Below are 453,977 nucleotides of genomic sequence, written 5' to 3'. Positions count from 1 at the left end.
TACTCCATCACGGTGACAGTCAACGTCGATGGGGAACCGAACGAGATCACCGGTTCCGGCAACGGGCCGATCGCGTCGTTCTTCGACGCGCTGTCCACCATCGGCTACGACATCAAGCTGCTCGACTACAGCGAGCACGCCATGACGGCGGGCGACGACGCCCAGGCAGCGAGCTACGTCGAATGCGCCATCGACGACAAGGTGTACTGGGGCGTCGGCGTCGATCCGTCGATCGTCACGGCTTCGCTGCGCGCGGTGATCTCGGCGATCAACCGCGCGCACCGGTAAGGCAGCGCACTCACCGCGGCGTCACCGCGCGGGCCTCGGCACGCAGCAGGTCCAGCACGGTGGCGACCGCGGGACGGGCCGCGGCGCCGGGGCGCAGCACGGCCTCGACGTGGCGCGCCGCCCTGATCCCGGCGATCGGCTTGCGCAGCAAGCGCTTGCCGCGCCGGGTGTCGATCGTGTACCTCGGCAGTAGCGCGACGCCGTGGCCTGCCGCGACTAATTCTTCCGTGACGCCGAAGTCATTGATGCGCTGCACGACGTCCGGGCGTACCCCGGTGCGGACGACGAGCGAGCGCAGCACGTCGTCGACGGGGAATCCGACCTCGACGCCAAGCCAGCGCTCAGTGGCCAGCTCGGCGAGTTCGACCTTGCGCCGGTGTGCGAGCCGGTGACCGACCGGCAGGGCCACGTCGAGCGGTTCCCGAAGTAAATGAGCAACGGTCAGTCGGTCGGACTCGTACGGCTCCGCACGTTCGTCGCGATGAGTGACGACGATGTCGAAATCGGCGAGCATCGCGGGCACTTCGGCAGGCATCATGTCGATGTCCCGGACCTCGACGCCCAGCTCGGAGTGTTCAGCCACTCGGTGCAGGAAACCGGGAAGCAAGAGCTGCCCGCCGGACGGGAAGATCGCGATCCGCACGGTTCCGCGCGGCACGCTGCGGTAGGTGTCCAGTTCGGACTGCGCGCGCTCAACGGCGGCGAGCACCTCGTCGGCGCGGACGACGAGCGCGCGCCCGGCGTCGGTCAGCCGCAGACCGCGGCCCGCCGGTTCGGTGAGCACCACCCCCACCTCCGCCTGCAAGGCCTTGAGCTGTTGCGACACCGCGGACGGCGTGCAGTGCAGCGCGGCGGCGGCCGCGGTGAGGCTGCCCCGATCGGCGAACTCCCGAAGCGCCCGAAGCCGGACGACGTCCATGAAGCAACTCTACAAGGACGCTGAAGAATAATTCGCTAGTGCTTTAGAGTCGTTGATCGCAGGCTCGGAGGCATGTCGCAACGGGATCGCCTGCTCGCCTTGACCGTGGCCGTGATGTGGGGCGCGAATTTCCTCGCCGTCCACGCCACCATCCAGCACTTTCCGCCCCTGTTCGCCGCGACACTACGGTTCGCCGTGCTCGCGGTACCGACGATGCTGCTCGTGCCATGGCCAGGGGTGAAAGTGCGCTGGCTGATCGGCTACGGCCTCGGCTTCGGCACGGGACACTTCGCGTTCCTGTTCGTCGCGATGCACATCGGCATGCCAACCGGGCTCGCGTCGCTAGTCTTGCAGGCATCGGCGCCGTTCACGGTGCTACTCGGTGCGGTGTTACTCCGCGAGCGCATCACGCCGATGGTGGCGTCCGGGATCGGGCTCGCGGTGGTCGGCATGAGCATCATCGGGTGGCAACGCGCCGAGCACGCCGCGCTGCTGCCGATGATCCTGACCTTGCTCGCCGCGCTGAGCTGGGCGGCGGGAAACCTCTGCAACCGCAACGGATTCGCGGAGACGACCAGCCAGGTGAACCCGTTGCACTTCACGCTGTGGATGTCCGTCGTGCCGCCGCTGCCGATGTTCGCGCTGTCGCTGGCGTTCGAGGGTCCGTCGGCCGGGTGGCAGGCGTTGGCCGGGGTCGGGACGTCGGAGGGGATGGTCGCGCTCGGCGGATTGGTCTACATCGTCCTCATTGGCACGGTGGCCGGATCGGGGCTGTGGAGCACGCTCATGAGCCGCAACCCCGCGGGTGTGGTCGCGCCGTTCTCGCTGCTGGTACCAGTCGTCGGCATGACACTGGCGTTCCTGGTGCTCGACGAGCGCCCGACCGCGATCGAGATCGCGGCGGCGGGCATCGTGATCATCGGCGTGCTGATCGGATCGATGTCCCGGCCCCGGCCAGTGCCCGTGCCGCCAACGCCGCCACAGGCGGAGTGCGCGACGGTCGGACGCTGACGGCTTGCCGCTGTACCGCGCCACCCGCCCGAGAGCATCTGCGCGCTTGACGTGACCCACGCCACTGGATACCGTTCGGTATTCAATACCGGCGAGTATCGAAGGTGGTCAGCGACATGACAGCGGAGAACACCAGGGCTGGGACACGCGACGGAGCATGGACGCCGAGACTGGGCGGTAGCCACGGCGGCTGGCGTGTGGGACGACAACGGACGTCCAAGGCGCTTCTCACCGTTGGTGCGACGGTGGCGCTGCTCACCGGTGCGATCACCACAGCCGCCAGCGCGGCGACTCCGACGGCCAGCGCCGTCACCCCCGCGCACGCGGCACACGTCCTGCAAGCCGCCGCGCAGCAGTTCCCGCCGCCGCAGGACGATCCGTTCTACACTCCGCCGGACCCAATACCGGACGTCGAGCCGGGCACGGTCTTCCGCTCGCGGCAGATCGACGTCTCGGACAACGGCTTCAGCGTCCCGGTCAACGCCTGGCAGGTGCTGTACCGCTCGACGTCGGCGACCTTCGAGCCGAACGCTGTCTCCGGCACCGTGATCGTGCCCCAAGAGGCGTGGACAGGCGACGGCGAGCGCCCGCTGGTGTCGTACGCCGTTGGCACCCACGGCCTCGGGCCGGAGTGCGCCCCGTCGTACAAGCTCGCCACGGGCAGCGAGCAGGAGTTCTCCCTGTTCAGCCAGGCCCTGAACCGAGGTTGGGCCGTGGTCGTCACCGACTACGAAGGCCTCGGCACGCCGGGTCCGCACACCTACGTCGCCGGTCGCTCACTCGGCCATGCTCAACTGGACGCCGCCCGCGCCGCCGCCGAACTACCCGAAGCCGGGCTCAGCGACGCCACGCAGGTCGGGTTCTGGGGTTACTCCGAGGGCGGCTTCTCGACCGCCTGGGCATCGCAGCGCGCGGCCGACTACGCGCCGGAGCTGAACGTCGCGGGCGCGGCCGTCGGTGCGGCCCCCGCCGACATGGAAGCCATGGCCAACCTGCACGACGGCGGCCCAGCGAGCGGTCTCGTGCTGGCCGCGGCGGTCGGCCTCGCGCGGGCATACCCTGATGCGCCGTTCGAGGAGATTCTGACCGACGAGGGCAAGGAGATGGCAGCCGAGATCAGCACACAGTGCGTCGAGGAGTTCTCCGTTCGCTACGCGTTCCGCAGCCTGTCCAGCTACACCACGGTGGACGATCCGATGTCCCTTCCTGAGTGGCAAAAGGTGCTGGATGACATCGAACTCGGCAACACGACACCGAAGGCGCCCGCGATGATCTACCACTCGCCGACCGACGAACTCGTCACCTTCGACCAAGCGATCACGCTCAACGAGGCCTGGTGTGCGGGCGGCGGCACGGTCCAGTTCCAGCCAGCCGTCGTCGGGGACCATGTACTCGGCGCGATCACCGGTGCGCCGCTCGCCGTCGACTACCTCGGCGGCCGGTTCTCCGGTCAGCAGCCGCCAAACACCTGCGCAACGGCACCGTGACGACACGACGTCGCCCCACCAGGGAGGAAACCCGACGGCGAGTCCTGGCCGCGGCCCACGACGTCTTCACGACGCACGGGATCGAGGCGGCGTCGGTAGCCGACGTCGCCGCCGCGGCTGGGCTCACCAAGGGCGCGGTGTACTCCAACTTCCGCAGCAAAAACGACCTCGTGCTCGCGTTGATGGACGAGTACGTGGCGGAACGGCAGCGGGAGGCGACCGAACTGTTCGACGGCGCGGCCGACGCCGGCCATGCCCTACGTGACGTGGGCAAACACCTCGTCGACGCGATCCACACCGGAGCGAAGTGGCAACGACTGCTGATCGCCTATGCCGTCAGCGGGCAGCGTGACCCCGAGTTGGCGGAAGCGCTGCGGACGCGACGGCAACGGTTGCGTGCCTCGTTGGCGGGCATGATCGAGCGGATGGCCGAGCGGCACGGGCTCACACTGCCGTTCCCGCCGGACGAGGCGGCCGTGGTCGTGCTGGCACTGTCCAACGGTTTCGCGGTCGAGGACAGCCTCGATCCCGGCGCGGTGCCGGACGACCTGTTCGGCAGGGTGCTCGCCGTACTGGGCACCGCGGGCCAGGCATCGTGACCGCAGGTCCTGGCGGTGCCACCGAGCATCGCCAGGACCAGCGGAGCAATGGGGCGGCACCACGCACGGTGCCGCCCCGACCGCTCACGACGTCGGTGCCTGCTCCGGATCCCCGACGTGCACGCCGTCCTGCCGCACCGTGATGCCGTGCAGGTGGCAGGCGACGTCCCTGTTCTTGATGTGCTGCACGGCTGGCTCCGGCCCTGGTCCAAACCGGACGACGACGCCGCGTTCCTCGACTTCGACGTCGGTCACCGCGGAGAACACGTTCGCGGGCAGCGCGGGACCGTTCTCCCGCAACCACTCCGCCAACGTGTCCGGTGTGGACGACGGGAACCGCACGTAGTCCGTGCCGACGTCGGCGTCGCTGAGCTTGCCGAACAACTCCAGCTCGGCCGTGAACGTCTCCTTGTCCACCTCGGTCCACCGGTCCTCGAGGATGTCGATGAGATCATGGCCCTGCCAGCCGCACGACCCGAATGCCTCGGGACACCGCGGATGGAACCGGCACCCGGCGGGCGGCTTCGCGGCATCCGGAATCTCGCCGCGCGGCAGCTTCTTCGGCCGATTCCGCCGACCCGCCTCGGGCAGCGGAATCGCCGACAGCAGCGACCGCGTATACGGGTGCTGCGGGTCGTCGAACAGCGCGTCGGACGGCCCCTGTTCGACGAGCCCGCCGAGGTACAGAATTCCGATCCGGTCGCACAGGAACCGTGCCGTCGCCAGGTCGTGCGTGATGAACACGTACGTCAGGTCGAGGTCGCGCTTCAGCTCGAGCATCAGCTCAAGCACCCGCGCCCGCACACTCATGTCGAGCGCGGCGACCGGCTCGTCCGCCACGACGAACTTCGGCTCGGTGATCAACGCGCGGGCGATGACCAGCCGCTGCTTCTGCCCGCCGGACAGGTCTTCCGGGTAGCGGTCGAGAAAGGTCTCCGCCGGGTGCAGCCCGACGCGTTCCAGCATCTCCACCACCCGCTTGCGCGCCTCGGCGCGGGTGCTGACCATGCCATGGATATGCAGCGGGTGCCCGACGCCTTGCCCGATCGTCATCGCGGGGTTCAGCGATGCGTTCGGATCCTGGAAGATCATGCTCAGTTCCCGCCGCAGCGGTCGCATCTCGCCGTCGTTCAGCGGAACCAGGTCGCGACCCCGGTAGCGGATCTGGCCGGACGTCGGCTGCACCAGCTTGAGCAACGAACGGCCCAGCGTCGTCTTACCAGACCCGCTCTCGCCAACGAGGCCAAGTACCTCACCCTTGCCGACCGAGAAGCTGACGCCGTCGACGGCCTTGACGACGCTTTTGCCACCCCCGCCGAACAGCCCGCCACGCGCGGGGAAGTGCGTCTTCAGGTCGTCGACGACGAGCAACGGTTCCGAATCGGTCACCGGTGTCTGTCCTTCCTCGCTCATATGCCACTCACCTGGGGATCACCCGATGGGGCAACGACTCCTTCCGGCACCGGCTGCCCAGCGCCCGGGTAGAGGAAGCACGCGGCCCGCTGCTCCGGCCCGACCTCGGTCAGCTCGGGCGGGCTCTCCGTGCAGTGGTCCATCACGTGCGGGCATCGAGCCGCGAACCGGCAGCCCTTCGGCGGGTCGATCAGGTTCGGCGGGTAGCCACCGATCGACCGCAGCTCGGTCGTGTTCAGCGAGATCGTCGACGCCACCAGCCCCCGCGTGTACGGGTGCTTCGGGTTGGTGAAGATCTCGTCGACCGGACCCATCTCCACGATCTTGCCCGCGTACATCACCGCGACCCGGTCACAGGCCTCGGCGACGACACCCAGGTTGTGGGTGATGAACAGGATGCCGACGTTCTCCTCTGCCCGCAGCCGCTCCAGCAGCGACAGGATCTGCGACTCAACGATGACGTCCAGCGCGGTCGTCGGCTCGTCCGCGACGATCAGCCGAGGCGTGAGCACGATCGACAGCGCCAACATCACCCGCTGCCGCATGCCGCCGGAGAACTCGTGCGGGTAGTTGTCGATCCGCGTCGGCGGGATGCCGACCTGCACCAGCGCGTCCCGCGCCATCGCGCGGGCCTCCTCGCGAGACGTCTTCGGCTTGTGTGTCCTGATCATCTCGACGAAGTGGTCGCTGACGCGTTCCAACGGATTGAGCCGGGTCATCGGCTCCTGGAACATCAGCGACGCGCCCTCACCTCGCAGCTTGCGGACCTCGGACTCCGGCGCGGTGGCGACGTCAGTGCCACCGATCTCCACCTGTCCTCCCACGACACCGCCAGGCGGCATCAGGCGCAGCATGGCCCGGCCCATGGACGACTTGCCACAGCCGGACTCACCGACGAGCGCGACGGTTTCGCCTTTCTTGATGTCGAAGCTGACGCCGTCGACCGCCCACAATGGACCGGAGGCGGTGCGGTAGCCAACCCGCAGATCGCGCACCTTCGCGGCCAGCCCCTCGTCATCCTGCTCGGCGGCATCGGCCGCTCGACGCGACCGGTCACGGCGACGTGCCCTCGGCATCCCCTTGATCTTGCGGCCCGCCTTGCCCTTCGCCCGCAGCAGGGGGTTGATGACGTCGTTCAGGCCCTCACCGACCAGCGTCAACGCCATCACGAGCAGCACGATCGCCAGGCCAGGCCACAGCGCCGTCCACCAGATACCCGCCGCGACGTCGTTGACCGCCTGCGAGATGTCGTAACCCCACTCCGGCGTCGGCGGCTGCACGCCATAACCAAGGAAGCCGAGCGAGGCGAGCACCAGGATCGCGTCGGCGGCGTTCAGCGTCAGAATGACGGGAACGGTCTGCACCACGTTGAAGAACACGTAGCGCCCGAGCACCGTCCGGTTCCGCGCGCCGAACGACTTCGCCGCCTCGACGAAGGGTTCCTCCTTCACCGACAGCGTGTGGTTGCGCACCACTCTGAAGTACTGCGGGATGTAGACCAGGCCCACGGCGGCGGCCGCGGATGGTACACCCGGTGAGAGATACGCCGCGAGCACGAATGACACGATGATCGCCAACACCAGTGGTGGGAACGCGTACACGGCGTCCATCGCGGTCACCAGAATCCGGTCCAGCCTGCCGCCCCTGTAGCCGGAGAACAGGCCGAGCGTCACGCCGATGAGCATGGCGATCGAGACCGCCAACGCCATCACGGCGAACGCCAGCGTCGCGCCGTCGATGATCCTGGCGAGGACGTCGAACTGGTCCTTCGTCGTGCCGAACCAGTGCTCGGCCGACGGCGGCGCCAGCTCGGGGAACGATGTGAACTCGCCTGGCGACGTCTCGGCGCGGTACTGCGTGCCGTCGTACGGATAGACCAGCGGGCCAACGAACGCGAGCAACAGGAACGCCGCGATGATGCCGAGTCCGCTGAAGATCAGCCCCCGCGAGACCCTGCTCGACTCCCGGAACGGTCGCCACGCGTGCTGTAGTCGAGTCTTCAGTGGCGTCCGCGCCTCAAGCACGGCGTCGTCGCCACTGGTTGATGTGCTTGTCATGTCACCCTCGCCATCAGTAACGCACCCGGGGGTCGACCAGCCCGGTGAGTATGTCGATCAACAGCGACACGCCAACGATCACCAGCGCGATGAACGTGACGATGCCCTGCACCGCCGCGTAGTCCCGTGCGCCGATGAAACCGACGAGCGCCTGCGCAAGCCCCGGCCAGGTGAACGTGTGCTCGGTCAGCACGGCGTTCCCGATCAACATCGCGAACTGCAAGCCCATGATCGTGATGATCGGGATGAGCGCGGTCTTGAACGCGTGCCGGAACAACACGACGTGTTCCCGCAGCCCACGCGCCCGCGCCGCCTCGACGTAGTCCGAACGCAACGTCTGGAGCATGTTCACGCGGACAAGGCGGATGAACACGCCACCGAGTAGTAGCCCGAGCGTCACGGCAGGCAGCACGAGGTGTGCGAGCACCGTGCCCAGCGCCGCCATGTCCCAGGTGATGATCGAGTCGAGCACGTAAAACCCGGTGATGGGTTCCGGCGCGTCGAATCCCCCCGCACGTTGTTGACTCGGTAACCACCCGAGTTCAACGGAAAAGTACAACTGCGCGAGCAGCCCGGTCCAGAATACCGGCGCGGCGTAGATGAGGATGCCGAACAGCCTGCCACCGACGTCGAACGGCGTGTCACGCAACCTGCCGGACAGCGCGCCGACGGTGATACCGAGCAGGATCGCGACCAGCATGGCGGCGAGGGCGAGTTCGATCGTGGCGGGTGCGGTGTCGAGCACGATCTGCACGACACTACGAGGATCGGTCACCGGGTTACCGAAATCGCCGGTGAGCGCGTTACCCATGTAATTGAGGTATTGCACGTAGAGCGGGTCGTTGAGACCGAGCGCCTCCTTGCGCTGCGCGATCTCCTCCGGTGGCAGCCTGCCACCGAGCGTCGCTGTCACCGGATCGCCCGGCGCCGCGTTGAGCAGCAGGAACAGCAACGTAAGCAGGATGAACACCATCGGAATGGCGAGCAGGAGACGCTGCAGGACGTAGCGACCCAAGGAACCAGCTTTCACAGCCTTGAGGCCTTTCTATCCACACAGCGCGCAGGCGTGACCGTGGAGAGAGCGTCATCTCTCCACGGCCACGCCGCGGTGTGAAGCATGACGGTCGTCAAACCGTCCGCGTATTACTTGTGGATCAGGTAGTAGCGGAACACCTGGGAGGCGTCCATAGTGTCCTGCACGCCCTCGACGTCACTACGGACGAACGCCTCGGGGATGCTGACGTACAGCGGCACGATCGGCGCGTCCTCCGCGGCGATCCGCTGGATCTCCTCGAACGTCCGCATACGCTCCTCGGAGTCCGCCGCTTCCGCCGTCTGCTCATCACGGATGAGCTGGTCCATCTCGGGGTTGTCGTACATCCGCAGGAAGCTGCTCTCCGAGTGGTAGAACGGCTGGATGTAGTTGTCCGGGTCGAGGAAGTCCGGGTACCAGCCGAGCAGGAACGCCGGGTACTGCCCCGTCGGGCCAGGCGCCATGTTCGAGGTGTACTGCGCCCACTCCGAGGACTTCTGGTTGACCTCGAACGAGCCGCTCTCCTCGAGCATCCGGGTCAGCGTCTCCGCGAGTGGGGGCTCGGTCGGGCCATAGTGGTCGGTGCTGTACCAGAGGTCCAACTCGACCTTGCCGTCGATGAAGTCGCTCGGCTCCTTGTCGCTGTACTGCTCATCGAACGCGGGCACGTTCGCGTCGAAGGACGGCGGGACCATCGAGTACAGCGGCTCACCGGCGCCCCCGAGCACCTCGTCGATGATGCGGTCCCTGTCGATGGCGGCGGCGAACGCCTTGCGGACGTCAGGGTCGTCGAACGGCTCCAGCCTCGTGTTGAACACCATGTACCGGATCGAGGCACCCTCACCCTGGATGGTGTTGATGCTGTCGTCGTTCTCCAGCGACGTGCGCTGCTCCGGTGTCAGGTCACGGAAAGCGACGTCGATCTCGCCCGACTTGAGCGCGGTCACCATCTGCGCGCTCTTGTCGAAGAAACTGACCAGAACGCGGCTGTTCTTCGGCGCGTCGCCGAAGTAGTCGCCGAACGCGGCGAGCTCGATCGACTCACCTTGCCGGTTGTCCTCAAGCGTGTACGGGCCGGTCGAGACCAGGTTCTCGTTGACGTACTTCTCGTAGGTGTCATCGGTCGAGTCGTCCGGCAGCTTCTCGTCCGGCGCGGTGTACTCGCCGTCCGATGGCAGGATGGTCGCGACGTTGTAGGCCAGCTTGGACCCGAATGTGATGTCCGGTTCCTTCAGCGTGATCTCTACCGTCAGCGGGTCGGGCGCCTCGACTGAGTCGATCCCCTCCAGCAGGAAGGCCGCGCCCTCCGGGTGGTTGATGTTCAACGCGCGCTCCAGCGAGAACTTGACGTCCTCACTGGTCAGCTCGGAGCCGTCATGGAAAGTGACGCCCTCGCGCAAGGTGAAGGTGTAGGTCAGGCCGTCCTCGCTGATCTCCGGCTCCTCGGCCGCGAGATCGGGGCTCGGCGTCGTCTCACCTGGCTTGTAGCTCACCAGCGTGGAGCCGATGTTGTCGATGATGGTGCCGCAGTAGTAGCTGTAGCACTTCGCGGGATCAAGCGTGGGGACGGAATCGGTGGTACCGATGATGATGTCGCCACCTTCACCGCCGTCGCCACCGCCGCCTTGGCCGCCATCACTCTGGCACGCGCTGAGCACCATCGTGAGGGCCGCAGCACCCGCCACGGCCGCCTGCCACGGGCGCTGTTGCCCCCGTGACCGAAGCAACCGAGCCATCCGTGTTTGGGTCATCACACACCTCGGGTTGTGTCCTTGTCTGTGCGTCGGGACACACCCTAGACCTGAGCAACGCTCAGGTGTTGCTCAGGGGATCACGATCTGGCCACAGGGTTGCGGCTTAAAGCATTCATCGGACGTCATTCAGCGCAAACCGGACTGTCTCGCCCGCGCCCTTCGGCTACAACGCGCGGCGCCCGGAGAACGCGCGACCCAGCGTCAGCTCGTCCGCGAACTCCAAGTCACCGCCCATCGGCAGCCCGGACGCGAGCCGGGTGACGTTCAGCCCAGGGAAGTCGCGCAACATTCGCACCAAATACGTCGCGGTCGCCTCGCCCTCGGTGTTCGGGTCGGTCGCGATGATCACCTCGGTAACCTCGTCCGACGAGATACGCGCCAGCAGTTCCCGCATCCGCAGCTGGTCGGGGCCGACACCGGACAGCGGATCGAGCGCCCCGCCGAGCACGTGGTAGCGGCCCTTGAACTCGCGGGTGCGTTCGATCGCGAGGACGTCCTTAGGTTCCTCGACCACGCAGAGCATGGCCCCGTCGCGTCGGGTGTCGCGGCAGATGCGGCACTGCTGCTGCTCCGAGACATTGCCGCACAGCTCACAGAACCGTACGCCCTCTGTGACCTTGCCCAAGACGTCGACCAGCCGCTTGATGTCGGCCGGCTCCGAGCTGATCAGATGAAACGCGATGCGCTGCGCGCTTTTTGGCCCGACGCCGGGCAGCCTGCCCAGCTCGTCGATGAGGTCTTGAACGACGCCTTCGAACAACTCACATCCCGCCGGGAAGGCCGAGGCCGCCCAGTCCGCCCTCGCCGCCAAGGCCACCGGCGAGCGGGCCGAACTTCTCCTCGGACAACTGTTGCGCGGACGCCATCGCGTCCCGCACCGCCGCGACGACCAGGTCGGACAGCGTCTCGGTGTCGTCAGGATCGACGACGGACGGATCGATGGTGACGTCCTTCAACTCCATGCCACCAGTCACCGTCGCGGTAACAAGGCCGCCGCCAGAGGAGCCGCTGACCTCGGTGTTCGCCAGCTCCTGCTGCGCGGTCGCCAGCTGTTCCTGCATCTGCTGCGCCTGCTGCAGGATCTGCTGCATGTCGGGCATGCCGCCCCCTGGTTGCACCATCTCGGCCCTCGATCCGTTCGTTGTCACCTGATTTCGCGGCTGGTGTCCAGCCTAACCCGGTGGCAGGCAGGGACGTCGCGGTGCGCCCCCGGCGCGCCCTGGGCGCGGCGCGGCGTCCGACTCGACACGGCTGATCAACTTCTTGCCCTCGCGAGCAGTTGATCTTCTTTGTTCCTTGAGCGACCAGCAAAACCGGGCAAAATGGACAAAAATTGGTCAGCCAAGGAGTAAGGTTGATCAACTCCGCGCGGAGCGCACGACCAACGACGCCCTCACCGCGCTCAACACGGACAAACGTCCTTCGCCGCGGATGGTTCTGGTGCTACGCGATGTCAGTCGAGGCGGCGAGCGCCGAGGTGGTCGGACAGGAGCTGGTGCGCGGCGCGGCTCGGGTCTTCCGAATGGCGTGTCTCCGGCGGCGGACCGAGCGAGCTGGGCTCCTCGGTGTACATGTCCTCGTCCTCCGCTGGCTCCGGCGGCAGCGGGATGTCCGGTTCGGACTGTTCTTTCCGCTGCTGTGGACGCTCTTGCGGGCGCTCCTGCTGCGGCTGCCCACTTGGTCGCTGTGCTTGTTGCTGTGCCGGTGCTTGTTGCTGTGCCTGCTGACGAGGTTGTTGCTGCCGCGCCGCCGGAGTGCTCTGCTGGCCAGCCGCACCCTCATGTTCGCAGCGCACCTGCCAGTCCCCGCCGAGGACCTCCCGCAGCCCCGCGGCGATCTTCTCCGCGTTGGTCGGGTCGGACAGCCGCCGCGCCAGCGGTGCCGCCTTGTGGGTAAGGACAACCAGGTTGCCCTCGACACTGCGCACTCCAGCCTGGGTCAACATCGCCTCGATGCTCCGGCCGCCAGGGGTGTTGCGGATCGTGGCGAGCAGTTGCGGCCACACCCCACGCAGTCCGGTGGCGTCGATGCCGCCAGCCTGGGCGGGTGCCTCGGTCCGCGGCTCTGGCGTGGGCTGAGCAGGCTGTGCGGGCTCAGCTCGCGGGCTCGACTGGGCAGGTTGGGCAGGCTGCTGGGGCTGCGCTGGCTGCTGCGCCTGTGCCGGCCGCGGTGGCTGGGCGGACTGGTGCTGCGCGGCCTGCGACGGCTGTTGCGACGCCGAGGCCGTGCCCGGTTGCGGCGCGGCCCGCGACGCCGATGCCGACGTCGCGTCCGCCGCCGATGACTGCGCGGCCTGACCGTCCGTCGGAACCTGTGACTCCTGGCCACCTTGCTCCGGTTGCTGCGACGGCCTGCGGAACACGCGCTGCGGCTGCTCGGGCTCCGACGCGTCGGAAACCCCACCGGCACTTCCGCTCGCGGCGGCCCTGCGCTCCAACCGCTCGATGCGTTGCAGGACCGCGCTCTCACTCTGCGCGTCCGGCGCGGCGGCGGGGAGCATCATCCGTGCGCACAGCAACTCGAGCAATAGCCGGGGCGACGTCGCGCCACGCATCTCCAGTAGTCCATTGTGGACGATCTCGGCGTAGCGGGTCAGCGTCGCCGCGCCGACACGGTCTGCCTGCGCGGTCATCTTCGACAGTTCATCATCCGGCACGTTCACCAGTCCGCGGGAACCCGCGTCCGGCACCGACCGCAACAGCACCAGATCGCGCAACCGATCGAGCAGGTCGGACGCGAACCGGCGTGGATCGTGCCCGGCATCGGCAAGACGTTCCACGGTGCCGAACACCGCCGCCGCATCATCGTCGGCGAGCGCGTCCACCATGTCGTTGATCAGCGCCCGGTCGGTGACGCCGAGCAACGCGACCGCCCGGTCGTAGGTGACGCCGTCCTCACCGGCCCCGGCGAGCAGCTGGTCGAGCAGCGACTGCGTGTCGCGCGCGGAGCCACCACCCGCCCGGATGACGAGCGGATATACCGACGGCTCCACCGGAACGCCCTCGGCCTCGACGTTGCGCTCAAGCAGCTCCCGCATCGCGTTCGGCGGGATCAGCCGGAAGGGGTAGTGATGGGTGCGCGAACGGATCGTCTGCAGCACCTTGTCCGGCTCGGTCGTCGCGAACAGGAAGATCAGGTGCTCCGGCGGCTCCTCCACGATCTTGAGCAGGGCGTTGAAGCCCTGCGTCGTGACCATGTGCGCCTCATCGATGATGAACACCCGATAGCGCGACTCAGCGGGCGCGTAGAACGCCCGATCCCGCAGCTCACGGGCGTCGTCGACACCACCGTGACTGGCGGCGTCCAACTCGACGACGTCCACGCTGCCGGGGCCTTCCGGCGCGAGCGCGATGCACGAGTCGCACTTGCCACATGGGTCCGGTGTTGGCCCGTTGGCGCAGTTGAGCGAGCGAGCCATGATGCGGGCGCTGGACGTCTTGCCACAGCCACGCGGCCCAGAGAACAGGTAAGCGTGGTTGATGCGACCCGCGGCGAGCGCCGCCCGGAGCGGTTCCGTGACATGGTCCTGACCGACGACCTCGGCGAAGGTCGCCGGACGGTACTTGCGGTACAGCGCGAGAGCCACGACGCGAGCCTACCGGGAACCGGTGATCTTGGCGCTGCCGGTGCCAGCGACCGGACGAAGACATAAGGGGACCCCGCGCACCCGTCAGAGCCTGCTTATCCTTGCTGCCTTCCGGCCCTGGGGAGGTTCACAGGATGGACGCCGCACGGGGTCCGCTGCCCACTGTACAAGCAGACACGATGCCGGGTGGGATCAGGTCTCCACCCGCCACACCAAGTGGTGAGAGAACGACTCGCCGACCTCCTCGCCGTCCTCGCCGAGGAGGTTCATACCAGCGCGGAAGGCCGCGCCGACCTTGCCGGGCACCGGGATCTGGACCTGCCTGCGCGTCCGGTCGACGACCGAGGCGTATGCGTCGACGGCGTAGGCCAGGGAGACCGCCTGGGGGCCGCCGATGTCGCGCACGCGTCCGGCGGGCTCACCAGCCGCCAGCTCCGCGAGGCGCGCCGCGACGGCGTCGATGTCGACCGGCTGCACGCGGAAGTCCTTCGGGATCGGCACGATCGGCCCCTTCGTCAGCGCGTGCGCCACGGCGACTACCAGCTCCTGGAACTGCGTCGCCCGCAGGATGGTGTACGGGATGCCGGACTCCTCGATGAGCCGTTCGGTACGTCGTTTCGCCTGGTAGTAGGGGAACGGGTGGTCGTCGATACCGACGATCGAGACGTACACGATGTGCTTGACGCCGAAGCCGTGCGCGGCCTTGAGCAGCCACTTCGTGCCCTCGACGTCCACCTTGTTGAACCGGGGATGCGTCGCGCAATGGACGATCGTGTCCACGCCACGGACGGCCTCCATGACGCCGCGTCCGGTCGACAGATCGCCGCTCACCCTGCCTCGAAGCGGGAAGCGGTCGCGGGTCATCGCGCGCGTCGCCGCGCCGTTAGCCTTGAGCGCCGACACGACGTGCTTGCCCAGCTTGCCGGTCCCACCCGTCACGAGCACCGTGTCCATGTCGCGCCCCCTCAGCACTCGATCACGTTCAGCGCGAGCCCACCCCGCGACGTCTCCTTGTACTTCGTCTTCATGTCGGCGCCGGTGTCGCGCATGGTCTTGATCGCCTTGTCCAGCGACACCACGTGCGCCCCGTCGCCGCGCAGGGCCATCCGCGCCGCGTTGATCGCCTTCGTCGCCGCGATCGCGTTGCGTTCGATGCAGGGAATCTGCACCAGCCCGCCCACAGGATCGCAGGTCAGGCCGAGGTGGTGCTCCAGACCAATTTCGGCGGCGTTTTCCACGTGCGCCGGGCTACCGCCGCGCACCTCGGCTAACGCGCCCGCCGCCATCGCGCACGCCGAACCGACCTCACCCTGGCAGCCGACCTCGGCGCCGGAGATCGAGCCGGTCTCCTTGAGGATGACGCCGATGGCAGCCGCGGTCAGCAGGAACCGCCGCACACCGTCCTGGTCCGCGCCTGGCACGAACCGCACGTAGTAGTGCAGCACCGCGGGGATGATGCCCGCCGCGCCGTTGGTGGGTGCGGTGACGATCCGCCCGCCGGACGCGTTCTCCTCGTTGACAGCGAGCGCGAACAGGTTCACCCAGTCCATCGCTGTCAACGGATCATCGGAGACGCCCTCGGCGACCAGCTTGTCGTGCCACGCCTTCGCGCGCCTGGGTACCTTGAGACCGCCGGGCAGCACGCCGCCACGCAGGCATCCGCGCGCGACACAGTCCCGCATCACGCGCCAGATCTCGTCCAGGCCGTTATCGATCTCGGCGTCGGTGCGCCATGTGCGCTCGTTGCGGCGCATGATCTCGTTGATGGGCAGGCCGGTGACGTCGCAGTGCGCGAGCAGATCAGCGGCCGTGCGGAAGGGGAACTCCAACGGCGTCTCATCGCGCACCGCGATGGGCCCATCGGGTACCGACGCGTCGAGTACGAAGCCGCCGCCGATGGAGCAATACGTCCGTGCCGCCAACTCCGCCCCGGTGACATCGAACGCCGCGAAGCGCATGGTGTTCGGGTGCGCGGGACGTCCACCCGGCAGCGGGTCCCCCTTCGCACGCCGATGCAGCACGAGATCGTTGTCGGCGAACCGGATCGGATACTCGCCGAGCAACCGTAACGAGCGCTGCTCGCGGATGGCCGCGACGCGCTGATCGACGTTGTCGGTGTCGACGTCTTCCGGGGTCTCGCCCTCCAACCCAAGCAGCACGGCCTTGTCGCTGCCGTGCCCGTGGCCGGTCGCCCCGAGCGAGCCGTACAGGTGCGCCGTGACCCGCGCCGTGGCGGTCAGCGTCCCTGCCGCCGCGAGGTCATCGACAAACATCCGTGCGGCCCGCATCGGTCCGACCGTGTGGGAGCTCGACGGGCCGATGCCGATCGAGAACAGGTCGAAGACGCTGATCGCCATGGCGCCTCCTTGCGCTCATGCCGAGCGGTGGTGCTTCGCCGCCTTGTGACCAGCACATCGGCGGCGAAGCACCGTGGGTTACATCTCTGGGTAGAGCGGGTGCTTCGCTGCCAACCGTTCCACCCTCGTACGCAGCTCGGCGCGCGTCGAGTCGTCGAATTCTGGCCGCAGCGCGGTTGCGATGATGTCCGAGACCTCGGTGAAGTCGGCGTTGTCGAAGCCGCGCGTCGCCAGCGCCGGAGTGCCGATCCGCAGGCCGGACGTGACCATCGGCGGGCGCGGGTCGTTCGGCACCGCGTTGCGGTTCACGGTGATGCCGACCTCGTGCAGCCGGTCTTCGGCCTGCCGCCCGTCCAGCTCGGAGTTGACCAGGTCGACCAGCACCAGGTGGACGTCGGTGCCACCGGTCAGCACCTTGACGCCGTTGTCCGCGCAGTCCCGCCGCGAGAGCCGGTCGGCCAGGATGCGAGCGCCGTCGATGACCCGCTGCTGCCGCTCGGCGAACTCCTCGCCCGCCGCGATCTTGAACGCCACCGCCTTGGCCGCGATGACGTGCTCAAGCGGCCCGCCCTGTTGGCCGGGGAAGACCGTCGAGTTGATCTTCTTCGCCAGCTCGGAGCGGCTCAGGATGACACCGCCGCGCGGGCCACCCAGCGTCTTGTGCGTCGTGGTGGTGACGACGTCGGCGTAAGGCACCGGGTTCGGGTGCAGGCCAGCGGCGACCAGCCCGGCGAAGTGCGCCATGTCCACCATCAGCTTCGCGCCGACTTCGTCGGCGATGCGGCGGAACTCGGCGAAGTCGAGCTGGCGCGGGTACGCCGACCAGCCCGCGATAATCAGCTTGGGCTCGTTCTCCTTGGCGAGGCGCTCCACCTCGCCCATGTCGATCTTGCCTGACTCCTTGTCGACCTCGTAGGCGACAACGTTGTAGAGCCTGCCGGAGAAGTTGATCTTCATGCCATGGGTCAGGTGTCCACCGTGCGCCAGGCTCAGGCCCATGATGGTGTCGCCCGGCTCAAGCAGCGCGGCCATAGCGGCGGCGTTGGCCTGCGCGCCAGAGTGCGGCTGCACGTTGGCGTGCTCGGCCCCGAACAGCGCCTTGACCCGCTCGATAGCCAGGTTCTCGACGACGTCGACGTGCTCACAGCCGCCGTAGTAGCGCTTGGCCGGGTAGCCCTCGGCGTACTTGTTCGTCAGCACCGAGCCCTGCGCCTCGAGCACGCCGACCGGCGCGAAGTTCTCCGAAGCGATCATCTCAAGGGTGGATTGCTGACGACGCAGCTCGGCATCGACCGCTGCCGCGACCTCCGGATCGACTGTGGACAAGTCGGCATCAAATGTGGACAACCCAGCTCACTCCTTAATGATCTCTGCGTAATCGGCTGCGTCGAGTAGCTCCGGCAGCTCGCCGACACGCACGCGGAACAGCCAGCCATCGCCGTACGGGTCGCTGTTGACCAGCTCAGGCGTGTCCCTGATGTCCTCGTTGACCGCGACGACCTCACCGGTGGCCGGGGCGTACAGCTCACTGACCGACTTGGTCGACTCCAGCTCGCCACACGGCTCACCCGCGCTGATCTCATCGCCTTGGTCCGGCAGCTCCACGAACACGATGTCACCGAGCGAGCTCTGCGCGAAGTCGGTCACGCCGACGGTGGCGACGTCGCCGTCCAGCGCCAGCCACTCGTGCTCTTCGGTGTATTTGAGGTGCTCTGGGATGTCCATTGCTCGCAATCGTTCCTTTCGGCAGGGGTCAGGATCGCTGGTAGAAGGGCAGGGCAACCACCTCGACCGGCAGTGCCTTGCCCCGCACGTCGACGTGCAGGCTCGTGCCAGGCTCGCGGCACTCGGCGGAAACATAGGCCATCGCGATCGGATAACCCAGCGTTGGCGACAGCGCGCCGCTGGTGATCTCACCGATCTCGGTGGTGCCGTCCGGGCCGAGCACAGCGTAACCGGCGCGTGGCGCGCGACGTCCGGTGCCGGTCAGACCAACGAGCACCCTGCTCGGCTGCTGCTTGGCGCGCTCGGCGAGCGCGGCGCGACCGACGAAGTCGCCTTCCTTCTCGAACTTCACCAGCCGATCGAACCCGGCGTCGAACGGTGTGAGCCGTGCGGACAGCTCGTGCCCGTAGAGCGGCATCCCTGCCTCCAGCCGGAGCGTGTCGCGGCAGGCAAGCCCCGCGGGCAGCAGACCGTGCGGCTCACCGGCCGCCTCCAGCGTCCGCCACACCTGTTGCGCCTGCTCGGGGGCGCAGTACAGCTCGAAACCGTCCTCGCCGGTGTAGCCGGTGCGGGCCAGCAGCAGGTCGATGCCATCGACCGTCGCGGGCATGCTGGCGTAGTAGCGCAACGACTCCAGGTCGGCGTCGCTCACGGCACGCACGATCGCCGCCGACTTCGGGCCCTGCACCGCGATCAGCGCGTACTCGGTGGAGCGGTCGGTGACGGTCGCTTCGAACTTCTCCGCTCGTTCGACCAGCGCGGATGCGACGACACCCACGTTCGCGGCGTTCGCGACGACGAGGTAACGCTCCTCACCAAGCCGGTAGGTGACCAGGTCGTCCAGCACGCCGCCGTCGGCGTCGCACAGCATGCTGTAGCGGGCGCGGCCCACCTTGACGGCGGAGAGCTTACCGATTAGCGCGTAGTCCAGGACCTGCGCGGCCTCCGGCCCGGTGATCTCGATCTCGCCCATGTGCGAGAGGTCGAACAGGCCGGCGGCCTCGCGGACCGCGCGGTGTTCGGCCAGCTCACTGCTGTAACGGACGGGCATGTTCCAGCCAGCGAAGTCGGTGAACGACGCGCCGAGCGCGGCGTGCACCTCGTGCAACGGAGACGGCGTGCTCATGCCGGGTACTCCTCGGGAGCGCGCGGTACCGGATGATGCGGTGGTGACGAAACGGACATCTGGGAGCTCCTCGGTCAGTGGATAGGAACTCCCCCTCTGTCATGAACCTGAGAGCTTCACCGGCCACGCTTCATGCGCGGACGGCTTGCACCGTGGGTGAGGCGCTTGAGCGCCTGCTTTTCAGAGTGGCCTGGCCTGAAGCGGTATGGGTACCTGAGAGTTTGGCGGGGAGCTTGCTCCTTCGGCGCCTCGCTGCGAACACGAGGACTCTCCCGCTCCGGCTCATGCGGCCCGTTATGGAGTTGTCGTCGGGATCAACGTACGCGCCGAGGCCTCAGACGTCTACTCCCCGACGTCGGAGGTGTGGTGAAGGCCGCTTTCAGCGCACGGCGGCACGGAACCGGCGCAACCGGAGCGAGTTCGACACGACGAACACCGACGAGAACGCCATCACCGCACCGGCGAGCATCGGGTTGAGCAGCCCGGCCGCCGCCACCGGCAACGTCGCGACGTTGTAGGCGAACGCCCAGAACAGATTGCCCTTGATCGTGCCGAGCGTGCGCCGTGACAGCCGGATCGCGTCCGCCGCCGCGCGCAGGTCGCCACGCACCAGCGTGAGGTCGCCCGCCTCGATCGCGACGTCCGTGCCGGTACCCATCGCGAGACCGAGGTCCGCCGTAGCCAGCGCGACCGCGTCGTTGACGCCGTCGCCGACCATCGCCACGACCTTGCCCTCGGACCGCAATCGGCTCACGACGTCGGCCTTGTCCTTCGGCAACACCTCGGCGATCACCTCGTCGATGCCAACCTGCGCCGCCACCGACCGTGCGACGGCTTCGTTGTCCCCGGTCAGCAGCACCGGCGTGAGTCCGAGACCCCGTAGCATTCCGATCGCCTCGGCCGAGGTGTCCTTCACGGTGTCCGCCACGACCAGCAACCCGCGCGCCTGACCGTCCCAGGCGACGGCGATCGCCGTGCTCCCCTCGGCCTCGGCCGCGCGCTTGGCGGCGAGCAGTTCCTCCGGCAGCGGCTGGCTCCAGTCGTCCAGCAGCGACTGCCGCCCGACAAGCACCGCATGCCCGTCAACAACGCCCTGCACACCGAGGCCTTCCAGGTTGGTGAAGTCCTCAACAGTGCCGAGGTCCCCGACTTTGTCCCGCGCGCCGCGCGCGATGGCCTGCGCGATCGGATGCTCGGACGCGTTCTCCACCGCGCCCGCGAGTCGCAACACGTCGGTGACGTCGACATCCTCGGCAGCGTGGACGTCGACCAGCGCCATCCGTCCGGTGGTCACGGTGCCGGTCTTGTCCAGCACAACGGTGTCCACCTTGCGGGTGGACTCCAGTACCTCAGGCCCCTTGATCAGGATGCCGAACTGCGCGCCACGCCCGGTGCCGACCAGCAGCGCCGTCGGTGTCGCCAAGCCGAGCGCGCACGGGCACGCGATGATCAGCACCGCGACGGCGGCGGTGAACGCCGCCTGCACACCGCCACCGGAAAGCAGCCAGTACGCCAGCGTGCCCGCCGCGAGCAGCATCACGATCGGCACGAACACCGCGGAGATCCGGTCCGCCAACCGTTGGACGGCTGCCTTGCCGCTCTGCGCGTCCGCGACCAGCTTCGCCATCTGCGCGAGCCGCGTGTCCGAACCGACCCGCTCCGCGCGGACGACGAGCCTGCCCGCCGCGTTGACCGTGCCGCCGGTGACCGTGTTACCCGCGACGACCTCGACCGGCACGGACTCGCCCGTCAGCATGCTCTCGTCGATGGCGGAGCTGCCATCGACCACCACGCCGTCGGTGGCGATCTTCTCGCCAGGCCGGATGACGAAGTGGTCGCCGACCGCGAGCTGGTCCACCGGAATCCGCTGCTCGACGCCGTCCCTGAGCACCGAGACGTCCTTGGCGCCCAGTTCAAGCAGCGCTCGCAACGCCGCACCGGCCCGCCGCTTGGCGCGAGCCTCGAAGTAGCGCCCCGCCAGGATGAACGTCGTCACGCCCGCCGCGACCTCGAGGTAGATCGCCGCGGCGCCGTCGCCCCGCTGGATGGTGAACTCGAACGGGTGGGTCATGCCAGGCATGCCGGCACCACCCCACAACAGCGCGTACAGCGACCACAGGTAGGCCGCGATGGTGCCCATCGAGATGAGGGTGTCCATCGTGGCGGTGCCGTGGCGCAGGTTCTTCACCGCCGCGCGGTGGAACGGGAACCCGCCCCACGCGACGACCGGACTCGCCAGCGTCAGCGAGATCCACTGCCAGTAGGTGAACTGGAGCGCGGGCACCATCGCGAGCAGGATGACCGGCACTGACAACGCCGCCGAGATCAGCAACCGGTCGCGGGCGGCGCGCGTCTCGCCATCGGCCTTGGCGTCGTGCCAGCCCTCCGCACCGTCGACATCGTCGGCGGTACGCTTCGGCTCCGGAAGCGTCGCGGAGTACCCCGCCGCGGAGACCGTGTCGAGCAGTGCCGTGGGGTCGAGTTCCGCCGGGTAGCTGACGGCAGCCGTCTCCGTGGCGTAGTTGACCGTGGCGTGCACGCCGTCGAGCTTGTTCAGCTTGCGCTCGATCCGGTTCGCGCACGACGCGCAGGTCATGCCCTGGATGGCGAGTTCGACATCGGCCGTCGCCGGTTCCTGTCGCATGGTGCTCACCGGGTCACTCCTGACTGACCAGCTCGTAGCCCGCCTCGGTCACGGCGGCACGGATCTGGTCCTCCGACACGGGCGCCTCGCTGGTGACGGTAACCGCGCCGGTCGGCAGGTCCACGGCGACGTCCGTGACGCCGAGAACCTCGCTGACCTCCTCGGTCACCGACTGCGCGCAGTGGCCGCAAGTCATGCCGGAAACGGTGTAGGTCGCGGTAGCCATGACAGTCCTCCTGTGTCGCCTGGTTCGAATATACCCCTCACGGGTATCTACTAAACCAGGACCATATACCCCTTGGGGGTATGAGTTCAACCCGGGGGAGACGTCACGCGCATCGCGGCCGCACGTCGCGACTGTAGGGGTGCAACCTCGCGCGCCTCATCGCCGTCAGGTAAACAACAAGGCAGCGAATCGGGGGCGGGACCATGGGGAGGATTCGGTGATACGAACGAGGACGATAGGCGCGGTTCTGGCGACGACCGCGCTCGCGGGATTACTGCAGCTGGTCACGACGCTGGGCGCGGCACCAGCACTGGCGTGCACGTGCGCACCGATGACGGACGCGGAGTTCGCCGACAGCGCCGACGTGATCTTCGCGGGCACCCTGCTCGACCGGCGAGAACCAGACCAAGGCGGGACCGTCTCCAGCACCGACCCGGTCACGTTGACGTTCGCCGTCTCGGAGGTCTACAAGGGTCAGGTAGGCACGATGACACAGGTGCGCACCGCCCGCTCAGGCGCAAGCTGCGGCCTAGAGATCGACGGCGAAGGCCCGTTCCTGGTGTTTACCCAGTTCGGCAAGAAGGGGCTGACCGCGTCGCTGTGCGGGGGCACTCGCGACCTACCAGAGACGGTGCCCGCCGTCATCGGCGAGGGTCGACCACCCGCGGGCAGCGGCGGCACCGAAAAGGTAACCCACGAAGAGGCGACCGGCACCCAGGCTGACGCCGACACCGAGACCGCCTGGCTGTGGGCCATCGGCGGCGTCGCGGCACTCGGGCTCGCCGGATGGCTGGGCATCTACCTGCGACGACGCGGCACGACCGACTCCGACAACTGAGTCATGGCGAGTAGCTTCGCATGTAGTGCGGTACTCGCCGCTAGCCGGAAGGGCTGGTCGAGCAGCAGGCGGCGCATGATCTTCCCGCGGCGCGTCGGCATGGCGATGCGAACTGGTACGGGTGTGCCTAAATCACACCTCTCTCGCTTTAATTAGCAACGCTAATGAGCTAAACTAACTACCGGCAGGCCTGCTTACCCGCGCCGCCAGCCGTTCCGATTCACCGCCGGACCGAGCCGTGAAGGAGAGTTTCCGCTGCTGCGCAAAGCCCCGTCATCGAAGTCCATGTTCCGGTCACTGCGCCACCGCGACTACCGACTGTTCTGGTTCGGCATGGTGATCTCCAACATCGGCACCTGGATGCAGCGGGTCGCGCAGGACTGGCTGGTGCTCGTCGTCCTCGGCGGCGGCGCCGAAGCCGTCGGCATCACCACGGGGCTCCAGTTCCTCCCTTTCCTGCTGGTCACCCCGTTTGGCGGCCTGCTGGCCGATCGGCTCCCGAAGCGGACGCTGCTGCTGGCGACCAACAGCTTCATGGGCGCCACCGGCCTCACCCTCGGCCTTCTCGTCGTCACTGGAACGGCACAGATCTGGCACGTCTACGTCCTGGCGTTCCTGCTCGGCGTCGGCACCGCCCTGGACAACCCGGCGCGCCAGGCGTTCGTCGGCGAGTTGGTCGACAACGGCGAACTCGCCAACGCCGTCGCGCTCAACAGCGCGTCGTTCAACGCCGCCCGCCTCATCGGCCCCGGCGTCGCCGGCGTGCTGATCGGCACCATCGGCACCGGCCCGGTGTTCCTACTCAACGCCGTCTCGTTCGGCGCGCCGGTGGTGGCCTTGATGCTGCTGAGCAAGCCGGCCCCTGCGGCGACGTCGACAGTGAACGGCGCGGGTGCGTTCGCACGACTCGCCGAGGGCGTGCGCTACGTGCGCGGCCGACCGGATCTCATGCTCGTGCTGCTTGTGATGTTCGGGATCGGCACGTTCGGACTGAACTTCCAGATGACGATGGCCCTGATGGCCACCGCGATCTACGACAAGGGCCCACACGCCTACGGCATGCTCGGCTCGATCCTGGCTATCGGCAGCTTGTCCGGCGCGCTGCTCGCGGCACGTCGGACGACACCGAGGCAGCGGCTGGTCGTCGGCGGCGCGATCGCGTTCGGTGTACTGGAGGTGGCCGCCGGGTTGATGCCGAACTACGCGCTGTTCGCCGTCTCGCTCGTGCCGATCGGCGTGCTGTCCATGACCACACTGACCGCGGCCAACGGTTACATCCAGACCACCGTGCCAGCCCACATGCGCGGGCGGGTGTTGTCGCTGTACGTGATGATCCTGATGGGCGGTACCCCGGCTGGGGCGCCGGTGATCGGCTGGGTGGCTGAACTGTTCGGCGCGCGCTGGTCGTTGCTCGGCGGCGGCATCCTGACGATCGCCTGCACGGTTCTCGCCGTGCTGTTGCTCGCCCGGCCGATCGGCGTCGACCTGCGCGCGGTCTTGCGGCAACGCCCGGTAGCGACACACACCGCGCCGTAACCTCCCATAGAACACTGAACGGCGTCGCCTGTTTGCCGTTTCGCTGCTGCACGACGTCTCCTGGCGCGCGAAAATCGGGGAGGTGAGCTGGGATTGGTTCGCGGACCCGACGTACTGGACATCACGCCTGGTGTTCCAGCGCTTGCTGGCTGCCCTGTACCTGGTGGCGTTCCTGGTCGCGGTCAACCAGTTTCGCGCGCTGCTCGGCGAACGCGGCCTGACCCCGATCCCGCGTTTCCTCGCCGCACGTGGCTTCCGTCAGGCACCGAGCATCTTCCACTGGCACTACTCGGACCGGTTCTTCGCGGCGGTGGCGTGGCTCGGAGTCGTCGTGTCCTCGGCGCTGTTGCTCGGCATCGCGGACCTGCTGCCGGTGTGGGGCTACATGCTGCTGTGGGCGGTGCCGTGGGTGCTCTACCTGTCGATCGTCAACGTCGGGCAGATCTGGTACTCGTTCGGCTGGGAGTCGCTGCTGCTTGAGACCGGCTTCCTGGCGATCTTCCTCGGCCCGGCGTCCGTCGAACCCCCGGTACTGACGCTGTGGCTGTTGCTGTGGCTGCTCTTCCGCGTCGAGTTCGGCGCCGGGATGATCAAGATGCGCGGGGACCCGTGCTGGCGTGACCTGACCTGCCTGTACTACCACCACGAGACCCAGCCGATGCCTGGACCGCTGAGCTGGTACTTCCACCAACTGCCGAAACCATTGCACCGGATCGAGGTCGCGGCCAACCACGCTACGCAGCTCGTGGTGCCATTCGTGCTGTTCGCACCGCAGCCCGCCGCCACGGTCGCCGCCGCGATCATCATCGTGACGCAATGCTGGCTGGTGGCGTCCGGCAACTTCGCCTGGCTGAACGTCGTCACGATCACCATCGCGGTGTCCGCTGTGGACGGTTCGCTGATCTGGTCCGCGCCGGACGACCTCGCCGCGCCGCCGATGTGGTTCAACGGCGTCGTGATCGGCGTGACCCTGCTGACCGTGGTGCTCAGCTACTGGCCGGTGCGCAATCTACTCGGCGGCACGCAGCTGATGAACTTCAGCTTCAACAAGTACCACCTGGTCAACACCTACGGCGCGTTCGGCTCGGTCACGCGGCGCCGCACCGAGGTGATCATCGAGGGTGCGGCGGACACCGACGACCCGGAGTGGCGCGAGTACGAGTTCAAGGGCAAGCCGGGCGATCCCTATCGACGTCCCCCGCAGGTAGCGCCCTATCACCTGCGACTGGACTGGCTGCTGTGGTTCGCCTCGCTGTCGCCGCGCTACGGCTCCGGCTGGCTGCCCGCGCTGGTCGGCAAACTACTCACCGGTGATCGAACGACGCTGAAGCTGGTGCGCCATAACCCGTTTCCGGACGAACCGCCCGAGGTGGTGCGGGCACGGCTGTTCCACTACCGCTACACCACCCGCGCGGAACGGAAGGAAACCGGCGCCTGGTGGGTGCGCGAGCCGATCGGCACCGTGGTGACGCCGTGCCGCCTCAGCGCGGACGGCAGCGCTAAGCCGGTGCGGTGAACAGGGGTAGCCAGCGCCGGTCATCCTCGGCACCCTTGAGGATCACGCCAGCCGCAGGGAGAACCATGACGCTCGACGAACCCGACCACAGGGCGCTGGCGGGCTGGGCCGCCGACTGCGCGGCACGCGTGCTCCCGACGTTCGAGCGGCACCGTCCGCAGGACTACCGGACACGGGACGCCGTCGAAGCCGCCCGCGCATGGGCACAGGGCAAGATCACGGTCAGCGAGGCGCGTGCCGCCGCGTTCGCCGCCCATGCCGCGGCCCGCGACGCCGGACATCCTGCCGCACGGTCCGCGGCTCACGCCGCTGGTCATGCGGCCGCGACCGCACACGTCGCCGACCACGCCAGACACGCGGCCACCTATGCCGCCGCGTGCGTCCAGGGCGATGCGGCTGTGCGGGAACGCGAGCAGCAGTACCAGGAACTGCCGGAGCACCTACGATCGGTGGTGTATCCGGCGCCGGTACGGCGATGAGCGGACGTTCCGGGCGTGGTGGCCGGGTACCTGCGGCGCTTGGGTCGCTGCGGTGCCGCGCACCGTTGTGCGGCGTCAGCCCCGCTTGGCCGCCAGCGACTCGGCGTGTTCCTTGAGCTTCGTCAGCGTGCGCTCGATATTGGCCTGGTTGTGGCGGTCCCGGTCCTTGATGCCAAGGAACAGCCGGTTCACCGTCATCGTCACCGGACGCGGGATAAGGCGCCGCGTGCTCTCGGTTACCCGGCAGCCGGTGTCGGTCGGCTCGATCTGATACCGCCACAACGCGGACGGCACGCCACCGATTCGCACCTGGAAGGCGAACTCCCGGCCGGGGTCCGCGGCCGTCACGACGCAGAGGCTGCCCCACTTACGCTTCTTGTGCTCGTTGCGCCCCTTGAATTTCGCGCCAACAGCCGGGCCGGTCGTACCGCCAGTCCAGGCGCACCGCTCGATCTCGGCCGCCCATTCCGGAAGGTTTTCGACATCGGAGACCAGTTCGTACACAAGCTCGGGCGACGCGGCGATGTCGATCGAACCCTGCGCGGTCGGTTCAGCCACGGAAGCCTCCTCGTCGAGTAGTGGCATCACGATGCGAATCAGTGTAAAGCTACGCGGCAGTAACGTGACTGCTGCCCGCGAGTGGCACCATTGGCAGGCTGGATCCTCACCCATCCGCGTTGACCTGCGCCGATGCCTCCTTACCTCGACGCGCCGTTACCACATCGTGACTATAATCGAACACGTGAGCGATGCTCTTCGGCTGGATCCGTCGCTGGGATGCCGTCCCAGCGACGCCGACTGGCATGACCACGATGCGCTCACCCTGGACAACGGCGATATCGACCTCTTGTCGGACACCGACACGCTGTCCGCGCTCGACTCGCTGCGTAAGCTCCGCGCCCGCGCCGGAGCGATCGAAGCGCGCCTTCTCGCCCGCTTCGAGAGTCTGCGCGACGACGCACCCGGCACCGATGACGAGGTCGCCTACGCCCTGCGGATCACTCGCCACCAGGCTGCCGACCGCCGCAGCCAGGCGAACCAGCTCGTTCACCGCCACCCCGTGCTACTGGCCGCGATGCACGATGGAGACGTCGAGCCGTTTCCCGCCAGTCGCGTCCTCGACCTCACCGTCCACCTCGATGACGAGACCGCCCGCCAGGTCGATGAGCGGCTCGTCGGGCGTCTCGCTGGCAAGAACCCCACCGAGGTACGTCGCGTCGCCCGCCGCGCCGTCCACGCCGTCGACCCCGATGGCCTCGCCGATCGAGCACGCCGCGCCCGCACGGGACGTAAGGTCGAACTCCTGCCTGGCGAAGACACCATGTCCCGGCTCAACGCCCAGCTTCCCGCGGAGGCCGCGAGCGCCGCCTACAACAGCATCGACGCCGAAGCCCGGCGCCGGCGCCGCCAAGGCGACGACCGTACTCTCGACCAGCTCCGCGCCGACATCCTTATCCACCGGCTTCTTCGCCCAGGGAACGCACTCAGCGGTGAGACCAACGACTGCGCGAACGGCACGACCAGCGGGTTGTCACCAGCGGCGATGGTCTACCTCCACATGCCAATCGACGCCGCGCTGGGCATCACCGATGACGGCTGCGAACTCGCCGGGTACGGCCAGATTCCTGGCCCGATCGCGCGCCACATCATGTGCGAACCCGGCAGCATCTGGCGCAAAGTGATCTGCGATCCCGCCACTGGCGCCCCGCGCGACCTCGGCCGCAGCCGTTACCGTCCCAACGCCACCATTCGTGAGGTCATCCACGCCCGTGACCGCGAATGCGCCATTCCCGGATGTCACCGCACCGCGCAACACTGTCACTTCGACCACGTCCGCAGCCATAGCACCGGTGGCGACACCAGCGTCGACAACGGCGAAGCCGCCTGCGCTTACCACAACAACCTGAAGGAAGAACCCGGCTGGCGCATCGAGTTCAGCCCCGATGGGACGACCGCCACCATCATCACTCCCACCGGTCAGCGCATCACGCGACGACGCCGGCCAGTCCTGAAACCAAGAGCAACACCCAAGCCAGCGACACCGAAGCGCGGTGCCGCTACGGAAACGAACTCGCCGCCGGAACCATCGACCACCGAGTCAACAAAACCGCCGTACACACAGGACACATCCGACGCGTCGAACACTGCGACAAGACCAGCCGGCATTCCCGAACCCCGACAACCTGACGACCCGCCCTTTTGACGACGAGCCGCCAGTTACGTCTTCTGGACCACGCGCTCCGGCTCGCCTGGCTTCCAGATGGTGATCTCCAGGCGGTCGTCCACAATCTCGACCGACGACGCCCCGGTCAGGTCGGCGGCGTAGAAGGGGTGGAACTCCTGCCCACGCAGGTCGAGACCGATGTCCTCGAACAGGTGGGCGGCGAACCGCTGCTGCAACTCTGTGTCCTGGACGTCGCGAACGACGCCCCACACCTTCGCGTCGCCGTCCGTCACCTGTGTATCAACGGTCGCGGTATGCAGGCAGAAGCGCGGATCACGAGCCAGATCGCGGAACTTCGTCGTGTCCGGCATGCCTACGAGCCACATCTCGCCCTCGAACACTCTCGGCTCCATCGGACTGATCCGGGGCGATCCGTCCGCGCGGATCGTCGCCAGCATGCACAGATTGCTGGTCGCTGCGTGGCGCCGCGTGAAGATCTCGGCGATCCTCGGCGCGGCGGCGGTGAACTCCGTCCAAGTCGTCATGCGAGTGACGGTACGGCCGCCCACCGACAGACCCACGTCAGTGGATCATGAGAATTTCCGGCGATCCGTGCAACCACAGAGCATCAAGATCGGGTGGCTCACTGCTCCAACGTCACATGTTGCTCATCTAACGGCTAGTCGTGACTGACCTTGGCGAATTCCTCGGAAACACGCTCTGACCTCAGTGAACACCCCTCGCCAGTTCTCGCGGGTTCTCCCCTGTGCCTGACGCAAGACGGCCTGTATGCGGCCTGGAGGACGATCACCACGCTGCCAGCAACGAGCAGCGGGGTAGCGACCTCGTGATCCTGGGTCTCTGGTGGTCCTGGTCGTTGCGCTCGCGGTCCCCACATCTACACGCCCGGGTCACTAGGCTCAGCAATTTGGCGGTAGTGGTGGTGTTCCGCCCTGCTTACCGTTGGTGACGGTGGCCGCACTCAGCGCCGCGCGTAGGTAGGAGGTGGACCTATGATGGGTGGTCCGGCATCGGTCCTCGACACGCTGGGGGCGGTTGCCCTGCTCGCGTGGACCGTGGCTATGTGGGTGGCCGTAGCCGTGCTCGCGTACGCGAACCGCAGACCGGTGCGGCCGTGGATTTACCGTGCGGCGGCTGGTCAGATCTTCCTCGGCATCCTCGGACAGTTGGGCCATTTCCAGGAGCACATTGCCCAGGTCGGTTACTGGGTGGCCAACCCGAACGCACCCGCCTGGATGACTCCGTGGGGCACCGGGCTCGCCGACGGCTTTGGCCAGGTGGACCAGTCGAAGCCATCGCTGGGCATGGAGATCCTGCACTTCGCGGGCAATTTGCTGTTCCTGGCAGGCATCGTCGGGGTCATGTTGATCACTCATCGGGCGGTGAAATCCAAGGCACGCAAGTGGGCGAGGATGGGCGTGTTGATGCAGGGCATCCACGGCGTCGAACACCTCGTGCTCATGCTGACGGTATGGCTGGGCGCCTCGCAGGCTATCGGGCTGTCCACGTGGTTCGGCCTGCTCGATCCCGGACCTGGCCTGTGGACGTACCGCATCTGGTGGCACTTCATCGCCAACGTCATCGGCTCAGTGATCTTCGCGATCGCGGTGTACCACCTCTGGCGTGAACGCCGCCAGATCGCCGCCACCTATCAGCCAGGCTCCGCCACGCAGAGCGAGCCCGCATCCGAACCAGCATTGAGCCGGTAGCCACCCAGGTCCCGCAACCAACGGAAACCGGACGGCCCACGGCCCAGCACACCGCCCACTCCTCCCCGTCCCCTTCGTCCTTGCCTTCTCGTAGCGCCGTGGCGATGGTGTCAAGGGTGCGCGACAGCGCATCGCGTAGCGACGCCGGAGGCGCCCTTGATGCCGCCGTCGCGGCGTTCGATCATCCGGGGACGAAGGCGGCGGGGAGCCAGGGTGACGCGCGGTTGCCAAGGTGGGTCGAACGATCGTGGCGTGCTGGTCCGTCGTGCGGTGGCGGGCCGCCGGAGCCGGGCATCAGCAGGAGGCGACCGGCGGCCCGCTGGCGGCGCGCGGAGCGCGCCACCCTTGAAGCGTGAAGCGGCCACGAATGAATCGGCAACAGGTCGTGCCGTGGTCTCGCGAGCGAGCGAAGGCTGTGCGCAACGAGTTGCCCGACCGTTTCAAGCCTGCGGTCGATGTTCCGGCCGGTATCGGCGTACGCAAGGGAGAACTGTTCGCGTTCTCGCTTGATGACGTCGATCGCGACCGAGCGGTCGTCCACGTGTGTCGGCAAGTGCGCCTCGTTGCAGGCAAGCCGGTGTTCGCATTGCCCAAAGGCGGCAAGACACGCGAAGTACCGATCGGCGGCGCGTTGCTCGCCCAGCTCGACGCTTGTGCGGACCAGTTTCCAAGCACCCCGGTCACGCTGCCGTGGTCACACCCGGACGGCAAGGCAACGACGGTGAACCTGCTGATGGTTGACAAGGTTGGGCGAGTCCTGACGCCGAAGGAGATGGACAAGATCTGGATTCCCGCGCTCAAGGCTGCCGGGGTCGATCCGCACACGCGCGCAGACGGTATCCACGCGCTGCGGCACCTCTATGCGTCGGTGCTGCTCGATGCTGGCGAGTCAATCAAAGCTCTGTCGAAATACCTCGGCCACTCCGACCCAGGCTTCACCCTGCGCGTGTACACCCACCTCATGCCGAACAGCCACGAACGCACTCGCCGTGCCATTGACGTGTTCTTCGCCAAGGGCCTCGGCTTCGCGGCCGTGGGCGAGGTCGCTGATGCGGCATGACGGCCTCACGACGGCCTGAGGCCCGCTGTGACCATAGAAACGCCAGGTCACAGCGGGTTTTGTCTTACATGTTGATCATGTGTCCCGCGAGGCCGTGGACGGCCTCCTTTACCGCCTCGGTCAGCGTCGGGTGGGCGTGGACGTTGCGGGCGACTTCATGCACGGTCAGGTCCCACTGCTGCGCCAGCGTCAGCTCCGGCAGCAACTCGGTGACCTCCGGCCCGATCAGGTGGCCGCCGAGCAACTCGCCGTAACGGCCGTCGCTGATCAGCTTCACGAACCCAGTGGAGTCGCCGAGACCGTGTGCCTTGCCGTTGGCCATGAACGGAAACTTCGCCACCTGAACGTCGTAGCCTAGCTCGCGGGCCTGCTCCTCGGTGTAGCCGAAGCTGGCGATCTGGGGCTGGCAGTAGGTCGCGCGCGGAACCATCACGTACTCCACCGGCATGGTTTCCGCGCCCGCGATGCTCTCGGCGGCGACCACGCCCATGGCCTCGGCCGTGTGGGCGAGCATCAGCTTCGCCGTGACGTCGCCGATAGCGAAGATGTTCGGCACCGATGTCCTGCCGTAGTCGTCGATGTCGATCGCACCGCGCTCGGTCAGGGCGACACCGGTGTTCTCAAGGCCGTAGCCCTCGACGCGCGGCTGGAACCCGATCGCCTGCAGCACCTTATCGGTCTCCAGTGTGCGCTGTTCACCGTTCCCCGATGACACCGTGACCGTGACTTTGTCACCCGAGTCATCGATCGCGTCGACCCTCGTGCTCGTGAGCACCTCGATGCCCATGCGCTTGTAGCGTTTGGCGAGCTCCTTGGAGACGTCGGCGTCCTCCAGCGGCACCATCCGGTCGAGGAACTCGACGATGGTGACCTTCACGCCATAGTTGTGCAGCACGTACGCGAACTCGACACCGATCGCGCCAGCACCGGCGATGACGACGCTCTCCGGCAGCTGGTCGGTCATGATCTGCTCTTCGTAGGTCACGACCCGGTCGGACAGCGATGTGCCCGGCAGCAGCTTCGTCGTCGCGCCAGTGGCGATGATGCAGTGACCGAACGTGACCGTTTCGCTACCGCCATCGGTCAGCCGTACCCGCATGGAGTTGGCGTCGGCGAACTCACCCCATCCAGCGAACTGGGTGATCTTGTTCTTCTTCATCAGGTAGTGGACACCCTTGACGCGGCCGTCGGCGACGTCGCGGCTGCGCTTGAACGCGGCGCCGTAGTCGAACCGGACCGTGCCGTCCACCTCGATGCCGAACGTCTTCGCGTCGTTGTGGAACAGGTGCGCCAGCTCAGCGTTGCGGAGCAGCGCCTTCGAGGGGATACACCCCACGTTGAGGCATACCCCGCCCCAGTATTTCTCCTCGACGATCGCCGTGGAGAAACCGAGTTGTGCTGCCCTGATCGCGGCGACATATCCACCGGGTCCGGCCCCGAGGACCACCACGTCGAAGTGAGTGCCCATACCCGCGAGCATATGGGATCGACCCCTATCGGGTGATGTGAGGACTACCTGACAGGCTCGAGCACCACGACCGGGATCTCACGCTCCGTGTTGGCCTGGTACTTATCGTAATCAGGCCAGACGGCTGCCATCTTCGACCACAACGCTGCCCGTTCCTCACCGCTGGTCGTGCGCGCCTTCGCGGGAAACTTGTCGGCTCCGACCTGCACGGTGACGTCGGGGTTGTCGACAAGGTTCAGATACCACTCGGGGTGGTTCGCGGCGCCGCCCTTGGACGCGACGATCACGTAGTCACCCTCGTGCTCCTGGTAAATCAGGGCGAACTTGCGCTCCTTGCCGGTTTTGCGGCCAGTCGTCGTCAGCACGAGGCACGGGACGCCGTTGAGCCAAATGTGGCCCTCTTCACCGTTGGTCTCCTCGTAGCGCCGGACATGCTCATCCCCGAACAGCATCTGCACCCTCCAGACAGCCGGAAGTGGATCTCCGCTACCACCCTACTCGCGATCCAGCTCGGCCACCGTGTCCAGCACGCGCCGGGTCTCGGCGACCTCGTGCACCCGGAACATCGCCACGCCCCGCGCCGCCGAGAACGCCGTCGCGGCGAGCGTGCCCTCGACGCGCTGGTGCAACCCGACACCGAGGGTTTCTCCGATGAAGTCCTTATTGGACAGCGCCATCAGCACCGGCCAGCCACTGCCCACCAGCTCGTCCACCCGCCGCAGCAGCTCAAGGCCGTGCCAGGTGTTCTTGCCGAAGTCGTGAGTCGGGTCGATCAGGATTCCTTCCCGCGGCACGCCTGCCGCGAGCAGTTCTTCCGCACGGGTGGTCGTCTCGGAGAGGACATCCGCGACGACGTCGTCGTAGCGCACGCGGTGCGGCCGGGTGCGGGGCGGGATGCCACCGGTATGCGAGCAGACGTAGCCCACGCCGAACTCAGCCGCGACGTCGGCGAGTGCTGGATCGACCGCCGCCCAGGTGTCGTTCAGCAGGTCCGCGCCCGCCTCGCACGCCTGCCTGCCGACCGACGCGCGCCAGGTGTCAACGCTGATCACCAGCTCTGGGAACTCCTGCCGGATGGACTCGATCAGCGGCAGGACCCGGTCCGCCTCTTCCGCCGGCCCGACCATGGCACCGGGACCAGCCTTGACGCCGCCGATGTCGATCACGTCCGCACCCTCATCGACGGCACTGTGAACAGCGGCGAGCGCGGCGTCCTCCGCGTAGGTGGCACCCCGGTCGTAGAAGGAGTCCGGTGTGCGGTTGACGATCGCCATGATCAGGGCACGGTCCCGCTTGGGCCGTTTGCCCCGGAACTCCAGCTCAGTCACGAGCGGCCACGGGCGTCGACGTCAGGCACACATCCGCATTGTGCACCACGAGTCGGGTGACGGGGCCGTGACGTGAAGGGCGTCTACACATCGCCATGTGGCGCGAAGCTATGTGGCGCGAAGAAGCCCCTCCCAACACCTCAGTGCCGCGTCACCCGGTACTCATCCAGGTCGTAGACGGCGGGCACCAGGCCGAGGTGGTGGGAGTCGACGGCGTCGCGGATCAGTTCGGAGCGTTCCCGCAGTTGGGTGACGACGCGGCGCGTCTGCCGCACGACGCACGCGGCGAGGAACGCGTCGGGGTTGTCATTCCTCGGTGTGCTGAGCACGCTGGCCTCGATGCCGCGCACCAGTGTGCTGATCGATCCGGTACCACCATGGCCGCTGCGCACGAGGTCTACCGCGGCGGTGACGGCGCCACAGCTTTCGTGACCGAGGACGACGACGATCGGCACACCCAGGTGTGCGACGGCGTACTCGATGCTGCCGATGATTGACTCGTCGAGCACCTCGCCCGCGGTGCGCACCGTGAAAAGGTCGCCGAGTCCCTGGTCGAAGATCAGCTCGGGCGGCACGCGGGAGTCGGCGCAGCCGAGCACGCACGCGAACGGCTGCTGACCGTCGACCAGCGTCTCCCGCCACGGCAGGTCCTGATGGGGGTGCTGCTGCCGCGCCTCGATGAACCGTTCGTTGCCTTCGACCAGACGTCGCCAGGCGTGCGCGGGGTGCATCGTCCCTGGTGGGGCCGCCGCCGCGGCGGGAATTCCCGCGAATCCCGCCGTCGCGACCAGTGCACCAGCGCCGAGCGCGTGCCTGCGCGTGAATCTGTTCGGCTGCACAGAGTCGTCACCCATGCGTCGAACGTAACGGAGTCGGCCCAACACGGCGGCGGCGAAACACCGAAGCCAGCGTCACCCGAGGGGGTGCGCTCGGGGCGCCGAGTCGCTCGACGCCCCGTGCGCGGGCACGTCCCAGTGGACGTTGTCTCTCCTCAACCCCGCGGACAGCGTTCCCGTCGTGTTCCCGACCGTGTCGACTGCCTGGGCCGCACGGTGGAACGAGCGAGGTTCGCGACAGTCACGGTCCAGATGCTCGTGAAATTTGATCTTCACCCGTATGGCGCAGCGGCAGCGACGTCGCATCCGACGCCGAATCTTGCGATCATGGACCCATGGCGCGAGGAGGCGTATCTAGCCTGGTGGCTGGCGCGGTCTTCAAAACCGTTGAATGGCAGGTCCTGTCATTGGCGGGTTCGATTCCCGTCCGCCTCCGCCATGCGCGAGGGGGCTTGCCATGACTGATGCCGCCGACCCGCGCAGCCGCATCCCGGGTACCGACGCGCTGCTCGCGCTGCCGCGACTCGCGAAGGCGCAGGACATCCTGGGTAGGGACGTCGTCAAAGCGGCGATCGCCACGGCGCAGCAGCGCGCTCGCGCGGGCGAGATCAGTCCGGACGACGTCGCCGACGCCGCTCTCGACGCGCTGCCCGCGACGGCGAGCCAGTGCCGACCGGTGCTAAACGCGACCGGTGTGCTCGTCCACACGAACCTCGGACGCGCACCGCTGTCGGCGGCCGCGCTGGACGCCATACAGGCTGCGAGCGGCACCACCGACGTCGAGTTCGACCTCGCTACCGGCAGCCGCGCGCGCAGGGGACGCGGCACGCTGGCCGCGCTCGCCGACGCCGTGCCGAATGCCGAAGCCGTGCACGTGGTCAACAACAACGCCGCCGCGCTCCTGCTGTGCGCACTCGCGCTCGCGCCGGGCAAGGAGATCGTGATCAGCCGGGGTGAGCTGATCGAGATCGGCGACGGCTTCCGCATTCCCGATCTGCTGGAATCAACCGGTGCGGTGCTGCGCGAAGTCGGCACCACGAACCGCACCACCGCGCGCGACTACGCCGACGCCATCGGGCAGGACACCGGATTCGTGCTCAAGATCCACCTGTCGAACTACCTGGTCACCGGGTTCACCGCGACACCCAGCGTGCGTGAGCTCGGCGAGCTCGATGCGCCGCTGATCGTCGACATCGGATCGGGCCTACTCGCACCGCACCCGGCGCTACCGGATGAACCGGATGCGGCGACCGTACTTCGTGACGGCGCGGATCTGGTCACCGCGAGCGGCGACAAGCTGCTCGGCGGCCCGCAAGCAGGGCTGCTGTTTGGTGACGAAGCGCTGGTCACCCAACTGCGCAGGCACCCGTCCGCCCGCGCACTTCGCGTCGACAAGCTCACCCTCACCGCGCTGGAGGCCACGCTGCGCGGACCGGAACCACCGGTCACCCGCGCGCTGAACGCCGACCCCACAGCGCTCACCGCACGTGCCGACCGGCTGGCCGCCCGACTCCGCGAGCACGGTATAGACGCGCAGGCCGTGAGGTCGGAGGCGATGGTCGGCGGTGGCGGCGCGCCTGGCGTGATACTGCCCAGCGCGGCGGTGAGCCTCCCCGAGTCGTACGCCGCCGCGTTGCGGATGGGCGATCCGTCGGTGGTCGGCAGGGTGGAGCGCGGCCGGTGCCTGCTTGACCTGCGCACTATCGACGTCGAGGCGGACGACCGGTTGCTGGAGGCCCTGCGCGCATGCGGGTGATCGCGACGGCGGGGCACGTCGACCACGGCAAGTCGACGCTACTGCGGCGCCTGACCGGGATGGAACCGGATCGCTGGGAGGAAGAGCGCAGGCGCGGGCTCACGATCGACCTCGGCTTCGCATGGACCGAGCTGGACCGCGACACGCTGGCGTTCGTCGACGTTCCAGGTCACGAGCGGTTCGTACCGAACATGCTCGCCGGGGTCGGGCCGGTGCCCGCCGCACTGTTCGTCGTCGCGGCGGACGAGGGGTGGATGCCGCAGTCCGAGGAACATCTGGCGGCGTTGCACGCGCTGGGCGTGCGGCACGGGCTACTGGCCATCAGCAAATCCGACCGCGCGGACCCGGATCATGCGGCGCAACAGGCGCGGGCGCGGATCGCACGATCCAGCCTCGGCGACGTCCCGTGGGTGGCGGTGTCCGGCACGACCGGCGACGGACTGCCCGAGCTGCGGACGGCACTGGCGACGCTGGCCCGCTCGCTGCCGTCGCCGGACACCGACGCCGACGTCCGGCTGTGGGTGGACCGTGCGTTCACCGTGCGCGGCGCTGGCACCGTCGTCACCGGCACACTAGCGGCGGGCACGCTCCGCACCGGAGACGCGCTGGCCCTCCCGAGCGGCGAACGCGTACGGGTGCGGTCGCTGCAGTCGCTCGGGCACGACGTCACGTGCGCGGCAGCGGTCGCACGAGTGGCGCTGAACCTGCGGGGTGTCGAGCCGGGCACGATCAGGCGCGGTGACGCGCTGTTGCGGCCGGATGCCTGGCTAACGACGTCAGTGCTGGATGTCCGGTTGCGGCGGGACAGCGAGGATGCCAGCGCTCGCGGCGACGGCCAGGCCGGTACCACGAGCGACCGCGACGGCCGGGGCATACCCGACAACCTCCGGGCTCGACACCTGATGCTGCACGCCGGGTCGGCCGCCGTGCCAGCACGAGTGCGCCCGCTCGGCCCCGACACGGCACGGCTGACGCTGGATCGCCTGTTGCCACTGCGCACCGGCGATGTCTGCCTGTTGCGCGATCCGGGGGAGCACCGGATTCACGCCGGTGTGGACGTCTTGGACGTCGACCCGCCAGCGCTGGGCCGCAGGGGATCGGCGCGGCGCAGGGCGGCCGAGCTGAACAGCAACGATCCGGGGGAGCTTGCCGGGCACTACCTGCGGCGGCACGGGTTCGTGCGCGCCGGGCACCTGCGGATGCGGGGGTTGCCGGACGCTGGTGTCGAGATCGGGGACTGGCGAGCCGATCCCGATCGCTGGGCGGAACTGCCGAAACAAGCACGCGAGCGGGTGCGGGCATGGCGTGCGGCCAACCCGCTCGCGGCGGGAATGCCCTCGGGCGAGCTGCGCCGCGAGCTGGGCCTCCCGGACGGGAGCTTGCTCGACCACGTGCTCGTCGCAGCCGAGCTGACGCAGGCGGACGGACTCGTGCGAGAGCGCGCGGCGGACACCGGGCTACCGGAGCACGTCGACCTGGCGGTGCGGACACTGGAGACGCAACTGGCCGAGGCACCGTTCCGCGCACCGGATGCCGATAAGCTCCGTGCGCTCGGTCTCGGACACCGCGAGCTGGCAGCCGCGGTACGAGCGGGCAGGCTGAGCCGCATCGCTGAGGGCGTCGTCCTCGGGCCCGATGCCGTGGCAGAGGCAGCACGAGCGCTGGCCGACATGCCGCAGCCATTCACGGTGAGCCAGGTACGCAAGGCCCTGACGACGACGCGGCGGGTCGCCGTCCCGTTGCTGGAACTGCTGGACGCGGAAGGCGTCACGCGGTTACGTCCCGACGGCACCCGTGTTCACCGCGCTGATGGCCGATGACTCCGGCGTGCCGCGGGACTCAAGACGCGGCTCATGCCCCGCGCCGTGATTCCGTCGCCGCGAACCGGGTGCGCGTCGCCCGCGAGCCTCCTACGGTGGAAGGGAACCGCAGCCAAGTCCGGGAGGGCGGCGTGGGTATCAGGCAATGGATCGAAGGCTGGCCGGTCTATCGGCAGCTGACCGGGGCAGATCGCCTCGGTCTCGGTGCCGCCGCCCAGTCGGACGCCTCGAAGCGCCTGCACGCCCGCACCGAGGACGCCGACGACGTGGTTCCCTCGATCTGCCCGTATTGCGCGGTGGGCTGCGGCCAGCGCGTCTACGTCAAGGACGGCGCGGTCAGCCAGATCGAGGGCGACCCTGACTCGCCGATCTCGCGCGGCAGGCTGTGTCCGAAGGGCGCCGCGAGTAAGCAGCTCGTCACCAGCCCCGGCCGCGTCGACCGTGTGCTGTACCGGCGGCCGTACGGCACGGACTGGGAGACGCTGTCGCTCGACACGGCGATGGAGATGATCGCCGACCGGGTGATCGAGACCCGACGCGAGACGTGGGAAGACACCGACGAGAACGGTGTCCGGTTGAACCGCACCGAAGGCTTCGCCAGCCTTGGTGGCGCGACGCTGGACAACGAAGAGAACTACCTGATGAAGAAGCTGTACACGGCGCTCGGCGCGGTACAGATCGAAAACCAGGCGCGCATTTGACACTCGTCGACGGTTCCCGGTCTGGGAACCTCCTTCGGTCGTGGCGGTGCCACGACGTTCCAGCAGGACCTCGCGAACGCGGACTGCATCGTGATCCAGGGGTCGAACATGGCCGAGTGCCATCCGGTCGGCTTCCAATGGGTGATGGAAGCGAAGAACCGCGGCGCGAAGGTCATCCACGTCGATCCTCGGTTCACCCGCACCAGCGCGCTGTCGCACGAGCATGTCGCGCTGCGTGCGGGAAGTGACATCGCGTTCCTCGGCGGGCTGATCAACTACGTCCTGAGCAACGGCAAGGAGTTCCGCGACTACATCGTCGCCTACACCAACGCGGGTGCGATCCTGCGCGAGGATTTCGCCGACACCGAGGACCTCGACGGACTGTTCTCCGGCTTCGACCCGGAGACAGGGCGGTACGACGTCACGACGTGGGCTTACGAGGGCGCCGATCCAGCACCCGCCGCCGGTAACCGCGAGCTGTGGGTACATCCGGACGAAGAGCACGGCGGCGAACACCATGGATGCAGTGCGCGTGCGGAGTCCTACGGCAGTGGTGGTGCGAACGTACACGCCAAGCCGAGCATCGATGCGACGCTGGAGCATCCACGCTGCGTGTTCCAGGTGCTCAAGCGGCACTACGCGCGCTACACGCCCGAGGTCGTCGCGGACATCTGTGGCGTGTCGACGCGGCAGTTCCTCGACGTCGCCGAAGCGATCACGGCGAACTCGGGGCGGCGCAGGACGACGGCATGGGTGTACTCGGTCGGCTGGACCCACCACACCGTCGGCGTGCAGTACATCAGGGCGGCGTCGATCCTGCAGCTGCTGCTCGGCAACATCGGCAGGCCGGGCGGCGGGATCCTCGCCTTGCGCGGCCACGCCAGCATTCAGGGCTCAACCGACATCCCGACGTTGTTCAACATCCTGCCGGGCTACATCCCGATGCCGCAGGCCCATCAGCACCTCGACCTGGATACGTTCGTCGGGCTCGACGCGGGCAGTACCGGATTCTGGGGCAACATGCGGTCATATACGGTCAGCCTGCTCAAGGCGTGGTGGGGGGAGCACGCCACCGAGGAGAACGACTTCCGGTTCAGCCACTTACCCCGGCTGACCGGCGACCACGGGACCTATCAGACCGTCTACAACCAACTGGCGGGGAAGTGCAAAGGCTACTTTCTCGTCGGAGAGAACCCCGCCGTCGGCTCCGCGAACGGCAAGCTACAACGGCTCGGCATGGCCAATTTGGACTGGTTGGTCGTCCGCGACATGCGGTTGATCGAGAGTGCGACGTTTTGGCAAGACGGACCCGAGATCGCCACCGGCGAGCTGGCGAGCGAGGAGATCGGCACCGAGGTGTTCTTCCTTCCGGCCGCGTCGCATGTGGAGAAGGACGGCAGCTTCACGAACACGCAGCGGCTGTTGCAGTGGCACCACAAGGCTGTCGAGCCGCCCGGCGACGCCCGCAGCGACCTGTGGTTCTACTACCACCTCGGGCGCATCATCCTGCGGAAGGTGCGGGAGTCCACCGACCCGCGCGACCTGCCACTGCGGGAACTGACCTGGTCGTATCCGACGCATGGACCAACAGACGAGCCGGACGCCGAATCCGTGCTCGCCGAGATCAACGGCTCCGGTCCGGAAGGTCCACTGCCGTCGTACACCAAGTTGGCCGACGATGGGTCGACGTCGTCTGGTTGCTGGATCTACTGTGGCGTCTATGCCGACGGCGTGAACCACGCGGCCAACCGCGTTCCTGGCTCCAAACAGGATTGGGTCGCGCCACGCTGGGCGTGGGCGTGGCCGTCGAACCGGCGCATCCTCTACAACCGAGCGTCGGCCGACCCAGAAGGGAGGCCGTGGAGCGAACGCAAGCGTTACGTTTGGTGGGACGCCGAGAAGGGCAGGTGGGTCAGCCCCGACGTGCCGGACTTCGAGGCGACCAAGCCGCCGGACTACGAGCCACCCGAGGGCGCGAAGGCGCAGGACGCACTGTCCGGTACCGACCCATTCATCATGCAGACGGATGGCAAGGGGTGGCTGTTCGCCCCGGCAGGGCTGACCGACGGTCCACTTCCGACTCACTACGAACCGCACGAGTCTCCTGTGGACAATCCGCTCTACGGCCAGCAGGCCAGCCCAGGGAGGCAGACCTTCGGCGGCGAGCACAACCGGTACAACCCGGTGGGCAGCGACGTCTACCCGTACGCCTTCACGACCTATCGGCTCACCGAACACCACACCGCTGGCGGCATGAGCCGAGAGCTGCCGTACCTGTCGGAGCTACAACCGGAATTCTTCTGCGAGGTATCGCCCGAGCTCGCCGAGGAGACCGGACTCGAGCACGGCGGGTGGGCGACGATCATCTCCGCTCGCACCGCGATCGAGGCTCGCGTGCTCGTGACAGAGCGGATGAAGCCACTGCGGGTGCGCGGTAAGACGATCCATCAGGTCGGGCTGCCCTATCACTGGGGACCGAATGGTCTGTCCACAGGAGACTCGGCGAACGACTTGCTGTCCGTCGTGCTCGACCCGAACGTGCACATCCAAGAGGCCAAGGCCGCGACGTGTGACATCCGGCCGGGCAGGCGGCCACGCGGCAGTGCACTACCTGAGCTGGTGCGCGAGTACCAACGACGCGCGGGAATCGAAGGGAGTGAGGCGTGAGCGACTCCGGGTACGCCGATACCCAGCCACGGATGGGGTTCTTCACCGACACGTCGGTGTGTATCGGCTGCAAGGCGTGTGAGGTCGCGTGCAAGGAGTGGAACCTCGTCCCCGCGTCCGGGTCCAGTGGCGACGGCGGGATGGACCTCCTTGGACTGTCCTATGACAACACCGGCGACCTCGGCGCCAACAGCTGGCGGCACGTCGCGTTCATCGAACAGCAGGTGCCGGCGTCGCGTGTGGACAACCTGGGGATGCCCACGATCGGCGCACCGGAGCAGGAGGACGAGGCCGGTGTCCGGTGGCTGATGTCCTCGGACGTCTGCAAGCACTGCACCCACGCCGCGTGCCTCGACGTCTGCCCAACGGGCGCGCTGTTCCGCACCGAGTTCGACACCGTCGTCGTGCAGCCGGACATCTGCAACGGCTGCGGCTACTGCGTGCCAGCCTGTCCGTATGGCGTGATCGAGAAGCGGGAGGACGACGGCAGGGCGTTCAAGTGCACGCTGTGCTACGACCGCATCGGCGACGGCCTCGAACCCGCGTGCGCGAAGGCGTGCCCGACGGACTCCATCCAGTACGGCGAGCTCGACGTCCTGCGGCAACGCGCGGAGCAGCGCAAGCAGGAGCTGCACGCGGACGGCGTTACCGAGGCGCGGTTGTACGGCGAGAACCCGGACGACGGCGTCGGCGGCACCGGGGCGTTCTTCCTCCTGCTGGATGAACCCGAGGTGTACGGCCTGCCACCCGATCCGGTGGTCACCACGCGGGACCTACCAGGAATGTGGCGGCGCGCGGGCGCGGCGGCGCTAGGTGTCGCGGCCGCCGTGGTCGCGTCGTTCGTCGGAGCACGGCGATGAGCCGCGCGCAGGGATCGAACCGCGAACAGCCGAGCGGCGCGCAGGGCACGAGCCGTGCTCAGCCGTCGCGTCGCGAACACGCCATGGTCGAGCCCGCCGAGTTCCGCTCCTACTACGGCAGGCCGATCGTCAAGGAACCCGCGTGGGAGCAGCCGGACGTCCCGCTGTACCTGTTCCTCGGCGGCACGGCGGGCGCGTCGGCATCGATGGCCGCGATGGCGCGATTGTCCGGGCTTCCCCGGTTGGCGCGTGCGGGCACGCTGGTCGCGGCCGGTGGGTCGCTGGCCAGCGTCGCCGCGCTGATCCACGATCTCGGCAGGCCGGAACGATTCCTCTACATGCTGCGGGTGTTCAAGCCGACATCGCCGCTGTCGGTCGGGTCCTGGATTCTCGCACCATTCTCCGGGCTCGCGGCGGCGTCGGCTGGATCGATGCTGACCGGCTGGCTGCGGCCGATCGGGACGCTCGCCGGGAACGCCGCCGGGCTGCTTGGGCCCGCGATGTGCACCTATACGGCAGTGCTGCTCGCGGACACCGCGACGCCCGCATGGCACGAGGGACGTCGTGAGCTGTCGGTGCTGTTCGCTGGCAGCGCGGCCACCAGCGGCGCCGGGGCGGCGCTGCTGCTGGTGCCGACGCGGGAAACCGCCCCGGCACGACGTCTCGGACTCGCGGGCGCCGCCGCGGAGCTGTCGGCGGAGCACCGGCTGGAGCACAACCTCGGCGTCGTCTCGGAGACCTACCGCGATGGACGTGCGGGGACACTACTCAAGGCGGGCAAGGCGCTGACGGCCGTCGGCGCCGGGCTGTCGCTGCTTGGCACGCGCAGCCGGGTCGCCTCAGCGGCGGCGGGTGCCGCCTACCTCGCGGCCGGCGTGTGCACCCGGTTCGGCGTCTACGCGGCTGGGGTGGCCTCGGCCCGCGACCCGAAGTACACCGTCGTCCCGCAGCGGGAACGGATGGCGCAGACCGGCTCATCCGGGCAGTAGCGAGTGTCGCGAAGGGCTTCTTCGCAACGCTATGTGTTGCGAAGAAGCCCGTCACCACACGGCAAACCGCTCAGATCACGCCCATGTCGCGCAGCTTGGCCACTACGGCCGATGCGGCCTGCTCCGGGTCCTGCTGCGTGGTGTCGACGTGCACCTCGGCGTTCTCCGGGCGCTCGTACTCCGAGTCGACGCCGGTGAAGTTGGCGAGCTCGCCCTTGCGGGCCTTGGCGTAAAGACCCTTCGGGTCGCGCCGCTCGGCGACGTCGAGCGGGGTGTCGACGAAGACCTCGCAGAACTCGCCCTCGGCGACCAGCGCACGCGCCTGGTCACGCTCGGCCTGGAACGGCGAGATGAACGAGACGAGCACGATCAAGCCCGCGTCGACCATCAGCGCCGCCACCTCGGCGATCCGGCGGATGTTCTCCACCCGGTCGGTGTCGGTGAAGCCGAGGTCTTTGCTCAGCCCGTGCCGCACGTTGTCGCCGTCGAGCACGAAGGTGTGCTTGCCCTGCGCGTGCAGCTGCTTCTCGACCAGGTCGGCGATGGTGGACTTACCCGCGCCGGACAACCCGGTGAACCAGACGACGGCCGGTTGGTGTCCCTTCTGGGAGGCACGAGCCTGCTTGTCGACGGTGAGCTGCTGCCAGGTCACGTTGGCCGAGCGACGCAGCGCGAAGTCGATCATCCCCGCGCCGAGAGTCGCGTTGGTGAGCCGGTCAAGGACGATGAACGATCCGAGGTCCCTGCTGCGCTTGAACTCCTCGTAGGCCACCGGCACGTCGAAGTGCACGTTCGCGACCGCGATCTCGTTCAGCCCGATCGACTTCGCTGGCAGGTGGGCGAGCGTGTCGACGTCGATCCGGTACTTCGGGTGGTCGGCGGTGAAGCCGACGGTCCGTGCGCCGATCTTGGCGAGATAATGCCGCCCTGGCACCAGGTCGTTGGAGTCCATGCCGACGATGTGCGCCTGGAAAGCGTTGGCGACGTCGGTGGGCTCGTCGGCGACCGCGAGCACGGTGCCCCTGCTGACGTCGATCTCGTCGGCGAGCACCACGGTGACCGATGCGCCGACGACCGCTTCGTCGAGGTCGCCGTCCATGGTGACGATGCGCTCAACGGTGGACTCCGCCTCGCCGGGCACGGCCCGGATCCGGTCGCCCTTGCGCAGCACGCCGCTGAGGACGCGACCGGAGAAGCCACGGAACTCGGAGTTGGGCCGGTTCACCCACTGCACAAGCAGGCGGGCGGGACCGGAGAGGTCCTCCTCGTCTCTGGTCAGCTCGACGTTCTCCAGCCAGCCGAGCAGTGTCGGGCCCTGGTACCACGGGGTCTTGTCGCTACTGCTGACGACGTTGTCGCCGTTCACGGCCGACAGCGGCACACAGGCGACTTCGCGGATGCCGATCTCGTTCGCGAACGCCCTGAAGTCCTCGCTGATCTTGTCGAAGACCTCCTGCGAGTAGTCGACGAGGTCGAGCTTGTTGATCGCGAGGGCGACGTGTTTGATGCCGAGCAGCGAAACCAGGTGCGCGTGCCTGCGCGTCTGCGTCAGCACACCCTGCCGCGCGTCGCACAGGATCACCGCGGCCTCCGACATCGACGCGCCGGTAACCATGTTGCGGGTGTACTGCACATGACCAGGTGTGTCCGCGACGATGAACCGGCGCCGGTCGGTCGCGAAGAACCGGTACGCGACGTCGATGGTGATGCCCTGCTCGCGCTCGGCGGCGAGGCCGTCGACGAGCAGCGCGAAGTCGAGCTCGCCACCACGCGTGCCGACCTTCTTCGAGTCGGCCTCGAGGACTTCGAGCTGGTCGGTGTAGAGCAGCTTGGACTCGTAGAGCAGCCGTCCGATCAGGGTGGACTTGCCGTCATCGACGCTGCCGCAGGTGATGAAGCGCAGCAGGCCGACGCGCTCCTGCTCGGCGAGTTCGGCTTCCAGATCGACCTGTACTTGGGGCTGACCCATCAGAAGTACCCCTCCTGCTTCTTCCGCTCCATCGACCCGGACTGGTCGCGGTCGATGACCCTGCCCTGCCGCTCGGACGTGGTCGCGGCGCGCATCTCGGCGACGATCTCCGGCAGCGTCGTCGCCGTGCTCTCGACGGCCCCAGTGAGCGGGTAACACCCCAGCGTACGGAAGCGCACCATCTTCATCTCCGGCACCTCACCTTCCGCGAGCGGCATCCGGTCGTCGTCGACCATGATCAACGTGCCGTCGCGGTCGACGACGGGGCGCTCCTTGGCGAAGTACAGCGGGACGATCGGAATGTTCTCGCGGTGGATGTAGTGCCAGATGTCCAGCTCTGTCCAGTTCGACAGCGGGAACACGCGGACGCTCTCGCCCGGCGCGGTGCGGGTGTTGTAGAGCCGCCACAGCTCGGGGCGCTGGTTCTTGGGGTCCCAGCGGTGCTGGGCGGACCGGAACGAGAACACCCGTTCCTTCGCGCGCGAGGCTTCCTCGTCGCGGCGCGCACCACCGAAGACGGCGTCGAACCGGTGCTTGTCAAGAACCTGCCGCAGCCCCTGGGTCTTCCACATGTCGGTGTGCACCGCCGAGCCGTGGTCGAAGGGGTTGATCCCCTGCGCGATGCAGTCAGGGTTCTTGTGCACGATCAGTTCCATGCCGAGCTCGGAGGCGGTCTCGTCGCGGAACTTGATCATCTCACGGAACTTCCACGTGGTGTCGACGTGCACCAACGGGAATGGGGGCGTGCTCGGGTAAAAGGCCTTCCGCGCGAGGTGCACCAACACCGAGCTGTCCTTGCCGATGGAGTAAAGCAGCGCGGGGCGCTCACTCTCGGCAACGGCCTCTCGGAAGATGTCGATGCTCTCGGCCTCCAGCCGGTCAAGGTGGTTGAGTTTCATGGAGTGCACCTCTACTGGTCGGCGGTGATGGCCATTATGCGTTCCACCGGTTCGGGTCAGCAGGCGGGTCGGTTTCGCTGCGTTGGCGGATGGTGAAACGACCACGTTTGCGGCGTACTGTCGTCTTTGACCGGAGGCGTGAATACCGCGGCCGAGGGGTAACCATCCGACATGGGCGTGAGGACATCTCAGCACGGGACGAGCGAAGCCCGCGCGTCGGGGCGCACTCCGCGCAAGGGGCTCGCGCTGTTCCTCGTGTTCCTGGCCGGGGAGCTGACGCTGGTGCTTTCCCCGATCATCGTGCTAGTGCCGTTCGCGGTGGCGGATCCGTCCCTGACCGAGGGTGCGCCGCTGCCACCCGCGCCGCTGGTCACGATGCTGGTGATACCGCCGGTATTCGCCGCTCTGGTCGCGGTCGCCGGCACGTCGTTGTTCGGCGCTGGACCACCTAAAGGCCGCGTACGCAGGGAACTGGCGTGGCATTGGAACCGGCGGGACACCCTCCGCGGGCTCGCCATCGGCATCGCGGGACTGCTGATCACGATTCCCGCCGCCGCGATCTGGGCATCCTGGGTCGGCGCTGACGAGGCGGAATCCGCCGTCGGCGAGCTGTTCAAGGGTGAGCAGCTCAGCCTCGCGGCCGGACTGGTGGCCTTCTTCGGCGTCTGGCTGGTCGCACCGCTGAGCGAGGAGGTGCTGTTCCGGGGTGTGCTGTGGCGCACCTTCGAGCACTGGCGCTGGAACCGCTGGGTGATCTTCGCGGTGACGACCGTGGTGTTCTCCGTGGCGCACATGGAGCTGCTTCGGACGCCGTTGCTGCTGGTGCTGTCGATCCCGATCGGATTGGCCCGGCTACTCACCCGCAACGTGACGGCCAGCGTGGTCGCGCACCAGGTGAACAACTTCCTGCCCGCGCTCGCCCTGCTGTTCTCGACGACCGGCATCCTCGCGGGCTGATGGAAGCCGCACGGGCACTGCGTACGGTCGCGTTCCACCTGGAACGCGCCGGTGAGCCGACGTACCGGGTCGCCGCCTTCCGGCGCGCCGCCGACGTCGTCGCGGGGTTGTCCGACGACGAGCTGGCCGAACGGGTGCGGCGTGGCACGCTCACGGACCTGAAGGGCATCGGCAAGCGCATCGCCGAGGTCGTAGCCGACGCCGTGGCCGGACGTGAGCCGGAGTACTTGAGACGGCTGCTCGCGCGGGCCGAGCCAGAGGTGTCCGGTGGCGCCGAGTTGCTTGCCACGCTCAAGGGCGACTGCCACAGCCACTCCGACTGGTCAGATGGCGGCAGTCCGATCCGCGAGATGGCCGAGGCCGCAGGTGAGCTTGGCCACGAATGGCTGGCGCTGACCGACCACTCGCCCCGGCTCACCGTGGCGCGCGGGCTCTCAGCGGAACGGTTGCGCGAGCAGCTGGACGTCGTCGCGGAGCTGAACGCGGAGCTGGCGCCGTTTCGGATCCTGACCGGCATCGAGGTGGACATCCTCGACGACGGCACGCTCGACCAGGAGCCAGCGCTACTGAACCGGCTCGACGTCGTGGTGGCATCGGCGCACTCGAAGCTACGTATGCCGAAACCGGCGATGACTCGGCGACTGCTCGCGGCGGTGTCCAATCCCCGGGTGAACGTGCTCGGCCACTGCACAGGGCGCCTCGTCGTCGGCAAGGGCAGGCCGGAGTCGGAGTTCGACGCCGACGCGGTGTTCGACGCGTGCCGCGAGTACGACGTCGCCGTAGAGATCAACTCACGCCCGGATCGTCTCGACCCGCCCCGAAGGTTGCTTCGCCGTGCGCTGGACGCCGGGTGCCGGTTCGCCATCGACAGCGACGCACACGCGCCGGGACAGCTCGCCTGGCAGCGCTACGGCTGCGCCAGGGCGGAGGAGTGCGGTGTCCCGGCGGACCGTGTGGTGAACACCTGGCGAGCGGACGACGTGGTCGCCTGGGCCAAGGCATAGCGCGGGCGTCGCCTCACGGGGCGCCCGCCGCGATCTGACGACGTTAGCGATCGCTGACAGCCTTACTGACCTGATCGAATGCCGCGATGGCGTCCGTGGGAACGTCGCGGAAGGCGGCGGCGATGAAGCCCGCCGCGAGGTCGATGACCGTCTCGGCGTGCTCGGGCAGCAGGTGCTTGCTGGCTAGCACCGCGCCGAGCGCGCTGCTGGTCGCCATGTACGCCAGTGTCGTCAGCGACCGCCCGCCGCTGCGGCCATGCTTGGCAAGCAGCTTTTCCATGCTCTCCACCAGCGCGGTGGCCACCTCGGCCTGTAGCTCCGCACGTTGCGTGAGCCCGGTCTTGGGCGACGGCATCAGGTACAGCAGCGCGAAGGCGTCCGGGTTCTCGCACACCCAGTGCACGAACGCGGCGGTGTCGACGCGCACCTTCTCCCATAACCCCAGTTCAGCGGTGTCCCGGTAGGTCTGTCGCAGCAGCGCGACCAGCGCGCTCCGCTCCCGTTCGACCAACGCGCCGAACAAGTCGATCTTGGACGAGAAGCACTCATAGATGGTCGGCTTGGTCATCCGGCAGGCCCGCGCGATGTCGTTCATACCCGTCGCCGCGTAGCCGCGTTGCGCGAACTCGACAAGCGCCGCGTCGAGAATGATCCGGGCGCGATCTTCCGGATCGGGCAACGGGTAACGGGGCGGCCTGCCCCGACGTCGTTTCGTCGGCAACGTCCCCTCGATGTCGGTGCTCATAGCGTGATATCGACCTTCCGGCGCAACTGCTGCCCAGGAGAGGTTACCCGCGTGCTGGCCGCGTCCCACGCCACGATCATGTTGACTGACCACGGGCGACGACTGTGATCCTCGCCAACCCTTGACCTCCCACGAGAACCTCCGGTATTTCTACCAGTCAGTAAGAAATAGCTGGTGATGGAGGAGATCCATGAGCACGGCCGCGACCTCGGTACACCTCGGAGCTCTCTCCGAAGAGTCGCTCGACCGCAACGGCGACCACGAGTCGCTCATCTTCGAAGGTCGTAGCTGGCGCTCGGCCGATCTCCTCGACCGTGCCCGTCGCGTCGCGGGCGGGTTGCGCGAGATCGGCGTCGAGCCGGGCGACCAGGTCGTCGTCATGATGGCGAACTGCCCCGAGGTTCCGGTCGTCTACAACGCGATCTGGCGGATGGGCGCGGTGGTGACGCCGGTCGTGTTCCTGGTGACCGCACCCGAGCTGCGGCACGTGCTCGTCGACTCCGGCGCGAAAGCCGTCGTGACGACGGGAGACTTCGTCCCGAAGGTGGTCGAGGCCGCCGGCGAACTCGACGTCAAGCCCCACATCGTCGTCGCGGAGTCGGACAGCGCGGAGAAGCGGGATGGCTTCGACGTCACCGCGTTCGACGCGCTGGAGTCGTCCGAGCCGATCGCCGTCGTCGACCGGGACGAGGGTGACCTCGCCGCGCTGATGTACACCGGTGGCACCACCGGCAGGTCGAAAGGTGTGGAGCTCTGCCACCGCAACCTCTGGTACTGCGGCCGCAGCGCACATGACGCGTCGTACGTGCCAGGGCTCGTGCGGGTGCTCAACCCGCTGCCCATTTCGCATGCGTTCGGCATGATCGTCACCGTCAGCGGGATGCATTCACCCGAGCCGGGCGTCACGGTGCTGATGCGATGGTTCGATCCCGGGCAGTGGGTCAGCCTCGCCGAACAGCACCGGATCGAGCGCGGCACGCTCGTGCCCGCGATGGCGCAGCTCCTGCTGACCCAGCAGCTCGACGACGCCGACCTGTCCACCCTGCGCTACCTCAACATCGGCGCCGCCCCACTCGCGCGGGAGACCATCGACGCGCTGGAGCAGCGGATTCCTAGCATGCAGGTGCTTGAGGGTTACGGCTGCACCGAGAGCGGCGGCGTCGTGTCGGCCAACCCGCCGGGACGTCGCAAGATCGGCAGCGTCGGCCCACCGATCCCCGGCTATGAGGTCCGCATCGTCGACGAGGATGGCCAGCCGGTGCCGACCGGCACCGACGGCGAGGTGACCGTGCGCGCGGAAGGCATCATGCGCGGCTACCGCAACGCGCCAGAAGCGACCGAGGCCGCGTTGCGGGACGGGTGGCTGTTCACCGGCGACATCGGACGGCTGGACGACGACGGCTTTCTGACCATTGTGGACCGAAAAAAGGACCTCATCATCCGCAACGGCTTCAACGTCTACCCGCGCGACGTCGAGGACGTCTTGGTCGAGCACCCAGCGGTGGCGATGGCGGGCGTCGTCGGACAGCGGCACGACGTCGTCGGCGAGGAGGTCGTCGCGTTCGTGTCCCTCTCGCCGGGCGCTGAGGCGACCGAGGATGAGCTGATCGCGTTCGCCAAGACGAAGCTGGCTGGCAGCAAGTATCCCCGAGTTGTCCACATCCTCGACCAGCTGCCGCTGACCAGTGTGGGCAAGCTCGACCGGAAGGCGCTGCGCGGGCGGGTGTGACACGTATGGCACCGGGAGCGGGGGACACGACGTCGAGAACGGGGGACACGAACCTTACGTGCCGGAGCGGCGCATCCGGGACGTGACGACCGAGCGGGTATCGAGCGTCATCTCGTCCACAGCGGACACGGTCTGCTTCAGGCGCACCTTGCCGGTGACGGCGTCATCGATATCGACCACTTTGGACAGCAGTCGGGAGGCTTCGGCGTGGCCGGACTCATTCGCGAGCGCGACGGCGCGGCCGAGTTTGCCAGTGGCGGTGTCGAGATCGCCCTCACGGCGGGCCGCCAGCCCGTCCTGAATGGCCTCCGCCAGCTCCTCCTGGCCGGTGTAGTGCGCGACGGTCGGGTCGATGACCCCGTAGCGCGCGTAGTCGTCGGTCCAGCTGACGACGATCTTGCCCGGTTTGGACTGCGCGTCACCGGCGACAACGCTCGCCCGGCACACCAGCATCCGCTCGCCGATTCCACCGGGCCGCATCGCGATCCGCGCGTGGTAGGCGCGGGTCTCCTGCTCCCAGGCGCCGGTTGGAAAGTCGATCGCCTGCTGCTGCGATCGCCTGCCGTGCGCCGTCAGGTCCGCGACAGACGGGTCGACCTGCCGCAGCTCGGTGACTTCGGAATGTTGCGGCGTCCACAGCCGCAGCGCGACGTCGGGGACGCTCTTCCGCATCGCCTTGGCGGCGATGGCGCTGAAGTCCGCGGCCAGTTCGGCGGGCTCGGCTACGATATCGACGTCGCCGAGCAGCGCGTCGGCGATCTGCCGCAGTTCACCGACCTCCCAGTCGGTGCCGACGCCCCGGCACGTGCAGGTGAACCTTCCCCGCAGCCGATCCAATGTGGACGCGAGATCTTCCGAAGGCTCTGATGTGTTGCGGCCATCCGTGAGCAGGATGCCATGCTTGACCTCGTAGCCACTCCTGGCGAACAGCTCGTCCGCGAGCCACAACCAGCGGCTCATCGCGGTGCCACCATGCGCGGCGATACCCTCGATCGCCTGCCGCGCGTCCGCCCGCGTGCCCTCGCCCGCCACGGCGAGCTGACGCTCGGACGGATACACCATGTCGGCCTGGTCGGTCCCCGCGACCACCGCGAAAGCCGTGCCATCATGCAACGCGTCGATCGCGGCACAAGCCGCGCGCCTGGCGGCGGCGAGCTTACTCGGCCGGAACATCGACGCGGAAGTGTCCAGCATGATCACGACGGCGGCGTGCGGGGTCGCCGCATCCGCATCCGTCGCTGTCACGGTGATGATGGCATCCGCCTCCGCGGTTCCACGAGCCAGATGCTTGTTGTGCGCGACGTCGACGGTGAAGGTCGGTGCCGTCATGGTGAGACCACCGCCGGTGGGAACGGCACGACCACACCGGTGATGTTGTCCCGGCCACCACGTTTGATGGCGTTGTCGACGAGGCGGTTGACGACCTGGTACGGCGACGTCCCTGATCGCACCTGCGCCGCCAGCGCACCGGTGTCGGTGGCATAACCCCACAGCCCGTCACTGCACAGCAGGATGCTGCCGGTACCAGCGGGCCGGACACTGACGACCTGCGGTTCCAGATCGATGGCGTCCGCGCCCACCCACCGGGTCAGCGTGTGCCGCGCCGCGAGCCCTTCGTTGAGCAGCGTGTTGCGCTCGGTGTGGTCGACGGTCAGGCAGGCGGAGCCGTACACGGTATCGCCGTCGACCGGGGTCTCCGCCTGGGCGCCATCCGCCGAGATCCAGTAGGCCCTGCTGTCGCCGAGCCAGGCGACCGTAACCTCGGTCGTCGTGACGATGGCCGAGACGAACGTCGTCGACGGCGCGCCATCGCCGGGCAGGCCGGCTACGGCCTTCGACGCGGCAGCCGTGGCCAGCATCGACGCCTCCCGCGCCGCGACACCCTCTACGACGCAACGCAGCAACTCGTCGGTCGCCGTATCGGCGGCGACCTGGGCGGCGAGGTCGGACTTGGGTGTCGAACCGACGCCGTCGCACACCACGGCGACGACCGTGGCGGGATCACCGGTCGCGCCCGCCCATCCGAACGCCATCGCATCCGCATTGCGGTCGCGCAGCATGCCCCTGTCGCTGATGCCGCACACCGACCCGATGTCGCACTCCATGCGATCCCGTGCGTCCGGCTGCTGCCGCCCACACCGCAGGCAGAACTGGTCGTCGATCGCCCTGTGGTGGCAATACACGCACTCGTCCGACTGCACGAGCACCGGTCCGCCCGTTGGTGTCCTGCGCGTCAGCGCCACCACCTGCGAGCCAGCGAGCCGCTGCCCGCATGCCTCGCAGTAGGCGTCCTCGGGCCAGACCGGCTCCGTGCACGAGGAACAGCGCTGCGCCATGTCACACCCACGTCCACGGGCGTACCTGGTTGGCACGGTCTACGTACGCGTACCGCTCCAGCACGCTCGCGGAGTGCCGCGCCAGAGTGCGATAGCGCTGTTCGAGGCCGAGCCGCAGATCGTCCTCCTCGAGCCGGCAACCGAGCACCCGCGAGCCATCCGGAGTGGCGGGACCGTCGGCGAACGCCCGATTCAACGCGGTCTCAAGCAGGTCGGCTTCCAACCGTGCTCGCCGTGCCTCGCCGATCTCGATCTGGCCTAGACGCTCGCCAGCGGCGACCAGCTCCATCGACGCCAGCGAAGCGGGGTTCGAGGTGTTCGCGACCGCGCGGATCGCCGCTTCCTGCGCGGCGACGTAGTGCGCGGACGTCGTCGGCACCGAACCGAGCACCGCGACGGCCTCGGTCCGCGCGCCGTCCGCGAGCAGCACACGCGCCAGCCCGAACGCCGCGCTGACCAGCGATCGGTCAGTGCGCCACGCGACGCCGTAATAACGCGCGGCGTCCGCTAGGTCACCGCTGAGCTCGGCGGCGGCGGCCAGCGCGAGCTTGGCGACGAGCTCACCGGGCAGCAGGTCGACAACGGAGTCGAACGCGCGCCGCGCGTCGACCGGTTTGTCCGCGGCCAGTGCGGCGAGCCCCTTGGCCCACCGCGCCCGCCACGCATCACCGGACGCCTCTTCGGCCTCGGACCACGCTGCGTCGACGTCACGCAGCTCGATGTGGGCACGCACGCGACGCAGCCGCACCTCGACGGTTGGCGCGGTGTCCTTGATCTCGTCAAGCAGGTCGGCGGGGCTGGCGGAACCGAGCGCGGTGAGCAGTCCCGCGGCGTGGTCAGAGCCGTCCACCCGAGGCACCGGCAGCGCACGGGCGACCGTGAGACCGTCCACCGTGGCCACGACCTCATTCTCGTCCGCATGGGTTCCGAAGCTCTCCAGCTCGGGCCCGAAGCTCGTCGACGACGCCGGCCGCGGCTGCCCATCCGAGGCGGCCAACACCTCGCGCAGCACGCAGGTGAGCTGTTCGGCCATCTCGACGGCGGAGTCGAACCGGCGCTTCGGATCGCGATGGCAGGCCCGCGCCAGTAGTCGCCGCAACGACTCGTGCTCGGCAAGCAGCGGAGCCTCCGCCTGCGACGGCAGCCGATCGACGTACGTGGAGCGGAAGTCGAATGGGATCGACAGCACTGCGAGCATCCGGCCAACGGCGTATAGGTCGGACGCGGGCGACGGCCCTTCCTCGGACACCTCGGGCGCCTGGTAGCCCTCGGTGCCGAACACCGCGCCGGTGTCGTCGTCGATGTGCCGGACGGCGCCAAGGTCGATCAGCTTGAGCTGCTCCTGGGTCTGGATCACGTTGTCTGGCTTGACATCGCAGTACAGCAGGCCGTTGGCGTGCAGGTAGCCGAGCGGGCGCAACACCTCGATCGCGTAAGCGATGGCCTGCTCGACCGGAAGGCACTCGGTTGGCCCGCGTTCGATACGGCGCTGTTTGAGCAGGTCCTTCAACGACTGCCCGCCGACGTACTCCATGACGATGTAGCCGACGCTGGCTTCGTCATCGCCGTGCTGCACGAAGTTGTGGATCTTGACGATGTTCGGGTGCTCGACCTTCGCGAGAAAGTGCCGCTCGGCGATGGCCGCGGCGGTCGCGTCGGCGTCCGCACCGTCGATGACGCCCTTGAGCACCACCCAGCGACCGGAGACAGCCTGGTCACGCGCGAGGTAGATCCAGCCGAGCCCGCCATGGGCGAGGCATCCGAGCACCTCGTACTGATCATTGACGACCTGGCCCGGCGAGAGCGCTGGCGTGAACGAGTATCGCTGCCCGCACTTGGGGCAGAAACCCGACGCACGCGCCGGTCGCTCCCCGCGTGATCGACCGACTTCTGAGCCGCACCGACCGCAGAACCGTTGCCGCTCCGGCACAACGGGGTTGTCGAGCACGACGTCGCTCGGGTCGCGGTACGGCACCGGAGGGACCTCGATCAGCCCGACGCCAAGCATGCCGCGACCGGACGATCCGGACCGCGACGACACTGGGTTCGATGACGACGAAGCGGCCGTCCAGGACTTCACACCGCTGCCGCTTGAGGCGCCGGTGCGCGCCGACGCGTTGCTCCGCGACTCGGACCCGGTCGCGGTCTCAACCGCCTCAAGGCCGCAGACGTCGCAGAAGCCGTCCTCGTCAACCGTTCCGGCGCAACCGGCACGCGGACAGCGCGTCATGAGTACCACTCCCGCCTTGCGTTACTGGTAGGTCGGGGACGGCGGGCTCGCCGGACCAAGGACAGGCTGGAGCCAGCGACCGTAGATCTCCCGCCACGAGTCCGCCCGCACGTCCTCGAGCACAGCGTTGACATAACGCACCATGTCCTTGTTGTCCTTGGGTATTCCGATGCCATATGGCTCGCTGCTGAATGTCTCGCCGACAACCTCGATCGTCGGGTCCTGACTCGCCATCCCCGCCAGGACGGTGTCATCCGTCGAGATAGCCGACACGTGCCGCTGCTGCAGCAAGAGCAGGCAGTCGGCCAGATCGCTGACCGCAACCGGCTCCGGCTTGGGATCGGCGGCCACCAGGTTCGCCAATGACGTCGACCCCTTCGGCGCACATACCTTCTTACCGCCAAGGTCGGACAAACTGGTATAGCCGGAACCCTTCCGTACCAATACCCGTTGGCCGGCCTCGAAATACACACTGGAGAACTCGACCTGCTCACGGCGCTCGCAGGTGATGGTCATGGCGTAGACCATGATGTCGACCAAGCCGTCCTCCAGTGCGGTGAGACGCTCCTGCACGTTCACCGTCTTGAACTGCACCTGGTTGGGATGGCCGAACAGCGCGCGGGCTACTTCGCGCGCGATGTCGATGTCGAAACCCTCCAGCTCGCCGGTGGACGGGTCGCGGAAGCCGAACAGATACGTGTTCTGGGAGACACCCGCGATGAGGCGTCCCCGCTCCTTGATCTCGGCCATGGTCGAGCCAGCGGGTGTCGCGAGTCCACTCGGCGGAAGGCTGGCGGTAGGGTCGCCGCAGTCTTCACCGGCTCCGCCCTCTGGTGCTTCCGGCGACAGGTCGACACCGGCTGGCATCGGGCGTTCGGCTGACACGACGGGAACCAGCGAACGTGGCTCACCCGGGTCACCGCACGACGCGGTGAACGCGACCAGCAGAGTCGCGAGCACGATCCGGACGCAACGCTTCATCGATACTCCCGCAGTCGTTGTCGAATACCACCGACGACTCCCGCCATCGCGACAAGTGCCAACACCGCCCAACCTGCCGTGAGCAGCGTCAACGCCCGCGCACCACCGACCGTCTCGTCAACGAAAAGCTGCCGTCCGCTCCTGATAGCGTTGCCAAGGCTGGTGTCGAGCGCGGCGAACTCCTGCGCGGCGGAGCCGACCCGCCTGCGGTCGATGGCGAGTTCGACAGCCGCGTCGTAGTCGCCGCCGTCATCGGTCTCGCGGATCTCACCGTGGGTGGTCAGCCACCGTTCCGCCGCGGCGATCGATTTGTCGAGATGAGCCGCCATCTCGTCGTCCTCGATCATGGCGCGCGCTTCCCGCAGCGTGCCGCCATCGCCGCCGTCGCCAGCTATGCCGCGTGCGAGCTTGGCGAACTCCTCCTCGTATGCGGCTCCGCCGCCGCGCGCGACCAGCGTGAGCAGTTCGTCCGCGCGCGCCTTCAACGCCTTGATCCTGGTGTCGGCGAGCAGGTTCACCTGCTCGGAGCCGTGCTCGTGTCCCTCGTTGACGAGCTGGGAGTGCGCGGTCATCGCGACGGCGCTCCACGCGATGCCGAGCACGATCGCCGCCGTCGCGACGATGAGGCCGACGTTGAGTCGTCGTTTCGACAGTCGTCTGATCTGGACCTGTGCCATCACCAGCGCCACGAGCAGGACGACCGCAAGGACAGCCGCGGCATACGGGAACCTGACGGCGGACTCCCGCTCATCGGCCACGCGCTCTACCTGGATCCGGTACAGACGTTCCGATGCGGGCAGGATCTCGGTGCGCATCAGGTGCGACGCTTCCCGCAGGTAGGCGCCACCGATGGGGAGCTGCTGGCGGCTGTTCACGCGCGCCGCCTCGACGAGACCGGCATAGGTCGGCACCTGGCGCCCAACGATCTCGATCTGCTCCGTGACCCGCTCGTCGCCGGAGCGATCGAGCGCCGCGAGGCCAAGCGTCGGACCGGCGAGTGCGATGTCCTGCTCATAGCGTTCTCGCAGCTCGACGGGCTCGTCGCCCGCCGCGAGCAATGAGCTCGCCGCGGCGGCGTCAGCATCGGAAAGCGCCCGGTACAGCCGTTGCACGTCGGCGGCGGTCGGCTCGTGGATCTCGACCAAGTCCCTCGTGGTGTCCGATTTGGACTTGGTCGTCACCGCGGCGACGGCGCCCGTCAGCAGGATCAGCGCGATGAGACCGCCCGCGATGATCGAGAGTCGCCCTGGCGTCGTCGCCCAGGAGTTCGCCACCATCTCGGCAGGTCGCGACCAACGCCCGCCCCGCTTGTCAGCTCGCCGTTCCGACGCCCCTTCGACATCGGGCCGCAGCGCAGTGCTCACTGTTGAATCTACCTCTTACCCCCGTAGGACCGGCCGAAGCCGGTCCTCGCAGTCCGTCGTTGCGGTCCGTACCCATCCCGCGTTCTGTCCAGTGCTGGACACCGAACGGAACACGACATTCGTGCGGATTCCCACCACCGAGCGTCACCCTAATGCGTGAACCATGTCGCTGGCTAGCGGGGAAACTACACGTAAACCGCGCGGTACTCACTGTGAGTGATCGGACTCGCGGTCCCGCCCGGATGGGTCAGTGATCCCGCCCAGACGGGCCATGTCCGGGTCGTCGCGGATCTCAGTTCTCCGCTGTCGGCAGCGGACGCATCGTCGTCGGCTGCAACACCGCCTCGACGAGTGCCTCGTCCCTGAGATGCGTGCCCTCCTGGTAGCGCGGGTTCCGCACCATCTCGGAGAACGCCCGCCTCGTTGGATACCGGACAAGGAGCACGGCATCCCACGCCTGGCCATCCTCGGCGACAAGGGCCGCGTCGCCGTCCCCGTAGTAGATGACCTCGCCGCCGACCTCGCGGGCGCAGTCACCGAAGTGCGCGAGATAGCGCTCGTAGGAGTCCTCACCGCCCTCTCGGAACCGCAACAGGTTCAGCATCACGACCGGCTCGTCAGGAGCGGCTTCGAGAAAACGTTTAAGTCCTTGCCCAGTCGGGTTCACAGCCATGACGGTCACGATACGAGGTGCGGCAAGGCCATGTGGCCGATACGACGGGGCCAGCCCGCTCACGACGTAAGACGGTGCCGTCAGCGACCCGGATCACGCTGATCGGTGCCGGTTCGTGCTGGCACGCCTCAGTGGCGCCGCCACGTCGTCGGGTCGGCCTCGACCTGCTCACCGGAGCCGAGGTCCTTGACCTCGTGCGGCTTGCCGTCGTCGAACGGCGGGAACCAGACATACGGGATGCCCTTGCGCGACGCGTATCGGATCTGCTTCCCGACCTTGTCCGCCTGGTGGTACAGCTCGACGTTGAGGCCCCTGTCGCGCAGCGTGGCGGCCGTCGCGGTTGCGTCCGCGCGGCGTTCCTCGCTGGGCAGCACGACGAGGACGTCAGTAGGGCAGCTCGGACCGGTCTCGAGCAGCCCTTCGGTGAGCAGCTTCGCGAAGATCCTGGTCAAGCCGATGGAGATGCCGACGCCGGGCAGGCTGCGCTTGGTGAAGCTCCCCGCCAGGTTCTCATAGCGACCACCGGCGCAGATGCTGCCGTAGGCCGGCCAGTCGAGGAACTTCGCCTCGTAGACGGTGCCGGTGTAGTAGTCGAGCCCGCGCGCGATCGACATGTCGGCACGGACGGCACCTTCCGGCAGATCGGACAGTGAGTCAAGCACGAACGCCAGCTCATCGAGGCCCTCGGACAGCAGGTCCGACTTGACGCCGAGCTTGCCGATGGTGTCCACGATCGAGGAGTCACCGCCGTTGACCCGCGCGAGGTCGAGACATGCGCTGACCTGGTCGTCGGAGAGCCCGAGACGGGTGGACAGCAACTGGCCGACACCGTCGGCGCCGATCTTGTCCATCTTGTCGGCGATCCGAATGGCCTCGATCGGGTCGTCGATGCCAAGGCCCTCGTAGAAGCCCTGCAGGATCTTGCGGTTGTTGAGGTACAGCGACCAGGCGGGCAGTTTCAGCTCGGTCAGGATCTCGTGCACGATGCGCGGCAGCTCGGCATCGAACTGGAGCGGCACCTTCTCCGGGTTGATGACGTCGATGTCGCACTGCGTGAACTCGCGGAAGCGGCCCTCCTGCGGGCGTTCTCCGCGCCAGACGCGCTGGATCTGGTACCGCTTGAACGGAAAGACCAGGTCGTTCAGGTGCGCGGCAACATACCGGGCGAACGGCACGGTGAGGTCGAAGTGCAGTCCGAGGCGCGCGTCGCTGTCATCGTCCGAGTCGGCTTGGAGCCGACGCAGTGTGTATACCTCCTTGGACGTCTCGCCCTTCGCCGTCAGGACCTCGAGCGCCTCCACCGACGGCGTCTCGATCGAGCAGAACCCGTACCGCTCGAACTTGCGCCGGATCGCGTCGATCCAATGCTGCTCGACCAGCCGCACCTCGGGGACCCATTCGGGAAAACCGCTGATGGGGAGAGGTTTGACCAGCTGCTGGTCGGTCATACGGTGCCCTTCGACGACGAGTTCGCGCTGCCACGAGTCGCGGCCAGCGCACGGCCTGATGTCGGCTCCAATGCTACGGGGCCGCGACGGGCGGGCCGCGAAGGGTGAATGCGTGGTCATCTGGGAGGTGCGCTGCGAGTTCGATGGCTCACGGAGGCCGCCGCGCGGCGAGACCCGCTGGTCAGGTAGCCTAACCGGCGGAGGATTGGCCGAGCGGCCTAAGGCGCACGATTGGAAATCGTGTTGGGTTAATAGCCCTCACGGGTTCGAATCCCGTATCCTCCGCCAGCTGACCAGGCGAAACGCCGGGCGCACCCGATACAGGTGGCCCGGCGTTTCGTCGTCGGGTTGCAGTTCGGGTTGCGGTTGACCATCTCCGATGCCACGACACAAGCACCCGAAGCGGCCATCGCAGGCGCAACCCCGCACCATTGGACTCCGCTGGCCGAACGGCGCGACGGCGGCGCCACAAGACGGGAGGAGAAATAGTGTCGGCAGGAGGAAGCTCACAGCGAGCAAGATCGATCAGAAGAAAGATCTTTCGCCTATTACCTCAACTGCTCGTTATTGCCTTCCTGACAGGAATCTTAAATGCTGCATATCTGGTTTTAACCGGGAATGTCGACGCCAGCGACATAGAAACAATTCGCCCTCTCACTCCTATCGCGGCGATCCTGAGTGCTTTCCTATCTTTGGCCATAACCTTCGTAGCTCTCCGCCAATCTCGAATTCCCACACGAGAACCTTCTGACGAGGAGAGGAGCACTCTTACCGGACGAGTCGATGATCTGCGCGAGTACCTGCGCCAGTCGTCTCTGATCATCGAAGAACTCAATGCAGAGTTGCACGTACAGACGTCCGCACTTGAGCGGATGCGCGCAGAAGCGGAACAAAACCAGCGGCTAGCCGCGTTGCATCAAGATGAGGCCGACGCAGTTCGAAAGCTTGTTGACACCACCATCAAGGATGCGCACGAAGAGGCTGCCGCCATTGGTAGGCGCATTCAGTGGAAGTTCTTCCTCGGCGGCCTACTAGCTTCGATCCCGATCGGTTTCATTGCAAATGTTATCTACGGCCTACTGTCGCAATGACTGGTCGAATGAACGACACGACTCGGCGCTGAGCCTCGCAGCGAACTCAGCGCCGAGTTCTGAGTCGGACTCAGATGGCGAGGCGGACAGTCGCCGGGCCGTCATCGTCATCAGTATCGTCTTCCTCAGCCCAGAGGTGGCCGCCAATCTCGGCTGCGATCGCGGTAACGAACTCCTCGTTCGTGTGCATGTAGCGCTTGGCAATCGCCGCGTTGGACCACCCCATCAGCTCCATGACAGCGGGCAACGGCACCTTCAACTCAAGCAGGAACGTCGCCGCCGTATGCCTCGCATCGTGTAGTCGCGCGTCCCGGACGTCGGCCAGCCGAAGCAGGGCCTTCCACGCTCGGTGGTCTTCTGTCGGATGCACCGGGCGGCCGAGACGGTTTGTGAATATCCAGCCTTCGTCAGCCCAGAGGTTCGCCGCTCTCTCGCGGTCAATCTCTTGGTGCGATCGGTGCGTTTCAAGCGATTCGATTACCGGATGAGGCAAGCCGATCACGCGGCGGCCTGCACGCGATTTCACCTCCGATTCCACAACGCCGCCGTCTCGACGGTGGGGGCAGTACGCTCCGAGCCTGTGTCCGCACGAGCCGTCCGGATCGCAGCCGTGCTGCCACGTCCGCTGCTGGATCGCACGCCGGATCGTCAGCGTGCCGCGTCCTTCCCGAAGGTCACACTTCGACGCATCACGCGATCGGCAGGTACTGCCCTTCGGGCACCCGTGACGCCACTTGACGGCGTAATCGGACCACTTCAAACCCAGCGCTTCGCCACGGCGCAGGCCAACGGACAACGCGACGACGTATCGGGCACCGTTACGTATCTCGGCAGCCTTGTCGATAAGTCCCCGGGCCTCTTCTCTCGTGAACGGGATGATGTCTTCCTGCTCAACGCGCGGTGCCTTCGCTACGCGCGCGGGGTTCTCGACCATGCGTCGCCGTCGTACAGCCTCGTTGAAAGCGACATTTGCCGTTCTGTGCGCGAGGTGAACGGTGGCCGCCTTGAGCGCCTTACCTCCCTGCTCTCGCGGCTTCTGAAGCCGTGCGTACAGGGTCTCCAGGTGCTCAGGCTGTAACTTGTCGAGTCGGTGCGCACCGATGCCGGGTATGAGGTGCTTGTACACGGACGACCGGTAGCCGACCATCGTGGTTTCTCTGACGGACGGCGCGGCGATGTTCTCGACCCAGTGACGTAGCCACTTCTCGACGGTCCAGGCTCGTCCGGGCTTTCGAACTTTGCCGCTGTCGCGCTGCTGTTCCAGCCCGCGCACCGCATCGATAACCTCGGCTTCGCGCTTGCGCTTGACGTGCCGCCGGTCGGGCTTGCCGTCGTCGCGGACGCCGACAGTGACCCAGCCGTGCCACTTGCCGTCCTTCTCGCTGTAGTAGATCGAGCTGGCCCCGTTGGGGCGTCGAGTCCCTTCGGGACGCTTCTTTCGTGCCATCGTGTGCTCTCCTATTCCCGCTTACGCGGCGGCCTGGTAGTAGGTGAGGTGCTGGACGTAGGCGGTGAGGGCGTCGGCGGGTACGCGGCGCAGTTGGCCGATGCGGACGGTGTCGACGTGTCCGGCCTTGATGAGCGCGTACATGTTCGTGCGGCCGATGCTGAGCCGGTGGGCTGCTTCCTCGACGGTCAGCAGCACGCGCGGTGGTGCGTCCGTGGTCTTGTCGGTGTCCATCCGTGGTGACTCCTGTCGGTCTGGTGGCTGCGGGAGCGTGGAGCTGGCACGGGTGGTCTCCTTTCCTCGGCGGTCACGTCCTGCTGTGGCCGCGTGTGGGCATGACGGGGTAGAGCGAGCACCTATCGCGGGGTGTCGCTGGCCTGGAATCACGGGTTGTGGCGCTGTTCGCGCCGGACGGGTGCTAGGCGCTAGCGTCCTGCTCAGCCACGCTGTGGGCTGCTAGCGGAGACGCTAGGTCTAGCGGCGGCGGGTGCTAGGCGGCTGGAACAGTGGAGCGGCGAGTTAGGTCCGGCGAGTCCTGCCGACGTGCGTCTCAAAGGCGGGTACGGCGGGCGTATCCGCCCTGGCTAATTGGCTCACTTTCGTAACTCCGCGCAGCTCAGCGCAGGGACGCGGCGGGCTAACTCGCCAAGTTAGGTTTCTAACTCGCGGTAGCCGAGCTAACTCGCCATCGGGCCGGGGAGGGAGGCGCACGGCACGGCTTGACCATGCCGTTTCCGGGGTTTCGACGGCCCGTGCGGCGAGCCTCCCCCGCCTCCCCGACACCGTGTTTCGGCAGCTCATCCCTGGGGAGGCACGGCGGGGAGGCGGGCAGGGAAAACTCCCCGCATCCCCGTGACCTCCCCGGCCGCTTCCCCGCACATAAACGTGACAGAGCGTGAGCCACAACGGCGCGGGCGACGCGGTCGTGCGAGTGGTGCCACGGGCTGCCCAGTCACGCCACAGTCGTGCCAGGGCTGACATGACTGGAAATAGCGGCTCTGAACTGCGCAAACACGCGCCCTCGTCGCCAGTCGTGTCACCCTCGCGAGAGGTGGCACGACTGTGGCGTGACTGGCGTCGGTCGTGCCAGTCGTGCCATCCCCCGACAGGTTGGCGTGACTGGCAAACGCACGGGTTGTTTTCCCAGTTCACAGGGCTTCTGTCCAGTCGTGTCACGGTTGGCACGACTAGTGACACGACTGGGGCGGTGGCATGGCTGATCATGGCAGGCTCCAGAAGCTCTTACGGGGAAACCCATCGGCCTTCGTGGTGACTTTGAGTGCCTGACGAGCGCGAGCGAGGGTGCTTTCGGAGAAGCCAGCGGCGCGACCGGCTTTCTTCACGTCGGCCGACGCGGCACTACCACCGTTCTGCACGAGGTAGTCCTCAAGCCAGCCAGCGGCGGCGTCCCGCTCGGAACGGTCCTCATCATTGCCGGGTGCGTCGTCCAGAAGGTCGTTGACGTGGGTGGTGGTCTCGCCGAGCATCCGTAGGCGTCCCCATTCGGCGGGGCCTTCGTCGGTGTCGAGTTCGACGGATTCGACCTGGTAGCGCAGGGACGGCAGGTCGAGGCGTCCGAGGTTGTTCTTGACCTGCGAGATCACACATGAGCCGTCGTCGGCCCCGGTGTCTCGGGCGAACGCGATTGCTGCGCGGGAAACGGCAGAGAACGCGCGACCGCCCATGATCCGGGAGAGCACGTCGGTTCCGGTGGCCTTGTTGAAGTGCGCCAGCCCGAAGATCGCGCAGCCGGTGTCATCGGCCAGCCTGCCGAGCGGTTCCAGCGCGCGCCGTAGGTCGGCGTCCTGGTTCGGGTTCAGCTTGGAATCGACCACCGAGATCAGCGGGTCCACGATCATCAGCCCGACATCATGCTTGGTGATCTCGGCGGCCAGCTCGTCGCAGTCACGCGGCAGCGACAGCGGCAGCGTGTGACCCGCGACGTTCTCGACCTCGACGCGGTAGACACGGTGCATGTCGGCCCCGGCCACGATGAGCCGCCCCGCGAGGGTGCGTTCCCACGAGTCTTCGGTGGCCGCGTAGATCACGCTCTTGGGCGCGCTGTGGTGCACGCCGGACAGTTCGCCCAGCGTCACCCGTGCGGCCAGCCACGCGCAGAACAGCGACTTGCCGATGCCCTCGCGGCCGGGACCGATCGTGAGCGCGCCGTGTGGCATCCGCTCATCCCACAGCCAGTGTGTTGGGCGCAGCCGCACCCCGGCGGCAGCCGACAGGCGCACCCGGCGCGCGTGCCCGTGGCCGCTCACTGTTTCAGCCGGTGGCGGTTCGTGAACGGCATCCGGCGGCATGTCCACGGGCCGGAGATGCCGCGCGGGTGTATCGGGGTAGCTCACTGACAAACTCCCTGCTCAGGACTGTTGTTGAGCGTGTTCGTGAACGCTCAGGCAAGCGCTCACCGCGTGACGGGGTGAGCGCTCACCGAGCGCGGATACGGGAAGGGTGGTGAACGCGCGCTGAGCGCTCAGCCGAACGAGGGTCGAGCGCTCAGCGCGCAACGTTCACGGGCGCTCACGACACCGCGCCCTCAAGCTCCCGCTCAGGACGGCTGGAACACGGCGAGGTGCGCGCGTCGGGTGCGTAGAGCTGGCGGACACGCCACCGGAGCCACTGCGCGAACTCGTACTCATCGCTACCGGGCGTCAGGCTCTCCAGGTGCAGCCGAGCGCCCTCGATGATCGTGTACGAGTCCGCCAGCACGGTTCCGGCGATCAGGCCGTGAAGGTAGTCGTCGTCGGCCCAGTCGGCCTCGTCCAGTCCGGGCGAGACGGACCACAGCACGGCCTCGATGTCTTCCAGCGACATCGGAACCGTCATCGACACCTGAGTCACCACCGGGGTCGGGTTGCCATCGCGCAGGGCGACCGCGAACCGGCAAGAGTGACCGGCGACCGTTCCACTCGTCATCGTCACAGCCATCTCAGGCCACCTCCCCCGCCACGTCGTCACCGGCAGGGCTACCAGCGTCGGCGCACCGCGCCAGGTACACCGCGACAGCCTCTCCCGGAATCCGAATCGTGCCCTTACCCGTGCCGAGCTTGTAGGCGTCAAGCTGACCAGCCTCCACCGCGCGGTAGATCGTCGCTACCGACACGTCCAGGGCATCAGCGACCGCTCTCGCGCGGTACATGCGAGTAGGCTCAAACTGCATCGTTCCTCCAACGGTTCCGATGTGTGCCCCGGCCGGTGCTCCCAACACCGCGCCGGGGCTTCTTCGTATTCGCTGCGACTGCTGCAACACCAGAGACGCTACGCAACACTGCTAACACTGTCAATAGTGTTGCAGCACTGACAACACAGTCGGTGGTCTGTATGCTCGCTGACATGGGAAAACTCGATCCCGACGATGAGCGACCCCCGTACCAGCAGATCGCGGACGCGCTACGCGCGCAGATCGAATCCGGCGAACTCGCGCCCGGTGACCAGCTTCCGGCGATACCAGTGCTCACCAGCGAGTACGACGTATCGATCGGCACCGCGCGAAGCGCACTGACCGCGTTACGGGACGACGGCCTGATAGTGACTCGACAGGGCAAAGGCTCGTACGTACGGACACGGCCTCGTAACGCGACCGACGATGCAGATTCCGACATGGACGAACTACGCCACTCGGTTGAAGCGCTAACCGAGCGCGTAGAGGCGCTGGAACGCAAGCTTGCCGACTGATCTGGTGCAGCCGGTGTCGCTCGCTGAGCTGTCGTTTCGGTGTTCATGTGCCCAGCATCGGCCAGCGTCAGGGGTTGACCACACGGTGATCATCAATCACGTTTCATTCATTCCATTCACACCGACTCTGGGGACGATACGGTGACCACTCACGACACAGAAAGTGCAGGTCAAAGCCCTGCCGATGAGTTCATTGCCGAACTACGGCACTGGCGAGAAGTCGCGGGCTATTCCCAGAAAGCCCTCGCGAAGCTCGTGGGCTACACCCCGTCCTACGTGAGCAAGGTTGAACGTGGAACGGTCGCGCCGAGTAAGAGCTTCGCGGAGCAGGCCGACACGCAGCTACGGGCGGGCAGGGCACTTGTACGACGGTGGAAAGCCATGCAGGACGTCACGGCCCCGCCCAGCCCAAAGAACCGACAGCAGCCAGCCGAGGCCGCCGTGCCAGACGATCCCCAGTCCGCTCCCGGCCCCTCGCTCGTCGTCGAGCACGAACACGCCGAGCTGCGATACGTCGATGGCATGTTCCGTTCCCTCGTCCGTAGGCAGCTCTCGAACGTCGGGACAGAACCCGTCACGCAGTACCTGATCAGGATCGCCGTAGATCGCCATCCCGGCGACCCTGAGCAGTCAAACCGGCTCTACCGCGAAGACCCTTTGACGTGGGAAGAGATCGGACTCACTGCGACATGCGGCGACGAACCGATGACCTGGCGAGCGAAACACGACCGAGACGCTTTCAAGGAGGTTTGGCTCCTATTCGAGAACGGCGACGGACGTTTCCCGCTGTATCCCGGCGAAACTCGCTGGATCGAGTACGTCTACACGGTGAGCGCGCACAAATGGGGACCGTGGTGGCAGCGAGCCGTTAGGCTGCCAACGCGCCGACTGAGCATGGTCCTGGAATTCCCGTCCGAACTGGACCCCGTTGCATGGGGCACAGAAACGTCAATGTCTGCCGAGTCATCCACGTTCCGCACTCCAATCAGTCGCACGGAATCGAACGAGGTCACAACATTCACATGGTCAACGGATGACCCACCACTCCACGCCCGCTATCGCGTCGAGTGGAAATTCAAGGCAGCGAACGCAGAGGAACGTAGCAACGTGAAAACCCTGAGCCCAGCCGAACAAATGCGCTCCCTCGGCATCGCGCAGGAAGGGGAGACCATCCTCAGCGAGACGGCGCGATACTTCGACCTGTCCGCAGAAGCCGAGGACGCGCGGCGCGTCGTGGCTCAGCTCGTATCAACGCTAGAGCGCGTCGGCCAGGTGCACACCTTCGCGAAGGGCATGGGCCTCGCGGCTCCTCAGATCAACATAGGTCGCGCGGCAGCGGTCATCCACCCGCCCGAAGGCGACACGATCACGCTCCTGAACCCCCGGATCATCGACCAGGCATCCGAAACCGATGAGCAGTACGAGGGCTGCCTGAGCTTCTTCGACGTGCGAGGCATGGTCCCTCGACCCCTGCGCATCGAAGTCGAACACCAGGACGCGAACGGAACCCTTCGGATCACCGAATTCGAGCGAGGCATGGCGCGACTCGTAGCGCACGAAATCGACCACCTGAACGGCGTGCTGTACCGCGAACGCATGCGACCCGGTGTCGAGCCGATCCCCGTCGCGCAGTACAAGGGCACAGGCCAGTCCTGGCGCTACCAGCCTGGTAGCTGACCTCGCGAACAAACCCATGCCGTGATGTACCGCAGGGAGGGAGGCGCACTACGGGTGGTGCACATGGCTCTGGCGGGCATCGACAGCCACTGCGCAGAGGGTCCCTGGGGTCCCTGAACCGTTGTTCGCGCACGTCAACGGCAGGGACCAGGGTCAGGGACCCTGCCAGGGAGAACTCCCTGCCTCCCTGGCAGGGTCCCTACGTAGTTCTTCCCGGTTTCGTCGGCCGGTTTGATGCTGTGGGTAGGGAATGGGCAGGGAACAGCCGAGGGAGCGCACCCGACGAGAAGGGAAAATTCCCTCACGCCACTGTTGACGGTTTCCCTAGGGTTGCGCTGGGGTTTCACCGTTGAAGGGAACGAGGGAGGCTAGGGAACGCCAGCCTGAGAGCGGCGCTGTGGCTAGGTTTCTCGCCACGGTTACGGGTTCCCTCCCTCGGCTGGGGCAGGCAGAGCGAGGTTGCACTTTGGGTTGCAGTTCAGGCCCGTTCGTGCTGCCACTGACGTTGCAGATGTCCTGCTTCACAGCAGGTCACAGCCCCAACGGACACGTCCGAACGACGCGAAGCGAAGTTGGAAATCGTGTTGGGTTAACAGCCCTCACGGGTTCGAATCCCGTATCCTCCGCTCACTGAACCGTGCGAACGCCGGGCAGGCCCACGACGGGCCGCCCGGCGTTCGTCGTTTCCGCCTCGGGTGTCGCGGGCCAACAGTGGGAAAGCGGCGCGCCCCGTCAACGACGGTGGCGGGAGTTGAGCCTGGCGGCCTGCCGCGTCAGGTGGTCACGCTCGGCGAGGTTGGGTGCCTTGTGGGCCGCCTCCGCGTACAGCCGCGCCGCCGTCACCAGGTCGCCGTCACGCTCGTGGAGATACGCCGCCACCGCGGCGTAGCGGGGCAACGAGTCGTCCAGCGCCGCGAGCGCCGCCAGTCCGGCGCGCGGTCCGTCGGCCTCGCCGACCGCCACCGCGCGGTTGAGCCGAACGTACGGGCTGTCTGTCAGGCGCACGAGCTCGTCGTACCACTCGACGATCTGCACCCAGTCAGTCTCCTCGGCGGTGGGTGCGTCAGCGTGGAGTGCCGCTATGGCGGCCTGTGCCTGGAACTCACCCAGCCGGTCGCGGGCGAGAGCCGCCTGCAGGATCTCAACTCCCTCGCTGATCGCCGCCGTGTCCCACCGGTCGCGGTCCTGCTCGGCGAGCGGCACCAGGCTGCCGTCTGGCGCGGTTCGAGCGGCGCGCCGTGCGTGATGGAGCAGCATGAGGGCGAGCAGCCCCGCCACCTCGGGGTGATCGATAACGGCGGCGAGCTGCCGGGTGAGCCGGATGGCTTCGGCGGCGAGGTCGACGTCGCCGGAGTAGCCCTCGTTGAAGACCAGGTAGAGGACGCGCAGCACGGTGGCGACATCACCAGGCTGGTCGAACCGCACGCCGGAGACAGCGCGCTTGGCCCGGCTGATCCGCTGCGCCATGGTCGCCTCGGGCACCATGTAGGCCTGGGCGATCTGGCGGGTGGTCAGACCGCCGACCGCGCGCAGCGTGAGCGCGACCGCGGACGACGGCGTCAACGACGGGTGCGCACACAGGAAGTAGAGCTGGAGCGTGTCGTCCACCGCGGGCGCCGAACCGGCGGAAGGCGAGACCTCCACGGCAAGCTCTCGCCCGCGCCGCGACGTCTCGGCACGGACGGCGTCGAGAAACCTGCGCCACGCGACCGCGACGAGCCACGCCGTCGGATCGCGCGGTGGATCGTCCCGCCACGTTTCCAGCGCCCGGATCAGCGCCTCCTGCACGGCATCCTCGGCCGACGCGAAGTCCGCTCCGCGCCGGACGAGGACACCGATCACCGCGGGAACGAGCTCCCGCAGCAGCGACTCGTTCACTCGGTCACCGTGGGCGGCTCGGCGAGGAAGGGGCGCACCTCCAGCCACTCGTGGATCGGCTTCCCGCCCGCCCCTGGGGCGGCCGACAGCTCCCCGGCCAGCTCGATAGCGCGCTCATAGCTGTCGACGTCGACCACCATCCAGCCGGCGATGAGGTCCTTGGTCTCGGCGAACGGGCCGTCGGTGACCGGCGGGCGACCCTCGCCGTCGTACCGGACGAACGTGCCCTCTGGGGCGAGCGCCTGACCGTCGACGAACTCGCCGGTCCCTTCGAGCCGGGCCGCGAAGTCCTTCATGTACCGCACGTGGTCCGAGACCTCCTCCGGCGTCCACTGGTCCATCGGAACGTCGTTGACCGCCGCCGGCGCGCCGCGGTAGTGCTTGAGCAGCAAGTACTTCGCCATCGTCTTTCTCCTCGGTGCTTGTGCGACCCATTGTGGTCGCGTTCACCACGGGGACGGAGCCAGCCGCGGGATCTCGACATCGTCGTCCGAAATCGTCCGAACTTTTTTGACTCTCGTGAGCGAGCGCCCGCGTACAACGCGTGCCACCGCACCGCTACTGGACATCGTGTTGGAGCGCGGGCTCGCTCCACTCGTGGACGTCCACCACGTCGCCGACGGTGATCTCCCCCGGCGTCATCACGGCCGCTTTCATCGCGAACGCGACACCGCCCTCGGCATCGCGGCGGTAGGTGGCCAGAGTGCGGAGCGGTTCCGGGCCCGCCTTCTGGCCGCTGTCCTGGTCGATCGTGGTCACCTGGCACCGGATGTCCCGCTTGGCGTAGCCGAACCGCCCGGTACCGATCGACATGCCGCGGACGTCGTCCTCGGTGTGTGGCCGGGTCCAGCCGTCGAGCACGATGTTGACGCGGAACCGTTCCATCGGCACGGGTTCACCGCCGCGCTCCAGGATGCGTGCGGTGAGCTCGTCCAACGAGGCTAGCGAGGCCACGGTGACCGCGTGGCCGTCGGCGAACCCGGCGGTGCCTTCGTGAAGTCCGCTGGTTCGCCGTCGATGGTCCTGGGGGACACGGGCCAACCGGCACGGTTCGCCGAGCACGGTGCCGAACCACTCGGCGGCTTCGTCGCCCTGGTCGATGCCGTGGCCGATGTGCTTGAACACGGTGACCGGAATCCGCGTGCCCTCTCGTCGCACGGCGAGTGTGAGCGACCCGGCGACAGGGTGGGAGACGGTGAGCTGATCGTTCGTGACCGCCACCCTTATGGCCGCCATCGTGCGGTGCTCCCGCTGCGTGAGACATACGCCATCGGCGTCGACCACCGTGAAGGCGCGGTCGTGCTCCAGCCCGGCCTCGGTGACGTGCGCGTGATCCGCCGTCACGCCACCGCACGCCTTGATCGGGTAGTAATGCAGGGAACGCACGGTGGCTCGTGATGCTGTCACCCTACGACGCTATCCGATCGACGCACCGCGGCGGCAACGTTCGCCCTGCCACGCCGAAACGTGGCGCCGCCCACCCTTCGAGAAATTCGTAGCGCGGCGAGTGACCACCGGGGCAGACTGCGAAGCATGACGCAACGCAGCATGGCGGAGCTGGAGGCCAAGCTCGACTACTTCCTCGACTCACCTGCCGACGTGGGAACCGTCGAGCTCGTGGTGCGCAGGCCAGACGTTGACCAGCGCGAAGTGCTTGACGAGGGCGAACTGGACCCGGCCGTCGGCCTTGTCGGCGACACCTGGATCGAACGAGGCAGCAAGCGCACCGAGGACGGGGCGTCGCATCCGGACATGCAGCTCAACGTCATGAACGCCCGGATCATCTCCTACATCGCGGGCGATCCCGACCGCAGGGCGCTCGCGGGCGACCAGCTCTACCTCGACCTCGATATCACCGAGGCGAACCTGCCAGCGGGCACTCGGTTGGCCCTGGGTACCGCGGTCATCGAGGTGACCGAGCAGCCACACCGGGGGTGCGCCAAGTTCGCCGATCGCTTCGGGCTCGACGCGCTACGGTTCGTCAACTCCCCGCATCGCCGTGAGCTGCGGTTACGCGGACTCAACGCCAAGGTCGTCACGCCGGGTGTCGTGCGTCCCGGAGACAAGGTCACCAAGGTCGCCTGACGTCCTGGTCAGCGCGGCTGCCCCGCAGACTTCCCGCCCGCGGGGCGCAGCCGTGTGACCAGCGGGTCGTGGTCACTCGCCTGGTCCTGGAACTCGGCGTTGATGTGCACGACATCGATATCGGCGTCGTCCAGCGCGGGCGAGACCAGGATGTGGTCGAGCACTTGCGAGCGGCCCTCGTAGATGTAGGTGTACTGGTCCTCGCTGGGCAACTCGGTGATCAGTGCACGCAGCGCGCCGCCTTCGGTCAGCGTCCCGACTGCCGGGGAGAACTGGAAGTCGTTGATGTCGCCCGCGACGACAACATTCGCGTGTTCGTCCACCGCGAGGACGTCGTCGACGAACTCCCGCACCCGCTCGGCCTGCGGGATGCGCTCGCGCTCCGAGACTCGCGTGGGCGGCTGGAACCGGCCGTGCAGCGGCTGGTCGCCGAACTTCGAGCTGAAGTGGGTCGCGACGACGAACACCGTCCTGCCTCGGAAGGTGAACTCGCCCGCCAGCGGCTTGCGGCTGCCGTCGAAGGCAGCATCGTTCGGCGCGATACGACCGGGAGAGATTGACAGTTGTGGTTCGTCGCCGTCCGAGATGACCTCGACGGCGGTGGTCGCGTCGCCGCCCTCCCGGTCCACGAACGACACGCGCTTCGGATCGAACAGGAAGCCGACGCGGATGTTGCCTCCTGGCTGGCCACCGTCCTCGCCTTCTAGGGGGTTGATCTGCCGCCACTCGTAGCGCGCTCCGCCCGCGTCGGCGATGGCGTCGGTGAACCGTCGCAACGTCTCGTCCGCCGCGACGACGCCGTCGTCCGTGTCCGCCGGGCCGTTGTTGTCCTGGATCTCGGCGAGCGCCACGATGTCCGGCGAACGGAGGTTATCCACGAGCCCTTTCGCCAACGCGTCGAATCTGGCCTGGTTATCCACACCCGAGAGGTTCTCCACGTTGTAGCTGGCCACCGACAGCTCGTTCGGACGCTGCTCCCGCGTTGTCTCGTGCTCCAGCCCGCCGTCGACGACCCGGCCGAGCTCGGTCGCCTGGAGGGTGTAGCCGCCGAAGCGGTCGTATTCGATGACGCCGGACGTCGTGCCGCACAGCGTGTCACCGGTATCGCCATCGGGGAACGGTCGCTCGCTGAACGGGATCAGCGACTCGATCTTGAGCACACCGGTGTTGTCGTTGTCGTATCCGGTGTAGACGGTGCCGCCGCGTGGTGACGGATACTGCTCGGGCTTGGTCGTCACATACAGCTCGTTGTACGGCGTGCTCGGCCCGACAAGGCGAGGGCTGTCCACCGCCATCCGCATGCCCTCGCGCGACTCCCAGAGGTCGAGCGCGTAGACGTCCGGCTCCAGATCGGATGGTTCGATGTTGCCGCCCGGTTTGGCGGTGAGCACATCGGACAGTGTGTCCGGCTTGATCACTTCCGCGTCCGGTAACGGGTTCCCGGACGACTTCACCGTCCACTGTGCATCGATAAGCTCCGTCGTGGACAGATACGGTGAGTCGTCGGGATTCGTGGGGTAGAACTCTTTCACGGTGCCGGTGACACGGACGGCATCGCCCGGCTCGACGTCCGGCGTGGCCGCGCCGGTGAAGACGAACAGTCCCTCGCTGGTGCGCGGGTCGTCGTCCCCTTCGGGATCCTGGAACCAGAACCCCCGCGCGGAACCGAACCGTTTGATCGCGGTGACCACACCACGTACCCCGGCGACCGTCTCGCCAGTGTGCGGCGAGAGCCACGACGTGCCCTGGATGTCGGCGATCGTTGACGCACCTTCCGCGGATGCCGCCGTCACACTGGCGCCAACCACCGTCGCCGCGGCCAGTGTGATCGTCGCTGTTCGAGCCATGCGCTGCCGAATCATCACCGCGCCCCCTCTCGTCATGGACGGTAACGACATGGTCGCTCGGCGGAGTGAACGGCGGAAGAAGTCAAATTGACGGTTCTGCCGAACTACACCCGGTTGGCTCACGACTTTCGTCGGTCATATGGCGGAATCGGTGCAGCAACCCGGAGCCGCGACGTTTCCCGCAGGTCAGGGGACGTGATTACTTTCCGACGTTTAGCTTCGCCCATTCAGCCTATTGTGAATTGCATTCGTACCCGATTGGGTGACTTGGGTCACGAGCGCCGCCGCACAACGGCGGACAACCCCGGGAGGGAACGAATGAGAGCAACTCTCGCTACCGCGACGATCGCGCTGTTCACGGCGTCGATCATCGGTGCTATCCCGGCATCGGCGCATGAACAAGCCTTCGACGACGTCTCCCCGCCAACAGCGGAGGAACGTGCGGCGGAGCTCCAGCACACATCGAATGGCACAACGCCCTGCGTCAAGGGCGTCGCAGCCGACACCTACAGCTGTGATGGCATCGACATGCTCGACCACCTATGGCTGGAAGACCTCGGCCTCAGCTTCGCCAACGACATGTGGGGCTGGACCGATCCCGCGACCGGCATCGACTACGCCATCATCGGCGGCACCGAAGGCACCGTCTTCGTCAACCTCAAGAAGCCGCGCAAGGCGGAGGTCGTCGGCATGCTGCCCGCGCACGTGCTCGACGAGCACCGGCCGTACTGGCGCGACATCAAAGTGCACGACAACCACGCCTTCATCGTCTCCGAGCAGATCCCGCACGGCATGCAGGTCTTCGACCTGACCCGGCTGCGCGACGAGAGCGGGACGTTCACCGAGGACGCGCACTACGACGGCTTCGGCAGCGCCCACAACGTGGCGATCAACGAGGACACCGGCTACGCCTACGCCGTTGGCACCAGCACCTGCGACGGCGGGCTGCATATGGTCGACATCAGTGACCCGACCAACCCGACCGGTGCCGGTTGTTTCGCCGACGACGGATACATCCACGACACCCAGTGCGTGGCGTATTCGGGTCCGGACGCCGACTACCAGGGCCGAGAGCTGTGCTTCAACTCGAACGCCGACCGGGGCGGGGACGGTCACTTCGTGTCCATCACGGACGTGACGGACAAAGACAACCCGACCAGGGTCGCCCGTGTCCCGTACTCGGACGCTGGCTACAGCCATCAGGGCTGGCTCACGCCGGACCAGAAGTACTTCCTGCACGGTGACGAACTGGATGAGGTCTCCCACGGGAACAACACCCGCACCCGCATCTGGGACATGCGTGATCTCGACGACCCGAAGCACATCGGGACGTTCGACAACGACACGACGTCGATCGACCACAACATCTACATCAAGAACAAGCGCGCCTATGCCTCGAACTACACCTCGGGCCTGCGCGTGTACAGCACGAAGGACATCGCCTCCGGCGAACTGGAGGAGAAAGCGTACTTCGACGTCTACCCGGAGAACGACAACGCGACGTTCGAGGGCGGCACCTGGAGCAACTACCCCTACTTCAAGCGGGACATCGTCGGCGTCAGCACGATGGACCGAGGGTTGTTCATCCTCAAGGTGAGGTAAGTCCAGTGAGGTAACTCCGGTATCAGTGCGATGAAGGGCTTCTTACTCACGGCAGATGTGAGTAAGAAGCCCTTCATCGCGTCGGGCGGGGTGTCACCCACACACGGCGCCATCCGCCGCGGACCCGACCAGCTTCGCGAACTTCGCGAGGACGCCGGTGGTGTAGCGGGGCTCGCGAGGCCGCAAGACCTTTCGCCGCCGCTCCAACTCCGCGTCGTCCACGAGCAAGTCCAGCCGCCGGGCGTCGAGATCGAGTCGCACCCGGTCACCGTCCGCGACTAGCGCGATCGGCCCGCCGTGCGCGGCCTCCGGCGCGACGTGCCCGATACACGGTCCGTGGGTGGCCCCAGAGAACCGGCCGTCGGTGAGCAACAAGACATCGGAGCCGAGCCCGGCGCCCTTGATCGCCGCCGTCACGGCCAGCATCTCCCGCATGCCGGGTCCGCCAGCGGGACCCTCGTAGCGAATCACGACCGCGTCGCCCGGTTTGATCTCGCCCTCGGTCACCGCGTGCATCGCGTCGGTCTCGTCGTCGAACACCCTGGCGCGGCCCTCGGTGACACCGCCCGCGAGCGACGCGCTCTTGACCACCGCGCCCTCCGGCGCGAGCGAGCCGCGCAGGATCGTCAGCCCGCCGGTCGGCGCGAGCGGGCTCGACGCCGCCGCGATGATCTTGCCATCCGGGTCGGGCGGGCTGATCTCCGCGAGGTTCTCGGCCATGGTCGCACCGGTGACGGTAAGCGTGTCGCCGTGCAGCAGGCCAGCGTCGAGCAGCGCTTTCATCACCACGGGCAGGCCGCCGACGCTGTCGATGTCGCTCATTACGTAGCGGCCGAACGGCTTGACGTCAGCCAGCAGCGGCGTGCGGTCACCGATGCGGTTGAAGTCGTCGATGTTCAGCTCGACCTCGGCCTCTCGCGCGATGGCGAGCAGGTGCAGCACGGCGTTCGTCGAGCCACCCAGCGCGGTGACCACGGTGATGGCGTTCTCGAACGCCTTGCGCGTCATGATCTGCCGCGCCGTGACGCCGTTCTTGATGAGGTCGACGACGGCTTCGCCGGACCGGCGCGCGTAGTCGTCCCTACGGCGGTCCGGCGCGGGTGGCGACGCCGAACCGGGGAGCGACATGCCCAACGCCTCGGCCGCGCTCGCCATGGTGTTCGCGGTGAACATGCCGCCGCACGCGCCTTCACCTGGGCAGGCGTGCCGTTCGATGTCGTCCAGCTCCTCCGGCGTGATGCGGCCAAGGGCGCACGCGCCAACGCCTTCGAAGGCGTCCTGGATGGTGATGTCGTGGTCGTCGATGTGGCCGGGCAACGTCGACCCGGCGTAGAGGAACACCGACGCCAGGTCCAGGCGGGCGGCGGCCATCAGCATGCCGGGTAGCGACTTGTCACACCCGGCGAGCAGCACGGTGCCGTCGAGGCGTTCGGCGTGTACGACGCACTCGACGGAGTCGGCGATGATCTCGCGGCTGACCAGCGACGCACGCATGCCTTCGTGACCCATGGAAATGCCGTCGGACACCGAGATGGTGCCGAATTCCATCGGGAAGCCGCCCGCCTCGCGGACGCCGTCCTTGGAGCCCGCCGCGAGCCGCTGCAACGACAGATTGCACGGCGTGATCTCGTTCCACGACGACGCGATACCGATCTGCGACTTCTCGAAGTCCTCGTCCTTCATGCCAACGGCACGCAGCATGGCCCGCGCGGGCGCGCGCTCGTAGCCGCTGGTCACCTCGGAGCTGCGGGGATTACTGGGGTGCTGCTGCTCGTTCATGCAACGCATCGTCCCCCATCGCGCAAGGATCCGCGCGACCGCGTCTCCCGCCGCCGCGCGCCCAGCCTCACCCGATGTCACGACGACGGAACGCCGCGAGGCCCGCCGCGAGCAGGGCCGCGGCGAGGACCGTGAGCCACGCCAGCGGCGCGACCTCGACGTCGACGGCTGGCAACCGCGGAACATGACTGAACGGCGAGACGTCGATGAGCAGTGGGGCAAGGTTGAGCACCGGGCCGAACAGCGCGAGCACCACGACTACCGCGGCGACGGCCCACGCCGACGACGTCCACCGGGGTGTGAACCCGTACAGCACCGCCGCGACCCCGACGACCAGCCAGATCGCCGGAAAATGCACCAACGTCGCGCCGATCATCGCGCTCGCGTTGCCCGCGACGTCGCCAGCCCGGAGCCCGTGCGCGATCCCGGCGCCCAACCCGGCCGCCGCGAGCACTATCGCGGCCCCGACCAGCGCGAATACCAGGTGACTCGTCATGAACCGCAATCGGGTCACCGCCGTCGCGAGCAGCGGCTCCACCCGTGTGACGACTTCTTCCCCGCGCGCCCGCAGTGCGGCCTGCACGCCGTAGAACGCACCGATCATGCCGAACATCTCGGCGATCTGCGCCAGGAAGGCATCGATGACCATCGCGGATCCGCCCATACGCACGAACATCTCGCGCATCGTCGGGTTGTCGCCGATAAGGTCCCCGATGCCGAGTGCGATCGCCCCGAACGCCGCACCCGAGATGGCGACACCGATACTCCAGCCGATCAGCGACCCTCGATGCAGCCGCCAGGCCAGCGCGAACGGTCCGCGCAGGCTCGGTGTCGCGTGCGCCCGGCCGAGCCGTTCCGGCAGAAATCCGGCACCGGCGTCGCGTCGGCCGAGCAGCAGGTAGCCCACCGCGAGGGTGACCAGCGACGCGACGACCGACAGGGCGAGTACCCACCAGCGTTCGTCCGCGAACGGTCGCAGTCGCTGCGCCCAGCCGATCGGCGACAGCCACGACAGCCAGCTCGCTTCGTCCGACGCGTCCCCCAGACCCCGCAGTAGGAACGACGCGCCGAGCACGCTCGTGGCGATGCCGTTCGACGTCCGCGCGAACGCGACCAGTTGCGCGGCAATAGCGGCGACGCCGGTGAACACCAAGCCCGACCCGGTCAGCGCGGCACCATAGGCGAGAGCGCCCGCCGCCGCTAAACCAGTGGCAAGCAGCAGTGTCGTGGCGAGCAGCCCCGCGAGCGCCGACGCGCCGGTCGCCACCAGAACCGCCGCCGTCAACGGGGCGTAACGGCCGATCACACCGGACGCCAGCAGCTCGTGTCGCGCTGTCTCCTCCTCGGCTCGCGTGTGGCGGGTGACGGTGAAGATCACCATCAGGCCCGCGATCACCGCGTGGAAACCGAGCAGCCGCCACGCGGTGAACCCACCCGGCGTCGACAGATCGAACGCGGGACCGAGCAGCACCGCGAGCGCGGGATTGGCGCCCACGGTCGCCGCCAGCGGTTCCCGCATCGCCGCGGTCGGGTAGAGCTGTTCGTAGGCGTTGGCAACACCAGCGGGCAGCACGCTCAGCACCAGCAGCCACGCCGGGAGGAGGAACCGATCCCGGCGCAGCGCGAGCCGGGTCAGCTGCCCGGTACCCGCCAGCGCCGTCATGTCCTACGCCGATCCAAGGTCTCGTTGCCGGAACCCCACGAACCCCAGCGCGATCAGTCCAGCGGCGACCACCGTGAGCAGCACCAGCGGCGTGACCTCGACGTCGACCGCTGGCAGTTGCGGCACGTGCGAGTACGGCGAGAGGTTGTTCAGCCAGCCGGGTAGTCGCAGCAGCGGGCCGAGCATGCCGATGAACAGCCCGTAGCCAAGCACGACCCACGTCGCGTGCACCGCACTGGGCAGCAGCCCGAACAGCGCGAGCGCGAGCCCGGTCGTCAGCCACACCGCGGGGATGTAGACCAGCGCCGCACTGAGCAGGTCGGGCAACAACGCCGACTCGCCCGTGCTCGCCATAGCGCTCACGCCGAGGCCGAGTCCGCCAGCCAGCATGATGACCGCGCCCCCGCCAAGCGCGACCGCCAGGTGTCCCGCCACCCATCTCACGCGGGTGAGCGCGGTCGACAGCACGGGTTCCACACGACCAGACGTCTCCTCGGTGCGCATCCGCACGATGGCGAGCACGCCGAACACCGAACACACCATCGCCAGCATCGCCATGATCGAAGCCAGCCAGGACTGAATGAACGATGCGCTACCCATGGTGCGGATGAACTCCCGCATCGCGGGGTTGTCCTCGACGAACGCCTCCACTTCGGACGCCAGCGAGCCGTACATCGCTCCAAACAGGAACAGCGCCGACGTCCAGCCGACGACCGCGCCCCGGTGCAGCCGCAGCGCGAATCCGAGCGGGGTACTCAACGCGTCCGACGCGCGAGCCGCCCCGAGCCTGGGTCGCAGCAGTCCAGCGCCGACGTCCCTGCGAGTGCTGAGCGAGAACGCGACGGCGACCAGCACCCCCGCGACGACGACTCCAAGCAGGAGCGGCCACGCTGTGCCGTCCACATAGACCTTGGTCCGTTGTGCCCAGCCAATCGGGGACAACCAGGACAGCGCCGCGTTGCCCATGTCGCCGGCCGCGCGCAGCGCGAACGCGACGCCGATCAGCGCGCCCGCCATGCCGGACGCCGCCCTGCCGTGCTCGAATACCTGTGCCGAGACGGCGGACGCGGCGGTGAACACGATGCCGACCATCGCCAGCGACGCGGCGAACAACGCCGAACCACCCCACGTGATCGTCTCGATGCCCATACCGCTCAGCACGAGAGTAAGGACCACCGCGAGCAGCAGGTTCGCGATCACCGTGACAGCGAGTGCCGCGCTGAGGTTGGCGTGCCTACCGACGACGCCCGCCCTGATCAGTTCGGCGCGGCCCTGCTCCTCCTCGTGCCTGGTGTGTCTGCTGACCATCAGCACACTCATGAGCGCGACGAAGATCGCGAGAAAGCTGAGCATCTCGTTGGCCAGCATCGCGCCGAACGTGTAGTTGTCCAGCCCGAAGCCGGGGCCGCTCATGGCCGTCGCGGCGGGACTGTCCATGAGGGCGGCTCGGGACTGTCGCGATTCGGCCGTCGGATACAGGTCGGGAAAACCAGCCACAGTGGACACAGTCAGCAAGGTCAGCGCGGCGATCCACGCCGGCATCCTGACCCGCTCGCGACGCGAGGCGAACCGCAGCATCGTGCCGAATCCGGTCAGCGCGCTGTCCGTACTGGATGGAGACCGTTCTTTCAGGACGGTCGTGCTCATGATCGGTCCGCCTTACCGTTCGAGCGAACGGTTTCCTCGGTGTAGTGCCGCAGGAACAACTGCTCCAATGTGGGCGGTTGGCTCACGAGGCTGCGCACGCCGGCCGACGTGAGGTGCCGGAGCGCCTCGTCGAGCGCGTCGGTCTCGACGTCGAACCGCACCGTGCTGCCATCGACCTGGAGGTCGTGCACGTTGGCCAAGGTGGCCAGGCCGTCGGCGGGGCCGGCCAGCTCCGCGGTGATCGACGTCCTGGTGAGGTGCCGCAACTCATCGAGCGTGCCGGTCTCGACCGTCTTGCCGTCGCGGATGATGCTAACCCGGTCGCACAGCGCCTCGACCTCCGCGAGGATGTGGCTGGACAGCAGCACGGTGCGGCCCTGCGCGCGGTCCTCCTGGATCGCCGCCTGGAACGTCGCTTCCATGAGCGGGTCGAGACCGGCGGTGGGTTCGTCGAGCAGCAGCAGGTCGACGTTCGACGACAGGGCCGCGATGATCGCGACCTTCTGCCGATTGCCCTTGGAGTAGGCCCTGCCCTTCTTCCTCGGGTCGAGGTCGAACCGCTCGATCAGGTCGTCACGCCTACGGGTGTCGAGCCCGCCGCGCAGCCTGCCGAGCAGGTCGATGACCTCGCCACCGGAAAGGTTGGGCCAGAGATTGACGTCGCCTGGCACGTACGCGAGACGCCGGTGCAAGCTGACGACGTCCGTCCACGGGTCGCCGCCGAGCAAACGGGCCGTGCCCGCGTCGGCCTTGAGCAGGCCAAGCAGCACGCGGATCGTGGTCGTCTTGCCCGATCCGTTGGGGCCGAGGAAGCCGTGGATTTCCCCCCTCGTGACGGTCAGGTCGAGACCGTCGAGCGCGCGGGTGCGTCCGAACGACTTGACAAGCCCAGTAACCGCGATCGCGGGAGTGGTGTCGTTCATGCCCCGGAAGCTACACTGATTTCACAACTTTGTGAAGACAATAAATATTCACAATTCGGTCGACTGGCCAGTAGCGGTTCAGGGTGAGAGAGGATGCCCCGGTGACTCGCGAAGCGAAACGGGACGACGACGCACTGCTGCGGTTCGTGGAGAAGCTCGCACTGGGGCTCACCAACATGGGGTGGCAGCGGATGGCGGCGCGCGTGTTCGCGGCGCTGATGGTGACCAACAGCGGCAGGCTGACCGCGGGAGAACTGGCCGAGATGCTGTCGGTGAGCCCTGCCGCGATCTCCGGCGCGGTGCGTTACCTGGACCAGGTCGGGTTGATCATCAAGGAGCGCGTGCCCGGCGAGCGCCGCGATTCCTACCGAGTCCGCGACGACATGTGGTACGCGAGCTTCCTCAAACAGGACCGGCTGATGAAGGTGTGGGTGGACACCGCCAACGAGGGCATCGACATCCTCGGTACGAACACCCCAGCCGGTCAACGCCTGGCCGAGATGCGCGACTTCTTCGAGTTCTTCGCGGAGGAGATGCCGCTACTGTTCGAACGCTGGCACGCCCGCCGCCTCAAAGCCCGGTACGCCGACGGCGTGGACTAAGCGCACCGACGCACGGGCGAGTCGCGCTACCTCCGCTCGGCGGCCTTGATCGCCTTGTCGGCGACGGCACCGATGAACTTCGCGAGGCCGCGCCGCGCGAACTTGCCGGTGCCGGGGATCTTTTCGTCGAAGGTCCCGTGCCAGGTCAGATTGGTACCGCCGCCCGCGCGGGGCTCAAGGCGCACCTCGGCGCGGTAGTTGCTCACCGGACCAGGCGTCAGCAGCTTGTAGGCATGCAACCGGTCCTGCTCATACGCCGTCGTCTCCTCCTTCACACCGACCGGTCCCGCACCCAACTTGCGAATCGAACCAACACCGTTCGGCGCATCGGCACCCGGCTTGACCAGTGACGAACTCGCGATCAACGGCTTAGCCCACTCCGACCAGCGCGCGCCGTCGCTCACCAGTGCGAACAACGTCGCGGCGTCGGCATCGCTCGTCCGGCTGACTTCAAAGGTAAACGACTCCGCTGGCATGGCTACCTCCTCGGTGATCACTTCGCTTCGCGACAGCCTATGTCGTTACCCCGGGTCACGCCCGGAGGCACTGCCTGAAAACCACGCACCCGCGAGGCCACGATGGAACATGTTTTAGTGAATGACGCGAACGCTTTGTCTTTTATTCGCGAGCGCTTATACTAGGGGCCGCCGACAATCGCTATCCACGGCACGGCAACACACGTTGTCGATTCCGACTTGACTAGGCCCCCGCATCCAGCAAGAGGGAACCGCGATGGTCATGACCATGCTGATCCCACGCCCACGAGCCACCATCGCTCCGACAGCTACCTATCGGAGCGGCTGATGGCGAAACGCGACGTTCCGAATTCGTCCGATATGGACTACGATGACGAAATCATAAACAACGTCCGAATTTGTAGCATCATCTCGCTTTCCCCGGAACGCTTCCAGGCGGACATGCGTCATGTGGACATTGGCGACGGCGTGCAACTCAGCGCGATCGCGTGGGGCGGGCCCGTCGCACTGGAGACGGAACCACTCCTCGCCCGGTATCTCGTCACCGCCCCTCTCGCTGGGGAAATCACCATCGGCTCCGGCGAGGACAACGTCGTCGCTGACACCGAACACGCGGCGATCATCGATCCCAGGGCGAAGACGGAGCAACGCTGGTCAACCGATGCCGCCGCCATCTGGCTCCATCTCTCGCGCGAGTGCGTCGAGAACGAGGCGCGACACCTTCTCCGCGCGCAGGAACGCTCCGTGACACTACCCCCGCGACGTCCCGTGCGTTTCTCGCCGACCATCGAGCTCACTCACGGAGCCGCTCAGCGATGGCACGCGACCCTGCGACGCCTTGTCGACCTGCTAGACGACTACGAGCCCGGACGCATCCCGCCCCATCGACTGGCCGTGCTGCGCCGCGATGTCACCGCTGGTTTGCTGCGAGCGGCGTGGCGGTCGCGGCCCGACCACTGACGTTGCCGTCATCGGTGCACGTATAGCGGAGACCACACCACCGGCGGACGTCACCAGACCGGGTATATCCCCCGGCCAGTCTCGCCCATCGTGTTGCGAACAGCGCGCGCTCGGGTTGGAGTAGTCGTGCGGTTACGCAACGCAGGCAGGAACGAGGGCCTGCCGCAGCACCCCGCTATCCGGCAGGGGGACAGTCAAGGAGGATGCGATATGGACCTGAACGACCTGAGCAACAAGGCCAAGGACGCCATGAACGAGCACGGCGAGAAGCTGGAGGGCGGCGTCGACAAGGCCGCCGAGTTCGCCAAGGACAAGTTCGGTGACCACGCTGACACCATCGACAACGCCGCGGACAAGGCGAAGGACTTCCTCGGTGGTGGCGGCGACGTCCAGGAAGGCGGCAACCAGTAAGCAGTGACCTCACCATAGGGCGGGCGTCGAACGGCGCCCGCCCTACTGCTGCCCGTGATCGTCGTCGAGCATAGGCAGCGCACCGACAGCGACGTCGTCACTCAGCTCCGTGATACGCCCGCCCTGCGCACCGAGAGCGAGCAGCGCTTCCGGCGCGTCGGCAGCGGTGAGGTCGACGCGCACCGGCGAGCGCGGCGATCCGGCCTGGGTGGCACGGGCACGGGTGGCCTCGTAGCCAGCGTTGATCGTCGCGCCCAACGAGCCGGTGGAGGCCAGCGCACCGCGTGCGGCGCCGAGCATCCCGAGCGCCGAGTCCAGCACCGGCAGCAGCGCCGCCCGGTTGCCCTCCGCCATCGCTCGGGTCAGTTCCGGGCGGGTCGCGGCGACCCGTGTCCCGTCGGAGAAGGACCCCGCCGCCAGCGACAGCGGCAGCGGCCCGTCCTCGGCCCCCACATGCGCGAGCACGGCGGCGAGCAGGTGCGGGAGGTGCGAGATGCGCGCGACCGCCTCGTCGTGCAGCTCGGAGGACGTCGGCACGACCTCGGCGCCGACGTCGATGGCGAGCGTGGCGACTTCCGCCCAGCTCGTGAGATCGGTGTCCTCGTCGACGCACACGACCCAGGCCGCCTTGGCGAACAGCTGGGCATCACCCGCCTGCCAGCCTGATCGAGTGGTACCCGCCATGGGATGGCCGCCGACGAAGGTCGACTGTGGCGCGATCCGCGCGGCGAGCTCGGCGATCGGCTGCTTGACGCTCGTGACATCGGTGAGCAGGCAGTGTGGCGCCAGCTCAGCAACGGTGCGCAGCACCGACTCGGCCGCGGTCAGCGGTACGGCGAGCACCACCATGGCGTCGCGCTCCGCCGCGCGACGCAGCGCCGCCTCGACGGCGGGCTCGATGTCGAAGCCGTCGGTGCGGGCGGCGTCGGCGTCGGCGCTCGACTCCGTCGCACCCCAGGCCGTCCTGCCAGTTTGGGTGGCCGCGCGGAGCAGCGAACCACCGATCAGCCCAAGGCCGATCACGCACAGATCTCGCACGCGGACAGTCTCTCATCGATTCGAGTGGTCAGGACCGCATCCCTCGGAATACCGTGTGTGAATGACGGTGCAGAAGTCGGGACCGGGATTCGCGGTGGCCGCTGTGCTCGAGAACGGCGGCTGGCGATGCAGTGAGCTTGACCCCAACGCGCTGACTGATCTCGATGCGGCGATCACGGAGCTCGGCAAGATCGTCACGACGGGTGCCGTCGTGGCACTGCTGTGCGTCGACGACGAGTTCTTCGTGCTCATCAGACTCGCGCCGAGCGGCACCGAGCTGGTCTTGTCGGACGCCGCCGCCGCGCTGGACTACGACATCGCGGCGGATGTACTCGACATGCTCCGGGCGGAGATGCCGGACGAGGATGATGACGAGACCTGGGCGGAGGGCGACCTCGGCATGATGTCCGACCTCGGGTTGCCGTCCGAGGAACTAGAGATGATCGCCAGCGATATCGAGCTCTACCCGGACGAACAGCTGCGCATGATCGCGCGGCGCTGCGGGTTCGGGGACCAGTTCGACGATCTGCTCGACCGGCTCTAATCATCGTGGGGTCCGTGGAACCCGTGACGGCGATGCGCGCCGCGCTGTCCGAGGCGCGGGCCGCGTTCGACGGCGCCGACGTGCCCATCGGGGCGGTGATCTTCGCCCCGGACGGCAGCGAGTTATCCCGCGCGCACAATGCCAGGGAGGCAACCGGCGACCCGACCGCGCACGCCGAGATCCTCGCGCTCCGGGAAGCGGCGGTGCGCCACGGCGACGGCTGGCGGTTGGAGGGCTGCACACTGGCTGTGACAGTGGAGCCGTGCACGATGTGTGCTGGAGCCATCGTGCTCGCGCGGGTCGCGCGGGTGGTCTTCGGCACGTGGGAGCCGAAGACCGGCGCGGTCGGCTCACTGTGGGACGTCGTCCGCGATCGGCGGCTCAACCACCGCCCCGAGGTGCTCGCCGGGGTGCTGGCCGACGAGTGCACCGCCCTGCTTGACGAGTTCTTCCAGGCACACCGTGAACACCGATAAGGCCCCACCCCCATGCTCGGTCCGGCTGCGCCCGTCCGGTAGCCTAGTCGGCGGTAGCGTGTCCGAGCGGCCGAAGGAGCTCGCCTCGAAAGCGAGTGAGGGGCAACCCTCCGTGGGTTCAAATCCCACCGCTACCGCCACTGCCCTCGGCTTGCTGTTCAGCAGGTCGAGGGCTTTTTCGTTTGGTTGACCGCGTATGCGCAACTCGCACGAACGTTACTTGCCTGGTAATATTTACGCGCGATATCCGCCTACCAACGCCTAAAGGTTACCGAACAGGTAATGTTGATGTCTGAGACGATGCCAACCCTCTACGAACTCGCGGAGGGACAAGCCGGGTACTTCTCCGCCGCGCAAGCCGTTGCCGCAGGAGTGTCCCGGCGCACGCTGTCCGGACGCGTACGGAGCGGCGACCTCGAACGCGTCCGTTACGGCATCTATCGCCTGCGACGGTTTCCCGGACATCGGAATGAGGACGTCGTAGCGGCCTGCCTGTGGGCAGGAAGCGACAGCGCCGCCAGCCACGAGACAGCGCTCGTCGTACATGGCATCTCGGATGCGATGCCCGCGAACATCCATGTGACCGTGCCTCGGCCGTTCCGCGGTCGGCAGCGAGGCGTGGTCGTACATCATGCGCCGTTGGAAGCGATGGACCGAGAAGTCCACGATAGTGTTCCCGTGACCACGCTGAGCCGGACGCTGGCCGACGTCGCCGTTACGAGCGAACCCACTGTGGTACGGCAAGCTGTTGCGGAAGCGATGGAGCGCGGTGCGCTCACACGGCGTCAGATTCGTAAGCTGGCACGCGAACGGCCCGCTCTCGCACCGGCTATCGTAGACGTCCTTGCAGGGGAGTAAATGCACGCTCGCGACCGGTACCGGGATGCGGCCGCGTTTCGCCGCGCGTTGGAACAGCGTTTGCGTACTGAGGCGCAGAAGTCCAGGATACCGCTGAACCGCCTCCGCAAGGAAGCCGCGTTCAACCGACTGCTGGTTCGGCTGAGCGACGTCGCGCCCACCGCTTGGGCACTCAAGGGTGGGCTTGCGCTGATCGCACGGGTCGGCGCGCATGTACGCGGCACCAAAGACGCCGATGCGAACTGGCGCGCGAGTCTCGATGATCTGGAAGATGCACTTACCGACATAGAAGATGCCGACGTTTGCGACTGGTTCACATTCAACGTTGGCGACGCGCGTCCCTTGCAGGGCGAGGGTGACGAAGGCGCGCTGCGATACCCGGTGACCGCGACCCTCGATGGGCGGGTGTTCGAGCAACTCAGTCTGGATGTCAACGTGCTCAGTCCCGACGATCGGCGTCCCATCGAACTAGTCACCGTGCGGCGCAATCCGTTCGACTTCACCGGTGCAGCGCCGTTGACAATTCCCATGGTCACGCCAGCGCAGCAATTGGCGGAGAAGCTGCATGCGTATACCCGGACCTACGACGACGAACGCAGTAGCCGGGCGAAAGACCTGTTCGACATGCTGGTAATCGCAGATGAAGTCGCTTTGCCTCATGGCGACGTTCTTACGAGAACCACCAACGATACCTTCGAGGTTCGAACCACATCGTGGCCGCCAGTACTCGTCGCGCCGCCGACCGACTGGGCTGGACCATGGCACGGCTTCACGACTGAATATCCGCTGCGGTGGGACGATCTGGACGGCGCCTTCCGTGCGTTGGAGCGGTTCTGGCGCCCCGTATTCGACGGGACAGCGGCCACAACGCGAACCACCTGGAAGCCCGATGATTGGGCGTGGGTCTGAAGCCTTTCGTGCACGCCACTGTCCGCGAGACGACAATTCTAAGGTTTGACCGGCCGTGTTTGTGCTCCTCTTGTCGCTGAACGACGTTGGCGAGCGGAGGACATGTGACAGGCAACGGTCAATCCGGTAGGCAGAAGCAGGACCGCGACGAGGTGTTCGTGGAGTTCACCAAGTCCATCTGCCCGGTGTGCAAGGTGCCGGTAGACGCGCAGGTCAACATCCGCGACGACAAGGTCTACCTGCGGAAACGATGTCGCGAGCATGGCTGGTTCGAGGCGCTGACCTATGGCGACGCCGAGCAGTACCTGGCGTCGTCCCGGTTCAACAAGCCAGGCACGCTGCCGCTGACGTTCCAGACCGAGGTCAACGAGGGCTGCCCGTCGGACTGCGGATTGTGTCCAGAACACAAACAGCACACCTGCCTCGGGATTATCGAGGTCAACACCGGCTGCAACTTGGACTGCCCAATCTGTTTCGCCGATTCCGGGCATCAACCGGACGGCTACTCGATCACCCGTGAGCAGTGTGAGCGGATGCTGGACGTCTTCGTGGAGTCGGAGGGCGAGGCCGAGGTCGTGATGTTCTCCGGCGGTGAGCCGACGATCCACAAGCAGATCCTGGAGTTCATCGACCTGGCACAGCGGCGGCCGATCCGCACCGTCAACCTCAACACCAACGGAATTCGGCTGGCCTCGGACACCCGGTTCGTGGCCGCGCTGGGCGAACGCAACGACGTCGAGGGCCGGTCGGTCAACATCTACCTCCAGTTCGATGGTTTCGACGAGCGCACCCACCGCGAGATTCGCGGCAAGGACCTCCGCGAGATCAAACGCCGCGCGCTGGACAACTGCGCCAACGCTGGGCTGACGGTGACACTGGTCGCCGCGATCGAGCGCGGGCTTAACGAGCATGAGATCGGCGACATCGTCGAGTTCGGCTTGTCGCATCCGGCCGTGCGGTCGGTGGCGTTCCAGCCGGTGACGCACTCGGGCAGGCACGTCGAGTTCGACCCGATGACGCGGCTGACCAATCCCGATGTGATCAAGCTGCTGGTGGAGCAGCGGCCAGAGTGGTTCCGCACGGACGACTTCTTCCCGGTGCCGTGCTGCTTCCCGACGTGTCGCTCGATCACGTACCTGGTTACCGAGGGCACGCCGGACGAGCCGGATTTCGGGGTACTTCCGATCCCCAGGATGTTGCGGGTGGAGGACTACCTGGACTACGTGTCGAACCGGGTGGTACCGGACTACGCGATCCGCGAGGCGCTAGAGAAGCTGTGGAGCGCGTCGGCGTTCATGGGCACCGACGTCACCGAGGACCGGCTGCGTGTGACGGCCGAGGCACTCGACTGCGCGGACGCCTGCGGGGTGAACCTGCCCGAAGCCATGGCGGAGCTGACTGATCGGGCGTTCATGATCGTGGTGCAGGACTTCCTCGATCCGTACACGCTGAACGTGAAGCAGCTGATGAAGTGCTGCGTCGAGGAGATCACGCCGGACGGGCGGCTCATCCCGTTCTGCGCGTACAACTCGGTCGGGTACCGCGAGCAGGTGCGGGAGCAAATGTCCGGGGTGAAGGTCGCGGATGTCGTACCGAACGCGATCCCGCTGCGCGAGGTCGTGGAGGACTCGCCGTACGGGTCGAAGGTCGCGCTAGACCGGGACGGCGCGCGTAGCGAGAGGAACGACGGACGATGACGGAAACAGGGCACGCGACCAGCGGGACCGAGACCGCTGTAGCCAGCACCGACGAAACCAAGGCGTGCTGCGCGGCCAGTTACGGCAGCGACGCCGTAGCGCTGGTGCTCGGCGAGTCGTACCACCCGGGTGGGCTCACGCTGACCCGGCGGCTCGCGGATCGGCTTGGGTTACGGTCTGGCGAGTCCGTTATGGACGTCGCGGCCGGACCAGGCGCGACCGCGAAGCTACTCGCGTCCGAATTCGGCGTCGACGTGGACGGTGTGGACCTAGGTGAGGCCACTGTGGCCACCGCTCGTTTAGCCGCGGCGGAAGCGGGACTGTCGGAGCGCGTCCGGTTCCACCTCGGCGACGCGGAACGCATCCCGCTACCCGATGCCACGTTTGACGCGCTGGTGTGCGAGTGCGCGTTCTGCACCTTCCCGGACAAGGCCACCGCGGCGGCCGAGTTCGCGCGCGTACTGCGACCGGGTGGCAGGGTCGGCATCACCGACGTCACGATCACCGACACTGGGCTACCCGACGAACTCAGCACGTTAGCCGCATGGGTCGCGTGTATCGCCGACGCGCGACCGGTGGCCGAATACAGCCGGATCGTCGGTGAGGCCGGGCTGGCGGTGACGCACACCGAGCGGCACGACAACGCCATCGCGCGGATGGTCGAGCAGATCGACGCGCGGGTGCGGATGCTCCGGATGACGGCAGGGAAGCGGCTGGCCGATGCTGGCGTCGACGTCGATGCCGTGCTGCGCTACTGCTCGCTGGCCAAGCAAGCCATCGACGACGGGGTGATCGGGTACGCGTTGTTGATCGCCGAGCGGCGGTGAGTGCGGCTGTACGCTGCTGCCCATGCCCGATCGGCACCTGATCGACGTCCACCTCCTGCTCATCGACCGGGATCGTGTGCTGCTGTCCAAACGCCGCGACCCCGATCCCACGTTTGACGGCCGCTGGCACCTGCCAGCGGGAAAACTGGACGCGGGCGAGTCCGTGCTCCACGCGGTGGTGCGGGAGGCCGACGAGGAGATCGGTGTGCGGGTCGACCCCGGCGACCTGCGGCTGGTGCACACGCTGCACGTAACCGGCCCCGGCCGGGAACCGCGTCTCGGGCTGTTCTTCGAGACCCGGCGTTGGCATGGTGAGCCCGTAAACCGCGAGCCCGAGAAGTGCTCGGAGCTCGACTGGTTCCCGCTGGAAGACCTGCCGGACGGGCTGATCGAGTACCCAGCGGCAGGCATCCGCGGTTACCGAGCAGGCAGCACGTTCGGCACGCTCGGCTGGGCGTGAGCTGCGCGTGTCGACATCTCACGGAACCGTTCCTCCCTCATGCGTCAAACCGCCCGCTCCCGGGTAGCCAATTGGCAACAGACCTCCCCGACACCGATGGAGCTGAGCATGAAGGCAGTGGTGTACGAAGGCCCGCACGACGTCGCGGTGAAGGACGTCCGCGATCCGCGCATCGAGCAGCCCACCGACGTCATCGTGCGGATCACGACGTCCGCGATCTGCGGCTCTGACCTACACATGTATGAGGGCCGCACAGTCGCGGAGCCTGGCATCGTGTTCGGGCACGAGAACATGGGCGTTATCGAGGAGGTCGGCCAGGGTGTCACCAGCCTGGCCGAGGGCGACCGCGTCAGCATGCCGTTCAACGTCGCCTGCGGGTTCTGTCGCAACTGCCTCGCGGGCGACACGGCGTTCTGCTTGACCGTCAACCCCGGCGGCGCGGGCGGTGCCTACGGCTACGTCGGTATGGGCCCGTACGACGGCGGCCAGGCTGAATACCTCCGCGTGCCGTTCGCGGACTTCAACTGCCTGCCGCTGCCGCAGGGCACCGAGCACGAGGACGACTTCGCGATGCTCGCCGACATCTTCCCCACCGGCTACCACGCCACCGAACTGGCAGATGTCTCGCCAGGCGAAACGGTTGCCGTCTACGGCGCCGGCCCGGTCGGGCTGATGGCCGCGTACTCAGCGATGTTGCGCGGCGCATCGCGGGTGTTCGTCGTTGACAAGGTGCAGGACCGGCTCGACCTGGCCGAGCAGATCGGGGCGGAGCCGATCGACTTCACTCAAGGTAGCGCGCCGGAGCAGATCGTCGACCGCACAAGCGGCGGCACGGACAAGGGCATCGACGCCGTCGGCTACCAGGCGACCGTCGCCGAGGGCGAGGAACAGCCCGCGATCGTGCTCAACAATCTCATAGCGACCGTTCGCCCGACTGGACGTCTCGGCGTGGTCGGCCTCTACCTACCGGAGGACCCCGGCGCGCCAAGCGAAGAAGCCGCCAAGGGACGTCTACTGATCGACATCGGCACCTACTTCGAGAAGGGCCTGAGCATGGGCAGCGGCCAGGCGAACGTCAAGGCGTACAACCGCCAGTTGCGTGATCTGATCATCGCCGAGCGCGCCAAACCGAGCTTCGTCGTGTCCAAGCGTGCACCATTGGATGAGGCCCCGGAAGCATACGAGCGCTTCGACCGCCGCGAAGAGGGCTACTCGAAGGTGGTCCTAACACCATGAGAGGGATGCACGTGTCCGATTCCGACATCGAGTTCTTCTTCGACCCTGTTTGCCCGTTCTGCTGGGTTACCTCGGAGTGGGTCCGCAACGTGATGCGGGTTCGCCCGCTGACGGTGACCTGGCGACCACTCTCACTGCGGCTGCTCAACGAGCCAATCGGCTACGAAGGTAAACCAGAAGGCTATCCGGACGCGCACCAGCGCGGACTGGAGATGCTGCGTGTCGTCGCCGCGGTGCGCGACGCGCGTGGACCGGAGGCGCTTGGTGATCTGTACCGGGCGCTGGGCGGCTCCGTGTGGAACACGCCGTCGTCCAACGGCCAGACGTTCGAGGGCATTCTCGCCGAGACCGGCCAGCGGCGCGATCTTGGCGCCATCCTGGTCGATGCTGGCTTCCCGTCCCAGTTCGCGGCCGCTGCCGACGACGACAGCCTCGATGAACAGCTGCGCGCCGAGACGCAGGAAGCAGTTGACCGGGCCGGCGGCGACGTCGGCACGCCCATCCTTTCGTTCGACCCGCCAGACGGCCCGGCGTTCTTCGGCCCAGTGATCGATAAGGCGCCCGAGGGTGAGGATGCGGGCAAACTATGGGATGCCATCACGACGCTGGCTCGCTGGCCTGGCTTCGCGGAGCTCAAGCGCGGTCTCCGGTCGTTCCCGGTGACGCCCCTGTCGGCGAAGCTCGCCGGGCAGGAAACCCGCGTCGGCTGATTACCCTCGAATCTCTGACGTCTCGACGTCAACCTCGGAGTGCAGCGTCCGGTGCACCGGGCACTTGTCCGCGATCTCCAGCAGCTTCGCGCGCTGCTCGTCGTCCAGCGTCCCGGTGAGCGTGATCCGCCGTTCGATGTGGTCGATCATGCCGGTCTTGGTTTCGCAGTGCTCGCAGTCCTCGGCGTGGATCTTGGCGTGACGCAGCGCGACGTGGACGTCGTCGAGCGGCCATCGCTTACGGTCGGCGTACATCCGAACGGTCATCGACGTGCACGCGCCGAGCGCGGCGAGCAGCAGGTCGTACGGTGATGGCCCGCTGTCAGCGCCGGTGGGGGCGGGCTCGTCCGCGGTGAGTGCGTGCCCGCCAGCCTTGATGCGCTGGCCATAGCTGCCGACGTGGCTCTCGCTGACCTCGACACCGCCCTCGTCCGCGGGCTCCTCGGGCTCTTCAGGGTCGAACGCGTACCGCGCGGCCCACGCGGCTAGCACCGACGCGACGAACCGGGCGTCACCGGGTCGGGTGAGCAGATGCTTCGCGCCATCGACTGCGACGAACGACTTCGGATGCCGCGCGGCCTCGAAGATCTGGCGCGCGTTGTCCACCGACACCAGCTCGTCGATCGGCGAGTGCATGACCAACAGCGCGGCCCGCAGATTCGCGATGCGCTCCGCCTGCGGCTGCGCGGCAATGTCGTCGAGGAACTGCCGTTTGATGCGGAACGTCCTTCCCGCCAGGCAGACGTCGGCCTCGCCCTCGGCCTCGATGTGCTCCTTGCGCGCGGCGAATAGTTTGGTCACGTGCGCCGGATCGGCAGGTGCGCCTAGGGTCGCGACCGCCTTCGTCTCCGGGATGCGCTCCGCCGCCGCAAGGACCGCCGCCCCGCCCAGTGAGTGCCCGATCAGAATCGTCGGAGCCGCGTACTGCGAACGCAGATGATCGGCGGCAGAAACAAGATCATCGATGTTCGACGAGAACGTCGCGTTCGCGAACTCGCCGCCGGAATGCCCCAAGCCGGTGAAGTCGAACCGCAGCACCGCCACACCCGCCTCGGCCAGCGCCCGCGAGATCCGCGTGGCCGCGGCGATGTCCGCGCCGCAGGTGAAGCAGTGCGCGAACAACGCCCATGCGCGCGGCGTGTCCGCGGGCAACTCGATGCGTCCGGCCAGCTCGCCCTGCGAACCGGGGAACGTCAGCTTTTGCGTCTCGGCCATGGTGATTACCGTCGCACCCGCCGACACACCTGTCGATGATCGTTCCTCCGTTGGTTCAGGCCACCTGCACTCACCCGGTGCGGCACGTCATGTCGCGGCCTCGACGCCAGCTTCAACGCCGAAGAACTGCTCGCCGCATGGCGCATGTGACGCCCAACCGAACCATCGACGTCGAGTTCGCTACAACCGCTGCAAGTGCGGGAACGTCTCCCCGAGCAATGCCGTCAACTGCTCGGTCAGCACCAGCTGCACCTGTTCGCGCGTCAACGTGCCGTGGGTGATCCACTCTCGACCCGCCGCCTTCACCATGCCGCCGAACGCCCGCACGATCGCCCGTAGTTCGGCACCGGCTGGCTCGACGTCGCGCATTCCGACGGTGCGCACCAGGTTCTCCGCGGCCATCTCATCCGCCTCGGCGAGAATCCGCTCAACCTCGGGGTCGTTGCCGACGCCTTCCGTACCAAGCACCGCAACCCACGTCTTGCCGCGCGCGCTGATGACGTCGAGCAGCCAGTCCACGCTGAACTCGACCCGCTCGGCGAGCGAGCCGTCCGGCACGGCGGAGCGGTCCGCGACCGGCACCGTCACCATGCGTCGAACCACCTCAAGATAGAGCCCGCGCTTCGACCCGAAGTAGTGGTTGATCAATCCTCTCGCGACCCCGGCCTCGCGCGCGATGTCAGTGGTCGACACCTCGGCGTAAGGCCGCTCCCCGAACAACCTGATCGCGCAGTCGAGGATCTGCTCGCGGCGCTGATCCGGTTCGAGCCGCCGCCAGCGGGGCTCCGTCTCCGTACTCATGGCACGACATCTTGCCGCAGAGCCACCACGCCACGCACGTACTCAGCTCCCAGGGGATGACTCATCGCGCCACGGCAGCCAGTCAGGGATGTCCTGCGGCACCTTTCCGGTGAACTCCGGCGGCCTACGTTGCAGGAACGACATCACCCCTTCGAGGGCGTCTGGTTTACCCGCGCAGCCAGCGATGAGCCGCGAGTCGACTTCGTGCACCCGTGCCGGCGACTCCAACGGCGAGAGCCGGTAGAGCATCTGCCTGATCACGGCGACCGACACCGGAGCCGTGTTCGTCACCAGCTCGCGCGCCAGCTCGTACGCCTTGTCCAGGACCTCGCCCGCCTCATACACCTGATGGAGCATCCCCGCGCTCAGTGCTTCGTCCGCGCCGAACACCCTGCCGCTGATCATCCAGTCCAGCGCGGCACCCATACCGACCAGCCTCGGCAGGAACCACACCGACGCCCCCTCCGGGTAGATACCACGCCGCGAGAACACGAAGCCGAAACGCGAGTTCGTCGCCGCGATCCGGTAGTCAGCCGGAAGGATGATCGTCGAGCCAGCCCCGACGGCGGCTCCCTTGATCGCGGCGATCACCGGCTTGCTGCTCTCGAAAATCGCCCGCGAGCAGCGGCCAGCCGGTTCCTGCCAGCCCTCACCCGCGTCGTCCTCCGAGGCGTTCAGCGACCCGCCGGAGAGGTCCGCGCCGACGCAGAAGTCGTCGCCCGACCCGGTGAGCACGATGACCCGCACGTCGGGATCGGCGTCCGCCTGCGCGAAGGCGTCCGCCAACTCGTCCGACATTCGAAGGGTGTAGCCATTGCGCGCATCTGGCCGGTGCAGTGTGATGGTGCAGATCCGGTCGTCGACGTCGTAGCGGACCTCCTGGTAGTTCATCTCACTACCATCACAAGTTGTTGTCACTCTGTCAATAGCAAGTACGGGGCGATCTGGCGATAGTGTCGGCCCTCGGTGAGAATATGGCGCCGGATGTTTCGAAGCGGGCGGAAAGGCAAGCGTGACAGCAACAACTGAGCCGACCATCGACCAGCGCATCGCCGACGAACTGGGGGTGACGCCGCGCCAGGTCAGCGCGGCGGTCGAGTTACTCGACAACGGGTCGACCGTGCCGTTCATCGCCCGCTACCGCAAGGAGGCGACCGGCGCGCTCGACGACACCCAACTGCGCACGCTTGAGGAGCGACTGCGCTACCTCCGCGAGATGGAGGAACGTCGCCAGACGATCCTCGACTCGATCCGCGAGCAGGGCAAGCTCGACGACGAGCTGGAAGCGACTATCCGGGCAGCCGACTCCAAGGCACGCCTTGAGGACATCTACCTGCCCTACAAGCCGAAACGACGCACCAAGGCACAGATCGCCCGCGAGGCTGGCCTCGAACCGCTCGCGGACACCCTGCTCACCGACCCGTCGCAGGACCCAGAGACCACCGCGCAGTCCTATGTAGATGCCGAGAGGGGCGTCGCGGACACCAAGGCGGCGCTCGACGGTGCGCGGGCCATCCTGGTCGAGCGCTTCGCCGAAGACGCCGACCTCATCGGTGAGCTGCGGGAACGGATGTGGCAGCGCGGCCACCTCGCGTCCAAGGTGCGCGAGGGGAAGGAACAAGAAGGCGCGAAGTTCTCCGACTACTTCGACTTCTCCGAGCCCTACACCAAGCTGCCGTCGCACCGCATCCTGGCGCTGTTCCGGGGCGAGAAGGAGGAGATCCTCGACCTCACCATGACGCCGGACGAGCCGACCGACGAGCCACAGAGCGGCCCGAGCGACTACGAACAGCGCATCGCCGCCCGGTTCGGCGTCGACAACCAGGGCAGGCCCGCCGACGCCTGGCTGTCCGGTGTCGTCCGCTGGGCGTGGCGTACCAAAATCCAGCTCCACCTCGGCATCGACCTGCGGATGCGGCTGCGGCAGGCCGCAGAGGACGAGGCCGTCCGGGTGTTCGCGGCCAACCTGCGCGACCTGCTACTCGCCGCGCCAGCGGGCACCCGAGCCACCATGGGCCTCGACCCCGGCTACCGCACCGGCGTGAAGGTAGCTGTCGTCGACGCCACCGGCAAGCTGGTCGACACCGCCACCATCTACCCGCACCAGCCACAGCAGCAGTGGGACCAGTCGCTCGCGACGTTGGCCGCACTCGCGGCGAAGCACAATGTCGAGCTGATCGCGATCGGCAACGGCACCGCCTCCCGCGAGACCGACAAGCTCGCCGGGGACCTGTTGAAGAAGCACCCCGAGCTGAAGCTCGCCAAGACCACGGTGTCCGAGGCTGGCGCGTCGGTGTACTCGGCGTCGGCGTTCGCCGCCAAGGAACTGCCGTCGCTGGACGTCTCACTGCGCGGCGCGGTCTCCATCGCACGCAGGCTCCAAGACCCGCTCGCCGAGCTGGTCAAGATCGAACCGAAGTCCATCGGTGTCGGCCAGTACCAGCACGACCTGCCGGAACAGTCGCTGTCCCGCTCGCTGGACGCCGTGGTCGAGGACTGCGTGAACGCCGTCGGCGTCGACGTCAACACGGCGTCCGCACCGCTGCTCGCGCGCGTGTCCGGCATCGGGTCGTCGTTGGCGGAGAGCATCGTCGCCCATCGGGACGACGTCGGCCGGTTCGCCACCCGCGAGGCGCTGCAGAAGGTGCCGAGGCTCGGGCCGAAGGCGTTCGAGCAGTGCGCGGGCTTCCTCCGGATCTCCGGCGGCGACAACCCGCTCGACGCCTCCAGCGTCCACCCCGAGGCGTACCCGGTGGTGCACCGGATCATCGACGCCGCTGGCACCGACATCGGCTCGCTCATCGGCGACACCGCCACGCTGCGGAAGCTCGACGCGAACCGCTTCACCGACGACCAGTTCGGGCTGCCGACCGTCACCGACATCCTGCACGAGCTGGAGAAGCCCGGCCGCGACCCGAGGCCGAAGTTCGAGACCGCCCGCTTCGCCGAGGGCGTCGAAAAGATCGGCGACCTCAAGCCGGGCATGGTCCTCGAAGGTGTGGTCACCAACGTCGCCGCGTTCGGCGCGTTCGTCGACGTCGGTGTGCACCAGGACGGCCTCGTGCACATCTCGGCGCTGTCGGACAAGTTCGTCAATGACCCGCGCGACGTGGTGAAGTCCGGCGACGTCGTCAAGGTGAAGGTGCTCGAGGTCGACGTCGAGCGGAAGCGGATCTCGCTGACGAAGCGCCTGGACGACGAGCCAGGCAAGCGGCGTGCCGAGCGCGGTAAGAGCGGTGGCCAGCCGCAGGGACGTGGCAAGCAGGGCGGCAAGGGCGGTCAGCGTGGCGGCCAGGACCGAGGCCGTGGCAAGCCAGCGCCGCAGGGCGCGATGGCCGACGCGCTACGCAAGGCGGGCCTGACGGAGTAACAACGACACCGGCCGTCCGCCCGAGATCGGCGGACGGCCGGTGTCGTTGTCAGGGTCGCGCGCGGCTTAGGTGTGTCGCCACCTCGTCGTTACAGCGCTGCTCCCTGTCTTACGGCTTGCGGCCGACCGCGCCCGCGATGCACTCCTGACCAACGGTGAGCGGCCCGATCAGCGGGCCGTCCGGCCACCACAACGCGCAGCGCTCCCAGCCGGGATCCATCAGCTCAAGGCCCTCGGTCAGATTGCTCAGCTCAGCCTGGGTGCGGAACGACCCGGAGCCCATCGGGCTGTGCGTGAAGATCTCCTCCATCTTCCTGGCAACCTCGGAACGCTCGTTCTCCGGGTCGAAGAAGTGGCTGATGACGACGTAGGAGCCGGAAGCGAACGCGTCGATGTAGTTACGCATGATCTGCGCCGGGCCATCCGCATCACCTACGAAGTGGTGCAGAGTGCCGACCTGCAGGAACGCGATCGGTTGCGTGAAGTCGATGTGTTTCCGCACGACGTCGTGGTTGAGCACTTCGTCCGGCTTGTAAATGTCCGCCGCGATGAAATGCGTGTTGTTGTTGTCCTCCAGCAACGCCTTACCGTGCTTTTCGACCACCGGATCGTTATCGACATAGATGACCGTGGCATCCGGGTTGATGCGCTGCACCACCTGGTGCACGTTCTCCGCCGTCGGCAGGCCGGAGCCGCAGTCGAGGAACTGCGTGATCCCCACGGCGTGCGCGAGGAACCGGCAGGCCCGGATGAGAAAGTGGCGGTTCTCGACCGCCAAGTCGACCGCTTCCGGGGCGACCTCAAGCACCCGGTCGCGAACTTGCCTGTCAATCTCGTAGTTGTCTTTGCCCCCGAGAAACGCGTCGTAAACCCGGGCGATGCTCGCCCGGTTGGGATCGACACCGACGGGGACACGCTGGGACTCGGGTACAACGCTGGACACCGGTTACCTCGCTCGCCTCGCGCGCCTGACAGTGATCGATCCTTAGGGTAGGGAAACGTGTGCACCTCGTAAACGTTGGGGCCTCATCCGGGCTTGACATCGCCGCGTTTCTCACCCAAACGACTCAGCATGAGTACGGCGGTTGACGTAGTCGTGTCCCTGTCAATCACGCATCGCGGTCGCCACCGCATCCACGTGCTCGGCGACAAGATCGAACACCCCGGGCAACAGCAAGACGGCAAGCACTGAGAACACCGGGAACAGCAGCATGTTCTCCGCACGCTTGCCGGTGCGGAACCGCAGCACGGCGGGTGGTCGAATCTCGTACCACGTCTCGCCAGCGATCGGCAGTGGCCACAGGAATGGACACCCCGATTCGGTGAGCGCGTCACCCAGACAGTGCACTACGCAACCAACAGCGACAGCGATCCCGAGCCACCCGGATAGCTGCGCCAGGTCGTCGAACGCCGAGGGGCTGGACAACGCCCACAACACGACGGCGGAACCGGCGACAGGGAGCAGCCAGTCGCCGAGGGCGTTCTCCGCGAGCAACAGGGCGAAGATCACTACCGCCGCGACAGCGTATGGACCAGCGGTCTCCGTGCCAAGCGCGGTGAGCCCACCGAGCGCGGCCGCGAACGCGACGGTGTGCGTCATGTGCCGGTGCGTGCCGGTGTGGTTCTCGTCCCTGGGTCCCTTGGTAAGCGCGTACAGCGCGGATGACCCGCGTCGCAGCAGCCAGGACAATCCACGGGTGACCGGTCCGAGCAACTTCGACGCCGTCGCACCAGGATGGTCCAAATCGGGCAGAAGGGCGAAACCCGCTGTTACCGCAGCGAAAACGACGGCCTCATGCAACGTACCGGCACCGACGAAAGGAGCCAGACCAAGTCCGGCACACCAGCCGGTGAGCGCGTGCGTGCGACCCATCATCGTGGGGTTCCCCTCCTCGCGGTGACAGTGCGGCACGCAAGGATCGGGCGAAAACGGTCAACCACACCAGCGAACACGCCGCCAGAGTTGATCTTTGATATGAATCACATCGCTGAGAGCGCGAGTAAGACTCAGGACTGTGGCAGCGCGAGCAATCCCCTCGCGACGTCGACGAGATCGGTGCCAGTGACGTCCGGTTGGGCGAACGCGCGCGGGTGGACACGCTCGAGTCTGCTCGCCCAACCCGTCGTCAGGCCGACCTTGCTGGCGCCGTGGCAGTCCCAAGCATGGACGGCGACCAGCGCGACCCTGTCGGCGGGCGCGCCAATCCGGTGCAACGCGTGCTCGTACACCTCGCGCGCGGGTTTCCACCGTTCCACCTCGGCCACGCTGATGACCTGAGAGATATAGGGATCAAGTCCCGTGCGGGCGACGAAGTCATCGGTCGTTCGCGCGGCGCCGTTGCTCAAGCACACCATCTCGACTCCCGCGTCCGCCAGCTCGCGCATTGCGGGTTCGGCGTCGGGATGCGCGGGCAACTCGGCGAATCCCTCGAGCACATGGCGCACCGAAGCCTCGTCGAGATCACGCTCGCTGATGCCATGGAGCGCCTCGCTGGCCAACTCTGGGAACGGCAGATAGTCGCCGGCGAGCGTCAGCGCCATGCCGTCCCGGATGAGTCGATCGAACCAACGGCGCAGGGTCGTTTCGGACAAACCGATGTCAGCGAAGCGAGACGCCAACGGCTCCAGCGCCATCAAGGTCTCTACGACATCGAAGGCCACCACGCTAGGACGCGTACGCATCTGATCACCTCACTCGCCTCGCCACGACCTCGCCAGCCAGCGGGCGAACGCGCATCCACCATGCGCTTTCCGGTGCCGCCCACCGGGATGCCGCCACGCTCGCGACATCCTCACCATCGCACATCGGTATCGTGATCACTGTTTCCATGCCGAGCGGCGTGGCGCCGTTCGGGTGGGAGACCTCGGCATGGAAACACCGCGACTGGCATCCTAAGTGGGATGAATACCGCAGCACAGCCGCTTGGCAGGGCCGTATGACCGCTGATGTCACGGGCGCGTCGGAGCGCGTGACTTTTAGGTCGGTGCTGCGGATTGGCGAGTTCAGGACGATGTGGCTCGCCGAGCTGTTCTCGGTCATCGGCGACCAGATCGCGCGGGTCGCTCTCACGGTTCTCGTCTACGACCAGACGTCGTCAGCCGCACTGACAGGACTGACCTACGCGTTGACGTTCGTGCCAGCCATGCTCGGCGGTGTCTTGTTCGCCGGGCTCGGTGACCGTTACCCGCGCAGGGACGTCATGATCGCGACAGACGTCGGGCGTGCGGTGCTCGTCGGGCTGATGATCGTCCCAGGAACTCCACTGTGGTTGCTGTGCGTGCTTGTGGCGGCCATGACGCTGCTCAACGGTCCGTTCAAGGCGGCGCAGCAGGCGCTGCTGCCAGACGTGCTCGAGGGCAAGCAGTACATGGTCGGCATGGCCATCAGGAACATGACCAGCCAGGCGGGCCAGCTTGTTGGGTTCGCGGGCGGCGGGTTGCTCGTCGGCGCCGCAAGTCCGGCGACAGGGCTCGCCGTCAACGCGGGAACCTTCGTCGTCTCCGCGTTGTTGCTGCTACTGGTTCGCCAACGCAAGGTCGCGGTGACCGGCGAGGACAAGCCGTCTTTTCTGGCGTCGACCGCGGCTGGCGCGCGGATCGTGTGGCGCGATCCGGCGCTGCGCACGTTGGTCGCCCTGAACTGGCTTGCCGGTTTCTACGTCGTGGCCGAGGCGCTCGCGGCACCACTCGCGGGCGACATCGGGGCAGGTGCGCTGGCCGTCGGACTGCTCATGGCGGCCGATCCGTTCGGCAGCGTCATCGGCGCCGTCGTGTTCGGGCGCTGGGTTCCGGAGTCGATGCAGGTGCGGGTCATCGGTGTGCTCGGCATCCTGGCTGGGGTACCGCTGGCGCTGGTCGTGCTACAACCCGGGCTGATCGCGGCGCTTGTGCTGTTCGCGCTGTCCGGGATGCTGGCGACCGGGTACAACATCCAGGGCACTGTCTCCTTCGTCCGCAGGTTGCCGGACAGATCGAGGGCGCAGTGCTCCGGACTGAACTCGACCGGTTTGATCACGGTGCAGGGACTCGGCGCGCTCGCCGCTGGTGCACTCGCCGACATCACCGGCACCGCCAACGCGATCGCCGTCGCGGGGATCGTCGGCGTGATCGTCGCGGTGCCCATCGCGCTGTCCTGGAGCAAGGTCAGGGGCAACGATCCGGTGGCGCACGCGTCTTGATGCCGGACCCAGCGCGACATTCCCGCCAGCAAATGGCGGGCGCCCGCTGCTCGCCCATCCGGATCGCTACGCCTTGGTCACCGCGCCAGAGATCATCGGGCGGATCAGCGGACCGATCTCCTTCGGCATCTCGCCGTGATCGAGGCTTTCGACGTCGAGGCGAGACGCGCGCAGTATTCGGGCGGTGTCGCGATTGGGATGACAGCCACCCGCGAACCAACCCCAGGGCAGGTCAAGCCGATCCTGCCAGCGCGCGAGCCGTTCACTCGACGAACTGCGGACGTGCTCCAAGCAAAGCAATCGCCCGCCAGGGCGCAAAACCCGCGCCACCTCCGCGACCGTCTGCTCAGGGTCGTCCACGGTGCACAGCACCAACGTCGAGACGACACAGTCGAAGCTTTCGTCGTCGAACGGCAGGTGTTCGGCGGGCTCGTTAATCACCGTGACGGACGCTGGCAACGACGGATCCGCAGCTATCCGGTCACGTAGCCGTGCTGCCATGAATCGGTCGGGTTCGAGCAGCACGAGATCATCGACGTCCGCGGTGTAGTGGCTGAGATTCAGGCCGGTGCCAGCACCAATCTCCAGCACTCGCCCATGCGCCTGGCCGAGCAAGTCGGCGCGAGCATCGCGGAAGCCAGCGCGCTCGCACAGGCCAATCATCTTGTCGTAGAGCGCCGCGAATATCCGATGATGCCGCATTCGCGGATCGTCGCAGCGGTCCCCACCGGCGTCAACTTGTCGACGAACATGATCCTTCCTTGCCGCCTATCGTGTCCGTGTCGGAGTTTGAATGAGTGGCAGAGTGTTTACATGGCTAGCAGGGGACACGGGGAGTACGAACAGATTCCGCTGGCAGCGGGGCGTCGACACCTGCTGCCTGTACGACTGATTCGTATCATTCTCGGTGCGCGTCGCATACATCCCTCGCCATGGATCTACATCGCGGCCGCCGTTCTCGGATCCAGCCTTGGTGTAGCCGCGCAGATCGCATTCGGCTGGCCATGGTGGCTCGTCGCGTTGCTCGCGGTCGTAGCCGTGGCCTTGTTCTTCTTGTCCACGGCGTTTTGGGGCAACCCGCAGCGCCGCGACCTTGGCACCCGGTTGTTGCGGGAGTTGAGTCCACGTAGGGCTCGAGCGCGTACTTTGCGGCAACAGGCAGATTTGTTCCGGAATGCCCCGTTTCCGCTATACGGGCTGCCGCCGTCGTGGCAAGGTCTGCGTCACCTGGCTTCCTCCGCGTCCGGATGGGGCGTCGACATGCCCTTCCAGGTCGAGGCTTTGGGGCTTGGACACGGTGACCCGACTGACGCAGACGGTGAGTATCTGCACGTTGAAACTATGGCCGACGACAGTGACCCGGCGACGCGTCGTCGAGACCTCGCCGAGTGGCTCTGGATGGAGACAGAAGAAGGTCGCGGTCAGTCGACAGCGGGCGATTGGATGCAGATGCTGTGGGCACGACCTGACCCGGCGTGGTCTTCCGTCACCATCACAGTCGACGGCCTGCCTGTTGAGTTCGCCTGGTTTCGGGAAGCCGATTGCTGGGCGGCACAGGCCGACCTTGACGGGTGCGCGGTCCTCCTCCGTGCACACCGCATTAGCCTCGACGCCGTCGAATTGGTTCGAATCGCCGATGTCGAGCCGTATGTACGCGGTGAGGCGGATCTGCTCGCCCAAGCGGAAGCGACGTGAACGGCCAACGTTTCCACGGCTGAACGACAACGATGATCACCGGTGTCGCTGATCGTTGTCGCCAGAATTGTCGTTAAAGACCCTTCGAGGTCGTTTGCGGTTGATTATTGGCGGCTTCTTGGCGACTCAGGAAGCAGCGTCAGAGCACGCACGTGCTTCGGCCGGACAACGGAGAAGTGCCGAAGGTCGAGCGTCGCAACCTCTGGTTCGTCCAGTCGCTCGGCAAGCGCGACGACGGATGCATCGCTCGTCCCTAACGGGAAGTCGGCGTACTGATCAACGAGGTCGGCCATCCGTGCGTAGTCAGCCTTGGTCAACTCCATCGACACGAAGTCGCCCTCGGCCATCGAGCGAAGGTACTGGGACTCGGCTCGTGGCCCGCCGTAGCGCTCCAGCAGGTACCCGACCTGGGCCACGATCGGGGCAGGTACGACGATCGGACGGTTGGCCAGATGGAGACCAGTGAACAGCTCGACGCAACTGTGGCTCTGATGCCGCAGCGTGATCAAATTCGGCCGGATTGCCGGTGTTGGACGAATGTTGGACGTGGCGCCAGTAGGCAACATCCAAAGAAAACTCCCAGGCTTGTGACCTGGGAGTTTAAGCGCGCCCCGAGGGATTCGAACCCCCAACCTTCTGATCCGTAGAGAGCGGCTTTCCAGTTCAGAAAATGCCTTCTGACCTGCGAGAACAGTGCCGCTGTGGGCCCTTTGCGTCGGCGGCTGCCCACAAATGGCCCACAGCGACCCTTGATCACCTGCCCTTGAGCCGTCGCGCCAAACGCTCCCGCGCTCGCTGTTCCTCCCCGTCGAGGCACTTGGCGTAGTCGCGAAGAAGTACGTTCACGCTGTGCCCGGCCCACTCAGCGACTCGTACCGGGTCACCGGTCGCGTTCAGCCACGTGGACACAGCGGCGTGACGCAAGTCGTACGGCCGCTTGGCAAGCGGGGAATCTACGACCTCCGGTGTGAACGTCAACTTTCGCGTGCGCCGCCAGGCCCGCGCGTACACGGTGCCGCCGAGCTGCTCCCCGCCGCGTTCGCCCCAGAACAGGCGCCCATCCCGAGTGGTGCCGAACTTCTCCAGGTGCCAATGAAGAATCGCGGTCAGTTCGTCTGAACACGGCACCGTGCGACCCTCATCCTCTGCCCGATGTTTCAACTCTCGTTCCTCATAGCGTTCGCCGTTGGTTGTCCACGCGGCACCTACTTCTGGAGACGCCTTTTCCAGATGGATTTCTCCCCACCCCTCATCAGGCAGGGAAAAGTTTGTTTTGCGAATATTCGCGGCTTCTTCGGGACGTAATCCTGCGTAATAAAGCAACGCGAAAAATGCGTACAGGAACGGTCTCGTCTCTCGTACGGTAAGCAGGAGTGTGCGACCTTGCACGGGGTTAACGACACTTCTCCGGTCAACCTGCCTGTGTGTCGTTTTTTGCTTCCTAGTCTTTATCTCTCTCATCGGGTTGCTATCAAGAAGCTCTTTTTCCACGGCGTAGTCCAGCGCGTTACCAAACGCAATACGTCGCAACCGTATCGTGTCGCGCGCAGCGCGTTCACCGTTCCTTTTCTTGTCCAACTCAGCCAGAACAGCGCGGAGCACGTCCAACTTGGCGAGTTCCTCGACATCCCGCGTGCTTCGCGCAATCCACCGCAGTGCCCGCGCTTGTTCGTCCTGCATCGGCTGCTCGCGGAGATTTTTGTTGAACGCCCGGCGCAATGCCCGCGATACAACGCTTGTCGAGGGTCGTTCGTCGCCGCCAGCTTTCAGCATGGCAAGAGTGATCGCGATAAGCGAGTCGGCAATACCGGACCTGTATTTCGGGGAACTTTCATCCCACTTCATATCCGCGTAGGAACACGCGAATTCGTACCAGGGCGTCGCGTGCGCTTTCTTCGCGTGAGAAATCGGCAACCCAGTTTCCAGGTTGAATTGCTCCCCACGTCGCGCCGCTGTCTGTAATTCTGAACGGAAGCTGTCGGCTTGGGCAAAGCTGCGAAAGCTGGGTTCAAATCGTTCTCCGTCAACAGACCACCGCACGATATGCCGCGCGGGCACCTTTTGGCCTTTGTCATTAGTCTTATACCTGGTCTGGATTTTCCAAATCTTCACATCATAGCCGTGCACTATCAGGCCACCCCCTCATAACAAGACTCCAACCAGTCATCCAGGTCCGTTTTTCGTATGCGCAACTCCCCGTTCGGAAGCTTGATACAGCGCGGGGCGCGCTTCTTGCTGCGCCATTCGTAAAAGGTGCGACGGGAGATTCCTAGGTCTTCACAGAACTGCGTGATGGTGACGTGGCGGCGGTGGGTAGCCATCGGCCTGTGTGCTCCTTGGTGCTGGGGGCGTGGTGGCTGGGGTGGTGTGGCATGGGGTCGCTCCTTCCGGGGTGGGGTGGCTGTGGGCTCGCAGAATTCGCACAATGCGCAGAATTCGGCGGTGTCCGGTCTTTGTGCTGGTCACAGGAGGTGTCTGTGATCTTGAGGTGGGTTACGCAGAATTCCGCAGAATTCCCGCACAATTGGCTCGGGCTGCTGTCGCGGGCCGTGCCGCGCCGATCGGGCGGTGGTCGCGGGCGGTGTCGGTAACCGGGTGGCTGGTCGACGCGACAAGCGGGGTGGGGAGTCGGGCCATCCTTGTGTCGTGGCCCGCTCGGGGAGGGCCTGGCTTCCCTCGGTGTCGGGTGGTGCGCGCCGTCGTCCGGGGCGGTGTGGGTGGGTGTCGGGTATTTGTGCGGGAATTCTGCGGAATTCTGTGTGCACGGACCCGCCGCGTCGCGCGTGCGGTTTGACCTGCGGAAACACGGATTGGCGTGGGTTTCTGCGTATTGTGCGAATTCTGCGGGCGTTCACGGGGCCTCCTGCCGGTAGGTGGGATGGGTCCAGTAGGTCGGGCTGGGCTTACGGCCTCGCGCGCCGGGCGGTCGTTCGGGCGGGGGCTGGTGGGCGATGTGGCCGTGGTCTTCCAGCAGCGTCAGGGCGGGGTCGAGGTCGCTGGCGCGGCGGATGACGGGGCCTCGGGTGCCGTTGAACGCATCGCGCTTGGTGAAGCGGGCGGGGCGCTGCTGGTCGATCCAGGCGAGCACGCGGCGGGCGGCGTCGAGGCTGGCGTCGGCTCCCATGTGGTCGAACGTCGCCAGCGCGTGTGCGGCGTAGTAGTCCCCGATGCGCCACGCGCTGGCCACGGTCTCGGCGGTGACGGGGTGTTCCCACGGGTTGTGCGGATGGGCGGCTATGTGCAGCAGCCCGGCGAGGCGCGCGACTTGGCCGTGGAATTTGCCGCCCCAGTCCCCGATGTGCGCCCACGCCCCGGTCTCCGGGTGCAGGCGGGTTTCCAGCTCGCTCTGGAGTTCGGCCATGAGGTCGTCGGCCTCGCCAGCGAAGGCGAGTTCGGCGGGCTGGTCGGTCCAGCCGATGAGGGTGTGGGCGATGGTGTGCAACCGGGCGTCGTACAGCTCGGCCACCTCACGCGGCACCGGCTCGGGGCGGGCTTTGCGGTATCCGGCCAGGCTTTGCGGTTGGGCGTAGAGGATGCGGGCGAGGAACCCGGAGCCGCGCAGCATCGCCGTGTCGCCCAACTCGTCGATGACGGCGGGCTGCACCGTCAACCCGAGCGTGAGCGCCGGGGCTTCCACGAGTTCACCGCGCCGTCCCTGCCGATCGACCCGCAGTTGGGTGCCGGAGTAGCCCTTGAGGAACACGTTGGTGTTGGCGTGGCCGGAGTAGCGCCCGGCGATGATGGCGAAGATGCCGCCCTCGTCGGAGAGGATGGCCAACCGGCCGCCCTGGTCGGCCAGCACGGTGCCGACCTGCTCGGGGGTGATGTCGTCCACCACCAGCTTCGGCTCGGCCGGGATGTCGATGCGGGCGGCCTCGATCGCCGCATCGACGGCCTCGGCCAGCGCGGCATCGCGCTCGTCGCCCTCGGTGGCGTGCGCGGCCTTCTCCGCGCGCTCGGCGAGCGAGTCGGCGGCGCGACGTTGCACCTTGGCTTGTTCGATCGCCTCCTTCGCGTCGTCGCGCAGGGCGCGTTCGAGGGCGTAGATGGGGCGGATCATCGCGGAGAACACCGGCGACTTGCGCGCCGAGGGTTCCATCACCACGACGGTGTAGAGGTTGACCGGCTCCACCCAGCCCTGCCGGACTCGCACGACGGCGCGACCGGCGGCGGCCGTCGAGAGCGCGGCCAGCCCGACGCACCCGGCCAGATCGGGCGGGGTCTGCGTGGCCTCGGCCACCGCCTCGACCTGCTGGCCCAGCCAGCGCGGCAACGCATCAGTGGGAAAGCCTGGGAGGTGCCGCACCGCTGACAGCGGGATCGGTTCCTCCCAGCCCGCCGAGCTGGCGGGCGGTGTGGGTACGGCGCGCAGCGGGCGCGCGGGCTCACTCATCACGCAACCTCCTTCAACACACGGGCATTGGCGTCGGTCGGGTCGAGGGCAGTCCGGTAGCGCGCCCACAGCGCGTCGATACGGCTGGTGTCGTCCGCCAGCGCGGCCAGCACGTCGGTGGCGCTGTCCCTGGCGGCCTGGGCGAGTCGGGCGGCGTGCTCGGCGATGGCGCGTCGCCACGCCGCCTCCAGCACCACCGCCTTGAGGTGCTGCGCGTGGGCCGGTGTGGTGGCTTGGCAAGCGGTGTAGGTGTCGGCCAGCCACTTGCCTAGCCAGCCGCGCCGAGTCTCGCCGGGTGCGCGGCCGGTGATGACGGCGTGGGAGAACACCGCCACCGGAGCCGGGTCGTGCCCAGCCGCCACCAGCTCGATCACGATCTGGAGTACGTCGGCGGGCATCGGGGTGGCGAGGTCGTCGGCGCGCATCCCTGCCAGCACCGTGCGGGCTTGGTGGGTCGGCAGCCACAGCAGCGTGCCGACGAACTGGCGTTCAATATCGGTTGCGATAGGGCGCATGGGGTTTCCTCCCGTGGCGGGTGTCAGAGGTGTTTGTTGGCCATGCGGGTGATCGATGCCCAGTGGCGGTCCACGAGGCGGGCGGCGTCGCGCTCGGCGCGCTTCAGGTTGAGCCGGGTTTGGTAGTCCTTGCGCATTGAGCGCACGAGGGAACGCGCTGCCCGCAGGTCGTGCCCTGCTGGTGGTTTGGCCATGCGCAGCGCTTTGGCACGCGGGTAGCCGTGCTCGGTCAGCAGGCGGACGTCGGCGTACATCCCGGCGAACAGGAACTGGAGTTCTTCGGTGGCCAGCTCGGGGTCGAACGGGCCGAGACCGACCGAATAGCGGCGGACTTTGGTGACGGTGAGCCCAACTGCCCGTCCGATGACGGCGTGGGCGGCCTCGTGGTGCGCGATCCTCGCGCGCTTCAACTGGCGATCCATCGGGTACCTTCCTGGTCACTGTGGGTAGCTGTTTTTGGGTAGGGGGTGTCGTCGCGGCGGCGGGTGTGGCTGCCGCGTGGGTGGTGGTTGGTGGAGTTCGCGGGCGGGTTAGGTCGCCGGGATCGAGTTAGGTTTCTAACTTCCGATCGTCGGTGGGGTCACTGTGCTGCTGCGCTGCGACGAGTTAGCCAGTGAGGCGAGTTAGCTTGTGCCTGTCGGGTGTGCTGTTCGGCCCGGTTTTCGGGGTGTTCGATGGGTTGCGGTCGGTTAACTCGTGGCTGCGCGGTGTCATGTGTCGGTGTCGAGGTCGGCGGTCGCCTGCCGCGCGAGAACGTCACGCACGGTGAGCGGATCGACGGGCCAGCGGTTGCCGGTGGACGGGACTTTGATGCCGTAGTCGGCGTGGAGTTGCTGGCGGAGTGCTTTGCCGGTCAACCGGCGATACGGTGCCCAGCCGGGCGCGTGGCGTGCGAGCAGGGCGGGTACGTCGGCGGCCGGGACGGGTTCGTCACCGAGCACGGCGTCGAGGTCTTCGAGCAGGTCGCGGTCCTGTTCGATCTGCCGCTGGGGTCGGTCGCCCTCGACGGGGGTGCCGGGGGCGAGTGCGTGCATGGCGCGGGTGATGACGTCGGCGGCTTGGTCCCATCCGGCGTCGTCGTCGACGTCGATGAAGTAGGTGCGGCAGATTTCGAACAGCTCGTCGGTGGCCCCGGTGACGACCATGGTGCCCCGGTCGATGTTGAACCGAAGCTCGGTCGCCCGGATACCGGCCGCGAAGCTGCCGTCGCCGAGGAACCCGTCGTTGCTGCGCCAGGTCTTGACGCTGAAACACCCGTTGAGACCGACGTTTTCGACCAGTTGGCTGGGGATGGCGTCGGTGCGTGAGGACTGGGTGTCGTAGCCGGTCACGACCCCGGTTTTGCGGCCACGCTTGACGACGTTGATGGCCAGCTCGGCGGCTTCCTTACCGTGCTCGGCGTGCCCGAACAGCTCGTGGCACTCGGAGAACACCACGATGAGCGGGCGCATGTCCGGGTGCTTGTCCGCGATGGGGCGGGTGAGCTTCTTCGCCCCAATCTCAGCCAATCGGCCTTCGCGGCGGGTGACTTCCTCGTACAGCTCATGCAGGTGCGCCACCGCTGCCTCGACGTGCTCGCTGCTTGCGCCCTTCTCATACCGGGACAACCGTGGTGCGTAGACGTCGAAGTCGCCGTTGAGGGCGAACACGTGCACCCGCAGCTCCGCGAGCGGGTCCAGGGCCGCGCCGAGCATCATCACCCGCCCCGCGTTCGACTTGCCCTGCCCCGGCTGCCCACCGAACACCACGTTAGAGCCGACCAGCGGGAACGCCACTTGGTCGCCGCGCTGGGTGATGCCCATCGGCACACCCGCGAACACGTCTGCGGTGCCGGTGTGCAGCAGCGGATATTCCGGTGTCGGTTTGTCCATCACCCCGGCGTCGGCGACGTAGAGGTTCACACACCCCGGACGTCCGCCCTGTTCCTTGCCGTAGTCCGAGGGCCACACCTCCACCGGATTCCTGCTCAGGTTGGCGGCGAGCACGTCGCCCTTGTCGCTGATCATGTTCGGCGTGACCCCCATCGGCAGGTCAAAAATCGCCCGGAAGCCCTTGAACGCGCCCTGACCCTCCCGGGTCGGCGACAGGTGAAACCTCGGTGTCCAGCCGTCTTTGAACGCCCGGTTGAGCGGCGCGATGCCGAGGTGTTGCAGCGCCGCGACGATCCCACCCGGCGTCACCAGTACGGACTCGCCGGTGTTGTCGTCGCTGCTGCCGGTCAACCACGCGGGTGTCCAGCTCGCGTGGTGTTTGCCCTCGTGCCACAGGTAGATCACGAGAGCGGCGAGGGCGGCGTTGAACAGCAGGAACCCGTAGGCGGCGCCGAACCACCACAGCCACCGCACCGTGTCGATCACCAGCCCGATCGGGGCCAGGATCATGCCCGCATCACCGTCAGCGACGGCCAGCACGATGCCGACCGCGAGCAGGAACCCGCACACCCCAGCGACACCGATGGCGAACGCTTTCGCCAGCTCGATCGGGGAGCGGATCCAGTCCATCACCCGCGAATGGCGGGCCTGCTTCTCCGCGACGGCGGCCTCTTGCCAGTAGCGCAACGCTTCCTGATCGCCAGCGGCCTCGGCGGCGCGCATCTGCCGCTCATACCGCGTACTGCCGTGCGCGTCACGCCACCGCTTCGCGACCACGATCACACCTTGGGCGACGTGCACCGTGTTGCGCACCAACGCCTTGCTGCCGGTCTTCACGACCGGGGTGGCGCGCTCGGTGAGCACCACCGCGCCGTCGGCCATCCGATCACGCCGCTCCACCGAAATGAGCCTGCGATGCCCGAACACGGTGCGCGCCCGAACGTCCTCCAGTTCAGTGCCCGGTGAACGCTCGGCCGCGCGCTCACCAGCCCGCTCACCGGTAGTGGTGTCGGTGGGGGTGTCGTCCACAATCTCAGCGTCGATCACCTCCGCGTCAGCGTCGGTGGTGGCGTTCGGCAGATACACCACCCTGCCGTGCTCGGTGTCGTGGCTCTCGTAGTTGTGGGTGTCCATGCTGGTGCTGTCTCCCTCTGCGAAGTGCTGCGCGGCGGGTATGGGTGCCGGGTAGCCGTCGAGGCCACGGGTGCCGGTCGGCGGCCACCCGGCCGCTGGGGTTACGTGGCGCTCTCACCGACCACGGCGAGCTGCGGACGGTCGGCGTCGTGGTCGCTGCGCCAGGCCGCGAGCCACCGGCGGCCGGTTGCCGCTGAGACGTTGCCCGCGGTGGCGATGTCGGAGCCGGTGAGCTGATCGACGGTGCCCGCTTCGGCGTGCCGGTCGAACAGTGCGCGAGCGCGCGCCTGGCCCTTCGGTGAGCGCTTCGCACGCGACTTGGTGCGCGCCGTGGTGCGCGACGGTTGCGTGGCCTGCTGAGCGCTCACCGCGTCGGTGTGGTGCGCGGTGGTGCGAGCGCTCACGGGGTCGCTTGGGCGAGCGTCGTCCGGCCGCTCGGTGACGCGCTCACTGTGCGGTTCGGTTGCGCGCTCACCGACGTCGGTCGTGCTCGGTTCCGGTGCGCGTGCCGTGTGCTCATCCGCCGGGCGGTGGGTGGCCAGGAGGGCGGCGAGGTGCGCGGTCGCGGCGAGTGCCACGGGTGGCACCGAGGCGATGGCGACCACGACCCACCACGGCGTGACCGCGTGCGCGGCGGCCATCGCGTGCTGTCCGGCGTTGCCCGCCACCGACCCGGCCACGGCGGCCAACGCGAGGGTGCGGGCGTAGCCGCGTGCCCGTACTGGTGTGTTCGTGGCCAGCCACGCCCGGGTGGCCACGACGGCTTGGGCGTCGATGGCCAGCGGCAGCAGCGCGGCCAACTTCGGCGTGTACCCGGCGCGCTCCGCCAAGTCCTGCAACGACGAGAACGACAACACGGCGGCGGCCAGCGCGACCACGCCAACGCCGAGCAGGGTCCAGGCATCGTGACCGTTACGGGTGCGCGTACTCATCCGGCCACCTCCCAGCCGGGCCGCTCGGCCCGCTCATCGGCGGCGGGCCCGGAAACGCTCACCCCGTCGTCAGCGCGAGCGTCGTCCTGCGCGCCGTCGTCCTCGCCGTCGTGGTCCTCGGCGGGGTCGAGCTGGGCACGCTGGGCGCGGTATTCGACCTCGCGGCGTGCGTGGCGGCGTGCGCGGGCGGCGTTGACCTGATCGGTCGCGATCCACGCGCCCAGCGCGGCACTGATCGCGCCGAGGGGTGCCCACACGGTCGCGGCGGCTCCCGCCGATACGGCCGCCCCGGTGAGTTCCGGGGTGTACCAGGCCAGCGCCGAGGCGACACGGTTCAACGGCCCCGATCGCGCGGTGTCGGTCCTGTCCTCGGATTCGGTGTTCATCTACGGCCTCCAGGCGTTCAGGCGGTCGCGGTGGTGTGGAACGGACGGGCAGCGGGCGGTGTCAGGGCGGTGGTGATACGCGCATCTAGGCCGCGTTGCACGGCAAGCAGCGCGCGTTCGATGAGGCGGAACGGCCACCGGGCGAGGTGCAGCAGCAGGAACACAGCCACGCATCCGAGGAATGCGGCCAGCCGCCACGCGCCGTGGTGTTCGAGGACGTCGAAGGTGCTCACGCGGCTTCCCTCCCCAGCTCGGTGGCGGGGGTGCCGGTGCGGCGGCCCTGACTGCGGATGCGGCGGCGGTCGTTGTCGGTCAACCCGCCCCACACGCCGTAGTGCTCGGCGTTGGTCAGCGCGTAGTCGCGGCACTGGGCCAGCACGGGACACCGCGCGCAGGTGCGCCGCGCGGGCTCGGCCGTGCCGCCCTTCTCCGGGAAGAACGCTTCCGGGTCGGTTTGCGCGCACAACGCCTCGGACACCCACGCCGGGGGCAGGGTGAGTTCCGGGCCGCTGCGCGGTCGGCCACCGGGTCGGATCGCTCGAATGCTCATCGCTGAACCTCCTCGTGGTTGGCGAGCGCGTCGAGGGCGGCGGCTTCGTCGCGGTGCCACCCGGCGACGTCCGGGTGGTGCGCGCGGACGGTGTGGGCGGCTTCGCGATGCCAGTCGGCCCGCTGGCGCAGTCGCCCGGCGATTTCGCGGGCCGTGACGCTGGTGATGAGCCGGTTGAGTTCGCGGGGTGTGTAGCTCACCCGGTCGCGGCGAGTGAGGCGACAACGGACACCCAGACGGCCCCCTACGAAAGTGTTGTTTGCGCGTACCGTCGGGCGTCTTCCCGTCGAGTGCTCAGATGAACCGGGGAGACCTGGCTCGGTGGGGTCGTTCTTGGCTGTTCGGCCCGCCGAGCCGGGGTCATTGCTGGTGGCTGCGTGGGCGGCGGCGAGGACCGCTCCGGCGACGTCGTGGGCGTCGGCGGGGTCGAGGTAGGCGGTGACCCCGTGGCGGGGGTCGATGTCCTCGCACACGTACAGCGCCACACAGGCCGGTGCGTCCTGTCCGGCCGGGACACCAGTCAGCCGGGTGGTGTCGTCGCCGAACACCCCACGCCACACCCATTCCGGGCCATGCGCGGCGAGGTAGTGCGCGGCGGGCAGGGTCACGTGTGCAATACGGCTCATCACGCGGCCACCCCCTCGGCGGCCAGCAGCCGGGCGGCATGGGCGTGCGCCTCGACGGCCAGCCGCGCCGCGTTGCCGGCGCCCTCGGTGGCGAGGTGTTCCAGCACGGTGGCTTTGCGCTCGTACCACTCAGCCACCACCACGGCGGGCGCGTCAGCGGCCGGTCGGGTCCAGTGCAGTCGGCCCAGCTCGCACAGCGTCGATGCGCTCATGGCAGACCACCACCCGGACGCGCGTGGAAGAGGCTGGCCATCTGGCGCTGCGCGCCGTCGAGGCACTGGGCCAGCTCTGCGGTGAACTCGGCGGCGAAGCCCAGCTCTCCCTCGGCTTCCTCAGCCGCAGACACGGCCAACAGCCGGGAACGCTCGGCGTCGTCGCGGTCGCGGTCGTGGCGCACCGTCGGATCACCGGCCACTCGGTGCGCCATAGCTTCCAGCTGACGGCAGAGCTGCACCTGTCGACGCGCGGCCGTGGCCAGCGAGCCCAGCAGCCCCGCCCCGCGCGGAGCGTCGGTCAACAGGCTCTTGCGCGGCATCGTGGCGTGATTGAGATAACGCGCCAGCTCCTCCAGCGCCACCCCGGCCGCCTCGATCCGTTCCGGGGTGTGCGGGCCGTCCATCGGCCAATGCGCTCCGACAACCTCGCTTCCATACAGCGACATCAGGCCGCCACCTCCCCGGCAGCCGAAACGTCCACGCGGCCCGGCAGCGTCCGCAGCGCCACACGATCCGCGCGACGGCGAGCACGCCGCACCTGCCGCACGTCGGTGAACGCCCGCGACACCCGCACCGCCTCGGTGCGCTCCTGCGCGGCCAACTCGCGGTCCACGTCGTCAATCAACCGATCAATCTCAGCCACCTCAGCAGCCATCGCTTCCTCCCTCTCAACAGCGGAAACCGTCTCGTCCGACACCGCCGCCACCACCTCGACGGCCAGCGGGTCCGTGATCCGTACGAACTTCATCGCTCTCCCGTTCGTCCTTATGTCCTCAAGTCCTCTTAATGACTTGCTGAGGTCACACCTTGCCCGGGAGGTCCTGAGGTTGTCAAGTCCTCTTAAGGAGATAGGATGGATTCACAGCAGCAAACACGGACGGTGGTGCACAAGTTGGCCAAGCAATACGAGCGGATCGCGGACGATCTACGTGCGAAAATCCGCGCCGGGGAACACTTGCCAGGGGATCGCATCCCCACCGAAGACGCACTCAAAACGCACTACAAGGTGAGCGCACCGACGATCCGGCATGCGGTCGGTGTGCTGGAAGCGGAAGGGCTAGTTCAGCGGCAGCACGGGCGAGGAACGTTCGTTCGCAAGCCTCGGGCGAAGGTGCAGCGGACAGCTGAGCGCTACCAGTGGGAAAAAGACCGTGTGAAGCTCAGCGACGAAGAACGCCGCACGACTGGCGCGACTGAGCGCGACACCGGCCGCGACATGTCGGCGCTGGAGTTCTACGCCGCGTACGACTCGGTGTTCGCTAATGCGGACTTGGCCGCCGTATTCGACGTTTCGGAAGGCACCAAGCTGCTGCACCGCGTCTATCGGACCAGGCTCAAGACCGAAGACGCCCCATTGAGCCTCATCGACTCCTACATCGTGCACGACGTCGCAGCGCGCAACCCTGACCTGCTCTTGGCAGACAACGAACCGTGGCCAGGCGGAACGCAGCACCAGCTCTACACCATCGGAATCGAACTCGACCACATCCGTGAAGAGCTCACCGCACGACCGCCGACCGTGGACGAAGCACAGCAACTTGAGTTGAGCGCGGGCACGGCAGTGATCGCACTACGGAAAATCTCCGTAGCGACTACCGGTGACGTCGTTGAGGTGTCCGACGTCGTGTTGCCCGGTGACCGAACCGTGGCGGTCTACACGACCCAGCTCACCCGCTGGGACGACTGAACCATGCCGCTGCTCTCCGTCATCACACCCGTGTACCAGCCAGTCGCGGAACATCTTCGCGAAGCATACGAATCCTTGAAGTCGCAAACGCTGCCGAACGGGTGGGAATGGGAGTGGGTCGTCCAGGAGGACGGAGAAACGCGCGTTGCCCACCAGATTCTGCCGAACGATCCGCAAATCAAGTTCGGCTCCGGCCGTCGTGGCGGCGTTGCGCTCACACGAAACCTCGCGTTAGGACGGTCGCGCGGCACGCTCGTAAAGAACCTGGACGCCGACGACGTACTCACGCCAGGAGCGCTCGCCCGAGACATTGAAGCATTCCAGCGCGACCCGGAGATTCGCTGGACTACCTCCCGCGTGCTTGACCTGCTACCGGACGGCTCCACCGTCGGTTTCGATGCCGACCCAGCCGAAGGGCGGCTAGAACCCGGCAAGGTCCTGCGCCATTGGCGCGAGAACAACTATCGCCTGCCAGTCCATCCCACGACCATCTGCATCGACCGAGACCTACTCGTCACTCTCGGCGGATGGATGGGCATACCCGCCTCAGAAGACACCGGACTACTCCTCGCGGCCAGCTCCGTCAGCGTCGGACACTTCATTAGCGAAGTCGGCCTCTATTACCGCAAATGGCATGGCCAAGCCACGGCGAACGATGCCCACCACGACGAGACCGAGCGCGACGTCCGGATGCGACTCATCGGAGAGCGAGCCGATGTGCTTCATCAGCGATGGGGACGGTGAACGCTACGTGGATTGCTCGGCGTCGACCTGGGTCCGCCAAATCTGCCGCACCTCGTCCGAGTCCAGTCCGGCCGCTTCGGCGGCGTCGCTGAACGTCGCCTCAGCGTCGATGGCGGCGGTGATAGCCGCGTCTCTCCCAGCCGAGTCGTCAGCGGCTGAGCAGTCACGGACCCGTTGCAGGGCATCGCGGCGGGCGCGGTCACGGCGTGCGGCTAACTGCTGCGACACTTCTGCCTCGTCGATCGCGGCCTGGAGGTGAGCGCGGAGGGTCTGTGCGTCGTCAGGACTGATCACGGCGGGTATCCCGGTGGTGCCTACCCTGATCGCGACGTACGGCGTCGTGTCGCGGATGAGGGTGCCTACGAACACTGGCTTGCGCTCGTCGGCGTCCAGCTCCCAGCAGGCATCCCAGGCGTTTCGGCCGCTGTAGCTCATGGCCTCTGCTTTCCTCTCTCGTCTGCTAGCGTCCTGCGGCTCGTCTGAGCTGGCGGATTCGTTCCGTGGTGACTACGGATGCTTTGGCGCACTGTAGCTGTGTGGCTCCTAGGTCAAGTGCGCGAATAACGGCGTCGTCGCGTGCCCGGGTGTCGCGGGCTTCGGCGGCTGCACGGATTTCGTCCAACACTAGTGCGATCTTCACGTCAGGTTCCACGGCCACGGATCGTAGGCCCGTGTGCATGAAATCATTGAACCGGCAGGCCGAAACACTGGCTCCGCACGCCGCCGCAGCGAGGCGGGCCCTCCATGAAAGCACCGCCCTACCGGTCGGCGGATTCGCTTTAGACTTCTGTTCGCTAGAAGTTTCTGCACCCTATTCTTTCGGTGGCTTCTTTGCCTGTCTTGTCGATTTCATTCCCCTAGAAACTGTTAACGTTACCACCATCGGATCATTTACTCGATGCCCACCCCACTCGTCGGCAGCATTTTTGAACCACCGAAACCATCGCTCAAACGATCGGAGGGATCGTTCCGTTAACAACCAATTCAACGGAACTTGGTCCCAGTTGTTTGGATGCGAATTGAATACATTGTTCAGCTTCGGGTGCTCGACAGCATCGCGTCTATATATTATTTCCTGCAAGGCATCATAACCTTCTCCTGCCGCTGACACCGACGTTATCTCTGCGCTATCGAAAGCTTCGCGTATTCGTTCTGAAAGCGTGTTACCGGAAATTTTGAACTGCAGTCTTGACTCAATCTCCTGGCAGAAGTGTTGCATAGTCAGCACGGTGTTCAGCAGCATCTGGGTACCCGCACCGTAAACCAAAAAGACTAAGTCCGGTTCGTCTGCACCCTCCAGGCTGCGCGCGTTACTCGATTCGACCGGGCGATCCAAAACCTTCTTGTGAAGCTTCGCCAACTCGCTGTAGCCGCTACGCGCCATCAAAAAATGGAGATACCACAGCCGTCGGATTTCATAAGAGATCGTGCCGAATTGCGCATGCTCAGCGTGCTGAATGATTCTTACTGGCGTACCAGCAGGGATCTCTTTCCCCAGTGAAGGATCTGACTGACTCTCGTGCTTTATACCCAAGTCAACTACCTACTTTCCAAGCGAAGGTTCTTACTTCCGTGAGAACGTTCTCTTTAAGTCGCCGGGCCTCTTAAGCTGTATCAAGCTCAAAGAGGAATTCCTTCACATCTGACCATCTATCGCCGATTCTCCACCAGCTCCCGCAGTCGCCAATTTCCCTCTCGTCTTCTACTCTGAGAAGAATTTTTCTGCATGACGGATTACGGCGCATAACATCGAATTCCTGGAGTGCGGAAGTCGCGGAATCAATCACGTCGGCGTACTTTTCTCGGTCGGGACGGGTCTCAATGAAAGCGACGATCCGCTCAAAGAGCTTTTGGAACTCTATGTTTGGTGCTGCGCAGTCCCACCCGCTCACCAGCGGATCGGGCTTGCGCGCACAACGGGTGATAAGTTCTTCCATTGCCAATATTCGGCGACCGAACTTGTGCAAGACAGAGTCCGGGACAACTGTTGGTACTGGCATCGAGACCGTGCGCGACGGCTCGTTTTGCTGCGCTGCAGAAGTCGTTGTGGCCGTGACCGTCATAGGTGAAGGAGACGATGGTGCGCTACACGCGACTGTTAACGCGATGCAGCCAATCGCCACGGTATGCCTACCAAGCTGGACAAGGCTCATGTTGTGTAGTCGCCCAACCCCAGCCGGTTGTTGCGTTAGACATGTGCGAGGTTCGACATATCGTGATCACTGGGCGAAAGAGCGACCAGCACGCGGGATAGTCCGGGGCTCGCGACGTCCTCAACGAACTGGACCTGCGGCCCACAAATGGCCCACAGCCAGCCGCACAGCGCCACACACGGCCGCATACGGCCGCACAACGACGAATGCCCCGCTGACCGGATTTGTGCTGGTCAGCGGGGCATTCATCATGGTCACAAGCGCGCGCCCCGAGGGATTCGAACCCCCAACCTTCTGATCCGTAGTCAGATGCTCTATCCGTTGAGCTAGGGGCGCTTGTTTTCAGTTTGTTCAGCTAGCAGGCTAGCTGATCGCTCGAACCAGCCAGCAACCGGGTGCTGATCGGCCCAAGCTCAGCGGAGGCTGCGGGATTCGAACCCGCGAGGGGGTGTTGCCCCCAACCGCATTAGCAGTGCGGCGCCATAGACCAGACTAGGCGAAGCCTCCCAGGCGGATGGCCAGTGAGCAACTACATTACATGTCCGCTCATAGCCAACGCTACGGGCCCCCGTCCGTGGGGAGTGATGCGCGCCGCCGCCGCGTTGAGCGCAGGCAGAGCACCTTCTACCTCGCCCAACGCAACGAAAACAGCGTTCACCGCACGATGTCAGCGCGTGGCTGCCCCGGTTGCCCTGGCGATGAACGGCTCAAGCGCCATCGGGTTGGCCAGCGCGTCAGCCGACACAGCCTTTTCGGGCCGCACACCGCTGAGGATCTTCTTCACGGGGACCTCGCATTTCTTGCCGTTGAGCGTGCGCGGCACCTCGCTGACCTCGATGAACTCGTCCGGCACGTGCCGGGGTGAAAGCGCCGAGCGCAGCTCCTTGCGTAGCTCTGGCTCCACATCCGAAAGCGACGCGCCAGGCGCCATCACGACGAAGCACAGCAGCTTTCCCTCGTCCTCGCCAACGCGCGTGGTGTCGATCACCAGGGAGTCCGCGATCTCGTCGCGCCCCTCGACCACCCGGTAGAACTCGGCTGTGCCCATCCGCACGCCGCCCCGATTCAGCGTTGAGTCACTGCGACCGTAGATGACCGACGATCCACGCGATGTGATGCGGATCCAGTCGCCGTGCCGCCATACGCCCGGGTACTCGTCGAAGTATGCCGAGTGCAGCCGGGAGCCGTCCGGGTCGTTCCAGAAGAACACCGGCATCGACGGCATCGGCTTGGTAATCACCAACTCGCCGACCTGCTCCACGACCTCGTTGCCGTCCTCGTCGAACGCCGCGACCGCCGCCCCAAGCGCGCGGCAGGACAGCTCACCAAGCCATACCGGCACGTCCGGTGAGGCCCCCACGAACGCGGTACACACGTCAGTGCCACCGGATACCGAGCAGATCTGCACTGGCCGTCCGTGCTCGTCCCTGCCGAGCTCGTCGATGATCCATCGGAAGCCCTCAACGCTGAGCGGCGCACCGGTCGAGCCGACCGCCCGCAGCGCGGACAGGTCGTGCTCCTGAGCGGGCTTGAGCCGTTGCTTGAAACACTGCTGGATATAGGGCGCCGAGACCCCCAGGTAGGTGATCCGGTGCTGCTCCGCGAGTCGCCACAACGCACCGAGGTCCGGATAACCAGGACTGCCGTCGAAGAGTACGACTGTCGACCCGACAAGCAGGCCGGAGATCAGGAAGTTCCACATCATCCAGCCGGTCGTGGTGAACCAGAAGAACCGCTCGCCTGGCCCGAGGTCCATCTGCAACGACAGCGACTTCAGATGCTCCAGCGTGATACCGCCGTGCCCCTGGACGATGCCCTTCGGCAGACCTGTGGTGCCCGATGAGTACAGCACCCACAACGGGTGCTCGAACGGCACCGGATCGAACGCGAGCGGCGCGCCCTCCTGCTGGGCGAGCAGCGCGTCCCAGTCGAGCGCGTCCTCGACGCGACCAGTACCGGCGTAGTCGATCAGTACGGTCGCGTTCAACGAAGGCATCTCCGCGCGCAGCTCGCGCACCGTGCCAGTGATGTCGAACGTCCGCCCGCCATACATGTAACCGTCGACCGCGACGAGCACCTTCGGCTCGATCTGGGTGAAGCGGTCAGCGATGGCCCGCACGCCGAAGTCCGGCGAGCAGGATGACCACACCGCGCCGAGGCTCGCTGCCGCGAGGAAAGCGACCAAAGTCTGTGGGCAGTTCGGCGCGAGCGCGACCACCCGATCGCCCATTCCCACGCCGAGCGACGACAATGCCGCCCGCGCGGCGGCGACCTGCGAGCGCAACCGCCCGTAGGTGAGCTGCGAGGTAAGACCGTCCTCCCGGTGGAAGATCACCGCCAGCTCATCGTCACGCTTCTCCGCACCGGCGATCCCGCCAGACAGCGCGTGCTCGGCATAGTTCAACGAGCCCCCGGGGAACCAATGCACACCTGGCATCCGCTCGCCCTCGGTGACCGCCGTCGGGCGATCGTGCCAGCGCACACCGCAGAACTCGGCCGTCGCGTCCCAGAAGGCATCGAGTTCGGTTACCGACCAGTTCCAAAGTTCGTCGTAGTTGGTGACCTGCACGTTCTTGGTGTCACGCAACCACTGACGGAACCGCTCGATAGCGGTGTCCGCGACGTGGTCCTCGTCAGGTCGCCACAGGACTTCCGGGGCATCAACGTGGGGATGGGACTGCGGTGTCATGCACCCTTCCTAGCCCATGCCCGCCGACACGCGCCAGACCCGCTGCCGCGAGTGGGTACCCGAGGCGGGAGTTGGCCCGCGAGTGGAACCATTCGCGGGCAAGTTCAACCACGTGAGCCGATTAAGCCTGATTTGTCCAGTACGCACACCAGGAGAACCGCTAACCTCAAGGTCGTACCTCACGTGGGACCCACGCAACCGTACCGAGGTGCCATGAGCACCGGAGAAGACCAGGAGCTGAACCTATGCCCGTCTCGCCGCGCGCAGATCTCGACTCGCTGCCGGCCTACGTGCCGGGGCGTTCCATTCCCGGCGCCATCAAACTGGCAAGTAACGAAGTACCACTGGGCCCGCTACCCAGCGTGCTCGACGTCATCGCCGACGCGGCGAAGTCGGCCAACCGCTATCCCGACATGGGGGCGTTCGCGCTGGTCGAGCGGCTCGCGTCGAAGCTGGACGTCAGCCAAGATCAGGTCGCGATCGGCTGCGGCTCGGTGTCACTATGCCAACAGCTCATCCAGGCGTTCTGCGCGCCAGGCGATGAGGTGCTGTTCGCCTGGCGCTCGTTCGAGGCGTACCCGATCATCACCCAGGTCGTCGGCGCGCACCAGGTCACCATCCCACTGGATGACACGTACGCGCACGATCTCGACGCCATGGCCGCCGCGATCACTCCTAAGACTCGTGTGGTGTTCGTGTGCAACCCGAATAACCCCACTGGCACGGCGGTGCGCCGCGAGGCACTGGAACGGTTCCTGGACACCGTGCCGGACAACGTGCTGGTCGTGCTGGACGAGGCATACCGGGAGTACGTAACCGATCCCGACGTGCCGGACGGCCTCAGCCTGCTGCCAGGCAGGGACAACGTCGCGGTGCTACGCACGTTCTCCAAGGCCTACGGTCTCGCCGGACTGCGGGTCGGCTACCTGATCTCGAACGAGACCGTGGTGTCAGCGACCCGGAAGGTTTACGTGCCGTTCAGCGTCAACTCAGTCGCGCAGGCGGCGGCATTGGCCTCGCTGGACGCCGAGAAGGAACTACTCGCCAGGTGCGTTGAGTTGGTGGCAGAACGTGAACGCGTGCGCGACGGGCTGCTAGCGGCAGGCTACGACGTGCCTGAGTCCCAAGCGAACTTCGTGTGGCTGCCGCTTGGTGAGCGTACTGCGGACTTCGCCGAGCACGCGCTGGAGAGCAAGGTGATCGTGCGGCCCTTCGTCGGCGACGGCGCGCGGGTCACCATCGGGACGCCAGAAGAGAACGACACCCTGCTCGCCACCGCGACTTCGTTTCCGCGCTGACCGCGCCATGGGGCGGCACGCCGCCGCTGCCGCCCCATGCGAGCAGGTCTCGCCGAGGCTCAATCGAGTACAAGCTTGACGATCGCGGCCACGGCGACTAGCACGATCACGGCCCGCAGCACGCGCGGCGGGAGTTTGCGGCCGATCTTCGCCCCGAGCAGGCCGCCGACCGTGGAGCTTACCGCGAGCAAGCCAATCACCGGCCAACTCACCGGGGCATAGAAGGCGTACACGACTCCAGCGACGGTATTAACAACCGCGGCGAGCACGTTCTTCACGCCGTTGAGGCGCTGTATCGGCTCGTTCAGGAACATGCCGAGCACCGCCATCAGCATCACGCCCTGTGCGGCGGTGAAGTAACCACCGTAGACGCCGATCAGCAGCACGAACGTGAACAGGACCGGCCCGCCGTGGCCGTCAGCGCTGCCGCTGCGCCGCAACACCCAAGCGCTGACCTTGGGCTGGGCTACTACCAACACAAGCGCGAGGCCGATGAGCCACGGCACGACAGTCTCGAACGCATCGGGCGGCAACGCGAGCAGCAGGATCGAGCCACCGATGGCACCGACGACGGATCCGACGGCGAGCCGGGTGACCCTGCCCGCTTGTCCCGTGAGTTCCTTCCGGTAGCCGATCGACCCGCTAATGGCCCCCGGGATGAGCCCGATGGCGTTAGACGTCGTGGCCGTGACGGGCGGATAGCCGAGCGTGATCAACACGGGGAAAGTCACAAGAGTGCCCGAACCAACAACGGTATTGATCATTCCGGCCCAGATACCCGCCGCGGAGATCACGATCGCATGCCACCAGGTCACCGTTGCAGGCTAGGCGGATCTTGCCGAGGCCGCGACGCGGACGTGGTAAACCCCTCATGGAGCACGGGGCCGAACAGGATTGAGCCGGCACCCTGGTGGGTATACGTACTACGCCGAGCGAATGGCGAGACCTGCGGAGCAGGTCATCGCACGGCACAGTGGTCGCGAGAGCGGCGATACTCGCGGCGGGCCCGCAGTAGTTAAAGAACGTGGTGAAAAGTGGCAGATGCGCAACAGCGCGCCGGGAGTGACATCGGCGCGAAGGATGACATCGAAATGCGCCTCGGTGCGAACTTGGTCCACCTCCCGATCGTTCGCGCCGTGGCGGTCAATATCGCGATGCGCGCCGACTTCGATGTCGACGCGATATCCGACCTGGAACTCGCCGTCGATGAGGCATGTTCTTCACTAATCGCCCACGCCGTTGCCGGTTCGGTGTTGGCATGCCGGTTCACCATCGGCGCGGACGACATCATGTTCACGGTGACCGTCACATCGGCGGAGGACGTGACGCCGAGCGAATCCACGTTCGGCTGGCGCGTGCTGACGACGCTCACTGACGGCGTCACGAGTTGGGCCGATCAGCTTGAGGACTCGCTGCACGAGGTGCACATCGAGTTCGTCAAGCGCAGGCCGGTGGTAAGCCGGTGAGACAGGCGGCGACATCGCAGCAGCGGCACTCATCACACGAGTACGACCATTTGGTTCCGCTGTTTGAGGAGCTCGCCGTCCTTGCTGACGACGACCCGCGTCGCGGGACCATTCGGGACGAGCTGGTGAGGGGCTACCTCCCGCTGGCAGAGCACATCGCACACCGGTTCGCGGGCAGGGGCACACCGAAAGAGGATCTCGTGCAGGTCGCCACCGTTGGACTCATCAATGCGGTGGACCGGTTCGAGCCGGACAAGGGCAGCGATTTCCTCTCGTACGCGGTGCCGACGGTCATGGGAGAGGTCCGCAGGCACTTTCGCGATGCCAGCTGGGCAATGCGTGTGCCACGCAGGCTCAAGGAGTTACACCTGTCGGTGTCCGGAGCCAGCACACGCCTCGCGCAAGAGCTGGGCAGGGCGCCGACACCCGCCGAAATCGCCAACCACCTCGGGATCAGCAGGGACGAAGTGTATGAGGGGCTCGAAGCGGGCCAGGCCTACCACGCGTCATCGCTGGACGAGTCACTCGGCAATGACGGCGAAGGAATGCCGCTCGGCGAGGCCATTGGGGAGCAGGACGCGGGGATCGAAGGCGTCGAGAACCACGAGGCGCTCGAACCGCTCATCCGCGAGCTGCCGCAGCGGGAACGGCACATCATCGCGCTGCGCTTCTACTACAACCTCACGCAGACACAGATCGCCGAGCGCGTAGGCATCTCGCAAATGCACGTGTCACGCCTGCTCAGCCGCACCCTCGCCAAACTGCGCCAGGGCCTGCTGGAAAGCGACACCGACGCCGAGGGCTCGGAGAGCAGCGAATAGACGTCCTAGCAAGCGCTACGCCGCCCGACGTCGCGGCGAACGGCGATCCGACAACGATGACGGCGGAACTCGACCCACTTCGTCGCGGAGATCTGCGCGGCGAACTGAACTCCGGCCTACCCTGGTGTCCTGATCACGGGAGAGGTGGAGCGCATGCCCGAGCAGTTCGCGGAAGGCGTCAACGGCATCGATGTCTGCTACGAATCGTTCGGGCCGCCCGATGGCGAGCCGCTGTTGCTGATCATGGGGCTGTCGGCACCAATGATCTGGTGGGACGAGGAGTTCTGCCAACTGCTCGCCGGGCGCGGCTTTCACGTCATCCGGTTCGACAACCGGGACTGCGGCCGCTCGACGTCGATTGGCGGCGCGGTGAGCCTGCCCGCCGCATACTTGGGCAGAAAGACCGCCTACTCGCTGGATGACATGTCCGACGACGCGGCCGCACTACTGACCCGGCTCGGCATCGCGTCGGCGCACGTCGTCGGTGCGTCGCTGGGCGGCATGATCGGTCAACTGCTGGCCATTCGGCACGCCGATCGGGTGCGCTCGCTGACGTCGATCATGTCGCATACCGGCAACCGGTTGGTCTGGCGGCCACACCGCAAGGCCGTGTCAACGCTGCTCACCGCTCCGCCGCGCGACCGCGACGGCTACATCACCCATCACCTGCGGATGGCGAGCGTGATCGGTTCACCCGCCTACCCGGCCGACGAGAAACGACTGCGCACGCGCGCGGAGCGTACGTTCGACAGGGGCGTCAACCGGGCGGGCACGGCGCGGCAACTGGCCGCGGCTATCGCGGCACAGGATCGCACGCCGATGCTGAAGCGGCTGCGGTTGCCGACATCGGTCATCCACGGCGCGGACGACCTGCTGATCAACGTCGGCTGCGGGCTGGCGACGGTACGCGCCGTGCCTGGCGCTGAGCTGCACGTCATCAACGGTATGGGCCATGACTTACCTGAGCCGCTGTGGCCTCGGTTCGCTGACATGATCGAGCGCACCGCGCAGCGCGCCACCGCAGTCGGCTAGCGGCAGGTGACGCGCCTGGTTAGGAAACACCAGGTGGGGTAACCCACCCCGGCGACACCGGGTCTCCGGTTGCCGCCGAACGATCAGCGGGGGAAGCATGGACGTCAAGGAGGTGCCGCCATCGTGATCGAGCCAGCCGACGACCACGACCGTGACATGCCGGACGACCCGCAGACACGCCCCGACGACGCGGTTGACGCGCTGGAGGAGCGCGTCTTCGGCGAGCGCGCCGAGCAACGTCGCGACGAGGACGACACCGAGGAACCAGCGTTCCGGCACGATATCGATACCCAGGACCCGGAAAGCCCGAACGCGGGCCCGGACGAGCCGACCGAGTAGCAGCCTTGACCTCCAGCGGACTCGGAAGTTCCAGCGTTGCCCGTGACAGCTCATCGCACTGATCATCACCGCAGCGCTTCCCGCCGTAGCATCTCAGGCGTGCGAGATTGTCGCACTACGTAGTCGCGATGTAACGCGAGGACGTTTCCCGTCGAATCTTCTTTCTAAGCACAAGCCACGCCCGCAGCGTCGCACGAGTAGCCGTGCGACCAGCGAGTAACAGGACAACGACGTCCACGAGGGAAACGCTATGAGCACTCGCCCCACGTATCTCAGTTCAGGAGAACCCGCACGACTCATTCCCGTCGGTGCAGACACGTCGAAAGAAGCACGCGCGGTATCCATCATGCTCGCGGCGCTGACCAGCGTCCCACCGTTCGCGAAGGCCATGCTGCAGCACATTGGCCAGCGCCTCGGTGTTCGTGCCAGCTTGGAGTGCTTCACCGAGGTCGTCTTCGACGGAAACAGCGACAAGATTCGTCCAGACGGGCTGATCGTCGTTGATGGTGGTCGCGGCAGGCAGTGGCACTGCCTTGTAGAAGCGAAGATCGGCCGAACGGAGATTGATGCTGACCAACTCACGAAGTACCTCAACCTCGCGCGGAGCAACAACGTTCCCGCACTGCTGACGATCTCCAATCAGTTCGTCGCAACACCGCGGCACAGCCCGGTACGTCTACCCAAAAGCGCAACCAAAGGTGTCGAGACGTTCCACTGGTCGTGGATGTCCGTCGTCACGGAAGCGATGCTGCTCCTCAACGAATACGACTTCGAACGACCTGAACAGCGCTTCATTCTCAACGAGATGGTGCGCTACTTCTCGCACCGCAGTGTGGCGGTCACGACGTTCGACCGGATGAACCCTGAATGGAAGGAGTTGAACTCAAAGGTCCAGTCGGGAGCGCGACTGGCGAAAACAGCGCCAGAAGTTGAGGACAGTGTCGCAGCCTGGCACCAGGAAACCCGCGATCTGTGTCTTCTGTTAAGCCGCAAACTAAGTCACACGGTCAGGTTGCGACTCAGCCGTGCGCACCGCGAGGATCCAACGGCACGGATGCGAGACGATTGCGAAAGCCTTGTCGCCACACATCGGCTGAGCTGCACTTTTGACATTCCCGACGCCGCAGCGCCACTCGTCGTTGTCGCCGACCTACAACGTCGCTGCATCTCAGTCTCCATGACGCTGGCCGCACCACGCGACAAACAGCGCGCATCAAGCCGCATCAACTGGCTGTTGCGACAACTCACCAAGACCGATCCCCATGGCATCCATGTCAGGGCGTACTGGCCAGGCAGGGCGCCCACGACCCAAGCATCGCTTGCCGATCTGCGTGATAATGCCAGCGTCCTCGAATCCGAGAACCGCTCACTAGTACCGACGAGCTTCGAAGTTCTATTGGTGCAGGACCTCGCAGGCAAGTTCAGCGGCTCACGCACCTTCATCGAACTGCTCGAGGGAGCCGTGCCCACCTTCTACGAACGGGTTGGCGAGCGACTCCGGCCGTACATCACGCCGCCACCCAAGCTGCAACGCCAGCAGGCTGAAAGCGCCGATGACGCAGGAGCACCGGATGGCCACCATGACGAAGCGGTAGGGAACCGGGTCGCTCCGCTACCCGAGACCACACCCATGACCACCGAACAACCAGACAGTTCCTGACCGATCCTACCGCGTCGCGAAGTCGTCTAACGCGGCCACGATCCGCTTCCGCAGCGTGTCACTGCCTGTGTGGCCGGAATCGTCGATGATGACCAGTTCCGCGTCCGGCCACGCCCGAGTCAACAGCCACGGCGTCTCCAGCGGACCGCTCAGGTCGAGACGACCGTGTACCAACACGCCAGGGATACCAGCGAGCTGGTCGGCGTTGCGCAGTAATTCGTCGTCCTCGAGCCACATGTCATGGGAAAAGTAGTGCGCACAGATCCGCACCAGCGCGAGCAGCGCATCGGACGGCCGATCGCTGTAGGCGTTCGGGACACCGTTCGGCTCCAGCGAGAGGACGGCGTCCTCCCACGCGCTCCAGTCCGCGGCGGCGCGCTCGCGCACGTCGGCGTCAGGGTGTTCCATCAGCCGCGCGTAGGCAGCGAGCAGGTCACCGTCGCGTTCGGACTCAGGAACACCCGCGCGGAACCGCTCCCACTGTTCGGGGAAGAACCGCCCAACCCCCCGGTACAGCCAGTCGATCTCGCGACGCCGCGACATCGTGACGCCGTTTATGACGATTTCGGACGTCCTATGTGGATAGCGCTCGGCATACGCGAGGATTAGCGTGGAGCCCCACGATCCGCCATACATCAACCACCGGTCGATGCCGAGGTATTCGCGTAGCTGCTCCATATCAGACAGCAGGTGATGCGTCGTGTTGTGCCGCATATCCGTGGCCGGATCGCTGGCGTGTGGCGTGCTATGCCCGCAGCCACGCTGGTCGAACAACACGACCCGGTACCGCTCGGGGTCGAACATCCGCCGTACGCTAGTTCCGCAACCCGTTCCCGGCCCGCCGTGCACCACAAGCGCCGGCTTCCCATCGGGATTGCCGCATTCCTCCCAATAGACGTGGTTCCCATCGCCGACGTCGAGCATCCCGTGGCGATAGGGCTCGATCGGTGGATACATCACATGGTCAGCCGCCATGCTCCAGGACGGTAGCGGGCCGCTCGTCGATCACGCGACGCATTTTCCCCAACGACCGCTCCAACGTGTCAGGATCCGTGACGTCGACGGTAACGCTGACGCCGACACTGTCTTTGACTCGCGCGACCAACTCCGCCGCCGCCGACCTGCGCACATCAGCGGACGCACCGGGTTCCGCCTCCACCCGCACGGTCATGTGATCCATACGGTCCGCGGTAGACAGCACCAACTGGAAGTGGGGCGACAGCCCGTCAACCGGCAGCAGCAACTCCTCGATCTGGGTAGGGAACACGTTCACACCGCGCAGGATGATCATGTCGTCACTGCGGCCGGTGACCTTCTCCATCCGCCGGAACGCCGGTCGCGCGGTGCCCGGCAGCAGCCGTGTTAGGTCGCGGGTCCGATAGCGAATGATCGGGAAGGCCTCTTTGGTGAGCGATGTGAACACCAACTCGCCGCGCTCACCCTCGGGCAACACGTGACCCTCGATCGGGTCGATCACCTCGGGATAGAAGTGGTCCTCCCAGATGTGCAGACCGTCCTTGGTCTCGACGCACTCCTGTGCGACACCCGGCCCGATCACTTCAGACAGCCCGTAGATGTCGACCGCGTCGATGCCCATCCGCTCCTCGATCTCTCGGCGCATCTCCTCCGTCCACGGTTCCGCCCCGAAGATGCCCACTCGCAACGACGTCCCGCGCGGATCGAGGCCTTGCCGCTCGAACTCATCAAGCAGTGTGAGCAGGTAGGACGGCGTCACCATGATCACCGCGGGCTGGAAGTCGTTGATGAGCCGCACCTGTCTCGCCGTCATGCCACCGGACGCCGGGACGACGGTGCAGCCCAGCCGCTCGGCACCGTAGTGCGCGCCGAGCCCACCGGTGAACAGCCCGTAGCCGTAGGCGACATGCACCAGGTCGCCGGGACGCCCACCCGCCGCACGGATGGAACGCGCCACGACGTCGGCCCACATGCTCACGTCGGCCTCGGTGTAGCCGACGACGGTCGGTTTCCCCGTGGTACCGCTGGATGCGTGAATGCGGCTGACCTGCTCCCTTGGCACGGCGAACATGCCGAACGGGTAGTTGTCGCGCAGGTCTTGCTTGGTGGTGAACGGGAACTTCGCCAGGTCATCGAGCGTGCGGCAGTCCTCGGGCCGCACCCCTGCCTCGTCGAACTTCCGCCGGTAGGCGGGCACGTTCTCGTATGCGTGGCGCAGCGTCCATTGGAGCCGATCGAGCTGGCGTTCCCGCAGCTCCGCCACACTGAGCCGTTCCGCCTCGTCCCAGCCTGCCGACGTCGTTGTCACCCTGCCTCCCCGTTCTTTTCGATGGTCCGGCTCCTGCCGCGAAACTCCGCGATGACGGCGCCGTCAGCACCAGCGCGCCGTACCGTGACGTCGTAGATCCCGTTGCGCCCGTAGCGCGTTCGCTCCTCGGCGGTCGCGACCAGAACGTCACCTAGCCGAGCCGAGGCGACGAACGAAACCTCGGCGCCCGCGGCGACCGTGACCGGACCATGGCTGTTACACGCGCACGCGAACGCTGTGTCAGCCAGCAGGAAGACGTAGCCACCATGGGCGATGTCGTGGCCGTTGACCATCAGGTCGCTCACCGCCATCGTCATCACCGCGCGCCCCTCGGACAGCTCGGTCAACTCGATGCCGAGCGCGCGCGACGCCTTGTCGGCGTCAAGCATCCGCTCGGCGGCGTTCCGCGTGTCCGCCGATTCCGCCACCGCTCCACCGCCTCGATACCTGACCAAATGGTTGGTAATTGACCTACGCAGGCCAGTCAACGGCAGGCTGACCACCACTGTCAAGGCCGCGAGACTTGGACTTCGCCGGGCTCCTTGCCCGGAAGACCGGGCATAACGCCCGATAACCGGCGTCAATCGCGCGACCTCCCCGGCGAAGCGCCACCGAGCGCCAGTAGGCCCCTTTCCCCCGTCCCGCGATCGCGCTAGCATGAATTACTGAACACCTGGTAGGTAAATTACCCCCCAGCGAGCGTGAAAGGTCGCCCATGAGTCCCCTGCGCAGCTACGTATCCGGCACCTGGCACACCCCAAGCGACGCGGGCACCCCGGTACATGACGCCGCGACCGGCGAGGAGATCGCGCGGGTGTCCACCACTGGCATTGACATGGCCGCGGCACTGGACTACGGACGTCGTGTCGGCGGACCCGCGCTCCGCGAGCTGACGTTCCATCAGCGTGGCGCGCTCCTCAAGGCGCTCGCCTCCCACCTGCGGGAACACCGGGACGAGCTGTACGCGCTGTCCGCCAAGACCGGCGCGACGCTGGGCGACTCGAAGTTCGACATCGACGGCGGCATCGGCGTGCTGTTCACCTATTCGAGTAAGGGCAGGCGGGAGCTGCCAAACGACACCGTCTGGCCCGAGGGCGCCGTCGAGCCGCTGAGCAAGGGCGGCACGTTCGTCGGTCAGCACATTCTGAGCCCGATGCACGGCGTCGCGGTGCAGATCAACGCCTTCAACTTCCCGGTGTGGGGACCGCTGGAGAAGTTCGCGCCCGCGTTCCTCGCCGGGATGCCGTCGCTGATCAAGCCCGCCAGCCAGACGGCGTACCTCACGCATCGCCTTGTCGAGATCATCGTCGAGTCGGGCATACTCCCCGAGGGTTCGCTGCAACTGGTTTGCGGCAGCGCCGGTGACCTGCTCGACCACGTCACCGCGCAGGACGTCGTGTCGTTCACCGGCTCGGCGTCCACCGCGAGCCAGCTCCGCGCGCACCCGAGCATCGTGCGTAACGCCGTGCGGTTCAACGCCGAGGCCGACTCGCTCAACCTCTCGATTCTCGGCCGCGAGTCCACCAAGGGCACAGCCGAGTTCGATCTCTTCGTCAAACAGTTGGTCACCGAGATGATCGTCAAGGCGGGCCAGAAGTGCACCGCGATTCGACGTGCCTTCGTGCCAGCCGAGCTGATGGACGACGTCGCGAGCGCGGCATCCGAACGGCTCGCGAAGGTCACCGTTGGCAACCCCGCCAGCGAGGGCGTGCGGATGGGCGCACTCGCGAGCCTCGAACAGCGCGAGGAGGTGCGGCGCTCGCTCAAGGCCCTTATGGACGTCGGCACCGTCGTCTACGGCGACCCGGAGCAGGTAGACGTCGTCGACGCCGACGCCCAGCGGGGCGCGTTCATCTCCCCGGTTCTGCTGCGCGTGGACGACGCCGAGCGCGCGGAGCCGCACCAGGTAGAGGCGTTCGGGCCGGTCGCCACACTCATCCCCTACACCTCGACGGAGCAGGTCATCGAGCTAGCGGCGCGCGGCGAGGGCAGCCTCGTCGGGTCGGTGGTGACCGGGGACAAGGCGTTCGCCCGCGAGGTCGTGCTGGGCGTCGCGCCATGGCACGGCAGGCTGCTCGTGCTGGACGCCGACGACGCGAAGGAGTCCACCGGGCACGGGTCGCCGCTGCCCGCGCTGGTGCACGGCGGGCCTGGTCGCGCTGGTGGCGGCGAGGAGATGGGCGGCCTCAACGGCGTCAAGCACCACATGCAGCGCACCGCCGTCCAGGCCAGTCCGACCGTGCTCACCGAGGTCACCGGTCAGTGGGTGCCCGGCGCGCCGCGCAGTGAGGGCACGCACCCGTTCCGCAAGTCGCTCGCGGAGCTGCTGGTCGGCGACACGGTGGTGGCCGGGCCGCGCCGAGTCACCGAGGAGGACATCGCGCACTTCGCGGACTTCACCGGCGACACGTTCTACGCCCACACCGACGAGGAAGCCGCCGCGGCGAACCCGCTGTTCGGCGGCATCGTCGCGCACGGCTACCTGGTCGTGTCGTTCGCGGCGGGCTTGTTCGTCGCGCCGGAGCCGGGGCCGGTGCTCGCGAACTACGGCCTGGAGAACCTTCGGTTCCTGACGCCGGTCAAGCCGGGCGACGAGCTGACCGTGACGCTGACCGCCAAGCAGATCACCCCGCGCGAGAACGCCGACTACGGCGAGGTGCGCTGGGACACCGACGTCACCAACGCCGACGGCGAGTCGGTGGCGAAGTACGACGTGCTGACCCTGGTCTCCAAGGAGCAGAAGTGACCACCACCGAATCGCTTGAGACGCACTTCGAGCGCACCATCGAGGCCGATCAGCGCATCGAGCCGCGCGACTGGGTGCCTGAGAAGTACCGGGCGACGCTGATCAGGCAGATCGCCCAACACGCGCACTCCGAGATCATCGGGATGCAGCCGGAGGGCAACTGGATCACGCGGGCGCCGTCGTTGCGGCGTAAGGCGATCCTGCTGGCGAAGGTCCAAGACGAGGCCGGGCACGGGCTGTACCTGTACTCGGCCACGGAGACACTGGGCGCCGACCGGGGTGATCTGACTGAGCGGTTGATCAGCGGCAAGCAGAAGTATTCGTCGATCTTCAACTACCCCACGTTGACGTTCGCCGACGTCGGCGTCATCGGATGGCTGGTCGACGGCGCGGCGATCTGTAACCAGGTGCCGCTGTGCCGTTGTTCGTATGGGCCGTACGCGCGGGCGATGATCCGGATCTGTAAGGAGGAGTCGTTTCATCAGCGGCAGGGCTACGAACTGCTGATGACGATGATGCGCGGCACCGCCGCGCAGCGGGAGATGGTGCAGGAGGCGACGAACCGCTGGTGGTGGCCGTCGCTGATGATGTTCGGCCCGCCGGACGGCGACTCGCCCAATACCGCGCAGTCGATGGCGTGGAAGATCAAGCGCCACACCAACGATGAGTTGCGGCAGCGATTTGTCGACATGACGGTGCCGCAGGCCGAAGCGTTGGGTGTGACGCTGCCCGATCCGGATTTGCGGTGGAACGCCGAGCGCGGCAGCTACGACTTCGGCGAGATCGACTGGTCCGAGTTCAAGGAGGTGCTGCGTGGCAACGGACCGTGCAACGCGCAGCGCGTCGCCCACCGCAAGCGGGCACACGACGAGGGCGCGTGGGTGCGAGAGGCCGCGGCCGCGCACGCCCGCAAGCATCGGGAGGCGGCATGAGCGGTTTCACCGCAGCGCACACGCACACGTCGACGCCGTTATCGGCAATGGTCACAGAGCTGGAGATGTTATGAGCGAGATGCGGCCGGAGATGGAGCCGGTGAAGCACGAGTGGCCGCTGTACGAGGTGTTCGTGCGCAGCAAGCGCGGACTGAACCACGTGCACGTCGGGTCGCTGCACGCCGCCGATGACGAGATGGCCCTGCACCACGCGCGCGACCTCTACACCCGGCGCAACGAGGGCGTGAGCATCTGGGTGGTCAAGGCCGCCGACATCACCGCGTCCAGCCCGGATGAGAAGGACCCGTTCTTCGCGCCCAGCGCCGACAAGGTGTACCGGCACCCAACGTTCTACGACATCCCCGACACCGTGCCCCACATGTGAGCGTGACCAGTGATGTCATTCGACAACGCATACGAAGCCGTCAGCGAGGCCAACGACCAGGCCCGCTGGGCGTTCGGCACCGGCTTCACCGACCCACTGTCCGGTGTGGACACGTCGTTACCGTCCGGTGTGGACGGTAACGACCTGGCGTCGTACTGCTTGATGCTCGGCGACGACGCACTGATCATGTCGCATCGGCTACAGCAGTGGTGCACCCGCGCACCGGAGCTTGAGGATGAGGTAGCCCTGGCGAACATCGGACTCGACCTGCTCGGCCAGGCCCGGCTGCTGCTGACGCGGGCGGGCAAGGCGGGTACGGCCATGCCGGCGTCCGCCGGTGCCGCTGTCGCCGATCGACCGGAGGACGCGCTGGCATTCTTCCGCGACGAGCACGAGTTCCGCAACATCCGGCTCGCCGAACTGTCCAGCCACGAGCCCGTTGACTTCGCCCTCGTGATCGCACAACTGCTGGTCTTCGCCACCTGGCGGCTGGCGCTTTTGCGGCGGCTCACCGACTCGCGTGACCCGGTGCTGGCCGCGATCGCCGCCAAGGGCGTCAAGGAAGTCACCTACCACCGCGACTACGCGGCACAATGGACAGTGCGACTCGGCGACGGTACGGACTACTCGCACCGGCGGATGCAGTCCGGATTGGACGCCGTGTGGCCCTACGTCGGTGAGTTGTTCGACACCCACCCGGTCGAGCGTGCGCTGGCGGACGTCGCGGTCGACCCGGCCATGTCGCGGACGGAGTTCGACGACGTTCTTACCCAGGTGTGTTCGGCGGCCACGTTGACGGTGCCGGACATCCCGCCACTCGCTGGTGTTTCCGGCCGCAAGGGCCGCGATGGCGTGCACACCGAGGAGATGGGCTTCCTGCTCGCCGAAATGCAGGCCGTGGCACGGGCGCACCCGGAGGCGACATGGTGAGCGCGGTAACGAGTCAAGGGCGCCACACACCGAACCAGGCAAGGCGGATCTCCGATCCCCGCGCGGTCGCCGAGACGGTCACCGACCCCGAGCTGCCGATGCTCACCCTCGCCGACCTCGGCGTGCTCCGCGATGTGTCCGAGGTAGATGGAACGGTGGTCGTCACCATCACTCCCACCTACACCGGCTGTCCCGCGATGGACACCATGCGCGACGACCTGGTGCACGCGCTGCGCGACGCCGGGTACCGCGACGTCGACGTGCGCACCGTGCTGCATCCGCCGTGGAGCAGTGACTGGATCACCGACGAGGGCAAGCGCAAACTGGCCGAGGCAGGCATCTCCCCGCCCGGTGCCACACCCCGCAACGACGGTCCGATTCCGCTCACCCTCGGCTCCCCGGTGCACGCCGTTCGCTGTCCGCACTGCGGGGCGGCCAACACGGAAGAGCTGTCCCGGTTCTCGGCGACCGCGTGCAAGTCGCTGCGGCGCTGCCGCGTGTGCGCCGAACCGTTCGAACACGTCAAGGAGATCTAGTGACCGCCCCCGCACCTTCCCGGATTCGCGGCGAGTTCCACCCGCTGACCGTCGCCGACGTGACACGGTTGTGCGACGACGCCGTCGCGGTCACCTTCGACGTCCCAGCCGAGCTCGCCGACCGCTACGACTTCCGGCCCGGCCAGTCACTCGTGCTGCGCCGGATGGTCGACGGCCGCGAGGAGCGACGTAACTACTCGATCTGCGCGCCCGCGGGCGCCAAGCCACGCATCGGCGTGCGCGAGGTACCGGATGGGCTCTTCTCGTCCTGGCTGGTACACGACGTCCAACCAGGCGACGAGATCGAGGTATCTCCGCCCACCGGCTCGTTCACACCCGACCTCGACGTGCCAGGACACCACGTGCTCGTCGTAGCGGGCTCCGGCATCACCCCCGCGCTGTCGATCGCGGCGTCCGTGCTGCGGCACCCGGAGGCGACGGTGACGCTGCTGTACGGCAACCGGCGCACCAGCACGGTGATGTTCGCCGACGAACTGGCCGACCTCAAAGACCGCTACCCGACCCGGCTCGACCTGATTCACGTGCTCTCTCGCGAGCCCCGCGAAGTCGAGCTGTTCACCGGACGACTCGACGCCGACCGGCTCCGCGCGTTGCTGCCGCTGCTCGGCGACCCGGCGTTGGTCGGCCACTGGTGGCTCTGCGGGCCATTCGGGATGGTCACCGACATCCGCGACGTGCTGCTCGAGCACGACGTCGCGAGCGAGCGGGTGCACCAAGAGTTGTTCTACGTCGGCGACCTGCCGCCCGCGCCCGCGACACACCCCGAACCAGAGATCGAAGGCGAGACCAGCGAAGTCACCGTGCGCCTCGACGGACGCGCGACCACGGTGGCCGTCCCCGCCGGGACCTCGGTGCTCGAAGGCGCGCAACGAGGACGACCTGACCTGCCATTCGCCTGCAAGGGCGGAGTATGCGGAACCTGCCGGGCCAAGGTGATATCCGGCAAGGTCGACCTCAGGCGCAACTTCGCCCTTGAGCAGTCCGAACTCGACGAAGGCTTCGTACTCACCTGCCAAAGCCACCCCATCACCGACACCGTCGAGGTCGACTACGACGCCTGACGCGGGTTTCGTACAGAAGCCGGAACAGGCGGCACCGGATCCCGAACACACCGCACCGCAAGTCGGGACTCGCGGCACCACAACGCGGGACTCGCGGCGGAGCGGCTACCCGGCGGAGGGTGGACGCTCGACGAGCTGACTCAGGTAGAGCTGTTCGCCGAGCTTGTCCATCAGTTCGAGCTGGGTTTCGAGGTAGTCGATGTGGTGCTCCTCGTCCGCGAGGATCTTCTCGAAGAGGTTCGCCGACGTGATGTCGCCTTTGTCCCGGCACATCTTGATCCCGGGCTTTAACCTGTCGAGCACCTCGCGCTCGATCGCGAGGTCGGCCTCGAACTGTTCCTTGACCGTCTGGCCGATTCGCAGCGTCGACAGGCGCTGGTAGTTCGGCAGCCCTTCGAGGAAGAGGATGCGATCGGTGATCACCTCGGCGTGCTGCATCTCCTCGATCGACTCCGCGCGAGTATGCTCAGCCAGCTTGGTGAAACCCCAGTTGGCCTGCATCTTCGCGTGCAGGAAGTACTGATTGATCGCGGTGAGCTCACTGGTGAGCTGTTCATTCAGGAGTTCGATGACCTCGTCGTCGCCGCGCATGACCTACCTCCGATCCAGCCGATGACCGGACCGTACTCGGGCATGACCAGCGTCACAACTGGAAACGTACTCAGGCGCTCTGCGGCAGCTTCTCCACACTCTCCGACGAGGGTTCGGACTGTTCGATGAGCTCTTCGAGGCGGTCGACGCAGTTCCCACAACCGGTCCCGGCGAAGCACCGCTCGCCGATGTCCGACACGGTGCGCGCTCCAGCCAGGATCGTGGCCTCTACCTGCGACGTCGTCACGGCGGCACAGATGCACGCGTACACGGGCACTGCCACCCCCTCACTTGCTCGTTATTAGGTTAGCCTAAGCACAACAGATCAACTGGAATCCCGCAAGGCCCCGTTGCGCATAGTGGGCGAACCGACATGGTCGGGGGAGACGTCAGCGTGTCACTCGGTCCAGTCGTAGAAGCCCTTCCCGGACTTCTTGCCGGTCTCGCCAGCTGTCACCTTGTCGACAAGGAGCCGAGGCGGCTCGAAACGAGGGCCGTGGCTTTCCGCGAGGTGACGGGCGATGTCGAGCCGGACGTCGAGGCCGACGAGGTCGGTGAGCCGCAGCGGCCCCATCGGGTGCCGATAGCCCAACTCCATCGCGCGGTCGATGTCCTCCGCCGAGGCGACGCCCTCCTCGAGCATCCGGATCGCCTCCAGCCCGATCGCGACGCCGAGCCTGCTGGTGGCGAAACCAGGTACGTCGCGCACCACGATGCACTGCTTGCCGATCAGCTCACCCGCCGCCCTGGCGGCGGCGACCGAACTCTCGGACGTCGCGCTGCCACGCACGATCTCCAGCAGCGGCATCGACCACACCGGGTTGAAGAAGTGCATGCCAAGGAAGTTCGCGGGCCGGTCGAGCCCGGCGGCGAGCGCGTCGATGCTCAGCCCGCTGGTGTTGGACGCCAGCATCGCGGGCTCAGCCCGCTGTGCGTCGGCGAGCACGCGTCGCTTCAGGTCGAGCCGCTCCGGGACGGCTTCGACGATCAGGTCCAGACCGGTCGGCAGATCCCCAGTCGCCCCGAGCATGCGCACACGCTCCGGAACCGCCGCGGCCGCCGTCGGGTCGAGCTTCCCCTTCTCCTCGGCGCGCCTGGCCTGCCGCGCGATCGTCTCCGTCGCTCGGGTCGCCTGCGCCTGGTCCGGCTCGACAAGCACGACCTCGCAGCCCGCCGCCGCGAAGACGTACGCGACACCAAGCCCCATCGTGCCGCCACCGATCACGCCTACCTGCTCCATACCCTCTCCCATCGATGTCATGCGCACTCAATCCCCCGGCCCCGGGAAGATCCTGGCGACATCGCCGGACGGTACATCGCGCGGGACGTCGTCCGGCATGCCTAATCCGCGTAGTGCCGCGAGTGGCGAGTTAGCGCAGCACCGAGCGGATCTCCGCCAGTCGCTCGGCGCGCAGCGAGTACCACACCCATGTGCCGCGCCGCTCCCGCGCGACCAGACCGGCGTCGGTCAACACCCGCAGATGATGGCTCACCGTCGGTTGCGAGAGGTCAAGTGGACGCACCAGGTCGGCCACGCACGCCTCGCCGCCCGGCGCGGCCCTCAGCAGGGATAACACACGCAGCCGCGCGGGATCCGCGAGCGCCTTGAGCGCGTCCGCTAGTTGCTCGGCGTCGGCCTGCGCCAGCACGGCGTCGCCCAGTGGGGCGCAGCACAGCGGATCGACGGTGCATTCAGGATCGTCTGGCGCCTTGAACCGCAGGGGGTCGGTCGTGGTCATCGTCCCAATTCTACGCCTACATATTGACGTTCATCGATACAGCGTGCTCAACTGCTTCGCAGTACGGCCTGCCGGCCGGCGAGCACGCCTGATGGGAGTTCCATGGCCACCGCGACGGACGCGCGCGAGACAACGCGCGTAATCGGCCGCCCCTTACTGGCGGAAGCGCTCGGCACCGGTTTGCTGGTGGCGACCGTTGTCGGTTCCGGCATCATGGCGCAGCAGCTCGCGCCGGACCAGATCCTGCTGCAGTTGCTGTGTAACGCGCTCGCCACCGTGGCGGTGCTCGGCCTGCTGATCGCGCTTCTCGGCCCGGTGTCCGGCGCGCACATCAACCCGGCCGTCACACTGGTGGACGCCCTCGCGGGACGGCTGCGCGCCTCGGTCGCGGCGGGCTACATCCTGGCGCAGCTTGTCGGCGGGTGCGCTGGCACGATGTTGGTGCACGCGATGTTCGGCCAGGAACTGGTGCAATGGACCGGTCAGGTTCGCACCGGTGGCGGGCTGTGGCTCGGTGAGGTTGTCGCGACGGCTGGCCTGCTGTTGGTGATTCGGCTGTTCAGAGAGGGCCGTGCCCAACTGATCGCCATCGGCGTCCCGGCGTGGATCTTCGCGGCGTACTTCTTCACGTCGTCGACGTCGTTCGCGAACCCCGCCGTCACCGTCGGCAGGGCGCTGACCGGCTCGTTCGCGGGGATAGCACCCGCGTCGGTGCCCGCGTTCCTACTCGCCCAGCTTGTCGGCGCCGCCATCGGCGTCGGTATCGCCCGTCTGCTGCGCACCGGAGGAGAATGATGACCGAGGTCCTGTTCGTCTGCGTCCACAACGCGGGTCGCTCGCAGATGGCGGCGGCGTTGTTGCAGCACTACGCCCTTGGCAGGGTCGACGTCCGCTCCGCTGGCTCGGCACCCGCGAACGAGGTCAACCCTGCCGCCGTTGCCGCGCTCGCCGAGTGGGGGCTCGACATCACCGCCGAGGTGCCGACCAAGCTGTCCACCGACGACGTCGAGGCCGCCGACGTCGTGATCACCATGGGATGCGGAGACACGTGCCCCGTGTTCCCCGGCAAGCGCTACCTCGACTGGCAGCTCGACGACCCCGCCGGCCAAGGCGTCGACGCCGTCAGGAAGATCCGCGACGACATCGACCGCAGGGTGCGCGAGCTGCTCGCCGACCTGCTGGACAGCTGACGGTTACCCGTGCCCGTGGTCGCCGTGGCCTGAGCCGCCATCCGCGGGCGGTCGCGCCGTCGGTGACGCCTCAGGGGCTTGCTGCTTCGGTGCCGCGGGCTGGTTCGGCCCGGTGTTCGTGGTCGTTGTCGAGGGTTTCGGGGAGTCTCCGCCGTGGTCACCCGACTCGCTCGTCCCGTGATGCCCCTCGGTCGCGCTGTGGCCGTGTTCCAACCCCTTGATGACGCCTGGTGTCATGAGCAGCAGCATCGCCAGGGCGGCGCCAGTCACCGCGAAGCGGTATCCGCCGGTCGTGAGCGACGTGGCGCGACGTCTCGGCAACACACTCCACGTCAGGCCGAGCAGGACGCTCACCTCGAGCATCATCGTCAACACTCCAGGCGCGCCGACAGTTTCCGGGATTCCGGCATGTGGACCGAACGGAAGGCCCCATGCGCGGCTGACGCCCCACAGAATCATGGCGCCAAGGTTCGCGATCAGACCAAAGCCGAGAATGGCCGGTCGGGGCCAGCGGATGACAACAGCTGCCCAGATCAGTTGGAACGCAGCCAGACCGGCGAAGAATACGCCGGAAAGCTGCCATTCCTGCCAGTGATTCGGCACGACAGCGATGTGGACGCCTCCTGCCCCGATCGACGCGAAGGCAGCGAGGAGGACGGCAAGCCTGGTATCGGTCTTGGTTTCGCGGTGCATGTGAGTTCCTTGAGCGTGACGCGACGACGCACGGTCGTCGCTGCGGTCATTCAGACAGCCGGTGATCGGAAAGGATCAGACGCGAATGACCTGGAGCTCACGAACCGGATCCGGTGGCGCCCTGCTGCGCTGCGAACCAGCATCTTGAGTGGACGTTGCACGGCCTAGGGAACCGCACACGTACCACGCCACATCCGCCGTCGGCACAACGTCATGCCCGCCATCCTGCTGAAGCAGGTAGCCACATGTGCCAGCGTGCCCGTCGTTGGGACACGGCTCGGCGTCCTCACAATGCTTGGCTTCGTCGTGATGTTCGGATTCGTCGTGATGACTATCGGATGCGACGATCGGCGGGCCGTGGCCACCCGACGCATGCGTGACATGCGGTCCCAGCAGATGCCAGGTCAACGCCGCCGTCGCGAGGACGACGAGCGCCGCCACCGCTCCCCGTGCGGGGGCTGTGACCGGCATCGGAAGTAGTTGGGGCCGCATGCACGTCCTCGAAGTCGGCGATACGTCGTGGGCGATGGTAGTTCGGGTCCGGCGTCATCCTCAGCGCCTCCGGGCATGTCATGACCGGAATCACCGGTTACAGGTCTGCTGCGCAGTTTCTGTCCTGCCGTTGTCACCGCTCGCGGGCGAAATGTGTGACTAAGCGACGGGCAAACGCCTCCTTGCTTCATCCAGCAAGCAAAGGAGACCCCATGTCCCACATCACGCCATCCCGCGTCCGATACGCGACCGCCACGCTCGTATTAGCTTTCATGGCGAGCACGGCCTGCACCACCAGTTCGGTTGGCGACGACGTCCGAGACGTCGTCGCCGAGACCCCGACATCCGCAACGCCGAACGTCAGCCCACCGGGCGGACCCCAGGCGGAGCGAAGAGTGCCTTCGCGACACCCTGAACTGCCGGCTCGCTATGCACGGCTACTCGCCGACGGCGACCTCGCGCCGCTGGACGAACGCGGCGCGACGGCCGAAACGGAGCCACTGACCGTCGGCCACGGCCAGACCGTCAAATCGGGCGGCCCTGGCTCGTTGAAGGACCCGTCAACCACCGAGGTGTTCGACGTCGGGATATTCGAACAGAACATCAAGGACACTCTGGAGAGTGAGACTGTCGGCTTCGCATACGCCATCGGTGAGGCGGGGCAACTTTCGCGGCAGGGTGGCGTCGGCCTGGCACGGACGTCGGCGGATGGCGGGCCGCTGGCGCAGTCCGCGGCGAAAGACATCACGGTCGCCAGCGTGAGCAAGCCGATCACTACGGTCGCGGCGCTGCGCGTACTCGCGGACAAGGGCATAGACGTCGACGATCCGATCGGGCCGTGGCTACCGGGCACATGGGAGCCGGGCGAGGGCGTCGCTGAGGTGACGTTCGAGCAGCTCATGACGCACACCAGCGGGCTGCGGCAGAACTATGAGACCGCGACCGGCGAGGGCGGCAAGGTTACGGCGGCCTACGACAACATCAGGAAAGCGGTCGAACAGGACCTCGGCAGTACGTCGTACTCCTACGCGAACATGAACTTCGGCATCTTCCGGATCATGCTGCCCGCGATGCTGCTGGACACCGCCGTGCCCGGTTATGACTTCTCAGTACCGCTCGCGGACCAGTGGGACGAGCTGACCGCTGAGATGTTCAACGACCATATGACCGGCCTGTTCGCCAGCGTCGGCATCACGGGTGGATGCGCACCGTCAGATCCGGACCCGACGGTGCTGTACCGGTTCCCCGACGACGGCGCGTCCGGCTGGCAGACCGAGTCTTACGTCGCGGGCTGCGGCGGGTACGGCTACTACCTGTCCGCGAACGACCTGGCGGCGTTCTTCTCGCACCTGCGCTACACCGATGACCTGCTGTCACCCGCACTCCGCGACCTGATGCGCGACGCCAAGCTCGGGCTGCGGACAGTGGGCGGCGAGCACGGCACCTACTACGGGCACGGCGGCGCGTGGGGCATCAGCACCGGCGCGATGACCAGCTGTGTGCTGTCGTTCCCGATCCACGTCGACGCCTCGCTGGTGATCAACTCGTCCGGCGGCGACTACGGCTCGACGTGCGGTGTGCTCGCGAACGCGTTCGACGACGCCTGGGTCCCGGAGAGCTGACGTCACGGCGGGACACGGCGTTCGGGTCTCCCGGACGCCGTGTCCCGCCTTCTCGACGTCGTGTCCCCCGTTCTCGACGTCGTGTCCCGCCTTCGCGGCGTTAGGCTGGGGACGTGAAGATCGCCCCGGTTGCGTGCGTGCGCGGCGTCCGGTTGCTGGCACTATGCGGCGTTGCGGCGTTCGCGCTGTTCGGCTGCGCACAAGTAGCGGAGCCAAGTGAACCGAGCCGTCGTGCCAACGCGCCGACACGCGGACTTCCCATCGCGGACGACGCCGGTTGGCAGTGCCCCGAAGGTCTTGCCGACGTCGGCAGCGTGTCGCCTGGCGGAACGGTCGATCTCGCGGTGGGTGACCGGGCCACGCTTACGGATGGCGCGACGATCGCGATCGAGTGCGAGCACGTCGAGGACACGTGCCCGCCAGGAGAACAGTGCTTCGTCGGGCCGATCACGCACCTCAAGATCGTGCTAACGACCCCGGACGGTCAGCGCGCCGCGGGCGATTTCACCTACCACGCGGGAAGCAAGCAGCACGAGCTCGCCGGGCGCACGGTCAGCCTGCTCCGCGCGGCGGACGCCCCAGGGGAGCCGAAGCGGCACCGCCTTCGCGTCGACGTCTGATCGCGGAACTCGCGGACCCCCGCGTCACCCACCCAGTGCCAGGTGCACCGCGAAGGCGGCGATGAGCGCACTCGACACCAGCGACGTCGCCAGCCGTCCCCTCGACCCGGACAACAGCGAGCCGAGCAGAGCGCCGCCGCCAGCCAACAGGCATTGCCAGCTCGCCGACGCCGCGAACGCCGCGGCTACGAATACCGTCGCGTGCAGTGGCGTCGCCGTCACGGATCCGCTGTGCCCGACGACCAGCGCGGCGAAGTACACCACCGTCGTCGGGTTCACCGAGGTCAGGCCCACGAGCGTCCAGTAAGCCTTCGGCGGCGACGTCATCCGCTCGCCTGGCTCGTCACCCGACTCGGGCACACGGTATTCCCGCAGCGACCGCCACAACACCACGGCGGCCAGCACAGCGAGCACGCCAACCGAGACGGCCCGCAACGGTTCGTCGTAGCGCGCGACAACAGGCGCGAGCGCGGCGCCACCGAGGACCGCGACCAAGGCATACGCGCCGTCCACTGTGGCGACACCGAACGCGGCGGACAGGCCGATCCGCAGGTTCGTGCGTGCGGTGAGCCCGATGAGATACGCGCCGATCGCGCCGACTGGAATGGCGATGGCGTACCCAGCGAGCAGCCCAGCCAGCAGTGCCGTCGTCACAGCGGCACGAGGAACGCGCCTTTCTGGGACGTCGACCGCTGCTGCACGAAGGGACTTCGCACGGGTCGGTCACTCATCGCAGACATGCGCGACAGCGTCCGCGACATCGCGGCGTGAAGCAAACGAATTTTCTCGCGCGGAGCCGCGTCACTCCGCCCGCAGGATCGCTGCCGCGTGCTCCGCCGCGGCGTCCAGGCTCCGCCGTGCGCCGGACGCCCATGCGCGTGCGTAGACGTCGTCACCGAGGCGCTGCCGTACCGCCGCGAGCGCCGTCTCGATTCGCTGCGCCTCAGTGCCGTACGTCCTGGCGTGCGCGGTGCGTTCCAGCGCGGCCGCGAGTTCGACGGCGTGGACGTCGCGACCGGTACGCGCCAGCAGAATCACCAGGTTGCGCAACGTCGTCACGATCAACGTGCGATTGCCAGTGCGTTGCCAGTGCTCGACCGCCTGCCGGAACAACGCCAACGCCTCAGCAGGCTCGCCGCGTCGCCCACTGAGCGCCAACGATGCCGTCAACGCGACGCCGGATACGAACGGGTTCCCGACGTCGGCAGCCACCGACCGTGCCTCGGCGAGCGCGGCCGACGCGCGGTCTGGATCATCGTCCGCGAGCGCCTCGCCCTGCGCGAACAGCGCGAACGCGACGCTGGTCGGGTTCGCGGCACGGTACGCGGCGGCAACGGCATCGGCCGCGACGTCGGCGGCACGGGGATCCCCGCCGTACGCCAGGCTCAACGCGGTATTCGCCCTGCCGAGCGCATATCCAACGGCATCTCCAGCACGTTCTGACACCACGGCGTAGGCCTCATACGCGGGTAGCGCCTCGTCTAACGCGCCGCTGAGCAGTTCGATATCGCCAAGCGCGTTGAGCGCAGCCGCCGCGGCGGGAGCCTCGCCGCCACCGGCCACGTCGATGCCACGCCGGGCCAGCTCCCGCCCCCGCTCGAGCCGACCACCGAACCACGCCGCGTGCGCCGCCGCCGTGTAGGCCTCCGGCAGACGTGGGTGCGACGGCATCTCGCGTACCGCCCACTCGCCCCAGGCGAGAACGTCGGCGCGCAGCCGCCAGTAGCCGAACCACATCAATGCGGCGGTCAGCCGTACCGCGAGATCGGGACGTGCCTCGCTGGCCCATCGCCACGCCGCGCGCAGGTCGCTCAGCCAGCCCTCTACGGCGCGCGCCCACGCGCCCTCGTCGTCGCTGCTCAGGCCGATTTCGGCGCGTTCGGCGAAGTCGGTAAGGAACTCGGCGTGGCGCCGCCGCAGCTCATCTCGCGCACGTTCGGGAAGCCGAGAGGCAGCGTAGTGCCGCAGTGTCTCCAGCATTCGGTACTTGCCGACACCGGATGTCCCCGGTCTCGTCAGCATCGAACGATCAGCGAGCCGGGCGACGAGGTCGGCGACGCGACTCACGGGCAGGTCGGCGTCCGCCACGACGGCCTCGGCCGCGGCGAGATCGAATTCCGAGCGGAACACCGACAGCCGCAGGAAAACCAACTGTTCCGCCTCGGTGAGCAGCTCGTATGACCAGTCGACGACACCCTCGAGGGTGTTGTGCCGCGCCTGGCCTCGTGCACCTCTGAGCAGCTCGAACCGGGCGTCGAGCCGATCGGCGAGGTCGTCAACGGTCAACGTCCCGACGCGCGCGGCGGCCAGTTCGATCGCGAGCGGCAGGCCGTCGAGAGCACGACAGATATCCACGATTCGACGCAGGAGGCGCGGCCGCGCGGAACCATCGACCGTACGGGCGCGGTCGAGAAACAACTGAACGGCGGGTGCGGCGTCTTTCGGCTCGCCGGTCTCCGGCAACCGCAGCGGACCCACGACAAGCACGTGTTCGGCGCCAACGCCGATGGGCTGTCTGCTTGTCGCGAGCAGCCGCACCCCCGACGGCACCGCGAGCGCGTCCTCCACCAGGGACGACGTGCCCACGAGCAGATGCTCACAGTTGTCAAGGACCAGCAGCCCGTCGGCGGTGCGCAGCCAGCCCCGCAGCGCGTCGACGCCGGTGTCACCCGGCCGCACGTCGAGTCCGATCGCGTCGACGACTGTCCGGTGTAGCGCGGTGTCATCGTGCAGCGCGGCGAGGTCCACCCACCAGACGTGGCCCTCGGTCTTGGCCAGTTCCGCCGCGATGCGAGTCTTGCCGACACCGCCCGGTCCGGTCAGCGTGACCACTGTGCCAGGTGCTAGTGCGGCGGCCACGGCGTCGAGTTCATCGTCCCGGCCAAGAAACGACGTCGTGCGTGTTGGCAACCGTGAGCGCTGTTCCTGTTTCGGCGCGAAACTCAACTCGCGGGTGAGCACCTGCCGCTCCAGCATCTGTAGCTCCGACGGCGGATCGAGGCCGAGGTCGTCGCGGATCCGGTCGCGGTACGTGCGGTAGACGGCCAGCGCATCGGCGGTGCGACCCTGCCGGGCAAGCGCCGTGACCAGCAGCGTGACAGCGCGTTCCCGCCACGGTTCCTCGTCGAGGAGCGCCTCAAGCGAGGACACTGCCTCGGAGGTCCGATCACGATCCAGCAGGAGCTCCGCCCGGTGTTCGATGGCGACAAGTCGCAGTTCTTCCAGCCGTTGCGCGTGCCCTCGCGCCAAGTCGTCGGCGAACTCGCCGTACGCGGGACCACGCCAAAGCGCGAGCGCCGCATCGACGTCCGCCAGAGCAGCGCTGTCGTTCACGCACAACGCTTCGAATCGGAGCGCGTCAACGGCGTCGTCGGGCACATCGAGCAGGTAGCCGGGAGGGCGGGTGACCACGTACCGCGCCGCGGGACCGAGGGCCTTGCGCAGCCGGGCGACGTACGTTTGCACCGCGTTGCGGGCGTCGTCCGGCGGCTGCTCACCGAAGACGTCATCGACGAGCCGGTCGAGCGACACGACGGTACCGCGGCGCAGCAGCAACGACGTGAGCACTGCTCGCTGACGTGCCCCGTGCACCGCCACGGGACACCCGCCGACGCGGACCTCGATCGGCCCAAGGACGCCGAACTCCACGTCAGGCACGCGCGACATTGTCCTCCCGGTGCGCCTCGCCCGCGTCCGGTAACGGCGGCAACCTACTCCGCCGAAACGGCTACAAAAACACACTAACCGACATCACGTACAGAACGCGTACACGACGAGAACGTCGGGTGTACGTCGGGAGTGACCGCTGTGCGCGACCGTGCCTTACATCGACAAGCGCCGCACACCAGGAGGTCCGACATGACCGCGCTTACCGATTCGCCCACCGCTACCGACCCGCGCGAGGCGTTCGCGGAACGACTACTCGAAGACGCCACCCGATCGATGGAAACGCTCAGCGTCTACCTCGGCATCAAACTCGGTCTCTACCGCACGCTTGGGGACGCGGACGGCGCTACCGAGCGAGATATCGCCGACCGGGCGGGTATCGCCACGCGTTACGCGAGCGAGTGGTTGTCACAGCAAGCGGCCGCTGGGTACATCGACTGCGACAACCCGGGTGCGGAACCGGAGCTGCGGCGCTATCGGCTGGCCGAACACAGTGCGGAAGTTCTGACCGACCCGGACAGCCCCTTCCATGTCGCACCGTTGACCAGGATGTTCGCTGGCTGCGCCGGGGTGCTGCCGCGGTTGCTAGAGGCGTACCGCACCGGCGGCGGCGTGCCGTACGAGGCGTACGGCGTCGACATTCGCGAGGGCATCGCCGGCGTCAACCGGCCGATGTTCCTGCACGAGCTCGCGGACTGGATCGCGGCTGCACCGACGGTCGAGGCGCGGCTGCGACGTGCGCCATCGGCGAAGGTGCTCGACCTGGGTTGCGGCATCGGCCACTCCAGCATCGCGCTGGCGAAGGCGTTCCCCAGGACCACCGTCGTCGGCGTCGACCTCGATGAGGCATCGGTCGCGCAGGCGCGTGACATCGCGGCCAAGGAGGGGGTGGCCGACCGCGTCACGTTCGTGGTCGGCGATGCCGCCGAGGTTCAGTCGGGGGAATACGACCTGGTGATGATGTTCGAGACGCTGCACGACATGGGGGACCCGGTCGGTGCGCTACGGGCCGCGCGAGCAGCGCTCGCGGACGAGGGCGCCGTGCTGATCGGTGACGAGCGGGTCGGCGACCAACTCACCGCTCCAGCCGACCTCATGGAGCGTTTCCAGTTCGGGTGGAGCGTGCTGCACTGCGTGGCGGCGACACTCGCCGAGGACCCGGTCGAGGTCAGCGGCACCGTCCTGCGCGTGCCGACGGTACTGCGCTGGGCACGGGAAGCGGGCTACACCGACGCCGACGTCCTGGACATCGAGAACGATTTCTGGCGCTTCTACCTGCTGCGGAGCTAGCACATCAATAGGCCCGGCGGTCGAGTGCCGCCGGGCCTATCGTGTCGCGCCGCTACTACTGCCGCCGCTCGTTCTGCTCAGCGGCAGCAGCGTTCTGACGTGCCTGCTCGGCCTGGCTCTCGTGCTCGGCAACCCGCTGCTGGGACTCGCCCTTGTGCTGCTGCGTCCGTCCCTCACGCCGCATCTCGTCGTTGCCGAGCAGCGTGCCTGCCGATTCCTTCAGCCGGCCCTTGACGTCCTCCATGACGCCCTTGATGCCCTGCTGGTTAGCCATCGTGGAAATCCTCCTTCCTGTGATGACACCCATCGGGTTGCCAGCGACGGCGACAACGCAAACCCGGTCACGGCGCACATCACACCGCGCCCATCACTGACGGGTACGCCGAATACGCCGTCGCGAACGCCGAATACAACGTCGTGAGTGCAGAACACAGCGTCGTGAGTGCAGAACACAACGTCCGGAACGGGGGACACGGCGTCAGGAACGGGGGACACGACCCCGGCCGGGGCTGGGGAGGTCGCAGTCGTTCACCGGGTCGTCCTCGACATTGGGGATGACGCCGTTGTGGGCGGGGCGGTCGCGATCCTCCACCCACCGAACCATCGCGTCGAACGCCTCGCGGTAGCAGGGCAACATCGGTCGGAGCCGGTCCGGGTAATTGTCGTACAGCCCGTCGACGTGGTTGCCGTCCTCGACGACGTAATACCGGTGGAGCCGCGACTTACCCGAGCGCCGCACCATGTTCCGGTAGACGTCGGAGTCGGTGCGTATTGGGAGCAGCGCGTCCAGCGTGCCGTGCAGGGTGATCATCGGCTTGCCGATGTCGCCGGTGTTGGACACCCTGCCGACCGCGTCGTGCACGCTCTCCGGTCGGGCGGCGTAGTCGTAGTCAGCGTCGCAGTTCGGAGTTCCCGGCTGGCAGAACGGGATGCCCGCCTCCAGCGCGCCGTCGTAGTCCGGGTCGAACTCCTCCCGATAGATGCGCTGGGTGAGGTCCCAGTAGTAGGAGTAGTGGAAGTCCCACAGGAACTCCGAGCCGGGCTCGAACCCGGCGTCGATCATCGCCTGGTGTGCGTCGGAATCCCCAGCCTTGTAAGCCGGGTAGTTCCGTAACGCGGCGGGCAGGTAGGTGAACAGATTCGGTCCGTCCTCAGTGAACAATGTGCCTTCCCAGTCCACGCCGCCGTCGTACAGCTTCGGGTGGTTCTCCAGCGCCCAGCGGGTAAGGTAACCGCCGTTGGATATGCCGGTCACATACGTCCGATGTGGACGTTGGCCGTAGTACTGCGCCGCGACCCGCTTCGTGGCGAGGGTGAGTTGCGTGACGCGGTAGTGCCACTCAGCCACGGCGTCGCCGGGCCGCGCGCCGTCCTTGTAGAACTCAAGGCCGGTGTTGCCTTTGTCGGTGCTCGCGAAGGCGTAGCCCTTGTCGAGCACCCAGTCGCTGATGATGTAGTCGTTGGCGTACTGCCTGCGCACACCCGGTGCGCCGGTGATGACGACCTTACCGTTCCAGTCCTCCGGCAGTCGGATGACGAACTGCGAGTCGTGCGCCCAGCCGTTGTTGGTGTTGCTGGTGGACTCGTCCGGGAAGTAACCGTCCACCTGCACGCCGGGCACGCCGGTCGGGTTCTCCGTGCCAGACGCATGGAGGCCGGACCAGTCGTCTGGGTTGGTGTGACCGGACGTCGTGGTGCCCGCCGTCGTCAGGTCATCGAGGCACGCCTGTTTCTGTTGCACCGCACCGGGGACATCGATCCGCCCGATGCCCTCACACCCGTCGGCGCCAGCGACTCCGGTGCCGCTCACTGTGATGAGCGGTGCCGCGAGCACGGACACGAACGCTGCCGCCAGCACGATTCTGCCGCCCATGGTTGCTCCCTCCGGTCACCCTTGCCGGGCCGGGGCCGGTTTGGGCTCCGGCTCTTCTTGCCGCGCTTCGTCGTTTCCGTCGTCCTTGGGCGCGTGGGAGCGCACCAGGTGTCGCACTGTTCCCCAAATGCCGCGCCGGAACAGCAGCACGGTGACGACGAAGATCAAACCGGTGACCAGGCCGACCGCGTCGATTCCCGCGGTGGCGAGGTAATCCTCCAGCAGCACGATGATTCCCGCGCCGAGCACCGGCCCCCAGAGCGTGCCCATGCCACCGAGAATGTTCATCACGACGACCTTGCCGGACGTCGTCCAGTACACCTCTTGCAGCGACGCGAACCCGTGACCAACGGCGTAGACGCCGCCCGCGATCCCAGCGAGGAACGCCGACAGCACGAACACTTGCACCTTGTAGCGGTCGACCGGGTAACCAAGCGCCCGCGCCCGCGCTTGGTTCTCCCGGATCGCCACCATCACCCTGCCGAATGGCGAGTGCACCACTCGCCACGCGCCCAAGAGGCCGAGCAGGATCAGCGGCAGCGCAGCGTAGTAGAAATAGAACGAGTCGGACAGGTCGAGCCCGAAGAACTCGCGCGGGATGCCTTGGAGACCGTTCTCACCGCCGGTCACCGAACGCCACTGGTTCGCGATGAAGAAAACAAGCTGTGCGAACGCCAGCGTCACCATGGCGAAGTAGATGCCGGACCGGCGCACGGACAGCATCGCGATAGGCAGCGCGAGCAGTGCGGCGACCAGCGCGCCGCCGAGCACCGCGACCGGGAACGGCATCCCGGTCTCGATCGCGATGATGCCCGTCGCGTACGCCGACGAGCCCCAGAACGCCGCGTGCCCGAACGAGAGCATCCCGGTGTAGCCGAGCAACAGGTCGAGCGCCACCGCGAACAACGCCCAAGCGGTGATGTCCAGCGCGACAGGCGGGTACATCGTCCACGGTAGCCCGAACGCGAGTACCAGCCCGATGACGAGCAGCGCTATCCGCAGCGCCGGGTTCCAGCCGTTGGTGAGCTTGGCAAGCCTGGTCAGGATCATGCGTGGACGCCTTCCTCGCGGCCGAAGAGTCCGGCTGGCCGTAACAGCAGCACCAGTGCCATGAGGATGAACACCAGGCTCTGCGACAGCGCGGGAACGTAGAAATTGCCGAGTGCGGTCAACATGCCGACGATGTAGCCGGCGGCGACCGAGCCAAGCACCGACCCGAGGCCGCCGATGACGACGACAGCGAAGATCACGATGATCAGGTCGGCGCCCATCGAGGAGTTCACCGCGCGCATCGGCGCGGCAAGCACCCCCGCCAGCCCGGCCAGCGCGATGCCGAATCCGAACACCGGCGTGACCCAGCGCCGGACGTCGATGCCGAGCGACCGCGTCAGCTCGGCGCGCTCGGTGGACGCCCGCACGATCATCCCGACACGGGTGCGGGCGAGCACCAGCCACACCAACCCGGACAGCGCGATCGAGAACACGAACACGAACACCTGGTACTTGGGGTAGGTGAACAGCCCGAGGTCGACTGATCCGTCCAGGATGGACGGACGGGCGTATGGCTGGGACGTGACGCCGTACTTCATCCGGATCAGGTCCTGCAGGATCAACGCGATACCGAAGGTCAGCAGGAAGTTGTAAAGCGGATACAGATGCATCAGCCGATGCACGAACAGCCGCTCCAACACCATGCCCAAAACGCCGAGCAGGATCGGCACAACGAGCAGCGCCAACCACCAGCTCAACCCCACGCTGTCGAGCAGTACGAACGCACCGAACGCACCAAGCATGTAGAACGCGCCGTGGGCGAAGTTCACCACGCCGAGCATGCCGAAGATCACCGAGAGGCCAAGCGCGAGCAGCGCGTAGAAGCTGCCGCTCACCAGCCCATTGAACAACTGCTGGAGCAGTCCGCTCACCTGCGTGTCACCTCATCCACGAGTCACTGTGCACCGTCACTGGCCGCCACCGAGGCACATAACTGAGCTACGAGTGCCGTCGGCTAGAGCCGCCGGTGGCCGAGGGGAGCGGCCACCGGCGGCACCCCCGGTTCAGCCCATGTCACAGCCGGAGTCGGCCGGGTCCATGTAGGCCTCGTCGGCCGGAATGGTGTCGACCTTCTCCGTGAAGTCGAAGTCCTCCTCGACGTCCTTTTCTTCCTTCACCCGGGCCAGGTACGCGTCGTGGGTGACGGCGTGATCCTCGGCGCGGAACTCCGCGCTGCGGGCGAAGAAGTCGTCGAAGGTGTGCCCATCCAGCTCCTCGCGGACCGTGTCGGCGTCGTCCGATCCGGCGCGCTGCACCGCTTCGAGGTACTGCGTCGCGGCGGAGTAGTTCGCGGCGTGATCGAATGTCGGACGGGTGCCGGTGCGGTCGGCGAACCGGTCGGCCCACTCGCGGCTGCGCTCATCGAGGTTCCAGAACCACGGCGTCGTGTAGAGCGTCCCTTCGAGCTTGTCGACACCGATCGAGGCGATGTCGGTGTCGAACATCAACCCAACCGCGAGCTCGACGCCTTTGTCCCTAAGGCCGAACTCGTTGTACTGCTTGACGACGTTGACCAAGTCACCGCCCGCCTGCATCGTGCCCATGACGTCCGGCTTCGGCGACAGTGTTGGCGCCTTCGTCATGAACGTCGAGAAGTTGTCGTTCGGGAACGGCGTGGGGTCCGCCTTGACCACCGAGCCACCCGCACCCTCGATCGCGGCGGTGAAACTCTTGTTCATGTCCTGACCGAACGCGTAGTCCGGATAGATGATGTACCAGTTCTCCGCACCCTGCTCGGTCACGGTCTTTCCCGTTCCGTGCGCGAGCATGTAGGTGTTGTAGGCGTAGTGGTACGTGTAGGCGTTGCACTGTTCACCGGTCAGCTCGGTGGTCGCGGCGCCGATGTTGAAGTACATCTTCTTGTTCTGCTGCGCCACGTTCGCCACCGCCAACGCCGCCGACGAGGTCGGGACGTCGAAGATCGCGTCCACGCCGTCACGGTCGTACATCTCCCGCGCGGTTGTGTTGGCGATCTCCGGCTTGTTCTGGTGGTCGGCGTCGGTCACCTCGATGTTCTGGGTGACGGCGTCATCGCCGTGCTCGGCCTTGAAGTCCTCGACAGCCATCTTCACCGCCTCGACGGCGTTCGGGCCAGCCAGCTCGGAGTACACACCGGACAGATCGGTGATCACCCCGAGTTTGATGGCGTCGTCGGTGAGCGCGCCGCCCTCGCTCTGCGGCCCGCCCGCACCGGCGCACCCGGCGATCACGGCGCCCAGCGTGAGGGTGGCGGTGAGCGCACCCACTGTCGTGAGCTTGGTTGCCACGTGAGTTCCTCCCTAGTCGTGAATGGATAGCCTGGTCATTGGTTCTCGGGGAGATGCCTCGTCAAATGCCCAAGTACTCCAGCAGTTCGTGCTCGCGCCGCTCGACTTCCGCGTTGTCTAGCGACTCGACGACACGGCCCTGCGCGATGAGGTAGTGGCGGTCGGCCACCGTCGATGCGAAGTGGACGTTTTGCTCGATCAACAGCACCGTGACGCCGTGCTCCTTGACGGTGCGAATGATCTCGCCGATCTGCCGCACCAGTAGCGGCGCCAGCCCCTCGGTCGGCTCGTCGGCCAGCAGAATGCGGGCACCCATACGCAGCACGCGCGCGATAGCGAGCATCTGCTGTTCCCCGCCGGACAGGTGGGTGCCCGCCTGCCGCCGCCGCTCGGCGAGCACCGGGAATGTCTCGTACACCTTCTCCAGCGGCCAGGCATTCGGGCCGGTCACCGGCGGCAACGTGAGATTCTCCTCCACCGAAAGGCTCGCGTAGATCCCGCGGTCGTCCGGCACGTACCCGAGACCAAGGCGGCAGCGTTTGTGTGGCGGCAGCGTCGCGATGCTCGTTCCGTCGAACTCGATGTCGCCGGTCATGGACCGGTGCAGGCCCATCAGACAACGCAGCAGGGTCGTCTTGCCAGCGCCATTGCGCCCGACCAGCGTCGCGACTTCCCCGGTGTCGACACCGAGCGACACCCCTTGCAGCACCTGCGCCTCGCCGTAGCGCGCGGTCAGCGTGTTGACGTTAAGCAACGGCTTCTCCCAGGTAGGCGGTGATGACGTCCGGGTTCTCGCGGACCTCCTGGTAGCCGCCCTCCGCGAGCACCTTGCCGAACTGCAGCACGGTGACCCGGTCGGCGAGGTCGGCGACGACCTGCATGTTGTGCTCGACGAGCACGATGGTGCGATCGGCGCGCACGCGCTTGATCAGCTCGATGGTGCGCGTGACGTCCTCGACTCCCATGCCCGCGGTCGGCTCATCGAGCAGTAGCAGCCTCGGCGACAGCGCGAGGGCGAGGGCCAGTTCCAGCGCGCGCTTCTGCCCGTAGGCCAGGCTGCCCGCCGGGGCTCCGGACATGCCACCAAGCCCGACCTGATCGAGGAGCCTGCCCGTTTCGGCGGCATACCGGCGCAAGCGCTTGTCGGACCGCCAGAACCGGTACCCCGTGCCGTCGCGACCCTGCAGCGCGAGTTCGACGTGTTCGGCCAGCGTCAGTTCCTCGAAGAGGCTGGCGATCTGGAACGACCGCGCGACGCCGCGCTGCGCGATCTGCTCGGGGCGCATGCCGGTGACGTCGTGCCCCTCGATGGTGATCGTGCCGCTGCTCGGTTTGAGGAAGCCGGTCAGCAGGTTGAACAGCGTCGTCTTGCCCGCCCCGTTCGGCCCGACAAGGGCGTGCACGGTGCCAGGCGCGACGCTGAGGTCGACGTCGCTCACGGCACGGAAACCGCTGAACTCCTTGGACAACCCGCTCGTGCGCAGCACCGGGTCGGTGTCTGTACTGCCCGTCGAGGACGATGTGGCGCTCATCACGGCGATCACATTAGGAATCGCCACCCCAGCGCGACATGGGGCCAAGACACATAAATCGCGAATGGGGTGTGGCTTGAATTCACATGGGGCCGCTCGGCCGTAGGTTCAGCGCTTGCCGTGCCGCAGCTGGTGTAGCCGCAAGGCCAGCTGCAACTCCAGCATCCGCTCGGGCGCCTGCCAATCGTCTCCGATGAGTCGCGAGATGCGGTCCAACCGTTGCGCGACGGTGTTGACGTGGACGTGCAGGGCATCCTTGGTCTTGGCGAGATTCCCGTTGCAGGCGAAGTAGGTTCGCAGCGTGCTGATCAGCTCGGTGCCACGCCGGTCGTCGTAGTCCACAATGGCCCCGAGCTGCGCGTCGACGAACCCGGATACGTCTGGTTGGTCGCTAAGCACGAGACCGACGAAACCGATCTCGGCCGCGCTGGCGCCCTCACCCGTCCGGCCAAGCGTTCGGAGTGCACCAAGACATCGCTGCGCCTCGGCGTAGGTGGATGCCACATTCGCCGCGCCGCGCGCCGGTCCCGCCCCGCCCACGGTGACCTCGGCCGACAGCGTCGGCCCCAGTTCCGACGCGAGCGCGGCCGCCTCCTTGCCGGGTTCCTCGGTGGGAAGCAGCAGGACGATCTTGCCGTCGAAGCTGCCGCCGAGGCCGTACCGTGTGCGGGCGATGTGGTTCGCGGCCAGGATCGCTCGCTGCCGATCCGCGCTGCCGACATCGGCGACGTATACCGAGTAAGGCGCGTCCAGGTCGGCACCGAGACGGTCCGCTCTCGCGGTCAAGGCATCCAGCGCGGCGCGGTCGAGGTCGCTACGTCGCAGCAGGTCGTCCAGCAGCTCGCCACGCACACGGCTCTCCGCCTCAGCGCCGGATCGTCGCGCGAGCAGCAAGAGGGCGGTGACGACGGCGGCGCGCTCGAGGATGCGCTGATCGGCGTCCTCCAGCTCGTGTTTGCCGCTGAGGACCAGCGCGCCGAGGTGTTCGGTGCCCGCGGAGACGGCGGCGACCCAATGCCCGGATTCGCGCACCGACCGTCCACTCGCCCGCGATGCCGCGACCGCGCCCCGCAACGACTGCGGCTCGATCGACTCGGGGTTCGCGACGCTGGCGAGTTCGCGGTCGTGTTCGTCCAGCACGAGCAGTGATCCGCCAATGACCTCGACGGTACTCACGGCCAGCTCGGCGACGCCGCCGCCGGTGAGCACGAGCTGCGCCATTTTGTCGTGGGCGGCCGCCGCGCGTTCCACGGCCTCGCTGTGCTCCTGGAGTAGTCGGTTAGCGCTGTTCAGCTCGTCAAGCGCGACCCTGGTCTCTTCCAGCAGCCGGGCTTGGTCGATGGCGACGGCCGCGTGCGCGGCGAGCGAACCGAGCAACGCGACTTCCTCCCGCGTGAACGGCCGCTCGGCGCGGTTGGCGGCGAACAGCACGCCGATCACCCGCGAGCCGATTTGGAGCGGCACGCCGAGGATCGAGACCAGGCCCTCCTGCTCGACTGCGGAGTCGATGGTGTGGACGTGGCGGAACTGCGGGTCGGACATGTAGTTCGACGTGAAGTACGGCATGCCGGTCTGCGCGACGAGTCCACCGAGCCCCTCGCCAAACGAGAGCCTGAGCTGCTGGAATGCCGCCGACGTCGAGCCGTCCGTGACCCTCATGTAGGTGTCGCCGCGTACGGGGTCGTGCATGGTCAGGTAGGCGATGTCGGTGCCGAGCAGTTGTCGCGCCCTGCGCACGATCGCGTTCAGCACGGAGTCGAGGTCGGACAGGCGCGCAAGGTCGCCAGCGGTCTCGAACAGGGCGGTGAGCTGGCCCTCCCGGCGACGTCTGCTGGCCAGCATCTCGCGAACCTGCAACGCGAGGTGCTTACCTTCCTCGAGTTCTTCGATCACTTCCGGGGGCTCGCCGCGCGCCCGTGCGGCGAGCAGCGGCCCCTCGAACTCGACCGCCGCCGCGTCGCGCGCCAGCAGTCGGAGGAAGTCGTTCCAGAACACGCCCCCGATTGTCGCAGCCGCCATGGCGTTGTGGCCCCTGTTCGCCGTGGTTAGTGGGCGGTCCAGCCGCCGTCCATCCGCATCGACGACCCTGTGATGGACGACGCCGCGTCGGAGCAGAGGTAGGCGACGAACGAGGCCACCTCGTCGGGTTCGATGAGGCGTTTCAGCGCGGCGCGCTCCAGCATGATCCGCTCGATGACCTCGTCTTCGGTGATGCCGTGGGCCTTGGCCTGCGACGCGATCTGGTTCTCCACCAGCGGTGTGCGCACGTAGGCGGGGTTGACGCAGTTCGACGTCACGCCGTGGTCGGCACCCTCAAGCGCGATGACCTTGGACAGCCCTTCGAGGCCGTGCTTGGCGGCGACGTAGGCGGCCTTGTAGGGCGACGCCACCATGCCGTGCACACTGGAGATGTTGACGACGCGGCCCCAGCCGCCGGCATACATGTGGCCGAGCGCGCCACGCACGATGCGAAACGGCGCCTCCAGCATCACCCGCAGGATGTAGGAGAAGCGATCCGGCGGAAACTCCTGGATCGGTGCCACGTGCTGAAGGCCGGCGTTGTTGACCACGATGTCAACGGCGAGGTCCAGGCGGTCGACATCGTTCAGCTGGGAGAGATCGACGACGGACTGCTCGACGTCGACGGTCTTGGCCAGCTCAGCGAGGCCGTCCGCGTCCTGATCGACGGCGACGACCGCCGCCCCCTCTTCGACCAACCGCACCGCACAGGCCCGCCCGATTCCGCTCGCCGCCCCGGTGACCAGGGCCCTCCGGCCCGACAGATCGCCCGCACTCATGGCGGTGAAACTACGACGACAGAGCGTGTCCGCTCCACGTCGGAGGAACCCATACTCACGACGTCGATCATGTATGGCACCCACACCCATGTGGGTTCACCACTGCTCAGGCCTACTCGGCTCCAGGGCCAGGAATGACGTCGACGTCCGTGGCGCGCATCGGCTCGCCACACGACCCGCAGTGCAACTCGACGTGGCTGATCTCGCCACAGGCGTGGTGCCGGTACAGCACAGGCGGACCCGTCTCGCCCGCCAGCCATCGATCGCCCCAACGCACCATCACCAGCAGCAGATCGCATAGCTCCTGCCCCTTGGGCGTGAGCACGTATTCGAAACGCGGCGGGTGCCGCGAGTACTCCTCGCGCACGAGGACGTCGTTCTCCACCAGCCATTTCAGGCGCTCAGCGAGCACTTTGCGGGAGATGCCCAAGGTCTGCCGCAGCTCGTCGAACCGGGTGATGCCGACATAGACGTTGCGCAAGATCAGCGGCGACCACGGCTCACCGATGACGTCCAAAGTGCGGGCGATCGAACACGCCATGTCGCCGAATTTGGTGCGCTGCATGGTAACCATCGTACGGCAGTGGGTTCTCTAAAGGAACTCACTGCACTAGAGTGGGTTCCTTCACGGAACTCACAGGAGGAGTCGCATGAACATGCCCCCCGTCGTCTCCGCGCAAGAGTGGCACGCCGCGCGGGAGAGGCTGCTGAAGAAAGAGAAGGAGATGACCCGCGCCATGGACGCGCTCGCGGCAGAGCGGCGACGCATGCCGATGGTCCGGGTCGACAAGGACTACACATTCGAGGGGCCGGACGGCTCCGCGAGCCTGCTCGACCTGTTCGAGGGGCGACGCCAGCTCATCGTGTACTGCTTCATGTGGCACGACGTCGACAACGTCTGCTCCGGCTGCGCTATGTTCACCGACAACGTCGGCCACCTCGCACCACTACACGCTCGCGACACGTCGTTCGCGCTGGTGTCCCGGGGCCCAATCGGCGACATCCTGCGGGTCAAGGAGCGCATGGGGTGGACGATCCCGTGGTACTCCTCGTTGGGCAACAGCTTCCACGACGACATGGATGCCGGTGACGGCTTTGGCTTGAACGTCTTCCTGCGCGACGGCGACGAGGTGTACCGGACGTACTTCACCACAGGACGCGGCGTCGAACGACTCGGCAGCAGCTGGACGTTCCTCGACCTGACGCCGTTCGGTCGGCAGGAGACGTGGGAAGATTCCCCGGAAGGCTGGCCGCAAACGCCGCCGTACGGATGGTGGCGGCTGCATGACGAGTACGAGCAGGCTTGACCTTGGAGCGTGCTCCCAGGTCTACGGTCGCCGCGACGCCATCCCACATCGCGTCAGCATCCGCCGCCGCTCCCAGCGGTCACCGCCGTCAGCCCGGCCCCGCCACACACGCCGGTCTCCGGCAGCACCAGCTCCACCCGCTCTGCGGACTCCCGGTCACCCGCGAGAGCGGCGGCGATGCTGCGCACCTGCTCGTACCCGGTCAGCGCGAGGAACGTCGGCGCGCGGCCGTAGCTCTTCATGCCAGCCAGGTACACACCCGGCTCCGGGTGGGACAGCTCCCGCTCACCATGTGGATACACCGTGCCACACGAGTGGACGTTCGGGTCGATCAACGGCGCCAGCGCCACCGGTGCCTGCAAGGTCGTATCGAGAGCCAACCGGACCTCCGACAGCCATGACAGGTCTGGCCGGAACCCAGTCAGCGCGAGGACCTCATCGACATCCGCAACGCGTTGTCCCTCAGTGGACACCAAGGCGAGCCGGTCGCCGGGTTCGACGCGCTCGGTGCGGAATCCGGTGACGACATCTATCCGTCCGGAGAGGACGGCGGCCTCGGCTCGCTGGCCGAGTGCACCGCGCGCCGGAAGTTGATCCGCGTCGCCACCGCCGAAGGTTTCCCCGATGCGTCCGCGCCGCAGCAGCCACGTGATCCGGGTGTCCGGATGCTCCTGAACGAGTTCGTCCAGCACGACCAACGCGCTCAACGCTGAGTGCCCACTGCCGGCGACGACGACATGCTTGCCCGCGTACCGCACGCGGGCGTCCAATTCGGACAGATCAGGGAACCGATACGTGATCCGATCCGCCGCTTCACGCTCACCAGGCGCGGGCAAGCCGTCGCCACCGAGCGGGTTCGGCGTGCCCCACGTGCCGGACGCGTCGATCACCGTGCGAGCGTGCACCACCGCCACACCCGAGCCGCCACGGACGTGCACGGTCAGCGGCTCGACGTCCCGTCCGGCGTCCACCACCCGGTCGCGACCCCGCCGAGCCACGCCAACGACCTCCGCGCCGAAGCGCACCCGATCGCCCAATGCGTCGGCCAGCGGCCGGAGGTACCGCTGGACCCACTCCGCGCCGGTGGGGTAAGCGTCGTCGTCGGGCTGCTGCCGCCCCCGCGACTCAAGCAACCGCCGCGCTGCCGGGTCAATGAGCTCCGGCCACCGCGAGAACAACCGCACGTGGCCCCACTGCGCCACCGCCGCGCCCGCCTGTCCGTCGCGCTCAAGCACCAGCGGGTCGACGCCCCTTTCCACCAGTTCGGCAGCAGCCGCGAGCCCCACCGGTCCCGCACCGACAACCACCACAGGCAATCCGTCCACCACGACTCCCTCTATCGATTGAAATCGATCAAATCGACAACGACTATATCGACGCTGATCGATAGATGCAACCATCGATACCAATCGATACACTGACGCCATGCCGATCGCCGCACCGCAAGCACAAGTCCTGCCGAAGACCGACGCGGACACCTACGCCGAGTGGTTCGCCTGCCTCGCCGAACCGGTGCGCGTGCGCCTGCTTCACGCGGTCGCTACAAGCCCCAAGGGCATCACGGTCGGTGCGCTCACCGAGATCCTCGGCACGAGCCAGTCGACGTGCTCGTTTCACCTGCGCAAGCTGGCCGAGGTCGGGTTCGTACGTACTCACAAGAGCGGCACGGCAACGATCGTCACGATCAACGAGGCGTGCTGCACCGGCCTGCCACACGCGGCCGACGCTGTCATGGGACTGCTCGGGCCGCGACCGTGCTGCCCAGACGACCTGCCAGCGGACGTCACGGTGCGAGCACTCGAAGCGAACGACTGGCCCGCCGTCCGACGTATCTACGCCGAAGGCATCGAGACTGGCATCGCCACGTTCGAGATATCCGTGCCCAGCAAGGCCAGCCTGGACGCGAAGTGGCTGCCGGGCCATCGCTGGGTGGCGGAACTGGACGGCGAGGTCGTCGGCTGGGTGTCGGCCAGCCCGGTGTCACCGCGCGAGTGCTACGAAGGCGTGGCCGAGACCACCGTCTACGTTGCCGGGGGCCACCAGGGTCGCGGGATCGGCAAGGCGTTGCTGCACAAGCACGTGACCGAGGCGGACGCCGCCGGGCTCTGGACGTTGCAGAGTTCGATCTTCACCGAGAACCGAGGCAGCATCGCGCTGCACCACAGCGCTGGTTATCGGACCGTCGGTGTCCGGGAACGGATCGCCCAACGCGACGGCGTCTGGCATGACACGGTCCTGCTGGAACGTCGTTCGCCGGTGAACTAGGCATGCGCGAGCGCTGACGGCGTCTGGCACCCAACGATCGCCGGCGCTTCCTGCACGAGGTCGTCGTTGGTGATGGCCTCGACCATGAATAGCGCGTAGTCGACGCGGCGGGTGCGGTTACTGGCGAGGATCGGATCGCCGACGTGGCGGCTCCACACCGGCAACCCCTCGCTCGGCCCTTCCTCCAAGTCGCTGCCGCGCACAACGGTCCAGCGGGTGTCGCTGGCGAAGATGCGGTTACACGCTTCGACCTGGTCGTTCAGGTCGACGACACGGATCAGCGGCGCGAGCGCGGCCAGGATCTTGACGAGCGCCTTGAGCTTCCAGGAGTAGACGTCCTTGCCATCGCGCGTGATGTGCCAGCCGCAGGAGAAGATCAGCCGCGCGCCGCGTGGCGCGAAGTCGAGCACCGCCTGCGCCGTTCCGGACGAGTATTGCCGCATGCCCCACGGGACCAGCACCGTCAGCACGGCGTCGCAGTCAGCTACCGCGCGGCGGATGACGTCCCGGTTGTTGGTGTCACCCGGGACGATGGTGATGCGGTCCTTAACGTCGTCCAGCTTGTAGACGCTCTTTTCCCGGCAGACGCCGACGACCTCGTAGCCCTTGCCCAGCGCGTGCCGCACCATGTAGCGCCCGAGCTTGCCGGACGCTCCGACGATGCACACCTTCAGCTGATCCGATCCCATGACGGTCCTCCCATTCTGACCTTACGATGTAAGGTAACCTTATACTGTAAGGCAGTCAAGATCGAAGGGAACCGATGACCGAGGAACCTCGTGTCCCGTTGAGCAGGGAGCGAGTACTGCGCGCCGCCGTCGAACTCGCCGACGAGGCGGGCGTCGCGGCGCTCACGATGCGCAAGCTCGCCAGTCGGCTCGACGTCGAAGCGATGTCGCTGTACCACCACGTCGCGAACAAAAGCGACGTCCTTGACGGCATGGTCGACGTCGTGTTTGACGAGATCGAACTGCCGAGCTCCGACGTCGATTGGCAGACCGCGATGCGGCAGCGGGCGGTCGCCATGCGCGACGCGCTCAACCGGCACCCATGGGCGATCGGACTGATGGAGTCGCGAAAGAACCCCGGCCACGCGACCCTGCGCCATCACAACGCGGTGCTCGGGTGCCTTCGGCGTGCCGGGTTCTCCGTCGAGATGACGGCGCACGCCTACTCCGTGCTGGACAGCTACATCTACGGCTTCGCGATGCAGGAGCAGCAGCTACCGTTCAACAGCCCCGAGGAGCTGGAGGCACTGGCCGACACGATCATGCGGCAGGTGTCGGCGGAGACGCATCCGCACTTCGTCGAGATGGCGACGGAGTACGCCCTGCAGCCCGGGTACTCCTACGCCAACGAGTTCGAGTTCGGGCTGGACCTCATCCTGGACGGTCTGGAACGAGCGACGACGCGGGAGTGAGCGGCCCTGGACGCCGCCACGCGGGCGACTCGTGCGGTAACTTGTCGATCATGCAGTCCATGCCCCCGGGACCGTGCATGACACATCAACCGGGAAGGTAGGCTGCACCCTGCAGGGCCGTTAGCTCAATTGGCAGAGCTGCGGACTTTTAATCCGTAGGTTCTGGGTTCGAGTCCCAGGCGGCCCACCAAACACCCAGGTCGGCAGCGTACAGAGACCGAGCGTCAAGATCAGCTCCACAGAAAACCCTCACTAAACGCCGTCCGACCGATTATCGGGCAGCCCTTCCAAGGCCACCGCCGTCGCGGGATCGACCACCTTCCGAGCGAGGTAGACGTCCTGGGTCATTGACGGCTTGGAGTGCCCAAGCTGATCAGCGATCACCCGCGCACTCAGCCCCGCCTCATCGAGCACGGTAGCTGCCGTCTTGCGGACTGACCATCACCGGCAGCGAGCTTGCCGCCGGTCCCTACGTTTGGTGATCACATGCGAGTCGCGACCGCGCAACTTCCCGACCTCGACAACAGCGACGACCGAATCTTCACCACCGCCAACGCGGTGATCGTGCTCGACGGCGCGTCCGCGTTCGTCCCGGTGCCGATACCCGCAGCCGCCTACGCCGACACTCTCGGCCGGGAGGTCCAGCAGCGACTCACCGACGAGCCCGCCGCCGAGCTGGCCAACACCCTCGCCGACGCGATCGCCGCCACGGCCACCGCGCTCGACCTCACCCCCGGTGAGTCGCCCTCCGCCACCGTCGCCATCGCCCGCGTGCGCGCAGGCCACGTCGACGTACTGATGCTGGGCGACACCCAGGTGGTCCTGCCCGACCAAATCATCCGCGACGACCGGTTGGGCGCACTGGGCTTCGCGGCGTCACGGAAGTACCGCGACCGGCTTGCCAGCGGCACCGGCTACGACGACGAACACCGCGACCTGCTGCGCGAACTTCAGACCGAACAAGCCAAGCATCGCAACCGCGACGGCGGCTACTGGATCGCCGAAGCCACACCAGACGCCGCATACCACGCCATCACGACCCGGCGGCCTACCGACGAGGTGCCCTGGCTAGTGCTCGCCACCGACGGGGCCTACACACCCATGCAACACCTTGGACTTGACGACTGGCCCCATGTGGCCGCAGCCACATCGCGAGACCTCGGAGCCGTGCTGGCCCGCTGTCACCAGTGGGAAGCCGACGACGATCCGAACGGCCGCGCGCTACCTCGCGCCAAACGCCACGACGACAAGAGCCTCGCCGCAATCAGCGGCGTCTAGGGCGTGTCTCCCGAATATCGGCCGGTGGTTCGCTGATGATCGGTGAATGATCAGAACTGGTGTGATCACGGACGAGTTGTGGGAGTCGATCGAGCCGGTGTTGCCGTCTGATGTTGGGCGGCGTGGTGCGCGCTGGCGTGATCACCGTCAGGTGCTGGAAGCGATCGCGTGGCGCTTTCGCACCGGATCGCCGTGGCGTGATGTGCCCGCTGAGTTCGGCCCCTGGCAGACCTTGTGGAAGCGGCATCGCCGCTGGTCAAGCGACGGCACGTACGAGCGGATCTTCGAGCATGTGCTGTCCGACCACGCCGATACGGGCAAGCTGGACTGGTTGCTGTCGGTGGACTCCACCGTCGTGCGGGCGCACCAGCATGCCGCCGGCGCGCCCTCCGCGGACCACACAGGGGGCCAGGTCGAATGACAAGATTTCCGAGCCGGACGACCACGCGATCGGTCGTTCGCGCGGCGGATTGACCACCAAGGTCCACGCCCTGGTCACCTCCGGTGTCCGCCCGGTGGCCATGCTGCTGTCCGCCGGGCAAGCCGGGGACAATCCGCGCCTGGCGCCGTTGCTCGAGGCCCTGGCCGCGACCGGGCACCGGCCGGATCGCCTGCTGGCGGACAAGGCCTACTCACACCCGTCGACTCGCCGCGAACTGCGGCGGCGACGCCTCCGGCACACCATCCCCGAGCGCTCCGACCAGGCCAAACGCCGTAAGGACAAGGGGTCCGCCGGTGGTCGGCCACCGGGTTTCGACCCCGAGCTCTACAAGCAGCGCAACACCGTCGAGCGCGGTTTCGGCCGGTTCAAGCAGTGGCGCGGAATCGCGACCCGCTACGACAAGTACGCGCGGACCTACTTCGGCGGCGTACTCCTCGCCGCCACCGTCATGCTCGCCCGATGAATCGGGAGACACGCTCTAGCCACTCGAACCGAGCCCGTCCACTCCGTCAAGAGTTGGATGAACCGTCGCCGGGTGTCCGCGTCCGCCTGCCGCAGCGAGGCATCTAGCGCCGCTTGGTTCACCTGACGAGGACGGGCTGGCGCCGTCGCGCGCTCCCAGAAAGACACCGCACGCGCGGTCACACCCAAGTGCGCGGCGAACTCCCGCACCGTAATCCGCCGAACCATCCGCAACGCCCGAATCTCGGTCCGACCCCAGTCGGGCACCATCACCTTTGGCCCGTCCATCCGGCTACCTCCCGTGACGCCGCTGTCGCCACACCACCAGGAGCCTCACCAACCACCAGCGCAACCAACTAGCGCGGCCACTAGCCAGGAGCTTCCCGTGATCGCAGCGGTCGACATAGACGTAACGAGGTCGGCCAGTTGAAGGTGAGGTAAATGGTGTGACCAGCTCGTCATAATTGGAAGGTGTATCCGCTCGTTTGCTACATATTTCGTACCGTAATTCGTCAGCTCAAGCGTTTCACGCAACCATTTTTTTCTCATCTTTTCGGTCGCCGCTAGGCGTGTCAGCAACAACTACACCTACCGAGCGTGTTCCCGCATCCTCGTCGTCAGATGCTTCCAAACTGAGTGATACACGTTCATACACGAATTCCAGAAGACGCCTTTTGGCTTCATCTTCGTCCCACCACGTGACAGCATCCAAATCTAGTGCCGCATAAACGGACCTTATCTGACAAATTCTTGCACCCTGGAGAATCTTCTCGTAGAGCGATACGCGGGCGGGCGTATTCTCTCTAGCTCGCATCCAAGAGTCATTTGGAGACGGACTCCACTTGATTTCAGATGAAGTTGGAACCCCGTAGCGTACGCGCAACATCTTTACGTAATCGCCAAACACCTTAAGAGATTCAGGAGGAACTATTACCGCGCCAAGCGCTGCAACACGTCCAAGCTCTTTCCTTGTTCGCCGTGACTGCATGCTGTCATCGAGGAATATCATGTGCAGTCGAGGTGTCATTGGCCGACTCTTGTTGGCAGGTACCATCGCTTCTTGTCTCCACTCGAAGCTTCGTCTGAACTGTTAATTCGGCCAGATCGCTAGTAATATAAAAAGCGTAATTTCATTACCATCTCCGAGGGATAATTTCCTAATCTTGTTCAGTAATCGGCGGCGCAAGTTTGTCGACCTCACTGCCAACAATGACGTTACCGTCCAGGATTTGAACATCCTGCTCGATGCGCTGCTCGATGTAATTTATTATCACTGAGTTGGCAACAGGTTGCGGTGATTCTGCAGCGCCAGAAGCAATCGCTAAGCCCACGGTGACCGCGTTGGCTGCCAGGTTGAGCTGCAGATCTAGCTCCTTTAGAAATGAAATGAAAGATCGAGCTATGCGGAATTCGATTAGAGTTGATAGATAGCTTGGTTTTCTGACCAGTGTTCCAACTATTTCATCGGCAAGGGGCTCGAATTCTGATGCGCTGCGCATTTCAGCATCATTAAGAGCATCGCGAACCGTATCTAACGTCGAAAGTGTCCAGGTTCGGACTTCCGGTGGCAAATCTTGAGCCGCTCTCACATCTGCTGTCAATGTAGAAAGTTGATCGATCAGTGAACGCCGAGTCTCCTCTTTTAGAGCAGGTTGAGGGCAGCGGGCGTGCAGCCTGTTTGCACACATTTCAAGACAGTACTCACCGGCAGGAGACAGTGAGTCAAGAAACCTGCCCATGTTAAATGATTGAAGTTGAAGGAACTTTGCAAGCGTTCCTTCAACTTCGCCGAAATGCTTCAGGAGTGAAGTAGGATTCTCGTCTTCAAAAGATTCTATTTTCTGCCGTGTGTCCCATGCCAACTGGCCAAGTCGGGCGGCACCTCGCAGAAGCTGCCAAGCATTACCATTTTCTATTTCAACATTCAATATCTCCGCCCAACCATCGCGTGCAGGAGTCTCGGGGTCGAGGGTCCGAGCCAGAGAAAGCACATGACTCAATCGCCCAGCCGGGTTGTCCATCGGCACGGTCACTTGGATCACTCCAATCGTTGGTCTTTGATGGAGGTCGCAAGCAGGACTCATGCAGTTACTGTGCGTGCGCTAGCAAAGTGCCGACGACTCGGAAGCGCGTCGTAGTACCTGCACCGCTCACAGCATCGGTGTACGCACCGTCGGTCTGGTACCCAAGCTGAGAACGGCTGACGACACTCCTGACGACACCGACGACGACACCGTGTCTGGCTGTAAACTGATCGCATGAGCGCTGAGCGTGACGAGCTGCTACGCCTGGTGGAGGAACTGCCGGAAGAGGAAGTGCCCCAGGCGTTAGCGGACGTGCGCCGTCACCTCCGTCCTGTTCGGGAGCGGCCGTGGCCACCTGCGTGGTTCGGAAGCATCGAGGGGGACGGCACTGCGGTCGGTGCCCGGAGCGAGGAACTGCTACGCGAGGGATTCGGCCAGTAGCGTGATCATTTGCGACACCGGTCCGTTGGTTGCTGCTGCGATTGCCACCGACCCCGATCATCACCGTTGCGTCGAGCTGTTCACCGGTCTCCACCTGGCCAACCGTCCGATCGTCGTACCTGCCCCGATCGTGGCCGAAGTCGGGTACCTGCTGGAGCGCTACGGCGGGCCACGAGCCGAGTCCGGGTTCCTTCGGTCCTTGTCGGAGGACGACTTCGTGTCGATGGAGTTGACCAAGGCTGATTACGCACGGATGGCCGACCTTGTTGACCAGTACGCCGACTTCCCGCTAGGGACGAGCGATGCATCCGTCGTCGCGCTTGCCGAACGACTGGACGAACCCGAGGTCGCGACACTCGACCTTCGGCACTTCTCCGTCGTCCGGCCGAAGCACGTACGTGCCCTGACGCTGCTTCCTGATTAGCCAAAAAATCGCTCATAACTTCGCGTTTCACGTTCATTTGCGCATGAACCCGGCAGACGCCTGCGATCATCGACAAACGACGAGAACCCTGACGACGACGAACGGCGAGGTCAGCGGCGTAGTGCCTCGTCCTTGCAACCCAGAGTGGTAAGCAGGAGGTTGCGCAGTCGAGCGCGTCGCGCGGTAGCAACCGAAACGCAGCTTCGGCCAAGATCATCTCCATACTTTTCCCGCAGGAAACATCGACAAACGACCATCAACAGCGACCGGCGACATTGAGCCCAACCGATCGTCGTAGCTGGTGAGAACCGCTGTCGGCAGCCAACGTCAAACGTCCAGACCCACGGCCTGGAAATCCGTAGGTTCTGGGTTCGAGTCCCAGGCGGCCCACTTCACGCTTGCTTCCCGGTCAGGCGAGCACCCGAGCGTAGAACATGAACCTACCGAGCCACGGCCAATGTCACTCCGCAGTAGCGGATATCGTGCAATGGTGAACCCTTTCCACACGGCCGGTCCCCACGCCGTCCTGAGGAGCCTCCTTGCCTGAGTCGACCACCGGGACCCGTCCCACCCTGGAAGCCGTCGCGGCGCGCGCCGGTGTTTCCCGGGCGACGGTCTCGCGTGTCGTAAACGGGAACGCCGGGGTGCGTCCAGAGTTCGCGGATCGGGTTCGCCAGGCTGTCCAGGAGCTCGGCTACGTACCGAACCACGCCGCACGGAGTCTGGTGACCCGCCGGTACGGCGCGGTCGCCGTGATCATCGCCGAGCCCGAGTTCCGCATCTTCTCCGACCCGTTCTTCGAGCAGCAGGTGCGCGGCATCAGCCGGGAGCTGACCAAGCACGATGCCCAACTGGTGCTGCTCTGGGTGGAGGGGCCAGGCGACCACGAGCGGATCGCCCGCTACCTTGGCGGCGGCCACGTCGATGGCGCGCTCGCCTTCTCGGTGCACAACGACGACGGGCTGCCCTCAGTCATCCGCGGCACGCAGGTGCCGACGGTCTTCGGCGGACGTCCCGGCTGGCCGACGTCGGACGAGGGCGATTCGCCCGTCCCGTACGTCGACAGCGACAACCGGGGTGGCGCCCGCGAGGCCGTCCGGCACCTGGTCGCGTTGGGCCGCGAACGTATCGCCCACATCTCAGGCCCACCGGACCAGACCTCAGCGCTCGACCGCTACGACGGCTACCGCGACGTCTTGCTCGACACCGACCCGGCGTTGCTGGCCGGCGGCGACTTCACCGAGGACGGCGGCGCACACGCGATGGCCCAACTGCTCCAGCAGCGCCCGGACCTCGACGCCGTTTTCGCCGCCAACGACATGATGGCAATTGGCGCGCTACGTGTCCTGCACGAACGTGGCCTGCGCGTGCCCGACGACGTCGCGGTGGTGGGTTTCGACGACATGCTGCCCGTCGCCGCGAATGCCGAACCGCCGCTGACGACGATCCGCCAGGACGTCGAGGGCATGGGCCGTGTGATGGTCCGCCTACTGATGCAGGTGCTGAACCAGGACGGCCCCGACGCACGCACCGAGCCCGGGGTGCGCACCCCGGGCTCGGTGATCATGCCGACGGAGCTGGTCCGACGGGCCTCCGCCTGATCATTCGTATGGAATGACCAGCACGGAGTCGGCGGTTCCGGTGGCGATTTCCGTCGTGCCATCACCGATGGCGTGCCACACCTCGAGGCGTACCGTGCCGCCGTCGAGGTCGCCTAGCGCTCCCGTCGCCGACTTCAACCCCCTCGCCTGGGTGTACGTCTCCCACCCGTCCACCGGATCGGTGGCGAAGTAGTTGTACGTCTCCACCCGATCGAACGTCCCGTCGCCGGTCAGGTCGTAGCTCACCCGCGCCTGCTGACCGAGACCGACCGTCGTGCCAGCGTCCACCGGCAACCGGAACGACGTCGACTCGCCCGCCTCGTGCGTACCGGTCACGTTCTCGGCGACATACACCAATGGCAGATGCGGAGTGCCGTCGTAGTTCTTCCCCTCCGCTGAGGCGATCGTGTCACTGCCGGGCGTGCCGTCCGTAGCCGTGGTCAGCGTGCCACCGCTGCGCAGCTGGAACGTATTCCCAGTGCTGGTGTCCGGATCGGAGCCAGACTTCGTCGTGGTGGCCGTGGACCCAGCCGGGACGCTGAGCCGCGTGCCGTCGGAGAAGGTGACCGTGCGCGAAGTCGACCCGTAGTTGTGCGCCGCATACGTGCGTGCGGTGTCCGTAGCGAACACGGCCGACGTGGGAATGTCACCGGTCACGGCCGTGTCCGGCGCACCAAGGGCGTCCATCGTGGCGAGCCAGTGGTAGGTGTGTGCCTTGGACTCCCCGGCCTCTGGTGTGTACGCCGCGTGTTCGGCATCCCACCTCGCCTTTGCCGACGCCGGATCGGATAGCGACTCGAACTCCCACAGGATGTCCCGCCATTCGACGGCTGGCCCACCGTTCTCCCGCTCCATCTCGGCGAGGTTGCGGTCGATCGCATCCTTCCTGCTGGCGAGGTGCAGGGAACCCCCGGTCACGGGTAGCACGTTGATGCCGTGGATCTCCTCGGGGTTCGAGGTCCACCACGTCGCGTAGGCAGCCCCGCTGCCCCACACGATCCCCGCCGTGTCGTGCCCGAACTCGGCGGGATAGACCTGCTCATCGGCGTCGAACCAGTACTGCGTGATCGCCGCCGACTCGGTCGTCAGCAGGTACATTCCCAGGTCACGCAGTTCGGTCTTACCGGTGGCCGCGCCCCACAACGCCAGCCCCGCGCTCATGTTGATCGACTCGGACGACGACTCCTGGTTGTTGCCCGCCGCGAAGCTCTGATGCCCGGACGCCCAGCCATGCCCGGCGTAGACGTCGAATCCGCGCAGGAACGGGAACTCGCTGTCGGTGCGGACGGGGTTGGCGGCGTCCCGGATCAACATGTCGACCATGCCGCCCCACTGCGAGTCGTCGGCCCACGCCGGGTCGTACTGCGCGACGATCGCCGCCGCGTGCACGAAATAGCCGTAGTGGAAGTGGTGGTCGTTGAGCTCGGTGTCGCTGCCGTACGAGGCGGGGTAGCCGATCAACGTCCGCCAGTCGGTGTCGTACGAGAACTCGGACGCGCCACCGGCGGTGAACCACTCCTCCATCCGGCCCTTGATCAGCCCGAGCAGCTGGTCACGCCGCTGAGTGGCACCGATCTGATCGGCCACGGGAACGAGCTGCGCCAGCCGCCCGAGCGCCTTGCCGGTCCAGTACGTGTCGGTCGCGCCGGAGAACGGATCGGCGTCGTTGACGACGTCGTCCAGATACTGCCGCAACCGGTTCTCGTCGATCCCCGACGTCTCCGGCAGCGCGGGCATCAGGGGAGCGGCGGATCGACTGGTGGTGAACGACGTCGACTCGCGCACCTTCATCGTGCCGCGCGGCGAGACGTAGGTGTACGGCGTGAGCGCATCGGTCGTGCTCAGCCATTGATGCCGGTAGAGCGCCTGCAATGTGCCGGTCTCGGTGCCCTCCTGCGGTTCCGTGGTGAGCGTGTAGGTGGACTGGACGGTCCCGCCGCTGTAGTCCCAGGAGACGCGCGATCCCGTGACGAAGCTGAAGGCGTACTTCTTGTACGTCTCCAGCGCCGCGGCCTCGGGCAGAACGGCAAGCGAGAAGTAGTCCTTGGCACCCAAGTTCGCGGTAAGCGTGCGCCCCGAGATCGACCAGTCGCTCCCGGTGGGAGCGAACAGCGCGTAGTGATGCCCGTTGATCGTGACGCCCACGACGTTGCCCTGGTCCGCGAACACCGTGGGCAGCGTGGCGGTGGCGACGCTGGCATCGCCGCCGGTGCCCTTGGCATAGACGTAGGGCATCCCGTGGCCGATCGTGGCGCGCAGGGTTCGCGTGCCGTCGGACCAGTACGGCGTCACGGTCCAGTCGGACCAGCCGTCGACCTTGGTCTCCGACGCGTTGAGGCCGCTGAGCCCCAGGGTCAGATCGCGCTGGTGGGCGTACTCGTAGTCCCGGCCACCGTTGGTGATGTTGGGCGTTGTCGGATACCCGACGTCGAGGCCGGCGGCGGTGGCCTCGTAGGTAAGCGGATGCCCGTACATGGGCGTGGAGTAGGGGTTGGAGTCGTAGCGCTGGAAGGCCAGCGACGACCACCAGTCATTGGTCGGTACCGGCTCTCCCCGCACCGCTGCGGTGACCTTCGGGCTGACCGGCGTACCGGTGTTGCTGCTGGGCCCGGAAGTTCCAGCGGGACGCGTGTCGGAATAGCTACCCGCGCCGACGGTGATGGTGTCGGCAGCGGCGGTACCCGCGGCGGGCCCCACCAGAGTGGCGGTGGCCAGTGCCCCGCTGAGCAGCAACGTCGCGAGGGGTCGCGAGCGGCGGCGTAAGTGGAACGGCGGTCCAGCGCGAAAACGTGTCATGGGCGGCACCTCGGTCGTCGTTGGCGGAGTAACGGCATGTGTGAGAGCGCTCTCAGCATGACTGAAAGTAGAGCTGGATCACATTCCTGTCAACGTCGATGGCAATCGCATATCCAGACCTCAGCCCAGGTAGCGACGATCGCACCCTTGACGGCTCCACCTTGGTCGGGCAAGCTCCCAGCCCATTGGTGAGAGCGCTCTCAGCGCCACCAGAGCCTGTAGTCCGTCGAAGCCAAGGGAGACTTCACATGCCCAACACGCGAACTGACGCACAAGCGACCCGCCGGATAACGGGACTACGGCTCGGTGCCCTCCTGCTCGCTGGCGCGCTGGTTTCCGCCTGCGGAGCAGCCTCGTCCGGTTCCGAGGACGGCCCAGTCACGTTGACGATCGACCTCTTCGGCTCCTTCGGCTACCAGGAAGCGGGGCTCTACGAGAAGTACGAGCAGCTCAACCCCGGCATCACCATCAAGCAGACCGACACCGAGGACGAACAGGACTACTGGAAGTCGCTGCAAACGCGCCTGGTTGGCGGCGGTGGGCTCGCCGACATCCAGGCGATCGAGGTCGGCCGGATCACCTCGGTCACCCAGCGGCAGGCCGACAAGTTCGAGGACCTGACCCAGTACGGCGCGGGCGAGCTCGAAGGAGAGTTCACCGAGGCCAAGTGGGCTGCGGCGACCACATCGGACGGTGAGGTGCTTGGGCTCGGCACCGACATCGGACCGCAGGCGATGTGCTACCGCAGCGACCTGCTGGAGAAAGCCGGGCTGCCGACCGACAGGAAGCAGCTCGCCGAAGCATGGTCCACATGGGACGACTACCTGACGCTCGGCGAGGAGTACACCGCGAACGCACCGGATGACAGCGCCTGGATCGACAGCGTCGGCAGCCTCTACGCGGTCATGATCGGCCAGGAGGAACAGCGCTACTACAACGAGTCGGGCAACCTGATCTACGAGGACAACCCGGCCGTCGAGACGGCGTGGGATACCGCGGCGGAGGCCGCCCAGTCGGGGTTGAGCGCCAAGCTCGACCAGTGGTCACCGCAGTGGAACCAGGCGTTCGCCGCTGGCTCGTTCGCCACGCTGCCGTGTCCAGCCTGGATGCTCGGCTACATCAAGGGCCAGGCCGGTGACGCGGGCGAGGGCAAGTGGGACATCGCGGCGCTGCCCGGCGGCGCGGGCAACTGGGGCGGCTCCTACCTGGCCGTTCCCGCCGCGGCCGAGCACAAGGACGAAGCCTACGACCTGATCCAGTGGCTCACCGCTCCCGAACAGCAGGCCGAACTGTTCCGCAAGCAGGGCAACTTCCCCTCCGCGACCGGCGCGATCGAGACGATCACCGACGCCACCGACCCGTACTTCAACGACGCCCCGATCGGCCAGATCTTCGGCGACGCGGCCAAGGAGACGCCCGTCCAGGTGCTTGGCATCCACGACAAGAGCATCAGCGATCAGATCATCAACGGCTTGAGCGAGGTCGAACGCAAGGGCACCCCGCCGGACGAGGCGTGGTCGAACGCGATGAAGGGCGTCGACAACGTCCTGGGATGACCAGGTCAGGAGGAACGACGACTATGACCTCGCTCGCTCCGGCCTCCGGTGCGCGGCGGGCCACCCGACCGTCGGTGGCTCGTCGCGCCTGGCGGAAAGCGTCACCCTACGGCTACATCGCCCCGTTCTTCACGCTGTTCGGGGCGTTCGGGCTGTTCCCGCTCATCTACACCGCGTTCGTCTCGCTGTACCGGGTTGAGCTGCAAAACCCGGACGAGATGGAGTGGCGCGGGCTGGACAACTACATCGCGCTGTTCGGTGACGAGTTCTTCTGGACGGCGTTGCGCAACACCTTCACCATCGGCGTGCTCTCGACCGTGCCGCAGCTGGTCATGGCGCTCGGGCTGGCGCACCTGCTCAACTACCGGATGCGCGGCCGGACATTCTTCCGGACGGTGATGCTGCTGCCCTACGCCACGTCGGTGGCGGCGGCGACGTTGGTGTTCGCCCAGCTCTTCGGCCACGACTTCGGGCTCATCAACCAACTGCTCGGCGTGGTCGGTCTTGGCCCGGTGGATTGGCAGACGAACACGGTGGCCTCGCAGATCGCCGTGTCCACCATCGTGATCTGGCGGTGGACCGGCTACAACGCGTTGATCTACCTGGCGGGGATGCAGTCCATTCCGCACGAGCTGTACGAGGCGGCTGAAATGGATGGTGCCTCGCGCTGGCGGCAGTTCTTCCACGTCACGCTGCCGGGGCTGCAACCAACGATCCTGTTCACCGTCGTCGTGTCCACGATCGGCGCGACGCAGCTCTTCGGGGAGCCGCTGTTGTTCGAGGGGTCCGTGTCTGGCGGCATCTCGCACCAGTACCAGACGCTCGGTCTCTACCTGTACGAGCAGGGCTGGGGCTTCATGCACCTGGGCCGCGCCGCCGCGATCGCGTGGGTGATGTTCCTGCTCATCGCGGTCCTCGTCGGCGTCAACGCCCTCATCGCGCGCCGCCGCATCCGCAAGGAGGCTGTCCGATGACCGTGCTCGACGCCCCCGAACTGGCGGCGACCACCACCGACACCCCGCCGCCACAGCGCCCTCGACGTCAAAAGCGCAAGCGCGGCAACCAGCCTGGCATGCGCGCGGGCAAGCTGATCTACGCGCTGCTCATCGTCGCGTTCCTGCTGTCGGCGTTCCCGTTCTACTGGACACTCGTCGCGGCCAGTCGTTCCAACGCCGACCTCGCGAAGACGCCACCAGCGCTGTTGCCGGGGCCGAACCTGTTCGACAACTTCGAGGCCGCGATGGCCGAGGCGGACATCGGTCTCGCCCTGCTCAACTCCCTGATCGTCTCGGGCTCCATCACCATCGGCACGGTGTTGTGCTGCACGCTCGCGGGTTTCGCCTTCGCGAAGTTGCGGTTCCGGGGGCGGGGCGTGCTGTTCGCGGTGACCGTGGGCACCATGATGATCCCGCCGCAGCTCGGCGTGATCCCGCTGTTCATGCTGATCGCGGAGCTGCAGTGGGTGAACCAACTCCAAGCGGTGATCCTGCCGGGGCTGGTGTCGGCGTTCGGCGTGTTCTTCATGCGGCAGTTCCTGATCCAGACGCTGCCGGACGAGCTGATCGAGGCGGCGCGCGTCGACGGCGCGTCCACGGCGCGGACGTTCTGGACCATCGTCGTGCCCATCGCCCGGCCAGGCATGGCGGTCCTCGGCCTGCTCACGTTCATGACCGCATGGAACGACTTCTTCTGGCCGATCGTCGCGCTGTCCTCACAGAACCCGACCGTGCAGGTCGCGCTGCGCCAACTCGGTGGCGGCTACGTCCACGACCAATCGGTGATCATGGCGGGCACGCTGCTCGGCACCCTCCCCGTCCTGCTGGTGTTCGGCCTGCTTGGCAGGCAGATCGTCGGCGGCATCATGCGCGGCGCCGTCAAGGGCTGAACCGGCTCGCCCGTCCACTCGTCATCGCGAACAACAAAGGAGCAACCGCTGTCATGACCTCTGTCGACACCAACCGCCAGCCGGCAACGGAACTCACCTTTCCGACCGGCTTCCGTTGGGGCACGGCCACGGCGGCGTACCAGGTGGAGGGCGCCGCGGCCGAGGACGGTCGTTCGCCATCGATCTGGGATACCTTCAGCCGCACGCCCGGCAAGGTTCGCAACGGCGACACCGGGGACACCGCGGCTGACCACTACCACCGGATGTCCGAAGACGTCGCGCTGATGAAGGATCTGGGCGTCACCGACTACCGGTTCTCGATCTCCTGGCCACGCGTGCAGCCCACCGGACGCGGACCCGCAGCGCAGCGGGGCCTCGACTTCTACCGGCGCCTGGTGGACGAACTGCGCCACGCCGGAATCCGGCCGGTGGCAACGCTCTATCACTGGGATCTGCCGCACGAGCTGCAACACGGCGACCCGGGCGGCGGTTGGATGCGCCGGGAGACGGCCGACCGCTTCGCCGAGTACGCCGGAATCGTCGCGGAGGCGATCGGCGACCGCGTTGACACGTGGACGACGTTGAACGAGCCCTGGTGCGCGGCATTCCTCGGCTACGCGGAGGGGGTGCACGCGCCCGGCCTCACCGAACCGGCGTCCGCGCTCCGTGCCGCGCACCACCTCAACCTGGCTCACGGACATGCCGTCCGGGTGCTTCGTTCCGCGCTGCCCGACACGGCGGAGATCTCCCTGACCCTCAACCTGTACGCGGTCCGTCCACACACGACGTCCGAAGTGGATCGTGATGCGGCACGCCGCATCGACGCGCTGGGCAACCGGATCTTCCTTGATCCCGTGTTCCACCGAAGTCTCCCGCAGGACCTGGTCGCGGACACGGCGGCGCTCACCGACTGGTCGTTCGTCCAGGACGGCGACCTTGACGTGACGTCAACGCCGATCGACAGCCTCGGGATCAACTACTACGCGCCCACCGTCGTCGCGGCCGGGAGCCACGAGACGCCCTCGCCGTGGCCGGGCGCGGAGCGGCACGTGCGCTTCGTCCCGCCACAGGGTCCGCGCACCGCGATGGACTGGCCGGTGGACTCGGGAGGCCTGCACGAACTACTGGTCCGGCTGCGTGACGAGCTTCCGACGACACCGCTGTTGATCACGGAGAACGGCGCCGCCTATGACGACTACGCCGACCCCGAAGGAGACGTCCACGACCCAGAGCGCATCGCCTACCTGCGCAGCCATCTCACCGCCGTCCACCGGGCGCTGGCCGAGGGCGTGAACGTGCGCGGCTACTTCGTGTGGTCACTGCTGGACAACTTCGAGTGGGCATTCGGCTACGGCAAGCGATTCGGCATCGTCCACGTGGATTTCGCCTCACAGCGGCGCACGCCGAAGGACAGCGCGTGGTGGTATGCCAACGTCATCGCCCGCAACGCACTCTCCGACTGAAGGCGTCCGAGCCGTGCGGGCGCGACGACCTCGTGATGCTGTGGCCCGAGCGGGTCGCCATGGCGCCCGCGACCTGACCGACACGTGACAGTCCCCCGATCCGCGTACTCGACAAGCTCTGCGGTCGCGCGTACTTTGTGTTGCAAAGCTCTTGTTAGGGGGAAGCATGACCGAGCATCCGGCACAAACGCTTGCCGACATCCAGGAACTCAGAGAGCGGAGCCGCCGCCTAGCGCATGGGGGAGTGTGGTTACCCGCGCTGCTGTTGGCCTCACTCGTGGTGGCCAGCACGCTGTTGTACCAGTTCCCGTTCCATCAGCCGATGAGTGAGATGTGGCGGTTTCCCTTCTGGCCAGGGCTTCCCGCACAGCCGCGCAGCCACGTCGGCGCTTATCTGTTCTGGTTCATCGGCCTCCCCTTGACCGTTCTCGCCACCGGAGCGTGGTACCGGTGGCGGGGTCGCCGGATGGGTGTGAAGGTCGCCTGGCCGTGGTTCGCATTGACCACGCTCGCGACGCTCGCCCTCCTTGCGATCATCGCTGCCGTACCCACGAGGACGGTCACCGCGCAGTATCCCGACGGATGGCGGGGGCTGCTCACGCCACTCCTCGCTGTCGCCGTTGCCGCGATCGCGCTTGGCGTCATCGAACGCAGCCGGGGTTTGATCTTCGGTGGCGTGTGGCTCGGCTTGATCGCGAGTTGGCACTGCGCGCTCGGGATGGGTGGGCTGCCTGGCTGGGTTACGTGGCTGCTCAGCGGTGGCGAAGGCCCTGCGCTCGGCGGGCAACTCACGTTGCTTGGTCTGCACCGCCCGGGGCCGGTCCTCATGCTGGCAGCGCTGCCCCTGCTCATCGTCGGGCTCATGGGGTTACGCCGCACCCGTGGAGGCACCGAGTGACCTCCGAGCCACATCCCGCGCTGAAGCTCGATGAGACCACGCACCAGCGTGTGCGGCTCGGCATTCTCGCGGTTCTAAGCGAGACCACCGAGTGTGCGTTCGCCGTACTGCGCGATCAGCTCGACCTGACCGACGGCAATCTCAGTCGGCACCTTCGCGTCCTCGAAGACGCCGGGCTGGTGGAGTCACGGAAGACTTTCGAAGATCGACGTCCCCGTACCTGGCTCAAGTTGACTCGCCAAGGGCGCAAGGCACTGCGAGAGCAGGTGGAGACCATGGAGAAGCTGGTCGCCCGCCTGCGCGTCGGCGACGAGTGACGACATCGGACTGCACTGGGCAAGCCACACCTCGCTATATCCGCACCACCACAGGATCCAGCACCTTGATCAACTCGTTCGCCTCAGCGGTGATGAGGCTATGGCGAGAAGCCGCGATGTTTTCATCCCTGGTCAACACCGACCAATCGAAGCGCCACCCTGCCGAAACGGCCAATTGCCGCAAGAACGCACGCAACGCACGTCCTACTCGGTCGCTCCTTCCCGTCATTTTCGGCACCCCCGGCCGCTTATTGGGTAGGTAGCTGGGTCCGTTCACGAGACACTCGTGTCATGAGTCAATGAGCCTTTGGCCATGCGGATGGTGTCGCTCAACTTCGGTCCGAGCGCGGCGAGCACGTCGATGGCTTCGGTCCCATACCGGTACACCGTGGCCGCGCCCAGGCCGAATCCGGGCGCCAGCCGCGTGTACATCTCGCCGTTGCGCAGGTGTGCCAGCAGGAGCAGCGCTTGGCGCTGCGGCGGCAGCTTGCGCCATCGTGACCCGATCGCAGCGCGATGGCGGCGGGATCACCGATATCGTGCTTACCGTTCACAGTTCCATGAAAGGCTTGGCGTAAGCGAACTCGCCGCGGATCGACGGTTGGTAGGTCGCAAGGGTGCGGACCTGGAAGTGTGATGCCCATTCCGGGATCGGGGGTGTAATGCCGTACCGGTCAGCGAGCCCGAAACCGAACCGCGGGTAGTAATCGAGATGGCCAAGCAACCCCACCAGTGGCTCGCCGAACGCGTCCGCACCACCGAGAACCGCGTGCATCAACGCCGCACCGATGCCCTCGCCCTGCGCCTCGGGCAGCACACCGATCGGGCCGAGCGCCAGAACGGGCGTCGCACCGACATGGGCACGTGTGCAGACAACGTGCCCAGCGACTGCCCCCTTCCGCTCCGCGACCAGCGACAGCTCGGGCAGCCATGCGTCGCCGTCGCGCAGCGCGCCGACCAGCCCCACCTCCACCGGAACCTGGTCAGGGTGTTCGGAACTCGCGAACGCGGCCGCATGCACGGCGCTGATGGCGTCGACATCGGCGGAGGTTTCACGTCTGATCAGCATTCGCTCACCTTCTGGTACGCGCATGCGGTGCGCAACCGAGTTTCCCGTGTTCAGTGCTGGCGGGAACTTCGCCACGCTCGTGCTGATGCCGAACGGCTCCTGATCCAGTACTTGGTAACGGCATCACTTCGTACGCCACAGGTAGTCTCACCGAATGATCCGCGAACTCCTTCAGGCCAGCTCAGATCGGATCAGCCCGACGGCGCACTACACCGGCTACGTCTGGGTCCGCAACGGGCTGTCGCACCCCGGGTTGGCCACGAACGCGGGCAGGCTGTTCTACAACGCGCTCGCCCCGGCCAACGCGGCGTCTGCCCGGCTCGGCCAGGCGCATCTGGAGCACTACCTGCTCGCCCGCCACGAGGTGATCGACCACCTGCTCACGGAAGCCATCGAACAGGGCCACGTCGCACAGGTCATCGAGGTCGCGGCGGGCCTGTCCGGCCGTGGTTGGCGGTTCACCCGGCGCTTCGGCGACGCGATCACGTACGTCGAGGCGGACCTGCCTGGCATGGCCGAGCGCAAACGCCGCATGCTCAACACCACCGGCGCCCGCGGCCCGAACCACCGGGTCGAGGACGTCGACGCGATGCGCGACAGCGGACCGGACAGCCTCGCCGAGCTGGCCACCAGCCTCGATCCAAGCAAGGGCCTCGCGATCATCACAGAGGGCCTGGTGAACTACTTCGACATCGCCAGCGTGCAGGCGATGTGGTCCCGGTTCACCGACGTCCTCAGCGGCTTCCCCACCGGGCTCTACCTCTCCGACATCCACCTCGGCAGCAACACCGAGGGCCGGCTGAACCGGACCGCCGTCGCGCTGCTGTCCGCATTCGTGCGTGGCCAGGTGCACCTGCATTTCACCGGCCCACAGGACGCCGAAGCCGCGTTGCGCAAGGCCGGGTTCGCTGAGGCGACGCTACGTCGTCCAGACGACTTCGCCGGGACGCTGCCACACTGCACCGGCCGTAGCGCGCGGGCGAACCACATCATCGCGGCGTCCGTCGGCTGAGCGGACCCGCCCGCGAGGTAGTCCACCAGCGACGGCGAGTGAATTTGCCGGGACCGCCCGACGCGAGACGTTCCACCCCGCGAGAAATCGATGGCATCGTGGCACCTCTCGACGGTATGAATGGAGACGTGCGCTGGATCGACTTCGAAGGTGCCGTCAACGTCCGTGACGTCGGCGGCATGCCCACGGCTGATGGCGGCAAAACCGTCCCCGGCAGGCTGCTGCGCTCGGACAACCTGCAGGGCCTTACGCGAAACGACGTCGCCAAGTTCGTCGACGAACACGGCCTGCGCACCGTCATCGACCTGCGGACGACCAACGAGCTGACCCTGGAGGGCCCTGGTCCGCTCACCGAGGTCAGCACGGTCCGGCACACCCACCACTCGATGTTGCCCGAACGGGGCAACGCGACCGACGCCGCTGCCGACACGTTCGAGTCACGCCGGGAGCGCATCCTGGCGATGGCGCCTGACGACATCGTCTGTGGCATCTATCTCAGCTATCTCGCGGACCGGCCGGACAGCGTAGTGTCCGCGCTGCGCACGATCGCCGCGTCCGATGGCGCCGCCGTGGTGCACTGCGCGGCGGGCAAGGACCGCACCGGCGTCGTCGTGGCGATGGCGCTCTCAGCGGTCGGTGTGCAGGAAGACGCGGTCGTGGCGGACTACGCGGCGACCGGCCAGCGGATCGAGGCAATCCTCGACCGCCTCCGGTCGACGCCCACCTATGCGGGCGACATCGACCGCCTGCCCGTTGACGCGCACACTCCGCGCGCGGAGACCATGGCGGCCTTCCTGCGGCACCTGGACACCGAGCATGGCGGCGTCACGGAGTGGCTCGCCGAGCATGGCTTCGGCGGGACCGACGTCGACCGGCTGCGGTACCGGCTGCTCGCGGACTGACCCGGGACGTACTAACGGAACAGCGAGACGGCGGGAACAAACCCCCGCTGCCCCACGTTGATACCTAAGCTGCGGAAGGACCACGGCCGCGACGACGCGGCCGGCGGTCATAGCGCGGGCCCAACCTGGGTACCCGCATAACTGGCTAATCAGACTCTCACCAGGCGCGAGGATCCCGTGATCCCGCATGCCCAGCGAAGCCAGACGTCGAAACGAAGGAGGTGGCGCGAGGTGAGGCGAGACGGAATGGACTGGCGGCATCGCGCCGCCTGCCGTGACGAAGACCCTGAACTGTTCTTCCCGGTCACCGACATGGGGCCGGGTGCGAGGCAGGCCGAGAAGGCCAAGAGCATCTGCGCTACGTGCCCCGTACGTGAGCGGTGTCTCCAGTTCGCGCTGGACAACGGCCTGAACTACGGCATCTTCGGCGGTATGACCGAACAGGAGCGGGCCGACCTGGTACGCCGCAGCGCGCACGCGGCCTGATCACGGCTGTCCGAGCGCCTAGCTCGGGCAGCCCGAGCCGGGCGGCCCTGGCGCGGGAGACGGCCCAGCGCCGAGCCGCCTGGCCCCTACCCTCGGCCCGCATCAGCGTGCGGATGGACCACCCGTCGCATGAGCTCGGGCACCACATGCCGCTCATCCGGCAGGTTGTCCAGGAAATGTCGGGACTGCTCCCGGCTGCGACGGATCAGCTCCTCACCGCGCGACAGATCCACCGGGACGACGTCCAGCGGGCACAGTGGCGGCAGCACCACCAGCTCGACCGACTCTGGCACGCGCTGAATGTCGAGCACCAGCCGCTGCTGGATCAGCACGTTCAACGACTGCAACGCGACACCGAGTGCACCACGCGGCGGCTTCTCCAACGTGCAGGTGTAACCGGTGGGCAGTACGTAGACCTTGTGCGCGCCAAGTGCGATGGCGTGCGAAAGCGGTGTGTTGTTCGTGATGCCACCGTCGACAAGCACCCAACGTCCCCTACGCACCGGCGGAAACACACCGGGCAGCGCCGCGCTGGCGAGCACGGCACTGGTCACCGGCCCTTCAGACAACCGCAGTTCTGCGCCGCTGAGTAGGTCGGTCGCGATCACGTGCAGTGGGATCCGCGCGTCGCCGAGGTCGTCCAACTCGATCCATTCCTCGATCAGCTCGCGGAGTTTGCTCGACGAGACGACGTGGTCCTTGCAGCCGAGCGCGCCGAGCAACGCCGTCAAGGGGTTAAACGGGAAGACGTCGTTGGTCTCCAATCCGGACCACACCTCGGCGAGCCGGTCAGCGGTGGCCGATGTCTCGGGCCGGGAAGCGAGGAACGCCCCGTTTAGCGCTCCCGCCGATGCCGCCGCGACGAGATCGGGCACGATGTCGCGCTCGTAGAGCGCCTGCAGCATGCCCACCTGGATCGCGCCGAGGCTGCCGCCACCGGACAGCACGAACGCGACACCCGCGTCCCCGGAACTCGCGTCGGTCATCGCAAGACTCCTCTCCGTTACCGCCTTGCACAGTATCCCCACTCACCTGCGTGGATCGCATCGCGCGACCGGACCACCACAGCCGCGGGAGAAACATCGCAAGACCGGCCAATCCGGAACATCCGATGGTCCGAATCACTCGTGCTGGCTACACAACCGACCACGAAGGGTTTAGCCATGTCTCTGCTATCACGAACCAGGATCGCCGCGGTGTCCGTCGCGGCGGGCCTGCTCGTCACCGCGTGCGGGGGCGCGGTGGCGACACAGAACACGACCGAAACCGGTGGCGTGAACAACGTCGTCAACGCGCAACAGGCCGAGGTGACCGCCGAGGAACTGCGCATCACCCTTGAGCGTCAGCTCGGCCAGCACGCCCTCCTCGCGATCGAGGCTATGCGTGCCGGCGTCGCGGGCCAGGATCACTTTGACGCCGCCGCTGGCGCGCTCGGTAAGAACACCGACGACCTGACCGAGTCGATCCGGCTCGTCTACGGCGACGAGGGCGCCGAGAAGTTCAACGAGCTGTGGACCAACCACATCGGCTTCTTCGTTGACTACACCGTCGGCCTCGCCGAGGGCGACCAGCAGAAGCAGAACCAGGCCAAGAAACGCCTCGACCAGTACCGCAAAGACTTCGGCGCGTTCCTTGAGGGCGCGACCGAGGGCGAACTGCCGCAGAACGCCGTCGCCGACCTGCTGCAGTCCCACGTCGACCAGCTGATCGGCCAGGTCGAGGCCTACCACGACGAGGACTACAAGAAGGCGGCGAGCACCACCCGTGAGGCCTACGCCCACATGTTCGCCACCGCCAAGGGCCTCGCCAACGCCATCGTGTCCACTCAGGATGGTTTCGATGGCTCGGTCGAGGGCCAGGCCATCGACCTGCGCTCCAGCCTGGGTCAACTGCTCGGTGAGCACGCCGCGATCGCCATGCAGGCCATGCGCGCGGGCGTGTCCGGCCAGGATGACTTCGAAGCCATCGCGGGCGCGCTGAACGAGAACACCAAAGACCTGACCGCCGCGATCTCCAGCGTGTTCGGTGAGGAAGGCGGCCAGGCCTTCATGAAGATGTGGGCCGACCACATCGACTTCTTCGTCCAGTACACCGTTGGCCTCGCCGAGGGCGACCAGCAGAAGCAGGACGACGCCCTGAAGCGGCTCGAGCAGTACCGGCAGGACTTCTCGAACTTCCTGGACACCGCGTCCGACGGCAGCATCCCAGCCGACGTCGTCGCCGACGGCCTGCAGATGCACGTCAACCAGCTGACCTCGCAGGTCAAGCAGTTCAACGACGGTGACTTCGAGGGTGCGTTCGCCACGGCGGACGAGGCCTACAACCACATGTACGACACCGCCAAGGCACTCTCGGCGGGCATCGTGGCGTTCATGGGTGACGAGATGCCGGCCGGTGGCGTCGAGACCGGCGCTGGCGGCACCGCCAAGTGAGCCTCCCGTGAGCATCACTGCCGCGCACCACGCGGTGTGAACCGACTGGGTGGGACCTGGCCCCTACGGCTGGGTCCCACCCTCCACCCAAGGAGCGACTCATGAAGCGTGGGCATCGCATCCTCGCCCCGATCATCGGACTCCTACTCCTGCTCGCGGGCTGCGCCGGTGAGGCGAACCCCGCCGACCAGCGAGCAGGCGGCGACAGCGCCGCGGGCACCGCCGCGGCGGCGGCCCCCAACCTCGACGCGGTCAAGTCGTACCGCGCCGTCCGGACCCCGGACTCCGTGCCGGAGCCGGTCGCCATCAACATCCCCGCCATCGGCGTCAGCGGGAAGCTCACCCAGACCGGGCTGAATAAGGACCGTACGCTGGAAGTGCCCGAGTTCGGTGACATGAGCTGGTTCGCCAACGGCGCCGCACCCGGCGAGCCGGGACCGGCCGCGATCCTCGGCCACGTCGACAGCAAGACCGGCCCCGACGTCTTCTACCGGCTGCGTGAGATGTCCCCGGGCGACAAGATCACCGTGACCGCCAAGGGCGGCGAGAAACTGGTGTTCGTCGTGGACCGCGTCGAACAGCACGCCAAGAAGAAGTTCCCCACCGAGAAGGTGTGGCTGCCGACGGCGAAACCGGAGCTGCGCCTGATCACCTGCGGCGGCGAGTTCAACCGGAACCGTGACAGCTACCGCGACAACATCATCGTCTTCGCGTCACTGCGCCAGCGGTGACGTCACCCGAGGAGTGAGCCATGCGCATCGCGATTTCCCTCGTCGCAGCGGCCATCGCGTTGTCCGCCTGCGGCATGTCGGAGCAGGCCGATGACGGTACCGATCAGGCGGCACCCGCCACCGAAACGACCACAACCACAACCGCGCCGCCGACCACCACGACGCAGGAGACCACCACGACGCAACAGACCACCGAGAAACCGGCGTCGAAGCCGTCGGCGGGCACCAAGAAGGTGCGGATCGTCGACTTCACCTACCAGCCGGGCAACATCACCGTGCCCGTCGGCACCACCGTGGTGTGGACGCAGCTCGACCAGTCCACCCACACGGTCGACTTCGACGACGGCACGAAGTCCGGCGACATGGCGAAAGGCGACACCTACAAGCGCACCTTCGACAAACCGGGCAAGTACCCGTACGTCTGCTTCTACCACCCGAGGATGACGGGGACAGTCACCGTCACCAGCTGACTTCCGATATGCCGTGCCCCGCGGCACAGGGCGGCGGCGGGTGAGTGGTTCTGCCCCACCACTCACCCGCCGCCGTCCGCGTCAGGCCTGGTTAGTCGCGACCTCGCGAGTCACTTACCACTTCCCTTGCCCTGCTCCTTGAACACGTACAGGCCGCCATTACGGTCGGAGCCGTAGATCCAGGGCTTGTCGTCCTCCTTGTGCACGCCCCAGAAGTCGTGGGGCTCACCGCCGTTGCTCGCTAGGAACTCCGCCGAGTTGTCGAAGTAGCGCGCCACCTCGACGGGGTTGGCGGGGTCGGTGACGTCGAGCACCAGCATGCCGTCCCAGTACCAGGAGATGTAAGCCTTCACTCGGCCGTCATCGGTGTTCTCGACGACGACGTTGTGCACCGAGTACGTGCCGAACTTGTCGCAGCCGGGGATCGGCTCGCCCGCCGCGCTGCACGCGGTGTCGAAAGTCGACGCCAGCTCGGGGTTGGCCGGGTCCGAGTAGTCCCAGATCCGCACGCCGCCCCACGGCGAGCCGGGCACGTTGTTGGTGATCACGACGGCTGCCGCACCCGCGTCGGCCGCGTTGAAGTTCTTCTCACGGAACGTGCACGCGCCACGCCTGATGAACGCGATGTCACCCTCGTCAATGGCACCCGCGTTGAGGATGGCGTCACCGTCGCAGGCCCTGCCGATCCACACCGCCTCGCCGGTCACCGGGCCGACGTCGGCGAACTTCGGCTGATCACCTGCCAACTCAGACGCAGGGAAGGTCGTGCCTGCCAGCGGGCCGGAGTTCACCGTGATGCTGTCCGCGTCGACGGTGACGTCGTTGCCGGTCTGGCTGCCCTCGAACTCGTCACCGGCGGCGGTGGAGGCCGCGGTGCCCGGCAGTGGCGTGGGCGGATCGCCCTCACTGAAGGTGAGGTTCGTCGGCGGGCGCACGCCCCACGCGTCGAAGTCCTCCTCGGTCTCGACGACGATGGAACCGTCGTCGCTCGGCCATGCCGCGTGGCTGTTGACCTCGCCGTCGAGCGAGCCGTTCTCCACGTCGAGCGCGACCGAGACGAGCTGCGGGTTCGCCGGGTCGGTCATGTCAAGCCGGATCAGCCCAGCGTCCCAGTTCGACAAATACGCGACAGTGCCCGCTTCGTCGAACGTGATGTCGTGCAGGAAACGGTTCCTGGAGTCGCCGTAGCCGTCGAGCAGCCACAACGCCGCGTCCAACACCCGGCCGACGTCCTCGGTCTCGTCGCCGACACCCGGGTCGAAGACCTCCTCCGCGCCCCACGCGCTGACGAGCTGTGGGTCGGTGGGGTCGGTGATGTCGTAGGTGCGGAAGTTGTCGAACGCCGACTCGCCATGATGGACACGTAGTCCTTGCTGCCCTGCGTAAAAAGCCAGATGTTGTGCACGCCGACGTCGCTGATGCCGCCGAAGAGGTCATTCGAGATCGGGTTGAGCTCGTCGGCCCTGATCGACGACAGATGCACCGGGTTGGCGGGGTCGCTGACCTCGTAGAGCTCGATGCCGCCCGGCCCACCAGCGCAGGACTCGTTGGAGTGCGCCAGGATCGCGCCGGAGTTGAGGGTGTCCACCTTGACGTCGTTGGAGCGGCTGCCGACGGGGGAGTCGATCACGCCGACGAACGACGGGTCGTTCGGGTTCTGGACGTTCCAGACCCAGACGCCGGCGCCCTCCTCACCGCCACACGGGCTGTTGAACGTGCCGGTGTAGGAGTAGCCCTCGTGGGTCCAGACGTCGGTCGTCGCGCCCGCGTCGAGCCGCTTGCCCCTGCCGCGCAGCGCGAGGTTCTTGATCTTCTTGCCCGACGGTCCATCGCTAACGACGCCGCCACCGTCGTACTCCGCGAGCGGTGCACTCGGATCGCGCGCTCCGTCCTCGTAGTGCGTGTGGCCCTCGTGGCCGTCGTCGACGGTGCCACCGAGCCCCAGATCGGGGTGATCATCCGACGCGTAGCTGACGGCACTGGTGGAACTGACGACCAGCGCGGCGGCGGCTATCGCGACGAGAGTCCTGCGTTTCATCTGCTTCCTCCTCCCGCGGCAGGAGGGTCGCGCTCCCGCCGTCGACGTCGACTCCCCCACGAAACAGTCGTTGATCGTGTGTCCTATGTCACGCAACTCACACAAATGGAGCACAAGTACGCATTCATAAGAATCAGCAGCAGCCCCCCGTGCTGCGGATTTCACTCGTCGTGCGTGCCTGGTGATTGTTCGTGACACTGGGGTCGGGGCCTGCTCGAGGGAAGGAGGCACCGTGCGGCCGGTTCGGCTCGCGCTCGCGGGCGACACCATGCTTGGCAGAGGGGTAGCCGAGCGGCTGCACGAGGTCGGGCCGCCCGGACTGTTCGCGCCCGAGGTCAGGACGATCATGGCCGAAGCGGACCTCGTCGTGCTCAACCTGGAGTGCTGCGTATCCCAGCGCGGCGCGCGGTGGGATCCCGGTCGCAAGCCGTTCCACTTCCGCGCGCCACCCCGGGCCGTTGAGACGTTGACCTGGCTCGGCGTTGACTGCGTGACGCTGGCCAACAACCACGCGCTCGATTACGGCGTCAAGGCGCTCACCGACACCATCACGCACCTCGAACAGGCGGGTATCCAGTGGGTAGGCGCTGGTCCTGACGCCGAGGCGGCGCGCGCCGGGACGGTGCTGCACGCCCATGGCCAGCGGGTCGGAGTGCTCGGCGTGGCCGATCACCCAAGCGACTTCGCCGCGGGGGTGGACCGGCCAGGCACCGCCTACGCCGACCTCTGGACGGGCGTCACCGACTGGCTCACGGACCGGGTCCGCTCGCTCGCCGCCGCGAACGACATCGTGCTGGTCACGCCGCACTGGGGTCCGAACATGACGTCATCACCCATCCGCCACGTGCGCCGCGCCGCCCGCACGCTCGTGGACGCGGGTGCCACGCTCATCGCGGGGCACTCCGCGCACGTGGTGCACGGCGTCGCCAACCGCGTGCTCTATGACCTCGGCGACTTCATCGACGACTACGTGGTCGACCCGGTACTGCGCAATGACCTCAGCCTGTTGTTCCTTGTCGACGTCGACGCTGACGGCCCGGTGCGCCTTGAGGCGTGCCCGCTGACACTGGAACCGGCTTACACCCGGCTAGCGCGTGGCCTCGACGTCCGGTGGCTGCGCAGCCGCTTCACGTCCGCGTGCCGGGAACTCGGCACGCCCGTGAACTGGCACGACGGACGGTTGGTCGTGGAGTGGCGCTAGACCCGCACCTCGCCACCAGCGACCTGTGCCGGGTACTCCTCGTAAAACGGTACGTAGCCCTCGCCCGGCCCGGCGAGCACATAGAGCGGGTCGCTCACCTCGCTGGTGTCGTAGCCCTGGTCGCGCAGGTCGACCTTGCGGCTCTTGAACGTCGACGTCTGCTCCACCTCGTCGATGAGCCGCACGAACAGCGGCACCGCGTAGCTGGGCAGGTGATCGAGCAGGTGCTTGGCCAACGACGCGCCATCGAACCGCGCGCCGTCCGCGAGCTTGATCGCGGCCATGCCCGCCTTGCCGTCGGTACCGGCCACCTCTACGCCATAGACGACGGCCTGCTCCACGTCAGGGTGCTCCGCGACAGCCGCCTCAACCTCGGTGGTCGCGACGTTCTCGCCCTTCCAGCGGAACGTGTCGCCGAGCCGGTCGGCGAACGCGACGTGGTTGAAGCCCTGCTTGCGCACCAGGTCGCCGGTGTTGAACCAGCAGTCGCCGGACCTGAAGGCGTCTCTGAGCAGCTTGCGCTCGGTGGCGTCCGGGTCGGTGTAGCCGTCGAACGGTGCACGGTTCGTCACCTTCGTGACCAGCAGCCCGACGTCGCCGGTACGGACCTTGCGCAGCTTGCCCTTAGCGTCGCGCACCGGCTGCTCGGTGGCGGGGTCGTACTCGACGATCGCGAACGGCAGCGGGCACACGCCCGCGGTGCGGTCGATGTTGAGCGCGTTGACGAACGCGACGTTGCACTCGCTCGCACCATAGAACTCCGCGATCCGCTCGATGCCGAACCGCTCGGTGAACTCGCCCCACAGCTCCGGTCGCAGCCCGTTGCCGACGACGACGCGCACCTGGTGTTGCTTTTCGGCCTCGCGCACCGGCTGGTTCAGCAGGTAGCGGCACAGCTCACCGATGTAGCAGAACGCGGTGGAGCGGGTGAGCACGACGTCGTCCCAGAACCGCGACGCCGAGAACGACTTGCCGAGCGCCAGCGTCGCGCCCGCCGCGAGCACCGACGAGAGCGAGACCGTCAGCGCGTTGTTGTGGTAGAGCGGCAGACAGCAGTACAGGGTGTCGTCAGTGCGCAGTCGCACGCCGAGGCCACCGAGGCCGGTCATGCTCTTCAGCCAGCGCAGGTGAGACATGGCGCTGGCCTTCGGCATGCCGGTGGTGCCCGAGGTGAAGATGTAGAACGCCGTCTGGTTGGCGGTGATCTCCGCGCACCGCGGCGGGTTCGCCTCGCTGGCGTCGGCGGCGAGCTCGTCGAGGTCCTGGTGCCCTGACAACCGGTCAGCCTGCTTGGCGAGCCCGATGACCTTGCCGTTGATCTCACCGCTCGGCAGCGAGTCGAGAGCTTCCCGGCACTCCGCCCCGACCACGAAGACCGTGCTGTCCAGCAGTTTCTGGCTGTGGTTGAGGACGTCGCCGCGCTGGTTGTAGTTGAGCATGCCAGCGACCGCGCCCAGCTTGACGGCGGCGAGCGCGACCAGCATCGTCTCCGGCCGGTTCGACGCCAACACACCGACGACCGACCCCTGGCCGACGCCATGCTGAGCGAAGACGTCCGCGTACCGGTTCACCCGAGCGTTCGCCTCGCCGTAGGTGATCTCGGACTCGCCGAACCGCAAGAAGGGCCGTTCCGGGTGCTTGGCGGCGGCGTCCTGGAAGACGCGACCGAGCGACGCCTTGCTGCCCGAGCGCATCGTCGCGAGGCCGAGCGCGCCCCGGGCCATCTTCGGCATGTCCGGCGCGAGCTTCGGCAACGACCGAATGACGTCGGTGAACCGGACCCTGCGCGCCACTTCTCGCTCTGACGTCTCCATGGACGGCCACCTTACTGGCGAGTAGCCATGGGAGCGCAAGTGTGAGTTCGTTCATGCAGGTCAATCCGCGTCGGGATTGTGGGTTTCGCGTGGTTGACGGGGCATCGTTCGTGACCAACGGCATAAGGCAGCCCACCCACGCCACCCGGCGACGACCCACCCTTCTAACCACCGCCCGTCTAGCCGCCGCACGGCACAGCGCTCGCCTGCTCACGCTGCGCGCTGCGCCACTCACGACGGACAATGGCGCCACGCCGTACAGCGAACACGGCCTCCGCGAGGCCGTCGCGGCACCACGACGCCCACCGCGCCATCGCGACCGGACCCGCGATCACCCGACAACCAGAAGATCACCGAGGAGGACATCCGCCATGGCAGATCACACCTACCGCGTCAGCGAGATCGTCGGCTCGTCCAGTGAGAGCTTGGACGACGCTATTCGAGGCGGCATCCGCCGCGCGTCGCAAACGTTGCGTGAACTCGACTGGTTCGAGGTCACCGAGATCAGAGGCCACATCGTCGACGGCGACGTCGGGCATTTTCAGGTGGGGATGAAGGTCGGGTTCCGACTCGAAGCGCCCGAGTGATGTCGCGCGGCTGGCGCGCCGGACAACAGCATCGCACCCACGCAACCGCCACCGCTACCGCCGCAACCGCCATGGCGCGACGAACCACAGATACGTGAACGCGAGCGCGGCGCCAACCGCCAGCAAGATCATCGCCACGGTCCCGAACACGACCTTGCCGATCAGCGCGACGGTCACCATCACCGCGCATGCGAGACAACCGAGGCCCATCAACACCAGACGATTCCCCCTGCGCAAGATCTCGCGCCGACGTCCGGCGCGGAACAGCACACGGTGCCATGCGGCGGGTGCGCTCAGCAGCGCCGTTGACAACACGGCGAGCACGACCGCGACCAGGTGCAACGACTTCTCGAACGTCCCGATCTCCTTGAACGTCTGAGTGAACACGACGGCGAGGAGGAAGCCAAACAGGATCTGCACCCCGGCTTGCGCGACGCGCAACTCACCGAGCAGCTCGGCGACGTTGCGGGTCAGCCGTTGGTGCTCCGGCTCGTGATAGTGGTGGTGATGGTCAGCGTCCGGCATGGTGGCGAATACCTCCCAAGCAACGCGGCAAAACGCCGTTCACGGCAGCACCGCCAGCGGCCATACCCGCCCAGTCGCACTGTCGATCAACGCCGCACGGTTCACCCTCACGGTCAGCGGCAGGACGTCGTAGATCGCGGCGGCGACCGCGGGCAACGCGTCCAACCGCGCCCGGTTCGCCAGCGACAAGTGCGGCAGCCAGCGGTCGATCTCGTAGTGCTTGTGTACGACGGCGCCGGTGCGCCGCACCGCCTCAACCACACGATGCTGCCGCGCGACCAGCCCGTCGGGCACGGCGGGTACCAGGCACACCCGCCCTCGACGGAAAGAGCCGAGCGCGTCAAACGTGAGATCGAAGGGCTCATAGCCGGGTACTTCGTCGACGGCGGTGCGCACGGCGTCAGCATCCCAGTGCAGTAACACCACGTAGCTCAGGTGCGGATGGTGCTGGCCGTGCGTGTGGGAGCGCAACGTCGGCACGCCTTCGGACTCGATGCGGTCCCAGAGGTTCCTGATCGACCGCTGTGATTTCCCGTCGAACAGCAAACACACCCCGAGCGCCATGGTTCGACGGTAAGCCAGGCAGAGGTGACCCGCGAAGTGCGACTACCCCCAGTAACAGTCGCACTTCGCGGGTGGCGTGGACCGGTTCAGCCGCCGTGCCGCACAGCGACGCGCTCGCGCAGCCGCTCCTCCTGCTCCCGGAGCTCCGGCGTGAACTCCTCGCCGAAGTCGTCGGCCTCGAAGATCTTGCGCACCTCCACCTCGCCGTCGACGAACGGAATGCCACGCGCCCACGAAACAGCCTCTTCTCGCGAGGCCACCTCAAGCACCCAGAAGCCCGCGACCAGAGTTCGAGGGTCGCCGAATGGCCCCTCGGTGACGGCTGCCGTGCCGCCCGAGAAGGTCACCCGGGCGGCGCTAGAGCTCGGGTGCAGGCCCTCGCCGCTGACAAGCACCCCAGCGTTGACCATCTTCTCGTTGTACGCGCCCATGTCTGCCAGTTCCCGCTCGCTGGGCATGACGCCCTGCTCGGAGTCGGCGGTTGCCTTGACGATCAGCATGTAGCGGCCCATTGTTCTGCTCCTTCGTATCCGTCGCGGCGAGCCACCGTGGCTCGCTCCGTGCTTTCAACCGGAACGTCGGAGCAGGCGGCTCCGCTTCGACATCGCCGCCGAACTTTCCTCGAACTTTTTCGCGGCGAATGGTTCACCGCAGGTAGGAGCACCACCGTGTACGCCATCGGGGTCACGACCGTTAGCCTGGAGGGCGTGCCTGTTACGACGTCATCGCTACGGATCGGCCCCTTCGAAGTCGACCCGCCAGTCGTGCTCGCACCGATGGCCGGGATCACCAACCGCGCGTTCCGGCAACTCTGCCAGTCCTACGGCGCCGGCCTGTACGTGTGCGAGATGATCACCGCACGCGCCGTTGTGGAGCGACACCCGGGCACGATGCACATGATGAGCTTCGCGCCGGGAGAGTACCCGCGGTCGATGCAGCTCTACGGCGTCGATCCGAACACCATGCGCGAGGCCATCAAGATCATCCTCGGTGAGGGACTCGCCGACCACATCGACGCCAACTTCGGCTGCCCGGTCGCGAAGGTCACGCGGAAGGGCGGCGGCGCGGCGCTGCCGTACAAGCGCAAGCTGTTCGGCGACATCGTCAAGGCGTCGGTCGAGGCGGCCGAGCCGTACGGCGCGCCGTTCACCGTCAAGTTCCGCGTCGGCATCGACGACGAGCACCACACCTACCTCGACGCTGGCCGTATCGCCGAGGCCGAGGGCGCGGCGTCCGTCGCACTGCACGCGCGCACCGCAGCACAGCGCTACTCCGGCCAGGCCGACTGGTCGCACGTCGCACGGCTGAAGGAGGCCGTGACGTCGATTCCCGTGCTGGGCAACGGCGACATCTTCACCGCGGACGACGCGCTGCGCATGGTCGCCGAGACCGGATGCGACGGCGTCGTCGTCGGGCGCGGCTGCCTTGGCCGGCCGTGGCTGTTCGGGGAGTTGGAGGCCGCCTTCGCTGGGAGGCCGGTGCCGGAGGGTCCGAACCTCGGCGAGGTGGCGCGGGTGCTGCGGCGGCACGCCGAACTGCTCGTCGAGCACGACGGCCACGACAAAGCCATGCGTGACCTGCGCAAACATATGGCGTGGTACTTCATGGGCTTCCCTGTCGGCTCCGAGTTGCGCCGCGAGTTCGCCATGATCACCAGCCTCGACGTCCTCGACGAGCTGATCGAGCGACTCGACCACGACGCGCCGTTCCCCGCGGCGGCGACCGGGCCGAGGGGTAGGCAGGGTTCGCCCGGCAAGGTCACCCTGCCGCACGGTTGGCTGGACGACCCGGACGATCCGTGCGTTCCGGCCGGTGCGGACATGATGCACAGCGGCGGCTAGACCAGCCGACACGCCGGTACAAGCCAGAATTCAAGGCCTAGGTATGAAATTCAGGCTGGCGTGTTCACAACTCCCACAAAGGTTGCCCTCCAATCGAGTGATATTCCCTCACCGGTCGTCCCGTTAGCTCAAGACGTCGGTCCTACCCGACGACAACAAAGTCGTGGCACACGGTGGCAATGGATCGGCCAGCCACCGAGGGCGGCGATCGCGGAGGCCGACCCGTGCACGGCAGCGCGGCAAACCAATCCCTCCCGGGGTAACGGGCGCGCGAGATATGGCACGCACTGACTGGAGCAGAACGTGACGAATCGATTGGACACGCATCCGAGCTGGCGCCCCAGCGAGACCGGCGCGTCCACACGTTCCCAACCAATCGACGTCGACCTCGTCAACGGCCCGCGCGACACCACAGAACTTGTCGATATTCACGAGTCCATCGCGCAGGCATTCGCCACACAAGGCAGGTGGCAGCTCGCGTACTCGCACCTGACCGAGGCACTGCGGCTCGCACGCGACAGCCAGCACGTCACGCCGCTCATTCCCGAGCAGTACCAGCGGCAGGTCGACGAGTTGAAGCGGGCGCACGCGGAAGCCGTCGACGCGAGCCTGCGGGACGCGCTCACCGCGTCATACAACCGCCGCTACCTGGATCAGAAGCTGGACAAGCTCCTCGCGGAACAACGTCGCGACGGCGAAGGCATCGCCGTCGCGCTCATCGATCTCGACCACTTCAAGCAGGTCAATGACACCCACGGACATGTCGTCGGGGACAGGGTGCTGCAGCAGGTCGTCGCGTTGCTGCAAGCTGATCTGCCCGCCGGGGCGTTCTGCGCGCGCTACGGCGGTGAGGAGTTCGTGCTCGTGCTGCCGGAGGCGAACCCGTGGTTCGCCGTCACGACGCTGGAGCGCGCGCGAGTGCGCGTCGCCGAGCACAACTGGTCGAGCATCGTGCCGGGCCTCGTCGTCACCATCAGCGCGGGCCTCACACACCGGCCAGGTTGGGAATTGCCGCAGCGCGACGCGGAATGGCAGCTGCGCCGCGCCGACGACTTGCTCTACGCCGCCAAACGCGCCGGAAGGAATGTCGTCGCCTACCGTAGAAGTGGCGCGATCCGAATCGCGGGGCTTGATGACAACTGCCGCTGAGGACGTTAGCGACTCCGCCATTTCCGGCAACAGAACGCAATGACATCGCCCGATTAGCTTACTCCATCCGGAGCAGTTCTTCTCGGACGTGCGCACATTTCGCCCGAGATTATCTACGCAGCGCCGCACTAATCGCCCAACAGTGTTCCCTCCATCACGCTGTATCCGTACGATAACGGCACGCAACGAGGGCGGGATACAACACGTCCCTCATCGCCCTGGCACGCCAGCGGGGATCACGGCCGCTTGACACCATGATGGGAGGCTCGGTGCACGAGAACGCGCCGCACCGGGGGTCTCCCCCCTACCGACCCCAGCAGCCAGCCCAACGACCAGCGCCACCGGGACCGCGGGTACCGCGACCAGCGCCGCCAGGGCGAGCGCGGCAACGCCCGGCACGACAGCCGCCAGACACACGGCAACCTCCGGCTCAGCAGCCGCCAGGCACACGGCAACCACCCCCACGCCCCCCGCATCCACAGCAACCGCCACGTCGCCCGGAACGGAGCGAGGGGCAGGGGCAGCAAGCCCCGCCACGCCGACAACCACAACAGCAGCACCGGCAAGCCCCGCAGGGTGGCGAGACGCTCGACCGGAACAGACCCCAGCCGCCACCAGCGCGACCCGTGCCGCCGAACGCGGACCCGCCGCCACCAGCGCGCCAGCGCGAGCGCCCCATCGCCGCGGCGCTCGCGCGCTCCAACAACGCGCGAGCGAGCACTACCACTCGCGAATGGCGCAATACGGAGACCCAACAGATCCCGGCCATCGAGCCGGACACGGCGGCGTCGAAACAGATCAAGGTCCGCTACGACGAGGAGAAGCCCGCGACCCGCCTGCGCGAGAAGCGTCTTCGGCTCGACCAGCGCGCGGCCCAGCTCACCAAGGCGACCGTCGGTGTCCTCGCGCTGATCGTTTTCCTCGCCACGGGCGGCGCCTGGAGTATGAAGACCTGGTACGACTCGACGTTGGAGGAGATCGCGGCCCTCGACGTCAACTCGGCTGACATCAAGGACGCGCCTGCCCAGCTCGGTGATGAGAACTTCCTCATCGTCGGGTCCGACACGCGGGCGGGCGCCGCGCGAGAAGTGCCCGGCGTACAAGGCGCCAGGTCGGACGCCGTGATGCTGGCGCACATTCCCGAGGATCGGGATCGCGCCGTCGTGGTGTCGTTCCCGCGTGACCTCGAAGTCACTCGCCCCGCGTGCCAGCGCTGGGATGCGAGCACCCGCCAGTACAGCGAGGAGGTCGTCCCGGGAGCGCAGCGGGTGAAGCTGAACACCGCGTACGCCGTCGGCGGGCCGCGCTGCGTCACCACACTGGTTCAGCAGCTCAGCGGCATGCGGATGAACCACTTCGTCGGCATCGACTTCCAAGGCTTCAAAAGCATGGTCGACGCGGTCGGCGGCGTCACGGTCAAGGCCAACGGCCCCATCGTCGACCAGGAAATGGGCACGATCGCCACGAAAGCCGGTCCGCTGCCGCTCGACGGCACCAAAGCACTGCGGTTCGTGCGCGCGAGGAAGGTCGAGGGCGACCTAACCTCCGACTACGGCCGGATGGGTCGGCAACAGCAGTTCATCGGCGCACTGCTCCGCAAGGCGATGTCCAATGACGTGCTCACCAACCCGAGCAAGTTGACCAGCTTCGTCAACGCGTTCACCGCCGCGACGTACGGCGAGAACATCGGCGTCGACGACATGCTCACGCTGGCGCAGTCGATGCGGGGCCTCGATACTGGCTCTATACAGTTCCTCACGTTGCCGACCACCGGCTACTCCAACGAGCGTGGCAACGAGGTGATGATGCGCGAACGCACGGACATGCTGTTCCAGGCGCTGATCAACGACACGCCACTGCCTGGTGAGGAACCAGCGAATAAACAAGACAACGGCGGCCAGGAGACGACGGCGCGAGCGGACGACAGCACGCTGCGACAAGGCACGGGCAATCCCTGAGCCCGTCCTCGCGGCCCCGGTTCATCATCGGTTCATCTCACCGCTACGGCGCGGTCGACGCGATCGACGTACAGTGGGCCCATGCGCGAGGCATATCACGTAGAGCTGGAACGGCTGGCCGACAACCTGGCTGAGATGTGCGGCATGGCCGCGACGGCGATGGAGCGCGCCACGACGTCGCTTCTCGAGACGAACCTGCCGCTCGCGGAACAGGTCATCAGCGACGACCAGAAGATCGACGATGCCCGTGCCCGCTGCGAGGAACAGGCGTACGCCCTGCTCGCCCTGCAGGCCCCCGTCGCGACCGACCTGCGCACCGTGCTCGCCGCGATCCACGCCGCGGAAAGCCTGGAGCGGATGGGTGACCTCGCGCTGCACGTCGCGCGCGCGGCGCGCAGGCGACACCCTGAGCCGGTGCTACCGGCGGAGGTCGCGCCGTACTTCGCCGAGATGGGCAAGCTCGCGGTCCGGCTCGCCAGGCAGGCAGAGGACGTTATTCACACGCGAGATGTCGAGGCCGCCCGTTCCCTCGACATCGCCGACGACGAGATGGACGACATTCACCGGCACCTCTTCACGGTGATCATGGACAAGAACTGGCAACACGGCGTCGCGGCCGCCGTCGACACCACGTTGCTCGGCCGGTTCTACGAACGCTACGGCGATCACGCTGTGTCGGTAGCCAACCGCATGGTTTTCGTCGCCACCGGCAAGATGCCGGGGTACAACTCCGACGAACTCTGACAATTATCTTCCCACCCGGTCATCTACCGCCAGATGACCGGGTGTTTTTCGTCGCTCCCCGTTATCACAGCGCGTGGATACCTCACTCCATAGTGCGGCCGGATAGTGTTATCGGGCTCACAAAACAAGCGAACACCTGGTAACTTCCACGTGACGTCGACGTGATGACTTCCGCCCGACGCCCGTCGTTCGCTTTCCGTTCACTTACATCGCCCTACCGTGTCATGTCACCTCCTTAGCGTCCTGCTGCGTGAACGCACACGAGTCGGTTACGCCGACCGCAATACCCCGAAAGAGGTTTATTGTGAATCGCTCCACCCTGAGCCGCATCGTCGCGATGCCGGCAGCGACCGCGATCGCCCTCGGGCTGGCGGCCTGCGGCCCAGCGAACGAGCAAGGCGGCGGCAGCAGCGAGAGCGGGCTGTCCGGGACGATCAACGGCGCGGGCGCCAGCTCGCAGGAAGCCGCCCAGCAGGCCTGGATCGCAGGCTTCACGAGCGAGAACCCCGACGTCACGATCAACTATGACCCGATCGGCTCCGGCGGCGGCCGGGAGCAGTTCGTCGCGGGCGGCACTGACTTCGGCGGCACCGATGCCTACCTGGACGACAAGGAACTCGCCGGGGCCAAGAAGCGCTGCGGCGAGCTTGTCGAGATCCCCGCGTACGTCTCACCGGTCGCCGTGATCTTCAACCTCGAAGGCGTCGACGAGCTCAACCTCAAGCCGGACACCATCGCCAAGATCTTCAACCAGAAGATCACGAAGTGGAACGACCCGGCGATCAAGGCGGACAACCCGGAGGCTGAGCTGCCCGACACCAAGATCACTCCGGTGAACCGCTCCGACGAGTCGGGCACCACCGAGAACTTCGTCGAGTACCTCTCCGCCGCCGCTGGTGACGCCTGGCCGCACGAGGTCAGCGGTAACTGGCCGGTCTCCGGTGGCGAGGCCGCGCAGGGCACATCGGGCGTCGTGCAGGCCGTCAAGGCTGGCAACGGCACCATCGGCTACGCGGACGCCAGCCAGGCCGGTGACCTCAGCACGGCGAAGGTCGGCGTCGGCGGCGACTTCGTCGAGTACTCGCCCGAAGCCGCCGCGGCCGTGCTGGACGTCTCCGAGCGGGTCGAGGGTCGCGGCGAGTACAGCTTCGCCTTCGACCTCGCCCGTGACACGAAGGAAGCGGGCACCTACCCGATCGTGTTGGTCTCCTACGCCCTCGCCTGCGCGCAGTACGAGGACGCCGAGACCGCCGAGCTGGTGAAGTCCTATCTGTCCTACATGATCAGCGAGGAGGGTCAGCAGACCGCGGCGGAGAACGCGGGGTCCGCCCCGATCTCGGACTCGCTGCGCGAGAAGGTGACCCCGGCCATCGACGCCATCTCCGCCGGTGGCCAGTCCTGACACGCCATCGCTCATGCCACCGGGCGGCCGTCACACTGACGGCCGCCCGGCTCATGACCACCGTCAGCGCGCCCTACGGTGGAACCAGACACCACGAAGGGATGGACAGTGCCTTCCCCTGAGCCCGCAACTGAGCCCGCCGCTGAAAAGCCAGCGCCACCCCGCACCAAGGTGAAGGAACGGCCAGGCGATCGCATCTTCTCCCGCCTCTCCACCGGGGCTGGCGTGCTCATCCTGGCCGTGCTGGCAGGCGTCGCGGCGTTCCTGCTCGTTGAGGCATGGCCAGCGATCATCGCGCCGGCGAACGAAATCCCCGGCGGCGAAGGCCTTGTCCTCTACATCTGGCCACTGCTGTTCGGCACGCTGCTCTCCGCGTTCTTCGCGCTGCTGATCGCGGCACCGCTCGCAACGAGCATCGCGCTGTTCATCACGCACTACGCGCCACGCAGGCTCTCGCAAGCACTCGGCTACGTCATCGATCTGCTCGCGGCCATCCCCAGCATCATCTACGGCCTATGGGGCTTCTTCGTGCTCGCGGACGCGACGAAGGGGCCCACCCGCTGGCTTGCCGAGCACCTCGGTTTCATCCCGCTGTTCGCCGGCCCGCCATCGGCGACCGGACGCACTATGCTGGTCGCGATCATCGTGCTCGCGGTGATGATTCTACCGATCATCTCCGCCGTCGTCCGGGAGGCGTTCCGGCAGACGCCGAGACTGCATGAGGAAGCATCGCTCGCCCTAGGCGCGACGCACTGGGAGATGATCCGCATGGCGGTGCTGCCGTTCGGTCGCTCCGCCATCGTCGGGGCGTCGATGCTCGGGCTTGGCCGCGCCCTCGGTGAGACCATGGCGGTCGCGATCGTGCTGTCAGTGTCCGGGGGGGTCACGTTCAACCTGATCAGCTCGGGCAACCCGTCGACCATCGCCGCCAACATCGCGCTGCAGTTCCCCGAGTCGACCGGGATCGACATCAACGCCCTCATCGCGTCTGGTCTTGTGCTGTTCGCCGTCACGCTCGCGGTCAACATGCTCGCGCGGGCCATCATCAACCGTCGCCGAGAGTTCTCGGGAGCCAACTGATGCCGACGTCCACCCCGGAACGCGAGCTCGACCTCGAGTCCCCGATCGGCGGTCCGCCGCTGGTCCACAGCACGCTGCCCCGCTGGGCGCCGCACATCACGCTCGCTACGGCGATCCTGGCCGGCTTCGCGCTGTTCGGCATCGGCATCAGCGTCGGGCTCTCCGCCATTGTCGTCGTGCTGCTCTACGGCGTCGCGATCTACTCGTGGTCGCGGCCGGTTGAGGGCGCGCGTAAGGCCAAGGACCGTGTCGTCACCGCCGTCGTGACGTCGACGTTCCTGCTGGCGCTGCTGCCACTGGTCTCGGTGATCATCACGGTGCTCACCCGAGGGGCGGCGCGATTCGACATCACGTTCTTCACCCACTCGATGCAGGGCGTCGTCGGTGCGGGCGGCGGCGCGTACCACGCGATCGTGGGCACCCTGATCGTCACCGGCCTCGCCGCGCTGATCTCGGTGCCGATCGGCATGCTCACCGCGATCTACCTGGTCGAGTACGGCAAGGGCAAACTCGCCCGCGCGATCACGTTCTTCGTCGACGTCATGACCGGCATCCCGTCGATCGTCGCTGGTCTGTTCGCGTTCGCGCTGTTCGCGCTGTTCTTCGGACCGGGCATCCGCCTCGGCATCATGGGTGCCATCGCGCTGAGCGTGCTGATGATCCCGGTGGTCGTGCGCTCAACCGAGGAGATGCTCAAGCTGGTACCCAACGAACTGCGCGAAGCCGCGTACGCGCTGGCGGTGCCGAAGTGGCGGATGATCGTCAAGGTGGTGCTGCCGACGGCGCTGGCAGGGATCGCAACGGGCGTAACGCTGGCCATCGCCCGCATCATCGGCGAGACGGCACCACTGCTGATCACACTGGGCGCCACGACGGGCACCAACTTCAACCCGTTCGACGGAAGAATGGCGACACTGCCGGTGTTCTCCTACTACGAGTACGTCAACCCAGGCATCCCGCCGGAGCCGTCACTGCAACGAGCATGGACAGCGGCCCTCGTCCTCATCATCATTGTGATGGTGCTCAATCTCGTTGCCCGCCTCATCTCACGCCTTTTCGCCCCCAAGACCCGCAGCTGAGCGGCACGACCGGAGAAGGAAGCACAGTGGCCAAGCGCATCGAGGTCAAGGATCTCGACATCTACTACGACAAGTTCCTCGCCGTGCAGGGCGTGTCGATGACGATCGAGCCGAGGTCGGTCACCGCGCTTATCGGGCCGTCCGGCTGCGGCAAGTCGACGTTTCTGCGCTCGCTGAACCGGATGCACGAGCTGGTACCCAACGCGCGGGTTGAGGGCACCGTCGTCATGGACGACCAGGACCTCTACGGCCCGAACGTCGACCCGGTGAGCGTGCGACGGCAGGTCGGCATGGTGTTCCAGCGGCCGAACCCGTTCCCCACGATGTCGATCTACGAGAACGTCGCGGCTGGCCTGCGGCTGAACAACTCCCGTATCGGCAAGCGCGACCTTGACGACCTCGTCGAGCGCTCGCTGCGGTCGGCGAACCTGTGGAACGAGGTCAAGGACCGACTGAACAAACCGGGCTCGGGGCTCTCAGGCGGGCAGCAGCAACGACTGTGCATCGCGCGCGCCATCGCGGTGCAGCCGGACGTGCTGCTGATGGACGAGCCGTGCTCCGCGCTCGACCCGATCTCGACGCAGGCGATCGAAGACCTGATCAACGAGCTGAAGGCCGACTACACGATCGTCATCGTCACCCACAACATGCAGCAGGCCGCGCGTGTCAGCGACACCACGGGATTCTTCAACCTGCAAGGCGTCGGCCAGCCGGGGCAGCTCGTGGAGATCGACGACACGACGAAGGTCTTCTCCACTCCGAGCAACCAAGCGACAGAGGACTACATCTCGGGTCGCTTCGGGTAGTTGATCAACTCTCGTACTGCACCGCCGTCGACTCGGTGTCGAAACCGAGCTTGCGGTAGACAGCGATAGCGGCGGGGTTGTCGCCTTCGACATAGAGGATCACCTTCGGCAGTCCCTGCTCACGCAAGTAGGCCAGGCCCGCGATGGTCAGCGCCGTGCCGAGGCCTGTGCCCTGCGCCGCGGGGTCGACGCCGACGACGTACACCTCGCCGGTGGGCCGCGAGTCACGTTCCGGTCCAGGTGGGTGCACCTTGGTCCAGTGAAAGCCGAGGAGTTTCCCGGAACGTTCCGCGAGAAAGAAACCGTCCGCGTCGAACCAGTCCTCCCGCTCGGCGGCCACGAGGTCATCGACGGTCATCGCTCCCTGCTCCGGATGCCAGGAGAACGCGCGGGCGTTGACGTCGACGACCGCCTGTTCGTCCTTACCGGGCTGGAACGTCCGGATTCGCACGCCGTCTGGCGGTGTTGGCTCGGTGAGCCGCAGGTCCGACGCGGCGGCACCCATGATGAGCAACTCCCGGACGCGGGTAAACCCAGCGCGGACGGCAAGCTTCGCGGCATCCGGGTGGTCGGCATGCGACCAGGCACGCACGGTTCCGCCGGGCGTGCGCGCCGCCTTCATGACGACGTCGAGCAGTGCGGAGCCGTGGCCCTGGTCGCGGTGCTCCGGGTGCACTATCAGCTCGATGACCTGCCGACCAAAGGCGTCGCCCTCGGTGTCGAGGTGGGCGTATCCGATGAGCTCGTCGCCACGGTAACCGAGCAGGTGCCGCCCACCGGCGAACTCGGCAGGCAGCGGCCCGGTCGTGGTGATCGAGGGCCAGCCGTCGGTCGCGCGCGCGGCGAGCAGCAGCGCACGGACGTCCTCGGTGCGGGCTTCGTCAAGCGTGTCGAACCAGCGGGGAGTAAGCACACGCCCACGCTACCGGTGGGCCGCGGGTGCCGCGTGGCGCCGGGAACGGGGGACACGACGTCGGAGGGGCCAGGCGTCGCGGACCTACCGTGAGGTCAGCGAGCGAAGGGCCGCGTCGAACCGGTCCTCGGTGCGGGCGGGTTCGCGGCGCTCGGCGCGCACCGAATCGTCCTGACGCTGCGACTGCGTCGATTTGGCGGGCCGCTCGAACTTGTACCCAACGTTGCGGACGGTTCCGATCATTTGCTCGTGCTCGGGACCGAGCTTGGCTCGCAGCCGCCGCACGTGGACGTCGACGGTGCGGGTGCCACCGAAGAAGTCGTAGCCCCAGACCTCCTGCAGCAGTTGGGCACGGGTGAAGACCCGGCCAGCGTGCTGCGCGAGGTACTTGAGCAGCTCGAACTCCTTGTAGGTCAGCTCAAGGGTGCGCTTGCGGAGCTTGGCGGTGTAGGTGGCCTCGTCGATGACGAGATCGCCGACCCGAAGCTCGGCGTCAGCCTGCGAGGGAGCACCTTCGCGAGTGGTAGCCAGCCGCAGCCGAGCGTCGACCTCGGCGGGCCCCGCGGTGGGCAGCATGATGTCGTCAACTCGCCATTCGGCGGTAACCGCGACGAGCCCACCCTCGGACACCACGACGATCACCGGTACGGAGTCATCGTCGCCGGCACTGGAAAGCAAACGGCACAGGCTCTTGGCGGACGCCAGATCCTGCCGAGCGTCGACCACGATCACGTCGCGGTGACCCGCGTCGAGCAACGCGGTAACCTCGGGCGTGCGAACCCGAACCGAGTGCGGAAGCAGCCCGAGAGCAGGGAGCACCGATGACGCGTCGGACTCCGTCGTGAGAACGAGCAGTTCCATACTCATCGCCGCACCGCCTTGTCTCGCTGGCTTCCACCGAACCTACTCTCGGGACCTGACCCGGTACGCCGAGCGCCGGTTTCGTAAGAGAATAGCGGGTGACCAGCCAGTACACACCCGACAAGAAAGCTGCATCACAGAAACGGCTGAGCGCGCACCGCGATGTGCGCACGGGGAGGCGCAGCGAAACACGCGAGTGAGCAGAGGGAGAGCGAGTGAGTAACGCCGTGCGAGACGGTGCCCGAACCGGCGCCGCACCCCGGAGGAAACGGCCCCGACGCACGGGCACGAAATTGCTCGTTTTCCTGGTCACTTTCGGTGCGCTGCTGGTCGCTGCCGACTTCGGGTTCGCGGCCGTCGCCGAGCATCAGGTGTCGCAGCAGACCCGCGAGCAGCTCAATCTCAACGACGACCCCGCGGTCACCATCCACGGCTTCCCGTTCACCACCCAGGCACTGGGGGGTGAGTATGAACACATCACCCTCTCGGCGGATGGCGTCGCCGTGCGGGACACCTTGCGCAACCTGCACCTGATCGCGGAGCTACGCGACGTCACCGCACCGCTGAACGACGTCCTCGAGGGCAACACCGACGCGATCGAGATCGGTGAGCTGGAAGGCAAGATCAAGATCAGGCAGCGCGACATCGGACGGCTGATCAAGCTGCCGAACCTGGACATCGAGCCCGCGGCGGAGGCCTACGTCAAGTCCGGGGACGAGAAGGACAAGGTCAGCGTCGCGGATCTGGACAAGCGCCGCGACGCGATGGACGACTTCCCCGAGACCGCTGGCGTGCGGCTCGCGGCCACGACCAGGATCGCGGGTACCCAGACCGAGATCGTGGCGTACGGCATACTCGAACTCACCGAGACATCGGTGGCGATCGAGCCGCACCGACTTGAAATCGGTCACGAGAACGGGAGGACGGTGGTCCCGCCGCAGGTGCGACAGAACCTGTTACCGCAGTTCAGGACGACGATCAGCCCAGGAAGCCTGCCATTCAACGTCCGGCCGAGCGGGGTAGCCGTCCAGCAAGGTGCGGTTATCGTGCAGGGGAAGGCCAACAACGTCACCTTCGCCGAAGGCGCCGCGTTGACGTCATTCAAGTAGGGAGCGCGCGTGATGGGTCTGACAGGGCTGTGGATCCTGCTCGGTGCGCTGACGGCCGGGCTCGCGGTCGGCGTGGCCCTGCGGCTCCACGAGGGCAGGATCCGCCCGGCGCGCCCCGGGGAGGACGTCGACCCGTCGCACTTGCCGGAAAGGGTGGCTGACGCGCTAGGACCCGCTGTGACGCTGGTGCAGATCTCCACGACCTTCTGCAGCCCGTGCCGCCACACCCATGCCAGGCTGGCGATGCTCGCCGAGAACCACGACGGCCTGCGCCACGCGGACATCGACGTCACCCACGAGCCGGAGATCGCCCACCAGCTCGGCGTGCTGCGGACGCCGACGACCATCGCGTACGACGCGGCGGGCACCGAACTGCTCCGGGTGGGTGGTGTGCCCGACGCGGACGCCCTCCTCGACTCGTTGCGGCCCCACCTGGCCCCCGCCTGAGCCAGCTACGCACTGTAGTGATGGCGGCCGTGCCCCGTACTACACCGGATAGGCTCCGACTATCGTGTTCCATTCCTTGGACGCCCCTCCCACAGAGGGGAATGCGCCGGTAATGTCGCTCGCGTGAACCAGCGACACACGGACCGGCTGACCCTGCGTCTGCTCACCGAGCGGCGTGCGGTCGACCTGTGTCGCGTGCGCAGCGCGCTGTGTCTCTCGCTCACGAGCTGAGCCGCTCGCGTGAGCTGGCGGCCGCGAAACACCAGGTAAGCGCAACACAGTTCACCGGAGACGATCATGTCAGCAGGCCCACCAATCGACCCGCGAGGTCCGCGCTTCGCCGCGGTGATCACCACGGTCGTGCTCGCCGTCGTGCTGCTCACGTCGTGGTGGCCACTGCTCGCCGCGCAGACGATCGTCTTCGGCATCGGAGCGTTCATCGGGCTGCGCCACGCGCCGTACGCCGTGCTGTACCGCACGCTCGTCGCGCCCCGGCTGGGGCCGACGACGGAGCGCGAGGCGGCGGCACCGGTGCGGTTCGCCCAGGGCGTCGGCTTCGTGTTCGCGCTGGTCGGCACCATCGGCTATGCCGCCGACGTCGTGCTGCTCGGCGCGATCGCGACGGGGTTCGCGCTGTTCGCCGCGTTCCTCAATGCCGCGTTCGACTTTTGCCTCGGTTGCGAGACGTACCTGCTGCTGCGCCGGTTCGCCCCTGGAACCAAGACCCAAGCGTGAGAAACAAGAAAACCCAACGACAAGAAAGCGAGTGCCACTGACATGAGTCGCGAAGACGTCCTGGTCACCACGCAATGGGCCGAGGACAACCTCGACACCCCCGGCGTGGTCTTCGTCGAGGTCGACGAGGACACCACCGCCTACGATGGCGGCCATATCCGCAACGCGGTGAAGATCGACTGGAAGACCGAGCTGCAGGACCAGGTCCGCCGTGACTTCGTGGACAAAGCCGGGTTCGAGAAGCTGCTCTCCGAGAAGGGCATCAGCAACGACGACACGGTCGTGCTCTACGGCGGCAACAACAACTGGTTCGCCGCATACGCCTACTGGTACTTCAAGCTCTACGGCCACGAGGACGTCAAGCTGCTCGACGGCGGCCGCAAGAAGTGGGAGCTGGACGGTCGCGAGCTGACCACCGAGGTGCCGGAGCGCAAGCAGACCAGCTATGTCGCCAAGGAGCAGGACCTGAACCTGCGGGCGTTCCGCGACGAGGTCGTCGACGCGATCAACACCAAGAACCTCATCGACGTCCGCTCGCCCGACGAGTTCTCCGGCAAGCTGAACGCGCCAGCGCACCTGCCGCAGGAGTCCTCGCAGCGTTCCGGTCACATTCCGAGCGCGCTGAACGTGCCGTGGGCGTCCACCGCCAACGAGGACGGCACCTTCAAGTCCAACGACGAGCTCGCCGAGCTCTACAAGGACGCGGGCCTCGACACGTCGAAGCCCACCATCGCCTACTGCCGCATCGGGGAGCGTTCCAGCCACACCTGGTTCGCGCTCCGCGAGCTGCTTGGGCACGACGACGTCAAGAACTACGACGGTTCATGGACCGAGTACGGCTCGCTTGTCGGCGTGCCGATCGAGTTGGGAGCGAAGTGATGAGTGACGGTTGCGGCGCACCTGCGCAGACGGCCACCCCGGCGAGCCTGGACACCAACGGCCAGGTCGTCGTCGCAGGCAAGGTTTCCGGCGGTGACGGTCCGATCGGCGGCGCCTACGTGCGCCTGCTGAACGGCGACGGCGAGTTCGTCGGCGAGGTGCAAGCGTCTCCGGAAGGTGACTTCCGGTTCTACGCGGCGGAGGGCACCTGGACCGTGCGCGCCCTGAGCGCCAAGGGCAACGGCGAGGCGTCGGTGACCACCGGCGAGCCGGGCCTGTACGAGGTGCCGATCAGCGTCTGACGACGTCTGTTCAGGACGTCCGTTCAGGACGCCTTCGGGCAACACTGGAAACGCGGCGGGGGCACTCCGGATTCCGGAGTGCCCCCGCCGTCGTGTGCGGTGAAAGACGCCTTCGCTGCGTCGTTCAGCGCGGCCTCAGGCGAACTCGTGGCGCACGATGGTCTGCTCGCGGCCGGGGCCGACGCCGATCGCGGAGATCCGCGCGCCCGCAAGCTCCTCCAACCGCTCGACGTACGCGCGCGCGTTCGGCGGCAGATCCTCGAACGTCTTGCAGTCGCTGATGTCCTCCCACCAGCCTGGAAGCTCCTCGTAGATCGGGATGGCGTGGTGGACGTCGGTCTGCGTCATCGGCATGTCCTCGTTGCGGAAGCCGTCGACCTCGTAGGCCACGCAGACCGGCACTCTCTCCAGCCCGGAGAGGACGTCGAGCTTGGTGAGGAAGAAGTCGGTGATGCCGTTGACGCGGGCGGCGTAGCGCGCGATGACGGCGTCGAACCAGCCGATACGCCGGTCGCGGCCGGTCGTGACGCCGACCTCGCCCCCGGCCTTGCGCAGGTAGTCACCCATCGCATCGTGCAGCTCGGTCGGGAACGGCCCCGACCCGACGCGCGTCGTGTACGCCTTGAGGATGCCCAGCACCGTGGTGATCCGGCCAGGACCGATACCGGAGCCAGCGCTCGCGCCACCCGACGTCGGGTTCGAGGACGTCACGAACGGGTAGGTGCCGTGATCGACGTCGAGCAGCGTGCCCTGCGAGCCCTCAAGCAGGACCGTCTCGCCCCTTTCGAGCGCCTTGTTCAGCTCGAGCCGGGTGTCGGCGATGCGGTGCGCGAACTTCTCACCCGTCGCCAGGACCTCGTCGGCGACCTGGTCGGCATCGAGCGCCTTGCGGTTGTAGACCTTGACCAGCACCTGGTTCTTGTACTCCAGCGCGGCCTCGACCTTCTGCCGGAAGATCTTCTCGTCCAGCAGGTCCTGCACCCGGACACCGACGCGAGCGACCTTGTCCATGTAGCAAGGCCCGATACCGCGCCCAGTGGTACCGATCTTGCGCGAGCCGAGGTAACGCTCGGTCACCTTGTCGATGGCCACGTGGTACGGCATGATCAAGTGCGCGTCGGCCGAGATCAGCAAGCCGGCGGTGTCGACGTCGCGCTCCTCGAGCCCGGCTAGTTCGTCCAGCAGCACGCCGGGGTCGACGACAACGCCGTTGCCGATGACGTTGGTCACCTCGGGCGTGAGGATCCCGGACGGGATGAGGTGTAGCGCGAAGTTCTGGCCATCGGGGAGCACGACGGTGTGACCGGCGTTGTTGCCCCCCTGATAGCGCACAACCCACTGCACACGGTCGCTGAGCAGGTCGGTGGCCTTGCCTTTGCCTTCGTCGCCCCACTGGGCGCCGATCAGCACGATGGCGGGCATGTGACACTCCTGTTTGTCTGCTTTGGCCGCACCCGAACGGATGGCCGGTCAACGAGGGTAACGGAGGTCAACGTCATGGGTGGCATCGTGCTCGCTTGTGGGACGAGCATCATCTCACCGGCCGTCCTAGCACGCGCGGGACTTGAACAGCACCGCATAGTGCCCGTTCCCGCCAGACCTGGCAAGTCCGACGTCGACGCCGAGTTGGCGAAAGCCGCTGACCGGAGCGACGGACCTGGCGCGGACGTCGTCGTGGCCGGCACCGACGCCGACCTCGCCGCCGTCGCGTTGCGGCTGTTACGGCGGGACCGGCTCGGCGTCAGCGTCGGGTACGTCCCCACGGCGCGGTCGGCCTGCGCGGCGCTGTGGGGACTGCCGACCGACACCGAGCGCGCGCTTCGGCTGGCGGCGACCGAGCAGCCGCACGGGGTGCCGCTGATCAGGGACGACGTCGGCGGTGTGCTGGTCGGCGTCGGCACGCTGCGACGCGTCGACGGCATCGCTTACTGCGACGACGACATGGTGCTGCGCGGCACGGCGCACCGGATCGACGTCAGCCCGGACACCGCTGGCGGGCCGGGCCTGACGGTGACGCTGCGGTACCGGCGGTTCGGCAGGCAACGGCGCACGGTGCGCGGCAGGGCGTTCGCCATCGGGTGCGAGCCGACCACGCCAGTGCTGGACGGCGTCGCGCGGGAACGCACCACGGAACGCTGGACCTGGTACCGGCACACCGAGGACCTGCTACTAGTACGACCCGGCTGAGCCTTTCGGCCCACTAGCTGTCCCCTGCGACAACGATCGCACGACGACCTCTGGGGACACGCACAGTTCCGCACTTTCCGCTCCGACATTCAGCATTCACCTCACTGTCACCCTGCGAGCGGAAAGTGAGGGCCTTCCCTATGGTGAAGTCTGCACTCGGTGTCCGTCGGCGACTATCCGTCTTCCTTGTCACGTTAGCTGCGATCGCCGCGTCTACGGTCGGAGCAGCGGGCGCCGCGACCGGCGAGGAGAGCGAACCAGCACCCCCGACGGCGGACGTCTACGCCAGCGACCTCGACTGGGTCTCGGCGCGGAACGGCTGGGGGCCGGTCGAACGGGACATGTCCAACGGCGAGAAAGAGGCCGGTGACGGATCCACCATCACGGTCGATGGGAACAGCTACGCGAAGGGACTCGGCGTGCACGCCGGGTCGGTGATCCGCTACCACCTTGGCGGGAACTGCGAGACCTTCGTCTCCGACATCGGCGTCGACGACGAGGTGTGGTACTCCGGATCGGTCGTCTTCAGCGTCATCGCCGACGGCGCCACTGCTGCGCAGAGCCCGGTACTCACGGGATCATCGGACGTCGCCAGGATCGAGGCGGACATCGACGGCGCGTCCTACGTCGACCTGGTGGTAAACGAAGGCGGCGACACCATCGACTACGACCACGCGGACTGGGCGGGCGCGCGGTTCCTGTGCTCAGGGGATGGCACCGCCCAGCCTGTCGGGGACCTGACCGCCCCCACCAGCGACACCTGGGCCAGCGACATGAGCTTCGTTCGCCACCAGAACGGGTGGGGACCCGCCGAACGGGACATGTCCAACGGCGAGAAAGAAGTCGGTGACGGCGCCACCTTGCACGTCAACTCGTACACGTTCGACAAGGGAATCGGGGTGCACGCCAACTCCCGGCTGCGGTTCTACACCGGCGGCCAGTGCGACACCTTCACCGCCAAGGTCGGCATCGACGAGGAAGTGGGCGGCAGCGGTTCGGTGCGGTTCCGGGTCATCGCCGACGGCTACCAGGTGTATGCCTCCGACCGCCTGACCGGCTACTCCTTTACTCGTACGGTCGACGCGCGGATCGCGGGCGCGGAGTTCGTCGATCTCGTGGTCGACGACGCGGGAGACGGCATCGACGAGGACCATGCCGACTGGGGCGACGCCCGGTTCACGTGCGAGGAATACCCCGGCACCACCTTCTACGACCCGCCGAAGACCTTGCCCGCCGAGAACGGCGCGCTCGTACGCAGCGAACCGTCCGAGTTCTGGATCTCGCCGTTGAAGCTGGTGAAGGTGGACGCCGAGGTGACGCGGATGATGTATCGCACAACCGACCGCGGTGGCGATCCGATCGCCGTGACCGGCCAGCTGATCGTGCCGAACGCGGAGTGGGACGGCCCCGGTGAACGGCCGGTCGTGGCCTACGCCGCTGGCACGCAGGGCCTCGGTGACCAGTGCGCACCGTCGCGGCAGACCACAGTCGGCACGGAGTACGAGGCCCCGTTCATCAGCGGCCTGCTACTGCGGGGCTATGCGGTCGCGATGACCGACTACCAGGGCCTCGGGACGTCGGGCACGCACACCTACATGGTCCGCGAGGCGACCGGCAGGGCAGTGCTCGACTCCGCGAGGGCAGCCCTGAACCTGCAGGGCACCGGACTGTCTCCGACCGCGCCGATCGCGATCGCCGGGTACTCACAGGGCGGAGAGGCCGCGGGAGCGGCCGCGGAGCTGGCGGCGTCCTACGCGCCAGAGCTCGGCATCATCGGTGTGGCGGCCGGTGGCGTTCCCGGTGATCTCGAGATCGTCGCGCGGAAGCTGGACGGCAGCCTCTACGTGGCCTTCCTCGGGTACGCAGCCAAAGGCCTAGACGCCGCCTACCCGACGAACCTCGACGACATCCTCAACGAGAAGGGCCACGCCTGGTTCGACGAACTCGCCGAGCAATGCACGATCGAGTCGGTGCTGACCACGGCGTGGACGGACACGTCGTCGCTCACCGTCGACGGCAGACCGATGCGGGAGTACATCACCGAGTCGCCGTGGGCGGGCCCAGTGTCCGAGCAGCTGCTTGGCGACGGTCGGGCGCCGAGTGTGCCGACGCTGGTGACCCACAGCGAGTACGACGACGTGGTGCCCTACGAGGCCGGGCGTGGCACCGCCCACCGCTGGTGCGATCAAGGGGCTGACGTGCGGTTCAGCGGCAACGTGGCTCCTGGCCACGTCGCTGGTGCCCTAGTCAGCTACGCCGAGATGTTCGGGTTTCTCGAAGCTCGGATCGCGGGCGAACCGTTCAGCTCGAACTGCTCCGCCTTCTAACCCAGGCGCGACTGGGGTAGCGGCCACGCTCGGTCGCTACCCCAACCGCGTCGCCGCTCAAGCCAAGCCGGTCGCCTTGGCAGCCTCCGGGTCGGAGTCCGAAAGGAACTGCGAGCAGCGCAGGTACTCCTCGGTCTCCCCGATGCGCTCCGCCGCGCGCGCCAACGCGGCGACCGAGCGCAGGAAGCCCTGGTTGGGGCGGTGGCTCCACGGCACGGGACCGTGTCCCTTCCAGCCCGCCTTGCGGAGTTGGTCGAGGCCGCGGTGGTAGCCGGTGCGCGCGTAGGCGTAGGAGGCGACGTACTCCCCCGCGTCGAGCGCGTGCTCGGCGAGAGCGGCCCATGCCTCGCTGCAGTCCGGATGCTCCGCGGCGACCTCGGATGGCGGGGTTCCGGCGTCCAGCGCCGCCTGCGCGTCGGCGCGCGCGGGTAACAGCGTTGGCTCCGGTTCTAGCAGGTTCGTCATGGTGCCATCCTGCCAGCGCCATCAGCGGCGGCGACAGCGGTCATCCCCCGAGCTGACGGTCTCAGCCAAGCAGGCTGAAGAACCAACTACCGCCCGCGAGCACCAGCAGTAAGACCAGCACAATGGCGATCGCACGTTTCGACATCATCACGACGATGATGCAGTGCGGACGCGGTTCTCGCCACACCGGCCCCGCGACGGCGTGTTCCCGAGGTATTTTCATAAACCTGCGTCAGGGGATACCCCGATGTTCCCCCGAGATCGCCTCCCGACCCGCTTCCGCGCGGCCCCGCGCGCGAGAGGATGCCTCCGTGACCGACCAGCTTGCGGCAGTACCCGCCCCCGAGCCCGCTACCGAGCCCGCTCCCCATGGCGGCCCCGTCACCAAGACCCGCGTGTTCTTCCAGCGGTACTGGCAGCGCAGGAGACCGGGTCGGCCGACACCGGACTGGGTGGTGAGCTTCACCTACCGCACCTGGCTCGTCGCGCTGCTGTTCAAGCTGCTCGGCTCGTCCTGGGACATGTCGTGGCACTTCATGTGGATCCGGGACGACTTCGCGCCGCCGCACCTGCTGAACAGCGTGGGCACCGCGATGGTCTGCGCGCTGGTCATCATTCACACCTACACCGGGATGGCCTGCACCCGCCGGTCGCTACGGCTGATGCAGGCGGGCACCGTGACGTTCCTGCTCGCGGCGCCACTCGACGTGCTCAACCACCGCATCAGCGGCCTCGACCTGACGGCGTGGAGCCCGACGCACGCGATGCTCTACATCGGGACGGCCGTGATGATCCTCGGTGCGATCGACGGCTGGCTGAGCTACGGCAAGCCGGGCAAGACCCGCACGCTGACGCTGGTCGCATTGTGGGCGTTCCTGCTGGAAACCGCGTATTTCGCCAATGGCCAGCAGGAGTACGGCATCCTCGCGCTGCGGGCGTGGGAGCGTGGCGAGCCAGGTGCTGAGCCGTCGCTGCTCCAGTTCGCGGCGGACGACCTCGGGCGCACCGTCGACCGCGATGCCGTGATCCACTTCGCGCTGCCGATTCCGGACTGGGTGTACCCGCTGTGGGGCATCGGCGTGATGGCGCTGCTGCTGATCGCCGCGCGTGCGGTGGTGCGGGTGCGCTGGACAGCGACCGCGGTCGCTGGCGCGTACGTCGCCTACCGGGCCGCGATCTGGCCACTGCTGGTCGCTGGGGGCTTCCCGCCGTCCACGGTGCCGTTCTACCTGGTGTTCGTCGGGCTCGCGGTGGATCTGGCGTTCCTGCTGCCATTGGCTCGGTCGCGGGCGCAACGGGTGCGGTCGGCGCGACTGCGGGCGCCGCTGGGTGGGGTGCTGGTCGCCGCGCTCGGCTTCGGCGCGTTGTGGGTGCAGGCGCAGTTGCGGCCCTGGCTGCTCGGCGACGTCCACACCGAGTCCGCGCCGCCGGTGGACTACTGGACGCTGCCAGTGGTGCTGGTGGCAGTCGGCGTGCTGTGGGCGGCGGTGGAGCCGCTGGCTGGGCGGCTACGCACGGGAGCGGGCAGCGGCGCGGCTTGAGGGCGACCCGCTCGCGGCGTAGTCTGATCACGGCGCAGTCGGAGCGCCTGACCTTCTCCCCGGTGCTCACGCCACCGGCTCAGCGGAGGTAAAGGGGACCGCGAGTTCTCTCCGGTGGTGTCTCCGCCCCTTTCCGGTGGGGCGATGCCGAGCGTGAGTCGGATCGCCGCCGCCACGGGAAGGAGCGTCCCGATGACCACGCAGAAGTCATTCAAGCGTCGCGTGCGCGCCCGCATGGCCAAGACCGGCGAGAGCTACACGGCCGCACGCAGGCACCTGCTGCCTGAGCAGGAACCCGCCGCGCCCGATTCGGCCACCAGCACGACGTCGAGTACCGATACCGCGCGCCGTGCCGTCCACATCAACAACGACGAGTCGATCCGGCGCAACACCGGCCGTGGCTGGGCCGAGTGGTTCGCGCTGCTCGATGAGTGGGGCGCTCGCGACCGCAGCCACACCGAGATCGCCCGGTGGATCGGCGAGCAGCACAACGTGTCCGGCTGGTGGGCGCAGAGCATCACCGTCGGCTACGAACAGGAACGAGGTCTCCGGCAACCAGGCCAACAGTGTGACGGCTACTTCGCGGCGAACGCGAGCAAAACAATCGCCGCACCACTCGCCGTCGCCTACGCCGCCATCGCCGATGCCGGACAGCGCGGTCAATGGTTGGGCGACACACTCACACCGCACGGCAAGTCGCGGGAGAACAAGGTGTTCCGCGCGGTGCTCGACGGCGAACCCGGCAAGGTCGAGTTCCTCTTCACCGCCAAGGGAGAGGCCAAGACGCAGGTCGCGGTGAGCCACACCAAGCTGACGGACGCCGACACGGCGGCCAAGCTCAAGCAGCGGTGGCGGGAGCGACTGGCTGAGCTGAAGGCGGCCCTGGAGGGCTGACCACCGAGTCCGCGCCGCCGGTGGGCTACTGGACACTGCCGGTGGTGCCGGCGGCGTGCAGCCGGACTCCCGGTACCCAGTGGCGCCAACGAGCGCGATCGCGGATGGTGCCATCGGCGACTGACCGACGGCACCATCGCAGCGCGCTCAGAGCTTCTTGCCCGCCGACTTCAGGTTCTCGGCGGCCTGGACGACGCGGGTGGCCATGGCGCCCTCCGCGACCTTCATGTAGCTGCGCGGGTCGTAGACCTTCTTGTTGCCGACCTCGCCGTCGATCTTGAGCACGCCGTCGTAGTTCTTGAACATGTGGTCGGCGATCGGGCGGGTGAAGGCGTACTGCGTGTCGGTGTCGACGTTCATCTTGACGACGCCGTAGGACACCGCCTCGTGGATCTCTTCGAGCAGCGAGCCGGAGCCGCCGTGGAAGACCAACTCGAACGGCTTGGAGCCCTCGGGCAGTCCCAGCTTCTCGGCGGCGACGGCCTGACCACGCTTGAGGACGTCCGGCTTGAGCTGCACCGCGCCGGGCTTGTAGGAGCCGTGGACGTTGCCGAACGTGGCGGCGAGCAGGTAGCGACCCTTGTCGCCCGCGCCGAGCGCGTCGACGGTCTTCACGAAGTCACCCTCAGCGGTGTAGAGCTTCTCGTTGATCTCGTTGGAAACGCCGTCTTCCTCGCCACCGACGACGCCGATCTCGACCTCAAGGATGATCTTGGCCGCGGCTGCCTTGCCGAGCAGCTCGGCGGCGATCTCCAGGTTCTCGTCCAGGTCGATCGCGGAGCCGTCCCACATGTGGGACTGGAACAGCGGGTTCTTGCCCGCGTTCACGCGCTCCTGGGAGATCTCGAGCAGCGGCCGGACGAAGCCGTCCAGCTTGTCCTTCGGGCAGTGGTCGGTGTGCAGGGCGACGTTGATCGGGTACTTGTCGGCGACGATGTGCGCGAACTCGGCGAGCGCGGTCGCACCGGTGACCATGTCCTTGACCTTCTGGCCAGAGGCGAACTCCGCGCCGCCGGTGGAGAACTGGATGATGCCGTCGCTCTCGGCCTCCGCGAACCCTCGGATGGCGGCGTTCAGCGTTTCCGACGAGGTCACGTTGATCGCCGGATACGCGAACTCTGCCTCCTTGGCTCGGTCCAGCATCTCTGCGTAAACCTCGGGGGTTGCGATAGGCATCGGTGCTCCTCCTCGGGCGGGGGTTCTGCGCGGATATGCCGCCTCGTGGGCAGGCGGTGCTGTCAGCTGTCTCCTACCCGCATCCTACGAGCACATCAACCCGTTGGGTCACGCCCCATAACGCACCCCGTGACCGTGGCGACAGCGCTGTCCCGCCGCCCACGAACGGGCGGGCGATGTGACCAATTCGTACGAAAGAACGACAGACGTACTCGCAAGTAACTGTTACTCTACGACAACACTTACTTGGGAGTAAGCTCATCGACCTGTCATCGCAAAGGAGCGGAGAGCCAGTGGTGCGCAACCCCTTCAAGCGCAAGGGCAACCTCGACGGCACCGTCGTGTTCATCACCGGCGCGGCCCGCGGGATCGGTGCCGGGCTCGCGGAGCGGTTCGCGCGCAGGGGCGCCAAGGTCGCGCTCGTCGGTCTCGAGATCGAGGAGCAGGACACTGTCGCCGAGCGGATCGGCCCCAACGCCGTGTCCCTCGAAGCCGACGTCACCAGCTGGGAAGAGCTGGAGGCCGCCACGACCGTCGTCGTCGAGAAGTGGGGCGGCATTGACATCGTGATCGCCAACGCGGGCATCGCGACCACCGGCTTCGCCCGGTCGGTTGACCCCGTGGCGTACGAGAAGGTGTTCGAGGTGGACCTGCTTGGGGTGTGGCGCACCTTCCGGGTGACGATGCCGCACGTCATCGAGCGCAAGGGCTACCTGCTGGCGATCTCCTCGCTGGCCGCGATCACCCACGCGCCAGGTCTGGCGAACTACTGCGCCGCGAAGGCGGCCGTCGAGGCGTTCTGCAACAGCCTGCGGGCGGAACTGCGACATCTGAACGTGAAAGTCGGCGTCGCGCACCCGAGCTGGATCCGCACCGACCTGGTGGAGAGCGCGGACAAGCACCCGGTATTCGGCAAGCTCCGCGCGGGGATGCCGGGGCTGTTCGGCAAGACGTATCCGCTGGGGTTCGCGCTGGACAAGCTGGAAGAGGGCGTGCTGCGGCGGTCGCGGACGATCCACGTGCCACGCTGGGTCGGCGGCGCGAAGCTGATCAGGGCGTTCCTGCCGCCGTTCATCGAGGTCGGCTCGCGGATGATGCACGTCGCCGAGGCCGACGCCGAGGCGATCGAGGACATCCGGCGCAGGGGCGCGCGGGAGGCCGCGATGACCGGCCACGGCGGCAAAGCCGCGACCGAACGGGCAAAACAGCAGCGCGCGAAGCAGTTGGATGCGCCAGGCACATAACGATTGTTTCGTGCCGCTGGCCGCCCCTGCGTGTCGCGGGTCTAGAGTGCTCGCATGTCTCGACGTGATCAGATCAAGATGTCCGCGACGGAGGTCGCCGAGTTCCTCTCGTCGCAGCGGGTGATCAACGTGGCCACCATGGGCCCGAAAGGGCGACCACACCTGGCTCCACTGTGGTACCTCCCCCGAGTGGACGACGTCGAAGCGCCTCGGCTGGAGACGTGGACCTACGGCAGCTCACAGAAGGTCGCCAACCTCCGACGGCTCCCGGAAGCCACGGTGCTCGTCGAGGACGGCGAGCAGTACGAGCAGCTGCGCGGCGTATCGATGGAATGCGACGTCGAACTGATCGACGACGCCGACGAGACGCTGCGCATCGGCATCGACCTCATGCACCGCTACACGTTCGAGGACGAGAGCGTCGAGGTTCCGCCTTCGCTGGTGGACGTCCTGCGCAAGCAAGCAGCCAAGCGAGTGGGGATCGTGTTCACCCCGACGAAGGTGGTCAGCTGGGATCACTCGAAGCTCGGCGGGGTGTACTGAGCATCCCGCTCGTCGAGACGCGGCGGGTCGGCCACCCATTCCAGTTCGCGCGCCAGCTCGGCCCCGGAGGCGGCGTCTCTTGCGGGTTCACGTTCCGCGACCCACTGCGCTGAGCCCGCGTGGTCGCGCCGCACGCCGACGTGCACGGCGTGGTTGCGGCCCTCCAGGTCGGTCGACGCCAGCTCTTCCTCGATATTGATCAACACAAGCGAGATGGCCTCGTCCAGCGGCTGTTCGGTGTCCCACGCCGCGTCAGCGGCAAGGTCGGCCGCCAGCGCGTCCAGGTAATCGGCGAGGACGTCCTCAGGCAGGCTCAGCCGAGGCCGCAGTGGTAGGTCGTCGTCGCCATAAGCCGTAACGACGTACTCGCCCGGTTCGGCGGCGTCTTCGACGACGAACGCCATCTCCTCCAGCTCCTGTCGGATGCGCTGGGCGTAGCCGAGGTGCTCTGTCACTCGCGGTGTACTTCCCGGGTAGGACTGATGATGTCGTTTTTCTACTGACGTGCGGATGTTGACCAAGTAAATCAGCCGGGAGCAGCAGGCTGTCGTACCGGCGGTTCGGCGGGCTGCGAAGTCGGCCGCCGTTAGCGGGAGTACTCGCGGTTGAACAGCCTTTTCGACCAGACGTATCCGCCCAGCATGATGACGACGCACCAGGCGAGCGCGATCCAGACGTCGTTCCCGAGAGGCTGGGCCATCAGCAGACCGCGCAGGGTTTCGATGATCGGCGTGAACGGCTGGTGCTCGGCGAACCAGCGCAGCCCGGCAGGCATGGAGTCCGTGGGGACGAACCCGCTACCGAGGAACGGCAACAGGATCAGCGGCATGGGCAGGTTGCTCGCGGTCTCGACGCTCTTGCTCACCTGCCCGAGTGCGACGGACAACCAGACGAGTGCGAACGTCACGACCACGAGGAAACCGGCAGTGGCCAGCCACGCGCCCAGCCCGGCGACAGGCCGGAAGCCGACCAGCAGCGCCACGCCGATCACGATCGCCAGGCCGATCATCGCCTGGATCACGCTACCCACGACGTGTCCGGTCAACACCGAGACGCGCGCGATGTGCATGGTGCGAAATCGGGCGATGATGCCTTCGGTCATGTCCATGGCGATCGAGATCGCGGTGCCCTGGACCGTCGCCGTCACGGTCATCAGGATGATCGCGGGCGCCACGTAGTTGACGTACTCGGCGCGACCGGCTGACGCCCCGCCGAGCCCGGCGCCGAGCGTGCCACCGAACACGTAGACGAACAACAGCAGGAACACCACCGGCATCCCGATGAGCGTCAGGGTCATCGACGGGTACCGCAGCATGCGCTTGAGGTTGCGGCGCAACATCGTCGCGGAGTCGCGCAGCGGATGGAACCGGAGGTCCGCGGTGAAGACGTGGGTGCTCATCGGGTAGTCACCTTCTCGTTCGTAGCGCCGGTGAGGGCGAGGAAAACGTCGTCAAGATCTGGGGTGTGCACGGACAGTTCGTCGACCTCGATGGCCCGGCGGTCGAGCTGGTCGATGAGGGTCTTCAGCGAGCGCACGCTGCCGTCGCTGGGCACGCGCAGCGCGAGCGCGTCGTTGTCCGGTGCGGCATGAGCCAGCACGCGCCGAGCAGCGTCGAGCGCCTTCTGCTCGGCGAACCGCAGGCGAACGTGCCCACCGGGGATGCGGCGTTTCAGCTCGTCCTCGGTTCCCTCCGCGATCACCCGGCCGTGGTCGAGGACCGCGATGCGGTCGGCCAGTTCGTCGGCTTCCTCCAGGTACTGTGTGGTGAGGAAGATGGTTACGCCATCGGCCACCAGTTCCCGGACGATCTGCCACATGCCCCGGCGGCTACGCGGGTCAAGTCCGGCGGTCGGTTCGTCGAGGAAGATCACTCGCGGGCTGCCGACCAGCGTCATCGCCAGGTCGAGCCGCCGCCGCATACCCCCGGAGTAGGTAATCGCCGGTTTGCGGGCTGCCTCGACTAGGTCAAACCGTTCGAGCAGTTCGGCGGCTCGACGTCGCCCTTCACCGCGCGCGAGATGATGCAGATCCGCCATCAGCAGCAGGTTTTCCTCGCCGGTGAGCAGGTTGTCCACCGCGGAGAACTGACCGGTGACACCGATCGCGGCACGCACCGCGTCCGGTTCGCGCACGACGTCGTGTCCGCCGACCCGCGCGGTGCCGCCGTCCGCACTGATCAAAGTGGACAGGATCTTGACCGTGGTGGTCTTCCCTGCGCCGTTCGCGCCGAGCAGGGAGAAGACCGATCCCGGTGTCACGGTGAGGTCGACGCCGTCGAGCACAACGTGGTCGCCGAATGTCTTACGCAGACCGGTTGCCGCGACCGCGGGCTGGGACTGGGTAGTAGCCATGGTTTCCCCTTCAGGAACGGCGGATTGTGATGTCGCCGTAGGAGGTGCGGGCGCGCACCTCGACGGTCTCGTCGGGCTCCTCGGGCCGGGCGGCGTTCTCCAGGGTGTTGCGCACGTGCCCGAACGAGGTTTTCACTTCCAGCCAGGCGGCGGTGCCCTCCGCGATACCGATCTCCAGGTCGCCCATCGCGCTTCCGAGCACGACCGAACCGCGGACCGCCTCACCGATGCGGATGCTGCCGTTGGACGATTTCGCCTCCACCCCGGCGCCTGCCCGTCCGACGGAGATGTCGCCGTTCGCCGCGCGGACCCTGGCGTCACCGTTGACGGCGTCGACTTCGGTGTTGCCGTTGGAATTCTTGACGACCAGCGAACCCTCAACCTCGCCGATACGAACCGCACCCGAACCGGTGTGGACCTCGGCGTTGCCCGCGATGACTCCCGCCGTCACGTGACCGGCCGAGGTGTGCAGGCGCAGCGGCCCGGTTCGCTCAAGGCGGACGTTGCCAGTGGACGTCTTCAAGCGGCACTCCCCGAGCCGACCCGCGCAGTCGAAGTTGCCGACCTGGACCTCGGCGGTGACTCGCGAACCGCTGGGAAGCTCGACGGAGACGTCGACCGACTTGGTCTTGCGGGAGAAGTCGAAGGCGCGTGCCTTCTGTCCAATGACCTGAAGCACGCCGTTCGCGTAGTCGACGCGGACCCGTTGCGCGGCCTGCACGTCCGATTCGTCGGCGGGGTCGCTCGGGCGCACGTCGACAACCGTGTCGGTGCGGTCGCTCGCGGTCATCCGCACGTTGCCGACGCCGAGTTCCAGCGTCACGGATATCGGTTCTGGAGTGTCAAATTTTGGCATGGGAGTCCCCTCATCATGAGTCGGTACGGCATCCCCGCAGGTCGGGGACGTGTGGTGAGGCGCGGTGCGGTGGCTAGCGCACCCAGCCGGTGAAGCGCTGCTGGACCCGATTGCCCACGCGCTGCTCGTGGTTCTGATCACGATCAGCGCGCTCCAGGGCTGCGGAGGCCGCGCGGACGAGCCACGCGTTGACCGAACGTCCTTCCCTGGCGGCGGCGTCCTCAACCGCGGCCTTGAGCTGCTCCGGCAGGCGTACGTTGATCCGCGTCGTAGGGCCGTCTTCGGCGATCGGTGAAGGGTTGTCTCCGGCGCCGTACTCCGCCGGGCCGTCGGCGGTCGCACCATGGATCGGCTCGGCGGGCGGCGTCGTCACAACGAAGTCCGGATCCCGTCCCCGCAGCCGCAGCTCCACCGAACCCGGAGCCAGGTCGCGAGTGATCTCGTCCGCGGCGTCGGAGAGCGCTTCGAGCAGCGTCATCCGGATTGCCGATTCGAGTGAGCCCGTGAGGCGCTCAACCAGGGCGCGCGCCTCGTCACCACCGGCCTCGGCGAGCGTGGCGAACTCCCGCCCCAGCTTGCCCACATACGACGTTAAGTCCATGGCGCCATGGTGGCACATTTATGGCACCATTACAAGCATTACTGGCTCAATACTGAGCCAGTAATGACACCACTTTGGCATCACACTTCGCGACATGAACGCACGGGGAAGAAGGGGGTGCTGACTACCGGCATGCGTGTGCTGAGGCGGGCACACCGGCTCCCGCCTCAGCGGCCGATCAGTCGAGGCAGAACTCGTTGCCCTCGGGATCGGCCATTACGATCCACCCTGCGCCGAGTGGGGGAGCAGGCTCGTATCGCTTGAGCCGAGTCGCACCGTGGGAGACGAGCCGCTCGGCCTCCGCCTCCAGGGCGGACATGCGCGCGTCGCCCTCAAGTCCTGGGGCCGCCCGCACATCGATGTGGACGCGGTTCTTGACCTGTTTGGGCTCGGGTACGCGCTGGAAGAGTAACCGCGGCCCGGAGCCATCGGGATCGACCAATGCCGAGAGGTCGTTGCGGTTTTCAGGTGGCACGTTCAGCGCCACGAGGGCCTCTTCCCACGACTCGAAGCCCTCGGGAGGGTCCAGCAGGCGGTAGCCGAGGACTTCGGCCCAGAATGCCGACAATCCGGCCGGGTCGTCGCAGTCGAGGGTGATTTGGACTTCGCTGGCCATCTCAGTTCGTCTCCGATCGCGTCCGCGTGTGCAGGTACAGGTCGCGAAGCAGACACACCTCGGCCAGGTGGTGGATCAGCTCACGGTTGATGTGCAGCACGAGTGCCGCCAGCGGTTCCGAGGCAAACGGTCCCTCGGCCTCACCACACGGGCGTGCGAGGCCAGCCTCGCCGAGGGACTCGACACCAGCCACCCACGTGGCGTACTCCGCGTCGAGCTGGGCCAGCGCTCGCGCCGCGGTCGTGGCGTACTCGAACGACTGATAGTCGGTGGGCACGCGACCGAAGTGGGAGGCATTGCGCATCGCGAGCACGCCGACAATCACGTGACCGAGACGCCAGGCGATCGTCGTGAACGGTGGCGGGTCGGGCACCGGCATCGCGAAGTCGATGGTCATCGCGCCGGATCCAGCCTGTATCGGCGCGGTACCGGTGCCGCGCCGGCGTACGTTCCAGCATCCGGGTGTGGGCTCCCAGAAGTACTCGTCGTCGGTGAGCCCGTTGAGGCGATCGCGTAGCTGGTTGGTCCAATGCCAGGTGAGCTGCTCTCGAAGCAGCGGGTTCCAGGTCGGTTCGGTCATGGTTCCAAAGACTCTCGTGAATAGCGGACAGTTTCGGTCCGCGATCTGTGGAACGATGCGTACGTGACCGTCGAAGCGACGACCGAGCGAGTGCTGCGATTGCTGGCGCTGCTACAGCGGCGGCCGTCGTGGACCGCCACCGAACTCGCCGCCGAGCTGGGAGTCACTGACCGATCGGTGCGACGCGATGTCGAGCGGCTGCGCGCGCTTGGCTACCCCGTGCACGCGACGGCGGGTGTCGGCGGTGGCTACCAGCTCGGCGCGGGCACCCGGCTGCCACCACTGCTCCTCGACAACGAAGAGGCGATCGCGACGGCGGTGTCCTTGCGGCTGGCGACAGGGGACACGGTCGCCGGGGCCGGAGAGGCGGCGCTGCGAGCGCTCGCCAAGCTCGACCAAGTGATGCCGCCCCGGCTGCGCGCCGAGGTGCGCGCCGTACACGGCGCCACCGAGACCCTTGTCGGTCCCGGCGTCCAGATCGACGCGGAACTGCTTATGACGCTCGCGCGCGCCTGTCGCGACGCCGTGCGCATACGGTTTCGCTACGCGGGTCGTCCACGTGACGGCAGCGGTGAGGAACGCGAGCGCACGGTCGAACCAGTGCGGATGGTCGCCACGAGCCGCCGCTGGTACCTGATGGCCTGGGACATCGACCGCGACGACTGGCGGACCTTCAGGCTAGACCGGATGCGCGAGGTGGAGGCGACAACGTGGCGCTTCCGGGCTAGGGAGCATCCGGACCCGGTCGCCTACGTACAACGGTCCGTGACCACTGCGCCTTACCGGTATCTCGCACGGGTACGGGTACACGCGCGACCCGACGAAGTACGGGAGCTGGTGCCACCCCAGGTAGGGCGCGTCGAGGAAGATGGCGACGGCTGCGTGCTCGTCGCCGGCGGCGATGATCTGGACTGGCTCGCCATGCACGTGGCCAGACTGGGCTTCGAGGCGGAGGTGCTGGAGCCCCGGGAGTTACGAGACGCTGCCGCCCGGCTCGCCCACCGCCTCTCGGTGATGGCCTGGACGGGCTGACGGGTGCCCGCGAGACGGGCTACGCCTGCGCGAGATCGGCGAACCGGCTGTAGTGCAACTGGTGCGCCACCGTAACCGTGCTTGTCGGACCGGCACGGTGCTTGGCAAGGATCAGGTCGGCCTCACCCGCACGCGGGTCGTCACGCTCTGAGGCGTCCGGACGGTTGATCAGCAGCACGATATCGGCGTCCTGCTCCAGCGAACCGGACTCACGCAGGTCGGAGAGCATTGGTCGCTTGTCGGTGCGTTGCTCGGGACCACGGTTCAGCTGGCTGATAGCGACTAGCGGCACCTCAAGCTCCTTGGCGAGCAGCTTGAGCTGACGGGAGAACTCCGACACTTCTTGCTGCCGCGACTCGACCTTCTTGCCGGACGTCATCAGCTGCATGTAGTCGACGACGATGAGCTGCAAGTCATGACGCTGTTTGAGCCGCCGGGCCTTCGCGCGGATCTCCATCATCGTCATGTTCGGCGAGTCGTCGATGAACAGCGGCGCCTCGCTGATCTCGCTCATCCGCCGCGCCAGCCGAGTCCAGTCGTCGTCGGTCATGCGGCCACCACGCATGTCCTGCAGGCGGATCTTCGCCTCCGCCGAGAGCAGGCGCATCACGATCTCGGTGCGGCTCATCTCCAGCGAGAAGATGACACTGGTCAAACCGTGCTTAATGGAACAAGAACGGACAAAATCCATTCCCAGCGTCGATTTGCCGATACCAGGTCTCGCCGCCACGATGACCATCTGACCCGCGTGAAGACCATTGGTGACCTCGTCGAGATCGGCGAAGCCGGTCGGCACGCCCTCAGCGGTCCCACCATTCGACGCGATCGCGTCGATCTCGTCCATCGTCGGCTGGAGCAGTTCCTCCAGCGCGATGTAGTCCTCGCTCGCGCGGCGCTCGGTGACCTCGTAGATCGCGGCCTGCGCCCGGTCGACGACTTCGTCAACGGCGGCACCGGACGAATCGGCGGCACCGTAGCCGTACTGCACGATCCGGGTGCCAGCCTCGACCAGTCTGCGCAGGATGGCCTTCTCCGAGACGATCTCGGCGTAGTACCCGGCGTTCGCCGCCGTCGGCACCGTCGCGATCAGGGTGTGGAGGTATGGCGCGCCACCAACCCGGCCCAGCTCACCGCGCCGCTCCAGTTCGGCCGACACCGTGATCGGGTCGGCCGGTTCGCCACGGCCGTAGAGGTCGAGGATGCAGTCATAGACGGCCTGGTGTGCGGGCCGGTAGAAGTCGCCGGGCCGCACCACCTCGATGACGTCGGCGATCGCGTCCTTGGACAACAGCATGCCGCCCAGCACGGACTGCTCCGCCGTAACATCCTGCGGTGGCTGTCGGTCGAATCCGCCGCTCCCGCCAGATCCCGGCGAGTCCGTCGTGAATGCGGGACCGCGGTCATCGGTGAGCGCCACCGGGCCGAACACCCCCTCCTGGGCTACGTCAATACAGTGAGCCGTGCTCGAATAAACGTTCGACTATGATACATCCGGATGCTACGCCGAGCCGGACCGACACGCACGAGTCTCGTGGATCTGGACCGCCGAAGGCACCACTGGCTCACGGCACGCTAGACCGGTGCCCGAGCGAGAAGCAAAACCGCTTGGGGATGGATTGGGGATGGATTGGGGATGGATCGCGGTAGCGTTGTGCAGTTCCTGGGGAAGATGCCGGGTGTTCAACCACAGGCCACCTTTTCGCTGGGGATAACCTGGGGACAACCATCACACCGTTGTGAAAAACCGCAGGTCAAACCTTGTGTACAAACTGTGGATAAGCTGGGGGCAAACTCCTCGGCGTGTCGCGGGAAACTCGTCGTTCGGCGTGTCGCGCACGGGGTGTGCACAAGTCCACGGAGCACCGATAAAACGAACTCGGCCCCCGCTCCGGTCATGGAGCGGGGGCCGAGTTCGCTGCGGCTGACGCGGGTCAGCTCACGGGGTGTCAGCCGCGGTCAGGAGCGCGGTACGACGTCCACGCGGAAGTTCGCGGTGACGTCGGGGTGCAGCCGCACCGTGACCGAGTGCTTGCCGAGCCGCTTGATGTGGGTGCCGAGCTCGATGTTGCGCTTGTCGAGCACCGGGCCACCGGCGGCCTTCACGGCGTCGGCGACGTCGGCGGCCGTGACGGAACCGAACAGCTTCTTCGAGTTCTCGGACGCCTTCGCGGGCAGCTCGACGTCAGCCATGCCCTCCAGCGTGGCCTTGACCTCCTTGGCGTGGTCGAGGTCGCGGATCCGGCGGGCCTCCTGCGAACGACGGATCGTCGCGATGTTCTTCTCGGCGCCCTTGGTCGCCTGCATCGCGAGCCCGCGCGGGTACAGGTAGTTGCGCGCGTAGCCGTCCTTGACCTCGACGATGTCCCCGGGACCGCCGAGGTTCGCCACGTCGGCAGTCAGGATGATCTTTGCCATGACGTTCCTCCTTCTACTCAGCGCGCGGTCGAGGTGTAGGGGAGCAACGCCATCTCACGCGAGTTCTTGACCGCGGTCGCGACGTCACGCTGGTGCTGGCTGCAGTTGCCCGTCACCCGGCGAGCGCGGATCTTGCCGCGGTCGGAGATGTACTTGCGCAGCAGCGCGGTGTCCTTGTAGTCGATCGGTTCCGGACGGCCCTTCTTCTCCGCCTTGCAGAACACGCAGACCTTCTTCTTCGGCTTGCGAATGGGTGGCTTGGCCACGGTAATTCTCCTGGGTTATGTCTGAAACGTTCCGGTCAGATGTCGACAGCTAGGCACTTAGAACGGCGGCTCGTCGGAGAACCCGCTACTCTGGCCGCCCGCGACGGGCGCGGAGCCCCACGGGTCGTCAGCGGGAGGCGCGGATCCGCCACCGCCGGAGTTACCACCGAAACCGCCGCCACCCCGGCTCACCTTGTTCACCTTGGCGGTGGCGTAGCGCAGCGACGGGCCGATCTCGTCAACCTCGAGCTCGACGACAGTGCGCTTCTCGCCTTCCTTCGTCTCGAAGGAACGCTGCTTGAGCCTGCCCTGCACGACGACGCGGGTGCCGCGCGACAGCGACTCGGCCACGTTCTCCGCCGACTGCCGCCAGATGTTGCAGCGCAAGAACAGCGCCTCGCCGTCCTTCCACTCACCGGCCTGCCGGTCGAAGATGCGCGGCGTCGACGCGACCGTGAAGTTCGCGACGGCGGCGCCGGACGGTGTGAAGCGAAGCTCGGGGTCGGCGGTCAGGTTGCCGACAACCGTGATGATGGTGTCACCAGCCATGGTGAATCACCTCAAACCTTCGCTACGGAACGCTTGGTGTCACGGCGAAGCACCTTGGTGCGCAGCACGATCTCCTGCAGCGAAAGCTGCCGGTCCATCTCCTTCACCGCTTCGGGCGTCGCGTTGAGGTCGAGCACGGCGTAGATGCCCTCGCTGTGCTTCGCGATCTCGTAAGAGAGCCTGCGACGGCCCCAGATGTCCACCTGCTCAACGCTGCCGCCGGAATCCCGGATCACGTTGAGGTAGTTCTCCAACGTGGTGGGGACGGTTCGCTCGTCGAGAGTGGGATCGAGGATCACCATGACCTCGTAATGACGTGACAAACCACTCACCTCCTCTGGGCTGGAACGGCCACGGACCATCCGTGGCAGGAGGGTTAGTCAGCGCGTCATCCTACCTTGCGCAGGACCCAGGTCCGCACGAGGGCCGCCGCGACGCACGCCAGGGCGATGACCGCGAGGAGCAGCGGTAACCGCACCGCCGCCGCCTCCCGCTCCGCCTCGATCGCCTCGGCATTGCCCGCGTTGTCCACATTCGGGTCGGACTGGCCGAAGTCCTCGGGCAGCGCGGGCGGCTCGATGGAGCTCGTCGGTAGGCCGGGCTGCCCGGCGCGGCCGGTAGGAGGCGGGGCGGACGGCACCCGGGTGCCGTAGTAGCGCTGCGTGGCACGCCCCTCGTCGGTGCCGTAGCGCGCCGATGGCGGGGGCGCCGCGCCGCCGGTCTGGCGCGGCGTCGTGGATGGTGCCTTGTCCTTGTCCCGCGTACGATCTTGTCCGCCGCCCTGCGTGCCGTCGCCGGTACGCGGCTGGGTCGACGATGTCGGGGGCGTGTAGTTCGTCGCCGTGACCGTCAGGCCGCAGTTCTTCTTGATCGCCGCCGTGATGTTCTCGCGGTTTTCCTCGTCCTCCGCGATGTCAGCGACCTCGTCGACGCTGTCGATCTTGGCGAGCACGGCCTTCGCGATCCGCTTGCCGTTGAATTGCGTCGACTCCGCGTCCGGCACCTTCGGCAGCGCGATGGGCTCGAACGCGCCGTCCTCGAACGCCTCCCGCATCCGTGTCCGCTCGTTCTTCCAGCCGAACAGCGGCGCCTCCGGCCCGTCGTGGACGGACTCGACGACGTACTCTTTGACGGTCTCCGACTTGAGCTTGACCGCTTCGCCAACTTTGCCCGCGATCGAGCCACCGCAGCTCGCCGCCGTCACCGTGGCCACCGCGGTCGGGGCCAGCCCGACCAGCGAGACGTACGCGATACCGGCAGCGAGAACCACGGACAGGGCACGGCGGGTACACCGGTAGCTGGGCACTATCGGGGCTCCTTGAAGTCCGTTCGCGGCCCGAACGAGTGACCGCAGGCGTCAAAACACTCTCGCGTTAGCCTACGTGGTCACGGTGAGTTGTGAATCATTCCCGCTATCGGACGCGAGCGATACTCCGAAGAACCCAGCTGCGCACCAAACCGGCGCTCGCCGCGGCCAGCGCGAGCACCGCGAGCAGCATCGGCAGACCGACCCTGCCCTGCCCCGGCGGCAGCGCGTCGGCGCTCCCCGCGTTGGCGACCGCCTGGCCATCGCCGGACCCGTCCTCACCGAGTACACCGAAGGACGGCGCGTAGTCGCTGAAGCCAGAGCCGTAGCGCAAGCCAGGGGCGTGCGTGGAGAACGACGCGTTGCGGTACGGGAACGTCGAGAACGCGCTCATCGGCGAGAACGCGCTGTAGTACGGCGCACCGATGCCGGTGTTACTCGGCTCGATCGGCGGGCTCGATGGGCCAGGTACCGATTGATCCCTGGGCTCGGGCGGGGGAGTTCCACCACCGCCGCCTGAGCCGCCGTTACCACCGTTGCCGCCATTCCCACCGGACGTCGGCGGGTCGTCCGAGCCGCCGACAAGGCCCTTCACGGCATCGGTGACCGGCTCCGTGGCCTTCTGAAGGGTCTCCGCGCCGTCTTGCACCGCGTCGGTGACCGGCTCCGTGGCCTTCTGGACCGACTTGGTCACGTCTTCCACCGGCTCCGTCACGGTCTTCACACCGGTGACGGTCACCTCGCACAGGCTCGGCAGCGTGATACCGAGCAGTGAAAGGCCACCGAGGGCGTCCAGCAGCTCGGACTTGGTCAGCGAGTAGGACCGCGTGCCTTCCGACACGGCACCGAGCCCGACCGTCGGCGCACCAGAGATACCGAGTGCGGAGGCCAGGTCAATCGACAACGGAGCACCCGCGTCGCCCCGCATTGTCTGACCGCAGCTGCTCGCGACAATCGGGGCGGCAGCCACTGCCGACCCGGGGAGCGCGAGCATCGCGGATGATGCGACAAGCACCGTCGCCGCGCCTGCCGCCACGTTGCGCCTCAGCTTGCTCATGTGACCAACCTTGCTCTCGTCGATGTCACCCAGTGTGCAATGGCCCACTGTTTAAAACAACGTGACTGGGTGCACTTCGTGACGCGAGCTCGGCAAACTTCTACCTCGCCGTGATTACACGGCGTACTGTCACTGCGCCAACCGCGGTAAGCAGCGCGATGGCGACCACGAACGGCGTGCGGGTGACGTGCTTGAGCGAGATCGTCTCCGCCCTGACGTCCTCCTCGGGCGGTTCAGCGGCGGCTTCGCCCTGCTCAGCCGTGTTGCCACCGGCGGAATCGGCGGGCACGGGGAACCCTGGGACGTCGCGCTGTTGACGTCCCGGCTCCGAGCGGTCCGGCGCGGCGATGTCCGGCTGGGTGATCGACTGCTGGTCGGCCCCTGGCGCTGAATGCTCCACTTCGGTGACGCCGCTCTGGCCGAAGTCGGGCAGGGTGGAGGCGGCGTTGACTGGGGGCCCAGCCGGGGTGTCGGCGGGAGGCCCTGCCGGGGTGTCGGGGTCGCCTGGAAGGTCGGCCGACGGGCCGTCCGGCCGCTCGGGCTCCGGTTGCGGGGGCGGGGTGTGCGTCGGAGGCTGGGGGACGTCTGGGCTGGGGACGTCTGGCTGAGCGGGAACGTCAGGTGTCGGCATTCCTGGTGTCGGCGCGTCATCGCCCGCGCTTCCGGTGAGGAGGGACCTTGGCGCATCGGCGAGGCGGCTGACCGTGGTAGTCACCGCGCCGATGACGCCGGACCCGTCGGCATCCGGCGCGGGATCGGTGCTTGGGCCTTCCGGCTCAGCGGACTCCGGTCCCGGTGGCGCTGGCGCGGGACCTGGCGGCTGGTCGCCTGGCGTGGGCTCGCCCGGGGCCGGCGACGGCACGTCCACGTCCGGTACGGCGTCGGCATCCGGCGCGGCGTCGGCGTCTCCGCCGGTCAGCGCACCGAGCGTGGCAGTGACCGACCCAAGCAGCGATGACCCGTCTTCGGGTTCCTCATCGGCCTGCGCGGACCCCACCGTCAACGGGCCGATACAGCCAACAACGAACGCGGCCAGCACCGCACCGAGATATCGCTTCACCATGGTGTCCCTTCACCGAACGACTGACACCCCGCGACCTGGTTGGCGCTCCTCCGGGTTGGAAACCTAACCGGAACGGGTGCATTTAGCGAAGCCCAGCGGCTCGGATTCACTCTCCAGAGCGTTGAGGGTCGTCTCGGATAGGCTCACGCCATGCTTATTGGCGCGCACGTCCGTGACGACGATCCGATCGCGGCGGCCCGCGAGCGCGAAGCCGAGGTCGTCCAGTTCTTCCTTGCCGATCCCCAGGGGTGGAAGGCTCCGAAACCGCACCCGCACACAGACGAGATCACGGCATCCGACGTCGAGGTGTTCATCCACTCGCCGTACCTGGTGAACGTGGCGTCGCTGAACAACCGCATCCGGATTCCCTCGCGCAAGATGGTCTCGCAGCACGCGAAGGCCGCCGCCGAGGTGGGTGCGCGGGGCCTGATCGTGCACGGTGGTCACGTCCGCAAAGGCGAGGAGCCCGATGCGGGCATCGAGAACTGGCGCAAGCTGTTCGAGCGCGGCAGCTTCGACGTGCCGATCCTGATCGAGAACACGGCGGGCGGCGACAACGCGATGGCGCGCGATCTGGACATGCTCGCGCGGCTGTGGGAGGCGGTCGGCGAGTTCGAGCCAGGGTTCTGCCTCGACACCTGCCACGCCTTCGCGGCAGGCTGGGAGCTCGACGACGCCGTCGACAAGGTCAAGGCCATCACCGGCCGGATCGACCTCGTGCACCTGAACAACTCACGCGACGAGTTCGGTTCGAACCGCGACCGGCACGCCAACATCGTCGGCGGCGACGGCACCATCGACTCACAAGTGCTCGCGGACGTCGCGGCCGCGGCCGGCGCGCCCGTGATCGTGGAGACCCCCGCCGAAGGCCAGGCGGACGACATCGCGTACCTCCGCAAGACGATCTCCCAATGACGGGCGCCGTTGCCAACGGCGTATGCGACGCCAGGAGTGCGAGCCTTGCGGCTCTCGACGCGATGTCGTTCCGCTAGTCGGGCGTCAAGACCTCGCGGGCAGTTGTCTTTCGCACGAACCGATACATTTGTATTGCGTGCGATGCGGCTGTATCGGATTTCGTGCGAGACACCCACATCACCACGGTGCGGGGCCGCTGCCAGCGCCCACCGGCGTCCGATCCCCGCCGGAACGGCCGAAGCGCAGCGTGACGACGTCTCGAGCGCGATCCAGCACCCCGCCCGCGGCGTCGTCCTCACCGCCTGCCCGCATCGGGTCCGTGCTCGGCCGGTAGATCTCGTACACGATCAGCGCGCACAGCCCGATCACCGCGAGGTCGCGCAGAACGACGGCACCGAGGAACCACTCCTCAGGCAGGCCCTTGTTGTCCACGCCGAGGTAGAAGTACATCCGGGGCACCCAGACCAGTGCGTCGATCGTCATCCAGCCGAGCAGCAGCCGCCAGTGCCCGATCGCCAGCACCGCCAACGGCACCAGCCACAGCGAGAACTGCGGGCTCCACACCTTGTTCGTCAGCAGGAACGCCGCCACCACCAGGAACGCCACCTGCGCCAGCCGCGGCCGCACCGGCGCTGACAGCGCGACCACCGCGATCGCGGCACAGCACAGCAGGAACAGCACGGCGGCGACGGTGTTCAGCGTCGCCGGTGCCTGGCCTGGCGCGAGCGGGCCGTCGAAGCCCTCCCAGCCGGTGAATACCCGCACCACGTTGTAGAGCGAGTCGGGATCCATGCCGCGCTCACTGTTGAGTCGGATGAACTCGTACCAGCCATCCGGGTAGCGCAGCGCGATCGGCAGGTTGACCGCGACGACGGTGCCGATAGCGGCGAACGTCGTCCCTGCCCATGCCCGCAGCTTGCCCGCGCGCAGGCACAGCACGAACAGCGGTCCGAGCAGGAACAGTGGGTATAGCTTGAACGCGGCGCCGACGCCGATCAGCACACCGGCGAGGCCCCATCGCCGCCGAGACCAGGCCAAGATCGCCCCGGCCGCGAACGCCGTGGCGAGGGTGTCGAAGTTCGTGAAGGCATGCACGACCGCCAGCGGTGACAGGGCGACCAGCGCGGCATCCCATGGTCTCCGCCGGGACGTCCGCGCGACGGACCACACCGTCACCAACCACGCGAACGCCAGGAACAACGCGATGAGATTGAAGTAGATCGCGACCGAGATCCCGCCGGGCAAAACGCCAGCGCGCACCCCGTCTTCCCATGCGCGCGTCGCCGTGGCCATCGCCCACTGAAACAGCCCAGTTAACGCCGGGTACTCCATGAACCGGACTTGGTCGCGATTGGCCAACTCGACGACGTGACCATTAGCGAACCGTAGTTGGCCGTCGACGACGTCGAACCGGTTTCGCGGCGTGAGCTGGTACCGCGCGCCGGTGGCATCCACGGCCGCCACGTCGTTGACGACCCGATACCAGTCGCCGTCGCCATGGATCGTGACGCTGGTCTTGCCGCCATCGCCGTTGCTCAGCTCAAGCCAGCCGTCCCGATACGGGAAGAAGCTCTCGTTGTTCAACCGCTCCGCCCCGTACAGGGGCACGATGTCGGAGTAGCACATCGCGACGTACTGCCGATGCGAACTCCAGTCGAGGCTCGCGGTGCCGTCGTCGTTGACACGCTGCTGAATGCAGGCCGCCTTACCGAACCACGCGAACGTCAGCGTGACGATGGCGAGCAGCAGCACGACGCGAAGCGGTGTCCAGAACCAGTGCCGCCCCACGAGGGCGTGCGCGCCGAGCGGACCGCCAATGGGCTTGCTCGCGGCGGCGGCGAGCGGCTCGGTCCAGGTCGGGATTACCCGGTCGGCCTCGCTCCGGGTGTGTTCGCCGAGCCAGGGGCGCGCTGACGGGGAGGGCACGTCAGGACGTTACCGCACGCCACGAGCCGCGGTTGCGGGCCGGACGCGCACCCGCCGTCGCACCGGCGTCAGCTGCTCTCCTCCTGCGTCGCCTCGGAGGTCTGCTCCTCCTCTGTCGGCCTGCCGTTGCCGTTCCCGTTCCCCGGGAAGATGCTGCCGCCGCCATCGTCGCCGTCCTCGGTCGTCGTCGGCGCGGTCGTGGTGGTGGTCTCCTCCGGCCTGCCTGGCGGCTCCGGTTGCGGCCGCTCGGACTCCTCCGGCTCCTCGCTCGGCTCCTCGGTCGGTTCCTCCGTCGGCTCGGGTTCCGGCGGCGGCGGTGGCGGCTCACCCATCACCTCGACCTCGGGGAACGGCTCAAGCGGCAACCCCTCGTGATAGCGATTCATGAACTGCTGCCAGATCGACCCGGGAAGGCCGGAGCCATAAATCGGGGTGCCGTTGGCGTCCCTAATCGGCGCGAGCGCCTTGTCACCGACCCACGCGGCGGCCGCGATCTGCCGTGAGTACCCGACCATCCACGCCTGCGAGTTCTCCCCTGGATGGCCGGGTGCCTCGTGCGTACCGGTCTTGCCCGCGCACTCACGGCCGTTGGCGCACCGCAGATCGGAGTAGCCCAGCACCGGCTCCAAGGTCATCGTGACGTTGCCCGCGATCTGTTTGCTCTTCTCCCTGTCCGGGGAGAACGCGGGCGTGCCCTTACGGTCGGCCTGATAGATGACGTCGCCGTCCGGCGTAGTGATCTTGGTGACCAGGTGTGAGTCCCGCCGCACGCCGTCCGCGGCGAAGGTCGCGTACGCGGACGCCAGGTCCTGCGGTGTGATCTTGTTGTCCCCACCGCCGATGGCGATGTTGCCGTCGACGTCGCTGACGGTCGACTTCTCGCTCACGCCGGCTTCCCGCACAGCCTTGACCACGGAGCGCGGACCGACGTCATTGAAAACCATGTCGAAGAACACGGTGTTGATGGAGCGCTTCATCGCCTCCATCACCGTGCAGTCCGGACACTGGTCGTTACCCGCGTTCCTGACCTCGGTGTCGCCGAACGTGCGCGGCGAGGTGCCGTCATAGGTCGCGTATGGTCCCTTCTCGCCCTTCTTGAGCAGCGCGAGGAAGTCGAAGGCCTTCATGGTCGAGCCAGGGTTGCGGCCCTTGCTCGCCCAGTTGACGTAGTCGGTTTCGTCGTACGGCCCGCCGTAGTAGGCCATGACCCCACCCGACGCCGGATCGACGGCGACGAACGCCTCGTGCAGCTTTTTCGGCTGGCCCTTCATGACACCGCGCACCACCTGCTCCGCGATGCGCTGCGCTCGCTTGTCGATGGTGGTGTGGATGGTGTAGCCCGCCGTGCGTACCTGCTCCTCGGAGTAGCCGAGCGATTCCAGCTCGGACCCGATCGCGGCCTTGAGGTGGCGCCGCGACCCGTCGAAGCCCGGCGAGTCGGTCTTGTTCTCGTTGACCGGCTTCGGGAACGTGGCGGAAGCCCGTTCGGAGGACGACAGCCATTTGTTCTCGACCATCTGGTCCATCACGTAGTTCCAGCGGCGCTCGGCGTACTCCAGGTTGTCCCCCCTGCTCGGCGCCTGGATGATGCCAGCGAGGTACGCGGCCTGGGCCGGGCTCAGCTTGCCGACGTCCTTGGCGAAGTACGCCTGCGATGCGGCCTGAACGCCGTAAGCGCCCCTGCCGAAGTAGATGGTGTTCAAGTAGGCGGTGATGATCTCCGTCTTGCTGAGCTGGTTGCTCATCTTGAACGCCTTGACGATCTCGGTCGCCTTGCGCGTGATCGTGTGGTCGTCGTTCTCAGTGGCCTTCTTCACGTACTGCTGCGTGATCGTCGAGCCACCACCGACACCACCGGTAAGCTGGTTCTTGGCCGCGCGCAGGATACCCATGACGTCGAAACCGGCATTGGTCTCGAACGTCTCGTCCTCCGCGGCGTAGACGGCGTGCTTGACCTTGTCGGGAACCTGGTCCGGTTCGAGCAGGACGCGGTTGCCATCCGTGATGTCCTTGGCCATCACGCCGCCGTTGGAGTACATGTAGGTGACGGTTTTGTCCTGCGACGCCGCGACCTCGTACGGCGACGGCACGTCGAGCACGAAATACAGCACGGTGAAGATCGCGATCGGGACCAGCACGAACACGGTCACCGCCGCGTAGCCGATCCTGCGGACGAGTCGCCACCTCTTCTGCTTCGCGGTGAGGCCATCGTCGACGTCTTCCTCGTCCGGATCACCGGGCAGGTCTGGACCCTGCTCGTGGTTGGCGACGAACGCGGTCATCTCGTCGTCGGCGGCGGGATCACGCCACATCGGGTCGCCCGCGGGCCGGTGGGTCAGCAATTCCGGCTCGGGCGGCTCCGTTCCCGTACCGCCGCTGAGCGGCGAGAACATCTCCGTCGCGTAGGCGTCATCCTGCTTGCCGCCAGGTGGCTGTCCCCTCGGTGGCGCGCCGGGTGGGGGCGCGCCGGGATGCCCATGGGGCGGTGCGGGCGGCGGCCCAGGACGCTGCCCCGGTGGCATTCCCGGTGGCGGCGGGCCTGGCTGGCCGCCAGCGGGCGGTCGCCCTGGGGCGCCGGGACGACCAGCGGGTGCGCCTCCCGGAGCGGGGCCGCCTGCGGGCGGGGGTGTCCGATGCGGGCGCGCGCGGCCGTCCGGTGACGCACCTGCCGGCCGCCCCTGTGACTGGCGAGGATCACGGGCCGGACGGTTCTGCCGGGGCGGACGCTCGCCACCTGGCCCCTGCTGCGGGGCTCGCCGCCTGCCCTGCTCCGCACTCGTCGGCCAGCGTGGATCGTCACCTGGCCCGCGCGGACTGGGCCCACGGTCCTGGTCACTGCCAGGCCAGTTCGCGTCACCGTCCATGAATCGCCGTCCTGAGCTGCCGTCGTCTGTCACGAATCAGTCTCCAGAGTGAACATTGTCAGCACAGCCCGCCCCCGCGACGGCACGGGGGAGTCGAAAGCGTGGCTCGGGACGGTCACGGCGTGGCGGACTTCCGGGGTCGGGTGCGAGGAGCGCGTGTTCCTGGCTCGCCAGTGCCGACAACGTAGGACAGCGCGAGATGGTTCCAGCGGCAGGCGAAACACACCTCAACGACATACACGGTGAACTCGGCGAACAGCTCGGCCATCCGTTCCAGCTCGTCCGGCTTCCGCGCGGAACCTGACGCGTGCTGGAGTTCATCCCCGAAGACCCATGCGACCAGGGCCATCCGTTGCTTTGCGCACACCGGACACGGGTGCTCGATGGACTCACCGTGGTGCCGGGCCGCCTGGGTGAGGTACGGGTTCGCGTCGCAGATGTCGTCGGTCGAGACGTGTCCCGCGCGCCACCGCGCGAGCAACGCCCTGCGCCGGAGGGCGTAGTCGACGATCTGCCGCTGGTTTCGCACGAGAACAGCCTACGTGCCTACGGCCGGTTCACCACAGGTTCGGAATGCGGACCGGGGTGCGGGGAAAGCGTCGTTCACCACATCGCGTCCGCCATCATGCTGCGTTCGATGTATCGACGCGATATAGTGGCTCGGTAGATTGCGGCGATGGAACGGATGACTGTGGTTCGGCCATTGCCGCACGTCGAGCAGGCAAAGGAGGTGCCTAATGCTGGAGTTCGCGATCCTCGGGCTGCTGCACGAGGCACCCATGCACGGCTATGAGCTGCGCAAACGCCTGCACGACACGTTGGGAATGTTCCGGACGTTCTCCTACGGCTCCGTATATCCGACCCTCCGCAGGCTGCAACGTGCCGGACTGATCGCCGAGGAGCCCGGAACGGCGACCGACACCGAGAACCGAGCATGGGGCCGGAAGGCGCGGCGGGTGTACAAGCTCACCGCGGAAGGCAAGGAGCGGTTCGGCGAGCTACTCGGCGACGCCGGTCCACAGACATGGGACGACGAAGGCTTCGGCGTCCACCTCGCGTTCTTCTCCCGCACCCCGGCCGACGTCAGGATGCGGATCCTCGAAGGACGTCGCAGGCGAGTCGAGGAGCGGCGCGAAGGCTTGCGGGCCGCGCTGGCGCGCGCCGAGGAGCGGATCGACCGCTACACCAGGGAATTGCATCGGCTGGGGCTGGAAAGCAGTGAACGAGAAGTGCGGTGGCTCAACGAGCTCATCGCACACGAGCAGGCGGAGCAGCGCGGTCAGCACGGCTGACTCGCTCCGCTGACAAGCACGACACATCACACACCTAGTGAAGGAGAAACCGGCATGGGCGAAAACGGCCAGACTGTGAAGGTGGCCATCGTTGGCGTCGGAAACTGTGCGGCTTCCCTGGTGCAGGGCGTGCACTACTACCGTGACGCCGACCCTGACGCACGCGTGCCGGGTCTGATGCACGTGCGGTTCGGTGGCTACCACGTGCGCGATGTGGAGTTCGTCGCGGCGTTCGACGTTGACGCGAAGAAGGTTGGCCGTGACTTGTCGGAGGCGATCGTCGCGAGCGAGAACAACACCATCAAGATCGCCGACGTGCCGCCGCTAGGCGTCAGCGTCCAACGCGGCCATACCTATGACGGACTCGGCCAGTATTACCAGGAGACCATCACGGAGTCCGACGAGTCACCGGTCGACGTCGTCAACGTGCTGCGCGAGTCCGGCGCCGACGTGCTCGTCTCCTACCTGCCGGTTGGCTCTGAGGACGCGGACCGGTTCTACGCGCAGTGCGCGATCGACGCCGGTGTGGCGTTCGTCAACGCACTGCCGGTGTTCATCGCGTCCGACCCGGAGTGGGCGCAGAAGTTCACCGACGCCGGTGTGCCGATCGTGGGGGACGACATCAAGTCGCAGGTCGGCGCGACCATAACGCACCGGGTCCTCGCGAAGCTGTTCGAGGACCGTGGCGTCGAGCTGCAGCGCACCTACCAGCTGAACTTCGGCGGCAACATGGACTTCCAGAACATGCTGGAGCGCAACCGATTGCAGTCGAAGAAGACGTCCAAGACGCAGTCGGTGACCTCGCAGATCCCACACGAGATGGCCAAAGCCGACGTCCACATCGGGCCGTCGGACTACGTGCCGTGGCTCGACGACCGCAAATGGGCCTACGTGCGGCTCGAGGGCCGTTCCTTCGGCGACACCCCACTGAACCTGGAGTACAAGCTCGAGGTGTGGGACTCGCCGAACTCGGCGGGCATCATCATCGACGCGGTCCGCGCCGCCAAGATCGCCAAGGACCGCGGTATCGGCGGCCCGATCCTGTCCGCGTCGTCGTACTTCATGAAGTCCCCGCCGGTGCAGTACAACGACTCCGAGGCGCACGACGCCGTCGAGCGGTTCATCGCGGGCGAGAGCGACGGCGACTGAGCGACTGGTGACGAAAGACGCTTCCGCTGCGTTGGGCGCACTGAAAGCGTCTGTGCATCGTTGTCTCGATCGCGACTAGTTGATCAACCTTGCTCCCCGAGTGACGAAGTTATGTTCGGTTTGTCCGGTATTTTTCGTCACTGCAGGAGTGAGGTTGATCAACTCGCGTAAAGCGAGGTTGCTCGAGAGCGAAACGCAACAGCCTGGAAAGCGGACACAACGTGGTTACAGCCCGCGGGAAGTAGATCGACTCCGGTGGGGGACACCTGCCGCGTGTTCACCGCGTCCACGAGCGGCAACTGAAGTCCTCGTCATCACCAGATCAGGAGTATCCGGTGTCGCGTCTGCCTGGTGTGGTCACGTTACCGGCCGACATCGTTGGCCAGCCGGGCAACTTGCCGCGCCACTGCTCGCGGCACGGCCTGCCCGCCATCCGGCGACAGGACTTCGTCCTCCAGTCGAAGGTGAAGATCGAGGGAAACCGGGCGCTACTTCAGTCGAACGTGATCGGCATGAGCGAACGGCTCAGTGATTTCGGAAAGAAAGTGCGCACCGCGGACGTCAAAGGATGGCCACTGTGCCGGAAATGCACCAATACCAGGGCACTGTGGCTGGCTGTCGCGTCCGTCATGTTCTTTGGCGGGCTAGCGACGTTCGTTGGTTCACTGGTGGTGGCCGCGGTCGCCGACGACATGCAGTGGCTGGGCGGCGTTGCCTTTGCCGCTTTCGCCTTGCTGCCCTTGGCCGCGTTCCCGTTCTCGCTGGGTAGCCTGCCCCGGCTGACCGGAGCGAGAACCTCTCCCGACGGCGCCTCAGTGATCATCGAGAAGCCGAGCCAAGCCTTCGCAGCGGAACTGCCGCCTGCACAGTAACGGCCCACGCGGCGGGGATCAGCCGATGTAGGAGATCTTCCAGCCGCCCCGCTCGCGCTCCAGGTTGTAGGAGTTCGTCTTCTCGGGGTCGGTACCGTTTCGCTTGGCGATCCGCTTGTGACTAACGACCGCTTCCTTCCCCCTCTTCATGATCTCGACGTCCGCTGGTGCGAACTTCAGCGCGGACAGCTTGGTCTTGCCGAGTTCGTCGTGCAGGTGGCTGATGCCGCCGGGGCAGTCGCTCGCGCCGGGGTTCTGCGCGTAGACACCCTGGAGTTCGGACGTCAGCAGCGCGCAGGCGCGCTTGCCTTTGTTGGCGTCGACGGCCCGGTGGAAGCCATTGATCACGTCGACAATGAGCCGCTCTGGTTCCGGCGCTGCCGTCGTCTCGGGCGCGGGCTCAGAGGTCGGCGCGACCGACGTTCCCTCCGATGCCGGTTCCGTGCTGGCCGCCTGGTCGTCACCGCAGCTCGCGAGCGCTGCCGCTGAACCAAGCAGCAACGCGGTCAGTACCACACGTGGAGAAGTAGACACCCGATCTGTGTAGCACGCGCACCACGTGGACGTGACTGGCCGCATGTGGTGGACGTGAGCGGGCACATAGATCAACGGCGCGGGTCACAACCGCGGGCACGGCGGCGAGCGGCTCCTGTTCGGGTGGCGTTACCCTGCACCCGTGCGCGTCCTGGTTATCGGCTCCGGAGCCCGTGAACATGCCATCGTCCTCGCCCTGTCCGCGGACCCCCAGATCTCGGCGCTCGCCTGTGCGCCAGGCAACGCGGGCACGGCCACGCTGGCGGAGTCGCTCGCGGTCGACGTGAAGGACCCCGACGCGGTCGCCACGCTCGCGACGCGCTGGCGCGCGGACCTGGTCGTCATCGGCCCGGAGGCTCCGCTGGTCGTGGGCGCCGCCGACGCGGTGCGCAAGGCGGGCATCGCCTGCTTCGGGCCATCCGCTGATGCCGCGCGCATCGAGGGCTCCAAGGCGTTCGCCAAGGACGTCATGGCGGCGGCGGGAGTGCCGACCGCGACATCAGAGGTGGTGGACAACCCGGCGCACCTGGACGCCGCGCTGGCCCGATTCGGTCCGACCTGGGTCGTCAAGGACGACGGGCTCGCGGCTGGCAAGGGTGTCGTCGTCACGCCCGACTACGACGAGGCGCGCAAGCACGCGATGACGCTGCTCGACGGCGGCCACCCCGTGCTACTGGAGAGCTTCCTCGACGGGCCGGAGGCGTCGCTGTTCTGCCTGGTCGACGGCACGACGGTGCGTCCGCTGCTGCCCGCGCAGGACTTCAAACGGGTTGGTGACGGTGATTCCGGCCCGAATACCGGTGGCATGGGGGCCTACGCACCGTTGCCGTGGGCGCCGGACAGCCTCGTGGACGACATCGTGGCGCGGGTCGTACAGCCGGTCGTCGACGAACTCGCCAAGCGCGGCACGCCGTACTCAGGCCTGCTCTACGCCGGGCTGGCGCTGACCTCGGATGGCCCGCAGGTGGTGGAGTTCAACTGCCGCTTCGGCGACCCGGAGACCCAAGCTGTGCTCGCGTTGCTGCGCAGCCCGCTCGTTACGTTGCTGCACGCCACCGCGACCGGAACGCTCGCCGAGCAGCCGCCGCTGGAGTGGGCCGACGGCGCGGCGGTGACGGTGGTGATCGCGGCGGAGGGCTACCCAGGGCGTCCGCGCGTGGACGACGTCATCACCGGTGCAGACCTCGCCGGTGTGCTGCACGCGGGCACTCGGCGTCGCGACGACGGTGCCGTTGTCTCCAGTGGCGGGCGCGTGCTGTCCGTCGTTGGTACCGGTCGCGACCTGGTTTCGGCTCGCGAACAGGCGTACGAGCGGGTCGCATCGGTACATCTACCTGGGGGACACCACCGCACGGACATCGCGAGCGCCGCTGTCAAGGGCGAGGTCGCGCTGCCCGCGAGTTCGTCGTAACCGCACCCAGCGACCCCGCGAGCTTGGTAACCTCGCTGGGCGAAGGTGTCCGGCTACCGTCCGTAGGCGCAGGGGGTCGCGGTATGTCAACGTCGAGCGAGCAGGACAGCGGTGCGGGCGCTACGCCACTGGCGGGCATCGGCGGCACCACACTCGCCGCGTCCGGCACCACCCGTCTGACGGTTGATCCGGATCAGGTGCTGGCCGCCGCGAAAATCGTGTCGGACCAGGCGGATGAACTGAGCGCCGCGCTGATCGAACACGAGTTGGCGATGCGCATCGACCCACCGTCGGAGAATCAGGTCAGCGGCTACGTGGCTGAAGCATGGAACGCGGCCGTCGTCGACAACGACGACTCCCAGCTCGCACGGGCGAAGGCGTACCTGCGCACGCTGCATCAGCTCGCGCTGCGACTCAGGGAGGCGGCCGAGCGGTACCAGCTCGATGACGCGGAGTCCGCCGCGGCGTTCGAGGATCGCCGTGCGCACTGGTGACGGACCGGTCGCGATGGCCATGCTCACCGCGGTGACCCTCGCCGGATGCTCCGGCGGGCCATCGGCCGCGCCCGCCCCCGATACGACGCGGCACGACACCGCGCACACCATCGCATCGTTGCCGCAGCGGCCAGCCGAGTTGCGCGTCGACGGGCTCAATCCGTGCACGCTGTTCGATCGCGACACACTCAACGCGCTCGGCATCACGCAACGTCCCGAGCGCCGCACCGACGCGGACGGCGAGAAGTGCGTGCTCGCGCAACGACAGTTGGAGCCGGTCTACGAGCTGCACATCGCGGCGATGCCACGCGACGGCGTCTCGAACTGGATAACCGGCGACCGGTCCCGACCAGGAACGATCACCGCCACGCCGATCACCATCGCCGGGTTCCCCGCCGTGCGAGTGTTCCCCGAGGCGCAGCCGGAGGGGCACTGTGACGTCGTGGTCGGCGTCGCGCGGGGGCAGGCGTTGCGGGTGCGGTTCGGCACCAGCTATGCGAGCGAGGTGCCGCACGACCGCGCGTGCGCGTTGTCCGAGAAGGCCGCGAGGGTAGCGGTCGGCGCATTACGGGGGAAGGGGTAGACGCCATGCACACGAGCGCGCTGGACAAGGTCCGCCAGCTTCGGTTCGAGGGCTACACGGTGGGGATGCTCGCCCTGGAGATCGACCTGCTCCGCGAGGGGCGGGGCACAGGCAGCCTGGCGAACGCGGTCGAGGCGCTCGCCAAGGTCGCCACCGCACTGCGGAACACCGACGACACGTTGCGCACGGAGCTAGGCAAGCTTGGGGTCGAGTGGCACGGCGAGGCGTCGTCCGCTGCCCGAGACGTCATGATGACGAGCGCCGACTTCGCCGAGGACGCCACCGGAAAGCTCAACGAGGCGTCCCAGGTCGCGTTCGGGCTCAGCGAGGCATTCCAGCGCGCGCTGAACACGCTGCCGGACTCGCGGACGTTACGGGAGGGCGCCGAGGGCCTCAGCACGATGGATGTCCTCGCGGACTTGATCGGACACGAGACCGATCACGCCGCGAAGGTCCGCGCCGCGAGCGCCGCCCGTGACCAAGCCGTCGACGCGCTGAACCAGCTCGCCAGCACGTGCGCGGAGGAGTTGGCGTGCGTCCGGGAGCTCGGCGAGCCGGGCGCGATCGTGCTGGACCACGGTCCGTTGCCACCCGAGACGCCGGACGACGGCGCCGCGGCCGGGTACCAGACGATGGCGGCAGCGGCGGAGTCGGTGTCCGGGCCGGAGTCGCGCCCTGGCGGACTGCCGACGTCCCCGGTGAATGCCGGTCCGCCGCCGTCCGATGGGACGTCGTCCGGAGCGAACACGACGACGGGCGGAAGGCCATCCGGCGGCCGACCCGGTGATGGGGCGGCCGGCTCAGGCGGGAGCGAGCGGCCGTCGTCCGGAGGTTCCGACGGTGGGTCCGGCGCAGTCGGCGGCGTGACAGACCCGCTCACTGGCTCGACGGAGGGTCGGTCCGGGCCGCGGGCGTCAAACGCGAGCGGCATCGCCGTTGGAATCGCCGCCACCGGCACGGCAGCGAGCGCCGACGTCACCCCAGCCACCCCACCCGCGTCCGGCGCACCGATCGGCGGCGCCACGACGCTCGGCGGCGGTGGGGTAACCGCCGAACTGCTCGCCACCGGCAAGCTCAGCGGCGTGATGCCGCAAAGCCAGACGGAGGCCACGCTCGCCCAGGGCCAGGGCGCAACGACGGTGGCACCGCTCGCGGACGAGGACGGCATCGCTGGCGCGGTGACGGCCATCGGCGCGGCAGGCGTCGCTGGCGCGATGAGCGCCGAGCCGGACCGGGAGCGCCGCGGTGCTCGGTACGACGTCGCCGAGGACACCGACGAGATGTCGCGGCACGAGTTCGATGTCGGGGTGATCGAGGATGCGGCCGAGGCGGACGCCGTCGCGGAGATCGAGCCCGACGCGGGCCAGGACGCCCCCGCATACTTGGAGCACGCCGCGCCCCAGGGTCCAGCCGGTGCACGCGTGCGCACCCACGGCATCGACGACGCCGACCTGTTCGCCGACGACCGGATGGTCGCGCGCGACACCATCGGCGATGACCCGAACGAATCCCATCACGACAAGCAGGACCGCCCGTGACCGACAACCCCGTCGCACTGTCGACGCTCGAACTGGACGTCGTGTGGGAGGCCGAGGGCCTGGGACCCCGGCATGTCGCGTTGGGTGTGCCGAGCCCTGGGACGACCCACGCCGAGCGCGCGGAGTTCGTCGACAAGGCGTGGGCCGCACTTGAGGCACGTGGCCTCGCCCGCGATCAGCGGATCGCCGGCGCGCTGCTCGATCAGCTCGGGGTGCTCGCCAACCCGCAGCGGTGCGTCGACGTCTGGCTATGGGCGGATCACCCTGTCCATGGTCTCGCCGCGAGCAGCGGAAACGACGCGGTGCTCGGCCTCGTCGACGGAGACGAGTTTTGGCTGATACCGGCACGAGCGGACACTCTCGTAGAGTCCGCGGTGTCGGTAGCTGGCGAGCTACCGGCCGGTGTAGGGCAGTCGGTGACGCTGCCGCACGCGTTGCTCACCGACGCCGCGGTGCGGGCACGCGGGGACGCGCACGCCCTGGTTGGCGCACTGCAGGATCGCGGCCTCGATCTGTTCTCGGCGCAGGAACTGGCTGGCATGCTGCTCGGGACAGTCGCGAAAGGACAGTTCGGTGCTGAGCGGGTGACCCGCTCCGGCGTTCGGGAACGCGCAAGCCACGTCGTCGCCTGCCACGACACCGACGCCGGCCGCTACCTGATGGTGGTCGAGCGCGCTGGCGACGGCGAGGACTGGTGCACCGTCGCGCCAGCGGACAACGCCCTCCTCGCCGAGCGAGTCTGGGAACTCCTCCTCGACACGGACCCCGCCCGCTAAGGCCCGCGAGTCCCGCGTCACGGGGCCGCGAGTTCTGGATCGCAGGCGGTATTCCACGTGTTTGACGGACTACGCGGATGCGCGCTGGAACCGCGGCGGATTCACCGGAGCAGCCGGAGCCACGCGGCGGCGTCGGTCGGCAGCCGGTCCCCGTCGAGCGGCACGGAGGACAGCAGCACCTCGGCACCGGCTGGCAGCTCGTACGACGGCGCGCCGTAGTTGACCACGCAGGCGATACCGTCGCCGCGCTCGAAGAACAACACGTCCTCCGGCGCATCGCGCCAGCGGAAGTCGTCGCCGAGCAGACCGTGCTCGGCCCGGCGCACCCGCAGCGCGGTCCGGTGCAGCGAGAGCATCGACGCCTCATCACCCTCCTGAGTGGATATCGCGTACTTCGCGAACCACTCTGGTTGCCGCAGCCACGGCGCGCCGTCCGCGCCAGGCGGCGAGAACCCGAACGACGGCGCTTCGGGCGTCCACGGCAACGGCACCCGACACCCGTCCCTGCCGACGTCGGCGCCGTCCGTGCGCACCCAACTCGGATCCTGGCGCTGGTCGTCCGGCAGATCGAGCACCTCGGGCAGGGCGAGTTCCTCGCCCTGGTACAGGTACTGCGAGCCGGGCAGCGCCAACAGTGCCATGATCGCCGCCCGTGCCCGCCGCTCGCCAAGGGCGACGTCGACGTCCCCGCGCGGGCGCACCTGCGCTAGCTTCGGGTCCAGCTCGGCTGGGAGTTCGTCGGCACGCACGATGCCGTAGCGGGCGACGGCGCGGTGGACGTCGTGGTTGGCCAGCGTCCAGGTGATCGTCGCGCCGGTGGAGCCGATCTCGGCGAAGGCGCGGTCGATCGAGCGCCGCCAGTCTCCTGCGTCCCAAGGCTGCATCAGCAGGTCGAAGAAGAACGCCTGTGGCAGCTCGTCGGGACGCAGGTACTTGGCGAGGTCCTCGACCGTGGGCACCCAGATCTCCCCGACCATCGTGAGGTCCTTACCGTAGGAGTCGGCGACGCGCCGCCACCCACGGTAGATCTCGTGCACCTCCTCACGGTTCCAGCCGTACTCGTTGTTGTGCCCGCCATGCCAGTCCGGCAGATCGGGATGCTTGTACAGCCCGTGCGCGACGTCGATGCGGAAGCCGTCGACGCCCCGGTCGAACCAGAACCGCAGCACGTCATCGAACAGTGCGACGACGTCGGGGTTGCGCCAGTTGAAGTCCGCCTGGGTGGAGTCGAAGAAGTTCAGGTACCACTGCCCCGGCGTGCCGTCCGGCTCGGTGATCCTGGTCCACGCGGGGCCGCCGAAGCAGGACTCCCAGTTGTTCGGTGGCAGCTCGCCGCGGGAGCCCTTGCCGTCGCGGAACAGGAACCGCTCCCGCTCGGGCGAGCCAGCACCGGCGGCCACTGCCTCCTGGAACCAGGCGTGGTCGGTGGAGCAGTGGTTAGGCACCAAGTCGAGCAACACCTTCAGGCCCCGCTCGTGGGCCTCGGTCACGAACTCATCGAACACCGCGAGGTCGCCGTAGTCCGGCTCGATGTCGGTGTAGTCGGCCACGTCGTAGCCGTGGTCGTTCTGCGGCGACGGGAAACACGGGTTAAGCCAGACTCCGTCGACGCCGAGGTCAGCCAGATAGTCCAATCGGGACCGCAGCCCTGCGAAGTCGCCGATGCCGTCGCCGTCGCCGTCCGCGAAGCTTCGCAGGTACACCTGGTAGATGACGGCGTTCCGCCACCACGGCGTTGTTGCCTGAGTCATCGCTCTCCTCATAATCGAGTGCGTCACTTGACCGCGCCAGCGGTGAGGCCGTCAACGATGCGGCGCTGGAAGACGACGACGAGGATCACCAGCGGGATGGTGACCAGCACGCCCGCCGCCATCTGGCTGCCGAACGGCACCTGGAACTCACTCGCGCCGACGAACTTCGAGATCGCCACCGGGGCGGTGGCCATGTTCGGCTTGTTGGTCATGGTCAGCGCGATCAGGAACTCGTTCCACGCCGCGATGAACGTGATGATGGCGGTGGTGAACACGCCGGGCGCCGCCAGCGGCAGCACGATCCGGCGGAACGCCTGGGTACGGGTGCAGCCATCCACCATCGCCGCGTGCTCCAGCTCGATCGGGATCTGCCGGAAGAACGCCGTCAGGATCCACACCGCGAGCGGCAGCGTGAACGACATCGTCGGCGCGATGATCGCCTGGTAGGTGTTGATCCAGCCGAAGTCGGTGAACATCTTCAGCAACGGGACCACAATGGACACCACAGGGAACATCGACGTCGCGATGATCGCGGTGAGCACGAGTCGTTTGGCCGGGAAGTCCAACCGTGCCATGGCGTACGCCGTCAGCGTCGCGATCAGCAGCGCGAGCACGGTCGTCGTGCCGGACACGACCAGGCTGTTCAGCAATGCCCGCAGGAAGCCCTGCGACGGTGCGAACACCGCGTCGTAGTTCTCGAACGACAACGGCTGGGGCAGCGGCGACTTGTCGAAGATGTCAGCCGAGCGCCGCAGGCTGGACACCACCATCCAGTAGAACGGCGCGAGGCAGAACGCCACGACACCTAGCACACCAAGCGTGGTCGGCCAGCCCCGCTGCCGTGGCTTGGGCGCCCTTGCCTTCCTGGTGCCCGCACGCCGTGGCGCTGGCCGCGCCCGCAGTGGCTGGACCACCGTCGTCTCAGCGGGGGACGTCGTCATGACGAGCTCACCTCCTCGCGTGCCCGTGCCTTGCGCCGCGTCCGGCGCGAAGGCGCCGGAGCCGCATCCCCGACGACGTCGGCGCCGAGCACCTTGACGAAGGTGAACGCGACGAGGAACACGAACAGGAACAGCAGCACGGCATACGCCGCACCGGGGCCGAAACGCACGTTCATCGCCTCGTCGTGCGCCAGCATGGACAACGTCTCCACCGACTCCTTACGCGCGCCGATCAGCACGTACGGCATGTCGAACATGCGCAGCGAGTCGAGGATCCGGAACAGCACCGCGACCAGCAACGCCGGTTTCACCAGCGGCAGTGTGATGCTGATGAACCGCCGCCACGGGCCCGCACCGTCCACTTTGGCCGCCTCGTAGGTCTCCTTCGGGATCAGCTGCAGCCCGGCGAGCACGAGCAAGCCGATGAACGGCGCGGTCTTCCACGTCTCGGCGAAGATGACGGCCAGCTTGGCGTGGAAGCCCTCCGTCGTCCACAGCGTCGTGCCAGGCAGGATCGCGTTGGCGACACCGTCCGCATTGAAGATCCACCGCCACAGCAGCGCGACGATGGCGGTCGGGATCGCCCACGGCACCAAGATGCTCGCGCGGATCAACGCCCTGCCGCGCAGTGCGCGGTGCATGATCAGCGCCATGCCGATGCCGAGCGCGGTCTCCAGCGCGACCGAGGTCGCGGTCAGGAACGCGGTGTTGCCGAATGCGTTCCAGAACCGGCCTCCTGCCTCGGTGAAAACAGCGCTGTAGTTCTGAAGCCCGACGAACGGCTCGGTATCGCTAACGAACCCCGTCCGCGAGTCGATGCCTTCGGGGCCGTACAGCGACTGCCGTACCGCTGACAACATCGGGTAGGCGACGACGACTGCCAGCACCAGCATCGTCGGCGCGACGAGCAGCGATCCGAACTTGATCGACTCCGCCTTGGCCGCCGACTTGCTGGCAGGCTGCTTGCCCGTGGGACGCATGCCGATGGCGACCATGTCAGGGCCCGTCAACGAGTCCGGCCAGCCGCTGCTGGAGACTGGCGAGAGCGTCCTCCGCTGACTTCTCACCGGTCAGCGCGGCGTATGCCTCGTCCTGGATCGCGGCGGTCGTGTCGCCGTAGCGCACCACGCGCGGCCTCGGCTCGGCGCTCAGCACCGACTCCTTCAGCTCGGGCAGATACGGGTACTGCTCGATCAGCTCATCGTCCTCGTACAGCGAGGCGTAGACAGGTGCTTGCGTTGATTCCACCAGGCGCTTGCGCTGCATCTCCTCGGTGGTCATGAACTTGATGAAGTCCAGCGCGGTCGCCTTGTTCTTCGCGAACGACGACACCGCGAGGTTCCATCCGCCGAGGCTGGACGAACCGGGACCGTCCACACCGGGCAGTGGCGCGACGTCGAACTTGCCTGCCACCTCGCTCGAACCGTCGTCGGCGTTCGCGAGCGCGTACTGGTACGGCCACTGCCGGTGGAAGACCAGGTCGCCCTTCTGGAACGCCTGCCTGCCCGTTTCCTCTTGGTAAGTAATGGCTTCCTTCGGGATCATCCCGGATTCGAAGCCGTCGACGAGGTTACTGAAGCCCTCTTTCGCCTCCGGAGTGTCGAGCGCGGGCTTACCGTCCTCGCCCACAATGGACCCACCAGCGGACTGAATGGACTCGGCGAAGTTGACCGTGAGGCCCTCGTACTTCTCGAACTGCCCCGCATAGCACGACATACCCTTCGACTCCGGCAGCTCGAGGATCTCGTCGCACTGCTGGGCCATCTCGTCCCACGTCGTCGGCGGCTCGTCGAAACCTGCCTTTCTCAGCAGGTCGGTGCGGTAATAGAGCAGTCCGGCGTCGGTGTAGTTCGGCGCGCCGTAGAGCTGACCACGGTACTTCGCGGCCTCGACCACCGGATCGAGCATCTTGCCGGTCTCGAACTCGTCTTCCGGCAGCGGGTCGATCCAGCGGTGCGCGGCGAACTCCGACGTCCACACGACGTCGACGGAGATGACGTCGTAGGCGTCGGACTGTGTCTCCGCGTTCTGGATGTACTGCTGTCGCTGCTGGTCAGCCTGCTCGGGTAGCTCGATGAACGTGACCTTCTCATCAGGGTGCTTGTCGTTCCACTCCTTGAGCAGTGCGGACATGCCGCCCGCGAAGTCCTTGCCCGCCACGAAGCTGATCGGGCCGCGGCCGGTGAAGTCGCCGACCTCGGGCACAGCGCTTTCTTCATCGCCACTTCCGGTGCCGCACGCGGCGAGCAGGCTGGCCACCAGCGATGCGCCAACGGCGGCGCGGATGCGTGCTCGGGTTCTCACGAGATACTCCTTGATTAATCGATTCAGCGCACCGCACGCAATGCCACGTGCGCTGCGCGCGAAAGGTGGATCGGGGATCAGGCGGAAATGCGCTCGCCGGTCTGCGTGGAGAACACGTGCGTCTCTCCGGGGCGCACCCGTAGGTGCAGCCGCTCGCCCTTGGAGGGAAGGCGGCGCGAGTCGACCCGCGCGATCACGTCGACGTCGCCGAGTCGCCGGTCACAGCCGTCGAGCGTGCCATAGACGTAGGCGTCGGAGCCGAGCTCCTCGACCAGGTTCACGGTGAGGCCGAATCCCTCACCCTCGCCGACGATCTCCAGCGACTCCGGCCGGAACCCGAGTGTCGCCGTTGTCGCGCCCTCGTCCGCGAGCGCGGCGATCGTGCCGCGCCGCAGCGCGACCTTGCTGCCACCAACGTCGGCGTGGCCGTTCTCGACCCGGAAGTCACACAGGTTCATGGCAGGGGAGCCTATGAACCCGGCGACGAAGACGTTGGCAGGCCGGTCGTACAGCTCGCGCGGGGTGGCGCACTGCTGCAACACCCCGTCGCGCATCACCGCCACCCTGTCACCCATCGTCATCGCCTCGACCTGGTCGTGCGTCACGTAGACTGTGGTGATGCCGAGCCTGCGCTGCAGCGCGGCGATCTGAGTGCGGGTCTGCACTCGCAGCTTGGCGTCCAAATTGGATAGTGGCTCGTCCATCAGGAACACCTGCGGCTCCCGCACGATCGCCCTGCCCATCGCGACCCGCTGCCGCTGCCCGCCGGACAACGCCTTGGGCTTGCGATCAAGATAAGCCTCGAGGTCGAGCAACGCCGCCGCGTCCGCTACACGCCTACGGCGCTCCTCTTTGGATACGCCCGCGATCTTGAGCGCGAAGCCCATGTTGTCGGCGACGGACATGTGCGGGTACAGCGCGTAGTTTTGGAACACCATCGCGATGTCCCTATCCCTTGGCGCGAGATGCGTGACATCGCTGTCACCGATGAAGATCGCGCCGTCGTCGACGTCTTCGAGACCGGCGAGCATACGCAGGCTGGTCGACTTGCCGCAGCCCGACGGGCCGACGAGGACGAGGAACTCTCCATCGTCGATCTCTAGCTGGAGCGAATTCACCGCGGGGCGCTCCGTCCCCGGATATGCACGAGTTGCCTTCTCGTACGTCACGATCGCCATGATCGGTCCCTAAGGTTGTTGGTGTCTGGGGTTGATGCCCTGGACGCCCAGGGCGGTGGGGTGTAGCTGATGATCGTTCGCCTTTGTCGAGGCTGGAGAGGACTGGCTGCCCCGCCGTGCTGGACGCTCCGGCCGCTGATTGAGAGCTGATGCGGACCGTCGCTGTTTAGGGATCTGCCGGCGGGGTTGTCCACGGGCTTGACCAGTAACGACAGGAGTTGACCGGTGGCCGATCACCCGGAGATCTGGGTCGGGATCGACGTAGGAAAGCAGACGCATCACGCGTGCGGGATCGACCCAGACGGGAAGGTCATATTCCGTCAGAAACTCGGCAACGACCAGCATTCGATCGAGCAGCTGCTGGCCCGCGCCGGCCACACTGCCCCACGGGTGCGATGGGCGGTTGATCTGACCAGCCCACTGGCGTTGCTGCTGATCAGCGTGTTGTTGGCCGCCGAGCAGACGGTTACCTATGTCCCGGGCCGGGTGGTCAACACCATGACCGCAGGCTTCCGCGGCGAGGGCAAGACCGACGCCAAAGACGCACGCGTGATCGCCGAAACCGCGCGCCTGCGGCGAGATCTGGACCAGGTCGCCATGCCCGACGAGCTGGTGGTCGGGCTGACCCAGCTCACCAGCTACCGCACCGACCTGATGGGCGACTGGGTGGCCGGGATCAACCGGCTTCGCGCACTGCTGGGGTCGATCTTCCCCGGCCTGGAAGCCGCCTTCGACTACTCCAACCGGACCCCGCTGATCCTGGTCGCCGGGATGTGCACGCCGGCTGAGATCCGCACCGCCGGAATCGACGGCGTAGCAGCGCATCTGCGGGAGAACAAGGCGTGGCCAGCCGGGATCGCCAAGACCGCGGCCGCCGCCCTGGCCGCCGCCCAAGCCCAGACCATCGCGCTGCCCGGTGAGACCGACACCGCGATGCTGGTCAAGCGCGTCGCGGCGAAGCTGCTTGATCTCGACCGCGAGATCAAGGACACCGACAAACTGATCACCGCCCGGTTCCGCGCCCATCCATGGGCGGCGATCATCGAATCTCTGCCAGGCATGGGACCCGGCCTGGGCGCGGAGTTCCTGGTGGTCACCGGTGGCGACCTGGCCGCATTCGGCACGGCCGGTCGACTGGCCTCCTACGCAGGACTGGTGCCCGTACCGCGTGATTCCGGGCGAGTAAGCGGCAACCTGCGCCGCCCCAAACGCTACAACCGGCGCCTGCGCAGGGTGTTCTACATGGCCGCATTGTCCAGCCTCAAGGTCACCAACGGCCCGTCGCGGCGGTTCTACGACCGCAAACGCAGTGAGCGGCTCATTCATACCCAAGCACTCCTAGCCCTGGCCCGACGCCTGGTCGACGTGCTGTGGGCACTGCTGCGTGACGGACGCACCTTCACCCTCGCCGAACCAAGTTCGGCCGCCGCTACTGCTTGACAACTTCATTGAGAGTCCCTTCACCAGCGACTCTGCCTGGCGACTCGATCCGGTGCGCACGGGTTCGCCGTCCGCGGGATAACGGCCGGGTTGCCGTCGTGCTAAATCGAGTTAGCACACAGCTTGTGCCCCCGGTCACAGGTCTGTCAATACCCAGCCCAAAATTGACAGGGGGACGAACTAAGCTTCAGACACAACGGCAGGGAGTACGGCATGTCGTCTCGGGTCACCCTCGCCGACGTCGCCCGCAGGGCGGGCGTCTCCCGGACCGCGGCGTCGTTCGTGCTGTCCGGCAGGACCGACATGCGCATCGCATCCGCGACGCGGGAGCGCGTGCTCGCCGCCGCCGATGAGCTCGGCTACCGCCCGAACCTCACCGCGCGCGGCCTGCGCACCAACGTCACCGGAACCATCGGGCTGATCTCGGACACCATCGCGACGACCCCCTACGCGGGTGAGGTAATCAAGGGCGCGGCCGATACCGCTTTCAAACACGACCGGCTGATATTCGTCGCCGAGACGTCCGGTGACCCTAACGTCGAGCGCGACCTGCTCCAGGAGATGCTGGATCGGCAGGTCGACGCTTTCCTCTACGCGGCGATGTTCACGCAGTCACGACAGCCGCCGGAGCTGTTGCGCGGGTACCCCGTAGTGCTGCTGAACTGCGTCGCCGAGTCTTTCGACGCTCCCACCGTGCTGCCCGACGAGACCGAGGCGGGAGCGACGGCGGCGCGAGCACTGCTCGACGCGGGTCACATCGAGCGGATTCACGTCATCGGTGGCAGGCACGACACGACGGAGACTCCGGGCGGCGTCGTCGCGGGCCGCGAGCGGATGGCGGGCATCAATGCCGCGCTGGCCAAGGTAGGGACCGCGCCCGCGAGCGTGACCGAGTGCGTGTGGCACGCGCCGAAGTACGGCTACCGGGCGGTGTCCGAGCTGCTCGGCCACGCCCGGCCAAGTGCGCTGATCTGCTTCAACGACCGGCTCGCCTTCGGCGCGTACCAGGCATTGCACGACCACGGGCTACGCGTGCCAGACGACGTCTCTGTGGTGTCGTTCGATGACTCCGACCTGGCATCCTGGCTGCGGCCAGCGCTCAGCTCCGTCGCACTGCCGCACTACGAACTCGGCACGACGGCGGTGACGCTACTGGTCGAGAACCGGCGGGAGCCGGGCCAGGTGCGGGTGCCGATGCCGCTGCGCGCCCGCGCGTCCATCGGCCCACCCGCCACGACATGACGAGAGTGCCGGAATTAGGTTGCCCAGTGGGACTAAATCGAGTTATCTCACCCTATGACGCCGTTCCGAGTCACGCTGGCGGATGTGGCACGCCGAGCTGGTGTGTCCCGAACGACCGCGTCGTTCGTGCTGTCCGGCAGGACCGACATGCGCATATCGCCCGACGCCCAGCGCCGGGTGAATGCCGCAGCCGCCGAACTCGGGTACCGACCCAACCAGACCGCGCGCAGCCTGCGCACTCAGGTCACCCGCACCATCGGCATGATCTCGGACACCATCGCCACCACCCAGTTCGCCGGTGAGGTCATCCACGGCGCGCTCGACACCGCGCTCGAGCGCGGCTACCTGCTGCTCGTCGCTGAGACGTCCGGCGATCCGATCGCGGAGAAGAAGCTGGTAGACGAGATGCTGGACCGGCAGGTCGACGCCGTTGTTTACGCGATGATGTTCACCAAGCCTGGGTGTCCGCCCGATGCGCTGTCCGAACTGCCCGTCGTGGTGCTCAACGGCATCGACGACTTCGATGGGCCGCGCATCCTTCCGGACGAGTTGGGCGGCGGCAGGACGGCGGCACGGGCGCTGGTAGACGCGGGGCACCACGATGACATCTACGCTATCGGCGGACGGCACCGCACGACGGACACGCCGGACGGCGTGTACGCGGGCAGGCTCAGGATGCGGGGCGTCGACGAGGTGCTCGCCGACGCGGGAACGGCGATCGCCGGATCGTACGAGTGCGCATGGGAGCCGGAGCACGGCTACGAGGGGGTTGCCTCGCTGCTGGACGAGGGTCACCGGCCGAAGGCACTGGTGTGCCTCAACGACCGGCTCGCGCTCGGCGCATACCAGGCGCTGGAGGAGCGCGGACTGCGCGTGCCAGAGGACGTCTCAGTCGTGTCCTTCGACGACTCCGACTTGGCGTCCTGGCTGCGGCCAACGTTGACGTCGGTGGCGCTGCCGCACTACGAGCTCGGCAAGACGGCGGTGGCCACGCTGCTCGATGGGACGTCGGGGCGGCGGCTCATCACGGTGCCGATGCCACTGCGGCCCCGGGATTCAATCCGGACGGTGTCGGCGTAGGCGGCCGAGAGTGCGACTCGCGCCGACCAGGGTGCGACTCGCCAGACGCGGCGACCTCCTAAGCTGCCGGGCATGGCTCACCCCGCATTCCCCGGTCCGTCCGCCCGCGCAGACGTCGCGCCATTTCACGTCATGGAGGTGCTGTCCGCGGCATCGGCGCGGCAGCGCACGCATGGCGACGTCGTCTCACTGTGCGCGGGACAGCCAGCCGCTGGCGCGCCGAAACCGGTGCTCGACGCGGCAGCGACCGCGTTGACTAGCGGCGACCTCGGCTACACCGAACAGCTCGGCATCCCGGAGCTGCGGGAGGCCATCGCGGGGCACTACGCGCGCCGGTACGGCTTCACCGTCGACCCGAGCGACGTGATCGTGACGACCGGTTCGTCCTCCGGCTTTCTGTTGTCGTTCCTCGCCGCGTTCGACGCGGGCGCGCGAGTCGCCATGGCACGTCCCGGTTATCCCGCCTACCGCAACCTGCTCGCCGCGCTTGGCTGCGAGGTCGTCGAGTTCCCCACCGGCGCGGCGACCCGGTTCCAGCCGACCGTGGAACAGCTGGACCAGCTCGGCGACATCGACGGCCTCATCATCGCCAGCCCGAGCAACCCCACCGGCACCACGCTCGCCGCCGACGAACTGGCCGCGATCTCGGACTGGTGCGCGGCGCGCGGCGTGCAGCTGATCAGCGACGAGATCTACCACGGCATCACCTTCGGCGACGAGGCAGATGTCAGTGCCTGGCAGCACGGACGCGAGGCGATCGTGCTGGGCTCGTTCTCCAAGTACTTCGGCATGACGGGCTGGCGGCTCGGCTGGATGCTGGTGCCGAAACGCCTGCACCGCGCCGTTGACGTGCTGGTTGGGAACTTCACGATCTGCGCACCCGCGTTGTCCCAGCGCGCAGGGGTGTGCGCCTTCACGGACACCGCCTACGCCGAGCTAGACGGCCATGTCGAGCGGTACCGGGAGAACCGCGACATCCTGCTGGACGGACTGCGGCGCATGGGCATCGACAAGATCGCCCCTGTCGACGGCGCCTTCTACGCCTACGCCGATGTCTCCGAATTCACGACCGACAGCTTGCGCTGGTGCCAGTGGCTGCTCGACGAGACCGGGGTGGCGATCACGCCGGGCGTGGACTTCGACCCGGTGGATGGCGGCAAGTTCGTGCGGTTCTCGTTCGCCGGATCCGCAGTGGACGTCACCGAATGCCTGCGGCGACTGGAGCCGGTGCTGCGGGGGTGAGGCTCTCGGACAACTAGGGCCAACCCCGGAAAAGACCCGGAGATTCTCGCGGAATCCGGGCTTCCCGGCGGATGGGGTGGCAGGGTTGAGGTAGTGGCGAGGCGAGAGTCATCGCACAGACCGGAGGAAGCGCATGTTCTGGAAGATCGTCGGCGTCCTGATCGCGCTGTGGCTGGCCGTCACCGTGATCGGCTTCGTACTCAAGGGGCTGTTCTGGCTCGGCGTGATCGGTGGGGTCGCGTTCCTGGCCACGGCGGCGTACAGCGCCATCAAGGGCAGCGACAGCCGCAAGCAGATTCGCTCCTGACCGACACGACGCTGGGCAGCGCGGAACCCAAGCGCGACGGCGAGCAACGACGCAGCACGCGCCGCAGCCCGCTTACGACGTCACGCCCTGGCGGACGTGGCCTCGTGACGCCTATCTCGGCGTGCGCGTTCTTCCCCGATACGGCGCAGCACCTCGTCGATCTCCGCCGTGGTGACGTCCCGATGCGTCACGAACCGGACCTTGCCCGCCATCGGCAGCGCCAGCACGCCGATCTCCCGCAACGAGGTGAGCGTGGCAGGCACGTCGGCGACCCCGGCGAGCACGATGTTCGTCTCAGGACGCGCGACGTCCCAGCCGAACTCTCGCAACCCGGACGCCAGCCGCTCGGCGTTGGCGTGATCGGCCGCGAGATCATCAAGGTTTTCCAGCGCGTGCAGGCAAGCCGCCGCCACGACGCCGCCCTGCCGCACACCACCGCCCAACATCTGCCGCATTCGCCGCGCCTGCTCGACGAACCCGATGCTGCCCGCCACCGCGGAGCCCATTGGCGCGCCGAGCCCCTTCGAGAAGCAGACCGAAACCGTGTCGGTGCCCACCGTGAGTGCGGCGGGTGGGACGTCGAGTGCGACGGCGGCGTTCCACAGCCGCGCACCGTCAAGGTGCACCGCCAACCCGGAGTCACGCGCGGTAGCCACCAACTGAACGTGTTCATCCGGTGGAGTGACTGCGCCGCCAGCGGCGTTATGGCTGTTCTCCAGGCACAGGAGCGCCGTGCGGAGCATGTAGTACGGCGCCTGTTTCGCACCGGCGGCCAGCCGACGGATCGCGGCGGACGACGGCCTGCCAGGCCCGGCATCGGTGTCGATCGGTTCCGGCATGCCGCCAGCGAGCCAGGCCGCCGAGCCGAGTTCGTTGGTCAACACATGCGCGCCGCGCGGTGCGAGGAACTTGTCGCCCCTGCGCAAGTGTGTGCTCAGCGCGATGAGGTTGGCCATCGTGCCGGTCGGCGTCCACAGCGCGGCGGGTTTGCCGAGCAGTTCGGCGGTGCGCTCCTCAAGCGCGCGGACGCTCGGGTCAACGTCGATGACGTTGTCCGCGACGTCCGCCGCGGCCATGACCGCTCGCATGCGTTCGTCGGGTTGGGTAACGGTATCGGAACGAAGGTCGATCATGTTATCCGCTGCGAAGGTCACAGTTCGATCACATCACACAGCGTTGTCGAAGGCAATACCGATGATGACCTGGAACGGTACACCGGTGTTGTTCACCCGTCTTAGGGTGGCGTGCAACGCTGGGCCGCCCACGCTACGTCCTTACTGGCATGCCAGAGAGAGTGGAGCTCACCGCGCGTGGATCAGCAGGAGGAACAGGAGTTCGCGAAGTACTTCACGGACCGGCGCCAAGCCGTGCGCAGGACCGCGTACCTGCTGTGCGGCGACTGGCACCGGGCCGACGACCTGGCGCAGCTCGCGTTTGTCGCGCTGCACCGCAAGTGGCGCAAGATTCGCGACAAGGGCGCATTAGACGCGTACGTGCGCCGGACGCTCGTCCGGTCGGTGATCGACGAGTCGCGCCGGCCGTGGCGCAGGGAGCGGTTCGTCGACAACGTGCCGGAGCCGCCCCCTGCCGCAACGGACTTCGACACCAAGGTCGTCACCCGTGAGGCACTACTCGCCGGGCTGCGTGAGGTGCCGCCACGGCAACGGGCCGTGCTGGTGCTGCGGTACTTCGAGGGTCTCGACGTCGCGGCGACGGCGACGGCGCTCGGCTGCACGGAGGGCACGGTGAAGAGCCAGACCGCGCGCGGGCTCGCCACGCTGCGGAACGCGCTAGACGAGGAGGTGAACGTCCATGGATGATCGCGAACTCACCCGGCTGTTCCGGAACGCGACCGAGGACGCACCTCCCGCGTCGTTCGACGTCGACGACGTCTCGGCGGCATCGCGACGGGCGACCGCGCGGCATCGGATGCGTGTCGCGGCGGTGACGTCGATCACGGCTATCGTGCTCGGCGGCGCGGGGGTGGTCGCGGTGACCAGCCCGTTTTCCGATCGCGGCACCGGCGAGGTGGCATCGGCACCCGCTCCCCTTGAAGCGAGGCCGAACGCGGGGCAACCCGCCCAGGAGGACATGCGTCTAGAGGGTGGCGATTCCGGAGAGTCGCGGTCGGAGCGGTCCAAGCAGGGGGGCCGTGACGTCACGACCCAGGCCGACAAGCTAGGGATCGCCGGCACCGCATGGTGCGACGAGGTCGACCGGGAGCTCGCCACCGCCCTCGCTGGCGAGCTTTCGGTCGTCCCTGACAATGCCGTTCCCGGTCGGCTGTGTTCCGACGGCGGTAACGCCGCGTTCCGGGTCACCGACGGCGATGCGACCGGGCTGATCATGGTGGCGCACCTACCGGGCCGCTCCGAGGTGACAATGTCGCTCGGCGAGGACACCATGGTGGCCACGGCACGGGCGTCGTCAAGCGGGATCGTCGTCGTGGCGAGCGTGCCTACGGGTGGGTCGGCCACGGCGCCGTTCGCGGCGGACGTAGGGCGGATCGCGGACGCCATCGCGACCACGCGGTGACGCCCGGCGAGTACAGCACCTAGCGGCACTTAGCGACGGAGCGACGAGCTGGCAAGATACCCGGCCATGACGACAGCAAGCACGCCCAAGGGAGAGCGACGTCGAGCCGCCCTCATCGAAGCGGGCTCCCAGCTGCTCGTCGAAGGCGGATTCGACGCGGTGCGACATCGGGCCGTCGCGGAGCGGGCGGGCCTGCCACTGGCGTCGACCACGTACTACTTCAGCTCGCTCGACGACCTGGTGACCGCCGTCGTCGAGCACCAGGGGCGGCAGGAGCTGGAGCGCGGTAGGCGACAGCTCGACGAGCTCGCCACCCGGCATCGAGGCATCGATACCGTCGTTGAGCTGGTACTGGACATGCTGCTCGGCTCGAAGCGACCAGACACCGCCGCCGACGCGGAGTTCGTGCTGTCCCGCTACGAGCGTCTGGTGGCGACCGGCCGCAGGCCGTACCTGCGGCCCCTGATGAATACGTTGGGCACGGAGTTGCGCGCGCTGCTCGCCGAGATCCTCTCCCGCTCCGGCATGCCGGTATCCGACGTCGAGCTGGAGCGGCTGATCGCACTGGTCGACGGCGCGGTCGTCAACGCCCTGATCGAGATCTCCCCCGACCCCCGCGGCGCCGCCGCGAAGATGCTCCGAGCGGAACTGACGGCATAGCGCCGTTTACGCTGAAACCGTGACAGACAAGCCGCGCATTCCGAATGTCCTCGCAGGCCGCTACGCCTCCGCCGACCTGGCGACCCTCTGGTCTCCAGAGCACAAGGTGGTGCTGGAGCGCGAGCTGTGGCTCGCCGTGCTCCGCGCGCAGGCCGTCCTTGGCGTCGACGTCCCCGACGGCGTGATCGCGGACTACGAGCGGGTGCTGCACACCGTCGACCTCGACTCCATCGCCGCGCGCGAGCGGGTGACGCGACACGACGTCAAGGCGCGGATCGAGGAGTTCAACGCGCTGGCGGGGCACGAGCACGTGCACAAGGGCATGACCTCGCGCGACCTCACGGAGAACGTCGAGCAACTGCAGGTGCGGCGTTCGCTCGAGCTCATCAGGGACCGGGTGGTCGCGGTGCTCGCGCGGCTGTCGGCGCTAGCGAGCGAACACGCCGAGCAGGTGATGGCAGGCCGTTCGCACAACGTCGCCGCGCAGGCAACGACGCTCGGCAAGAGGTTCGCGACCGCCGCCGACGAGCTACTGGTGGCGTTCGAACGGTTGGAGGAGTTGATCGCGCGCTACCCGCTGCGCGGCATCAAGGGCCCGGTCGGCACCGCCCAGGACATGCTCGATCTGCTGGGTGACGAGGCAACGCTCGAACGGCTGGAACAACGCGTAGCGTCGCACCTCGGCTTCGAGCGGGTGTTCACCAGCGTCGGCCAGGTCTACCCGCGTTCGCTGGACTACGACGCGGTGTCCACCGTGGTGCAGCTCGCGGCGGCACCGTCCAGCTTGGCGAAGACGATCCGGCTTATGGCGGGCCACGAGTTGGTGACCGAGGGCTTCAAGCCCGGCCAGGTGGGGTCTAGCGCCATGCCGCACAAGATGAACACCCGGTCGTGCGAGCGCGTCAACGGCCTCGCTGTTGTGCTGCGCGGCTACGGCTCGATGATCGGTGAGCTAGCGGGCGACCAGTGGAACGAGGGAGACGTCTCCGACTCGGTGGTGCGCAGGGTCGCGCTTCCGGATACGTTCTTCGCGGCGGACGGGCTGTTCGAGACGTTGCTGACGGTACTGGACGAGTTCGGCGCGTTCCCCGCCGTGATCGACACCGAGTTGGCGCGCTACCTGCCGTTCCTGACGACGACGAAGGTCCTGATGGCCGCGGTCCGCGCCGGGGTCGGCAGGGAGACCGCGCACGAGGCGATCAAGGAGAACGCCGTCGCCGCCGCGCTGGCGATGCGGGAGCGGGGCACCGAGAACGACCTGATCGACCGGCTCGCCGCTGACGAGCGGCTGCCACTGGACAAGGCGGCGCTCGACGCGCTGCTCGCCGACCCGCTCTCCTTCACTGGGGTGGCTCCGGCGCAGGTCAAGGCGGTCGTCAAGCGGGTGGACGCGATAATCGAGCGCCACCCTGACGCGGCGAAGTACACACCGGCCCCGATCCTGTAGGGAAGGCACCCACTACAGGGCTAGCCGGTCGGCCCTGAGAGCACGCACTCCGGGAAGTGCCCACGCACCAAGCCGAGCTTGGTCGCCGCCGAAGCTCTGTTGATCGCCAACGCCAGCATTCCCGCTGAGTCGACCAACAGGATCAGCTCGCCGTTCTCCACATCCTCGAAGGTACGGCCGATCACCGCGATGTGCCTTGCCTCGCCCATGTGCACCGTGACCTGCTGGCCCTCGACGAAACCCGCATCGGCGAGCGTGTCGGCGCGCGCGGCCAGCTGGATGTTGCCGAAGTGGTCGGTCATCAGTACCTCGGTGGTGATCGCGCCTGGTCGCACCGATGGTGCGGGGGAGCTGACCCGTTCGAGGTCACGGACGTCGATCGGCGCTCCGAACCGTTCCGGCGGGACACCGACGGCCAGGTGCGCGGCGGCGGGAGCGAAGATGTCTCTGCCGTGGAAGGTGGCGGACACCTCGGGCAGTCGGTAATCCGGCTCGGTCAGCTCGAAAGCGGCCCGAGCGCCACCCAGTTCGTCCGCCGCGGGCAACAACAAGCCGTTGTCAGGACCCACGAGTAGCCCGTCACGCGCGACGACGACCACCGCTCTGCGCGTGGTGCCGACACCGGGATCGACGACGGCGAGGTGCACCGCGGGCGGCAGGTAGCCCACCGCCTGCGAGAGTGTGAACGCACCGTGCCGTATCTCACCCGCGGGCACGGTGTGCATCAGATCGATGACCCGGGTGTTCGGCGCTATCCGCGCGATGACGCCGTGGCAGATACCGACAAACGGGTCATCGAGCCCGTAATCGGTCGTGAACGAGATCCACTCGTACCGCATGCGTCCTCCCCGACAAGTTTGCCACGGTCGTCACGTCGTCAGCGTCTCGCCGGATTCCAGCACCCGCACCTCAGTGCCGTCCGGGGCGAGGTTGGTGAACAGACCGTAGTGCATCTGCGGGAACGCCAGCACGGCCTCGTGGATCGGCACCGCGATCCTCGGAGCCACCGCGCGCAGGAAGTCTACCGCCTCGGATGCCTTGAGCCACGGCGCCGCTGTCGGCAGCCCCAAGATGTCGACGCGCTGCTCAGGAACGTGGAACGAGTCGCCGGGGTGGTAGAACGCGCCGTCATCGACCAGGTAGCCGACGTTCGCCACACACGGGATGTCCTTGTGGATAACGGCGTGCTCGCCACCGACGGCCCGGATCGTGGTGTCGCCAATCCGCAGCGACTCGCCGGGATAGGTGGTGTGGGAGTCGAGATCGAGTTTGGCGACGGTTTCGTGCGTACCAGGGTCCGTGATCAGCCGCGCGCCGGGGTTCGCGGCGAGCAAAGCGGGCAGTTTTTCCGCGTCGATGTGGTCGTAGTGCTGGTGTGTGATCAACACCGCGTCCAGGCCGCGTTCGGACTCGAACCCGGACGAGAACGCGCCGGGATCGATCAACATCCGGGCCGACCCGGTCTCCACCAGCACGCAGGCGTGTCCGAAATGAGAGATGCGCATCTCCCGACGTCCTCCTCGCTTGGCGCCGCCAGACCGCCAAGCCTACGAGCAGCCACCTGCGTCGCCAAGGTCCGAACGGGGACTACCTACACCCCTGTGCGCCACCGCGTCGGGTGGCATGCTGAACTCAGCGCGTCTTGCTGCTCCGCTGTTGGCAATTCGTCAACAATAGGGCATGCTCGACCCGTTCGACGCACTCGCGCAGGAGGCACCGATGGCGACCGTGCTGCCAGAAGGCACCGCGAATAACACCGCTGAGCGGACGTTCGACTCGCTCAACCCGGCGACCGACGAGGTGGTCGGCACCTACCCGATCACGACACCCGCCGAGGTGGACGCCGCCGTCGCGCGGGCTCACGACGCCGCGAGATTCTGGGACGAGCTCGGCTTCGCCGGACGCGCACAGCGGCTGCGGAAGTGGAAGAGCATCATCACCCGGCGACTGCCCGAGCTGTGCGCGCTGGTGCGCGCCGAGACCGGCAAGCCGGAAGGCGACGCGCAGCTGGAGATTGTGCTCGCCATTGAGCACATCGAGTGGGCGGCGAAGCACGCGAAGAAGATCCTCGGGCCACAGCGACGTTCACCCGGACTGCTGTTGGCGAACAACGCGGCGAGCGTGGAGTACCACCCGCTGGGTGTCGTTGGCGCCATTGGTCCGTGGAACTACCCGGTCTACACGCCACTCGGCTCGATCACGTACGCGCTCGCGGCGGGCAACGCGGTGGTGTTCAAGCCGAGCGAGCACACGCCGGGTGTTGGGAAGTGGCTGGTCGACACGTTCGCGGAGGCGGTGCCGGAGCAGCCGGTGTTGCAGCTCATCACTGGATTCGGTGAGACCGGCGCGGCCCTCGCCGCCAGCGACGTCGACAAGATCGCATTCACCGGATCGGCTGCCACCGGCAAGAAGGTGATGGCGACCGCGGCGCAGCGACTGACACCGGTCGTGATCGAGGGCGGCGGCAAGGACGCGGTGCTCGTGGACGCCGACGCCGACCTGGACGCGGCGGCCGACGCGACCGTGTGGGGCGCGTGCGCGAACGCGGGCCAGACGTGCGCCGGTGTCGAACGCGCCTACGTGCACGAGAAGGTGTACGACGACTTCGTGGCCAAGGTCGTCGAGAAGGTGGGCACGGTGCGCGGCGGGTCCGATATGGACGCGCAGTACGGGCCGATGACGATGCGCTCGCAGATCGACGTCATCCGGCGGCACGTCGAGGACGCGCTGGAGCGCGGCGGCAAGGCGGTCTACGGCGGGCTTGACTCCATCGGGGAACGGACCGTTCAGCCGATCGTGCTCGTCGACGTCCCGGAGGACGCGGCGGCGGTGCGCGAGGAGACGTTCGGGCCGACGGTGACCATCGCGAAGGTTCGCGACATGGACGAGGCCGTGGCGCGGGCGAACGCCTCGACGTACGGGCTCGGATCGGCAGTGTTCACACGCGGCAAGGGTGTCGACATCGCGCGGCGGCTGCGCACCGGAGCGACGTCGATCAACGCGCCACTGTCGTTCGCCGGGATCGCGTCGCTGCCGTTCGGCGGGCACGGCGACTCCGGCTTCGGGCGCATCCACGGGCCAGAGGGGCTGCGGGAGTTCGCGCGGCCGAAGGCGATCGCGCGGCAGCGGTTCTCGCCGCCGCTGTCCCTGACGTCGTTCTCGCGGACGAAGGCAACGGAGAAGCTGGTCGCGCGGATGATGCGGGTGTTGCACGGACGCTCGCGCTAGCGGCCGACTCCCGCCGCCGCGGCCGCGTTGACGACGCCCTCGCCGTAGAACGAGTTGCGGGCGGCGTCGCCTGCGCAGCGGTCGTCGTCAGGACAGTCGATGTCGCGCGCCTGGCCGAGCAGCCGTCGCCGCAGGTCCGTGGGCGTCCACTCCGGATGCGCACTCACCAGCAGCGCGGCGACGCCGGAGACGTGCGGCGCTGCCATCGACGTCCCTGCCTTGAAGCCGTACCGACCGCCGGGCACCGTCGACAGCACGCCCTCGTCCTGCTTTCCCGGGTCGCCACCTGGCGCGGTGATGTCGATCTTGTCGGTGCCGTAGTTCGAGTAGGACGCCTTGCGTGTCTCCATGCCCGTCGCGGACACCGTGACGACACCGGGCAGTTCGGTCGGCAGGTCGATGCAGTCGGCGGACAGCGGACGGTTGGCGATGGGCTTCGAGTCGTTCGGGCTTGAGCTGTCGGTGGTCTTGTTGGCGAGGTCGTAGTCCGAGTTGCCCGCCGCCGCGACATGCAGCATGCCCTTCCGCTCGGCGTGACGCACGGCGCGGCGCACGCCTTCGAGGATCGCGGCCTGGTCGGGATCGTCCGGGCACAGGTATTGCCACGGGTCGATGTAGTAGCTGTTGTTGGTGACATCGAAGCCCTGCTGCGCGGCGAACATGAACGCACACACGGCGTTCTCCGGGAAGAACAGCCCGCTAGGCTCCTCGGCGACGCGCACCGACGCGACGGTGACGCCGGGTGCGACGCCAAGCACGCCAACGCCGTCCTTCGCGGCCGCGATCGTGCCCGCTACGTGCGTACCGTGCGAGTTCGTGTCGCGCCACACGCCGTCGCGCCGGTCGAGCGAGCCGTAGGCGCAGGACGCGGACTTGCTCTCGTCGAAAGCGTCGTCGAGTTCGGCGTGCTCGCCGTCGATGCCGGTGTCGAGCACACCGACGACGACGTCCCGCGAGCCGCTGGCTACCGGCAACGACTTGTCCGCGCCGATCTGGGTGAGGTTCCAGCGCGGACGTTCCGGTCCCATCGGCGTGTGTTGCGGCGGCCTCGGCGGGACGACCGGTTGGTACGCCTGCTTGGGGATGTCCGACGTGCGTGTCGCACCGGCCTGCTCGACACCTGGTGCCTTCCGTACGATGCCGGCGAAGTCCGCTCCGGTCGCATGCGCGACGACGACGCCGATCGCCGGGTACGCCGCGAACACCGATCCGCCGTTCGCGCGCACCGCGCCGATGGCAGGGCTGACATCACCCGGTTCGGTGAGGACGAAGTACGCCCGCAGACCCGGTTCCCACTGCGGCACGGGCACGGCGACGGCCCCCGGCACGGCGACAGTCCCCGGCACGGCGGCGGCGCTCGGGCTGGCGACCACGCCAGACAGTAACGACACCAACGCCACCGCGAGGAACCCGGCGGCGAGACGTCGATGCGCGGCGTGCCATGCGATCACGGCGTCCTCCAAGCCCGGTCGGTCACACCCCTGCCAGCCGGACCTTAAGCGCCGTGATCGCCAACGGCAGCGGACTTCGCCGGTTCGGACGCGGAGATCACCTGACCGGGGAGTCGTGGGAGGCCAGCACCCGCGCGTACGACCCGCCCTCGGCCACCAGTTCGTCGTAGGTGCCGAGCGCGGCGATGCGGCCGTCGTCAAGCACGAGGATTCGGTCGGCGTCGCGGGCGGCGTCAAGCCGGTGCGCGATCGAGATGACCGTGCGACCAGCCAGGGCCGCGGCCACCGAGCGTTCGGCCTGCCTCGCCGCGCCGTTGTCCATCGCCGCGGTCGCCTCGTCCAGCACGACGACCGGCGGGTCCGCCAGCAGCACTCGGGCCAGCGCGAGCTGCTGCGCCACGGCGGGCGACACCGACACCGCGCCAGGCCCGAGCCGGGTGTCCAGCCCTTCCGGCAGCGACCGCACCCAGTCGTCCGCCCCGACGACCGCGAGGACGTCGTGGAGACGGAAGTCGTCGCCATTCGCCATCAGGTTCTCCCGCACGGTCGCCGCGAATACGTGATGCTCCTGGGTGAGCAGCAGCACCTCGCCGCGCAGTTGGTCGTGCGGCCAGCACCGCAGGTCGACACCGCCGAGCGAGATCGTGCCGCTACGCGGCTCGGCGAGGCCCGCGAGCAGCCGCGCCAACGTCGACTTGCCCGACCCGGACGGCCCGATGACCATCAGCCGTTCGCCAGCCCCAATGTCCAGGTCGATGCCGTGGAGGACATCGTGACCGTCGCGGTAGGCGAACCGGACGTCGCGGAGCTGGACGTCCCTGCCACTGGGCGTGACCCTCGCGCCATCGCGGGCGGGTCGCACCCGCCGGACGCCGAGGATGCGCCGCAGGCCAACGGAGCCGACCTGTAGTTCCTCCACCCACGCCAGCAGTTCGACCAGCGGAGCGGACATCGCGAGCAGGTACAGCGTGACCGCGGTGATGTCGCCCAGTCCGGCGAGGCCTGAGCGGTAGGCGAGACCGCCGATGGCCAGCACCGCGGCGACCGGGAGCAGGTAGGCGAGGTCGAGTGTCGGTAACCACCGCGCGAGCAACGACCGGTGGGCGTGCTCGGTCGCGACAGCGGCGCGCAGCGCGCGGTCGTTGTGCGCCACTCGCCGATCCGCGAGGCCGAGCGCTTCCACCGTTCGCGCGCCGGTCACGGTCTCCGTCGCGGACGCCTGGACGTCGCCCCACGCGGCGAGCATCCGCTCGAGCACCGGGTTCGCGCGCCGCCAGTACCACCGCGTGGTGAGCATCAGCAGCGGCACCGACACCAGCATCCCGAGCGTGAGCAGCGGCGACGTCACCAGCATCGCGGCAACGGTCAGGACGACCGCGATCGACGACGTCAGGATCTCCGGTGCGGCGTAGCGGGCGGCGTACTCGATGCGGTCGACGTCCGACGTCGCCCTGCTGAGCAGGTCGCCAGTGCCCGCCTCCTCCACGGTGCCGATCGGCAGTCGCAGCACGTGCTCGGTGAAGTCCGCACGCGCGGTGGCGAGTAGGTGTTCACCGAACCGGGTGGCGCGGACGTGCGCCCATCGACGTAATGCCGCTTGTGCGAGCAATACAGCGAGGAAGACCGCGGCCAAGACATCGACGGGTGGACGCCTGCCCGCCGCGACGGCGTCCACCAGAACGCCGAGCAGGCGCGGCCCGACCAACCCGAGCAGCGAAGCGAGCACGAACAACGTGAGCATCACCGCGAAGTCGCCGCGCTTCCTGCTGGCGACGTCGCGCAGCCATCGCCGCACCATCCGCGCGTCGGCAAGCGGAAGCATCATCGTGCGGCTCCTTCCTGTGCGGTTGCCGGTGCGTCCCGCGAGCTCGCCGCGGGGCCATGTGGAGCGACACCATGCGCGTCGGCGGCGACGCGCCAGAGCGGGCTCGACGTGAGTACCACCGTCGTTTGGCCCTGTCGGAGCGCGGCGATCCGCTCGACGATGCGCGCCTCGGTGTGCGCGTCCACGGCGGACGTCGGTTCTTCCAGTACGAGGACGTCCGGGTCGAGTGTGAGCGCCCGCGCCAGCAGCAGCCGTTGCCGCTGGCCACCGGACACTGATCTGCCACGCTCGCTCAGCACGGCGTCGTACCCCTCGGGCAGGGCGTCGATGACGTCAGAGGCGTCGGCCGCCGCGATGGCGTCCGCGACCGACACCGCGTCGCCCGCCGCCAGTTCCTCACCGACCCGTCCGGCGAAGAGGTGATCGTCGCCGAGGACAAGCATCACGCGGCGGCGCAGTTCCGCGCGGTCGACGTCGCGGATGGGCACGCCGCCGATCAGGGCGTCGCTGTCGGCGTAACCGGTGAGGCGCTGGGCCAGCGCGCGGTCCGGCGGCAGCACGGTGAGCCGCCCGGCGGGCGCGACGACGTCACCCTCGGCCAGCGACAACGGGCCCTCCGGTAGTGGCATCGGTTGTGCGGGCTGGTCGAACTCCGGGGCGAGCCGGAGCAGCCGGTCGACGCGGCCCGCCGCGACGCGCGCCGCGCTGGCCGCGTCCGCCGCCTCGGTCGCGGTGCGGACCGGCACGACCAGGAACGCCGACGCGCCGTAGAACGCGATCAGGTCACCCGGCGAGATCGCACCGTCCAGCGCCAGCCGCGCGCCGAGCCAGGTGACGATGACGGTGATCAGGCCGGGCAGCGCGATCTCCGCCGCCGCGAGCCACGACTCGGTGCGACCAACGGCCACACCAGCGTCGCGCACTCGGTCGTTGACGACGGTGAACCGGCGGAGGTGCTGCCGCTCGCCGCCGACACCGCGCAGGATGCGCAGCCCGGCGACGATGTCCGCGCCCATCGCCGTGACCTCCGAGAACCGTTCCCGCTGGGCTTCTTTGCGCCGATGGAGCGGTCGCAGCAGCGGCCCGATACCCAGCACGGCGAGCGGCACCCCGACCAGCGCGACCGTGCCGAGGACCGGGGTGATCGTCACGAGCACGACGGCGACGACGGCGAACGACGTCAGTGCGCCGATGGTCCTGCCGAACGTCTCGACGGCGTTGCCGATGTCGTAGACGTCCTCTGACCCCATGGCGACGACCTCGCCGGTCGCCATTCGCTTCGGCAGGGTCGCGCCAAGGTGTGCGGCGTGCCCGACGACCGCGCGCTCCGCACTGACCGCGCCGTGGATCCACATCGTGTGCGACGCCCAATTCAGGACGCCGCTGGCCACTGCCTGCACGATGGCGAGCCCCAGCACGAGCCCGATCCAGCCCGCGAGGTCCGCCGGTTCGCCCGCAGCGATGCTGGTGTCGATCGCCGCGCCAACCACCAGCGGCATCACCGCCGTCGGCAGCATCGCCCCCGCACCCGCTATGGCGGCGGTCAGCGTCAGTCCCGGCCGCGCGGTGAGCACCATCCGCAGCCGGAAGCTGGGTCTGTCAGTGGGTCAAGTGAACTCAGTGCCTCCCATGCGCCGGACGATACCGACGCCCACCGACACGGTGCTACGGATTTTCGGCCACCGCCGCCAGGATCTCCGCCTCCTCCGCTGGCGTCAGCCCCGCCCTGCGAGGACGGTCGAGGCCAAGGGCGCGCTCGTGCGCCAACGCCCCGGCGACCGCGTCGTCCAGCGGGCGGGTGCGCAGGCCCGCCTGCCGCGCGGGCTCCGGGTCGTGCGCCGCGATCCCCGCTGCCTCCGGCGGCAGCCACAGCGGCAACGTGCGCGGCCCCACCCACGGCCCGACGCCGGCGCCCACCAGCTGGTCCGGAGGTACCGGCGCCAGCTCAGCATCAAAACCCGACGCGATCGCCGCTAGCAGGTCCCGTAACTGCCAGCGCGGCCCCACCGCATCGAACGTCCCGGTGACCCGCTGCTCCGCCCCAGTCACAATCCACGAGGCTAGGTCGCGGACGTCGATGTACTGGATCTCCTGCTCAACGTCCGGCACCACGGCCCGACCGCCGCGCGCGAACCGCGCGGGCCAGTACCCGAACCGGTCGGACCCATCGCCCGGTCCCGTGATGAGTCCGGGCCGCACGATGAGCGCCAGGTCGTCGAGTGCGTCACGAACGGCGTTCTCGCTCGCGACCTTGACCGCGCCGTACAGGCCAGGGTCGGCGTCCCGATCCGTCAGCGTCCCGTGCGCCGCGCGGGGCTCGACGACCGGCGCGCCAGGCCGTTGACCTGGTGTTATCTCGTCGGCGTAGACGCTGATGGACGACACGAACGTCCAGTGCTCCGCTGTGGCGCGAAGCGCGGCCAGCGCATCGGTCACCCAGGTGTAGGACATGATCGACGTGTCGACCACCGCCTCGAACCGCTCGCCCACGAGGTCCGCGAGAGCGTCCGGCGCGTCCCGGTCGATCCGCAGCAACGTCGCCCCGTCCGGCACCGCGCCGGACGTCCCGCGCGCCGCGCACACGACGTCGTGCCCCCGGCGCACCGCCTCGGCCGCCACCGCCTTGCTGACGAAGATCGTCCCGCCGAACACCAGCATCCGCATGCCGCTCAAGCCTGCCCATCACGGGTGCGCGCCGCCACGGGTTTCTCCAGCAGCGAAACCCACCGCTCACGAGCAGCCACCGCCTGCTAGCGCACGTGACCTGCGTCGCGTGCGGCAAACCTCACCGCCAGCGCGAATCCGCAGGCCAGGTAGGCTGACGTCGTCCATAGGACCCACCGAAACCCGGAGCTGTCACGTGGCCAAAGTCGTCGTCGACGTCATGCCGAAGCCCGAGATCCTCGACCCGCAGGGACAGGCGGTCGCCCGCGCGCTGCCCCGCCTCGGATTCGACGGCGTGGCCGACGTCCGTCAGGGCAAACACTTCGAGCTGGAGGTCGACGACTCGGTCGACGACGCCACGCTCGCCAAGATCGCAGAAGGCTTCCTGTCCAACCCGGTGATCGAGGACTTCGTCGTCCGGCGGGTGTCGGAATGACGGCGAAGGTCGGCGTCATCACCTTCCCCGGCACGCTGGACGACGTCGATGCCGCGCGCGCGGTGACGTACGCGGACATCGAGGCGGTATCCCTCTGGCATGGCGACGCCGACCTCAAGGGCGTCGACGCCGTGGTTGTGCCGGGCGGCTTCTCGTACGGCGACTACCTGCGCGCGGGGGCGATCGCGCGGTTCGCACCGGTCATGGGCTCCGTGATCGACGCCGCGCGCAACGGCATGCCGGTGCTGGGCATCTGCAACGGCTTTCAGATCCTGTGCGAAGCGGGCCTGCTGCCGGGCGCGCTGGTGCGCAACCACAAGCTGCACTTCGTCTGCCGCGACCAGTGGCTGCGGGTGGAGAACACGTCGACGGCGTGGACCACCCGATACGAACCGAGCGCTGAGATCCTGATCCCAGTCAAGAACGGTGAGGGCGCCTACATGGCCGACGAGCCGACACTGGATGCGCTGGAGGGCGACGACCGCGTGGTGTTCCGGTACGTCGGCTCGAACCCCAACGGCTCCCGCCGCGACATCGCGGGCATCACCGACCCGACCGGCCGGATCGTCGGCCTGATGCCGCACCCCGAGCACGCCATCGACGCGCTGACCGGCCCGAGTGACGACGGCCTCGGCATGTTCCTGTCCGCACTCGACGCGCTCCAAGGAGCCCCTGCGTGACCACTCTCGACACCGTCAAGCACGCCGAGTCCACCCCTGACCTTGAGCAGCCGTGGGCCGAGCTGGGCCTCAAGGACGACGAGTACGCCCGCATCCGCGAGATCCTCGGCCGCAGGCCGACGGACGCCGAGCTGGCGATGTACTCGGTGATGTGGAGCGAGCACTGCTCCTACAAGTCGTCCAAGGTGCACTGGCACTACTGGAAAGAAAACACCACCGAGGAGATGCGCGCCAAGATGCTGGCGGGCATCGGTGAGAACGCGGGTGTCGTCGACATCGGGGACGGCTGGGCGGTCACCTTCAAGGTGGAGTCGCACAACCACCCGTCCTATGTGGAGCCGTACCAGGGCGCGGCGACCGGTGTCGGCGGCATCGTCCGCGACATCATCGCGATGGGGGCACGCCCGCTCGCGGTGCTCGATCCGCTGCGGTTCGGCGCGGCCGACCACCCGGACACCAAGCGTGTGCTGCCCGGTGTCGTCGCGGGCATCGGCGGCTACGGCAACTGTCTCGGCCTGCCGAACATCGGCGGCGAGGTCGTCTTCGACGACACCTACCAGGGCAACCCGCTGGTCAACGCCATGTGCATCGGCGCGATGCGCAGCGAGGACCTGCACCTGGCGCACGCGACTGGCGTCGGCAACAAGGTCATGCTGTTCGGCGCGCGCACCGGCCTCGACGGCATCGGCGGCGTCTCGGTGCTCGCTTCGGAGACGTTCTCCGGCGACGAGTCGGGCACCGGGCGCAAGAAGCTGCCGAGCGTCCAGGTCGGCGACCCGTTCACCGAGAAGGTGCTGATCGAGTGCTCCCTTGAGCTGTTCCGTGAGGGCATCGTCGTCGGCATTCAGGACCTCGGCGGCGCCGGGCTCTCCTGCGCGACAAGCGAGCTGGCCTCCGCGGGCGACGGTGGCATGCGCGTCGAGCTGGACCAGGTGCCGCTGCGCGCCGAGGGCATGACCCCGGCGGAGATCCTGTCCAGCGAGTCGCAGGAACGCATGTGCGCCGTGGTCAAGCCGGAGGACGTCGAGGCGTTCCTGCGGGTCTGCCGCAAGTGGGACGTCATCGCCACCGAGATCGGCGAGGTCACCGACGGCGACAACCTGGTGATCACCTGGCACGGCGAAACCGTGGTCGACGTTCCGCCTCGCACTGTGGCGCACGAGGGCCCGGAGTACCACCGGCCATTCGCGCGGCCCACGGAGCAAGATGTCCTCCAGTCCGCGACACCGGACCTGCTGCCACGCCCGAGCACGCCGGACGAGCTGCGCGAGACGATCCTGACGATGATCGCCTCACCGAACCTGGCCTCGCGGGAGTGGGTCACGCAGCAGTACGACCGGTACGTGCGGGGCGGCACGGTGCTCTCGCAGCCGTGCGACTCCGGCATGATTCGCATCGACGAGGAGACCGGGCGCGGCGTCGCGGCCGCGACCGACTGCAACGGCCGGTTCGTCAAGCTCGACCCGTACACCGGCACGCAGCTCGCGCTGGCCGAGGCGTACCGCAACGTCGCTACCGGCGGGGCGACGCCGCTCGCGGTGACCAACTGCCTCAACTTCGGCTCGCCGGAGGACCCCGGCGTGATGTGGCAGTTCGAGCAGGCCGTGAAGGGCCTGGCCGAGGGCTGCCGCGAGCTGGGCATCCCGGTGACCGGCGGAAACGTCAGTTTTTACAACCAAACCGGTGACACCGCGATTTTGCCGACCCCGGTCGTCGGCGTGCTCGGCGTGATCGACGATGTCCGCAGGCGCATCCCGACCGGTATCGGCAACGAGGCCGGCGAGTCGCTGCTCCTGCTCGGCGAGACGCGCGACGAGTTCGGCGGTTCGGAGTGGGCGCACGTGGTGCACGGCCACCTCGGCGGCACCCCGCCGCAGGTTGACCTCGCCCGCGAGAAGCTGCTGGCCGACATCCTGGTCGCCGGGTCGCGCGACGGCATGATCTCCGCCGCGCACGACCTCTCCGAGGGCGGCCTCGCCCAGACCATCGTGGAGATGGCACTGATCGGCCAGACCGGCGCGCGGCTGGTGCTCGACCCGGACATGGACCCGTTCGTACAGCTCTTCTCGGAATCGGCGGGCAGGGTGCTGGTCGCGGTGCCGCGTAGCGAGGAACTGCGGTTCACGGAGCTGTGCGGCGCGCGGGGCTTGCCGTGGCGCAAGACCGGCGTCGTCGTCCCCGAGTCGGACGCCCTCGAGATCCAGGACGTCGCGACGCTGCCGTTGGAGGAACTGCGCACCGCGTGGGAAGGCACGCTGCCCGCGCTGTTCGACTGAGCGGCTGGTCACCCCCGCTCGTCGAGCGCCCGCGGCGGGTCGATCACGGCGCCGTCGCGATGACACCCGCTGAAGTCGACCCTGCCGAAGCTGGCGTCGCTGAACTTGGCGTCGCCCACGAATCGCGCACCGGTGAACAGCACACGCCCTGCCGCGGTGAACCCGCTGAACCATGCCTTGCGACGGAACTCGACGTTCTTGAACAAGAGCTGAGCAGGCAACCTGCCTTCCAGCGAGTGCGCGTCGGTGAACCACGCGTCGCCGAGGAACACCGTCCCGCTGAAGTCGTTGCTGCTGTACAGGCGGGCATACCGCAACGTGATCGTGCCAACGGCGCGATCGATGAGACGGAAGTACTCGAGGACAGCGCCGGTCAGGTCGAGGTCGTAACGTGTGGCGTCGGCGTCCGAGGCCGCGGGTAGCAGGTCCCCGATGGCTCGTTGTGCGGACAACCGAACTTGGAGCTCGCGCTCGGCTTCCTCTGCCTCCTGCCGAGACCACTCCCGTTGCTGAAGCTGGTAACGCGAATGGTCGAAAGGACGACGCAGATACGCACAGAGCACGTCGATGACCGGCTGCACGTAGTACTTCGGCCGGTCACGGGCAACCGCGAGCAGCGCGGCCACCGCACCAACACGAACCTGGTCGGCGGAACTGCCGAGCAGCTCGATCGCCCGCGCGAAGCGCTCGTCAGCGGCCTTCTCCCTGTCGTGTTCCGCCCGGTCGCTCTCCAAGGCATGCCGATCCTCATCGACTCGCCTACGACGGTCGTTGAGCCACAACGCGTACAGCGCGACGACCGAACCAGCGGCGAGCCCACCGGACTTGAGCGCTTCGGCGCGCGCGGTGCCTGGCTCAGCGAGCAACCATCCGGTGACGAGAGCGAGCGCACCGGCAGCCATCAGCATCGTTCCCGCCAGCGGCAGGCTCTGTCGCCGCGCGTCACCACCGCCGCGCAGCTGCCACACGACGAACGCGGTCACCCCCGCGAGCAGCGCGACCGCTCCGGCGATGAGGAAGGGGACACCCACGACCGTCCACTGTAGCCGCCAGGCGGCAGTCAGATCCCCAGCACGGCCTTGGCGATCAGGAAGTAGATGATCAGGCCCGTCGCGTCGACCAGCGTCGTGACCAGTGGCGCTGACACCACGGCGGGGTCGATGCCGACGCGCTTGGCAAGCAGCGGCATGGTGCCGCCGATCATCGCGGCCCACACGCAGATCACCACAAGCGACAGCGATACCGCGACAGCGATACCGCTGCCCGCGATCAGCAGGCCGAACACGAACGCGACGACCGCGAGCGTGAGCCCTACCAGCAGCCCGACCCGTGATTCGCGGAACGCCACACGCAAGACGTCGCTGGTACGCAGCTCGCCAACCGCGAGCGCGCGCACCGCGGCCGTCGCCGCCTGCGCGCCGCTGTTGCCGCCGGTACCGACCAGCAGTGGGATGAACGCGGCGAGTTGGACGACCTGCGCCAACGTGCCTTCAAACGCTTCCAGCACCCCAACGGTCAGCGTCGCGGCCACGATCAGGAGCAACAGCCACAACACCCGCGAGCGCGCGAGCTGCACCACACTGACCGCCATGTAGTGCCCGGTCCACGGTGTCGCGGCCGACTGCCGCGCGACGTCCTCGGTGTCGGCCGCCTCGATCACCTCGAAGGCGTCGTCGATGGTGAGCAGGCCGATCACCCTGTCCTCGCTGTCTACGACGATCAGCGCAAGCAGGTTGGTCTCCTGCATCAGCCTCGCCGCGGTCTCGGCGTCCTCTGATCCGCGCACGGTCGGCACCTCCGTGTCGGCGAGGTCCGCGACGAGTGTGTCCGGCCCACCGAGCACCAACTCCCGCAGCGTGACGACGCCCTGGAACCGACGACTGTCATCGACGACAGGCAGCGTGTAGACGGTCTCCGCGTTCTCGCCGCGTTCACGTACGACGTTGAGCGCCTGCTTCGCGGTCAGCCCGCCGCGCAGCACCAGCACGGCGGGGCTCATGATCCGGCCGACGGCGCCTTCCTCGTAGCCGAGCAACCGGGCGGTCATCGACCGCTGCTCGTGCGACAACCCCGCGAGGACGCGCTGGGTGAACTTGGCTGGCGCCTCACCGAGCAGCCGCGCGCGATCGTCCGGATCCATCGCCTCGACCAGCTCGTGAAACGCCTTGTCGCGGAGTCCCGACAGAATCTTCTGCTGGTCGACTGGGTCCAGTTCCTCGAAGACGGCGAGCGCGTGGTCCTTGTCAAGCAGGCGGAACAACAGCACCGACGTGATCGTCTCGCTCCTGCCGAGCTCGTCGGCGATGACGTGCGGCGGGTTCTCGTCGAGCCACTGCTTCATGCCGGAGACGTCGTTGGCGTCGACCAGGTCTTCCAGTGAGTCGAGACCCATCGCTCCTCCGGTGTCCAAGCTCGGGTGACGGAGTCGGCGGTTTCGCGGCGCGCTAGCAGATCTCCCCACCAAACTCTACGGGGTCACACGCCAGTCGCACGGTGGTGCCTCGACCGGGCACGCGAGGCAGGGCCCGGTGTGGGACCCGCGGGAGTCACTCTCCCAACGCGACGGCTTCGAGCTGCTTCCTTGTGCCGTTGAAGGTGTTCTGGTCGATCGGATCGTTCGAATACTGCCAGAACGTGTGGAAATCCCAGCCCGCGGGCAGGTCACCAACCTTGTCGGCGTAGCGCGCCACCCAGAGCGGCACGGTTTCCTCGAACCCGTGACCGTCGCCAACGCACTGGTTCCACCAGTTCGCGGACGTGTAGATGACCGGCGCGCGACCGGTGTGTTCGCGGTAGGTGTCGTGGAAGTCGGTAATCCACGCCCGCATGGCCCGCTTGCTCTTGCCGTAGCACGTCTCGCCGTACGGGTTGTATTCAAGATCGAGTGCGCCGGGCAGTGTCTGACCGTCCGCCGACCACGCGCCGCCACGCTCGGCGAAGTACCTCGCTTGCGCCGCGCCGGAGGACCGGTCCGGCAGCGCGAAGTGGTACGCGCCTCGAATCATGCCGACGTCGTAGGAGCCAACGTACTGCTGCGTGAAGTACGGATTACGGTAACCGGTGCCCTCGGTGGCCTTCACGTACGCGAACCGCTTGCCCTTGTCCCACCAGTACTGCCAATCGACCTCGCGCTGCCAACCGCTCACGTCGATGCCCTCGATCCCATCGGACTCGGCGCCAGAGCCATCCGAGGTCTCCGAGTCGCCAGGGCTCTCCTGCCGCGGCCCACCCCGCTCATGCGCGGCGATCTGCGAGCCCATCGGGTGGCTGAACCGGTGTACGTAGACGTCGACAGCGCTCAGCGGCTCCGCGCTCACGCTCGGCGTCGAGAGCAACGAGGCGACGACCGCGCCGACAACCGCGAGCGCCCCGAGCATCACCCGGCGCCCCGGCCGCCCTCGCGTGGCCGTCATGCGATCATCCTCCAACGAACGGTCGAACGGCACCCCCACGGCCATCCGACCGTCTATTGTGAACGGAGAACTTGTTCGCTGTCACCTTCTCGCGTGACCTGTCGCCCGATCGTGGACGCAACCGCAGCAACCGGATCCCGTCGTGACCGCCGAGCGCGACTGGCTTTTCACCCCCACTCGCATCGGGACGGTCGGTTCTCGCCAGATCAGGCGGTTGAGGCACGCCACGCCGTGCCAGGCAGGCTGCGTGTCACCCGCGCCAGCGACGCCGCGACGCGGCCTCAAGGTGCTCCACCGGCACCACCGCGGTGACCAGGCCCTCCGGGTTGATCGCCAGCGGGTGACCCGCGAGCTGCGGCAGGATCTCCCGCCCGGTGAGTGTGCGGGAACTGGGCCACTCCGGTGGGATCATGGTTCGCCGGGTGTAGGCGGGCACCACGATCCGGCCCCGCTTGTCGTAAAAGCCAGTGAGGTTGTCCTGCTCTGGCGAGACGGCGTAGACGTGCAACGTCGAGCGCAGCACCACCGGTGGCAGGTCGGAGACCGGTCGGTGTCCCGTCCGCACCAGTTGCAGCAGCTCCTCCAGCTCGCCGTCCGGTTCGGGGAAACCAAGCGCCTTCGGCGACGGCCGGTAGTCCTCGTTCGGATGGAAGTCGGCCACGATCTCGCCGTTCGCGTTGACCGGATACGCCCCGACGACCGCCCAGTCCGGCACCGAGCCGGACGGGTCGAAGGCCTCGTCGATGACGTACAGCCAGGAGTTCGGGTTGCGCTGCGCACGGGCGCGCATCGAGTCGGTGATCGGGGGCTGGCGCCGAGGCTTCCCAGGCGTGACCTTGCCGGTGTCGTCAGATGCCATCGTGACCGCCCCCAACCGCTGGCGTGTTTCGCGCGTCGCTCATCCTATTTCCCATGTCTGGTTCCCGGCGCGCACCGAACCCCGCCGAGCTACGGCGCGTCGTCGAGTCGATGTCGGACTGGTTGTCCGGCGAGGGCGACAAGCCGGAGCGACGAGAACTCGCCGCCGCGGTCCGGCTGAGTCTGCACACCCTCGCCACGGACGCACCGGGCAACAGCGTCGAGGTCAGGGTGCCGCCGTTCGCCGCCGTCCAGTGCGTCGGTGGGCCGAGGCACAGCAGAGGCACTCCGTCCAATGTGGTCGAAACCGATCCAAAGACCTGGCTACGGCTCGCCGCCGGACTGACCGACTGGCACACAGCGGTCACCGACGGCAGCGTCTCGGCGTCCGGCACGCGATCCGACCTCTCACACCTACTGCCTCAACTGCGTCTTCGGTAAGCGCCGTCACCCGGCGCTTACTAGCTAGGGCTTTCTGCCGACGGCGCAGATGAAGCAGTGCTGCACCGAGTTGAGCGGCTTCAACCGAGGCCCGTCCGGCCACCAGTCCGCGCACAGGACGAGGCCGGGCTCGATCAGCTCAAGCCCCTCGAGGAACTCCTCGCACTCGGCCCGCGTGCGGAACGTGCCCCGCCCCATCGGGCTGGCGAGGAACTGCTCCTCCATCTTGCGCGCGGTCTCGGTGTGCTCGTTCTCCGGATCGAAGAAGTGGCTGAATGCCACGTACGAACCGGACGGCAGCGCCTTGATGTACTCCTGCATGATCTTCGCGGGCTCGTCGCGCGGGCCGTCGTAGAGCTGGAACGTGCCGACCTGCAGGAAGATCAGCGGCTCGTTGAGGTTGATGTGCTTGCGGACGACGTCGTTCTCGAGGATCTCCCTCGGCTTGAAGATGTCCGCGGAAGCGAAGTGCGTCCTGTCGTTCTCCTCGAGTAACGCACGACCGTGCGCCAGGACGACCGGATCGTTGTCAATGTAGACGACACGTGCCTCCGGATTGATCCGCTGCGCTACCTGATGCACGTTTTCCGACGTGGGCAAGCCGGAACCGCAGTCGAGGAACTGGCTGATTCCGGTCTGGCTGGCGAGGAAACGCACCGCCCTGATCAAGAACGTACGGTTCTCGGTGGCCATGTCCTGGGCTTCGGGTACCTTGCCCCGGACCATCTTGAGCACCTGGCGGTCAACCTCGAAATTGTCCTTACCGTTAAGGAAAGCGTCGTAAACCCGAGCGATACTCACCTGTGTCGGGTCCACTCCGGCGGGGACCGGGTAATCCGGGGCGTGTGTCATCGACAACCTCGTAGACGTATTCAAGTAGCGCGGATCACACGTAGCCTAGAGGTCCGACGATCACCACGTAAACGCGGGAGTCGCGCTTGACGCGGCACACCGACCTTGTACGCTGAGTGATCGGTCGGGGACGGCTTGAGATGCCAGGAGCGAGAGGCAGACATGACAGTCCAGTCCGGTAGGGGTGGCGCGGACCAGAGCAGTGGCACGCCGACCGCTCGCCGCATGGTGCTCGGCGCACAGCTGCGGCGGTTGCGGGAGGAAGCGGGGATCTCCCGCGCCGACGCCGGATTCCACATCAGGGGCTCCGAGTCCAAGATCAGCCGGATGGAACTGGGCCGGGTCGGCTTCAAGGATCGCGACGTCGCCGACCTGTTGACGCTCTACGGACTCTCCGACGAGCAGGAGCGCGCCGAGTACATGCGGATGGTGCATGACTCCAACGAGCCCGGCTGGTGGTACCGCTACCACGACCTGCTCCCGTCGTGGTTCACCAACTACGTGGGCCTCGAAGAGTCGGCCTCGCGTATCCAGACCTTCGAGATGCAGTTCGTGCCCGGCCTGTTGCAGACGGAGGACTACGCGAGGGCCGTCGCGACGAAAGGCAGGCCAGAGTTCGCCACCGACGCGACCGAACGCCGTGTCGCACTGCGGATGCGTAGACAGAAGATCCTCTCGCGTCCCGACGCGCCCAGGATGTGGGCCTTCATCGACGAGGCCGTGCTGTATCGCCCCGTCGGCGGGCACGCCGTGTTCAAGGCGCAGCTCGAAGCGCTGATCGAGTGGACGAGGATGCCGCACATCGCGCTCCAGGTGTTGCCGTACAGCCGGAGCAACCACGGCGCGGAAGGCGCATTCAGCGTGCTGCGCTTCGCCGAGCCCGAGTTGCCGGACATCGTCTACGTCGACTACCTCACCGGTGCCGTATATCTCGACAAGCAGGACGACCTTGAGCCGTACGCGCGGGTCATCGACCAGCTCGCGGTTGACGCCGAGACACCGGAGCAGTCCCGCGCGTTGCTCGAGAAGCGCCGCAACGAGATTTAAGCCGCCGTTCACCAGGGCGTCACCACTTACCGCCCGTTCGGATGAGAACGTCTGCGACAACGCAGGTCAGCGGCGCTCCGCACCGATCGCCGTACACCCGTGGTTCCCGTGGCGTGGCGATCTTTGTCACCCAAACGTGAACATTTGACACGGTTTTGCGCAGGTTATGCACCCCTGGTGAAGGACTTCATGCACATGCATTTGCGTTTGCCGTTACACGTGCTAGATTCCCTCGCACAACCGGATGCACGTGCAGATGCATCCCACTAAGTCGGGAGGTGAGGGAAAGATGGCGAACCCAATCGCCAACGGTATGCCCGCGACGGACTTGACCGAGGTCACGTGGCGTAAGAGTTCCCGTAGTGGTGCCGTCGGCAACTGCGTCGAGGTGGCACGACTGAACAATGGTGAGATCGCCGTACGTAACTCTCGCTTCCCCGACGGTCCGGCGCTGGTCTACACCAAGGCGGAGATCGCGGCGTTCGTCGCGGGCGCCAAGGACGGCGAATTCGATGACATCGCGGGCTGACACGGGAGCCACCGTGATCAGCACAGAGGACCAGCTGCGTCAACTCGTCACACGCGGCTTCCGGTTCGTGCACCCCACCGACGACGACGGCGAGATCGCCGCCGTCGTCGGTGTTCGGGTCCACAACGGCGTCATCGACGTCGTCACGCTGCATGACGAGAACGATGTTCACGCGATGCGGATGCCCAGGAACGAGACCGACGTCCTCGCCCCGCGCAAAGTGCTGTGGCAGACGAGCGGATACGTCAGCACCGTGCTTGGCGCGATGCTCGCGCTGCCGGACGACCATGCCGTGCCGTCTCGCGAGGCCGAGAGCAGCGGCTGCTGGGTGCCGGTACGGCCCGGCGCGGCGAAATGGCTTACCGCGGTCGGCTGACCGATCCGCTGACCGAGGGTCTCGTCCGATCACAGTGGGCAGCGCCACTCCAGGGCGTCCGTTACGGACGGGTTAAGCGGCTACACTAGGAATGGCCGTACCCCGTCCTCGCAGGAGCTTTTGGTGGCATCGCACGGCGCCAACGACAACAGCGGCGACCTAGCCTTCGATCACAGCACCGACCCCGAGCCCCGCGAAGAGTGCGGGGTTTTCGGGGCTTGGGCACCTGGGGAAGAAGTCGCCAAGCTCGCTTACTACGGGCTCTACGCGCTACAACACCGTGGCCAGGAGGCGGCGGGCATCTCCGTCTCCGATGGCTCCCAGGTCGTCGTTTTCAAGGACCTCGGGCTGGTCAGCCAGGTATTCGACGAGCAGATCCTCTCCGCGCTCGAGGGCCACATCGCCGTCGGCCACTGCCGCTACTCCACCACAGGGGGCGGCACCTGGGAGAACGCGCAGCCGACGTTCCGGAACACCGCGACCGGTAGCGGCATCGCGCTTGGCCACAACGGCAATCTGGTCAACACGGCGGAACTGGCAGACCGGGCCGCTGAGCTCGGCGCGATGGGCAACGGCGATGAACCGCCCGGCCGCGGTGCCGCGAAACGCGCTACCACCGACTCCGACGTCATGACGGAGCTGCTGGCAGCTGCCGCCGCCGACAAGGGCATCGAAGCGGCGGCGATGGACCTGTTGCCCACTTTCAAAGGCGCGTTCTGCCTGGTCTTCGCCGACGAGAACACCCTTTACGCAGCCCGTGACCCCCAGGGCGTACGGCCGCTTGTGCTCGGCAGGCTGGAGCGAGGCTGGGTTGTCGCGAGCGAGACGGCTGGCCTGGACATCGTCGGCGCGTCGTTCGTGCGCGAGGTCGAACCGGGCGAGCTGCTTGCCATCGACGCCGACGGCCTGCGGTCGTCCCGCTTCGCCGCGCCGGAGCCGAAGGGCTGCGTGTTCGAGTACGTCTACCTCGCGCGGCCGGACACCACCATCGCTGGTCGCAGCGTGCATGCCACCCGCGTCGAGATCGGCCGCAAACTGGCGCAGGAGCATCCAGCGGACGGCGACCTTGTCATCCCGGTGCCGGAATCTGGCACGCCAGCGGCGATCGGCTACGCGCAGTCGTCCGGCATCCCCTATGGCTCGGGGCTGGTGAAGAACGCCTACGTCGGCAGGACGTTCATCCAGCCGTCGCAGACAATCCGGCAGCTCGGCATCCGACTCAAGCTCAACCCGCTGCGCGACGTGATCCGCGGCAAGCGCCTCGTCGTCGTGGACGACTCCATCGTGCGCGGCAACACCCAGCGCGCGCTGGTGCGGATGCTGCGCGAGGCCGGTGCGCTTGAGGTGCACGTCAGGATCGCCTCGCCGCCGGTGCGCTGGCCATGCTTCTACGGCATCGACTTCGCCTCCCGCGCCGAGCTGATCGCCAACGGCCTCGACATGGAAGGCATCCGCCGCTCGATTGGCGCGGACTCGCTCGGGTACGTGTCGCTCGACGGGCTGATCGCGGCGTCCGAGCAGCCCGCGTCCCGGCTGTGCGCGGCATGCTTCGACGGTAAGTACCCTATTCCGTTGCCCGACGACGAACTGATCGGCAAACACGTGCTGGAAAGTCTGCAGCCGGCGCGGCAACCTGATGAGCCGTCAGCGACGTCTTCACTCTCGGTACCACAAGCAGGCTATGGTGCCGAGGACGCTGTCAAGCGTCCGTAGAACTTTCACAACATCAGGATGGAGTGCACCGTGCCCTCTGTGCCGCCCCCTGCGGAGCGCCCGACAGGAGCGACCTACGCCGACGCCGGTGTCGACATAGAGGCCGGTGACGCGGCGGTCGAGTTGCTCAAGCCGCACGCCAAACGGGCGAGTAGGCCGGAAGTGCTCGGCGGCGTCGGCGGCTTCGCGGGGCTGTTCTCGCTCAAGCTTGACCGCTGGAAAGAGCCGGTCCTCGCGTCGTCGACCGACGGCGTCGGCACCAAGCTGGCCGTGGCGCAGGCGATGGACACCCACGACACCATCGGCATCGACCTGGTGGCGATGGTCGTCGATGACCTGGTCGTGACCGGGGCGGAGCCACTGTTCCTGCAGGACTACATCGCCATCGGCAAGGTCGAGCCCCAGCGCGTCGCCGACATCGTCGCGGGGATCGCGGAAGGCTGCGTGCAAGCTGGCTGCGCGTTGCTCGGTGGCGAGACAGCGGAGCATCGCGGGCTGATGGCCGACGACGACTACGACGTCTCCGCGACCGGCGTAGGCGCGGTCGAGGCGTCCGAGGTGCTCGGGCCGGACCGGGTGCGGCCGGGCGACGTCGTGATCGCGATGGGCTCGACCGGGCTGCACTCCAACGGCTACTCGCTGGCGCGGAAGGTACTGCTGTCCGACGCCCGGATGCCGCTCGACGGGCATGTCGAGGAGTTCGGTCGCACGCTCGGCGAGGAACTGCTCGAACCCACGCGGATCTACGCCCGCGACTGCCTCGCCGTGGCCGCGGAGACCCACGCGCGCACCTTCGCGCACATCACCGGCGGTGGGCTGGCCGCGAACCTGGAACGAGTGATGCCGCGCGGGCTCATCGCGAACCTGGAACGGTCGAGCTGGACGCCGCAGCCGATCTTCCGGATGATCGCGCAGCGCGGCAAGGTCACCCGCGCCGAGATGGAGAAGACGTTCAACATGGGTGTCGGAATGGTGGCCGTCGTCGCGCCGGAGGACGTCGACCGCGCGCTGGCCGTGCTGACCGCACGCCACGTACCCGCCTGGGTGCTCGGCGATGTCCGGCCCGCCGACGACCCGGAGGGCGCGCGCACCCTGCTGCACGGCGACCACCCGCGGTTCTGACGCCGGTTGTCGTGATGGACACCCGCGGCGACGTCGTCGTGAACGCGCGGATCACTATTCCCGCAAGTGAGCTGCGAGAGCGGTTCTCGCGCTCCGCTGGACCCGGTGGGCAGGGCGTGAACACGACGGACTCGCGGGTGGAGCTGTCGTTCGACCTCGCACGTTCGGACAGCGTCCCGGAGTCATTGCGGCAACGGATGCTTGACCGGTTGCGGCCCCGCCTTGTCGACGGCGTGCTGACGGTGGCCGCGAGCGAGCACAGGGCGCAGCTGGCGAACCGCGAGGCGGCGCGGGAACGGCTGGCCTCACTGCTGGCGGAGGCCGCGGCCCCGCCGCCCCGCACGCGCAAGCCCACCAAGCCGAGCAAGGGCGCGAAGGAACGACGCATCACGGCGAAGAAGCAGCGCGGCAAGCTCAAGCGCTACCGCAAGGGCCACTTCGACGGGGAGTAAGCACCCGGAGCGAGTTGATCTGAAGACATTTCGGTCGTCATCACGACCACAACGTCTTCAGATCAAGTACTCGTCGCCGCGTCAGCGGTAGTCGTAGAAGCCGCGCCCGGTCTTCTTGCCGAGCAGGCCCGCGTCCACCATCCGCAGCAGCAGCGGCGGGGCCGAGTACAGCGGCTCCTTGAACTCCTCGTACATGGATTCGGTGATCGACTTAATGGTGTCGAGGCCGATCAGGTCGCTCAGCCGCAGCGGCCCCATCGGATGCGCGGTGCCGAGCTCCATGCCTCGGTCGATGTCCTCCGCCGACGCGAAGCCGGACTCGAACATCCGGATCGCCGACAGCAGGTACGGAACGAGCAGGGCGTTGACGATGAAGCCCGCCCTGTCCTGCGAGCGGATGACGGTCTTGCTCAGCACATCGGTCACGAAAGCGCGTGACCGCTCGACCGTGTCCTCACCGGTCAGCAGCGAGGGCACCAGCTCGACGAGCGGCAGCACCGGCACCGGGTTGAAGAAGTGGATCCCGACGACCTGCGTTGGTCGTCCTGTCGCCATGCCCAGCTTCATGATCGGGATGGACGACGTATTGGAAGCGAGGATCGCGTCCTCGCGGTCAACGACCTTGTCGAGAGTGCGGAAGACGTCCAACTTGGTCTGCTCGTCCTCGACGACGGCCTCGATGACGATATCGCGGTCAGCGAAGTCATCCAGCGATGTCGTGAAGGTGAGCTTGCCGACCGCGACCTCGGCATCCGCCTCGGTCAGCTTGCCGCTACGGACCGCACGGTGCAGCGACTTCTCGATGCGCGACTTACCGGCGTCGAGCGCTGGCTGGGATACCTCGCTGACCGTGACGTCGAGGCCAGCTTTCGCGTTGACCTCCGCGATGCCGGAACCCATGAGCCCGGCCCCGACAACGCCGACACGATGGATCTGGTCGGACACCGTCATCTCTCACTTCGTCAAGCGGACACGACGCAAACGCGAGGGAGGCCTGCACTCAGGCCAGCCCTCGCGCTTGCGGGTGCACTCAGCGGCGGTACTCGTCGTCGTACTCTTCGTACGGGTCGGAGTACCAGTCCTCGTCTTGGCCTTTGTCAGGCGATTTGCCTGCCAGTTCGCGCTGCAAGGCTTCAAGGTCTGTGGGGGGAGTGCTGTACTTGAGCTCCCGGGCCACCTTCGCCTGCTTGGCCTTCGCTCGGCCGCGCCCCATGGCTCGACCCCCTCACACAGGGGCGGGGCAGCCGGGGGAACGGCAGCCCCGCATCGACTCGACAACTATTTCCTGCCCTCTACCGTACCGTGTCTTACCTCGCGGACGCGACGCGGCATGGCGTGGAAGCCACCACACATCGCGAAATTGCCACCTTTGGCCGCCCGGGGAAGCGGTGCGGCCACACTCCGTGTCACGATTCGTCTGTGCCCCGCCCGTTCAGTGCCTACCTCCGTGTCTACGAGCCGCTCTCGGCCTTCGGTGATCCGCCGGATGAACGGCTGGTCGCGGCGGTCGAGCAGGCGACGATGACCCGAACGGACTCGATCGCGCACGAAGAGCACATGTGGCTCAAATCACAGCTCACCAAACCGCCGCGGCTGCTCCCAGCGGAACTCGCGGACGGCAGGCCCGCGCCGAGCGGCTTGACCGACGTCCTCGTCCTCCGACCAGAGGACGTGCCGACCACGGAGGGCGTCACCGTCGGGCCCGGCCCGCTGGTGTGCCCGCTCGAACTCCGCCCGCGTTCGGCGGCGGCGCTGACGTCGTTCCTCGACGACGCCCACCCCGCGCTGCGGGCCGCCGTGCTCGACGCGAACGAGATCAATCTCGAAGGAGCCCGCGCGAGAGCTTCGGCGGCGCTCGGCCAGGTGCACTCGTCCGCGTTGCACGTCCTGTCGGTGACCTGGACGATCCCCCTGCCGTGGTTCACGCTGGTCGACCCCGAACAGCGCACACTCAACCTCGGCACCGGGATGGACGACCCCGAGCGGGAGCTGTCCTGGCGGGTGGCGATGGCCGACGCGCGCAGGAGAGTCGCCAAAGCGCGCGAACTCGCCGAGAACGTGCTCGGCGACCAGGGGCCGACGAAGGTGCTCATCGACACCGACCGATGGCTCGCCGCGTTCGACGCCAGGTCCGCGGTCGAGCTGGACTACGGCGGACTGGTGCAGCTCATCGCCGACCCGCTGCTTGAGTCGGACACCTCGGCCGAGGAAGTGCACAGCATCCTCGACGCGTTGGAGTCCGGCGACGTCGAGGAACTCACCGATCTCTTCACCGGGCTGCGCGACTACTGGGGCGAGCTGGCCGCCCGCGAGCGGTTCAACTGACCAGCGCGGCTAGGAGACGTCCACGAGGCGGCGCTGTTAGCCGTCACGCTCGGCGGCGAGCAGGTCGTCCACCGACGCGGCACCGTGCGCATAGCGTCCCGCGATCTCGGAGTTGATCGTGTCGACGACCGCCTGCACCTCACGTCGCCTGCCCGACACCGAGCGCTCCTCCTCGGCGAAGGCGGCGAGGCTGCGCTCCAGCGCGTCATCGGAGAGCGACGCGACGTCCGACAACCCCGCGTCGGCGATCAGCGCTTCAGTGAGCCTCCTGCGCTCCCCGACCCTGGACGGTTCGAGTGACTGGTGCCTGCCGACCGTGCCGACCGCGTCGTCCGCGAGGATCTCGGCGAGTTGCTCGACCACGTCGGCCGACCCGCCGTCGCTGCGCCTGCGTTGCTCGGCACGCACGATGTCGATACGCGCGTGCAGCAGCCGCCGCAGGTATGACAGATCCGTCTCCTCCTGCGCCGCCTCGTCACGCCGCGCCCGCAGCTCAGCGAGGGTCAGGCGCTCCAAGCCATGAACGTAGTCAGCGGCGAGCACCCGATCGATGCGGCGCCTGCCGCCGGGGCGGACTTCAATCACGCCGACATCGTGCTCCAGGTAAGGGCCGATGCCAAGCATCCGGCCGCATTATCACGCGGATGGCGGTGTCGATCTTGTGATACCGAGCACTCATCCACGCAGCCGCTGCACCGCGTCCCTCCCCGGCGCGGGCCCTTCTTCCTGCACGGAGTCCGGGTCGATCGCGGCCTGCGCCATCCGGTCGTCCTGTCCAACGACCAGTTCGGCGTCCACTGGCACGGAACGCTTGATCAGCGCCAGTGCGATCGGGCCGAGTTCGTGATGCTGCACAACGGTGCCCACCCGCCCGACGGTGCGGTCCTTGTAGAGCACCGGGTCGCCGGTCTCCGGATAGATCTCCTGCGAGCCGTCAATGTGCAGCAGGAGCATGTTGCGCGGCGGCCTACCGACGTTGAACACCTTCGACACCGTCTCCTGGCCCCGGTAGCAGCCCTTGGCGACGTGGGCAGCGCCGCCGATCCAACCGACCTCGTGCGGAATGGTGCGCTCATCGGTGTCGACGCCCCTTCGAGGGCGCATGGACTCCACCCGCAGCGCGTCATACGCCCACGTGCCCGCTTCCCTGGCACCGGCGGAAACCAGCCGCTCCCACCAGGCCATCAGCTCAGCGCGCGGCACGAACAGGTCGATACCGCCGGGAGCTGGACCGGGCATTCTTCGCGCGACGATGCCAGACCCAGCCGCGACGGCGTACCGTTCGGAATCGAGGTCGATGTCCAGCTCAAGTTCCTCGAGAACGGCATCCGCATGCGGGCCGAGCACCGTCAACAGCGCCCACTCATCGGTGACGTCGGCGACGGTGACGTCGGACCAGAACCGCATCGCGTCCAGATACGCCACCACTGACTGCGTGCCGCCCTTCGGCAACGCACTGGTGATCTCGGCTCCGGTATCGGTGTCGGCCAGCACGGTCGGCTCACCGCCGAGCGTCGTGTGGCCGAGTACGAGGTGGGACTCCACCCTGCCGTGGCTGTCGAGGATCAGCGCCTCCGTGCCCTGACCTTCGGCGAGCTCGGTGACGTGCTGCGAGATCACGAGGTGCAACCAGGACAGCCGGTCGCTTCCGGTGACGGCCAGCACCTGGCGGTGTGACCTGTCGACGACCGCCGCCGCCCTGACCGCCGACCGCTGTTCGGCGAACGGATCACCGAAGTGCCACGGCACACCTGCTTCTGGATGTCCTTCCGGCGGGGCGACGGCGCCCTGCCGCCCGAGCACGGGAGACCGCACAATAGCTCCTCGATGTTGTTCCCCGGTTTCTAGCTACCCTGACCATTATGCGCGTTCTGGTTTTCCTCGACGGCTCGGTCGAGGATCCGGCCGTACCTCAGGTACGAATAGACGACCTCGGTCTGCAACGCGGTGACGGGGTCTTCGAGACAATCCTCGTACGGGACGGCCATCCTCGCGAGCTGCGGCCACACCTCGACCGACTGCGCCGCTCGGCTGCGATGCTCGACCTTCCCGAGCAAGACGTCAACCGGTGGCGACGCACCGTCGACGAGGTGCTCACCCGCTGGCCGCACGACCGCGAGATGGTCCTCAAGCTGGTCTGCACCCGCGGCTCGGACCCTGACGGGGAGCCGTTGGCGTTCGCGCTGGGCATGGACGTGGATGAAAAGATCCTACGCGCCCGCGAGACCGGCATCGCCGTGGTGACGCTCGACAGGGGCATCGACGAGGGCCTCGCCGAACGCGCTCCATGGCTGTTGCTCGGGGCGAAGTCACTGTCGTACGCGGTGAACATGGCCGCCATCAGGGAGGCCAACCGGCGCGGCGCCGACGACGCGATCTTCCTCGCCACCAACGGCACGGTGCTCGAAGGACCGACGTCAACAGTGGTCGTCGCGCGTGACCGCACCCTCTACACGCCACCACCGACCACCGGCATCCTGCCAGGAACGTCGCAGGCAGCGCTGTTCCGCGCCGCGCAACGCGCCGGATGGCACACCAAGGTCGAGCCGCTCCGCACCCAGGACCTACGCACGGCGGACGGGCTCTTCCTTACCTCGTCGATCCGCGAGATCACCCGAGTGCACACGCTGGACGGCGAGCCGCTGCCCGACGCGCGGGAATCGCACGCGGAACTCGTCGCGGCGTACGAGGCCGAGTACCGTCGCTGATCATGGGACTCCGTGAGTCATTCGAGCGTGGCCTCGCCAAGCAACTCGGCCACCCGACGGGGCGGCGTGGCGCGCTCACCGGCATGCTGCTGAACCACCGCAACGCGCAGCTCATTAGCGACGCGATCGCGGCGCTTGACCTGAAGCCGGGCGCGGTGGCGGCCGACATCGGCTTCGGCGGCGGGACAGGTCTCCGCACGCTGCTCGAGCTGGTCGGACCATCCGGCACCGTGCACGGCATCGACGTCAGCGAGGCGATGCTGGCGCGAGCGCGTCGCAAGTACGCCAAGGCGATCGACACGGGGACGCTAGAGCTTCACGAGGCGTCGATGTCGCGGCTCCCACTGGACGACGCCTCGGTGGACGGCGTGATCACGGTCAACACCATCTACTTCATCGACGACCTGAAGCGGGCGTTCACCGAGGTCGCCGGGGTGCTGGCGCCAGGCGGCAGGTTCGTGATCGGGATGGCCGACCCGGACGCCATGACCGAGATGCCGGTGACAAGGCACGGCTTCACGGTGCGGCCGACCGACGACGTCGTCGCGGCGCTGCGGGCAGCGCACCTCGACTTGGTGGAGCACCGCAGGTCCGGGACGGGCCAGCGGGCGCCGCACCTGCTGGTGACGACGCCCGCGGCGTGAGGGTCACGGCCGACGGCAGTGGTAGAGGATGTCGATCGGGTCGTCGGGCACGTCGTTGACGGAGACGACCTCGAACCCGGCGTCGGCGAACATCTGCCGCGCCAACTCCTCGCCCCACACCGTGCCAAGGCCCGCGCCGCCGCAGGCGAGCGAGACCGTCATGCAGTGCAGCGTGCTGACGGCGTAGAGCATCGGCGCCAGCGGGTTGTCGACGTTGTTCTCCAGGTGGCTGGACGCCTTGATGTCCACCGCGACGAAGCTGCCGCCCGGCACCAGCGCGTCGTGCACGCCGCGCAGCACGCCGTCCGGGTCGGCCTGGTCGTGGATCGCGTCGAACGCGAACACCGCGTCGAACCGCGCGTCGGCAGGCAGGTGGGCGACGTCCCGCACCTCGAACGTCACGTTGTCCAGCCCGGCATCGGCGGCCTCCGCGCGGGCTTGGTCGATGGCGTCGGCGGCGATGTCGTAACCCACGAACGTCGACGCGGGGAACGCTGTGGCGAGCACGGTCAGCGCGTGGCCGGTGCCGCACCCGATGTCCGCGGCGCGGATGCCTGACCGCAGCCGATCCGGCAGGTCGCCGGTCAGCGGCAGGATGCCGTCGATGAGCTGGCCGTCGTAGAGGCCGCGGTTGATGCCGTCCATGACGTCGGTGAAGCCGGGCCGGTACTTCTCGTACGGCACGCCGCCGCCCTCGCGGAACGCCTTGGCGACGTCCTCGATGTGAGTGCCGAGGTGGCCGACGAGCAGGCTGAGCGGGGCGACGTTGGTGGCGCCGCCGCCGGTAAGGCAGGCCGCGTGCGCCGCGGGCAGGGTGTAGGTGCGGGTGAGCGGGTCGTAGGTGGTGATGCCCGCCGTGGTGATCGCACCGAGCCACTCGCGGACGTAACGCTCGGTCAGCCCCGCGCGCTGTGCGAGGTCGTCGCTGGTGCCCGGACCGGCCGCGGCGGCGTCGAACAGGCCGGTGCGGTGTCCGATGTCGATCATGAGCGTGACCATGGCGCTGGTGTAGTCGCCGAGCAGCCGTTCGGCGAACTCTTCGGCGGCGGCCTGGTCAATGGTGTTGGTAGCGGCTTCGGTGATTCTGCTCGACTCCGCAAGCAGGTCTTCGGTGGTTCTGCTCGACCCTGCAAGCAGGTCTTCGGTGGCTCTCATGGCTGCCTCCTTTGTCCTGCGCTTGACGCTAGGAGGAGAGCGTCCGGCGCGACATCGGCCGAAGCATGCAACCTCTCGGCGGGCGATGGGTCGTGTTACCCACTCCGGCGCGCGAGGCCGCGCTCGAAGGCGTAGGCGGCCGCGGCCGTGCGGGTCGGCAGCCCGAGCTTGGTGAAGATGTTGGACAGGTGCCGCGCCACGGTCTTCTCGCTGAGCACCAATTCCGTGGCGACCTCGCGGTTGGTCTTGCCGTGCGCGACCAGGGCCAGTACCTCGACCTCGCGCGCGGACAGGCCGTCCAGGATGTCCGGCGCGGACACGGGCGGCGCACCGAGCCGGGTCATGGTCGCCTCGGCCGCGTCCCGTTCGCGCGCGCTCGCGTCGTGGTCGTCCAACGCGCTGTAGGCGTTCGCGAGCAGCAGCCGGACCCGCGCGCACTCGTACGGCGCGTCGAGCCGCAGCCAACTGGTGCAGGCCTGGCGCAACATCGGCAGCGCGTCGGCGGGCCGTCCCTCGCCAAGCAGCGCGGCACCGGTCGCGTGCCGAGCCATGGCGTGCAAGCCGGGGCTCGGGTAGCGGCGCGCGACGTCGTCCAGTTCGTCTGCGGCCTTACGAGCGACGCCGAGTTCGCCAGCGGCGACGTTGATCTCCACGGCCGCGAAACACAGGGGCGCGCGAGCGAGCGGATCGGCCGTGGCGGCGAGCGCGGCGTGGATGGAGCGCGCGGCGACGTCGGCGCGCCTCTGCGCGAGCCGCAGCAGCGACATCCCCGGCTGCGGATCACGGCCAAGCTCGTGCGCGCGCAGGTACGCGCGCTCGGCGGCGTCCAGATCGCCACGCAGCCGGAGCGAGTCGCCGACGACGTAGTGCGCATCGGCCGTGGTGGGCACCACCAACTCGGCCAGGTCGTCGCACACGCGGCGTGCCTCGGATTCCGACCGCGTCCAGTCGCCGCGTGTCTGCATAAGCTGCGCGCGGTGTACACGGCAGATGCCGGTGAAGACCACGGCGTCGGGCATGGTGGCGCACCATTCGTCGAACGTTTCCGTCCAGGACCGCATCCGCCGCAGGTCAACCAGCTCGTGGCAGGTAGCGATGACGTTGCAGTAAATGCTGCCAGCCCGGTCCGGTCGCAACTCGTCGGTGACTACAACGGCCATCGCCTCGTCAAAGAGCACGAGCCCGGCAGTGACGTCGCCAAGCGCGATGAGAGCGCGGCCCTCGGCCACGGTCGCCATGGTGGCGAGACAGACGTCGTCGTAGCGGCGCGCCGAGGCGCGGATGTCGCGGGCGGCCCGCACAACGCTCTCGGGGTCCTCGAAATCGGCCGCGTCGATGTCCAGGGCGTAGCGGAGGTAGGCATGCTCAACGCAGTCCACATCGTCGGCGAGCAACTGCCGTGCCCTTGCCAGCCATGCTCCACCGAGCGCGTCCTCCGCGCGCAGGAACCGCAGGAACGCCAGGTCCAATGCGCACATCGCGGCCAGCCGCGGGGCGGCCTCGGCGACGTAGGCACGGTACGCGCGCTCGGAGACGTCGAGCGTGTCATCGATCCTGCCGAGCCACCACGCCGCGTCGCCGAACCGGTTGAGGTCGTCCGCGCTCAGTGACGCCGGGTCAGCGGCGGCGAACCGTTCGTAGGCCAGAGGCCAGTCGCGGCTGGCGTGTGCCGCACGAGCTTCGGCAAGCGTTTCGGACATCGCAGATCATCCCGACAGTAGGGCTGTCGTGGATGAGTATGCACCCGCCCACCGCTCAGGCGGGACCGTCAGCCAGCCACTCGGTGCAGTTGCGCCGAGGTGTGCGGCTGCAACGACTGGCCAACCATCGCGCGTTCCTCGACGTAACCAAGGTCGCCATCGGCGATGATGCCGTAGAGGCGCTTCGCGCCGGTGACCTCCTTGGCGCTGGTGGAGCGCACCACGGCGTCCGTGGCCAGCTCCCACGACGTCTGCGTGCGGGGCTTGCCGTAGAAGACTTCGAGGACGCCGGTGTTGTGGGCGAGGAGCAACTCGATGGTGTCGTCCGGCTGCGGGCGCCACCAGCCGACCTCGCGCGCTGCCTGCCTGATGACGTTGCCGTCGTCGTCCAACAGCCACGACTTGGCCTCGTGGAACAGGAACGGCCTGCCGTCATGCGCGATGGTGAGCTGCTGCGCGTAGCGGACGGGACCATCGATCGTGGGATAGTCGACCTGGCCCTCGCCGTGCCAGACGCCGACCAACGGCAGCAGCGCGAGGCAGGCGTCGTTCAGGTTGGCGCCTTCCCGCAGGTTGGCGGTGTCGCCCGGGATGGGCAGCTCAGGCAGATCGGGCGACGGCCTGATGTTGCGGCCCCTCGTCTGTTCGGCGCGCCGCGCGGCGGCCTCGACCGCTTCGTTGCCGCTGTCCGCCATCAGCCCTGGTCTGCGTACAGCCGGTAGACGACGTAGGCCGCGAACCAGGTCGTGGCCACGATGGCCAGGACAAGCAAGGTCGAAAACAGGATCTCCACAGCTCGCTACTCTAACCCACCGTTGATCGCGGCACCCGAACGAGGCGGCACACTGGGAGCCATGCCACTCGCACTGGTCACTGGAGCATCCAAAGGCATCGGCGCCGCCATCGCGCGCGCCCTGGCCCCCACCCACCAGCTGCTGCTCGGCGGCAGGGACGCGGACGCGCTGGCCACGTTCGCCAAGGAACTGCCGGACGCCAAACCACTCGCCGTCGACCTAACGGACCCGGACGCCGTCGCAACAGCAGTCGCGGGAATCGACGCGCTGGACGTCCTGGTCCACTCGGCCGGCGTCGCACCGCTGGGGCGTATCGAGGACGCCGACAGGGAGGCGTGGCAGCGGAACTTCGACGTCAACGTGCTCGCCGTCGTGGAGCTGACCCGGCTGCTACTGCCCGCGCTACGGGCGGCGTCCGGGAACGTCGTGCTGATCAATTCCGGCGCGGGCTACAACGCGCGGCCCGGCTGGGCGCCGTACGCGGCGAGCAAGTTCGCGCTGCGGGCGTTCGGCGACGCGTTGCGCGCCGAGGAGTCGTCGCTGCGCGTGACGTCGGTGCATCCCGGCCGCACCGACACGGCCATGCAGGAGCGCATCATCGCTGGCGAAGGCCGCGAGTACCGAGCGTCGGACTTCCTGCGACCGGAGTCCGTGGCGCAGGCCGTGCTCAGCGCCGTGACGGCGGGGGACGACGCGCACGTCACCGAGGTGAGCATCCGACCCCGGTGACGCTCAGTAGCCGAAGTCTTGCGTCCAGAGCCAGCCGTTGGTGTCGAGACCGATACCGATGGTGTTCAGGTCGCAGTTGAGGATGTTGGCGCGGTGGCCGTCGGAGTTCATCCAGCCCTCCATGACGTCCTCGGCGGTGCGGTAGCCCTTGGCGATGTTCTCCGCGCCGGGGCTTGGGTAACCCTCGTTCTCGATCCGCTCGGCGAACCCGACGCCCTCTGGGGTGTCGTGGGAGAAGTAACCTCGCTCGGCCATGTCGGTGCTGTGCTTGTTCGCCGCTCGCTCGATGCGTTCGTCCACTGACACCGCACCGCAGCCATGGTCCGCGCGAACGTCGTTGACCAGTCGCACCGCGCGTTCGGTCATGGTGGGCCGCTCGCTGGTCTTGGACGTCGATTGGGACGTCGTCACCTCGGGGGTGACGGTGAGCTGCCGAGTGCGCTCGGTGGTCCGCGTCGGGGACGGCGCGGACGACGTCGTCGTTGGCGATGTCGTAGTGGGCTTCGGCGTACGTTTCGGCTTCGCCTTGGCCGACGTCGTCTCGACGGGAGCTCGAGCGGGCTGCCGGTCCGATGTCGTCACTGGCGTGGGGACGGGGGATGGGCCAGTGCCGACCGCGCCCGCACCGCCGTTGTTCGGCGCGTCGGCGAGCGCGATCTCCGCCGACAGCGAGCGAAACGCCGCGCCGATGTCCGTCTGGCCGGTGGCGATCGTGTAGCCGCCGGCGGTCACACCGCCGAGGACCACGCCGAGGAGGGCAGCCAGCGCCCGAGATCGATGCGCACGGTGGTAGGTCACGGGCAGGTAACGTACCACTAACAGGTGATTACGCCACCCCTTCGCGCGAAATTTTTACTCCGCGTGATCCTCGCAGCTCAGACCCGCACTTTCGCACCCGCCGAACGGACTACGCGCTGTGCCTCCGCCCGGTCCACCTTGGTCGGCTCCGCGGCGGACACCACCTGCTCGCCCGCCACCCAGACGTCGCGCACCCGCCGGGAGCCAGCACCCCAGACGAGGTTCGCCAGCAGCTGCTCATCGGGGACGTCGATGCCCCCGGCGAACGTCGGATCGTCCAGGTCGACGTGCACCAGGTCGGCCCAGCGGCCCGGTTCGAGCACGCCGATGTCATCCCTGCCGAGCGCGGCCGCGCCACCACGGGTCGACATCAGCAGCGCCTCCTCGGCGGACAACGCCGTCGAGTCGCGCGTAGACAGTCGCGCCAGCATCGCGGCGAGCTGCACCTCGTGCCAGAGGTCGAGGTCGTCGTTGCTGGCGGGGCCGTCGGTGCCGAGGCCGACGTCGATGCCAGCCGCCTGCAGATCGGTCAGCCGCGCGATGCCGGAGGCCAGCTTGGCGTTGGAGCCAGGACAGTGCGCCACCCCGACACCGCGCCGCGCGAACAGCGCGATGTCCTCGTCAGACATGTGCACGCAGTGCGCGGCGAGCACCCTGCCGTCGAGCATTCCGACGGCGTCCAGCAGCTTCGGCACGGAACCGTGCCCCTCACGCTGGCTGACGTCCTCATCCCGGGCCTCGGCGACGTGTACCTGCATCAAGGCGCCACGCGGCACCGCGGACTCCGCGATCGCCCGCAGCGCGTCCTCCGGCAGCATGTACGCCGAGTGCGGGCCGTAGCCGATCTCGATCCGATCGGCGGGCCCGAACCGCAGACCATCGGCATCGATCCAGCGGTCAACCTCGGTGATCATGGCGCGCCAGTCCATGCCTGGCAGGTCGATGATCGGGCAGCCGATGACCGCTCGCGCGCCGGTGGTCAGCACCGCGTCGGCGACCTTGTCGCCCTGGAAGTACATCTCCGCGCTGGTGGTGACACCGTGGCGCAGCATCTCGATCGAGCCGAGCACCATCCCGGCACGAATCTCCTTCGGCCCCATGCGCGCCTCGGCGGGCCAGATCACCTCGCGCAGCCAGCGCAGCAACGGCAGGTCGCCACCCATACCTCGCAGCACCGTCATCGGGCTGTGCGCGTGCGCGTTGATCAACCCTGGCAGCAGGATGCCGTCCAGCTCGGTGACCGTCGCGTCGTTAAGCGCGGGCGCCCCTGCCCTCGGCCCCGCGTAACTGATCCGCCCGGTCGCATCGATGTCCAACGCGGCGTCGCGCACCACGGGGCAGTCGTCATCGCGGTCGCAGGGCAGTAACGCGGGGGCGTGCAAACGAAACGGAAACGGCATGGCCTGAATCCTGCCAGAAATCGCCAGGTTTACCGCCGCTCGTACATCAGGTCGCGCGAGACCCTGCCCTCCCGCTCGGCGCGGGACTCGAACTTGGTCACCGGCCGCCAGTCCGGGCGCGGCGCCCAGCCACCTGGCTCGTCGGCGTATACGTTGCGCAGCAACGGCTCGCCGTCGCAGACCTCGCGCATCTGCTCGGCGTAGTCCTCCCAGTCGGTCGCGAGGTGCAACGTTCCGCCGACCCGCAGCCGCGACGCGACAAGCCGCACGAACTCCGGCTGGATCAGCCTGCGCTTGTGGTGGCGCTTCTTCGGCCACGGGTCCGGGTAGAAGATCCGCACGACATCCAGCGACTCCGGCGCGATGTGCTCGGTGAGCAGCACGACGGCATCGCCGTGGAGCAGCCGCAGGTTGTCGACGCCCAGCTTCTCGGCGCGCAGCATGAGCTGGCCGAGGCCAGCGTCGTAGACCTCGATGGCGATGTAGTTGACGTCGGGTTCGCGCTTGGCGAGCTCCGACGTCGTCTCGCCCATGCCGGAACCGATCTCCAGCACGACAGGGGCCTTGCGGCCGAACCACGCGTCGACGTCGAGCGTGCCCTCGAGTTCGGACACCGTCTTACCGAGCGCGGGCCAGTGCTCACGCCATGCGCGCTCCTGCCCGACGGTCATCCGCCCGCCGCGCTTGACGTAGCTGACCACGCTGCGTGGGTGGGCCACGTTGGTTGGTCGTTCCTGGGCGCTCACCAGCACGACCTTACCGAGCGCCCACCCGGCGGCCGGACACCGCTACCTCAGCGAATGGCCTCGATCTCACCGAGCCGGGACCGCAGCCCCGCGAGGCCTGAGATGGCGATCGGTTCCGGTGTCGCTCCTGAGTGCGCTGGCAGGACGTCGATCCAGCCGGTGTGCCTGTCAGTGTTGAGGACCGTGGTCGGCACGGTGTACCCGGACGGCCCGCGCTCCGACGGCATGAACTCCCAGTACCCTGACTCGCCGTCGGCCGCCCACGGCACGAACTCCCAGCCGGGCCGGGGCAGCAGCAACTGCGCGATCCGGTCCTCGACGCGGAACGCGGTCGTGCGCGATTCGATGTCCTCCCGCGCGAGCGCGCGCAGCCACCACGGGGCTGGCACATCCGGCCGAGGCTCGTCGGTGCCGCAAGCCTCGCGGTACAGCGCGAGCACGTGCGCCTCCGGCGCGCGGTGGATGTAGGCCCTACGGATCTCGGCGGGGCGGGTAGCCTCCGTCGCGGAGTGGGGCAGTTCCAGCGCCTGCGACCATTGCAGGCCAGCGGTGGGTTCGACGCGCAACCGGCTACGTTGCTCAGGCGGCGCGATATCGGCGGCAGCGGAATCCTCGGCGGTATCGGTACCGCTGTCCTTACCGCTGCGTTGTGTTGTTTCAGTCGCCGTCATGGTCACCTCCAAGGCGTCTCAATGACGGACATACCCATTTTCTCTGCTCAGCGAACTAATGTCGGCCGTTCGTGAGAGTTCTCACAAGCTCGCACCCTAACCTGTCACAGCCGTGATCGCTCGCCGAGCGCCGCACTGGGGTCTCAGTCCCTGTATCGCGGGATGAACACGAATCGTTACTACTCCGATACGGCGAGAGTCCGGGTCGCCCCCGAATGCGACCCGGACTCTCTATCCCCGAAACCCACCGTGCGCACCCCGAAGGCGCACGACGGGTGTCCTTACGCGTCTCGCCTGCGTGCCACCATGATCGCCGCCGTCAGCAGCACGGCCGCGACACCGGCGAAGTACGCCAGCGCCACCCAGGGGCTCAGCGTCGACGTCGACAGCGGCGGCCCCTCCGATGCGCCCCGCACGGCGCCGTCACCGCTGAGGAACTTCTCGGCGACGTTGAACGGCAACCACTTGTAGATGTCGTCGCCAACGCGCGGAATGATCGGCACCAGTGTCTCGACGACCATCACGTAGATCAGCAGCAGCGAGATCGCGCCCGCGCTGTGCCGGACGAGCGTGCCGACGGCGACGCCCATAACGGCGGTGATCGCGTAAACGAGGCCGACGCCAGCGACCTGCCGCCAGTCGGCGGCACTATTGAGCGCGAGGTCGCTCCCCGGCGCCAGCAGCGCGGATACGCCGAGCGCGCCGAACGCCGCGATCTCCCCGATCACCAGCGCGAGCAGCGCGACGACCCCCGTCTTGGCGAGCAGCACCGCGGTGCGGTTCGGCACGGCGAGGAACGTCGACTTGATGGTGCCGAAGCGGTACTCCGTGGTGATCGACAGCGCGGCGAGCACCATGATCACGGCCAATCCGAAGCTGTAGCCGAACTGCGACGTGGCGACGGTGATCGGGAAGTCGCTCGGCGCGGTGCCGGTGATCAGCGCCGCGAAGCCGATGACGATGGTCAGCGCGACGGCGGCGCACCACCACGGCGAGCGGGTCGTGAACAGCTTGATCCGTTCTACTGCGAGCAGAGTCATGTCGTGTCAGCTTTCCTGTGTGGTGCTGGTCAGTGTTAGCTACTGAGTGGCGTATTCGACGGTGTCGCCGGTCAGGTGCATGAAGGCCTGTTCGAGTGAGCCCTGCTGCGGGCTCAGCTCGTGCAGCACGATGCTGTGTTTGGCGGCCAACTCGCCGATGCTTTCGCTGTCCATTCCGGACACAACGACGCCGCCGTCCTCCTCGCGGACACCAACGTCCTCGCCGGAGAGGACATCGACGAGCACCGAAAGCTGCGGCGAGCGCACGCGCACCGTCTGTTCGGTGGCGCGCGCGACGAAGTCCGCCGTGCTGCTCTGCGCGACCAACTCACCCTTGCCGATGACGACCAGCTCGTTCGCGGTCAGTGACATCTCCGACAGCAGGTGGCTTGACACGAGCACCGTGCGGCCTTCGTCCGCGAGCCGGTGCATGAACTTGCGCATCCAGAGGATGCCCTCCGGATCGAGACCGTTCACCGGCTCGTCGAACAGCAGCACCTCCGGGTCGCCGAGGAGCGCGCCCGCGATGCCGAGCCGCTGCGACATGCCGAGCGAGAACCCGCCCGCACGCTTGCTGGCCACGCTGGTCAGGCCGACGATGTCCAGCACATCTTCCACCCTGCGCTTGGGGATGCCGTTTGCCTTCGCGAGCCAGGTCAGGTGCGCGCGGGCGGACCGGTTCGGGTGCACCCACCGGGCTTCGAGCAGCGCCCCCACGGTGCGCAGCGGGTGTTTCAGCTCGTGGTAGTGCTTGCCGTTGACGGTCGCGGTGCCCTTCGTCGGCCGGTCAAGGCCGAGGATCATGCGCATCGTCGTCGACTTGCCCGCGCCGTTCGGCCCGAGAAAGCCGGTCACCGTGCCCGGTCGCACCTGGAACGACAGGTCGTTGACGGCGAGCGTGTCGCCGTAGCGCTTGGTGAGGCCCTTCGCCTCGATCATGGTGTCTCCCTTGGTCCGGCCTGTGGCGCGCCAATCGGTCGCGACTGCCATGCTCGGGCAGTCACGGGTCATCGCGCGTCATCCCTGGGGTCGATTTCCTCCCCCGACCCACGTAGCACCCTGCCAGCACACAGTCCCAGTCCGGTATCGGTGAAGACCCTGATCCGTCCCCCATTTCGCGAGTCACACCCGGTGTTGGTCGCGGTCGCGAACGGTCAGACGCCCGGCCGCGCCAGCCCGGTCTCGTACGCGAGCACCACCGCCTGTACCCGGTCGCGCAGGTCAAGCTTCGTCAGAACCCGCCCGACGTGCGTCTTCACCGTGGCCTCTGACAGGTACAGCTTCCCGGCGATCTCGGTATTGGACAGCCCGCGTGCCACCAGGGCCAACACCTCGCGCTCCCGCTCGGTCAGCACGTCGAGCACGGCGGAATCGCGGGTCGGACCGGCCGAGTCGACGAACCGGTCGAGCAACCGCCGGGTGATGCTCGGCGAGACGACGGCATCGCCGGACGCCACCGACCGGATCGCGAACACCAGCTCGTCAGGCGGCGTGTCCTTGAGCAGAAACCCGCTCGCCCCGCCGCGCAACGCGGAGTAGACGTACTCATCCAGGTCAAACGTCGTCATCACCAGCACGCGCGCGGTGTCCGCCGCCACGATCCGTCGGGTGGCCTCGACGCCGTCCAGGTTCGGCATGCGGATGTCCATCAGCACCACGTCCGGCTGGTGCTGCTTGGCGAGCCGAACCGCGGCGTCGCCGTCACCCGCTTCAGCGACGACGTCGATGTCGGGCTGCGCGCCGAGCACCATCCGGAAGCCGACGCGCATCAGCTCCTGGTCGTCCACAAGCACAACCCGGATCACTGCGTTCCCCGTTCATCGCGTCCTCAGCGCGCCCGCTCACGGCACGGCGTGGCGGCCCTGGTGCGGGATGACGGCGTGCACGCGCCAGCCGCCGCCCGGTTCGGGCCCGACGCTCAGCTTGCCACCGAACACCGACGCGCGCTCGCGCATTCCGATCAAGCCGTTGCCGCCTGACACGTCGGTCAGCGCGGGCGCCAGCACGGGACGCGCCTTGCCAGCTCCGTCGTCGACGACGTCAACCTCGACCGAATCGGCTCGATGTCGCACGGTCACGGTGGCCGACGCGGTGCGACCCGCGTGTTTGAGGGTATTCGTCAACGCCTCCTGCACGATGCGGAACACGCCGAGCTCCACCCCGGTCGAGACGTCGGCGAAGTCACCGTCCAGGTGGAGCCGGACAGGCATGCCCGCCGCGCGCATCCGCTCCGCGAGGTCGGGTAGTGCCGCGATGCCCGGCTGCGGCGCGAGTGGCTGCTCGGCGACATCACCGGACCCACGCAGGACGTCGAGTAGCCCGCGCAGCTCGTCGAGCGCGCCCCTGCCGGTTTCGGCGATGGTGCGCAGCGCGTCCCGCGCGGTGGCTGGGTCGCGCTCGATGGCGTACATCGCGCCGTCCGCCTGCACCACGATCACGCTCACCGCGTGCGCGACGACGTCGTGCAGTTCCCGCGCGATCCTGCTGCGTTCCTCGGCGACCGCGATCTGACTGGCGTGGTCGCGTTCGGTCTCAAGCAGGTGCAGCCGCGCCTCCAGCTCGGCCTGGTACGCCCGCCGCGCGCCGACGAACTCGCCGAGAACCCAGCAGAATCCCAGCGCACCACAGGTAAAGCCGAGCGCGATCAGCCACTCCGCACGCTCGACCTGGATCAGGATCTGCACCGTGGACACGACGACCTGCACCCCGAAGTAGGTCGCGGTCTGTCGCCGGTTGACGTAGACGATCAGCGTGTAAACGGCGATACACGCGGTGGCGATAGCGGCCATGCCCAGCTCGAACGCCGCGTGCACTGTGCCGATGATCAGCACAAGATATGCGAACCAGATCGGGTGTTTGCGCCGTATGACCAGCGGCGCGACCGCCGCGAGGGTGATCACGGCGAGCACGGCGGCCGGCGCGGAAGGACCGGCGCGCTGCTCGCCTTCGACGCCGAGCAGCAGCAGGTCGAACGCGGCGATCAGCACGGCCATGGCGCTGTCCCCGACCATCGGATGCGCGTGCAACCACAGGCTCAACCGACGCATGCGCCTCAGACTATGTTGACGACATCGCCCGCGCGTCCGTCTCAAGTAGCACCCTGGGGTGAACCTCAGACGGACCCGTGTCGTGGCACGATGCGGCATAGCGACCCGCGCCGGGCCGAGCAGGAAGGGGATGGGGGAGTTGACCGCTGTGACGGACCAGGGCGTGCTTGTCGGTCCACTGTCGACGTCGGTCGCGAACCTCTGCCGCAGGCTCCAACCCCAGGTCGGCCGCGGGACGGCGGCGGGATTCGCCGAGGTGTTGCGTCGACTGAGCGCCCCGCTGCAGGTCGCGGTTGCCGGGCGGATCAAGTCGGGCAAGTCCACGCTGGTCAACGCGCTGATCGGGCGCAAGGTGGCGCCAACGGACGTCGGCGAGTGCACCCGCCTTGTCACCCGGTTCCAGTACGGCACGGTAGACCGCGTCGAGGTCGTGCTCACCGACGGCAGCACCACGGTGTTGCCGTTCGACGCCGACGGCATGATCCCCGCGTCGCTCGGCATGGACCTGGACGCCGTCTCGCACATCGAGGCGTACCTGACCAGCGCCGTCCTCAAGGAAATGACGGTGATCGACACCCCCGGTCTCGGCTCGCTCGACGCGGCGTCGGTGGCACGCACCGAGGGCGTGCTCGGTAGACGGCGGGGGTCAAGCGAGGACGGCGATGCTGTCCCCGCGCTCGATCGCACGTCGCGGGACGCCGTCGCGGGGGCGGAAGCGGTGCTGTACGTGGTGACACAGAGCGTGCGGGCCGATGACCAGCAGGCGCTCGCGGCATTCACCGCCGCCACCGCCAGCAAGGAGGCCGGTCCCGTCAACGCGATAGCGGTACTCAACAAAGCCGACACGGTCGCTCCTGAGTCGGTCACAGGCGCGGACGGCGACGTCTGGCGCGCGGCGTCGCTGCTCGCCGAGGCGCAGGCCGCCACCCTTAAGCCCAAAGTGGCCGACGTCATCCCGGTGATCGGGCTGCTGGCCGAGACAGCCGAGTCCGGGGGGTTCACCGCGGCGGACGCCGACGCGCTGCGCGATCTGTCCGAACTGGACGACGCGACGCTCGAGACGATCCTGCTGTCGGCGGACATCTTCACGAGCTGGGACTGCGACGTGCCCGCCGGGACGAGGTCGCGACTGCTCGATCGCCTCGACCTCTACGGCATACGGTGCGGCATCGAGGCCATCAGGGCGGAACCGGGCATCACGACGGGTGAGTTGCGCCGTACGATCAGGGACGCCTCCGGGCTCGAAGCCGTGCGTGCGCGACTGGGCACGGTGTTCGCGGCACGGGCGGACGGCATCAAGGCCGCGGCGGCGCTGGCCTCGATCACCGCACTCGCCCAAGCCGCGCCGGACCCGGCCGAGCGCGGGAAGGTGCACGACGCGATCGAGGTACTGCTAGCGACGCCTGAGGCGCACCAGCTACGTGTGCTCGAGGCGTTGACTCTGGTCACGTCGGGTGCCGTCGACCTGGCGGATGACCTCACCGAAGAGGTGCTGCGGGTCGGCAGCAACGCCGAGGTGACCGCGCAACTCGGCATGCCGGACGCCAACCGGGAGCAGCTCACCGCCCACGCGCTGGAGCGGGCGGGTTGGTGGCGCTCGTTCGCCTCGTTCGGCGCGACTCCGGCGCAAAGCAGGGTGGCACACGTCGTGCACCGGGCGTACTTCCTGATCTGGCAGCAGCTGCGCGATAAGTAGGCGAGAGTGGTGGCAGTGGCAACATGGTTCAACCGCCAAGATGGCGATCCACCCGGGACCAACCCCGATGACGTACCGACCGGCGAGATCGCCGCGCACCTCATCGCCGCGGCCGATACCGGCCAGCGGGACATGCGGCGGTTGCGGGACGACCGCGCCGCGCTAATCCAGCTGTGTCTCTACGCGCTGGACCGCGCCCGCAGTGAGGGAGTTATCGCTCGGATCGAGGAGGGCCTCGCTGGGGTCGGCGTCACCGCGCTGCGCCCTGACGGCCAGCCGTTCGACCCGGCCCGACACGAGGCGGGCGGCACGGTGTCCACATCGGATGATTCACTGGCGGGCCGAGTGGCCGAGACCGAGGTCGTCGGGTTCCGCGACGGCGACACGCTGCTCCGAGCGCCGGTTGTCACGGTCTACACCGCGGGCGGAACGACGTGACCTCCGCGTTCTTCCAGCCACGGGCCACACCGATCGAGAACGCCAGAAAGGGCTGCGACTCGCTGATCGCATCGCTGCGTGAAATCGACGCCAACGCGGCGGACTGGGTGCGCGAGACACGCGAGCGGCAAGGGGACGCACCGGCCATCGTCGTCGTGGGGGAAACCAAACGTGGCAAGAGTTCACTGGTCAACGCCATGCTGGCCAGTCAAGGACTGTCCCCGGTTGACGCCGATGTCGCCACGGCGACGTACCTGCGGTTCATCTACGGCGATTCGCCACGCGCGCGAGCTTGCTACCCCGGCCACCGGCCACCGGTTCCATTCGAACTGGACGAGCTAGCCAGCTGGACGTCGGCGACCTGCGAACTGCCGGAGGGCCAACTGCCGCCGCGCTACGTCGAGGTGGCCTACCCGTGCCCATTACTGCGGCGTGTGTCGCTTGTGGATACTCCGGGTGTCGGCGGGCTCGACTCGATGCACGGCGAGCTGGCGATCGAGGCGGCGGCATCGGCTACCGCGCTGTTGTTCGTCGTTGACGCGTCCGGGCCGTTCACCGCGAGCGAGCTGGCGTTCCTGCGCAAAGTGAGCGACAAGGTCGAGACCGTCCTGTTCGCACTGTCTAAAACGGATGCCTTCAAAGGTTGGCGACAGGTGCTCGACGCTAACACCACACTGCTGGCCGAGCACGCGCCCCGGTTCGCCGATGCCGAGGTCTTTCCGGTATCGGCACGGATGTTCGACATGGCAAGCACCGCGTCCTCGGACGACGCCGCGGCGATGCTGCGGCAGCAGTCCGGCGTGATCGCGCTACAGACCGCCGTGCAGGAGGCCGTCATCGGCAGGGCGGACGCGTTGCGGGAGGCGAACACACTTCGCACGCTGGTCACCGCGTTCGAAGAGCAGACAGCGCGACTCACCGCCGAACGACGCGCGCTCCAAGCAGGCGAGTCGGAAGGGGACGCGCTCAGAAAGCGCAGGGACGCGCTGCGGGCGGAACGGAAGTCGTCAACGCGCGGGTGGCAGCTCACCCTGCGCAGCGAGATCCAGCGTGCGCGAGTCGACTGCACGCATGAGGTCGCGCGGCAGGTGCGCGATGTCCAGTCATGGTTCCGGCAACGCATCGACGGTGCCGACGCCGACGTGCTCGACGCCCTGCCGCGGGAGGTCGACTCCGCGCTGCGGCTGGTGTCCGCGAGGCTGAACACCCTGCTCGACCAGCGTCTCAATGAGGCGACCAGCAACGCGCTCGCCGACCTGTTCAGCGAGGACGAACTGCGAGTGATCCGGGCCCAGTTCGCACGAGGCGGCACCCAGCCGGTCGTGCTGCGCCCGCCCGAGAAACGCCCCGCGACCGCCGAGGACAAGCTCATGGTCGGGATGGGCACCTACATGGGCATCGGCGCGAGCGGGACCGGGTTGAGCCTGGCCACCGGCGGCGCGATGACGCTAGCGACCGCTGGCCTTGTCGCCGTACCCGTGCTGGCCGTCGGGCTCGGCGCTGGCTGGTGGATCGGCAGGACCAGGCGGCACGCCGCGAACAAGCAGCACGTGAAGACCTGGCTGACCGACGCCATCGCGGATGCGCGTTCGGCCATCGACCAACTGGTGTCGGAGCAGATCATCGACGCGGAGCACCAGTTGTCGCTCGCCCTTGAGGAGGCGCTGACCAGGCGGATCGAAGCGATCGAGGCGGAGATCAAGGAGGTCGACACGACGTTGAAGCTCAGCGCGGCGGAGAAGTCGAAACAGCTCGCCACTGTCGGCGCCCACCTCAAGAACGCGGAAAGCGGCCTGGAGACCGCCCGCACGCTGCTCGCATCCCTACGCTGACCCGCCCGGCCTATCGAGCGTCCGGTACGTCCGGTTCGTCGTGCTCATCGAGCGGCATCACGGCCGCGGATCGCTCGGGGGCGTGTCGGTTCGTTGTGCCGGGAACCCGCCGGGCCTACGGTAAGTCTCAGCCACGACGTTTCGACGAGCACACGACAAGTCTGGCGCGGTCAGCCCGGTCGGGCGATGGACACGAGGGGACAGTCAAAGCGATGTACGTGGATGAGTCCGGCGGTAGCGACGAGACGGTTACGAGCGAGGACGTGACCGTCACGGTCGACGGGCAGGACTACGAGGTCGAGAAGAACGCCGATCTCGACTCCGATGGACATGTCGACACCGCGATCGTCGATAACGCTGATAACACCCGGAGCGCCTACATCGACGAGGATGGCGATGGCGACGCGGACATCTACGTCGAGGCGGACGAACGGGGCAACACCATCGCCGAGGCACGGTTCGACGAGCAGGCCGGTGAGTGGGTCGCCATCGACCCATCGGCACCCGACCAGGCCACGGCGACCGCGGGACCGACGGACACCCACACGAGCGAGGACACCTCCGGTACCGGAAAGTCGATGACGGCCGACATGCCGCGGGGCGAGGTCGAAGTGGGGCCCGCGACGATCGACACCAACGAGGACGGAGTGAACGACACCGCCGTCACCAAGGACGACGAGGGCAACACGTTCTACTTCACCGACGTCGACAGCGATGGCGAGGCCGACTACGCACTCGTGGTGGAAAGCGACGGCACGACCGTCGCGCTGAAGCACACTGGCGACGGCCGATGGGAGCCTGTCGATACCGGCGCCACCCAGACCAGCGGCGGCAACGGCGGCGAGCCTGGCGAGGACACCGGAAGCGGAATCGGCGAGGCCATTGGCGACGCGGCACAAGAAAGCGTGAGCGGAATCACAACGAATATCGAGGGTGTCGCCAAAATCGATCCGTACACGGGGCAGTGGTTGAGCCCAAACTGAGGTATCCGGCTGCCCATGCCGAAGATTTTTCTGGCCTGACCTAACGGACATATCGCACGCTGGACCACCGCCGCCGGTAGGCCGCGATGTCGCCATCGGCTCGGGAACCCGTCCGTCGACTACTCCAAACGTGATCGCCAAGGGAAAACTGAATCGATTCCCTTATCGTTCTTGTGAGAGAACCGACAGGACATGGCTCGGTTACCTGGCTTTCACCCGGCTACTCTCAAGGGACCCCCAAAACGAGCACGCCGACGAAGCGACGCCAAGCACTTGTCCGCTTCCCGGTGCGCGAAGCCATTCGGTCGCCGGCAACGAAGCCCGCACGCCGATCACTCAGCCCCGCGTGGTCTCCGCGTGGGCTAACCGTGTCGGAGTCAGGAGATTTACGAGATGACTGCTGTAGCCATCCCCGGACTGGACAACGCACCTACGACGCATAGCCGCGTGCTCGAGTGGGTGCGTGAGGTCGCCGAGCTGACGACCCCGGACCGTGTGGAATGGATCGACGGCTCGGACGCCGAATCGGAGCGGATCAACCAGAAGCTCGTTGACCAGGGCACCTTCGTGCCGCTGAAGTCGAAGCCGAACTCGTACTGGGCGGCATCCGACCCGAGCGACGTCGCGCGGGTCGAGGAGCGCACGTTCATCTGCTCGGCACGGGAAGAAGACGCCGGGCCGACCAACAACTGGATGCACCCCGACGAGATGAAGGCGATCATGACCGAGCTCTACCGGGGCTCGATGCGGGGTCGCACCATGTACGTCATCCCGTTCTGCATGGGGCCGCTCGGCGACGAGAACCCGAAGCTCGGTGTCGAGATCACCGACTCCGAGTACGTCGTCGCCTCGATGCGCGTGATGACCCGCATGGGCAAGAAGGCGCTGGACAAGTTCGTCAAGGAAGACGGCACCGAGCGCGAGTTCGTGCCCGCGCTGCACTCGCTCGGCGCGCCGCTCGAGCCCGGCCAGGAGGACGTCCCGTGGCCGTGCAATGACACGAAGTACATCACCCACTTCCCCGAGGAGCGCACGATCTGGAGCTACGGCTCCGGCTACGGCGGCAACGCGTTGCTCGGCAAGAAGTGCTACTCGCTGCGCATCGCGTCGGTAATCGGCCGCGACGAGGGCTGGCTGGCCGAGCACATGCTGATCCTCAAGCTGATCTCGCCGGAGAACAAGGTCTACTACATCGCCGCCGCGTTCCCGAGCGCCTGCGGTAAGACCAACCTGGCGATGCTGCGACCCACCATTCCTGGCTGGCGGGTCGAGACCCTTGGCGACGACATCGCGTGGATGCGCTTCGGCGAGGACGGCAGGCTGTACGCCGTCAACCCCGAGGCCGGTTTCTTCGGCGTCGCGCCTGGTACCAACTACAAGACCAACCCGCACGCGATGGAGACCATCAACAAGGGCAACTCGGTCTTCACCAACGTCGCGCTCACCGACGACGGCGACGTCTGGTGGGAGGAGATGGAGAACACGCCCGAGCACGCGACGTCGTGGAAGAAGCAGGACTGGACGCCGGACTCCGACGAGAAGGCCGCGCACCCGAACTCCAGGTACTGCACGCCGATGTCGCAGTGCCCCATCCTCGCGCCTGAGTGGGACGACCCGAACGGCGTGCCGATCTCGGCGATCCTGTTCGGTGGCCGCCGCGCGAACACGATCCCGCTGGTCACCGAGTCGCGCGACTGGCAGCACGGCACCTTCATGGGCGCCACGCTGTCCTCGGAGAAGACCGCCGCAGCCGCGGGAAAGGTCGGCGAGGTGCGCCGCGACCCGATGGCGATGCTGCCGTTCATCGGCTACAACGCCGGTGATTACTTCCAGCACTGGATCGACACCGGCAAGCGCGCCGACGCGAACAAGCTGCCGAAGATCTTCTACGTGAACTGGTTCCGCCGTGGCGACGACCGCCGCATCCTGTGGCCAGGCTTCGGCGAGAACTCGCGCGTCCTGAAGTGGATCATCGAGCGGATCGAGGGCAAGGCCGCCGCGTCCGAGACCCCGATCGGCTGGGTGCCCACCGCCGACCAGCTCGACCTGAACGGCATCGAGGACACCCCGCTCGAGGACATCGAGCTGGCGCTGAAGGTCGACCCGGAGGAGTGGCGGCAGGAGATCCCGCTGATCGAGGAGTGGTTCGACAAGATCGGCGAAAAGCTCCCGACGTCGCTGCGGGACGAGCTGGAAGCACTGAAGCAGCGCCTCGGCTGACGTCGGCTGAGTCGTACGGGCCCGGCACCTCCCCGTGTGGTTGACATACCGGGGTGCGTGTCGGGCCCATTCGCGTTGTGGACGTGTTCACCGACCGTCGGCGTGGCCCGCTCGGGCGTGGGGCATAGTTGCCCCCAGGTTGTGGATAACTCTGTGAACAACCTGTGGACCTACTGCTCCGTTAGGTGGACGAGTCGCGATCATCGGGGCATGGCCGAGCTATGACCGCGCCCGTCCCGCCAACCACGCTGTCACCGGGCCGTCACCGGAAGGAGACGCCTCGCTCCGGCTGCCGCGCGGGCGTTGTCTCTGGCTCGGGTAGCGGCGTTCCAGGGCACAGGGTGTCCGGTGGCACCTGGTTATCCACAAGGTAGGCGTTCACCAGGTTGTCCACACAGCCGTTACCCCCGGCGTAGATGCCGTGGTCGCCTTCGTTGGTCACGGTGATCATCCGCGACCCGGCGAAGTTCGCGTGCGCCCGCCGCGCCCCTTCCAGCGGCGTCGCTGGGTCGTGCGTCGACTGCACCATCAGCACCGGCGGCACGCCTTCGCCTGTTGGTGTCGGCAAGTCGATCGGGTCGTTGTCCCAGAAGACGCACGGCTGAACCAGCCATCCCCACCCAAGCAGGGGGTAACGTTTGCCGAGGTAGTCCGACTGCGCGACGACGCTGCGCCGGTCACCACGCCACTCGGTCTCGTTGCAGGGAATGGTCCAGAAGCTGGCATCAAAGGCGTCGTCGTATTCGCCGCCTGGCGGGTTCGCCGACTCACCGCCGAACCCGCTCACCTGCGCACGGGGCGCACCCGTGCTGCCGTCAATGCCGACCGCGAGCGGTAGCGGACCGCCGTTGTCGTCCCGCAGCCGCAAACGCCGCAACGTGTCGAGAGCCGCCACGCGGCGCTGCCCGTGCGCTCGGTCCATCGCCAAGTCACGCACCGCACGCAGGTACTCACCCAAGCCGGGAAAGGCGAGCTTGTTGTACATCGCGCCCGAGATCTGGATGTCGAACTCGTTCGGTCCGATGGTCTTGCCGTCCAGCTTGACTGGGTCGGCTTCCAGCGCGTTCCGGACCTTCTCGTAGCGGACGCGAGCGGCCTGCGCCGTGCGGCCGTAACCGTAGATGTCGTGGTGCCGCGCCAGCCAGGGCAGGAAGTCAGCCCGCCACCGGCGCTCGAAGCCGAGCGGTTGCCAGTCGAAGGCCTTCTGCCAGTTCGCGGTGAAGTCGATGTTGGAATCGAACACCATCTTCTCCACCCGACCGGGGAATGCCGTCGCGTACTGCGCACCGAGCCACGTACCCGCCGAGTAGCCGATCCAGCTGATCTTCTTCCGGTCGAGCAGCGTGCGCAGCAGATCGATGTCACGCACGGTCTGGTAAGTGTTGATGAACCGCCCGAGCTCGCCGGACTTCCGCTGACACGCGTCCGCCGCGGCCTCCGTCGTGTCCAGGATCAGGTCGAGGTTCTCTTGGCTGCGGTCCCTCGGATCGAGCGGGTCGACGTTGCTCGTCGCGCCGCCACAAGTGATGTTGCTGCTTTCGCCGGTGCCGCGTGGGTCGAAGCCGATGATGTCGTAGTTCGCGCGCATCCGTTGCTGCTCGCGAAACCGCACTGGAAACAACCTTCCTGGGCCGCCGGGACCGCCCGGATTGGTGAGAATCGCGCCGCGAGCGGTACCCGTGGCGGGCAGCTTGCTGACCGCGATCGTCACGTCGTCGCCGTCGGCGGGGTCGTCCCAGTCCATCGGCGCACTGAACTCACCGCAGCGCAGCTTCTTCGCGACAGCGGGTGCGGATTCGGGGAGCCCCTCGCACGGACCCCAGTCGATGCGCTGCTGGGTGTAGGCGGCGCGCGGCTCGGTCGGCGCTGATGGAGCGGAAACGGCGGGGACGGCGCCAGCCAGCAATCCGACTACGGCCGCGGGAAGCACCACGGCGTGCCTCAGTCGTGTCATGAGGTTCCTGGATTCATCGAAGGGACGCGGGCGGTGACACTCGGTACTGAATTGTGTACCGCCCGCCAAGATCGCGAATCCTCGGGGTGCGCGATGACACCTGGGGCACGCATTGGAAAACCCCGTGATGCTGCCAGGTCGGGGGTCCGCCAGCACCACGGGGTCATCTGGAGTATCGACAGCGGCCTTGGCAGCGTTACACCTTCACCCAATTGTGTTCTGGGTCACCATGTCGAGCTGGTACCATAGCCCGCTTTGTCCGATTTAGCTTGGTTCGTTTTAGTCCTCCCGCTTGCCGAGCAGGTAGTGACCGAAATGCGGCACGGTAAAGGCGATCTGGCCCCGCTCGGCGGAATAGACGAGCCCCTTCTTCATCAGACTGTCGCGCGCGGGTGACAGCGAGGACGGTTTGCGACCGAGATACACCGCGACGTCCGAGCTGCCCGCCGGTTCGTCGCGACCGTGGGTCAGCTCGGCCATCGCGATCAGGTATTCCCGCTCCGCGGGCGTCGCACGCTCGTAGCGAGAGCCAAAGAAGCCGACCGCCAGCTCGGCCTCCGCCTCGGGTGCGGCGACCTTGACGTCCTCGTGGGTGATCGGGTCGGCGGGCGCGGCGTCCCACGCCGCCTTGCCGTACGCCTGGATGAAGTAGGGGTAGCCACCCGATACGTCGAACAGCGCGTCCAGCGCCTCCGGCTCGATGCCGGTCTCCTCCCGCTCGATTGGTGCGAGCACCGCGACGTCCGCGTGCTCGCGGTCCAGCCGATCGATGCGGGCATACCGGAACAGCCGCTCAGAGTACGACTTGGACGCCGATAGCACGGCGGGTACGTGCGGCAGCCCCGCCCCGACGACCACCAGCGGCGCACCGGATTGCGACAGCTCGTGGCACGCCGCGCACAGCGCGGAGACGTCGTCCGGCCGAAGATCCTGCATCTCGTCGATCAGGAGCGCGACCCCGGTACCGACGTCCGCGGCCAACTCGGCGACATCGGTGAACAGTTCGACCAGATCAATCTCGATGTCGCCGGAGTCAGCGCGGCCCTGCGCCGCGGGGACATCGATACCCGGCTGCCAACGATCACGTAGCTTGGTGTCCGAGTGATTGGCACGCAACGCGAACGCCTTCAACACACTGAGGACGTCTTCGACACGGTCCGGCGCGCGATGCCGCACGGCGAGATCGCGGATCGCCCGATGCAACGCGGCGGACAGCGGCTTGCGCAGCTCGGCGTCCGGGCGCGCCTCGATCTTGCCCGTTCCCCAGCCGCGCCGCAGCGCCATGGACCGGAGTTCGCCGAGCAGCACTGTCTTGCCGACGCCGCGCAGCCCGGTGAGGACGAGGCTGCGTTCCGGCCTGCCACGCGCGACCCGTTCCAGCACGACGTCGAAGGCGTTGAGTTCCTTCTCCCTGCCCGCGAGCTCGGGCGGACGCTGGCCCGCACCTGGCGCGAACGGGTTCCGTACCGGGTCCATGACTAGCACCGTATCGACATTTCTAGTGCCAGCCCGATATTCCGGCATATTCCACTACGCGTGTCGCACCGCCACCGTGCGCCGTGTCCCGTGTTCTCGACGCCGTGTCCCGCGTTCGGTGCGGTCCGGCTGGGTCCGCGGCCCCAGCCGGCGCGCGTGACGACACGATTAGCGCAGGGCGCGATCGGCGTAAGTCACCATGGCGTCGCGGACGAACGCCGCCGTGCCCTCGCCGTGGCGGTCGTAGTTCGCCTTGAACCTCGGGTCATCGACATACATCTGACCGAGGCCGACGAACTCGTCCGCCGTCGGGCGCCTGCCCTGCCAGCCGATCGTGATCCAGTCGTACTGACGCTGGGCGATCGCCTGGACTTCGTCGCTGTCGGCCGACTTGCCCTGGGTAAGCGCCTCGGCGAAGTCCGCGGCGATGTCGTGCTGCCGCCGCTGGAACTCGTGTTTGTCCTCATCGGACAACGAGCGCCACCAGTTGTCACCGCGCTCCCAGGCGTCCTTGCCCCAGCGCTCGATCACCTCGTCCTTGTACTGGGTGTGATCGAACCCGTCGAGTGCTTCGGTTGCCATGATCTGTTCACCTCCTTCCAGCTTGCGCAGAGTCGTGGTCACCGACGCGATCTGCCGCTCGATGCGGTCACGCTCCTGACGGAGCCACTCCAAGTGGACCGTCAGCGCGGCGGCACTGTCCCGTTCGCCGTCAAGCACGTCCGCGATCGCGGGCAGGCCGAGGCCAAGCTCCCGCAACAGCAGGATGCGTTGCAGCCGCACAAGGCAGTGTTGGTCGTAGTAGCGATACCCATTGCTGCCGACCCGGCTCGGCGCGAGCAGCCCCACGTCGTCGTAGTGCCGCAACGTGCGACTGGTCGTGCCCGCCACGCGCGCGATTTCCTGGATCGACCACTCCTGGGTAGCCACGACGTCCTCCTTCCCTCGTGGCGTCGGTGAGAACCACGGTAGAAGTTGACGCTACGTCAAGGTCAAGCGTGAACGGCTAGCGGTTTCTGACGACATCTACCGCTTTCTAGCGCTGAAGCAAGAAAATGAAATATGGCGCTACGGAAGCGCGCGGTGGAACGCGGAACTCGCGACACCGGATCACGGAACTCACCACACAGCAACGTGGCACTCGCGCGGACTATCGTTGTCTAGGCAGTTATAGCGCTGTCGCTAGATGGTCGCAGACAGCGCGAGAGCGGGGTGCGACTCGCGAGCGACCGCCACGGCAACACCCCGCTGCTGACACCCCGTGTCGTACCTACTTACTCGCGACCTTGCGGTACTTCGCGACCGCGAGTGGCGCGAAGACCGCGAAAATCGCGATGCAGCACAGAATCGCGTAGAGCGTTGCGTTCTCCGCTGGCCAACCGTCCGGGCGTTCAAAACCAGGCAGCGGGGGATTGCCGAACAAACCGCGCACCGAGTCCGCGACCGCCGTCACCGGGTTCCATTCGGCGAATGTCCGAAGCGGGCCGGGCAACGTCGTCTGCACCACGAACACCGACGAGATGAACGTGACCGGGAACATCCAGATGAATCCCGCGCTCTGCGCCACCTCGACCTTGCCCGCCAGCATCCCAACGAACGCACCGATCCAGGACATCACGAACCCGAACAGCAGCAACACCGCGAAACCGAGCACCGCGTCGGCGAAGCTGCCGCGAATCCGCCAGCCCACGATCAGCCCGCACAGCGACATCACGACGAGACCGAGCATGTTGACGACCAGGTCCGCCGTCGTGCGGCCGAGCAGCACCGCCATCCGCGACATCGGCAGCGACCGGAAGCGGTCGATGACACCCTTCTGCAGGTCGTTGGCCATCCCGATGGTGGTGAATGATGAGTTGAACGCCACCGTCTGCGCGAAGATGCCACCCATCAGGAACTCGCGGTACGCACCGCCGCCGAAGCTTCCGCCGAAAACGTACGCGAACAGCAGCACGAACATGATCGGCTGGAGCGTCGCACCGAGCAGCAGTTCGGGATTGCGCCGGACGTTCATCAGGTTGCGCCAGGTGACGACGCCGCCGTCGCGCAAGCCGCGCGTGATGGCATCGCCGAAACCGCCCCGTGGCGGCGCGAGGGTGAGCGCCGTCATGCCGCCGCCCCCTTCCGCGCCGACTCCTCCTCGGCCGCGTGGCCGGTGAGCGCGAGGAAGACGTCATCGAGCGTCGGCCGATGCAGCGCGACGTCGGAAACCAGGATGTTCTCCGCGTCGAGTCTGCGCAGCGCCTCGATCAACGCCTTCGGTCCCGCGTCGACGAGGATGTCCGCCTTGCGGGTGTGCGCGTCCGTCGACGGCTGTCCCGAGCCAATCTCGGCAAGTACCCGCGCGGTGTCGGGCAAGTCGGCGACGTCCGCGACGATCAGCTCCAACCGCTCGCCGCCGACCTGGTGCTTTAGCTCGTCCGCCGTGCCACGCGCGATGACCTTGCCCTTGTCGATGACGACGATGGAGTCGGCGAGCTGATCGGCTTCCTCGAGGTACTGCGTGGTCAGCAGGACGGTTGTGCCGTCGTCCACCAGTTCGGAGATGACGTCCCAGGTGTCCATCCTCCCGCGCGGGTCGAGTCCCGTTGTCGGCTCATCCAACACGACGACGACGGGCCGCGCGACCAGCGCACCCGCGAGGTCAAGCCGACGCCGCATACCACCCGAGTAGCCCTTCGACGGCCGGTCGCCGTCGTCGGTCAGCCGGAAACGTTCCAGCAGCTCACGGGCGCGGGTGCGGGACCGCGAACGGCTCATGCCGTACAGCCGCGCGACCATGTAGAGGTTCTCGAACCCCGTGAGGTTCTCGTCCACCGCCGCGTACTGCCCTGACAGCCCTATCGAACGGCGCACCGCGTCGCGGTCGGTCACCGCGTCGTGTCCGGCGACCATCGCGCTGCCCGCGTCCGGCTCGAGCAGCGTCGTGAGGATGCGCACCGTCGTCGTCTTGCCCGCGCCGTTCGGGCCGAGCAGCCCCAGCACCTGCCCCGTCGGTATTTCCAGGTCGACGCCGTTGAGCGCGCGGGTCGAGCCGAACGACTTGACCAACCCCTCCGCGCGCACGGCGACACCATCGAAGCGAGATCCCATGTTCCCTCCACAACAAGGCGCGAATCCGCGCTCATGACAGTCGTTCACCGAGCACACACCACCGCGACGATGTATTGCCTGACGAGACGAACACCGCGCCCACGGCACGGGCGACGAACGACCTGGTGTCGAACTCGGCGCCACTCCCACTGACGCCGACGTCATAGTAGGGACGACCACCGACAAAATCGTCAGGGTTTTTCCCTGATCTGAACCCGACCCGTGGCGGGTACAGCGGAAACGCCCGCATGGCGATGGCGTTCATGATGAAATACCCGCGTGAGGAGATCGTCATCGCGCGCAGTGGCCCTGGTGTTCGTCGGCCTGACGGCCCTCGTCGGTTGCTCCAGTCCGCCTGGTCCCGAACCGGCGACGCCGGCACCGGCCATCCCCGAGGAGGCCGTCGCTTACGACGACGTCAAGTCGCTCGAGGAACGGCCCTATCCCTACACCGGGGACTGCTCCCAGTTCGACCCAGCGAAGCTGCGCGAGCTCGGCCTCGCCGGGACCGGCAGTCCGTCGAGGGGACTCGGTGACAAAGCGTGTCTACTCGATGGGGAAGAGGACGGCACCCTTTCTCAGGTCTGGGTAACGGCGGAACCCCCGCCGAACCCATCCGTGGACAGGGCCTTCCCAGATTTCTGGCTAGGCCACAAACACAGCGGTCACTTCCACCGCACGATCCTGCTCGACCGCTACTACGCCGTGCGACAGCTCGACCTCCGGGGTGTACCGATCACTCCGCGATGTGAATACGTCGTCGACACCGGCTCGCCGCACGCGATCCGGTTCACTGGGTTGCTGCACGAGCACATCGGTGCCCCGCTCGGCGAACGCATCAAGCCAGCTATGACGTGGGAAGTCAACGAAGCGGAAGCGGACAAGTTCATGACGGAGCACTGCCCTCGGATGCGGGAAATCACCGAAGAGCTCCTCCCGATGATCGATCCGGACGGCGGCTCACTCGCCACCCAGTAACGATCCGCTCAGGCCAGGTCCCGCCGCGACACCAGCCACCCGGACAACGCGAGCAGTCCTAGCCACAACCCGAGCGATGTGAACGCGGGCGCGGGATTGTCGACCGGAGACAACCCCGCGAGCGTCATGGCAGGGGCGAGTGGGTCGATCCAGATGAACACCTCAGGCAACACGCCGGAAACGATCGTAAGGACGGGAACGACGCCGACGTACACCGCGAGCGCACCCGCGGCATTCGGGATCAACATCGACACGATCAACGCGGTCATGACAGCGGACAGCGACCCGAGCAGGAGCACGCCGATGACCCATCCTGGCCGGTAATCGAGCAGATAGCCCAACGTCGGTTCGGTCGCCATCGGCGTGACGATGAACGTGACCGCGATCTGCGCGGCGGCACAAAACAACCACACTGTCAGTACGACCACGGCCTGCGCGAGAAAGTAACGAGCCCGCGAGGGCTGCACCAGCAGTGTTGGTTGCGCGCTGCGGTGCTGCCACTCACCCGCGATCAGTTTGATCAGGACAGCGTGCAGCACGATCGCGGCGACGCGAAGTAACCACACGGCGGGGGCGAGCTGATCCGACGCCGACTCCAACCGCTCACCGATGGATGTCACCCACACCGAGAGCCCGATCAACACCACTGGCCCGATGATCAGCAGGATGCGGTCGCTGATCGTTCCGGCCAGCTTGCGGAACTCGACCCGCACTTGGGTCAGGAATGACGCGCGCCGCTCGGCAAGATGCTGCCACGCCAGCTGCCGCACCGGAGGCTGGCCACCTGGCGGCATCGGCTGCTGGTACATCTGTGGCGCACCCATCGCGGGGGCCTGCGCCATCGCACCATGGGGTGGCTGGTTTCCGTTCATCGCCGCTGCTGCCCTCCCGCCAGCCGGAAGAAGATCTCCTCGAGGCTCTGCTGGTACTCGGTGATGTTGTGGATCTGCACGCCTGCCTTGAACGCGACGTCGGAAACCCGCTCGGGAGTGGCGTTGGCGAACACCGCGCCGTCCGGTGTCGGCTGCACCCCGATCCCCGCATCTCGCAAGACCTGCGCCAACCGCGCTGAGTCCGGCCCCCGTGCGACCGACTGCTGTGAGGAAACCAGCTCTCGCAGCGGACCGTCCGCCACGATCTGCCCATTGCCGATCATCAGCACCCGGTCGGCCGTCTGATCGACCTCGGACAGGACGTGGCTAGAAAGCAACACCGTTCCGCCCGCCGCGGCGTGATTACGAAGCAGGGTGCGGATCGAGCGGATGCCCTCCGGGTCGAGGCCGTTGATCGGCTCATCGAGGATCAGCACGGGTGGTCGCGTCAACAGGGCCTGCGCAAGGCCCAGCCGCTGCCGCATGCCGAGGCTGTACTTGCCGATCTTTTTCCCGCCCGCGTCCGCGAGGCCAACCTCATTGAGGACCTCGTCGACCCGGCTGGTCGGTACGCCAGCGAGGATCGCGGTGTTGCGCAGGTGGGACCTGCCGGTACGGCCGGGATGCGTGGCCGACGCGTCCAGCAGTACGCCAGCGACGTGCGCCGGGTTCGGCCATGCCGTGTAATGCCTACCGGCGAACCACGACTGACCATGGGTCGGTCGGGTCAAACCGGTGAGCATGCGCAGCGTCGTGCTCTTCCCCGCACCGTTCGGCCCGAGAAAAGCGGTGACCGTGCCTGGTTGGAGATCGAACGAGACGTTGTAGACGACTGGTGTGCCGTTGTACACCTTTGTCAACTCGCGGGCGCTCAACACCGCGCGATTCTAACCAGACACCGGGCGGCGATGTGGCGCTTTCGCGAAGCCGGGAAGAAGGTCAACACGTCGGAACGACCCGGCGCCCCGCCACTACTGGTTCGGGTAGAACCCTGGCGGTGGCGTCTGCGGCGGAGGCTGCTGGCCGTACGGTGGTTGCTGCGGCTGCGGACCGGTGTGTGGGCCAGGCTGCTGCCCACCGTACGGCGACTGACCAGGTGGCGGACCGCCGTACGGCTGCTGTGGCGGGCCAGCCATCGCCGCGCCGCCTCCGCCTTGGATACGCAGCAACTCGGTCGTGTTCTCCGCGGTGCGGACGACGGCGACCAGCGCTTCGAGCGAGACCCTGATGAGCAGCAGGTAGAGGAAGACGACAACGGGCCCGAGAATGAGCGCGATCAGCCCAGTCACGACGTCAGCGGAGAAGCCGCCGATCACCGCGAAGAGATACCCCAGGCCCAGCAGCACCATGAGGATGATGTAGACGAACTTGACCACGGCGGGCGTGATGAACTTGCTGAACGAGACGTCGAAGATCCCCATGGCTTCTCCTCCCAGCGCACCAGCGCGGACGACACGGACCGTCGTCGGCTTCGGATCGCCGCGACCATAACCCGCCGCTGGCCGTTGTGCCCGGCGAAGCGCCAGGTGGCAGTAATGCCGTCGCACGAACGGCGTACGCGAGCTGCCGCGCGCGCAGCAACGCCTCGGTGCCGGCCGAGCGCGGCATCCCGCTGCCAGCGCCCTACCGACACCGTAGCGATCTCTACATCTCTCTAGTCGCGGCACTAGAAATGCCCATAGAACGGCAGACGGCCATCACCTCAAACGCGCGAGCTGAGGTGATGGCCGCACCGGCTACTTCTCCAAAATCGCCGTGATGCCTTGGCCGCCGGCGGCGCAGATGGAGATCAAGCCCTTGCCGGAGCCCTTTTCGTTCAGCAGCTTCGCCAGCGTGGCCACGATGCGCCCGCCGGTCGCGGCGAACGGGTGGCCAGCGGCCAGCGACGAGCCGTTGACGTTGAGCTTCGAGCGGTCGATCGAGCCGAGCGGCGCGTCGAGGCCGAGCTTCTCCTTGGCGAACGCCGGGTCCTCCCACGCCTTCAACGTCGCGAGCACCTGCGAGGCGAACGCCTCGTGGATCTCGTAGTAGTCGAAGTCGCCGAGGCCGAGGCCCGCCTGATCCAGCAGGCGGGGCACCGCGTAGGTCGGCGCCATGAGCAGGCCCTCGTCACCGTGCACGTAGTCGACGGCGGCGGTCTGACTGTAGGTCAGGTACGCCAGCACCGGCAGGTTGTGCTTGCGCGCCCACTCCGCCGTGCCGAGCAGCACGACGGACGCGCCATCGGACAGCGGCGTCGAGTTGGCCGCCGTCATGGTGCCTTCTGGCCCGCCGAACACCGGCTTGAGCTTAGCCAGCTTCTCGACGGTGGAGTCGCCGCGCAGGTTCTGGTCCTTGGTGAGCTTGAGGAACGGCGTCATCAGGTCGTCGAAGAACCCGCGCTCGTAGGCGGCGGCGAGGTTGCGGTGGCTGGCGACCGCTAGTTCGTCTTGCGCCTCGCGGCTGATGTCCCAGGCCTTAGCGGTCAACGCGGCGTGCTCGCCCATGGACAGCCCGGTGCGTGGCTCGGCGTTCTGCGGGATCTCCGGCACGATGTGGCCCGGCCGGATCTTGCCGAGCAGCTTCACCCGGTCGCCGGCACTCTTAGCCGCGTTGAGCTGGACGAGGATCTTGCGCAGGTCGTCGTTGACGGCGAGCGGCGCGTCGCTGGTGGTGTCGACGCCACCAGCGATGGCGGAGTCGATCTGGCCGAGCGCGATCTTGTTGGCGACGTTGACGACGGCTTGCAGCCCGGTGCCGCACGCCATCTGCACGTCGGACGAGGGCGTCTCCGCCGCGAGTTTGCTGCCGAGCACGGCCTCGCGGGCGAGGTTGAAGTCCCGTGAGTGCTTCAGCACAGCGCCCGCGGCGACCTCGCCGATGCGCTCGCCCTGCAGGCCGAACCGGCTGACGAGGCCGTCGAGCGCCGCGGTGAGCATGTCCTGGTTGGACGCCTTGGCGTAGGGGCCATTGGAGCGCGCGAACGGGATGCGGTTGGCGCCGATGATCGCCACCTTGCGGACCGACTTGCGGCCGCCCGCGCTTCCGGCTGCCTTCTTCGGTGTGGCCATGTGAATCCTCCTGCTTTCGTGCGGGGATGGAAGCTGCTACCTGCCCGCCTGCGCATCGCCAGTGTCTCGCATTCGGCGACGGGCGGCACCAGCTCTTTGGTGCTCCCTGACGGCGTCCGGTCGTCACGGCCCTCAGATGGGCCTACCGTGACGAACGACCCAGTATCTGCACGTGTCTGGCACTGTCCTTGCTGTAGATACTAACCTACTCGCAAGTAGGTTAGGCTGTGCGCTGACACACGTCCGCACACGTGCGGTCTGGGTCGTCGCGGGGTAGCCCACCACGGAACACGGCTTGGCATGACCAACATGGCATGACCTCACTAAGGAGGCAGGTATGGCCGACAGGTACACGCAGTTCACCAATTCATCCGTAGGCAAGTTCCTCGCGCCCAAGCTCGGTCTGCCGCAGCCGACTCCGCTGCGCCGCTACGAACCAGGCCAGGCCCCGCTCGACGGCCCCGCTCTGCTCGGCGCGGCCAAGGGCGGACGGCTGGAGAAGACCGTCGGCGAGCAGCTGAACAGCGCTGGGATCGACGTCCGCAAGGAGGCAGGGTTGTCATCGGACGGCGTTAAGTACGGCGCGCTCGTCTTCGACGCCACCGGCATCACCGACCCCGCGCGGCTGCGCGAGCTGTACGACTTCTTCCACCCGGTGATGCGCCAAGTCGGCTACTGCGGCCGCGTGGTCGTGCTCGGCACCCCGCCCGAGCTGACCAGCGGCAAGGAGCAGGTCGCGCAGCGCGCGCTGGAGGGTTTCACCCGTTCGGTCGGCAAGGAGTTGACCAAGGGAGCGACGTCGCAGCTCGTCTACGTCGCCCCGGGCAGCGAGGGCGCTACCGAGTCCACCTTGCGGTTCCTACTGTCGGCGAAGTCGGCGTTCGTGGACGGCCAGGTCATTCGGGTCGGCACGGCGGGCGCAGGCAGCGCGAGCATCACCGCACCGACGAACTGGGAGAAGCCGCTCGACGGCAAGGTCGCGCTTGTCACCGGCGCGTCACGCGGCATCGGCGCGTCGATCGCAGAGGTACTTGCTCGCGACGGTGCGCACGTCGTCGTCCTCGACATTCCGGCGCAGGGCGCAGATCTCTCGCAGGTGGCGAACAAGATCGGCGGCTCGGCGCTTCAGCTCGACATCACCGCCTCCGACGCGGGCACGAAGCTGGTCGACTACTTCACCGAGCGGCACGGCAATCTCGACATCGTCGTCCACAACGCGGGCATCACCCGCGACAAGAAGCTGGCCAACATGGACGAGGGTCGCTGGGACTCTGTCCTGTCGGTGAACCTGCTCTCGCAGCTCGCCGTGAACGACACGCTGCTGGCGTCGTCCGTGCTCGGTGAGAACGCGCGGTTCATCGGGGTGTCGTCGGTGGCTGGCATCGCGGGCAACCTCGGCCAGACCAACTACGGCACCAGCAAGGCGGGTGTCATCGGCATGGTCGACAGCACCGCGCCCGCCGTCGCGGAGAAGGGCCACACTTTCAACGCGGTCGCGCCAGGCTTCATCGAGACGCAGATGACGGCGAAGATCCCGGCAACCATCCGCGAACCAGCGCGGCGGCTGTCCAGCCTCGCTCAAGGTGGGCTACCGGTCGACGTCGCCGAGACCATCGCGTGGTACGCCAACCCGGCGTCGGCAGGCGTCAACGGCAACGTCGTCCGCGTCTGCGGCCAGGCACTGATCGGGGCGTGAGGCATGAGCGTCGTTGAACTCGACTCGTCACCGAAGCTCGGACCGCTGTTCGGCAGGGCCGTGATGGGCATGCTGCCCGGCGTCGCGTCGCGGCGGAAGGACCTGCCTGACACGGTGCTGGTGCGCAAGGACGTCGTCGTGGACCCGGATCACCTCGCGAAGTACAACGAGGTGTGCGGGTTCCGGCTGACCGACGCGCTGCCCGCGACGTATCCGCACATCTTGGCGTTTCCGTTGCAGGTCAAGCTGATGTCGGACCCGTCGTTCCCGTTCCCGCTGATGGGCCTGGTGCACCTGTCGAACAGGATCACGCAGCGGCGGCCGATCACGCTCGCGGACTCGTTCACGCTGCGGGTGCACGTGGAGAACCTGCGGGACCACGAGAAGGGCAAGCAGTTCGACGTCATCAGCGAGGTCATCCCCGCGGGTGAGGACGAGCCGGTCTGGGTCGACGTGTCGACATATCTCAAACGCGGCGGCGGATCCGGCGGCGGCAAGTCCACAAAGGAGAAACTCGCGCAGCCGACAGCGCGCGCGATGTGGCGGATCCCGAACGACATCGGCAGGCGCTACGCCGAGGTGTCCGGGGACCACAACCCGATCCACCTCTACAACACCACCGCGAAGCTGCTCGGCTTCCCGCGCGCCATCGCACACGGCATGTGGACCAAGGCACACGCGCTCGCGGCGTTCGAGGGCAAGCTGCCGGACGCCTACGAGATCGACGTGACGTTCAAGCTGCCGGTGTTGCTGCCCGCGAAGGCAGGGTTCACCAGCTGGACGACGGCGGAGGGCTACGCCTTCGAGCTGTGGGACGCCCGCAAGCCGAAGCCGTACCTGGAAGGCGTCATCCGGCGGGTCTGAGCGGGCCGTGCAGATCGGCGCCGCGCGCCCGGTGTGTCAACGGAAGCGGACATTTCAGACGCGTTTGTTGTCACACCGGGCGCGTAGCGCTCACGTGGGGCCGCACGGCCGCGGACGCTACGTCGTCGCGGGGAAGTTCGGCGTCCAGACCTCGCCCTTGACGAGGTCGCCGAAGCCGAGCCAGACCAGGTTCATCAGCCACGAGGCGAGCAGACCATCGCTGACGTCGGGGTGGTCCAACCACCAGACGGCCAGCGACTCCGCCGCGCCGACCAGCGCGGCGGCCAACCCCTCGGCCGACTTCTCCGCCTGCTCGCCGATGCCTTGCTTGGTGCCCGTCGCGACAACGACGGCGGCGACCAGCTCAATCGAGCGCGCCCGCATCTGCGAGATCTCCTCGGCGAACGAGCCGCCGACCGACAGCGCCTGCCGATGCAGCACCAGCCATGAACTGCGGTTGTCACCAACGAACGAGAAGAACGACCGCAGCCCGCTCCAGAGCTGCATGTCGGGCGTCATATCGGCATCCACCCCGGCGGCGACGGCGTCGAGCAGCCGTTTCGCCTCCCGCCGGATGCACTTGGCGAACAGGTCCTCCTTGGAGCCGAGGTAGGTGTAGACCATCGGCTTCGACACCCCGGCGACCTCGGCGACATCGTCCATCGACGCGGCGTGGTAGCCGTTGGCGGAGAACACCTCGACCGCGGCGTCGAGGATCTGGCGCTCGCGCACCTCGCGGGGCAGCCGCCGCGCTCGTTTCGTCTTCTCCGGCACTGTGGACACCTCCCTATCGCCGCGTGAGGGTACTGAATCGGTCCACGCCGACGCCAACCGCCAACATTAGATCCTTCACACCACGTTGTCCCGTAATCTACTCGCCGGTAGGTTTACTGCCAAGTAGGTCCGATCGCAGCAGGTAGGGCCACCACCGACCAGGAGGAGCGATGCCGGACAACACGAGCATCGACGCGCTCCCGGCGTTACGTGGCCACCGCCTCATCGAGACGCTGGAGACCATCGAGCCCACCGAGTTCAAGCACGCCGACATCGGCGTGGACGCCATCGTCCGCGCCATCGACCCCACCCAACTGGACAAGTCCGGCGTGCGCAGGCTACTCGACGCGCTCCGAGAGATCAGCGCGGCCGTGCCGTCCCTCAGCCTCGGCGACGTCGAGTCAGCCACCTTCGCCACACTCATCGCGACGTCGTCCCGCGCGCAACTCGACGCCGTGTTCGCCGCTCCAGACCTACGCGGCGTCCTACTCGACGAGGCGTTCCGCAGGATGGGGCGACACGCGCGCGGGGACCGTGTCGGACAACTCCGGGCGGTCGTTCGATGGCGGCTCACCGGCGGCAGCGGAGACGGCGGCTATGACCGGTACGAGTGCCACTTCGCGGATGGCGACTGCAGTGTGTACCCCGGTGTTACCGACGACACCCCGCGATCGACGATCACAGTGTCACCGGTTGACTTTCTCCGGCTCATCACTCGGCAAACGACTCCGGCTGTGTTATTCGTCACCGGAAAACTGAACGTGAAAGGTGATCTCGGATTCGCCGCGGGTTTGATCAGGTATTTCGATCTCCCTTCACCGAGGGCGTGAAGTACCATCACTAACGTGCCTAAGAAACGGACGCCAAAGGCGTGGTTCCACCGCATCCGCCAGCGCTACCTCGCGCGGCGCCTCGCGGACGATCCGACGTCGAACGGCGACGAGCTCAACACGCTCGCCCAGGCGCTCGACCTCAGCAAGCTGCGCCCCGAGCAGTTCACGCAACTGCTGAAAACCCTGCACATGCTTGGTGAAGCGGGCGCGGGCGTTCACCTGAACACGCTCAGTACCGACTCGCTCGTCCGGCTGGTGTCCCGGGCGAGCAAGGAACAACTCAAGGCGCTCGCCGACGATGAAATACTGCGCCCGTTCTTTCTCGACGAAATATTCCGCCGGATGTCGCAACAGCTCATTCATGAGAAAGTTCGAGATGTGAGTATCGTCGTTTCGTGGCGATTCACGAATGGCGATGGCGAGGACGGTTACGATCGTTACCAGACGATCATCGAGGATGGTGATTTCGCGGCGGCGAAAGATCTCGACAGAGTTCCGGACACGACCGTGACGCTGTCCGTATACGACTTCATTCTCATGGCGACCGGCAACGCCGCGTTCGCGTCGATGTTCGTCACCGGCAAGGTCAAGATCAAGGGCGACTACTCCGTCGCCGCGATGCTGACCAGCTACTTCGACATCCCGAAGCCGGTGGCGTGACGCGGGAGATCAGCCCTCGATGACGCGCGGCGGGCCGTCGTCGCCGTCGTCCTCGCGCCGTTCTCGTGCCCCGCCGTAGCTCGTGTCGTATGCCTTATCCTCGACGACCTGACCGTCGACGACGACCACCCTGCGCCCGTATCGCACATTGCCAGCGGTGCGTTCCAGCCGCCGCAACCAGGCCCGACGCAGCGCCGTGCGGGTCGGCGGCACCATGGCGAGCACACCGAGGACGTCGGTGACGAAACCGGGCAGGAAGATCAGCACGCCGCCCAGCGCGACCAGCATGCCGTCGGTGATCTCCTGGTGGCCGGAGCGTCCGGCCTGTGCGGCGGCCATGACCGCGCGCATCGCCTTGCCGCCCTCGCGACGCGCCAGCCACGAGCCGACGATCGCGCCCGCGAGCAACAGAAGAATCGTCCATAGCGCGCCGACGACCGAGGCCACCGCCCATATGGCGACGACCTCAACGATCAGGTAGAGCAGCAGTACTACGCCCATATCCCCTTCAACGTACGCGAGGGGAGGTTTCGTTCCCAGGCGTCGAGCGGCGTCCGCTCCGATGCGGTGAATGACGCTTTCGCCGCGTTGGGTGCTGGGAAAGCGTCATTCACCGCGCAACCGGGTCAGTACGTGATCGCCATGGCCGGGTTGGCCAGCAGCGCGCCGACGTCGGCGATGTACTGCGAGCCCTGCTGGCCGTCGACAAGGCGGTGGTCGAAGCTCAGCGAGAGTTGGCACACCTTGCGTGGCACGATCTCGCCGTCCACCACCCATGGCATGTCCCTGATCGCACCGAACGCGAGGATCGCCGACTCACCGGGGTTGATGATCGGTGTGCCGGTGTCGGCGCCGAACACGCCAACGTTGGAGATCGTGATCGTCCCGCGCAGCATGTCCTCCGGTGGCGTCTTGCCTTCCCGCGCGGTCGCGGTCAGCTCGTCGATCGCCTTGGCCAGCTCAACCAGCGACATCTCGTCGGCATCCCGGACCTTCGGCACGACAAGTCCACGCGGAGTCGCGGCGGCGACGCCGAGATGGACGTAGTCGTGGTAGACGATCTCGCCAGCGTCACCGTCCCAGCGAGCATTGACCTCCGGCGTGCGCTTGGCCGCCATACACATCGCCTTGGCGGCGAAGACCAGCGGCGTCAGCTTCACCCCCGCGAAGTCCGGGTGCTTCTTCAGCTCCTCCCGCAACTCCATCATCGGCGTGACGTCGATGGTGAGGAACTCCGTGACGTGCGGGGCGGTGAACGCCGAGGAGACCATCGCCTCGGCGGTCATCCGCCGGACGCCCTTGATCGGTACCCTGCGCTCACCACGTTCCCGCGCACCCGACGGCGCGGCAGGCTGCTCGGCAGCCGGCGCCGAGCCGTTCGCGGCGCGTTCGACGTCTTCCCTTGTGATGACGCCACCACTGCCGTGGCCGATCACCGTGCGCAGGTCGATGCCGAGGTCCTTGGCGAGCTTGCGTACCGGCGGCTTGGCCAGCGGCACGTAGTCCGACGTCGCGGGTGCCGACTCGCCGGGCGGGGCCGACACAGCGGTGGGAGCGGACGCCCGCGCGGCAGGGGCAGGTGCCTCGGTGCGCTGCGGCGTGTCCTTGCGCGGACGACGCTTGGTGACCGTCGGTTTGGAGCCGTAGCCGACCAACGGCTTCATCTCCTCCTCCGCGGTCTCCTGCTGCGCGGGGGCTTCAGCGGCAGCGGGAGCCGAGCCATTCACCTCGGCGGCAGCCTGCCGCGGCACCTCGCCGCCGCCCTCGCCGTGCGGATCGACGTCCATAGTCAGGATCGGCGTGCCGACCTCGACCACCTGGCCCGGCTCGACGTGCAGTTCGGTGATCACACCGGACCACGGGATCGGCAGCTCGACGGCGGCCTTCGCCGTCTCGACCTCGACCACGATCTGGTTCACCGTGACCTCGTCACCCGGCTGGACCTGCCAGTTCAGGATCTCGGCTTCGGTGAGGCCTTCCGCCGTGTCGGCAAGGGGAAACTGCTTGTACTCAGGCATGAATCAGTGCCCCCCTCACCAGTCAAGTGTGCGGTCGACGGCATGGAGCACCCGGTCCAGGTCCGGCAGGTAGTGCTCCTCCAGCTTGGCAGGCGGGTACGGCGTGTCGAAACCGGTCACCCGCAGCACCGGCGCTTCAAGCGAGTAGAAGCACTCTTGCTGCACCCGCGCGACGATCTCCGAGGTGATCGATGACTCCGATGGCGCTTCGCTCACGGCGATGAGACGTCCGGTGCGGCGCACCGACTCGAAAACCGGCGCGAGGTCGAGCGGCGACAGCGAACGCAGGTCGATGACCTCAAGTTCGGTGCCTTCGCCGGACGCGGCGGTCGCCGCGTCGAGGCACACCTTGATCGACGGGCCGTAGCCGACCAACGTCGCCGCGGTGCCCTGCTTGACCACGCGGGATTTGTGCAGCGGGTCCGGAGTCGCGGCCGTGTCGACTGGCGCCTTGAGCGCGCCGGAGTGGTAGAGCTTCTTCGGCTCGAAGAACAGGATCGGGTCGTCTGAGGAGATCGCCTGCTGGATCATCCAGTAGGCGTCGACCGGGTTCGCGCACGACACGACCTTCAGGCCCGCGAGGTGCGCGAACAGCGATTCCGGTGACTCCGAGTGGTGCTCGACAGCGCCGATCCCGCCGCCGTAAGGCACACGGATGACGACCGGCACCTTGACTTCGCCCTGCGTGCGGTAATGCAGCTTGGCGAGCTGGCTGTTGATCTGGTCGAAGCCGGGGAAGATGAAGCCCTCGAACTGGATCTCGCACACCGGCCGGAACCCGCGCACCGCGAGCCCGATCGCCGTGCCGACGATGCCGGACTCCGCGAGCGGGGTGTCCAGCACACGCTGCTCGCCGAAGTCCTTCTGCAGCCCGTCTGTGATGCGGAAGACGCCGCCGAGCTTGCCGACGTCCTCACCGAGGATGAGGACCTTGTCGTCGTCCTCCATGGCCTTGCGCAGGCCAAGGTTGAGCGCCTTGCCGATGGTCAGGTTCTGCACCGAGGACGGCGCTTCCGGGTGGTTGACCGTCGCCGAGTTGGCCGACTTCGCTGGTGCCGCCATCACCGCTCACCTCCCGCGGTCGCGAAACCGTCCAGATAGGACAGGAACTCCTCGCGCTGCGCCTCGACCACCGGAGATGGCTCGGCGTAGACGTTGCTGAAGATCCGTTCCGGTGGCGGGTCGGGCATGTTGAAGCAGAAGTCGCGCAACTCAGCGGCGAACTCGTCGGCGGCGTTGTCGACCTCGGCGAAGAAGTCGGCGTCCGCGCCGCCGTTGCGGGTCAGGTGCACCCGTACCCGCTCGATCGGGTCCTTGAGCTTCCAGGCCTCCAGCTCGTCGGAGAGCCGGTAGCGCGTGGGGTCGTCCGTGGTGGTGTGAGCGTCCATGCGGTAGGTGAACGCTTCGATCAGCACCGGCCCGTTGCCCTTGCGGCAGGTGTCCAGTGCCCACCGGGTGACGGCGAGACAGCCGAGGACGTCGTTGCCGTCGACCCGCATGCCGGGGAAGCCGTAACCCCTGGCGCGCTGGTACAGCGGCAGCCGCGACTGGCGCTCGGTCGGCTCGGAGATCGCCCACTGGTTGTTCTGGCAGAAGAACACCAGCGGCGCGTCGTAGACGGCGGCCCAGACGAACCCCTCGTGGACGTCGCCCTGGCTGGTGGCGCCGTCACCGAAGTAACAGATGGTGGCCTCGTTGTCGCCGCCATCTGACTCCTGGTTGCCGACCTTGCCCTCGAACTTCTGGCCCATCGCGTAGCCGCACGCGTTGAGCACCTGGTTGCCGATGACGATGGTGTACGGGTGGAAGCGGTGTTTGGCGAAGTCCCACTGGCCCTGGTCGGAGCACCGGAAGATGCCGAGTAGTTCCTTGAAGTCGACCCCGCGGGCGTAGCCGACACCGTGCTCGCGATAGCTCGGGAACGCCATGTCCTTGGGGCGCATCGCCCTGCCGGAGCCGATTTGCGCGGCTTCTTGGCCGAGCAACGGCACCCAGATGCCGAGCTGACCCTGCCGCTGCATCGCGTTGGCTTCCCGGTCCGCCCTGCGGACGATGACCATGTCGCGATACAGCTCGCGCAAGGAAGCATCGTCGACGTCGGCGACGTAGGGATCGAAGATCGGGGACTCTACTCGCTCACCTTCCGGGGTGAGCAGCTGAATCAGGTCAGCCCCGCCTTCCGTTGTCGCGCGCAATCCGGCGATCACTTGTTCCGCGGATGGTTGACCCGCTGTCGCGGCCGCGTCCGCACCTTGATCGGGTTGCGCCCACTGTTCTGGGGACGACATGTGCTGTCTCCTCGGTCTCTTGTCTCGCTCCCACTTGTGGCGAGTGCGACGACTACTGCCGACGGTGCCGGGTGCTTCCGGTGGGGAAGGTTCCGGCCGCCGTCGGCGTTGACGGTGTTCTGCTTCATATCCTGGCACGAGCACCGCGCCGGATGTCAGCCCCAGATTCCGATTCGTTGTCTGAATATGGCGGCTGAGCTGGGCAAACTGCTTGGTCTTCCGAACATGGGGCCGCCGAGAGTCGGGGTTAGGAACGATTAGTGTCCGAGCGGTCGCTCGGGGTGAGTAGTCGCTGTTCAGGCCGCGCCCGCCCACGACTTCTCGTGCCACTCTCGCGTGGCCCGTAGCCACCGCGCCCGAGGCCAGTTCCGCCGTCCGGCTTCGCCAATCGGCTTTGAGTGTGATCTCCGCCACACGTTAGATGGGTGTCGTCCAGCCGGACGAGCGGTGGCATCATCTCCGCCGTGGACGCAGCAGCAGTGACCTCGACGGTAAACCGGACATGGCAGGACGACATCCTGCCGAGCCTCAGCGGGCTGATCGAAATTCCAGCGCTGTCACCGGGATTCGACCCGGACTGGGAGCGGACCGGCGCGCTCGCCAGAGCCATCGAGCACGTCAAGTCCTGGCTCGCGGAAAGAGAGATCCCCGGCGCCGAGATCGACGTCGTCCAGTTGCCTGGTCGCTCCCCCGTGCTGCTGCTCGACGTGCCGTCAACGCGGGGCGGCGTGGACAACGGAACCGTGCTGCTCTACGGCCACCTCGACAAGCAGCCGCCGCTCGGTGGGTGGGCCGACGGCCTTGGCCCGTGGCAGCCGGTTCAGCGCGGCGACCGGCTCTACGGCAGGGGCGCGGTCGACGACGGCTACGCGGGATACGCGGCGACCGCGGCGATCGAGGCGGTGCGGGAGAACGGTGGTGAGCACGCCCGCGCGATCGTGCTGCTGGAGACCGGCGAGGAGTCCGGCAGCCCCGACCTGCCCGCCTACCTGGAACACCTTGAGCGGCGACTTGGCGACGTCACGTTCGTCGTCTGCCTCGACTCCGGCGGCAACGACTACGAACGACTGTGGCTGACCACAAGCCTGCGCGGACTGGCGCAAGTGTGCGTGACGGTCACCGTGCTGGAGACGGCGCAGCACTCCGGCATGGCCAGCGGCGCGGTGCCCAGCTCGTTCCGGGTGCTGCGCACGCTGCTCGACCGCATCGAGGACGCCGACACCGGCTCGATCCTGCTGCCTGAGCTGTCGGTGTCGATCCCCGAGAACCGGTGTCGCGAGGCGGAGGAGACCGTGGCGTCCGCTCCTGGCTCGGTACGTGACAGCTTCCCGCTCGCCCCTGGCGTGCGGCCGATGTCCGACGACGAGGTGGAGCTGCTGCTGAACACGAGCTGGCGGCCGACGATGTCGGTGATCGGTGCGGACGGCATGCCCACGCCGGAGAACGCGGGCAACGTGCTCAGGACGTCGACGACGCTGGCGCTGAGCTTCCGGCTGCCGCCGACGGCGGACGCGGCGGAGGCCGTCGCGGCCATCGAGCGGGCGCTGACCACCGACGTCCCGTACAACGCGAAGGTCGAACTGACCGACATGGAACACGCGAACGGCTGGAACGCCCCCGACCTCGCGCCCTGGCTGAAGCGGGGGCTGAACGCGGTGAGCAAGGACATCTTCGACGCGCCGTGGCGCGGGGCAGGCCTCGGCGGGTCGATCCCGTTCATGGGGCTGCTCGGCGAGAAGTACCCGGACGCGCAGTTCCTGGTCACCGGCGCGCTCGGCCCGGACTCCAACGCCCACGTCCCTGACGAGTGGCTGCACATCCCGCACGCCCAGCGCGTGACGGCCGCGGTGGCGCATCTGCTTGACGCACACGCCCGCGCGTAGGTGCCGGGCTCCAGAAATCTCGGCGCTCATGGAACGTGAGTCGTTGTGGCTGTTTGAACGACCACAATGCCTCACAGTCCTGCGCGCCCGAACGGCTGCTAACGGGTCACGTCAAGGTTACGAAGTGGGTCGTCGCGTGCTTCAAGCACGACCCTGGGCTTCTCGCCAGCTGAGACAGGTGGCAGGATGCGATCACTCGATCGGATACCACCAGAGACGGAGAGACATCGTGGCACGTCGATCCAAGCTCACAAGGCTTGCCCTACTTCCCGCGGCTGCGCTCGCACTCACGACGGCAGCGTGTGGCGGCGGTGATGACAGTGGCGACACGGCGGAAGGCAACGGCAGCGGCGTCGAGCTGGTCAACGACGGCACGCTGACCACATGCACCAGCCTGCCCTACCCGCCGTTCCAGGAACAGGATGACAGCGGCGAGATCGTCGGATTCGACGTCGACATGATCGACATCGTCGCTCAGGACCTCGGCGTCGAGCAGGAGATCATCGACGTCGACTTCGCGCAGATCAAGAACGGCGCCGCGCTCAACGCGGGCAAGTGCGACATCGCGGCGGCCGGCATGACGATCACCGAGGAGCGCAAGGAGAACCTCGGCTTCAGCGTGCCGTACTTCGACGAGACCCTCGCCGTCGTGGCGAAGCAGGGCTCGGATGTCACGGGCCTCGACGACGTCGAGTCGCAGAACCTCACGCTCGGGGTGCAGGCTGACACGACCAGCCTCGACTACGCGACGTCCGAGGGCTTCAAGCCACAGGTCTTCCGCCACGCGGGGTTGCAGGTGCAGGCGATGCAGGCGGGCAAGGTCGACGTCGTGCTGCAGGACCTGCCGACCGTGCTCGACTGGCTGAAGAACAAGGAAGACATCGCGGCGGACTGGGAGGTCGTCGACAAGGTCGACACCGGTGACCAGTACGGCTACGCGGTGAAGAAGGGCAACACCGAGCTACTCGACCAGCTCAACGAGTCGCTCAAGCAGGCGTTCGAGGATGGCAGCTGGGCCGAGTCCTACGAGAAGTGGATCGGTGAGGCACCCGAGAAGACGCCGACGGGTACCGAGAGTGGCTCCTAATCACCAATGACGACCGACACGACCGTCACTGAGGCGGGACCCGCACCGCGGGCCCGCCTCAGCCCACGTAAACGCAAAAAAATCAGCCTGGCGATCCAGTACGCGGTGTTCCTCGTCGTCATCGTCACGCTCGCGTTCGTCGCTGACTGGGCCGCCATTCAGCACGCGTTCTTCAATCTCGACGAGGCGCGGAAGGCCTTCCCCGACATCCTCGCCGTCGGGCTGAAGAACACCATCATCTACACGCTGTCCGGCTACATACTCGGATTCTTCCTCGGCCTCGTCGTCGCGCTGATGCGGCTGTCGGACGTCCTGCCGTACCGGGCGATCGCACTCGCCTACATCGAGATCTTCCGCGGTCTGCCCGCGATCGTGGTTTTCATGATCCTCGGCTTCGGCGTGCCGATCGCGTTCCAGGACTACGAGATGCCGTACGACCCCTATGGCACCGTCGCGCTCGCGCTCGGCCTTGTCAGCGCGGCCTACCTCGCCGAGACGTTCCGGGCTGGCATCGAGGCGGTCCCGAAGGGGCAGACGGAGGCGGCCCGGTCGCTGGGCATGTCGCAGGGCAGGGCGATGTTCACTGTCATCGTTCCGCAGGCGATCCGGATCGTGATCCCGCCGCTGACGAACGAGCTGATCCTGCTGTTCAAGGATTCCTCGCTGGTGTTCGTCATCGGCTTCACGCTGTCCGGCTACGAATTGTTCAAGTTCGGCGAGTCGCTGTCTACGCGAACCGGGAACTCGACGCCGCTGATCGTGGCGGGCCTGCTCTACCTGTGCCTGACGGTGCCGCTCGGCTACCTCGTCCGCAAGCTGGAAGCGAAGCAGAAGAGGGGGCGGGTGTGATGACCCATGCCGTCCAGGTCACCGGGCTGCACAAGTCGTTCGGTGACCTCGAGGTGCTCAAGGGCATCGACGTCACCGTCGAGCAGGGCCAGGTGATCTGCATCATCGGACCGTCGGGGTCAGGCAAGTCGACGCTGCTGCGCTGCGTGAACCTGCTCGAACAACCGACGGCGGGACAGGTGTTCGTCAGCGGCACCGAGCTGACGGACATCGACGTCGACATCGACGCCGCCCGCCGCAAGCTCGGCATGGTGTTCCAGCAGTTCAACCTGTTCGGACACATGTCCGTGCTTGACAACGTGACGATCGCCCAGCGGCGGGTGCTGAAGCGCTCCAAGGCGGAGGCCGCCAAGGTCGGCATGCGCAACCTGGAGAAGGTGGGCGTCGCGGAGAAGGCCGAGCAGTACCCCGCGCAGCTCTCCGGTGGCCAGCAGCAGCGTGTCGCGATCGCGCGCGCGTTGTCGATGGACCCTGACGTGATGCTGTTCGACGAGCCGACGTCGGCACTCGACCCCGAGCTTGTCGGCGACGTGCTCACCGTGATGCGCCAGCTGGCCGACGAGGGCATGACGATGCTCGTCGTCACGCACGAGATGCAGTTCGCGCGGGAAGTAGCGGACACCGTGTTGTTCATGGACGAGGGCGTCGTCGTTGAGCAGGGACCACCTGCCCAGGTGATCGGCAGCCCACGGCACGAGCGGACCAAGTCGTTCCTGCACCGGGTGCTCAACCCGACCCACGTCGAGGAAGCGGCCTCGCCGTAGGGGACGGCGTTTGCCATAGCGGCACACCAGTAGCGGATTGCGCCGCATACTCGCAAGACGATTGGCTGGGGAAGCGGGAATGGGGATCGCCACACGCATAACGAGGGGGCGCGTTGATGCCTGGGGAGAACATCGCCCAGCCCGACGACGGCCAGCAGGCCGCCGAGACCTTCGACGCCAAGGTCGGTCCCGACCTTCGGTACGAGGTCAAAGCGGCCGAACTGGTCAAACAGCTCGTCGAGCCGGAGTCGGGTGGCCTGTGGCGCAGGCGCGCCGCGGCGACGAACTCGCCGACGTTTCACGTCAAGGACAGCTACATCACGGGTGTGCTCGACCTACGAGGGGCCGATCTCGACTTCCTGCTGCGGTTCGAGAACTGCCGTTTCGAGCAGCAACCGGATGTCCGCGAGTCCAGGCTGCTCGGACTGGCGTTTCTCAGCTGCTGGCTGCCTGGGCTGAAGGCACGCAACCTGGAGTGCAAGAACGACGTCCGGTTGCTGCGCAGCCAGGTCGAGCTGACACCGGCCACGACCGGCGAGCCGCAGACGAGCCTCGCGCTCGGTTCCCGCAAGGAGCCGGGCATGCCGAACGCCGCCGTTGTGCTCACCGACGCCGTCGTCGAGGGCTCGGTCGTACTGAGCAAGAGCAGTATCGACTACCGCGAGGGCAAGGCGATTCAGGCCGATCGGCTCTCGGTGTCCGGCGCGCTACTCGCCTACCGGCTGCACACCAACGGCGAGGTTCGACTGCCCGGCCTGCGTACCGGCGGCAACGTGAACCTCTCCGGCGCTAGGCTGCACAACCCGCGCGGGCTCGCGCTCAACGCGATGGGTGCGCACATCGGTGGCAGCATGCTGTGCGAGACGGAGAACGGCAAACGCGGCATCGGCAACACCCAGCAGCGGTTCTCCGCGCGGGGCATGGTGTCGGTGCAGAGCGCCCACATCGACGGCGATCTGGTCATGCGGGGCGCGCGGCTGATCGTCAATCCCGGCGGCGACGTCGCGATCGAGGAATGGCGCGATGCCATGCACACCGGGGACCCATCGATCGACCCGTGGCCGTCGCTTGTCGCGGACAGGATGCGGCTCGACGGCAACCTGATCTGCGGCGACGGCTTCCGCTCCGATGGCACCGTGCGCATGATCAACGCGGTGATCGGCGGCTCGCTGCGGCTCGCCAACGCCGAGATCGCGGTGCGACGCCGTGAGCAGCAGGTGCCGCAGTACGACAGGGCGATCCACATCGACGGCACCGAGATCAGCGGCGACATCCAAGCGACGCGGCTGGTAACGGAAGGACAGCTGCGGCTGGCCGACATCACCGTGGGCGGCAACCTGCTCGCCCGCTACGCCACGTTCTCGCACGCGGGCAGGGATGTCTTCTCCGCACGCCGCTCCCACGTGTCCGGCAACGTCCAGCTCTCCGACACCGCCATCGACGGCACGGTACAGCTCCAGGGCCTTCAGGTCGGCGGGTCCATCGAGCTGTTCGGGGCTGAGCTGACCTCACCGACGATGCGCACCACCAGGAGCTACTCGGTCGACCTGCGGGCGGCCTCGGTCGGCAGGGACCTGGTCTGCACCGCCCACGGCGCGAAACCGTTCACGGCAGCGGGAGGTGTCACGCTTGACGGCGCGAAGGTGGGCCGCAGGATCAGCTTCGCTGGCGCCGAGCTGCACTCCGTGCCCGAGACTCGGCGCTCAGGCGCGACCGGAATCGACGGCCGCGGCCTTGTGCGCGGTGTCGCGCTTGATGCCAGCGACGTCGTGGCGGATGAGTTCGTACTCACCCCGCATCAGCCGCCGGTTGGCTCGGTGATCCTGCGCAGAGCGCACTGCGCGACGCTGGACGACAACGAGGCGCTGTGGCGGGCGAGCGGGGGACTCGAGTTGGAGGAGTTTCGCTACGACGCGTTGCACACACCGATCGACCTCGAGCGCGACGACCATGTTCAGAAGCGGATCGCGCTGCTGCGCCACGCGATGCGCCGCTACCGGCCTGGCCCATACGATCAGCTCGCCGCCATGCTGCGCGCCAGCGGCAACGAGGAGCACGCCTCGCTTGTGCTGATGCGCAAGCAGCAGTACCGCTACGACGCGTTGCGCAAAGGCGCGGGCCCGATGGGGCCTGGCGTGTGGCTATGGAGCTGGCTCCAGCGCGCCGTCGTCGGCTACGGCTACCGGCCGATCCGGGCGCTCGGTTGGCTGATGCTGCTCCTGGTGGCTGGCAGCCTGTGGTTCGGGCTGCTGCCCGATCCCTGCGTGCACGACCCGCGCTACACGGTGAGCGGCCCGAGATGTCTCGTCAACGCCGACGACACCGGGCTGGAGTGGAATCCCGTGCTCTACACCGTCGACCTGCTGGTGCCGATCGTGGACTTCGGTAACAAGGGCAGGTGGCACACCGGTGGCGTCGACAAGTGGGTCGCCACCGGGTTCACCGCGACGGGTTGGATCTTGGCCACCACCGTCGCCGCTGGCCTGACCAGGACCCTCAGGCGGCAATAGTGGCCACTACGACGTCGCCTCGGCGATGACCAGTACCATTGCCGCCGTGTCTGAACCTGGACTGGCGTCTGACGACCACAAGCTGGAGATCCAGCTGCTACACGATCGTGTGTTGGTGCGGGTGACGGCCGACGACGGCGAGCGACGCAGCAGCGGCGGCATCGTGATACCGGCGACGGCGGAGGTCGCTCGCCGGCTGATTTGGGGGGACGTGCTTGGCGTGGGCAATAATGTCCGCAATGTGAAGGTCAACGACCGGGTGCTTTTCAACCCGGAGGACCAGCTCGAAGTGGAGATCAAAGGTAAGTCTTACCTGGTCATGCGGGAACGCGACATCCATGCGATCGCGAGTGAACGTACTGAGCACGGTACGGGGTTGTACTTGTAAGGCCGGGAGGTTTCGGCGGCCGATGAGGAGCACTACTGGCCGGCATGGGATTCGGATAAGGGGAGCATGAGCGGCCAGCCATCGGGGCAGGCTGAGACGTCGTCGGGGGACGCACAGCAGCACCACAACACCACGAGCGGCGACGACAGCGGGGCACAACCCGGCGTCGGCGCCGAGCAGCACGGCCCATGGCCGGGGCAACACCCGCAGGGCCAGGATCAAGCGACCGATGCCTTCCAACCGGTGGGATCGGAGCCGACGGAGCAGGCCACGCCACCGACCGAGCAGGTGACACCGCCAACCCAGCATGTCACGCCGGTTGACGACGCGCCGACCATCGTCGGAGCGATGCCGGTCCCGCCGCCCGAGCCGTCCGGATTCGGTGGTCCCGCTGGTCCTGGCGGACCGCACGGGCCGGGGCATTACGCGGGCCAGCTGCCAGGGCAGTATCCGCCCGCTGGCCCGTACGGCGGGCCAGCGGGCGCCAGCGGCCCCGGCGACCCGAACCAGTTCGCGACCACCGCATTCACCGAACCGGTCGCGCCACCGCACCAGGCCGGGCCCGGCGACGAGGAAGGCCGCTCCGGCAGGCGCAAGGCCCTGCTCATCGCGGGCGCGGTTATGGCGGCCCTCGCCCTCACCTATCTCGCCGACTTGCTGGTCAACTGGGGCGACGTGCCGCGCGGCGTGACCGTCGCCGGTGTCGATGTCGGTGGCATGAGCCGCACGTCGGCCGAGCAGAAGCTGCGCGAGGAGTTGCAGCCTCGGTTCGACGACCCGATCAAGATCACCGCGGGCGATGTCAAGACAGAGCTGAACCCGACGTCGGCAGGGCTCGCCGTCGACTGGCAAGGCACGCTGGATCAGGCTGGCGAATCGTCGCTGAACCCCATCGCGAGGCTCACCTCGTTCTGGGGCACGACCGAGGTCGGCATCGTCAGCGAGACCGTCCCGGAGCGGCTTCGGAACACGGTGACGCGGCTCGTGGAGAACGAGCTGAACCACCCCAAGATCGAGGGCGACATCAAGTTCGAGCCAACCGGCTCCGGCGACGAAGTCGATGCGGTCGCTGTCATGCCTCGGCAGGGGCAACAGGTGACCGACGTCGACGCCGCGATCGCGACGATCGAGACCGGCTGGCTGAACGACGGCGGCGTCCAGCTCGACGTCACGTCCAAGCCGGTCAAGACGACCGAGGAAGGCGTGCGCGCCACGCTGAAGCAGGTGGCCGAGCCCGCCGTATCCGCACCGATCACGATGGAAGGCGATGGCGCCACAGGCGTGCTCACACCGAAGGTGATCGGGAAGGCATTCGAGTTCAAGCCCGCCAAGGACGGTTCGCTCAAGCCGAAGGTGAAGCGCAAGACGCTCCGTGAGGCGCTGGAGCCGCAGCTCGCCAGCACCGAGAAGGAAGGCCGCGACGCCGAGATCGTGTTCGAGGGTGGCGAGCCGACGGTCAAGCCGAGCAAGGTGGGCCGCCAGATCAACTGGAAGAAGTCGCTCAAGCCGTACCTCGACGTCATCGAGCAGTCCGACGACCGCTCACTGACCGCCTTCTACAAGGAGACCAAACCGAAGACCACGACGGAGGAAGCGGAGAACCTCGGCATCAAGGAGGTCATCGGCGAGTTCACCACCGGTGGTTTCGCCGATGACTCCGGCATCAACATCCGCACCGTCGCGGCTGAGGTGAACGGCGCGATCGTGAAGCCGGGCGACACATTCAGCCTGAACGGCTACACCGGCAAGCGCGGCAAGGCGGAGGGCTACGTCGAGGCAGGGATCATCGAGAACGGTGTGCCCGGTTCGGCCGTCGGTGGCGGGATCTCGCAGTTCGCCACCACGCTCTACAACGCGGCGTACTTCGCGGGCCTCAAGGACGCGGGACATCAGGAGCACAGCTACTACATCAGCCGCTATCCGATGGCGCGGGAAGCCACGGTGTTCATGTACCCCGACGGGCAGAGCGTCATCGACATCGCGTTCACCAATGACGCCCCCACCGGGGTCGCGATTCAGACATTCTGGACACCGGAGAGCGTCACGGTGAAGATCTGGGGCACCAAGCACTATCGCGTCGAGTCGAAGACCGGCCCGAAGACCAACATCAAGGAAGCGGGCACGAAGAAGGTCAAATCGGATGACTGCACACCATCCGGGGGCATCGACGGGTTCACGGTGACCGACACCCGCATCCTCTACGACATCGACACCGGCGCTGAGGTGCGCAGGGAGGAGCGCACGGCGACCTACAACCCGAAGCCGGAGATCGTCTGCACGAAGAAGAAGGACAGCTAGCGACCGGCTAGTCGTGCCACCAGCGGACCTTGAGCTTGCGGACCGGGCTCACGCCCCAACCGTGGTCATGGTGTCGCCACCGCCACACCCGGTAGTAGTAGTCACCCGGACGGTTCCAGCGGATAGCGAACCGGTACCTGCTCGTGGCCGACAGCTTCCGGTTGCCAGCGGTTACCCACTCGCCGTTCTCCCTGAGCTGGATTCGCACCCACTTGCCCTCGTGGTTCGGCAAGACACGGCCGTACAGGCGCACCCGCTCGCCGGGATACGGCGTCGGGTCGGAGAAAAAGGCCCGCACACGTTGGCGCACGGTGACGCGGTGCCACGCCGACGTGACCCCCATGTACTTCCGGTTGCCATAGAAGATCAGCCGGTACTCCCAGTTCAGCTTGGTCTTACGGGGGAAGGCCACGATGCCCTTCTTGTTGGTCTTCTGCCACGAGAGACCGCGCCAACCCTTTTCACCGGGCGGGCGTCCGACAAGCCGGATCGACGCGCCACGCACCGGACCGCCGGTGTCCGTGCGGGTGTAGGCACCCCGCACCCGCACGGTGTCGCCGTAGGTGATGAACCGTGAGCTCTGCCGCGAGCGCACCGTCGTGCCGATCAGCTTCGTCGTCTCGCCGGGTCCTGGCCCGGCCGCACTGTATGGGGTGACGCGGAAGCTGTACGACTGTCGAGTCGCGAGGTTCCGGACAACCGTGCGCCGCTTGCCAGGTCCGACGTCCTTGACGAACTCGCCGTCGACGTGGATGCGGTACTTGGTCACGCCGTCATGACCCGGCCAGTACGGCTCTCGCCAGCTCAGTTTCGCCTTGGCGCGCCTACCGATCGGCTCCAGATCGCGCACCGCGCTCGGCGTCGCTTCACCGCAGTCCGGCTGCTTCACGCCGTCGACCGTGCACGAGATGTAGGTCGCGGTGTACGTCGTTCGGCTCGCGGGGGCGAAGACGTCGTGGCCTCGCTTGCCGCCATCAGACCACTCGGTGAACCAGTAGTCCGGCTCTTGCGGGTTCGGTGCGGCGATCGTGTTGCGCGAGCCGACGATGACTCTGCGGCTGAACGGCGTCCGTTCGGTGTCACCGACGTTCAGGTCGAGGCCGCTCGGTTCGGTGTCGAAGTCCAGCCATACGGTCTCCGGGTCGAGCCGGACCGTCTCGCTGCTTGAGTTGCCGTCCGAGTCGGTCGCGATGAGGGTCAGTTCCAAATAGGACGGATAATCGTGGTCAGGCGCGCTGAACGAGCCGGATGCCGTGCTGCGGAAGAGCTGCACGGCGTGCGAGTGGCACGAGTCTATCGTCGTGCAGTGCCGCAACGTGAGCTGCCAGTCCAGCGAGTCGGCGGGCAACGGGCCGTCCTGCGGATCTTCCGCATGCCCGGAGAACGAGATGGTCTCACCCACCCGCCAGGTCAGATCCGACGTCGGGCTGTCGATCGTCACGGTGGGATCCGGCGGGTTACCAACGGTGATGGTGACGGTGTCCACATCGGATAGACCACGCGGATCCGTCACCCGAAGGCTCGCCCGCACTCTCGATTCATGCAGATAAGTGCGCTGTGCGGTCGCCGTCGACGCGTCGTCGAAGGCACCGTCGCCGTCAAGGTCCCAGGCGTAGCTGAGCGCCTCCGTGTCCGGGTCGGTAGATGCCGTGCCGTCGAAGTCGACCGTCAGTGGGGCCGGTCCGGATGTCGGAGACGCGCTGGCCACCGCGTTCGGACGGTTGTTGCCGTCGTTGTAGCTGATCCGGTGCAGCTCGCCGACGTCGAGCGCGATGTAGTACAGGTCGCTGCCCGGTCCGATGAGCAACTGCACCGGCCGGACGACGTCGCCAGCGAACAACTCGATGCTGCCAGGGTCGGGTTGGCCATCGATGCCTCGCCGCATCGCCCACACACAGCCACGCGAGGAGTCCGCGAAGAACAGCGCGCCCCGGTAGGCGAGCGGGTAGTCGCTTGTGCCGTCCTCGAACGCGATTCCACTGATCGAGGACCCGCCGGTACCACAGTTGTCGCCCGCGACCACTTCGTTCTGGTGGTGGTAGGCGAAGTACGGCTCGTCCTGACCCGCGCCGGTGTAGAGCGATTCGCACGCCGTCAGGTCAGCGTTGTTGTACCCGGGCTGCTTCACGCCGCCCTCGTAGCACGGCCAGCCGAAGTTTTCGGCCGTAGTGTCACCGGCGCCCGGAATGCGGTTGATCTCCTCCCACTTGCGCCAACCGACGTCACCGGCCCAGATCTCGCCGGTACCCGGCCGGAAGCTGAACCGGAACGGGTTGCGCATGCCGTAGGCGATGATGCGTTGCTTCTTGGCGTTTCCGCTGCTCGCGAACGGGTTGTCGGGCAGCGGGTCGCCGGTGTCCGGGTCGACGCGCAGGATCGAGCCGTCCATGGAGATCGGGTCACCCGCGGGTCGCCTCGCTGACTGTGACCGCAGCGCGCCGCCCCTGGCGTCCGGAGCGGTAAGGGATGTGCCCGCGGGCTCCGGTGGGTCCCCGCACGGGTTGCCTTCCTGACCGAAATCGGTGAAGGTAAAGCTCGCGCCGTCACCGGAGCCGACGTACAGCGCGCCGTCCGGGCCGAACGCCACGGTCCCGATGGAGTGGCTGGGGTACTGCTGACACCACCCGGTGAGCAGTGGCTGTTCGTCCGTCGCGACGCCGTTGCCGTCCAGGGTGAGGCGGGACAGCCTTGCCTTGATCACACAGCCCTGGTCGTTCGCGCCGGGCGGATTGGGGCACGCATCACCCCACTGGCCACCGCCCGGCTTGCGGTCGAGGCTGTAGAGCGCGTACAGGTACGGTTTCGTGGGGTAGTCCGGGTGGACGGTCATGCCGAGCAGGCCCCGGTCCCAATAGTCGTAGACGTCGTCGCGCAGATCGGCGGCGACCGTAGCCGTGGTGTCGGTGAGGCCGTCGAACGTCTTGATGATGCCGCTCTTCTCGGCGATGAACACCCTGCCGTCGTCGGCGAACGCCGCCGCCGTCGGGACGTTGAGACCGTCAAGGACTACGTCATCGGAGAAGCCGCTCGGGACGGTACCCATGGCGCTGGCGGCTGCCGTCTTGACGCCGGTTGCCGGGATGGCCGCGGTTGCCTCGGCTCCGATCGCCGCCTGCGCGGGGACGGGACTGATCAGCCCGGCCGCCACACACATCGCGATGGCACCTCGCGCCAGCGCTGTCCGAGCTCGCCCAGTTCGACGACGCAGCACGACTCGCACCCCCGGTAGGTAAATGTGTTAACCAGGGGTCGCTAACCACGGTCGGGACGTTTCACACCACGGCTGATATCCGCGCGGATTGCTCCGAACAGCGCAGCGCACGGCGTCGCTGTCGCGACGCGAAACCAGCCAGGCAGTCGAGTCCGACTGCCTCACGGTGGTATTTCCTCTCCTACAAACCGATACGATCGTATCGCAGGCGATGCGACTGTACCGGATTTCGCGCAAGAAACCGCAGCGCGGGCCTGGGTGCCGGACACGACACCCAGGCCCGCGTACTGTACGCGATCAGATGATCAGAACGCCGCTTCGTCCAGCTCCATCAGGCCGTTGTCGGCGGACTCGACAACCTTGCGACGGGCGGTGAGCTCGGGCAGCACCGTCTTGGCGAAGAACGACGCGGCCGCGACCTTGCCCTCGTAGAACGGCCGGTCCTTCTCGCTCGCGCCGTTGTCCAGCGCGGTGATGGCGATCTCGGCCTGCTTCTGCAGCTGCCAGCCGACGAGCAGGTCGGTGGCCGACAGCAGCAGCCGCACCGAGTGCTGGCCGATCTTATACAGGTTGTCCGGCTTGTCTTGCGACTCGGTGAGGTAGCCGATCAGCGCACCAAGCATGCCCTGGACGTCATCGAGTGCCTGCTTCAGCAGCGCACGCTCCTCCTTGAGCCGGCCATTACCGCTCTCCGACTCGATGAACTGCGTGATCTCGCCAGCCACGTGCGCGAGCGCCTGGCCCTTGTCACGGACGACCTTCCGGAAGAAGAAGTCCAGCGATTGGATCGCCGTGGTGCCCTCGTAGAGGGTGTCGATCTTGGCGTCACGGACATACTGCTCGATCGGGTAGTCCTGCAGGAAGCCGGAGCCACCCAGGGTCTGCAGCGCCTCGGTGCCGAGCAGCGTCCAGCTGCGCTCCGAGCCACCACCCTTGACGATCGGCAGCAGCAGGTCGTTGACCCGCTCCAGCAGGTCGACATCCTCACCGGATGCCTTGCCAAGCGCGATCTTGTCCTGGTAGGTCGCGGTGTAGAGGTAGACCGCCCGCAGACCCTCGGCGTAGGCCTTCAGCGTCATCAGCGCGCGGCGCACGTCCGGGTGGTGCGTGATGGTCACGCGCGGCGCGGTCTTGTCGAGCATCTGGGTGAGGTCGGCGCCCTGCACGCGCTCTTTGGCGTACTCCAGCGTGTTCAGGTACGCGGTCGACAGCGTGGAGATGGCCTTGGTGCCGACCATCATGCGAGCGTGCTCGATGACGTCGAACATCTGCGCGATGCCGTCGATCTTGTCGCCAACAAGCCAGCCCTTGGCGGGGGTGCCGTGCTGGCCGAAGGTCAGCTCGCAGGTGGTGGACGCCTTGATGCCCATCTTGTGCTCAACGCCGGTGACGAAGACGCCGTTGCGCTCGCCGGTCAGCTCACCGGTCTCCGGGTCGAAGTGGTGGGCGGGCACGAAGAAGAGGCCGAGGCCCTTGGTGCCGGGCTTGGTCTCGATGCCAGGGCCCTCAGGGCGGGCGAGAACGAGGTGGAAGATGTTCTCGGTCATGTCGTCCTGAGCGGCGCCAGTGATGAAGCGCTTGACGCCCTCGATGTGCCAGGAGCCGTCGTCCTGCTTGAACGCCTTCGCGCGACCGGCGCCAACGTCGGAACCGGCGTCCGGCTCGGTGAGCACCATGGTGGAACCCCAGTTGCGATCGATGGCGATCTGGGCCCACTTCTTCTGCTGCTCGTTGCCGTTGTTGTAAAGGATGTTGGCGAACGTCTTACCAGCCATGTAGAAGAACACGGCGGCGTTCGCGCCGGTGTACAGCTCGGCGGCCGACCAGGCGACGGTCGGCGGGATGCCGAAACCGCCCAGCTCGGTTGGCAGGCTGATGCGGTCCCAACCAGCCTCGACAGTGGCCTTGAGGGCCTTCTTCACCGACTCCGGCATGGTGACGTCGAACTTGTCCGGGTGAAACACCGGCGGGTTGCGGTCGGCGTCCTCGAACGAGTCGGCCACGACGCCCGAAACCAGGTTGTTGACCTCGGACAGCACGGTGCGCGTCGTGTCCTCGTCAGCTTCGGCGAAGGGACCGGTACCCAGGTGCTCTTGGATCTTGAGCACCTCGAAGAGGTTGAACTCCAGGTCTCGGATGTTGCTCTTGTAGTGACCCATGTGTGGTTGCTCCGTGTCGGTGTCGGCTCGCTTCCCGCCGCGAGGCCGTGACCTCGACGTCGAGAGGGGCTACCTGCCTGTGTTGTCAGGTCGAAGGCCGCGCGTGCGAGGCCCGCTCCCCGTCACCGGGTGTCCCGGTTGCGCCGCGGATCGGCCGCCCGTAGCGCGCCGTCGTTGGCCGCTGGCTTACTCACCAGTAACTTCAGGATATTACCAGCGAGTAATGCTAGCAAGCGCTGCGCCAGGATGTCTCGACCATCACACCACGGGCTCCGCCGGATGGCCGTCCGATCGACCCGTACGGGCGACAATGGCGATACAGCACTGGCAGACTGACGGCACGGCCGCGCCGCCAAAGTCGTCATCGTCGGGGTTGGATACGCCGGAAGTCACGGTCGTAGTCCTCGTCAGTCACGACGCCGGCGAACTGCCCGCGGCGACCGGGTTCTCCTCCGACCTTGTCTCCGTGGGCGGTAACGGCGTCAGCTGCAGCAGACCGGACCGGAACGCGATCGTCACCGCGTGGGTGCGATCGCGCGCGGACAGCTTGCGCAGGATGCTCTTGACGTGCGTACGTACCGTCTCGACCGACAGGAAAAGGACCTTCGCGATCGCGGCGTTCTCCATCCCCTCCGCGATCAGCTGCATGACCTGGAACTCTCGCCGCGACAACGGCATCCGCAACGGTTGCACGCCTTGATTGCCCGCGGCAGCACCGGATTGTTCGACCGAGCCGACCATCGCCCGCAGCACCGGATCGAGATAACGGTGTGAGTGCCACACGCTGCGGATCGCATCGGCGAATCGGTGCGGATCGGCGTTCCGTACGAGCGCGCCGTAGGCGCCAGCGGCCATCGCTCCCGCGACGTAGCGCGCGTTCCTGTCGGGATCGCTGACGACGACCACCACGCGCGGTGCGTCTCCGCCGGTCGTCAACGTATGGATGAATTGGCATTGCGGCGCTAGCTCGGACGCCAACAGCACGACGTCTGGATGCAGTTGATCGATCATGACGAGGCAACCCTGCTGGCTCGCGGAGTGTGCCACCATGCGTGCCCACGGTGTTCGTTCGATGAGGGTGGCAAGCCCGTCACGGAACAGCGGCACGGTATCGACAACGCCGACCGTGACCATCCGCTGACCGCGCACGTCGATGCTCAATTCGCCACACTCCCTCCAGCCGCGCACACGGCGCGGCAAAGCCTCCACCACCGTCGTGCGATGTGACGGTGGCGCAGCGCCCGCGTGACGTGGCACATCGGCAGCAGACCAGTACTTTCGTACTAGATTCCGCCCCTGTCCGGAGGGAGCCCGCGGGATCCGCCGCGGCGTCCAACCAGTTCATGCGCGGTGCGGCCCACCGCATCCCGGCAAGCCGCTGGCGTTCCGATCTCAGGCCCGGTACGGTCTGTGACTCGCAACACAATGTATGTCACAAACCCAGGAGACGACATGGATCCGCTCGCGGTAATCGTTATCCTGGTCTTGATGTTCACCGTCGCCGCCGTGATCGTCGCGGCCGAGGACGGCGCGGCTCGGCGGGCCGAGACCACCCGAACGGCATCACGCACCGGCGATCCACACGATCGGCGCTAGAACGACACCCCTAGCACCGGACCCGCGAGCGTGAACATCGCGACCGTGATCACCACCATTCCCACGACATTGAGCACGACGCCCGCGCGCACCATGTGGCCCATACGCACGTAGCCAGACCCGAACGCGATCGCGTTCGGTGGCGTCGCGACCGGAAGCATGAACGCCGACGTCGCCGCGAGCGCGGCTGGCACGGCAAGCAACATCGGATCGACGGCGAGTCCACCGGCGACGCCGATCAGGATCGGCAAGAACGTCGCTGTCGTGGCCGTGTTGCTCGTCAGCTCGGTCAGCAGAAGTACCAGCCCCGCCACGATCAGGACCAGCACGAGAACACCAACCGCGCCGACGCCTTCGACCTGCTCGCCGATCCATCCGCCGAGCCCCGTCACCTTGATCTGGTTGGCAAGGGTGAGCCCGCCGCCGAACAGCAGCAGGATGCCCCACGGCAGTTGCTTGGCCGTGTCCCAATCCAGCACTCGCTCACCAGGCCTGCCTCTAACCGGAAGAATGAACAGCGCGATCGCCATCGCGATCGCGATCACCTCGTCCTCGACCCGAGTGAGGAGCGGCAGCGCCGCCTTGAGGCTGTCCACACCGTCGCTGCCGAACAGCGTCGGGATGAAGATCCACCCCAGCGCGGCACTGACGAATACGACGAGCACGGTCCATTCGCCAGCCGACATCGGCCCGAGTTCGTTGAGATGCCGCTGGATCAGCTCGCGTCCGCCGGGCAACTCTTTCAGCCTCGGTCGGAACACCAGTTGAGTTAGCGCGAGCCATGCGAGGAATAGGAACACGATCGCGATCGGGACACCAAAGAGCATCCATTGCCCGAACCCGATATGGATGCCCTGCTCTTCCAGGTTTGAGACCAGCAGGCCGTTGGGCGGTGTACCGATGATGGTCCCGAGCGACCCTATGGACGCCGCGTAGGCGATGCCGAGCATGAGCGCGACAGCGAAGTTCGGATCGTCACCGCCACTATCCTTACCGTCCCCGAGCTGTGAGACCAGGACTAGTACCGACAGTCCGATCGGCAACATCATCACCGTGGTCGCGGTATTGCTGACCCACATCGACAGGAACGCGGTGGCCAGCATGAAGCCAGCGACCAGCATCACCGGTTTCGTACCGACGAGCAGTACCGTGCGCAGCGCGATCCGTTTGTGCAACCCCCAACGCTGCATGGCGAGCGCGAGCATGAACCCGCCGAGGAACAGGAAGATCACCGGGTGCGCATAGGGCGCCGCGGCACCGAGTAAGTCTGACGTCGTCGCGTCGGCACCCGCGTCCTCGACGTCGACGGTGCCGATAGGCGTCACCTCGAACAACGGGAACGCCACCAGCGGCACCAACGCTGTGACGGGGAGCGGGATCGCCTCCGTCATCCACCAGACCGCCATCAGAATGCCGATGCCCGCCGTCGCCCGTGCTTCCATCGCGAGCGAGTCCGGCAAGACCAGATAGACGACGGCGCCAAGCAGCACGCCGAGCAGCAGCCCGACCCACCGCCGCGCTACCGCCTGCCGCGCGCGTTGCTCCTGCGCGGTCGTTGGTGACTCCGACGACCGCGCTTTCCGCACCTGTGACATGGATCACCTCCACCCAGTGATCACAACCTACCGCAGTCACACGACTACGGAGAAGGGCCGGAAGGCGATCACCCCGCCACTGGTTCCACTCGCGGCCGCGTACCCGGATTTCGATCAGGCAAGCACGAAAATTCGGTTGGCTTCCCGGCGCTACGCCGAGATCCTGACCGCATGGATTTCAGCAGCTTCGACAGCCGTGGTTACCGGACCGTCGACGCCCGCACGGGGTACGGCGAGTGGGTCGAAACCTATGAGGACACCGTCGAGGACGCGATGGATATCGCGCTTTTCGACCGGCTGACCACGCCGCGCTGGAAGACCGCCAACCGTGCGCTCGATCTCGGCTGTGGCACCGGCAGGACTGGTGCGTGGCTGCGGGACAAGGGCGTCACCGCCATCGACGGTATCGACGTCACGCCGCAGATGCTGACCGTCGCCGAGCGGCGTGGCGCCCATGACCGGCTCATCGAGGCGGATGTGACCGCGACCGGTTTACCCGACGACACGTACGACCTACTTACCGCGTCACTTATCGATGAACACCTCAGCGATCTTGGTCCGCTGTACCGGGAGGCGGCCCGCGTAGCGACAGCGGACGCGACGTTCGCGATGGTGTCGTTCCATCCGCACTTCATCATGCGGTCCGGCATGCCGACCCACTTCACATCCGAGAGCGGTGAGCACATCGCGATCACGACGACGGTGCACCTGATCAGCGACCACATCACGGCGGGCATCGAAGCCGGGTGGCGGCTCGCGGAAATGCGCGAAGCGGTGATCGACGACGAGTGGATCGCGGTGAAGCCGAAGTGGGAGCGCTATCGGAACCACCCGATCTCGGCGGCCTACGTCTGGCGACAGACGTCCCACCTACCGTGAGGACATGCGTCGAATTGACTACGTCATCTGGTATGTCGAATCGCTCCAGCGGTCCGTCGCGTTCTATCGCGATGTACTTGGCCTCGAGGTGCGCGTCGAGGGCGACGGCTACGTCGAGTTCACCATGGACAACACCAAGTTCGCGTTGTTCGAGCGCGGTAAGCTGACTGAGCTCATCGGACGTCCTGGCGGCAACCCGCCCTGCGGCGAGATCGGGTTCATCGTCGACGACGTCGACGCCGAGGCGGACCGGCTGCGACAGACGGGTGTCGAGATCCTGACCGGCCCGGTCGACCGGCCGTGGCGGGAGCGGACCGTGCACATCGCCGATCCGGACGGCAACATCGTGGAGTTCGCGCAGAAGTTGTGAACCACCGGGTCAGCCCAACCAGCCGGCCAACCGCTCCTGCTCCCACCGCTGCTTCGCCGCGAACGCCGCCTCGTCGGGCGGAGTGAGCGCGACATCCGGTTTGGGCTCGGCGTAAAAGTCGCCTTCCACCTTCGCGACCCGCTGACCTGGTAGTTCCAGGAAGCAGTAGCCGTGACCGTCAAACGACACCCGCTCGCCGCCGTGGAGATCGGCGGCCACGTTGGCGGCCGCGGTCAGCCCCTCGGCCTCAGCGAAGACGCCCGCCTTCGGAAGCTGCGCGGTCAAGGTCGGCACCATCGTGCAGTCACCGACGGCGTAGACGCGCTCGGCGTTGGTGGCGAACGTCGACCGGTCGGGCTTGATCCAGCCGGACTCCGATGCGACGTCGCTCGAAGCCACCACCGGTAGCGGCGCCGCGGCGGGCACACCGAGCATGACCTGGAACTCCTGGCCGCGGTCCTCGCTGAACCGGGCGACACCACCGTCGATCGCCTCTACCGGGTGCTCGGTCAAAACCGTGACCCCGCGCTCGGTGAGACGCTCGGCAAGAAAATGGCTGGCGTCCGGGCCCGCGACCGGCAGTGTGAGCGGCTGCGGGGTCGACACCACGACATCGACGTCGTCACGACGGCCCTTGGCGCGCAGCCACTCGTCCAGCAACAGCGCGGCCTCGAAGGGCGCGGGCGGGCAGAGGTACGGCGCGCCGAGGATGCTGACGAGCAACGTGCCACTCGTTAGGGCATCCAGGTCGGCGTGGATACCGGGCAGCGCCGTCGCGTCGTAGAGGTTGTGCACGTGGTCGCCGAGCAGAGCCGTGTGCTTCGGCTGATAGCCCGAACCGAGCGCGATGACCATGGCGTCGCCGGTGAAGGTCCCCGCCGACGTGTCCACACTGCGTGCCGACCCGTCGATCGCGGTGATGTCCGCGTGCACGAAGCGGATGCCGTGCCGTTCCAACGCCGAAAGCGATCGCGTGCCATCAGCCAGTGGGCGCATTCCCGCGAGATCCCACAGCTTCGCGAATCCCACGAAGAACGTGTCGCGCGCGGCGATCACGGTCACCGTGTCGTCGGCGGGCAAGCGTCGCCGCAGTTCGTGAGCCGCGGCGAGACCACCGAAACCACCGCCAAGCACTAGGACATTCGCCATACGGGCTTCACCTCCGCGCAACTGATGCCGCCGCACGTTAGCAGTCGCCAGCGCGGACCGCGAAAGTTCGCGGGCGGGCTACCGTGAACCGCATGCGACTCGATTCGGAGCACCCCGACCGGCTGCGGTGGAACGCCCGCTACGAAACGATGTCGCCGGATTTCGTCGCACATCCCTTCGCGGCAGAGGCACTGCGCGCGGGCATCCCGGATGGCAGAGTGCTGGAAATCGCCTGCGGTCGGTCGGGCACCGCGCTGACGTTCGCGGAAACGGGACACGACGTCGTCGCCGTCGATGTCTCAGACCTGGCACTCGACCAACTCGCCCAGGAAGCGAGTCGCAGGGGCGTGCGGGTGGAGTGCGTGCACGCGGACGCGCGGACATACCTCCCGGCGGGCGAGTTCGCGCTTGTCGTGGCGATCCGATACTGGGAACCGGACGTCTTCGCGCGGGCATGCCAGATGATCACGCCGGACGGGCTGCTGCAGTGGGAAGCACTCGCCGACCCCGACGGTGGACGGTTTCACGTCAAACCAGGTGAGCTGAGCGCGCGACTACCCGAGGGGTTTCAGGTGCTCAGTGAGGAGACGACGACCACAGGCAGGCACCAGACGTCACGACTCACCGCGCGCCGGGTCACTCCCACCGCTCGGTAGCGAGCGCCCACGTCAGCGTCGGCGTGCGTTGATGAAACATCCCCACCCGGACGCGGCGGCGGGTTATGAACTGCGCGTGCGGGAGTCCGAACATCGTGCCTTCCGCGCGGGCGACCCGGATCAACCGGTCAACCTGCACTGCTACCCACCGGGGCACACCGCAGTGCGCCGCTACCTCGCGTTTCGCGACCGGCTGCGCGCCAGCGACGCCGACCGCGACCTGTACGCCGAGACCAAGCGTGAGCTGGCGAAACGCGAGTGGCGCGACATCAACTATTACGCCGAGGCGAAGGGGCCCGTGATTGAAGAAATCCTCGCGCGGGCTGGCTGGCACGAATAGCCGTGCATCAGCCAGCGCCACCCTGCGAACACGCCGTTGCGATCAGTCGCGAACACGTCGACTACGCCAATCGGAGTACATTTCGTCGACACCCAATCCGTTGACATCGCTCGCTCGTAGTACCACAACGTCAGCCAATGTCCATGGCCTCAATGGGCCTCGAGAGATACGGAGGACGCGATGCGCAGAGTGACTGCGGCCGCAGCGCTAGGCTTCGCACTGGCGATCGGTGGCGGGGCTGCTCCCGCGTTGGCACACGACGCCGGACCATGCAACGACTCCGGCGAACCGGGCAACTCCGACTACGCGCAGCACCACATCAAGCCATCCGCACAAGATGGCGCGCTCGGCGAAGGTGGCCACAAGCCGGGCAGCCATCAAGGCTTCTCAACCTGCAAGTAATTGCCGTCCTCGTGGGTGTGGGGCGTGGTGTCTCACACCCACGCCGCTGTGTTCGACATTCGTCGTCGATCGGGATTTCGGAACCGTGATCGTGATTCTCGGCCCGAGTCCGGTGCTAATCTGCGAGCGTGGCGCTCGCGACGATCGAACTGCTAACTGGACGCGGCATCTACGACAAGCGTGGAATTCTCGAAGCCGTGCGCCGCGCACTCGTCGGTGCACTCCAGGTTTCCGAGGACGTTCCAACGGTAAGGCTTGTCGAGCATTCGCCCGAGAATGTGATCATTCCACCTCAGCATTCCGAGCGGTACGTGATTGTCGAAGTCACGATGTTCAAGGGGCGCACTGATCGAACCAAGCGTCGTCTTTACAAGTATCTCGTCGCGGAACTCGGCGCGTTCGACATCCCCGCTTCCGACGTGCGGATCGTGATACACGAGCCGCCCATGGAGAACTGGAGCCTCGACGGCATTCCCGCCACCGAGGCGGATCGGGATTCCGCCATCGAAGCGTGAGCCGGAATCGTTGGTGCCGTGTAAACACACGAACTACAACGCTAACGTGAACCCCTCGTGCGAGGCCTCGAACCCGAGCCGCGAATAGAACCGATGTGCGTCCGTGCGCTGCTTGTGCGATGTCAACCTCACCAACGCGCAGCCCTGCCGACGGGCCTCGTCGATTGCCCACCGCATCATGGCCCGGCCCAGCCCGAGTGACCGGCAATTCTCCCGGACATGCACCGCATCGATCTGCGCCCGTAACGCGCCCTGTCGGGCCAGGCCTCGAACGAACGTCAGCTGCATCGTGCCGACCAACGCTTCGTCCTCGTTGGCCGCGACAAGTAGCACGTGCGCGGGATCGCTGTCGATCGCGTGGAACGCTTGTCGATACGGAGTCAGATTATCGACCCGTTCACGCTGTCGGCCCAGCGAGTCGTTCGCGATGAGGTCGACAAGCGAAGGGACGTCGGACTCAGTCGCCCGCCGTAGCAAGAACGTCGCTGAATCGGTGACGAGAGCCTGTGGCAAAGGCATGACGTCGAGCCTGCCACAGTGCCACGTCGTCCTACACGTCACAGTAAGCGTCGAAATCGAGGTCGAGGGCGGCGGCCGCGGACTACGATGACTTCATGCGGTTCGCGTTCAAGACGTCACCCCAGAACACGACCTGGTCGGACATGCTCAGCGTGTGGCAAGCGGCTGATGACATCGAGATCTTCGAGTCTGGCTGGACGTTCGACCACTTCTATCCGATCTTTTCCGACTCGACCGGGCCGTGCCTCGAAGGCTGGCTCACGATGACGGCACTAGCGCAGGCCACGCGACGTCTGCGGGTTGGCAATCTCGTTACCGGCATCCACCACCGGCACCCTGCCGTGCTGGCCAACATGGCGTCCACATTGGACGTCATTTCCGGCGGACGTCTGGAGCTAGGCATCGGTGCCGGGTGGAACGAGGAGGAGTCCGACGCCTACGGCATGGAGTTGGGCACACCCCGCGAACGTAGCGACCGGTTCGAGGAAGCGTGCGAGGTCCTCGTCGGGCTGCTGACGCAGGAGACGACGACATTCTCCGGTACCTACTACCAACTAAAGGACGCTCGAAACGAGCCAAAGGGTGTGCAACGACCGCACCCACCCATCTGTATTGGTGGCGCGGGCGAGAAGCGCACATTGCGGACGGCGGCACGATTCGCGCAGCACTGGAACTTCGGCGGCGGCACGCCCGAAGAGTTCGCCCACAAGCGCGACGTCTTGCACCAGCACTGCGCCGACATCGGCCGCGACCCCGCGGAGATCACGCTGTCCAGCCACGTCTGGCTTGGCGAAGACGGCGACCCCCAGCGCGTGGCTGAGACGGCGGCCGCACTGGGTGAGCAGGGACTTGACCTGGCGATCGTCTACCTACCGCCACCCCACACCCCGACGGTGTTGGAGCCACTGGCCGAGGCGCTGGCGCCGCTCGCTTAACGCCATCTCAGGACGTCCGATCGATGCTACGTTCGCGACGTGGACGAGTTCCGGCGCCGCTTTCACGCCTTGGGCGGCCTTTACCAGGGGTTTCTGGCGCTTTCGATGCTGCTCTTGTCTTCGATGCTGTGGTGGTTCGTCGAGCGAGACTGGACCAACGCGGCCGCCCAAGGAACGCTGGCCTTGTTCATCGGGTGGCGCCCCATCCAGTTGCTCATGAAGCCGAAAATCGGGTCGGACTGAACACCCAAACCGATCGATAGAGCTGTGCTCAGTGGGCTCGCGGAGCTGGTCAAGGTTCTACGGATGTGCAGCGGAGGTGCTACGGAGGTTCTACACCTATATCTAGAACAGGTGTTCGATGGTGGGTAGTGTTGGGGGTATGAGCAGCGCGAACACCACGCTTCCCACGCCCGGCCCGCAGGGTTGGTAGCAGGCCACCGACGCCGAGTTGACCGCCGCGTTGCGGGACGCCGAGGTGCTGCGGAACCGTGCGGAGGCGGTGCAGGCGGCGGTGTTGGCGGAGATTTCCTCGCGTGGGGTGTTCGCTACCTTTGGGTATCCGTCGTTGGCGGCGCTGCAGCGGGATGCGCTGCGTATCGGTATCACCGAGGGCAGGAAACGCGCCCGGCGCGCCGAACGACTCCACCCCACCCGGCAGGGCACGGCGGAGCGGGCGGCGGCCGCACCGTTGACCGCGCAGGCCGCCGCCGACGGGGTGCTGAATCCGGGTCATGTCGACGCGATCAGCGAGGTGATGGCCGCCCTGCCCGCCACTGTGGAGGACACCGAGCGGGACGGTTACGAGAAGACGCTGATCGAGTTGGCCCAGCAGGCTCAACCGGCGGTGGTGCGCCGCGCCGGGCGCCACATCCTCGCGCTGCTCGACCCCGACGGGCCCGAACCCACCGACGACGGTGACGACGGGTTGGCCGAACCGGAACGCGAACTGCTGTGGTCCTGGACCCGCCACAACCGGTTCACACTGCGCGCCACCCTGGATGCCGAATCCGGACAACTCCTTGAGACCCTGCTGTCGGCGCTGGCGAAACCCAAACCGCATGCCGACGGCATACCCGATCAGCGCAGCACCGGCCAACGCCACGGCGACGCCTTCGCCGAGCTACTCGACTACACCCAGCGTGCCACCGAACGGCCCACCGAAGCCGGCGAAACCCCGGTGGTGACGGTGTCGATGAACCTGAACCAGTTGCTACGGCGTGAGCGCCACCCCGACACGGCCCCGGCCCCGCAGGACCTATTCGCGCACACGCCCACGTTGAATGGGGAATGCCCCATCACCGCCGAAGCCGCCCGCCGGTTGGCCTGCGACGCGCGCCTCGTGCCCGCCGTACTCGGCTCGAACGGCGAAATCCTCGACCTCGGCCGCGAAGTCCGCACCGCCACCCGCGCACAACGCCGCGCCCTCACCGCCCGCGACGGCGGCTGCGTCATGTGCAGCCGCACCACGCGCTGGTGCCACGTCCACCACATCACCGAATGGCACCACGGCGGCGGGTCGGACATCTCCAACATGTGCCTGCTCTGCTCAGCCTGCCACCGCCTCGTCCACCACGCCAACTGGCAGGTCCGCATGGCCACCGACGGCAAACCCGAATGCCTACCACCCGCCTGGCTGGACCCGACACACCAACCCCGACGCTTCACCGCACCCCACACCGACCCCCTGGCGAGTTAGTCAGCCCAGCCGCCGACCCAGACCGCCTCGCAGGGCAACCCGACACAACCACACACCCGCCCACCGCGACCAACACCGCTGGCCGCGGCACAACCGCATGCGCTGGCATGCTTACCGGGTGAGTTCGGCCGGTTCGCTCAGCCGCACCAGCTTCCGCGGGTTTCGCATCGCGTAGATCCGGCTGATCCTGCCGTCTTCCACGACGAAGCTCACCGCGGTCAGCTCGCCGTCGATCTCGATCCGACCCGCGGGCGCGCCGTTGAGCCACACGGTGGTCGCCTCGAACGGTCCCCGGATCCGATTCGCGGCCTCAAACAACTTCGCCACTCGCTCTGCGCCGTGGATCGGAACCCGAACCGCACGCGCCAGCCCACCACCGTCGGCGACGACGACCACGTCAGGAGCCATGATCTCTATCAGTTCCTGCAACTGCCCAGTCCGCAGCGCGGTCAGGAACCGCTCCACCACGGCTTGTTGCTCCGACCGACTCACTCGCACCCGCGGCCGCCTAGCCGACACATGCTCACGCGCCCGTCGCCCGATCTGCCGAACCGTCGCGGCGGGCTTTCCGATGGCCTCGCCTATCTCGCCGTACGGAATCTCGAAGACCTCGCGGAGCACGAACACCGCCCGCTCGGTCGGCCCGAGCGTTTCCAGTACGGTAAGCATCGCGATCGACACGCTTTCGGCCAGTTCGACGTCGTCCGCGACGTCGGGGCTGGTCAGCAGCGGTTCCGGGAGCCATTCTCCGACGTACTCCTCACGGCGGCGCGCCAACGTTCGCAGGCGGTTGAGCGCTTGCCGCGTGACGATCCGGATGAGGTACGCCCGCGCGTCGCGCACCCGCGCGCCGTCGACGTCGGCCCACCGCAGCCAAGCCTCCTGCAGCACGTCCTCCGCGTCGGCCGCCGAGCCGAGCATCTCGTAGGCGACGGTGAACAGCAGGCTGCGATGCGCAACGAACGGATCGTCGATCATGACGCCGACGCTACGCCGGAATGTCCCGGGCGTGCGGCCAGCGGAATCTCGCACGCATCGGAGTAGCCCTCCGACTCGATCCCGAGCGCCGTGTTGCACCGTGTCGTGTAGTTGGCGAAGCCGATCACGGCGTTGAGCTCGACCAGGGCCGCCGCGCCGAGCTGATCAAGCAGGCGCGCGGACAGCTCATCCGTGACGGTCGGAGGTGTGTTCGTCATGGCCTCGGCGTAGGCCATCACGTCCCGCTCCAGTGCGGTGAAAACGTCCGACTCCCACCACCGCGGCACCTGACTCGCCTTGCGTAGATCCAACTGCTTGTTCCACGCCTGGAAATAGTTGAAGTCGAGACACCAGCCGCAGCCGACCTGCGCGGCGACCGCCATGTGCGCGAACGACTTCAGACTCTCGTCGGCCCGGTCCCACTTCTGGAGCCTTCTCCCGAACGACATACCCGCCTTGAAGACCTCCGGGTTATTCCAGAGCACCCCGATCGACTCGGGCACCTTGCCGAACATCTTGCTGCTGAACCGCTTGATCAAGCTTCCGGTCAAGCCAGTGAGCGCGACTTTCGGAACACGTGCCGTCATGCTGTCCTCCCATACGTCTACCTGTTCGGCATGAAGACACCGGCGGGCGCGGGAACGTGACATCACGGCGGATTCCCCGGTCTCACGCCGCCAGCGGTGAAACCGTGCCTGGTGCCAGTCGGATCGTCGGATCTCTTGTGACGAGTAAGCCTTGACGACTCGAACACGGTCGGAGGAAGTACGGCTTCTGATTTTTTTCTCGCGGTGGTGTCGAATGGCGTCGAGCCCGTTCGTCGCCAAGGTGAGAGACACCAGATCCTCCGAGGAGTTGACCATGAAGCAGTACCTGCTCGCCGTCCAGTTCGATGAAAGTGCGCCGCCGCTGTCCGAGACGGAGACGCGGGAGCAGTTCGCCCGGACCGACAAGGTCACCGCCGAGATGCGGGCCGCTGGTTCGTGGGTGTTCGTCGGTGGCCTGCGGGGCTCGCACGCCACAACGGTCGTCCGCCCCGCGGGCGACACGACGACGATGACCGACGGCCCGTTCGCCGAGACCAAGGAACAGCTCGGCGGGTTCTGGGTGATCCGGTGCGAGGACCTGGACCAGGCGCTGGCCTGGGCTGAGAAGTGCGCGCTGGCGTGCGGGTGTCCGATCGAGGTGCGCCCGTTCGACCACGTGCCGGAGGACTGAGCGCGAATGGACCTGGACAGCGTCTACCGGGCGGAGTACGGCCGGTGCGTGGCCACGCTGACCCGCGTCCTCGGTGACCTCGGGCTCGCAGAGGAGGCCGTCCAGGACGCATTCGCGGTGGCCGTCCAGAAGTGGAATGAGGCGCCACCGACCAACCCCGGCGCGTGGATCGTGACCACCGCCCGCAACCGAGCGATTGACCGCTTGCGCCGAGAATCCACCCGCGAGGCCCGCCACGCCCAAGCCCTGCTGTTGCACCAACCCGACGAGCCGGCGGAGATGGGACCGGTGCGCGACGACCAGCTCCGTCTGATCTTCACCTGCTGCCACCCGGCGCTGTCCTCGCTCGCGCGGACCGCACTCACTCTGCGTCTGGTCGGCGGGCTGGGGGTCGCCGAGATCGCGCGGGCCTACCTGGTGCCGGAAGCGACCGTGTCCCAGCGGATCGTCCGCGCTAAGAAGAAAATCCGCGACGCTGGCATCCCTTATCGGGTGCCCGACGCCGCCGAGCTCCCGGAGCGGTTGGCATCGGTACTCACCGTGCTCTACCTGATCTTCAACGAGGGATACACGGCCACGTCGGGGGAACTGCTGCGGACGGACCTGTGTCTGGAGGCCGTCCGCCTGGCGAGGGCGCTCGCCGATCTGATGCCCGACCAGCCGGAGGTGATCGGGCTGCTGGCGCTGCTGCTGCTTACCGAAGCTCGGCGGCCAGCGCGGGTGGGACCGTCGGGCGAACTGGTGGTTCTCGCGGAACAGGACCGGTCGTTGTGGAACCGGCAGCTGATCGCCGAGGGGCATGAGCTGGTGCGGTGGTGCCTGCGCCGTGATCAGCCTGGGCCGTACCAGTTGCATGCCGCGATCAACGCCGTGCACACGGACGGGTCCGCGACCGACTGGAAGCAGGTGCTGGCGCTCTACGACCAGCTGATGCACCACACCCCGACGCCCATCGTGGCGCTCAACCGGGCGGTCGCCGTCGCCGAGGTGCACGGACCCGCACTGGCGCTGGCCACCATCGATGAGCTAGACCTGCCGGACTATCACCTCCTGCCCGCCACTCGCGCGGATCTGCTCACCCGCCTCGGCCGCGCCTCGGAGGCCATCGCCGCCTATGACGAGGCCATCGCCCTGGCCACGAACGACACCGAACGCTACTTCCTGGAGACGCGACGAGCGCGCCTCACACCGGACACATGAGAAAGGAATCCAACATCATGAAGCTCACCACCACCACGTGGGTCACCGTCGACGGCGTGATGCAGGGACTCGGCGGGACCGATGAGGACCGCAGGGGCGGATTCGAGCGCGGCGGATGGGTCATGCCGTACTACGACAACGAGGCCGCGACATTCCTGAACGACGTCTACCAGCGCGCCGATGCGTTCCTGTTCGGACGGCGGACCTACGAGATCTTCGCCAGCTACTGGGGAACAATGGCAGACCCGGACACCAACCCCATCGCGGCGGCCTTGAACACCAAGCCCAAGTACGTGGCATCGACCACCCTCACCGATCCGAAGTGGTCGGACACCACCGTGCTCACCGACGATCTCGCGACCACCATCGCAGACCTGAAATCCAAGCCAGAGGGCGAGTTGCAGGTGCACGGCAGCGGCGCGCTGATCCGCTGGCTCCTCACCAACCAGCTCGTCGACGAGCTCACCCTGCTGGTCTGCCCGGTGGTCGTCGGTCAGGGCACGCGGCTGTTCCCCGACACCGGCTCAGACGCGGCGCTCGACCTGGTTGAATCGCGGTCCACCCCGAAGGGGGTAACAATCCAGGTCTATCGGCCCACCGGCCGTCCGCGGTACGAAACGGCCGCGCCTGAGCCAAGCACGTGATCTGGGATCGTCTGGCACGCACGCGCCGGTGAGCTAGTGGTCCGTTAATGGCCCGGAACCCGTGTTGATCTACGCAAGAGAAAACCCCAGGTCCACAGTAGACGCCCTATGGCCTGGGGTTTCTCTATGAGAGCGGATGACGGGAATCGAACCCGCGTTCTCAGCTTGGGAAGCTGATGTTCTACCATTGAACTACATCCGCACGGCGTCAGACAGGATACACGTCAGCGGATCATCCGTGTCCACCCTCCCCTCATCTCCCAGCGGGGTTGACCCCTAGCCGGAAAGTGACAACACTTGTTGTCGGGTGCTGGCACTCGACCAACGACGGTGGGGTGAAACCGATGACCGACCACGAACGCCTGCCCGACCCTGAGCTGTTCGCCACCGGCCGCATGCAGCGCGCGCTGCGGCTCGCCGGGAACCGCGACCTCAGGGCGGACGCCGCACAGCTTGCCCGGTTGCGGCAGTTCGCGCAGGCGGACGATCCGCTCGCGGACGACGTCGTCGCCATGATCCACGCGATGCCACGCGGCGAAGGACGCGCACTGTTCGAGCAGGCCCTCGCCGAGGGCATCGACAGCGTCGACAACCCACCGCCGCCACTCGTCGCGTTCTTCCGTGACGTCGAGGCCACGCCGTACTGGGTTGACTTCGACCGCATTGACAACGGGGCGCGGTCGATCATCCGAACCGGCCTATTGGGCATGTTCCCGCTAGGCGACATGTCGCTGATGGGCGGCTATCTCGCGTCCCGCGCGGTCAAGACGTTGGTCCACACCGGCGACCTCGAACACACCGCCGCCCGCAGGCTCGCCGAGACGGCGTCGTGGTGGATCGACGTCACCACTCCCGGCGCGCTCCGCCCACAGGGTGACGGCATGCGCGCCGCGCTCCAGATCCGGCTCGTCCACGCCTTCGTGCGAGACGCGATGAACCGCCGCGACGACTGGGACTACGACGCATGGGACCGACCGGTCAACCAGGTGCAGACCGTCGGCACTCTGCTGCTGTTCTCGCTGGTGTTCCTGCTGGGCACGCAACTGCTCGGCATCCGATACACCCAGCAGGAGCGCGAAGACGTCATGCACCTCTGGCGGTACGTCGGCTGGCTGATGGGCGTCGACGACGAGCTCCTGCCCGGCAGCGAAGCCGACGCGTGGCGGCTGCTGTGGCTGCTCGCCGCGACCGAGTTCATCCCGGACAACGATTCCAAGCGACTCGCTAACGCTCTGCTCGCGCAGAACGCGAACATCGGCGCTGGCCTCGGGCCGCTGTCCGGCGTCGTCGGGTCGGCGTCGGTGAGCCTGCACGCCGCGATCAGTCGCATGCTCATCGGCGGCGCCAACGCCGATTTTCTCGGGCTGCCGCGCAACCGCCTCACCGACGCCACCGTGCGCGGCATCGCCGCCGTCACCTTCGCCGCCGAGACCGCGCGGATGCGCGTGCCGGGCGCGACCTGGTTGCAGCAGAAGATCGGCGAGCTGACCCGCTCGCAGTATCTCGCGCAGGTCAGCAAGGCGTTGCCGCTCGACCGCAGCTACTCGCGCCCGATGGACACCCCGGTCGACGGCGCCGCGTAGCGAAAACACCTGCTGGTGGCATCGGTGGGCGAAATCGTGCCCGCCGATGCCCACGTGGGTATCCCGTTGACTAGGGTGTCCCTGTGCTCCTCAGTGACCGCGACCTGCGCAAAGAGCTCGAAGCCGGACGTCTCGAGCTGGACCCGTTCGACGTCGAGATGGTGCAGCCGTCCAGCATCGACGTACGGCTCGACCGGTTCTTCCGGGTCTTCGACAACACGAAGTACACCCACATCGACCCATCGTTGCAGCAGGACGAGCTGACGTCGCTGGTGGAGCAGACCGACGACGACCCGTTCGTGCTGCACCCTGGCGAGTTCGTGCTCGGCTCGACGTTCGAGATGGTCACCCTGCCCGACGACCTCGCGGGACGTCTTGAGGGCAAGTCGTCACTCGGCAGGCTGGGGCTACTCACTCACTCGACGGCGGGCTTCATCGACCCCGGCTTCAACGGTCACATCACCCTTGAGCTGTCGAACGTCGCGAACCTGCCGATCACGCTGTGGCCCGGTATGAAGATCGGGCAGCTGTGCCTGTTCCGGCTGTCGAGCGCGGCGGAGTTTCCGTACGGCACGAAGCAGGCCGGCTCGCGCTACCAGGGGCAACGCGGACCGACACCGAGCCGCGCGTACCGGAACTTCCACCGCACCGACACTCGGCGCTGACCCGAGCGGTTCGGCCAGGCAGGCGAACCGCGAGTCACCGTTCCGCTGGTGCCACTTCTGATCGTTGGATCGGCACCGGCTCTGGGCGCAGCTGACTCACGGCGAGCGCGACCACCAGCAGCCCTGCACCACACCAGCCGACGACGCCGAGCCGGTCTCCGAGCAGCACCGTGGCCAGCAATGCCGCGGTGAGTGGTTCGAGTAGCACCGCGAGCCCCGCGACGACCGCGTGGGCACTGCGCAGCCCGGTGAAGTACGCGGTGTAGGCGAGCGCGGTCGGCACGAGGCCGAGGTACAGCGCCGCGGCGACCGGCTCCGGCCGAAGCGGGATGCTGACACCGACCATCAGCGCGGCGGGCAATAGCAGCGCTCCGCCTAAGAGGCAGCCGACGGCCGCCGTTCGCAACGGATCCAGCCCCGCCACCGGTCGCCTGGTGGCTATGGTCACCGTCGCGAAGCCCGCGCCCGCGAGCAGGGCACATCCAATCCCGATGAGCGGCGAACCCTCACCCGCGCCGGTTGGGGCTCCCATCAGCAACACCAGCCCCACGATGGCGGAACAGAGCGCGCCCAACGTCGTCACGGACGGCCTTCGCCCGGTCCGCGCCGTGGTCGCCACGACGACGAACACGGGCACGCTCCCAATCGTGATCATGGTCGCGAGGCTGACCGAAGTCAGCGTCACGGCCGCGAAGTAACTGGCCTGAAATACCGCGAGCAACACACCGACGACGAGCAGTCGCCGGACGCTCGCGGCGGTGCGCGGCACCCGCATTCCCGAGGTGGCCAGCAGGAACATCGAGACGAACACGCCACCAAGCAGTAACCGGTAAGCCGCGATCGATAGCGGGTGCAGGTCTCCTGACGTCGCGAGCAACGCACCGGCGATACCACCGGTTCCCCAGCACACGCCCGCGACGAGCAGGGCCGCGGCACCACGGCCGCGAGCACGCGAATGAACAGCGGTCAGCATGAAAGAACGCTCCAGCGTCGAAGGAATGGGACACGACGACGCGGGGCGCGCGCTGAACGATCAGCAGCACCGCGCTACGGAACCTGACGAGACCGCACCGGGTAAGCACAACGATCGCCGCACGACGACCGTCGTACGACGCAGCGCGACCGCCCCGCTCAGCGGCGGGGCGGTGGGGTGATGGGATAGAGCCGGTGCACGCGCCCGAGCATACCTGGACGTCGACGTCCAGCCGAACGGGTTTCCGTCGCCGACGCCATCGCCCAAGCAGTCAGCTCGCCGCTGCCGTGGTCCGCGTCCGTGGTCGCCTGCCGGTGGCACCACCACTGGCAGGACCCGCCGCCGCGACGATATACATCCACGTCCAGAGGATCCACGCGGCGAACCACACCACGCCCACCACGACGTAGCCGAGAGTCCACAGCCACTCCGGCACGCCCGGCTTGCGCTCGCGCTGCAACAGCTCGTGCTCCGGCCCGAACGTTCGCGTACCCGACTCGGCCGCGACCGGGGGCGCGTCGATCTCGGCGTCGTACGGCAGATACACCGGCAACGCGGCCATCATGTTGTTGCCGGTGTGCAGCCGGATACCGGTCTTCCAACTGCCATACACCGGCACCGACCGTGCCGAGCGGTACACGCCGTCGGCGCCCTTGATCATGTCGGTGCGGAAGAAGTCGCCACCCTGCCAGGAGATCACCGACAGCCAGTTCTTGTCCGCGTCGGCGTCGCTTGGGCGCAGCGTCACCGCGAGGTCGACCCAGCGCGGCGGAACGCCTTCGTTGGTGTCGTTGTCGATGGTGCGGCTGGCGCTGGCGTCGGTCACCACCAGGTCGCCAGTGATCGGCGGCGGGTCCTGCGGCGGCACGACGACGAACATCACGCCGACCATCCCGAGCGCACCCGCGAGCCCGAGCGCGTGCGTCGTCCGCGTCCGCACGGGTGCGGGCGTAGACGTCGCGCGGCTACCGATCTCCTCCAACCGCCGCAACTGCCACACGGCGGCGAGCCCCGCACTGACCCCGGCGATCGTGCCGAACACCATGAACTTGCCGATCATCTCAGCGGGCCACGCCTGCGGCATGAACCAATGCGTCGCTGGCCATTCCGACAGCACGCCGATAGTGCCAACCGCGACACCGGACACCGCCCCGAAGACGTACCCACGCTTGGGTGAAATCACCAGTGCGACCAGTTCGATCAGGATCGCCTCGCCGATATACGGCAGGAACGGCGCTGGCGTCAGATCGAACGGCACCAGGACGACGTAAAGCAGACACCGCAGCACGACGTACAGTCCGACCGCGGCGAGCGCGCCGCCTGGACCGAAGGTCGCGCGAGCGTAGACCAGGCCCCACGTCGTCGCGATCGCCACCAGCACCACCTGGTTGAGCAGCGGAAACTGCGGGATGCCGTGCTCGAACTCCATCAGGAACGCGGTGATCGTCGTGATCCACATACCGCCGACCAGCGCGCCCCATAGCTTCGCGCCGCGCCCTGTCATCGCCCGCGCGCCGACCTGCTTGGACTCCGCGAGCAGCAGCATGATCCCGATCGGCGTCAGTACCGCACCGCCGATCATGAGGACGTGCGTCGGGCCCCATTCGGTGACGTCCTGACCGAACAGTCGATGCCAGAGGTCATCGAGCGGGAACCCGGCGACGCCGACCATGCCGCACGTGATGATGACGATCGAACCCATCGGCGCCCGCCACGCGGGGCCAATGCGGAACGTCCGCAGCGGCAGCTCCCCGCGCGCGAGCGTCGCGCTGATCACGCCCGCCGAGAAGATCCCAAGCAGCGCGAAGTAGATCGGGTAGTGCGATGGGTTGGCCAGCGGCCCCTCGTCGCGGCCAAGCTCCATGTGAATCGGCACATCCCAATAGACCCCGATGCCGCCGGTGATATCGGCGAGAATCAGCAGGTAGATCGGCAGTCCTGCCCAGCGCGGCAGGCCGTCGTAGCGAGACACGGTGTCCGCGAGCTTCCCGAGCAGCGTCGGTTTGCCCGCGCGTTCGCGGATCACGAACACCATCAGCGGCACGATCACCGCGAACGCCATGATCGCCGCGATGATCACCTCATCGAGTGCCGCGCCACCCGCCGGTGGTGCCTCCCGCACGCTGCCCATACACCGCTCGCTTCCATCGCCTTGAGGTCCACCTCGAAGCTGCTACCAGCAGTTAGCGTTACTTCGAGTCACACTAAGGTGTACGGTACAACGAGTACCACTAAAATTGCCAGAGTCTCTGCGACACTGTGCCCCGTGACGGTGAAACGACGTCCCACCCCCGCGCGCGCCGATGGCCGCGCCACCCGGTGGGCTGGCCAGCGCGAACGTCGTCGCAAGGAGTTCGTCGACGCCGCACTCGCCGCGATCACCGAGCACGGCCCCGACGTCTCAACACAACAGATCGCGGACAAGGCGGGAGTACCGCGCACCCGGCTCTACCGGCACTTCAGTGGCAAAGCAGATCTGGCTTCGGCGATCGCGGAGCGGGTGATCGAGCAGGTCGTCGTCGAGCTCGACCCGGTGTGGAACCCGCGCGGCACGCCGATGGAGATGATCGAACTCGCGGTGCGCACGCACGTGACCTGGATGGCGGAGCACGAGGCGATCTACCAGTACGTGATCAACGTCAGCGGCGCGGCGGGCGTGTCCGCGTACCACGACGTCAAGGTCGCGGTCAGCGGCCACATCGCGGCGTTGTTCCGCGAGTACCTCCAGGTCGCGGGTGGCGACACCACGGCGGCGGAGCCAGCGGCCTACGGGCTGGTCGGCTTCGTGGACGCCGCGACGAACCGCTGGCTGGAGAACCCGACCGAGCAGACGCGCGAAGAACTGATCCGCAAGCTCGTCGACTGGGCGTGGCTGCTGATCTCGGACACCGCCGCCAAGGGTGGGCTGAAACTGGATCCGGACCAGCGGCTCCCGACGACGGAGGAGTTGCGCGCCCGGCGCACCGAGCGGTGACGCCTTCGAGGCGTCACTCAACGCACCGTCAGGCCGACGCGCCGCCGTCCTGCTTGTCCTGCTCGGGCAGTGGTGTGCCACTGGAGGCAGCCGCCGTGGAAACGTCCGCCTTGCCATTGGCCTCCGCCTCGCCACCGACCTCGGACCGCGAGCCGTTGCCAGAGCCGTTGGCGCCATTGCTCGCGGCACCGGCGGCGGGCGTCGACTCCGGCGTGGCGGCACCGTCCGAGCCCTCCGGTGCTGGCTTGCGCTTCACCGACGACAGCAGCAGCTGTGCGACATCGACGACCTCGACGTGTTCGTCGGCCTGCTGGTCGTTCTTCCGCTGGGTAACGCCGTCAGTGAGCATCACGCGGCAGAACGGGCAGCCGGTCGCGATCTTCGTCGGCGCGGTGCCCAGCGCCTCGTCGACACGCTCGACGTTGATCCGCTTGCCGATGCGCTCTTCCATCCACATCCGCGCACCACCAGCACCACAGCACATGGACCGGTCACCGTGGCGCGGCATCTCGCGGAGCTGTGCACCGGACGCGCCGACAAGGTCACGCGGCGCCTCGTACACCTGGTTGTGGCGACCAAGGAAGCACGGGTCGTGATAGGTGACGCCCTCAGCGACCGGGGCGATCGGGGTGAGCCGCTTCTCCCGCACCAGCCGGTTGAGCAACTGGGTGTGGTGCACGACCTCGTACTGCCCGCCCAGTTCCGGGTACTCGTTCGCGATGGTGTTGAAGCAGTGCGCACAGGTGACGACGATCTTTCGACTCGACGGCTGTGTCTCGGCGAACACCGAGTTCAGCACCTCGACGTTTTGCTGCGCCAGCATCTGGAACACGAACTCGTTACCGGCACGACGCGCCGGGTCACCGGTGCAGGTCTCCTCTGAGCCGAGCACCTTGTAGTTGACGCCCGCGATCTGCAGCAGCTCGGCGACGGCCTTGGTCGTCTTCTTCGCGCGGTCCTCGAACGCACCAGCGCAGCCGACCCAGAACAGGTACTCGGTGTCGCCCCATTCGCCGTCGAAAACTGGAACCTCGAAGTCGACCTCCTTGGTCCAGTCGAGGCGGTTCTTGGCGTTCTGGCCCCAGGGGTTGCCCTTGTTCTCCAGGTTCTTGAACATCCCGCCCAGCTCGGTCGGGAAGTTCGACTCGATCATGACCTGGTAACGGCGCATGTCGACGATGTGGTCGACGTGCTCGATATCGACGGGGCACTGCTCGACGCAAGCGCCGCAGTTGGTGCACGACCACAGCATGTCCGGGTCGATGACGCCGTTTTCCTCGGGACCGCCGATGAGCGGACGCTCGGACTCGGCCAGCGCCAGGACGTCGATCCCCGCGTGCGGGTCGTCGCCCTCAAGGCCGATCTCCTCGCCCATCATGTCCTTTTTGCCGCCCGCGAGCAGATAAGGCGCCTTGGCGTATGCGTGATCGCGCAGCTGCGTGATCAGCAGTTTCGGCGACAGCGGCTTGCCGGTGTTCCACGCGGGGCACTGCGACTGGCATCGCCCGCACTCGGTGCAGGTGGTGAAGTCCAGCCAGCCCTTCCACGAGAAGTCCTCGACCTGGCCAGCACCGAAGACGTCCTTCTCAGGGTCGGCTTCCTCGAAGTCGAGCGGCTTGCCGTCGCTCATCATCGGCTTGAGCGCACCGAGCGCGACGCCGCCGTCATCCTCGCGCTTGAAGTAGATGTTGAAGAACGCGCTGAACCGGTGCCAGGCGACACCCATCGTCATGTAGCGCGCCACGACGACGACCCACACCATCGCACCCATCAGCTTGATGAACGCCATGATGACGACGCCGTTCGGGCTGGTCGGCAGCAGCTCAGCCAGCGGGGCGGTGGTGAAGCTCGCCCACAGCGGCGAGTGGTCCAGACCAGCGGCGATCTTGAACGCCTTGACACCGAGGATGCCAAGACCCTCGATGATGACGACTGCCTCGACGAAGTACGCCTGCCAGAAGTTCGACCCGGCGAAGCGGGACTGCCGGTCAGCGCGGCGCGGATGGTTGAGCTGCCGGATGATCGCCAGCGCGACACCGCCGACGACGGTGCCGAGGCCGAGCAGCTCGATCGCGAGGCTCCAGACGACCCACTCACCGATGATCGGCCAGTGGAAGCTGGGGACGAACACCTCGCCGTAGGCCTCGAACAGCACCGCGGAGCCGATCAGGAAGCCCCACATCACCATCCAGTGCATCACGCCGACGTGGCGCAGCTTGTTCATCCGCGTGTGGGCGGCGAACTCCTTGACCAGCGTCTTCATGCGCGGCACGAACGGGCCGTTGCGCGTGGCGTCCGGCTGGCCGAGACGGATGATCTTGACCATGCGCAGGACCGTCGCGACGAACATTCCCCACGCGACGATGCTGAACAGGACGGCGATACCGCCGAGCGTGAGCTCTAGCGCACCCATGGAGCGGGCCTTTCTGCTGGCGTAATGCTTACGAAGCGGGGCTTACCCTACTGATGGGTAATCGATCGACCGTGCTGTTGTCCCGCCGATGTGTTCTACGACTCCCGGTAAACTTGGACGATAGTTCAGGTAGTGTGGAACGACACAGTGTTACTGGGAGGAGCTGCCAATGGCCGCCTACCTGCTTCTCGCCGTGGCCATCGTGCTCGAGGTCGTTGGCACGACCGCGCTGAAGCTGTCCGAGGGTTTCACCCGGCTCTGGCCCTCCGTGGTGGTGGTCGGCAGCTACCTGCTTGCCTTCGCCGCGCTCGGGCAGGTGCTCAAACTCGGCGTTCCGGTCGGGGTCGCCTACGCCATCTGGGCAGCGTTCGGGATCGCGTTGATCGCGACCGTCGGTGTGGTGTTCTTCAAGGAACAGCTGACCATGCCGATGGTAATCGGGCTCGCCATGGTCGTCGGCGGCGTCGTGTTGCTCGAACTGGGAAGGGCGCCGCAGTGAGTGTGCAAACGGACGGCCGCAAGGCGCGCGGCGAACGACGTCGTCGGGAGATCATCGACGCCACGCTGCGGGTGATCGAGCGGGACGGCGTCGCGGGCGTCACACATCGGACGGTCGCGCGCGAGGCTGGCATTCCAACGGCGTCCACGACGTACCACTTCGCCACGCTTGACGACTTGCTGATCGCCACACTCATCTCGTGCGCGCGGGACATGGCGACCGAGGTGTACTGGATGATCGACCGCGCGCGCTCGCGCGAGGGCCTGCGCCGGTCGTCGGAACTGAGCAGCGGTCCGAGTGCGGCCGACGAGGTGTCCGCCCTGCTCGCGGAGGCGTTGGGACCCCGGCGCGGGCGAACGATGGCGGAGTACGAGCTGTACCTGCTGGCCTCACGACGTCCCGCGCTGCGCCCCGCCGCCCGGCGCTGGCTGGACGTCTTGACGTCGATGGTGCGCCACGACGACGAGGTCGCCTTCCGCGTGTTTCTCGCCGGTATCGACGGGCTGTTGATCCAGGGCCTGATCGACGACGAACCGCCGACCGCCGATGAGCTGCGCCCGGTGGTGGAGTACCTACTCAAGCCACGGTGAGCCGCCCGGGAGGGTCGTGGCTCCCGGGCGGCTGGTGGTGCTCAGCCCTTGTTCTCGTAGATGGGGGTGATCGTCGCCCGCGCGAGCGTCGTGCCAAACATGTTGAAGCCGAGGAAGGCGGGAGTGGCGTTCTCGTCGACGTCCAGCTTGTCTGCGGACAGCGCGTGCACCGCGAAGATGTAGCGGTGCGGACCGTGGCCGGGAGGCGGCGCGGCACCGAGGTACTGCCGCACACCGCCATCGGTCTTCAGCGTGACCGCCCCCGCGGGGAGGCCGGAGCCGCTAGCGTCACCGGCACCCGAAGGCAATTCCGTCGTGGTCACCGGGATGTTGCAGACGGCCCAGTGCCAGAAGCCGCTGGCGGTCGGGGCGTCCGGGTCGAAGCAGGTGACGGCGAAGCTCTTGGTCTCGGCGGGGAAATCGCTCCACGCCAGGTGCGGCGACCGATCCTCGCCGCCAGCACCGAAGATGCCGGACAGGTGCGGCGTCGCCAACGTCTCGCCCTCGGCGATGTCGTTGCTGCGCAGGGTGAACGATGGCACCTGCGGCAGGAAGTCGTACGGGTTGGGTGGCTGTGCCATGAGTCCTCCTGGGATTCGAGGTTTGGCTACGGAAAGTCGTCCGACTGCGAGGCTAGTAGGCCGCGCTGAAAGACGCTTTCGCTGTGGTAGGCGCGCCAGGGTCCGCTCCGGGCGTTTCTGGGGGTTGTCCCTGATGTGCCGGGGTAGGGCCTAGCCCTAACGTCGTCCACACAGGGATCTCGAACGGAGGGCGTGGTGTCTCGAACGGGCAGGGCGATCGCGGGCGTCGTGTTTCTCGGCATCGCGGTGGTGATCGCGACCGGCTGGTGGAATCCGTCGACGGCCTCGGCGGACGACACGATCAACGAACCCGTGCGTCACGTGGAGATCGACAACGACAGCGGCGGCATCAGCATCCGCGCGGCCGACGTTGACGCCACCACGGTGCACCAGGAGTACCGGTACCACTGGGGCGAACCGGACACCGCGTTCGAGGTGCGGGACGGCATCCTGAACCTCGACGACTGCGGCTGGCAATGCGACGTCAGCTACGAGGTCGTCGTGCCGCTTGACACCACAGTCGATGGCAAGGTGGACTCCGGCTCTGTCGACCTGGAAGGCATCGCCGAGGCGGACCTGAAGGTCAACAGCGGTGACGTCGTGCTCACCGACGTCGACGGTCCAGTCCAGCTCGACGTGGACTCCGGCAGCGTGTCCGGGACGGGCCTGGTCGGTTCGCTCGACGCCGACGTCGACTCCGGCAACGTCGAACTGACCTTCGTCGAGCCGCCCGACGTGACCGCGGATATCGACTCCGGCAACATCGAACTGACCGTGCCGGACGTGCCGTACCGGGTGACGTCGAACGTCGACTCCGGCAACGAGGAGATCGACGTCCCCACCGACCCAGACTCCGAGCACCTGATGGAGTTCGATGTCGACAGCGGGAACCTGGTCATCCGCGCTGGCTGAGCCGCGCCTGGGAACAACACCGCACCCCCACCCGTTGTACGGGCAGCGAGGTTGAGTGTGAATCACTCAAGTCTGAGTTGACGCGGACGAAGCAGTCCGGATAGAACTTGAGTCAGACGTACTCAACCTAGACGCAAGATCCCAGCTAGACACAGGAGGACCACCCATGGCGCGAACGGTCGGCATCGACCTCGGGACGACCAACTCGGTCGTCGCTGTCCTCGAAGGTGGCGAGCCGACGGTCATCGCCAACTCCGAGGGTTCCCGTACCACCCCGTCCATCGTCGCCTTCGCCAAGAACGGCGAGGTGCTTACCGGTCAGCCCGCCAAGAACCAGGCGGTGACGAACTCGGACCGCACCATCCGGTCGGTCAAGCGGCACATGGGCACCGACTGGAAGACCGAGATCGACGGGAAGAACTACACCCCGCAGGAGATCAGCGCCCGGGTGCTGATGAAGCTCAAGCGCGACGCGGAGGCCTACCTCGGCGAGGAGGTCACCGACGCGGTAATCACCGTCCCCGCGTACTTCGAGGACGCCCAGCGCCAAGCCACCAAGGAAGCCGGCCAGATCGCGGGCCTCAACGTGCTGCGCATCGTCAACGAGCCGACATCGGCCGCGCTCGCCTACGGCCTCGACAAGGGCGAGAAAGAGCAGACCATCCTGGTCTTCGACCTCGGTGGTGGCACCTTCGACGTCTCGCTGCTCGAGCTCGGTGAGGGCGTCGTCGAGGTGCGTGCGACCAGCGGTGACAACCACCTCGGTGGTGACGACTGGGACCAGCGCATCGTCGACTGGCTGGTGGACAAGTTCAAGGCATCGCACGGCATCGACCTGACCAAGGACCGGATGGCGCTGCAGCGCATCAAGGAGGCCGCCGAGAAGGCCAAGGTCGAGCTGTCCAGCTCGTCGACGACCAACATCAACCTGCCCTACATCACTGTCGACGCGGACAAGAACCCGCTGTTCCTCGACGAGACGCTCTCGCGCGCCGAGTTCCAGAAGATCACGCAGGACCTGCTGGACCGCACGAAGTCGCCGTTCCACAACGTGATCAAGGACGCGGGCATCTCCGTCGGCGACATCGACCACGTCGTGCTCGTCGGTGGTTCCACCCGCATGCCCGCGGTTGTGGACTTGGTCAAGGAGCTGACCGGCGGCCAGGAGCCGAACAAGGGCGTCAACCCGGACGAGGTCGTCGCCGTCGGCGCGGCGCTGCAGGCCGGTGTGCTCAAGGGCGAGGTGAAGGATGTCCTGCTGCTCGACGTCACCCCGCTGTCGCTGGGTATCGAGACCAAGGGCGGCGTGTTCACCAAGCTCATCGAGCGCAACACCACGATCCCGACCAACCGTTCGGAGATCTTCTCGACGGCCGACGACAACCAGCCGTCGGTGCAGATCCAGGTGTTCCAGGGTGAGCGCGAGATCGCGGCGCACAACAAGAAGCTGGGCAGCTTTGAGCTGACCGGTATTCCGCCCGCACCGCGCGGTGTGCCGCAGATCGAGGTCGGCTTCGACATCGACGCCAACGGCATCGTGCACGTGACCGCGAAGGATCTCGGCACGGGCAAGGAACAGAGCATCAAGATCACCGGTGGTTCCGCGCTACCGCAGGAAGACATCGACCGGATGGTCAAGGATGCCGAGGCCCACGCTGAGGAAGACCGGAAACGTCGCGAAGAGGCCGAGACCCGCAACCAGGCCGAAACCCTCGCTTACCAGACGGAGAAGTTCGTCAAGGAGAACGAGGACAAGTTGCCTGACGAGGTCAAGACCAAGGTCAACGACGCGGTCAGCGAGCTCAACGAGGCGCTGAAGGGCACCGACACCGCCGCCATCCAGTCCGCGATGGAGAAGCTGACGCAGGAGTCGCAGGCCATGGGCTCCTCGATGTACGCGGACCAGCAGGACGCGACGGCTGGCGCGGCCGGTGACGCCGGCGCCGCCGGCGGCGCGTCTGGTGACGCTGGCGCGGACGACGTCGTTGATGCCGAGATCGTTGACGAGGACAAGTCCGAGGGCGACAAGAAGTGAGTGGGAACTACGAGGAAGGCGAAGGCGTCAGGCCGGAGGAGCCAGTGATCGTGCGGGACCGTCGCAAGATTGATCCCGAGACGGGCGAGCTCCGTGAAGAACCGATCGTCGAGGACGCCCCCCGACCCGCGGACGGCTCAGGACCGCCCGCGGGCGGGGAGATCGTCGACGACGCGGTGACACCGGCCTCTGACGTAGAGAAGGAGCTCGCGGAACGCACCGCGGACCTGCAGCGCGTGCAGGCCGAGTACGCCAACTACCGCAAGCGCGTCGACCGGGACAAGGTCGCTAACACCATGGCGGCCAAGGCGTCACTCGCGAACGAGCTGCTGCCGTTGCTGGACGACATCGAGCGCGCGGAGCAGCACGGCGACCTCAACGGCGCGTTCAAGGCGGTCGCGGACAAGTTGGTCGGGACACTGCAGCGCGCCGGACTCGAGTCGTTTGGCTCGCAGGGTGAGCCGTTCGACCCGAGCGTGCACGAGGCGGTGCAGCACAGCACTTCCCCCGACGTCTCGGAGCCGACGGTGACGACGGTGCTGCGACGCGGGTACAAGTTCGGCGACCGAGTGCTGCGGCCAGCGATGGTCGCGGTGACCGACCACGAACCCGAGCAGGAGGAGCGACCGGAGACGCTGGTGGACCCGGCCGAACCGGCTGAACCACCAGCACGAGAAGACAACAACTGACGAAGGGAGGAGACGTCCGGTGACCGCTCGTGAGTGGCTCGGCAAGGATTTCTACCGTGAGCTGGGCGTCTCCTCCGACGCGTCGACGGAGGAGATCAAGAAGGCGTACCGGAAGCTGGCGCGGGAGAACCATCCCGACGCCAACCCCGGCAACCCCGAGGCCGAGAAGAAGTTCAAGGCCGTTTCAGAGGCCTACGGCGTGCTGTCCGACCCCGCCAAACGCAAGGAGTACGACGAGGCACGTGCGCTGTTCGGCTCCGGTGCCGGCACGGGTGGCGGCGCGGGTGGTTTCGGCTTCCCAGGCGGTGGTGGCGCTGGCGGGTTCGACTTCGGTGACCTGTTCGGCGCTGGCGCGGGTGGCCAGCCTGGCGGCATGGGCGGCCTCGGCGACATCCTCGGCGGGCTGTTCGGCAGGCGCGGGGCGGCTGGTGCCGGTGCGACCGCGGCGCAGCGTGGCTCCGACGTCGAGACCGACATCAGGATCGACTTCGCGGAGGCGGTCAAGGGAGCGACCCTGCCGCTGCGGCTTTCCAGCCCCGCCACGTGCGGCACCTGTGCGGGGTCGGGCGCCAAGCCTGGCACCTCACCGCGCACGTGTACGACCTGCGGCGGCGCCGGGCTGATCAACTCCAGTCAGGGCGCGTTCGCGTTCTCCGAACCTTGCCGCGACTGCCGGGGGCGGGGCGCGATCATCGACAACCCCTGCCAGGAGTGCGGCGGTGACGGCGTCAGCACCCGGACTCGCACCCTGACCGTTCGCATCCCGCCCGGCGTCGATAACGACCAGCGGATCAGGCTCGCCGGGCAAGGCGAACCCGGCAGAGGCGGCGCGACCGCGGGCGACCTCTATGTGCGGGTGCATGTCACGCCGCACCCGATCTTCGGGCGGTCCGGTAACAACCTGACCATCACCGTGCCGGTGGAGTTCACCGAACTCGCACTCGGCGCCACGATCAGCGTGCCGACGCTCGACGGCAAGGTGTCCGTGAAGGTGCCCGCTGGCACCAACAGCGGCAAGGTGCTGCGAGTGCGCGGCAAAGGCATAAGCAAGCGGGACGGTACGACCGGTGACCTGCTGGTGACGTTGCAGGTCACCGTACCGGACCATCTGCCTGACGACGCCGAGACGGCGCTGCGCGAGTACGCCGAGAAGATCAAGAAGCATGACCCGCGGCCGGAGATCACTAAGCTGCTGAAGGAGCGATGATGTCGCTGCGCTTCCCGAACGGTTTCGGCGGTCTGCCCCACGGGACGGACGAGACAACACCGATGTTCGTGATCTCCGTCGCCGCGGAACTGTCCGGCCTGCACGCACAGACATTGCGCACGTACGACCGGATGGGGCTGGTCTCGCCAGGAAGGACGGCCGGCGGTGGTCGTCGCTACTCGATGCGCGACATCGCGCTGCTCCGCGAGGTGCAGCGGCTGTCGCAGGAGGACGGCGTCAACCTCGCGGGCATCAAGCGGATCATCGAGCTCGAAAGCGAGGTCGACGCGCTCCGGTCGAAGGTGGCTGAGTTGACGGAGGAACTGGCGGCGGCCTACGCGGCAGCCGAGCAGGCCGCCGCTGCCGTCCACGCCTCCTACCGCAAGGAGCTCGTCCCCATGCGCAGGGAGACAGCGCTAGTCGTCTGGAAGCCCAAGCGCCGCCGTTTCTAGCGTCGTGTGTCCCCTGTTCTCGACGTCGTGTTGCGTTTTAGCCGGCGACGCCGGAACACCGGGTGCATCGCGGTCGGCGTCGCAGCGTTCAACTCTGAGAGCGCGACAAGCTCGTTCGACCAGTGCTCGTGATCACAGCCCGCAAGAAGTTGATCGACTCGACGGGAAAGCCGGACGCGACACCGAGTGGCAGCGGCGCGTCCGCGCTCCGACGCCAGTTTGAATCACTATAGATACACAATGCGCGCAAGAGGAACAACGAATTGAAACAAAAGTAGCAGACTCTGATTCACTTACCACTCCCATCATCACCGCAGGAAAAGTATTCAATACTGAGCAGCAACCAGCATCGGGAGCTTCTGTACGGTTACTGGCCTGGCCAGGACAAGCGGAGATGGAGAGGGTCAAAGACGGCGGAAATTTTCACCTAACGCCTATAGGCCGGACGACGACATCGTCAGATGGTCGTTACGCGCTGAAAGCTGATCCAGGGATTGATCTCTCCAAATTCTAACGGTGCCTCGAGCCCGCTGTCCACACTACCCGGAAAACTTGATCTGACACTTCAACCGGTTAAAGGCTCTACTTCTGCGGACCCAGCACAAATCCGAGCGCTGTCTACCGATTCCCAAACGTCGACTTTCGCCCAAGGGAGCAACCTGGGACCAAAACGCACAAATGTAGGATCGCTCTTCATTAGAACTAAGGGAGTATGGGGAAGGATCATACATAAGACAAGCGCGAACAGCGAAATCGGTGTAGGCGTGGATTCAGGTAGCGGATACGAAGCGAGCGGAACGGTAATGCGCTCATCTGACGACACGCTTGGCTTCCCCAGGTACGGCCGATACACCTACAAGCATTTTTACACGGAGCGCCCCTTCAGTAAGTACAGCAGGTATAACTGTTACGGCTATTGGGTAAGCAGCACCGTTAAAGCTACCGCATACGGCAGCATCGCAGGTACATACAATAGAGATGCGTCAAAACGGGCGAGGCAACCGCAATCAAGATGCGCCAGATACCTACCCGGCTCCTACCATGCTAAGGAAACCGGCTATGCTAGGACTTGGGCCGGGGGCGCAAAACTAGCTTCTACAATCGGAATAAACCTTTCCACCAGGACCGGGTATTCGACTGCCTCAACTGTGAAATTCGACTTCATGACTTCGAGGAAAGCTATGTGTGGCACGCTGGCCCATCCGGCATACGAACGCCCAGGCGCGTTTGTAATTCAGAATTCGTAATACATTGCTCGTCCTACGAAGTCTCTACCTCCTGACTCTTGCGGGATTGGTCACAGTTGCGCTGACAGCGTGCACAAGTGGGCAACCGAAACCACTTGTTGTTCCGGGAGACGACTCTGACTCACTTCAGGGATGGACATGCCTCAAATCACAAAGAGGCAATCCAGCAATTTCGCTCCCCATCCAAGGAATAAAATCGATCGGCGACCAACCGATAACAATAACGGAAATCGAACTTGTCGAGCCGAAGCAGGTCAAACTAGTCGGCGCAGAGATCGCGAGGTGGCCGTCCGAGAACCCTAGTCGGGTGCCGAACACAGTGGTTGGTGGCCCTTACCCACCAAACACGAACGATTCGAGCCTGGCGTGGCAGAATGGGGTAGAGGCTTCCGGTGAAGTGCTAGAACCAGGAAACGTATGGACCATTTCTGTCGGGGTCAAGCCGGAAGGAACATCGAGCCTTATAAAGCGAATTAAAGTGAAATACGCGGACACATCGGGCAATACCTACGAATCTCAAACGGCAGAAGCTTTCATGATCCGAAACAACTGTTTCGCCGATCACGAATGGCCTGCGGACTACGGGGCACCCTGAGCTGCCCGGTGTCCTGCAACGAAACTGGGATACGAGCGTCTGACTCACAGTGGTGTGAGCCAGACGCTCGCCCGCGTTGTCAGTCCGTGGTGAACGAGTCGTAGGAGATCTGGTCGAAGGTGGTGCCCGCGACGAGCATCCGGGAGACCGTCGAGCGAATCATGCCGGGGGAGCCGGAGACCAGCACGTCATGGTCGCGCCAGGCCCCGTGACCGGTGACGACCTCCGCGAGCTGACCCTTCTCGCCACCTTCGGCGGAACCGTCCTCGGTGACAGGCACAACCGTCAGCCAGGAGTGGCGCTCGGCAAGCGCCCGCAACTCGTTCAAGTAGTACAGGTCATCCACCTTGCGGCCACCGAAGAACATCGTCACGTACGGCCGGGTGTCCCTGCCGCTGAGCTCGTCGATCACGCCCAGCAGCGGAGCGATGCCGGTGCCACCACCGACGAGCAGCAAGTCGCGGTCGGCCTTCGGGTTGGCCCAGAGGTTCCCAAGCGGGGATCCGATCTTCCAGACGTCGCCAAGCCGCGTGTAACCGACCAAGGCTCTGCTTACCCAGCCGCCGTCGACCGCGCGGACATGGAAGTCCAGTGATCCGTCCTCGCGAGGTGCGTTGGCAGGCGACAGGTAGCGCCACAGCCGGGGACGCTGCGGGCTCTCGATGCTTACGTACTGGCCGGTGTAGAACGGAATGGTCCGGTCAGGCCGAACCCGGATCAGCGCGGTCTCCCAGTCGAGCCGCGTGTGATCAATAACCTCCGCGTTCCACCAGGCGGGCCCGTCATCCGACGCGGACCCCTCCTGCATGGCGCCCGCGATAATCGCGAAGGCGTCCGCCCACGCGCGTTCGACCTCTTCGGTCCAGTCGTCGCCCGCGTAATGCCGCAGCGCCCCAAGTAGCGCGGTGCCGACCGACTCGTAGTGCCTGGTGACAACGCCGAACTTACGATGATCACGGCCTAGTTGGCGCAGGAACGGTGTCAGCTCCTGGGGTCGGTCCACCATCTGCACGATGTGCACCAGCGCGCGCAGCAGCCTGCTGCGCTGCACCTCCATGTTGGCCGGGAACATGTCCCGCGTGTCGGGCGCGATGGCGAACAACAACGCGTAGAACTGACGTGACAGCCCTTCCGCGTTGTGCTCGATCTTGGAGAAGCTCTCCCTGATGATGCCGACAACCCGCTCAGCGTCGCGCTGTCGTGCGCTACTGGAGCCCGATGGCTCCTCTGGCTCGTCGAGCACGGCGTTCACTGTCATCTGTGCGAGGCTTCTCCACGATCGCAGGGTAGTCGTAGGTGTACGAGGCCGCACTGACCGCGACCCCGCTGGTTTGTCACCCAATCGAGAGTAACCTGATTCTGCACGAAAAAAAGGCAGTGTGGTTCGGCCAACTGGTGCAAACTGCGTTGCGTACGAGGTCGACTTCCTGCGGTAACGGACCATTGTCACTCCGTGGTACCGGCAATACGAGGGGTAGGAATTGGCCCCCTGTCGTGTCAGACTTGTCGGTCGGCAGCCCCGTCCCCACCCGTACCCCGAGATCGTCTGGACCGCAGGTGAAACATTCGCTCCGGCTCGCACGCATGTCACGGATGGATCTGACCCCGAACCCGACCGACGACGTCCCACCGGAGACTCCGCCCACACCGAAGCACCGGCGCGGCAAGCACGACGCCGGTGAACGCGACGTCGTCCCGCGCAACGGCACGCGGCAGAACGGCGCGACCCCGAGTGTCGAACACGGTGTCGGGAGTGCAGGACACGGCGTCCCGAGTGCAGGACGCAGCGCACAGCCCGCGCCGAAGCCGTCGGAGACCTGGACCGCGCCGCCCGTCACTTGGCGTGCGGTGCCGCCTGCGCCGGAGGACCCCGCCACGGACACCGACACCGACCTGCCCGGCTCGGACGGCGAGCACCTGTTGCAGGTCACGTATGGCACCCGCACCCGCGCGGAGCGCTTCTACCAGGACCAGGTGTGCGACGCGCTCAACGACGAGATGATCGACTTCATCGACCGGATGGAGATGGCGTTCATCGCGACGTCGGACGCCAAGGGCGAGGCGGACTGCTCGCCGCGCTTCGGACCGCCCGGCTTCATCCAGGTGCTCGACCGGAGCCACGTCGCCTACCCGGAGTACCGAGGCAACGGCGTCATGGCCAGCCTCGGCAACATCAGCGAGAACCCGCACGTCGGCATCCTGCTGCTCGACTTCGTGCGCGACCGGATCGGTCTGCACATCAACGGCAGGGCGATGATCGTGGACGACGACGCGATGCGCGCCGAGTTCGACGGCATTCCCGAGGAGACGGAGCGCGGCAGGAGGCCGGAGCGGTGGGTGCTTGTCGAGATCGACGAGGCATACATCCACTGCCGCAAGCACATCCCGCGCATGATCCACGCCGACGCTGACCAGGCGTGGGGCACCGATGACGTCAAACGAAAGGGTGGGGACTACTTCGGCGTCCGCAAGGCCCGCAAGGCGGAGCGCGAAGCGGCCGAGCGAGCTCCCGCGTATCAGTCAAGGGTGAACGGGTCGTAGGCGATCTGATCCAGGCTGGTGCCCGCGACCAGTAACCGCGATACCGTCGCCTTGATCATCGATGGTGAGCCGGACACGAGGACGTCGTGCTCCGGCCATGCCCCGCGCTTGGTGACGACTTCGGCGAGCGTGCCCTGCTCGGCACCGGGGATACCGCCGCCGCTTTCCACGACGGGCACGACGGTGAACCACGGGTTCACCGACTCAAGCGCGCGCAGGCTCTCCAGTTCGTAGACATCGTCAGCGGTCCTACCGCCAAAGAACATCGTGACGTTGGGATTCTTGCCCCAGCGTGCGAGGTCGTCCACCAACGCGCGCAGCGGGGCGCTCCCGGTGCCACCCGCGATCATCAAGACGTCCCTACCTGACCCTCGGTCAACGCTGAGCCTGCCGAGCGGCGGCCCGAGATGCCAGATGTCGCCCGGCTGGGTGTGGCTGACGATGGCCCTGCTGACCCAGCCACCATCGACGGCGCGCACGTGGAACTCCAGCGAGCCGTCGTCGCGGGGTGCGTTGGCTGGCGAGAGGTAACGCCATAGCCGGGGACGCTGCGGAATCTCGACGCTCATGTACTGACCCGCCCGATACGACACCTGCGCGTCCGGCTCGATCCGCACGAGCGCGAGGTCCCAGCTCAGCCTGCGGTGATCGGTCACGGTGGCGCTGAGCAGGGCGGGACTTGGGTCGGACGCCGCCGCTTCCTGCATCGACCGCGCGACGATCGTGTAACCCTCCGCCCACGCGCGTTCGACGTCTGGGGTCCATGCGTCCCCAAGCTGGTCCCGCAACGCGGCGAGCATGGCGGTACCGATGGCTTCGTAGTGGCGAGTCTCGACGGCGAACTTGCGGTAGTCGCGACCGAGTTGGGTGAGGAACGGCACCAGGTCGTCCGGCCGATCGACCATCTGCACCACGCGCGCGATGGCGCGCATCAGCTTGCCCCTGCGCACCTCGACGTTGATCGGGAACAGCTCGCGAGTGTCGGGCGCGAGGGTGAACAACAGCCCGTAGAACGTCTGGGACATCTCGGGCAGGTACGGCTCCGCCCGCGCCCAGGTATCCGAAATGAGCCGCACCATCGCGGTGACCTCGGGCGGCGCCTTGCGTGCCGCTGATCCACGCGGGACAGGGCTGACGGCGTCGGGTGGGCTCATAAGTCTCTAACTGGACGCGGGGTGTAATAGGGACACGCCTGGGTCTCAGGCAGCGTAGCCGTAACCCTAGCCCCAAACACGAGTGATCCCGCCCGTTTCACCGGGCGGGATCACTCGTCTTGCCCAATCGACTTATCAGGGTTACCGGGTCAGACCCGCTCCACTTCCTCGATCTCGCCGGTCCGCAGCCCACCGAGGTAGTGCTTGAGCTCCCGCTTGACAACTGGTGCCAGCAGGTAGAGCCCGATCACGTTGAACAATGCCAGAAGGAACATGACCGCGTCGGTGAACGCGAGCACGTCGCTGAACTGCACAACGGAGCCGACGATGATGAACGTGCAGAACACGGCACGGTAGGCGTTCTCACTGGTGTTGCTCTTGCCGAACAGGAACGTCCACGCCTTCTGTCCGTAGTACGCCCAAGTGATCATCGTGGAGATCGCGAACAGCAACACCGCGACGGCGAGCACGTACTGGAAGCCAGGCAGCGCCGTCTCGAACGCACTCGATGTCACCTCGACACCGGGGATGCTGGGCGCCTCCTCGCCTGCGAGGTCAGCCGCGACGAGGGCTTCCTTCGACTCGTTCCAGTACTGGCTACTGGCGATGGTGATCGTCAACGCCGTCATGGTGCACACGACAACGGTGTCGATGAACGGCTCGAGCAGTGCGACGAGCCCCTCGGTGGCCGGGTACTTCGTCTTGACCGCGGAGTGCGCGATCGGCGCGGAACCGAGACCGGCCTCGTTGGAGAACGTGGCACGCCGCAGGCCCTGGATGATCGCACCGATCACACCACCGACGACCCCCTCACCAGTGAACGCGCCGGAGAGGATCTCGCCAATCGCGCCTGGCACCGACGGGATGTTGAACAGGATGACGATCGCGCAAGCCGCGATGTAGATGATGGCCATCGACGGCACGAGGCGGCTGGTCACCCGGCCGATCGACTTGATGCCGCCCCAGATCACCGCGCCGACGATCACGGCGAGGATGATGCCGAAGATCAGACCGGCGCCATCGTTGGTGAGCGGGCTGTCCTCGCCACCAGTGACGCGACGGAGCTGCGCCATCGACTGGTTGGCCTGGAACATGTTCCCGCCACCGATGCCGAAGAACAGGATACCCACGGCGACGAGGCCCGCGAGGCCGGTGCCGAGGATCTTCCCGGCATTGCCCGGGATGCGCTCGGCGAAGCCTTTGCGCAGGTAGTGCATCGGCCCACCGGACACGGTGCCATCCTCGTGGATCTCCCGGTACTTCACACCGAGGGTGCATTCCACGAACTTGGTGACCATGCCGAGCAGACCAACGAGGATCATCCAGAAGGTGGCACCGGCACCACCGATGGTGACAGCGACACCGACACCCGCGATGTTGCCAAGTCCAACGGTGCCAGATAACGCCGATGACAGCGCCTGGAAGTGCGTGATCTCGCCCGGTTCGTCATCGCGCGTGTACTTGCCGCGCACCACCTCCGTCGCGAGCTTGAAAGCTCGGAACTGGATGAATCCGAAGTAGATACTGAAGATCAACCCCGCGACGACAAGCCAGCCGACGATCCAGGGGAAGTTCGTCCCGAAGATCGGGACCTCGGCGAAGACGAAGTTGCCCAGCCCGTCCGCGATTGGCGCGAATACCGAGTCAATCTTCTCTTCGACAGTCGATAGCAGCTCACTCTGGGCGCCTTCGACGTCCTCCTGAGCGAGGACCCATGGAACCCCATCCGAGTGACTCGTGATCACTGAGTGTGTGCTTGTTGGCATGGAGAGAAAGTTGACCCCAAGATCCGCTGCCGCACAAGCCCCAGCTTCCCCCGCGAGCGAAATACGTCTTTTGGTCGGAAGAGCCGTAACGCGGAGGTCACACCCGTCACGGTAAAGTTGAGTGGAACAAGCTCAACTTTCCTGACGTTGTTCTTAGCGAGACCAACTCACCAGCGAGGACACCGACCATGGTGCACCCTCGTTATGAGCAGCTACCACAAGGAAACGGGCAAGGGATGGACGCTTTCAACCCGACAACCAAGACGCAGCAAGCCATCTCGTCCGCGGCGCAGGCGGCGACGGTGGCGGGTAACCCCGACGTGACGTCGGCACACCTGCTCGGCGCGCTGCTGGCCCAGGGCGATGGCATCGCCGGGCCGCTACTCACCGCCGTGGGAGCCGACCCGGCGCAGGTGCACGCGGAGCTGGAGCCGATCACGCGGTCGCTGCCGACCGCGACCGGCGCCACCGTGGCGACACCGCAGTTCGACGCGTATGCGCTCAAGGCGTTGACCAAGGCGCAGCAGCTCGCTACCGAACTGGGGGACGAGTACGTCTCCACCGAACACCTGCTCGTCGGCCTGGCTTCGGAAGGCGGTCAGGTCGCCGACCTGCTCAAGCGGCACAACGCCACGCCGGAGGCGCTGCGGGAGGCGTTCACCAAGGTGCGCGGGTCCGCGCGGGTGACGAGCCCGGACCCCGAAGGCACCTACCAGGCGCTGGAGAAGTACGGCGTCGACCTCACCGAGCGGGCTCGCAAGGGCGACCTCGACCCGGTCATCGGTCGAGACACCGAGATCCGCCGCGTCGTCCAGGTGCTGTCGCGGCGCACGAAGAACAACCCCGTGCTGATCGGGGAGCCCGGCGTCGGCAAGACCGCCATCGTCGAGGGGCTCGCCCAGCGCATCGTGGCGGGGGACGTGCCGGAGTCGCTGCGCGGCAAACGCGTCGTCGCACTCGACCTTGGCTCGATGGTCGCTGGCGCGAAGTATCGGGGCGAGTTCGAGGAACGCCTCAAGGCCGTGCTCAAGGAGATCACCGACTCGGCTGGCCAGATCATCACGTTCATCGATGAGCTGCACACCATCGTCGGCGCGGGCGCGACCGGCGAAGGCGCGATGGACGCCGGCAACATGATCAAGCCGATGCTGGCGCGCGGTGAGCTGCGGATGGTCGGCGCGACGACGCTGGACGAGTACCGCGGCCACATCGAGAAGGACGCCGCGCTGGAGCGCCGCTTCCAGCAGGTGCTGGTCGGCGAGCCCTCGGCCGAGGACACCATCGGCATCCTGCGCGGACTCAAGGAGCGCTACGAAGTGCACCACGGTGTCCGCATCACCGACGCGGCGCTCGTCGCCGCCGCCACGCTGTCCGACCGCTACATCACGGCGCGGTTCCTGCCGGACAAGGCGATCGACCTCGTCGACGAGGCGGCGTCCCGGCTGCGCATGGAGATCGACTCCCGGCCGGTGGAGATCGATGAAGTGGAGCGCGCGGTGCGTCGTCTCGAGATCGAGGAGATGGCCCTCGAGAAGGAGGACGATCCCGGCTCGCGTGAGCGGCTGGTCGCGCTGCGCGGCGAGCTGGCTGAGAAGCGCGAGGAACTGTCCGCGCTGACGGCACGCTGGCAGAACGAGAAGAGCTCCATCGACAAGATCCGCGACCTCAAGGAGCAGCTGGAGCAGCTGCGCGGCGAGGCGGAGCGGGCCGAGCGCGACGCCGATCTCGGCCGCGCCGCCGAGCTGCGCTACGGCAAGATCCCCGCGCTGGAGAAGGAGCTCGAGGTCGCGGAGCAGGACACCGCCTCCGCGCCCGACCAGCAGGTCATGCTCAAGGAAGAGGTCGGGGCTGACGACGTCGCCGACGTCGTCAGTGCGTGGACCGGCATCCCCGCTGGCAGGCTGCTTGAGGGCGAGACCGGCAAGCTGCTGCGAATGGAAGAGGACCTGGGCAAGCGCGTCGTCGGGCAGTCCGAGGCGGTCATGGCGGTGTCCGACGCGGTGCGCAGGGCGCGCGCCGGGGTGGCTGATCCCGACCGGCCGACCGGATCGTTCCTGTTCCTCGGCCCAACCGGTGTCGGCAAGACCGAGCTGGCCAAAGCGCTCGCGGAGTTCTTGTTCGACGACGAACGCGCCATGATGCGCATCGACATGAGCGAATACAGTGAAAAGCACAGCGTCGCCCGGCTGGTCGGCGCGCCGCCCGGCTACGTCGGCTACGACCAGGGCGGGCAGCTCACCGAGGCGGTGCGGCGCAGGCCATACACGGTCGTGCTACTCGACGAGGTGGAGAAGGCGCATCAGGACGTCTTCGACGTGCTGTTGCAGGTGCTCGATGATGGTCGCCTCACCGACGGCCAGGGCCGCACGGTGGACTTCCGCAACACCATCCTGATCCTGACGTCGAACCTCGGGTCGCAGGCCATCGCCGATGCCTCGCTGGAGGAGTCGCAGCGCTCCGATGCGGTGATGTCGGTCGTGCGGCAGCACTTCAAGCCGGAGTTCCTGAACCGGCTGGACGACATCGTCGTGTTCCACTCGCTCGGCACCGAGCAGCTCGCGGCCATCGTGGACATCCAGGTGGCGCGGCTCGGGGAGCGGCTGGCGCAGCGGCGGCTCACGCTCGACGTCTCGGATGCCGCTCGGGAGTGGCTGGCCGTGAACGGGTTCGACCCGATCTACGGCGCACGTCCGCTGCGTCGGCTGGTGCAGTCCGCGATCGGCGACCAGCTGGCGAAGTCGCTGCTGTCCGGCGACATCCGGGACGGCGACACGGTACGCGTCGACGTCCCCGCCGCCGGTGCCGCCGCCGACGCGCTGGAGGTGAGCCGGGGCTGACGGTGGTGGCCGGGACGCCGGGTACAGCCGCGCTCGGCGTCCCCGGCAGCCCGAAGTTGATCGGGCCTACTCGCGTTGTTGTTCGGAAAACCGTGCAAAACGGTCATATTCGCGCAACAACGCGAGTAGACGTGATCAACTCGCCCCGCGCGGCCGGTCTCGGCGCCCGTCCGGGGCACGCCTCGGCGCGGTTGACGTGACCACGTGACATCAGACGATAGGGTGTTCCACGTGGGTATACCGGCGTGGATGTGGTTTCTCATCGCCTTCATCGCTCTGGTGACGGGGCTGGCGTTGCTCGCGGTCGACCGCGCCCGCGAAGGCTCGCGCAACCGTGAGCGGCTGCGCTGGGCAGACCTGCGCGGTTGGCAGTTCGCCGAGGAAGACGCCCGCATGGTGAGCCACTGGACCGAAGGTGCCATGGGCTACTACCGGGCTGAGGCCGCTGTCAACGTCGTCGCTGGCACGACGTTCACCAGCGAGGGCCGCCGCTCGGTGTACGTGTTCGACATCGAGGCCAATCGGCAGATCCCGGCGTCGGTGGTCGCGGTGCGCTGTGGCAAGGCGTTCCCGGTGCTGCTTGAGCTGTGGCTTGCGAGCGTGCCGTTCCAGCGCTCCGAGATGCCCGATCTACTCGGTCCGGCCGGACAGCGCTACGCCTTTACCGACGACGTCGAGGCCGCGCGGTCGGTGATCTCGCAGCTGCTGATCGACGCGGCGAACGAGCTGGGCGGCGACGTCAGCGTGGTGTGGATGGAGCACGACTGGGTGCTCGCCGCCGTGTCGCCGAACGCCGGACCGTCCCGTTTGGAGCGACTGCTGCGCGACGTCGGCGAGATCGCGGACATCATCGATCCGGCCGAAGAGGACGAAGGCGGCAAACACGTGTGGCAGGACCCGCCCGAAGGTGTCCGACACGTCGACCACATGCATGAGAAGCCGCACGGCGACATAGGCTAGTCCGCATGCCTACCGCCTTGATCACGGGAGCGACGGCGGGGATCGGCGCCGAGTTCGCCCGCCAGCTCGCCGCGCGGGGACACGACCTGATCGCCGTGGCTCGCGATGTCGACCGGCTCAAAGCGCATGAGGCCGCCTTGTCGGCGCGCTACGGGGTGGACGTCGAAGTGCTGCCCGCCGACCTGTCCGACAGCGAGCAGCGGCGCTCCGTCGAGGACGTCCTGCGCACGCGTTCGGTCGACGTCCTGGTGAACAACGCGGGCTTCGGCCTCAATGGCAGATTCGCCGATACGGCTGTGGATAGGTTGCAGTCGCAGCTTGACGTCAACGTCGCGAGCGTGCTCAGGCTGACCCACGCCGCGCTGCCAGGCATGGTCGAGCGCGGCAGCGGCTCGGTCGTCAACGTGTCCAGCGTGGCTGGGTTCTTTCCTGGCACGGGCGCTGCGTACGGCGCGACGAAGGCGTGGGTCACCGCGTTCACCGAGGGCATGTCGGCGTCGCTGACCGGCACGGGAGTACGGATGCTCGCGCTGTGCCCCGGCTTCACCCGGACGGAGTTCCACGCCCGATCCGGTGACGACACCGCTGGCATCCCCGACGCGCTCTGGCTGGACGCCGAGCGCGTCGTGCGCGACTGCCTGCACGACCTGGAGCGCGGCAAGACGATCTCGATTCCCGGCAAACGCTGGCAGGCCATCGTTGGAGTTGGCAGGCTGTTGCCGCCACCGGTGCTCCGGACACTGACGGGTAAACTCGCTGCTCGACGCAACCGCACCTGATCGGATAGAGAGGCTCGTCCGCGTGGTAAACGCCCCGGAATCACGAAGTGCGATCGACCTCGCGGCCAAGACCGAGCTGGCCCGACTCGTCACCGAGCTCGCCGTCGTCTCCGGCAAGGTCACCCTCTCTTCCGGGGTAGAGGCCGACTACTACGTCGACATGCGGCGCGCGACCCTGCACCACGCCGCGGCGCCGCTGATTGGCACGTTGCTGCGGCAGCTCACGTCCGACTGGGACTACGTCGCCGCTGGCGGGCTCACGCTCGGCGCGGATCCGGTCGCCTGCGCGATGATGCACTCGGCCGCGGCGGACGGGGTGGTGCTGGACGCGTTCGTCGTCCGGAAGTCGGCCAAGACCCACGGGATGCAGCGCCGCATCGAGGGCATCGAGGTGTCTGGGCAACAGGTGCTCGCCGTGGAGGACACCTCGACGACGGGAGGCAGCGTGCTCACCGCCGTCGACGCGCTGGAAGCGGCGGGTGCGTCGGTCGTCGGCGTCGCCACGATCGTCGACCGCGACACCGGCGCGCGCGAAGCCATAGAAGCGCACGGCCTGCGCTACCGAGCACTGCTTGGGCTCGACGACCTCGGGTTGTCCTGAGACGGTGACTCACGGCCCGCACGAGCACGGCGGCACTGGTCCGGACGCCGCCTCCGGTCCTGGCCCCGACGCGGCTGGCCCGACCGAGTGGACGCGACCGGACGAAGTCGGCGTCGGGCCGTGGGAGGGCGAGTGGCCGACCGACGAGCGTTACGACCCTGAACTACTGGAACACGGCGACCGCCGTAACGTCGTCGACCCGTACCGGTACTGGCGACGCGAGGCCATCGTGTCCGATGTGGACCGCAGGCGGCATCCGTTCCACGTCGCGATCGAGAACTTTCAGCACGACCACAACATCGGCACCGTCGTCCGCACGGCGAACGCCTTCGCTGCCGCCGCGGTGCACATCGTCGGCAGGCGACGGTGGAACCGGCGCGGCGCGATGGTGACCGACCGCTACCAGCACCTACACCACCACCCGGACGTCGACGGTTTGGTCACCTTCGCCCGCTCGGAAGACCTCACCATCGTCGCGGTCGACAACACCCATGGTGCGCGCCGCATCGAGACGGCGACGCTGCCGCGCCGGTGCGTGCTGCTGTTCGGCCAGGAGGGGCCGGGACTGTCCGCCGAGGCACGCGACGCAGCCGATCTGTCGGTATCCATCGCGCAGTTCGGCTCCACCCGGTCGATCAACGCGGGCGTCGCGGCGGGCATCGTCATGCACACCTGGATCACCCAGCACGCGGACCTGGGCCAGGCCTGGTAAGACCTGGCTCCGCACCCACCTTGCCGGAACCGCCCGGATTATGCCGGGGCGAGTTGCACCGGGATGCCGTTGAGGACGGCGGTGCCGGTGGGCGCGTCGAGCGGACCGTCGTCGGTGAGCACGTTCGTATTCGCCCCGGCGTGGGCGGCGGCCACCGACGTCCGAGCGCCGTCGACGTCGTGGCCCCACCCATGCGGGATGCTGACGACACCGGGGCGCAGCACGTCGGTGATCTCGACCGGCAACTCCACCGTGCCCGCCGCGGAGAACACCTTCGCCAGCGCGCCGTCGGTGAGCCCGATACCCGCCGCGTCGTCGGGGTGTACCTGCACCGTGCAACGGTTCGACCCACGTACCAACGGCTCCAGGTTGTGCATCCAAGAGTTGTTCGACGCCAGCTGCCGCCTACCGATCAGCACGAACTGTCCATTCGGGACGTCTTCCAGCCGCGCCGCCAACCGGGGCACGTCGGAGGTGATCGACTCCGGCGCCAGCTCGATCTTGCCGCTCGCGGTCTTCAGCGCGTCCGGCAACCGTGACATCAGCGGGCCGAGGTCGACGCCGTGCGGCGCGTCCTCCAGATCAGCGAGGGTGAGCCCGTACGGTCCCGACCGCAGCAGCAAATCCACCAGACGCTCCGGGCCGACGCGACCCGCGGCCGACGCGACGTCGGCACCGGTCCGCCGCGCGAACTCGCCGGCCACGAAATCGTCTAGCGCGGCGATGTCGGCGTTCGGTCCCTGACCGGTGACGACGCCGAGTAGCCGCAACAGGGTCTCCCACTCCTGCGGCAGATCGGACGGCATCGCCGCGGGCGTCCAGTTCGCCACGTTACGAACCGAAAGCTGGTAGAACGCCAGGTCGTAATGCGGGCGTTCCAGCGGCGACGGGCCAGGCAGGATGACGTCGGCGTGTCGGGTGGTCTCGTTGAGGTAGACGTCGAGCGACACCATGAAGTCGAGCTGGCCGAGCGCGGCGTCGAGACGTTCCGCGTTCGGCGCGCTCAGGCACGGATTGCCCGCGACCGTCAACAGCGCCCTGACCTGGCCATCGCCCGGCGTCTCGATCTCGTCGGCCAACGTCGCCACCGGCAGCTCGCCGTACACCTCGGGCAGCCCGCGCACTCGGCTGCGCCACCGCCCGTGCCGAAACGGCTTGCTGCTGCCGGGCGCGCTCGCGGCGGGTGACGGAAACATGGCGCCGCCTGGCTGGTCGAGGTTGCCGGTCAGCACGTTGAGGACGTCGACCAGCCAGCTCGCCAGGGTGCCGAACTCCTGCGTCGTTGTACCGATACGGCCGTAGACGACCGCGCGGTCAGCCGATGCCAGTTCGACGGCCAGCCGTCGGATCGCTTCGGCGTCGATGCCAACGTCCGGGGCGACCGCCTCCGGCGTGAACGGCTCCGCCAACGCGCGCAGCTCGGCCACGCCGTTGGTGTGATCCTCGAGCGCGCCCAACGAAACCAGGTCCCGCTCGAATAGCACGTTCACCAGCGCGAACAGCAGCAGCGCGTCGGTGCCGGGCCGGATGGCGTGGTGCTCGTCGGCCGCCTCGGCGGTGCGAGTGCGCTTCGGGTCGACGACGACCAGCTTGCCGCCGCGCGCCCGCAGCGCCTTCAGCCTGCCGCGCATGTCCGGCGCGGTCATCAGGCTGCCGTTGGACACCAACGGGTTCGCGCCGAGCATCAGCAGGTACCGCGTGCGATCGATGTCCGGGACCGGGATGGCGAACGGTGCACCGAACAGGTATCCGGACGTGTAGTGCTTGGGCATCTGGTCGACCGTGCTGGCGCTGAAGAAGTTCTTCGTGCTGATCGCCCGGTACAGCACCGGCCCGTAGAGGGTTGTGGAGACGTTGTGGATAGACGGATTGCCCGCGTAGATCGCGAGCGCGTCGTTGCCGTGCTCCGCCATGATCGGCCGCAGTCGCGCGTCGATCTCCGCGAACGCCTCGTCCCAGCTCACCTCGACGAACTCGCCGTCCCGCTTGATGAGTGGCGCCCGCAGCCGGTCGGGGTCGGCATGCAGCGCGCCGAGCGAGACGCCCTTCGGGCAAATGAAGCCGCGCGAGAAGACGTCGTCGCGATCGCCCCTGACCTCGGTGACGTCGGAACCATCGGGGCCATCCAGGGTGACGGACAACCCGCAGGTCGCCTCACACAGCGGACAGGTGACATGGGCGGTTCTTGGCATGACGCACCTCGCTGTCGGTGGCGGAATTTAGCAGTCACCCAACACTATTCCGCGTCACCATCGCGAGCTACGCCTTTCGGAGGTGGCCGATCGTGGCGGCGTGGCACAGTGATCATGTGGATCACCTCGCCGATCGCGCAGCCGCGGCGGAAGACGCCGTCCTCGGCAGGCACGTCGTCAGGCTGTGGTGCCTTCCTCGCACCGCGCTAGGCAGGAACGGCTGGCCGCCGACCCGGGAGCAGCGTTGGCACCGGACGTGGAACTACTGGTGGCAGGCACACCTGCTGGACTGCCTCATCGACGCACAACTGCGCGCGCCGTCCGCGCGGCGGGCAGGGCTGATCAGCAACCTGATCACCGGAATCCACCTCCGTAACCGGCTGAGCTGGACCAACAACTACTTCGACGACATGGCGTGGCTCGGCCTCGCGCTGCACCGCGCGAAGGACGTCATAGGCCTAGACGTCGACGATGCGCTGACCGAACTCACCGAGCAACTCCACATCGCGTGGACACCGGACGGTGGTGGCGGCATCTGGTGGCGGCGTGGGGACGGGTACAAGAACGCGCCAGCCAACGGTCCCGCCGCCATCCTGCTGGCTCGAACCGGTGAGAAGGCGCGGGCCACGGAGATCATGACATGGCTGACCGACACGCTCGTCGACCCGACGACAGGGCTGGTGTTCGACGGGCTGCGCATCGACCGGGACACCGGCGAGGTCGGTGAGCTGGTGAAGCGGATCTACACCTACTGTCAGGGCGTCTACCTCGGTGGCTGCGTCGAGTTGGCGCGCACCGATTCCGGCACGCTCTGGCGAGAGCGGGCGGAACGCACCATCGACGCGATCGCCATGAAGCTCGCGCCCAACGGTGTGCTGCGGGGACACGGTGGCGGCGACGGCGGGTTGTTCTCCGGCATCTGCGCGCGGTACCTCGCGCTCGCCGCGTCCGAACTGCCGCAACGCACGGCCGCCGACACCGCTCGGGACATCGTCCTCGCCTCCGCGGAGGCCTGCTGGCAGGGCGCCGCGCTCGCGCACGGTCCGCTGTTCGGGCCGGATTGGGCGAAGCAAGCGACCGTGCCCGCGAAGGGGGAGCAGCGGCCGTCGCGGGAGCTGTCGGTGCAGGTCGGTGGCTGGCTGGTACTCGAGGCCGCGGCCGCGCTCCGGCGTTAGCGCGAACCGCTCGGCAGTGGCGTGCGCTGCTCAGCGATCGGCTTGCGTACTTCCTGCCGGTACTGCCAGATGCCGTAGGCGGTGCCCCCGACGAGGAACACGACGCCTGCCCACACCGCCGTCGTCTGCAACCACGGCATCGAGCGGAAGACGTCAGCGGCGTAGTAGCCGAGCAGCACCAGCGTCGGCACCCACAGCACGGCGCCGACGAATGTCGCGAGCGCGAACCGGCGCGGGTTCATGCCCGCCGCGCCGGCGATCAGCGGAGCGAACGTGCGTATCCACGGGATCCAGCGCGCGGCCACGATGGCGAAAAAGCCCTTGCGGTCTAGGAAATCGCGGGCCTTGTCGAGCTTTTCCCTGCTGAGTATCTTGCCGCCCCTGCGCGCGATATACGCGGTACCGCTCTTGTGTCCGATGTAGTAACCGACCTGGTTCGCCACCGACGCCACCAGCAACGCGACCACCGAGAGCCACCACGCGCTCGCCTCCGCCTGGTGGCTGGCCAGCACAACACCCGCCACGAACAGCAGCGAGTCGCCGGGAAGGAACAGGCCGAGAATCACCGCGCACTCAAGGAAAATGAAACTAAGCACGATGACCCATACCAGGGCTGGGCCCGCGTTCGACAGCCAGCCGACACCTACCTCGGCCGCTGCGGCCTGCACGACACTCACGACCCCTAAGGGTACGTTGCGCCAAGGTCGTGCCGCCGTCCTACGGGTGAATTTCTACTGTCGCCGCGCGTCGGGCAGCGGAATCTCACGCATCGTCATGACGACGATACTGGCGGCGAACGCCACGGCGGCCGCGACGTAGAACACCGTGTTGATCGAGTCGGTGAACCCGATCAGGAACGGCTTCGCCTGCTCGACCGGCATGCTCTTGAGGAACGACGAGTCCACCATGATGTTCCGGTCGCCCGCGCTCGCCGCCGCGGCTGGCAGCCCGAGTTCGGCGAACGCCGCCCGCACGTTGCTGGTGAGCGTGCTGAACAGGATCGAGAGGAACACCGCGACACCAAGGGTGCCACCGATCTGGCGGAAGAACGTCGCCGACGCCGTCGAGACGCCCATGTCGGTACGCGGGCCCGCGTTCTGTACCGCGACGACCAGCGTCTGCATGCAGCCACCGAGCCCCATGCCGATCACGCCCATGTAGACCATCGGCTGCCAGACCGGGCTGTCCCACTCGACCTGCGCAAGCAGCAGCGTGCCCAGCGAGATCAGGAGCGTCCCGATCACCGGCGCGATCTTGTACCTGCCGGTCGCCGACGTGTAGCGACCGGTGATCGTGGTCGCGACCATGATCCCGCCCATCAGCGGCAGCGTCAGCAGACCGGCCTCAGTGGGGCTGAAGCCCTGCACGATCTGCAGGTACTGCGGGATCAGCGTCATCGAGCCGAACATCGCGACACCGACCAGTGCGCTCGCGCCGATCGCGACGCTGAACGTCGGGTTGCGGAACAGCCGCAACGGCAGCAGCGCGGCGTCGCCCATCGCGGCCTCGACCCGGATGAACGCCGTGATGCCCGCGGTCGCGACGGCGTAGCAGATCAGCGCGTGTGGTGACGTCCATCCCCAGTCGCGGCCCTGCTCGGCGACAAGCAGCAGTGGTGCCACACCGGTCGCCAGCGCCGCCGCGCCCCACCAGTCGATGCGGTGGTGCTGGCGCTCGTGCGGCACGTTCAGCACCTTCGCGACGACGAACAGCGCCGCGATGCCGATCGGGACATTGACAAGGAACACCCAGCGCCAACCATCGACGGCGAGGAAGGAGTCCATCCCGGCGAACAACCCGCCGATCACCGGGCCGAGCACACTGGACGTGCCGAACACCGCGACGATGTAGCCCTGGTAGCGGGCCCGCTCCCGCGCGGGAACGATGTCACCGATGATCGTGATGCCAAGCGACATCAGCCCACCGGCACCGAGGCCCTGCACGGCGCGGAAGGCGGCGAGTTGGTACATCGACGTCGCCAGTGTGCACGCCATGGAGCCGAGGAGGAACACCGAGATCGCGGTCAGGTACAGCGGCTTGCGGCCGTAGATGTCGGAGAGCTTGCCGTAGATCGGCGTCATGATCGTCGCGGTGATCAGGTACGAGGTCGTGATCCACGCCTGCAGGCTCAGCCCGTTGAGATCATCGGCGATGGTGCGGACGGCGGTGGAGACGATGGTCATGTCCAACGCGCCGAGGAACATGCCCATCATCAGGCCCGACAGGATGGTCAGGATCTGGCGATGACTCAACAGCGGCGGATCTTGCGTGGTCCGCCGCGGATAGGGCGTGCCGTCGTCACTGTCCACTGTCGCCGTCATGCCTTCTCCCCCTGCCTTGTCGGGTCGTGGGATGCGCCGAGATTGTCGGCGAGGTCGATGTTGAGCCGGGTGAGCAGGCCGATGAGCCGCTCAACGTCGTCGGCGTCCCAGTCCCGCAGCGTCGCGGCAAGCCAGCGGTTGCGTTCCTGGCGCGCCAGCTCGTAGAGCTCGCGCCCAGCGGCCGTCGGTGCGAGCAGGCAGGCTCGGCCGTCGTTGGGGTCGGCCTGCCGTTCGATGAGGCCCTGCTGCACCAGCGCGCTGGTCTGCCTGCTGATGGTGGAGACCTCGGTGTGTAGCGCCTCGGCCAGCGCTGACGTTCGACGTGGCCCTTCGCAGACCAACGTCGCGATGATCGGAAACGAACTGTGGTCAGCGCTGCCAGGGATCGACGACAGCTTGGCCTTGGCCTTCGCGAGGAGGCGGATGGTGCGGACCAGCTCAACACCGAGGTCGTCGGCGACGTCGAGCTCCTCCTGGCGCGCGAGTTCCGTCATGACCCAGCCCAACTACTTGCTTACATCAACTAATTTCAGTACACAACTATGCCGCACGCAAAACTCGTTGCGCAAGCTAAATAGTTTGCTGTGAGCAACGCCATCTCCACTCCGCGGCGATCGGGCACCAGCCCCGGCGTCACGGGACGGCTACCCACAGGCGCACGCCCTGACAGGCCGTCGCACGACTGGTCGTAGGCTGACCGCGTGGCTGCGTCGAGCAAATCCGTTGGTACTCATCTGTTGAACGCGTTCCGGGGCGGGCTCATCGGCACCGCCGAGGTCATTCCCGGGGTAAGCGGCGGCACCGTCGCGCTGGTCACCGGCATCTACGACAGATTGATCATCTCGGCTGGCCACACGATCTCCGGTGCCAAATTCGCGGTGAGCGATCTGCCGCGTGGTAGGGGAACCACCCGTGCCGCCGAGGAGTTCCGCCGGGTCCACTGGGCGATGGTTATCGCCGTCATCATTGGGATGTTCATCGCGGTGCTCACCGCGGCGAAGCTGGTCGCTCCGCTGGTGGAGGAGCACCCGCAACAGGCATTCGCGGTGTTCTTCGGCCTCGTCCTCGCCTCGCTGTGGGTACCGTATTCCGGCTCGGGGCAGTCGTGGAGCCCGGCGAACTACCTGCTCGCGCTCGCCGTCGCGGCGGCCACCTTCGTGCTGACCGGCCTGCCACCGACCGAGATCGAGCCGCACCCGCTGATCGTCATGGCGGCGGCGGCCGTCGCCATCTGCGCCTTGGTGCTGCCGGGCGTGTCCGGGTCGTTCATGCTGCTCGCGATCGGTCTCTACACCACGACGATGGACGCGATCAACGACCGCGACCTTGGCTACATCGGCACGTTCGCGCTCGGCGCTCTCATTGGGCTTGGGCTGTTCGTGAAGCTGTTGCAGTGGCTGCTCGAGCACCACCACCACCTCACCCACGTCGTCATGACCGGACTGCTGGCGGGGTCGCTGCGAGCGTTGTGGCCATGGCAGCCGTGGGAATCCGGCGAGCGGCACCTGCTCGCGCCCAGCGGAGACGTCGTCGTCACCGTCGGCTTGATGCTGCTCGGCGTCGCGATCGTGCTCGGCGTGCTCGCGATCGAGCACGCGACACATCGCGATAACGACCACCCACGCACTACCGTGGGAGCATGAGCACTGCTAGCGAGCCCACGACAACGGGCTCTGGGATCGCCCTTGTCGATCGGCTGCGCGCTGAGCTTGGCCACTCGGCTGTCATCACGGACACCGATGTCACTGACAGCTACAGCCGCGACATGATGCCGCTCGCCCCATACGGCACGCCGCTCGCGGTCGTCATGCCGACCGACACCGAGGGCGTGCAAGCGACGGTGCGGGCGTGCGCGGCGGCCGGGGTGCCGATCGTGCCGCGTGGCGCTGGCAGCGGGCTGACCGGCGCGGCCAACGCGATCGACGGCTGCGTCGTACTCGTGCTGACCAAGATGAACGAGATCGTCGAAATCGACGCCGCGAACCGGCTCGCCGTCGTCCAGCCGGGCGTGGTGAACCTGGACTTCCGGGACGCCGTCGCCAAGAACGGGCTGTTCTATCCTCCGGACCCGTCCAGCTACGACTGGTGCACGATCGGCGGCAACCTCGCCACCAACGCTGGTGGCCTGTGCTGCGTGAAGTACGGCGTCACGACCGACGCGGTACTCGGGCTCAAGGTCGTGCTCGCGGATGGCTCTTTGCTCAAGACCGGCCGTCGAACCGTCAAGGGCGTCGCCGGGTACGACCTGACCAAACTGTTCATCGGCAGTGAGGGCACCCTCGGCGTGATCACCGAGGCCACCGTGTCCCTCAAGCCGCTGCCGCAGGCCCCAGGCACGCTGGTCGCGGCATTCAACGACACCGCAGCGGCTGGCGACGCGGTCGCGCGCGTGGTCAAGGAAGGCCTTGTCCCGTCGCTGATGGAGATCATGGACAAGGCGTCCATCGACGCGGCGGAGACGTACCTCAAGACCGACATCGGGGCTGGCTCCGGCTGCGAGGCGCTGCTGCTGTGCCAGTCGGACTCCGGCGGCGAGGTCGCGCGCCGCGAGCTGACCGCGATCGAGCAGATCTGCACCGACGCGGGTGCCGACATGACCTACGTGACCGATGACCTCGCCGAGGGCAACATGCTGCTCCAGGCACGGCGGGTGGTCCTCACCGCACTGGAGACCTACGGGACGTGGCTCACCGACGACGTCTCGGTACCGCGCACCAGGATCGCGGAACTCATCAGCGGATGCGCCCGTATCGCGGACGAGGTCGGGCTACGGATCGCCGTCGTCGGCCACGCGGGAGACGGCAACATGCACCCGACGATCGTCTACGACCCCAGCTCGGTGGACGAGTCGGAACGCGCGCACAAGGCGTTCGACGACATCCTCGACGTCGGGCTGTCGCTGGGCGGAACGATCACCGGCGAGCATGGCGTTGGCAAGATCAAGCAGGAGTGGCTCGCGCGCGAGATCGGGCCGGTCGGAATGCGGGTGCACCGCAGTATCAAGCAAGCACTAGACCCGGAGAACCTGTTCAATCCAGAGTCAATGTTCTCGATGTTCCCGACGCCGGCGAGCCAACTCGAGCGGTCAGCCGGTTCCTGAGCTTCGTCAACGCGCGGTGCTGGCACACTCGGACCGCGCCGGGGGTCACCGAGATCGCGTCCGCGGTCTCCGCGACGGAGAGTCCCACCACCAGCCGCAGTGTCAGAACCTCACGTTGCGTGTCCGACAGCGTATTGAGCAGCTCGGCCAGTTGTTGCCCCAGCTCGGCCCGCAGCAGCTGCTGTTCAGGCCCAGAGGTCTCGATGCCGATGTCGGGCACATCCGATACTGGCAGCGACTTGTCTCGGGAATACTTGCGGTGGAAGTCCATGATCTTGTGGGTGGCGATCCCGTATACGAAGCCGAGGAAGCTCGCGCCGCTGGACCGGTACGACGGTAGGGCCGTCAGGACGGCGAGGCATACCTCCTGAGCGACGTCGTCCGCGGAGGAGAAGGTGCTCATCGCACGCCCGATACGGGCACGGCAGTAACGCACGATGACCGGCCGGAGTGCGGCGAGCAGATCGTCCGCCGCATACCGGTTACCCGCTTTGGCCGCCTCGACCAATGGCGCATAGGGGTCGGTGACCTCGCCCTCAGCGGGCGCCGGTACGTCCTCCGCTGCCGCCGCGCGCTCTGGTGCCACCGCGGACGCGGGCGCAGCGGTGCGCCGAACGTGGAAATTGCCAAAGGGAATGCTCGCGCTGTAGCCAGACATCTCGACCCCTAAGTGCACAAACCGATACTTAGGTGCCGTCGGGGTCTGGGACGACGCGGACCACGCAGAGTGGTAGAGGCTCACCCACATGATTCGGGCATTTGCCCCACAAACATGCTAACAGCATCGGCGGAGTGTCACCATACGTATATTTGGGGGATAAAACCCAGGACGGATCGCACCAATCAGACGACTGTGAGTAGCCCGATCAGGGCTCCGGTTGCCAGCCCAAGAAGCACAGCGAGCACCATCACCCAGCCCATAGTGATGTCCGGTATATCCGAATGAGGCGAATTTCGCTGGTCAGTACCTGACGACTGGGTGATCCTATCTGTCTGTGATTCGTCAGCGACGGCGCTGGCGTTACTACCGGTTTGGCCCGCCTTGGCGCGCAACGCTTCCGCGAGTAACTCTTCCGGACTATCGCCAGTCACCGGAGCGTCGCTTTCGCCGGGTCTTTCACCCGACTCGGGCCGAGACTCGCTCACTGGTGCTGCGCTTCCGCCATCGCGCGCTGCAACGCTTCCAATGCCCTACTCGCCGTCGACTTCACGGTGCCTTTAGAAATACCGGCCGCCTCGGCGATCTCGGCTTCGCTGAGCCCACCGTAGTAGCGCAGAACGAGCACTTCTCGCTGCCTCGGTGGCAGCACGCCGAGCGCGTTGACGACGGCCTGATGTTCGGTGGAGAGCATGGCGAGGCTTTCCGCAGAACGTGCCGTCACCGCGTGCGGCGGCACATACTCGCGTGCGGTCTTGCGCCGCCGTAAGACGCTGCGCGAACCGTTGACGACGGCGGTACGCAAGTAACCGATCGCGGCGGCCTCGTCGCGCAGCTTCGCCCAGTTTCGGTGCAGCCCGGCAAACGCTTCCTGCACGACATCCTCCGCCGTGGCCGCTTCATCGACCAGCAGGATCGCGAGCCGTACGAGGCGCATCCGGTGCACTCGATAAAGGTCTTCGAGGGTGACCGGCATGCCAGGGTCGGTCTGCTCATCCGGCGCGTCTACCGCGCGGAGGTGACCGAGCGTGCGTTCAACGGTGCGTTCCGCACTGCTCTCCGGCATGCCGTTTCCCCCTTCCCGCCAGTTGAAGCCGATACGGCCAAGAATATCGACAGCGCATCGATGTCACGCCGCGCACACGGCCGACCACCGCTCCGACGTCCGACTCGACGACCGCGCGGTTGCCAGCGGCGCCGACTGGCGTAACTTGCACTCCCATGGCGTGGTACCTGGTTGAGATTCGTTATGAACAGGACAAGATGCCCGAGGTTCGGCCGAGGCACCGCGAGTTCCTCGCGGGACTGGCTGAGCAGGGCACGGTGGCCATCGCTGGCCCCCTCGCGGACGACTCCGGCGGCGTCGTGCTGATCGAAGCCGCCGACCTCGACGCGTTGCACCAGATCATCGACAAGGACCCCTACTACCTGGAGGGGGCCATCGCCGAGCGGTCGGTGCGTGAGTTCAAGCCGGTCCTCGGCTCGTGGGTGCCTGGCTGACCGGCCGTCGAACGCCACGAAGGGCTTCTTTGAGACGTCTCGCGTCCCAAAGAAGCCCTTCGCGCATTCACTTGGAGAGTGATCAGGCCTGGATCGACTTGCCGCCGGTCAGCAGGCCGAGGAACTTGGCGAACATCCCCTTGACGCCGGTCTGCGTCGTCTCGCTCCGCGCGGGCAGCGAGTCAACGCCGGGCAGCGCCATGTCCACGCCCGACAGCTGGCCCGAGACGGGCAGCTCGCCCGACAGCGGCAGCTCCGACAGCGCGTCGACGTCGGTCGGCAGGCCACCCGTGGGGAGCCCGTCGGTCGGCAGCGCGGGCAGCTCGCCGGCACCAGGCAGGTTGCGGCCGGTGGCGGGCACACCCGGGACGGTCAGGTTGTCCACGCCCGACAGCTCCGGAAGCACCGGCAGGCCGTCGACGTCGGTCGGCAGGCCACCCGTGGGGAGCCCGTCGGTCGGCAGCGCGGGCAGCTCGCCGGCACCAGGCAGGTTGCGGCCAGCCGGGGTGGGCAGGCCGTCAAGGCCGGGCAGGCCGTCGAGACCAGGCAGACCGTCAAGGCCGGGCAGGCCGTCGAGACCAGGCAGCTCACCTGCGCCAGGCACGCCACCGGTGGGCAGGCCAGGTGCGGGCAGCGGCATGTCGACGCCCGGCGAGACCGGGGCCGAGATCGGCATCGGCTGCAGCGCGGGGCTCACGTCGGCAGGCAGACCAGCACGCTCCGAACGCAGCGGGGCGGCCGGAGCCGCTGCCATCTTGTTCAGGGCGGGCACGCTGTCGATCGACATCTCGGAACCGTTGAGCGGCAGATTGATCTGCGGCTCCTGGCTGTCCAGGTTGATGTTGGTCACGTTCGTGCCGAGAGCCAGCGCCTCGCCGAGCAACGGGGCCTCGAAGTTGTAGATCTGCACCAGCGCGCCGAGCGGCAGCTCGGTGTTGGTGCCGGACAGGCTGCTCTGGTCGCCTGCCGTTGTCGCGTTGCCACCGGCCTGACCAGTGGTGGTGTTGTCGCCGATGCCGTGCGAGATGCCACCCAGCGTGGCGGCGTTGCCGAACACCTGCGCCACCGCGGCGGCGGGCACGTCGAAGATGTTGCCCGACAGCGAGCCGGACTCACCCGAGGTCACGATGTCGCCACCGGACGTCGAGTCCGTGGTGTTGGTGCCAACGCCGTCGGCGTTCGCCACAACGCTGGCCGCGTTGCCGAAGGCCTGGGCGATGGGCAGCCCCTGCACACCGAGCGCGTTGCCGGAGCCGGAGCCTTCGTCACCTGAGGTCGCGGTGTCGCCACCGGCCTCGGAGACGACCTCGTTGGCGCCTTCACCCGACGCACCGCCGATGAAGGACGCGGCGTTGCCGAAGCCCGTGCCCGCACCGGCGAGCGGGGCGTACAGCACGTTGCCACCGAGCGAGCCGCCGGTGCCGTCGGTCTCGGCGTCGCCACCAGCGGCGGCCTCCGTCACGTTGAACGCGGTGCCGTCGGCCTGGCCGATCCAGGACGCGCCCATGCCGTGACCCTGCAGCGGCAATGCGAGCGCACCGTTCGCGACGTTGCCGGAGCCGGAGCCTTCCGAGCCGTCCGCGCTGACCTCGCCACCAGCGGTGGTGGAGGAGCTGGACTCCGCGGAACCGGATGCGTTGCCGCCCCAGACGCCGCCGATGCCGAACGCCTGCGCGGGCGAAGCGCTCGCCACCTGGCCCACGTTGCCGGACAGCGTGCCGCCCTGGCCAGAGCCGGTGTAGTCGCCACCGGCGGTCGTGGTGTTGTCGGCACTTGCCTGCCCGTGACCCTCACCGATCCAGGCGCCACCGATGCCGTAGCCCTGCAGCGGCTGCGCGATCGGCGTCGCGATCACGTTCGAGCTACCGGTGCCGTTGTCGTCGGAGGTGTCGCCGTCACCACCCGAGGTGACGACCTTCGTCTCGGACGCGGTGCCCGAGCCGGAGCCGCCCCAGGCACCACCGATGCCGAACAGTTCGCCAGGCGCCGCGACCGGCGTCTGCACGATGTTGCCGCCGACGGTGGAGTCGTCGCCGGTCGTGCCGTTGTAGCCACCGGCGTCGACCAGCTTGTCCTCGGTGGCCTCCGCCTCAGCGGTGCCGATCCAGGAGCCGCCGACGCCGAAGGCCTCGAGCGGCGCGCCGACCGGAGCGTGCACGCCGTTGCCGCCACCGGTCGAGCCGGTGCCGGAGGTGTAGGTGCCGCTACCGGCCTCGGCGGAGTTGCTGTTGTCGCAGTCCGCTGTGGACGCGATGCCGATCCAGCTACCGGCGCTGCAGAAGACCTCGATCGGGGCGGCAACCGGCGCGTCGGCGATGTTGCCCGCCAGCACGCCGTCGTCACCCGAGGTGTTCGAGAAGGCGCCAGCCTCGGTCGCGGTTGAGCTCGAGGAGCCCGAGGTCTCCGCCGTGCCGATCCAGGTGCCTGCGACACCGTGCCCGGTCAGGTTGCCCGCGCCCTGCGGCTGACCGATGTTGCCAGAGCCAACGCCGCCTTCGCCGTTCGTCTGGATGTAGGTGTCGATGTCGTTCAAGCCGGTCTGCGTGCCACCGGCCGTCGCACCGGTGCCGGTCTCGGCGCCCGTCGTCTCGGCGTTGCCGATCCAGCTGCCAGCGTTGTTGTTGAACCCGCCTGCCGCGGCCAGCGGACCACCGCCCGCGTTACCGGAAAGCACGCCGTCGGAACCGTCGGTTTCCAGGTAGCCACCGCTGTGGGCCGACGAGTCGGCCGAGTTGCCGTCCGACTCCGCGGTGCCGCCAGCGGCGAGCGCGTTGTTGTTGCCCTGCAGCGGTGTCGCGGCCTGCCCGGCGAGGATGTTGCCGGAGATCGTGCCCTCCGCACCGTCCGTCTCGACGTTGCCGCCGGTGGTGGTGTCCTGCTGGGCGGAGTTGCCCGACGTCTTGGCGTCACCGAGGAGCGCGCCCGCGTTGTTCGCGATCTGCACCGGAGCGGCCCAGTCGAGGTCGATGACGTTGCCCGCCAGGGCGTCACCGCTGCCGTCCGTCTTGATGTCGCTGGTGCCGTCGTAGGTCTGGGTGGAGTCACCGCCGGTGGTCTCGGCGTCGCCAAGCACGCCGGCGGCGTTGTTGGTCACCTGCACCGGCACGACGAGGTCAGCGTTGACGCGGTTGCCCTTCAGGGGGTCGTTCGCGGCGATGTCGCTGTCTTCGTAGGCCTCGACCAGCGGGTCGGTGACGTCCTTCGTGCTGATGGTCTCCTGCAGCTCGGGTGCCTCGTGCTGCTCACCGTCGAGGGAGCCCATGTTGTTGTTCGAGATGTCGACCGGGACGGTGATGCCACCATCGATCGGGCTGGCCGGACGATCCGGGTCAACGTTCTCGTCCGCGGATGCGATGCCGGTACCCAGCATGAACATCCCGCCGGTCACGAGCGCGGTCTGAATTCCGCGCTTCGCCCACTTATGCATTAGAGGTACTCCTTGATTGGGATTTACGGGGTTGCGAATTTTTCGCAGGGAGAGGTGTCTGGCGGTAGCCATGACGAATTCGGGCAGGCGCTGTCGAAACGCGCGTTGCCCTAGGGAATGACCTCAGTCAGGAGTGACGCCGGGCTGGCGGCCCGGCTCGACCGGCGCGACAGCCGCGCCGGTAAGGGCCTTGGCCGCCGACAGGGCGGTCAAGGCGAGACCCGAGCCGGAGGTGACGGCGAACGGCGAACCGTCCGCGTGCCCGCCGGTGGCACCACCATTGGCGGGCGCGGACGGCGCAGCAGGGGCACCTGCCGGCAGCCGCAGCGGGCTGCCGTCGCTCGGGGAGTCTGTGACATCGGATGCCGCGACGACATCGGCGTCGCGGTCGGCGCTGCCGCCAGCTGCCGCCAGAATCGGGGCGGCCTGCGCGGTGGCGGAGTCAGCGAGGAAGGGGTTGTCGGACACCGAGCCACCAACACCAGCGGGAACGCTCGGCGCGGGCATCGGTAACGGGGCGGCGCCGTCGGCGATGCCGCCAGGGAGACCGGGCAGCACCTCGTCGGCTGCCGGGCGGAACCAGCCGGTGAGCTTCTCGCGCAAGTCGTCGAGGTGCGTGGCGTCGTCCAGCGCACCATCGAGGCCAAGGTCGCCGCGACCAGGCTGTTGGTAATCGAGTGCGAACAGACCGTTGAGCATCTCCGCGATGCCGTCGGCGGTCGCGTGCATGTGATCGTTCAGGCCGAGCGAGTTCGCGACGTGGTCGACCGAGGCGGTGTTGGACGTGCCAGCGGTGTCACCCGCGCCGTCCTTGTCCTCGTTGTCGATGTCCTCGCGACCGGGCTCGCCTTTCCCGTCGCCGTCCTCGGCGGGGCCAGGCTCGTTGTTCGTGCGCAGCGCGTCCCGCACGCGGTCGACACCGTCGTCGACGCGGTGCACGCCATCGCGCACGGCCTGTTCTCCGCCCGCTACGACGTCGCTGACCTCGACCAGCTTGGAACCGCCGAGCCAGGAGTCGCCGTCCGAGTCGTTGTCCGCGCTCGCGGCCGCCGTCGTCATGGCCCATACCGCGACACTGGCGGCGATGGAGCCACCGACCACGGTGAGCGTGCGCAGGCACCAGCGCCGGACGCGGCTCGCGCGCTCCTGCTTCACTGATGCCACCGAGTTCACCGGTTCCTTCAACTACCTAGACGGCTGGGGACGTGCTCCACCGCAGCTCGTTTTCTCGCTGCGATCGGGGAGTAGCACTTCGTATTCGGGTCAGCACCACACGTGGTGCGTGACGTCGAGACTGGCAAACAGCCGACGGGTTTCGCACGCTCGACACGAGCAGTGCCCCCCATCGTGTGACAAACACTCTGTGCGGTCGCGGGTAACAGCTTGTGATCACGGCTGACGACCTATGGTTACCAGCCAGTAAGTCAACTCTTCCGTCAATCCTCATGCCGACGCGACACGCGGCCCGCTACCGTTGCGCCGTGTCCGAGAAGAGTGCGCAGCGCACCGATCAAGCTCCGCCCCCCGCCAGTCCGACGCCCACCACCGACGTGACCAGCATGGTTCCGGTCGGCCTCCGGCTCAGCGCCGCGTTCGCCTGGCGGCTACTCGTCGTGGCCGCGGCGCTCGGCGTCATCATCTGGCTGGTCGGCGAACTCGCGCTGGTGACGACAACGCTCGCGGTCGCGTTACTCCTCGCCGCGCTGATGGCGCCCGTCGTCGACCTGCTCATCCGCAAAGCCCGCTTCCCCAGGGGGCTCGCCGTCTCCGCGACCATCGTTGGCGGCCTCGCGATACTCACCGGGCTGGTCACGTTCGTGGTCGTCCAGTTCACCGACGGCCTGCCAGCGCTGCGGGAACAGCTCAGCCGCAGCTTCGATCAGGTGGGGCGGTGGCTCACCGAAGGGCCGCTCGGCTTGGAGAGCGCCGATATCAACGACCTGATCGACCAGATCGTCTCGTATGTGGAGCGGAACCAGGGCACCATCACGACCAGCGCGCTCACCACCGCGGGCGCGGTTGGCGAATTCCTCACCGGCTTCTTGCTCACGCTGTTCATCCTCATCTTCTTCCTGCTGCACGGGAATGACATCTGGTCATTCCTGGTCAAGGCGGTGCCGGGCAACGCGCGACGGCAGGCGGACATCGCGGGCAGGCGCGGGTTCGCGTCACTGGTCAGCTACGTGCGTGCCACCGCGATCGTCGCCGTCGTCGACGCGGTCGGGATCGGCATCGGGCTGTGGATTCTTGGGGTGCCGCTCGTGGTGCCGCTGGCGACGCTGGTGTTCCTCGGCGCGTTCATCCCGATCATCGGCGCCGTCGTCACCGGCGCGATCGCGGTGCTCGTCGCGCTGGTGACCGTGGGGTGGATCAAGGCACTGATCGCGCTCGCCGTCGTCATCGCGGTCATGCAACTGGAGAGCCACGTGCTGCAACCGCTGCTGCTCGGCAGGGCGGTGAAGATCCACCCGCTCGCGGTGATCCTGGCGATCACGGCCGGTCTAGTCATCGCGGGCATCACCGGCGCGCTGGTGTCCGTACCGCTGGTCGCGGTACTCAACGCTGGTGCGAAGTCGTTGATCGACAACGACGAGGCGCAAACCGCCGATGAGGTGCCGGTGCTGGCGCGCGGTGGCTCCGCCCCCGACGTCGTGGCGGAGCCGTCCGAGGACGGCTCGCGTGAGACCACCCGGGAGGCGGAATGACGAACACGGCGGCGCGAGCGCGGGACGCGACGTCCCGGTTCAGGGTTTTTCCCCGATCCGCATGGCGAGTCGCGTGGCTAGCATCGATGTCATGACTGATGCCGCGAACGGGACCGGGCACGCCACGGTCAACCCGCGCGACCTCCGCGTCTCCGACGCGGAGCGGGAACACGTGGTCAGCCTGCTACAGCGAGCCATCGGTCGCGGCCTGATCGACCTTGACGAGTTCACCGAACGCACCGACATCGCCTACAACGCGATGACGCGCGGACAGCTCAACATCGTGCTCGCGGACCTGCCTGGTCTCGTGCACGTCGACGCGCCACGCCGTTGAGCAACCACCGCACCGGCACCGCACCGTCAGCCGCCCCGCGCACCGTGCCGTGTCACCGATTCCGCCGCGTACATCACCGCGTGCCGCGTAGCGTCGACAAGGGACGCACCCGTGGCGAGCTTGCCCCCTAACGCACCCGCGAAGGCGTCACCGGCCCCCGTGGTGTCAACGACGCGGCCGTCACCGAGTTCGGGCGTTGGCACGCCGACGACGGCATCGGCGTCGGCGAGGACAACGCCTGACCCGCCGAGCGTCACCACGACCGAGCGGGGCCCGCGAGCACGCAGTCCCGCCGCCAGTTCCTCGCCGCTGCCCGTGCGACCTAGCAAGGCGGCCGCCTCGTGCTTGTTGACGATAAGCGGGTCAAGGACTGCCAGGGTTTCGGCTGCTAGCGCTGCCACAGGGGAAGCGTTGAGGACGACGCGCACACCTCGCGCGGAAGCGTGCGCCACCGCGTAGCGCACAGTTTCCAGCGGCACTTCGAGCACCGCGAACAACACGCTCGCCGCACCGATGACATGCGACGCGTCGCGGACGTCCGCGACGCCCACACGCGCGTTCGCTCCGGGGGAGACCACGATGGCGTTCTCGCCGTCCGGACTCACGGTGATGTGGGCGGCACCGCTCGGGCCATCGACGCGGCGGACGGTGCTGGTGTCCACGCCCGCATCCGCCAGCGAGGCGAGCAACAACGCCCCCGCGTCGTCATCACCGACCGCACCGACGAAGCCGGTCCGCGCCCCTTGCCGCGCGGCCGCCACCGCCGCGTTGGCGCCCTTACCACCGGGAAACAGCGCGGTGTCGCCGCCGAGGACCGTCTCACCGGGCGCGGGATGACGCTCGACCCGCACCACCCGGTCCACGTTGGCCGATCCGACGACAACCAGGTCAAGACTTCGTTCCGACACGACCCCAGACTGTCATAGTGCTGGTTCACCCGGTTCGGTTCCGTTGTCACCCACTTACGCAGTGTTACGAGGCATAACGAATCGGCCAAACCCGGCGGTTCTGGGCGCCGGATCTGAACCCCGAGCTGCGAAATGTCAGAATGCACGGCATCATGACGGAGGTTGCATTGAGTCACCCGTTCGTGGGCTAACCTCAACGGGTAATACCCACGAGCCTCACGGCTAGCAACCAGTCCAGCCACCGCTGTCGGTGGCGGGATCGAGTCGCCGGCGTCGGTCGCGTAGCCCCCCGAGCGATCGGCGCCGGTGGCGCCTCGATCTCGGGACCGCACCCCGGCTCGTACTAGGGCGCCTCGATCGAGGCACTGCGCTAACGCCATGACCCGCAGTATCGTCGGAGTATGAGCGAGGCCAGCCGCTCGGACCGGCAAGTCTTGGACACTAGCTCGCAGATCAAGCGAGCCGCCCGCGGTCTGCTTGTCGAGCACGGTGTCGAAGGGGTGACGCTCCGCGCCATCGCCCGCAAGCTCGGCTTGACAGCGCCCGCCCTCTATCGCTACTACCGCTCCCACTCGCAACTGCTGGAACAGCTACGCGGCGAGATCAGCGTGGAACTCGCCGAGGAACTCTCCGAAGACGTCGCGCGGCTTCCCGACGACGGGATCGGGCAGTTCTTCGCTGTTTGCCGGGGCTTCCGCCGGTGGGCACTCGCCCACCCGCACGAGTTCACCTTGGTGTTCGCCTCCGTATCCACCGAACCGGCATCGGCGCCGTTGACCGGCGCGAACGAGCCGTTCGGCAGGGTGTTCATCACCAGCATGGCCAGGGTGCTCGTCAGCCACGAACTCGCCGGTCTACCGGACGACTTGGTGCCGGCCGCACTCCGCAACGACGTCGCGGCGTTCCGGCAGACGGTGCTCGACACCCTCGCACGGCAAGGGGTGCGCTTCGACCCGCACCGGCTACCGCTGGAAGTGGCGTTCCTGATGGTGCAGTACTGGATCCGCATCTATGGGCACGTCACGCTTGAAGTGTTCGGCAACTTCCCGATGACGGTTTCCCAGCCCGACGTGCTGTTCGACGCGATGCTGGCCGAGCTCGCTCGCGAACTCGGCCTCGGCGCGCTCTGAAACCCTAGACCACCACGTTCACCAGGCGACCTGGCACGACGATGACCTTGCGCGGCTCACCGCCGTCCAGCAACGCGGCGATCTTCTCCTCGCCAAGCGCGGCGGCCCGCACCGCGTCGTCGTCGGCGTCGGCTGGCACCGTGATCCGCGACCGCACTTTGCCGTTCACCTGGATCGGGTACTCGACGGTGTCCTCGATCAGGTAGCGCTCGTCCACCTCGGGGAACGGCCCGTGGGTCAGCGACGTCTCGTGGCCGAGCCGCTGCCACAGCTCCTCCGCGATGTGCGGGCACAGCGGCGCCAGCATCAGCACGAGGGGCTCGATCAGCCCGCGCGGTGTGGCCTCCGCCGAACCGTACGTCTTGGTGAGGTAGTTGTTCAGCTCGATCAGCTTCGCGCCAGCCGTGTTGAACCGCAGGTCGGTGTAGTCGGCGCGCACCCCGGCGATCGCCTTGTGCAGCGCACGGAGGTCGTCCTCGGTCGGCTCGGCAGTGTCCGACTCCGACACCCGCAGCTCGCCAGTGTCTTCGTTGATGACCAGTCGCCACAGCCGTTGCAGGAATCGCTGCGCGCCGACGACATCCTTCGTCGCCCACGGCCGCGAATCGTCGAACGGCCCCATGGACATCTCGTAGAACCGGAACGTGTCCGCGCCGAACTGGTCGAACATCTCGTCCGGCGTAACGACGTTCTTGAGGCTCTTGCCCATCTTGCCGTATTCCTGGCTGACCTCCTCGCCACCGTAGAAGTACTTCCCGTTCTCCTCGGTGACCTCCTCTGCGGGCACGTAGACGCCGCGCGAGTCGGTGTAGGCGAAGGCCTGGATGTAGCCCTGGTTGAACAGCTTCCGGTAGGGCTCCTCGGACGAGACGTGGCCCAGGTCGTAGAGCACTTTGTGCCAGAACCGCGCGTACAGCAGGTGCAGTACGGCGTGCTCGACGCCGCCGACGTAGAGGTCGATACCGCCAGGGTCGTCCGCGCCGTGCTTGTCCGGTCGCGGCCCCATCCAGTACCGCTCGTTCTCCGGGTCGCACATCGCCTCGTCGTTGGTCGGGTCGACGTAGCGCAGCTGGTACCAGCAGGACCCTGCCCAGTTCGGCATGGTGTTGACCTCGCGGCGATATGGCCGGGGGCCGTCGCCAAGGTCCAGCTCCACCTCGACCCAGTCGGTCGCCTTCTCCAGCGGCGGCGACGGCTTGGTCTCGGCGTCCTCCGGGTCGTAGGTGGTCGGCGCGTACTCATCGACGTCGGGCAGCTCGACCGGCAGCATGTCCTCCGGCAGCGCGTGCGCGATGCCCTCGACGTCGTAGACGATCGGGAACGGCTCGCCCCAGTACCGCTGCCGCGAGAACAGCCAGTCCCGCAGCTTGTACTGCACCGTGCCCTTGCCGTGGCCGTGCTCCTCCAGCCAGGCGATCGTGGTCTTCTTCGCCTCGTCGACCCCGAGGCCGTTCAGCGACAGCCCGCTGTCGTTGGCGGAGTTGATCGCGGGGCCATCGCCGGTGTAGGCCTGACCATCGAAGCCCTCATCCGGCTGGACGGTGCGGACGATCGGCAGCCCATACTGCTCCGCGAAGTCCCAGTCACGCTGGTCCTGGCCGGGAACAGCCATGATCGCGCCGGTGCCGTAACCCATCAGCACGTAATCGGCGACGAAGATCGGGATGCGCGCGCCATTGACAGGGTTGACCGCGTATGCCCCGGTGAACACGCCGGTCTTGTCGCGGTTCTCCTGCCGATCAAGCTCCGACTTCATCGACGCCTGCCGCCGGTACGCTGCGATCGCCTCGGTGGGCGTGCTCGCGCCACCGGTCCAGCGGGAGTCCACGTCGGAAGGCCACTGCTCGGTCGTCAGCGAGTCCACCAGCGGATGCTCCGGGGCCAGCACCATGTAGGTCACACCGAACAACGTGTCCGGCCGGGTGGTGAAGACCTCGATCGTGTCCTTGCCCTCGTCGACCGGGAAATGGACCTCGGCACCGTGCGAGCGCCCGATCCAGTTGCGCTGCATCGCCTTGACCTTCTCCGGCCAGTCCAGCCGGTCCAGGTCGTCGACAAGGCGATCGGCGTAGGCGGTGATGCGCATCATCCACTGCTTGAGGTTGCGGCGGAAGACGGGAAAGTTGCCCCGCTCGCTGCGGCCCTCCGCGGTGACCTCCTCGTTCGAGAGCACCGTTCCCAGGCCGGGGCACCAGTTCACCGGCGACTCGGTGACGTAGGCCAACCGGTAGGTGTCCAGGATCTCGGCCTGCTCGGCGCGGGTCAGTTCGGACCACGGCGTGCCGTCCGGCGCCTGCCGCGTGCCGTCGGCGAACTCCGCCGCAAGCTCCGCGATCGGGCGGGCCTTGCCCTGCTCGGCGTCGTAGTACGAGTTGTAGATCTGGAGGAAGATCCACTGCGTCCAGCGGTAGTACTCCGGGTCCGTCGTCGCGAATGAACGCCGCTCGTCGTGGCCAAGGCCAAGGGCACGCAGCTGCCGCTTCATGTTCGCGATGTTGGCCTCGGTGGTCACCCTGGGGTGGGTGCCGGTCTGCACCGCGTACTGCTCAGCTGGCAGACCAAACGCGTCGAAACCAAGAGTGTGCAGCACGTTGCGACCCAGCATTCGGTTGAACCGCGCGAAGGTGTCGGTGCCGATGTAGCCGAGGGGGTGGCCGACATGCAGCCCCGCGCCCGACGGGTACGGAAACATGTCCTGCACGAACACCTTGTCGCCGGTGGGCTTGCCGTCCTCTGGAGCGAGGTCGCCCACTGGGTTAGGCGCGTGGAACGTGCCGTTCTTCTCCCAGTAGTCCTGCCAGCGCCGCTCGATCTCCCCCGCGACCGCCGCGGTGTACCGGTGCGCTGGCGCGCCGGATGCCTCACTCATCGACTAGCCCTTCCCTATCGGTGCCGGTCTCCTGCCCATTAACCCCATAAACAGCGGAACCCCCCAGCCGTGGAGGGCATGAGGGGTCGCCGCGCGTGACCAGGGTGGTCAGCGCGGCCTACTAAGAAGGAGCAGGCGTGCCGTGCTCATGCGCTCCATGGTAGCCGCAAGCCCTGACAGCGTCGCCCGGACCCGGCGACTGCCCGCCAGGCAGCGGCGCGGGCCACACCCGGGCAGGCCACGGCGTCGACGCGCATGGGTGCGGCTTATCCTCGAAGGATGGTCGTTGTCGCGCTCATTCCCCTGATCGGCGGGCTGCTCGTCGGTGTCGGCGGTTTCCTCGGCTGGCAGGGCAAGCTCAGCAGGGATCGGGGCACCGGTGTCCGCACCGAGGCGACGCTGCGCAGCGACGAAGCCTTCGCTGTTGGCAACAAGGTGGCGGGCATCCCGACCATGGCGGCGGGCGTCGTCGGTGTCGCCGGTGGGCTCGCCGCGCTTGCCATGCCCAGCGCGCTCGGGACGACGCTGGCCGCGGTGTTCGGGGTCGTCGGACTACTCGGACTGCTCGCGGCCGGTGGCGTGCTGGGCAACCGTGCCGCTGCCGCCGTACCCGAACCCGCCGCGCCGGAAGGCGGCTGCGGGGGCTGCGCGTGCGGCGCTGGCGGCTGCGGTTAGTTCAGCTGCAGGTCCCCTGGATGCGTTGCGAGCAGCGCCGTCGGGACGCCTTGACGGCGCAGCACCCGCGCCCACAGATCCGTGCCTGGCTCGGCGAAGACGTCGCTGGGCAGCGCTGGGACGACGATCCAGTCCTCGCGCTCCAGCTCACCCTCTAACTGCCCGGCGTCCCAGCCCGCGTAGCCGAGGAACACTCGCATCCCGCGCACTTTGGACACCAGCTCGTCCGGGTCGGAATCCAGCACGACCAGCGCGACCGGGCCGCTCACGGCGATCGTGCCCGGCACGGACGAGGACGTCTCGCCGTTGCGGAGCGCCGCGAGGCACAGGGGCGTGTCCTGCTCGACCGGTCCGCCGATGAACGCCTCGCCGGTATCGCTGACGAACGCGGCCCAGTCTGGCGCCACCTCGTCTACCGGAACCTCGCTCGGCCGATTCAGCACGACACCGAGCGTGCCCTCATCGCCGTGGTGCAGGACGAAAACCACCGTTCGGCGAAAGTTCGGGTCGGACATGGTGGGATCAGCGACAAGCAGGCAACCCTGCGCAATGGCATCCGCGCGCACGGGTCCATAATCCCACTCCACCTCAGGCCGATGCGGCGGGGTTTCGGGGGCCATTCCTCGGCTGGAACGGCGCCGGTGGCACGCGAGCGCGGCCGCTCGCGCACACACCGGGTCATGCGCGCCCGAGCCCGCCGAACCGATAGGTTAAGCCGGAACACCTGGAGGGATTCCCGTGCGTCATCAGGCTCTGCCCGCTGTCCACCCGGACGCCCAGTACGCCTTGTGGAACGGTGCTCCGTTTCGTGTCACCCCCTCGTCGTCGGCGGGAAAAGTGCTGCTCATCGCGCCGGAGGGCCAGCGGCCGGATGGTTTCGACACCACGCACGACGGCGCGGCGGCCAAACTCGTCGCCGACGACGACCTGCCAGCCACGTTCACCATCCGCACCCACTGCCGATTCGCGGAGGAGACGTTCGAGCTCGCGGACCAGCACTCGGACGGCGTCCTCGAGCTGCACTGGATCGGTTCCGACGCGACAACGGCCGCGGAGCTCGTCCTGACGCCGGTTGGCGAGGACGGCCGCTTCGGGGCGCTCGCCAAGCCCGACGAGATCGAGTCCCTGTGGCAGGAGTACCACGGCCTGAGTGCGCCAGCGGAGCCCGGCGACGCTGATCAGCGCCGATTGCTGCGCCGGATCGGACGCATCTTGCGTGACCTGCGTCCCGATGGCGGCGGCACGACGGCCGCTCGGTTCCGGCAGGTTGGCGGGTACGCCGAGCTGGAAGTCCGGTGCGTTGTAGGCGACGTCGCGTACTCACTGAGCGCGCCACCGCTGCTCGGCCACCTCTTCGGCGAGCTGCGGACGCTGATGTACCAGCAGGACCTCGGCACGTGGTTCCAGGGCACCATGACCGTCACCCCGGATGACAACTTCACCTTCGACTACGACGCCTCATCGCAACCGCGCTGGCGGCGTGCGCCGGACGAGGACGGCAGGGACGCGGCGCGGGCGTTCGAGCTCGAGCTGCGGCGCTTCCCCCGCGACGCCAAGCACGTGCCGCCATGGCTTGGCGCTCGCGCTGGGCTGCCGCTCGACGTAACGTTCCGGCACGCGAAGGTCGTCGACATGCACCATCCCGGCAAGCGACCGATGGTGAACCGCGCGCCGGTGCCCGGCGGGGAGCTACGCGGCGTGATGACGTACCTGTATCGCTCGCCCGTCGTGCACGTGGGCGACGGACCAACCCCGGATCTGTTCGCGCCGCAGACCGCTCCGAGCGTGCCGAACGCCTTCCACACCGACGGCACCTGGATCTGGCCCGCCGCGGTGCCGCACTACCTGCGGATGCACGGCGTCGCACCGGAAGCCGAGCTGCTCGACCACATCAGGGCGAACTCCTACCGGCCGCCGTTCGTCAGCCGGCGCCTGCGGGAGACCGCACGCGCCGAAGTGCTCGGCGAGCCGTATCCGCCGCAGTCCCCAGCCGACCTCGATGAGCAGGACGCCGTCACCGAGGTGGAGCGCGACGACAGCGTGCTCCCGCCGCTGCGGGCGTCCGAGGTGTTGTCGCTGCTGCGTAAGCGGCTTGACGAGTTGGGCGTCGCCAGGGAGTCGTATCGGTTCGGGGAGCAGGCGAACGACGCGTGGTGCCTTGTCCGGACCAGCGGGGGCTGGCGGGTCGCCTGGTGCACGGACGGCGAGCAGCGCGATGTCCAGGAGTTCGCGAAGATCAAAGCAGCGGCCGCGCACCTTCTCGGCGTCCTGGCGTTTCATCCGACGCGGGCGCTGGCCAAACCGCATGAGGAGGAGCACCCGACCGACTGGCCGATCGTGCCGATGCGAGGCGAGCCGCCGCTAACGCTGCTGCGCGGCAAGCGCATGGTCACGCTGCCTGCCGGGACGCGGCTGGTGCGCTTCGGCGACGACGCGGGCAACTTGACGCACGAGGCATCCGCGACATTCCAGGAGACGTCGTTGCTGCCGGACCGCGAGACCCACCGCACCGAGTACCGGCTACGACGTCCGCTGCGGGTGCTGACCGGCGTCACGCTGCCGTGGGGCGGGATGCCAGGTGGCGCGCTGGCGTACCTGCTGCCCCGGCCCGTCGGCCAGCACGTGTCGACCGGCGCGCTCGAGCCGGTGGCCTAATCACTCCGGGACGTCGAGCCCCTGCTCCTTGGCCCACTCCCGCAGCGCGGCGACGGCCTCTTCGTGCTCGAGTGGCCCCTTGTCCAGCCGCAGGTCCTTCAAGTACTGCCACGCCTTGCCGACCATCGGTCCCGGTGGCAGGTTGAGCAGCCGCATGATCTCGTTGCCGTCCAGGTCGGGCCGGACCTTCGCCAGGTCCTCCTCCTCGGCGATGCGCTGGATTCGCTCCTCGAGGTCGTCATAGGTGCGCTGCAGCGCCGCGGCCTTGCGCCGGTTGCGGGTGGTGCAGTCGGCGCGGACCAGCTTGTGCAGCTTCGGCAGCAGCTCACCGGCGTCGGTGACGTAGCGCCGCACCGCGGAGTCGGTCCACTCGCCCTTGCCGTAGCCGTGAAACCGCAGGTGCAGGAACACCAGCTGTGAGACGTCGTTGATGACGTCTTTGGGGTAGCGCAGTTTCCGCAGCCGCTTGCGGGCCATCTTCGCGCCGACGACCTCGTGGTGGTGGAAGGTCACGCCGCCGCCCTCGGTGAACTTCCGTGTCGCGGGCTTGCCGATGTCGTGCAGCAACGCGGCGAGCCGCAGCACGAGATCCGGTCCCGACGTCGGTTCGTGCCGCGTCTCCAGGTCGATGGCCTGGTCCAGCACGGTGAGCGAATGCTCGTAGACGTCCTTGTGCTGGTGGTGCTCATCGATCGCGAGCCGCATGCCCGGTACCTCGGGGATGATGTGCTCCGCCAACCCGGTGTGGGTCATCAGCTCGATACCGAGCCGGGGTTTCGCGCCGAGCATCAGCTTGCTCAGCTCGGCCTGTACCCGCTCGGCCGTGATGCGGGTGATCTCGCCCGCCATGTCGGTCATCGCGGTCACGACGCGACGAGACGGCGTGAACTCGAGCTGCGAGACGAACCGCGCCGCGCGCAGCATCCGCAGCGGGTCGTCGGCGAACGACTCCTCCGGCGCCGCGGGCGTGTCAAGCAGCCGGTCGCTGAGGGCGTCCATGCCGCCGTACGGGTCGACGAACCGCTTCGCCGACAAGTCGATCGCCATGGCGTTCACGGTGAAGTCGCGGCGCTTGAGGTCGCCTTCGATGCTCTCGCCGAACACGACGTCCGGATCGCGGCTGACACGGTCGTACGTATCGGTGCGGAACGTGGTGATCTCAAGCTGCGTGCCGCCCTTGGTGACGCCGACGGTGCCGAACTCGATACCGGTCTCCCACACCGCGTCCGCCCAGCCACGAACGAGCTTGAGTATCTCCGCTGGCCGCGCGGACGTCGTGAAATCGAGGTCATCGGACAGCCTGCCGAGTAGCGCGTCGCGGACGCTACCGCCGACGAGGAACAGCTGATGACCAGCTTGGACGAACCGGGTCGTCAGCTCGTCGGCGATGGGCGATATGCGCATCAACTCGGCGATGGCATTCCGCTCGGCATGTCGCTTGGCACTGCGTATGGCGTGACGGTTGGGACTCGTATCAGGCACGGCGATTCAGCCTAGCGGCCACGCCTCACTGGCCGAGTTCGGACTCGGGGCATCGCCATTCCGGCTAGCATCGCTGGTATGCCAGGATCCGGTGACGCGCGCGGTGAACCGCGACGGGCCAAGCCTCGACGCCGGTCCCGGCGTCGCCGCCCTCGGCACATGACGACCGTAGACGAAACCTCGGCGGGTGGCCTCGTCCTCGACCCGGCTCATCGCCATGCTGTCCTGATCGGCAGGCTGGACCGCAGCGGTTCACTGCTGTGGTCACTACCCAAGGGGCATGTCGAGGACGGGGAGACGCACCAGCAGACGGCGGTGCGTGAGGTGAAGGAGGAGACTGGCATTTCGGCGCGGGTGCTGCTACCGCTCGGCGATATCGACTACTGGTTCGTCGCCGATGGCCGCAGAGTGCACAAAACCGTGCACCACTTCCTGCTCGAAGCGACGGGTGGTCAGCTTTGCGACGAGGACGACGAGGTCGCCGAGGTCGCATGGGTCCCACTCGGCGACCTCGCGACCACGTTGGCGTACGGCGACGAACGCAAGCTCGTCGGCAAGGCACGTACCCTGCTCGCCACCGACGGCTACGTCGGCCCCGAATCACTCGCCGACCAGTGCCCTGATGAGGTATCCGAGTGACACGAATCGCGTTCGCACTCGGTGCCACGGTCCTGCTGCTGTTCCTCACCGGTATGGCCGGCTCACCCGTGCGAGCCGATCCCGAGCGGCAGCAGGACACCGCCCAACCACCCGCCGACCTGACCGAGATGCTGCGGCTCGACGTGACGTCGATGACACCGCGCATCGTGACCGCGCGAGCGCGCACCCTCACGATCACGGTCACGATCACCAACATCTCCAATCGTCCGATCGACAGCCTCCGGGCGCGGCTACACCTCGGCTCGAAGCAAACGGACCGGGACACGCTCACCGAAGCGCTGACGGCTGGCTCACCGATGAACTACCAACTCACGCCGTTCATCGACGTCGGACCGCGCCTGGAGCCACAGCAGCAACGCACGTTCACGCTCAAGGTTGGCCTTCGCGACGCGCGGACCGGTCTGGAGTTCCCCGAGACGGGCATCTACCCACTGCTGATCAATGTCAACGGCAAACCGGAGGACGGGCTCGAAGCGCGGCTCGCCGCGTCTCATCTGCTACTGCCCGTGCTGTCGATGCCTGGTGGTGAGGGTGGCACCAACGGCGTGGCGTCCGGTACAAGCGCGCCCGCGACCTCGATTCTGTGGCCGATCGCCAGCACGCCGAGGGTGGTCGACGACCCGCTCGGTGACGGCCTCGTGCTCGCCGACGACACGCTCGCCGAGGAAATGCGGCCAGGTGGTCGGCTGGACGCGCTGGTCCGCGCGGCGGAGTCGGTTCGGGACGACGAGCGGCTGTTCTCGTCACTGTGCTTCGTGATTGACCCTGAGCTGGTCGCGACGGCGTCCGCGATGACGCGGGGCTACCAGGTGCGGACCGGACCGGGCCTGTCGGAAGGCTCCGGCAGCGCCGACGCCGAAGCGTGGCTGGCCGACTTGCGCACCCTCGTCGCGGACGCCTGCGTTATGCCAACGCCCTATGCGAGAGCGGACATCTCACTGCTAGCGGGCAGCTCGCCCGATCTGGCCACGCTGGCCGCATCGCGCGACGGCGTGATCAAAGACGTCCTGGGCGTCACACCAAGGGACGGCGCGTTGGCGATCGAAAGCGAGCTGAGCGAGCAGGCGCTGGACGCCGTGAGCAAGGCGGGAAAGAACCTACTCATCGGCGGCATGGACGGGCAGCGAGCCGCCGTGCCGACGACGGTGACCACCGGCGACAGTGAACACACCGTCATACCGGCGAACGAACTGGTCACGCTCGCGTTACGACCAGGCGTCGCACGCGGTGACACCACGGCGAACGCGACCGTCGCGGCGGACGATCCCACCATCGCGACGCAGAACGGTCTCGCCACGATCGCGTTTCGCGCACGCGACGGCGACAGCGCACCGCTGCTCATCGCCCCACCATGGGAGTGGAGCGTGCCGCACGACGAGCTGATCTGGCTGCTGCGTGGGATCGGCGACTTCGCACGCGACGGCACGCTGCTTCCTGTGGCGCCGAGCGCCATGTTCGGCGCCGACACCAATGGCACCACGCGGCCAGCGCAGCAAGGCAGCCTCGACCCAAGAGGTTCCCGAGAGGTCACCGCCGATATCGCCGCGATCGACGCGACCGTCGCCGACGTGACCTCCGCCATGACCGAAGCGACAACCATGCAGGTCGACCCGGCTGACCTGCTGCTTCCGGTGCGAGAGGGGCTGTTGCGGGCGACGTCACACGCGTTGCCCAACCGGGCACAGGTCGCTCGGGCCGCGGTCGCCGACGCGGACAACCAGCTCAACGATCTGCTCGATGAGGTCAGCATCACCGAGCCCGACCGCACCATCTCGCTGGCGTCGGGGTCGTCGCCGATTCCGGTGTCTATCCGGAACGACCTACCGGTCGAGATCACCGTTCGGGTGATGCTGTCCAGCACGAGCGGCCTTCGACCGGACGACATCAGCGACCAGAAGCTCGCACCGGAATCCGCGGTCAACCTGCGGGTACCCGCCGAAGCGCTGCGTGCTGGGCGGTTCACGGTCGACGTGTCACTGAGCACACCAGGCGGCACTCCGCTGAGCAGTCCGACCCGATTTCAGTTGGCATCGACCGAGTACGGCGTCGTCACGGTTATCGTGACCGCAGCAGCAGGCGGCGCGTTGCTGTTGCTCGCGGGACGGCGAATCCACCGTAGGCTCCGCTCCAACGGAGCCGAGCGGGGTTAGACTCCGGCGGCGCGCCACACCGGGATCGACGTCGCGAGGATGGGACCGCGTTGAACACAGAGCCACCCCGGCGACCCTTCCCATCGCGCCGCCCGCAGCAGCCGCCACAGCACGGCCCACCCCCTCGGGACGAGCCGCGACCACCGGATCAGGATGAACACCCCCCGCGGGGTGGCCAGTTGCCCGAGCCCGGCACGGTCCCGCCGCCGCACGACCAGCCCACCCGGCCAGCGCGGACACCGGTCTCCCCACCGCCTGGGCGCGGCCAGCGGCCCGGCGGCCCGCAATGGCCAGCGCACGAGCCACCACCCGGACCACCCCAGGGACAGCCGTCCACCACCCCACCAGGAGGGCAGCAACGGCCGCCACGGCGACCCCGGCAGCACCCGCCACCAGGCGCACCCCCTGGACAGCCGCCCGGCGCTCAAGGCCAACCGCCCGGCGGCGGCCCTCGCCCACAACGCGGGCAGGGGCAACAGCCAGGGCAGGGGCCGAGACAGCGGCCACCGCGCCCGCCCGGCCCACCGAGACGTCAAGGCCGCCCTGGCCGCCAAGGACCGCCGCGCGCGCCGTACGGCCAGCCGCCGTCCCACCGCTGGCCGACGGCCGACCCCGACGTGCTGCAGCCGTATCAGGAGCTCACCCGGGTGCTGCCCGCCGTCGGCGCGCCTACGGCACCAGGCGAGCCAACCGAGGCGCCCGAACGGCCAGCGGCGAAGGAGTCCCTGGCGAAGTCGACCGGCAAGATCGCGATCGCATCGCTGATCAGCCGCATCACCGGCTTCCTGTGGAAAGTGATGCTGGTCTGGGTATTGAGCATCGGCGTGCGCAACGACTCGTTCAACGTCGCGAACACGCTGCCCAACATCGTCTACGAGCTGCTGCTCGGCGGAGTGCTGGCCAGCATCGTGGTGCCGCTGCTGGTGCGCTCGCAGGACGATCCCGACGGCGGCCAGGAGTACACCCAACGGCTGCTAACCGTCGCGCTGAGCCTGCTGGCAGTGGCCACGGTCATCGCGGTGCTCGCCGCGCCGCTGTTCACCTCGCTCTACGTCGACTCGTCGACCGACCGCGCCAACCCCGAGCTGACCACGGCGTTCGCGTACCTCCTGTTGCCACAGATCCTGTTCTACGGTGTGTTCGCGCTGCTCATGGCGATCCTGAACGCCAAGCAGATCTTCGGTCCGCCCGCGTGGGCGCCGGTGGTCAACAACCTCGTCGTGATGGTCACCATCGGCGTGTTCGCGCTCATGCCGGGGGAGATCTCCGTCGACCCGGTGCGGATGGGCGACCCGAAACTGTTGACCCTCGGCATCGGCGTCTCGCTCGGCATCGTGGCGCAGGCGGTCATGCTGATCCCGCCGATGCTGCGCACCGGGTTCCGGTTCCGGTGGAATTGGGGCATCGACTCGCGGATGAAGGAGTTCGGCGGCCTGGCGGCGTGGATTCTCGGCTACGTCGCTGTCAGCCAGGTCGGCTACATCGTCACAACTCGGGTGCTCACCGCCGGTGACCAGGGCGGCATGACGGCGTACTACAACGCCTGGCTGCTGTTCCAGCTGCCGTACGGCGTCATCGGCGTCTCGCTGCTCACCGCGATCATGCCGAGGATGAGCAGGGCGGCCGCCGACGGTGACCATCCGAAGCTGGTCTCCAACCTGTCGTACGCCTCCCGCATCTCCACGGTGACGCTGTTGCCGATCGCCGCGATCATGACCGTGGTCGGGTCGTCGGTCGGTATCGCGCTGTTCTCATTTGGCGAGAGCGACGTCGCGTCAGCGGAACGGCTGGGCAAGGCGCTGGCCATCGCCGCGTTCGGGCTGCTGCCGTACGCGCTGGTCATGCTGCAACTGCGAGTGTTCTACGCGCTCAAGGACGCCCGCACCCCGACGTTGATCATGCTGGTGATGACCGCGGTCAAAGTGCCGCTGCTCTACCTGTCAGCCGCACTGCTCGACCCGAAGCAGATCGTGCTCGGTGCGATGATGGTCAACTCGATGACCTTCGTCGTCGGCGCGGTGCTCGGCCAGGTCTGGCTCTGGGTGCGGCTTGGTAACCTGCGCAGCCGCAGGGTGCTTGGGGTGATTCTGTTCACCGTGTTCGCCAGCGGGCTCGGCGTCGCCGCCGCCGTCGTCACTGGAATGCTGGTGCCGGACGCGCTACCAAGCACGCTGTACGCATGGGTGTCGCTGATCGCGCAGAGCATCGTCGGCCTCGGGGTATCTTTCGGTGTCCTCGCCGCGCTCAAGGTTGACGAACTCGCTCCGCTGACAAATCGCGTGTCCCGACTGCTCGGGCGCGCGTGACGGCCGGACGTCATGCCTGGTAGGGCGTACGACCAGCCGACAGGGTGACGTCGGACGTCACAACGCGATCACGGCGTGCGAAGCGCGACCTTGCCGTACTCTCAGTAGTGAGGACGAGACGCCGGCAGGGCTCTTCATGCCCGGGTAGAGATCGGACACGGAGGTTGTCGCAGTCGGTGGACACCAGGCGGAACGAGCAGTCAGACGGCGCGCCGAGAACCAGCATCAGAGCCACCGGTGGTTCACTCGCGCCCGGTGGTGTCGTCGGCGACGGCCGCTACCGGTTGCTCGCGCAGCTTGGCGTTGACGAGCGGGCGAACGCGCACTTTTGGCGGGCACGCGACGGCCAGCTCCGTCGCGACGTGGCGCTCACCCTCATCGTCGGTGACCAGGCCGACCTCGATGCCACCCGCGAGGCCCGCCGCACCTTAGAACGCGCCGCGCATACCTCCCAGTTCGGTCACCCGCATGTCGCCCGCGTGCTTGACGTACTCACCCTCGGCAGCGGCATCGCCGCGGGTGAGGGGCTGCTGGGCATCGTCGTCGCCGAGTGGAGCAAGGGCACCGACCTGATCGACATCGTCGACGAGGGGCCGGTAGCGCCGGTCGTGGCGTGCCGCATGATCGACAGCCTCGTCGACGCCGTCGAGCGGGCGCACCGCTCCGGCCTGGTGCTCGGGCTCGATCACCCGCAGCGAATCCGCAGGGGACCTGACGGGCAACTGCGGCTGGCGTTCCCCGGTCCGCTGCCGGAGACCACGCTGCGCGATGACATCAAGGCGCTCGGCGCGGTCCTCTACCTGCTGCTCACCGCGCGCTGGCCGCTACGGGGCGGACCGGCAGCGATCGCACCGGCCCCGCACGCGCCGCACGGCGGAGTCGTGCCACCGCGCTCGCTCGAGCCGACGGTGCCCGCCGAGCTGTCGTCGCTCGCGGTGCGCACCCTCTCGGACGGCGGAGAGGGCGGCATCCGCACCAGCGCGGCGTTTCTCCGGGTATTGCAGCAGGTCGCGGCGGAGGAGGAACGAAAGGCCGCGACGGCGACCGGCGCGGGAGCCGAGGAAAGCGACGAAGAGTCGGACAGCGGGTACTGGACCACCAAGAAACCCGTCCGCGACCCAGCGCAGCGCAAGAAGGTCGCGCTGTGGGCGACCGCGCTCGTCGTCGCGGCGGTGGCCATCCTCGCTTGGATCGGTCTCTCACTGATCAGCTTCTTCTCGGAGAACGACGCGACAGGTCCCAACGTCAACGTCGCCGAATCAAGTGAGCAAAACACCAAGCAGCAGACGTCGAAGGCACCGCCACCGGCGACCCCTGAGCCGGTGCGCCCCTCGGCGGTCCAGGTCTACAACCCGGAGGGGACCGGCGACTTTCCATCGCGCGCGTCCGCCTCGATCGACGGCGATCCCTCGACGCCATGGCAGACCGACCAGTACAAGCAACAGCTGCCCGCGCTCAAAACCGGTGTCGGTCTCGTCGCCAGCTTCGACCAGCCCATCGACCTGTCGAGGGTGCTTGTCGTCAACGGCACACCGGGCACTCGGCTCGAGATCAGGACCGCCGAGATTGGCAACCCTTTCCTTGACAACACCAGGCTCGTCGCTGGCCCGATCGACCTGGAGCAGGGACCGACACAAATCGACGTGGACAATGCCCGGCCGACATCGCATGTCATCGTCTGGGTCACCAGGCTCGGCGGCCAGCCTGGTCAGTTCCAGTCCAGCATCGGTGACCTCGAGTTCTACCAGCGCCCTTCGTGACGCGCGGTGATCGCGGGCGCACGCGAAGGCCGGTCCGACCCTACTAAGATCACCCGAGTGACCGCAGCTGCTCCCACGGACGCCGATCTCATCGCCGCCCACGCCGCTGGCGATCCCACCGCGTTCAGCGAGATCGTCCGGCGGCATAAGGACAAGATGTGGGCGGTAGCCCTCCGTACCCTGCGCGATCACGAGGAAGCCGCGGACGCGCTGCAAGAGGCGTTTATCTCGGCGTTCCGGGCGGCGGGTAAGTTCCGCGCGGAATCGGCGGTCAGCACCTGGCTGCACCGGATCGTCGTCAACGCGTGTTTGGACAGGATCAGAAAACGCCAGGCCAAACCGACGGTGCCGTTACCGGACACCGACGAGTATCGAGAGCCTGCCTCGCCGGGAGACTCGATGGCGCAGCGCGAAACCCGCATGCTGATCTCCGACGCTCTCGCCGAACTGCCCGACGAACAGCGGGTACCCATCGTGCTTGTCGACGTCGAGGGGTACTCGGTCGCGGAGACGGCGTCGCTCCTCGGCGTCGCGGAAGGCACGGTGAAGAGCCGGTGCGCCCGTGGTCGAGCGAAACTGGCCAAGGTTCTCCATCATCTGCGGAACCCCGATGCGAATGCGAACGTCCCACCTCACGAAAGCAAACGAGGAAGCACTGCCACCGCGCAGGGCCCCGCACGTGGTCACCAGCCAGGGTCACCACGGCAGAGGGAGGGACAATGACTGATTCGGACCTGCCTGCCGGCGGCGACTCCAGGTCATGGACGGTCGATGAGCTCGCCGAGATGCGGGCTGGCGCACTCGACGACGCCGAGGCGGCCGAGCTCTGGTCCCACGTACGGAACGACACCGAGGCGCTGGCCGTGCTTGACGCCCTCGACAGGACCAAGGCCGAGCTGGCGGGGCTGCGGGATTCCCCGGTCACGCCGATGCCGGATGATGTCGCCGCACGCATCGAAGCCGCGCTCGCCGGTGAGCGGGAGCGGGCGTTTCCCGAAACGGCCCAGCGGCCACAGCCGGTCGCCCCCGCGCCACAGCGAGGGCAGGCACAGCAGCCAGGGCACGGACAGGTCGTCGATCTGGCCCAGGCGCGGCGCAAGCGGGCCAAGCAACTCGGGTGGGGCGCAGGCGTGTTGACGGCGGCAGCGGCCGTCGTCGCCGCCGTCGCCCTCTCCCTGCCGACGCAGAGCACGCAGGGCACCCCGCTCGCCGGTGACTCGGTGAGCGGGTCCACCCCGCCGGCGGACCAACCGCTCTCGCTACGCGGGACCGACATGGCGCCTGGCGCGAACCAGACGATCGGTGTCGAGAACTTCGGGCCATTCGGTGATCGAGCTGGCTTGGACGCGTGCCTCGAAGCCAACGGGCTCACGATCGACAACGACCTGCTCGGTGTCCGGCCTGCCACGGTAGATGGGCAAGACGCCGTGATCGTGGTCTTCACCAGCGGTGAGCTGGCGAAGTATCGACTGCTCGCGTTCCCAGCCAGCTGCGACAAGGACACGCCGGGGATCATCTACGACGAGGTCGTCGGCGAGTAGCGCGGCGCGTGTCCCGTGCCACCGACCCTGCGGGCTCCACTAGGGAACAACGGCGCATACGATCGTGTTGACGCCTACAGCAAGACGACCAGACCCCGGCACGGGGCACGAGCGGAGGTCCCTGGTGGCAGCCGAAGACATACGAAACGTGATCATCGTGGGTTCCGGGCCCGCGGGCTACACGGCCGCGGTCTACGCGGGCCGCGCCCAGCTCGAACCGCTGGTGTTCGAGGGCTCTCAGTTCGGTGGCGCCCTGATGACCACGACGGAAGTCGAGAACTACCCCGGCTTCCGAGACGGCATCCAGGGTCCCGAGCTGATGGACGAGATGCGCGCCCAGGCCGAGCGGTTCGGAGCTGAGCTGCGCGCGGAAGACGTCGAGCGGCTCGAGCTGAACGGGCCGGTCAAGTACGTCACTGTCAACGGCCAGCGCTACGCGGCGCGTACCGTCATCCTCGCGATGGGTGCCGAGCCGAGGTACCTGTACGTGCCCGGTGAGCAGGAGCTACTCGGCCGGGGCGTGTCGTCGTGCGCGACCTGTGACGGCTTCTTCTTCCGCGACCACGACATCGCCGTTGTCGGCGGAGGCGACTCCGCGATGGAGGAGGCCACGTTCCTGACCAAGTTCGCCCGCAGTGTCACAATCATCCACCGGCGTGACGAGTTCCGCGCCTCCAAGATCATGCTGGAGCGCGCCCGCGCGAACGAGAAGATCAAGTGGCGGACGAACTCGCAGGTCACCGAGGTCGTCGGCGATGGCACGGTGAAGGGATTGCGGCTCAAGGACACCGCGACCGGGGAGGAGTCCTCGCTGGACGTGACCGGGTTCTTCGTCGCCATCGGCCACGACCCGCGCAGCGAACTCATTCGCGGGCAGGTCGACACCGACGACGAGGGGTACGTCCGTACCCAAGGTCGGAGCACCTACACCAACGTTGACGGCGTGTTCGCCTGTGGCGACCTGGTCGACAACACCTACCGGCAGGCGGTCACGGCGGCGGGCACCGGCTGCTCGGCCGCGATCGACGCGGAGCGCTGGCTCGCCGAGCATGGTGAGTCGATCGCGCACGAGGCGGCGGAGATGGTTGGCGGCGGCTACGCGGCCACCGCACCCGCGGCCAATTGAGCGGCCGGTAGCGGCCGATACGACGACCGGTAAGCGATCCGGTCGAGCGGAACCCACCGAGATAACACAGGACAACCACACCGGTCTCGACATCGAGGCCATGATTCACAAGGGAGAAATTGATGGCCGGTTCCACCGTCACCGTCACTGACACCAGCTTCAACGACGACGTCCTCGCCAGCGAGAAGCCCGTGCTGGTCGATTTCTGGGCCACCTGGTGCGGACCGTGCAAGATGGTCGCGCCGGTGCTTGAGGAGATCGCGAGCGAGCACGCGGACAAGCTGACCGTCGCGAAGCTGGACATCGACCAGAACCCGGGCACCGCACGGGACTACCAGGTGATGTCGGTGCCGACGCTGATCCTGTTCCAGGGCGGCAAGCCGGTCAAGCAGATCGTGGGCGCGAAGGCCAAGGCCGCGCTGCTGAACGACCTCTCCGACGTCCTGAACTGATACACACCCGGGGGTTTCAAGGCGAGTAGTACCGGCGCGACGGCCGGTTGCTGTGGATCTTCAGACATTCTGGTTGTTGCGGCGACCAGAATGTCTGAAGATCACCACTTCGCCGCCGTTAACCAGGCAAAGCGGACGAATTTCGACAACGCCGGAACGGCCTCCTCGCCTAGGTTCTGACACGCCGAGACACCGGACCACTACCGAATGTAATCACATCAACATCCCGTACCGCGATTGGTGGTGGCAGTGTCGCGCGCGTGTCGGCGCGATGACCTGCATAGCGACACCGAGCGTTGGTCCGGTACGCGGTGATTGCGCCATGGGGTCAGAATCCCAGGCGCACGCACCCTCCCTGCGCGCTCACACAGAGTTCACAAGGCACAATGGAACCCCCGAGAATGACTCGGGGGTTCACCAGACATCGGTGAACGGTGGCGCACACGGAAAGAGCGAGGAGTGCATGCGGGTACTCCGCCGCGGTGATGTCGGAGAAGACGTCGCCGAAATTCGGTCCCTGCTGGTCGGCTTGGGCCTGCTGACCCTGCCGAACGGTTCTGAAAGCGCTCAGCGGGTGACATTCGATGCCGAGATCGAACACGCCGTGCGTACCTTCCAGCAACGGAGAGGCCTGCTCACCGACGGCATCGTGGGACCGGCCACCTATCGGTCGCTCCGTGGCGCCAGCTACCACCTCGGCAGTAGGCCGCTGGCCTACCTGATGTCCTCCCAGGTGCATGGGGACGACGTCTTCACGTTGCAGGAGCGGCTCACCGAACTGGGTTACGACGCTGGCAGGCCGGACGGAATCTTCGGTCCGCGCACCGAGCAGGCACTGCGCAGCTTCCAGCGTGACTACGGGTTGCTGATCGACGGTATGTGCGGCGCGGCGACGGTGCGCGCGCTCAAGCAGCTCTCACCACGGGCGCGCGGTGGTAGGCCGGTGTTCCTGCGCGAACAGGAGCAGGTCCGGCAAGCGGGACCGAGGCTTCGCGGCAAGCGCATCGTCATCGATCCTGGTCATGGTGGAGACGACCCCGGCGTGTCCGTCGCCGGTGTACGCGAGTCTGACGTCGCGTGGGATCTCGCTCGCAGGTTGGAAGGCAGGATGAAAGCCACCGGTATGGAGGCGTTCATCTCGCGCGGGCCCCAGCGCGGCCCCTCCGAGGCCGAGCGCGCGGCTTTCGCGAACGAAGCGGGTGCCGATCTGTTCCTCTCGCTGCACTCCGACAAGAACATCTCACCGGCGGCGAACGGCGTCGCGATGTTCCACTTCGGCACCGGCAACGGCACGACGTCCACGGTCGGTGAGTTGCTCGCCAGCTACATCCAACGGGAACTCGTCGCGCGCACCGGGCTGCTGGACTGCCGGGTTCACCCGAAGACGTGGGAGATCCTGCGGCTGACGCGCTGTCCCGCCGTGCGCGCCGAGATCGGGTACCTCACCAATGACGGTGACCGGGCGAAGCTATCTGATCCGGGGTTCCGGGACGTCGTGGCGGAGGGCATCCTCATCGCGATCAAGCGGCTGTACCTGCTCGGCGAGGACGACCAGCCAACCGGCACGTTCACCTTCGCCGACGTTCTCCGCCACGAGCTCGCCAAGCACTGACCGCGAGTCCCGCGTTATCGACTCCGCGTGAGCTGTGGCCCGCCCACGGCGACGGTGACCTGACCGAGCAGGTCCTCGAGCGCCGACTCGACGTCTTCCTTCCACGACATACCGGAGCGCAGCTCAAGTCGCAGCAACGGCCACCGGTGGTGCGGGCGCACCGTCTTGAACCCAACGCTGGCCAGGAACGGCGACGGCACCACGCAATCATGGCTATCGGGATCGGCGGCGGCCGGGTCCGCATCGCCGAACGACTCGATGGCCTTCACTCCTCGTCGGGTGAGGTCGCGCACCGCTGCCTGCACGAGCAACCTACCGAGCCCGCCGCCTCGGAACTCCGGCAGCACGTGGAACGCCGTGAGCAGCACGGCGTCCGGGCTGGGCGGCGACGTAGGGAAAGCGGCCGCGCGGGGCACGGCACTCGGCGGGGCATACAGCACGAACCCGACGGGAAGGTTGCCGCTGTAGGCGACGCGTCCGCAGGAGCCCCACTCCAGCAGCAGGCTGGAGACCCAGGCTTCCTTCTCCAGTTCCGTCTCACCGAACTCTTCCGCCGTGCCTTTGAGATGGGGGGCCATCTCCCAGTACACGCATCGGCGACAGTGGCGCGGCAGGTCCTCGAGGTTGTCGAGCGTGATGCCGACGACACGGCGAGACACGGGACCTCCACAAGTCCGGCAAGCTCTGGCAGGTGGCCAGGCGACAATGCGCCGTTGGAGTCTGCATCGTGGGGCGCCCGGACGATGTGCGGTGCCGCGAATCCACGGGCAGAAAACTCCGCCGGTGCCAGGATAGGCCGCCATTACGGCCCACGGCTAGCCATCCGCCACTACTGGGTGCTCATCGCTCATCTGGATGTGATGCGATGCGACGGCATCACCGCTGGTGGGGTGGGGTGGTTACACTCGATGGACTGACCACCGCGACCTAGGTGACGACCAGATGACTCCAGCTGACTCGAGTTCGCAGCACGGCGATATGGCACGACATGGCCAGGCAGGCGACACCGCGCCCGCAACCGAACAGGCGCCGCGCAAGCTCGACCCGCACCTTGACCGTTACGCCGCTCGCACCGAGGGCATGACCGCGTCCGAGATCAGGGCGCTGTTCGCGGTGGCGAGCAGGCCAGAGGTCGTATCGCTGGCTGGCGGGATGCCGAACCTGGCCGCGCTGCCACTTGAGTCGCTCGCCACCCAACTGTCCGACACCATCGCTGAGGACGGCCAAGTCGCGCTGCAGTACGGCTCCGCGCACGGGGTGCCGAAGCTGCGGGAGCAGATCTGCGAGATCATGGCGCTGGAGAATATCCAGGCTCACCCGGACGACGTCGTCATCACGGTTGGCTCGCAGATGGGCCTGGATATGGTGACCCGGCTGTTCTGTGACCCCGGCGACGTCGTGATCGCCGAAGGCCCCTCGTACGTCGGCGCGCTCGGTTCGTTCACCGCTTACCAAGCCGAAGTCGTACACGTCGAGATGGACGACGATGGCCTCGTGCCGTCCCGCCTCGAAGAGGCCCTGACACAGACCGCCAAGCAGGGCAAGCGGGTCAAGTTTCTCTACACGATCCCGAACTTCCACAATCCCGCCGGCGTGACGCTCGCGGTATCGCGCCGCGAGCAGGTGCTGGAGATATGCCGCAGGCACGGCGTCCTGGTCATCGAGGACAACCCCTATGGACTGCTTGGCTTCGACGGCCAGGTCTACCAAGCACTGCGGGCCACGGATCCGGACAACGTCGTTTACCTGGGTTCGTTCTCCAAGACGTTCGCCTCCGGCATCCGTGTCGGCTGGGTGCTCGCGCCGCACGCTGTGCGGGAGAAGCTGGTGCTGGCGGCGGAGTCGGCGACATTGTGCCCGCCGACACTGAACCAGCTGCTCGTGTCGCGATATCTCTCGACGCACGACTGGATGGGGCAGATTAAGAAGTTCCGCGAGATCTACCGGGAACGTCGTGACGCGATCATCTCCGCGTTGGAGCAACACATGCCGCCTGGCTGCAGCTGGACCCACCCTGACGGTGGGTTCTACGTATGGGTAACCGTGCCCGAGGGAGTGGACACGAAGGCAATGCTTCCGCGCGCCGTAACCGCTAGGGTCGCCTATGCCTCCGGCACTGGGTTCTACGCGGACGGCCTCGGTAGCAGGCAAATGCGGCTGTCGTACTGCTACCCGACACCCGAGCGGCTCAAGGAGGGAGTGCGTAGGCTGGCCGGGGTGCTCGAGTCCGAATTGGAGCTTGTCCAGACTTTCGGTACCGTCCACAATCGACTGACCTCGGGGCCGGAATCACCGTCGCCGGACACCGCTTAGCGGCTCAGGCACGGAAAATCGTTCATACGCAAGGAGTTGTCCAGGGTGGCAGATCGAACCGTTGCCGTGCTCGCTGGCGGGCTTTCGCACGAACGTGATGTCTCGCTGCGTTCCGGACGGAGGCTGTCGGCCGTGCTGCGAGACGAGGGGTTCCACGTAGAGGAGTGGGACACCGATGGCGAACTGATCACCCGGCTGCGCACCGAACGGCCGTCGGCGGTGGTTATCGCGCTACACGGTGGCGAAGGCGAGAACGGCTCCGTGCAGTCGATCCTGGAGATGCTCGACATCCCGTTCGTCGGCACCTCAGCGCACGCCTGCCGACGGGCATGGGACAAGCCGATCGCGAAGGCTGAGCTACTCGAAGCGGGACACACAACACCGGAGTGGGTGGTTCTGCCGCACAGCACCTTCCGTGAGCTTGGCGCGCAGGCTGTCCTCGACGCGATGGTGGCCCGTATTGGCCTGCCCCTGATCCTCAAACCAGACCAGGGTGGGTCGGCACTAGGCGCGGAGGTCGTCACGGACGCCACCGAACTGCCGACGGCCATGGTCGGCTGCTTCGCCTACGGCGAGACCGTGCTGGCTGAGCAATACATCTCGGGTACCGAGGTCGCCGTGACGGTGATCGAACTGAACGGCGAGCCGACCGCCTTGCCCGCCGTCGAGATCGTGCCGGGGGATGGCATCTACGACTACACCGCGCGTTACACGGCGGGGCTGACTGACTTCTTCACGCCCGCCCGGTTGTCCGATGACTCCGCTCGCGCGGTCAGCGAGTTGGCGGTGGCGGCGCACAAACTGCTCGGGTTGCGTGACATCTCCCGCACCGACGCGGTGGTTGCCGAGGACGGCACGGTCCAGTTCCTCGAGGTGAACATATCGCCTGGGCTGACCGAGACGTCCACGGTGCCGATGGCCGTCGAGGCGTCAGGTAAGTCGATCGGCACGATCTACTCCGATCTCATCGATCAGGCGATCAGCAGGAGCTGACACAGGGCCGTCACGGCAGAGGACACCTCGCGGTTAGCATCACCGTGACGAAACAACGTCGGGTGACAACCTGCGGCTTTTCAGATGCCAAATAATGTCATTTGACCGATTTGTCGGCCTAACGGGCACCGCGTAGCCCGCTTGCGCCTACGCGGGTCGGGTTCGGCCTGCGGTCCGCGACAGGCAAAAAAGGGCCGAGCGGTCGTGGCAATGTACATCGACCGCTCGGCCCTACACACGTTGTGGAACGGCGTGTGGCTGACTTACCGCCGCTATGGGGCCTTCTTCGGATCCATCAGCGCGACAATGCGCTCCAAGTCGTCGACTGATCCGAACTCCACGACGATTCGGCCCTTTCGCTTGCCGAGGTCGACCTTCACCTTGGTGTCGAAGGCATTGGAGAGTCGGTCGGCAACCTGCTGCAAACCGGGCGCCTGCATCGGCTTTCGGGGCTGCTGCTTGGGCTTGGCGGGTTCATCGCGCTTGGCGAGGGTAACCGCTTCCTCGGTCGCACGGACGGACAAACCCTCTGACACGATGCGGCCAGCGAGGTCTTCCTGACTCTCGGGGTCTTCCAGCGACAGCAGCGCTCGAGCATGGCCCGCCGACAGCACCCCGGCGGCGACCCGACGCTGCACAGGGAAGGGGAGTCGGAGTAGCCGGATGGTGTTAGTGATGACCGGACGACTACGGCCGATCCGACTGGCGAGTTCTTCGTGGGTCACGTCGAACTCTTCGAGCAGCTGCTGGTACGCCGACGCCTCCTCGAGCGGGTTGAGTTGTACTCGGTGGATGTTCTCCAGCAGCGCATCGCGCAGCATCGCGTCGTCGGTGGTCTGCCGCACGATCGCCGGGATCTTCTCCAGGCCAGCACGCTCGGCGGCACGCAGCCGCCGCTCGCCCATGACGAGTTCATAGCTCTCGCCTTCGAGCTGCCGCACCACGATCGGCTGCATGAGTCCGAACTCGCGAATGGAGTGCTGCAGCTCGGACAGTGCTTCCTCGTCAAAGACCTGCCGGGGCTGCTTCGGGTTCGGCGTGACCGAAGCGACGGGTACCTCTTGGTAGACGGCACCCGCGACCTCACCACTCGGCGCACCAACCGCGCCATTCGCGGCGAACCAGTCGGCGTTGTCGACAACTTTGACGTTGGCCTTGGGAATGGCCTCACCCTCGTTGTCGTCCGCCGCTGGGCCGGTGGGGATCAGAGCCGCGAGCCCTTTACCGAGCCCGCCCCTTCGCTCAACCATTGCCTACTCCTGTTCCTCTGAGCCAGCACTCGTGCTGGCGTGAACGAGTATGCCCCGGTAAGTATCGATCACGACGCCTCCCGATGCTGGACGCCACGCTCAGCGACTTCCTTAGCCGCGTCAACGTAGCTCATGGACCCACGCGATCCGGGGTCGTAGGCCAGCACGGTCTGTCCGTAACCGGGCGCCTCGGAGACTTTCACGCTGCGGGGGATGATCGTGCGAAGCACGATGTCGCCGAAATGATTGCGGACCTCGTCCGCGACTTGGTCGGCGAGCTTCGTCCTGCCGTCGTACATCGTGAGCAGAATCGTGGACACCGACAGATCTCGGTTGAGGTGTGCCTGCACTAGCTCGATGTTGCTAAGGAGCTGACCGAGACCTTCCAGCGCGTAGTACTCACACTGGATCGGGATCAGCACTTCATGAGCGGCCACGAGCGCGTTCACCGTGAGCAAACCGAGCGACGGCGGGCAGTCGATGAAGACGTAGTCGATATCCATAGCATCCAGCGACTGGCTCGTGAGCGCCTCCTTGAGGCGCGACTCGCGTGACGCCATCTCCACCAACTCGATCTCGGAACCAGCGAGGTCGATCGTGGCCGGGATGCAGAAAAGGTTGTCCGACTGGTCGCTGACAGCCGTCGCATCGGTCACCGAGACATCACCGATAAGAACCTCGTAGATCGACGGCGTGCCGGAGCGGTGCTCGACACCGAGCGCGGTGCTGGCATTGCCCTGTGGGTCGAGGTCAATCACGAGCACCCGAAGCCCGTGGAGGGCGAGCGCCGCGGCGAGGTTCACGGTGCTCGTGGTCTTACCGACGCCGCCCTTTTGATTAGCGACCGTGATGACGCGTCGTCTGGTGGGGCGGGGGAGTGCGTTGCCTTCAGGGTGGAGTACCCGAGCGGCGCGGACGGCTTCCTCCGCGATCGGGGTCCAACCCGGCGCGTTGCCTTGCTCGCCGGGAACAGCTGGCGGATTCACTGCTGCGCACACCTCCCAGCGGCGTTCGTTGCTGTATTCGCGTGCCTGAGCGTGCACCGTTTCACGTGGAACATCCCTGTCTTGTCGTGGTGTAGCAACATTCAAGCTCCTCGACCGTACGACTAGCCCGAACGGTCACCGATCGCGCGGCATACGTTCACGCCGCTGGCGCTGGCGACAGCTCGTCATCTACCGGTCGGTCCGCGACCATCCGACGGTGCACACCCCGTCCGAGCGCGGCGGCCCTATCCTCCCATGACCGGGGGGACAAGTAGAACACTCCGTAGGCGCGTTGGCTGCGAAACACACCACCGGCGCGCTGTTAGTGGCGCTTTCGCCGAAGCTGCCCCTGCGACTGGTCCGCTCGCGCGCCTTTGCGGATCCGCACCACAGTTGTCGGGTGGTCCAGAACGCCTTCACCGCATCGCATCACAACCGGATCAACTCCATCAGCCGACCCGATCTGCCGGGCGTCCCGCTCAATCTCTGCCGCGGCGCTGTCGCCTTTGAGCGCGAGCAGCTCGCCGTCACGCCGCACCAACGGCAAGCACCACCGCGCGAGCTTCCCGAGCGGCGCTACCGCGCGAGCCGTCACGACCTCCGCCGTACCAACCTGCTTCCGAGTTGACTTCTCCTCAGCTCGACCTCGGACAACGGTCACGTTGGAGAGGTCCAATCGGTCGACGACGTCGTGCAGCCAGTCGATGCGTCGCGCCATGGGGTCCAGCAACACCATCTCGACGTCCGGTCGCGCGATCGCCAGCGGCACACCGGGGAAGCCGCCTCCTGAGCCCACATCAATGACCCGGACGCCATCGGCGACCAGTTCGGAGAGCACGGCGGAGTTGAGGATATGGCGTTCCCAGAGGCGGTCGATCTCCCTCGGACCGATGACACCACGGACGGCGCCGTGCTCAATGAGGAAATCCGCGTACCCCTCGGCGCGGTCAACCTGGTCGCCGAAGACTCGTCGCGCTACATCTGGGGTCGGGATCGAATGCTCAACCGCACTCACTCGTCACGTCCTACTGGGTCGGAGGGGAGGATCGTCATCGATTCTCTCGCATGCTGCCCGTGCCGGTCGGGTCGACTGCGTTTCACGTGAAACGCAGTCGAGGATACGGACCACGGCGGCCGAGTCGCTTCGGCGCCTTGGCGCCACGGTTCCGCTCGGCTCATCGTGCTGGGACCACCTATCAGTACCGCCAAGGGCTCCGCCATTCCAACATCGACCGGTCGTCGCAGGACGTCTCGTCACAGCACTCACCATCGCCGTACCGCATCGGCTGACTCGACGTCCACCACGGAGGCACCAACGTCGGCTACGTGTAACTAGCCGCGGGTTTCACGTGAAACGGCCGAGCGTCCACAGCGACACTCGACGGCCGCGAGGTTTCACATGAAACCGTACCGAGAACGGGTCCTCACCATCGCCAATATTCTCGCCGTTACATAACTAGTCGCCGTTTCACATGAAACCTGTCCCAGGTCCATCCCACACGCACTCCATTCCCTCGGCACCGAACAGCGACGATAAAGAACCGAGTCGCGACCACCCGCCTGCCGACATCGCCACATCTGGGAAGTCGGTCGGGCCACCGCCAGACATACAAAACGGGGCGGACCAATTCGGCCCGCCCCGTCTTCTCTCGCTTCGTCGATCAGGTCTCTGGAACCACGACGACCCGACGGCGAGGCTCTTCACCCTCGCTCTCACTCGTCACGCCCGCTACCGCGGCGACCGCGTCGTGCACCACCTTGCGTTCGAAGGGCGTCATCGGCTTCAGTCTCACCGCTTCACCGGACTCCGCTACCTGCTCGGCCGTCGTTCGTCCGAGTTCGCTCAGCTCGTCGCGACGGTCCGCACGCCAGCCGGCGATGTCGAGCATGAGCCGACTCCGTACTCCCGTCTCCTGCTGCACCGCGAGCCGAGTCAACTCCTGGAGGGCTTCGAGCACGTTGCCGCGCGGCCCTACGAGTTTGTCCAGATCTTCCCCGCCGTCGATACTTACCACCGCGCGGCCGCCTTCGACGTCCAGATCGATATCCCCGTCGTAGTCGAGCAGATCAAGCAGGCGCTCGAGGTAGTCACCGGCGATGTCGCCTTCTTGCACCAACGCATCGTCAGCGTCGGGGGAGTGCGCGGTCTTCCTATCGCTGTCCGCTGGCACCACCTCAGCTGGTTCCGACTCGACAGCCTGCTGTGCCGTCTCGGCCATGATCGTCTCCTTCATTGCCCTAGCGTCGCTTCCGATCGGCCTTCTTCTTCGCGGTACCGCTCGCCGACTTCGATCCACCCGAACCGTTCTGTGGCGCGGTACTCGATGACTTACTCGATGACTTACTCGATGAACTCCCGGACGAGTTACCTGACGACTTGTGCTCGGAGGGCTTCTCGCCGGACGATTCGGCCGACGTCGAACGGCTCTTGCTCTTGCCTTGACCCGTGCTCGGCTTCTTGTCGGTAGCGGCGCTCTTCGACGTCGGGGACTTCGCCGACGTGCTCTTGCCGCTCGAACCGGCCTTGCTCTTCCCGGACGTCGTGCCGGTCTGCTTCTTCTGCTGGCTCGGCTTCTGACCCGGCTTCGGAGCGAGGTTGGTCCGCTTCTCGGTCTGCTCCGCCTTCTTCGCCTCTTCCTCGCGGTCGATCCTGGTGTAGACGATCTTTTGCTGCATCAGCGTCCACGCGTTGTTGGCCAGGAAGTAGATCAGCAGACCGAGCGGGAGGAAGGCACCGAAGACAAGCAGACCGATGGGGAAGACGTACAGCGTCAGCTTGTTCATCATGGCGGTCTGCTGCGTCGCGGACGCCGGGTTCTGGCGCTCAACCGAGTGACGGGCGGTCAGGTGCGTCAAGATACTGGCGAGGATCATCAGCGGGACGGCTACCGGAATCGCGGTGGCGTGGAAACCGCCAGCATCGGTGCCGCCGGTGAGCCCGGTGTTGTAGATCGCCTGGCCCAGGTTTGAACCGAACAGATCCGCGTTGATGTACTGCACGACACCGGTGCGGTCGAAGAAGTAGTTGCCCCAGTTCGGATGATTGTCGTAGTGGTACTGGAACGCGCGCAGCGTGTGGTTCAGACCGATGAAGACCGGAACCTGCAACAAGATCGGCAAGCAACCGCCGAGCGGATTGACGCCATGCTCGCGCTGCAGCTTCTGCATCGCTTGCGCTTGCCGCTGCCGGTCGTTGGCGTAGCGCTTCTGGATCTTCTTGATCTCGGGAGCGAAGTCCTGCATCTTCTTCATCGAGCGGACCTGGCTCACGAACGGTTTGAACAGGATCGCCCTGATGGTGAAGGTCAGGAAGACGATACCCAGTACCCAGGAGATGGCGTTCGTCTCGCCAAGCACTGTGCCGAACACCTTGTGCCAGACCCACAAGATGAACGTGACTGGGTAATAGAGAAGATATTCGAACACTACGGCAACTCCTGCGTCGAAATGTCAGAGTCCAGGTCGTCCGGACAACGGGCCGTGTCAGGCTGAACACGGAAGCTGAAGCGTTCAGGCACGAAGTCGAAACCGCCCGGATGCCACGGACCACAGCGAAGCAACCGGCGAACGGTGAGATAGAGCCCACGGAACGCGCCATGCCGGGTCAACGATTCAACGGCGTAGGCGCTGCAACTGGGATAGAAGCGACAGCTGGGTGGAAACAGGGGACCGATCGCCACGCGATACAGCCGGATGGGCAGCAACAATACCCAGGCGAGCGGGCTTGGCCGGTAGCCGGCGGACGGCTCGGTGTGGTGATCACTCATCCGGCCGTCACCTTCTTCGTGACATCGGTTCTCGCTCGCGGCGTCCGATGCCATGCTCGTGCTCACGCCGGGTCCCCGGCAGCGGTCCCGCGCTCCTCACTGGATAGCCCTAGCTTGCGCAGCGCCCGGTCGAGATCCTTCCCGAGCTCCGCGCTCGACGCCGATGCGGCTGGAGGGAGCGCACGTACGACCAACGTGGTACCGCGCGGCAACGTTCCCAACCTGGCAGCGACCAGGTGTCGCAGACGGCGGAGAACCCGATGCCGCACGACCGCGTTCCCGACCGCCTTGCTCACGACGAAACCGGCACGAACCGGTGCGCCGTCCGAGCAGGCGGCCGGGTCACGAGTGAGAACATGTGCGACAAGCCTGCGCCGACCTGATCGTGCGCCCTTGCGCATGACCAGCCGGAAATCCTCACTCCGTCGCAACCGCGCGGATGCGGGTAACAAGCCTGCCTCGCTACCCCGTGACTCAGGCGGACAGCTTCGCGCGGCCCTTACGGCGGCGGGCGGCCAGAATGCTCCTGCCCGCGCGCGTGCGCATCCGGAGCCGGAACCCGTGCTTACGGGAACGACGACGGTTGTTCGGCTGGAAGGTGCGCTTACTCACGGCAGTGTCTCCCGGTTTCTCATGGTTCACTGACTGCAGGCAGCCTCGTTTACAGGCGCCGACAGTCACCCTGTGTCTGGCGTGTCTCCGACCGACCTGGCTCCGCTGTACATGCGGGAGAACCCGGGCACGCGAAACCCGCCCGGTGTCGACGGGAGACTTTTCGAGGGTACGCGACCGGTCGGAACAGACCGTCACCCGCCCCCTGTAGCGACACGCCGTCACGATAGTTGGGCCGAGTGGCAACACGCCGTGTATGGTGCGATGCTTGCCGCCATGGAAGTCTTGTGGCAGCTCGCGGTGCTTGTTAGCGTACCCCTTCTGAGGTTCTTATCGAGCCGCGCGGCTCCGTGCCACAACCTCTACCGATAGCGTAGTCGCACTCGGCCGCAGGACGTTCTACGGCCGCAGTACATTAGTGCACAGTTGTGGATAACCATGTGGATACCTGCTGGGCAGGTGACCACTCAGGTGATCGTGACGAACGGTCGTTACTAGTACTGACGCCGACATCGTCGTGAACCCGAGGGGAGGGGAGCCGAGCAGGTGTCCGACCACCAGGTCAATTTGGGAGTCGTGTGGGAGCAGGTCGTCCGGGAGCTGTCCAGCGGGACGCTCTCCCCGCAACAGCGGGCATGGATGCGCGTGACGAGACCTATCGGGCTCCTCGACGGCACCGCACTCCTCGCCGCTCCGAGTGATTTCGCCAAGGAAGCGATCGAGCGCGCACTGCGGGATCCCATCACCGACGCGCTTTCGCGCCGCCTCGGCCGTACGGTCTCCCTAGCGGTCAAGGTCGACACGGTCGAGGCAGGTGACCAGGTGCCCGCCACCACACAACCGGTCACGGCGAGCCAAGCGACCGCCGAACATGGCAACACTAACGACGGCTACCGTACAAACGGCGCCGCCAGCTCCGGGCACAGCGAGCAGGGCAGCGAGTCGGACGACGACGAAGTGGACGAAGAGGGCGAAGCGATGGCCGCCGTCCACGAGATCTGGCCCACCTTCTCCGGCCGCCCAGTCGCTGGCCAGCCCTACACCGCGCCCGCCAAGCCGCAGACGTCGAAGACCCGGCTCAACGAGAAGTACACCTTCGACACCTTCGTGATCGGCGCGTCCAACCGGTTCGCGCACGCTGCGGCCGTCGCCGTCGCCGAAGCACCGTCGCGCGCCTACAACCCGCTGTTCGTCTGGGGTGAGTCCGGGCTCGGAAAGACACACCTGCTGCACGCCGTCGGGCACTACGCCCAGCGGCTGTTCCCCGGCATGCGCGTGCGCTACGTCTCCACCGAGGAGTTCACCAACGACTTCATCAACTCGCTGCGAGACGACCGCAAGGTCGCGTTCCAGCGTCGCTATCGCGACATCGACATCCTGCTCGTCGACGACATCCAGTTCCTCGAAGGCAAAGAAGGAACCCAGGAGGAGTTCTTCCACACCTTCAACACGCTGCACAACGCCAACAAGCAGATCGTGGTCTCCTCCGACCGCCCACCCAAGCGGCTCGAGACTCTCGAAGACCGACTGCGCACCCGGTTCGAGTGGGGACTGATCACCGACATCCAGCCGCCGGAGTTGGAGACCCGCATCGCGATCCTGCGGAAGAAAGCCGCCCAGGATCGACTCGACGTCCCCGGCGACGTCCTCGAGTTCATCGCCAACCGCATCGAAGCCAACATCCGTGAACTCGAAGGCGCCCTCATCCGGGTGACGGCGTTCGCTTCGCTCAACCAGCAGCCGGTTGAGGTCAGCCTCGCCGAGATCGTCCTCCGCGATCTCATCCCCGATTCGCAGACGCCGGAGATCACCGCATCCACGATCATGGGTGTGACGGCGGAGTTCTTCGACGTCGCGATCGAGGACTTGTGCGGACCTGGCAAAACCAAGGCACTGGCGACCGCGCGGCAGATCTCGATGTACCTATGCCGGGAACTCACCGACATGTCGCTGCCGAGGATCGGGCAGACGTTCGGGGGAAGGGATCACACCACGGTCATGCACGCGGACAAGAAGATCCGCAAGGAAATGGCCGAGCGGAGGCGCATCTACGACCAGGTGCAGGAACTGACGAGCCGGATCAAACAGCAGGCGAAGCAATCCTGAGCGAGCGCGCCACCATGATCACCGTGGCGAGCACGGCGAAGGCAAGAGCGTAACCGAGCGCGATGCCGGGAACGTTGCCGTGGATTCCTGACCCGAGCGGTGGCACGATCACGGCGAGCACCGCGCTGGTCCAGGTCAGCACCCAGAGCCAGCGGGTGTGGAGCGCGACGGCGGACAGGGGGAGCACGCACCACAGCAGATACCACGGCTGCACCACAGGACCGCAGACAACCGCCACCGCGAACAGCAGCCCGAGCCCGGTCAACGGTTCGACCGTACGGTCGAGCATCCGCCGAAGTACCAGGATGCCAAGTACCACAGCCACCACGGCGCCGATAACCTTGCCGACGCCGATCGCCGCCTGTGTGATGCTGACGCCGGCGAGCATTCCAATACCACCGACGAGGAACCCGACCTGGTTGGTCGGCGCGAGCCAACTGTTCACCTCGCCCGGCGTCGACAAACCAGTGACCCAGCCGAACCCGAACCCGCTCGCCATCGAGAACGCGACCAGTACCGCCCCGAAAAGCCCAATCGTCACCGTGACGCTTTTGGCGAAGGGGATTGGCCCGCCGCCCCAACGGTGAGTAAGCACTACAACGACCACCGTAAGCGCCGCGGCGGCTGGCAATTTCACCGCCGCGGCGGTACCAATTAATCCGACGCCGACCACCAGCGGAAGGTAACCCAGCCGTTCGTGGTCGAGCCCGCGCAACGCGAGTTCGGTGCCCGCCAACATCAGCCCGAGCATGAGGGCGTCATTGTGGATACCCGCGACGAGGTGGAAGAGCACCAACGGGTTCAGCACCCCCAGCCACAACGCACGCGACATCCTGCCCCCGGTGCGCCGGGCGAGCGCGGTTAGCGCCCAGAGCACCAAGGCCAGCCCGACCAACTCCGCGATTCGGTGCAGAGCGATGCCCGCGATGATGTCCGCGCCCACGATGCGCACGATGAGCTGCGCGATCAGCAGGAACACGGGCCCGTACGGGGCCGCGGAGCGCTCCCAGTACCCGCTGACGTTGCGGCCAAGCGGGTCGCCCCTCGCCAAGAAGTCGGCGGGGCCACCGGCATACGGATCGAAACCCTGGTTCGCGACGGCACCCTGACCGAGGTAGCTGTAGACGTCGTCGCTGAACATCGGCGGGACGACCAGCAGCGGCGCTATCCACAGCGCGATAGTCGCCACGATGCGCCGAGACGAGATCGCGCCGGGGTGAGGGATAAGCACCGTGGCCAGCAGTAGCCAGCCGGTAACCACCAACCCCATACCGACCAAGGCGGCGGCGAGGCCGAGAACCGGCAAGTCCGCTATACCGCCGAGCGCGGGGATCACACCAGGGTCCGCGTCGACCGGTACGGCGCCCACTGACACCGAGCTGGCCGCGAGCAGCAGCACGCCGACGAGACCAGCCACCTGCGCGAGCGGCACCCGTCGAGCGGTGTGGGATTGGTTGTCCGATACGCCGGTCTGTTCGAGCGATTCGGTTTGGGACGGTTCGGGGAACACGAACTCATCATGGCAGCCGCCGCGCCGCCGTGATGGCGAGTGCGCGAACCGGTGATTCTCTCCTCATATACAGGGCCTGTCTGTCGGATGTCTATTGGGCTCTCTAGGGCAGGCCATATATAAGGAGAAGGCGCCCGCCATCACGCCCTATATATAAGGACAGCGACCCGGTCCGGAACTCCTAATCCTGACGGTTCCGATACGCCTTCACTTTGCTTCGGTTCCCGCACCGCCGCATCGAGCACCAGCGACGGTTGCCCGGCCGCGACGTGTCGCAGAAGACCAATACGCATCCGTCAGCGACGCATTCCCGGACGCGACTGGCGCGCTCACCGATCAACTCGATCGCGTCCCTGGCCGCGGCACCGAGAATCTGGTCCCCAGTGATCGGCGCTGCCCATCGTCGAGCACCGGTGTCTGGATCGAGCTCGGGGTTGAGATCCATCGAGGCGCAATCATTGATGTGCGCTAGGTGTTCCCGGTCCACCGTGTCGCCGCGTGCGACACCTCGCGCTACCGACCACATCACGTCTCGAAAGTCCTTCAGCTCGCGAAGTTCAGACGGACGCACCCGCACGTCATCCAACGCTGCGACACGGGCGAGCCGCGACTGAACTACCCACTCGACGATGTCACCCGGTCCTCTCAGCAACTCGGTGCGATGCACCTGCACCGGTCCACCGGTCAGCAGCAGTTCGAGACAGAAGCTGCCGGGGTCGAAATCGAACCGCCGCCCGTCATCGCTGTCGAGCAGACGCACACCTGCCTGCATGTAACCACTATAAAGGGTGTACAACACTGGTTAAACTGGTTAGCATGATTGACGCCCCATGTCAGCGGCTTGGCTATGGATCACGCGGCGGCACGCTCGTGTGTCATCGGTGTCCGCCCGTGGCGAAGCGGGTTCACCCGACCCGGACGTCGGCTTGACAACAACGACAACTCGTGGGCGCGACACGCCCAGTGGTGCTTGACGACGACACGCCGCACGTACTCACCGTCTCGGGCGAACTCTGCGCCTTAGTTGGCGCGCGCTCGACATGGGGAGTTGTCCACCCACAGCTGAGGACAACCCTGTGGAAAACTGTGGATAGTCGGTGGATGGTCGGTGGACTGTCGGCAACGGATCGCGTTGATCCACCGATGGGCGAAGTTGTCCACCGCACTTGCCAGCCTGATGTCCACAGCCCTCGCGCTCTCGCGACCTGCGGCGACACCGGCTGTCCACACAATTCACAGCCCCTATTACTGCTACGGGAAATCTCTTCTTTTTAGAGAAATCTCTTCAAAAACAAGCAAGCGCGAGATGTGGGGACAGACCGGCCGACCGAGCGGATGACGCAACCGAGGCCCGGATGACGAGCTCCGAGCGGACGTTCTAACGTGGTTCGCACACCGGTCGTCCGTACGGCAGGCCGACACCCTCGCCGCGACGGTCACCGCTCGGTGCGTCCCGCCGTGTCACGCTGGCTTGGCGGGGGCGCATCACCAGGTCCAGCCATGCCGAGTACCACTCGGCCGTCGAAGGGGTGGCGCATGAAGATCCGGGTCGAGCGTGACGGGCTCGCCGATGCCGTTGCCTGGGTGGCGCGCAGCTTGCCCACCAGGCCGTCGGTTCCCGTGCTGGGTGGCGTGCTGCTAGAAGCGGGTGCCGGGCCGGACGACACGGATGCGCTGACCGTGTCGGGGTTCGACTACGAGGTCTCGGCGACGGTTGGCGTCCCCGCGACGATCGCTGACGGCGGAAAAGCCCTGGTCTCAGGCCGCTTGCTGGCCGATATCACCAAGGCGTTGCCTGCTCAGCCGGTCGACATCACCGTCGACGGCTCCCGTGCCACGATCACCTGTGGCAGTGCGCGCTTCAGCCTGCCGACCATGCCGGTCGAGGACTATCCCCAGCTCCCAGCACAGCCAACGTTCGCGGGCGAACTCGCTGGTGACACCTTTGGACAGGCCGTCGCGCAGGTCGCTGTCGCATCCGGCAAGGACGACACGCTGCCGATGCTCACCGGCATGCGGTTGGAGATCACCGGCGACACGTTGACCATGGTCGCGACCGACCGGTTCCGGCTCGCCATGAAGGAGTTCACCTGGCAGCCCGCCGAGGGCATGGAAGACGCCGCCGTGCTCGTGCCGGCGCGAACCCTCGCCGAGGCGGCGAAATCGCTGGGCACGAGCGGTACAACGGTCCGGTTGGGACTCTCCAGCAGCGAGGGACTACTCGGCCTCTCCGGCGCAGGCCGTTACGCCACGACCCGGCTACTCGACGCCGAGTTCCCGCCATATCGCCAACTGCTTCCCTCACAGCACACGTCGCGTGCCGTGCTCGATGTCAGCGCGCTGGCCGAAGCGATCAAGCGCGTCTCGCTGGTCGCCGAGCGTGGCACCCAGGTGCGGCTCGAGTTCGCCGATCAGTCCTTGCGGCTCACCGCGGGCGGCGATGACGAGGGCAGCGCCGAGGAGGAGCTGCCAGTCGAGTACGAGGGCGAGCAGGTGACCATCGCGTTCAACCCCGGCTACCTCAGTGACGGGCTTGCCGCGCTGAACAGCGACCGTGCCGAGTTGACGTTCACCACGCCAAATCGCCCCGCGTTGATCAAGCCAACCGATGCCGAGGGCAACGTCGTTTCCGGGTATCTGTACCTGCTGATGCCGGTGCGGCTGCCCGGCTGAGTCGACGCGCGAAGGGGTGAACCGAGAGTGCAGTTGGGCCTGATCGGCCTGGGCAAGATGGGCGCCGGCCTGCGGGCACGCTTGATCGCCGCGGGTCACGACGTGGTTGGCTACGACACCGACCAGACCATCAGCGACACCGCGTCGCTCGCGGACCTCGTGTCCCGCCTCGACGCCCCAAGGGTTCTGTGGGTCATGGTGCCGTCGGGCGAGCCGACCCGGGCGACGATCGCCGAGCTCGCCGACCTGCTCGGCGAAGACGACCTGGTGATCGAGGGCGGCAACTCCCGGTTCACCGACGACACCGCGCACGCTGAACTGCTCGCGACGCGAGGTATCGGTTACCTCGACGTCGGGGTGTCCGGCGGCGTCTGGGGTGAGAAGAACGGGTTCGGGTTGATGGCAGGCGGGTCCGAAGCCGATGTGGCGCGAGCGATGCCGATCTTCGACGCACTTCGCCCCGAAGGCCCCCGAGACGAGGGGTTCGCTCATGCGGGTGACGTCGGTGCTGGCCACTTCGCGAAAATGGTCCACAACGGCATCGAGTACGGCTTGATGCAGGCGTACGCCGAGGGCTTCGAACTGCTCGCGGCCGCGCGGGAAGTCACCGACGTGCCCGCCGTGCTCAAGGCGTGGTCGCGGGGAACCGTCGTCCGGTCCTGGTTGCTCGATCTGCTGGTAAGGGCGTTGGAGGAGGACCGAGACCTCACCGAGGTGAAGGGCTACGTCAACGACTCGGGCGAGGGCCGCTGGACCGTGGAAGAGGCGATCAACCATGCCGTACCCGCGCCGGTGATCTCCGCCGCGCTGTTCGCTCGGTTCGCTTCCCGCCAGGACGACTCACCCGCGATGAAGGCCGTTGCCGCGTTGCGTAACCAGTTCGGCGGCCACGCCGTCACCCGTAGCGGTGACGACGATGAGTCCTGACCTGGTGTACATGTCGACATATCGACGCCGCTGAGTGAGCCGATGTACGTTCGCCGCTTGCAGCTCACCGACTTCCGGTCATGGCCGCACGTTGACCTCGATCTCGGCACCGGCCCGATGGTGTTCGTGGGGCAGAACGGCAGGGGAAAGACGAACCTGCTGGAAGCCGTCGGTTACCTCGCGACGCTCGGCTCGCATCGAGTGTCCAGCGACTCGCCGCTGGTACGGCATGAGTGTGAGCGCTCGTTGATCAGAGCCGCTGTGGTCAACGGTGACCGGGAGATGACCGTCGAGCTGGAGATCAGCCCCGGTAAGACCAATCGCGCGCGTATCAACCGGGGTCAGCCCACCCGGCCGAGGGACATGCTCGGCATCGTGCGAACCGTGCTGTTCGCTCCCGAGGACCTCGCGCTTGTCAAAGGCGACCCGAACGAGCGGCGGCGGTTCCTCGATGATCTTCTCGTGCAGCGGGCGCCGCGCTTCGCTGGGGTGCGTTCGGACTATGAGAAGGCGTTGCGCCAGCGCAACGCCCTGCTAAAGACGTCGGGCAAGCGCAAAGGCGGGCGTGGTGGTGGCCATGACGACCCGTATGCGGAAAGCACCCTCGACGTGTGGGATACCCAGCTCGCTGAGGTGGGCGCGCAACTGCTCGCCGGTCGGCTTGACTTGGTCGCGGAGCTGGCTCCGCATACCACAGCCGCTTACGAAGGCATCGCCGGACACAGCCCAGATCGGCAGGCACGGGTCGCGTACCGGGCCAGCGTCGGCGACGCGATCCCGGACGGCTACGGCGTACCGGGTGGCAAGCAGGCTGAGCCCGACACGCTGACGGAGATCCTGCTGGACGCGTTGCGGGAGTCACGCGAGGCTGACCTGGAGCGCGGGGTGAGTTTGGTCGGTCCTCACCGGGATGAGCTGGCACTGATCCTCGGTGATGCCCCGGCACGCGGCTACGCCAGTCACGGTGAATCGTGGTCGTTCGCGCTCGCGTTGCGGCTCGGCTCCTACGAGCTGTTGCGGGCGGAGTGGGGTGATCCGGTGTTGTTGCTGGACGACGTATTCGCCGAGCTCGATCAACGGCGGCGGGCTAGGCTCGCCGACGTCGCGGCGAGCGCGGAACAGGTGTTGGTGACCGCTGCCGTGGACGACGATGTTCCGAACGAGCTGACCGGAATCCGGTACCGAGTGGCTGACGGGGTGGTGACACGTGAGTGAATCACGAAGTAACCGAACACCTCGGGTGACATCGACACGTCGCCAGGATCACCCAGCTGGGGATAACCCTGTGGATAGTGTGGATAACACTGGGCACGAGCGCGCACAGGACGTAGGCAATCACCCACAACGGGCAACCGATCACTCGCCCGGTTGTGAATCGGCGCCGCAGCCGGTTACGCAGCAGGACGGCGCTGCTCCAAACGAGCAAGCAGAATCGGGACGGGATCTCGCCATGTCCGCGTTGCGGGAGGCGCAGCGGCGGGCGGCGGCGCGCGGCACCCAGCCCGGTGTGCGGGCGCGGCGCGCGACTGGTGGTGGTTCCCGCAGGTCACGGCGCAGGCGGTGGTCCGGACCGGGTGCGGATGACCGCGATCCACAACCCCTTGGCCGGCTGGCGTCCCGGATAGCCGCGGACCGGGGATGGGCAGGCAAGTTGACCAACGGCAAGGTGTTCGGCGAGTGGGCGCGGCTGGTCGGTCCCGACGTCGCCGAGCACGCTGAGCCGGTGTCGCTGCAGGATGGCGAGCTGACCGTGCGGGCTCGCTCGACCGCGTGGGCCACCCAGTTGCGCTTGCTGCAACCGCAGCTCATCGCCAAGATCGCCGCAGGGGTCGGACACGGCGTCGTCAAACGAATCAAGATCCAGGGGCCGACGTCGCCGAGCTGGCGTCATGGTCCCCGGCACGTGCCTGGTCGAGGGCCACGAGACACCTACGGATGAGTCGCGCGACCCGCTGACTCCAATGCCCGCTGAGGCGCGAGTGGAAGCACTCGCGGGCGATCGGACACGACTGGGTTCGAATTCGGCGCTCTGTGACGCGTCTAGGGGTGTCCTTGACGCATGTGAGCGAGTACGGCCAAGTAGACTTAGGGCAGTGCGTGGAATGGTTCTTCGAACGGACCCGCGCGCGGACACCCTTCGCTGACTCGAAGACAGGGAGACACCGAGCCGGTGGCAGCCAACAAGAGCGACTACAGCGCATCATCCATCACCGTGCTGGAGGGCCTCGAGGCCGTTCGTAAGCGCCCCGGCATGTACATCGGATCCACCGGTGAACGCGGTCTGCACCACCTCATCTGGGAGGTCGTGGACAACGCCGTCGACGAGGCGATGGCGGGCCACGCGAGCAAAGTGGAGGTCACCCTCCTCAACGATGGTGGGGTCAAGGTCACCGACGACGGCCGTGGCATCCCGGTCGAGATGCACCCCACGGAGCAGAAGCCGGCCGTCGAGCTGGTGCTGACCGTGCTGCACGCGGGCGGCAAGTTCGACGACAAGTCGTACGCGGTCTCCGGCGGTCTGCACGGTGTCGGTGTCTCGGTGGTGAACGCGCTGTCCAAGCAGCTTGATATCGAGATCCACCGCGGCGGCACGATCTGGACGCAGCATTACGAGAGGTCCGTTCCGGGCAAGCTGGAAAAGCAGGGTGCGACCACGCAGACCGGGACGACTATCACGTTTTGGGCAGACGACGAGATTTTCGAGACCACCCACTACAACGCTGAGACCGTGGCCCGCAGATTGCAGGAGATGGCGTTCCTGAACAAGGGGCTGACCATAGTCTTGCGGGACGAGCGGATCGCCGACGAGACCGCGGAGGACGCCAGTGGGGAACAGGCCATTCGTAAGGAGTTGGTCTATCAATACCCAGGCGGTCTCGAGGACTTCGTCAAGCACATCAACGCCGCGCGTGAGCCCATCCACGACAAAGTGATCGCTTTCGAGGCCAAGGCCGAGGAAGAGGGCGTGCAGATCGAGGTCGCGATGCAGTGGAACAACGGCTTCACGCCGTCTGTTTACACCTTCGCGAACACCATCAACACCCATGAGGGCGGCACCCACGAGGAGGGCTTCCGGGCCGCGCTGACGCGCGTGGTCAACGCGTACGCGCGCGACAAGAAGCTGCTCAAGGAAAAGGACACCAACCTCACTGGCGACGACGTCCGCGAGGGCCTCGCCGCTATCGTGTCGATCAAGCTGGCCGAGCCGCAGTTCGAGGGACAGACCAAGACCAAGCTTGGCAACAGTGAGGCCAAGTCGTTCGTGCAGAGCACGACCAACGAGTGGCTGTCCGACTGGTTCGAGCGCAACCCGTCCGAGGCGAAGGCGATCATCTCGAAGGCGGTTTCGTCCGCGCAGGCGCGGCTCGCGGCGCGCAAAGCGCGTGAGCTGGTGCGGCGGAAGAGCGCGATGGACATCGGCGGGCTTCCTGGCAAGCTCAAGGACTGCCGCTCCAACAATCCCGATGAGTGTGAGCTCTACATCGTCGAGGGTGACTCGGCGGGCGGCTCGGCCAAGGAAGGCCGGGACTCGATGTATCAGGCGATCCTGCCGATCCGAGGCAAGATCATCAACGTCGAGAAGTCCCGCATCGACAAGGTGCTCAAGAACAACGAGGTGCAGAGCCTCATCACGGCGCTCGGCACCGGTATCCACGACGACTTTGACATCTCGAAGCTGCGCTACCACAAGATCGTGCTGATGGCAGACGCCGACGTCGACGGTAAGCACATCACGACGTTGCTGTTGACGTTGCTCTTCCGGTTCATGACACCACTGGTCGAGCACGGGTATGTGTATCTGGCTCAGCCACCCCTCTACAAGCTCAAGTGGCAGCGCGGCGAACCCGGCTACGCCTACTCCGACCGCGAGCGGGACGGCTTGCTCGAGGAGGGGCTCGCGGCGGGCCGAAAGATCAACAAGGACGACGGGATTCAGCGGTACAAGGGTCTCGGCGAGATGAACGCCGATGAGCTGTGGGAAACCACCATGGATCCAGCGAACCGTCTGCTGCGTCAGGTGACACTCGACGACGCCGCGCAGGCGGACGAGCTGTTCAGCGTGCTGATGGGTGATGACGTCGAATCCCGCCGTTCGTTCATCACCCGCAACGCCAAGGACGTCAGATTCCTCGATGTCTGATCAGTGCCTCTGACGCCAGACGTCACTCGGAACTGATCGCAGCGACAAACCCCGTGAGCAAGAGAGAAGAGCAGACGTGACCGAAACTCTGCCTCCGGACCGCGGCCGTATCGAGCCGGTCGACATCCAGCAGGAGATGCAGAACTCCTACATCGACTACGCGATGAGCGTCATCGTGTCGCGGGCGCTGCCCGACGTGCGCGACGGCCTCAAGCCGGTGCACCGCCGGGTGTTGTACTCGATGTTCGACACCGGCCTCCGACCCGACCGCAGCTATACCAAGTGCTCGCGCGTCGTCGGTGACGTCATGGGTAACTACCACCCGCACGGCGACTCGGCGATCTATGACGCGCTCGTCCGGCTCGCGCAGTCGTGGTCGATGCGGTATCCGCTGGTCGACGGACAGGGCAACTTCGGCTCGCCGGGCAACGATCCAGCTGCGGCGATGAGGTACACCGAGGCTCGGCTTACCCCGCTGGCCATGCACATGCTGGCCGACATCGAAGAAGACACGGTCGACTTCTCCGACAACTACGACGGCAAGACGCTCGAACCCGATGTGCTGCCGTCGCGTATCCCGAACCTGCTGGTCAACGGTGGTTCCGGTATCGCGGTCGGCATGGCGACCAACATCCCGCCGCACAACCTGCGCGAGGTCGCGGAGGGTGTGTACTGGGCGCTGGACAACTGGGAAGCGGGCGAGGATGAAACGCTCGCCGCGATGCTGCAGCGCATCAAGGGGCCGGACTTCCCGACCAGGGGACTGATCCTCGGCACCAACGGCATCGATGAGGCCTACCGCACTGGCCGCGGCTCGGTGCGGATGCGTGCGGTGGTCGAGGTCGAGGAGGACGTCAAGGGCCGCACGATCCTGGTGGTCTCAGAGCTGCCATACCAGGTCAACCCGGACAACCTGATCGAAAACATCGCCGTCCTGGTACGCGACGGCAAGCTGACCGGCATCGCCGACATCGCCGACGAGTCCAACAAGCGCAGCGGCATGCGCATCGTGATCACACTGAAGCGGGACGCGGTCGCGAAGGTCGTGCTGAACAACCTCTACAAGCACACCCAGCTGCAGCACAGCTTTGGCGTGAACATGTTGGCGATCGTCGACGGTGTGCCGCGCACGCTGCGGCTCGACCAGATCATCCGGCACTACGTCAAGCACCAGGTCGACGTCATCATCCGGCGCACCCGTTACCGGCTGCGCAAGAAGGAAGAGCGCGCGCACATCCTGCGTGGTCTCGTCAAGGCGCTGGACATGCTCGACGAGGTCATCGCGCTGATCCGGCGGTCGCCGACCGTCGACGAGGCGCGGACCGGCCTGATCGAGCTGCTCGACGTCGATGAGGTGCAGGCCACCGCGATCCTCGACATGCAGCTGCGCAAGCTGGCCGCGCTGGAACGTCAGAAGATCGTCGATGAGCTGGCCGAGATCGAGCGCGAGATCGCGGACCTCAAAGACATCCTCGACCGGCCGGAGCGGCAGCGGCAGATCGTCAAGGACGAGTTGACCGCGATCGTCGAGAAGCACGGCGATGCCCGTCGCACGCAGATCATCCCGTACGACGGCGATGTCTCGGTCGAGGACCTGATCGCCGTCGAGGACGTCGTCGTCACGATCACTCGTACCGGGTACGCGAAGCGGACCAAGACCGACCTGTACCGCTCGCAGAAGCGCGGTGGCAAGGGTGTCCAGGGCGCGACGCTGAAGCAGGACGACATCGTGCAGCACTTCTTCGTGTGCTCCACGCATGACTGGATGCTCTTCTTCACCAACAAGGGCCGGGTGTATCGGGCGAAGGCGTACGAACTACCTGAGGCGAGCCGGAACGCGCGTGGCCAGCACGTCGCGAACCTGCTGGCGTTCCAGCCGGATGAGGAGATCGCCCAGGTCATCCAGATCAAGGACTACGAGGTCGCGCCGTACCTGGTGCTGGCGACCAAGGGCGGGCTGGTGAAGAAGTCACGGCTGAGTGACTTCGACTCCAACCGCAGTGGTGGCCTGATCGGCATCAACCTGCGCGATGGCGATGAACTGGTCGGCGCGGTGCTCGCGTCCTCTGACGACGACCTCCTGCTGGTTTCGTCCGAGGGGCAGTCGATCCGGTTCCACGCCTCCGACGACGTGCTCCGTCCGATGGGTAGGGCGACGTCCGGTGTGCTCGGCATGCGGTTCAACGAAGGAGACGAACTGCTCGCCATGGACGTCGTGCGAGAAGGGACGTTCCTGCTGGTCGCGACCACGGGCGGTTACGCGAAGCGCACCGCGATCGAGGACTATCCCGTCCAGGGCAGGGGTGGCAAGGGTGTGCTCACACTCCAGTATGACAATCGTCGTGGCAGGCTGGTGGGAGCGCTCATCGTCAACACAGACGACGAGCTCTACGCCATCACATCAACCGGCGGTGTGATCAGGACCGGCGCGAACCAGGTTCGGAAGGCTGGCAGGCAGACCAAGGGCGTACGGCTGATGAACCTGGACGAGGGGACCACGTTGCTCGCGGTTGCGCGTAACGCGGACGAGCCCAACGATGTCGGTGAGGCAGCTGAGCCGGAGTCGACGGACTTGGAATCAGCGGAGTGACAGCGGCGCCGACCGCGCCGTAAGTGAGCGAGGGACCACGGTTATGGCACCACCCGAAGATGGCAGGAAGGTCGGCGACGTGGAACAGGACGTCGATCAGGAACCGAACGGTGAGGTGCATCAGCCGCCGTGGCAGCGGGTGGCGAAGGAAACGGCGGAGGTGTCCTCGGACGCGGACACCGCGTACTTCCCGACGCGGTCCGAGGACCACGAAGGTGACGCGAGGACGCACGATGGCGAGGGCCTTACGTCTCATACTGGTGACCTGCCCGTTGTGACCGGTTCTGCCGCCGGCGGAATGTTCGGCGGCGCCGGCATGGGACAGCAGCAGTATGGGAACTCCAGTGCGGTGAAGGGACAGGCCAACGTGGGTGCGGCGGGGGCGGACACGACCACGCGGACAACGCCGTCCGCGCTGCGCAGGCCGGGTCGGGGTCCCCGACGCGCGAGCCTGCAAATCAAGCGGATCGATCCGTGGTCTGTGCTGAAGCTGTCCCTCGTGCTCGGCGTGGCGCTGTTCCTGGTGTGGCTGGTCGCGGTTGGGCTGCTCTACATCGTCCTGGACGGCATGGGCGTGTGGGACAAGCTCAATGGCACCTACACGTCGCTGGTCTCCGGCGAGGGTGAGGCCGTATCCGATCCGCTCATCAGCGCGGGCAATGTCTTCGGCGTCGCCGCCATCATCGGCATGATCAACATCGTGCTGATGTCGGCGTTGGCGACGGTGTGCGCGTTCATTTACAACGTCTCGGCTGACCTGGCCGGTGGGCTCGAAGTGACGCTTTCCGAGCGGGAGTAGCGCGTGCGCTGGCGGTTCGCTGGCATCGCCCCCGGTGCTGGAGCGACCGAAGGGATGGGGTAGTCTTTTCGATGTTGTAGGGGCCTATAGCTCAGACGGTTAGAGCGCTTCGCTGATAACGAAGAGGTCCCAGGTTCAAGTCCTGGTAGGCCCACCCACAACGCCGCCCTGACCAGCACGGACGGGGCGGCGTTGTTGTGCGTAGAGTCCCGGGAGGGACTGGGCCGTAGCCAAATGCATGCAGTTGCCCTACCGACACCGACGTTCGACGCTGCTGCCGATGAGGGGTCCGGTCGGGCATATATCCAACCCTTCCTCCCAGGACGTCGCCGAGCTGCGCAACCAGCACTCGTTGCGGCCCATGAGTGGCATATACGAGGGAAGCTAGACAGAGGATTGGCTCGCCCTCAACCGTGATAGCCAAGCCTGTCGGTGAGATTGGACGATTGCTTTCGCTTCGCTGTTTATCCGCGAGCTCGTGGTGCTGGTGACGGTCGTGGGCGCGGTGGCGTTCGCGGTGGTGTTGGGTCGGGTGTCCAGGCGAAGCTGAGGCAGCCGCCGATGATGCTGAGTAGCGTGCCGAGGAGGAATCCGCCGAGGTTGGTGTAGATGAAGGCGGCGAGTGCGAGCAGCACGGTCGTGATGCCCAACAGGATGCGCTGGTCGGGCAGGAACCACTGCAACGGGCCGATCGCGGTGATGAGCCCACCCAGTAGGAACCCAGCCAGCCCGGCTACGCCTGGCAGCATCAGTACGGTGAACTGGTTGGCGGGCAGCAGCACGATGGTCAGACCACCGGCCAGGGTGAATACGCCTGCCCAGAACGGTCTGCGATGCCGCCACCGGCGCCACCACGCCAGCGACTGCCCCAGGCTCAGATGCGGCATCAGAAGCATTCCCGCACGTTGCGTCCGGCGGTGAGGTCGACG

430 protein-coding genes, 8 tRNA genes, 1 other RNA gene, 5 pseudogenes and 1 riboswitch (2 of these 445 only partly in view) are annotated in these 453,977 nt (G+C 67.1%); of the genes and pseudogenes, 217 read left to right on the top strand and 227 right to left on the bottom strand.

Translation table 11 applies throughout. The features are described 5' to 3' along the window. A protein-coding gene (gene leuA, locus ACFQGD_RS03010) for a 2-isopropylmalate synthase (protein WP_345407070.1) crosses the window boundary here: on the top strand, positions 1–288 show its 3' portion. 1,497 nt of this gene lie to the left of the window's left edge; the window shows 288 of its 1,785 coding nt (coding positions 1,498–1,785); its start codon lies beyond the left edge, outside the window; it ends in the stop codon at positions 286–288. Positions 289–298: 10 nt separating this feature from the next. Here the strand turns inward: leuA and ACFQGD_RS03005 are convergent, their stop codons facing one another. Then, the gene (locus ACFQGD_RS03005) at positions 299–1,207 is read right to left on the bottom strand and encodes a LysR family transcriptional regulator (RefSeq protein WP_345407067.1); all 909 of its coding nucleotides are present in this window, start codon (positions 1,205–1,207) and stop codon (positions 299–301) included. A gap of 72 nt (positions 1,208–1,279) precedes the next feature. Here ACFQGD_RS03005 and ACFQGD_RS03000 point away from each other — a divergent pair, with 72 nt between their 5' ends. The 3 genes from ACFQGD_RS03000 (at position 1,280) to ACFQGD_RS02990 (ending at position 4,304) form a co-directional block, all read left to right on the top strand. After that, positions 1,280–2,218: an EamA family transporter gene (locus ACFQGD_RS03000; protein WP_345407064.1), complete on the top strand. Its 939-nt coding sequence runs from the start codon at positions 1,280–1,282 to the stop codon at positions 2,216–2,218. A gap of 116 nt (positions 2,219–2,334) precedes the next feature. Then, the gene (locus ACFQGD_RS02995; protein ID WP_345407061.1) at positions 2,335–3,705 is read left to right on the top strand and encodes a lipase family protein; all 1,371 of its coding nucleotides are present in this window, start codon (positions 2,335–2,337) and stop codon (positions 3,703–3,705) included. Further along, positions 3,702–4,304 (top strand): TetR/AcrR family transcriptional regulator, encoded by a 603-nt coding sequence (locus ACFQGD_RS02990; protein ID WP_345407058.1) that lies wholly within the window; start codon positions 3,702–3,704, stop codon positions 4,302–4,304. The genes ACFQGD_RS02995 and ACFQGD_RS02990 overlap by 4 nt, the downstream gene beginning before the upstream one ends. 84 nt (positions 4,305–4,388) lie before the next feature. Here ACFQGD_RS02990 and ACFQGD_RS02985 read toward each other — a convergent pair whose 3' ends face one another. The 15 genes from ACFQGD_RS02985 to ACFQGD_RS02915 form a co-directional block, all read right to left on the bottom strand. Then, complete coding sequence (locus tag ACFQGD_RS02985) at positions 4,389–5,717, bottom strand: ABC transporter ATP-binding protein (RefSeq protein ID WP_345407055.1); 1,329 nt, start codon at positions 5,715–5,717, stop codon at positions 4,389–4,391. Then, positions 5,714–7,774 (bottom strand): dipeptide/oligopeptide/nickel ABC transporter permease/ATP-binding protein, encoded by a 2,061-nt coding sequence (locus ACFQGD_RS02980; protein ID WP_345407052.1) that lies wholly within the window; start codon positions 7,772–7,774, stop codon positions 5,714–5,716. The genes ACFQGD_RS02985 and ACFQGD_RS02980 overlap by 4 nt, the downstream gene beginning before the upstream one ends. A 13-nt stretch (positions 7,775–7,787) precedes the next feature. Continuing rightward, the gene (locus ACFQGD_RS02975) at positions 7,788–8,789 is read right to left on the bottom strand and encodes an ABC transporter permease (protein ID WP_345407049.1); all 1,002 of its coding nucleotides are present in this window, start codon (positions 8,787–8,789) and stop codon (positions 7,788–7,790) included. Between the two features lie 128 nt (positions 8,790–8,917). Then, on the bottom strand, positions 8,918–10,558 hold the full coding sequence (locus ACFQGD_RS02970; RefSeq protein WP_345407047.1) for an ABC transporter substrate-binding protein: 1,641 nt from the start codon (positions 10,556–10,558) through the stop codon (positions 8,918–8,920). Positions 10,559–10,724: 166 nt separating this feature from the next. Further along, entirely contained in the window at positions 10,725–11,321 is a 597-nt protein-coding gene (gene recR / locus ACFQGD_RS02965) for a recombination mediator RecR (protein ID WP_345407044.1), read from the bottom strand. 1 nt (position 11,322) lies between these two features. Then, a complete protein-coding gene (locus ACFQGD_RS02960; RefSeq protein WP_345407041.1) occupies positions 11,323–11,682 on the bottom strand; it encodes a YbaB/EbfC family nucleoid-associated protein in 360 nt (119 codons plus the stop codon). A 332-nt stretch (positions 11,683–12,014) separates the two neighbouring features. Continuing rightward, positions 12,015–14,147, bottom strand: coding sequence for a DNA polymerase III subunit gamma and tau (locus ACFQGD_RS02955; protein WP_345407038.1), 2,133 nt, complete (start codon positions 14,145–14,147; stop codon positions 12,015–12,017). Between the two features lie 62 nt (positions 14,148–14,209). Further along, positions 14,210–14,304, bottom strand: an RNA gene (gene ffs, locus ACFQGD_RS02950) — signal recognition particle sRNA small type. A 35-nt stretch (positions 14,305–14,339) separates the two neighbouring features. Beyond that, positions 14,340–15,101 carry an SDR family oxidoreductase gene (locus ACFQGD_RS02945; protein ID WP_345407035.1) on the bottom strand — a complete coding sequence of 254 codons (762 nt, stop codon included), beginning with the start codon at positions 15,099–15,101 and terminating at the stop codon, positions 14,340–14,342. Between the two features lie 11 nt (positions 15,102–15,112). Beyond that, positions 15,113–16,504: an L-serine ammonia-lyase gene (locus ACFQGD_RS02940; protein ID WP_345407032.1), complete on the bottom strand. Its 1,392-nt coding sequence runs from the start codon at positions 16,502–16,504 to the stop codon at positions 15,113–15,115. A 78-nt stretch (positions 16,505–16,582) separates the two neighbouring features. Next, on the bottom strand, positions 16,583–17,851 hold the full coding sequence (gene glyA, locus ACFQGD_RS02935; RefSeq protein ID WP_345407029.1) for a serine hydroxymethyltransferase: 1,269 nt from the start codon (positions 17,849–17,851) through the stop codon (positions 16,583–16,585). Positions 17,852–17,857: 6 nt separating this feature from the next. After that, positions 17,858–18,229 (bottom strand): glycine cleavage system protein GcvH, encoded by a 372-nt coding sequence (gene gcvH, locus ACFQGD_RS02930; RefSeq protein ID WP_345407026.1) that lies wholly within the window; start codon positions 18,227–18,229, stop codon positions 17,858–17,860. A 28-nt stretch (positions 18,230–18,257) separates the two neighbouring features. Then, complete coding sequence (gcvT, locus tag ACFQGD_RS02925; protein WP_345407023.1) at positions 18,258–19,355, bottom strand: glycine cleavage system aminomethyltransferase GcvT; 1,098 nt, start codon at positions 19,353–19,355, stop codon at positions 18,258–18,260. Between the two features lie 191 nt (positions 19,356–19,546). Continuing rightward, positions 19,547–19,640: riboswitch (glycine riboswitch) on the bottom strand. A gap of 94 nt (positions 19,641–19,734) precedes the next feature. Beyond that, the gene (locus ACFQGD_RS02920) at positions 19,735–21,999 is read right to left on the bottom strand and encodes a heavy metal translocating P-type ATPase (RefSeq protein WP_345407550.1); all 2,265 of its coding nucleotides are present in this window, start codon (positions 21,997–21,999) and stop codon (positions 19,735–19,737) included. Between the two features lie 13 nt (positions 22,000–22,012). Beyond that, positions 22,013–22,225 carry a heavy-metal-associated domain-containing protein gene (locus ACFQGD_RS02915; RefSeq protein WP_345407020.1) on the bottom strand — a complete coding sequence of 71 codons (213 nt, stop codon included), beginning with the start codon at positions 22,223–22,225 and terminating at the stop codon, positions 22,013–22,015. A gap of 217 nt (positions 22,226–22,442) precedes the next feature. Here ACFQGD_RS02915 and ACFQGD_RS02910 point away from each other — a divergent pair, with 217 nt between their 5' ends. From ACFQGD_RS02910 to ACFQGD_RS02895, 4 genes are all read left to right on the top strand, one after another. Beyond that, positions 22,443–23,063, top strand: a complete 621-nt coding sequence (locus ACFQGD_RS02910; RefSeq protein WP_345407017.1) for a hypothetical protein — start codon at positions 22,443–22,445, stop codon at positions 23,061–23,063. A 255-nt stretch (positions 23,064–23,318) separates the two neighbouring features. Further along, complete coding sequence (locus ACFQGD_RS02905) at positions 23,319–24,599, top strand: MFS transporter (RefSeq protein WP_345407547.1); 1,281 nt, start codon at positions 23,319–23,321, stop codon at positions 24,597–24,599. An 82-nt stretch (positions 24,600–24,681) separates the two neighbouring features. Beyond that, a complete protein-coding gene (locus ACFQGD_RS02900; protein WP_345407014.1) occupies positions 24,682–26,115 on the top strand; it encodes a lipase maturation factor family protein in 1,434 nt (477 codons plus the stop codon). Positions 26,116–26,180: 65 nt separating this feature from the next. Continuing rightward, complete coding sequence (locus tag ACFQGD_RS02895) at positions 26,181–26,594, top strand: putative immunity protein (RefSeq protein ID WP_345407011.1); 414 nt, start codon at positions 26,181–26,183, stop codon at positions 26,592–26,594. Between the two features lie 75 nt (positions 26,595–26,669). Here ACFQGD_RS02895 and ACFQGD_RS02890 read toward each other — a convergent pair whose 3' ends face one another. Continuing rightward, positions 26,670–27,152 carry an SRPBCC family protein gene (locus ACFQGD_RS02890; RefSeq protein ID WP_345407008.1) on the bottom strand — a complete coding sequence of 161 codons (483 nt, stop codon included), beginning with the start codon at positions 27,150–27,152 and terminating at the stop codon, positions 26,670–26,672. 184 nt (positions 27,153–27,336) lie between these two features. Between ACFQGD_RS02890 and ACFQGD_RS02885 the strand changes: the two genes are divergently transcribed. Then, the gene (locus tag ACFQGD_RS02885) at positions 27,337–28,797 is read left to right on the top strand and encodes an HNH endonuclease signature motif containing protein (protein WP_345407005.1); all 1,461 of its coding nucleotides are present in this window, start codon (positions 27,337–27,339) and stop codon (positions 28,795–28,797) included. A 14-nt stretch (positions 28,798–28,811) separates the two neighbouring features. Here the strand turns inward: ACFQGD_RS02885 and ACFQGD_RS02880 are convergent, their stop codons facing one another. Further along, on the bottom strand, positions 28,812–29,303 hold the full coding sequence (locus ACFQGD_RS02880) for a pyridoxamine 5'-phosphate oxidase family protein (protein ID WP_345407002.1): 492 nt from the start codon (positions 29,301–29,303) through the stop codon (positions 28,812–28,814). Positions 29,304–29,774: 471 nt separating this feature from the next. Between ACFQGD_RS02880 and ACFQGD_RS02875 the strand changes: the two genes are divergently transcribed. From ACFQGD_RS02875 to ACFQGD_RS02865, 3 genes are all read left to right on the top strand, one after another. Next, positions 29,775–30,488 carry a DUF6008 family protein gene (locus tag ACFQGD_RS02875; protein ID WP_345406999.1) on the top strand — a complete coding sequence of 238 codons (714 nt, stop codon included), beginning with the start codon at positions 29,775–29,777 and terminating at the stop codon, positions 30,486–30,488. A gap of 116 nt (positions 30,489–30,604) precedes the next feature. After that, positions 30,605–30,844: a hypothetical protein gene (locus tag ACFQGD_RS02870; RefSeq protein WP_345406996.1), complete on the top strand. Its 240-nt coding sequence runs from the start codon at positions 30,605–30,607 to the stop codon at positions 30,842–30,844. After that, entirely contained in the window at positions 30,841–31,548 is a 708-nt protein-coding gene (locus ACFQGD_RS02865; protein ID WP_345406993.1) for a tyrosine-type recombinase/integrase, read from the top strand. The genes ACFQGD_RS02870 and ACFQGD_RS02865 overlap by 4 nt, the downstream gene beginning before the upstream one ends. A 64-nt stretch (positions 31,549–31,612) precedes the next feature. Here the strand turns inward: ACFQGD_RS02865 and lpdA are convergent, their stop codons facing one another. From lpdA to ACFQGD_RS02845, 4 genes are all read right to left on the bottom strand, one after another. Then, complete coding sequence (gene lpdA, locus ACFQGD_RS02860; RefSeq protein ID WP_345406990.1) at positions 31,613–33,016, bottom strand: dihydrolipoyl dehydrogenase; 1,404 nt, start codon at positions 33,014–33,016, stop codon at positions 31,613–31,615. Positions 33,017–33,060: 44 nt separating this feature from the next. Further along, positions 33,061–33,468 carry a nitroreductase family deazaflavin-dependent oxidoreductase gene (locus ACFQGD_RS02855; RefSeq protein ID WP_345406987.1) on the bottom strand — a complete coding sequence of 136 codons (408 nt, stop codon included), beginning with the start codon at positions 33,466–33,468 and terminating at the stop codon, positions 33,061–33,063. A 42-nt stretch (positions 33,469–33,510) separates the two neighbouring features. After that, positions 33,511–34,344 (bottom strand): dihydropteroate synthase, encoded by an 834-nt coding sequence (gene folP / locus ACFQGD_RS02850; protein WP_390183473.1) that lies wholly within the window; start codon positions 34,342–34,344, stop codon positions 33,511–33,513. Between the two features lie 140 nt (positions 34,345–34,484). Continuing rightward, the gene (locus ACFQGD_RS02845) at positions 34,485–35,198 is read right to left on the bottom strand and encodes a carbonic anhydrase (RefSeq protein ID WP_345406984.1); all 714 of its coding nucleotides are present in this window, start codon (positions 35,196–35,198) and stop codon (positions 34,485–34,487) included. A gap of 326 nt (positions 35,199–35,524) precedes the next feature. Between ACFQGD_RS02845 and ACFQGD_RS02840 the strand changes: the two genes are divergently transcribed. From ACFQGD_RS02840 to nrfD, 6 genes are all read left to right on the top strand, one after another. After that, positions 35,525–35,619, top strand: a tRNA-Sec gene (locus ACFQGD_RS02840). Positions 35,620–35,637: 18 nt separating this feature from the next. Then, positions 35,638–36,936, top strand: a complete 1,299-nt coding sequence (gene selA, locus ACFQGD_RS02835) for an L-seryl-tRNA(Sec) selenium transferase (RefSeq protein ID WP_345406981.1) — start codon at positions 35,638–35,640, stop codon at positions 36,934–36,936. Next, a complete protein-coding gene (selB, locus tag ACFQGD_RS02830; protein WP_345406978.1) occupies positions 36,927–38,756 on the top strand; it encodes a selenocysteine-specific translation elongation factor in 1,830 nt (609 codons plus the stop codon). Before selA ends, selB begins: the two co-directional genes overlap by 10 nt. 131 nt (positions 38,757–38,887) lie before the next feature. Then, a complete protein-coding gene (gene fdh, locus ACFQGD_RS02825; protein ID WP_345406975.1) occupies positions 38,888–42,124 on the top strand; it encodes a formate dehydrogenase in 3,237 nt (1,078 codons plus the stop codon). Positions 42,125–42,156: 32 nt separating this feature from the next. Further along, positions 42,157–42,984, top strand: coding sequence for a 4Fe-4S dicluster domain-containing protein (locus ACFQGD_RS02820; RefSeq protein ID WP_345407541.1), 828 nt, complete (start codon positions 42,157–42,159; stop codon positions 42,982–42,984). Next, entirely contained in the window at positions 42,981–43,973 is a 993-nt protein-coding gene (gene nrfD, locus ACFQGD_RS02815) for an NrfD/PsrC family molybdoenzyme membrane anchor subunit (RefSeq protein ID WP_345406972.1), read from the top strand. The genes ACFQGD_RS02820 and nrfD overlap by 4 nt, the downstream gene beginning before the upstream one ends. 70 nt (positions 43,974–44,043) lie before the next feature. Here the strand turns inward: nrfD and cysN are convergent, their stop codons facing one another. Together cysN and cysD are read right to left on the bottom strand one after the other, a co-directional pair. Beyond that, positions 44,044–45,942, bottom strand: coding sequence for a sulfate adenylyltransferase subunit CysN (gene cysN / locus ACFQGD_RS02810; RefSeq protein ID WP_345406969.1), 1,899 nt, complete (start codon positions 45,940–45,942; stop codon positions 44,044–44,046). Next, positions 45,942–46,841 carry a sulfate adenylyltransferase subunit CysD gene (gene cysD / locus ACFQGD_RS02805; RefSeq protein ID WP_345406966.1) on the bottom strand — a complete coding sequence of 300 codons (900 nt, stop codon included), beginning with the start codon at positions 46,839–46,841 and terminating at the stop codon, positions 45,942–45,944. Before cysD ends, cysN begins: the two co-directional genes overlap by 1 nt. 171 nt (positions 46,842–47,012) lie before the next feature. On the opposite strand from cysD, the gene ACFQGD_RS02800 reads away from it, so the two are divergent. Together ACFQGD_RS02800 and ACFQGD_RS02795 are read left to right on the top strand one after the other, a co-directional pair. Beyond that, complete coding sequence (locus ACFQGD_RS02800) at positions 47,013–47,798, top strand: CPBP family intramembrane glutamic endopeptidase (protein WP_345406963.1); 786 nt, start codon at positions 47,013–47,015, stop codon at positions 47,796–47,798. After that, complete coding sequence (locus tag ACFQGD_RS02795) at positions 47,798–48,802, top strand: PHP domain-containing protein (protein WP_345406960.1); 1,005 nt, start codon at positions 47,798–47,800, stop codon at positions 48,800–48,802. The genes ACFQGD_RS02800 and ACFQGD_RS02795 overlap by 1 nt, the downstream gene beginning before the upstream one ends. 43 nt (positions 48,803–48,845) lie before the next feature. Here ACFQGD_RS02795 and ACFQGD_RS02790 read toward each other — a convergent pair whose 3' ends face one another. Continuing rightward, positions 48,846–49,547, bottom strand: coding sequence for a TetR/AcrR family transcriptional regulator (locus ACFQGD_RS02790; RefSeq protein WP_345406957.1), 702 nt, complete (start codon positions 49,545–49,547; stop codon positions 48,846–48,848). A 190-nt stretch (positions 49,548–49,737) separates the two neighbouring features. On the opposite strand from ACFQGD_RS02790, the gene ACFQGD_RS02785 reads away from it, so the two are divergent. Continuing rightward, positions 49,738–51,276, top strand: coding sequence for a class I adenylate-forming enzyme family protein (locus tag ACFQGD_RS02785; RefSeq protein ID WP_345406954.1), 1,539 nt, complete (start codon positions 49,738–49,740; stop codon positions 51,274–51,276). A gap of 54 nt (positions 51,277–51,330) precedes the next feature. Here ACFQGD_RS02785 and ACFQGD_RS02780 read toward each other — a convergent pair whose 3' ends face one another. From ACFQGD_RS02780 to hisS, 7 genes are all read right to left on the bottom strand, one after another. Then, entirely contained in the window at positions 51,331–52,605 is a 1,275-nt protein-coding gene (locus ACFQGD_RS02780; RefSeq protein WP_345406951.1) for a VWA domain-containing protein, read from the bottom strand. Then, a complete protein-coding gene (locus ACFQGD_RS02775) occupies positions 52,602–53,612 on the bottom strand; it encodes a protein phosphatase 2C domain-containing protein (protein WP_345406948.1) in 1,011 nt (336 codons plus the stop codon). The genes ACFQGD_RS02780 and ACFQGD_RS02775 overlap by 4 nt, the downstream gene beginning before the upstream one ends. Position 53,613: 1 nt before the next feature. Further along, complete coding sequence (locus ACFQGD_RS02770) at positions 53,614–55,842, bottom strand: serine/threonine-protein kinase (protein WP_345406945.1); 2,229 nt, start codon at positions 55,840–55,842, stop codon at positions 53,614–53,616. Between the two features lie 21 nt (positions 55,843–55,863). Beyond that, the gene (locus ACFQGD_RS02765) at positions 55,864–56,823 is read right to left on the bottom strand and encodes a glutamate ABC transporter substrate-binding protein (protein ID WP_345406942.1); all 960 of its coding nucleotides are present in this window, start codon (positions 56,821–56,823) and stop codon (positions 55,864–55,866) included. Next, positions 56,820–58,187: a hypothetical protein gene (locus ACFQGD_RS02760; protein ID WP_345406939.1), complete on the bottom strand. Its 1,368-nt coding sequence runs from the start codon at positions 58,185–58,187 to the stop codon at positions 56,820–56,822. The genes ACFQGD_RS02765 and ACFQGD_RS02760 overlap by 4 nt, the downstream gene beginning before the upstream one ends. A gap of 292 nt (positions 58,188–58,479) precedes the next feature. Next, on the bottom strand, positions 58,480–58,860 hold the full coding sequence (locus tag ACFQGD_RS02755; protein WP_345406936.1) for a DUF1330 domain-containing protein: 381 nt from the start codon (positions 58,858–58,860) through the stop codon (positions 58,480–58,482). A 128-nt stretch (positions 58,861–58,988) separates the two neighbouring features. Further along, entirely contained in the window at positions 58,989–60,308 is a 1,320-nt protein-coding gene (hisS, locus tag ACFQGD_RS02750) for a histidine--tRNA ligase (RefSeq protein ID WP_345406934.1), read from the bottom strand. 199 nt (positions 60,309–60,507) lie between these two features. Here hisS and ACFQGD_RS02745 point away from each other — a divergent pair. Both ACFQGD_RS02745 and ACFQGD_RS02740 read left to right on the top strand, forming a co-directional pair. Further along, positions 60,508–60,596 (top strand) — tRNA-Ser (locus tag ACFQGD_RS02745). 200 nt (positions 60,597–60,796) lie between these two features. Further along, entirely contained in the window at positions 60,797–61,399 is a 603-nt protein-coding gene (locus ACFQGD_RS02740) for a hypothetical protein (RefSeq protein WP_345406931.1), read from the top strand. Between the two features lie 70 nt (positions 61,400–61,469). Here ACFQGD_RS02740 and ACFQGD_RS02735 read toward each other — a convergent pair whose 3' ends face one another. From ACFQGD_RS02735 to ACFQGD_RS02715, 5 genes are all read right to left on the bottom strand, one after another. Continuing rightward, on the bottom strand, positions 61,470–62,846 hold the full coding sequence (locus ACFQGD_RS02735) for a tyrosine-type recombinase/integrase (RefSeq protein ID WP_390221004.1): 1,377 nt from the start codon (positions 62,844–62,846) through the stop codon (positions 61,470–61,472). Between the two features lie 21 nt (positions 62,847–62,867). Continuing rightward, positions 62,868–63,080, bottom strand: coding sequence for a helix-turn-helix domain-containing protein (locus ACFQGD_RS02730; protein ID WP_345406925.1), 213 nt, complete (start codon positions 63,078–63,080; stop codon positions 62,868–62,870). Between the two features lie 986 nt (positions 63,081–64,066). Beyond that, a complete protein-coding gene (locus tag ACFQGD_RS02725) occupies positions 64,067–65,200 on the bottom strand; it encodes an AAA family ATPase (protein ID WP_345406922.1) in 1,134 nt (377 codons plus the stop codon). 175 nt (positions 65,201–65,375) lie between these two features. Beyond that, positions 65,376–65,783, bottom strand: a complete 408-nt coding sequence (locus ACFQGD_RS02720; RefSeq protein ID WP_345406919.1) for a hypothetical protein — start codon at positions 65,781–65,783, stop codon at positions 65,376–65,378. Position 65,784: 1 nt separating this feature from the next. Next, positions 65,785–65,994, bottom strand: coding sequence for a helix-turn-helix domain-containing protein (locus tag ACFQGD_RS02715; protein WP_345406916.1), 210 nt, complete (start codon positions 65,992–65,994; stop codon positions 65,785–65,787). A 194-nt stretch (positions 65,995–66,188) separates the two neighbouring features. Between ACFQGD_RS02715 and ACFQGD_RS02710 the strand changes: the two genes are divergently transcribed. After that, on the top strand, positions 66,189–66,530 hold the full coding sequence (locus tag ACFQGD_RS02710) for a GntR family transcriptional regulator (RefSeq protein ID WP_345406913.1): 342 nt from the start codon (positions 66,189–66,191) through the stop codon (positions 66,528–66,530). A gap of 141 nt (positions 66,531–66,671) precedes the next feature. Next, positions 66,672–66,845: pseudogene (locus ACFQGD_RS02705) on the top strand (helix-turn-helix domain-containing protein); the annotation flags it as partial. Between the two features lie 27 nt (positions 66,846–66,872). On the opposite strand, the gene ACFQGD_RS02700 reads toward ACFQGD_RS02705, so the two are convergent. Beyond that, complete coding sequence (locus ACFQGD_RS02700) at positions 66,873–67,142, bottom strand: hypothetical protein (protein WP_345407579.1); 270 nt, start codon at positions 67,140–67,142, stop codon at positions 66,873–66,875. Between the two features lie 495 nt (positions 67,143–67,637). Here ACFQGD_RS02700 and ACFQGD_RS02695 point away from each other — a divergent pair, with 495 nt between their 5' ends. Next, positions 67,638–68,207 carry a peptide deformylase gene (locus tag ACFQGD_RS02695; RefSeq protein ID WP_345407538.1) on the top strand — a complete coding sequence of 190 codons (570 nt, stop codon included), beginning with the start codon at positions 67,638–67,640 and terminating at the stop codon, positions 68,205–68,207. A 732-nt stretch (positions 68,208–68,939) separates the two neighbouring features. Here the strand turns inward: ACFQGD_RS02695 and ACFQGD_RS02690 are convergent. From ACFQGD_RS02690 to ACFQGD_RS02680, 3 genes are all read right to left on the bottom strand, one after another. Then, positions 68,940–70,085 carry an RNA polymerase sigma factor gene (locus tag ACFQGD_RS02690; RefSeq protein WP_345406910.1) on the bottom strand — a complete coding sequence of 382 codons (1,146 nt, stop codon included), beginning with the start codon at positions 70,083–70,085 and terminating at the stop codon, positions 68,940–68,942. Next, entirely contained in the window at positions 70,082–70,489 is a 408-nt protein-coding gene (locus tag ACFQGD_RS02685; RefSeq protein WP_345406907.1) for a YciI family protein, read from the bottom strand. The genes ACFQGD_RS02690 and ACFQGD_RS02685 overlap by 4 nt, the downstream gene beginning before the upstream one ends. Positions 70,490–70,643: 154 nt before the next feature. Next, positions 70,644–71,492 carry an MOSC domain-containing protein gene (locus ACFQGD_RS02680; protein ID WP_345406903.1) on the bottom strand — a complete coding sequence of 283 codons (849 nt, stop codon included), beginning with the start codon at positions 71,490–71,492 and terminating at the stop codon, positions 70,644–70,646. A gap of 126 nt (positions 71,493–71,618) precedes the next feature. Here ACFQGD_RS02680 and ACFQGD_RS02675 point away from each other — a divergent pair, with 126 nt between their 5' ends. Beyond that, positions 71,619–72,170 (top strand): MOSC domain-containing protein, encoded by a 552-nt coding sequence (locus ACFQGD_RS02675; protein WP_345406900.1) that lies wholly within the window; start codon positions 71,619–71,621, stop codon positions 72,168–72,170. An 8-nt stretch (positions 72,171–72,178) separates the two neighbouring features. Here ACFQGD_RS02675 and ACFQGD_RS02670 read toward each other — a convergent pair whose 3' ends face one another. Next, positions 72,179–74,017 carry an endonuclease/exonuclease/phosphatase family protein gene (locus ACFQGD_RS02670; protein ID WP_345406897.1) on the bottom strand — a complete coding sequence of 613 codons (1,839 nt, stop codon included), beginning with the start codon at positions 74,015–74,017 and terminating at the stop codon, positions 72,179–72,181. A 318-nt stretch (positions 74,018–74,335) separates the two neighbouring features. Between ACFQGD_RS02670 and ACFQGD_RS02665 the strand changes: the two genes are divergently transcribed. Further along, positions 74,336–75,619, top strand: a complete 1,284-nt coding sequence (locus tag ACFQGD_RS02665; protein ID WP_345406894.1) for a choice-of-anchor B family protein — start codon at positions 74,336–74,338, stop codon at positions 75,617–75,619. A 93-nt stretch (positions 75,620–75,712) separates the two neighbouring features. Here the strand turns inward: ACFQGD_RS02665 and ilvD are convergent, their stop codons facing one another. The 4 genes from ilvD to ACFQGD_RS02645 form a co-directional block, all read right to left on the bottom strand. After that, on the bottom strand, positions 75,713–77,398 hold the full coding sequence (gene ilvD, locus ACFQGD_RS02660) for a dihydroxy-acid dehydratase (protein WP_345406891.1): 1,686 nt from the start codon (positions 77,396–77,398) through the stop codon (positions 75,713–75,715). A gap of 67 nt (positions 77,399–77,465) precedes the next feature. Next, on the bottom strand, positions 77,466–79,061 hold the full coding sequence (locus ACFQGD_RS02655) for an ABC transporter permease (RefSeq protein WP_345406888.1): 1,596 nt from the start codon (positions 79,059–79,061) through the stop codon (positions 77,466–77,468). Positions 79,062–79,064: 3 nt separating this feature from the next. Then, positions 79,065–80,708 carry an ABC transporter permease gene (locus ACFQGD_RS02650; RefSeq protein WP_345406886.1) on the bottom strand — a complete coding sequence of 548 codons (1,644 nt, stop codon included), beginning with the start codon at positions 80,706–80,708 and terminating at the stop codon, positions 79,065–79,067. Further along, positions 80,705–81,631, bottom strand: coding sequence for an ABC transporter ATP-binding protein (locus tag ACFQGD_RS02645; protein ID WP_345406883.1), 927 nt, complete (start codon positions 81,629–81,631; stop codon positions 80,705–80,707). The genes ACFQGD_RS02650 and ACFQGD_RS02645 overlap by 4 nt, the downstream gene beginning before the upstream one ends. 176 nt (positions 81,632–81,807) lie before the next feature. Between ACFQGD_RS02645 and ACFQGD_RS02640 the strand changes: the two genes are divergently transcribed. Beyond that, on the top strand, positions 81,808–82,233 hold the full coding sequence (locus ACFQGD_RS02640; protein WP_425557396.1) for a GbsR/MarR family transcriptional regulator: 426 nt from the start codon (positions 81,808–81,810) through the stop codon (positions 82,231–82,233). A gap of 26 nt (positions 82,234–82,259) precedes the next feature. Here ACFQGD_RS02640 and ACFQGD_RS02635 read toward each other — a convergent pair whose 3' ends face one another. After that, entirely contained in the window at positions 82,260–82,709 is a 450-nt protein-coding gene (locus ACFQGD_RS02635) for an SRPBCC family protein (RefSeq protein WP_345406877.1), read from the bottom strand. 327 nt (positions 82,710–83,036) lie between these two features. Here ACFQGD_RS02635 and ACFQGD_RS02630 point away from each other — a divergent pair, with 327 nt between their 5' ends. Then, positions 83,037–83,669: a cupin domain-containing protein gene (locus ACFQGD_RS02630; RefSeq protein ID WP_345406874.1), complete on the top strand. Its 633-nt coding sequence runs from the start codon at positions 83,037–83,039 to the stop codon at positions 83,667–83,669. 210 nt (positions 83,670–83,879) lie between these two features. Continuing rightward, on the top strand, positions 83,880–84,080 hold the full coding sequence (locus ACFQGD_RS02625) for an antitoxin (protein WP_345406871.1): 201 nt from the start codon (positions 83,880–83,882) through the stop codon (positions 84,078–84,080). A gap of 42 nt (positions 84,081–84,122) precedes the next feature. Here the strand turns inward: ACFQGD_RS02625 and ACFQGD_RS02620 are convergent, their stop codons facing one another. Further along, positions 84,123–85,118, bottom strand: a complete 996-nt coding sequence (locus ACFQGD_RS02620; RefSeq protein WP_345406868.1) for a prephenate dehydrogenase — start codon at positions 85,116–85,118, stop codon at positions 84,123–84,125. Between the two features lie 61 nt (positions 85,119–85,179). Between ACFQGD_RS02620 and ACFQGD_RS02615 the strand changes: the two genes are divergently transcribed. The 10 genes from ACFQGD_RS02615 to ACFQGD_RS02570 all read left to right on the top strand — a co-directional run bounded on the left by ACFQGD_RS02615 (position 85,180) and on the right by ACFQGD_RS02570 (position 92,835). Beyond that, complete coding sequence (locus ACFQGD_RS02615) at positions 85,180–85,662, top strand: tRNA adenosine deaminase-associated protein (RefSeq protein WP_345406865.1); 483 nt, start codon at positions 85,180–85,182, stop codon at positions 85,660–85,662. Positions 85,663–85,694: 32 nt separating this feature from the next. Next, on the top strand, positions 85,695–86,138 hold the full coding sequence (locus tag ACFQGD_RS02610) for a nucleoside deaminase (protein ID WP_345407535.1): 444 nt from the start codon (positions 85,695–85,697) through the stop codon (positions 86,136–86,138). A 52-nt stretch (positions 86,139–86,190) separates the two neighbouring features. Continuing rightward, positions 86,191–86,278 (top strand) — tRNA-Ser (locus ACFQGD_RS02605). A gap of 148 nt (positions 86,279–86,426) precedes the next feature. Further along, positions 86,427–86,996 (top strand): type IV toxin-antitoxin system AbiEi family antitoxin domain-containing protein, encoded by a 570-nt coding sequence (locus ACFQGD_RS02600; protein ID WP_345406862.1) that lies wholly within the window; start codon positions 86,427–86,429, stop codon positions 86,994–86,996. After that, entirely contained in the window at positions 86,997–87,905 is a 909-nt protein-coding gene (locus tag ACFQGD_RS02595; RefSeq protein WP_345406859.1) for a nucleotidyl transferase AbiEii/AbiGii toxin family protein, read from the top strand. 104 nt (positions 87,906–88,009) lie between these two features. Beyond that, entirely contained in the window at positions 88,010–89,602 is a 1,593-nt protein-coding gene (locus tag ACFQGD_RS02590) for a radical SAM protein (RefSeq protein WP_345406855.1), read from the top strand. Continuing rightward, a complete protein-coding gene (locus tag ACFQGD_RS02585) occupies positions 89,599–90,429 on the top strand; it encodes a class I SAM-dependent methyltransferase (RefSeq protein WP_345406852.1) in 831 nt (276 codons plus the stop codon). The genes ACFQGD_RS02590 and ACFQGD_RS02585 overlap by 4 nt, the downstream gene beginning before the upstream one ends. A gap of 22 nt (positions 90,430–90,451) precedes the next feature. Then, complete coding sequence (locus tag ACFQGD_RS02580; RefSeq protein ID WP_345406849.1) at positions 90,452–90,889, top strand: NUDIX hydrolase; 438 nt, start codon at positions 90,452–90,454, stop codon at positions 90,887–90,889. A 108-nt stretch (positions 90,890–90,997) separates the two neighbouring features. Further along, on the top strand, positions 90,998–92,125 hold the full coding sequence (locus ACFQGD_RS02575) for a glutathione-independent formaldehyde dehydrogenase (RefSeq protein WP_345406846.1): 1,128 nt from the start codon (positions 90,998–91,000) through the stop codon (positions 92,123–92,125). Beyond that, positions 92,122–92,835, top strand: a complete 714-nt coding sequence (locus ACFQGD_RS02570; RefSeq protein ID WP_345406843.1) for a DsbA family protein — start codon at positions 92,122–92,124, stop codon at positions 92,833–92,835. Before ACFQGD_RS02575 ends, ACFQGD_RS02570 begins: the two co-directional genes overlap by 4 nt. Here the strand turns inward: ACFQGD_RS02570 and ACFQGD_RS02565 are convergent, their stop codons facing one another. From ACFQGD_RS02565 to ACFQGD_RS02555, 3 genes are all read right to left on the bottom strand, one after another. Further along, positions 92,836–94,050, bottom strand: coding sequence for a bifunctional alpha/beta hydrolase/OsmC family protein (locus tag ACFQGD_RS02565; RefSeq protein ID WP_345406840.1), 1,215 nt, complete (start codon positions 94,048–94,050; stop codon positions 92,836–92,838). 180 nt (positions 94,051–94,230) lie between these two features. Continuing rightward, entirely contained in the window at positions 94,231–94,851 is a 621-nt protein-coding gene (locus ACFQGD_RS02560; RefSeq protein ID WP_345406837.1) for a TetR/AcrR family transcriptional regulator, read from the bottom strand. Positions 94,852–94,893: 42 nt separating this feature from the next. Beyond that, complete coding sequence (locus ACFQGD_RS02555; RefSeq protein ID WP_345406834.1) at positions 94,894–95,742, bottom strand: enoyl-CoA hydratase-related protein; 849 nt, start codon at positions 95,740–95,742, stop codon at positions 94,894–94,896. A gap of 121 nt (positions 95,743–95,863) precedes the next feature. Here ACFQGD_RS02555 and ACFQGD_RS02550 point away from each other — a divergent pair, with 121 nt between their 5' ends. Next, the gene (locus ACFQGD_RS02550; RefSeq protein WP_345406831.1) at positions 95,864–98,221 is read left to right on the top strand and encodes a Tex family protein; all 2,358 of its coding nucleotides are present in this window, start codon (positions 95,864–95,866) and stop codon (positions 98,219–98,221) included. Positions 98,222–98,330: 109 nt separating this feature from the next. Here the strand turns inward: ACFQGD_RS02550 and ACFQGD_RS02545 are convergent, their stop codons facing one another. The 3 genes from ACFQGD_RS02545 to ACFQGD_RS02535 form a co-directional block, all read right to left on the bottom strand. After that, positions 98,331–99,164, bottom strand: a complete 834-nt coding sequence (locus ACFQGD_RS02545; protein WP_345406828.1) for an SAM-dependent methyltransferase — start codon at positions 99,162–99,164, stop codon at positions 98,331–98,333. 162 nt (positions 99,165–99,326) lie between these two features. Next, positions 99,327–100,097: a metal-dependent hydrolase gene (locus ACFQGD_RS02540; RefSeq protein ID WP_345406825.1), complete on the bottom strand. Its 771-nt coding sequence runs from the start codon at positions 100,095–100,097 to the stop codon at positions 99,327–99,329. A 131-nt stretch (positions 100,098–100,228) separates the two neighbouring features. Further along, positions 100,229–100,903: a haloacid dehalogenase type II gene (locus tag ACFQGD_RS02535; protein ID WP_345406822.1), complete on the bottom strand. Its 675-nt coding sequence runs from the start codon at positions 100,901–100,903 to the stop codon at positions 100,229–100,231. Positions 100,904–101,034: 131 nt separating this feature from the next. On the opposite strand from ACFQGD_RS02535, the gene ACFQGD_RS02530 reads away from it, so the two are divergent. Next, positions 101,035–102,399 carry an MFS transporter gene (locus ACFQGD_RS02530; protein ID WP_390221003.1) on the top strand — a complete coding sequence of 455 codons (1,365 nt, stop codon included), beginning with the start codon at positions 101,035–101,037 and terminating at the stop codon, positions 102,397–102,399. Positions 102,400–102,465: 66 nt separating this feature from the next. Here the strand turns inward: ACFQGD_RS02530 and ACFQGD_RS02525 are convergent, their stop codons facing one another. Next, a complete protein-coding gene (locus ACFQGD_RS02525; RefSeq protein ID WP_345406816.1) occupies positions 102,466–103,101 on the bottom strand; it encodes a class I SAM-dependent methyltransferase in 636 nt (211 codons plus the stop codon). A 558-nt stretch (positions 103,102–103,659) separates the two neighbouring features. On the opposite strand from ACFQGD_RS02525, the gene ACFQGD_RS02520 reads away from it, so the two are divergent. After that, complete coding sequence (locus ACFQGD_RS02520; RefSeq protein ID WP_390183477.1) at positions 103,660–104,094, top strand: hypothetical protein; 435 nt, start codon at positions 103,660–103,662, stop codon at positions 104,092–104,094. Positions 104,095–104,198: 104 nt separating this feature from the next. Here ACFQGD_RS02520 and ACFQGD_RS02515 read toward each other — a convergent pair whose 3' ends face one another. From ACFQGD_RS02515 to ACFQGD_RS02445, 15 genes are all read right to left on the bottom strand, one after another. Beyond that, positions 104,199–104,660, bottom strand: coding sequence for a type II toxin-antitoxin system VapC family toxin (locus ACFQGD_RS02515; RefSeq protein WP_345406810.1), 462 nt, complete (start codon positions 104,658–104,660; stop codon positions 104,199–104,201). Between the two features lie 187 nt (positions 104,661–104,847). After that, on the bottom strand, positions 104,848–106,221 hold the full coding sequence (locus tag ACFQGD_RS02510; protein WP_345406807.1) for a tyrosine-type recombinase/integrase: 1,374 nt from the start codon (positions 106,219–106,221) through the stop codon (positions 104,848–104,850). A gap of 2 nt (positions 106,222–106,223) precedes the next feature. Next, complete coding sequence (locus ACFQGD_RS02505; protein WP_345406804.1) at positions 106,224–106,415, bottom strand: helix-turn-helix transcriptional regulator; 192 nt, start codon at positions 106,413–106,415, stop codon at positions 106,224–106,226. Positions 106,416–106,945: 530 nt separating this feature from the next. Beyond that, complete coding sequence (locus tag ACFQGD_RS02500) at positions 106,946–108,487, bottom strand: YfjI family protein (RefSeq protein ID WP_345406801.1); 1,542 nt, start codon at positions 108,485–108,487, stop codon at positions 106,946–106,948. After that, positions 108,487–109,002: a hypothetical protein gene (locus ACFQGD_RS02495; protein WP_345406799.1), complete on the bottom strand. Its 516-nt coding sequence runs from the start codon at positions 109,000–109,002 to the stop codon at positions 108,487–108,489. The genes ACFQGD_RS02500 and ACFQGD_RS02495 overlap by 1 nt, the downstream gene beginning before the upstream one ends. Positions 109,003–109,025: 23 nt before the next feature. Further along, the gene (locus tag ACFQGD_RS02490; RefSeq protein ID WP_345406797.1) at positions 109,026–109,424 is read right to left on the bottom strand and encodes a hypothetical protein; all 399 of its coding nucleotides are present in this window, start codon (positions 109,422–109,424) and stop codon (positions 109,026–109,028) included. 288 nt (positions 109,425–109,712) lie between these two features. Then, entirely contained in the window at positions 109,713–112,007 is a 2,295-nt protein-coding gene (locus tag ACFQGD_RS02485; RefSeq protein ID WP_345406795.1) for a cell division protein FtsK, read from the bottom strand. Positions 112,008–112,108: 101 nt separating this feature from the next. Then, positions 112,109–112,939: a DUF2637 domain-containing protein gene (locus ACFQGD_RS02480; RefSeq protein ID WP_345406792.1), complete on the bottom strand. Its 831-nt coding sequence runs from the start codon at positions 112,937–112,939 to the stop codon at positions 112,109–112,111. Further along, a complete protein-coding gene (locus tag ACFQGD_RS02475; RefSeq protein WP_345406789.1) occupies positions 112,936–113,325 on the bottom strand; it encodes a hypothetical protein in 390 nt (129 codons plus the stop codon). Before ACFQGD_RS02475 ends, ACFQGD_RS02480 begins: the two co-directional genes overlap by 4 nt. A gap of 17 nt (positions 113,326–113,342) precedes the next feature. Continuing rightward, positions 113,343–113,558 carry a hypothetical protein gene (locus ACFQGD_RS02470; protein WP_345406786.1) on the bottom strand — a complete coding sequence of 72 codons (216 nt, stop codon included), beginning with the start codon at positions 113,556–113,558 and terminating at the stop codon, positions 113,343–113,345. After that, on the bottom strand, positions 113,555–113,875 hold the full coding sequence (locus ACFQGD_RS02465) for a WhiB family transcriptional regulator (RefSeq protein ID WP_345406783.1): 321 nt from the start codon (positions 113,873–113,875) through the stop codon (positions 113,555–113,557). Before ACFQGD_RS02465 ends, ACFQGD_RS02470 begins: the two co-directional genes overlap by 4 nt. Then, positions 113,872–114,501, bottom strand: coding sequence for a hypothetical protein (locus ACFQGD_RS02460; protein ID WP_345406780.1), 630 nt, complete (start codon positions 114,499–114,501; stop codon positions 113,872–113,874). Before ACFQGD_RS02460 ends, ACFQGD_RS02465 begins: the two co-directional genes overlap by 4 nt. Then, on the bottom strand, positions 114,501–114,713 hold the full coding sequence (locus ACFQGD_RS02455) for a hypothetical protein (RefSeq protein ID WP_345406777.1): 213 nt from the start codon (positions 114,711–114,713) through the stop codon (positions 114,501–114,503). The genes ACFQGD_RS02460 and ACFQGD_RS02455 overlap by 1 nt, the downstream gene beginning before the upstream one ends. Continuing rightward, the gene (locus ACFQGD_RS02450) at positions 114,710–115,162 is read right to left on the bottom strand and encodes a zinc-binding metallopeptidase family protein (RefSeq protein ID WP_345406774.1); all 453 of its coding nucleotides are present in this window, start codon (positions 115,160–115,162) and stop codon (positions 114,710–114,712) included. The genes ACFQGD_RS02455 and ACFQGD_RS02450 overlap by 4 nt, the downstream gene beginning before the upstream one ends. Beyond that, on the bottom strand, positions 115,162–115,464 hold the full coding sequence (locus tag ACFQGD_RS02445; RefSeq protein WP_345406771.1) for a hypothetical protein: 303 nt from the start codon (positions 115,462–115,464) through the stop codon (positions 115,162–115,164). The genes ACFQGD_RS02450 and ACFQGD_RS02445 overlap by 1 nt, the downstream gene beginning before the upstream one ends. 105 nt (positions 115,465–115,569) lie before the next feature. Here ACFQGD_RS02445 and ACFQGD_RS02440 point away from each other — a divergent pair, with 105 nt between their 5' ends. Both ACFQGD_RS02440 and ACFQGD_RS02435 read left to right on the top strand, forming a co-directional pair. Then, complete coding sequence (locus ACFQGD_RS02440) at positions 115,570–116,403, top strand: GntR family transcriptional regulator (protein ID WP_345406768.1); 834 nt, start codon at positions 115,570–115,572, stop codon at positions 116,401–116,403. 3 nt (positions 116,404–116,406) lie between these two features. Beyond that, positions 116,407–117,147, top strand: a complete 741-nt coding sequence (locus tag ACFQGD_RS02435) for a glycosyltransferase family 2 protein (RefSeq protein ID WP_390183479.1) — start codon at positions 116,407–116,409, stop codon at positions 117,145–117,147. Positions 117,148–117,150: 3 nt separating this feature from the next. Here the strand turns inward: ACFQGD_RS02435 and ACFQGD_RS02430 are convergent, their stop codons facing one another. The 6 genes from ACFQGD_RS02430 to ACFQGD_RS02405 form a co-directional block, all read right to left on the bottom strand. Continuing rightward, the gene (locus tag ACFQGD_RS02430; protein WP_345406762.1) at positions 117,151–117,582 is read right to left on the bottom strand and encodes a hypothetical protein; all 432 of its coding nucleotides are present in this window, start codon (positions 117,580–117,582) and stop codon (positions 117,151–117,153) included. Between the two features lie 376 nt (positions 117,583–117,958). Then, positions 117,959–118,681, bottom strand: a complete 723-nt coding sequence (locus ACFQGD_RS02425) for a hypothetical protein (protein ID WP_345406759.1) — start codon at positions 118,679–118,681, stop codon at positions 117,959–117,961. Between the two features lie 70 nt (positions 118,682–118,751). Then, complete coding sequence (locus ACFQGD_RS02420; RefSeq protein WP_345406756.1) at positions 118,752–119,210, bottom strand: hypothetical protein; 459 nt, start codon at positions 119,208–119,210, stop codon at positions 118,752–118,754. Positions 119,211–119,563: 353 nt separating this feature from the next. Then, a tRNA-Arg gene (locus tag ACFQGD_RS02415) sits at positions 119,564–119,636 on the bottom strand. Positions 119,637–119,717: 81 nt separating this feature from the next. Then, a tRNA-Ser gene (locus ACFQGD_RS02410) sits at positions 119,718–119,807 on the bottom strand. 160 nt (positions 119,808–119,967) lie between these two features. Beyond that, complete coding sequence (locus ACFQGD_RS02405) at positions 119,968–121,989, bottom strand: acetoacetate--CoA ligase (RefSeq protein WP_345406753.1); 2,022 nt, start codon at positions 121,987–121,989, stop codon at positions 119,968–119,970. A gap of 245 nt (positions 121,990–122,234) precedes the next feature. Here ACFQGD_RS02405 and hisC point away from each other — a divergent pair, with 245 nt between their 5' ends. Then, positions 122,235–123,287, top strand: coding sequence for a histidinol-phosphate transaminase (gene hisC, locus ACFQGD_RS02400; protein ID WP_345406750.1), 1,053 nt, complete (start codon positions 122,235–122,237; stop codon positions 123,285–123,287). Positions 123,288–123,346: 59 nt separating this feature from the next. Here the strand turns inward: hisC and ACFQGD_RS02395 are convergent, their stop codons facing one another. Beyond that, positions 123,347–124,102 carry a sulfite exporter TauE/SafE family protein gene (locus ACFQGD_RS02395; RefSeq protein WP_345406747.1) on the bottom strand — a complete coding sequence of 252 codons (756 nt, stop codon included), beginning with the start codon at positions 124,100–124,102 and terminating at the stop codon, positions 123,347–123,349. Positions 124,103–124,321: 219 nt separating this feature from the next. Here ACFQGD_RS02395 and ACFQGD_RS02390 point away from each other — a divergent pair, with 219 nt between their 5' ends. The 5 genes from ACFQGD_RS02390 (at position 124,322) to ACFQGD_RS02370 (ending at position 128,605) form a co-directional block, all read left to right on the top strand. Continuing rightward, positions 124,322–124,753, top strand: a complete 432-nt coding sequence (locus ACFQGD_RS02390; protein ID WP_345406744.1) for an ATP-binding protein — start codon at positions 124,322–124,324, stop codon at positions 124,751–124,753. After that, entirely contained in the window at positions 124,750–125,574 is an 825-nt protein-coding gene (locus ACFQGD_RS02385) for a SigB/SigF/SigG family RNA polymerase sigma factor (RefSeq protein WP_345406741.1), read from the top strand. The genes ACFQGD_RS02390 and ACFQGD_RS02385 overlap by 4 nt, the downstream gene beginning before the upstream one ends. A 153-nt stretch (positions 125,575–125,727) precedes the next feature. Continuing rightward, complete coding sequence (locus tag ACFQGD_RS02380) at positions 125,728–126,606, top strand: alpha/beta fold hydrolase (protein WP_345406738.1); 879 nt, start codon at positions 125,728–125,730, stop codon at positions 126,604–126,606. A gap of 123 nt (positions 126,607–126,729) precedes the next feature. Further along, entirely contained in the window at positions 126,730–126,945 is a 216-nt protein-coding gene (locus ACFQGD_RS02375; RefSeq protein WP_345406735.1) for a hypothetical protein, read from the top strand. 346 nt (positions 126,946–127,291) lie between these two features. Beyond that, positions 127,292–128,605, top strand: a complete 1,314-nt coding sequence (locus ACFQGD_RS02370) for a hypothetical protein (RefSeq protein ID WP_345406732.1) — start codon at positions 127,292–127,294, stop codon at positions 128,603–128,605. Positions 128,606–128,611: 6 nt separating this feature from the next. Here ACFQGD_RS02370 and pip read toward each other — a convergent pair whose 3' ends face one another. The 3 genes from pip to paaI are packed head-to-tail and all read right to left on the bottom strand — an operon-like array spanning position 128,612 to position 131,278. Then, positions 128,612–129,580: a prolyl aminopeptidase gene (gene pip, locus ACFQGD_RS02365; RefSeq protein ID WP_345406729.1), complete on the bottom strand. Its 969-nt coding sequence runs from the start codon at positions 129,578–129,580 to the stop codon at positions 128,612–128,614. Then, entirely contained in the window at positions 129,570–130,889 is a 1,320-nt protein-coding gene (gene paaK / locus ACFQGD_RS02360; RefSeq protein ID WP_345406727.1) for a phenylacetate--CoA ligase PaaK, read from the bottom strand. Before paaK ends, pip begins: the two co-directional genes overlap by 11 nt. Next, the gene (paaI, locus tag ACFQGD_RS02355; protein ID WP_345407532.1) at positions 130,886–131,278 is read right to left on the bottom strand and encodes a hydroxyphenylacetyl-CoA thioesterase PaaI; all 393 of its coding nucleotides are present in this window, start codon (positions 131,276–131,278) and stop codon (positions 130,886–130,888) included. Before paaI ends, paaK begins: the two co-directional genes overlap by 4 nt. Before the next feature lie 326 nt (positions 131,279–131,604). On the opposite strand from paaI, the gene paaZ reads away from it, so the two are divergent. The 6 genes from paaZ (at position 131,605) to paaE (ending at position 137,500) form a co-directional block, all read left to right on the top strand. Then, entirely contained in the window at positions 131,605–133,635 is a 2,031-nt protein-coding gene (paaZ, locus tag ACFQGD_RS02350; protein WP_345406725.1) for a phenylacetic acid degradation bifunctional protein PaaZ, read from the top strand. Then, positions 133,632–134,567: a 1,2-phenylacetyl-CoA epoxidase subunit PaaA gene (gene paaA, locus ACFQGD_RS02345; RefSeq protein ID WP_345406723.1), complete on the top strand. Its 936-nt coding sequence runs from the start codon at positions 133,632–133,634 to the stop codon at positions 134,565–134,567. The genes paaZ and paaA overlap by 4 nt, the downstream gene beginning before the upstream one ends. 100 nt (positions 134,568–134,667) lie before the next feature. Next, positions 134,668–134,952: a 1,2-phenylacetyl-CoA epoxidase subunit PaaB gene (paaB, locus tag ACFQGD_RS02340; RefSeq protein WP_345407529.1), complete on the top strand. Its 285-nt coding sequence runs from the start codon at positions 134,668–134,670 to the stop codon at positions 134,950–134,952. 12 nt (positions 134,953–134,964) lie between these two features. After that, entirely contained in the window at positions 134,965–135,882 is a 918-nt protein-coding gene (paaC, locus tag ACFQGD_RS02335; protein WP_345406721.1) for a 1,2-phenylacetyl-CoA epoxidase subunit PaaC, read from the top strand. Continuing rightward, positions 135,876–136,418, top strand: a complete 543-nt coding sequence (gene paaD, locus ACFQGD_RS02330) for a 1,2-phenylacetyl-CoA epoxidase subunit PaaD (protein ID WP_345406719.1) — start codon at positions 135,876–135,878, stop codon at positions 136,416–136,418. The genes paaC and paaD overlap by 7 nt, the downstream gene beginning before the upstream one ends. Beyond that, positions 136,418–137,500, top strand: coding sequence for a 1,2-phenylacetyl-CoA epoxidase subunit PaaE (gene paaE, locus ACFQGD_RS02325; protein WP_345406717.1), 1,083 nt, complete (start codon positions 136,418–136,420; stop codon positions 137,498–137,500). The genes paaD and paaE overlap by 1 nt, the downstream gene beginning before the upstream one ends. Positions 137,501–137,605: 105 nt before the next feature. On the opposite strand, the gene bfr is transcribed toward paaE, so the two are convergent. The 4 genes from bfr to ACFQGD_RS02305 all read right to left on the bottom strand — a co-directional run bounded on the left by bfr (position 137,606) and on the right by ACFQGD_RS02305 (position 139,830). Beyond that, positions 137,606–138,091: a bacterioferritin gene (gene bfr / locus ACFQGD_RS02320; RefSeq protein WP_345406715.1), complete on the bottom strand. Its 486-nt coding sequence runs from the start codon at positions 138,089–138,091 to the stop codon at positions 137,606–137,608. 70 nt (positions 138,092–138,161) lie between these two features. After that, the gene (locus ACFQGD_RS02315) at positions 138,162–138,374 is read right to left on the bottom strand and encodes a (2Fe-2S)-binding protein (RefSeq protein WP_390183483.1); all 213 of its coding nucleotides are present in this window, start codon (positions 138,372–138,374) and stop codon (positions 138,162–138,164) included. Positions 138,375–138,488: 114 nt separating this feature from the next. Then, complete coding sequence (locus tag ACFQGD_RS02310) at positions 138,489–139,352, bottom strand: 3-hydroxyacyl-CoA dehydrogenase family protein (RefSeq protein ID WP_345406708.1); 864 nt, start codon at positions 139,350–139,352, stop codon at positions 138,489–138,491. Positions 139,353–139,461: 109 nt separating this feature from the next. Next, positions 139,462–139,830, bottom strand: coding sequence for an ArsR/SmtB family transcription factor (locus ACFQGD_RS02305; protein WP_345406705.1), 369 nt, complete (start codon positions 139,828–139,830; stop codon positions 139,462–139,464). A gap of 102 nt (positions 139,831–139,932) precedes the next feature. Between ACFQGD_RS02305 and ACFQGD_RS02300 the strand changes: the two genes are divergently transcribed. Both ACFQGD_RS02300 and ACFQGD_RS02295 read left to right on the top strand, forming a co-directional pair. Further along, positions 139,933–140,625, top strand: a complete 693-nt coding sequence (locus tag ACFQGD_RS02300) for an MIP/aquaporin family protein (RefSeq protein WP_345406702.1) — start codon at positions 139,933–139,935, stop codon at positions 140,623–140,625. Beyond that, positions 140,625–141,020: an arsenate reductase ArsC gene (locus ACFQGD_RS02295; RefSeq protein WP_345406699.1), complete on the top strand. Its 396-nt coding sequence runs from the start codon at positions 140,625–140,627 to the stop codon at positions 141,018–141,020. Before ACFQGD_RS02300 ends, ACFQGD_RS02295 begins: the two co-directional genes overlap by 1 nt. Positions 141,021–141,023: 3 nt before the next feature. Here the strand turns inward: ACFQGD_RS02295 and ACFQGD_RS02290 are convergent, their stop codons facing one another. Then, entirely contained in the window at positions 141,024–141,713 is a 690-nt protein-coding gene (locus ACFQGD_RS02290; protein ID WP_345406696.1) for a hypothetical protein, read from the bottom strand. 75 nt (positions 141,714–141,788) lie between these two features. Further along, entirely contained in the window at positions 141,789–142,184 is a 396-nt protein-coding gene (locus ACFQGD_RS02285; protein WP_345406693.1) for a hypothetical protein, read from the bottom strand. A 233-nt stretch (positions 142,185–142,417) separates the two neighbouring features. On the opposite strand from ACFQGD_RS02285, the gene ACFQGD_RS02280 reads away from it, so the two are divergent. Beyond that, the gene (locus ACFQGD_RS02280) at positions 142,418–143,827 is read left to right on the top strand and encodes a serine hydrolase domain-containing protein (protein WP_345406690.1); all 1,410 of its coding nucleotides are present in this window, start codon (positions 142,418–142,420) and stop codon (positions 143,825–143,827) included. A gap of 113 nt (positions 143,828–143,940) precedes the next feature. Then, positions 143,941–144,447 (top strand): hypothetical protein, encoded by a 507-nt coding sequence (locus ACFQGD_RS02275; protein WP_345406687.1) that lies wholly within the window; start codon positions 143,941–143,943, stop codon positions 144,445–144,447. A gap of 24 nt (positions 144,448–144,471) precedes the next feature. On the opposite strand, the gene ACFQGD_RS02270 is transcribed toward ACFQGD_RS02275, so the two are convergent. Both ACFQGD_RS02270 and ACFQGD_RS02265 read right to left on the bottom strand, forming a co-directional pair. After that, positions 144,472–145,101 (bottom strand): LysE family transporter, encoded by a 630-nt coding sequence (locus ACFQGD_RS02270; RefSeq protein ID WP_345406684.1) that lies wholly within the window; start codon positions 145,099–145,101, stop codon positions 144,472–144,474. A 147-nt stretch (positions 145,102–145,248) separates the two neighbouring features. Further along, positions 145,249–148,104: an AfsR/SARP family transcriptional regulator gene (locus ACFQGD_RS02265; protein WP_345406681.1), complete on the bottom strand. Its 2,856-nt coding sequence runs from the start codon at positions 148,102–148,104 to the stop codon at positions 145,249–145,251. Positions 148,105–148,305: 201 nt separating this feature from the next. On the opposite strand from ACFQGD_RS02265, the gene ACFQGD_RS02260 reads away from it, so the two are divergent. Further along, positions 148,306–149,403: a class I SAM-dependent methyltransferase gene (locus ACFQGD_RS02260; protein ID WP_345406678.1), complete on the top strand. Its 1,098-nt coding sequence runs from the start codon at positions 148,306–148,308 to the stop codon at positions 149,401–149,403. 55 nt (positions 149,404–149,458) lie between these two features. Here the strand turns inward: ACFQGD_RS02260 and mbp1 are convergent, their stop codons facing one another. The 10 genes from mbp1 to ACFQGD_RS02210 all read right to left on the bottom strand — a co-directional run bounded on the left by mbp1 (position 149,459) and on the right by ACFQGD_RS02210 (position 159,488). Next, a complete protein-coding gene (gene mbp1 / locus ACFQGD_RS02255) occupies positions 149,459–149,677 on the bottom strand; it encodes a microaggregate-binding protein 1 (RefSeq protein ID WP_345406675.1) in 219 nt (72 codons plus the stop codon). 204 nt (positions 149,678–149,881) lie between these two features. After that, positions 149,882–151,276, bottom strand: coding sequence for a tannase/feruloyl esterase family alpha/beta hydrolase (locus ACFQGD_RS02250; protein WP_345406672.1), 1,395 nt, complete (start codon positions 151,274–151,276; stop codon positions 149,882–149,884). 15 nt (positions 151,277–151,291) lie between these two features. After that, the gene (locus ACFQGD_RS02245) at positions 151,292–152,326 is read right to left on the bottom strand and encodes a branched-chain amino acid ABC transporter permease (RefSeq protein ID WP_345406669.1); all 1,035 of its coding nucleotides are present in this window, start codon (positions 152,324–152,326) and stop codon (positions 151,292–151,294) included. Beyond that, positions 152,323–153,198: a branched-chain amino acid ABC transporter permease gene (locus ACFQGD_RS02240; protein ID WP_345406666.1), complete on the bottom strand. Its 876-nt coding sequence runs from the start codon at positions 153,196–153,198 to the stop codon at positions 152,323–152,325. The genes ACFQGD_RS02245 and ACFQGD_RS02240 overlap by 4 nt, the downstream gene beginning before the upstream one ends. Before the next feature lie 132 nt (positions 153,199–153,330). Beyond that, a complete protein-coding gene (locus ACFQGD_RS02235) occupies positions 153,331–154,593 on the bottom strand; it encodes an ABC transporter substrate-binding protein (RefSeq protein WP_345406664.1) in 1,263 nt (420 codons plus the stop codon). A gap of 61 nt (positions 154,594–154,654) precedes the next feature. Next, entirely contained in the window at positions 154,655–155,347 is a 693-nt protein-coding gene (locus tag ACFQGD_RS02230; protein WP_345406661.1) for an ABC transporter ATP-binding protein, read from the bottom strand. Beyond that, complete coding sequence (locus ACFQGD_RS02225; RefSeq protein ID WP_345406658.1) at positions 155,340–156,125, bottom strand: ABC transporter ATP-binding protein; 786 nt, start codon at positions 156,123–156,125, stop codon at positions 155,340–155,342. The genes ACFQGD_RS02230 and ACFQGD_RS02225 overlap by 8 nt, the downstream gene beginning before the upstream one ends. Before the next feature lie 108 nt (positions 156,126–156,233). Continuing rightward, positions 156,234–158,120 carry a helix-turn-helix domain-containing protein gene (locus ACFQGD_RS02220; RefSeq protein WP_390221002.1) on the bottom strand — a complete coding sequence of 629 codons (1,887 nt, stop codon included), beginning with the start codon at positions 158,118–158,120 and terminating at the stop codon, positions 156,234–156,236. A 50-nt stretch (positions 158,121–158,170) separates the two neighbouring features. Next, a complete protein-coding gene (locus ACFQGD_RS02215) occupies positions 158,171–158,923 on the bottom strand; it encodes a 3-hydroxybutyrate dehydrogenase (RefSeq protein WP_345406652.1) in 753 nt (250 codons plus the stop codon). 112 nt (positions 158,924–159,035) lie between these two features. After that, positions 159,036–159,488 (bottom strand): winged helix-turn-helix transcriptional regulator, encoded by a 453-nt coding sequence (locus ACFQGD_RS02210; protein ID WP_345406649.1) that lies wholly within the window; start codon positions 159,486–159,488, stop codon positions 159,036–159,038. A gap of 85 nt (positions 159,489–159,573) precedes the next feature. On the opposite strand from ACFQGD_RS02210, the gene ACFQGD_RS02205 reads away from it, so the two are divergent. Next, a complete protein-coding gene (locus ACFQGD_RS02205) occupies positions 159,574–160,230 on the top strand; it encodes a DUF899 domain-containing protein (protein ID WP_345406646.1) in 657 nt (218 codons plus the stop codon). A gap of 53 nt (positions 160,231–160,283) precedes the next feature. On the opposite strand, the gene ACFQGD_RS02200 is transcribed toward ACFQGD_RS02205, so the two are convergent. After that, positions 160,284–161,555: an FAD-dependent oxidoreductase gene (locus tag ACFQGD_RS02200; protein WP_345406643.1), complete on the bottom strand. Its 1,272-nt coding sequence runs from the start codon at positions 161,553–161,555 to the stop codon at positions 160,284–160,286. A gap of 100 nt (positions 161,556–161,655) precedes the next feature. On the opposite strand from ACFQGD_RS02200, the gene ACFQGD_RS02195 reads away from it, so the two are divergent. After that, complete coding sequence (locus ACFQGD_RS02195) at positions 161,656–162,495, top strand: helix-turn-helix domain-containing GNAT family N-acetyltransferase (protein ID WP_345406640.1); 840 nt, start codon at positions 161,656–161,658, stop codon at positions 162,493–162,495. Here the strand turns inward: ACFQGD_RS02195 and ACFQGD_RS02190 are convergent. Continuing rightward, positions 162,492–163,184 (bottom strand): NAD(P)-dependent oxidoreductase, encoded by a 693-nt coding sequence (locus ACFQGD_RS02190; RefSeq protein WP_345406637.1) that lies wholly within the window; start codon positions 163,182–163,184, stop codon positions 162,492–162,494. The two genes, ACFQGD_RS02195 and ACFQGD_RS02190, sit on opposite strands and share 4 nt — an antisense overlap. Before the next feature lie 74 nt (positions 163,185–163,258). Between ACFQGD_RS02190 and ACFQGD_RS02185 the strand changes: the two genes are divergently transcribed. Both ACFQGD_RS02185 and ACFQGD_RS02180 read left to right on the top strand, forming a co-directional pair. Then, positions 163,259–163,915: a TetR/AcrR family transcriptional regulator gene (locus ACFQGD_RS02185; RefSeq protein WP_345406634.1), complete on the top strand. Its 657-nt coding sequence runs from the start codon at positions 163,259–163,261 to the stop codon at positions 163,913–163,915. 114 nt (positions 163,916–164,029) lie between these two features. Further along, positions 164,030–164,105 (top strand) — tRNA-Lys (locus ACFQGD_RS02180). Positions 164,106–164,167: 62 nt separating this feature from the next. Here the strand turns inward: ACFQGD_RS02180 and ACFQGD_RS02175 are convergent. Next, positions 164,168–164,347: pseudogene (locus tag ACFQGD_RS02175) on the bottom strand (site-specific integrase); the annotation flags it as partial. 54 nt (positions 164,348–164,401) lie between these two features. On the opposite strand from ACFQGD_RS02175, the gene ACFQGD_RS02170 reads away from it, so the two are divergent. Both ACFQGD_RS02170 and ACFQGD_RS02165 read left to right on the top strand, forming a co-directional pair. Then, positions 164,402–165,193 carry a protein phosphatase 2C domain-containing protein gene (locus tag ACFQGD_RS02170; protein ID WP_345406628.1) on the top strand — a complete coding sequence of 264 codons (792 nt, stop codon included), beginning with the start codon at positions 164,402–164,404 and terminating at the stop codon, positions 165,191–165,193. 46 nt (positions 165,194–165,239) lie between these two features. Next, a pseudogene (locus ACFQGD_RS02165) lies at positions 165,240–166,098 on the top strand (IS5 family transposase). A 525-nt stretch (positions 166,099–166,623) separates the two neighbouring features. On the opposite strand, the gene ACFQGD_RS02160 reads toward ACFQGD_RS02165, so the two are convergent. Then, positions 166,624–167,124: a hypothetical protein gene (locus ACFQGD_RS02160; protein ID WP_345402507.1), complete on the bottom strand. Its 501-nt coding sequence runs from the start codon at positions 167,122–167,124 to the stop codon at positions 166,624–166,626. Positions 167,125–167,254: 130 nt separating this feature from the next. Beyond that, positions 167,255–168,130, bottom strand: a complete 876-nt coding sequence (locus ACFQGD_RS02155) for a hypothetical protein (protein WP_345402510.1) — start codon at positions 168,128–168,130, stop codon at positions 167,255–167,257. Positions 168,131–168,355: 225 nt separating this feature from the next. Between ACFQGD_RS02155 and ACFQGD_RS02150 the strand changes: the two genes are divergently transcribed. The 3 genes from ACFQGD_RS02150 (at position 168,356) to ACFQGD_RS02140 (ending at position 170,587) form a co-directional block, all read left to right on the top strand. Continuing rightward, positions 168,356–168,562 (top strand): hypothetical protein, encoded by a 207-nt coding sequence (locus ACFQGD_RS02150; RefSeq protein WP_345402513.1) that lies wholly within the window; start codon positions 168,356–168,358, stop codon positions 168,560–168,562. Next, positions 168,519–168,986, top strand: a complete 468-nt coding sequence (locus ACFQGD_RS02145; RefSeq protein WP_390183343.1) for a type II toxin-antitoxin system VapC family toxin — start codon at positions 168,519–168,521, stop codon at positions 168,984–168,986. The genes ACFQGD_RS02150 and ACFQGD_RS02145 overlap by 44 nt, the downstream gene beginning before the upstream one ends. Before the next feature lie 539 nt (positions 168,987–169,525). Next, positions 169,526–170,587: a LacI family DNA-binding transcriptional regulator gene (locus ACFQGD_RS02140; protein ID WP_345402519.1), complete on the top strand. Its 1,062-nt coding sequence runs from the start codon at positions 169,526–169,528 to the stop codon at positions 170,585–170,587. Here the strand turns inward: ACFQGD_RS02140 and ACFQGD_RS02135 are convergent, their stop codons facing one another. Further along, complete coding sequence (locus tag ACFQGD_RS02135; protein ID WP_345402522.1) at positions 170,588–173,383, bottom strand: glycosyl hydrolase; 2,796 nt, start codon at positions 173,381–173,383, stop codon at positions 170,588–170,590. A 248-nt stretch (positions 173,384–173,631) separates the two neighbouring features. Here ACFQGD_RS02135 and ACFQGD_RS02130 point away from each other — a divergent pair, with 248 nt between their 5' ends. From ACFQGD_RS02130 to ACFQGD_RS02105, 6 genes are all read left to right on the top strand, one after another. Continuing rightward, on the top strand, positions 173,632–174,939 hold the full coding sequence (locus ACFQGD_RS02130) for an ABC transporter substrate-binding protein (protein WP_345402525.1): 1,308 nt from the start codon (positions 173,632–173,634) through the stop codon (positions 174,937–174,939). A 23-nt stretch (positions 174,940–174,962) separates the two neighbouring features. Further along, a complete protein-coding gene (locus ACFQGD_RS02125; protein ID WP_345402528.1) occupies positions 174,963–175,913 on the top strand; it encodes a carbohydrate ABC transporter permease in 951 nt (316 codons plus the stop codon). Continuing rightward, positions 175,910–176,824: a carbohydrate ABC transporter permease gene (locus tag ACFQGD_RS02120; protein ID WP_345402531.1), complete on the top strand. Its 915-nt coding sequence runs from the start codon at positions 175,910–175,912 to the stop codon at positions 176,822–176,824. The genes ACFQGD_RS02125 and ACFQGD_RS02120 overlap by 4 nt, the downstream gene beginning before the upstream one ends. A gap of 53 nt (positions 176,825–176,877) precedes the next feature. Next, on the top strand, positions 176,878–178,287 hold the full coding sequence (locus ACFQGD_RS02115) for a GH1 family beta-glucosidase (RefSeq protein WP_345402534.1): 1,410 nt from the start codon (positions 176,878–176,880) through the stop codon (positions 178,285–178,287). Between the two features lie 166 nt (positions 178,288–178,453). Beyond that, the gene (locus ACFQGD_RS02110) at positions 178,454–179,185 is read left to right on the top strand and encodes a hypothetical protein (RefSeq protein ID WP_345402537.1); all 732 of its coding nucleotides are present in this window, start codon (positions 178,454–178,456) and stop codon (positions 179,183–179,185) included. Next, positions 179,182–179,502: a winged helix-turn-helix domain-containing protein gene (locus tag ACFQGD_RS02105; protein WP_345402540.1), complete on the top strand. Its 321-nt coding sequence runs from the start codon at positions 179,182–179,184 to the stop codon at positions 179,500–179,502. Before ACFQGD_RS02110 ends, ACFQGD_RS02105 begins: the two co-directional genes overlap by 4 nt. 315 nt (positions 179,503–179,817) lie before the next feature. On the opposite strand, the pseudogene ACFQGD_RS02100 reads toward ACFQGD_RS02105, so the two are convergent. Together ACFQGD_RS02100 and ACFQGD_RS02095 are read right to left on the bottom strand one after the other, a co-directional pair. Next, positions 179,818–180,027, bottom strand: a pseudogene (locus ACFQGD_RS02100) (helix-turn-helix domain-containing protein); the annotation flags it as partial. 25 nt (positions 180,028–180,052) lie between these two features. Continuing rightward, entirely contained in the window at positions 180,053–180,571 is a 519-nt protein-coding gene (locus ACFQGD_RS02095) for a GNAT family N-acetyltransferase (RefSeq protein WP_345402543.1), read from the bottom strand. 154 nt (positions 180,572–180,725) lie between these two features. Between ACFQGD_RS02095 and ACFQGD_RS02090 the strand changes: the two genes are divergently transcribed. The 3 genes from ACFQGD_RS02090 (at position 180,726) to ACFQGD_RS02080 (ending at position 182,971) form a co-directional block, all read left to right on the top strand. Then, positions 180,726–181,583: a class I SAM-dependent methyltransferase gene (locus ACFQGD_RS02090; RefSeq protein ID WP_345402546.1), complete on the top strand. Its 858-nt coding sequence runs from the start codon at positions 180,726–180,728 to the stop codon at positions 181,581–181,583. 128 nt (positions 181,584–181,711) lie between these two features. Beyond that, positions 181,712–182,485, top strand: coding sequence for a tyrosine-protein phosphatase (locus ACFQGD_RS02085; protein ID WP_345402549.1), 774 nt, complete (start codon positions 181,712–181,714; stop codon positions 182,483–182,485). Between the two features lie 246 nt (positions 182,486–182,731). Further along, positions 182,732–182,971, top strand: coding sequence for a WhiB family transcriptional regulator (locus ACFQGD_RS02080; RefSeq protein ID WP_345402751.1), 240 nt, complete (start codon positions 182,732–182,734; stop codon positions 182,969–182,971). 86 nt (positions 182,972–183,057) lie between these two features. Here the strand turns inward: ACFQGD_RS02080 and ACFQGD_RS02075 are convergent, their stop codons facing one another. Continuing rightward, positions 183,058–183,957, bottom strand: a complete 900-nt coding sequence (locus ACFQGD_RS02075) for a patatin-like phospholipase family protein (protein ID WP_345402552.1) — start codon at positions 183,955–183,957, stop codon at positions 183,058–183,060. Between the two features lie 177 nt (positions 183,958–184,134). Here ACFQGD_RS02075 and ACFQGD_RS02070 point away from each other — a divergent pair, with 177 nt between their 5' ends. From ACFQGD_RS02070 to ACFQGD_RS02060, 3 genes are all read left to right on the top strand, one after another. Continuing rightward, a complete protein-coding gene (locus ACFQGD_RS02070; protein ID WP_345402555.1) occupies positions 184,135–185,403 on the top strand; it encodes a hypothetical protein in 1,269 nt (422 codons plus the stop codon). Between the two features lie 101 nt (positions 185,404–185,504). Further along, positions 185,505–186,134, top strand: coding sequence for a class F sortase (locus ACFQGD_RS02065; protein WP_345402558.1), 630 nt, complete (start codon positions 185,505–185,507; stop codon positions 186,132–186,134). 20 nt (positions 186,135–186,154) lie between these two features. Continuing rightward, a complete protein-coding gene (locus ACFQGD_RS02060; protein WP_345402561.1) occupies positions 186,155–186,604 on the top strand; it encodes a cupredoxin domain-containing protein in 450 nt (149 codons plus the stop codon). A 110-nt stretch (positions 186,605–186,714) separates the two neighbouring features. Here the strand turns inward: ACFQGD_RS02060 and ACFQGD_RS02055 are convergent, their stop codons facing one another. Beyond that, positions 186,715–187,689 carry a PA domain-containing protein gene (locus ACFQGD_RS02055; protein WP_345402754.1) on the bottom strand — a complete coding sequence of 325 codons (975 nt, stop codon included), beginning with the start codon at positions 187,687–187,689 and terminating at the stop codon, positions 186,715–186,717. A gap of 11 nt (positions 187,690–187,700) precedes the next feature. Continuing rightward, positions 187,701–188,642, bottom strand: coding sequence for an LVIVD repeat-containing protein (locus tag ACFQGD_RS02050; protein ID WP_345402564.1), 942 nt, complete (start codon positions 188,640–188,642; stop codon positions 187,701–187,703). A 232-nt stretch (positions 188,643–188,874) separates the two neighbouring features. On the opposite strand from ACFQGD_RS02050, the gene ACFQGD_RS02045 reads away from it, so the two are divergent. Then, positions 188,875–189,843, top strand: coding sequence for a CapA family protein (locus ACFQGD_RS02045; RefSeq protein WP_345402567.1), 969 nt, complete (start codon positions 188,875–188,877; stop codon positions 189,841–189,843). On the opposite strand, the gene ACFQGD_RS02040 is transcribed toward ACFQGD_RS02045, so the two are convergent. Then, entirely contained in the window at positions 189,840–191,657 is a 1,818-nt protein-coding gene (locus ACFQGD_RS02040) for a long-chain-acyl-CoA synthetase (protein ID WP_345402570.1), read from the bottom strand. The two genes, ACFQGD_RS02045 and ACFQGD_RS02040, sit on opposite strands and share 4 nt — an antisense overlap. A gap of 371 nt (positions 191,658–192,028) precedes the next feature. On the opposite strand from ACFQGD_RS02040, the gene ACFQGD_RS02035 reads away from it, so the two are divergent. Further along, complete coding sequence (locus tag ACFQGD_RS02035; RefSeq protein ID WP_345402573.1) at positions 192,029–192,244, top strand: dodecin; 216 nt, start codon at positions 192,029–192,031, stop codon at positions 192,242–192,244. A 54-nt stretch (positions 192,245–192,298) separates the two neighbouring features. On the opposite strand, the gene ACFQGD_RS02030 is transcribed toward ACFQGD_RS02035, so the two are convergent. From ACFQGD_RS02030 to ACFQGD_RS02020, 3 genes are all read right to left on the bottom strand, one after another. Continuing rightward, entirely contained in the window at positions 192,299–192,769 is a 471-nt protein-coding gene (locus ACFQGD_RS02030) for a DUF6328 family protein (protein WP_345402576.1), read from the bottom strand. A gap of 39 nt (positions 192,770–192,808) precedes the next feature. After that, positions 192,809–193,333 carry a 2'-5' RNA ligase family protein gene (locus ACFQGD_RS02025; RefSeq protein WP_345402579.1) on the bottom strand — a complete coding sequence of 175 codons (525 nt, stop codon included), beginning with the start codon at positions 193,331–193,333 and terminating at the stop codon, positions 192,809–192,811. A gap of 86 nt (positions 193,334–193,419) precedes the next feature. Next, positions 193,420–193,845: a YciI family protein gene (locus tag ACFQGD_RS02020; protein ID WP_345402582.1), complete on the bottom strand. Its 426-nt coding sequence runs from the start codon at positions 193,843–193,845 to the stop codon at positions 193,420–193,422. A gap of 186 nt (positions 193,846–194,031) precedes the next feature. Here ACFQGD_RS02020 and dusB point away from each other — a divergent pair, with 186 nt between their 5' ends. From dusB to pstB, 8 genes are all read left to right on the top strand, one after another. Then, positions 194,032–195,174: a tRNA dihydrouridine synthase DusB gene (gene dusB, locus ACFQGD_RS02015; protein WP_390183355.1), complete on the top strand. Its 1,143-nt coding sequence runs from the start codon at positions 194,032–194,034 to the stop codon at positions 195,172–195,174. Between the two features lie 303 nt (positions 195,175–195,477). Continuing rightward, positions 195,478–196,323, top strand: coding sequence for a GGDEF domain-containing protein (locus tag ACFQGD_RS02010; protein ID WP_345402588.1), 846 nt, complete (start codon positions 195,478–195,480; stop codon positions 196,321–196,323). Positions 196,324–196,949: 626 nt separating this feature from the next. After that, a complete protein-coding gene (locus ACFQGD_RS02005; protein WP_345402591.1) occupies positions 196,950–198,281 on the top strand; it encodes an LCP family protein in 1,332 nt (443 codons plus the stop codon). A gap of 81 nt (positions 198,282–198,362) precedes the next feature. Next, positions 198,363–199,025: a phosphate signaling complex protein PhoU gene (phoU, locus tag ACFQGD_RS02000; RefSeq protein ID WP_345402593.1), complete on the top strand. Its 663-nt coding sequence runs from the start codon at positions 198,363–198,365 to the stop codon at positions 199,023–199,025. Positions 199,026–199,362: 337 nt separating this feature from the next. Continuing rightward, positions 199,363–200,427, top strand: coding sequence for a phosphate ABC transporter substrate-binding protein PstS (gene pstS / locus ACFQGD_RS01995; RefSeq protein WP_390183354.1), 1,065 nt, complete (start codon positions 199,363–199,365; stop codon positions 200,425–200,427). Positions 200,428–200,598: 171 nt separating this feature from the next. Then, a complete protein-coding gene (gene pstC / locus ACFQGD_RS01990; RefSeq protein WP_345402757.1) occupies positions 200,599–201,507 on the top strand; it encodes a phosphate ABC transporter permease subunit PstC in 909 nt (302 codons plus the stop codon). Beyond that, positions 201,507–202,586, top strand: a complete 1,080-nt coding sequence (gene pstA, locus ACFQGD_RS01985) for a phosphate ABC transporter permease PstA (protein WP_345402599.1) — start codon at positions 201,507–201,509, stop codon at positions 202,584–202,586. The genes pstC and pstA overlap by 1 nt, the downstream gene beginning before the upstream one ends. 26 nt (positions 202,587–202,612) lie before the next feature. Next, positions 202,613–203,392 (top strand): phosphate ABC transporter ATP-binding protein PstB, encoded by a 780-nt coding sequence (pstB, locus tag ACFQGD_RS01980; protein WP_345402602.1) that lies wholly within the window; start codon positions 202,613–202,615, stop codon positions 203,390–203,392. Between the two features lie 4 nt (positions 203,393–203,396). Here the strand turns inward: pstB and mshD are convergent, their stop codons facing one another. Together mshD and ACFQGD_RS01970 are read right to left on the bottom strand one after the other, a co-directional pair. Beyond that, positions 203,397–204,305, bottom strand: a complete 909-nt coding sequence (gene mshD, locus ACFQGD_RS01975) for a mycothiol synthase (RefSeq protein ID WP_345402605.1) — start codon at positions 204,303–204,305, stop codon at positions 203,397–203,399. Between the two features lie 84 nt (positions 204,306–204,389). Then, positions 204,390–205,172: a winged helix-turn-helix transcriptional regulator gene (locus ACFQGD_RS01970; RefSeq protein ID WP_345402608.1), complete on the bottom strand. Its 783-nt coding sequence runs from the start codon at positions 205,170–205,172 to the stop codon at positions 204,390–204,392. A 209-nt stretch (positions 205,173–205,381) separates the two neighbouring features. On the opposite strand from ACFQGD_RS01970, the gene ACFQGD_RS01965 reads away from it, so the two are divergent. From ACFQGD_RS01965 to ACFQGD_RS01940, 6 genes are all read left to right on the top strand, one after another. Then, positions 205,382–206,275 carry an LmeA family phospholipid-binding protein gene (locus tag ACFQGD_RS01965; protein WP_345402611.1) on the top strand — a complete coding sequence of 298 codons (894 nt, stop codon included), beginning with the start codon at positions 205,382–205,384 and terminating at the stop codon, positions 206,273–206,275. A gap of 18 nt (positions 206,276–206,293) precedes the next feature. Beyond that, on the top strand, positions 206,294–206,722 hold the full coding sequence (locus ACFQGD_RS01960) for a TlpA family protein disulfide reductase (RefSeq protein ID WP_345402759.1): 429 nt from the start codon (positions 206,294–206,296) through the stop codon (positions 206,720–206,722). Between the two features lie 123 nt (positions 206,723–206,845). Next, a complete protein-coding gene (locus ACFQGD_RS01955; protein WP_345402614.1) occupies positions 206,846–206,953 on the top strand; it encodes a putative leader peptide in 108 nt (35 codons plus the stop codon). A gap of 66 nt (positions 206,954–207,019) precedes the next feature. After that, on the top strand, positions 207,020–207,457 hold the full coding sequence (locus ACFQGD_RS01950; RefSeq protein WP_345402617.1) for a DUF4395 domain-containing protein: 438 nt from the start codon (positions 207,020–207,022) through the stop codon (positions 207,455–207,457). Positions 207,458–207,499: 42 nt separating this feature from the next. After that, positions 207,500–208,336, top strand: a complete 837-nt coding sequence (locus ACFQGD_RS01945; protein WP_345402620.1) for a sulfurtransferase — start codon at positions 207,500–207,502, stop codon at positions 208,334–208,336. Beyond that, positions 208,336–208,638 (top strand): DUF1416 domain-containing protein, encoded by a 303-nt coding sequence (locus ACFQGD_RS01940; protein WP_345402623.1) that lies wholly within the window; start codon positions 208,336–208,338, stop codon positions 208,636–208,638. The genes ACFQGD_RS01945 and ACFQGD_RS01940 overlap by 1 nt, the downstream gene beginning before the upstream one ends. Positions 208,639–208,773: 135 nt before the next feature. On the opposite strand, the gene ACFQGD_RS01935 is transcribed toward ACFQGD_RS01940, so the two are convergent. Beyond that, the gene (locus ACFQGD_RS01935; RefSeq protein ID WP_345402625.1) at positions 208,774–210,060 is read right to left on the bottom strand and encodes an adenylosuccinate synthase; all 1,287 of its coding nucleotides are present in this window, start codon (positions 210,058–210,060) and stop codon (positions 208,774–208,776) included. A 75-nt stretch (positions 210,061–210,135) separates the two neighbouring features. Between ACFQGD_RS01935 and ACFQGD_RS01930 the strand changes: the two genes are divergently transcribed. Together ACFQGD_RS01930 and ACFQGD_RS01925 are read left to right on the top strand one after the other, a co-directional pair. Beyond that, positions 210,136–210,825 carry a hypothetical protein gene (locus ACFQGD_RS01930; protein ID WP_345402628.1) on the top strand — a complete coding sequence of 230 codons (690 nt, stop codon included), beginning with the start codon at positions 210,136–210,138 and terminating at the stop codon, positions 210,823–210,825. Between the two features lie 140 nt (positions 210,826–210,965). Continuing rightward, on the top strand, positions 210,966–213,152 hold the full coding sequence (locus ACFQGD_RS01925) for an NPCBM/NEW2 domain-containing protein (protein WP_345402631.1): 2,187 nt from the start codon (positions 210,966–210,968) through the stop codon (positions 213,150–213,152). A 57-nt stretch (positions 213,153–213,209) separates the two neighbouring features. On the opposite strand, the gene ACFQGD_RS01920 is transcribed toward ACFQGD_RS01925, so the two are convergent. Both ACFQGD_RS01920 and ACFQGD_RS01915 read right to left on the bottom strand, forming a co-directional pair. Continuing rightward, the gene (locus tag ACFQGD_RS01920) at positions 213,210–213,617 is read right to left on the bottom strand and encodes a DUF3151 domain-containing protein (RefSeq protein WP_345402634.1); all 408 of its coding nucleotides are present in this window, start codon (positions 213,615–213,617) and stop codon (positions 213,210–213,212) included. A gap of 61 nt (positions 213,618–213,678) precedes the next feature. Beyond that, positions 213,679–213,840 carry a hypothetical protein gene (locus tag ACFQGD_RS01915; protein WP_345402637.1) on the bottom strand — a complete coding sequence of 54 codons (162 nt, stop codon included), beginning with the start codon at positions 213,838–213,840 and terminating at the stop codon, positions 213,679–213,681. A 172-nt stretch (positions 213,841–214,012) separates the two neighbouring features. Here ACFQGD_RS01915 and ACFQGD_RS01910 point away from each other — a divergent pair, with 172 nt between their 5' ends. Both ACFQGD_RS01910 and ACFQGD_RS01905 read left to right on the top strand, forming a co-directional pair. Beyond that, a complete protein-coding gene (locus tag ACFQGD_RS01910) occupies positions 214,013–215,158 on the top strand; it encodes a hypothetical protein (RefSeq protein WP_345402762.1) in 1,146 nt (381 codons plus the stop codon). A 192-nt stretch (positions 215,159–215,350) separates the two neighbouring features. Then, entirely contained in the window at positions 215,351–216,052 is a 702-nt protein-coding gene (locus ACFQGD_RS01905; RefSeq protein WP_345402640.1) for a DUF4287 domain-containing protein, read from the top strand. A 147-nt stretch (positions 216,053–216,199) separates the two neighbouring features. Here the strand turns inward: ACFQGD_RS01905 and fbaA are convergent, their stop codons facing one another. Beyond that, complete coding sequence (gene fbaA, locus ACFQGD_RS01900; RefSeq protein WP_345402643.1) at positions 216,200–217,228, bottom strand: class II fructose-bisphosphate aldolase; 1,029 nt, start codon at positions 217,226–217,228, stop codon at positions 216,200–216,202. A 296-nt stretch (positions 217,229–217,524) separates the two neighbouring features. Here fbaA and ACFQGD_RS01895 point away from each other — a divergent pair, with 296 nt between their 5' ends. Then, positions 217,525–218,472 (top strand): short-chain dehydrogenase/reductase, encoded by a 948-nt coding sequence (locus tag ACFQGD_RS01895; RefSeq protein WP_390183353.1) that lies wholly within the window; start codon positions 217,525–217,527, stop codon positions 218,470–218,472. A 54-nt stretch (positions 218,473–218,526) separates the two neighbouring features. Further along, positions 218,527–219,015, top strand: coding sequence for a pyridoxamine 5'-phosphate oxidase family protein (locus tag ACFQGD_RS01890; RefSeq protein ID WP_345402649.1), 489 nt, complete (start codon positions 218,527–218,529; stop codon positions 219,013–219,015). Here the strand turns inward: ACFQGD_RS01890 and ACFQGD_RS01885 are convergent. The 7 genes from ACFQGD_RS01885 to ACFQGD_RS01855 form a co-directional block, all read right to left on the bottom strand. Then, positions 218,988–219,470 (bottom strand): hypothetical protein, encoded by a 483-nt coding sequence (locus tag ACFQGD_RS01885; RefSeq protein WP_345402652.1) that lies wholly within the window; start codon positions 219,468–219,470, stop codon positions 218,988–218,990. The genes ACFQGD_RS01890 and ACFQGD_RS01885 overlap by 28 nt on opposite strands. 131 nt (positions 219,471–219,601) lie before the next feature. After that, positions 219,602–220,414: an ABC transporter permease gene (locus ACFQGD_RS01880; protein WP_345402655.1), complete on the bottom strand. Its 813-nt coding sequence runs from the start codon at positions 220,412–220,414 to the stop codon at positions 219,602–219,604. Next, positions 220,411–221,367, bottom strand: a complete 957-nt coding sequence (locus ACFQGD_RS01875) for an ATP-binding cassette domain-containing protein (protein ID WP_345402658.1) — start codon at positions 221,365–221,367, stop codon at positions 220,411–220,413. The genes ACFQGD_RS01880 and ACFQGD_RS01875 overlap by 4 nt, the downstream gene beginning before the upstream one ends. A gap of 10 nt (positions 221,368–221,377) precedes the next feature. Continuing rightward, positions 221,378–222,223: a DUF4097 family beta strand repeat-containing protein gene (locus tag ACFQGD_RS01870; RefSeq protein WP_345402661.1), complete on the bottom strand. Its 846-nt coding sequence runs from the start codon at positions 222,221–222,223 to the stop codon at positions 221,378–221,380. Positions 222,224–222,296: 73 nt separating this feature from the next. Further along, on the bottom strand, positions 222,297–222,824 hold the full coding sequence (locus ACFQGD_RS01865; RefSeq protein WP_345402664.1) for a YlcI/YnfO family protein: 528 nt from the start codon (positions 222,822–222,824) through the stop codon (positions 222,297–222,299). 178 nt (positions 222,825–223,002) lie between these two features. Continuing rightward, positions 223,003–223,440 (bottom strand): VOC family protein, encoded by a 438-nt coding sequence (locus tag ACFQGD_RS01860; RefSeq protein WP_345402667.1) that lies wholly within the window; start codon positions 223,438–223,440, stop codon positions 223,003–223,005. A 1-nt stretch (position 223,441) separates the two neighbouring features. After that, complete coding sequence (locus ACFQGD_RS01855; RefSeq protein WP_345402670.1) at positions 223,442–224,020, bottom strand: DinB family protein; 579 nt, start codon at positions 224,018–224,020, stop codon at positions 223,442–223,444. Positions 224,021–224,083: 63 nt separating this feature from the next. On the opposite strand from ACFQGD_RS01855, the gene ACFQGD_RS01850 reads away from it, so the two are divergent. Then, complete coding sequence (locus ACFQGD_RS01850) at positions 224,084–225,052, top strand: helix-turn-helix transcriptional regulator (RefSeq protein ID WP_345402673.1); 969 nt, start codon at positions 224,084–224,086, stop codon at positions 225,050–225,052. Positions 225,053–225,071: 19 nt separating this feature from the next. Here the strand turns inward: ACFQGD_RS01850 and dnaB are convergent, their stop codons facing one another. From dnaB to ACFQGD_RS01810, 8 genes are all read right to left on the bottom strand, one after another. After that, positions 225,072–226,469 (bottom strand): replicative DNA helicase, encoded by a 1,398-nt coding sequence (dnaB, locus tag ACFQGD_RS01845; RefSeq protein WP_345402676.1) that lies wholly within the window; start codon positions 226,467–226,469, stop codon positions 225,072–225,074. A 539-nt stretch (positions 226,470–227,008) separates the two neighbouring features. After that, positions 227,009–227,467 (bottom strand): 50S ribosomal protein L9, encoded by a 459-nt coding sequence (gene rplI / locus ACFQGD_RS01840; RefSeq protein WP_345402679.1) that lies wholly within the window; start codon positions 227,465–227,467, stop codon positions 227,009–227,011. 17 nt (positions 227,468–227,484) lie between these two features. Continuing rightward, a complete protein-coding gene (gene rpsR, locus ACFQGD_RS01835) occupies positions 227,485–227,733 on the bottom strand; it encodes a 30S ribosomal protein S18 (RefSeq protein WP_034268085.1) in 249 nt (82 codons plus the stop codon). A 57-nt stretch (positions 227,734–227,790) separates the two neighbouring features. Then, entirely contained in the window at positions 227,791–228,282 is a 492-nt protein-coding gene (locus ACFQGD_RS01830) for a single-stranded DNA-binding protein (RefSeq protein WP_345402686.1), read from the bottom strand. Between the two features lie 11 nt (positions 228,283–228,293). Continuing rightward, positions 228,294–228,605 (bottom strand): 30S ribosomal protein S6, encoded by a 312-nt coding sequence (rpsF, locus tag ACFQGD_RS01825; protein ID WP_345402765.1) that lies wholly within the window; start codon positions 228,603–228,605, stop codon positions 228,294–228,296. Positions 228,606–228,670: 65 nt separating this feature from the next. Next, positions 228,671–229,588 carry a hypothetical protein gene (locus ACFQGD_RS01820; protein WP_345402689.1) on the bottom strand — a complete coding sequence of 306 codons (918 nt, stop codon included), beginning with the start codon at positions 229,586–229,588 and terminating at the stop codon, positions 228,671–228,673. 106 nt (positions 229,589–229,694) lie between these two features. Then, positions 229,695–230,645, bottom strand: a complete 951-nt coding sequence (locus ACFQGD_RS01815) for a hypothetical protein (RefSeq protein ID WP_345402692.1) — start codon at positions 230,643–230,645, stop codon at positions 229,695–229,697. Positions 230,646–230,745: 100 nt separating this feature from the next. Further along, positions 230,746–231,708 carry a hypothetical protein gene (locus tag ACFQGD_RS01810; RefSeq protein ID WP_345402695.1) on the bottom strand — a complete coding sequence of 321 codons (963 nt, stop codon included), beginning with the start codon at positions 231,706–231,708 and terminating at the stop codon, positions 230,746–230,748. A gap of 150 nt (positions 231,709–231,858) precedes the next feature. Here ACFQGD_RS01810 and ACFQGD_RS01805 point away from each other — a divergent pair, with 150 nt between their 5' ends. After that, a complete protein-coding gene (locus tag ACFQGD_RS01805) occupies positions 231,859–232,623 on the top strand; it encodes a deoxyribonuclease IV (RefSeq protein WP_345402698.1) in 765 nt (254 codons plus the stop codon). 177 nt (positions 232,624–232,800) lie between these two features. Here ACFQGD_RS01805 and ACFQGD_RS01800 read toward each other — a convergent pair whose 3' ends face one another. Together ACFQGD_RS01800 and ACFQGD_RS01795 are read right to left on the bottom strand one after the other, a co-directional pair. Next, positions 232,801–234,486 carry a glycosyltransferase family 87 protein gene (locus ACFQGD_RS01800; RefSeq protein WP_390183352.1) on the bottom strand — a complete coding sequence of 562 codons (1,686 nt, stop codon included), beginning with the start codon at positions 234,484–234,486 and terminating at the stop codon, positions 232,801–232,803. Positions 234,487–234,617: 131 nt separating this feature from the next. Continuing rightward, positions 234,618–237,071, bottom strand: a complete 2,454-nt coding sequence (locus ACFQGD_RS01795) for a transglycosylase domain-containing protein (RefSeq protein WP_345402704.1) — start codon at positions 237,069–237,071, stop codon at positions 234,618–234,620. On the opposite strand from ACFQGD_RS01795, the gene ACFQGD_RS01790 reads away from it, so the two are divergent. Further along, positions 237,065–237,415, top strand: a complete 351-nt coding sequence (locus ACFQGD_RS01790) for a hypothetical protein (protein ID WP_390221001.1) — start codon at positions 237,065–237,067, stop codon at positions 237,413–237,415. The genes ACFQGD_RS01795 and ACFQGD_RS01790 overlap by 7 nt on opposite strands. Positions 237,416–237,528: 113 nt before the next feature. Here ACFQGD_RS01790 and ACFQGD_RS01785 read toward each other — a convergent pair whose 3' ends face one another. Then, entirely contained in the window at positions 237,529–237,942 is a 414-nt protein-coding gene (locus ACFQGD_RS01785; RefSeq protein ID WP_345402707.1) for a DUF5318 family protein, read from the bottom strand. A gap of 208 nt (positions 237,943–238,150) precedes the next feature. On the opposite strand from ACFQGD_RS01785, the gene ACFQGD_RS01780 reads away from it, so the two are divergent. From ACFQGD_RS01780 to ACFQGD_RS01770, 3 genes are all read left to right on the top strand, one after another. Then, positions 238,151–238,705 carry a PadR family transcriptional regulator gene (locus tag ACFQGD_RS01780; protein ID WP_345402710.1) on the top strand — a complete coding sequence of 185 codons (555 nt, stop codon included), beginning with the start codon at positions 238,151–238,153 and terminating at the stop codon, positions 238,703–238,705. A gap of 54 nt (positions 238,706–238,759) precedes the next feature. Next, positions 238,760–239,854, top strand: coding sequence for an inositol-3-phosphate synthase (locus ACFQGD_RS01775; RefSeq protein ID WP_345402713.1), 1,095 nt, complete (start codon positions 238,760–238,762; stop codon positions 239,852–239,854). 335 nt (positions 239,855–240,189) lie between these two features. After that, positions 240,190–240,726, top strand: coding sequence for a hypothetical protein (locus ACFQGD_RS01770; RefSeq protein WP_345402716.1), 537 nt, complete (start codon positions 240,190–240,192; stop codon positions 240,724–240,726). An 18-nt stretch (positions 240,727–240,744) separates the two neighbouring features. Here the strand turns inward: ACFQGD_RS01770 and ACFQGD_RS01765 are convergent, their stop codons facing one another. Further along, positions 240,745–241,260: a hypothetical protein gene (locus tag ACFQGD_RS01765; protein WP_345402719.1), complete on the bottom strand. Its 516-nt coding sequence runs from the start codon at positions 241,258–241,260 to the stop codon at positions 240,745–240,747. 142 nt (positions 241,261–241,402) lie between these two features. On the opposite strand from ACFQGD_RS01765, the gene purD reads away from it, so the two are divergent. The 5 genes from purD to ACFQGD_RS01740 all read left to right on the top strand — a co-directional run bounded on the left by purD (position 241,403) and on the right by ACFQGD_RS01740 (position 246,062). Then, positions 241,403–242,671 carry a phosphoribosylamine--glycine ligase gene (purD, locus tag ACFQGD_RS01760; protein ID WP_345402722.1) on the top strand — a complete coding sequence of 423 codons (1,269 nt, stop codon included), beginning with the start codon at positions 241,403–241,405 and terminating at the stop codon, positions 242,669–242,671. An 83-nt stretch (positions 242,672–242,754) separates the two neighbouring features. Then, entirely contained in the window at positions 242,755–243,165 is a 411-nt protein-coding gene (locus tag ACFQGD_RS01755; RefSeq protein WP_345402725.1) for a type VII secretion target, read from the top strand. Then, on the top strand, positions 243,152–243,748 hold the full coding sequence (locus ACFQGD_RS01750; protein ID WP_345402728.1) for a DUF3558 domain-containing protein: 597 nt from the start codon (positions 243,152–243,154) through the stop codon (positions 243,746–243,748). Before ACFQGD_RS01755 ends, ACFQGD_RS01750 begins: the two co-directional genes overlap by 14 nt. A gap of 5 nt (positions 243,749–243,753) precedes the next feature. Further along, complete coding sequence (locus ACFQGD_RS01745) at positions 243,754–245,286, top strand: PPE domain-containing protein (protein ID WP_345402731.1); 1,533 nt, start codon at positions 243,754–243,756, stop codon at positions 245,284–245,286. Next, the gene (locus tag ACFQGD_RS01740) at positions 245,283–246,062 is read left to right on the top strand and encodes an ESX secretion-associated protein EspG (RefSeq protein ID WP_345402734.1); all 780 of its coding nucleotides are present in this window, start codon (positions 245,283–245,285) and stop codon (positions 246,060–246,062) included. Before ACFQGD_RS01745 ends, ACFQGD_RS01740 begins: the two co-directional genes overlap by 4 nt. A gap of 101 nt (positions 246,063–246,163) precedes the next feature. On the opposite strand, the gene ACFQGD_RS01735 is transcribed toward ACFQGD_RS01740, so the two are convergent. From ACFQGD_RS01735 to ACFQGD_RS01715, 5 genes are all read right to left on the bottom strand, one after another. Continuing rightward, on the bottom strand, positions 246,164–247,813 hold the full coding sequence (locus ACFQGD_RS01735) for a glycoside hydrolase family 13 protein (RefSeq protein WP_345402737.1): 1,650 nt from the start codon (positions 247,811–247,813) through the stop codon (positions 246,164–246,166). Positions 247,814–247,836: 23 nt separating this feature from the next. Next, the gene (locus ACFQGD_RS01730; RefSeq protein ID WP_345402740.1) at positions 247,837–248,754 is read right to left on the bottom strand and encodes a carbohydrate ABC transporter permease; all 918 of its coding nucleotides are present in this window, start codon (positions 248,752–248,754) and stop codon (positions 247,837–247,839) included. Then, complete coding sequence (locus ACFQGD_RS01725; RefSeq protein ID WP_345402743.1) at positions 248,751–249,749, bottom strand: carbohydrate ABC transporter permease; 999 nt, start codon at positions 249,747–249,749, stop codon at positions 248,751–248,753. Before ACFQGD_RS01725 ends, ACFQGD_RS01730 begins: the two co-directional genes overlap by 4 nt. 1 nt (position 249,750) lies before the next feature. Further along, entirely contained in the window at positions 249,751–251,058 is a 1,308-nt protein-coding gene (locus ACFQGD_RS01720; protein ID WP_345402746.1) for an ABC transporter substrate-binding protein, read from the bottom strand. 77 nt (positions 251,059–251,135) lie between these two features. Then, positions 251,136–252,236: an ABC transporter ATP-binding protein gene (locus tag ACFQGD_RS01715; protein ID WP_345402749.1), complete on the bottom strand. Its 1,101-nt coding sequence runs from the start codon at positions 252,234–252,236 to the stop codon at positions 251,136–251,138. A gap of 225 nt (positions 252,237–252,461) precedes the next feature. On the opposite strand from ACFQGD_RS01715, the gene ACFQGD_RS01710 reads away from it, so the two are divergent. From ACFQGD_RS01710 to ACFQGD_RS01690, 5 genes are all read left to right on the top strand, one after another. Beyond that, positions 252,462–253,676, top strand: coding sequence for an IS110 family RNA-guided transposase (locus ACFQGD_RS01710; RefSeq protein WP_345398877.1), 1,215 nt, complete (start codon positions 252,462–252,464; stop codon positions 253,674–253,676). A 213-nt stretch (positions 253,677–253,889) separates the two neighbouring features. After that, positions 253,890–254,918: a LacI family DNA-binding transcriptional regulator gene (locus ACFQGD_RS01705; protein ID WP_345403756.1), complete on the top strand. Its 1,029-nt coding sequence runs from the start codon at positions 253,890–253,892 to the stop codon at positions 254,916–254,918. Between the two features lie 84 nt (positions 254,919–255,002). Next, entirely contained in the window at positions 255,003–255,998 is a 996-nt protein-coding gene (locus ACFQGD_RS01700; RefSeq protein WP_345403753.1) for a LacI family DNA-binding transcriptional regulator, read from the top strand. Positions 255,999–256,070: 72 nt separating this feature from the next. Next, entirely contained in the window at positions 256,071–257,240 is a 1,170-nt protein-coding gene (locus ACFQGD_RS01695; protein ID WP_345403750.1) for a pyridoxal phosphate-dependent aminotransferase, read from the top strand. Between the two features lie 133 nt (positions 257,241–257,373). Further along, positions 257,374–257,547, top strand: a complete 174-nt coding sequence (locus ACFQGD_RS01690; protein WP_345403747.1) for a hypothetical protein — start codon at positions 257,374–257,376, stop codon at positions 257,545–257,547. A gap of 80 nt (positions 257,548–257,627) precedes the next feature. Here the strand turns inward: ACFQGD_RS01690 and ACFQGD_RS01685 are convergent, their stop codons facing one another. After that, positions 257,628–258,680: a threonine aldolase family protein gene (locus ACFQGD_RS01685; protein ID WP_345403744.1), complete on the bottom strand. Its 1,053-nt coding sequence runs from the start codon at positions 258,678–258,680 to the stop codon at positions 257,628–257,630. A 177-nt stretch (positions 258,681–258,857) separates the two neighbouring features. Here ACFQGD_RS01685 and ACFQGD_RS01680 point away from each other — a divergent pair, with 177 nt between their 5' ends. The 4 genes from ACFQGD_RS01680 (at position 258,858) to purB (ending at position 262,189) form a co-directional block, all read left to right on the top strand. Continuing rightward, entirely contained in the window at positions 258,858–259,367 is a 510-nt protein-coding gene (locus ACFQGD_RS01680; protein ID WP_345403741.1) for a SigE family RNA polymerase sigma factor, read from the top strand. Continuing rightward, on the top strand, positions 259,360–260,082 hold the full coding sequence (locus ACFQGD_RS01675; RefSeq protein ID WP_345403738.1) for a hypothetical protein: 723 nt from the start codon (positions 259,360–259,362) through the stop codon (positions 260,080–260,082). Before ACFQGD_RS01680 ends, ACFQGD_RS01675 begins: the two co-directional genes overlap by 8 nt. Positions 260,083–260,148: 66 nt before the next feature. Continuing rightward, positions 260,149–260,742 carry a TetR/AcrR family transcriptional regulator gene (locus tag ACFQGD_RS01670; protein ID WP_345403735.1) on the top strand — a complete coding sequence of 198 codons (594 nt, stop codon included), beginning with the start codon at positions 260,149–260,151 and terminating at the stop codon, positions 260,740–260,742. A gap of 19 nt (positions 260,743–260,761) precedes the next feature. Then, positions 260,762–262,189 carry an adenylosuccinate lyase gene (gene purB / locus ACFQGD_RS01665; protein ID WP_345403732.1) on the top strand — a complete coding sequence of 476 codons (1,428 nt, stop codon included), beginning with the start codon at positions 260,762–260,764 and terminating at the stop codon, positions 262,187–262,189. A gap of 20 nt (positions 262,190–262,209) precedes the next feature. Here the strand turns inward: purB and ACFQGD_RS01660 are convergent, their stop codons facing one another. Together ACFQGD_RS01660 and ACFQGD_RS01655 are read right to left on the bottom strand one after the other, a co-directional pair. Next, positions 262,210–263,028 carry an SAM hydrolase/SAM-dependent halogenase family protein gene (locus ACFQGD_RS01660; protein WP_345403729.1) on the bottom strand — a complete coding sequence of 273 codons (819 nt, stop codon included), beginning with the start codon at positions 263,026–263,028 and terminating at the stop codon, positions 262,210–262,212. Positions 263,029–263,058: 30 nt separating this feature from the next. Further along, positions 263,059–263,694 carry an MBL fold metallo-hydrolase gene (locus ACFQGD_RS01655; RefSeq protein WP_345403726.1) on the bottom strand — a complete coding sequence of 212 codons (636 nt, stop codon included), beginning with the start codon at positions 263,692–263,694 and terminating at the stop codon, positions 263,059–263,061. A 214-nt stretch (positions 263,695–263,908) separates the two neighbouring features. On the opposite strand from ACFQGD_RS01655, the gene ACFQGD_RS01650 reads away from it, so the two are divergent. Further along, positions 263,909–265,417 carry an aldehyde dehydrogenase family protein gene (locus ACFQGD_RS01650; protein ID WP_345403783.1) on the top strand — a complete coding sequence of 503 codons (1,509 nt, stop codon included), beginning with the start codon at positions 263,909–263,911 and terminating at the stop codon, positions 265,415–265,417. Here the strand turns inward: ACFQGD_RS01650 and ACFQGD_RS01645 are convergent. From ACFQGD_RS01645 to ACFQGD_RS01630, 4 genes are all read right to left on the bottom strand, one after another. Next, positions 265,414–266,868, bottom strand: a complete 1,455-nt coding sequence (locus tag ACFQGD_RS01645; protein ID WP_345403723.1) for a S8 family peptidase — start codon at positions 266,866–266,868, stop codon at positions 265,414–265,416. The two genes, ACFQGD_RS01650 and ACFQGD_RS01645, sit on opposite strands and share 4 nt — an antisense overlap. Before the next feature lie 97 nt (positions 266,869–266,965). Then, the gene (locus ACFQGD_RS01640) at positions 266,966–268,693 is read right to left on the bottom strand and encodes an ABC transporter ATP-binding protein (protein WP_345403720.1); all 1,728 of its coding nucleotides are present in this window, start codon (positions 268,691–268,693) and stop codon (positions 266,966–266,968) included. Next, positions 268,690–270,270: an ABC transporter ATP-binding protein gene (locus ACFQGD_RS01635; RefSeq protein ID WP_345403717.1), complete on the bottom strand. Its 1,581-nt coding sequence runs from the start codon at positions 270,268–270,270 to the stop codon at positions 268,690–268,692. Before ACFQGD_RS01635 ends, ACFQGD_RS01640 begins: the two co-directional genes overlap by 4 nt. A gap of 88 nt (positions 270,271–270,358) precedes the next feature. Then, entirely contained in the window at positions 270,359–271,357 is a 999-nt protein-coding gene (locus tag ACFQGD_RS01630; RefSeq protein WP_345403714.1) for an NAD-dependent epimerase/dehydratase family protein, read from the bottom strand. A gap of 196 nt (positions 271,358–271,553) precedes the next feature. Between ACFQGD_RS01630 and purS the strand changes: the two genes are divergently transcribed. Genes purS through purL form a run of 3 tightly spaced genes read left to right on the top strand, consistent with a single transcriptional unit; the run spans position 271,554 to position 274,749 of the window. After that, a complete protein-coding gene (gene purS / locus ACFQGD_RS01625; protein WP_034268014.1) occupies positions 271,554–271,793 on the top strand; it encodes a phosphoribosylformylglycinamidine synthase subunit PurS in 240 nt (79 codons plus the stop codon). Continuing rightward, positions 271,790–272,473, top strand: a complete 684-nt coding sequence (purQ, locus tag ACFQGD_RS01620; RefSeq protein WP_345403707.1) for a phosphoribosylformylglycinamidine synthase subunit PurQ — start codon at positions 271,790–271,792, stop codon at positions 272,471–272,473. The genes purS and purQ overlap by 4 nt, the downstream gene beginning before the upstream one ends. After that, a complete protein-coding gene (gene purL / locus ACFQGD_RS01615; protein WP_345403704.1) occupies positions 272,470–274,749 on the top strand; it encodes a phosphoribosylformylglycinamidine synthase subunit PurL in 2,280 nt (759 codons plus the stop codon). Before purQ ends, purL begins: the two co-directional genes overlap by 4 nt. An 8-nt stretch (positions 274,750–274,757) precedes the next feature. Here purL and ACFQGD_RS01610 read toward each other — a convergent pair whose 3' ends face one another. The 4 genes from ACFQGD_RS01610 to ACFQGD_RS01595 all read right to left on the bottom strand — a co-directional run bounded on the left by ACFQGD_RS01610 (position 274,758) and on the right by ACFQGD_RS01595 (position 279,021). Next, positions 274,758–275,780, bottom strand: a complete 1,023-nt coding sequence (locus ACFQGD_RS01610; RefSeq protein ID WP_345403700.1) for a pentapeptide repeat-containing protein — start codon at positions 275,778–275,780, stop codon at positions 274,758–274,760. A 29-nt stretch (positions 275,781–275,809) separates the two neighbouring features. After that, on the bottom strand, positions 275,810–277,141 hold the full coding sequence (gene mgtE / locus ACFQGD_RS01605; protein ID WP_345403697.1) for a magnesium transporter: 1,332 nt from the start codon (positions 277,139–277,141) through the stop codon (positions 275,810–275,812). 154 nt (positions 277,142–277,295) lie between these two features. Then, complete coding sequence (locus ACFQGD_RS01600; protein WP_345403694.1) at positions 277,296–278,162, bottom strand: lysozyme; 867 nt, start codon at positions 278,160–278,162, stop codon at positions 277,296–277,298. A gap of 250 nt (positions 278,163–278,412) precedes the next feature. After that, positions 278,413–279,021: a type VII secretion system-associated protein gene (locus ACFQGD_RS01595; RefSeq protein WP_345403691.1), complete on the bottom strand. Its 609-nt coding sequence runs from the start codon at positions 279,019–279,021 to the stop codon at positions 278,413–278,415. A 53-nt stretch (positions 279,022–279,074) separates the two neighbouring features. On the opposite strand from ACFQGD_RS01595, the gene ACFQGD_RS01590 reads away from it, so the two are divergent. Then, positions 279,075–279,461, top strand: coding sequence for a sterol carrier family protein (locus ACFQGD_RS01590; RefSeq protein WP_345403688.1), 387 nt, complete (start codon positions 279,075–279,077; stop codon positions 279,459–279,461). A gap of 24 nt (positions 279,462–279,485) precedes the next feature. Here the strand turns inward: ACFQGD_RS01590 and ACFQGD_RS01585 are convergent, their stop codons facing one another. Continuing rightward, entirely contained in the window at positions 279,486–280,313 is an 828-nt protein-coding gene (locus tag ACFQGD_RS01585) for an SAM-dependent methyltransferase (RefSeq protein WP_345403685.1), read from the bottom strand. 162 nt (positions 280,314–280,475) lie between these two features. Between ACFQGD_RS01585 and ACFQGD_RS01580 the strand changes: the two genes are divergently transcribed. From ACFQGD_RS01580 to arfB, 6 genes are all read left to right on the top strand, one after another. After that, positions 280,476–281,360 carry a helix-turn-helix domain-containing protein gene (locus tag ACFQGD_RS01580; protein ID WP_345403682.1) on the top strand — a complete coding sequence of 295 codons (885 nt, stop codon included), beginning with the start codon at positions 280,476–280,478 and terminating at the stop codon, positions 281,358–281,360. A 289-nt stretch (positions 281,361–281,649) separates the two neighbouring features. Next, positions 281,650–281,889, top strand: a complete 240-nt coding sequence (locus tag ACFQGD_RS01575) for a DUF397 domain-containing protein (protein WP_345403679.1) — start codon at positions 281,650–281,652, stop codon at positions 281,887–281,889. A 13-nt stretch (positions 281,890–281,902) separates the two neighbouring features. Further along, a complete protein-coding gene (locus ACFQGD_RS01570) occupies positions 281,903–282,265 on the top strand; it encodes a hypothetical protein (RefSeq protein WP_345403676.1) in 363 nt (120 codons plus the stop codon). Between the two features lie 123 nt (positions 282,266–282,388). Continuing rightward, complete coding sequence (gene purF / locus ACFQGD_RS01565; protein ID WP_345403673.1) at positions 282,389–283,978, top strand: amidophosphoribosyltransferase; 1,590 nt, start codon at positions 282,389–282,391, stop codon at positions 283,976–283,978. A gap of 39 nt (positions 283,979–284,017) precedes the next feature. Then, positions 284,018–285,100 (top strand): phosphoribosylformylglycinamidine cyclo-ligase, encoded by a 1,083-nt coding sequence (purM, locus tag ACFQGD_RS01560; RefSeq protein ID WP_345403670.1) that lies wholly within the window; start codon positions 284,018–284,020, stop codon positions 285,098–285,100. A 14-nt stretch (positions 285,101–285,114) separates the two neighbouring features. Beyond that, a complete protein-coding gene (arfB, locus tag ACFQGD_RS01555; protein ID WP_345403780.1) occupies positions 285,115–285,552 on the top strand; it encodes an alternative ribosome rescue aminoacyl-tRNA hydrolase ArfB in 438 nt (145 codons plus the stop codon). 81 nt (positions 285,553–285,633) lie between these two features. Here arfB and ACFQGD_RS01550 read toward each other — a convergent pair whose 3' ends face one another. Beyond that, complete coding sequence (locus ACFQGD_RS01550) at positions 285,634–286,503, bottom strand: 3-hydroxybutyryl-CoA dehydrogenase (RefSeq protein ID WP_345403667.1); 870 nt, start codon at positions 286,501–286,503, stop codon at positions 285,634–285,636. Between the two features lie 79 nt (positions 286,504–286,582). Beyond that, on the bottom strand, positions 286,583–286,765 hold the full coding sequence (locus ACFQGD_RS01545; protein WP_345403664.1) for a DUF3073 domain-containing protein: 183 nt from the start codon (positions 286,763–286,765) through the stop codon (positions 286,583–286,585). A gap of 206 nt (positions 286,766–286,971) precedes the next feature. Here ACFQGD_RS01545 and ACFQGD_RS01540 point away from each other — a divergent pair, with 206 nt between their 5' ends. Beyond that, the gene (locus ACFQGD_RS01540) at positions 286,972–287,877 is read left to right on the top strand and encodes a DUF8083 family protein (RefSeq protein ID WP_345403661.1); all 906 of its coding nucleotides are present in this window, start codon (positions 286,972–286,974) and stop codon (positions 287,875–287,877) included. A gap of 36 nt (positions 287,878–287,913) precedes the next feature. On the opposite strand, the gene ACFQGD_RS01535 is transcribed toward ACFQGD_RS01540, so the two are convergent. Both ACFQGD_RS01535 and ygfZ read right to left on the bottom strand, forming a co-directional pair. Beyond that, complete coding sequence (locus ACFQGD_RS01535; RefSeq protein WP_345403777.1) at positions 287,914–288,462, bottom strand: RsiG family protein; 549 nt, start codon at positions 288,460–288,462, stop codon at positions 287,914–287,916. Positions 288,463–288,552: 90 nt separating this feature from the next. Further along, on the bottom strand, positions 288,553–289,692 hold the full coding sequence (ygfZ, locus tag ACFQGD_RS01530) for a CAF17-like 4Fe-4S cluster assembly/insertion protein YgfZ (RefSeq protein ID WP_345403657.1): 1,140 nt from the start codon (positions 289,690–289,692) through the stop codon (positions 288,553–288,555). Positions 289,693–289,739: 47 nt separating this feature from the next. Between ygfZ and ACFQGD_RS01525 the strand changes: the two genes are divergently transcribed. Next, on the top strand, positions 289,740–290,585 hold the full coding sequence (locus tag ACFQGD_RS01525; protein WP_345403654.1) for an aminodeoxychorismate lyase: 846 nt from the start codon (positions 289,740–289,742) through the stop codon (positions 290,583–290,585). 2 nt (positions 290,586–290,587) lie between these two features. After that, positions 290,588–291,229: a class I SAM-dependent methyltransferase gene (locus tag ACFQGD_RS01520; protein WP_345403651.1), complete on the top strand. Its 642-nt coding sequence runs from the start codon at positions 290,588–290,590 to the stop codon at positions 291,227–291,229. 3 nt (positions 291,230–291,232) lie between these two features. Here the strand turns inward: ACFQGD_RS01520 and ACFQGD_RS01515 are convergent, their stop codons facing one another. The 3 genes from ACFQGD_RS01515 to ACFQGD_RS01505 all read right to left on the bottom strand — a co-directional run bounded on the left by ACFQGD_RS01515 (position 291,233) and on the right by ACFQGD_RS01505 (position 294,779). Next, positions 291,233–292,384, bottom strand: coding sequence for a class I SAM-dependent methyltransferase (locus tag ACFQGD_RS01515; protein WP_345403648.1), 1,152 nt, complete (start codon positions 292,382–292,384; stop codon positions 291,233–291,235). A gap of 95 nt (positions 292,385–292,479) precedes the next feature. Beyond that, positions 292,480–294,084, bottom strand: coding sequence for a LuxR C-terminal-related transcriptional regulator (locus tag ACFQGD_RS01510; RefSeq protein WP_345403645.1), 1,605 nt, complete (start codon positions 294,082–294,084; stop codon positions 292,480–292,482). 68 nt (positions 294,085–294,152) lie between these two features. Next, positions 294,153–294,779 carry a heme-binding beta-barrel domain-containing protein gene (locus tag ACFQGD_RS01505; protein WP_345403642.1) on the bottom strand — a complete coding sequence of 209 codons (627 nt, stop codon included), beginning with the start codon at positions 294,777–294,779 and terminating at the stop codon, positions 294,153–294,155. 150 nt (positions 294,780–294,929) lie between these two features. On the opposite strand from ACFQGD_RS01505, the gene ACFQGD_RS01500 reads away from it, so the two are divergent. Then, a complete protein-coding gene (locus ACFQGD_RS01500) occupies positions 294,930–295,607 on the top strand; it encodes an SDR family oxidoreductase (protein WP_345403774.1) in 678 nt (225 codons plus the stop codon). Positions 295,608–295,610: 3 nt separating this feature from the next. Here ACFQGD_RS01500 and ACFQGD_RS01495 read toward each other — a convergent pair whose 3' ends face one another. The 8 genes from ACFQGD_RS01495 to ACFQGD_RS01460 all read right to left on the bottom strand — a co-directional run bounded on the left by ACFQGD_RS01495 (position 295,611) and on the right by ACFQGD_RS01460 (position 303,309). After that, positions 295,611–296,405 carry a CAP domain-containing protein gene (locus ACFQGD_RS01495; protein ID WP_345403639.1) on the bottom strand — a complete coding sequence of 265 codons (795 nt, stop codon included), beginning with the start codon at positions 296,403–296,405 and terminating at the stop codon, positions 295,611–295,613. A gap of 77 nt (positions 296,406–296,482) precedes the next feature. Further along, the gene (locus tag ACFQGD_RS01490; RefSeq protein ID WP_345403636.1) at positions 296,483–297,805 is read right to left on the bottom strand and encodes an amidohydrolase family protein; all 1,323 of its coding nucleotides are present in this window, start codon (positions 297,803–297,805) and stop codon (positions 296,483–296,485) included. 29 nt (positions 297,806–297,834) lie between these two features. Then, positions 297,835–298,476: a tRNA (guanosine(46)-N7)-methyltransferase TrmB gene (trmB, locus tag ACFQGD_RS01485; protein WP_345403771.1), complete on the bottom strand. Its 642-nt coding sequence runs from the start codon at positions 298,474–298,476 to the stop codon at positions 297,835–297,837. A gap of 122 nt (positions 298,477–298,598) precedes the next feature. Next, the gene (locus ACFQGD_RS01480) at positions 298,599–299,222 is read right to left on the bottom strand and encodes a hypothetical protein (protein ID WP_345403633.1); all 624 of its coding nucleotides are present in this window, start codon (positions 299,220–299,222) and stop codon (positions 298,599–298,601) included. Positions 299,223–299,503: 281 nt separating this feature from the next. Further along, positions 299,504–300,262 (bottom strand): ABC transporter permease, encoded by a 759-nt coding sequence (locus ACFQGD_RS01475; RefSeq protein ID WP_345403630.1) that lies wholly within the window; start codon positions 300,260–300,262, stop codon positions 299,504–299,506. Between the two features lie 39 nt (positions 300,263–300,301). Continuing rightward, the gene (locus tag ACFQGD_RS01470; protein WP_345403627.1) at positions 300,302–301,201 is read right to left on the bottom strand and encodes an ABC transporter ATP-binding protein; all 900 of its coding nucleotides are present in this window, start codon (positions 301,199–301,201) and stop codon (positions 300,302–300,304) included. Positions 301,202–301,416: 215 nt separating this feature from the next. Continuing rightward, entirely contained in the window at positions 301,417–302,067 is a 651-nt protein-coding gene (locus ACFQGD_RS01465; protein WP_345403624.1) for a response regulator transcription factor, read from the bottom strand. A gap of 36 nt (positions 302,068–302,103) precedes the next feature. After that, positions 302,104–303,309 (bottom strand): sensor histidine kinase, encoded by a 1,206-nt coding sequence (locus ACFQGD_RS01460; protein WP_425557381.1) that lies wholly within the window; start codon positions 303,307–303,309, stop codon positions 302,104–302,106. A gap of 130 nt (positions 303,310–303,439) precedes the next feature. Here ACFQGD_RS01460 and ACFQGD_RS01455 point away from each other — a divergent pair, with 130 nt between their 5' ends. The 5 genes from ACFQGD_RS01455 to ACFQGD_RS01435 all read left to right on the top strand — a co-directional run bounded on the left by ACFQGD_RS01455 (position 303,440) and on the right by ACFQGD_RS01435 (position 310,478). Continuing rightward, complete coding sequence (locus ACFQGD_RS01455; RefSeq protein WP_345403621.1) at positions 303,440–305,005, top strand: dynamin family protein; 1,566 nt, start codon at positions 303,440–303,442, stop codon at positions 305,003–305,005. 15 nt (positions 305,006–305,020) lie between these two features. Then, the gene (locus tag ACFQGD_RS01450) at positions 305,021–305,443 is read left to right on the top strand and encodes a nucleotide exchange factor GrpE (protein ID WP_425557380.1); all 423 of its coding nucleotides are present in this window, start codon (positions 305,021–305,023) and stop codon (positions 305,441–305,443) included. Continuing rightward, complete coding sequence (locus tag ACFQGD_RS01445) at positions 305,440–307,275, top strand: dynamin family protein (RefSeq protein ID WP_345403618.1); 1,836 nt, start codon at positions 305,440–305,442, stop codon at positions 307,273–307,275. The genes ACFQGD_RS01450 and ACFQGD_RS01445 overlap by 4 nt, the downstream gene beginning before the upstream one ends. A 212-nt stretch (positions 307,276–307,487) precedes the next feature. Then, complete coding sequence (locus ACFQGD_RS01440; protein WP_345403615.1) at positions 307,488–308,258, top strand: DUF6802 family protein; 771 nt, start codon at positions 307,488–307,490, stop codon at positions 308,256–308,258. A 393-nt stretch (positions 308,259–308,651) separates the two neighbouring features. Then, positions 308,652–310,478 (top strand): phosphoenolpyruvate carboxykinase (GTP), encoded by a 1,827-nt coding sequence (locus ACFQGD_RS01435; RefSeq protein WP_345403612.1) that lies wholly within the window; start codon positions 308,652–308,654, stop codon positions 310,476–310,478. A gap of 262 nt (positions 310,479–310,740) precedes the next feature. Here ACFQGD_RS01435 and ACFQGD_RS01430 read toward each other — a convergent pair whose 3' ends face one another. The 6 genes from ACFQGD_RS01430 to ACFQGD_RS01405 all read right to left on the bottom strand — a co-directional run bounded on the left by ACFQGD_RS01430 (position 310,741) and on the right by ACFQGD_RS01405 (position 317,296). Continuing rightward, the gene (locus ACFQGD_RS01430) at positions 310,741–312,432 is read right to left on the bottom strand and encodes an alpha/beta hydrolase (protein WP_345403609.1); all 1,692 of its coding nucleotides are present in this window, start codon (positions 312,430–312,432) and stop codon (positions 310,741–310,743) included. A gap of 279 nt (positions 312,433–312,711) precedes the next feature. Beyond that, positions 312,712–313,908, bottom strand: coding sequence for an ATP-binding protein (locus ACFQGD_RS01425; protein WP_345403606.1), 1,197 nt, complete (start codon positions 313,906–313,908; stop codon positions 312,712–312,714). Positions 313,909–314,076: 168 nt separating this feature from the next. Then, positions 314,077–314,838: a MerR family transcriptional regulator gene (locus ACFQGD_RS01420; RefSeq protein ID WP_345403603.1), complete on the bottom strand. Its 762-nt coding sequence runs from the start codon at positions 314,836–314,838 to the stop codon at positions 314,077–314,079. Between the two features lie 340 nt (positions 314,839–315,178). Next, positions 315,179–316,018 (bottom strand): ABC transporter permease, encoded by an 840-nt coding sequence (locus tag ACFQGD_RS01415; RefSeq protein WP_345403600.1) that lies wholly within the window; start codon positions 316,016–316,018, stop codon positions 315,179–315,181. Next, positions 316,015–317,001 carry an ATP-binding cassette domain-containing protein gene (locus tag ACFQGD_RS01410; RefSeq protein ID WP_345403597.1) on the bottom strand — a complete coding sequence of 329 codons (987 nt, stop codon included), beginning with the start codon at positions 316,999–317,001 and terminating at the stop codon, positions 316,015–316,017. Before ACFQGD_RS01410 ends, ACFQGD_RS01415 begins: the two co-directional genes overlap by 4 nt. A 31-nt stretch (positions 317,002–317,032) precedes the next feature. Continuing rightward, positions 317,033–317,296, bottom strand: a complete 264-nt coding sequence (locus ACFQGD_RS01405; protein WP_345403594.1) for a hypothetical protein — start codon at positions 317,294–317,296, stop codon at positions 317,033–317,035. Between the two features lie 8 nt (positions 317,297–317,304). On the opposite strand from ACFQGD_RS01405, the gene ACFQGD_RS01400 reads away from it, so the two are divergent. After that, entirely contained in the window at positions 317,305–317,979 is a 675-nt protein-coding gene (locus ACFQGD_RS01400) for a hypothetical protein (protein WP_345403591.1), read from the top strand. 8 nt (positions 317,980–317,987) lie between these two features. Here ACFQGD_RS01400 and ACFQGD_RS01395 read toward each other — a convergent pair whose 3' ends face one another. The 4 genes from ACFQGD_RS01395 to ACFQGD_RS01380 form a co-directional block, all read right to left on the bottom strand. Beyond that, the gene (locus tag ACFQGD_RS01395; protein ID WP_345403589.1) at positions 317,988–318,851 is read right to left on the bottom strand and encodes a hypothetical protein; all 864 of its coding nucleotides are present in this window, start codon (positions 318,849–318,851) and stop codon (positions 317,988–317,990) included. Next, positions 318,848–319,729, bottom strand: a complete 882-nt coding sequence (locus ACFQGD_RS01390) for an ABC transporter ATP-binding protein (protein WP_345403586.1) — start codon at positions 319,727–319,729, stop codon at positions 318,848–318,850. Before ACFQGD_RS01390 ends, ACFQGD_RS01395 begins: the two co-directional genes overlap by 4 nt. Positions 319,730–319,822: 93 nt before the next feature. Then, positions 319,823–320,272, bottom strand: coding sequence for a DUF4282 domain-containing protein (locus ACFQGD_RS01385; protein WP_345403584.1), 450 nt, complete (start codon positions 320,270–320,272; stop codon positions 319,823–319,825). Between the two features lie 315 nt (positions 320,273–320,587). After that, complete coding sequence (locus ACFQGD_RS01380; protein ID WP_345403581.1) at positions 320,588–321,901, bottom strand: acetyl-CoA C-acetyltransferase; 1,314 nt, start codon at positions 321,899–321,901, stop codon at positions 320,588–320,590. A 337-nt stretch (positions 321,902–322,238) separates the two neighbouring features. Between ACFQGD_RS01380 and ACFQGD_RS01375 the strand changes: the two genes are divergently transcribed. Both ACFQGD_RS01375 and ACFQGD_RS01370 read left to right on the top strand, forming a co-directional pair. Next, entirely contained in the window at positions 322,239–323,597 is a 1,359-nt protein-coding gene (locus tag ACFQGD_RS01375) for a 3-oxoacyl-ACP reductase (RefSeq protein WP_345403578.1), read from the top strand. A gap of 3 nt (positions 323,598–323,600) precedes the next feature. After that, positions 323,601–324,461, top strand: coding sequence for a MaoC/PaaZ C-terminal domain-containing protein (locus ACFQGD_RS01370; protein WP_345403575.1), 861 nt, complete (start codon positions 323,601–323,603; stop codon positions 324,459–324,461). 117 nt (positions 324,462–324,578) lie between these two features. On the opposite strand, the gene ACFQGD_RS01365 is transcribed toward ACFQGD_RS01370, so the two are convergent. Then, positions 324,579–325,235, bottom strand: coding sequence for a TetR/AcrR family transcriptional regulator (locus tag ACFQGD_RS01365; RefSeq protein WP_345403572.1), 657 nt, complete (start codon positions 325,233–325,235; stop codon positions 324,579–324,581). A gap of 170 nt (positions 325,236–325,405) precedes the next feature. Here ACFQGD_RS01365 and ACFQGD_RS01360 point away from each other — a divergent pair, with 170 nt between their 5' ends. Together ACFQGD_RS01360 and ACFQGD_RS01355 are read left to right on the top strand one after the other, a co-directional pair. Next, on the top strand, positions 325,406–326,065 hold the full coding sequence (locus ACFQGD_RS01360; protein WP_345403569.1) for an SCP2 sterol-binding domain-containing protein: 660 nt from the start codon (positions 325,406–325,408) through the stop codon (positions 326,063–326,065). Between the two features lie 54 nt (positions 326,066–326,119). Next, a complete protein-coding gene (locus ACFQGD_RS01355; RefSeq protein ID WP_345403762.1) occupies positions 326,120–326,728 on the top strand; it encodes an SCP2 sterol-binding domain-containing protein in 609 nt (202 codons plus the stop codon). Positions 326,729–326,737: 9 nt separating this feature from the next. On the opposite strand, the gene ACFQGD_RS01350 is transcribed toward ACFQGD_RS01355, so the two are convergent. The 4 genes from ACFQGD_RS01350 to pdhA all read right to left on the bottom strand — a co-directional run bounded on the left by ACFQGD_RS01350 (position 326,738) and on the right by pdhA (position 331,034). Then, positions 326,738–327,229 carry an FxsA family protein gene (locus tag ACFQGD_RS01350; protein ID WP_345403566.1) on the bottom strand — a complete coding sequence of 164 codons (492 nt, stop codon included), beginning with the start codon at positions 327,227–327,229 and terminating at the stop codon, positions 326,738–326,740. A 125-nt stretch (positions 327,230–327,354) separates the two neighbouring features. After that, positions 327,355–328,746: a dihydrolipoamide acetyltransferase family protein gene (locus ACFQGD_RS01345; protein WP_345403563.1), complete on the bottom strand. Its 1,392-nt coding sequence runs from the start codon at positions 328,744–328,746 to the stop codon at positions 327,355–327,357. A 15-nt stretch (positions 328,747–328,761) separates the two neighbouring features. Beyond that, a complete protein-coding gene (locus ACFQGD_RS01340; protein ID WP_345403560.1) occupies positions 328,762–329,808 on the bottom strand; it encodes an alpha-ketoacid dehydrogenase subunit beta in 1,047 nt (348 codons plus the stop codon). Continuing rightward, entirely contained in the window at positions 329,808–331,034 is a 1,227-nt protein-coding gene (pdhA, locus tag ACFQGD_RS01335) for a pyruvate dehydrogenase (acetyl-transferring) E1 component subunit alpha (protein ID WP_345403556.1), read from the bottom strand. The genes ACFQGD_RS01340 and pdhA overlap by 1 nt, the downstream gene beginning before the upstream one ends. A 455-nt stretch (positions 331,035–331,489) precedes the next feature. Between pdhA and ACFQGD_RS01330 the strand changes: the two genes are divergently transcribed. The 7 genes from ACFQGD_RS01330 to ACFQGD_RS01300 all read left to right on the top strand — a co-directional run bounded on the left by ACFQGD_RS01330 (position 331,490) and on the right by ACFQGD_RS01300 (position 340,813). Further along, a complete protein-coding gene (locus ACFQGD_RS01330; RefSeq protein WP_345403759.1) occupies positions 331,490–332,917 on the top strand; it encodes a M20/M25/M40 family metallo-hydrolase in 1,428 nt (475 codons plus the stop codon). A gap of 229 nt (positions 332,918–333,146) precedes the next feature. Then, positions 333,147–334,004 carry a transporter substrate-binding domain-containing protein gene (locus ACFQGD_RS01325; RefSeq protein ID WP_345403553.1) on the top strand — a complete coding sequence of 286 codons (858 nt, stop codon included), beginning with the start codon at positions 333,147–333,149 and terminating at the stop codon, positions 334,002–334,004. Between the two features lie 6 nt (positions 334,005–334,010). Continuing rightward, positions 334,011–334,853 (top strand): amino acid ABC transporter permease, encoded by an 843-nt coding sequence (locus tag ACFQGD_RS01320; RefSeq protein WP_345403549.1) that lies wholly within the window; start codon positions 334,011–334,013, stop codon positions 334,851–334,853. Then, positions 334,853–335,617 carry an amino acid ABC transporter ATP-binding protein gene (locus ACFQGD_RS01315; protein WP_345403546.1) on the top strand — a complete coding sequence of 255 codons (765 nt, stop codon included), beginning with the start codon at positions 334,853–334,855 and terminating at the stop codon, positions 335,615–335,617. The genes ACFQGD_RS01320 and ACFQGD_RS01315 overlap by 1 nt, the downstream gene beginning before the upstream one ends. Before the next feature lie 116 nt (positions 335,618–335,733). Further along, complete coding sequence (locus tag ACFQGD_RS01310) at positions 335,734–338,127, top strand: oxidoreductase (RefSeq protein WP_345403543.1); 2,394 nt, start codon at positions 335,734–335,736, stop codon at positions 338,125–338,127. A 25-nt stretch (positions 338,128–338,152) separates the two neighbouring features. Continuing rightward, positions 338,153–338,515, top strand: a complete 363-nt coding sequence (locus ACFQGD_RS01305) for a GroES family chaperonin (RefSeq protein ID WP_345403540.1) — start codon at positions 338,153–338,155, stop codon at positions 338,513–338,515. A 66-nt stretch (positions 338,516–338,581) separates the two neighbouring features. Continuing rightward, on the top strand, positions 338,582–340,813 hold the full coding sequence (locus tag ACFQGD_RS01300) for a VanW family protein (RefSeq protein ID WP_345403536.1): 2,232 nt from the start codon (positions 338,582–338,584) through the stop codon (positions 340,811–340,813). A gap of 7 nt (positions 340,814–340,820) precedes the next feature. Here ACFQGD_RS01300 and ACFQGD_RS01295 read toward each other — a convergent pair whose 3' ends face one another. From ACFQGD_RS01295 to ACFQGD_RS01285, 3 genes are all read right to left on the bottom strand, one after another. Continuing rightward, entirely contained in the window at positions 340,821–343,967 is a 3,147-nt protein-coding gene (locus ACFQGD_RS01295) for a PQQ-dependent sugar dehydrogenase (protein WP_345403533.1), read from the bottom strand. 362 nt (positions 343,968–344,329) lie between these two features. After that, on the bottom strand, positions 344,330–346,183 hold the full coding sequence (locus ACFQGD_RS01290) for an acyl-CoA dehydrogenase (protein WP_345403530.1): 1,854 nt from the start codon (positions 346,181–346,183) through the stop codon (positions 344,330–344,332). Between the two features lie 411 nt (positions 346,184–346,594). Next, positions 346,595–347,344 (bottom strand): response regulator transcription factor, encoded by a 750-nt coding sequence (locus ACFQGD_RS01285; RefSeq protein ID WP_345403527.1) that lies wholly within the window; start codon positions 347,342–347,344, stop codon positions 346,595–346,597. A 291-nt stretch (positions 347,345–347,635) separates the two neighbouring features. Between ACFQGD_RS01285 and ACFQGD_RS01280 the strand changes: the two genes are divergently transcribed. Then, on the top strand, positions 347,636–347,779 hold the full coding sequence (locus ACFQGD_RS01280) for a hypothetical protein (RefSeq protein WP_345403524.1): 144 nt from the start codon (positions 347,636–347,638) through the stop codon (positions 347,777–347,779). On the opposite strand, the gene ACFQGD_RS01275 is transcribed toward ACFQGD_RS01280, so the two are convergent. Then, positions 347,776–349,374, bottom strand: coding sequence for an SLC13 family permease (locus ACFQGD_RS01275; protein ID WP_345403521.1), 1,599 nt, complete (start codon positions 349,372–349,374; stop codon positions 347,776–347,778). The two genes, ACFQGD_RS01280 and ACFQGD_RS01275, sit on opposite strands and share 4 nt — an antisense overlap. A 171-nt stretch (positions 349,375–349,545) precedes the next feature. Here ACFQGD_RS01275 and ACFQGD_RS01270 point away from each other — a divergent pair, with 171 nt between their 5' ends. Together ACFQGD_RS01270 and ACFQGD_RS01265 are read left to right on the top strand one after the other, a co-directional pair. Then, entirely contained in the window at positions 349,546–350,253 is a 708-nt protein-coding gene (locus tag ACFQGD_RS01270; RefSeq protein WP_345403518.1) for a class I SAM-dependent DNA methyltransferase, read from the top strand. Between the two features lie 4 nt (positions 350,254–350,257). Further along, a complete protein-coding gene (locus tag ACFQGD_RS01265) occupies positions 350,258–350,623 on the top strand; it encodes a VOC family protein (RefSeq protein WP_345403515.1) in 366 nt (121 codons plus the stop codon). A 9-nt stretch (positions 350,624–350,632) separates the two neighbouring features. On the opposite strand, the gene ACFQGD_RS01260 is transcribed toward ACFQGD_RS01265, so the two are convergent. Continuing rightward, a complete protein-coding gene (locus ACFQGD_RS01260; RefSeq protein ID WP_345403512.1) occupies positions 350,633–351,772 on the bottom strand; it encodes an NAD(P)/FAD-dependent oxidoreductase in 1,140 nt (379 codons plus the stop codon). Positions 351,773–351,864: 92 nt separating this feature from the next. On the opposite strand from ACFQGD_RS01260, the gene ACFQGD_RS01255 reads away from it, so the two are divergent. From ACFQGD_RS01255 to ACFQGD_RS01240, 4 genes are all read left to right on the top strand, one after another. Continuing rightward, positions 351,865–352,428, top strand: coding sequence for an SAM-dependent methyltransferase (locus ACFQGD_RS01255; protein ID WP_345403509.1), 564 nt, complete (start codon positions 351,865–351,867; stop codon positions 352,426–352,428). A gap of 31 nt (positions 352,429–352,459) precedes the next feature. Next, entirely contained in the window at positions 352,460–352,768 is a 309-nt protein-coding gene (locus ACFQGD_RS01250) for a GrpB family protein (RefSeq protein WP_345403506.1), read from the top strand. 180 nt (positions 352,769–352,948) lie between these two features. Continuing rightward, positions 352,949–353,170, top strand: coding sequence for a hypothetical protein (locus ACFQGD_RS01245; protein WP_345403504.1), 222 nt, complete (start codon positions 352,949–352,951; stop codon positions 353,168–353,170). Positions 353,171–353,298: 128 nt separating this feature from the next. Next, positions 353,299–353,685 carry a tautomerase family protein gene (locus tag ACFQGD_RS01240; RefSeq protein ID WP_345403501.1) on the top strand — a complete coding sequence of 129 codons (387 nt, stop codon included), beginning with the start codon at positions 353,299–353,301 and terminating at the stop codon, positions 353,683–353,685. Between the two features lie 33 nt (positions 353,686–353,718). On the opposite strand, the gene ACFQGD_RS01235 is transcribed toward ACFQGD_RS01240, so the two are convergent. Further along, positions 353,719–354,204 carry a GNAT family N-acetyltransferase gene (locus ACFQGD_RS01235; RefSeq protein ID WP_345403498.1) on the bottom strand — a complete coding sequence of 162 codons (486 nt, stop codon included), beginning with the start codon at positions 354,202–354,204 and terminating at the stop codon, positions 353,719–353,721. Between the two features lie 95 nt (positions 354,205–354,299). On the opposite strand from ACFQGD_RS01235, the gene ACFQGD_RS01230 reads away from it, so the two are divergent. From ACFQGD_RS01230 to ACFQGD_RS01220, 3 genes are all read left to right on the top strand, one after another. Continuing rightward, on the top strand, positions 354,300–355,139 hold the full coding sequence (locus ACFQGD_RS01230; RefSeq protein ID WP_345403495.1) for an LLM class F420-dependent oxidoreductase: 840 nt from the start codon (positions 354,300–354,302) through the stop codon (positions 355,137–355,139). 39 nt (positions 355,140–355,178) lie between these two features. Next, positions 355,179–355,382 (top strand): hypothetical protein, encoded by a 204-nt coding sequence (locus tag ACFQGD_RS01225; protein ID WP_345403492.1) that lies wholly within the window; start codon positions 355,179–355,181, stop codon positions 355,380–355,382. Between the two features lie 208 nt (positions 355,383–355,590). Next, on the top strand, positions 355,591–356,838 hold the full coding sequence (locus ACFQGD_RS01220; protein ID WP_345398875.1) for an HNH endonuclease signature motif containing protein: 1,248 nt from the start codon (positions 355,591–355,593) through the stop codon (positions 356,836–356,838). A gap of 111 nt (positions 356,839–356,949) precedes the next feature. Here the strand turns inward: ACFQGD_RS01220 and ACFQGD_RS01215 are convergent, their stop codons facing one another. Both ACFQGD_RS01215 and ACFQGD_RS01210 read right to left on the bottom strand, forming a co-directional pair. Beyond that, positions 356,950–357,816 (bottom strand): RNA polymerase sigma-70 factor, encoded by an 867-nt coding sequence (locus ACFQGD_RS01215; protein ID WP_345389466.1) that lies wholly within the window; start codon positions 357,814–357,816, stop codon positions 356,950–356,952. Beyond that, the gene (locus ACFQGD_RS01210; RefSeq protein WP_345389463.1) at positions 357,813–358,403 is read right to left on the bottom strand and encodes a carboxymuconolactone decarboxylase family protein; all 591 of its coding nucleotides are present in this window, start codon (positions 358,401–358,403) and stop codon (positions 357,813–357,815) included. Before ACFQGD_RS01210 ends, ACFQGD_RS01215 begins: the two co-directional genes overlap by 4 nt. Before the next feature lie 274 nt (positions 358,404–358,677). Between ACFQGD_RS01210 and ACFQGD_RS01205 the strand changes: the two genes are divergently transcribed. From ACFQGD_RS01205 to ACFQGD_RS01195, 3 genes are read left to right on the top strand one after another with little or no spacing between them, the layout of a single operon-like run. Further along, the gene (locus ACFQGD_RS01205; RefSeq protein WP_345389460.1) at positions 358,678–359,034 is read left to right on the top strand and encodes a YciI family protein; all 357 of its coding nucleotides are present in this window, start codon (positions 358,678–358,680) and stop codon (positions 359,032–359,034) included. Between the two features lie 6 nt (positions 359,035–359,040). Further along, positions 359,041–360,234 carry an RNA polymerase sigma factor gene (locus ACFQGD_RS01200; RefSeq protein ID WP_345389457.1) on the top strand — a complete coding sequence of 398 codons (1,194 nt, stop codon included), beginning with the start codon at positions 359,041–359,043 and terminating at the stop codon, positions 360,232–360,234. 17 nt (positions 360,235–360,251) lie between these two features. Beyond that, positions 360,252–360,878, top strand: a complete 627-nt coding sequence (locus ACFQGD_RS01195; RefSeq protein WP_345389469.1) for a dihydrofolate reductase family protein — start codon at positions 360,252–360,254, stop codon at positions 360,876–360,878. Between the two features lie 131 nt (positions 360,879–361,009). Here the strand turns inward: ACFQGD_RS01195 and ACFQGD_RS01190 are convergent. Next, a tRNA-Gly gene (locus ACFQGD_RS01190) sits at positions 361,010–361,080 on the bottom strand. Between the two features lie 142 nt (positions 361,081–361,222). On the opposite strand from ACFQGD_RS01190, the gene ACFQGD_RS01185 reads away from it, so the two are divergent. Further along, positions 361,223–362,461 carry an oxygenase MpaB family protein gene (locus ACFQGD_RS01185; protein ID WP_345389454.1) on the top strand — a complete coding sequence of 413 codons (1,239 nt, stop codon included), beginning with the start codon at positions 361,223–361,225 and terminating at the stop codon, positions 362,459–362,461. 83 nt (positions 362,462–362,544) lie between these two features. Then, positions 362,545–363,126, top strand: coding sequence for a dCTP deaminase (dcd, locus tag ACFQGD_RS01180; RefSeq protein WP_345389451.1), 582 nt, complete (start codon positions 362,545–362,547; stop codon positions 363,124–363,126). 34 nt (positions 363,127–363,160) lie between these two features. On the opposite strand, the gene ACFQGD_RS01175 is transcribed toward dcd, so the two are convergent. Further along, the gene (locus tag ACFQGD_RS01175) at positions 363,161–364,099 is read right to left on the bottom strand and encodes a DMT family transporter (RefSeq protein WP_345389447.1); all 939 of its coding nucleotides are present in this window, start codon (positions 364,097–364,099) and stop codon (positions 363,161–363,163) included. On the opposite strand from ACFQGD_RS01175, the gene ACFQGD_RS01170 reads away from it, so the two are divergent. Further along, positions 364,098–364,280, top strand: coding sequence for a hypothetical protein (locus ACFQGD_RS01170; RefSeq protein WP_345389444.1), 183 nt, complete (start codon positions 364,098–364,100; stop codon positions 364,278–364,280). The genes ACFQGD_RS01175 and ACFQGD_RS01170 overlap by 2 nt on opposite strands. A 90-nt stretch (positions 364,281–364,370) precedes the next feature. Here ACFQGD_RS01170 and ACFQGD_RS01165 read toward each other — a convergent pair whose 3' ends face one another. Beyond that, complete coding sequence (locus tag ACFQGD_RS01165; RefSeq protein WP_345389441.1) at positions 364,371–366,230, bottom strand: hypothetical protein; 1,860 nt, start codon at positions 366,228–366,230, stop codon at positions 364,371–364,373. A 135-nt stretch (positions 366,231–366,365) separates the two neighbouring features. Here ACFQGD_RS01165 and ACFQGD_RS01160 point away from each other — a divergent pair, with 135 nt between their 5' ends. Beyond that, positions 366,366–367,073, top strand: coding sequence for a TetR/AcrR family transcriptional regulator (locus ACFQGD_RS01160; protein ID WP_345389438.1), 708 nt, complete (start codon positions 366,366–366,368; stop codon positions 367,071–367,073). A 28-nt stretch (positions 367,074–367,101) separates the two neighbouring features. Here ACFQGD_RS01160 and ACFQGD_RS01155 read toward each other — a convergent pair whose 3' ends face one another. Then, a complete protein-coding gene (locus ACFQGD_RS01155; protein ID WP_345389435.1) occupies positions 367,102–369,486 on the bottom strand; it encodes a (Fe-S)-binding protein in 2,385 nt (794 codons plus the stop codon). A 169-nt stretch (positions 369,487–369,655) separates the two neighbouring features. On the opposite strand from ACFQGD_RS01155, the gene ACFQGD_RS01150 reads away from it, so the two are divergent. Both ACFQGD_RS01150 and ACFQGD_RS01145 read left to right on the top strand, forming a co-directional pair. Next, a complete protein-coding gene (locus ACFQGD_RS01150; protein WP_345389432.1) occupies positions 369,656–369,985 on the top strand; it encodes a DMT family transporter in 330 nt (109 codons plus the stop codon). Beyond that, positions 369,982–370,575: a TetR/AcrR family transcriptional regulator gene (locus ACFQGD_RS01145; protein ID WP_345389429.1), complete on the top strand. Its 594-nt coding sequence runs from the start codon at positions 369,982–369,984 to the stop codon at positions 370,573–370,575. Before ACFQGD_RS01150 ends, ACFQGD_RS01145 begins: the two co-directional genes overlap by 4 nt. 41 nt (positions 370,576–370,616) lie before the next feature. Here the strand turns inward: ACFQGD_RS01145 and ACFQGD_RS01140 are convergent, their stop codons facing one another. Further along, positions 370,617–371,156, bottom strand: coding sequence for a YbhB/YbcL family Raf kinase inhibitor-like protein (locus ACFQGD_RS01140; protein ID WP_345389426.1), 540 nt, complete (start codon positions 371,154–371,156; stop codon positions 370,617–370,619). Between the two features lie 195 nt (positions 371,157–371,351). Between ACFQGD_RS01140 and ACFQGD_RS01135 the strand changes: the two genes are divergently transcribed. The 5 genes from ACFQGD_RS01135 to ACFQGD_RS01115 all read left to right on the top strand — a co-directional run bounded on the left by ACFQGD_RS01135 (position 371,352) and on the right by ACFQGD_RS01115 (position 376,451). After that, positions 371,352–372,068: a DUF4097 family beta strand repeat-containing protein gene (locus ACFQGD_RS01135; RefSeq protein WP_345389423.1), complete on the top strand. Its 717-nt coding sequence runs from the start codon at positions 371,352–371,354 to the stop codon at positions 372,066–372,068. A 166-nt stretch (positions 372,069–372,234) separates the two neighbouring features. Then, positions 372,235–374,103: a molecular chaperone DnaK gene (gene dnaK, locus ACFQGD_RS01130; protein WP_390221000.1), complete on the top strand. Its 1,869-nt coding sequence runs from the start codon at positions 372,235–372,237 to the stop codon at positions 374,101–374,103. Further along, positions 374,100–374,792, top strand: a complete 693-nt coding sequence (gene grpE / locus ACFQGD_RS01125; RefSeq protein WP_345392375.1) for a nucleotide exchange factor GrpE — start codon at positions 374,100–374,102, stop codon at positions 374,790–374,792. Before dnaK ends, grpE begins: the two co-directional genes overlap by 4 nt. Before the next feature lie 19 nt (positions 374,793–374,811). Continuing rightward, positions 374,812–375,999 carry a molecular chaperone DnaJ gene (dnaJ, locus tag ACFQGD_RS01120; protein ID WP_345392373.1) on the top strand — a complete coding sequence of 396 codons (1,188 nt, stop codon included), beginning with the start codon at positions 374,812–374,814 and terminating at the stop codon, positions 375,997–375,999. Continuing rightward, a complete protein-coding gene (locus ACFQGD_RS01115; protein WP_345392371.1) occupies positions 375,999–376,451 on the top strand; it encodes a heat shock protein transcriptional repressor HspR in 453 nt (150 codons plus the stop codon). The genes dnaJ and ACFQGD_RS01115 overlap by 1 nt, the downstream gene beginning before the upstream one ends. Positions 376,452–378,372: 1,921 nt before the next feature. Here the strand turns inward: ACFQGD_RS01115 and ACFQGD_RS01110 are convergent. Next, the gene (locus tag ACFQGD_RS01110) at positions 378,373–379,551 is read right to left on the bottom strand and encodes a globin domain-containing protein (RefSeq protein ID WP_345392369.1); all 1,179 of its coding nucleotides are present in this window, start codon (positions 379,549–379,551) and stop codon (positions 378,373–378,375) included. A gap of 326 nt (positions 379,552–379,877) precedes the next feature. On the opposite strand from ACFQGD_RS01110, the gene ACFQGD_RS01105 reads away from it, so the two are divergent. Next, positions 379,878–380,834: a pyridoxamine 5'-phosphate oxidase family protein gene (locus tag ACFQGD_RS01105; RefSeq protein WP_345392366.1), complete on the top strand. Its 957-nt coding sequence runs from the start codon at positions 379,878–379,880 to the stop codon at positions 380,832–380,834. On the opposite strand, the gene ACFQGD_RS01100 is transcribed toward ACFQGD_RS01105, so the two are convergent. Then, the gene (locus tag ACFQGD_RS01100; RefSeq protein ID WP_345392363.1) at positions 380,810–381,988 is read right to left on the bottom strand and encodes an FAD-binding oxidoreductase; all 1,179 of its coding nucleotides are present in this window, start codon (positions 381,986–381,988) and stop codon (positions 380,810–380,812) included. The two genes, ACFQGD_RS01105 and ACFQGD_RS01100, sit on opposite strands and share 25 nt — an antisense overlap. A gap of 149 nt (positions 381,989–382,137) precedes the next feature. Beyond that, positions 382,138–383,754 carry an alanine/glycine:cation symporter family protein gene (locus tag ACFQGD_RS01095; RefSeq protein ID WP_390183404.1) on the bottom strand — a complete coding sequence of 539 codons (1,617 nt, stop codon included), beginning with the start codon at positions 383,752–383,754 and terminating at the stop codon, positions 382,138–382,140. A gap of 236 nt (positions 383,755–383,990) precedes the next feature. On the opposite strand from ACFQGD_RS01095, the gene clpB reads away from it, so the two are divergent. The 5 genes from clpB (at position 383,991) to ACFQGD_RS01070 (ending at position 389,643) form a co-directional block, all read left to right on the top strand. Beyond that, positions 383,991–386,591: an ATP-dependent chaperone ClpB gene (gene clpB / locus ACFQGD_RS01090; RefSeq protein ID WP_345392360.1), complete on the top strand. Its 2,601-nt coding sequence runs from the start codon at positions 383,991–383,993 to the stop codon at positions 386,589–386,591. 231 nt (positions 386,592–386,822) lie between these two features. After that, positions 386,823–387,551: a type III secretion system chaperone family protein gene (locus tag ACFQGD_RS01085; protein WP_345392357.1), complete on the top strand. Its 729-nt coding sequence runs from the start codon at positions 386,823–386,825 to the stop codon at positions 387,549–387,551. Positions 387,552–387,556: 5 nt separating this feature from the next. Continuing rightward, positions 387,557–388,330, top strand: coding sequence for an SDR family NAD(P)-dependent oxidoreductase (locus tag ACFQGD_RS01080; RefSeq protein ID WP_345392354.1), 774 nt, complete (start codon positions 387,557–387,559; stop codon positions 388,328–388,330). A 52-nt stretch (positions 388,331–388,382) separates the two neighbouring features. Beyond that, positions 388,383–388,931 carry an orotate phosphoribosyltransferase gene (pyrE, locus tag ACFQGD_RS01075; RefSeq protein WP_345392478.1) on the top strand — a complete coding sequence of 183 codons (549 nt, stop codon included), beginning with the start codon at positions 388,383–388,385 and terminating at the stop codon, positions 388,929–388,931. Between the two features lie 4 nt (positions 388,932–388,935). Further along, a complete protein-coding gene (locus tag ACFQGD_RS01070; protein ID WP_345392351.1) occupies positions 388,936–389,643 on the top strand; it encodes a TrmH family RNA methyltransferase in 708 nt (235 codons plus the stop codon). Positions 389,644–389,681: 38 nt separating this feature from the next. Here ACFQGD_RS01070 and ACFQGD_RS01065 read toward each other — a convergent pair whose 3' ends face one another. Beyond that, positions 389,682–391,835, bottom strand: a complete 2,154-nt coding sequence (locus ACFQGD_RS01065; RefSeq protein ID WP_345392348.1) for a molybdopterin-dependent oxidoreductase — start codon at positions 391,833–391,835, stop codon at positions 389,682–389,684. Between the two features lie 92 nt (positions 391,836–391,927). Here ACFQGD_RS01065 and ACFQGD_RS01060 point away from each other — a divergent pair, with 92 nt between their 5' ends. After that, positions 391,928–393,010 (top strand): glycoside hydrolase family 76 protein, encoded by a 1,083-nt coding sequence (locus ACFQGD_RS01060; RefSeq protein ID WP_345392345.1) that lies wholly within the window; start codon positions 391,928–391,930, stop codon positions 393,008–393,010. Here the strand turns inward: ACFQGD_RS01060 and ACFQGD_RS01055 are convergent. The 3 genes from ACFQGD_RS01055 to ACFQGD_RS01045 are packed head-to-tail and all read right to left on the bottom strand — an operon-like array spanning position 393,007 to position 395,825. Further along, positions 393,007–393,687, bottom strand: coding sequence for a DedA family protein (locus ACFQGD_RS01055; RefSeq protein ID WP_345392342.1), 681 nt, complete (start codon positions 393,685–393,687; stop codon positions 393,007–393,009). The two genes, ACFQGD_RS01060 and ACFQGD_RS01055, sit on opposite strands and share 4 nt — an antisense overlap. Positions 393,688–393,741: 54 nt before the next feature. Continuing rightward, the gene (locus ACFQGD_RS01050) at positions 393,742–395,331 is read right to left on the bottom strand and encodes an MDR family MFS transporter (RefSeq protein WP_390183405.1); all 1,590 of its coding nucleotides are present in this window, start codon (positions 395,329–395,331) and stop codon (positions 393,742–393,744) included. Then, the gene (locus ACFQGD_RS01045) at positions 395,328–395,825 is read right to left on the bottom strand and encodes a MarR family winged helix-turn-helix transcriptional regulator (protein WP_345392339.1); all 498 of its coding nucleotides are present in this window, start codon (positions 395,823–395,825) and stop codon (positions 395,328–395,330) included. The genes ACFQGD_RS01050 and ACFQGD_RS01045 overlap by 4 nt, the downstream gene beginning before the upstream one ends. Positions 395,826–396,032: 207 nt before the next feature. On the opposite strand from ACFQGD_RS01045, the gene ACFQGD_RS01040 reads away from it, so the two are divergent. Beyond that, the gene (locus tag ACFQGD_RS01040) at positions 396,033–396,974 is read left to right on the top strand and encodes a DUF368 domain-containing protein (RefSeq protein ID WP_345392336.1); all 942 of its coding nucleotides are present in this window, start codon (positions 396,033–396,035) and stop codon (positions 396,972–396,974) included. Then, positions 396,971–398,431 carry an FAD-binding oxidoreductase gene (locus ACFQGD_RS01035; protein WP_345392333.1) on the top strand — a complete coding sequence of 487 codons (1,461 nt, stop codon included), beginning with the start codon at positions 396,971–396,973 and terminating at the stop codon, positions 398,429–398,431. Before ACFQGD_RS01040 ends, ACFQGD_RS01035 begins: the two co-directional genes overlap by 4 nt. Here ACFQGD_RS01035 and shbA read toward each other — a convergent pair. Together shbA and ACFQGD_RS01025 are read right to left on the bottom strand one after the other, a co-directional pair. Continuing rightward, positions 398,361–399,089, bottom strand: coding sequence for an RNA polymerase sigma factor ShbA (gene shbA / locus ACFQGD_RS01030; RefSeq protein WP_345392330.1), 729 nt, complete (start codon positions 399,087–399,089; stop codon positions 398,361–398,363). The genes ACFQGD_RS01035 and shbA overlap by 71 nt on opposite strands. A 484-nt stretch (positions 399,090–399,573) precedes the next feature. Next, on the bottom strand, positions 399,574–400,155 hold the full coding sequence (locus tag ACFQGD_RS01025; RefSeq protein WP_345392327.1) for a SigE family RNA polymerase sigma factor: 582 nt from the start codon (positions 400,153–400,155) through the stop codon (positions 399,574–399,576). 155 nt (positions 400,156–400,310) lie between these two features. Here ACFQGD_RS01025 and ACFQGD_RS01020 point away from each other — a divergent pair, with 155 nt between their 5' ends. After that, positions 400,311–400,589 (top strand): YciI family protein, encoded by a 279-nt coding sequence (locus ACFQGD_RS01020; protein WP_345392325.1) that lies wholly within the window; start codon positions 400,311–400,313, stop codon positions 400,587–400,589. An 82-nt stretch (positions 400,590–400,671) separates the two neighbouring features. Here ACFQGD_RS01020 and ACFQGD_RS01015 read toward each other — a convergent pair whose 3' ends face one another. Together ACFQGD_RS01015 and ACFQGD_RS01010 are read right to left on the bottom strand one after the other, a co-directional pair. Beyond that, positions 400,672–404,016 (bottom strand): beta strand repeat-containing protein, encoded by a 3,345-nt coding sequence (locus ACFQGD_RS01015; protein ID WP_345392322.1) that lies wholly within the window; start codon positions 404,014–404,016, stop codon positions 400,672–400,674. 123 nt (positions 404,017–404,139) lie between these two features. Further along, positions 404,140–405,180, bottom strand: a complete 1,041-nt coding sequence (locus ACFQGD_RS01010) for a hypothetical protein (RefSeq protein WP_345392319.1) — start codon at positions 405,178–405,180, stop codon at positions 404,140–404,142. Between the two features lie 395 nt (positions 405,181–405,575). Between ACFQGD_RS01010 and ACFQGD_RS01005 the strand changes: the two genes are divergently transcribed. Next, a complete protein-coding gene (locus ACFQGD_RS01005) occupies positions 405,576–406,721 on the top strand; it encodes an AI-2E family transporter (protein ID WP_345392475.1) in 1,146 nt (381 codons plus the stop codon). A gap of 91 nt (positions 406,722–406,812) precedes the next feature. Further along, positions 406,813–407,043, top strand: a pseudogene (locus tag ACFQGD_RS01000) (DUF1707 SHOCT-like domain-containing protein); the annotation flags it as partial. Positions 407,044–407,081: 38 nt separating this feature from the next. Here the strand turns inward: ACFQGD_RS01000 and ACFQGD_RS00995 are convergent. Next, positions 407,082–407,963 (bottom strand): ribokinase, encoded by an 882-nt coding sequence (locus ACFQGD_RS00995; RefSeq protein ID WP_345392316.1) that lies wholly within the window; start codon positions 407,961–407,963, stop codon positions 407,082–407,084. Between the two features lie 401 nt (positions 407,964–408,364). Between ACFQGD_RS00995 and ACFQGD_RS00990 the strand changes: the two genes are divergently transcribed. Continuing rightward, positions 408,365–409,093 (top strand): TetR/AcrR family transcriptional regulator, encoded by a 729-nt coding sequence (locus tag ACFQGD_RS00990; protein WP_345392313.1) that lies wholly within the window; start codon positions 408,365–408,367, stop codon positions 409,091–409,093. Between the two features lie 4 nt (positions 409,094–409,097). On the opposite strand, the gene leuS is transcribed toward ACFQGD_RS00990, so the two are convergent. After that, positions 409,098–411,962: a leucine--tRNA ligase gene (gene leuS / locus ACFQGD_RS00985; RefSeq protein ID WP_345392310.1), complete on the bottom strand. Its 2,865-nt coding sequence runs from the start codon at positions 411,960–411,962 to the stop codon at positions 409,098–409,100. Between the two features lie 279 nt (positions 411,963–412,241). Here leuS and ACFQGD_RS00980 point away from each other — a divergent pair, with 279 nt between their 5' ends. After that, a complete protein-coding gene (locus ACFQGD_RS00980) occupies positions 412,242–412,637 on the top strand; it encodes an SdpI family protein (protein WP_345392307.1) in 396 nt (131 codons plus the stop codon). On the opposite strand, the gene ACFQGD_RS00975 is transcribed toward ACFQGD_RS00980, so the two are convergent. After that, positions 412,634–413,203, bottom strand: coding sequence for a YqgE/AlgH family protein (locus tag ACFQGD_RS00975; protein WP_345392304.1), 570 nt, complete (start codon positions 413,201–413,203; stop codon positions 412,634–412,636). The two genes, ACFQGD_RS00980 and ACFQGD_RS00975, sit on opposite strands and share 4 nt — an antisense overlap. 172 nt (positions 413,204–413,375) lie before the next feature. On the opposite strand from ACFQGD_RS00975, the gene ACFQGD_RS00970 reads away from it, so the two are divergent. After that, positions 413,376–415,292 (top strand): TNT domain-containing protein, encoded by a 1,917-nt coding sequence (locus tag ACFQGD_RS00970; RefSeq protein ID WP_345392301.1) that lies wholly within the window; start codon positions 413,376–413,378, stop codon positions 415,290–415,292. On the opposite strand, the gene ACFQGD_RS00965 is transcribed toward ACFQGD_RS00970, so the two are convergent. After that, positions 415,293–416,774 (bottom strand): CCA tRNA nucleotidyltransferase, encoded by a 1,482-nt coding sequence (locus tag ACFQGD_RS00965; protein WP_345392298.1) that lies wholly within the window; start codon positions 416,772–416,774, stop codon positions 415,293–415,295. It abuts the gene before it with no gap. Positions 416,775–416,852: 78 nt separating this feature from the next. Here ACFQGD_RS00965 and ACFQGD_RS00960 point away from each other — a divergent pair, with 78 nt between their 5' ends. Both ACFQGD_RS00960 and ACFQGD_RS00955 read left to right on the top strand, forming a co-directional pair. Then, a complete protein-coding gene (locus ACFQGD_RS00960; RefSeq protein WP_345392295.1) occupies positions 416,853–417,413 on the top strand; it encodes an NUDIX hydrolase in 561 nt (186 codons plus the stop codon). Continuing rightward, on the top strand, positions 417,410–419,584 hold the full coding sequence (locus ACFQGD_RS00955; RefSeq protein ID WP_345392292.1) for a DUF6049 family protein: 2,175 nt from the start codon (positions 417,410–417,412) through the stop codon (positions 419,582–419,584). The genes ACFQGD_RS00960 and ACFQGD_RS00955 overlap by 4 nt, the downstream gene beginning before the upstream one ends. On the opposite strand, the gene ACFQGD_RS00950 is transcribed toward ACFQGD_RS00955, so the two are convergent. After that, positions 419,581–420,120 (bottom strand): hypothetical protein, encoded by a 540-nt coding sequence (locus tag ACFQGD_RS00950; RefSeq protein ID WP_345392289.1) that lies wholly within the window; start codon positions 420,118–420,120, stop codon positions 419,581–419,583. The two genes, ACFQGD_RS00955 and ACFQGD_RS00950, sit on opposite strands and share 4 nt — an antisense overlap. Before the next feature lie 81 nt (positions 420,121–420,201). On the opposite strand from ACFQGD_RS00950, the gene murJ reads away from it, so the two are divergent. From murJ to ACFQGD_RS00915, 7 genes are all read left to right on the top strand, one after another. Continuing rightward, complete coding sequence (gene murJ / locus ACFQGD_RS00945) at positions 420,202–421,890, top strand: murein biosynthesis integral membrane protein MurJ (RefSeq protein WP_345392286.1); 1,689 nt, start codon at positions 420,202–420,204, stop codon at positions 421,888–421,890. Between the two features lie 176 nt (positions 421,891–422,066). Beyond that, positions 422,067–423,650, top strand: coding sequence for a protein kinase family protein (locus tag ACFQGD_RS00940; protein ID WP_345392283.1), 1,584 nt, complete (start codon positions 422,067–422,069; stop codon positions 423,648–423,650). Positions 423,651–423,707: 57 nt separating this feature from the next. Further along, a complete protein-coding gene (gene sigM / locus ACFQGD_RS00935; protein WP_345392280.1) occupies positions 423,708–424,373 on the top strand; it encodes an RNA polymerase sigma factor SigM in 666 nt (221 codons plus the stop codon). Then, positions 424,370–425,191: a hypothetical protein gene (locus tag ACFQGD_RS00930; protein WP_345392277.1), complete on the top strand. Its 822-nt coding sequence runs from the start codon at positions 424,370–424,372 to the stop codon at positions 425,189–425,191. The genes sigM and ACFQGD_RS00930 overlap by 4 nt, the downstream gene beginning before the upstream one ends. Before the next feature lie 124 nt (positions 425,192–425,315). Continuing rightward, positions 425,316–426,317 carry a thioredoxin-disulfide reductase gene (trxB, locus tag ACFQGD_RS00925; RefSeq protein WP_345392274.1) on the top strand — a complete coding sequence of 334 codons (1,002 nt, stop codon included), beginning with the start codon at positions 425,316–425,318 and terminating at the stop codon, positions 426,315–426,317. Between the two features lie 122 nt (positions 426,318–426,439). Then, complete coding sequence (trxA, locus tag ACFQGD_RS00920; RefSeq protein WP_345392271.1) at positions 426,440–426,769, top strand: thioredoxin; 330 nt, start codon at positions 426,440–426,442, stop codon at positions 426,767–426,769. A 463-nt stretch (positions 426,770–427,232) separates the two neighbouring features. Further along, on the top strand, positions 427,233–428,381 hold the full coding sequence (locus tag ACFQGD_RS00915; protein WP_345392268.1) for an N-acetylmuramoyl-L-alanine amidase: 1,149 nt from the start codon (positions 427,233–427,235) through the stop codon (positions 428,379–428,381). 14 nt (positions 428,382–428,395) lie between these two features. On the opposite strand, the gene ACFQGD_RS00910 is transcribed toward ACFQGD_RS00915, so the two are convergent. Then, the gene (locus ACFQGD_RS00910) at positions 428,396–429,040 is read right to left on the bottom strand and encodes a GNAT family N-acetyltransferase (RefSeq protein WP_345392265.1); all 645 of its coding nucleotides are present in this window, start codon (positions 429,038–429,040) and stop codon (positions 428,396–428,398) included. Positions 429,041–429,359: 319 nt separating this feature from the next. Between ACFQGD_RS00910 and ACFQGD_RS00905 the strand changes: the two genes are divergently transcribed. Continuing rightward, on the top strand, positions 429,360–430,694 hold the full coding sequence (locus ACFQGD_RS00905) for an aminotransferase-like domain-containing protein (protein WP_345392472.1): 1,335 nt from the start codon (positions 429,360–429,362) through the stop codon (positions 430,692–430,694). A gap of 45 nt (positions 430,695–430,739) precedes the next feature. Continuing rightward, a complete protein-coding gene (locus ACFQGD_RS00900; protein ID WP_345392262.1) occupies positions 430,740–431,687 on the top strand; it encodes a D-alanine--D-alanine ligase family protein in 948 nt (315 codons plus the stop codon). Positions 431,688–431,959: 272 nt separating this feature from the next. Here the strand turns inward: ACFQGD_RS00900 and ACFQGD_RS00895 are convergent, their stop codons facing one another. The 8 genes from ACFQGD_RS00895 to rpmH form a co-directional block, all read right to left on the bottom strand. Further along, positions 431,960–432,937, bottom strand: coding sequence for a ParB/RepB/Spo0J family partition protein (locus tag ACFQGD_RS00895; RefSeq protein WP_345392260.1), 978 nt, complete (start codon positions 432,935–432,937; stop codon positions 431,960–431,962). A 68-nt stretch (positions 432,938–433,005) separates the two neighbouring features. After that, positions 433,006–433,923 carry a ParA family protein gene (locus ACFQGD_RS00890; protein WP_345392257.1) on the bottom strand — a complete coding sequence of 306 codons (918 nt, stop codon included), beginning with the start codon at positions 433,921–433,923 and terminating at the stop codon, positions 433,006–433,008. Positions 433,924–434,245: 322 nt separating this feature from the next. After that, the gene (gene rsmG / locus ACFQGD_RS00885; protein WP_345392254.1) at positions 434,246–434,938 is read right to left on the bottom strand and encodes a 16S rRNA (guanine(527)-N(7))-methyltransferase RsmG; all 693 of its coding nucleotides are present in this window, start codon (positions 434,936–434,938) and stop codon (positions 434,246–434,248) included. 646 nt (positions 434,939–435,584) lie between these two features. Continuing rightward, the gene (locus ACFQGD_RS00880) at positions 435,585–436,142 is read right to left on the bottom strand and encodes a Jag family protein (RefSeq protein ID WP_345392469.1); all 558 of its coding nucleotides are present in this window, start codon (positions 436,140–436,142) and stop codon (positions 435,585–435,587) included. A gap of 19 nt (positions 436,143–436,161) precedes the next feature. After that, entirely contained in the window at positions 436,162–437,349 is a 1,188-nt protein-coding gene (yidC, locus tag ACFQGD_RS00875; RefSeq protein ID WP_345392251.1) for a membrane protein insertase YidC, read from the bottom strand. Continuing rightward, positions 437,349–437,690, bottom strand: coding sequence for a membrane protein insertion efficiency factor YidD (gene yidD / locus ACFQGD_RS00870; RefSeq protein ID WP_345392248.1), 342 nt, complete (start codon positions 437,688–437,690; stop codon positions 437,349–437,351). The genes yidC and yidD overlap by 1 nt, the downstream gene beginning before the upstream one ends. A 62-nt stretch (positions 437,691–437,752) precedes the next feature. Next, positions 437,753–438,142 carry a ribonuclease P protein component gene (gene rnpA, locus ACFQGD_RS00865; RefSeq protein WP_345392245.1) on the bottom strand — a complete coding sequence of 130 codons (390 nt, stop codon included), beginning with the start codon at positions 438,140–438,142 and terminating at the stop codon, positions 437,753–437,755. A 22-nt stretch (positions 438,143–438,164) separates the two neighbouring features. Continuing rightward, positions 438,165–438,302: a 50S ribosomal protein L34 gene (gene rpmH, locus ACFQGD_RS00860; protein ID WP_345392242.1), complete on the bottom strand. Its 138-nt coding sequence runs from the start codon at positions 438,300–438,302 to the stop codon at positions 438,165–438,167. Positions 438,303–438,848: 546 nt separating this feature from the next. Here rpmH and dnaA point away from each other — a divergent pair. Further along, positions 438,849–440,408, top strand: coding sequence for a chromosomal replication initiator protein DnaA (dnaA, locus tag ACFQGD_RS00855; protein ID WP_345392239.1), 1,560 nt, complete (start codon positions 438,849–438,851; stop codon positions 440,406–440,408). Here the strand turns inward: dnaA and mptB are convergent. Both mptB and ACFQGD_RS00845 read right to left on the bottom strand, forming a co-directional pair. Then, positions 440,383–441,918, bottom strand: a complete 1,536-nt coding sequence (gene mptB / locus ACFQGD_RS00850) for a polyprenol phosphomannose-dependent alpha 1,6 mannosyltransferase MptB (protein WP_345392236.1) — start codon at positions 441,916–441,918, stop codon at positions 440,383–440,385. The two genes, dnaA and mptB, sit on opposite strands and share 26 nt — an antisense overlap. Before the next feature lie 181 nt (positions 441,919–442,099). Beyond that, complete coding sequence (locus ACFQGD_RS00845) at positions 442,100–442,690, bottom strand: CGNR zinc finger domain-containing protein (RefSeq protein ID WP_345392233.1); 591 nt, start codon at positions 442,688–442,690, stop codon at positions 442,100–442,102. A gap of 764 nt (positions 442,691–443,454) precedes the next feature. Between ACFQGD_RS00845 and dnaN the strand changes: the two genes are divergently transcribed. The 8 genes from dnaN (at position 443,455) to ACFQGD_RS00805 (ending at position 453,202) form a co-directional block, all read left to right on the top strand. Continuing rightward, positions 443,455–444,591 carry a DNA polymerase III subunit beta gene (dnaN, locus tag ACFQGD_RS00840; RefSeq protein WP_345392230.1) on the top strand — a complete coding sequence of 379 codons (1,137 nt, stop codon included), beginning with the start codon at positions 443,455–443,457 and terminating at the stop codon, positions 444,589–444,591. 27 nt (positions 444,592–444,618) lie between these two features. Continuing rightward, positions 444,619–445,518, top strand: coding sequence for a phosphogluconate dehydrogenase (NAD(+)-dependent, decarboxylating) (gene gnd / locus ACFQGD_RS00835; RefSeq protein WP_345392227.1), 900 nt, complete (start codon positions 444,619–444,621; stop codon positions 445,516–445,518). Between the two features lie 42 nt (positions 445,519–445,560). Next, a complete protein-coding gene (recF, locus tag ACFQGD_RS00830; RefSeq protein ID WP_345392224.1) occupies positions 445,561–446,733 on the top strand; it encodes a DNA replication/repair protein RecF in 1,173 nt (390 codons plus the stop codon). Between the two features lie 235 nt (positions 446,734–446,968). Continuing rightward, entirely contained in the window at positions 446,969–447,457 is a 489-nt protein-coding gene (locus ACFQGD_RS00825; protein ID WP_345392221.1) for a DciA family protein, read from the top strand. Positions 447,458–447,688: 231 nt separating this feature from the next. Further along, on the top strand, positions 447,689–449,659 hold the full coding sequence (gyrB, locus tag ACFQGD_RS00820; RefSeq protein WP_345392218.1) for a DNA topoisomerase (ATP-hydrolyzing) subunit B: 1,971 nt from the start codon (positions 447,689–447,691) through the stop codon (positions 449,657–449,659). Between the two features lie 76 nt (positions 449,660–449,735). After that, entirely contained in the window at positions 449,736–452,249 is a 2,514-nt protein-coding gene (gene gyrA / locus ACFQGD_RS00815; protein ID WP_345392215.1) for a DNA gyrase subunit A, read from the top strand. Positions 452,250–452,292: 43 nt separating this feature from the next. Next, on the top strand, positions 452,293–453,048 hold the full coding sequence (locus tag ACFQGD_RS00810) for a DUF3566 domain-containing protein (protein WP_345392212.1): 756 nt from the start codon (positions 452,293–452,295) through the stop codon (positions 453,046–453,048). Between the two features lie 80 nt (positions 453,049–453,128). After that, positions 453,129–453,202: transfer RNA gene (locus ACFQGD_RS00805), tRNA-Ile, on the top strand. Positions 453,203–453,512: 310 nt separating this feature from the next. Here ACFQGD_RS00805 and ACFQGD_RS00800 read toward each other — a convergent pair. Together ACFQGD_RS00800 and ACFQGD_RS00795 are read right to left on the bottom strand one after the other, a co-directional pair. Beyond that, positions 453,513–453,935: a DUF6114 domain-containing protein gene (locus ACFQGD_RS00800; RefSeq protein WP_345392209.1), complete on the bottom strand. Its 423-nt coding sequence runs from the start codon at positions 453,933–453,935 to the stop codon at positions 453,513–453,515. Next, positions 453,935–453,977 carry the final stretch of a DUF6230 family protein gene (locus ACFQGD_RS00795; RefSeq protein ID WP_345392206.1) on the bottom strand. The gene runs 590 nt beyond the window's last position, so 43 of the gene's 633 nt are visible here — the last part of the coding sequence; its start codon lies off the right edge, out of view; it ends in the stop codon at positions 453,935–453,937. Before ACFQGD_RS00795 ends, ACFQGD_RS00800 begins: the two co-directional genes overlap by 1 nt.

This window comes from Haloechinothrix salitolerans (assembly GCF_042662605.1).
In the GTDB taxonomy this organism is placed as follows: Bacteria; Actinomycetota; Actinomycetes; order Mycobacteriales; family Pseudonocardiaceae; genus Haloechinothrix_A; species Haloechinothrix_A salitolerans.
This window is presented reverse-complemented; position numbering and strand designations above follow the sequence as displayed.

What these genes read in the sequence shown, in the direction of transcription:
- ACFQGD_RS03005 (WP_345407067.1), bottom strand. Translation starts at nt 1,207, where the DNA reads ATGGACGTCGTCCGGCTTCGGGCGCTTCGGGAGTTCGCCGATCGGGGC.
- ACFQGD_RS03000 (WP_345407064.1), top strand. Translation starts at nt 1,280, where the DNA reads ATGTCGCAACGGGATCGCCTGCTCGCCTTGACCGTGGCCGTGATGTGG.
- ACFQGD_RS02995 (WP_345407061.1), top strand. Translation starts at nt 2,335, where the DNA reads ATGACAGCGGAGAACACCAGGGCTGGGACACGCGACGGAGCATGGACG.
- ACFQGD_RS02985 (WP_345407055.1), bottom strand. Translation starts at nt 5,717, where the DNA reads ATGAGCGAGGAAGGACAGACACCGGTGACCGATTCGGAACCGTTGCTC.
- ACFQGD_RS02980 (WP_345407052.1), bottom strand. Translation starts at nt 7,774, where the DNA reads ATGACAAGCACATCAACCAGTGGCGACGACGCCGTGCTTGAGGCGCGG.
- ACFQGD_RS02970 (WP_345407047.1), bottom strand. Translation starts at nt 10,558, where the DNA reads ATGACCCAAACACGGATGGCTCGGTTGCTTCGGTCACGGGGGCAACAG.
- ACFQGD_RS02960 (WP_345407041.1), bottom strand. Translation starts at nt 11,682, where the DNA reads ATGGTGCAACCAGGGGGCGGCATGCCCGACATGCAGCAGATCCTGCAG.
- ACFQGD_RS02945 (WP_345407035.1), bottom strand. Translation starts at nt 15,101, where the DNA reads ATGGACACGGTGCTCGTGACGGGTGGGACCGGCAAGCTGGGCAAGCAC.
- ACFQGD_RS02940 (WP_345407032.1), bottom strand. Translation starts at nt 16,504, where the DNA reads ATGGCGATCAGCGTCTTCGACCTGTTCTCGATCGGCATCGGCCCGTCG.
- gcvH (WP_345407026.1), bottom strand. Translation starts at nt 18,229, where the DNA reads ATGGACATCCCAGAGCACCTCAAATACACCGAAGAGCACGAGTGGCTG.
- gcvT (WP_345407023.1), bottom strand. Translation starts at nt 19,355, where the DNA reads ATGAGCACGCCGTCTCCGTTGCACGAGGTGCACGCCGCGCTCGGCGCG.
- ACFQGD_RS02920 (WP_345407550.1), bottom strand. Translation starts at nt 21,999, where the DNA reads ATGCGACAGGAACCGGCGACGGCCGATGTCGAACTCGCCATCCAGGGC.
- ACFQGD_RS02915 (WP_345407020.1), bottom strand. Translation starts at nt 22,225, where the DNA reads ATGGCTACCGCGACCTACACCGTTTCCGGCATGACTTGCGGCCACTGC.
- ACFQGD_RS02895 (WP_345407011.1), top strand. Translation starts at nt 26,181, where the DNA reads ATGACGCTCGACGAACCCGACCACAGGGCGCTGGCGGGCTGGGCCGCC.
- ACFQGD_RS02880 (WP_345407002.1), bottom strand. Translation starts at nt 29,303, where the DNA reads ATGACGACTTGGACGGAGTTCACCGCCGCCGCGCCGAGGATCGCCGAG.
- ACFQGD_RS02875 (WP_345406999.1), top strand. Translation starts at nt 29,775, where the DNA reads ATGGGTGGTCCGGCATCGGTCCTCGACACGCTGGGGGCGGTTGCCCTG.
- lpdA (WP_345406990.1), bottom strand. Translation starts at nt 33,016, where the DNA reads ATGGGCACTCACTTCGACGTGGTGGTCCTCGGGGCCGGACCCGGTGGA.
- ACFQGD_RS02855 (WP_345406987.1), bottom strand. Translation starts at nt 33,468, where the DNA reads ATGCTGTTCGGGGATGAGCATGTCCGGCGCTACGAGGAGACCAACGGT.
- ACFQGD_RS02845 (WP_345406984.1), bottom strand. Translation starts at nt 35,198, where the DNA reads ATGGGTGACGACTCTGTGCAGCCGAACAGATTCACGCGCAGGCACGCG.
- selA (WP_345406981.1), top strand. Translation starts at nt 35,638, where the DNA reads ATGACTGATGCCGCCGACCCGCGCAGCCGCATCCCGGGTACCGACGCG.
- selB (WP_345406978.1), top strand. Translation starts at nt 36,927, where the DNA reads ATGCGGGTGATCGCGACGGCGGGGCACGTCGACCACGGCAAGTCGACG.
- ACFQGD_RS02820 (WP_345407541.1), top strand. Translation starts at nt 42,157, where the DNA reads ATGGGGTTCTTCACCGACACGTCGGTGTGTATCGGCTGCAAGGCGTGT.
- nrfD (WP_345406972.1), top strand. Translation starts at nt 42,981, where the DNA reads ATGAGCCGCGCGCAGGGATCGAACCGCGAACAGCCGAGCGGCGCGCAG.
- cysN (WP_345406969.1), bottom strand. Translation starts at nt 45,942, where the DNA reads ATGGGTCAGCCCCAAGTACAGGTCGATCTGGAAGCCGAACTCGCCGAG.
- cysD (WP_345406966.1), bottom strand. Translation starts at nt 46,841, where the DNA reads ATGAAACTCAACCACCTTGACCGGCTGGAGGCCGAGAGCATCGACATC.
- ACFQGD_RS02800 (WP_345406963.1), top strand. Translation starts at nt 47,013, where the DNA reads ATGGGCGTGAGGACATCTCAGCACGGGACGAGCGAAGCCCGCGCGTCG.
- ACFQGD_RS02795 (WP_345406960.1), top strand. Translation starts at nt 47,798, where the DNA reads ATGGAAGCCGCACGGGCACTGCGTACGGTCGCGTTCCACCTGGAACGC.
- ACFQGD_RS02790 (WP_345406957.1), bottom strand. Translation starts at nt 49,547, where the DNA reads ATGAGCACCGACATCGAGGGGACGTTGCCGACGAAACGACGTCGGGGC.
- ACFQGD_RS02785 (WP_345406954.1), top strand. Translation starts at nt 49,738, where the DNA reads ATGAGCACGGCCGCGACCTCGGTACACCTCGGAGCTCTCTCCGAAGAG.
- ACFQGD_RS02780 (WP_345406951.1), bottom strand. Translation starts at nt 52,605, where the DNA reads ATGACGGCACCGACCTTCACCGTCGACGTCGCGCACAACAAGCATCTG.
- ACFQGD_RS02775 (WP_345406948.1), bottom strand. Translation starts at nt 53,612, where the DNA reads ATGGCGCAGCGCTGTTCCTCGTGCACGGAGCCGGTCTGGCCCGAGGAC.
- ACFQGD_RS02770 (WP_345406945.1), bottom strand. Translation starts at nt 55,842, where the DNA reads ATGACGCGCTGTCCGCGTGCCGGTTGCGCCGGAACGGTTGACGAGGAC.
- ACFQGD_RS02765 (WP_345406942.1), bottom strand. Translation starts at nt 56,823, where the DNA reads ATGAAGCGTTGCGTCCGGATCGTGCTCGCGACTCTGCTGGTCGCGTTC.
- ACFQGD_RS02755 (WP_345406936.1), bottom strand. Translation starts at nt 58,860, where the DNA reads ATGGCTGTGAACCCGACTGGGCAAGGACTTAAACGTTTTCTCGAAGCC.
- hisS (WP_345406934.1), bottom strand. Translation starts at nt 60,308, where the DNA reads ATGACCGACCAGCAGCTGGTCAAACCTCTCCCCATCAGCGGTTTTCCC.
- ACFQGD_RS02735 (WP_390221004.1), bottom strand. Translation starts at nt 62,846, where the DNA reads ATGGCACGAAAGAAGCGTCCCGAAGGGACTCGACGCCCCAACGGGGCC.
- ACFQGD_RS02730 (WP_345406925.1), bottom strand. Translation starts at nt 63,080, where the DNA reads ATGGACACCGACAAGACCACGGACGCACCACCGCGCGTGCTGCTGACC.
- ACFQGD_RS02720 (WP_345406919.1), bottom strand. Translation starts at nt 65,783, where the DNA reads ATGGCTGTGACGATGACGAGTGGAACGGTCGCCGGTCACTCTTGCCGG.
- ACFQGD_RS02715 (WP_345406916.1), bottom strand. Translation starts at nt 65,994, where the DNA reads ATGTACCGCGCGAGAGCGGTCGCTGATGCCCTGGACGTGTCGGTAGCG.
- ACFQGD_RS02710 (WP_345406913.1), top strand. Translation starts at nt 66,189, where the DNA reads ATGGGAAAACTCGATCCCGACGATGAGCGACCCCCGTACCAGCAGATC.
- ACFQGD_RS02700 (WP_345407579.1), bottom strand. Translation starts at nt 67,142, where the DNA reads ATGGCGATCTACGGCGATCCTGATCAGGTACTGCGTGACGGGTTCTGT.
- ACFQGD_RS02685 (WP_345406907.1), bottom strand. Translation starts at nt 70,489, where the DNA reads ATGGCGAAGTACTTGCTGCTCAAGCACTACCGCGGCGCGCCGGCGGCG.
- ACFQGD_RS02675 (WP_345406900.1), top strand. Translation starts at nt 71,619, where the DNA reads ATGACGCAACGCAGCATGGCGGAGCTGGAGGCCAAGCTCGACTACTTC.
- ACFQGD_RS02670 (WP_345406897.1), bottom strand. Translation starts at nt 74,017, where the DNA reads ATGGCTCGAACAGCGACGATCACACTGGCCGCGGCGACGGTGGTTGGC.
- ACFQGD_RS02665 (WP_345406894.1), top strand. Translation starts at nt 74,336, where the DNA reads ATGAGAGCAACTCTCGCTACCGCGACGATCGCGCTGTTCACGGCGTCG.
- ilvD (WP_345406891.1), bottom strand. Translation starts at nt 77,398, where the DNA reads ATGAACGAGCAGCAGCACCCCAGTAATCCCCGCAGCTCCGAGGTGACC.
- ACFQGD_RS02655 (WP_345406888.1), bottom strand. Translation starts at nt 79,061, where the DNA reads ATGACGGCGCTGGCGGGTACCGGGCAGCTGACCCGGCTCGCGCTGCGC.
- ACFQGD_RS02650 (WP_345406886.1), bottom strand. Translation starts at nt 80,708, where the DNA reads ATGAGCACGACCGTCCTGAAAGAACGGTCTCCATCCAGTACGGACAGC.
- ACFQGD_RS02645 (WP_345406883.1), bottom strand. Translation starts at nt 81,631, where the DNA reads ATGAACGACACCACTCCCGCGATCGCGGTTACTGGGCTTGTCAAGTCG.
- ACFQGD_RS02640 (WP_425557396.1), top strand. Translation starts at nt 81,808, where the DNA reads ATGGGGTGGCAGCGGATGGCGGCGCGCGTGTTCGCGGCGCTGATGGTG.
- ACFQGD_RS02635 (WP_345406877.1), bottom strand. Translation starts at nt 82,709, where the DNA reads ATGCCAGCGGAGTCGTTTACCTTTGAAGTCAGCCGGACGAGCGATGCC.
- ACFQGD_RS02630 (WP_345406874.1), top strand. Translation starts at nt 83,037, where the DNA reads ATGGCGAAACGCGACGTTCCGAATTCGTCCGATATGGACTACGATGAC.
- ACFQGD_RS02625 (WP_345406871.1), top strand. Translation starts at nt 83,880, where the DNA reads ATGGACCTGAACGACCTGAGCAACAAGGCCAAGGACGCCATGAACGAG.
- ACFQGD_RS02615 (WP_345406865.1), top strand. Translation starts at nt 85,180, where the DNA reads ATGACGGTGCAGAAGTCGGGACCGGGATTCGCGGTGGCCGCTGTGCTC.
- ACFQGD_RS02610 (WP_345407535.1), top strand. Translation starts at nt 85,695, where the DNA reads ATGCGCGCCGCGCTGTCCGAGGCGCGGGCCGCGTTCGACGGCGCCGAC.
- ACFQGD_RS02600 (WP_345406862.1), top strand. Translation starts at nt 86,427, where the DNA reads ATGTCTGAGACGATGCCAACCCTCTACGAACTCGCGGAGGGACAAGCC.
- ACFQGD_RS02595 (WP_345406859.1), top strand. Translation starts at nt 86,997, where the DNA reads ATGCACGCTCGCGACCGGTACCGGGATGCGGCCGCGTTTCGCCGCGCG.
- ACFQGD_RS02585 (WP_345406852.1), top strand. Translation starts at nt 89,599, where the DNA reads ATGACGGAAACAGGGCACGCGACCAGCGGGACCGAGACCGCTGTAGCC.
- ACFQGD_RS02580 (WP_345406849.1), top strand. Translation starts at nt 90,452, where the DNA reads ATGCCCGATCGGCACCTGATCGACGTCCACCTCCTGCTCATCGACCGG.
- ACFQGD_RS02575 (WP_345406846.1), top strand. Translation starts at nt 90,998, where the DNA reads ATGAAGGCAGTGGTGTACGAAGGCCCGCACGACGTCGCGGTGAAGGAC.
- ACFQGD_RS02570 (WP_345406843.1), top strand. Translation starts at nt 92,122, where the DNA reads ATGAGAGGGATGCACGTGTCCGATTCCGACATCGAGTTCTTCTTCGAC.
- ACFQGD_RS02565 (WP_345406840.1), bottom strand. Translation starts at nt 94,050, where the DNA reads ATGGCCGAGACGCAAAAGCTGACGTTCCCCGGTTCGCAGGGCGAGCTG.
- ACFQGD_RS02560 (WP_345406837.1), bottom strand. Translation starts at nt 94,851, where the DNA reads ATGAGTACGGAGACGGAGCCCCGCTGGCGGCGGCTCGAACCGGATCAG.
- ACFQGD_RS02555 (WP_345406834.1), bottom strand. Translation starts at nt 95,742, where the DNA reads ATGAACTACCAGGAGGTCCGCTACGACGTCGACGACCGGATCTGCACC.
- ACFQGD_RS02540 (WP_345406825.1), bottom strand. Translation starts at nt 100,097, where the DNA reads ATGATGGGTCGCACGCACGCGCTCACCGGCTGGTGTGCCGGACTTGGT.
- ACFQGD_RS02535 (WP_345406822.1), bottom strand. Translation starts at nt 100,903, where the DNA reads ATGCGTACGCGTCCTAGCGTGGTGGCCTTCGATGTCGTAGAGACCTTG.
- ACFQGD_RS02525 (WP_345406816.1), bottom strand. Translation starts at nt 103,101, where the DNA reads ATGCGGCATCATCGGATATTCGCGGCGCTCTACGACAAGATGATTGGC.
- ACFQGD_RS02520 (WP_390183477.1), top strand. Translation starts at nt 103,660, where the DNA reads ATGCCCTTCCAGGTCGAGGCTTTGGGGCTTGGACACGGTGACCCGACT.
- ACFQGD_RS02515 (WP_345406810.1), bottom strand. Translation starts at nt 104,660, where the DNA reads ATGTTGCCTACTGGCGCCACGTCCAACATTCGTCCAACACCGGCAATC.
- ACFQGD_RS02505 (WP_345406804.1), bottom strand. Translation starts at nt 106,415, where the DNA reads ATGGCTACCCACCGCCGCCACGTCACCATCACGCAGTTCTGTGAAGAC.
- ACFQGD_RS02500 (WP_345406801.1), bottom strand. Translation starts at nt 108,487, where the DNA reads ATGAGTGAGCCCGCGCGCCCGCTGCGCGCCGTACCCACACCGCCCGCC.
- ACFQGD_RS02495 (WP_345406799.1), bottom strand. Translation starts at nt 109,002, where the DNA reads ATGCGCCCTATCGCAACCGATATTGAACGCCAGTTCGTCGGCACGCTG.
- ACFQGD_RS02490 (WP_345406797.1), bottom strand. Translation starts at nt 109,424, where the DNA reads ATGGATCGCCAGTTGAAGCGCGCGAGGATCGCGCACCACGAGGCCGCC.
- ACFQGD_RS02485 (WP_345406795.1), bottom strand. Translation starts at nt 112,007, where the DNA reads ATGGACACCCACAACTACGAGAGCCACGACACCGAGCACGGCAGGGTG.
- ACFQGD_RS02480 (WP_345406792.1), bottom strand. Translation starts at nt 112,939, where the DNA reads ATGAGTACGCGCACCCGTAACGGTCACGATGCCTGGACCCTGCTCGGC.
- ACFQGD_RS02475 (WP_345406789.1), bottom strand. Translation starts at nt 113,325, where the DNA reads ATGAACACCGAATCCGAGGACAGGACCGACACCGCGCGATCGGGGCCG.
- ACFQGD_RS02465 (WP_345406783.1), bottom strand. Translation starts at nt 113,875, where the DNA reads ATGAGCATTCGAGCGATCCGACCCGGTGGCCGACCGCGCAGCGGCCCG.
- ACFQGD_RS02460 (WP_345406780.1), bottom strand. Translation starts at nt 114,501, where the DNA reads ATGAGCCGTATTGCACACGTGACCCTGCCCGCCGCGCACTACCTCGCC.
- ACFQGD_RS02455 (WP_345406777.1), bottom strand. Translation starts at nt 114,713, where the DNA reads ATGAGCGCATCGACGCTGTGCGAGCTGGGCCGACTGCACTGGACCCGA.
- ACFQGD_RS02450 (WP_345406774.1), bottom strand. Translation starts at nt 115,162, where the DNA reads ATGTCGCTGTATGGAAGCGAGGTTGTCGGAGCGCATTGGCCGATGGAC.
- ACFQGD_RS02445 (WP_345406771.1), bottom strand. Translation starts at nt 115,464, where the DNA reads ATGAAGTTCGTACGGATCACGGACCCGCTGGCCGTCGAGGTGGTGGCG.
- ACFQGD_RS02440 (WP_345406768.1), top strand. Translation starts at nt 115,570, where the DNA reads ATGGATTCACAGCAGCAAACACGGACGGTGGTGCACAAGTTGGCCAAG.
- ACFQGD_RS02435 (WP_390183479.1), top strand. Translation starts at nt 116,407, where the DNA reads ATGCCGCTGCTCTCCGTCATCACACCCGTGTACCAGCCAGTCGCGGAA.
- ACFQGD_RS02430 (WP_345406762.1), bottom strand. Translation starts at nt 117,582, where the DNA reads ATGAGCTACAGCGGCCGAAACGCCTGGGATGCCTGCTGGGAGCTGGAC.
- ACFQGD_RS02420 (WP_345406756.1), bottom strand. Translation starts at nt 119,210, where the DNA reads ATGACGGTCACGGCCACAACGACTTCTGCAGCGCAGCAAAACGAGCCG.
- ACFQGD_RS02405 (WP_345406753.1), bottom strand. Translation starts at nt 121,989, where the DNA reads ATGACACCGCAGTCCCATCCCCACGTTGATGCCCCGGAAGTCCTGTGG.
- hisC (WP_345406750.1), top strand. Translation starts at nt 122,235, where the DNA reads ATGCCCGTCTCGCCGCGCGCAGATCTCGACTCGCTGCCGGCCTACGTG.
- ACFQGD_RS02380 (WP_345406738.1), top strand. Translation starts at nt 125,728, where the DNA reads ATGCCCGAGCAGTTCGCGGAAGGCGTCAACGGCATCGATGTCTGCTAC.
- ACFQGD_RS02370 (WP_345406732.1), top strand. Translation starts at nt 127,292, where the DNA reads ATGCTCGCGGCGCTGACCAGCGTCCCACCGTTCGCGAAGGCCATGCTG.
- pip (WP_345406729.1), bottom strand. Translation starts at nt 129,580, where the DNA reads ATGGCGGCTGACCATGTGATGTATCCACCGATCGAGCCCTATCGCCAC.
- paaI (WP_345407532.1), bottom strand. Translation starts at nt 131,278, where the DNA reads ATGCTTGACGCCGACAAGGCGTCGCGCGCGCTCGGCATCGAGTTGACC.
- paaZ (WP_345406725.1), top strand. Translation starts at nt 131,605, where the DNA reads ATGAGTCCCCTGCGCAGCTACGTATCCGGCACCTGGCACACCCCAAGC.
- paaC (WP_345406721.1), top strand. Translation starts at nt 134,965, where the DNA reads ATGTCATTCGACAACGCATACGAAGCCGTCAGCGAGGCCAACGACCAG.
- paaD (WP_345406719.1), top strand. Translation starts at nt 135,876, where the DNA reads ATGGTGAGCGCGGTAACGAGTCAAGGGCGCCACACACCGAACCAGGCA.
- bfr (WP_345406715.1), bottom strand. Translation starts at nt 138,091, where the DNA reads ATGCGCGGCGACGACGAGGTCATCGAACTCCTGAATGAACAGCTCACC.
- ACFQGD_RS02310 (WP_345406708.1), bottom strand. Translation starts at nt 139,352, where the DNA reads ATGACATCGATGGGAGAGGGTATGGAGCAGGTAGGCGTGATCGGTGGC.
- ACFQGD_RS02305 (WP_345406705.1), bottom strand. Translation starts at nt 139,830, where the DNA reads ATGACCACGACCGACCCCCTGCGGTTCAAGGCGCCAGACGATCCTGAA.
- ACFQGD_RS02300 (WP_345406702.1), top strand. Translation starts at nt 139,933, where the DNA reads ATGGCCACCGCGACGGACGCGCGCGAGACAACGCGCGTAATCGGCCGC.
- ACFQGD_RS02295 (WP_345406699.1), top strand. Translation starts at nt 140,625, where the DNA reads ATGACCGAGGTCCTGTTCGTCTGCGTCCACAACGCGGGTCGCTCGCAG.
- ACFQGD_RS02290 (WP_345406696.1), bottom strand. Translation starts at nt 141,713, where the DNA reads ATGCACCGCGAAACCAAGACCGATACCAGGCTTGCCGTCCTCCTCGCT.
- ACFQGD_RS02285 (WP_345406693.1), bottom strand. Translation starts at nt 142,184, where the DNA reads ATGCCGGTCACAGCCCCCGCACGGGGAGCGGTGGCGGCGCTCGTCGTC.
- ACFQGD_RS02280 (WP_345406690.1), top strand. Translation starts at nt 142,418, where the DNA reads ATGTCCCACATCACGCCATCCCGCGTCCGATACGCGACCGCCACGCTC.
- ACFQGD_RS02260 (WP_345406678.1), top strand. Translation starts at nt 148,306, where the DNA reads ATGACCGCGCTTACCGATTCGCCCACCGCTACCGACCCGCGCGAGGCG.
- mbp1 (WP_345406675.1), bottom strand. Translation starts at nt 149,677, where the DNA reads ATGGCTAACCAGCAGGGCATCAAGGGCGTCATGGAGGACGTCAAGGGC.
- ACFQGD_RS02250 (WP_345406672.1), bottom strand. Translation starts at nt 151,276, where the DNA reads ATGGGCGGCAGAATCGTGCTGGCGGCAGCGTTCGTGTCCGTGCTCGCG.
- ACFQGD_RS02245 (WP_345406669.1), bottom strand. Translation starts at nt 152,326, where the DNA reads ATGATCCTGACCAGGCTTGCCAAGCTCACCAACGGCTGGAACCCGGCG.
- ACFQGD_RS02225 (WP_345406658.1), bottom strand. Translation starts at nt 156,125, where the DNA reads ATGAGCGCCACATCGTCCTCGACGGGCAGTACAGACACCGACCCGGTG.
- ACFQGD_RS02215 (WP_345406652.1), bottom strand. Translation starts at nt 158,923, where the DNA reads ATGAGTGCGGGCGATCTGTCGGGCCGGAGGGCCCTGGTCACCGGGGCG.
- ACFQGD_RS02210 (WP_345406649.1), bottom strand. Translation starts at nt 159,488, where the DNA reads ATGCAGCGCACCAAATTCGGCGACATGGCGTGTTCGATCGCCCGCACT.
- ACFQGD_RS02205 (WP_345406646.1), top strand. Translation starts at nt 159,574, where the DNA reads ATGAACATGCCCCCCGTCGTCTCCGCGCAAGAGTGGCACGCCGCGCGG.
- ACFQGD_RS02195 (WP_345406640.1), top strand. Translation starts at nt 161,656, where the DNA reads ATGCCGATCGCCGCACCGCAAGCACAAGTCCTGCCGAAGACCGACGCG.
- ACFQGD_RS02190 (WP_345406637.1), bottom strand. Translation starts at nt 163,184, where the DNA reads ATGGGATCGGATCAGCTGAAGGTGTGCATCGTCGGAGCGTCCGGCAAG.
- ACFQGD_RS02185 (WP_345406634.1), top strand. Translation starts at nt 163,259, where the DNA reads ATGACCGAGGAACCTCGTGTCCCGTTGAGCAGGGAGCGAGTACTGCGC.
- ACFQGD_RS02170 (WP_345406628.1), top strand. Translation starts at nt 164,402, where the DNA reads ATGCGAGTCGCGACCGCGCAACTTCCCGACCTCGACAACAGCGACGAC.
- ACFQGD_RS02160 (WP_345402507.1), bottom strand. Translation starts at nt 167,124, where the DNA reads ATGACACCTCGACTGCACATGATATTCCTCGATGACAGCATGCAGTCA.
- ACFQGD_RS02150 (WP_345402513.1), top strand. Translation starts at nt 168,356, where the DNA reads ATGAGCGCTGAGCGTGACGAGCTGCTACGCCTGGTGGAGGAACTGCCG.
- ACFQGD_RS02135 (WP_345402522.1), bottom strand. Translation starts at nt 173,383, where the DNA reads ATGACACGTTTTCGCGCTGGACCGCCGTTCCACTTACGCCGCCGCTCG.
- ACFQGD_RS02130 (WP_345402525.1), top strand. Translation starts at nt 173,632, where the DNA reads ATGCCCAACACGCGAACTGACGCACAAGCGACCCGCCGGATAACGGGA.
- ACFQGD_RS02125 (WP_345402528.1), top strand. Translation starts at nt 174,963, where the DNA reads ATGACCTCGCTCGCTCCGGCCTCCGGTGCGCGGCGGGCCACCCGACCG.
- ACFQGD_RS02120 (WP_345402531.1), top strand. Translation starts at nt 175,910, where the DNA reads ATGACCGTGCTCGACGCCCCCGAACTGGCGGCGACCACCACCGACACC.
- ACFQGD_RS02115 (WP_345402534.1), top strand. Translation starts at nt 176,878, where the DNA reads ATGACCTCTGTCGACACCAACCGCCAGCCGGCAACGGAACTCACCTTT.
- ACFQGD_RS02110 (WP_345402537.1), top strand. Translation starts at nt 178,454, where the DNA reads ATGACCGAGCATCCGGCACAAACGCTTGCCGACATCCAGGAACTCAGA.
- ACFQGD_RS02095 (WP_345402543.1), bottom strand. Translation starts at nt 180,571, where the DNA reads ATGCTGATCAGACGTGAAACCTCCGCCGATGTCGACGCCATCAGCGCC.
- ACFQGD_RS02090 (WP_345402546.1), top strand. Translation starts at nt 180,726, where the DNA reads ATGATCCGCGAACTCCTTCAGGCCAGCTCAGATCGGATCAGCCCGACG.
- ACFQGD_RS02080 (WP_345402751.1), top strand. Translation starts at nt 182,732, where the DNA reads ATGGACTGGCGGCATCGCGCCGCCTGCCGTGACGAAGACCCTGAACTG.
- ACFQGD_RS02075 (WP_345402552.1), bottom strand. Translation starts at nt 183,957, where the DNA reads ATGACCGACGCGAGTTCCGGGGACGCGGGTGTCGCGTTCGTGCTGTCC.
- ACFQGD_RS02070 (WP_345402555.1), top strand. Translation starts at nt 184,135, where the DNA reads ATGTCTCTGCTATCACGAACCAGGATCGCCGCGGTGTCCGTCGCGGCG.
- ACFQGD_RS02065 (WP_345402558.1), top strand. Translation starts at nt 185,505, where the DNA reads ATGAAGCGTGGGCATCGCATCCTCGCCCCGATCATCGGACTCCTACTC.
- ACFQGD_RS02060 (WP_345402561.1), top strand. Translation starts at nt 186,155, where the DNA reads ATGCGCATCGCGATTTCCCTCGTCGCAGCGGCCATCGCGTTGTCCGCC.
- ACFQGD_RS02055 (WP_345402754.1), bottom strand. Translation starts at nt 187,689, where the DNA reads ATGACCGACCCGGCGAACCCGCAGCTCGTCTCGGTCGCGCTCGACGTG.
- ACFQGD_RS02050 (WP_345402564.1), bottom strand. Translation starts at nt 188,642, where the DNA reads ATGAAACGCAGGACTCTCGTCGCGATAGCCGCCGCCGCGCTGGTCGTC.
- ACFQGD_RS02040 (WP_345402570.1), bottom strand. Translation starts at nt 191,657, where the DNA reads ATGGAGACGTCAGAGCGAGAAGTGGCGCGCAGGGTCCGGTTCACCGAC.
- ACFQGD_RS02035 (WP_345402573.1), top strand. Translation starts at nt 192,029, where the DNA reads ATGGCAGATCACACCTACCGCGTCAGCGAGATCGTCGGCTCGTCCAGT.
- ACFQGD_RS02030 (WP_345402576.1), bottom strand. Translation starts at nt 192,769, where the DNA reads ATGCCGGACGCTGACCATCACCACCACTATCACGAGCCGGAGCACCAA.
- ACFQGD_RS02025 (WP_345402579.1), bottom strand. Translation starts at nt 193,333, where the DNA reads ATGGCGCTCGGGGTGTGTTTGCTGTTCGACGGGAAATCACAGCGGTCG.
- ACFQGD_RS02020 (WP_345402582.1), bottom strand. Translation starts at nt 193,845, where the DNA reads ATGGGCCGCTACATGCTGATCGTCAAGGCAACCGCCGACTCCGAGCAG.
- phoU (WP_345402593.1), top strand. Translation starts at nt 198,363, where the DNA reads ATGCGCGAGGCATATCACGTAGAGCTGGAACGGCTGGCCGACAACCTG.
- pstS (WP_390183354.1), top strand. Translation starts at nt 199,363, where the DNA reads ATGCCGGCAGCGACCGCGATCGCCCTCGGGCTGGCGGCCTGCGGCCCA.
- pstA (WP_345402599.1), top strand. Translation starts at nt 201,507, where the DNA reads ATGCCGACGTCCACCCCGGAACGCGAGCTCGACCTCGAGTCCCCGATC.
- ACFQGD_RS01970 (WP_345402608.1), bottom strand. Translation starts at nt 205,172, where the DNA reads ATGAGTATGGAACTGCTCGTTCTCACGACGGAGTCCGACGCGTCATCG.
- ACFQGD_RS01950 (WP_345402617.1), top strand. Translation starts at nt 207,020, where the DNA reads ATGTCAGCAGGCCCACCAATCGACCCGCGAGGTCCGCGCTTCGCCGCG.
- ACFQGD_RS01945 (WP_345402620.1), top strand. Translation starts at nt 207,500, where the DNA reads ATGAGTCGCGAAGACGTCCTGGTCACCACGCAATGGGCCGAGGACAAC.
- ACFQGD_RS01940 (WP_345402623.1), top strand. Translation starts at nt 208,336, where the DNA reads ATGAGTGACGGTTGCGGCGCACCTGCGCAGACGGCCACCCCGGCGAGC.
- ACFQGD_RS01935 (WP_345402625.1), bottom strand. Translation starts at nt 210,060, where the DNA reads ATGCCCGCCATCGTGCTGATCGGCGCCCAGTGGGGCGACGAAGGCAAA.
- ACFQGD_RS01930 (WP_345402628.1), top strand. Translation starts at nt 210,136, where the DNA reads ATGGGTGGCATCGTGCTCGCTTGTGGGACGAGCATCATCTCACCGGCC.
- ACFQGD_RS01925 (WP_345402631.1), top strand. Translation starts at nt 210,966, where the DNA reads ATGGTGAAGTCTGCACTCGGTGTCCGTCGGCGACTATCCGTCTTCCTT.
- ACFQGD_RS01920 (WP_345402634.1), bottom strand. Translation starts at nt 213,617, where the DNA reads ATGACGAACCTGCTAGAACCGGAGCCAACGCTGTTACCCGCGCGCGCC.
- ACFQGD_RS01915 (WP_345402637.1), bottom strand. Translation starts at nt 213,840, where the DNA reads ATGAAAATACCTCGGGAACACGCCGTCGCGGGGCCGGTGTGGCGAGAA.
- ACFQGD_RS01905 (WP_345402640.1), top strand. Translation starts at nt 215,351, where the DNA reads ATGACCACGCAGAAGTCATTCAAGCGTCGCGTGCGCGCCCGCATGGCC.
- fbaA (WP_345402643.1), bottom strand. Translation starts at nt 217,228, where the DNA reads ATGCCTATCGCAACCCCCGAGGTTTACGCAGAGATGCTGGACCGAGCC.
- ACFQGD_RS01890 (WP_345402649.1), top strand. Translation starts at nt 218,527, where the DNA reads ATGTCTCGACGTGATCAGATCAAGATGTCCGCGACGGAGGTCGCCGAG.
- ACFQGD_RS01880 (WP_345402655.1), bottom strand. Translation starts at nt 220,414, where the DNA reads ATGAGCACCCACGTCTTCACCGCGGACCTCCGGTTCCATCCGCTGCGC.
- ACFQGD_RS01875 (WP_345402658.1), bottom strand. Translation starts at nt 221,367, where the DNA reads ATGGCTACTACCCAGTCCCAGCCCGCGGTCGCGGCAACCGGTCTGCGT.
- ACFQGD_RS01870 (WP_345402661.1), bottom strand. Translation starts at nt 222,223, where the DNA reads ATGCCAAAATTTGACACTCCAGAACCGATATCCGTGACGCTGGAACTC.
- ACFQGD_RS01865 (WP_345402664.1), bottom strand. Translation starts at nt 222,824, where the DNA reads ATGGACTTAACGTCGTATGTGGGCAAGCTGGGGCGGGAGTTCGCCACG.
- ACFQGD_RS01860 (WP_345402667.1), bottom strand. Translation starts at nt 223,440, where the DNA reads ATGGCCAGCGAAGTCCAAATCACCCTCGACTGCGACGACCCGGCCGGA.
- ACFQGD_RS01855 (WP_345402670.1), bottom strand. Translation starts at nt 224,020, where the DNA reads ATGACCGAACCGACCTGGAACCCGCTGCTTCGAGAGCAGCTCACCTGG.
- rplI (WP_345402679.1), bottom strand. Translation starts at nt 227,467, where the DNA reads ATGGCAAAGATCATCCTGACTGCCGACGTGGCGAACCTCGGCGGTCCC.
- ACFQGD_RS01830 (WP_345402686.1), bottom strand. Translation starts at nt 228,282, where the DNA reads ATGGCTGGTGACACCATCATCACGGTTGTCGGCAACCTGACCGCCGAC.
- ACFQGD_RS01815 (WP_345402692.1), bottom strand. Translation starts at nt 230,645, where the DNA reads ATGAGCAAGCTGAGGCGCAACGTGGCGGCAGGCGCGGCGACGGTGCTT.
- ACFQGD_RS01810 (WP_345402695.1), bottom strand. Translation starts at nt 231,708, where the DNA reads ATGGTGAAGCGATATCTCGGTGCGGTGCTGGCCGCGTTCGTTGTTGGC.
- ACFQGD_RS01805 (WP_345402698.1), top strand. Translation starts at nt 231,859, where the DNA reads ATGCTTATTGGCGCGCACGTCCGTGACGACGATCCGATCGCGGCGGCC.
- ACFQGD_RS01795 (WP_345402704.1), bottom strand. Translation starts at nt 237,071, where the DNA reads ATGCCACCGGGGCAGCGTCCTGGGCCGCCGCCCGCACCGCCCCATGGG.
- ACFQGD_RS01780 (WP_345402710.1), top strand. Translation starts at nt 238,151, where the DNA reads ATGCTGGAGTTCGCGATCCTCGGGCTGCTGCACGAGGCACCCATGCAC.
- ACFQGD_RS01775 (WP_345402713.1), top strand. Translation starts at nt 238,760, where the DNA reads ATGGGCGAAAACGGCCAGACTGTGAAGGTGGCCATCGTTGGCGTCGGA.
- ACFQGD_RS01755 (WP_345402725.1), top strand. Translation starts at nt 242,755, where the DNA reads ATGTCAACGTCGAGCGAGCAGGACAGCGGTGCGGGCGCTACGCCACTG.
- ACFQGD_RS01745 (WP_345402731.1), top strand. Translation starts at nt 243,754, where the DNA reads ATGCACACGAGCGCGCTGGACAAGGTCCGCCAGCTTCGGTTCGAGGGC.
- ACFQGD_RS01735 (WP_345402737.1), bottom strand. Translation starts at nt 247,813, where the DNA reads ATGACTCAGGCAACAACGCCGTGGTGGCGGAACGCCGTCATCTACCAG.
- ACFQGD_RS01730 (WP_345402740.1), bottom strand. Translation starts at nt 248,754, where the DNA reads ATGACGACGTCCCCCGCTGAGACGACGGTGGTCCAGCCACTGCGGGCG.
- ACFQGD_RS01725 (WP_345402743.1), bottom strand. Translation starts at nt 249,749, where the DNA reads ATGGTCGCCATCGGCATGCGTCCCACGGGCAAGCAGCCTGCCAGCAAG.
- ACFQGD_RS01715 (WP_345402749.1), bottom strand. Translation starts at nt 252,236, where the DNA reads ATGGCGATCGTGACGTACGAGAAGGCAACTCGTGCATATCCGGGGACG.
- ACFQGD_RS01705 (WP_345403756.1), top strand. Translation starts at nt 253,890, where the DNA reads ATGTCGTCTCGGGTCACCCTCGCCGACGTCGCCCGCAGGGCGGGCGTC.
- ACFQGD_RS01695 (WP_345403750.1), top strand. Translation starts at nt 256,071, where the DNA reads ATGGCTCACCCCGCATTCCCCGGTCCGTCCGCCCGCGCAGACGTCGCG.
- ACFQGD_RS01690 (WP_345403747.1), top strand. Translation starts at nt 257,374, where the DNA reads ATGTTCTGGAAGATCGTCGGCGTCCTGATCGCGCTGTGGCTGGCCGTC.
- ACFQGD_RS01685 (WP_345403744.1), bottom strand. Translation starts at nt 258,680, where the DNA reads ATGATCGACCTTCGTTCCGATACCGTTACCCAACCCGACGAACGCATG.
- ACFQGD_RS01675 (WP_345403738.1), top strand. Translation starts at nt 259,360, where the DNA reads ATGGATGATCGCGAACTCACCCGGCTGTTCCGGAACGCGACCGAGGAC.
- ACFQGD_RS01670 (WP_345403735.1), top strand. Translation starts at nt 260,149, where the DNA reads ATGACGACAGCAAGCACGCCCAAGGGAGAGCGACGTCGAGCCGCCCTC.
- ACFQGD_RS01660 (WP_345403729.1), bottom strand. Translation starts at nt 263,028, where the DNA reads ATGCGGTACGAGTGGATCTCGTTCACGACCGATTACGGGCTCGATGAC.
- ACFQGD_RS01655 (WP_345403726.1), bottom strand. Translation starts at nt 263,694, where the DNA reads ATGCGCATCTCTCATTTCGGACACGCCTGCGTGCTGGTGGAGACCGGG.
- ACFQGD_RS01650 (WP_345403783.1), top strand. Translation starts at nt 263,909, where the DNA reads ATGGCGACCGTGCTGCCAGAAGGCACCGCGAATAACACCGCTGAGCGG.
- ACFQGD_RS01640 (WP_345403720.1), bottom strand. Translation starts at nt 268,693, where the DNA reads ATGATGCTTCCGCTTGCCGACGCGCGGATGGTGCGGCGATGGCTGCGC.
- ACFQGD_RS01635 (WP_345403717.1), bottom strand. Translation starts at nt 270,270, where the DNA reads ATGGTGCTCACCGCGCGGCCGGGACTGACGCTGACCGCCGCCATAGCG.
- ACFQGD_RS01630 (WP_345403714.1), bottom strand. Translation starts at nt 271,357, where the DNA reads ATGCGGATGCTGGTGTTCGGCGGGACGATCTTCGTCAGCAAGGCGGTG.
- purQ (WP_345403707.1), top strand. Translation starts at nt 271,790, where the DNA reads ATGACGGCGAAGGTCGGCGTCATCACCTTCCCCGGCACGCTGGACGAC.
- mgtE (WP_345403697.1), bottom strand. Translation starts at nt 277,141, where the DNA reads ATGGGTCTCGACTCACTGGAAGACCTGGTCGACGCCAACGACGTCTCC.
- ACFQGD_RS01600 (WP_345403694.1), bottom strand. Translation starts at nt 278,162, where the DNA reads ATGACGGCCACGCGAGGGCGGCCGGGGCGCCGGGTGATGCTCGGGGCG.
- ACFQGD_RS01595 (WP_345403691.1), bottom strand. Translation starts at nt 279,021, where the DNA reads ATGGCATCTGACGACACCGGCAAGGTCACGCCTGGGAAGCCTCGGCGC.
- ACFQGD_RS01590 (WP_345403688.1), top strand. Translation starts at nt 279,075, where the DNA reads ATGTCTGGTTCCCGGCGCGCACCGAACCCCGCCGAGCTACGGCGCGTC.
- ACFQGD_RS01585 (WP_345403685.1), bottom strand. Translation starts at nt 280,313, where the DNA reads ATGACACACGCCCCGGATTACCCGGTCCCCGCCGGAGTGGACCCGACA.
- ACFQGD_RS01580 (WP_345403682.1), top strand. Translation starts at nt 280,476, where the DNA reads ATGACAGTCCAGTCCGGTAGGGGTGGCGCGGACCAGAGCAGTGGCACG.
- ACFQGD_RS01575 (WP_345403679.1), top strand. Translation starts at nt 281,650, where the DNA reads ATGGCGAACCCAATCGCCAACGGTATGCCCGCGACGGACTTGACCGAG.
- arfB (WP_345403780.1), top strand. Translation starts at nt 285,115, where the DNA reads ATGGACACCCGCGGCGACGTCGTCGTGAACGCGCGGATCACTATTCCC.
- ACFQGD_RS01550 (WP_345403667.1), bottom strand. Translation starts at nt 286,503, where the DNA reads ATGACGGTGTCCGACCAGATCCATCGTGTCGGCGTTGTCGGGGCCGGG.
- ACFQGD_RS01545 (WP_345403664.1), bottom strand. Translation starts at nt 286,765, where the DNA reads ATGGGGCGCGGCCGAGCGAAGGCCAAGCAGGCGAAGGTGGCCCGGGAG.
- ACFQGD_RS01525 (WP_345403654.1), top strand. Translation starts at nt 289,740, where the DNA reads ATGCGCGTTCTGGTTTTCCTCGACGGCTCGGTCGAGGATCCGGCCGTA.
- ACFQGD_RS01520 (WP_345403651.1), top strand. Translation starts at nt 290,588, where the DNA reads ATGGGACTCCGTGAGTCATTCGAGCGTGGCCTCGCCAAGCAACTCGGC.
- ACFQGD_RS01515 (WP_345403648.1), bottom strand. Translation starts at nt 292,384, where the DNA reads ATGAGAGCCACCGAAGACCTGCTTGCAGGGTCGAGCAGAACCACCGAA.
- ACFQGD_RS01510 (WP_345403645.1), bottom strand. Translation starts at nt 294,084, where the DNA reads ATGTCCGAAACGCTTGCCGAAGCTCGTGCGGCACACGCCAGCCGCGAC.
- ACFQGD_RS01505 (WP_345403642.1), bottom strand. Translation starts at nt 294,779, where the DNA reads ATGGCGGACAGCGGCAACGAAGCGGTCGAGGCCGCCGCGCGGCGCGCC.
- ACFQGD_RS01490 (WP_345403636.1), bottom strand. Translation starts at nt 297,805, where the DNA reads ATGCCGTTTCCGTTTCGTTTGCACGCCCCCGCGTTACTGCCCTGCGAC.
- trmB (WP_345403771.1), bottom strand. Translation starts at nt 298,476, where the DNA reads ATGACCGTCGGGCAGGAGCGCGCATGGCGTGAGCACTGGCCCGCGCTC.
- ACFQGD_RS01480 (WP_345403633.1), bottom strand. Translation starts at nt 299,222, where the DNA reads ATGACGGCGACTGAAACAACACAACGCAGCGGTAAGGACAGCGGTACC.
- ACFQGD_RS01475 (WP_345403630.1), bottom strand. Translation starts at nt 300,262, where the DNA reads ATGACTCTGCTCGCAGTAGAACGGATCAAGCTGTTCACGACCCGCTCG.
- ACFQGD_RS01470 (WP_345403627.1), bottom strand. Translation starts at nt 301,201, where the DNA reads ATGATCGAGGCGAAGGGCCTCACCAAGCGCTACGGCGACACGCTCGCC.
- ACFQGD_RS01460 (WP_425557381.1), bottom strand. Translation starts at nt 303,309, where the DNA reads ATGCGTCGGTTGAGCCTGTGGTTGCACGCGCATCCGATGGTCGGGGAC.
- ACFQGD_RS01455 (WP_345403621.1), top strand. Translation starts at nt 303,440, where the DNA reads ATGGGGGAGTTGACCGCTGTGACGGACCAGGGCGTGCTTGTCGGTCCA.
- ACFQGD_RS01440 (WP_345403615.1), top strand. Translation starts at nt 307,488, where the DNA reads ATGTACGTGGATGAGTCCGGCGGTAGCGACGAGACGGTTACGAGCGAG.
- ACFQGD_RS01435 (WP_345403612.1), top strand. Translation starts at nt 308,652, where the DNA reads ATGACTGCTGTAGCCATCCCCGGACTGGACAACGCACCTACGACGCAT.
- ACFQGD_RS01430 (WP_345403609.1), bottom strand. Translation starts at nt 312,432, where the DNA reads ATGACACGACTGAGGCACGCCGTGGTGCTTCCCGCGGCCGTAGTCGGA.
- ACFQGD_RS01425 (WP_345403606.1), bottom strand. Translation starts at nt 313,908, where the DNA reads ATGGACCCGGTACGGAACCCGTTCGCGCCAGGTGCGGGCCAGCGTCCG.
- ACFQGD_RS01415 (WP_345403600.1), bottom strand. Translation starts at nt 316,018, where the DNA reads ATGACGGCGCTCACCCTCGCGCCGCCACGGGGCGGTTTCGGCGATGCC.
- ACFQGD_RS01410 (WP_345403597.1), bottom strand. Translation starts at nt 317,001, where the DNA reads ATGGGATCTCGCTTCGATGGTGTCGCCGTGCGCGCGGAGGGGTTGGTC.
- ACFQGD_RS01405 (WP_345403594.1), bottom strand. Translation starts at nt 317,296, where the DNA reads ATGACGATCTCCTCACGCGGGTATTTCATCATGAACGCCATCGCCATG.
- ACFQGD_RS01395 (WP_345403589.1), bottom strand. Translation starts at nt 318,851, where the DNA reads ATGAACGGAAACCAGCCACCCCATGGTGCGATGGCGCAGGCCCCCGCG.
- ACFQGD_RS01385 (WP_345403584.1), bottom strand. Translation starts at nt 320,272, where the DNA reads ATGGGGATCTTCGACGTCTCGTTCAGCAAGTTCATCACGCCCGCCGTG.
- ACFQGD_RS01380 (WP_345403581.1), bottom strand. Translation starts at nt 321,901, where the DNA reads ATGGCCACACCGAAGAAGGCAGCCGGAAGCGCGGGCGGCCGCAAGTCG.
- ACFQGD_RS01375 (WP_345403578.1), top strand. Translation starts at nt 322,239, where the DNA reads ATGGCCGACAGGTACACGCAGTTCACCAATTCATCCGTAGGCAAGTTC.
- ACFQGD_RS01370 (WP_345403575.1), top strand. Translation starts at nt 323,601, where the DNA reads ATGAGCGTCGTTGAACTCGACTCGTCACCGAAGCTCGGACCGCTGTTC.
- ACFQGD_RS01360 (WP_345403569.1), top strand. Translation starts at nt 325,406, where the DNA reads ATGCCGGACAACACGAGCATCGACGCGCTCCCGGCGTTACGTGGCCAC.
- ACFQGD_RS01350 (WP_345403566.1), bottom strand. Translation starts at nt 327,229, where the DNA reads ATGGGCGTAGTACTGCTGCTCTACCTGATCGTTGAGGTCGTCGCCATA.
- ACFQGD_RS01345 (WP_345403563.1), bottom strand. Translation starts at nt 328,746, where the DNA reads ATGCCTGAGTACAAGCAGTTTCCCCTTGCCGACACGGCGGAAGGCCTC.
- ACFQGD_RS01340 (WP_345403560.1), bottom strand. Translation starts at nt 329,808, where the DNA reads ATGGCGGCACCAGCGAAGTCGGCCAACTCGGCGACGGTCAACCACCCG.
- pdhA (WP_345403556.1), bottom strand. Translation starts at nt 331,034, where the DNA reads ATGTCGTCCCCAGAACAGTGGGCGCAACCCGATCAAGGTGCGGACGCG.
- ACFQGD_RS01320 (WP_345403549.1), top strand. Translation starts at nt 334,011, where the DNA reads ATGACGACCGACACGACCGTCACTGAGGCGGGACCCGCACCGCGGGCC.
- ACFQGD_RS01315 (WP_345403546.1), top strand. Translation starts at nt 334,853, where the DNA reads ATGACCCATGCCGTCCAGGTCACCGGGCTGCACAAGTCGTTCGGTGAC.
- ACFQGD_RS01310 (WP_345403543.1), top strand. Translation starts at nt 335,734, where the DNA reads ATGCCTGGGGAGAACATCGCCCAGCCCGACGACGGCCAGCAGGCCGCC.
- ACFQGD_RS01305 (WP_345403540.1), top strand. Translation starts at nt 338,153, where the DNA reads ATGACCAGTACCATTGCCGCCGTGTCTGAACCTGGACTGGCGTCTGAC.
- ACFQGD_RS01300 (WP_345403536.1), top strand. Translation starts at nt 338,582, where the DNA reads ATGAGCGGCCAGCCATCGGGGCAGGCTGAGACGTCGTCGGGGGACGCA.
- ACFQGD_RS01295 (WP_345403533.1), bottom strand. Translation starts at nt 343,967, where the DNA reads ATGTGTGTGGCGGCCGGGCTGATCAGTCCCGTCCCCGCGCAGGCGGCG.
- ACFQGD_RS01290 (WP_345403530.1), bottom strand. Translation starts at nt 346,183, where the DNA reads ATGGGTCACTACAAGAGCAACATCCGAGACCTGGAGTTCAACCTCTTC.
- ACFQGD_RS01280 (WP_345403524.1), top strand. Translation starts at nt 347,636, where the DNA reads ATGGATCCGCTCGCGGTAATCGTTATCCTGGTCTTGATGTTCACCGTC.
- ACFQGD_RS01275 (WP_345403521.1), bottom strand. Translation starts at nt 349,374, where the DNA reads ATGTCACAGGTGCGGAAAGCGCGGTCGTCGGAGTCACCAACGACCGCG.
- ACFQGD_RS01270 (WP_345403518.1), top strand. Translation starts at nt 349,546, where the DNA reads ATGGATTTCAGCAGCTTCGACAGCCGTGGTTACCGGACCGTCGACGCC.
- ACFQGD_RS01265 (WP_345403515.1), top strand. Translation starts at nt 350,258, where the DNA reads ATGCGTCGAATTGACTACGTCATCTGGTATGTCGAATCGCTCCAGCGG.
- ACFQGD_RS01260 (WP_345403512.1), bottom strand. Translation starts at nt 351,772, where the DNA reads ATGGCGAATGTCCTAGTGCTTGGCGGTGGTTTCGGTGGTCTCGCCGCG.
- ACFQGD_RS01255 (WP_345403509.1), top strand. Translation starts at nt 351,865, where the DNA reads ATGCGACTCGATTCGGAGCACCCCGACCGGCTGCGGTGGAACGCCCGC.
- ACFQGD_RS01250 (WP_345403506.1), top strand. Translation starts at nt 352,460, where the DNA reads ATGAAACATCCCCACCCGGACGCGGCGGCGGGTTATGAACTGCGCGTG.
- ACFQGD_RS01245 (WP_345403504.1), top strand. Translation starts at nt 352,949, where the DNA reads ATGCGCAGAGTGACTGCGGCCGCAGCGCTAGGCTTCGCACTGGCGATC.
- ACFQGD_RS01235 (WP_345403498.1), bottom strand. Translation starts at nt 354,204, where the DNA reads ATGCCTTTGCCACAGGCTCTCGTCACCGATTCAGCGACGTTCTTGCTA.
- ACFQGD_RS01230 (WP_345403495.1), top strand. Translation starts at nt 354,300, where the DNA reads ATGCGGTTCGCGTTCAAGACGTCACCCCAGAACACGACCTGGTCGGAC.
- ACFQGD_RS01215 (WP_345389466.1), bottom strand. Translation starts at nt 357,816, where the DNA reads ATGATCGACGATCCGTTCGTTGCGCATCGCAGCCTGCTGTTCACCGTC.
- ACFQGD_RS01210 (WP_345389463.1), bottom strand. Translation starts at nt 358,403, where the DNA reads ATGACGGCACGTGTTCCGAAAGTCGCGCTCACTGGCTTGACCGGAAGC.
- ACFQGD_RS01205 (WP_345389460.1), top strand. Translation starts at nt 358,678, where the DNA reads ATGAAGCAGTACCTGCTCGCCGTCCAGTTCGATGAAAGTGCGCCGCCG.
- ACFQGD_RS01200 (WP_345389457.1), top strand. Translation starts at nt 359,041, where the DNA reads ATGGACCTGGACAGCGTCTACCGGGCGGAGTACGGCCGGTGCGTGGCC.
- ACFQGD_RS01195 (WP_345389469.1), top strand. Translation starts at nt 360,252, where the DNA reads ATGAAGCTCACCACCACCACGTGGGTCACCGTCGACGGCGTGATGCAG.
- ACFQGD_RS01185 (WP_345389454.1), top strand. Translation starts at nt 361,223, where the DNA reads ATGACCGACCACGAACGCCTGCCCGACCCTGAGCTGTTCGCCACCGGC.
- ACFQGD_RS01170 (WP_345389444.1), top strand. Translation starts at nt 364,098, where the DNA reads ATGAAAGAACGCTCCAGCGTCGAAGGAATGGGACACGACGACGCGGGG.
- ACFQGD_RS01175 (WP_345389447.1), bottom strand. Translation starts at nt 364,099, where the DNA reads ATGCTGACCGCTGTTCATTCGCGTGCTCGCGGCCGTGGTGCCGCGGCC.
- ACFQGD_RS01165 (WP_345389441.1), bottom strand. Translation starts at nt 366,230, where the DNA reads ATGGGCAGCGTGCGGGAGGCACCACCGGCGGGTGGCGCGGCACTCGAT.
- ACFQGD_RS01155 (WP_345389435.1), bottom strand. Translation starts at nt 369,486, where the DNA reads ATGGGTGCGCTAGAGCTCACGCTCGGCGGTATCGCCGTCCTGTTCAGC.
- ACFQGD_RS01150 (WP_345389432.1), top strand. Translation starts at nt 369,656, where the DNA reads ATGGCCGCCTACCTGCTTCTCGCCGTGGCCATCGTGCTCGAGGTCGTT.
- ACFQGD_RS01140 (WP_345389426.1), bottom strand. Translation starts at nt 371,156, where the DNA reads ATGGCACAGCCACCCAACCCGTACGACTTCCTGCCGCAGGTGCCATCG.
- dnaK (WP_390221000.1), top strand. Translation starts at nt 372,235, where the DNA reads ATGGCGCGAACGGTCGGCATCGACCTCGGGACGACCAACTCGGTCGTC.
- ACFQGD_RS01115 (WP_345392371.1), top strand. Translation starts at nt 375,999, where the DNA reads ATGTCGCTGCGCTTCCCGAACGGTTTCGGCGGTCTGCCCCACGGGACG.
- ACFQGD_RS01110 (WP_345392369.1), bottom strand. Translation starts at nt 379,551, where the DNA reads ATGACAGTGAACGCCGTGCTCGACGAGCCAGAGGAGCCATCGGGCTCC.
- ACFQGD_RS01105 (WP_345392366.1), top strand. Translation starts at nt 379,878, where the DNA reads ATGTCACGGATGGATCTGACCCCGAACCCGACCGACGACGTCCCACCG.
- ACFQGD_RS01100 (WP_345392363.1), bottom strand. Translation starts at nt 381,988, where the DNA reads ATGAGCCCACCCGACGCCGTCAGCCCTGTCCCGCGTGGATCAGCGGCA.
- ACFQGD_RS01095 (WP_390183404.1), bottom strand. Translation starts at nt 383,754, where the DNA reads ATGCCAACAAGCACACACTCAGTGATCACGAGTCACTCGGATGGGGTT.
- clpB (WP_345392360.1), top strand. Translation starts at nt 383,991, where the DNA reads ATGGACGCTTTCAACCCGACAACCAAGACGCAGCAAGCCATCTCGTCC.
- ACFQGD_RS01080 (WP_345392354.1), top strand. Translation starts at nt 387,557, where the DNA reads ATGCCTACCGCCTTGATCACGGGAGCGACGGCGGGGATCGGCGCCGAG.
- ACFQGD_RS01065 (WP_345392348.1), bottom strand. Translation starts at nt 391,835, where the DNA reads ATGCCAAGAACCGCCCATGTCACCTGTCCGCTGTGTGAGGCGACCTGC.
- ACFQGD_RS01050 (WP_390183405.1), bottom strand. Translation starts at nt 395,331, where the DNA reads ATGACGGCGACAGTGGACAGTGACGACGGCACGCCCTATCCGCGGCGG.
- ACFQGD_RS01045 (WP_345392339.1), bottom strand. Translation starts at nt 395,825, where the DNA reads ATGACGGAACTCGCGCGCCAGGAGGAGCTCGACGTCGCCGACGACCTC.
- ACFQGD_RS01035 (WP_345392333.1), top strand. Translation starts at nt 396,971, where the DNA reads ATGAGCACTGCTAGCGAGCCCACGACAACGGGCTCTGGGATCGCCCTT.
- shbA (WP_345392330.1), bottom strand. Translation starts at nt 399,089, where the DNA reads ATGTCTGGCTACAGCGCGAGCATTCCCTTTGGCAATTTCCACGTTCGG.
- ACFQGD_RS01025 (WP_345392327.1), bottom strand. Translation starts at nt 400,155, where the DNA reads ATGCCGGAGAGCAGTGCGGAACGCACCGTTGAACGCACGCTCGGTCAC.
- ACFQGD_RS01020 (WP_345392325.1), top strand. Translation starts at nt 400,311, where the DNA reads ATGGCGTGGTACCTGGTTGAGATTCGTTATGAACAGGACAAGATGCCC.
- ACFQGD_RS01015 (WP_345392322.1), bottom strand. Translation starts at nt 404,016, where the DNA reads ATGCATAAGTGGGCGAAGCGCGGAATTCAGACCGCGCTCGTGACCGGC.
- ACFQGD_RS01005 (WP_345392475.1), top strand. Translation starts at nt 405,576, where the DNA reads ATGGTTCCGGTCGGCCTCCGGCTCAGCGCCGCGTTCGCCTGGCGGCTA.
- ACFQGD_RS00990 (WP_345392313.1), top strand. Translation starts at nt 408,365, where the DNA reads ATGAGCGAGGCCAGCCGCTCGGACCGGCAAGTCTTGGACACTAGCTCG.
- leuS (WP_345392310.1), bottom strand. Translation starts at nt 411,962, where the DNA reads ATGAGTGAGGCATCCGGCGCGCCAGCGCACCGGTACACCGCGGCGGTC.
- ACFQGD_RS00980 (WP_345392307.1), top strand. Translation starts at nt 412,242, where the DNA reads ATGGTCGTTGTCGCGCTCATTCCCCTGATCGGCGGGCTGCTCGTCGGT.
- ACFQGD_RS00960 (WP_345392295.1), top strand. Translation starts at nt 416,853, where the DNA reads ATGCCAGGATCCGGTGACGCGCGCGGTGAACCGCGACGGGCCAAGCCT.
- ACFQGD_RS00930 (WP_345392277.1), top strand. Translation starts at nt 424,370, where the DNA reads ATGACTGATTCGGACCTGCCTGCCGGCGGCGACTCCAGGTCATGGACG.
- trxA (WP_345392271.1), top strand. Translation starts at nt 426,440, where the DNA reads ATGGCCGGTTCCACCGTCACCGTCACTGACACCAGCTTCAACGACGAC.
- ACFQGD_RS00915 (WP_345392268.1), top strand. Translation starts at nt 427,233, where the DNA reads ATGCGGGTACTCCGCCGCGGTGATGTCGGAGAAGACGTCGCCGAAATT.
- ACFQGD_RS00905 (WP_345392472.1), top strand. Translation starts at nt 429,360, where the DNA reads ATGGCACGACATGGCCAGGCAGGCGACACCGCGCCCGCAACCGAACAG.
- ACFQGD_RS00895 (WP_345392260.1), bottom strand. Translation starts at nt 432,937, where the DNA reads ATGGTTGAGCGAAGGGGCGGGCTCGGTAAAGGGCTCGCGGCTCTGATC.
- ACFQGD_RS00880 (WP_345392469.1), bottom strand. Translation starts at nt 436,142, where the DNA reads ATGGCCGAGACGGCACAGCAGGCTGTCGAGTCGGAACCAGCTGAGGTG.
- yidD (WP_345392248.1), bottom strand. Translation starts at nt 437,690, where the DNA reads ATGAGTGATCACCACACCGAGCCGTCCGCCGGCTACCGGCCAAGCCCG.
- ACFQGD_RS00845 (WP_345392233.1), bottom strand. Translation starts at nt 442,690, where the DNA reads ATGCAGGCAGGTGTGCGTCTGCTCGACAGCGATGACGGGCGGCGGTTC.
- dnaN (WP_345392230.1), top strand. Translation starts at nt 443,455, where the DNA reads ATGAAGATCCGGGTCGAGCGTGACGGGCTCGCCGATGCCGTTGCCTGG.
- recF (WP_345392224.1), top strand. Translation starts at nt 445,561, where the DNA reads ATGTACGTTCGCCGCTTGCAGCTCACCGACTTCCGGTCATGGCCGCAC.
- ACFQGD_RS00825 (WP_345392221.1), top strand. Translation starts at nt 446,969, where the DNA reads ATGTCCGCGTTGCGGGAGGCGCAGCGGCGGGCGGCGGCGCGCGGCACC.
- ACFQGD_RS00810 (WP_345392212.1), top strand. Translation starts at nt 452,293, where the DNA reads ATGGCACCACCCGAAGATGGCAGGAAGGTCGGCGACGTGGAACAGGAC.
- ACFQGD_RS00800 (WP_345392209.1), bottom strand. Translation starts at nt 453,935, where the DNA reads ATGCCGCATCTGAGCCTGGGGCAGTCGCTGGCGTGGTGGCGCCGGTGG.